Genomic DNA, 338,547 nt, shown 5'->3' on the forward strand with positions numbered 1-338,547 from the left:
CTGCCATGTAACCTTTGTACCAAACTTTTACCCGAGGCCACTATTCCAGTACCGAGAGATTATAGGCAATTTCAGCCTGTAACGCTGCATAAGGCACTTGCCGCAGCTGCTGGCCGTTGCGCACGGCCAGGGCCGCCAACGCCCCGCAGGCTTCGCCGGTAGCCGAGGAAGTAGGCATAATGCGGATGGCGCTGTGGCCTTCGCGGGTGGAAGAGATGCAGCGGCCGGCCACCAGCAGGTTGTCGGCCTGCTGCACCAGCAGGGAGCGAAGCGGCACCTCATAGTACTGGCCTTCTTCTACGTGCTCCAGCACGGAGCTCTCCCCTTTCTGCCCGTGGATGTCGATGCCGTAGCTGGAGCGGGCCACCGGATCCGGGAACTTGTGCATGTTGCGCACGTCGGCCCCCGTTACGGCGTAGTCGCCGACGGCGCGGCGGGTTTCGCGCACGCCCACCTGCACAGCCGTTTCCACGAGGTAGGAGTTCTCGAAGCCGGGCAGCTCCTGCTGAATCAGCCGTACCAGCTGATCAACCTGATTGCGGCCGGTGAGCTCGGCAGCCGTCAGGTCGGGCGAGGAGGAGCCGTCGAGGCCCAGCACGTTGCTGGTGTTGAAGGAGCCTTCGCCGCTGCCGGGCAGGGTGGTAAAGAAGATATACTCGATTTCCGGGGGCAGGCGCTTTTCGGCAATGGCGCGGCGCACGTTGCTCCAGTAGCCCGCCACCGACACGATTTTCGAGAAATCGAAGTCGTAGGTCATCCAGTCGAAGAAGTCGTGCTTGTTGGCCTGGGCATAGTCGGTGGCCCGCTGAATATCGATGCCGCCCATGCGGAAAAACAGCGTCAGGGCCTGCAGCAGGCCGGTTTGCTCGTCGCCCTTCACCCACGGAAAGTTGCCCAAGAACACCAGCTGTGCGTCGCCGGTTGTATCGATGAACACCTCCCCGGCTATTATTACTTCGCGGCCATCAACCAGAATATCCAGGGCGGCGAGGCGGTTACCGTCGCGCTGCACCCGCGCAATTTCGCCGTGCAGCAGCACCGTCACGCCGGCCGCCCGCAGCAGCTCGTAAGCCGAGGAGCGAAAGGCGCTGGCGTAGAATCCGTTGTCAATCATGCCGTTCTGGCGGCGCATTCCGTTTTCCAGGTCCTCGAACACGCCCCGCACCAGCGGCTGGCCGTGCACGGTGTGCTTCATAAACGGCCCGACCATCCCGGCCGTGCTCATGCCGCCCACGAAGCCGTAGTGCTCCACCAGCAGCACCGAGGCACCCATCCGCCCGGCCTTCACCGCCGCCCCGATGCCGGCAATGCCGGCCCCGGCCACAATCACATCGTATTTTTGCTTTAGCTCCATAAGGGGGAAAGTATCGTCGGTGGGGAATACGCCGGCGGCGCGGCGCGTCTTCCGGCATTGGTTTGGTTACTGAGCTACCGGGCGCGCAGCCTGGGCGGCCACGGCGGCAGCTTCCAGGTCGGCGGCGCGCTGCAGCCACTGGTGGGGCGCGTAGGAGCGGCCAGCCAGCAGGTCGGCGGCGCTGCCGAAGGCTTCGCCAGGCTCTGCCGGCGCTGCCTGGTAGAGCAGCTGGGTTTCGGCCGGCACAATCTGCAGGCGGGCACCCAGCGGCGCCAGCGCGGCCGTCAGGGTATCCAGCATATCGTTGGCCGTGGTTTCAACGAAGGTGGGATGCGCGGCGGGCAGCCCCAGCGCCAGCCAGTAGCGGCCGTCGGGCAGGCGCACGGCCTGCTGCAAACCGGCCAGGGCCTGCATGGTGGCGGCGGCGGCTTCGGGCACAGGGCTGGTGAACACGCACAGCCGCGCCCCGGTGAGCTGGCCGGTGCGCCGCACCAGGCGCGTGAGGTGGCCGGCATCGGTGGCATCGAGCACGCGGCGGGCCCGCACGCTAAACTCGCCTTCCTTACCAATTACGCTCAGCGTGGCGTAGCCATCGGGGCCGGCCGGGGCCAGGGCGCGGGCCTTCACGTGAAACAGCAGCGCCACTGCCGATGCCTCCAGCGCGTGCTGCAAGCCGATTTTGATGACTTCCGGGTTGAGCACGCAGCCTTCCTCTGCCTCATACACGGTAGCGTAGGGGTTGGCGAAGAGCTGCCCAAAAAGCTGCCGGGCGTGGGGCGTGGCCGCCACGGGCCGCTGCTGCAGGCAGCTCAGACTTTCCGTGACGCTGCCCCCAGGGAAGCCATAAGGATTGAGCACCAGTACGGTGTTGCCGGCGGCGGCGTAGTGCAGCGCCAGCAGAATACCCCCCACCGAGGCTCCGTACACGACATAGTCGTAGGGCTGCGAATGATTCAGCGAATGAATTTGCATAGAGAGAATGAAAAGCGGGCCGAAGGCCCTGAAGCCACGTCAGCGCGTGCCGGAACTGCTGCTACAGACCATCGGGAAAGAGGTTTCCCTTAATTCTGCAGCCGCAACCCACGGTTTTCCTGGCAAGTCCGTTGGGCAGCAGCCGTTTGCTTGCCGGCCTATTTAGCGTTCATCTGCACCGGCACCAGCGTAATGGGCGTGGGCAGGCAGGATGCGCCGGGCGGTGAATATGTGAGGTGAATCAGCTGCTCCTGACCGTCGGCGGACGGGGCAAATACCTGGATGACAACGGCCTCGGGCTCCTTTTTGGTGGCCGCCTTATCGGAAGGCAGCTTCACGATGCCGCCGGGGTGCAGGCCGGCACTGACCACCACGCTGGTGGCCATGGCCCCGCACCAGTTGTTGTTGGGGCCGCCGCCGCGGGCGTTGCGCGTGAGCAAGGCCAGGCCCCGGCCGTCGGTGCTGCGCCAGCGGATGTTGATATCGTAGAGCACGCCGTAGTTGCCCTTGAGCACGGCTGTTTCTGTGGTGTGGCTGGCGGTGCCCTCCACCCACGGGTCGCGCTGGCCGTCGGCCACGGTGATTTCGGCCGCGCCGTGGCGGGTGTCAAACACCGAGTCGAGCTGCACGCGGTAGTTGCTCACGCCAAACACGCCGCGGCCGGCCCCGCTCTTGCTTTTGCCGGGCAGCACCGGGGGGTTGCGGGCCAGCGCCGTGGGGCCGGGCGTGCCGGGGTCGGTCTGCAGCACCGTAATTTCGGCCGGCTGATCGATGAGAAACTCGTAGAAGCCGTGCACCAGGTCGTCGTACCTGACGGTGGTTTTCTCCCATTTTTCGTCCAGGGCCACGGCCTGCCCGGCTTTCACCTGCCGCACCTTCGGGCTGGGCTGCGAGGCGAAGTAGTCGGCCAGGCCCTGGCTGCCAATCTTGAGGTAGTCGCCGCTGGGCGGCTGCGCCGAATACTTCAGCATCTGCAGGCGCATGGGCCCGGAACCCAGGTTTTTGATGAGGGCCGTGATTTTGCGGTCCATCTTCTGGGGCTCCTTCACGCCGTTCACGTTGTAGAGGTAGAAGCGCACGGTGCCGGGCAGCACCCGTTCCCGGAACACGGCCGCCTCGGGCACCCGGATGTACTCCGGGTCGTCGCTGATGAGAAACTGCGGGCCCGGCAGCACCAGCTTGCGGTAGCTTAGCTGCCTGGACTTCTGAAAGGCAAACTCCGGCAGCTCTACGCTGGCGCCGGGCTTGGCCTGCAGGATGCGGGCGCTGGTAGAGTCGGGCGGCAGCGGCTGGGTAGCCTTCACCGTGATGATGGCGCCGGCCAGCAGCACCGCCAGGCTGATTTCCTCTTTCCAGATGTTGAAGGAAAATTTCATGGCAAAAATGGGGTGGGAAGGGAAAAACAAGGCAGTAAAAAAAGAAGAGAAACCAGGTTCCTCTTCTTTTTCGACCTAAAGTATACGTGGCGGCCGAAGCATATCCTTCGGCGCACCTACTATCATAACTTATTATCAGATAGATTATTGAATCATAATTTTACGTGTGCCAACGCCGGCCGGAGCCTGCACCTGCAGCAAATACACGCCGGCGGCCAGCCGCGGCAGGGCAAGCTGCTGACGGCCCGGCAGGGCAGTGCCCTGCGCCACTACGCGGCCCTGCAAATCCTGCACCTGCCAGGTCTGCACGGTGCGGTCCTGGATGTCGAGCGTGAAAGAGCCGGTGCTGGGGTTGGGGTGCACCTGCAGAGCGGCGGTGAGGGCGGCCGAGCGGGTGCCCAGCACGGTGGTAGCCGTGGCCGTAGAAGCGGCCGACAGCGCCTCGCGCAAGGCAAATACTTTGATAAAATACGGCGTGTTGGGGCGCAGACCGGGAATATTGGCCGTGACAGTGGTGATGCCGGCGGCCGGGCTCAGCACCTGCACGCGGCCGTAGTCCGGGGTATTGGCCGTGGCGGTGGGGTTGAGGCCAAAATTGGCGCCGCTGGTGCTGTAGTACACCTCGTAGGCAATTTCATCGGCGCCATCCGAGAAGCTCACGTTGATGCTGGCGCCGGCGGCCGTGGCCGTCAGGTTGGCGGGCGCGGGCAGCGGTGCTGCTGTGGTAGGTGTGGGGTCGAAGGTGAAGCTGCGGCGCTGGGCAGCGGTGCTGCTGGTAAGGGCCAGAATGGGGCCGGCCGCCTGAGCATTCACCCCGGAGAAAGCCGCCACGTTGTAGCGGGCCTCCGGAATGCTGGTGGCCACGTAAATCGTGTTGTAGGTGGGCGGCGTGGTGGTGGCGTCCACTTTGTGGGTCATTCCCACCTGAAAGCCCTTGTTGGCCCCCGTGGAGCCGATGTTCATGCTGCCATACACGTACTCGATGACGTTGCTGGTTTCGTAGAAGCGCATCTGGTAGGTGGCATCTACGGTGCCGCTGTTGGCCAGCACGCCCAGGTTCAGGTACTCCACTACCAGCACGCGGTTAGGAGCTGTGCCGGTGGTCTTGTAGTGAATCTTGCCCGTCGATGATGGTCCGATGGTGGCTACATCGGCGGCGGCAAAGGCCCGGTGGAAGGCGGCAAACCGCTCCAGCCCGCCCGTGAGGGTTGCGGCTACTACCAGGTTTTCCTCGGCCAGGCTCACCAGGCCGGTGGTGGTGGCGCTGAACTGGCTGAACCGCTGCCCATAAAACCAGAGGTCAAACCCGATGGGCTGGAACGTGGAGCCGGGCACATTGGTAGCTCCGGGGCCGAAGAGCTGAGTGGTGCCCGTGCTCATGTCGATGGCCGCGCCGGTGCGGCTGGTAGCCAGGCTGGCGGCCGTGCTGGTAGTCCAGCGGTAGCGGCTCATATCCAGCTGGGCCTGGGCTGCGTGCGACGAAACGGCCAGCAGCGCGGCCAACGCCGTGAGGCGGGCCAGCCGCTTGGGAGTAGCCTGGTGCAAAAGAGTAGAAAGTGACTTCATAGGAGGGGGAATTGGATGATGAGAACGGGTAAGAGAAAAGCAGTTAGCGGCTGAGCTGCACGTTGGCACTGAGCCACTGGCCGCTGGCCTGGCGGGCCTGCACCACATATTGGCCCGCAGGCAGCGCACTGCGCAGCTGCACGGCGTGGGTGGCCCCCGCCGCCAGCCGCACCGGCTGCTCATACACCACACGGCCCAGCTGATCGGTCACGCGCACGGCCGTCAAGGTGGTTTCGGCCCGCACCGAGAACGTGCCCTGGCTGGGGTTGGGAAAGGCCTGTAGCTGGCTCCCGGTAGCTTTGCGCGACTCGCGGGTGCCAAGCGGGACGGCGCGGCCGTCGAGGCGACGGTTGCGCACCAGCAGCACCGCGTCGGCACTCACGAAGCGGCCGGCGGGCGTGTTGTCGGCACTCAGGCGCACCACGCGCTGACGGCCGGTGCGCAGGTAGAAGTCGCCGAGCTTCACGAAGCCGGCATTGCTTACGCGGGTTTGGTCTACTGCCACAGTCGTCGTGGTGCCGGTGGCGTCCGTCACCTGGAAGGGCGCGGCCGTATTACGGTTGCTGGAAACCACCTGGTAAGCGTACACCTCGTACCAGGCATCGGCGGGCACGGTGAGGTAGTAGTCCAGGGCATTGCCGGCGGTGTTGTCGGCGTAGAGGCTGGGGCCGCTGTAGCCGGGGTTGTTGCTGGTCAGCCAGGTGCCCGAGCGCACGGCATTGGCGGCGTCGGTGATGGGCACCAGCGTCCGGAACGTGCGCCAGTCGGCGGCAGCAAACGGCGCGGTGGCGGGCGTGGCGAAGCGCGTGCGGCTCAGGTAGCGGAAGCGCCCGGCCAGATCATCAGCAAACCAGATGGCGCTGCCCAGAAAGCCTTTGCTGCGCGCCAGATCCAGGTAGCTCACCATCTGCGGGTTGGTGAGCACCACCGACGAGCCGGGGCTGACGGCAAACGACGGATACACCTTCGTGGGGTCGTTCACCAGGTTTTTGGCGTAGGTGATGTAGCCGTCGTACACGGCCTGGGTGCTGGCGTAGCTCTGCACCTGCACGTTGTCGACCTTGTTGTTATCTACCCACCACTTCCAGTCCTGCAGGTACTGGTTGTAGGCCGTGTAGGTGCTGGAGCCGTACTGGCTGGGCGCATTCGACACAATCAGGCGCGGATTCACGGCCTTGATGCTGTCGTACACGCGGGCATGGAAGCTGTTGATTTTGTCGGCGCGCCAGCGCATCCAGGCCGCATCGTTGCCGGCTGTGGGCGGAGCCGCGCCGTTGTGCTCCTGCCGGTAGAGGACGACGGTGAACGGGTCGTAGCCGTAGTCGAGGCTGGCGTAGCGGATGCGGTCCAGCTGAATGCCATCCACGTCGTAGCGGCGGCTGATTTCGGTGGCCAGGCTGATGAGGAAGTTCTGGGCGGCGGGGTTGCTCTGGGCCATCCAGTAGAAATTGCTGGCCGGGTCGAGCTGCTGGCCGCTGAGCTTGGTGGCGGTCCAGTCGGGGTGCACGTCCAAGATGGGGCCGCGCACGGCGCCGGGCGCCAGGTTGCCGGTCCAGCCAGCCACGAAGCCGTATTCAAACCAGGCCTCCACCCGCAGGCCCACGCGGTGGCCTTCGGCAATGGCTTCGGCCAGGATGTCGCGGTCGGCGTAGGTAGGGTCGGTGCGCAGGCCGGTCTGCTGGAAGAAGCGCGCACTCTGAAACAGCGGATAGCCGCGGCTCCACACGTTCACATACACCGTGTTGAAGTTGGCCGAGGCTAGGCTGTCCATCTGCTGGGCAATGGCGGCGCGGCTGCCGAACTTGGTGCGCGTAAGCCAGGTGGCGCGCAGCTCCTGGGCCATGGTAGCGGCCGGCAGCAGCAAGGCCAGAGCGGCGGTTAGAAAGCGTTTTTTCATAGAAAAGCAGTCGGCAAGAAACGGCTCCCGTGGCCGCAGCGCGGGGTGTGTGCTTACAGACCCGCTTTCGGGTTGAATCCCCTAAGGGTGCGGGAATTATCTGTGGCCCTCAACGACTACCTCATCCGCCATCAGAAACGCCGCGCCGCCCGCGCCGGGGTGGCCGGGCGGGCACACCCCCACATTGCGGGCCCGTATCCGCACGTAGCGCACGGCGCCGGCCGGCCCGGCGGCGCCGTAGCTGCGCCGGAGCGGCCCTTCCGCGCTAATCGGTTCGGGCGTGGTGGCTTCGGACCCCGATGTATACGTCTGACCGTCCGAAGAAAAGCCGAACTGCACGACGCGGGGCAGAAAAATCCAGGAGTTCCAGTCCTGCAGAAACGCCACCCGCACGCTGTCGAGCCGCTGTCTACGGCCTAGGTCTAGGGTAAGGTCGAGGTCGGTGCGCTCAAAGCCCTGCCAGGCGCCGTCGCGGTAGTCGAGGCTGCCCAGGCGGCCATCGGTGAGGGCGCCCGCGCCCCCCGCAGAATAGATCGGGTGAAACGGCGTCGCCAGCGCCACTGCCGCGCCTAAAGCCGCATGGGGCTGGAGCTGTACGGCGGGCAGTTCGGTCAGTGGCTGGCCGCCGCGCAAGGCCAGCACCCGCAGCCGGGTGGGCGTTTCGACCATCAGCGGCACCATGTAAGGAGCTGAAGTTGGTGAGGGTGTAGTGCCATCCATAGTGTAGCGCAGCCCGATGCCGGGGCCGCCGGCCGTGAGCGTGGCGCGCAGGCCGGTGGCGATGGGCTCGGTACTGACGGCCAGCGGGCGGGTTTCGAAGCCATACTGCACGCCCAGCGCCGCCAAGCGCGGATAATACTGCCGGGTGCGGGCCAGAAACTCCGGGTAGGCGCGGGCCGCCGGCGGGCCGGTCCAGAGCACTTCGGCCAGGGCCAGCAGGCGCGGAAACATCGCCTGATCCAGCTGCGCGGGTGTTATCCGCTCGGTCCAGATAGCCGCCTCGCTACCCAGCACCCGGCCGCGCTCCGCCGCCGTCAGCCCGGCCGGGCGCGGGTCGAACCGGTACACTTTGGCCAGATCCAAGATAGTGGTGTTCTGGTCGAAATACGTGAAGCTGCTGGGGGAGGCCACCACCGAATAGCCCGCCCGGACTGCCGCCGCTACGGGCCCCAACCCGTGCCAGGCCTGCACCACGGTGCCGGCCGGCGGGTGCAGCGCCAGCGCCTCGTCCCAGACGATGCCGCGCCGCCTGCGCCGGGCCAGCACCGCCGACACCTGCCGTAGGAAATACCCCTGCAACTCCCGCTCCGACCGGAGATTTTCCCGGCGCATCAACGCCTGGCATTTCGGGCAGGCACGCCAGCGGGCCACGGGTGTTTCATCGCCGCCGACGTGCACAAGCTGGCCCGGAAACAGGTCCATCACCTCACCCAGCACATCGGCCGCAAACCCGGCGGTGCGCGGATTGCCCACGCACAGCACATCCTCGTGCACGCCCCAGTCGGTAGCCACGGCCAGTGGCCGGCCCCGGCACGACAGCTCCGGATAGGCCGCCAGCGCTGCCTGCACGTGGCCGGGCATATCCACTTCGGGCACCAGCTCGATGTGGCGCAGCCGGGCGTAGGCCACCAGCTCCCGCAGCTCGGCCTGGCTGTAAAAGCCGCCGTCCGGCTGGCCGTCGGCCCCACGCCGCCAGGCACCCACGCTGGTCAGGCGCGGCCAGGTGCGGCTTTCCAGGCGCCAACCCTGGTCGTCGGTAAGGTGCAGATGCAGGCGGTTGAGCTTGTGCAGGGCCAGCAAATCCAGGTAGCGCCGCAGCTGGGCCGGGGGCAGAAAGTGGCGGCTTACATCGAGCAGCAACCCCCGCCACCCAAACGCCGGCCAATCCTGAATGTGTACACCCGGCACCAGCAGCGGCCCCACGGCGGGCCCTGCCAGCTCAAGCGCCGCGGGCAGCAGCTGCCGCAGCGTCTGGGTACCCCAGAACAGGCCGGCCCCCGTGGAGGCCCGCAGCCAGATTCCGCGCGGTGTCACGCGCAGCTGGTACTGCTCCCGGAGCGAGTCAGGCACCGGGCCAGGCTGCAGAATGAGGTGCACACCGGCGCTGGCCGTATCGGCACTGAACTGTAGCTCCCCTCCTATTCCACGGCGGTGCAGCCAAGCGGCCAGCTGCCGGCCGGCTTCTGCGGCGGCGGTGTCGGTGGCCGGGGCGGTGAGCAAGAGTCGGGTGCGGGCACTGAGCGTAAATCCGGTACCGGTGTACTGCACTATTTGCGGCCGGGGCAGCAACACTGGATTTGCCGCTGCGGCCTCCGTTTCCGCCGGTTGGGGCCGCCGGCTGCAACCCGGCAGTGCGGCCAAAGCCAGCCAGAGCATAGGGAGCAGAAATGAGCGGGAAAGCATCAGCAGGAAAGAAAATCAGAGAAATTGGCTGCCAGCAACGTGCCTCCCGGCAGAGCAGCTGGCAGGCTCCCGGCAGAGCCGCTGCCTGAGCAACCAACCGCCAGCTGACCAGGCAGCGCGGCGTTCTTCCGTCAGTCTTATGGCACCAAGTGCGGCTGCACCAGTCTGGTCCAGAGCTCATAGGCCGGGCGGGTCATGTGGAGGCTATCAGCCTGGTAGAACGCGGGGCGGGGGCGGCCATTGGAACCGAGCAGGGGCGTACCAACATCAACGAACTCCACCCGGCGGTGCCAGCGGGCATAGCGCCGGATGCGGCGGTTGGCCTGCTGCATGAGCGGGTACTCCGCCCAACGGGCCGGGCTGGGCTTAATGGACAGGTAGGTGAGCCGGGTGGCGGGCAGCTCTCGGCGTAGCCGCCGGGCAAACGTGCGAAACGAGGCATACACGTGCGCCGGCGCATAGCCGGCGGCAATGTCGTTGTCGCCGGCGTAGAGCACCACCTGCCGCGGCCGGTAGGGCGTGATAAGCCGCGCGAAGTAATGATTCACGTCGGTGAAGCGCGCCCCGCCGAAGCCGCGGTTCAGCACGGGCTGGCCCGCAAAGTCGGTGGCGAGCGTGCGCCAGCCCCGCACCGACGAGCTGCCGGTGAAAACAATGGGCTGCTGTGGTGGTCGCGCCAGGCTATCCTGCCGGGCGAAGGCGGCTATTTCCGGGGCCCAGAGCTGCGGGTTGGCGGGCTTGGGTGCGGCCGGCCGCTGAGCCCAAGCAAAAGGGGCGGCCACCAGTCCCACAACCAGCAGCGCGCCCCGGATTGCATAACGCAACATAGTACAGATAACGGATGAGGTTAGCGTAACGATTTATTGATTTGGTTTCGATAATCCTGTAAATCAGGCGCCGGCGCTACTGCTTATCCCACCAGATGCGGGTGGTCATCAGGTCGGGGCCCTGGCGGCTGAGGGCCTGCTGGTAGCCGCTGGGGTTTTGCAGGGCCTCCGTGCTGGGGTAGCGCATGCGGCGCGGCACCTGCCCGTTGGTTTCGCCCTGGCTGGGCACCTGCTGCAGCACCGGGAAGCCCGTGCGGCGGTACTCGGCGTAGGCCTCGAAGCCGCTGTGGCCAAACAAGGACAGCCACTTTTGGGTGCTGATTTGCTGCTGGGCCTGCGCCGGGTTGAACTTCACCAGGGGCCCATTGAGGTAGGCCGTGATGGCCGCCGCGTCGGTCACGCCGGCCAGGGCCATAGCTTCGCGCACGCCTGTTTCGTACCAGCTCTGGGCCGTACCCGTGTTGTCCCAGCCGCGCAGGGCGGCTTCGGCCCGCAGGAAGCACACCTCCGAGTAAGTCAGCAGGTTCTGGTCGTTGCTGGTGTTTTTGTAGCGCGCCCCACCCTGCGAATAGTTGGCCGGGGAATACTGCGTCTGGGCCAGCTGCGTGGTTGAAAGGCCATTGGGCAGCCCCACCCGCGCCAGGTTGCTGCTCGATACGGGGTCGACGAAGACGTTCAGCCGCGGGTCGTTATAGCGGGTCAGGTAGTCGACCAGCGTGGCGCTGATGCGGCTGTCGGCGAAGTTGAGCACCACGGCCAGCGGGTTCTGGTTGATGCGGATGCTGCCACCGGTGTTCTTCATAATGGCCGACTCGGCGTTGCTGGTCATCACGCCGCTGGCCAGCGCGTCGCGCACCTGCTGCTCGGCCAGCGCCGGGTTCACCTTGCTCAGGCGCATGGCCACGCGCAGCCGCAGCGAGTTGGCGAAGCGCCGCCAGCGGTTGTTGACGGCCGGCAGCGAGGTGCTGGGCGCGTGCGAGCCGGCGTTGCCGAACAGTAGGTCGGCCTGCCCGTAGTTGCCGCGCCTGGTGTCGTCGAGGGCCGCCGCCGATTCTTTCAGCTCTTTCAGAAAGTCCTCGTAGATGGCCTGCTGCGGGTCGTACTTGGGCTGCGTATTGCCGTCCGTTACGCCCTTAAAGGCGTCGAAATACGGCATGTCGCCCCAGTAGTCGGTCATGCGCTGAAACAGGAACACGCGCCAGATGCGGGCTTCACTAAGCTTGTTTACTTCCTCGGGCGAGTTCTGCACGTAGCGGATGGCCTGCTGCAAATCCATGCCGTAGCCGGCGTAGAAGTTGTTCCAGAAAGAAGCCGTCCAGGTCAGGTTGCTCTCGTAGCGGTCGGTCTGGAAGCTGGCCGTGGAATTGGCAAAAAACTGCACCCACATGTTGGCGTGCAGGTGCTCGCCCAGCTGCTGGTCGTTGTCGTAGAGGGCGCCGTACTTCAGGGCCCGCGAAAACAGCAGGTTGGCCGGCACGTCGATGGCCTTGGTGGGGTCGGTGTTGATTTCCTCGAACCGGTCGGTGCAGGCGGGCGCCGTGAGCAGCAGGCCCAGCCCGGCCAGCAGAGCGGCGGCGCGGCGGCGGGAAACGCGAAAAGTGGTCGTCATAGAGAATCAGGCCGTAGCCGCCGTTAAAATTCCAGGTTGAGGTTGTAGCCCAGGCTGCGGCTGTTGGGGTAGCCGCCCGATTCCAGGCCCTGGGCCCGGCTCAGGTTGTAGCCCGACTCGGGGTCGAAGCCCTGCGTGTCGCGCCGCAGAAAGGCTAGGTTGCGGCCCACTATCGAGAAGCTGGCGCCACGGATAAACTTGGCCTTGCTCAGCAGCGCAGTTGGCAGCCGGTAGCCCAGCGCCACCTCGCGCAGCTTCACGAAGGTGGCATCGTACACGAACGGCTCCGACACCGTCGCGAGCCGCGCCCAGTAGGATTCGGGGTTCACGAAACCAGCCTTGGGCGTAAACGAGCCGTCAGCATTCTTCACCACGCCTTCCACGTACACGCCGCCGGTGGGCGTCCAGTTGGCGGGCGTGGCGCCGGCCGCCAGCCGCGCCGCTTCCGACTCGTACCAGCCCTGCCGGCCTTCGAGCGTCTGCTTGGCATTGCCGCGCACCGAGGCTACCTGCTGCGACACCGAGTAGATCTGGCCGCCCCAGCGGGCATCCAGCAGCACGCTCAGGCTGAGCCCCTTGTAGCTGAACGTGTTGCTCAGGCCCCCAAACCAGTCGGGCTGGAAGTTGCCGAGCTTGTTGTTGTTGCTGGTGCTGGCCAGCGGAAAGCCGTTGGCATCCACTAGCAGCCGCCCGTCGGGGGCGCGCTGCAGCACCGTGCCGAAGATGTCGCCGAAGGGCTTGCCCACGGCGGCTACTACCGACACGTTGTTGCTCTCGTTGCCGAGAAAGTACGACACGCCGCCTTCGTTGAGGGCCACCACCTTCGACTGGTTCTTCGCCCAGTTGGCGGTCATATCCCAGCGGAAGCCGTTTTCCAGCTTCACCGGCGTCACAAGGCCCACGATTTCGAGGCCCTGGTTCTGGATGTCGCCGGCGTTGATGAGCTGGCTGCGGAAGCCCGAGGCGGCCGTCACGCCGATGCTGGTTACCTGGTTGAAAGTATTGGTGCGGTACACGGTCAGGTCGAGGCCGGCGCGGTCCTTGAAAAAGCGCATCTCCGAGCCAAACTCAATCGAGCGGGTGGTCTGGGGCTTGAGGTTGATGGTGGGCAGCTGGTCCTGCAGGTTGGCAAACGGCTGGCCCAGGTGGGAACTACCCACGCCGGGCGCGTTGGCAATGCCTGACCCCAAATCATAGAGCGTGGTCAGCTCGTAGGCGCTGGCACCCTTGCCCACGCGGGCCCAGGAAGCGCGCAGCTTGCCCAGGCTCAGCACCTTGGAGTCCAGCTTGAGCAGGTCGGTGTAGGACACGGCCAGCGAGGTGCTGGGGTAGAAGTACGACCAGTTGCCGCGCGGCAGCGTCGAGTCCCAGTCGTTGCGGCCGGTGGCCTCCAGAAACACGGCGTTGCGGAAGCTCAGCTGAGCCCGCCCGAACAACGACTGTACTTCGGAGCGCGAGAAGTTGTAGATGGGCACGCGGGCCGCCCCGTTGTCGATGGTGAACAGGTTGGGCACGCTCAGCCCCTGCGTGGAGGCCCCGGCCTGCTCGTTGCTGCGCTGCAGCAGGTTGCCGAAGGCCTGGGCCGTCAGCTCGAAGTCCTCGCTCAGGTTGCGCGTGCCGCTCAAGATGAAGTCCATGTTGGTTTCCTTCACCCGGAACGTGCTTTCCGACAAGCCGCCCCGGTCGGGCACGGCCGTGGTGTTCCAGCTCGTCCAGCTGGCGTAGCGGTAGCCCGAGCGGGAGGTATAGAAGTCGGTGCCGCCGCGCACCTGCAGCCACAGCCAGGGCAGAATGTCGTAGCGGATGGCCACCGAGCCGTTCACCCGGTCCTGGCTCACCTCGTTGGTATTCAGGTAAGCCGCCCAAAACGGGTTCTGGCGCTGGGTGCCCGAGGCCAGCACGCCGGCACCCAGTTGGGTGTTCAGGTTCCAGAGGCGGGGCTGCAAGGTCACCGGGTCGCGGTAGTCGCGCAGGTCGTCGATGTACACGCTGCGGGGCATATACAGGAACTGCGTCATCACATTGTCGGGGCTGGCGCCGAGTGTGGGGCGGTTGTAGGTGCGCGACAAGGTGTAGTTGAGCTTGGTATCCACCGAGAGCTTGTCGCCCAGCGAGGTGGTGCCGCGCAGCGTCACGTTGTCGCGCACCAGGCTGCTGTTGGGATAAGTGCCCTTGTTGCGCAAATCGCTCAGCGACACGCGCAGCGTCGATTTGTCGGTGCCGCCGGTCAGGGCCACCGTGTTGGAGGTGGTATAGCCGGTTTCGAAAAAGTCCCGGATGTTGTCGGGCTGCGGGCTGTAGGGCTTGATTTCGCCGGTCCAGTGCCGGGCCAGTTGCCCCTCCATGCGCGGCCCCCAGCTGCCGATGTTTTCGCCGGCCTGCTGAATCTGCGGGAAGCCGTCGGCCGTCAGGATGGGCTGGCCGGCTGTGTTGCTCAGAAACCGCCCTTGCGTGCCCTGCCCGTACTCGTTCTGGTAGTCGGTGAGCACCTGCACCCGGTCGAAGGTGGTGTTGGAGTTCAGCGACACGCCCAAGCCCTGGTTTTTGCGGCCCTTCTTGGTGGTCACAATCAGCACGCCGTTGGCGGCGCGGTTGCCGTAGAGGGCCGCCGCGTTGCCGCCCTTCAGCACCGAGATGCTCTCAATGTCCTCGGGGTTGATGGTGGACAGGCCGTCGCCGGAGTCGAAGCCGCCCAGGCGGCTGGCCTGCTGCAGGTTGGTGTTGTCGATGGGCACACCGTCAACGACCACCAGCGGGCGGCTGTCGCGGGTGAGCGAGGTGTAGCCGCGGATGATGATGTTGGTGGAGCCGGCCGGGCCCGAGCCGTTGCGGTTGATCTGCACGCCGGCCAGCTTGCCGCTCAGCGAGTTGATAATGTTGGGCTCGCGCGCCACCACGATTTCGGCCGCCTTCACGTCCTGCACCGAGTAGCCCAGCGACTTGCGCTGCCGCTCCAGGCCGAAGCCCGTCACCACCACTTCCGACAGGGTTTTGGCATCCGGGGCCAGAGCCACGGCCAGCGTCGTCTGGCTGCCAATCTCCACTTCCTGCGCCGTAAACCCAATGTAGCTGAACACCAGCGTGGTAGCACCCTCGGGCACCTCCAGCGTGAAAAAGCCCTCCGCATTGGTTGCCGTCCCGACCGTGGTGCCTTTCACCACCACGTTCACGCCGGGCAGCGGGCCGCTGCCGTCGCGGGCCGTTACGGTGCCGCTCACGGTGCGCGCCGCCGCGGCCGGCCGGCGCAGCACCGGGGCCGGCGTGCCCGACAGCGCCACCAGGCTGCCGTTGGTGGGCGTCGGCAGTCCTGCCGCCGACGTATCAGTCCGGCGGGCGGTCAGGATAATCTGCTGCCCGACAATGCGGTATTCCATGCCCAAGGGACGCAGCACCTGGTCGAGGGCCGTTTCCAGGGGCACGTTGGTCAGGTTGATGGTCTGGCGCCGGCGCTTGTCGAGGCGGTTGTCGCTGTAGATGAACACGTAGCTGCTCTGGCGCTCGATTTCGCGTAGCAGGTACGTCACGTCTTTGTCTTTGGCCTTGAGCGTGATGGTAGCGGCGGTGGCCCCGCTGGAGGCCGCCTGCAGCTGGGCACTATTGCCGGCCGACAGGTTGGCCAGCAGCAGAGAGCTGGCTACCAGCAGCGCCTTGCCGGCGGTGCGGGTGGTGGGGTTGCAGCGAAAAGCAAATTCCGGGAGTAGCCTTAGATTCATGTGCGGGAATTGGCGGGGAGGTGGGAAGCAAAAAAAAAGAACACACCTAGCCCGCACGCAGGCCACGGCATGTCATCAGATAGTGAGAGGCTTTAGAGACTCAGGGGTTTCGGCGTCGCAGCCCAGGCCCTTAATCAGTAGCGTACTGTTTTGAAGCTCAAAATCGAAGGCACGGGTCATTTCAATCAGGCGCAGCACTTCGCGCAACGACTGATCCTTGAAGCGGCCGGTGAGACGGCAGTTGCGCAGCCGCTCGTCCTCGAAGCGCACGGTCACGTTGTACTGCCGCTCCAGGGTCTTGGCTACTTCCGCCAGCGGCGTGGCCTGGAAGATTAGCGAGCGTTGGTTCCAGGAGGCGTAGTCGCGGCCATTGACCTGCTCTACGCGCAGCTCGTGGCTGGCTTTGGAATACACCACCTTCTGATCCGGCACTACATAGATGGTGTCGCGCGCGGCGGCGGCCGGCAGGGCCGCCCGGATAAAGGCCACGCGGCCCGTCACGACGGCCGTTTCCACGGCGTCGTCTTCCTTATAGGCTTTCACATTGAAGGACGTGCCCAGTACGCGCACCTCGTGGGTACCCACATGGATAATGAAGGGCATCTGCTCGTTGCGCTTCACGTCGAAAAAGGCCTCCCCTTCCAGGTATACCTCGCGCCGCGCGCCACTGAACGTGGCCGGAAACGAGAGCCGGCTATCAGCGTTCAGCCACACGGCCGTGCCATCGGCCAGCAGCACCTTGGACTTGGTACCGCGCGGGTTGGTGCGCTCCTCGTAGCTGAGCGGCGCCAGGCCGCTAGGCTGCGCCAGATACTGCCGGTAGGCCACCGTGCCGCCCGTAGCCAGCACGGCTACCGAAGCGGCGGCCAGCCACAGGCGCCGCCACCGCGCCGGACGCGGCAGGGCTACTACCCTGCCACCGGTTTCGTCGGCTTCGGCAGCCTCACCAGCCAGGGCGGGTTGTTCCGCCTCGTCGATGCGGGCCAGCAGGCGGTCAAAGGCCCGGGCCGTGTCGGCGGGGTTGGCCACGGGCTTGGGCCCCTGCCAGAACAGCCTGATTTCGTCGTAAACGAGGCGCTCCTCTTCCGTGGCCTGGGCCAGCCAGGCGTGCAACACTTCGCGCTCCACCTCAGAGAGTTCTCCGGCGAGTTCTTTCCCGATAAGATCGTATAGTTCGGAAATCTCCATCCCCTATTTACAGCTCAAATGACGTGTTTGATTTTCTAGACATGGGTGCGGCCCATATCCCCTAACTTCCCCGTAAAATTAGGCTGCTGCCGGACACCCGGACAGCAAAAAGGCGCGACCGGGGCCGCGCCTTGGCAAAGGCTGACAAGTAGATTGCTCCAACTTCTTTAGCCGGCCGCTCCGGCCAGCAGCAGCGGAATCAGGGCCTGGGCGATGCGCAGCACGCGCGGCGGTGCCTGTCGGGCCGCGAGGTGGGCCTGCAGATCTACGCTGATTTTCTTGATGGCAATGCCGATCTGCACCTCAATGGTTTTGGTGGAAATCCCCAGTATCTCGGCTACTTCCTTGTATTTGAGGCCATCTTCGCGGATCAGCTTGAAGATGATCTTGCACTGCGGCGGCAGCTTGTCTACGGCCCGATGAATCTCGGCCTGCAGCTCGGATACCAGTAGCGTACGCTCCGGCGTGAGGGTTTCTACGCTCAAGTAAGCCGGCAGATCTTCCAGCGGAATGGCAGGCTGGTTTTCCGCTTTCTGCAGGTAGTTCAGCGACTGATTTTTGATGGAAATGTAGAGGTAGCTGTCCATGTTCTTCACCTCCGGCAGCGTGGCCCGCTTCTGCCACAGCTTGAAAAACACATCCGACACCACCTCTTCCGCCAGCTCCCGCGACTTGACGTAGAACTGCGCGAATTTCAGCAGCCGTGGGTAGTACAGGGTGAAGAACTGCTCGAATGCCCGCCGGTCGTCGGCGGTGGCAATGCGGTGGAGAAGCAGAGCGGTGGACGGGTGGGAAGAATCCATCAGAATCGTTTTGTTAAAAATGATGGTTCCTCCGCGTTAAACCAAATTTTTTCTGCCAAAGCCTCGTTTTTTTCAACAACCTGGCACGCAGCGCCATTTTTTTTCGGAATTCCGGGCAAAAACCGAGGTTTTGCGTTTGTACTGCAAAATCTGTGACGGCCGTATCCTGGCCGCAGCAAGTAGTGGAAGAAACCGCTCCAGCAACTCGGTTGCGTTGCTGCGGAATGCTTTTTCGGGAAGGCCGGCTGCGCCGCCGAACAGGATGTAAAGCGACAAAGGACGCCCCACCGCGGGGCGTCCCTGTCATCAGAATTTCCAGCGTACGAAGGCCTCAATGGCTTCATACTCGGACAGCCCGAGCTGGTCGTAGAGCTGGGCGGTGGTGCGGTTGCGCTCCTCGGCCCGCTGCCAGAACTCGCGCTGATCGGCACCCGGAAACAGCGGCCGGTCTTTCTGGCTCTGGTGCTTGAAGATGGCGCGGCGCTTGCGCGTCAGCTCTTCGGGCGAAAGCGGGACGGCCATTTCAATTTCTGCTACGTCCCACTCCTGCCAGGCCCCGCGGTAGAGCCACACCCAGCAGTCCTGCAGCCAGGGCGTGCCGGCCGCTTTCAGTCGCCGCACCGCCTCGAAGATGGCCGCCAGGCATACGCGGTGCGTGCCGTGCGGGTCGCTCAGGTCGCCGGCGGCGTAGATCTGGTGCGGCTGTATCTGGTTGAGCAGGTTGATGGTGAGCTGAATATCTTCCTCGCCCAGGGGCTTCTTGCGCACGCGGCCCGTTTCGTAGAAGGGCAAATCCTGGAAGTGGGCGCGCTCGTCGGGGTCGAGGCCGGCGTAGCGCAGGGCACTTTTGGCCTCGCCGCGCCGGATCAGGCCCTTGATCTGCTGCACCTCGTCGGAATCGACCTGGCCGGGCTGCTTGCCTTTGAGCGTTTCGGACACGCGGCGGTAGATATTGTCGCCGGGCTGCCCGCCGGCCACGCTGAAGGCCTCATCATACTCCGCCACAAAGTCGGCGAAGCGAATGGCCTCGTCATCGAACACGGCAATGTTGCCCGAGGTCTGGTAGGCTACGTGCACCTCGTGGCCCTGATCGACGAGGCGCAGCAGCGTGCCGCCCATTGATATGACGTCGTCGTCGGGGTGGGGCGAGAAGATGAGCACGCGCTTGGTGAAGGGCACGGCCCGCTCGGGGCGGTGGGTATCGTCGGCGTTGGGCTTGCCGCCGGGCCAGCCCGTGATGGTGTGCTGCAGCTGGTTGAACACCTTGATGTTGATATCGTAGGCGGCGCCCGACTCGGCCAGCAGCCCCGACAGGCCGTGCTCGTTGTACTCCTCAGCCGTGAGCTTGAGGATGGGCTTTTGCAGGGTGCGGGCCAGCCAGGTTACGGCCTTGCGCACGTGGGCATCGTTGTCCCAGCGCAGGTCGGTGCCCACCAGCCAGGGCGTTTTCACCCGGGTCAGCTCGGCGGCGGCGGCCTCATCCAGAATGACGTGGACGTTGGCGTGCTTCTGCAGGTAGGTGGCCGGCACCGAGTCGGTCATGTCGCCTTCTACCATGCGCTTCACCACGGCAGCCTTGCCCTCGCCCCAGGCCAGCAGCATCACCTCCCGGGCCTCCAGAATGGTGCCTACGCCCATCGTAATAGCGCGGCGCGGCACGTTTTCCTCGCCGTAGAAGTCGGAAGCCGCGTCGGTGCGCGTGATGTGGTCGAGGGTGATGAGGCGGGTGCGCGAGGCCGCGCCGGAGCCGGGCTCATTGAAGCCGATGTGGCCCGTGCGCCCGATGCCCAGCAGCTGCAGATCAATGCCGCCGGCTTCGCGGATCTGCTCCTCGTAGCGGCGGCAGAACTCGCCCACCTGCTCCGGGGCCACGGTGCCGTCGGGGATGTGCACGTTTTCGGGCCGAATGTCGATGTGGTCGAACAGGTACTCATGCATGAAGCGCACGTAGCTCTGCAGCGAGTCGGGCGCCATGGGGAAGTACTCGTCGAGGTTGAAGGTGATGACCTTCTGGAAGCTGAGTCCTTCCTGCTGGTGCAGGCGCACCAGCTCCTCATACAGCCGCGTGGGCGTGGAACCGGTAGCCAGGCCCAGCACGCAGGGCTGGCCCGCAGCGTTGCGCCGCCGGATCAGGGCGGCAATTTCCCCGGCCGCAGCAATAGAAGCCTGCTCCGAGTCGGAGTAGATGGTGGTGGGGATACGCTCGGCGTGGAGGGCGTCAGCAGCAGTCATGCTTAGGGGAAAGAATGGGTGAAACGTGTCTTGACAGAAAAATCGGGGCAGTACAATTCCAGCGCGCCGGCCAGCCGGCCGGGCAAAAGCAAGTGGGCCCGGGCCGGGCCGGCAAAAAAAGCTGGGTTTCGCTGCTAAAGACGCCTACGGATGGGCTACCCCTTAACAATCCGGAGAAAATTTCCTGAAAAAAAAGCGGCAGCCCGCCACCAGCCGAGAATCATCCGGCGGAGCCTGCTCCCGCTTAAGTTCAACTAGCTGCATGCACTACCACTCCCCCACTTCCCCCTGGTCCGCTCTGCGCGGCGGCCTTATCGTGTCCTGCCAGGCCGAGGGCGACTCGCCCTTCAACACCCCCGCCGGCGTGGCCCTGTTTGCCCGCGCCGCCGTGCAGGGCGGGGCTGCGGGCATCCGTTCCGAGGGTATCGAGAAAACCCGCCGCATCCTGGCGGAAGTCAGCGTGCCGGTCATCGGGCTGCTGAAGTCGTCGTTTGCCGATGGCACGGTGTGCATCACGGGCACGCTGGCGGGGGTGCGGGCCCTGGCCGAAATGGGCTGCGCCGTAGTGGCCATCGACGGCACTTTGCGGGAGCGGGAAGGCCTCAGCGGCCCCGACTTCATCCGCCAAGTAAAGGCCGAAATGGGCTGCCTGGTCATGGCCGACATTGCCACCGTGGCCGAGGGCGACGCCTGCGCAGCCGCCGGCGCCGACTGCCTCTCCACCACCCTCAGCGGCTACACGCCCGAAACCGCACACCTGAAAGCCGCAGGCCCCGACCTGGCACTGGTGCGCGACCTGGTGGCCCGCGTCGGCATCCCGGTTTTCGCCGAAGGCCGCCTGAACACGCCCGCCGACGCAGCGGCGGCGCGGCAGGCCGGCGCCTGGGCCGTGGTGGCCGGCTCGGCCATCACGCGGCCCACGCTCATCACCGAATGGTACGTGCAGGCACTGCAGACCGGGCCGCCGGCTTAGGGGAACGGGCCGCAATCCGGGTCTATCCGGCTACCGCTCCTCTCCTGCCTCTTTCCCATTTCCTTCCTGCTCCGGATGCCGACTCTTCAACTGCTGGCCCTGGTGGGCATTTTTGCCCTGATGGCGCTGCTCATGTTTCTGCGCAAGCTACCGGCGCTGCTGGCCCTGCCGCTCATGGCCGTGCTGGTGGCGCTGGTGGGCGGCATCCGGGTGCCCGACGTGCTGGAGCACGTCATTGGGGCCGGGGCCGTGAAGCTGCACGGGGCCTACACGGTGGCCATCTTCGGGAGCATGCTCAGCGTGATGCTGCAAAAAACGCGGGTGGTGGAAAGCTTCGTGAAGAAGGGCGCCGAGCTGTCGGGCGACAACCCCTGGCTTATTGCCGTGAGCATGCTGGCCATTATTGCGCTGCTGTTTACTACTGTTACGGGGCTGGGGGCCATTATCATGGTGGCCACCATCGTGCTGCCCATCCTGTCGTCGGTAGGCATCGGCGGGCTGACGACGGTGGGCATCTTCCTGTTCGGGCTCAGCATCGGGGGCACGCTCAACGCTACCAACTGGGCCGTGTACGTGAGCGTGATGGGCCTGCAGCTGGAGCAGGTGCGGCCGTTTGCGCTGCTCATGTTTGGGGTGAGCACCACGGCGGCGCTGATTTACATCACCGCTCAGCTCTACCGCGACGGGCAGGAGCTGAACCTGCGCCGCATCATCACGGGCAGTCTGCTGACGCTGGCCGTGGTGGCGGGGCTTATCGGCGGCTACCACTACGGCCTGACGCCGGACGCCCAGCAGCAGCTGGGCACAGTGGCCGGGCAGGCAGGCACGGGCCTGAAATGGGCTACGGCGGCCGCACTTGCGGCGCTGGCGCTGCTGGTAACAGGGCGGGCGGCACTCAGTGGCAGAACCAACAATGCCCATGACGTGCATTGGTCGGCTTACTTCTCGCCCCTGATTCCGCTGCTGCTGATTCTGCTGTTCGAAGTGAATTTCATTGCCGCCTTCATCCTGGGGCTGCTGTACGCCTTTGTCAGCACCTACCGCCGCGGCAGCCTCAACCTGCTGATTCAGGCCGCGCTGGAAGGCGGGGCGGTGGTGATGCCGGCCGTGGTGCTCATGTTCGGCATCGGCATGCTGCTGGTGGCCATCATGGGGCCGGGCACGCCGCTGCCTGCCTACCCCGGCGGCTGGCCGGTGCTGGGGCTGTTGCAGCCGCTGCTGCAGTTTATTCAACCCCACCACGGGTGGTCGTACGTGCTGATTTTCACGCTGGCGGCGCCGCTGGCGCTCTACCGCGGCCCGCTGAACGTGTGGGGCATGGGCTACGGCCTGGCCGCCGTGTTCCTGGCGTCGGGCTTCAACCCGCTGGCTATTATGGGCCTGCTAATGGCCGTAGGCCCCATTCAGAGCATCAGCGACCCGACCAACACCCAGAATGTGTGGCTGGCCAATGAAATGCGCGTGGACGTGCAAAAAGTCCTCTGGAACACGCTGCCCTACACCTGGGTGCTGGCCCTGGCCGGCCTGCTGCTGGCCGCCGTGCTGTTTATGTAAGCTGCAAGCCGCAAGCCTGCGCGCTGTCCAATAGTGCCGGCCGCCACGCTGCTGTTGGCGGGCCGCTTGGTACCCTTCTCTCTATCTCACCTCATCCCGCTCCCCGTGCGCTTTTCTCACCTGCAACACGCTACCGCCCTACGGCCCCACCCGGCCGCGCTGCCGCCCGCCGCGGCCCGGCCCGCTGTGCAGGCCCGCTGGCAGCTTTCCCCGGAGGGCTACTTCGACGTCACTTTCCGGGTGACGCTGCCGGCTGGCGCAGCCTGGAACACCAATCCCGACTTCTCCCGCACCGATTACCGCGCCAACTGGGGCTTGTGGGAACACGACGTGGTAGAGCTGTTCCTGCAGCCGCGCCCCCACCCCGACGCCACCGCCGCGCCCTACCTGGAGGTGCAAGTGTCGCCGCTGGGGCAGCCGTTTGCCCTGCTGATTGAGGAGCCGGCCCGCCACTTCGCCCCGCCCCCGGCGCTGGCCTACCTCAAGGAAATCGTGCTGGAGCCGGCCGTGTGGCAAACCCGGCTGCGCGTGCAGGTGCCCGACTATGCCCCCGGCGCACCTTTGTTTGGCAACCTCACGGCCTGCCTGGGGCCGGCAGGCGCCCGCACCTACTGGGGCCTGCAGCTGAGCGCCGGCCCGGAGCCGGACTTCCACCGCCCCGTTGATTTTGGGCAGCTAATCTGAAGCTTTTTCGATGCTAACTACTCCCCGCGCGCCCCGCTTGCTGCTGCTCGGCGACTCCATCACGGCCGGCTTCGATACGGCCCGCCTGCTGCCGGAGCTGGCCATCCGGAACGAGGGCGTTTCCGGCGACAGCACGGTGGAGCTGCTGGAACGGCTGCGGCCGGAGTGGCTGCCGACGCCGACGCTACAGGCCGTATTCGTCTGCATCGGCACCAACGACCTGGCCCGCGCCCGCACCGACGAGTTCATTCTGCAGCAAATCATCCGCATCGTGGCGGCTGTGCGCCAGGCCGCCGCGCCGGGCCTTCCGATCTACCTGACCTCCTTATTTCCGACCCGCGACAATGCACCCCGCCCCAACGCGCGCATCGTCGGCTTCAATCAGCAGCTGGCGCAGCTGTCCCGGCAGCTTGGTGCGCCGTTCCTGAACCTGCACCCGCACTTTACCGACGAAACCGGCCAGCTGCGCGCCGACTTCACCGACGATGGCCTGCACCTGCTGGAAGCCGCTTACGCACGGTGGGCTTTGCTGCTGCGGGAGGTTGTGCAGGAGCAGGGACTGGCTTCCGGCAGCTAATCAGAAAAGAGTTCTTTTGTGTTTGGTTAAGTGCAAAAAAGCCCTCCGCAGTGCGGAGGGCTTTTTTAAATTCCCACATGAATTCCCACATGTATGCTTGAATACCCTCTCCTTATAGCGTCACTTCAATCACTAATTCTGCAGCGGCATAACTCGCCGGATCAATAAAATTGCCGGCCACCAGCTGGCCGTTCACGCGCATCTCACGCACACCCTGGTTGCGGCCGTGGGGATTGTGCACGGTCAGCTTGAGGCGCTTGCCGCGGAACACCCGCTCGGCCGTGAACGAAGGCCAGGCGGCCGGAATGTGCGGGTCGATGCTGATGCCCTCCAGCGAGGTGCGGAAACCCAGGATGTAGTCGAGGCCGATGCGCAGCATCCAGACGGCGGTGCCCGTGAGCCAGGAGTGGCTGGCCTGGCCCTCGGTTTCGTGGTCGGGACTGGTCACGTACTCGGCAAACACGTAGGGCTCCACCTCGTAGCGGTCGATGCGGGCCGACGAGTTGGGCGGCAGCATGCGGCGGTACACCTCCACGCCGCGCTCCACGTCGCCGTTGAGCAGGGAGGCCAGCACAAACCACGACGACGCGTGGTTGAAGATGGCGCCGTTCTCCTTCTTGCCCGGTACGCAGCGGCTGATCAGCCCCATGGTTTCATCGACTTCCGTAAACGACGGCCAGCAGATCTGAATGCCGTTGGGGCGACCCATCAGCTCGTAGGTGGAGTTGAGGGCCGAGTTGCCGCGCTCCTCGGGGGCCAGGCCCGAAATAACCGACCAGGTCTGGGAGTTGATAAAGATCTTGCCCTCTTTGTGCGCGTTTGAGCCCACCGGGTCGCCGTTATCCTTGAAGGCGCGGATGTACCATTCGCCGTCCCAGGCCACGGAGTTGGTGACTTCGCCCAGCTTATCGTAAGCCGTCTGCCAGCGCTGACGGGTGGCGGTGTCGCCGCGCTTTTCCAGCAGCGGAAAGCACTTGCGCAGGCCATAGGCCAGGAAAAAGGCTCCCCACACGGTTTCGCCCTTGCCCAGGGGGCCAATCTGGTCGAGCGTGTCGTTCCAGTCGCCGTTCATCATCTTGGGCAGGCCCCGCTCGGTGGTGGCCGAGAGGCAGAAGTCCAATGACCGCACGATGTGGTCGTAGACTGTGGCTGGCTCGCCGCCGTCGTAGAACGGCACCAGCTCGTCGAGGAGGCTGTAGTCGGCGGTTTCGTTGAGGTACTCCACCACCCCGAAGCTCAGCCAGAGCGGCGTGTCGGAGTGGTTGGTTTTCTCGCCGTTGTTGGTGAATTTAAAGAAGTTGTGCAGCGTCGAGCCATCCTGCAGCTGGAAGCGCAGGGCGTTCAGCAGGCGGGCTCGCACCCGCTCGGGGTGGGTGATGACCATGCCCAGAATGTCCTGAAACTGGTCGCGGATGCCATTGCCGAACAGCAGCCCGCCGTGGTAGTAGCCCGAGTTGCGGGCCATGTCGAAGGTCACGGCGGCCTGGTAGGGATTCCACACGTTGAGCATGGTATTCAGGGCCGCATCCGGCGTCTGGGCCCGGATGTGGCCCAGGTAGTCGTCCCAGTAGGCGCGCACGGCGGCCAGCTTCTTATCCAGTACGGCCGTATCGCGCAGCTCCTCCCAGCGGAAAGCTGCGTGCTGGCGCACGTCTTCGTCCTTTTTCACCACGGCCATCACGGCGGCAAAGTCCACCGACTCGCCCGCCTGCAGCGTGAGCTTGCTTTGCAGGGCCGCCACCGGGTCGCCGGCGGTGATTTCGGTGTTGTGCATCCGGCCGGTTTCCACGCATTCGGGGTTGGCTTCGGAGCGCCAGCGGCCGATAAACTTGTCGAGGCTGCCGTCGAAGCCCGTCACGGGCAAACTCAGGGTGAAGTACAGGTGGTAGTCCCAGCCGATGTTGGGCTGGGCCACCGATACTTTCTTGTTGAGCACCCAGTAGCGGCGGGTGCACTCCAGCGCCTGCAGATCTTCCTGAAAGTGAATGTCGGTGAAGTGCTTGTCGTTGGGCTGGTTGATGATGTCGTTCAGCGCGTTGCCCATCATCAGCTCGGTGAAGGCGTACACCTCCAGCTGCCGGGCGCGCCCGCTCAGGTCGGTGAGCTTCACGCGCCACACCTCGGCATTCACGTCGGTGGGCACGAAGTAGGTCAGCTCGCCGCGCACGCCGTTTATTTCGGTGACGATGGTGGTGTAGCCCTGGCCGTGGCGGCACTCGTACCGGTCGTACTTCAGCTCGATGGTCGGGGCCCAGCTCAACGACCAATACTGGCCGGTTTCAGCGTCCTTGACCATGATGTAGCGACCGGGCCGGTCCCAGGGCAGGCAGTTGTAGCGCATGCGCGTGAGCCGGTTGTCGCGCGGCGACTCCAGGAAGCTGAAGCCCCCGCCGGTGTGCGAAATCAGGCCAGCGTACTGCTCGTTCCACATGTAGTTGAACCACGGCCGGGGCGTGCGCGGGTCGGTGATGATGTACTCGCGGGAGTCGGCGGAGAAGTGGCCGTAGGCCGGGCCGGGCGGCGTAGCGGCCGGCGCAGTGGTTGGAGCAGCGCTGGGCGCAGACAGGTCATTCATGGCAGAAAGTAAGCTTGAGAGGAGGCAAAAACAGGGGTATCAGGCTGGCCGGAGCAGCTCCTGCCCGGCAGCCAGCAGCGCCGCCACTTCGGCCCCCGACTGCCCTTCGGCGTAGAGGCGCATCAGCGGCTCGGTTTCGGAAGCGCGCAGCAGCAGCCAGCGCGTAGTGCCGTGCAGCCGCAACTTCAGCCCGTTTACGACCCCGCGGCTGCTGTAGAAAGCGGCCGAGTCGGCGACGGGCCAGCCGGCCAGCTGCGCGGGCGGCGTGGCGTGCAGCGCGGGCAGCCTGGTGAGGCGGTCAGGGTGGTGGTACTCCTGGTCGATGCGGTCGTAATGGATGCGGCCGAACCGCTCGCGCCCGGCCTGCACCAGCTTCCCGAGGGTGCGGTAGCCCGAAAGAGCCAGCATTTCCAGCACCAGCAGGCCCGAGAGCAGGCCGTCGCGCTCCGGCAGGTGGCCCTTCAGGCCGTAGCCGCCGCTTTCCTCGGCCCCGAAGGCCACGTCGTGCGCCAGCATGGCCTCGCAGATGTACTTGAAGCCCACCTGCACGTCGTGCACGCGGCGCGTGGGCGTGGCCAGGGCCAGCAGCTTGTCGGTCACGGAGGAAGTCTTCACCAGGTCGCCGCCGAGGCCCTTGCCGTGCACCACGAAATCGGCCAGCAGCAGGATGGTTTCCTGGGCGCTGAGCCACTCGCCGGTTTCGAGCAGCACGCCCAAGCGGTCGGCGTCGCCGTCGGTGGCCAGGCCCAGGACGTAGCGGCCGGGCGCGGCGGCCAGGGCGTCGCGCAGGGGCGTCAGGTTTTTCTCGATGGGCTCGGCCGCTCGCCCACCAAAGTCGGCCCGGGCCTCGCCGGCCAGCGTGTCGGCGGGGCAGCCGTGGGCGCGCAGCAGTTGCTCCAGCAGGCACTGTCCGGCCCCGTGCATGGAGTCGATGAGCACCGGCAGCTGCGCCCGCCGGATGGCGGCCAAATCTACCAGCGTGGCCAGGTGGGTCAGGTAGGGCGCGTTGAAGTCCAGCACCTGCACGTTGGTGCGGCTCTGGCGGCGGGGCGAGTGGTCGAGCAGCTGCTCGATGCGGTGGGTTTCTTCGGTCAGGAAAGGCCCGCCGTAGCTGGCCTTGAACTTGATGCCGTTGTACGCGGCCGGGTTGTGCGAAGCCGTCACCATTACGCCCACCTGCAGGCCCTGGCTGCGCACGGCGTAGGCCAGCGCGGGCGTGGTCACGATGCTATCGGCCAGGCACACTTCAATCCCGTTGCCGGACAGAATCTCCGCCAGCAGCTGCGCAAACTCTGCCGACTGCCGGCGCCCATCGTAGCCCACGGCCGCCGTGCGCTGCCCCGGACTCACGCGCAGATAATCGGCCAGGGCCGTGGCCACGCGGGCCACGTTAGCGGCGGTCATGTCCACATCCAGCAGGCCGCGCCAGCCGTCGGTACCGAAAGCAATGGGGACAAAGGGAGTAGTAACTGAGGTTTCAGCGCTCATTTTTTCTCTGCGGCAATCACCACTACCTCGTCGGTGGGCAGCAGCTTGTGTAGTTCGATATCCACCAGGGCCATAATCTGCGACTCCTGTATCAGGCCCGTCAAATCCACCACGCGGCTATCGGTGAGCAGGAAGATGTCGGGCACCAGCGCCCCGGCGTCGCCGAAGCTGGTGAGCTGCTCGACCAGGCCGCGAATGGTGTTTTTCACGCCACTACTCGCGCCGGTAGCCACCAGGCAATCGGAGAGCTGCAGCCGGATGGTGCCTTCCTGATCGATGACGCGCAAAGGCTGGCGCTGCTGGCGCACCAGGCCCAGCCAGGCGCGGTGCTCGTGCCGGTGCGCCACGGCCCACAGCGAGCGGGTGCGCCCGGCCACCGTCAGGGCCGCTGCCGCGCAGCGCAGCGACTGGGCGCAGCGGGCCAGCAGCGCTGCTTCGGGCAGCGGTTCGAGGGCGTCTTCGCGGGCCCGCAGCTCGCTGGCGCCCAAGGCCGTGGCAATTACCTTCTTGTTTTTGCTGTCGATTTCGATGGTTACTTCCACCGTGTCGGGCTCGGCGCCCATGCTTACCACCGAGGCCACGGCCTGCTGGCGCAGCGCAATCAGGTCGGCTTCGGTGGGGTTGAGAATGTTGCGCTCCACCGAGTCGCGGATCATGGCCAGCGCCGCCCCAATGGCCGAAATCACCTCCCCGTTGTGGGTAATGGTATGCTCCACGCCCAGCGCCTGCGCCGCAAACGGTACGATGGCCGAAGCCCCGCCGCCCCCGCCCACGAACTGAATCAGGGTCGGGTCGAGCTTGTACTCGCGGCTGAGCTGGCGGATAACGGGCCGGATCTTTTCGGCAGTGAGCGTCAGCAGCTCGGTGGCCAGCTCGCGGGGTGGGCGCTGCAGCACGGCGCCCAGCGCCGCGAAACCGCTTTCCACGGCCGCCTGGTTGGCCTGGCCGTGGCCCAGCTCCTTAACCAGGCCCAGCAGATTGGCGGCGCAGGTAGGCGTGAGCGTATACTCGGCGCGGGCATCCTGGGGGCGCCGCAGGGCCAGGTAATCGGTGGGGTCGCCGGGCAAGGGCTGCACGGCGGTGGTCTGCAGGCCGGTGAAGTCGGGCTCGTCGGCGAAGGCCACGTAGTGCAGGTGGGCAATGTGGGCGCTGCGCGGGCCCACGTCCACAAACTTGCTGCCCTGCAGGCGCGGCACCGAGCCCCCGGCCACGCCCAGCGTACGCACATCCAGGGTGTTCAGGTAGAGCCGATTGCCACCGATTTGAGCCGTCTTGATTTGGGCCTTGCCATTCTTGATGACCGAAATGTCGGTGCTCGTGCCGCCCACTTCCAGAAAGATACCGTCGGAGATGCGCGCGTACATCAGGGCCGCCGCTACGCCCGCCGCCGGTCCCGAGAGCATCGTCAGAATGGGGCGCTTGCGCATCTCGTTGATGTCCATAATGCCGCCGTCGGAGCGCATAATCATCAGGGGCACCGTAATACCGGCCTTTCGGATGCTGGCCTCGGTCATGTTGGCCGTTTCCAGCATCTTGGGCATCATGCTAGCATTGATGACGGCCGTGCGGGTGCGCACCCGCAGGCCATAAAGCTGCGAAATGCTGCTGGCGGCCGTACCCAGCAGCCCCATTTCGGCGGCCACGCGCACCACGGTTTCCTCGTTGACCGGGTTATCAACCCCGAAGGCTTCGGAGGCCACAATTACATGGGCCCCTTCGGCCACCAGCGCCTCGATGGCCGTGCGGGCCTGGGCTTCCGTTACGGGCTGGCGCGTGTCGAGGAAGCGGAAGCGGGTGGGCAGCAGCTTGCCGGGCGCCAGCTGCACCTCGCGCAGGTTGGTTTCGCCGCGGGCGCGGCGCCCTTCCAGCCCGTTGCCCATCCCGATGATGCCCACCGTGGCTACGTCGCCTTCCAGCAGCGCGTTGGTAGCCTGGGTGGTGGAGTGCGCAATGAGGATGACTTCGGCCGGATCAATCTGCGCTGTTTGCAGCAGTACCTGCATCGACTCTACCACACCACGGGCCACGCCCTCGGCGGCGCTGTGGGTAGTCGGTACACAGGCTTTGCCCACTACCAGCAGGCCATTTACGTCCAGCGCCACGGCGTGCGTGAACGTGCCGCCGACATCAATCCCGATTTTGATTTTGCGCATAGGGCCTTACCCGAGGCCGCAGGCTGTACCGAGCTGGGGCCGGACCTCTGCTGCCTTAGACCCAGTTTTCACCTACTGCCCTTAAACAGCCCCCAGGACAACCGTGAAAAACTTCCCGCTGGCGCGGGTCAGGGAGGTAGCACGTTGCTGTGATTTGCTCTGCCGGGCAGCAGACAGGCCAAGACGAGCTGGTGCATGCCTTCCAGGGCGGTGGTGAGTCGCTCGTACTCCCGGGCCAGGCGCCGGCACCGGCGCTATACACCCGGCAGAAGTCGTTGCACTAGCGGCGCAAGTCCCTCTGCGGGAGGATTGCGCGCCTCAAGCGGCGAGGGTTGGGATGGGGTGCGGTGTCGTCGGGGCCTACTTCCGCGCCGGGTCCCAGCCGGCCCCGCCGGCAAAAATGGCTTTAAGCGTGTACTGCCTGGCCTCCTTGGCCGTGAGCTGCCGGGCCCACTTCACGCGCTCCTTGGCGTGGGCGCCGGGGCCGGTGGAGTTGTACTCGGCGTAGTACACCGTCTTTTCGTTGTCGGGGTTGCGCCAGTTGTCCCAGCCGGCGGGCGTGATGTGCGCGCCCAGCTCGCAGTTGATGAAGACGGTTTTGGCATTCGGGCGCCAGGGCCGACCCAGGTAAACCTTGTTGACGTCGGGGCCGGCGGCCGTGAGCTTGCAGTTGAGCAGCACGTAGCCGTACTGCTGGTGCTCGGTCGTGGAGGCGGCCGTGACGTAGGAGTTGCGCTTGCTGCGCAGCTCGCAGCCCTCGAATACCACCGTGGCGGTGCCAAACAGAAAGTCGGTGGTGCCTTCGATGTAGCAGTTCTGGTAGTATTGCCGGCTGTTTTCGACGGCCATAAACAGCGTGTCCTGGTTGCCCAGCATGCGGCAGTTGCGGAACGTGGCCCGGTCGCCTTCCACGTGCAGGGCCACAGCCTGCCCCACCGGCCCGGCCGAGTTTTCGAAGGTGATGTTCTCGGCCGTGAAGTCGTTGGCCTGCACCAGCACCGTGTGGGAGGTGTAGGTCGTGTGCTTGGCCACGTCGCCGGAATAGTCGCCGAAGGTGATGACGACGCCCTCCTTACTCTCGCCCAATAGCGTGACGTGGGTTTTGTGCGAGGGCACCACCAGCTTCTCGCGGTAGGTGCCGTTCTTAATGAAGATGGTCACCGTGACCTGCGACAAGTCGCGGGAGGCATTCACCGCTTCCTGAATGGTGCGGTAGTCGCCGGAGCCATCAGCCGCTACGGTCATGCGCGTGACCTGCGGCGGCGCGGGCGCGGGGGCCGGCTTGGCGGCGGGCGGGGGCGCGGGCGCGGTGGGCGGCGTCTGGGCGTGCACGTGGGCCGCACCTAGTATTAGGCTAGCCGTGAGCAGAAGTCGGGAAAGCAGCATCGAAGCGTAGTCAAAACAGATGGAAAGGCGGCTTGTCTCCTTATTCCTTGCTTTCAGAAAAAAGGAGACAACTCAAGCGAAACAATTTTTACTGTCTCCTTTATTTTTGTTTCGGCAAGTAAGGAGACAAGTTGCGCGAGGCAAGTTCAGTTGTCTCTATACTTGCTCGTTGCAGAAAAAAGGAGACAAGCCGTGCCGCCTAGTGGCGCGCGCAACGCGGGGCGCGGGGCACGATACTCAGTCCTTGGTCGGGTCCCAGTTGCGGAACACCTTCTCGCGGGTGTAGGCTTTGGCCTGCTCGTCGGTGAGCTGGTGGCTCCAGGGCACGCGCTGCTTGGGCTGGGCGCCTTTGCCCTGGTTCTGAAACTCGGCGTAAGTGGCGGTTTGCTTGTTGGTTTCCTTGCCCCAATGGTCCCAGCCGGCGGCGCCGATTTGTTCGCCCAACGCGCACCGGATGAAGACCGTTTTGGCGTAGGGCCGCCAGGGCCGGCCCAGCAGGAAGCTGCCCGCCGGGGCGTCGCCGATGATCTTGCAGTGCTGGAACACGTAGCCGTAGCGGGTGCTGTCGGGGGTGGAAGCGGCCGTGACGTAGCCCCCACCCTTTTTGCAAAAGATGGTGCAATCCTCGAAAAAGGCGGTGCTGGAGCCGAAGATGAAGTCCACGGTGCCCTCGATGTAGCAGCCCTGGTAGTACTGCCGCGAGCCGTAGCCGTAGGTGTAGAGCGTGTCCTGGAAGCCCAGGAAGCGGCAGTTCCGGAAGCGGGCTTTGTCGCCGGCCACCCACACGGCCACGGCCTGCCCCACCGGGCCCGAGGAGTTCTGGAAGGTGATGTTCTCGGCCGAGAAGTCGGCGCCGTAGACGTAGATGCTGGCCGAGCCCGAGGTGCCCTTGTCTTCGCCGAAGATGTTCTTCTTCTGGTTATAGTCGTCGTAGGTCAGGATGGTTTGCGCCCGGTCTTCGCCGATGATTCTGACCAGGTTCTTGGAGCCGGCCAGGATGAGCTTTTCCTTGTAGACGCCCTTCTTGATGAAGATGGTGGTGATTTTCTTGCGGAAGTCGGGCACGGCGTTGAAGGCTTCCTGCACGGTGCGGTACTGGCCCGAGCCGTCCTGGGCCACCACGAAGTCATAGGCGAAGGCGCGGCCCGTGAGCAGGCTGCTCAGCAGGCAGAGTAGCGTTAGGAATTTTCTCATGGCGTGGTGGGTTGCGCATCCTTGCCGTTGGCCACGGACGGCACGGCGTTTTTGGCCGTGGGCTTGGCAATTCGCTCCGACAAGAGCGGCAGCTTCTGGGCTATTACCTGGCTGACCACGAGCTGGGCCATCTTGCGGGCGCCCAACTCGCTGAAGTGGGTGTTGTCGTTACGGCCGGCGGGGTAGTTGGGATGGTCGCCGGGCTCGAGCTGCAGAAACAGCTGCTTCGACTGGTCGGCGCCGTACTTCTGCAGCAGCTCCCGGCTCATCCGGTCGAGGTCAATCAGGGGCACTTTCAGTTCCCGGGCCACGTCCATCGTGGCGGCGGAGTAGGCTACGTGGGTTTCCATGATCTTGCCCTCCTTATCGAATTTGCGGCGCGTAACGGGCGTAATCAGCACCGGGTAGGCCTTCTTGCCGCGCGTTTCCTGCACAAACTTGACGAGGTTCCGGCGGTAGTCGGCCGGGGCCACGTACCGGTCGGGCTTGTCCTGGGCTTCGTCGTTGTGGCCAAACTGGATGAAGACGTAGTCACCTTCCTGCAAAGCATCGACGATGGGCTGCCAGCGGTTTTCGGCCAGAAAGGTGCGGGTGCTGCGCCCGTTCTGCGCCCGGTTGTCCACCACCACCGTCGAGTCGAAGAACGTGGGCAGCGGCATGCCCCAGCCGGTTTCGGGGAAGGTCTGCCGGATCTTCTGGGCAATGGTGGAGTCGCCGACGAGGTAGAGCCTGATCTTCTTCGGCGGGGCGCCGGTGAAGGCCAGCAAGAGCAGCACCAGCAGCAGGTAGGAGCGCGTTGCACGCGCCCGGTCGTTGTTCAGCATAGTAGCCGTTGTTATTTATGGATTATAGAAGAGTCGGAGAAGCAGCGTTTGGGCAACTGGCGCGGCTCCGACGGGCGCGTGCAACGCGCCCCTACCGGGCCTGGGCGTCGACGGTCTTCTTGACTTCGCGCTTCACAATCCGGTCGGCCAGCTCCAGCTGGAGGGTGCGGATGTCGGCCAGCACGAGCTGGGCCATCTTGCGGGCGCCTAGCTCGCTGAAGTGAGTGTTGTCGTCGCGGCCGGCGGGGTAGTTGGGGTGCTCGTTCGGGGCCAGGTGGTTGAAGAGCAGCTTGGAGGCTTCGGGGCCGAACTGCTGGAGCAAAGCCAGGCTTTCGGCGTCCAGGTCAATCAGGGCCACTTTCTGCTCCTGGGCCACGCTGCGCACGAGGCCGGCGTACACGGCGTGGGTTTCCTCCACTTTGCCGGCCGCGTCGAACTTGCGGCGGGCGACGGGCGTGAGCAGCACGGGCGTGGCTTTCCGGGCCCGGGTTTCGGTGACGAAGCGCACGAGGTTGGCCCGGAAGTCGGCCTCGGGCGTGTAGTTGGCCTTGGTGGGCACCTCGTCGTTGTGGCCGAACTGGATGAAGACGTAGTCGCCGGGCCGCAGGGCGGCGGCCACGGGCTGCCAGCGGCTTTCGGCCAAAAACGACTTGGTGCTGCGCCCGTTCATGGCCCGGTTGTCGACGGTGACGGTTTCGTCGAAAAAGTACCGGAAGGGCATGCCCCAGCCGGTTTCGGGAAAGGCCTTTTCTTCCTTGTTGGCCATCGTGGAGTCGCCGATGAGGTAGACCTTGATGGCCGCGGGTGGGGCGCCGGTAAAGGCCAGCAGCGCGAGCAAGCAAACGGCTGCCACGGTGGTAAAAAGACGATGGGCCATACGGGTAGGCGAAGGGTAGAACGGAGTTTGCCACGCTTCCCGCCCGAGGTTGCCGGCCGCTTAAGCCCGCTGGTCCCGGCAACGCGGTACGCGTAGCAGCAAGTAAGGCCTATTTGCGGCCGGAAAGGCCGTTAAAGAGGAGAATAGTTGCGCAAACGTTGCCGGGAACGATGCCGAATGAGGGCATCAGAACGTCATGTCGAGCCTTGCGAGACATCTCGCGTGCTGATGTTGCCACGGTAATCATATACCATTGCACGCGAGATGTCTCACTCTGTTCGACATGACGTTCTATATTATTACCACAAACGCTACAAAAAAGGCGGCTACACCGTGGTGCAGCCGCCTTTCTCGTATCAATAAGAAGCTTCTCTCCTACTGGGAGCTTACCAGTAAATGGTGTACAGCGCCGTTAGAATCACGGCAATGACCATGGCACCGATGGTGAAGCTGCGCTGGGGCTTGAACATGCTGGCGTCGACTTCCAGGCCGTTGGTTTTGGTGCCGCGGCTGGTTTCGAGCAGGCTGATGATGACCATCACGATGACGCAGATGACGAACACGAAGCCCATCCGGTCGAGGAAGGGAATTTCGTAGACGCCGGCCTCACTTTTCACCGCGAAGCCCAGCGGGGCCAGGAACGACAGATCTACCAGGCCGGGCAGGAACTTGAACATGATGGAAAGCAAAAAGCCGCCGATGGTGGCAAACAGGGCCGCGTTGGAAGTCGTTTTCTTCCAGAAGAAGCCCAGGATGAACATGGCGAAGATGCCCGGCGACACGAAGCCGGTGTACTCCTGAATGTACTGGAAGCCGCCCTTCTTGTCGATGCCCAGGTGGGGCGCAATGAGCACGCCCAGAATCATGGCCACGACCACGGCAATCTTGCCTACCACTACGAGCTTCTTCTCCGAAGCTTCCGTGTTCAGCACTTTCTTGTAGATGTCGAGGGTGAAGATGGTGGCAATGGAGTTGGCCTTGCCGGCCAGGGAGGCCACCACGGCGGCCGTGAGAGCGGCAAACGACAGGCCTTTCAGACCCGTGGGCAGAATGTTGAGCAGTACCGGGTAGGCGCGGTCGGGGTTCAGATCAGCGCCTGACCCAAACTCGGCGGCCCCGAACACGTCCTGCTTGTAGAGCACGTAGGCGGCAATGCCGGGCAGCACCACAATGACGGGCATGAGCAGCTTTAGAAAGGCCGCAAACAAGATACCCGAGCGGGCCGTGGGCAAATCAGCACCGAGGGCGCGCTGGGTGATGTACTGGTTGCAGCCCCAGTAGTTCAGGTTCACAATCCACATGCCGCCGAGCAGCACCGTGAGGCCCGGCAGATCGATGAAGTTGGGGTTGTCCTGTTGGAAAATCATCTGGAAGTGGTCGGCGGCCTGGTCCTGCATCAGCTTGAAGCCGCTGATAACGCCCGATTGGCCGTAGTGGTCGGCCACCATGTCGAGAGCCAGGTAGGTGGTAGCCAGGCCGCCCAGAATCAGGAAGAACACCTGGATTACGTCGGTGAAGCCGATAACCTTCATGCCGCCCAGCGTAATAATGACAGCAAATATGGCCAGAGCGTAGAGGCAGAACGTGAGGTTGAGGCCGGCAATGCTGCTGATGGCAATGGCCCCGAGGTAGAGAATCGAGGTCAGGTTGACTACCACGTAGAGCATCAGCCAGAAAATGGCCATAATCATAGCCACCGTGCCGTTGTAGCGCTGGTTCAGAAACTGCGGCATCGTGAAGATGTGGTTCTTCAGATACACCGGAATAAAGAACACGGCCACGATAATCAGCGTCAGGGCCGCCATCCATTCGTAGGTCGCAATGGCCAGGCCCATCTTGAAGCCCGAGCCCGACATACCCACGAACTGCTCGGCCGAAATGTTGGAGGCAATGAGCGAGGAGCCGATGGCCCACCAGGTCAGGGAGCCTTCGGCCAGGAAGTAATCTTTGGAGTCGCCCTCGATGGTACCGTCGTGGCCGGTCTTGCGGCGGTAAATCCAGATGCCGTACCCTGACACAATCAGGAAGTAGACAAAGAAGACAATGTAATCTAGAGTGGCGAGTTGGTTCATTTAAAAACGGTGAAAGAGTAGAAAGTACCGGCAGAAAGCAGCGCTGCCGCAGCAGTACCGCCGCAAAGGCTGGCTAAAGCTAAGTTTATGCGTTCTGAGTTGCACGCTTGTAATCCTAAATAAAGCGTTTAATCCCGGCTTTAACCCTCCTGTACTGTCACGTAAACTACCGCAACCGTTTGCATAGACCCCGCTTTTCCGGCCGGCCCCACCAGCCGCGAACCGCTGCGGCAGCGTCCTCAGGGAGTCGGCAGGACTGAGAGGCGCGCCGGCCCCAGCGCGGCGGCCAGCTCGGGCAGGTCGTAGGAGCGCAGCACGCCCGGCACCACGAGCGAGTAGCCGTCCTTGGCCGTGGGCTGCTCCAGCTGCTGCTGAAACGACTTGGGCCCCGCTCCCACCCACACGTTGGCAATAACTGGGGCCAACACGGCTGCGTGCAAGGCCACGGGCACGGCCCGGCCGGTGGCGTACAGCGCCACGGGTGCCGCGCGCAGCCGCGGCTCCTGCCCGATGAAGCCCAGCGCCATGAATACGTCGACGACCCGCTGGCCCAGCAGCGGCTGGCCCACGTGCAGGGCCAGCAGGGCGTTGCGGTACTCGCGGTTGTAATACTTCTTGTCGTTGAGCGGCTCGGGGTCCGTCGTCTCGCCCAGGCCGCGCAGGTCGGGGAGCAGCACGGCGTAGTTCTGGCGTAAGTACCCGGTGAGCAGCGCGGTGCTGTCGGCCAGGGTGCGCTTGCCCCGCTCGGGCAGCCACAGCACTACCTTCGTCACGGGCGCGTCGCCGGCGGGCAAGGCCAGCAGGGCGGGCAGCGGCACCTGGCCGGCGCGCCGGATGATGAGCTTGCGCAGCGGCACCTGGTCTTTGTTAAGTACGGTTTCCTTCCACTCCACCGCCACGGGCGCGTCGAGCGGGGCGGGCAGGCGCAGCTGGCGGCGGATAAGCGCCGGCAGATCTTTCGCCCCGCCGCTCTTGTTGCGCTGCCGGCTTAGCTCCCGGGCCCGCTCCAGGTTGCGCTGCGGAATAGTCAACTCGTCGTTGAAGGCCGTCGTCACCTGCCCGGTGCGGGTGCACCACAGCTGCTCGGGCTGCAGCGTGGCCAGGTTGCCTTCCCGCACGGGCTGGTTGTCGTCGTAGAGCCAGCGCCGAAACCACTGCACGGCCGCCTCGCGCTTGGGCTGGGAGATGCCGTGGCCGTCGTCGTAGGTAAACAGGCTGACGCGGCCCGCCGGCCCGAAGCCCTGGTACACCTGCCGCACCTGCGCGTAGGCATCCTGCACTAGGCCGTAATCCACGAAATCGAAGCGCCCGGCCAGCAGCTGCATGGGCCGGGGCGCAAACATAATGGGCCAGTCGGCCACGTCGAGGCCCACCCGGCCGGCGTCGGGAATTTGCACGCAGCCGTCGGCGGGGCCGGTCAGCTCCAGCACCCGCTCCCCGCTGGCCACGTAGCTGCAGAGCGCGGCCACCTGCACCCGGTCGTCGTAGCCGATGAAGTAGGCCGTTTGGGTGGCCCCGCCCGAGTTGCCCAGCGCCCCGATGCGGGCGGCATCCACTTCGGGACGGGTCAGCAGGTAGTCGAGGCCGCGCACGTTGTCCCAGAGCTCATCGGCCACGCTGCTGGTGCCCACCAGCGCCGATTCGGCGTTGAGCAGGGTGTGCTCGGTGGTGCCGCCCCGGGTCAGGGGCTTGCCCGTGCCGTCGGTCAGCTGGTACCGCTCCCCCTGCGAAATAGGGTCGATAACGAACACCACAAACCCATTTTTGGCGAACAGGATGGCCGTTTTCTGGTACGACTCGGTGGCTTTCGACTCGGCCTCGTGCCCGCAAAACAGCAGCACGCCCGGCAGCCGGCCGTTGCGCTCCTTGGGCACGTAGAGGTTGGCCGTAACGTGGTGCCGGGGCGTGCTTTCGTACACCACTTTTTCGATGCGGTATCCGTCGCGGGCCAGCTGGCCCGTCACCCGCGCCTTCAGGGGCGTGCGGGCCGGCAAGGGCCCCAACACCCGGCGGTAGCGGGCCCGCACACTGTCGCGGTAGGCCCGCACCCCGGCTTCCGACTGCACCGCCCGGGCCAGCTCGGTGCGGCGGCCGGCGTACTGGTCGCGCATCTGTTGCACCAGGGCGGTGTTCAACGACACGTTGGCTTTCCAGTCGAGCACGTCGTAGGGTTTCTGGGCCCGGGCTCCGTAGGCACCCAGCACGCCCAGTACCAGTAGCAGCAGGTTTTTCATGTAAATCAGTAACAAGCACCACGGCGGACAGCCGGGCGGAAGCTCCCACAAAAAAGCCCGGACAGCAACGATGCGGCCCAGGCTTTTTGCGTGGCAGCTGGTTGGTTAAGCCGATACCTGCGCGGTCAGATGACTGGCCACGGTGGCATACACGCCCTGGTCGAGCATGGCTTGCAGGTGGCTGCTCACCTGGGCCGCGAAGCCCGGCAGCGTGGTCAGGTCGTGGCCCCAGAGGGTAGAGTTGCGCAGCACGGTAGTGGTCAGCTCGGCCGCGTCGAGGCGCTGCCAGAGGTCGGCGAAGTAGGCGGCCTTTTCATCCTGAATCGGGTAGGTCTGGCCGTTCAGCTCGCCGTACCAGGTGTGGTCCTGCTCCTGGGTGCCGCGCATAAACAGCAGGTAGCCCGCGAAGCCCAGCGCCGCGCAGGCCGGCACCCGCTGGTACCGCTCGACGTAGCCGAGCAGCGTGGCCACGTTGCGCAGCTGGAGCTTGGCCGAGTAGTTGAGCGTGATGCCCAGCCAGCGGTGCTCGATGTAGGGGTTGCGGAACCGGTCGAGCACCTGCCGGCCAAACTCGCGCGACACGTCTTCCGGCACCGGATACGGAATGCCTCGGCGCAGATTATCCTGCATCAGACTGGAGATAAAGGCGCCCAGCACTTCGTCTTCCATGGCGGCCCGCACCGTGTCGAAACCGGCCAGGTAGGCCAGGCCGCAGCTGAGCGTGTGCGTGCCGTTGAGCATGCGCAGCTTCAGCTCCCGAAACTGGTTGATGTCGGGCTGCACGACCACGCCGGCGTCGGCCTGCTCGAACGACAGTACCCGGCGCACCTTCTCGTCGCCCTCAATGGCCCAGAGCCGGTACACTTCCGACATCGTGAGCAGGTCGTCGTTGTAGCCCAGCTCGGCTTCCAGCGCCGCCTGCAGGGCCGCGGCGGGCCGGCCGGGCACGATGCGGTCCACCAGGGAGTTGCAGCAGGTGTTGGCCGTTTCGAGCCAGTCGATGAACTCGGCTTCGAGGCCGTTGCGGTGGGCCAGCTCCAGCAGAATGGCTTCGAGCTTGGCGCCGTTTTCCGGAATCAGCTCGGTGGGCACAATCACCAGGCCCTTGGCCGGGTCGCCCTGAAACGCCTGGTAGCGGGCGTAGAGCACGGCCAGCAGCTTGCCCGGAAACGACTGGGGCGGACTGGTGCGGATGTCGTCGGCGACCAGCTGAATGCCGACCTCGGTGGTATTGGAAATCACCACGGCCAGGTCGGGGCTCTGGGCGCAGCGCAGCACCTCGGCCCACTGGCTTTTGGCCGACAGCACCCGGCTGATAGCCGAGCACACCACGTTTTCCTCGACCTGCTGCCCGTCCTCAATGCCGCGGATGCAGAGCGTATACAGCCCATCCTGGCGCGTGAAGGCCGTGATATCGCCCCCGTCGGTGGACTTCACCACCACGATGCGGCCGTTGAAGACGCCCTGGCGGTTGGCCTTGTCGATGAGGTAGTCGGGCAGGCCGCGCAGCAGCACGCCGGTGCCGAATTGCAGCACTTTCTCGGGCAGCGCCAGGTGGGCGGCGGCGGGCAGGGCCACGGTGGCGGAACTGAGCTGGGCCAGGGTATTGGTAGATAGTTCTTTCATGATCAGCGGATCATCTAAACGGTGTTGCTCCTTCTCTCCTAATCTGCGTGTGGGCGACGTCAGCCCGTAGCGGGCAGCAACCAAACGTCCCCGGCGCGAGCCTCCTGAGCGAGGCCGCGGCCGAGGACAAACGGTTGCTTGTCAGCCGGGGGCGGCCGGCTTAGTTGTAGCCGGCGTTTTGCTTCAGCTTGTTGTTCGTGTTCAGCGAGGTAGCCGGAATGGGCAGCAGCTGGTGGGTCGGAATGTAGCCGGAAGCAATGTCCGCAATGCGGTTTTCACTGATAGCCGAGCGCCAGGCCACGGCCGTAGCCCCGGCGGGAGTCGTAGCCGGGGCGGGCCGGTAGAGCGAGCGAACAAACCTGATCTGGCCGTTGGTCACGGTGTAGTAGGCCGTCAGCGGAATGTTGGCGTAAGGGCTGGCGGGCGTCTTGTCGGCCATCCAGGCCCGCAGCGTGGCCTTCACGGCATCGAGCTTGGGCCCGAGCAGGTTCCAGCGGATCAGGTCGTACTTGCGGACACCTTCGCCACCGAACTCCAGGAAACGCTCGTTCTGCAAAAAGGCGAAGAAGCCGTCTTTATCGGTCGGGGGCGTTTTGGCGGCGGCGGCGTTGCCTTTGAAGCCGCGCAGGCGCACTTCCATCAGGGCCTGAGAGGCCGAAAAGCCCTTGAACGTCGCCGTGGGGCCGGCCAATTCGTTTTGCGCCTCCGCAAACATCAGCAGCACGTCGGCGAAGCGGATCAGGGGCCAGTTGTAGCCCAGGCTTTGCACCGAAGCCCCCGACACCAGCGGGCTGCGCCAGTCGCGGCGGAACTTGCCGTCGTAGATGGTAATCAGGTTGGTAGCCTTCTGCGCGTCGTTCGACTCGATGGTGTAGGGCGCCAGCGTTACGTCGCGGCGGGCGTCGAGCGAATCGAAGGCGTAGAAGTAGGTGGGCAGGGCCGTAATGGCCCCGCTCGAGGCCCCGTACTTGGGCGAGGCGTTGATGCGGGGGCCGTTGTAATAGCCCAGCTTGCTGTCGGACAGCGCGCTGGCTCCGCCCATGCCCACTTCAAACATGATTTCGCGGTTGGCGTCGCGGCGCAGCTCATTGATGCTGCGGAAGGTTTCCTCGTAGCTCGAGTTCAGGTTGTGCTGGCCGCGGTTAATCATCAGCTCCTGGCACTCCACGCGCACCGTGTCGTAGAACTGGCGGTAGTCGGGGGCCCGCTCTACGACTCCCTGCGGGTTCATCGAGTAGCCGGCGCGGTAGAGGGCCACGCGGGCCCGCAGGGCTTTCACGGCTCCTTTGGTGATGCGCTCATCCGAGGAGGCAATGGCCGTGCGCCACGGCACAATCTTGGCCGCCTCGTCGAGGTCGGCCAGCAGCCGGTCGTAGATCTTGAAGCGGTTTTCGCGCGGAATGTTGAAATCCTGACCCGTCACCGAGGGCTCAAACTGCGCGGGCACATCGCCCCAGTTGCGGATCAGCTCGAAGTAGTACTGGGCGCGCAGGGTGAGGGCCTCGCCGTAGAGGCGCTTGACGGCCACCATGTCGGCACCGCTCTGAAACTGCGGCATCTGCGGAATATTCTTGATGCAGATGTTGGCGCGCTCAATGCCCTGGTAGAGCGTGTTCCAGGGGTTTTGCACGTCGGCGTTGGTGGCCACCGACGCGTAGCGGGCAATGCCGCGGCGGCCGGTGCCGGCGTCGTTGCCACCCTGGCTGCTCTGCATCTCATCCGAGTCGAAGGGGAAGAAGCTGCTCAGGCGGTTGCCGTAGCCGGCGTCGCCCGAGAGCGGGTCGTAGGCGCCCATCACGGCGCTGGTGGCCCCGCTGACGGTGCTGAACACCTGCTCGGTGGTATCAAACGAGTTCGGCTCGATTTCCAGGAAATCTTTGCAGGACATGACACCGGCCAGACAGACGATGCCAAAAGCGGCTATGGTAGGACGAAGGATGCGTTTCATCGTGGGAATCCGTTGCAACAATTAGAGGGAGAGGTTGACCCCGAACAGCAGGGCGCGGCTGCGGGGGTAGGCCGCGTAGTCGACGCCGGGCGTCAGAGGCGTACCACGGCGGGTGTTTACCTCGGGGTCGAAGCCGGTGTACTTGGTGAAGGTGTAGAGGTTGTTACCCGTCACGTAGAAGCGCACCTGGGTCAGCTTGGCGTACGCCGAAATCGTCTTGGGCAGCGTGTAGCCGAGGGTCACGTTGTTCACGCGCAGGAACGAGCCGTCTTCAATGGCCCACGAGTGGGGAAACAGCTGGCGGGTCGGGGTCCAGATCTTGGCGTTCTGGTTGAGGCGGCGCGAGGTTTCCAGGTCGGTAATCACGGCGCCGTTTTCGTCGATGGTGCGGTACCGGTCGTTCATGATGGCCAGGCCGTTGCTCAGGTAGGAGTTGGCCAGGTTCGAGGTCAGCTCAATCTTGTTGGCGTTGTAGACGTCGTTGCCGTACACGAAGTTCAGGAAGATGCTGGCGTCGAAACCTTTGTAGGTAAACTGCTGGTTTAAGCCCCCCGAGAATTTGGGGTTGGCGTTGCCAATCACCGTGCGGTCAGCCTCGTTTACCGTGCCGTCGCCGTTCACGTCCTTCAGCTTGAGCGTACCCGGAATTACTTCCTCGTTGGCACCGCTGTAGCCTACTACGCCCCGGTCCGAAACGACGCCGGGCTTCAGGTTCCACTTGCCGTTGCTGTAGCCTTCGAAGTCGTCGGCGGTGTAGAAGCCGTCGGTGACGTAGCCGTACATCAGGCCCACGGGCTGGCCCACGGCCACGTAGTAGTCGGCGGTGATGGCCGTGCTGGCCCAGCCCGAGTATTGCAGCGGGAAGGGGTTCGGGCCGAGGTCTTCCACCCGGTTGCGGTTCAGCGCCACGTTGGCGTTAGCCGTCCAGGAGAAGTCCGGGGTCTGGAACACGGTACCGGTTGCCTGCAGCTCCAGCCCCCGGTTGGAGGTAGCGCCGATGTTCACCAGCTGCGAGGTATAGCCCGAAGTCGGCGCGATGGCCAGGTTCAGGAGCAGGTCGCGGGTGCGGTTCGAGTAGGCGTCAATGGTCAGCTGCACGCGGTTGCTGAACAGGCTGATGTCCAGGCCCAGGTTGCGCGACACGGTGGTTTCCCACTTCAGATTTTCGTTGAACAAGGAGTTCACCACGGCGCCGGGCACCAGGGTTTCGCCCAGGGCATACTGGCCCGTGGTGCGGAAAGCGGCGCGGTACAGGTTATCCTGAATCCGGTTGTTGCCGGCCAGGCCGTAGCTCAAGCGCAGCTTCAGATCGGAAACCGTGTTGGTGAAGGGCTTCATGAACTCTTCCTGCGAAATGCGCCAGGCGGCCGAAGCAGCCGGGAAGAAGCCCCAGCGGCTGTTGATGCCGGGCGCGAACTTCGACGAGCCGTCGGCGCGGAACGTGGCCGTCAGCAGGTACTTGTCGTCGAAGGAGTAGTTTACGCGGCCAAAGCCCGAGAGCAGCCGCGACTTAATGGGCTGGTCGGTGGTCGGGGCCGGCTGGGGCGTCGCGGGGGCGTTGGGGTCGCGCTGGTTGATGTTGTTGAAGGCCTTTTCGTAGCCGATGGTCAGCGGCAGGTAGTAGCTCACCACGTTCTGGGTGTTAAACTCCTGCAGGTAGATTTCGTGGCCGGCCAGGGCGTCAAACGAGTGCTTGCCCTTGTTGAAGTTGTAGCTCAGCACGTTCGAGTTGTTGAACGTAATCTGGGAGCCGGTGCCAATGCCCAGAAACGGCAGGCCCGAGAAGTTGGCGCCTTTGATAACGGGCGAAAACTGCCCGTTGAAGGTTTCGACGCGGGTGTTGGTGTTGTCGAAACCAAGGGTGGTACGGAAGGCCAGGGCCTTGGTGAAGTTGTACTGCGCGTTGCCCCCCAGGTTGAACAGGCGGCGCTTGTCGGCGCGGTACTCGTTCTGAATCGTCAGCACCGGGTTCGACAACGAGCCCGAGGTGCGGAAAAACTCGTCGTCTTCCAGGTTTTCGTTGGGGTCGATGGCGCCGGGGCGCACCAGGGCCAGGGGCTGATACACGATGGTGTTGCGCAGCCGGGTGTTGGTCGTGGAGCCCGTGCCTTGGTTCGAAGTGCCCGAGCCCTGCACGGTCTGGTCGTTGAAGCGGGTGCTGAGGCCAAACTTGAACTTGTCGTTGGCTTTGTGGTCGAAGCGGAAGTTGATCAGGTTGCGGGTAAAGCCCGACTCAATCTGGATGCCGTCTTCCTGGTTGCGGGTCAAGCTCAGCGAGAAGGTCGAGCCTTTGCCGCCACCCGACAGCGTTACGTTGTGGGTCTGCTGGAAAGCGTCGCGGCCGAATACTTTGTCCTGCCAGTCGATGAACTCGGCGCTGCGGGCCCGGCCCAGCGTGTCGTAGCCGAAGATGTCGTTGCCGTTGGCATCCTTGCCCACGGGCTGGGAGTAGTCGCGCGTGTCGCGGAAATTGGTCGAGCCGAAGCGGCTTTTGATGGTGCTCAAACCGGCGCTGCCGGCCAGGGCGGCCTTTTCGTACACGTAATCCACGTACTCGTTGGGCTTCATCACGTCGAGCGTCTTGGCAATGCGTCGCACGCCGGCAAAGCCGTTGTAGGTCACGCTCAGCTTGCCTTCCCGGCCACCTTTGGTCGTAATAATAACCACGCCGTTGGCGCCGCGGGCCCCGTAGATAGCCGTGGCCGAAGCGTCTTTCAGCACGTCAACCGAGGCAATATCCTGGGGTGAAAGCACCGACAGGGCGTTTTCCAGCTGCACGCCGTCCACGATGTAGAGCGGCGAGTTGTCCTGGGTAATCGAGCCGCCGCCCCGCACCCGGATGCGGATGTCGGAGCCGGGCTGGCCTTCCGAGGAAGTAACCTGCACGCCGGCCAGACGGCCGGTCAGGGCCTCCGCGGCCGAGTTTACCGGCACGTCCTTGATTTGCTTGGCGCCCACCGAGGCCACCGAGCCGGTTACGTCCTTGCGGGGCACCTCGGCGTAGCCAATCACGACGACGTCCTCCATTACCTTGGTATCGGGGCTGAGCTGGATGCTGACGTTGCTCTGGCTGCCGCTAACCGGCACGTCCTTCGAGAGAAAGCCGATGTAGCTCAGGCGCAGCACCACGTCGCCGGCGTTGGCGGGCAGCGCGATGCTGAACTTGCCATCCATGTCGGTGGAGGCGCCGGTGGTGGTTCCCTTCACCACGACTGTTACGCCGGGCAGGGGCTCGTCTTTTTCAGTAGATCGAACGACGCCCTGAATGCTGCGCTGCTGGGCCACCGCGTGCAGGGCCACGCTGAGCAGGAGCCAGACAAACAGTATGTACTTTCTCATTGGAATGGTGTGTGGGAATTGAAAAATGACTGCGAAAAGACTGGCCGCTTCTGCTTTACCGCCGGGTGTGGAGGGACTTACCGGGGTGGCAGCCAGGCTGCCGGAACAGACGGGAATCGTTTTTTTGTACTCTCACCCGTTGGCGCGGCCAAATTTGTACTGTTAGCCGATTCATCGGTTCTATAAGTTTACACTAACCCCCGCCAATAGCGAAGCAATAGCGGGTTTTTATTTGTGCAAACGTTCCCGGCAACGTTGCCGCTTCCCGGTTTCACTATGTTTTACGCAGTATTTATGATTAAATAGTCATATTTATTAAACAATCTGTTTTTCAGATGAATTAAGTAGCCATATTTCATAAATATAACTTTTCTTATTTCATTCAGCATACACTCACCCCCTGTTATAAGTGGTGGGCGAGTCAGGCAAAATCACGGTCCGGGTTCCGGCGGCGGCAGGCAGCGCCTACAATCCGAGCGGGCATGGACGCAAAAAAAGCCCGCCGGGCACCCGACAGGCTTTTTCCGTGGAAATCACCCGGCCTTACTCAATCCGGAACCAGTCGAAATCGGCGGCACCGGCGTCGTTGGTTTTGCTGGCCCGGGTGCAAAACAGCCCCACCTTCGCCCCTATCCACTTGCCTTCCCGCGCCTGAAACACCGGCCCCACGGGCGTATAGCGTTGCCCGTCGAGGCTGTAGCTGAACTGGCACTTGGCCCCCGCCGCCACGGCGACGCGCAAGTACACGGGCTGCCGGGCGGGCACTTCGGCCACCACCGGCCCCGCAGTTTCGGCAGTGCCCTTGTCGGCGTTCTGGCAGGTAGCCTGGCGCAGTTGCAGCTTACCGCCCTCGTTCGTCACCGAAAGGCAAGCGTAATCTAGGCCCATCATCACCAGGCCGGTTTTCTCGCCCTCGAAGCGGGGCGTGAACGTGAGCTTGGTGGTGGCGGTAAACACCTCGGCCGGCAGCTTTTGCAGCAGCAAGTTGGGCACCTGCCAGAGACTCTTGTAGTCGGGGGGCACCGGCACCGAATAGAGGCGCAGCGCCCCGGTGCCGGTCAGAAACGACCAGCCCACCTGCGGATTGGCATGCCACTGCCACTGCAGGCCCAGCTCCCGGCCGTCGAACTCGTCGGAAGTAGCGGGGGTGGCCAGCGCGGCGGGCTTGCCTTTGGTGGCGGGCTTGCGGAAGGTGAGTACCGGCTCACCCTTGCCGTCACCGTCGGGGTCGTTGCCGATTACCGGCCAGTCGTTTTTCCAGGTCATGGGCTGCAAATGCACCACGCGGCCGTAGGGCCCCTGATCCTGGAAATGCATAAACCAGTCCTCGCCCGTGGGCGTGTCGATCCAGGCGCCTTGGTGCGGACCGTTGACGGGCGTTTTGCCCTGATCCAGCACAATCCGGTCTTCGTAGGGGCCAAACACGTTTTTGGCGCGCAGCACCACCTGCCAGCCGGTGGCCACGCCCCCGCCCGGCGCCATGATGTAGTAGTAGCCCTTGCGCTTGTAGAATTTGGGGCCCTCGATGGTCGGGTGCTGCTCGTGGCCGTCGAACACCAGCCGGTCGTCGCCGAGCAGATGCAGGCCGTCGGGACTCATGCGGCTCACGGCCAGCACGCTCTTGAAGCCGGCCCGGCTGCCCGCGAAGCCGTGCGTGAGGTAGGCCTGCCCGTCTTCGTCCCACAACGGGCAGGGGTCAATCCAGCCCTTGACTTCCTTCACGCACACCGGCGCCGACCACGGCCCGGCCGGGTTTTTGGCCTTGGTCACGAAGATACCCAGGTCGGGGTCGGGGTAGTAGATGTAGAACTCCTTCTTGTGGTAGCGGATGGAAGGCGCCCACACCCCGTTGCCGTGCTGGGGCACATCGTAGCGGGCCTGGGGCGGCTGCTGGGTGAATACCGCCCCGATGATCGTCCAGTTAACCAGGTCGGTGGAGTGCAGAATCTGCAGGCCGGGTACGGCGTTGAAGCTCGACGAAGTCAGGTAGTAGTCGTTGCCCACGCGCACCACGTCGGGGTCGGAATAATCGGCGTAGAGCACCGGGTTTTTGTAGGAGCCGTTGCCCAGGTCGGGCACCCATACTTTCGACAAGGACGAGGACTGGGCCGCCGCGAAACGGGGTAGCCAGGACAGAACGGCCAGGGCCGCCAGCAGCAGGACTCGGATGGATTTTACCATTCAAAACTGATTTTCAACGGAAAGGAAACAGGTTCTACTAAAACGCAAAACGGCCCCGGAGTCTCTTCCGGGGCCGTTTCTGGGGGCTGGTTAGTTTCGTATAAACTTGGTCGTCAGGCTTTCCTTGCCGCTGCTGTAGCGCAGCAGGTAGGTGCCCTTGGCCAGCCCGTCGAGCTTGAGCGGGGTCTGCTCCACGCCGGGCTTGGGGCTGAACGTAGCCACCTTGCGGCCGTCGAACGAGTACACCGTGACGCTGGCATCGGCACCGGCTTTGGGGTGAGTCAACGTCAGCTGCTGCTGGGCCGGGTTGGGGTACACGGCCAGCCCGGCGGCCAGGGCCGCCGCCGCGTGCGTGCCCGTAACGATGAGGGGCTCCCCTTTCATCTGCACGTCGCGCAGCAGGCCGTAGCGGCCCGCGCTGCCGCTGCCGCAGCTCCAGTACAGGCGCACGGTCAGGGTTTGCCCACTTTCGAGGCGCACGTCGCTGGCACCAGCCAAGGCCAGGCGGAAGTTCTGGTTGGTGCCCGTGTTCTGGTTGTTGAGCACGATGGGCGTGGCGAAGCCGCCATTAGCGGTGCTGTTCAAAGCGCCGGCCGGACCAATACCACCCGACACGTCGGTGGAGTCATTGGTGGTAAAGCCGGTTTTGGAATACACCACGGCCAGCTTGGTGTTGCTGTTGGTGTTGTAGAACGCCGACCACAGCAGCAGCGAATCGATGCGGACGGCGACGCCTTGGGCCCGGATGGTGAACTGCTCGTAGAAGCGGCGGTTCAGGTTGCCGCCCGGGCCACCCACGGCCGTGCCCCACGAACCGTCGCCGTTGGCCGTGGCCCCGAAGGCTTGGCCGTAGCGCGACGAGTAGGCCGTAATGCCGGTCACGGTAGTACCGTTCGACGCGTAGAGGTTGCGCAGCGTGGGCGTGCTGGCCGCCACCCACGGCGACCGAACGGCGGCGCTGTCCTGGGCGCTGACCCGCAACGACCACATCTGCAGGCGCTGCGACACGGGCGCGTTGGTAGTTACTTTCGTGCCGCTCACGGGCACCGATACCGAGCCTGCGCCGGGGCTGCTGTGCACGATGTTGCCCGAGTAGCTGCCGGTAGCAGTACCGTTCAGCCGCACGCTGATGGCCATGTTGGCAATAACGTTGTCGACGGGCACCAGCACCAGCGGCGTGGTGGCGGTAAACCAGGTAGTGCCGTTGTTGGGCGACACTTCGAAGCCGGCCGGGGGCGTCACGGTCAGGTTGCTGGTCAGGTTCACGGCCGAGAGCTGGTAGGTGCGGGCCGCCGAGGGGCCGCCGGCGTACTGGGCAAACGGACCCAGGCTGCCGGTGGTCGTGACGGTGGGCACGCGCGAAATTTCCACCGTGTCGGTGATTTGCGTGGCCAGGCCGGTTTTCGAAGCCCGGATGTAGTAGAAGTAAGCGGCGCCGGCGGCGGGCAGCGCGTCGGCAGTCTGGAAGTTGTAGGTCGTATCGTTCGGCACCACGATGTCGGTGCCGATTTTCGCGTACGTGCCCTTGCGGGTGGTGGCGCGGAACACCTCAAACTTGGTCTGATTCACGGCCCAGGCCAGGTTCCAGGTGAAGGTGGCGGTGGTGGTGCCCTTGGTGCCGCGCAGGTTGGTTACGGCAATGTCGGGGGTGAAGCTGGTGCACACGCTCGAGGCTACTGCGCAGGGGTTCCAGGTGCCAAACAGGTTGGCGACGGTGTACTGGGCCGTGTCGGCGGCCGTGTACTGCTTCGACCAGCTCACGCGCTGGCTCACGTTGATGGGGCGGCCGTCGAACTTGCGGCTCTGGTACTCGGCGTAGGTAATCAGGGCCGTGTTGGTGCCGGCGTCCCAGGTGCTCCAGCCCTCGGGCTTGATGATGCCGGTGGCCATGGTGGTTTTCAGCCACACCACCTTGTTTTCGGCCAGCGGCGTGCTGCCGGTCGAGTTCTGCCAGGGGCGGCCCAGCACGTAGCTGGTCGTGCCGCGGTTGGCCGGGATGGTGCAGTTGCGGAACACGTAGCCGTAGGCCTGGCCGGGCTGGGTGTTGGCGGCCGTGATGTAGCTGCCGCTCAGGCCGTCCTGTCGGGTTTTGGCGTACACGACGCACCGCTCAAACACGGCGCGCGAGCTGCCGAAGATAAAGTCCACGGTGCCGTCGATGTAACAGTCGCGGAAGTACTGGCGCAGGCCGTTGCCGTTGGCCAGCACCGTATCCTGCCCGCCCAGAAAGCGGCAGTTCTTGAACACGGCGCGGTCGGCATTCACGTTGATGGCCAGGGCCTGGGGCGCGTCGCCGGTGGTGTTTTCGAAGGTGATGTTCAGGGCCGAAAAGTCGGGGGCGTTGATGGTCACGGACGCCGACGTGGACGTGCCGTAGGTGCCGCCGCCGGGCATGGGCTTACCCGAGTAGTCGTCGTAGGTCAGCACGGTGTTGGCCACGCTCTGGCCGATCAGCTGCAAAAACGGCTTGTTCGAGGGCACGGTGATTTTCTCCTTGTACCGGCCGTTTTTCACGTAGATGGTATAGGTAGCCGTGCGGCCGGTCGGGGCCGCGTCGATGGCGGCCTGCACCGTTTTGAAGGTGCCGGTGCCGTCCCAGGCCACTACCGCGTCGTAGGTCTGGGCCTGGGCGGCGCGGCTCAACAGAAGGGCAGCCAGCAGCACGCACAGCGCCAGCCAATAGCGGGCGGCTACTGCGGGCAGCCCGGAATGCGTAGGGGTTGAAGTCATAGTAAAACAGGTTGGGGGGAAGTACCAGAGCTTAATAGTAAGCGGATTACGGGGCAGAATCAGACCCGCGGGGCGCCTTTATTCGCGCAATCGTTACCGGGAACGTTGCCGGTCAGCGGCGGCGCTCCGCCGGCGGCAGCGACTCCCGCCCGGCGGCGGTGAGCACCCATCTACCGCCGGCTGGTTTTCGCTGGGTGGTTGGCAACGTTCCCGGTAACGATTGCGCGAATAAAGTCCCGCTCCCACCTTCGTTGCGGCTGCCCGATTGAGTAATATCAACTCCTGATTGCCGGCAAACCGCCAACGGCGGGCTTCGGCAACGCTGCTCCCTACCCCACTCAACGCAGGCCCTATGCATCTGAATTTTACCTCCCGCCGGCTGACTGCTGCTACCACGCGCCGCCTGGGCGCGGCCCTGACCCTGGCTTTGCTGGCGGCCGCCCCCGCGGCCCAGGCTCAGCTGGTTGCCTTTCCGGGCGCGGAAGGGGCCGGCAAGTTTACCAAGGGCGGCCGCGGGACGCTGAGCGTGCCCACCACCGTGTTTGAAGTAACCTCGCTGGCCGACACCAACACGCCCGGCACGCTGCGCTACGCCGTCAACCAGGTGGCCACGCACCGGACCATCGTGTTCCGGGTGTGCGGCACGATTCACCTGACCGCCGCTCTGAGCTTCAATAAGGCCAACACGACCGTTGCCGGTCAGACCGCGCCCGGCGAGGGAATCTGTCTGGCCGACTACCCCGTGACCATCGGGGCCGACAACGTCATCGTGCGCTTTATGCGCTTCCGCATGGGCGACCGGTTCCAGAACAAGGGCATGGTAAACGGGGCCGGGGCCGACGACGCGTTTGGGGGCACGGGCCGCAAAAACATCATCATCGACCACTGCACCATGAGCTGGAGCACCGATGAGGCCCTGAGCGTGTACCGCGGCGACAGCACCACCCTGCAGTGGAATCTGATGAGCGAGCCGCTCGACTACTCCTACCACTTCGAAACCGGCGACACCGACTTTGAGCGCCACGGCTACGGCGGCATCTGGGGCGGGCGCAATGCCTCGTTTCACCACAACCTGTTTGCCCACTGCCGGGGCCGCAACCCGCGCTTCGAGGGTAGCCGCAACCTGCCGCCCTACACCGCCGGCCAGGAAAACAGCGACTTCCGCAACAACGTCATCTACAACTGGGCCAGCTACAGTACCAACGGCGGCGAGGGCGGCAACTACAACGTCGTCAACAACTACTACAAGTACGGTCCCAGCACCAATACGGGCTCGTCGGGCGGCGTACCGGTGCGGTCCATGATTATGAACCCCAGCAAGCAAACCACCGCGCCGGTGCTGCCCTACCCCAAAGTGTACATGGCGGGCAACTACGTGGATGGCTACCCCGCCGTCACCAGCCGCAACTGGCTGGGCGTGGTCATGGCCAGCGGCGCACGCACCGATACGGCCCAGTCGAAGGTAACCGAGCCCTTCACTATTCTGCCCATGCCCACGCAGTCGGCACAACAGGCGTACGAGGCCGTCCTGGCGAATGTGGGCGCCGTGCTGCCCGCCCGCGACACGCTCGACCAGCGCATTATCCGCAACGTGAAGGAGCGCAAAGGCCGCCTCATCGACGTGCAGGGCGGCTACGCCCACGGCACGGCTTACAGCATTTCGCAGAATGCCTGGCCCACGCTAACCTGCGGCCCCGCCCCCGCCGACACCGACCACGACGGCATGACCGACGCTTTCGAGCTGGCCAACGGCCTGAACCCGAACGACGCGGCCGACCGCAACCTGCGCGGCGCCAACGGCTACACCATGCTGGAAAATTACCTCAACGGCATTGCCAGCGTGGTGATGAGCACCGAGGACGAGAAAGGCGTGCAGGTGGGCCTGAGCGTGTATCCCAACCCCGCCGGCGAGCAGCTTACCCTGACGCACCCCGTGGCCGGCAAAACCGCCGTGGTCAGCATTTTCGACGTGAAGGGCCGGCAGGTAGCACAGGTTGTAGTGACGGCCGGCTCGCAGCAAACGGCGCTGGCCGCGGGCCAGCTGACGGCGGGCATCTACCTGGTGCGCTACCAGGATGCCCAAACGCAGCTAACGACCAAGTTTGTGAAGCAGTAAACCGGGTTTCACCCCAACTAAAAAAGCCCGTCGAAGCGCATTCGACGGGCTTTTGGCATGTTAGCACAAGGTACGTAGCGGCGTTGCTGGGCAAGGCTAGTCTTCCATGGCCGCGCCTTCGGCCTGGGTGGCCAGCCAGCGGAGCGTGTCCTCCACGTCGTAGGGGTTGCCGTTGCGGACGGAGCGGATGGCAGCCAGCTTCCAGTTGAGCAAGTCCTCGGGTTTGCGGCGCCGGTTCTGGATTCGGTCGGGGTGGGCCAGCAGCCACTGCTCAACCAATGTGCGGGCCCGTTTTTCAGCCTGATTTTCCATGACGACAGGAATAAAGGTGGATAGTGAATATACCGCATTTGCTGGCCAATTTCAAGCGCCAATCCCCTTCTAGTAATCATATCCTCAACAAGTTAACGTCACCCTGCCAGCCATCGGCGGACAAAGCCAGACACCAAACTTTGCATTACAAAGTTCTTTGTATATTTGAACACCCAACAGCCGGTCCGGAAATTTCCTTGCGGCGCCAGGTGTTCAGCAGCTTATTGTTTTCGTCGTCATGTCCCAACGCCCGGAGTACTTTGTGGCCCCCGATTCAGTGGTGCGCACCATCTGGGGCAAGGCCGATACGGTCCTGTTCATTTTCGCGGGAGCCGCCGCCGAGTTTGCCCTGAATAAGGCCGTCGACTGGCTGTACTTCACCGGCCGCCTGCCCGCCGACCCGCTGGCCCGCCTGTTTTCGACGGTGGAGTACGCCCGGCAGATCGTCTTTGCCGAGCGGGCCGCCGCCGAGCGGGCCATCGACACCATCACGGCCATTCACGCGGCCGTGGAAGCCCAGCGCGGCATGGCCATTCCGGACTGGGCCTACCGCGACGTGCTCTTCATGCTCGTCGACTACTCCATCCGGGCTTTCGAAGCCCTGGAGCGCCCCCTGAGCCTGGCCGAACGGGAAGAAGCCTTCGACGTTTTTAGCCGCGTGGGCCAGCGCATGGGCATTCCGGGGCTGCCCGCGTCTTACGCCCAGTGGCTCCCAGCGCGGGAGCAGCACCTGGCCGACCACCTCGACTACAGCCCCTTCACCGCCGACCTTTACCAGCAGTACGCCCGCCACTTGGGCCCGATTCGCTACCGCTTGCTGCTGCAAGCCCAGCGGGTCGTGGTGCCGCGGCCGGTGCGGCGGCGGCTGGGCCTGGGCCGCCTGCCCTGGCTGCGGCCGGTGCTGCTCGTGTACCGCTACGCCCAGCACTTACCCATCAGCCAGTGGGCCCGCACCAGCCTGCTGCCCGCCGACTACAAAGAGAAGATTCGGCGCCTGGACGTAGTGCCGCCTACCCTTTCGGTAGCCCCGTAAACCGCGAAAAGGCCGCTCCTTACCGGAGCGGCCTTTTTGCTTGGGCTGCGCGGCCTTTTAGCGGCTCAGCAGCTCGTGCAGCACGGTTTGCATGGAGAAAACCCGGTTGCCGGCTTCCTGAATCACCAGGGAGTTGGGCGAGTCGAGAATGGCGTCGGATACTTCCACGTTGCGGCGCACGGGCAGGCAGTGCAGGAATTTCGCGTCGTGGGTGCCGACCAGGTGCTCGGGCGTGAGCATCCACGCGGGGTCGTTGCTGATGACCTGGCCGTAGTCCTGGTAGCTGCTCCAGTTCTTGGCCTGCACGTAGTCGGCGCCTTCCAGAGCTTTCTTCTGGTCGTACTCGATGCGGGCCCCTTTGGTAAACTTGGAGTCCAGCTCGTAGCCTTCAGGGTGGGTGATGACAAAGTCCACCCAGTCGACTTCCGAAAACCAGTCGCAGAACGAGTTGGGCACGCACTGGGGCAGGGCGCGCACGTGCGGGGCCCAGGTCAGCACCACTTTCACCCGCTCTTTCCGCTTGGTTTCGGCCACCGTAATCAGGTCGGCAAACGACTGCAACGGGTGCAGCGTGGCGCTTTCCAGGCTGATAACCGGCACCGTAGCGTACTGCATGATCTTCTTGAACACTTCCTCGCTGTAGTCAGCTTCCCGGTCTTTGAGCGTGGGGAAGGTGCGCACGCCCAGCACGTCGCAGTACTGGCTCATCACGGCAATGGCCTCCTTGATGTGCTCCTGGGTGCCGCCGTTCATCACCGCGCCGTCGGCCATTTCCAGGGTCCAGGAGTCGGCGCCGGCGTTGAGCACCCAGGCTTGCGCGCCCAGGTTATACGCCGCCTTGATGGAGCTGAGCCGGGTGCGCAGGCTGGGATTGAAGAAGATGAGCCCGACGGTTTTGTTCTTGCCCACGTGCTGGTAGCCGAAGGGGTCAGCCTTGATTTCGAGGGCTTTGTTGAGCAGGGCCTGGTAGTCGCCGGCATCGGCGAAGGAGGTGAAGTTTTTCATGGGTGTGGGGTGGGATGTCGGAGAAGTGTGTTAGAACGTCATGCTGAGCGCAGCCGAAGCATCTCTACCGCTTCGTTGCAATGCCGTTGGTTTACCGCTGCGGTAGAGATGCTTCGGCTCCGCTTTGCTGCGCTCAGCATGACGTTCTAGATTTCTCGTTTTGGCGCTCCGACGCTTACATCGCCTTATACTCGTTCCAGCTCTTGATCTTCAGATCCTTCAGCTCCAGGGTGCAGAAGGCCTGGATAAATGCCTTGGCCAAGCGCGCGTTGGTCAGCAGCGGGACGCCGAAATCCACGGCGGTGCGGCGGATTTTGTAGTCGTTGTCCAGCTCACCCTTCGAGAGGTTCTTGGGAATGTTGATGACCAGGTCGATTTTCTTTTCCTTGAGGTAGGTCAGCACGTTGGGCTCCTGCAGCTCGTCGGGCCAGAAGAGCAGGCTGCTCGGGATGCTGTTTTCGGCGAAGAAGCGGTGCGTACCCTGGGTGGCGTAGATCTGGTAGCCCTTGCGCACCAGCAGCTCTACGGCCGAGAGCAACGCTACTTTCGACTTGATGGGGCCGCCGGAAATCAGCACCGTTTTCTGGGGAATCTTGTAGCCCACGCTCAGCATCGACTTCAGCAGGGCCTCCTCGGCCGTGTCGCCGAGGCAGCCCACCTCGCCGGTGCTCACCATGTCGACGCGCATCACCGGGTCGGCGCCGGGCAGGCGGGTGAAGGAGAACTGCGGGGCCTTGACGCCCACGAAAGGCAAATCGTAGACCCGCTCACTCTCGTCGCGCTCCACTTTCAGGCCCAGCAGCACCTGCGTGGCCTTCTGAATCAGGTTGCGGCCCGAGACTTTCGACACGAAGGGGAAGCTGCGCGAGGCGCGAATGTTGCACTCAATCACCCGGATTTCGCCGTCCTTTTCCAGGAACTGGATGTTGAACGGCCCACTGATTTCGTACCGTTTGGCAATCTTCTCGGCAATGATTTTGAGCTTGCGCACGGTGCCCACGTAGAGCTTTTGGGGCGGGTAGTACATGGTGGCGTCGCCGGAGTGTACGCCGGCAAACTCGACGTGCTCGGAAATGGCGTACGAGACGATTTCGCCCTTGTCGGCCACCGCGTCGAGTTCCACTTCCTTGGCGTCCTGAATAAACTCGGACACCACCACCGGATACTCCGCGCTGACTTCCTTGGCCGTCTGCAGAAAGCTGTCCAGCTCGAAGGTGTTCGACACCACGTTCATGGCCGCGCCCGACAGCACGTACGAGGGCCGAATCAGCACTGGGAAGCCCACTTCCTGCACGAACTGGTGCATGGCTTCCAGGGAAGTCAGCTCTTTCCAGCGCGGCTGGGCAATGCCCAGTTCGTCCATGATGCTGCTGAACTTGTGGCGGTTTTCGGCCTGGTCAATCATGGCCGCCGTGGTGCCCAGAATCGGGGCCTGGGCTTCTTCCAGGCGGGTGGCCAGGTTGTTGGGAATCTGCCCGCCGGTGCTCAGAATCACGCCCTGGGGCTGCTCGAAGTCCAGAATATCCATCACCCGCTCGAAGCTCAGCTCCTCGAAGTACAGCCGGTCCGACACGTCGTAGTCGGTCGACACGGTTTCGGGGTTGTAGTTGATGATGATGGTTTTGTAGCCCTCGGCGGCGGCGGTTTGCACGGCATTCACGCCGCACCAGTCGAACTCCACCGACGAGCCGATGCGGTACACGCCCGAGCCCAGCACCACGATGGACTTGCTGGTTTCCGGCGCCAGGTCGTTTTCGGTGCCGTGGTAGGTGCTGTAGAGGTAGTTGGTTTTGGCCGGAAATTCGGCCGCCAGCGTGTCAATCTGCTTGATGACCGGCAGCACGCCCAGGGCCTTGCGGCGGGCCCGCACCAGCAGCTCGTCGGCTTTCACGTCGCCTTCGCCCAGCAGCTTCACGGCAATCTGCTGGTCCGAGAAACCGGCTTTTTTGGCTTCGCGCAGCAGCTGCGTTTCCAAGCCGTTGAGGCCGGTAGCGCGGCCCGCCGCCAGCTTATTGCTGAGCTGGAAGATGGTGAACAGGCGCTGCAAGAACCACAAGTCGATTTTGGTCAGCGCGTGGACCTGCTCGATGCTGTAGCCGGCCTCGAAGGCCAGGTTGATGGCGAAGATGCGCTCCTCGTTCGGCTCGCTCAGCAGCTGGTCGATGGTGGCGTTGTCGACCTGCTCGGGCTTGTTGGCCACGAAGCCGCGCTTGCCGGTATCGAGCATGCGCAGGCCCTTCTGAATGGCTTCCTCGAACGATTTGCCGATGGCCATGACCTCGCCCACGCTCTTCATGGCCGAGCCGATCTGCCGATTCACGCCCTCGAACTTGCCCAAGTCCCAGCGCGGCAGCTTCACCACCACATAGTCCAGCGCCGGCTCGAAGAAGGCCGAGGTCGTCTGGGTTACGCTGTTTTTCAGCTCCGACAGCGAGTAGCCCAGGCTGAGCTTAGCCGCCACAAACGCCAGCGGGTAACCCGTGGCCTTGGAGGCCAGCGCCGAGGAGCGCGACAACCGGGCATTCACCTCAATCACGCGGTAATCTTCCGACACGGGGTCGAGGGCGTACTGAATGTTGCACTCGCCCACGATGCCCAGGTGGCGGATGGTCTTGATGCCGATGCTGCGCAGCTTGTGGTACTCGCGGTTGCTCAAGGTCTGCGACGGAGCCACCACGATGCTCTCCCCGGTGTGAATGCCGATGGGGTCGAAGTTCTCCATGTTGCAGACCGTGATGCAGTTATCGTACTGGTCGCGCACCACTTCGTACTCCACTTCCTTCCAGCCCTTCAAGGATTCCTCCACCAGGATCTGGTCGGACGTGGTGAAGGATTTCTGGGCCAGGGCCCGCAGCTCGTCCATGTTGTTGGCGAAGCCGCTGCCCAGGCCGCCCAGCGCAAACGCCGCCCGCACGATGATGGGGAAGCCGATTTTCTCGCCGGCCGCCAGCGCGTCTTCCATCGTCGTCACGGCCACGCTGCGGGCCGAGAGCACGCCAATCTGGTCGAGCTTGTCCTTGAAAATGTCCCGGTCCTCGGTGTCGATGATGCTCTGCACGGGCGTGCCCAGCACCTGCACGTTGTACTTCTCAAACACCCCGGCGCGGTACAACGCTACGGCGCAGTTCAGCGCCGTTTGGCCACCGAAAGCCACCAGAATACCGTCGGGCTGTTCCTTCTTGATGACTTCCTCCACGAAGAAGGGCGTCACGGGCAGGAAGTACACGTCGTCGGCAATATTGTCCGACGTCTGCACGGTGGCAATGTTGGGATTGATGAGGATGGTGCGGATGCCTTCCTCCTTCAGCGCCTTCAGCGCCTGGGAGCCGGAGTAGTCGAACTCGCCGGCCTCGCCGATTTTCAGCGCGCCGGAACCGAGGATGAGAACTTTATTGGGTTTGTTCATTATGTCGTGTGTGCAAACAGAACGTCATGCTGAGCGAAGCGCAGCGGAGTCGAAGCATCTCTACCGCTTCGTTGAAGAGGTAATCAGCCAGACCAGGTTTCTAAATCAATGGCCTGCCAAGTCGGATTAAATTCGGTAATCAACGCATCCTTTTTCTTGCGTGTCCAGCCTTTCAGCTGTTTCTCCCGCTCTATGGCTTGCGTTGCATCAGGAGCAATTTCAAAGTAGACCAGCAAATCCGTCTGATACCGGCCGGTGAATTTTCCGGCGTCACCCCGGTCACTGCTGTGCTCGTAAAGTCGCCGCGTGAGGTCATTGGTGACGCCGATGTACAAAACGGTTTGGGTTTGATTGGTCAGGATATAGACGTACACGGCAATATTTTATTAATCTGACCAAATCATTTTAGAGAAAATGCTTTGTGGGCAAACTACAATTATTGCTTTTTGTGATGCCAATAGCTCAGGCTCTTTGCTTACAGCGTCAAGAGCTTCAACTTTTAAGTCTTCGGCATTAATAGGATGCTCGATAGAACTGCTACCGTATTCGTCTTCTTCCAAAACGAGCTTGCCTACTTCTACCTCACCATTCTGAATTAGAAGTATTGCAGTGCCGGACTTTATCTCAGGTCCAGTGCTACCATCAGCATAGAGAGTTATTCTTTGTAGCCTCATTGAGTTATTTTATGACGGTTACTGCTTCAACGAAGCGGTAGAGATGCTTCGGTAAACTCAGCATGACGTTCTTTTTCGGGTCGTTCTATTTAGCAGCCTTATACTCCGCAACCGCCTTCAGAAAGTCATCGAACAGATACTCCGTATCCTCAGGGCCGCCGGCGGCTTCGGGGTGGAACTGGGTGGAGAAGAAGGGCTTGGTCTGGTGCTTGATGCCTTCACAAGTGCCGTCGTTCAGGTTTTCGAACAGCATGGTCCAGTCGGCGGGCAGCGTGGCGGTATCGACGGCGAAGCCGTGGTTCTGGCTGGTGATATAGCTGCGCTTGGTGCCGGTGAGCAGCACGGGCTGGTTGTGGCTGCGGTGGCCGTACTTGAGCTTGAACGTGTCGCCGCCCGCAGCCAGGCCCATGAGCTGGGAGCCCAGGCAGATGCCGAAGATGGGCTTGTCCTGGCTGAGCGCCGTTTGCAGGTGCTTAATCGTGGCCTCGCACATCTTCGGGTCGCCGGGGCCGTTGCTCAGGAACAGGCCGTCGTAGTCGAGCTTCGTGAAGTCGTAGTCCCAGGGCACGCGGATCAGTTCCACGTCGCGCTGGAGGAAGCAGCGGATGATGTTGGTCTTGGTGCCGCAGTCGACGAGCACGATTTTGTGCTGCCCGCTGCCGTAGTGCTGCACTTCGGTGGGGCTCACCTGGGCCACGAGGTTGTCCTGGTTGGGGTCGTGCAGGGGCACGTCCTCTTCGGCCACGATTTTGCCCAGCATGGCGCCTTTCTCCCGCAGAATCTTGGTCAGCATGCGGGTATCGACGCCGAAGATGCCGGGGATGTTGTACTCCTGGAGCCAGTCGCCGAGGCTTTTGGCGGCGTTCCAGTGGCTGTGCTCCTCGGAGTAGTAGTTCACCACCAAGCCGGCAATGTGAATCTTGTCGGACTCGAAAATCCGGGAAATAGACTCGTAGAGCTCCTCGCCGGGCACGCCGTAGTTGCCCACCATCGGGTAGGTGAGCACCAGAATCTGGCCGGCGAAGGACGGGTCGGTGAGGTTTTCGGGGTAGCCGGTCATGGCCGTGCTGAACACGACCTCCCCGGCCGAGGAGGTGTAGGCGCCGAAGGAAGTACCCTGGATTTCGGTGCCGTCTTCGAGGACGAGTTTTACGGTTTGGGACATCTATCGTAGGATGTAGAGACGCGTATTCGCGTCTCAATCGTTGCTGATGTTGTTTATGCGGGGCCGACGTTCTGGCGCCAGCCGTTCAACGGGAAGACGCAAAATATTGCGTCGCTACACCGTTCTAATCCAGCGCCGACGCTTGGGGAATCTCGGCCACCGACTTCTCCGTCAGGGCGTACAGCGCCTGCAGGAACCGGTCGACTTCGGCCTGGGTGATGTTCAACGGGGGCAACAGGCGCAGCACCGTGGGGTCGGAAGCGTTGCCCACGAAGATGTGGTAGTCCGTGAGCAGCTTGTCGCGCACGTCCTTAATAGGGAAGTCGTACTTGATGCCCACCATCAGGCCCCGGCCCCGGATTTCCTCGGCCCCGGCCTTGGCTTCCAGCTCCTGCCGAAGATAAGCGCCCAGCTCGGCCGCGTGATTCAGCAGATTTTCCTGCTCAATAACTTCCAGTACGGCCAGCGCGGCGGCGCAGGCCAGGTGGTTGCCGCCGAAGGTGGTGCCCAGCAAACCATAGGAAGCCTTTAATTCCGGCGAAATCAGGATGCCGCCGATGGGGAAGCCGTTGCCCATGCCTTTCGCGACGGAAATAACGTCGGGCTGAATCCCGGCGTGCTGGTGGGCGAAGAACTTACCGCTGCGGCCGTAGCCGCTCTGCACCTCGTCGGCAATGAGCAGGGCTCCGTACTGCTTGCACAAAGCGGCCAGACTTTGCAGGAACTCGTCGGATGGCATGATGATGCCGCCCACGCCCTGAATGGGCTCAATGATGGCCGCGCAGACGTCCCCGTCCTGCAGCTGCTTTTCCACGGCGGCCAGGTCGTAGTCCACGAAGGCAATACGGTGGCCGGCGTTGAAGGGCGCGACAATCTTGGGATTGTCGGTGGCGGCTACGGCCCCGGAAGTCCGGCCGTGAAAAGCGCCTTTGAAGGCAATAACGCGGCTTTTTCCGGTGTGGAAGGAAGCCAGCTTCAGGGCGTTTTCGTTGGCCTCGGCCCCGGAGTTGCACAGGAACAGCGAGTAGCTTTCGTAGCCCGACACCTGCCCGAGCTTGTGGGCCAGCTGCTGCTGAATCGGAATCTGCACCGAGTTGGAGTAGAAGCCGATGTTCTGCAGTTGCTCGGTGAGGCGCTGCACGTAGTGCGGGTGGCTGTGGCCGATGGAAATAACGGCGTGCCCGCCGTAGAAATCCAGGTATTCCTGGCCCTGGTCGTCCCAGAGCTTCGCCCCGAGCGCCTTAACCGGCGTGATGTTGACGAGCGGATAAACGTTGAAAAGCTCCATGGTTTGCAAGTCATTGACCCCACCCCCGGCCCCTCCGGGAGAGGGGTGCGTTCTGGTAGTTGGGCTACTATGGATATGATTTTGAAAAAGTCGTCTGGCACCCCTCTCCCGGAGGGGAGGGGCCGGGGGTGGGGTTAGAAAAGCACCGATTTGAGGTTGAGTCCCGTCGTTTCCGGCAGGCCAAAAAGGAGGTTCATGTTCTGGACGGCCTGCCCCGAAGCACCCTTCACTAAGTTGTCGATGACCGAGGTGATGAGCAGTTGCTTGCCGACTTTTTGCACGTGCAGCAGGCACTTGTTGGTATTCACCACCTGCTTCAGATGCACTTCCTTATCCGACACCGTCGTAAACGGCGCGTCGGCGTAAAACTTCTGGTACAGCTCCCGGGCCTCGTCCTGGGTCAGGTCCGAAGGCGTGTAGACGCTGGCGAAGATGCCCCGGGCGAAGTTGCCGCGGTAGGGAATGAAGTGAATGTCCACGGCCAGTTCGTGCTGCAGCTGGGCCAGGCTCTCCGCTATTTCGCCTAAGTGTTGGTGGGTAAAGGGCTTGTAGATGGACACGTTGTTGGTGCGCCACGAGAAGTGCACCGTTTCCGCCAAGCTCTGCCCCGCGCCCGTGCTGCCCGTTATGGCCGATACGTGCACGTCCTCGGTCAGCTTACCGGCCTGGGCCAGCGGCAGCAACGCCAGCTGAATGGCGGTGGCAAAGCAGCCGGGATTAGCAATACTCTGGGCCTGCTGAATCCGGCCTTTGTTCAGCTCGGGCAGGCCGTAGACAAACTCCCGGTCGGCAAACTCGGCGTCGGCCTCCAGGCGGAAGTCGTTGCTCAGGTCGATGACGTGGGTGGTGTCGGGCAGCGGGTGTTGAGCCAGCCAGGCTTTCGAGTTGCCGTGGCCCAGGCAGAGAAACACCACGTCTTCGTCGCCGGCCAGCCCCGAGGCAAACACCAGGTCAGTGTCGCCCACCAGGTCGTCGTGCACTTGGTGCACGGGGTTGCCCGCGTTGGACGAGCTGACGATGCCGCCCAGCTCCACAAACTCGTGGTGGAGCAGAATGCGGATCAGCTCCCCGGCCGTGTAGCCGGCCCCGCCCACAATGCCGGCCTTAATTTTCATCGTTGAAGGAAGAGTGAATGCGCAGCTGGTTGCTGAAAATCTTGATAAAGCCCTTGGCGTCGCGGCCGTCCCAGGCGTCGTTTTCCTCGCCGTACGTCGCCACTTTGGAGCGCATCATGTCGTAGCGCGACTCGATGCCCTGCAACTCAAACTGGTAGGGCTTTAGCGTCACGAACACCTTGCCCGACACCCGCTCCTGCGAGGAAGTCAGCAGGGCTTCGAAGTCGCGCATCACCGGGTCGAGGTACTGGGCCTCGTGCAGCAGCGTACCGTACCAGTTGGCCACGTAGTCCTTGTGCAGCAGCTGCCAGCGCGAGCTAGTGTGCTTTTCCAGCAAGTGGTGGGCCTTGAGCAGAATCAGCGGGGCGGGCGCCTCGAAGCCCACGCGGCCCTTGATACCCAGAATCGTGTCGCCCACATGGGTGTCGCGGCCAATGGCGTAGGTGCCGGCCAGCTCGTTCAGGGCCTGAATCAAGGCCACCGGGTTCATGGTTTCGCCGTTCAGCGCTACCGGCTCGCCTTTCTCGAAGGTAATTTCGATGTTGGTCGGCTCCGTGGCGCTGAGCTGAGTCGGATACGCCGACTCGGGCAGAGCCTGGTGCGAAGTCAGGGTTTCGACACCGCCGACGCTGGTACCCCAGATACCCTTGTTAATCGAGTATTTGGCTTTTTCCCAGCTCATCTCGAAGCCGTGCTGATTCAGAAAGTCGATTTCGGCCTGGCGGGACAGTTTCAAATCCCGGATGGGCGTGATGATTTCCGTGTTGGGGGCAATGACCGAGAAGGCCACGTCGAAACGGACCTGGTCGTTGCCGGCGCCGGTGCTGCCGTGGGCAATGTAGTCGGCCTTATGCTCGCGGGCATACTCGGCCAGCGCCAGGCTCTGGAACATCCGCTCGGCGCTGACACTCAGCGGGTACGTATCGTTCTTGAGGATATTACCGAAGATGAGGTAGCGCAAACAGTCCTGGTAGAAGCGCTGGGTTACGTCGATGACCTCGTGCTTGGTCGAGCCCAGCTCGTAGGCCCGCTTCTCGATGGCCGCCAGCTCCTCCTCGGAGAAGCCGCCGGAGTTGACGATAACCGTGTGCACTTCCAGACCCAGCTCGCGGGTCAGGTACACCACGCAGTAGGACGTATCCAAGCCGCCGCTGTACGCTAAAACTACCTTTTTCATGTGTTGTTAAGTGTTTATCAAAACGTCATGTCGAACATTCTGCGCTTCAAGCAGAGAAGAGACATCTCGCGTGCTGACGTTGGAATACTACTCAGACCTCAGCACGCGAGATTCCTCGGCTGCGCTCGGAATGACAAACAGTCATTACCCCTGACTCAGGATTTCAATGCTTTCCTGGGCAATCTTGCCGTACTGGTCTTCGAGCTTGTCGTAGACCATACCGGTGCACAGGCACATTTTGCGCTGATTTTCCTGCAGAATCGGGTAGTTTTTGCAGCCCATGCAGCCCTTCCAGAAGTCGTCGCTCTGGGTCAGCTCGGTGAAGGTCACGGGGCGGTAGCCCAGCTCGGTGTTGATCTTCATCACCGGCCCGCTGGTGGTGATGCCGAAGATTTTGGCCTGCGGGTATTTGGTGCGCGAGAGCTCAAACACGCGGTGCTTGATGGAGCGGCCCAGGCCCTCCTTGCGCAGCTCGGTGTTAACGATCAGCCCGGAGTTGACGACGAACTTCGCGTCCTCGAAGGTTTCGATGTAGCAGAAGCCGGCCAGGACGTTGTCGTCGGCGAAGGCAATGACGGCATCGCCGCGCTCCATCTTCTTTTTCAAGTAGTTAGGATCACGCTTGGCAATACCAACGCCGCGGGTTCTGGCAGATTCCTCATACCACTGACAAAGGGTTTCCACGTACTGCGCATCGGCAGCATTGGCGACTCGTAACAGCATGGTCAAAGCTCGGTTAGTTGCCTTCGTATACGGCAGCAGACTCGGAAAGACGAAAGAAGAAAGGGGAAGCGCAGCGGGTGGAAGTGGCTACGCGGCTCCCGACGGCGGCGCCGGAAGCAGGCAAAACCCGGAAGAGAAGCGGGCCGGCGGATCAGGCCGAAAGAGCGGAGAATTCCGGCAGAGGGCCGGAAAAAGTCACACGTACTGGGGGGTTACACTCGGACTAAGGTCAGTTATTCGTAAGGTTTCTCTTCAAGTAGAGCTGCTAACTTGAGCAGCTCCGCGCCGGTTTGGGAAGTGTAGGCCGGCGAATTATTGCAGCCAGCAGTTAAGCTGGCATAATTCGCACGACCAAAATGGGTCGTCGCAGAAGCGCAATAGAGGAGAGACGAATCATGACGGGTGCCGCGGGGCGGCGTAGGAGTGTTTCGCGCTTTAAATCGTTTAAACCGCTAAATCGTTGCAAAACTAGATGTTTTTTTTCGGAAACTTTGCCGGGCCGCCGCGAAAAAAACGCGGCAACTTTGGCCCGCCGGGCAGCGCTGCCCGAACCATGCCCTGGCCAAATCCGTCTATTCCAGCCCTTAGGGCCCTTATTTCCCCTCCCCCACGGTATGCGTGAAGTCCTGAAAATATTTAAGATCGGCGGCGGCATCATCGACGACGCGGCCCAGCTGAATCAGTTTCTGGCGGCCCTGGCCCAGGTGCCCGGCCGCAAGGTGCTGGTGCACGGCGGCGGCAAGGGCGCCAGCCAGATGCTGCAGGACCTGGGCATCGCGCCCCAGATGGTGCAGGGCCGCCGCATCACCGACGCGGCCACGCTCGACGTCGTGACCATGTTTTACGCTGGTAAAACGAATAAGCAGGTGGTGGCCGGCTTGCAGGCGCGAGGTGTCAACGCCCTGGGCCTGTCGGGGGCCGACGGCAACGTGATTCGCGCCACGAAGCGCCCGGTGCGGGAAATCGACTACGGCTTCGTGGGCGACCTGGACGAGCACAGCATCAACGCCGACCTGCTGCAACAGCTGCTGGACGCGGGCCTGATGCCAGTTTTCTGCGCCATCACCCACGACGGGCAGGGCCAGCTGCTCAACACCAACGCCGACACCATTGCCAGCTCGTTGGCCCGGGCCCTGGCCTCATTTTACGAGGTGGAGCTGCACTTCTGCTTCGAGAAAGACGGGGTGCTGGCCGATATAAACGACGAGACATCCATCATTCCGCAGATAACGCCCGGGCAGTACCAGGAACTCAAAACAAGCGGCGTCATTGCGGCCGGCATGGTGCCCAAGCTGGACAATGCCTTTGCGGCCCTGGACGCCGGCGTGGAGCGGGTCGTTATCGAAAACGCGCTGAAAATCAACGAGCCCGTAAAAACCATCCTATGCCGGAGCTAACCGACCAGCTGGCGGAGGAAGCTATTCAGCTGTTAATCCGCCTGATTCAAACCCAGTCGTTTTCGCGGGAGGAAGACGCTACGGCCGCGCTGCTGGTTGAGTTTCTGGCCCAGCACGGGGCCCGGCCCCAGCGGCAGCTCAACAACGTGTGGGCCGTAAACCAGCACTTCGACCCGGCCAAGCCCACCGTGCTGCTCAACTCCCACCACGACACCGTGAAGCCCGGCGCCACCTGGACTTACGACCCGTTTGGCGGCGTGGTGGAAGAAGCCGAAGACAAGCTCATCGGGTTGGGCTCGAACGACGCGGGCGGCTGCGCGGTCAGCTTGCTGGCCACGTTTCTGTACTTTCAGCAGCGCCCGGACCTGCCCTACAACCTGATCTGCGCCATTACGGCCGAAGAGGAAATTTCGGGGGCCAACGGCATCAGCAGCCTGCTGCCGCAGCTGGGCAAAATCGACCTGGGCATCGTGGGTGAACCGACGCAGATGGACATGGCCATTGCCGAAAAAGGCCTGGTGGTGCTCGACTGCACCGCCCACGGCCAAACCGGCCACGCGGCCCGCAACGAGGGTGAAAATGCCCTGTACAAAGCCCTGGCCGACATTCAGTGGCTGCAGCAGTACAAGTTTCCGAAGGTGTCGGAGCTACTCGGGCCGGTAAAAATGACGGTGACCCAGATTCAGGCCGGCACCCAGCACAACGTGGTGCCCGACGTGTGCCGCTTCGTGGTGGACGTGCGCACCAACGAGTTTTACTCGAACGAGGAAGTGGTGCAGACCGTGCGGGAAAACGTGCAATCGGAGGTGGTGCCCCGCTCGGTGCGGCTCAACTCGTCGCGCATCAGCCCCGGCCACGTGCTGGTGCGCCGGGGCGTGGCGTTGGGCCGCAAAACCTACGGCTCGGCCACCATGTCGGACCAGGCCCTGATGCCGTTTCCGACGGTGAAGATGGGCCCCGGCGACTCGGCCCGCTCCCACACCCCGGACGAGTACATCTACCGCTACGAAATCCGGGGCGGCATTCGGGCCTACATCGAGCTGCTGGAAGGCTTGCAGCTGTAGGCCTTAGGCGTTTTCCAGGATGGCAATGTCCAGCTTGTGCATCTGCATCATGGCGGCCATTTTGCGCTGGGCGCGGGCCGGGTCGTCGCTGCTCAGCAGCTGGCCCATGTTGGCCGGCGTAATCTGCCACGACACGCCAAACCGGTCCTTGAGCCAGCCACAGTCGCCCGGCTCCCCGCCGTCGGCCGTGAGCTTGTCCCACAGAGTATCTATTTCGGCCTGATCCTGACAGCTTACCGACAATGAAATACCGGTTGTGAACGTGAAGTATGGTCCGCCGTTCAGGGCCACGTACTTTTGTCCGGCCAACGTAAACTCCACCGTCATGACCGTGCCGGCGGCCTGGTAGGTGCCGGCCGGGTAGCGGGTGACGCGCTGAATGGCGGAATCCGGGAACAGGCTGGTGTAAAGCGTGGCGGCTTCTTCGGCCTGGTCGTTGTAAGTCAGAAAGGTGGTAATCTTTTGCATGGCGCCGTATTCCTGGTGGATTGATACGTAAAAGTACCGCCCCGCCCCCGGCCGCAGACGGTGGAATAGCGACAAATACCGGGCACTTTGCGACACGCCCACCGCGGGCCGGCGTCGGCGGAGCTGGCCCACAAAAACGTAGTACCGGGAAAGCCGCCCGCCGGCCTTCCCTTAGCAGCACAGACCATGAAGATTTGGGACAAGGGCATAGCCGTTGACAAGAAAATTGAGCAGTTCACCGTCGGCCAAGACCGGGAGCTGGATATGTACCTGGCGCAGTTCGACGTGCGGGCCTCCCAGGCCCAGGCCACGATGCTGGCCCAGGCCGGCCTGATTTCCGCCGCAGAAAACGAGCAGCTCCAGCAGGGCCTCGGGGAATTGGCCGCGCAGATTGCTGACGGCAGCTTCACCATCGAGGCGGAGTTCGAAGACGTGCACTCCAAGATTGAGTATTACCTGACCGAGAAGTTCGGCGACGCGGGCAAGAAGATTCACACCGCCCGCTCCCGCAACGACCAGGTGCTCACCGCCATTCAGCTGTTTCTGAAGGATTACACCGAGCGGGTGGCGGCCAAAACCATGCAGCTGGCTGAGGTGCTGCTGCAAAAAGCCGAGGCCCACCAAACCGATTTGATGCCGGGCTATACCCACTTCCAGGCGGCCATGCCCAGCTCATTTGGCCTGTGGTTCTCAGCCTACGCCGAGCATCTGCTGCTGGATCTGGCCCTGTTCGAAGCCGCCCACACCGTGGCCGACCAGAACCCCCTGGGCTCGGGCGCGGGCTTCGGCAGCTCCTTCCCCATCGACCGGCAACTGACGACCCGGCAGATGGGCTTCGGCAGCGTGGCCGTGAGCAGCGTGGGCGCCCAGATGCTGCGCGGCAAAACCGAAAAAACCGTGGCCTTCGCCGTGGCCGGCATGGCCGCTACGCTGGCCAAAATGGCCTACGACCTGGTGCTATACAACGGGCAGGATATGGCCTTCGTGGAGCTACCCAAGGAGTTTACCACCGGCTCCAGCATCATGCCCCACAAGAAAAACCCCGACGTGTTTGAGCTCATCCGGGCCCGTTGCAATTCGCTGCAGGCCTTGCCCAACACCATTACGCTCACCATCAGCAACCTGCCCAGCGGCTACCACCGCGACTTTCAGATTCTGAAAGAGCTGCTCTTCGAGCCCCTCACGCAGTTCCTGGACATCCTAGACATCGTGCTGTTTGCTTTGCCCCAGCTAAAAATCAAGCCGGACCTGCTGAACAAGGAGAAGTACGACGCGACCTTCACGGTGGAAAACATCAACCAGCTGATTCAAAGCGGCACGCCGTTTCGCACGGCGTACAAGCAAGTCGGGCTGGCGGTGGAAGACGGTTCCTACGTGCCGCACAAGGAGTTTCAAACCACGCATCTGGGTAGTATCCACAACCTGGGGTTGGCGGAAATCCAGGCAAAAATGGCGCGGTTGAAAGCGTCGAGTGGGTTGTTTTAAGACCGTCATGTCGAGCAAAGCGAGACATCTCGCGTGCAATGCTAATCCGTCATGCTGACCTTGCCGAAGCATCTCTACTGCTTCGTTGCAAACCATTACTAAAGAGAAGCTTATGCTTCAACCCAGACTACTTACCTTGTTGCTTTTGCTCACGACTGCACATTGTGCCTACAGTCAGCAAAAGTTGAAGACCGCTACTTCACCATTCAAGCAGGTTGATGTTCCGGACAGTGTGCTGCGACGAATAAATAAAGCCATTAAGCGCCAGGAAAAGCTGCCGCAAAACGCCTTTCCTGTTTATATTTTTGATTTGGCAAACCATAATAACTACGTCTTTCGGGACGGGATATATTCTTATAAGTTGAGCAGCCCACACGCTGAAAGACGCATATTAATTGTTCACAAAGGCGCAACTACCCTTTTCGAGGGAACCCATGTGAATGACGTTCTTCGGGAATATTTGGCTTATATCGAAAAGAAGAAATTACCTACCGCAACCACAATCCGGTATTTGAACATTGTAGGCAAACATCTGCAACGGGAATATGATGCTAATTAATAGCATCACTCCAACGAAGCGGTATAGATGCTTCGACAAGCCCAGCATGACGTTCTTGCAACACAAACGATAATTCAACGTCTGACCTTCCAACGGCTTCTGCTAAGGCCCGACGAACCCAATTTTCCAACCCGCCTCTCTCCCGGCATTTTCCTGCGTGAATACTCAAACAATGCCCATGAAGATCAAAAAAGCCGTCATTACCGCCGCCGCCCGCGGCCAGCGCCTCTACCCGGTGGCCGATACCATCCAGAAAGCCATGCTGCCGGTGGTGGATGTGGACGGCCTGCACAAGCCCGTCATCCAGATTATTGCCGAGGAGGCGTTTAGCAGCGGCATCGAGGAGCTGTGCGTGGTGTGCGCCCCCGGCGACGGGGAGCGGTACGTGGCGGCCTTCACCTCTCTGCGCGACAACCTGATCAAGACCTACCAGAACGTGGATTGGGCCAAAGAGCAGGCCGGCAAAATCGACCACCTGCTGAGCCGCTTGCAATTTGCCGAGCAGGCCGAAGCGCTGGGCTACGGCCACGCCGTGTACTGCGCCCGGGAGTTTGTGAACAACGAGCCGTTTCTGCTGCTGCTCGGCGACTACCTCTACGTGTCGCACGTGGCGGGCAAGCGCTGTGCCGCGCAGGTGCTGGAATTGGCCGCGCAGGAAGAGTGCGCCGTGTCTGCGGTAAACCCAACTATCGAGCACCAGATTGGGCGCTACGGCACGCTCACGGGCAAGCACGCGGCCGGCCAGTCGGGCGTGTACCAGATTGATAAAATCATCGAGAAACCCTCGCTGAGCACCGCCGAGCTGGAATTGCAGACCCCGGGCCTGCGCGCCGGCTATTACCTGTGCTTCTTCGGCATGCACGTGCTTACGCCGGGCATATTCGACATTCTGCGGAAGCAAATCGAGGCCGGCAGCACCAACGTACTGCTCACGCCCGCTTTGCAGGAGCTGGCTGCATCCGAGAAATACCTGGCCCTGGAAGTGCGTGGCAACCGCTACGACCTGAGCCGCCGCCACGGCCTGCTCCGCGCCCAGCTGGCCCTGGGCCTGGCCGGCGAGGCCCACGACGAAACCCTGACGACGATGGTCGAATTGCTGGCCGAAGCCAATACCCGCGTGTAGAGACGCATACTTGCGTCTCGTCGTTGAACCGAAGGTCGGCACAGCCAACGACGGGCGTATGCGCACTCACTCAAAACAACGTCAGCAACGATTGAGACGCGAATACGCGTCTCTACACCCAACGTCATGAATATTTTCGTCGAAACCATTACCGCTACCGAGCCCGAGAAGCGGAACCGGGACTTTTACGCCCTAAGCCGGGGCCTTTCGGCCCGGGAACTGCTGCGCAGTCTGCGCGAGCTGGACGAGTTCCGCAAGGCCACGCCCAGCCTCTACGACAAAGTGCGGGCCATCCTGTTTTTGTACGCCGGCTTCCGGTTTTTCCTCCAGGAATCGAAGGACATTCCGGCCGTGGGTAAGATTCCCTACGCCGGCTTTGAAGACCTGCTGGGCCGCCGCTTCGAGCAGGCCATCAGCACGTTTTTGCGCGAGCTGGACCAGCACGGGCCCAACGCCACGCTCTTCAGCGCCCTGGCCGACAGCTACCACCACCTATCCTTCCAGATCTTGGCCGACCAGGTGCGCAAGAGTGTGCGCTCCAGCAAGGGCAACCAGTGGATGTTCCGCGTGGGCCACCAGGACGAGCACCCGATCCGAATTCACCCGGCGCTATTGCAGCGTAACGACACGTCCTTGTTTTACCCCGTGCTGCACGAGCACACCTCCGTGCGCATGGACCTTACTCACAGCGGCTGGTCGGATATCTTCTTCCTGGGCATGGATTACCCCGAGGGCGCGCGGGTCGTGAACCTGTCGATTGACCTGGGCATGTTCGGGCGCGACAAGGACATCCGGCCGCCGCTGCACGCCTACGTGCGCGTCATTCCCGAGCCGGTTTTGCGCCTCACGAGCATCGATTTGAACACGACCAAGGACGTCACGGACCTGGCCGATTTATTCAACTTCGGCAACGACTATTTGAGCCTGGTCAAGGCCGGCGTTATTGCCTCGGGCCTGATTCCGCCGTCCTTCGAAGGCACCAACCAAAGCCTGCCGGAAATCCTGGCGCGGATGGTGGCCCCGGGCATGGGCATCGAGCTGGTGACTAAGGTAAACGACATTCCCAAAGGCTCCCGTTTCGCCGTTTCCACCAATCTGCTGGGCTCCATCATCAGCCTGCTGATGCGGGCCACGGGCCAGACCAAAAACCTGACCGGCGGCCTCGACGAGAACGAGCGGCGGCTGGTAGCATCCCGCGCCATTCTGGGCGAGTGGATTGGCGGCTCGGGCGGGGGCTGGCAGGATTCGGGGGGCGTGTGGCCCGGCATCAAGGCTATTCAGGGCACGTTTGCCCAGCCCGGCGACCCGGAATACGACATTAGCCGGGGCACGTTGCTGCCGCGGCACCGGGTGCTGGAGGGCGACGACGTACATCCCGAAATCGGGGAAAGAATCATGAACTCCCTGGTGCTGATGCACGGCGGCATGGCCTCCAACGTGGGCCCGATTCTGGAGATGGTGACCGAGAAATACTTGTTGCGCGGCCAGCAGGAAACGGCCGCCCGGCAGCAGACCAACGAGATTTTCGACAACATTCTGGCCTCCATCAAGGAAGGCGACATTCAGAAGCTGGGAGCCAACACGGCCCGCAATTTTGAAGGCCCGATCAAGACGATTATTCCCTGGGCGTCGACCTACTTTACCGAGCAGATTATTGCCAAGGCCAAAAAGGAATTTGGGGCCGACTACTACGGCTTCCTGATGCTGGGCGGCATGTCGGGCGGCGGCATGGGCATGTTCGTGAATCCCACCAGGTACGAGGACTACAAGGTGCGCGTGCTGGAAATGCTGCGCACCACCAAGCAGGAACTCTCGGCCGCGCTGCCGTTTGCCATGGAGCCGGTAGTCTACAACTGGAGCATCAACCGGCGAGGCACCTGGAGCACTTTGCACGAAGGCAACGAGGCCTTGATGCCCGAGCAGTACTACGCCATCCACGTTTCGGGCCTCGTAAGGCAGGACCCGGAATCTATTTCCTACCTGCGGCGGGCCGAAATCGACTACTTCACGACCTACTGCGAGCAGAACAACCTGGCGTATCCGCTGCTGCGCACCATCGTCAGCAACTTGTTCAAGGTATCGGACCCCACGGCCCAGGGCAACCGCAGCGTGGAAAACGACAAGGCCGAGCAGATCAAGCGCGAGAATGGCTTCGACTACATTCAGCACGAAGACATCCGGGAAGAATTGCAGAAGGGCCTGATTGGCCTCTCGCGCAACCGCCTGCCCGCCGAAACGGCCATCGACGACGTGCAGCCCGCCGACGTGGTGCAGTTTGCCGATTTGCAGGAAGTCGAGAAGCTGGGCGAAGACGCCATCCGCGCCGGGAAGGTGGCCGTGCTGAGCCTGGCGGCCGGCGTGGGCAGCCGCTGGACCAAGGGCGCGGGCGTGATTAAGGCCCTGAACCCGTTTGTGGAAATCAACGGGCGGCACCGCAGCTTCCTGGAAATTCACCTGGCCAAAACGCGCCGCGTGGCTGAGGAGTACGGCGCAAAAATTCCGCACATCGTGGCCACCAGCTACCTGACGCACGAGCCCATTCGGCAGACGCTGGCGCAGACCCGGAACTACGGCTACGACGGCGCGGTGTACCTCTCCGAGGGCCGCTCCATCGGGCAGCGCTTCGTGCCCATGGAGCGGGATTTGCGCTTTATGTGGGAAGAAATGCCCCAGGAAACCCTCGACGAAAACAAGCAGAAAGTGCGCGAGGCCGTGCGCAATACCATGATTGGCTGGGCCAAAAGCAAGGGCGAGGGCACCGACTACGTCGACAACATTGCCGCCCAGCGCTTCTCCCCGCTCGGCCACTGGTACGAGGTGTCGAACCTGCTGCGCAACGGCACGCTGGCCCGCCTGCTGCGCGAAAACCCGGCGGTGGAAACCATCATGCTCCACAACATCGACACGTTGGGGGCCGACGTACACGCCGCCGCCCTGGGTTACCACCGCGCCTCCGGCAACGCCCTCACGTTCGAGGTAATTCCGCGCCGCATCGAGGACCGGGGCGGCGGACTGGCCCGCGTGAATGGGCAGATGCGCCTCTTGGAAGGCCTGGCCCAGCCCCGGGAGGAGGAAGAGTTGGCCCTGAGCTACTACAACTCGATGACCACCTGGATTGAAATCGACCCGCTGCTCCAGCTTTTCGGCCTCACCCGCGCCGGGCTGCAAGCGGCCGACGACGCCCAGCTGGCCCGGGCCGTGCGCGCGGTGGCCCAGCGCATCCCGACCTACGTGACGACCAAGGAAGTGAAGTTCCGCTGGGGCCACGGCCAGGAAGACATCTACCCCGTGGCCCAGATGGAGAAGCTGTGGAGCGACATGTCGGCCCTGCCCGACGTGCAGTGCGGCTACCTCGTGGTGCCCCGCAGCCGCGGGCAGCAGATGAAGGACCCCGCCCAGCTCGACGCCTGGGTAACCGACGGCAGCAAGGACCACGTGGCCTCGCTCGGGGTGTTTGAGTAATTCTCTCGGCTGTCAGCCCCGTAAAAAACGTAACCGGCAAGTAACCCAATGGGCTGCTTGCCGGTTACGTTTTCTCCCGCCCCTTTCCTTTTGACCCAGACCTTTTAACGGCTTCCTGCTATGGCTATGAACCCTGAACCCGATACGCCGGCCGGCCACAACGAGGGCCGGCGCACGTTTCTCAAGCACTCCTCCCTCCTTACTGCCTTCACCTTGGTACCCGGTCCCGTCATTCAGGCCGCCAGCTTCGAGCTGGATGAGAAAGTGGCCGCCGCTTTCGAAAAAGTGCCCCTCAAGCTGGAAGTAAACGGCAAGAAGTACAAGCTCGCGGTGGAGCCGCGCACCACCCTGCTCGATTTGCTGCGCGAAGAGCTGCACCTGACCGGCACCAAGAAAGGCTGCGACTACGGCCAGTGCGGGGCCTGCACCGTGCACGTGGATGGCCAGCGCGTGAACAGCTGCCTGAGCTTCGCGGTGATGCACGAGGGCCGCAAAGTCACCACCATCGAGGGGCTCAGTGACGGCGACAAGCTGCACCCCATGCAGGAAGCCTTCGTGAAGCACGACGGGTTTCAGTGCGGCTACTGCACGCCGGGCCAGATTATGAGCGCCGTGGCCTGCGTGCGCGAGGGCCACGCGGGTTCGGAAACCGAAATCCGGGAGTATATGAGCGGCAACATCTGCCGGTGCGGGGCCTACACCAACATCGTGGCGGCCATTCAGGAAGTGAAAAACGGAGGACAGAAGGTATGAACCAGTTTCAGTACGTACGCCCCACCAAGGCCCAGGCGGCCATCGAGGCCGTCGCCAAGGACGCCAACGCCACCTTCATTGCCGGCGGCACCAACCTGGTGGATCTGATGAAGCGCGGCATTGCCACGCCCCAGAAGCTGGTCGACATCAACCGCCTGCCCCTGGCCCGCATCGACCACGACCCGGGCAAGCTGCGCATCGGGGCCCTGGCCCTGAACTCGGCCGTGGCCGACGACAAGCAGGTGCGGGAGCGGCAGCCGCTGCTGGCTTTAGCCCTGAACGCCGGAGCCTCGGCCCAGCTGCGCAACATGGCCACCGTGGGCGGCAACATGCTGCAGCGCACCCGCTGCTCCTACTTCTACGACCTGACCATGCCCTGCAACAAGCGGGAGCCGGGCTCGGGCTGCGGCGCGCTGGAAGGCATCAACCGGATGCACGCCATTTTCGGCTTCAGCGACAAGTGCATCGCCGTACACCCCTCCGATATGAGCGTGGCCCTGGTCGCCCTCGACGCCACCGTGCTGGTGACGGGCCCTAAGGGCGAGCGGACCATTCCCTTTGCCGACTTCCACCGCCTGCCCGGCGACACGCCCGAAAAGGACACCAACCTGGAGCGGGGCGAGCTGATAACGGCCGTGGATATTCCCGACGGGCCTTTCACCAAGCACGTGCACTACCAGAAAGTGCGGGAACGGGCCTCCTACGCCTTTGCCCTGCTCTCGGTAGCCGCCGCCCTGGACATTGAGAACAACACCATCAAGGCCGCGCGGCTGGCGATGGGCGGGGTGGCCCACAAGCCCTGGCGGCTGACGGCGGCCGAGCAAAGCCTGGTGGGCAAGCCCGCCACCGAAGCCACGTTCCGGCAGGCCGCGGAAGTGGCCATGCAGGGCGCCAAGGCCTTCAAGCACAACGCCTACAAGCTCAAGCTGGCCCCCAACACCATTATTCAGGCCTTGAAAACGGCCGCGGCAGCTTAATCCCGACTTCTATGAAAGCACAAGACAAGCAGATCGGGGCGCCGATGAACCGGGTGGACGGCCGCCTGAAAGTAACCGGCGGCGCCAAGTACTCGGCCGAATATGAGCTGCCCAACATGGCCTACGCCGTGCTGGTGGGCAGCACCATTGCCAAGGGCCGCCTGACGAGCATCGACACCAAGGCGGCCGAAAAGGCCCCGGGCGTGCTGGCCGTCATTACCCACTTCAACTCGCCCAAGGTGCCCGGCTTCGACACGGCCGGCAAAGACCCGAGCCAGCCGGCCACGGTGGGCGGGCCGCTGAAGATTTTCAAGGACGACAAAATCCGCTTCAACGACCAGCCCATTGCCGTGGTCGTGGCCCATTCCTGGGAGCAGGCCCGCTTTGCCGCCCGGCTGGTAAAAGGCCAGTACGCCCAGGAAAAGCACAAAACCAACCTCGAAGCCAGCACGGCAGAGGCCTTCTTGCCCGCGGCGGCCAAGAAGAACCCCAAGAACCCGATGAACGACTACCAGCGGGGCCAGGTCGACGCCTACAAGACGGGGGCCATCAAGCTGGAGCAGGAGTACGTGATTCCCACCGAGGTGCATCACCCCATGGAACTGCAGGCCATTACGGCCCACTGGGAAGCCCCCGACCGCCTCACGATTTACGACAAAACCCAGGGCACCATGGCCACCCGCCGCGACTTCGCCAAGGAGTGGAACTTGCCCGAGGAAAACGTGAAAGTCATTGCCACCTTCGTGGGCGGGGCTTTCGGCAACGCATTGCACAGCTGGCCCCACGAGTCGGCCGCCATTATTGCCGCCAAGGTGGTGAACCGGCCCGTGAAGCTGATGCTGACCCGGGAGCAAATGTTTACCAACGTGGGCTACCGGCCCTACACCTGGCAGAAGCTGGGCATGAGCGCCACGCCCGACGGTAAAATCACGGCCATCACCCACGAGTCCATCGGCCAGACCTCGACCTACGAGGAATTCACCGAGTCGACGCTGGCCCAGACGCGCATGATGTACCAAGCCTCCAACGTGACGACGCGCTACCGCCTGGCTTCGCTGGACGTATGCTCCCCGATCTGGATGCGCGGCCCGGGCGAGGCTACCGGCGCGTTTGCCCTGGAGTCGGCTATGGATGAAATGGCGTTCATGCTGAACCTGGACCCTCTAGAATTTCGCCTGCGCAACTACACCGACAAGGACCCGGAGAAAGACAAGCCCTGGAGCACCAAGTTTCTGAAGGAGTGCTACCAGTTGGGGGCCGACCGAATTGGCTGGAATAAGCGCCAGCTCAAGCCCGGCTCCCTGCGCGACGGGGAGTGGCTGATTGGCTACGGCATGGGCGTGGGCACGTTTGGGGCCCACCGCGGCGCGGCCACCGTGGGCGCCCAGTTGCTGCCCGACGGCACCGTGCTGCTGCGCTGCGCCACCACCGATATCGGCCCCGGCACGGGCACCGTGATGACGCAGATTGCGGCCGACACGCTGGGCCTCGCACCGGAGAAAATCCGGTTTGAGCTGGGCAACTCGTCGTTTCCCAAGGCCGGTACGCAGGGTGGCTCGTCCACGGTAAACAGCGTGGGGCCGGCCACCCAGGAGGCGTGCCTAGCCCTGAAAGACAAGCTGCGCCAATTGGCCAGCGCGGGCACCCCGGCTTTTGCCGCGGCCAAAAAGGAAGAAGTGACGCTTACGGATGGTTACCTAACCCTGAGCAGCGCCCCAAGCACCCGCGTCTCCTTCGCCGACCTAGTGAAACAAGGCGGCGACCAAGCCGTGACGGTGGAAGCCAAGCCGGGCTCAGAAGGCCAGCAGTACTCGATGTACTCGTTTTCGGTGCACTTTGCCGAGGTTCGGGTGCACGAGCTGACCGGCGAAGTGCGGGTCAGCAAGCTCGTGTCGTGCGCCGACGCGGGTACCATTGTGAACGAGAAAACCGCCGGCAACCAGATGAAGGGCGGGGCCGTGGGCGGCATTGGCATGGCCCTTATGGAAGCAGCCCACATCGACGACCGGTTCGGGCGCTACGTCACCAAGGACTTCGCCGACTACCACGTGCCCGTCCACGCCGACTCGCCCACTGTGGAAGTGGCTTTCGTAAACAAGCCCGACCCGTACGTCAACGCGCTGGGCACGAAAGGCATCGGCGAAATTGCCATCATCGGCGTGGCCCCGGCCATTGCCAACGCCGTGTTCAACGCCACCGGCAAGCGGGTGCGGGAGCTGCCGATTACGCCGGACAAGCTGATTTGAGGCGTGGATTTTTCACCAAAACGTCATTCCGAGCCCCGCGAGGAATCTCGCGTGCAATGGCAATCAGATTACTTTGGCAACGTCAGCACGCGAGATTCCTCGGCTGCGCTCGGAATGACATTCTGAGTAAAACACTTTAGTCAGTAAAACACCCTGCTACGCCCCGGCTGGTTCGCAAACCGACCGGGGCGTATTTTCGCCCCACTATGAAGCTGTATTTCCGCCTGCTCTGGCTGCTGCTCACCGCCCGTTTCCAGCCCAAAGTGCCCGTACTGGGCCCCTGCCGCACCAAATTCCGGGTGTGGCCGACCGACCTGGACGTGCTGCGCCACCTGAACAACGGGCAGTACCTGATTCTGTGCGACCTGGCCCGCATGGACATTCTGGTTCGCTCGGGGCTGCTGGCCAAGATCAAAAGCTTCGCCCCCATGGCCGTAGTGGCCGCCGAAACCATTCAGTTCAGCCGTTCGCTGGAGCTGTTCGAAACCTTTGAAATCGAAACCCGGGCCCTGGGCTGGGACCACCGGCTGCTGTATTTGCAGCAGCAATTCATCCGCCACGGGCAGGTAATAGCCACGGCCGTGGTGAGCCTGCGGTTTGTGAAGCGCAAGGGCGGCACCGCCGACCCGGTGGAAGTGCTGGCTCACGCCGGCGAGCCGACCGAGTCGCCGGCGCTGCCGGAATGGGTACGGGCCTGGAGCCAGAACATGCGGGAGCTGCGGGCCGCGTAGGCGGGGAAACTCTGCCGTACCGGGCGCGTATGGTTTGAAGGCAAGGCGCTTGTCGTCTTGCCTTCAAACCCACCGCACCATGACTACTCAACCCGATAACACCGAAAATACCGCCGATAAAAAACAGGAAACCAACACGCCCGGCACGTCCAGCCAGTCGTTGGCCGACTCGGAGATGAGCGTGGGCCAGGGTGCCCTGAATGCCGGGCCCGGCGACGAGCAGGAAAACAAGGAAGCCGACCGAAATGCCGTGCGCCCCGGCGCGGCCCCCACGGACGAAGCACCCAAAGCCGATTGGGGCGGCAATTTCGGCAACAGCGTGCAGCCGGTGTACCACGACGACGACCGGCGCGAAAATCAGCTGGCTAGTCCCGGCCGGGGCGAGTTTGGCCCCCAGGGCCCCGGCGGCACCCAGGGCGGCTACGGCAACCAGTACCGCGCCGACGACGTGTACGGCGCGCAGCCGGGCACGCAGCCGGTAAGCGCCGGCGGCTACCAGGGCGGGCGGCCCGAAAACAACACCGGCACCGACGAGTACAACCCCCAGGGTAGCACCTTCGGCCACGAGCCCGCCACGCCCCTGGCCGGTACCACCGTGGATGCGCATTACCGCAACGACAACGCTTCGCCCACGGCGCCCGATTCGGGCTTTAGCGAGGACTACGGCCATTCGTCACTGGTCGGCGGCGCGGGCACCAGCCACAGCGGCACCAGCCACGAGCGCAACCAGAGCGCCGACTACGGCTACATCCCTTCCCAGAAAGACCAGCGCGACACCCAGCAAGGCACGACGTACAACCCCCAGCCCACCGTGCACGGCCGCACCGGCGAGCTGAACGGCGCCAACGAGCCCGGCCCCAACCGGGAAGCTGCCACGCCCACCGGCTCCGACTCCCGCACCGGCTACACCCGCACCGAGGGCGAAGCCAGCTATCAGGGCAACAGCGGCGAAGGAATCGGCTCGAAGGGCGGCTCCTACAACGACCCCAACACGCCCATGAACCCGGCCGCCGGTGCCTCTTCCCCCACCAAGGACGACTACAGCCGCGACGCCCAAAACGACGCGCCTGTGCCGCCCCACGACAACGGCTCGGACTACGGCACCATGCCCCGCCGCAACGCCGGCCGCGACAACGACGCCGACCGGAGCTAAGCCCCGGCCTCATTATTTGCCAGAAGGCCCCAAACCAGCCCCAACCGGGTTCGTTTGGGGCCTTTTAGTGCCCTGGCAGTTCGCGGTAGCGGGTGCTTTAGCCTGAGTAAGATCAGCAGCGAAGCCTAGCGCTGCCCTACCCTGCCTTTCTCTTCTTTCGGAATTACGGAGCCCGAGGCTCTTTCCGGCGGACCCAGGTAGCTGGGCTGCCCGCCACCCGTATCCACGACCAGCTTTTCGAGCACCACGCCGGGGTCCACGCGCCAGAACTTGAGTACGTGGGCACCGGGCTTGGTCAGCGTGTGGGTGGAGGTTTTGTGGAGGATGTTTTCGGCCACGGCTTTTTCCCAGGGCCGGTTGCCATTATCGGCCACCAGCCCGGTGTGCAGGTTGATAATCTGCGGGGCTTCATCGTCGAACGACACGGCGTAGCGCAGGCCTTCACCGCCCAGAAAATTCAGCGTGGGGGCCAGGTAGGCCTGCACCGTCACCGGGCCACTTCCGGTGAGCTGCACCCGGTACTCCAGGCGGGGCGAGTTACCAACCGGCAGCTGGCTCGGCGCGACAGTTGGAAACGTGGTGACACCGGACAGGGTGCGGCCCAGGTCGGGAATGGTTTGCCACTTCACGCTGCTGCCATCCACGGCCTTGGTGTAGTGCTCGGCTTCGATACTCACGTAGCCGTCGGCCTCCACAAAACCGGCGTCAGAAGTGCGGTTGTGCCGCGGTTTAGAACCTGATGGTGGAATAGTTGGCTCTGCCACAGCCTTGATTTTGTCGGTTGCCAAAGTCACTACTTCGGGCATGGCGTTTTTCTCCGGCTGCTGCCAGTAGGTATAGCCAATGTGGGTCTGGTCCATCATATGGCTCCACTTGCCCCCGGCCAGAGCGTGGTAGCGCTTCGTGATTTCGGCGTCCTTGGCATAGAGGGCCTTGGCTTTTTCGGCCAGGATATTGGTCGTAGCCTGCCCGGTTTTAGCGGCTTCTCTATTTTGGGCCACGGTATAATACAGCTCGTTCAGATTGGCGCAGGCCTGCACCGGGTGCAGCACCAATTGGTAGTAAGCGTCGCGGTACTCGGCGGGCAGCTGCTGGTTGATTTTCTCAGCCTGGGCGAGCAGCTGGTTGTAGTCAGCTACCACGGTGGCCCACTCGCCGGTAGCCAGGCTGTAGGTGGTAGCGTCGAGCAGCTCGGGCTTGCGGCGGCTGTTGTACTTGGCGTATTTGGCCAGAATGTCGGCAATGCTGGCGGCGTACTTGGAGCCAAACTGCCGGGCGGCCCAGTCGCGCGAGTAGTCGTCGATTTGGTCGGCGCTGATTTGGTCGGGGTTCCAGGCGTAGTCGAGAAAGAAGCTGATGGGGAATTCCATGGGCTTCAGGTCGCCCACGTTCACAATCCAGATCTGGTTGGCGCCGTACTCGTGGGCCAGGTGCAGTTGCTCCCAGATGCGGGGCAACGGGTTCGTATTGAGCCACTTGTAGTTGCGCGGCCCGCCCACGTAGTCGAAGTGGTAGTAGATGCCGTAGCCGCCGGCCCGCGGCTTCTCCCCGGGTTTGGGCAGCTTGCGGATGTTGCCCCAGTTGTCGTCGCACAGGAGCAGAGTCACGTCGTCGGGCACGCGCATGCCTTTGTCGTAGTAGTCCTGCACTTCCTTGTAGAGGGCCCAGAGCTGGGGCGTTTGGTCGGCGGGCTTGCCGGTTTCCTCGGCAATAATCTTGCGCTGGTCGGCCACGATGCGCTCCAGCAGGGCAATGTTGCTTTCCTGGCTCATGGGCTCGTCGCCGTCGCCGCGCATGCCGATGCTGACGATGTTTTCTCTAGTGCCCATGTGCTTCATGCCGCCCCGCCAGAACTCCTGGAGCGTGGCCGCGTTGGTCTGGTAATTCCAGGCGCCCTTACCGGCGTGCTTCCACTCCTCGTGGGCCCTGGTGAGTGGCTCGTGGTGGGAGGTGCCCATCACGATGCCGTACTCGTCGGCCAGCACCGGGTTTTGGGGGTCGTCCACGTTGAACATATTGCCCCACATGGCCGGCCAGAGGTAGTTGCCCTTGAGCCGCAAAATCAGCTCGAACATGTGGCCGTACATCTTGGAGTTGACGCCGCCAAACTTCTCCTTCGACCAGTTCTGCAAAGCCGGGGCTTCGTCGTTAATGAAAATACCGCGGTATTTCACCTGCGGCGTGCCCTGCGAATGGCGCCCGGCCGCCACGTAGAGCGCCGGTTGCGGCTTCACGGGCACGTCGGCCCACCAGTACCACGGCGACACCCCGATTTGCTGCGACAAATCATAAATGCCGTAGATGGTGCCGCGCTTGTCGCTGCCGGCAATAACCAGGGCCCGCGCCACGCCCGGCAGCGGCTTTTCCACCACTTGCAGCACGAAGGTTTCCCACCGGCCCGCCACCTGCGACACGTCGAGCTTTCCAGCCTTCACCAGTCCGTCAATCAGCGGACTTTTGCCGATGGTGCCAATCAGCACGACTTCCTTGCCCGTCGGGGCTTGGTCGGTGGTCAGCGTCGGCGTCAGCTTGGTGACGCGGTTGATGTCGGCCTGCAAGTCTTTGGCCGCCCGCAGTACGCCGGGCCAGTCGGCCTGGCTGGCGTAGAGCGGCGCGGTCTTGCCGGCGGCGGCCAGCGGGAAGCCGGTTCGGCTTTTTTCGAAGGAGACGTACTGACTGTTCTGGGCAGCGGCCGAGCCGGTCAGCAGCAGCAGAAACAGCAGGAGTTTGGTGGGCAGCGTCATAAATTTCATATTTCACGCAGGGTCTCGCAGTGGATAGCGCAGGGTTTCGCAGTGAACGACCACCGCGAAACACTGCGGTTTTACACTGCGAGACCCTGCGTGAAAAAACGTTAGAACTTCACCACTTCCCAGTAAGCCTTCTTGGGCTGCTGGTTCTGATCAAACAGCAGCGGGTAGTTTTTGCGGCCGACCACGGGGTAAGTATCCAGCCAGGTGTACTTGTCGGAGATGTTCCAGAACGTGACGCCGGTCAGCACTTTGCGGTAGTCGCGGAAGACTTTAAAGAACATCCGGTACTGCGCGGCCTGCTGCTGCTCCAGCGCGGACGTGTAGGCATCCGATTCGCCGGGCCGTTTGGCGCGCTTCTCCTTTTCCCAGGGGTAAATCGAGACGTCGAGCTCGGTAATCTGCACTTTCAGGCCCAGGGACGCGTACTGGTCCAGGGCCTTCCGCAGCTCAGTTTCCGTGGGTTCCTGCAACGACCAGTGCCCCTGCAGGCCCACCGCGTCGATGGGCACCTTGGCATCCTTGAGCTTCTTGAGCAGCTTGAATATCCGCTCCCGCTTCTCGGGCCGTTCGGTGTTGTAGTCGTTGTAGAACAGCACCGCCTGGGGGTCGGCCTCGTGGGCGTACTCGAAGGCTTTGGCAATGAAATCCTCCCCGCAGATCTGGTACCATTCCGAGTTGCGCAGGAATTCGTTGGGGTTGTCGCTGATGGCTTCGTTCACCACGTCCCAGGCGTAGATCTTGCCCTTGTAGCGCTGCACGACGGTGAAAATATGGTCGTGCAGGCGCCGGAGCAGCACTTCCTTGCTCACCGGCTGGCCCGCCGCGTCCTTGAAGAGCCACTTCGGAGTTTGCTCGTGCCAGAGCAGGTTATGGCCCCGCACCCGCAGCTTGTTATCCTGGGCGAATTGCACGATTTCGTCGGCGTCGCGCCACTCGTAGCGGTTTTCCTCCGGATGAATCGGGCCCATCTTCATGGCGTTTTCCGGCGTGATGCTGTTGAAGTGCTGCTTGATGAGCTCCCCTTCCGCGCCCTTCAACCCCGCCGGCGACACGGCCACGCCCACCGGAAAATAGTCCTTGTAGTAATCCTTCAGGCCCTTTTCGGGGGCTTTTTGCTGACTGCTGAATACGGTGAGGCCGGCTAGGAGCAGGCCGGCGGTGGTGAGTTTGCGGAAGGGAGCAGTGGGCTTCATGAAGGTGGGTTTGTCAAATTTGAACGTCATGGCGGGCGGAACCCCACCCCAACCCCTCCCCTCTGGGAGAGGGGCTTATTTTACTTTGGCAACGGAACCGTTAACAGTCATTGCAATGCTAACCTAAGCCCCTCTCCCAGAGGGGAGGGGTTGGGGTGGGGTTACTTCACCTCCAGCACCACCACCGACTGCGGGGGCAGCTCCACGACCAGGTTGCCGCCGCGCTTTTTGGCCCCGTTGAAGGCAACCAGCTTCACCTTATTCGGCTTGTCGAAGGAGTTGTAGTCGTTCACGTTGCCGGAAGTCAGCATGCGGCCCGACACGGTTTTCCAGGTCACGCCCGGCAGCGTAGTTTCCAGCTGCAGGGTCTTTTTCGTGTCGAGGTTGACCAGGGAAATGTGCACCGCCCCGCTGGCGTCTTTCGAGGCCGAGGCGTTCAGCGCCGGCAGCTTCTGGCCGTTTAGCTCGTAGTCGGGGCTCTGGAACTGTAGGGGCAAGTACTGCGCGTTCTGATGCACCTGATACAGGTCGAAGACGTGGTAGGTGGGCGTGAGCAGCATCTTTTCCTTGTCGGTCAGCACCAGGGCCTGCAGCACGTTGACGGCCTGAGCCAGATTGGCCCCGCGCACCCGGTCGCAGTGGTTGTTGAAGATGTTGAGCGTGGTACCGGCCACCAAGGCGTCGCGCAGGGAGTTTTGCTGGAACAGAAACCCGGGGTTGGTGCCGGGTTCCACGTCGGTCCACACGCCCCACTCATCCACCAGCAGCGCCACCTTTTTCTGGGGGTCATACTTGTCCATAATGGCCGCGTGCCGGGTCACGATGGGTTCCATTCTCAGGCAGTTCTTCATCGTGTTGAAGTACTGGGTTTCGTCGAAGCCGGTGGCCGCGCCCTTGCTGCCGCTCCAGCTGCCGGTGGGCAGGGTGTACTGGTGCAGCGTGAGGCCCCACATCTGGTCGAGCGGGATTTTCTTCATGCACGTCTCGGTCCAGTTGGGGTCGTCGCCGTTGGCCCCGCTCACGATGCGCCTGAGCTTGGGGCTGCCCGGGTAGTTGTGGGCGAAGGTGGCGTAGCGCTTGTAGACGTCGGTGTAATAGTCGGCCGTCATGTTGCCGCCGCAGCCCCAGCTTTCGTTGCCGATGCCCCACATCTGCACGCCGTAGGGCTCGGGGTGGCCGTTTTGCCGGCGCTGCTGGGTGAGCGGGGTGTCGGCGTTGGAGTTGAGATACTCCATCCAATTCGCCATTTCCTGCACCGTCCCGCTGCCCACGTTGGCCGCCAGATACGGCTCGGTGCCGAGTAGCTTACAGAGCTCCAGAAATTCGTGGGTGCCGAAGGAATTGTCCTCTACCGCGTCGCCCCACCAGGTGTTGATGGTATGGGGGCGCTGGGTGGTGGGCCCTACTCCGTCGCGCCAGTGGTAGGCGTCGGCGTAGCAGCCGCCGGGCCAGCGCAGGTTGGCCACTTTAATCTTGCGCAGGGCCTCCACGATATCCATCCGGATGCGGCCCTGCTTGGGCACGTTCAGGCCGGGATCAGCCCAGAAACCGTCGTAGACGCAACGGCCCAGGTGCTCGGCGAAGTGCCCGTAAATGTCTTTGCTGATTTGCAGCTGCGGGGTTCCGGGCTGCACGGTCAGGCGTACCGTTTGGGCAAAAGTCAGGTTAGCCGCGGCCAGCACGAAGCCGGCTGCCGCCACAAGGCGCTTCAGGTTGAACATCGAGAGGATTGAGGGAATTTTTCGATGGGGAAAGAACAGAAAGCGCAAAAAACAACCCGGGCGGCCGGCCTCCCAACCAGCCGCCCGGGCGTATTCTTACGCGCGTTTAGCGGTCAGCGGCGCCGACTGCAGCGCGCTCAGCACCGTGCGCAAACCCTGCTCGGCGTTGTCGCCGAGATGGATGCGCAGGGTGCGGCGGTTGTAGTCGTGCAGAGCCTGCAAGTCGCCGGCGGCCTGGGCATTCTTGAACGTCCCGAAGGAGTACGAACGGCCCGGCAGCGCCAGGTCCTGCGGATGATCCACGGTGAACTGCACGAACAAGCCCTTGTCGGGGCCGCCCTTGTGGTACTGGCCCGTGGAGTGCAGGAAGCGCGGTCCGTAGCCCGAGGTGGTAGCCAGGTGCAGCTGCTCCTGGACTTGGGTGCGCAGCTCCGCGAGGCCCTTGTTCAGCTCGTCGGATTCAGTCAGGTAGGCCTGAATGTTGAGGAAGTCGCCGTCCTTGGCCTGGCCGAAGAAGTTCTGGAGTACCTCGGCCGCGCTGCCGCCCGATACGGCGGAGAAGTACGACACGCCGTTTTCCGTCACCTTGGCTTCGTCGCCGGCGGGCAGGCTGCCCTGCTCCTGCACCACCTTCATCAGGCGGTCGGTAGCGGTTTTGGCGGCCTGCACGTTGGGCTGGTCGAAGGGGTTGATTTCGAGCACGGCGCTGGCTACGGCCGTAGCCACTTCCCAGCGGAAGAACTCCGCGCCCAGGTCCAGGGCATCGTGCATCCGCACCGAAATAACCGGGTGACCAGCGGCCTGCAAGGCAGCCAGCTTGGCCGTATTATCGGCGTCAGCGTCATTTTCATATCCCACGTACACGAATACGCGGTCCTGACCGTAGACTTCCGGCTCGCGGGCGGGCTCGCCGGCCACGGGTAGAATGCCTTTGCCTTCCTTACCGGTGCTTTCGGCAATGAGCTGCTCCAGCCACAAGCCCAGATCAGCCAGCGAATCGGGTACAATCAGGGTGAGTTTGTCGCGGCCTTGCTGGGCCAATACGCCCAGGGCCACGCCCAGCTCCAGGCCGGGATTCTGCTCTACCGAACCATACGCGCCGTTGGCGCGCATCATGCGGATAGCCCGCTCCAGAATTTCGCCGATGTTGAGGCCGTACAAGGCAGCTGGTACCAGCCCGAAGTACGACAAAGCCGAGAACCGGCCGCCCACTTCGGCGAAGTTGAGGAAGATGCGGCGGTAGCCCTGCTCGGTGGCCGAGGTCACGAACTTGGAGCCCGGGTCGGTAATGGCCACGAAGTTCTCGCCGGCCTTGTCGCCCTTGATTTGCTTAACCCGGTCGTAGAAATAGTCGCCGAAGGCCAGGGGCTCGGCCGTGGTGCCCGACTTGCTGGCCACGATAAACAGCGTGTCAGCCAGCGGCACCGATTCTTCAATCTGGCGCACCGTGCCGGGGTCGGTGGTGTCGAGCACCGACATCGGCAGGCCGGTTGAGCCCATCGGGAAGGACGATTTGAACACAATCGGGGCCATCGTGCTGCCGCCCATGCCCATGACCACCACGTGCTTGAAGCCCGCGGCCTTCACGTCGTTGACGAACTGCTCGATTTCGGGCACCGCCCCTACCATCGTTTCGGCCACGCGCAGCCAGCCCATGAAGGAACGGATGCTCTGCTGGCCTTCGGCGTCCTGCACCCACAAATCGGCCTGCTTGTTCCAGAAACCCTCGGTGAAGTTCTTGGCATTCAGCTCCTGAATTTTGGCGTCCACGGCGGCCTGGTACTGGCCCAGCTGCATGGTGGCTTCGGCGACGCTCGAATCAAGCGAGGTCAGGCGCTTTTTCTCGATGGAGTCCATCAGCTTGGCGAAGGGCTCCTTGAATTTCTTGGCCCCGTCTACTTCCAGGAAGTTGGTGTGCTCTTCCAGGTTGATGCCCAGCTCGGGCAGGCGGCGCAGCACCTCGGCGGCTTGGTCGAGGCCTTCCTCTAGGCGGTTGGCCGATTTGCCCCGTTCCCGGAAAATATCCAGGGTTTCGACCGGCACGGTGTTCACCGTCTTGGGGCCGATGAGGTTTTCCACGTACTTCAGGTCGTCGTACTTGGGGTTCTTGTTGCCGGTGCTGGCCCACAGCAGACGCTGCGTGTCGGCACCTTTGGCAGCCAGGGCTTCCCAGCGCGGGCCGGCGAAAATCTCCTGGTAAATCTGGTAGGCCTGCTTGGCGCTGGCCAAAGCCACTTCGCCTACCAGCGACTGGGCCAATTCGCCCTTCTCGCCCCCTTCGGCGGCAATTTTCTCCAGCAGCGGGTCAATCAGTACGTCGATGCGCGAGAGGAAGAAGCTGGCCACGGAGTCGATGTTCTCGATGGGCAGGCCGGCTTTCACCCGGTCTTCGAGGCCCGAGATAAAGGCTTCGGCCACCAGGCGGTAGCGCTCCAGGCCGAAAATCAGCGTCACGTTGACGTTGATACCTTCGGCAATGAGGCGGCGGATGGCGGGCAGGCCTTCCAGCGTGGCCGGCACCTTAATCATGACGTTGGGCCGGTTCACGGCTTTCCAGAACCGGATGCCTTCCTCAATCGTGCCCTCGGTGTCGTTGACCAGCTCCGGCGACACTTCCAGGCTCACGTAGCCGTCGGAAGCGTTGTCGTGGCTGTCGTAAAGCGGGCGGAACAGGTCGCAGGCGTGCTGCACGTCGGCCACGGCCAGGGCGGTGTAGATTTCGTCGGTGGTTTTGCCCTGCAGGGCCAGGCTGCGGATGGCCGCGTCGTAGTCGTCGGAGCCGCCGATGGCCTTCTCGAAAATGGCCGGATTCGACGTGACGCCGCGCAGGGCCTCGTCGGTAATGCGCCGCTGCAACTCCCCGTTGATCAGGATCTTGCGACGGATAAAGTCCAGCCAGATGCTTTGGTCGAATTGACGGATGTCAACTAATGGATTCATAGGGTTTCAGTTTGAAGTCGTTCCAAAGATCAGGAAACTCCTTCTTTAGGCTTTCACCGGGCCCGTTTATTTTGCTATAAATCCCTGATTTCCTACCTGATATTTTGCGGTAGGCCAGTGCAAACCGGAGCGCGACCGGTAGCGCGAACTGTGTAGTTCGCGTGGCTGAACGACCATCGTTGCAGAGGCGCGGGGTACGCGAACTACACAGTTCGCGCTACGACGCGGGGCTAGAAAGCAAACAGTGAGGCGCGCCAGCCGGCGGATGTAGCCGCCAACGTCCTGCGAAAAGCTCTCCCTCGATTCGCACTGCGCGCTGGTGCGCCTCGTTCTGCTTCCTCCTCTCCCACCCTTGCTGGCAGCCGGGCTGCCAGTACAATTGGTCGGGCGAAAAAGTACGGTCGGCCGGCAGGCGTTGCAGCACCTGCGCGGCCGGCTTTCCTCACTCACCTTTTATGATGCTTCGGGGTGGTGTAGAGACGCATACTTGCGTCTCGTCGTCCGCGCCGCAACAACGCTTGTCGTTCAACGAGGAGACGCAAGTATGCGTCTCTACACCGTTCTTAGATGTACTGGTTGATGATGCTTTCCAGCCACTCCTGCTTGCCGCTACGGGGCGTCGGCTCACCCGACTCGTGGGCAATTTTGCGCAGATCTTCCAACGTCAGCTGGCCCTTCTCGAAGGCCGCACCGGCACCGGAATCAAACGAGGCGTAACGCTCCTGCCGGAACGTGCGGTAGGCCGATTTTTCCAGGATGGCATCGGCCGTGACCAGGGCGCGGGCGAAGGTGTCCATACCGGCAATGTGGGCAATGAAGATGTCTTCGAGGTCGGTGGAGTTGCGGCGGGTTTTGGCGTCGAAGTTGATGCCGCCGTGCCGGAAGCCCCCGGCTTCGAGGATGATGAGCATGGACTCGGTCAGCTCGTTGAGGTTGTTGGGAAACTGGTCGGTGTCCCAACCGTTCTGGTAGTCGCCGCGGTTGGCATCCATTGAGCCCAGCATGCCCGCATCAGCGGCTACTTGCAACTCGTGCTCGAAGGTATGGCCGGCCAGCGTGGCGTGGTTTACTTCCAGGTTGAGCATGAAGTCGTTTTCCAGGCCGTGCTGCTTCAGAAAGCCGATTACCGTGGCCGCGTCGAAGTCGTACTGGTGCTTGGTGGGCTCGGCGGGCTTGGGCTCGATGAAGAACTTGCCCTGGAAGCCCTGCTGGCGGGCATAGTCGCGGGCCATGGTCAGGAAGCGGGCCATGTGTTCCTGCTCGCGCTTCATGTTGGTATTGAGCAAGGTCATGTAGCCTTCCCGGCCACCCCAGAACACGTAGTTTTCGCCGTTGAGGGCAATGGTAGCGTCAATGGCGTTCTTCACCTGCGTAGCGGCGTGGGCCACCACCTGGAAATCGGGGTTGGTGCTGGCCCCGTTCATGTAGCGCGGGTTCGAAAACACGTTGGCCGTGCCCCAGAGCAGCTTGACGCCGCTGGCCTGCTGGTGCTCCTTGGCGTAGTCCACGATGGTAGCCAGGTTGCGCTCATACTCGCTCAGCGACGAGCCTTCGTCCACCAGATCAATGTCGTGGAAGCAATAATACGGCGTGCCGAGCTTGGTGAAGAACTCGAAGGCGGCGTCCATCTTGTCCTTGGCGCGGCCGATGATTTCGTGGTGGGCATCCCAGGCGAAGTGCTTGGTGCCGGGGCCGAACGGGTCGCCGCCGGTGCCGGTGAAGGTGTGCCAGTAGGAAACCGCGAAGCGCAGGTGCTCCTTCATGGTTTTGCCGGCCACAAGGCGGTTTTCGTCGTACCACTTAAAGGCCAACGGGTTGTCCGACTCGCGTCCTTCGAAGCGGATGGTGTCGATGCCGGTGAAATACTCGGTTTTAGAAAGCGTGTTGGATGACATGCCGAGGGGTGGTTGGTAAGGGTACGATTTGGTGTAAAATGCCTTGCCAGCGGGCGTAGGCCGTCTGATATTGCTCTTGCAGTTCGGCCGTGGGCTCCAGAGTCAGAATCCGCTCCAGGCCGTTGAATGCTTCGGAAGTACTGGCGTACACACCGGCCCCGACGCCCGCCCCGCGGGCCGCGCCCTGGGCCGCGTCGGTGTTGAAGAGCTCCAGCTCCACGCCGGCGCTATTCACGAAGGCCTCCCGGAAAATCGGGCTCAGAAACATGTTGGCGTTGCCGGCCCGCACCTGGCGCACCTGCACCCCCGACTCACGCATGATGTCGACGCCGTAGTTCAGGGCGAAGACGATGCCTTCCTGGGCGGCGCGGGCCACGTGCACCCGGCCGTGCTGGTTGAAGTTGAGGCCACGCAATTCGGCTTCGAGCTGGCGGTTTTCCAGAATCCGCTCGGCTCCGTTGCCGAAAGGCAGAAACGTGAGGCCATCGGCACCGACCGGGGCCTGGGCCGCCAGCTGGTTCATGGCCTCGTAGCTGATGTCGCCGAGGACCTTGCGCAGCCAGCTGTTCAGGATGCCGGTGCCGTTCATGCACATCAGAACCCCGTTTTTGGGCTGCTCCGGCGTGCTGTTGACGTGCACGAAGGAGTTGACCCGGGAGCGGGAATCCGAGGTCATGGTGTCATTGATGCCGTAAACCACGCCGCTGGTGCCGGCCGTGGCGGCTATTTCGCCGGGCTGCAGCACGTTGAGCGAAAAGGCGTTGTTGGGCTGGTCGCCGGCCCGGTAGCTGATGGGCGTGCCGGCCGTGAGGCCCAGCTCCCGGGCCGCTTCGGGCGTGAGCTGGCCCTGCACCGAGAAGGTGTCGACGACTTCGGGCAGCAGGGCAGCGCTGATGCCGTAGTAGTCGAGCAGCTCCTGGGCAATGGCCTGCCGCTTGAAGTTCCAGAAAACGCCCTCGGAAAGGCCCGAAACGGTGGTTTGAAGCTGATTGGTGAGCTTGAAGGCAATGTAGTCGCCGGGGAGCTGGATTTTGTGGATGCGGGCGTAGATATCGGGCTCGTTTTCGCGCACCCACTTCAGCTTGGAAGCCGTGAAGTTGCCGGGCGAGTTGAGCAGGTTTTCCAGGCAATACGCCTGGCCCAGGTCCTGGAACGCCTGGTTGCCGTAGTCCACGGCGCGGCTGTCGCACCAGATAATAGCGGGGCGCAGCACCTCGCCTTGCTTATCGACGAGCACGAGGCCGTGCATCTGGTAGGTGATGCCGATACCGGCAATCAGGGCCGGGTCGAAGTCGTGGGCGGCGCGCAGCTGTAGGGTGGCATTCACCACTTCCTGCCACCACCGCTCGGGGCGCTGCTCGGCCCAGTCGGGCTGGAGCGCGGTTATTTCCATCTCCTTCTGCGGCGAGGTGACCGAGGCCACGCACCGGCCGGTTGCGATGTTGAGCAGCGAGGCCTTGATGGACGAGCTGCCGATGTCGTAGCCGAGGAGGTATTTCATGGGGCGGAGTACGGCCGGTTCCGCTCCGGTGGAGCGGCTGAGCCGGGTGGGAATGGTATGGAGGAAAAGGCCAGCGCCAGCGTCGTTGGCGACGGGCTGACGGGGGCGAAACTCAGGGCGGCAGCCGGCTTATCTACCGGACTTGTTGTTCGAAGATAGATAGCTCAGAGATAGGAAAGTCAATCCAAAAACCTCATTTCAAGGCTAATTTCGAATATAAAATACCGCAACCGTTTCCGGAAACGGTTGCGGTAGGTGAACGGGGTGAAATTATTTTTCGGGAAATAGTAGCCTCCCAATCACTGAATAATGAAAGGAGTTACCAGAGTTAGAAAAACCAGTTCCCCTCCTCAGATGACTCCGCGAATAAAGCGGACCGGGGCTAGGGGTGGTTGAAACGATAGAACAACCTTTTAGAACTAGTGCTAAAACTTGTTCTGACGCGTTGGTCAACCACTCCTAACCCCGGTCCGCTTTATTCGCGGAGTCATCTGAGGAGGGGAACTAGCTTTCTAGCTTTTAATCAATGGCCACCGGGCTGCCGGTTAGCATCAGCTCGGCCTGCGCTACGCTTTTCCTGGCTACAGCTGGTGGCAGGGGCTGCCCGCCACCGGCGAAGAGCAGCACCCGGCCGGGCTGTTGGGCGCGCTGGCCCTGCTGGTTGAGCAGGGACAATTGCCGGGGCGTGAGTGTGAATTGCACCGTCTGCATCTCCCCCGCTTGTAGCGGCACCCGGCGGAAGCCTTGCAGGGCGTGCAAAGCCACGCGGCCCTGCGCGCCGGGGTGGCGCACGTAGAGTTGCACGACCTCGTCGCCGGCCCGCTTCCCGGTATTCTGCACGTCCACGCTGACGGTGACGGGCTGGCCGGTGGCGGCCGTGGCGGGCACTTTCAGGTTGGAATAGCGGAACGTGGTGTAGCTCAGGCCGTGGCCGAAGGGAAACAGCGGCGTGCCCCGGAAATAGCGGTAGGTGCGGCCCTGCATGTCGTAGTTGTCGAAGGGCGGCAGCTGGCTTTCCGACTCGTAGAACGTGACGGGCAGGCGGCCGGCGGGGTTGTAGTCGCCGAAAAGCACGTCGGCCAGGGCCGTGCCGGTAGCCTGCCCGCCGTACCAGCTGTTGACGATGGCCGGCAGGTTCTGGGCTTCCCAGGGGCAGCCCAGGGCGCTGCCGGTCAGCATCACAAACACCACCGGCTTGCCCGTGGCGTGCAGCACTTTCAGCAATTCAGTTTGCACCTTGGGCAGGGCAATGCTGGTCCGGTCGCCGCCGCTGAAGCCTTCCACGTTCACCTTCATTTCCTCGCCTTCGAGCCGGGGCGAGATGCCACCCACGAAAACAACGGCGTCGGCGTCCTTCACCTGGGCCCGGATGTTGGCAGCATTCATGGGCACGACGTGGGCGCCGGTGAACTTGAGAATAGTGCGGCGGTCGGTTTGGAAGTATTCCAGCCGAAGGTTCAGCTTCTGGCCGGCAGTAACTTTCATTATGTGCTGAGTGGTCGACACGCCGCGGCTTTTCCAGTTGTCAAGCACCAGCTTATCGTTCACAAACAGCCGGTATCCATCGTCGCCGGTGATTTGCAGGGCCAGCTCTTCGGTTTTCTGCGGGGTAAACGTGGTCTGGTAGCGGGCCGAAATGTTCTCCGACAAAAGGCCCGGCACGATTTCCTGCTTCACATTGGCTAGGTACCGGTCAAGGCCGGCTTCCTGCTGGGTGGCCACGGGCGCACCTTCCAGGTTGGGGCCCCGAAAATATTCGGCTTTAAAGCCCGGCTTGCCCTCGTAAGCCAAGCTGGGGTTAATATCAAAGGTTTCGTAAACGACATTGCTGGCGTAATCCACGCCCTGCATGTACACGACCTGGGTGCCGGGGCCGACTTTGGCCCGGATGCCTTCCAGCGGGGTCACGTTGGTGGTCGGGAAGCCGTTGTAGTTGCCCAGCTGCACGGCGTCGTTGTCGGCATTGGGGCCCAGCACCACGATTTTCTTCAGATTCTGGCGCAGCGGCAGCATATTCCGCTCGTTCTTGAGCAGCACCACCGACTCGCGGGCCATGCGCAGGGCGTGGGCCTGGTGCGGGGCGCTTTCCACCACGCTCATGGGTATCTGGGCGTACTTCACCTGCTCTACGGGGTCGAACATGCCCAGCTGGAAGCGGATTTTGTAGAGCCGTTTCACCGATACGTCGAGCTGATTTTCGCTGATCAGGCCTTTCTGCACCGATTCGAGCAGGGAGTTGTAGGTAAACAGCTGGCCGGTGGCGCACTCCAGGTCGGTGCCGTGGAGCACGGCGTTGGCGGCGGCGGTGGCCGCGTCGGGGTCGGTTTTGTGGTGCTGCCAGAAGTCGTTGAGCCCGTCGCAGTCGGAGGTGACGTAGCCTTGGAATTTCCACTTGTCGTAGAGAATCTGGTTCATCAGTTTGTCGCTGCCGCAGCAGGGTTGGCCGGCGTAGGCGTTGTAGGCGCACATCACGCCCGCCACTTTGGCGTCCACAATCAAGTCCCGAAACGCCGGCAAATACGTGTCCCAGAGGTCATAGTCACTGATCTGGGCGTTGAATTCGTGGCGGCTCGGCTCGGGGCCGCTGTGCACGGCAAAGTGCTTGGCGCAGGCCGTAATCTTGAGGTACTTCGGGTCGTCGCCCTGAAAGCCCTTGACCAGAGCCATGCCCATCTGCCCGGTCAGGTAAGGGTCTTCGCCGTAGGTTTCCTGGCCCCTACCCCAGCGCGGGTCGCGGAAGATGTTGATGTTGGGCGTCCAGAACGTGAGGCCCTGGTAAATGCCCCGCTCGCCGCGGCGGGCGTACTCGTGGTGCACGGCCCGGGCCTCGTCGGAAGTAATGGTGGCCATGCGCAGCATGGCGTCCTGGTCGAAGGTGGCGGCCAGGGCAATGGCCTGGGGAAACACCGTGGTTTTCATACTGGTGCGGGCCACGCCGTGCAGGGCCTCGTTCCACCAGTTGTAGGCCGGAATGCCGAGCCGGTCGATGGCCGGGGACGCGTTAAGCATCTGCGACACTTTTTCGGGCAAGGTCAGGCGTCCCACTAAGTCATCTACGCGCTGGTCGAGGGGCAGCTCCGGGTTGCGGAAAGGCAATTCGGCCGGATTGGCGGGCGCCGCAGCCGTTTCGGACGCCGCCGCGCTGGTCGTGCTGGGCTGGCGCTGACTCGAAGCACAGCCCAGCAGCAAGGCCAGGCCCAGAAAAAGGAAAGGATTTTTCATCCGGGGAAGAAGTTGGGTGGTGCGGATTGGACGTGGACGCTGTGGCCCTACTCCGCCTGAAAAGACGAGGCGGGCAAGCCTTCCTTGTTGCTGAGGTTGGCACCTTCCGGGTTGTCGGCCCAGGCGTAGCGCACGGCCACCGGGTTGGGCACCTGGTCGTTCCAAACCACGACTTTATTGCCTTCAATCTTAGCCTGGGCCCAGACGAATTTCTTGTCCGGCCCGGCCACGGCGAAGTAGCGCAGGGACTTGCCGTCTTTGGCTACCAGGCCGCTGCCGGTGCTGCTGAAGCTGAGCGTGACCTTGTTGCCCTTGACCTGCATACTTTGGTAGAGCGGCCCCGAGGAAACCACGTTTTTGTCGCCGTAGGCTACTTTTTGGGCGGCCAACGCCAGGCGCTTGCCTACGTCCTGCTTATTCAGCGGGTGAATGTCGTTCCACTCGCCCAGGTCCAGGGCCACGGCCATACCGGTGTGGGGCACGACCAGGGTGCGGCGCTGGCCTTCGCGCACCCCGGCCCAGTTGCTTTCCGTGGGCTGGTCTTTGGCCTCCATGAAGTTGGCCAGCTGCACGTACAGAAAGGGCAAGGCGGGCTGGTTCCAGTGCTTACGCCAGTCGGCAATCAGGACCGTGAGCAGGGGCTGGTATTCCTCGGGCTTGGCAGTGTTGGATTCGCCCTGGTACCAGAGCACGCCTTTAATGGCGTAGGGCAGCAAGGGCGCTATCATGCCGTTGTACAGGCCCCCGGGCTGGTTTTGGAAGGACACCGAGCCGGGCGTGGGCGGCGTGGCGGCCCCGAGCTTGTACTGCCAGTCGCCGCGCAAATCTAGGGTTTCGCCGCCCGCCGTGAGTCGGTACTGCTTGTCGAGCGTGAAGCCCCCGCGCCCGCCGTTGTTGATGACGCGTACCACCACCACGTTGCGGCCGGGCTGGAGCAGCGTGGCCGGCAAATCGTATTTGCGGGGCGGATACTGGTAGCCGGTGGTGCCCGCAAACTGCCCGTTGATGTACACCGAGTCACTGTCGACGATAGTGCCCAGTTCCAGGCGGGCGGGCTTGCCCACCATGCTGGCCGGCACCACTACTTCCTTGCGAAACCAGACCACGCCGTTTACCGGACCCAGGCCCTGGTCGGCCCAGTAGCCGGGGATTTTCATGGTTTTCCAGTCGGTGGCGTTGTAGCTGGTGGCGTACCAGGACGTGCTGCCCTTGGCTACGCCCTGGTCGGCCTGGCGCAGGGCGGCATACCAGGCCCGCGAAGCCACCTGGCCCTGCGCTATGGTGGTTTTCACGTACACGCTGTCCTTTACCTTTTCGGCCGCCTGCTCGTACTTCGGAAAGGCTTGCAGCGCCTCGGCACTCAGCCAGGCCTCGGCGGGTGAGCCCCCCACGGCCGACCGGATCAGGCCGATGGGCACGTGGTATTTCTCGAAGAGGGCTTTAGCAAAAAAGTACGCCACGCCGCTGAAAGCCAGCACATTTTGGGGCGTCGTCGACACCCACTTGCCGCCTGCTACCTCGGCTTTGGGCCCGTTGAAGCTGTAGCGCAACTCGACGTTGAACTGCCGGATCATCGGGTTGTTGGCCTGGGCCACCACCTCGGGGTACTTGTCGCGCAGCCGGGCCATGGGCGTTTCCATATTCGACTGCCCCGAGCACACCCACACGTCGCCGATGAGCACGTCTTTGAGGGTAATCCGGTTCGCGCCGGCCACGGTCATTTCGTAGGGCCCGCCGGCTTTCAGCGGGGGCAGGCTGGCCCGCCACTTGCCGTCGGCACTGGTGGTGGCGGAGGCCGTTTTGCCGGCCAGCGTCACGGTTACTTTCTCGCCGGGCGAGGCCCAGCCCCACACGGCCACGGGTGCGTCGCGCTGCAGAATCATGCCGTCGCTGACCAGCTTGGGCAGGCGCACCTGGGCGTGTAGTGGGGATGCAAGTAGAAGGCCGGCCACGGCCGCCAGCAGGGTATGTTGCCAGCGGAAGCGGCCGGAAGTAGTAATCCGGGTCATAAAGCAGGAGTTAGTACGTATAAAGTTTGACGCGCTGGATGCCGTACTCGTCGCCGGCAATGCGCACGTGGCGGCCCTGGTGGTCCTGGTCGCCGTTGAGGCGGCGGCCGGGCACCCACTTTTCGCCCTCGAAGTGGCCTTCGTCCACGCGCAGGTAGCCGGCGCGCTTGCCTTTGGCGGTGGGCTCACAGGTCAGCACTACGCCGGTGCCCACCACGTAAAACTCGTCGGGAGCCACGGCAATGATGAGGGCGCCGCCGGGCGTCCATTGCGGTTTTTTGGCTCCCAACGACCAGCCCAGCGTGTATTCATGTTTGGCCGTGAAGCGGTAGTCGCCGAGCGTGGTGGTGCGGGCCGCCGAATCCTGGTAGAGCAAAAAGCCCCGGGTCTGGCCTTGCGGCTGGTACTTGGTAATGAGCGGGGTGACCTGTTGCAGCAGCTCGTAGGCCTTGCTGATGGGGGCGCCCTTGAGCGTGTCGCTGCCCTCGATGGCGAAGGGCGAAAACGCCAGGCAGTTGTAGCTGCCAAACGCGAAAAACGCCTTGGCCGCCACGCCTTCCTCGAAGCGGTGCTCGGGAATAAACAGCGGGTTGCCGCCGCGGGTGTACAGGTCGCACCAGTGCTTGAAATCGGGGTTGTAGAAGTCGGGGGCCAGAATGTCGATGGCCGGGGCCCCGGCCTGCCACACGTCCATGAGGTGGGGCAAGGGGCCGGCGCTGGGGTAGTTGCCGGGCGCCACGCCGGGCCGGTTCAGGGCCGCATTCACGTACATCGGCAGCGGGTAAGCGGCCTTGCCGGCCTGGGCCAGGGCATTGGTAAACGTGGCGTAGTGCCAGGCCATGAAAATCTCGTCGGTAGCCAGGCTTTTGCCAAAAACTTCCTCCCAGTTGCCCTTGGTTTTGCTGCCCTGCCGCTGCCACAGCGCCGCAAACTCCGGCTTCAGATTCTTGCGCTCCTGTTGCAGATACGCAAGCAGCTTAGCGGGCACCGGCTGCCGGAAAGCGGCGTTGGCCCGGCTGTCGTGGCTGCGGGCCGTGGGCAGCATCCCGATTTCGTTTTCGACCTGCACCGTGATGACCGTGTGCTGCTGACCGTCGGCTTGCTTCAGGTGCTGCATCAGCTGCACGAAGGCTTTGCGGTCGGCGTCCAGGTTGCGGGGCTCGAAGGGCGTCATGATTTCCTGGGGCACGCCCTGGTCGTCTTCCACCCGCGGGAAGCGCTTCGCGTCGGTTTTCACCCAGGCCGGCGCGTAGCACGACATGCTGTTTTTCCAGGCCCCGAACCAGAGCAGCACCAGCTTCATCTGGTGCCGGCGGGCGTCGCGCAGCAGGTCGTCGACCAGCGTGAAGTCGAACCGGCCTTCCTCGGGCTCCAGCAGCTCCCAGTACACCGGCGCAATGACGGTGTTCAGGTTCAGGGCCTTGAGCCGGGGCCACACGGGCTGCATGTAGGGCGTGCTGGAGGCCGTGGAGTTGCCCAGCTCGCCGCCCAGCACCAGAAAGGGTTTGTCGTCGACCAGCAGCTGGGTGCTTTGCCCGGTTTTTACCAGCCGGGGCACACCGTTTTGGGCCTGCCCCGCCAGGGCCAGCACGCTCAGCAAGCCCGGCAGCAGAATTTTGGCTAACAGTGAGTTTGCTCTCAAAACACGAATTTTATTTAAGGATTCCAGGGCCCGTTGCCGGGCAGTATAAGCAAAGCCGCCGAACCACTGTGCGTAGTCCGGCGGCCAGCCAAAGGGAGGATTAATACCCGGTGTTCTGCTTGATTTTGCCGCTGGTGCGGTCTACTTCCGTTTGCGGAATGGGGCGCAGCACGTGGTAATCCTTGATGTTGATGGCCGCGTTGGAGCCGTAGGTTCCGTTGGCGAGGTTGACGCGCGGCGGGTTGTAGGCCTTCACCCGCTCGATGAGCTTGCCGGTGCGCTTCAAATCGTACCAGCGCATCATCTCCCCGCACAGCTCCCGGGCCCGCTCATCCAGGATAAAGTCGATGGTAACCTGGGCTTCGGCAATTTCCATCTGGGTGGTTTTGCCCGGGGCCGCCGCCCGCCGCCGCACCACGTTGATGTAGTCCTTGGCCTGGCCGGCGTTGCCGAGGTAGAAGTAGGCTTCGGCCGCAATCAGGTAGGTTTCGGCCAGGCGGTAGATGATGTTGGGGCGGGTCGAGAAGCCGTTGACCGAGGTGCGCTGGCGCGAGTCAAACTTGTTCATCGTGGGGAAATACTCGGTAGTGTACTGGCTGGGCTGGAACACACGGTAGGGCACCGGCTTGCGGGCGGCAATGCGGGCCAGCACGGCGGCGGGCAGCTCGCGGCCGGGGTACCAGATGGAGGTGTCGCCAATCACGGCGCTGGTGCTGCCGCTGTTGGCCCCCGGCGAGTTCACCCGGTACACGGTGGTAAACCACTTGTTGTAGCGCGTATCGGTGCTGCGCAGGGCGGCGCCGGTTTCCAGGGGGGTGCCGGCGGCGTCGCGCAGGATGTAGCTGTTCTCCAGGAAGCGCGTGATGACGTGGCGGGCGAAGGGCCGGCCGTTGTTGATGTCGCGGGCCATGTTGGGCAGCAGGTCGTAGCGGCTGCGGAAGTTGAAGCCCGCCACGTTTTCGCCCCCGAAGGTGAAGCCGTCGATGCGCGAGAAGGTGGCGTCGCCGTTGAACTGGGCGTTGAAGATGACTTCCTTGCCGTTCTCGTTGCCTTCCTCAAACACTTTGGCCGGGTCGGTTTCCATGCCCAGGCCATACCGGCCCTGGTTGTCGATCAGCTCCTTGGCAAACTTGGCGGCGTTGGCGTAGTCGTCGGCTTGCTTGGCCGTGGAGGTGGCGCGGTTGAGGTGTACTTTGGCCAGCAGGTGCAGGGCGGTGGCGCGCGTCACGCGGCCTGGCTGGGCGGGCTTGTCGGCAATGCTGTTCATGGCCTCGGTGAGGTCCGTCACGATCTGCGCGTACACGTCGGCCAGCGGGGCGCGGCTGATGTCCTTGGTGGGCTGGTCGATGAAGGACAGCATCAGCGGCACGTCGCCGAAGTGCCGCACCAGCACGAAGTAGTACTGGGCCCGCAGCAGCTTGGTTTCGGCCACCAGCTGCTTGAGACGGGCCGGGTCCATGCCCTGCACTTCATTCGAATACTTCAGCACGCCGTTGGCGTTGTTGATCTGCTGGTAGCACACCGTCCAGATAAACGAAGTGGAGCCGGCGTTGACGGGCGTCAGGTCGGTGGGGCTGTAGTCGTTCAGGCCGCTGCTGGAGCTGATGCCGTTGGTCCAGAGGTCGGTGCCGGCTTCGGTGGTGAAAAAGGCCGCGTCGTTGCCGTAGATCTGGCGCAGGCCCGAGTACACGCCCGTCACGCCGGCCTCGATGCCCTGCGGGGTGCCCAAAAAGCTCGGCAGCAGGACGGACTGCGGGTTTTCGTCCAGAATATCGTTGCTGCAGCTGGTGGCGCCCAGCAGCAGGCCAAAGGTGCCCAGAGTGGCCAAAAATAGCTTGTTCATATCAGGATAGCGCCGGGGCGCGGGAAAAGAGTGAGGAGTTCGGTGATTAAGTGACTGAGTGAATGAGTGAGTTTGATGTTTCAACCGCGCAAACCGCGCCACTTGAACGACACTGCACTCATTCACTCAATCACTCATTCGCTCATTGAATTAAAAGCCCAGGTTCAGGCCCACGATGAAGGAGCGGGTGAAGGGGTAGTTCACGCCGTTGCCGCCCGAGGTGCCGCCGGTCGTCACGTTGGGGTTGCCGCCGGTGAAGGCAATGCCGCCCGGCTGGCTGGGGTCGAGGCGGGTGGAGTAGGACAAGGCATCCGGGTCAATGGCTTTGTTGTCGCGGAAGAACTGGTCCTTGGCCCAGAGCAGCGGGTTCTGCACCTGCACGTAGATGCGCGCCGTGTTCAGGAAGGCTTTCTGCGCCCAGCCCGTGGGCAGAGCGTAGCCCAGGTCGATGCTGCGGATTTTGATAAAGGTGCCGTTGCGGTAGGCCAGGGTCTGCCCGTAGGTCGGCCACTCGGTCGAGCGGGAGGTCTGGTCGGGCTGCGGATAGTCGTTCGAGGGGTTGGTGGGCGTCCAGTAGTTCAGGTTCACCTGGTTGCGGCGGCCGGTGTTGGTGGTGAAGTAGTTGGGACCGAACAGCGTGGGGTCGACGACGGTGGCGCCCACGCGGGTCAGGGCCACGACCGTCAGGTCGAACCCTTTGAACTTGAAGCGGTTGGTCAGGCCGGCCTCGTACTTGGGCTGGCGCGAGCCGACAATCACCCGGTCGTTGGCGTTGATGGTGCCGTTGCCGTCCACGTCCTCCACCTTGATCTGCCCGGGCTTCGAGCCGTACTTGCGGGCCAGGTCGGCTTCGTCGGTCTGCCAGATGCCGATTTTCTGGAAGTCGTAGAACACGTAGAGCGGCTGGTTGAGGAAGCGCTGGTTGCCCTTGTCGTCGGCGCTGCTGCCGTCGAGGTTACGCAGGTCCAGGTCGAGCACCTTTTCCCGGTTCAAAGTGAAGTTCCAGTCGGTGCTCCACTCGAAGCCGCTGGCGGTGCGCACGTTCACCGTATTCAGCGTCACTTCCAGGCCGCGGTTCTGGGTTTGGCCGGCGTTGCGCACGTACGAAACGTAGCCGCTGGCGGCGGGCAGGGCGTCGGGCAGCAGCAGGTCGCTGGTGCGCTGCTGGTACACTTCCACCGAGCCGCTCACGCGGTTGTCGAAAAAGCCGTAGTCCAGGCCGAAGTTGGTGGTGGTGGTGTATTCCCAGCCCAGCTTGTCATTCGGAATGGCGTTGGGCACCACGCCCACGGCCCCGGTGGAGCCGTAGTTGTAGGAGCCGTTGCCGATGCCCTGGCCCAGCGCCCCGAGGGTCTGGTAGGGGTTGACGGCGGTGCTGCCCACGCGGCCCAGGCTGGCGCGCAGCTTCAGGTTGCTCACCCAGCTCTGGTCCTGCATAAACGACTCGTTGGCCAGGTTCCAGGCCACGGCGGCCGAGGGGAAGGGCCGGTACTTTTTGCTCGACAGGCGCGAGGAGCCGTCCACGCGCATGGTCACGGTGGCCGAGTAGCGGTTGTCGAAGGCGTAGTTCGCGCGGCCCATGTAGGACACGATGTCCCAGCGCTGGCGGTTGCTGCCGGCCGAGGTGGGCGTGCCCGAGCCCAGGTTGTAGAAGTACTGGTTGTTGGCACTCACGTTGCGCACGCCCACGCTGGTATTGTCGAAGCGGTAGCCCTGCCAGCTGTAGAGGCCGGTGAAGTTGAAGTCGTGCTTCTCGGCGAAGGTGCGGCTGTAGGTCAGGATGTTTTCCGTCAGCAGGTTGAAGGCGAAGCTGGCCGAGCGCGAGGCCGTGTTCTGCCCGCCGCCGTTCTGGGGCGTCTGCGAGGCAAAGAAGTTGCCGTTGTTTTCGGAGCGGATATCCAGGCCCACGTTCAGGCGGTAGTCCAGGCCCGGCAGAATGTTCACCTGGCCGTAGAGGCTGTTGAAGGTGCGCACCCGGCGGGTCTGGTCCTTGTGCGCGTCCTGGGCGTACAGGGTCAGCGGGTTCGAGCCGGCCGTGTCGCCGTTGGGGTACAGCACCAGGTTGCCGTTGGCGTCGCGGATGGAGGCCAGCGGGCTGGTGGTCAGCATCTGGTTGAGGATGTTGATGTTGGGGTCTTCCGCCGTGTTGTAGGTGTTGAGCGTGTTCAGCCCGATTTTCACCCGCTTGCCCACTTGCTGGTCCAGGGTGCCGCGCAGGGAGTAGCGCTCAAAGCGCTGCACCGGCACGATGCCCGTCTCGTCGTAGTAGCCCAGGGAGACGGAGTACTGGGTCAGGTCGGTGCCGCCCGACACGCCGACGGCGTGGTTCTGGATGCGGCCCTTCTGGAACAGCAGGTCCTGGTAGTCGGTGGTGCGGCCGGCGGCGTAGTTGGCCCGCTCGTCGGCCGTCAGGAAGGCCGGCGTGGCCGGGTCGTAGTTGGGGTTCTGGGCGCGGTAGGCCTGGAGGCGGTAGTTGTAGAACTCCTGCCCGTTCTGCAAATCGTAGCGGCCGTAGGCGTCTTTCACGCCATAGTAGCCGCTGTAGGTGGCTTTGGCCGCGCCCGATTTGCCCCGGCGGGTCGAAATCAGAATGACGCCGTTGGCGCCCCGGGCCCCGTAGATGGCCGTCGAGGAAGCGTCCTTCAGCACTTCCAATGACACGATGTCGTCGGGGTTCAGGTCGTTGAGCGAGCCGTCGAAGGGCACACCGTCGACGACCAGCAGCGGGTCGTTGGAGCCGGAAAACGAGCGGTTGCCGCGGATGCGGATAACCGGCGCCTGCCCGGGCGTGGTGCTGGTGCTGCTGATGGTGACGCCGGCCGCCCGGCCTTGCAGGGCCTGGCCCACGTTGGCCACCGGCACGTCGCGCAGGGCCTGCTCATCCACCGACGAAATAGCGCCCGTCACCTGGCTTTTCTTCTGGGTCCCGTAGCCCACGACCACCACTTCGCTCAGGGCCTTCACGTCGGAGGCCAGCGTCACGTTCAGGGTGCTGCCCGTCACGGTTACTTCCTTGCTTAAAAACCCCACCGCGCTGAGCACCAGCGTGCTGCCCACGGGCGCGTTCAGCGAAAATGTGCCGTCGCTGTTGGAGGAAACGCCGTTGGTGGTGCCCTTCTGCAGGATGGTGACGCCGGGCAGGGTTTCGCCGTTTTCGGCGCTGGTGATTTTACCCGAAATAGGCTGCGCGGTTTGCGCCAGCGCCCAGGTAGGGGCCAGCACTGCCCCCGCCAGGGGTAGCCCGGAGGCCACAAACAACGGCCAGCTCAAGCAGAAAGCCGTTTTGCGTAGTGGTTGATACATGGAGTGTGGGAGTTTTATGGTGTTGACGATGTCAGAGGATCAGAAGCCGATGGAGTTGCCGCCATCGACGGGCAAGGAGGCCCCGGTGATGTAGCGGGCCGCGTCGGAAGCCAGAAACACGGCGGCGTGGCCGATGTCCTGGGGCTGGCCGAATTTGCCCATGGGCGTGCGCCGCATGGCCCGGTCGCGGCGGTCGGGGTCGTTGTTCATGGCCGTGCGGCTCATCTCGGTTTCGATGAAGCCCGGGGCAATGGCGTTGACGCGCACGTTGGCGCCCGAAAACTCGGAGGCCAGCACTTTCACCATGCCCTCCACCGCCGACTTGGACGCGGCGTAGGCCACTACCCTATCGATGCCGTAGTAGGCGGCCATCGAGGAAATCATCAGAATCACGCCGCTCTGCCGGGCTACCATGCGGCGGGCGCAGGCCCGGGTCAGGGCGAATACCGAGTTCAGGTTGGTGTGCAGGATGTTGTGAAATTCCTCGTCCGTGACCTGCAAAGCAGGCTTTTTCAGGTTGATGCCGGCATTGTTGACCACGATGTCGAGCGGGCCGTGTTCGGCTTCAATCTGGGCCACCATGTCCTCGATGGAAGCCAGGTCGCCGATGTCGTTGACGACGTAGTGCGCCGCCTCCCCGAGCGAATCGACGGCGGCCTTCAGCACTTCCTCCCGGCGGCCGGTGATGATGACGTTGGCCCCGGCGTCGGTCATGCAGCGGGCTATTTCCAGCCCGATGCCGGTGCCGCCACCGGTGATTAGCGCCAGCCGACCTTCCAGGGAAAAGCTGTTCTGGTGGGTGAGGTTACAGGGGTGAATGGCGTGGCCATTCAGGTGCGGCATGGTTTTCATGTCCATTGTATTTTGGTATTCAAGGCGTTAGCGCAGCTGGTAAATCGTCACCAGGCGTTTTATTTCATCCAGGGTGCGCTCGGGCGGGCTGAACGGGGCGGGTATCGGCTGCTTGGCAAACGACTGGAAGTAGAGCACGCAGGCGTCGCGCCACCACAGGGCTTCCTTGCGCTGGGTTTGCAGGCGGGCCGCCACGTCGGCGTGCAGCTCCGCATCGACCTGGGGCTTTACCGTGGCCCACTGCTGCTGCATCCAGGTCACGGAGTCGGCGCCGGTGTAGTAGCGGGTGCAGAGCTCGTTCCAGAGGGTGCGCCCGGTACTGAGCGGCTGGGTCCAGGGCACGTGGTGAAACCAGAGCAGGTAGTTGGGCGGGCAGGTGCTGGGGTCGTTCCAGCGGCGCTGCACCTCGGGCTTGTAGAGGGCCAGGGCGTTGCTGCCCTTTTCGGTGCGGTCGAAGCCCAGGCCCACGGCGTCGGCTTTGTGGTAGTACACGGCCGTCCAGTCGGGCCGGGCGCTGCTGGCCAGCCAGGGCTCGGGACCGTAGTGAATGGTTTGCCCCATGATGTGGTGCAAGCCCAGCGGCATGGTGTAGCGCGTGTAAATGCCGTGCGACCTGACCATCACATCGGCAATGGTGCGCACGGCCGGGGCGTCGGCAGTCAGCGTTTGGCGGGCCCACTCCTCGGCAATGGTCTGGGAGGAAAGCGTGTAGTCCCAGGCCAGACGGCCGAAGGCGTACCAGTTGGCCTGCCCCATCGGGTGGCCGGTCCAGTTGCGGTCCGCGCCGATGTTGGCCACGCCGGCAATGCCGCTGATGGCGTGCTGATCCACGGAGCCGTCCACTACTTTGGCCACCGTCGAGCCCGGGCCGTTGGCGTAAGTATCCGCGTCGAGGGTTTCCTTGAACATCGGGGCCAGGTACACCCAGTGCGTAGCGAAGCCCAGATACTCCTGCGTGAGCTGCACTTCCAGCACCAGCGGGGTGCGGGGCATGGCGCCAAACAGCGGGTGAAACGGCTCCCGGGCCTGAAAGTCAATCGGCCCGTTTTTCACCTGCACCAGGGTCTTGGGCTTGAAGCGGCCGTCGAGGGGCTTAAACTCCTGGTAGGCTTCCTTGAACCGGTCGCCATTGGAATTGGCTTTGTACACGAAGGCGCGCCACATCACCAGCCCGTCGTGCGCGCCGAGGGCGTCGGCCAGCATGTTGGCCCCGTCGGCATGGTCGCGGCCGTAGTCCTGGGGGCCGGGCTCCCCTTCCGAGTTGGCCTTCACCAGAAAGCCGCCGAAGTCGGGAATAGCCTTGTAAATCTCGTCGGTTTTGGCGGTCCACCACTGCTTCACCTTGGGGTCGAGCGGGTCGGACGAAGCCAGGCCGCCGATGACTTTGGGCGCGGCCCAGAGCACCGACAGGTACACCCGGATGCCGTAGGGCCGCATGACCGAGGCCAGGGCGACTACTTTCTCCAGGTATTCGGGCGTGAGGTAGCGGGCACTGGCATTCACGTTGTTAATCACCACGCCGTTGATGCCGATGCTGGCGTTGGCGCGGGCGTAATCCTGGTAGCGCGGGTCAATTCTTTCGGGCAGCTCATACCACTTCCAGATGCTGGAGCCCGCGTAGCCCCGCTCCACGGTGCCGTTGGGGTTGTCCCAGTGGTTGAGCAGGCGGTACTGAATGCGGGGGCTGCTGCTCAGGCTGATACCGCGCAGCGGCTGCCGCGTCTGGAGCTGACGCAGCAGGGCAAAGGCTCCGTAGAGCACGCCCGACTCGGTGCTGCCGGTCACGACGAGGTTGCCGCCCTGCTCGGCAATGCGGTAGCCGTCCTTGCCCAGGGCCCCGCCGGAAACGTTTGCGGTAGCCTCCACAACTAAAATAATTCCGCCTTTGCCCTTTTTCGCCGCGGAGTGAATCGGGACTGTTTGGCCCAGCAGGCCTTGTAAGCCCTGTTGCAGCTCCTCGGCGGCCGTTTTCAGAATCGGGGAATTGCCCGCGCCGACAATGAAGCCAGCGGCCTTCTGGTAGTCTTTGCGCAGCCCCGGGTCCGAAATCAGGTCGTACTTCAGCCACAGCCGGTAGCCATCGTCGGCCACGCTGCGGTGAGCGGCGACGAGGAGGCAGAGCAGAAGCAGAAGGCGGCGCAGAAACATGGGTGGGCAGGAAAGCGGGAGCGGAAACGGAAATTCTAGCGGGTAGCCAGGGTAGTATCGGCGGTAAGCCGGGCGGCCAGGTGGGCCTCCGTCGCCAGGGCGTGGCGGATGCCGTACTCCAGGCCGCGCAGCTCGGCCAGGCCCCGGAGGCGGCCAATGGCCGAGTAGCCGGGGTAGGTTTTCTTCTTGAGGTCGTCGAGCATCTGGTGGCCGTGGTCGGGGCGCATGGGCAGCGGGGCATTGCCTTCCCCGGTGCGGGCCCGGCGCTGCTCTTCCAGCACCAGCTCGCGCACGACAGCGTACATGTCCACGTCGCCAGTCAGGTGGTCGGCCTCGTGGAAGTTGCGCGGGTTTTCTTCGCGCTTGGTGGCCCGCAGATGCACGAAATGAATGCGGGAGCCAAAGCGGCGCACCACGCCGGCCAGGTCGTTGTCGGGCCGCACGCCCAACGAGCCGGTGCAGAACGTCAGGCCGTTGGCGGGGGCGTCGTAGGCGGCCAGCAGCTGGGCCAGGTCGGCCTCGGTGCTCACCACCCGGGGCAGGCCCAGCAGCGGATACGGCGGGTCGTCGGGGTGAATGCAGAGGTTGATGCCCACTTCCTCGGCCACCGGCCCTACCTCCCGGATAAAGTGGTAGAGGTTCTGGCGCAGGGCCAGGCTGTCGATGCTGGCGTATTCGTCGAGCAAAGCCTGAAAGCCGGCCAACTCAAAGGCTTCTTCCGAGCCGGGCAGCCCCAGCAGCACCGTGTTGGTCAGCTCGGCAATCTGGGCGGAGCTCATTTTTTCAAACTGCGCGCGGGCGGCCGTGGCAACCTCAGGCTCGTAGTCGGCCTCGGCGCCGGGCCGCCGCAGAATGCAGAGGTCGAATAAGGCGAAATCCTGCCACACGAAGCGCAGCGCCAGCGAGCCGTCGGGCAGCTGGTAGCGCAGGCTGGTGCGCGACCAGTCGAGCACGGGCATGAAGTTATAGCACACGGTGCGGATGCCGCAGGCGGCCAGGTTGCGCAGGCTCTGCTGGTAGTTGGCTATGTACGCCGCGCGCGAAGGGCGGCCTTTCTTAATGTCTTCGTGAACGGGCAGGCTTTCCACCACGGCCCAGTGCAGGGGCGAGTGGGTAGCGTTGTCGGCTTCGATGAGCTGCTGGCGGCGCCGGATTTCCTCGACGGGCCACACCGCGCCTACCGGCAGCTGGTGCAGGGCCGTGACCACGCCGGCGCAACCAGCCTGACGAATGTCGAAGAGCGAAACCGGGTCGTGGGGGCCGAACCAGCGCATGGTGTGAAGCATAGCAGAGCGGAGTAAAAAATACAATTTCCCGAATACTACCGGGCAAAAGCGGCCTCTGAGCAGTACAGACCGGAAACAGGTATCGGTGCCGAACCGGTCCTTAAAGATAAGGTGGGTCGACCTATCAAAACCAAGTTAAAAACCGCCATAACTCACTGATTTCGAAATAAAAATACCGGAAACGTTTCCGGAAACGTTTGTGATAGGTAACTTTACTTCCGCATAGCACAAAAAATATTTCGTACATTATCTTCGAATAATGAAACGGTAAGCCACCCGCTCTGCTATCTACCCACCCGGCTTATTGTTAAAAAATACCATTTACCATGATAAAGTGCGTTAAATGCAAGCTGGCTGATGATGTCATGAAAGCCGGTTTCATCCGCGGCCGGCAGCGGTTCTTCTGCAAGGCCTGCGACTACCACTTCACCGAGGAAAAAACGGCGCTGGTACCCGAGCGCCGCCGCCACCAGACCACCATCAGCGACGTGGCCAAGGCCCTGGGTGTGGCGTCCTCCACCGTCTCGCGGGCCCTGAACGGGCACAGCGACATCAGCCCCAACACCCGGCAGGCCATTCTGGAAGTGGCCCGCCAGCTCGACTACCAGCCCAACCTGCTGGCCCAGAGCCTGAAAAGCAGCGAAACCTACACCATCGGGGTGCTGATTCCGGACATTGAGCGGCCGTTTTTCGCCACCGCCGTCAGCGGCATTCAGCAGGTGGCGGCCGAATCGGGCTACCGGGTGATGATCTGCCAGTCGAAGGAGTCGTACCAGACGGAGGTGAGCAACGTGCAGGCCCTGATTGCCAGCCGCGTCGACGGGCTGCTGATCTGCCACTCCCGCGAAACCGAGAACTTCGACCACGTGCGCGCCGATGCCTGCCGCGGCATCCCGGTGGTGCATTTCGACAGGGTGTGCAACGAGGTCAACAGCGCCCAGGTGATGCTCGACGACTGGGGCGGGGCCTTTGCCGTGACCGAGCACCTTATTCTGGAGGGCTGCCAGCGCATTGCCGTGCTGGCCGGCCCCGAGTCCTTGCTGATCAGCAAGCAGCGCATCGGGGGCTACATAAACGCCCTGCACCACTACGGCCTCAAGCCCAAGGACGAGCTGCGGATTCATACCAACTTCCGCTCCGAGTCGGCGGTGGCGGCCCTGGACCAGTGGCTGGCCCTGCCCGAGCCGCCCGACGCCATTTTTGCCGTGAACTACACCAACGCCCTCGACGTGATTCAGGCGCTGAAGCAGCGCGGCATCCGCATTCCGGAGGACATTGCCGTGGTGGGCTACGGCGACGAGTTCCTGGCTTCCATGATTGAGCCGGCCCTGACCACGGTGGACCTCCACCCCTACCGCATCGGCCAGCAGGCCGCCCGCCTCTTCCTCGACCAGGTGCGGCTCAAGGAAAACTTCAAGCCCCGCACCTACGTGCTGTCCGGTGATTTGGTCATCCGGCAGTCGTCGTTGAAAGGCAAAGGGCCGCTGTTCCGGTTGAGTATTTAAAGGAGTGTAGAGACGCGAATACGCGTCTCAATCGTTGCTAACGTTGTTTAGCCGAACAAGCGTCGTTCAACGAGGAGACGCGAATACGCGTCTCTACATCGGCCAACCAGCAGCTGTGACGTAGGCCCGGCTAGGAAAACGCTACCCGCAGCGTGTGTACCGCGTCGGGCCCGGAAAACGTGTAGCGCACCGAGTAGCCGTAGTAGTGGCAAATCTGCTGCACGATGGACAACCCCAGCCCCGGCGAGTCGGACGACACGTTGAGCTTGCGGAACCGCTCGAAAAAGCGGGCCGGCTCGCCGGCCACGGCGGGCCCGGTATTGCTGATTTCGAGGAAGTCGGGCGTGAGCGTCCAGTGCAGGTGGCCGCCGCGGTGGTTGTGCTTAATGGCGTTCTGCAGCAGGTTGCCCACCAGGGAATCGGCCAGGGCCGGGTGCATCTGCAGGGCCGGCCGGCCCCGCACCTCGCCCCGCACCGCCAACTGCTTGTCCTCGATGAAATCCTGGAGCAGCAGCAGCCGGTTTTCCACCACCTTGTCCAGCTCCAGCGCCACGGCCTGCGGAAACTGGCGGTTTTCAATCTTGCTGAGCAGCGTAAGCGCCTGATGCAGGCGCGCCAAGCGCAGCGTGGCCCCGTACAAGTCGCCGACCAGCGCGGCGGTGGCGGGTTGCAGCTCCTCGGCCTGCAACAGCTGCTCGAGCTTGGCCTGCATAATGGCCAACGGCGTGCGGGTTTCGTGGGCGGCGTTTTCGGTGAAGTCCTTCAACGACTGATAGTCGGCCACCAGGCGCTGGCTCATCTGCAGCAGGGCCTGGTTCAGCTCCGAAAACTCGTCGATGGGCGTGTGGACGGGCAACGCCAGGGCTTGCTGGTGCGGTAAATCGTAGCGGCGCAGCGCGGCCAGGGTCTGCTGAAACGGGCTCCAGATGCGGCGAGCCAGCCAGCGGTTCAGCAGCCCCAGGCTCAGCAGCAGCAGGCCCAGCACCGTGAGCATCACCGTCAGCACCAGGCCCACCATGTCCTCGGTTTCGAGCAGCGACTTGCGTAGCGTCACCCACTGGGGCGCGCCCGGGCCGGGGCTGCGGAAGCTCAGCTCCCGGTACGGCACCGGCACTTTTTCGGTGGGGTCGAACAGCACCGTGTCGCGCAGACCCGGGCGGCGGGGCCGGGGGCTCAGGGCCACGGCATCGGGCAGGCCGGGCGGCAGGTGACCCAGGCGCCGGGTTTGCCGCTCAATTTCCAGCTGCTGATTGACCAGCTGCTCATCTACCTCAACGCGCAGGGCCAGGCTGATGCCCAGGTAGAGCACCACGCTGCCCACGGCAAACACCAGGGTGGCCAGCAGCAGGTAGTAGCGGTTGGTGGTAGCCAGCAGCTTCACCCGAGGCTGAGTTTGTAGCCCATGCCGTAGATGGTGCGGATGTAGTTGTCGGCGCCTTTTTCCTGGAGCTTTTTGCGCAGGTTTTTCAGGTGGGTATAAATGAAGTCGAACGAGTCGGCCGTGTCGGCATCGTCGCCCCAGAGGTGCTCGGCCATGCTTTCCTTGGTCAGCACGCGGTTGGGGTTGGCCAGCAGAAACAGCAGCAGGTCGTACTCCATGCGGGTCAGCGTCAGCGGCTCGTCGTGCACCAGCACCAGGGCCTGGTCGGGAAACACGCTCAGGTCGCGGAACAGCAGGTGGCGCTGCCCCTGAAACTGCCGCCGCCGGATAATGGCCTTGAGGCGGGCGTTGAGCTCGGCCAAATGGAAGGGCTTGGCCAGGTAGTCGTCGGCGCCCAGCTCCAGGCCCAGCACCTTGTCGTCGAGCGAGTCGCGGGCCGAAATAATCAGCACCCCGGCCCGGGAGCCGTCGGCCTTGAGGGTGCGCACCAAGTCCAGCCCGTTGCCGTCGGGCAGGGTTAGGTCCAGCAGCACGCAGTCGTAGTCGTAGAGCTTGATTTTCTCGTGCGCCTGCCGGTAGCCGTCGGCCGTTTCGCAGACGTAGCCGTCGTGCCGCAGGTACTCAATCAGGGAGCTGCGCAGCGCGGGCTCATCTTCCACCACCAGAATCTTCATGTTTTCTCTTAAGGCGAGGCCGCCGGAAAGGGTACGGCGCAGGGTGCAACTTCGGGGCAGATTCTGAAGGTAATCTGAGTTTTTCCTAAAGCCTACGCCGGCCCGCTATTGCAGCTGCCAGGTGAAGCGCAGCCCTGGCGCGCCGGCCAGGCCACCGGTGGGCGTGTAGCCGGTTTGCCAGCTGGGCGAGAACCCCATGCCTTTGGGCAGGTTGGGCTTGCGGCCCCACCGGTTGCGGTGGGTGAGGTAGCCCAAGTGGGCCGACAGAATGCCGAAGCCGGCGCCGGCCACCACGTCGCTCTGCCAGTGCTTGGTGTTGATCATGCGCAGGGCCGCCACGCTGGTCGCAATGGCGTAGGCCCCCACGCCGTACCACTGGCTTTTGTCGCGAAACTCGGTGTGCACGATGCTGGCCGCCAGAAACGCCTGGGCCGTGTGGCCCGAGGGAAACGACAGATTATCGGAGCCGTCGGGCCGGGTTTCGCCCACCAGGTTTTTCACCGCAAACGTGCTGACCAGCATGATGGCCTCGCTTTTCAGCAGCACCAGCACCGTGTTCAGCCGGTCGTCGCGCGACTCCACGCCGGCCAGGGCTACCAGGCCCAGCTCGGCGTAGGGCGCGAAGATCAGGAGGTTATCAAGGTTGGTGCGGTAGGTCGGGAACAGCTTGTGAATGTCGCGGTTGGCCTGCTCGTTGGTGTAGAAGCCGCCATTGTTGACGTGCAGGGCGCCGTAGGTAATCAGCAGGGCCGGAATGGCCGTGGCCTTCACCAGCTTGCTTTTGTACCAGGGCTGCCGCACGGGGGCCGGCACGCCGCCCGGGTTTTCAAACTTGTGCGTGGTATCGGCGGGCGTTACTTGAGCCAGGGCCGGCGAGAAGGTGGCCGTCCAGAAAACCAGGACGGTAAGAAAGCGGGAAAGGGAAGTGAGCATACGAAAAAGGCAAGGGTACTATACAGTAAAAAACCAACCAGCGGGCCTAAAAATGGCCCTTCCGGTGGCATACGCAGGCACTCTGTAGAAATTCTGAGGCTGGACGACACGGAGCGGGCCGGGAGTAGTGTACCAACGACAAAAGCCGGGGCCTCGTGTGCCGGGCCCTTGCTTACGGCCCGGCCGCGTACCGCGTTGAGCCGCCCCGCCACCGGCCGCCCCGCCAACCCCGGCCGCCGGGCTGCGTTGAAAGAACACTGCTTTTCGCCTCTTCGCTCTTTACTATGAAAACCTTCATTTTCTGTTTATTAGCCGGCACGCTGGCAGCTGGTATGGCGGCCATGCCGGCCGACACGCCCGCCACCTACGATTTTCAGCAGCCCAGCGCCACGTATACCTTGCCCGAGCAGCTGCGGGAAATTTCGGGCATTGCCCTGCTGTCGGGCCAGCGCCTGGGCTGCATTGAAGACCAGACGGGCAGCATCTATATCTACAATGCCGCCACCAAGCAGGTCGAGCAGCAGCTCAAGTTTGGCAAGAAAGGCGACTACGAAGACCTGGCCCGCCTGAAGGACGCCTGGTTGGTGCTGCGCTCCGACGGCATGCTGTTCAAATACACCGACCAAGGCACTACCACCGCCTACCCCACCGGCCTGACGGCCGCCAACAACCCCGAGGGCCTGGCTTACGACGCCCGCACCGGCACGCTGCTGGTGGCCTGCAAGGGCGCGGCCGGCGTGGGCCAGCCCGACCAGAAACGCGCCATCTACCGCCTCGACGCCAAGACGTACCAGGCGGGCAGCAAGCCGGCGTACGTACTCGACGTGGCCGAAATCCTGGCCCTGGACCGCCGCCAGGGTTCGGGCAGCACCATCAGCCGGTTTGCACCCTCGGCGGTGGCCATTCACCCGCTCAGCCGCCACGTGTTCGTGCTGGCGGCCAGCGGCAACGCCCTGGTCGAGCTGGACGCGCAGGGCAGCCTGCTGGCCGTGCAGAAGCTGCCGCGCAAGCGTTTCCCCCAGCCCGAAGGCCTGGCGTTTGCCGCCAACGGCGACCTGTATATTTCCAGCGAAATGGGCGACAACGGCAAAGCCGGCCTGATTCAGTTTTTCCGCGCTTCGCCCCTGGCGGCCAAATAAGCGACTAACAAGCCGACCCGGTATTTTCCAGCGGCTGGCAAACAACCTGTTTGAGCAGAAGACCGGGGCGGCCCGGCAACAAAAAGGCGTGCTGCCTCGCGGAGCACGCCTTTTTTGTTGGCCAAGACTGGGGATACCGGCCTTAGTTGGTGGCCGATCCTTCCACGAAGCGGAAGCTGGCCTCCTGGGTGTCGCGGGAATTGGACCCGACAAACACCTGGAAATCGCCGGGCTCGGCTACCCACTGCAGGTTCTGGTTGTAGAACTTAAGGTCTTCGGGCGTCAGGCGGAAGGTGAGCATGCGGCTTTCCCCTTTTTTGAGCAGCACCTTCTGGAAGCTTTTCAGCTCGCGCACGGGCCGCGTCACCGAGCCCACCACGTCGCGCAGATACAGCTGGGCCACTTCCTCCCCGTCGTAGTTGCCGGTGTTTTTGACCGTTACGCTCACGTCCAGCGTGCCGCTGGCGCTCAGCGTCGGGGTGCTGAGCGTGGGTTTGGAATACGAAAACGTGGTGTAGCTCAGGCCGAACCCGAACGGGAAGAGCGGCTCGTTGCTGACGTCGAGGTAGCGCGACTTGTACTTGGCCAGCCGGTCCTGGGGGTCGAAGGGGCGGCCGGTGGTTTTGTGGTTGTAGTACAGCGGCACCTGGCCCACCGACTGCGGGAAGGTGGCCGTGAGCTTGCCCGAGGGGTTGTAGGCCCCGAACAGCACGTCGGCAATGGCGTTGCCGCCCTGGGTGCCGGCAAACCAGGTTTCCAGGATGGCATCGGCGTGCTGGTTTTCCCAGTTCAGCGTCAGGGGCCGGCCGTTCATCAGCACGACCACCAGGGGCTTGCCGGTTTTCTTCAGGGCTTTCAGCAATTCCAGCTGCTGGCCCGGCAGATTCAGGTCGGCGCGGCTGGCGGCCTCGCCCGTCATGCCCTGCGACTCGCCCACTACGGCCACCACCACATCGGCCTGCTGGGCGGCGCGCACCGCTTCCTGAATCATTTCCTCGGCCGGGCGCTTGTCGGGCACGATGTCGCCGCCGTAGGCATTGAGGCGCTCCGTGAGCAGGGCGTCATCGGTGATGTTGACGCCCGGAGCCGTCAGGATCTTGACCCCGCTGCCCGCCACGTTGCGCATGCCCTGCTCCACGGATACGGCCTGTTTCCAGTCGCCGGCCCCGCTCCAGCTCCCGATCAGGTCGCGCTGCCGGCTGGCCAGGGGCCCTACCAGGGCAATGGTGCCAGTCTTTTTCAGGGGCAGCGTCTGGTTTTCGTTTTTGAGCAGCACGAAGCTTTTGCGGGCAATAGCGCGGGCGTCGTCCAGAAACTCCGGCTTCATCAGCGTGGCTTTGGCGCGCTTGTCACTCACGCCCCGGTACGGGTCCTGAAACAGGCCCAGCTTGTATTTGCCTTCCAGCACCCGCCGGCAGGCCAAATCAATGGTTTCCTGCTTCACGGTGCCGTCCTTCAGGTTCTGAGCCAGGTTTTTCAGGAATATCTCCCCCACCATGTCCTGGTCGGCCCCGGCGTTCAGGGCCATAGCCGACACCTGCGCGTCGTTGCCCACGCCGTGCGCCACCATTTCGTTGATGGCCGTGTAGTCGGTGGCCACGAAGCCTTTGAAGCCCCACTGCCCGCGCAGCAAGTCGGTCAGTAGCCACTTGTTGCCGGTGGCCGGCGTGCCGTTGATGTCGTTAAACGAGCTCATGACCGAGCCCACGCCGGCCTCAATGGCGGCCTTGTACGGCGGCAAGTACTCGTTGTACATGCGCGGCAGGCTCATGTCGGTGGTGTTGTAGTCGCGCCCGGCCTCGGCGGCTCCGTAGAGGGCAAAGTGCTTGAGGCAGGCCATAACGGTGTTGTTCTTGGTCAAATCGTTATTGGGTCCCTGGTAGCCACGCACCATGGCGCGGGCAATCTGGCTGCCCAGGTAAGGGTCTTCGCCGCCGCCTTCCATCACGCGGCCCCAGCGCGGGTCGCGGGCAATATCCACCATCGGCGAAAACACCCAGTGCAGCCCGTCCGCCGCCGACTCCTCGGCCGCCACCCGGGCGCTGCGCTCCACGGCCGCCATGTCCCAGGTGGCCGAGAGGCCCAGGGGAATCGGGAAAATGGTGCGGTGCCCGTGAATCACGTCGTAGCCGAAGATGAGCGGAATGTGCAGGCGCGACTCTTTCAGGGCCATATCTTGGAGCTTGCGCGCGGCCACCGGCGTGTAGGTATTGAATACGCCGCCCACCAGGCCCTTGCGGATGTTGGCGTCCACGTCTTTACTGACCACGGGCCCGGTCACGTCGAAGCCCACGGTTATCAGGTTCAGCTGCCCGATTTTCTCCTCCAGCGTCATCTGGCGCATCAGGTCGTCGATAAAGCGCTGCATTTTGGCCTCATCGACCGGGGTGGAAGTAGCGGGGGGAGTCGGGCGGGTGTTTTTTTGAGCGGGCAGCGCCGGGCTCAGCAGCAGGCCCAGGGCCAGCAGGCCGGCCGCGCGGAAGGTGCTTTTCATAAGCGGGTAAGGTAAGAAGGGTGATACTAGCCGCCGCCAAGCCCAGAAATTCCCGTTGTTATCTAACCGTCGGCCCGGCGCAGCAGCGAGCAGGCAACGGCAACGGGCTGGCTCGGGTCAGCAAGCGTGACGGCCAGTTTTCAGGAAGAGGTAAGCGGCAAGACGAAGGGAGTAATACGCGGCCAGGCAGGGGGCCAGACGTGCGGCGTAAGCGGCGGCAGTAGCTGGGGCCGCCGCCGGATGCGGCCAGCTGTTATGGCGGCTGGCAGCGGTGCCCGTTGCCCCCGCCGGTAGGCGTCGGCGGCAACAGCAACGGGGGCGGCAGAGCGGACAGCCGCGCGCCACAGGCCGTTTTCTACTCTTAAGAAAGCAGATTATCCTGACCCGGGCAAGCTCGTTTTCGGCTTAACCTCAACGCCGGGCATCTGTCCGCTGTCTGTCAATAACTTCCTGCCAAAGTGCCCCCTAAAAAACCAGCTACCCCCACTGCATCAAGTCGAACACCCCGGAATTTCCGGGCCGGAACCCGGCTCCCCTATCATCTTCTCCCTATACGTACTCTGCCCGTGGCAAGGGCCTGCTCCCGGGTGCTGGGCGGCTGGTTTCCCGGCCGCCCGAGGGCAGAATGCGTGGTGGTTTCGGGCCACTCCCATGCGCCGTACCTGCTCTGCGCCACGCCTGGTTCAGACCGGTCATCACCCACGCTAAGTAGTGGCTCTTTCACTATATGTAACAGCCGTTCATGTATTCAAAAACTACTATGCAAGCTCAGCGAGAGGCTTTTTCGCGTGTTACGTAAGTGTATAACCCCGCAGAATGTCTGGCTACTATCCTGCTTGCCTGGCCTCGGCTTCCAGTTATGCTCTGCTGGTCCGGGTTACCGGCGGACAAGTCCTGGTCCTTACCACGGCTCCACCTTGCTGAGTTATTCAACTTCCGGCGCCTGCTGCCGCCTGGGCGAATCCAGCGGAATGCAGGCTTTTCTAGCAGCAAAAACAAAAAAAGCCCTTCCCGTGGCCGGGAAGGGCTTTTCAGTGGAGCTGCAGGGAGTCGAACCCTGGTCCAGACAAGGAAACCGTCGAGCTTTCTACGTGCGTATCTACGCTTAGATTTTCGTCAGACTCCGGGCGCGCATCAGGCCCGTAGAGTCTGCTTAGATGCAGTTGGTTTTCGCCAGAAAGTCACACCTCCTTTCTGGCTATCTTCTACTTACGACGCCCCGAACTCACCCGTGTAAAAGAAAACGGGTGCGGGACGATGACATTACCTAGTACCTAGACTAAGCAGCCATGGCGTAGCTATACTCGCCAGTTATTGTTCGAACGAATTGGTCTCAGAAGATCCATTCAACTCCTGGCACGCTTACTCGCGACCTGCTCAAGCTGTCAATTCCGGTCAGCCCCAAATGGTAAAGAACGATTCCCGCCACAAGTAGCGGGGTGCGAATGTACGCACATCAGGAAGAAAACGTTGGCAACCGGCAAAAATGTTCCGGCGCGGGGCCTAAAAACGGCAGCTTTCCTTACCTAAAAACCGGGCTTTCCAGCTCGACCGTCAGCGGCGCGAGGGTTATTTCATGGCGGCGCTCTGGGGCTGAAAGGCCGGCACGCCGGTCTGCCACAGGCCGAAAGCCAGCAGATCGGCCAGGGCTTCGCGCTGCTTCTGCCGGGGCGCGTCGGAGGGGGCGCCGGCGTCGGGACCAAACAGCACGGGCTTGCCGGAAACGGTGCTGGCCTGCAGGCGGGCGGCAAACTTGGCCGGCTGCCAGGCCATGCCGCGCGGGTCGTTCAGGCTGGCGGTCAGCAGCACGGCGGGGTAGCGGGTGTTCGGCCGCAGGTGGTGGTAGGCGTCCAAATCGAGCAGGGCCCGGAAACCAGCCTGATTTTGCGCCGTGCCAAACCCGGCGCGGGCGTCGGTTTCGTTAGCGGCCGTGGCCTGCCGCGCCGGGTTGAGGCAGGCCGCCTCCGCTACGGCGGCGCCGAACAGCTCGGGCCGCTCGGCCAGGGCCCGGCCCACGAGCAGCCCACCCGCCCCGCGTCCACTGATGGCCAGGCGGCCCGGGCTGGTGTAGCGCTGCTTGGCCAGGTACTCGGCGCAGGCAATCAGGTCTTTCCAGGCGGTGGGCTGCATGGCTTGCGGCTCTTCCCCACCCCGCCCGTGCACCATAGCCAGCACGCCGCCCTGTAGGGGCCAGAGCAGCATAGGCGGGGAGAAAAACACCCCGGCCTCGGCCGAGCTGAGCAGTACCGGTGCCGTACCGTTGCGGGCCAGGCTGTTGCCATACAGCAGGGACAACGGCACGTTGCCGCCCTCGGGCAACGGCACGAGCAGCTCTTCCACGGTCAGGTTGGCAAACTCCGGATATTGCACGTGGGTGGAAAGCGGCTCCGGCATAAACCGGTGCCCGGCGGCCGAGTAGCGGTAGCGCTGCCCGGCCCGCAGCCAGCCCCCGCACTGCACCCACAGGTCGCTGCACTGCGCGTTTTTGGTTGCCAGCGTCAGACTCCCGGCTGGTTCCGGCAGCTCAATGGGCTCTACCGCCGGGCCGGCTTTGGCCACAAAGTACAGCCGGGCGTCCACTCCATTGCGGCAGCGCACGAAGTAGAGCCCGTCGCGCGTAACTTTAAGCTGGGCAGCCAGCACAGCCTCGGTCGGGCTTTCGGATACCAGCACTTCGGCCCGGGCCACATCGGGGGCGGCGGCGGGCATGCGCATGATCATCTGGTGGGGCGCGTTCCGGCAAGTGGTAAAGTAGATGTACTGCTCGTCGGTTACGAAGCCGGTAACTTCCTGCTCGGGCCGGAACAGCGGTTTCCAGTCGGCCGCCGGGGTTGCCAGCGCCACTATTGGCGCGTAATCCACATGTAAATAGCGCCCCGTCCCACCAACCACTCCATAGGCAAGCCGGGTGTCACGGTCGAGGCGGGCCCCGACGCAGATGGCCGCTGCGCGGCCGGGTTTCGGGCTGGGCGGGGCCGAAAAGACCGGCTGCTCCTGGCTGCCGGCCGTGCCCACGCGGTGCAGCAGCACCTGCGGGGTTGCGGAGGAGCTGCTCCAGCCGCTGTACACGAAGCCGCTGTTGTCGGGCAGCCAGCTGGCCTCGCCATTGGCGGCGGCCAGCTTTTCGGGATACAGACGTTTGGCTTGCACGTCCAGCACCCGTAGCACGCCGGCCGCTACGCCATTTTCGCGCAGCCCGACCACCACTTTGCTACCATCGTAGGCCGGCTGAAACTTCGCAATATGCCATTCCGGGCCCAGAGCCAGGCTGGCCGGGTCGAAGAGCAGGGTTTCGGCGCCCCCGTAGCCGTTGCGGCAGTACAGCTTGGGCTGCTGATCCAGGGGCCGGGTTTTGAGGTAGAAGTAGCGGTTGTTATCGGTGACGACCAGGCTGGTAACGGCCGTGGCTTTGCGATTCTCGAAGCTTTGCATCTGCTCCAGAAGCTGCTGCCGGCCCGGAATGGCATCCAGAATATGCCGGGCGTAGGCGGCCTGGGCCTTTTGCCAGGCCTGCCCGGCCGGGTCAGCCGGGTTTTCCAGGTTGCGGTACGGGTCCGTGACTTTCACCCCGAAATACGTGTCGGTGACCGGGCCCAGGGGCGCTACCAACTGCCGCTGCTGCGCCCTAACCGACGATACCAGCAGGCCAAACGCCGCCAGCAGTACGTACGCGTGTTTCATAGCTTCCGCGAAAATGATGAGTGAAGGCACTGGCAAACGCGCCCGACGACGCAGGCGGCAGTGAGCGTCCGTAATTCGAGGCAGGGGTACTGCCGAGGCAAGCCGCCGGGTGCTGAGAAACGGCTAGGCAGCGGCGCAATGACGAGTTGAATATAATAAATTAATTATATTTATTATTTTTATAATCATACATAATTCCACTCTCCCTTTCATCTATTACCCTGCTGTTGGAATAAGCGGCGGCCCCGCCCAGGCTGACTTCGGCCCAGTTCGCCGGGATACCCGGCCCGACTGAAATGCTCCCGGCAACCCTTCCAAAGCCCGTCTTTTCGGGGTATCTTTGCGGGAAGGAGTATGGAAAATTTCGTCGTTTCGGCCCGTAAATACCGTCCTGCCACGTTTCGGAGCGTGGTGGGTCAGCAGCATGTCACTACCACGCTGCAGAATGCCATTACCAGCAAGCACCTGGCCCAGGCCTTCCTGTTTTGCGGCCCCCGGGGCGTAGGCAAAACCACCTGCGCTCGGATTCTGGCCAAAACCATCAACTGCGAGTTCGTGGAGCAGCACGTGCGCCAGGGCCGGCCCGTGTCGGAGCTGCTGCGCACCCAGCCCGACATCGTGCCCGCCGTCCTGCACAAGGCCGCCGATCCGGACAACACGCCGTTTGAGCTCGAAGCCTGCGGGCAGTGCCCTTCGTGCCGGGCTTTCCAGGAAAACGCCTCCTTCAACGTGCACGAGCTGGATGCCGCGTCCAACAACTCGGTGGAAGACATCCGCAGCCTGGTGGAGCAGGTGCGCTACGCCCCCCAGCAGGGCCGCTTCAAGGTCTACATCATCGACGAGGTGCACATGCTGTCCAACGCGGCCTTCAACGCCTTTCTCAAGACCCTGGAAGAGCCGCCGAGCTACGCCATTTTCATTCTGGCCACCACCGAGCGGCACAAGATTATCCCGACGATTCTGTCGCGCTGCCAGATTTTCGACTTCAACCGGATTCGGGTCGACGACATTCGCGGGCACTTGCGGCATGTGGCGACCCAGGAGAAAATTCAGGCCGAAGACGACGCCCTGCACCTGCTGGCCCAGAAAGCCGACGGCGGCCTGCGCGACGCCCTGAGCATGTTCGACCAGATGGTGACCTTCTCGGGCCACAATCTGACCTATAAGGATGTGGTCCAGAACCTCCACATCCTCGATTACGAGTACTATTTCCGCCTCATCGACGCCCTGCTGCGCGAAGACCTGTCGCAGACCTTGCTGCTACTCGACGAGGTGATGCAGAACGGCTTCGACCTGCACAACTTCGTGGTAGGCGCCGCCGAGCACTTGCGCGGCCTGCTCGTGTGCAAAGATCAGGTGACGGTGCAGCTGCTGGAAGTGTCGGACGGTATTCGGACGCGCTACGTGCAGCAGGCCCAGGCCGCCCCGCTGGCCTTCCTGCTCTCGGCCCTGAACCTGGTGAGTCAGTGCGACCGGGAATTCAAGCAGGCCAAAAACCAGCGCCTCCACGTGGAGCTGATGCTCATGAAGCTGGCCTACCTCAACGGGGCGGTGCAGTTTGCCCGCGACCTGAGCGCTTCGCCTTCTCAGGGCGAGGCTAAAAAAAAAACTAGTGTAGCGCCCGTTGCGCCAGGCTCCAACGGCGCGGCAGCCCCGGCCGCTCCAGTAAACGGCGCTGCAGCGGCCGTTAACGGCACGCCCGCGCCCGCCGTAAATGGCACCCCACGGGCCGTCATTACCCAAACGACTTCCCCGCCGCCGGTGGCAGCTCCGGTAGCCCCGCCCGTCGTGTCGGCCCCGGCCGACCCGGAGCCGATTGTGCCCATCGAAAGCGGCATTGAGGAGCTGCACGACACGCCCAGCATCGAAGACGACGTGGACGCGGTGGAGCCCACGCGCCAGTTTCGCGACACCAGCCCGCACGTGGAAATCGGGGCGCCCAGCTTTGAGGGCCACGAGCCCGAGGGGCCGCGCCGCATTGCGCCAGTGCTCAAGCCCCTGAACCCGGCGGCCAAGCTCATTCCCAGCCTCAAGGACCTCAAGGCCCAGGTGGCCCAGCAGGTGTCGGCCAGCCAGGCCGGTCCGGCCGTGGTGGAGGAAGAGGTTGCGGGCCCCGTCACGGGCCTGCCGGCCATCGACGAGGAAAAGCTGCTCCAGGTCTGGAACGAAATCAAGGAGTCGAGAAGGGCGGAGCGCATGACGGAGTACGTGCTGCTCAACCGCCCGATTCTGGTCGATGAGCAGCACGTGGTGCACCTCACCGTGGACAACCCCGTGCAGCTCGACCAGTTCAACGACTTCCGCGCGGAGCTGCTCACCGAGCTGCGCCGCCGCACTGGCTACCGCCACCTCAACGTGCAGGTGGTGCTGGCCGAAAAAGCCCCCACCGGTCGCATGCTCTACACCTCAGCCGACAAATTCGAGTACCTCTCCGAGAAATTCCCGGTGCTGCTCGCCATGAAGCAACGCCTGGGCCTGGATACCGACTAATAGGCTAATTGTGCGTCATGTCGAGCAACGCGAGACATCTCGCTTGCAATGGTAATCAGACTTTATCTCCAAATCCGGATGATGGTTTAGTAGCGCGTGCTGTATAGTTCGCGCTACTAGCGTTTTAGGTCATTTCCTTCCTTTCCTCCGGCTTCGGCGCAGCCACGTCTGCCCCGCCCCGCATGCGGCCAGCCCCGGACCTACTGCCAACTACCCCAAACCAGGCGGGCTTACATACTAATTATTCCGGACTTTGCGCCCAACTTAAAATCCGCTCATAATCAATCCAATAGCGCATTGGGTTTTTAATTGCAATACCGGCCGCCTATCTTTGAAATCTTGACCTTACGCTCCGCTTTCTGCCCTGGGAATTTCGTGAAAAAACCCTTTCTGCTTCTGTTTCCGGCCATTGCGGCGCTTGGGCTCACCACCCAGTGCCAGACGAGCAAGCCCGCTGCCACCGCGGCGGCGACTACCGCTCCGACCCCAGCGGCCCCGGCGCAGCAGAAAGAGTACAAGTACGAAACCGTAGCCGGCGACCCGCTCAAGGCCCGCATCTACACCCTCGACAACGGCCTGACCGTCTACCTCTCGGACTACGACGACGCCCCGCGCATTCAGACCTACCTGGCCGTGCGCGCCGGCTCCAAGAACGACCCGCACACCGCCACCGGCCTGGCCCACTACCTCGAGCACATGGTGTTCAAGGGCACGTCCCGCCTGGGCACCCAGAACTGGGCCGCCGAAAAGCCCGAGCTCGACAAGATTGAGGCCCTCTACGAGGTCTACCGCTCGAAAACCGACCCGGCGGAGCGCAAGAAGCTCTACCACCAGATCGACTCGGTGTCGAGCGTAGCGGCCAAGTATGCCGTGGCCAACGAGTACGACAAGGTGATGGGCGCCATCGGCTCCAAGGGCTCCAACGCCTACACCTCGGTCGAGCAGACGGTGTATCAGGAGGATATTCCCTCCAACCAGTTGGAAAAGTGGGCCGCCATTCAGAGTGAGCGGCTGGGCGAGATGGTGCCCCGCCTGTTTCACACCGAGCTGGAAGCCGTGTACGAGGAGAAAAACCGGGGCCTCGACAACGACTTTTCGAAGGAGTACGAGGCGCTGAACGCCAGCCTGTACCGCAAGCACGAGTACGGCACCCAGACCACCATCGGGACCATTCAGCACCTGCAAAACCCCTCGATTACCGAAATCAAGAAGTATTTCGGCCAGTACTACGTGCCCAACAACGTGGCCCTGTGCCTCTCGGGCGACCTGGACTACGACCAGACCATCCGCCTCATCGACCAGTACTTCGGCAAGCTCCAAAGCAAGCCGGTACCCACGTTTACGCCCGCCCAGGAAGACCCCATTGCGGCCCCCGTGGTGAAGGAAGTAGTGGGCCCCGACGCCGAAAACGTGATGCTCGGCTTCCGCTTTCCCGGCGCGGCTACTCACGACGCGCTGGTGCTGCGCATGATCGACAAGATCCTGACCAACGGGCAGGCCGGCCTGATTGATTTGAACCTAAACCAGCAGCAGCGCGTGTTGCAGGCCGCCTCGTTCACCGACATCAACAACGATTACTCCTCCCACGTGCTCTACGCCACCCCGCGCCAGGGCCAGACCCTGCCCCAGGTGCGCGACCTGCTGCTCGGCCAGCTGGAGCTCGTGAAAAAGGGCGACTTCCCCGACTGGCTGATTCCGGCCATTATCAACAACGAGAAGCTGCAACGCACCAAGAGCTACGAAAGCAACGAGGCCCGGGCCGGGGCCTTCGTGGCCGCGTTTGTGTCGCGCCAGAGCTGGAAAGACGTGCTCCAGCAGTACGAGGACTTCGGCAAAATCACGAAAGAGGAAGTGCTGCGCGTGGCCAACCAGTACTACGGCAACAACTACGCCCTCATTTACAAGAAGACCGGCAAGGACACGAGCACGCCCAAAGTGGTGAAGCCCGCCATAACGCCGGTGCCCGTGAACCGCGAAGTGGCCTCCGGCTTCTACCAGGAAGTGGTGAGCAAGCCCAGCCCCGAGCTGCAGCCGGTATTCGTCGACTACAAGAAGGATATTCAGGAGCTTAAGCTCGCCTCGGGCGTGCCGGTGTACTACACCCGCAACACCGAAAACGAGCTGTTCAACCTATACTACATCCTGGACCTGGGCACCAACAACGACCCCAAGCTGGGCTTAGCGGCCGACTACCTACAGTACCTGGGCACCGACAAGCTCTCGGCCGCCCAGCTCCAGCAGGAGTTTTACAAGCTGGGCTGCTCCTTTGGCGTGAGCAGCGGGCAGGACCGGGTCTACGTCAGCCTCAGCGGCCTTGACAGCAACTTCGAGCCGGCGTTGCAGCTCTTCGAAAGCCTGCTGGCCTCGCCCAAGCCCGACGCCCAGGCCCTCAAGGACATGGTCGACGGCGTGCTCAAGGCCCGCAAGGATGCCAAGCTGAACAAGCAGGTTATCCTGACCCAGGCCATGCTGAACTACGCCAAGTACGGCCCGAAAAACCCCTTCACCAGCCAGCTGAGCGAGAAAGAGCTGCGCGCCCTGAAGCCCGCCGACCTCACCGCCCTGACCAAAAAGCTGACCAGCTACCAGCACCGGGTGCTGTACTACGGGCCGCGCCGTATGGAGACAACTGAAATAGAAGGTTTTACTAGGACCTCCTATACGAAGCAGAGCGACTCATTCAAGCAGGATAATGGCGTAGGGATTGTAAACGTTCTGAATCAAGTTCACCGCACGCCCGCCACGCTCACGCCCGTACCGGCCAACAAGGACTTTGCCGAGCAGCCCCTCAAGGACCGCAAGGTGTACTGGGTCGATTACAACATGGTGCAGGCCGAAATCCTGTTTTTGACCCGCGGCGACGTGTACGACAAAACCCTGGTGCCCACCGTGAGCCTCTACAACGAGTACTTCGGCGGCGGCATGGGCAGCATCGTGTTTCAGGAGCTGCGCGAATCCAAGGCCCTGGCCTACTCCGCCTCCTCGCGCTACGCCAGCGCCGACAAGCTGGGCCGCTCCAACTACAACCTGAGCTACATCGGCACCCAGAGCGACAAGCTCGGCGAGGCCATGGCCGGCATGGAAACCCTGCTCAACGACCTGCCCGTGGCCGAAGCCAACCTGCAAATCGCCAAGCAAAGCATCCGCAACAGCATCGCCACCGAGCGCATCACCAAGTCCGACATCCTCTTCAGCTACGAGCGCGCCAAGCGCCTGGGCCTCGACTACGACCTGCGCCGCGACGTGTACGAGCAAACCCAGAACATGAGCTTCGACGATCTGAAGAAGTTCCAGCAAGCCAAAGTCAAGGGCCAGAGCCAGACCATCCTGGTTATCGGCTCCAAAGACCGCCTCAATTTCAAGGAACTGGCCAAGTACGGCCAGGTCCAGCAACTCACGCTGAAAGAGATTTTCGGCTATTAACCGCTCAACGAAACCTCACCCCCTAGCCCCCTCTCCTCCGGGAGAGGAGGAACTAGCTCTAAAGTAACTAGACCTTAAAAAAAAGCTAGCAAACTATCCTGGTTCCCCCTCTCCCCGAGGAGAGGGGGCTAGGGGGTGAGGTCGCGCCGGAGCACCTCTTTTACTCAACTCAAACACCCTACATAACTGTCAATTCGCAACTGACAACTTTTAACAATGGCAGACAACAAAATCACCATCAAAGGCGGCAAGCTGAATGTGCCCGACCAACCCGTAATTCCTTTCATTGAGGGCGATGGTACCGGTCCCGACATTTGGGCCGCCTCCGTGCGCGTATTCGACGCGGCGGTGGCAAAAGCGTACGGCGGCTCGCGCAAGCTGATGTGGAAAGAGGTGCTGGCGGGCGAGAAGTCGTTCAAGCAAACCGGCAACTGGCTGCCCAACGAAACCCTCGACGCCTTCCGCGAATACCTGGTGGGCATCAAAGGCCCCCTGACCACGCCGGTGGGCGGCGGCATCCGGAGCCTGAACGTGGCCCTGCGCCAGGAGCTGGACCTCTACGCCTGCCTGCGCCCCGTGCGCTGGTTTGAGGGCGTGCCTTCCCCCGTGAAGCGCCCCGAGCTGACCGACATGGTCATCTTCCGCGAAAACACCGAAGACATCTACGCCGGCATCGAGTACATGAACGGCACGCCCCAGGCCCAGAAAATGCTGGAATTCCTGCAGGACGAGATGGGCGTGAAGAAAATCCGCTTCCCCGAAACCTCCTCGTTCGGCATCAAGCCCGTCTCGAAGGAAGGCACCGAGCGCCTCGTGCGCGCCGCCATCGAGTACGCCCTGCTGCACAAAAAGCCCTCGGTGACCATCGTGCACAAAGGCAACATCATGAAGTTCACCGAGGGGGCCTTCAAAACCTGGGGCTACGAGCTGGCCGAGCGCGAGTTCGGCGACAAAGTATTCACTTGGGCCCAGTACGACAAGATCGTGGCCAAGCAGGGCCAGGAAGTAGCGGATGCCCAGCAGAAAGCGGCCCTCGACAGCGGCAAGCTGCTCATCAAGGACAGCATCGCCGATGCCTTCCTGCAGCAGATCCTGCTCCGCCCCGCCGACTACTCGGTAATTGCCACCCTGAACCTGAACGGCGACTACATCTCCGACGCCCTGGCCGCCATTGTGGGCGGTATCGGCATCGCGCCCGGGGCCAACATCAACTACGTAACCGGCCACGCCATCTTCGAAGCCACCCACGGCACCGCGCCCAAGTACGCCGGCCTCGATAAGGTAAACCCCGGCTCGGTGATTCTCTCCGGCGCCATGATGCTGGAGCACCTGGGCTGGCAGGAAGCCGCCGACCTGATCTACAAAGGTCTGGAAGCCGCCATTGCCTCCAAGCGCGTCACCTACGACTTCGAACGCCTCATGGAAGGCGCCACCCTGCTGAAATGCTCGGAGTTCGGCGACGAGATTATCGCCCGGATGTAGTAGCTTGGCAGTAGCCAAATAAGTAAACCCCGCGTTGGCTGTAAGGCTGGCGCGGGGTTTATTATTAAATGTTTTCGTTACTCTTCCAACTTGTACTCTTATACTCCAATGAATTCTGTTTTTATGCAACGGTATATCGTAGCTCTCATCCTGCTTTTGACAGTAGCCTGTACAAAAGAATCCGAACAAGTTAATCCAACTGCTCCCATCACCTTTGATCCTGTCAGCCCCCGGGGTGACCATAATTCCTCTGCATCCGACGTTACCGAATTAACTGATGGTAGTTTGTTTGTACTAGGAAGCGAAACGACAGGCACCTCAGATCAAGTGTTGGGTGTAAAACTTACCGCCAAGGGAGATACTATTTGGACTAAGCGCTACACTCTGGGTAGTAGCGCAAGCCCGCTGTTTGCATTGGGAAAATCGGCCGTAGCTACTACTGATGGTAATGTGGTTATTACAGGCATTTCATACCAAGACAAGCAGCCATTTGTGGTTCAGAAACTCAATACCAGTAACGGGGCTGTAGTCTGGCAATTCAGATTACCAATTAATAACAGCTTAATCTTCCCAAGTCAAAATCCGTTGGCAGCTACCAAGGATGGTAGTGTACTCATACTCACGCCAGGACCGCAACTGCACACCTTTTCAATAACTAAACTTACCGCAGACGGGCAATTAATTTCCTCTACCACTCAAGCCGGAGATACGCCTCAAGATATCCGACCTACAACCGATGGCAACTTCATTATTGCAGGTGTTACTAATGTCAGCCCTTCCCCAAAAAACTTGTTTTTAACCAAAGTCACCCCGGCTGGCACCGTGCTCTGGAGCCAGATTTACACGGACACTAATTTTGGGGCAGAAAACAGTGTAGTACAAACTACGGATGGTGGGTATCTGGTAGCCAGCGGAAGCGAATTATGGCAGGATGCTCGTGGTTTACAGGTCATGAAAATGGATGCCAACGGACAGAAGGTTTTTACAAATCCCTTTACCTCTACCATCAAAGGCTACGCCAACCACTTAGAATTGGCGTCGAATGGGGATGTCTTGCTGGTTGGTGCCGAAATCGAAGTGGTATATACAACGGCCATCCATCATCCGCTCTATATGCGCCTAGACGGCAATGGAAACATTGAAGGCACAAGTGGTTATGATTCAACTGGTGAATTTGCAGCTGTTCATTCTACACAGAATGGCTCTCTGGTCTTTGCTTACACCCAAAAGAATAAGTTGTGGGTGAAGCGCAGAGCCCTTGATGGCGTCTATTAACCATCAATCCAAGCTGGCACATGTTTCTAACGTGCGTCCCCGCTGGCGCGCGTTTCTAACGCGTGCCCACCGGCACCGCGTCTCTGACGCGAACCACCCGCGCCGCTTGGCCGACAATCGTCCAACGGCCGCGTCGCAGACGCGAAACCGGGAGGCACGCGTTAGAAACGCGCGCCAACAACACCGCATTATTCACCAAAAAGGGCACCCCTCTCGGGGTGCCCTTTTTCATTCTACCACTTCGCTCCTACTCCTTATCATCCCCCCGCTCCGTGCGCACGCGCTTGAGCAGCTGGTTCAGCGTGTAATTCGTCCGGGCCTTCACCTTATCGGTCCGGGCGTAGAGGCTTTTGCCGTCGGCCAGCACCTCGGTCATCAGCGCGTAGAGGTGGTTCAGGGTGGTCAGGTTGTCGGCGGTGAGGCCCTGGTTGCTGGTTTGGTGCAGGTCCTGTAAGGTCGTGTCCTGGGCCAGATCGGTGTGCAGGGTGCGCAGGGCGGCGGTATCCGCTGCCGGGTGGCCCTTGGCGGCCAGGGCCGCTTGGTTGGCGTCCAGGTTCTGCAGCAGGGTTTTAAGCCGGTCCTCCAGGCGCTCCATGTCGCCGGAGTTGCGGGCCGCGCGCACCTCCTTGATGCCAAACGAGGTGGCCGGCACCGTGAGCGGCGCGGCCCGGCGCACCCGCGCCTCCAAGTGGTCGAGCAGGCCCGGCAGCTGGGCCGAGGTGCTCTTGATGCGCTTGGTAATCTGGGTGCCCTGGGCGCGGGCCGCGTCGGTGCTCGTCAGCTTATCGGCCGCGGCGAGGCGGGCGGCGTAGTCGGGCAGGAAATTCACGCCGTACTCGTCGGGCAGCAGGGCCTTGAAGTCGGCCAGGTCGCGCGCGACGTGCGCTTGCAGCAGGCGGGCCAGGGGCACAAGCTCTTCCTGGCGGAAACTGAAATCGGGGGTAAGCTTACTCATACACTACTAGCTGAATAAAGGGTGTAACATACCGGTAAGCTAGTAGTATTCCGGCTTCGCCCGCCACCGGCGGCTGAGTTTCTTTTCCCTTGTCCGATACCCTTTCGCAGTGCCCGATGCCGCCTCGGGGCCGTCCGATGCGTCTTCAGGACTGTCCGATGTGCCTTCAGGGCTGTCCGATGCGTCTTCAGGGGTGTCCGATACGCCTTCGGGACTGTCCGATGTGCTTTCAGGACCGTCCGATGCGTCTTCGGGACTGTCCGATACGCTTTCAGGGGCGTCCGATGCCCTTCCAGAGTGTCCGATAAGCCTGTATAGGTATTCGACGGCCTTCCCAGGCCATTCGAAAGAGCCCGGGCCGCCGCGTACCAGGGCCGGGTGGCCCGGTTCGCACCTTATTCAGCCCGCAATAGAACAAAGGGAAGCATTACTGAAACAATTCTAATGAAATACACCAAAAACCACTAAAGTCACAATTATATAGTAGTTATCCTGCCAATTCCTCCGCTTATTTGGCAAATCCCTCACCAACCAACCTCCAACCAAACCGCATGAAAACCACTCGTCTATCCGTTCTGGCGCTTTGCGCAACCGTAGGAATGACTGCCTTCAGCAGCTGCTCGAAAGAGCAGGAAACTGCCGTGCCCACCAGCTCGGCCGCCAAGCAGGAGGCCAAGGCCGAAGAAGCGTACCCCGGCGAGCGGGGCACGGTCCAGACCGGCAAATTTGGCAGCGAATCCATTGTCTATCAGCAAATCAACGGGGAGAACATCCTGGAAGGCGACATCATCCTGGCCGCCAGCCAGCTGAACCCCACCGGTCCGCAGACCGAAAGCGCCGGCCGCAACACCGGTAAGTGGCCCAGCGCCGTGGTCTACTACACCATCGACGCGGCCCTGCCCAGCCAGAACCGCGTGACCGACGCCATTACCCACTGGCAGACCTACACCGCCGTGCGCTTCGTGAAGCGCACCACCCAGGCCAACTACGTGACCTTCCGCGTGGGCTCGGGCTGCTCCTCCAACATCGGCATGATTGGCGGCCGCCAGTACATCAACCTGGCCTCGGGCTGCTCCACGGGCAATACCATCCACGAAATCGGCCACGCCCTGGGCCTGTTCCACGAGCAAACCCGCAACGACCGGGACACCTACGTGAACATCCTGACCCAGAACATCCAGGCCGGCTACGAAAACAACTTCACTAAGTACGGCGTCTCAGGCTACAGCGGCACCGACTTCGGCGCCCTCGATTTCGGCTCCATCATGATGTACGGCTCGTTCAGCTTCTCCTCGAACGGCCAGCCCACCATCACCAAGAAAGACGGCTCCACCTTCGACATTCAGCGCTCGGGTCTCTCGGCCGGCGACCGGGCCGGTATCGACATTATGTACTAAGCCTCACCACTACCACGCCAGACGTTGGCACTTCTCCACAGGGCACCCCGCAACGGGTGCCCTGTTTTTGTTGAATAACACAATATATCAGGACCCTTATAGTTTATAAGGCCACACCTTTTTTTCTATTCCTTCTATGAATCGTGTCGCTAAACTCGGGCTGCTGGCCCCGCTTGTCCTGCTACTGGCCGCCGGCTGCTCGAAAGACGGCGAATCGGCAGCCCCCAACACGCCCCAGCCGGTCACGTTTGAAAAGCCCATTACGCTACGTGGCGGCCCGGATGCTACCGCCACAGATGTGGTCGAGCTCCCCGATGAAAGCCTGTTCGTGCTGGCCGGCCTACTCAATACCCCGGATGGGTCGCGGGCACTCGGAATAAAGCTCACTGCCACCGGCGACACCGTCTGGACCAAGCGCTACAAATTCGGTTCCAATGCGACCTTCGTAATGGCTTACGGCTGCAATGCCGTAGCTACTGTCGACGGCCAGGTAGTGATGGCAGGCTTCAACTTCACCACAGCGACCAATGCAGTGGTTGAAAAGCTGAATAGTACTACTGGGGCCGTGCTGTGGAGCACCGTGCTGCCTCCAACCCAGAGCCCGCTCATCTGTAAAGTCATTCCAACTGCCGACGGAGGTTTCCTGGCCATTACAACCGGCAGCCAAAACGGCCGCTTCGTGGTGCATAAGCTCTCGGCTACCGGCGCGCTGACGACCTCCACCCTGCACCCCGGTGATGTGGCCACCGAAATCCGCCCCACCGCCGATGGTAATTTCATTGTGAGCGGGGTAAATTCCTTTTATGACCTGAATGAGCCATTTCTGACTAAGATTACTCCCCAGGGCACCGCACTATGGAGGCAAGTCTATGCTGGTATAAGCCTTGGCGCAACCAATAGCGTAGTGCAAACGCCCGACGGGGGCTACGCGCTAGCCAGCGGCTCAGGTAACGACGCGTATAGCCCCATCCAATTGCTCAGAACCAATGCCAACGGGCAGCAGCCGGTACTGTCCACCGTGGCCACTGACATCAAGGGCTACATCAACCGGCTGGAACTCGGACCCGACAACAACCTGATTCTGGCTGGGGTCCAGGCCGAAAAAACGGGCGGTTACTCCCTGCTTCACCCGCTGCTGTTGCGCCTCTCGCCCACGGGTACCGAGCTAACGCGCAAAGCGCAGCCGACTGTGTCAGGCTACGTAGCTTCGGTAGCCAAGGCCCGCAACGGCACCCTCGTATTCCATTCCACAGAGACCAACAAGCTGGTTGTCAAGCGGACTAAAGCGGATTTGGGCCTGTAACGCCAGCCCGCGCCACCGTGCACAACGACGCAGGCAAACAAAAAAGCCATCCGCAAGCGGATGGCTTTTTTTGTGTGGCTTGAGCCGGCTACTCCTGCTTGCTTTGCAGGCGCTGCAGCTCCTTTGTAGGTGTTCTGAGAGTGCCGCTCGCCGCCCGGCTGGCGCAGGTAGCCCTCCAGCCGGTCGTTGACGAAATAAAGCAGCTCGTTGCGCATGTCGGCCTAATGCGCCGGCCGCGCCGTACCTTGCGGCTTCATTCTTTGCTATTGGTATGCTGGCTTCTTTGCTACGGACTTCGTTGGGGCGCCTGCGGGCAATTGGGTTTCTGGAAGGCATTTCGTTTCTGGTGCTGCTGGGCATAGCCATGCCGCTGAAATACCTGGCCGGCCAGCCCGCCGCGGTGCGGATGGTGGGCATGGCGCACGGCGTGTTGTTCGTGCTGTACGTGCTACTGGTGGTGCAAGTCAGTGTTGCCCGCGGCTGGTCGTGGCGCAAGGCTTTGCTGGCGCTGGTGGTATCGGTGGTGCCCTTCGGCACGTTCTGGGCCGAGAAAAAGCTGTTTCAGGAGTAGCGCCGGCGCGAGCTGCCGGGCCGGTTTGCCCGGGTTTGCTTATTCTTGCCGCTATGACGAACACACAGCCCGTTTCCCTGTCGTTGCCGCTGGCCTCCGTGCGGGTGGGTCAGCCCGAAACCTTCATTGGTGCCGGCCCCGACAGCGCGTCGGCCCGGCCCTGGACCTCGGCCATTCACAAAGCCGAAATCAACGGCCCCGCGTGGCTGGATGGCCTCAACCTGGCCGGCGACGCCCAGGCTGACTTGAAAAACCACGGCGGCCCCGACCAGGCCCTGTGCGTGTATTCGGGCGCGCACTACCCCGCGTGGACTGAGCAGCTGGGTTACCCGCTGCGGCCCGGTAGCTTCGGCGAAAACCTGACCCTGGCTGGCGACTTTACCGAGCAGGACGTTTGTCTGGGCGACATTTTCCAACTAGGCGAAGCGGTGGTGCAGATTTCCCAGCCCCGCTCACCCTGTTACAAGCTAGGGTTGCGCTGGAATGTGCCCCTGCTGCCCAAGTGGCTGCAGGACTCGGGCCGCACCGGCTGGTACCTGCGCGTGCTGCAGCCCGGCCTGGTGGTGCCCACCGATGCGCTGCGGCTGCTGGAGCGGCCTTACCCGCAGTGGCCCATTACCCGCGTCAACAGCGTGAAGTACGAATTGCGCGAAGACCTGGCCCTGGCCCGGGAGCTGCTGGAGTGCCCGGCCCTGGGCGGGCAGTGGCGGCGCAAGATGCAGGGGCGCGTGGCCGGCACGCTGCCGCTCTACGACGACGCCAACCGCCTCGAAGGACCCGGCAGCCGCTAAAAGGCATTAGCAGAAACAAAAAAGCTGATTCCGGCCGCCGGTTTCCGGGCTGCGCGGCGGCCGTTGAGCTGCAAGTACCCGCCCAGCCTTGTATATTTGGTAGGCGTTGTCGTCGTAAAATTACCGGCACTGCCGTCAGGAACTTGATTCGGCCCTTTTCCACTTTTTTCTACCCACTCGTGCTGCCCCTGCTGGCGCTGCTGGCCGGCTGCACCCAGCCCGCCCCGCCGCCCGCCTACCGCATCGGGTTTTCGCAGTGCAGCACCACCGGGCCCTGGCGGCAGGCCATGCTGGCCGGCATGAAGCGGGAGCTGAGCTTTCACCCCGAGGTGCGGCTGCGCATGCTTGATGCCCACGACAACAGCCGGGTGCAGCAGCAGCAGATCCGGGAGCTGGTGCGCGGCGGCATCGACTTGCTGATTGTGTCGCCCTACGAGGCGGGGCCGGTGACGCCGGCGGTGGAGGAAGCCTACCGGCGCGGTATTCCGGTGGTGCTGCTCGACCGGCGCACCGCCTCGGGCCAGTACACGGCCTACGTGGGCGGCGACAACCTGGAAGTCGGGCAGACGGCCGCGCGCTACGCGGCCCGCCTGCTCAACCACCGCGGCACCATCATCGAAATTCTGGGCACGCCCGGCTCTTCCGCCACCTCCGACCGGCACCGCGGCTTCACCCAGGCCCTGCGCGCCGAGCCCGGCCTGCGCGTGGTCGGCCAGGTGACGGGCGACTGGACCGCCAAAGCCCTGCCCGCCCTGGCTCAGGCTCTGAAAGCTCACCCCGAGGCCAACCTCATCTTCGCCCACAACGACGGCATGGGCCGGGGCGCGGCCCAGGTGTGTCAGCAGCTGGGCCTGGGCAAGAAGGTGAAAATCATCGGTGTCGACGGCCTGCCCGGGAAGAATGAGGGCCTGGACCTAGTGCAGCGCGGCCTGCTGACGGCCTCGGTGCTGTATTCGCCCGGCGGCGAAGACGCCATCCGCACGGCCCTGAGCATTCTGCACAAGCAGCCCTACAAGCACGAAAACACGCTCGGCACCCTCGTTATCGACTCGACCAACGTGCGGACCATGCAGCAGCAGACCGACAAGGTCGAAACCCAGCAGCAGGACATTGAGCGGCAGCAAGGCCTGCTCCAGCGCCTGCAGGCCACCTACGCCAGCCAGCAGGTGGTGCTCTACGGCCTGCTGGCCACGTTGCTCGGTGCCGTGGTGCTGGGCATCATTGCCTGGAACTCGGCCCGCAAAAACCGCCTGATCAATGAGCAGTTGGCCCTGCAGAACGCGGAAAACGACAAGATCAACCATCAGCTTCTCATTCAGAACGAGGAAATCCGGCAGCAGCGCAACCAGCTCGAAGCCCTGGCCGAGCAGGCCCGCGCCGACACCGAGGCCAAGCTGCGCTTCTTCACCAACTTCTCACACGAGCTGCGCACCCCGCTCACCCTGATTCTGGGCCCGGTGGAGGAGCTGCTCACCAGCAGCCCCGACCTGAACCCCGCCCAACGTCAGGACCTGGCGCTGGTGCGGCGCAACACCCAGCGCCTGCTTCAGCTAGTAAATCAATTGCTGGACTTCCGCAAAATCGAGGTGGGCAAAATGTCGGTGCGGGCTACGGAAAGCAACCTGGTGGCTTTCGTGCGCGAAATCGTGGATGCCTTCGAGAAGCCGGCCCGGCTGCGGGGCGTGGAGCTGCGGTTTGTGGCCGCCGCGCCCGAGCTCAAGGCCTGGTTCGACGGCAACATTCTGGACAAGGTCTTCTTCAACCTGCTCTCCAACGCCCTGAAATTCACCCCCGACCAGGGCCGCATCACCATCAGCCTGCAGCCCGGTGACGACGGCAAAACCCTGCGCATCAGCGTGGCCGATACCGGCCGCGGCATCTCCGACCAGGACCGGGCCCACATTTTCGAGTGGTTTTACCAGGGCGACCAGGGGGCGGTGGCCAAAGGCTCGGGCATGGGGTTGGCCCTGGCCCAGGGCCTGGTGCGCCTGCACCAGGGCCAGCTCACGTTTAGCAGTCAGCCCGGGCAGGGCAGCACCTTCGTGGTGGAGCTGCCGCGCGAGCTGCCCGCCGAGCTGCGCTCCAGCGAGCCGGCCGCTCCTACCCTGCTCACGCTCGACGAGCCCGAGGCCATTCCCACCGACTTTGGCCCCGACGCCGATGCCGTGACGGCCGAAAACGGCAGTGAAACCCTGGTGCTGGTGATTGAGGACAATGCCGAGGTCAACGACTTCCTGGCCCGCAAGCTGCGCCACGATTTCCGGGTGCAGACCGCCACCGACGGCCACACCGGCTTCCGCATGGCCACCGACCTGATTCCGGACCTGATTGTGTGCGACGTGATGATGCCGGGCCTGAGCGGGCTGGAAGTGGTGACCCAGCTGCGGGCCGACTGGCGCACCAGCCACATTCCGGTGGTGCTGCTCACAGCCCGCAACGCCCCCGAGCAGCAGGTACAGGGCGTGCAGGCCGGCGCCGACCTCTACCTGACCAAGCCCTTCAACCCCACTTTCCTGCTGGAAAGCGTGCGGACCCTGCTGGCCAACCGCGCCCGGCAGCGCGAGCATTTCCGCCGCGAGCTGAGCGTGGACGCGGCCACCGTGGCCCCCACCAACCCCGACCAGAAATTCCTGAACGACCTCACGGCCATCGTGGAGGCCAACCTGACCAAGACCGACCTGAGCGTGGAGGATATTGCCCGCAGCCTGAGCATCTCGCGCATGCAGCTCTACCGCAAAGTGAAAGCCGTGCTCGGCACCGGCGTCACCGACTTCATCCAGAGCCTGCGCCTGACCAAAGCCCGGGAGCTGCTGCTCGACGAAGCGCTGACGATTGCGGAAGTGGCCTACGAGCTGGGCTTCTCCTCGCCCTCCTACTTCTCCACCAGCTTCAAGGCCCGCTACCATATTTCGCCCTCCGAGTTTCGGGCCCTGCACATTGCCCCGCAGCACTGAAACATTATCATAAGTGCTGCAAGAAAAGTGAAACCGAGCCAGTAGCAGGCTCGGTTTTTTTATTTTAAAAGTATTGAAAATCAATGCTATACCTATCGTTTCGATCCTGAACGAATTTTGAAATAAATCAGCAAGCCGAAGCCGGCCCGGGCGCTGACTTTTGTGCTGGCTGGTGGCCTTACCGTGGGCCGCAACTGCAAACGTTTGCAGTGCTTCCCCGGGCTCCGCCGGCCAGGCTTCCCTCCTCCACCCCAAAGTACCCTGGATGCTTCCAAGTCCGCCCGACCACGCTGGTCTGGCGCGGAATGGAAGCTCCGCTCTGCTCCCTCTCCCATCATTTTAACCCACAGTACTATGCCGTTTCTACCCCAATTCCCCCACGGCGTCCGGCCCTTGCGGTGGCTGCTGCTCACGCCGGCCGTGGGTAGCCTGCTGCTCACCAGCCCGGCGGCGGCGCACCCCACGGCCGGCTTCGTGACGGAGCACGTGCGGGCCGCTTTGCCCACCCGCATCCTGGCCGCCCACGAGCTGTACGCGGCCTTCCTGGTAACCGGCCCGGTGAGTGGCCGCGTGGTCGACGCCAAAGGGGAGCCCCTGCCCGGCGTGACCGTAGTAGTGGCCGGCACCACCCTGGGCAGCGCCACCAATACCAATGGCGAATACCTGATTCAGGACGTACCGGCCGGGGCCCAGACCCTGGTTATTTCCTCGGTGGGCTACGTTACCACGCGCCTGCCCATTACGGTGGTCGACGGCCAGCCCACGCAGGTGGGCAGCACCACGCTGAGCGAAGATACCCAGGCACTGAGCGAAGTAGTAGTGGTGGGCTACGGCACCCAGAGCCGGCAGGAGCTGACCACGGCCGTATCGTCGGTGAGCTCGAAGGCGCTGGAGCGGCAGACGGTGGCCGGCTTCGACCAGGCCTTGCAGGGCCAGACACCCGGCGTGCAGGTGACCTCGCCGAGCGGGGCGCCGGGTGCCGGCATCAACGTCCGGATTCGGGGCAACTCCTCGGTGAGCTTGTCGAACAGCCCGCTCTACGTCATCGACGGCGTGCCCGTGCTGCCGACCTACAACCGGGAGCTGGGTGGCCTGAGCAACCAGTCGCCGAACCCGCTGAACGCCCTGAACCCGAACGACATTGAAAGCATCGACGTGCTGAAGGACGGCGCGGCGGCGGCCATTTACGGGGTGCGGGCTTCCAACGGCGTGGTGGTTATTACCACCAAGCGCGGCAAAGCCGGCAAAGCTCAGGTGGGCCTGAACGTGTACTACGGCCAGCAGCAGCTGCGCAAAAAGCTGGACTTGCTGAACGCCCGCCAGTTTGCTGAATACTACAACGAAGCCCGCATCAACGCGGGCGGCACGGCCGCTTACCCCGACCTGAACAACCTGCCGGCCAACACCGACTGGCAGGACGAGGTGTACGATAAGGCCTCCATCCAGAACTACCAGCTGAACGTGAGCGGCGGCTCCGACAAAACCCGCTACTACGCCTCGGGCAGCTACTTCAAGCAGGAAGGCATTGCCCTGAACTCGGGCTTCGACCGGTTCAGCTTCCGCCTCAACCTCGACCAGGAAGTAGCCAAGCGCTTCCGCATCGGCACCAACCTGAACCTGAGCCGCACCAACAACAACGGCTCGGTACGCTCGGAGCGGGGCGCGGGCAACGGCGGCACCGTCGTCGGCACCCTGACGCAGATTCCGACCCTGCCGGTGCGCAACCCCGACGGCACCTACGCCACCAACCCCTTCAACAGCAGCTTCGACAACCCAGTGGGCAACCTGCTGGAAACCCGCAACAAGGCTCTGATTTACCAGGCTATCGGCAACCTCTACGGCGAGCTGGACGTGCTGAGCAACCTACAGCTGCGCTCCTCGGTGGGCATCGATTTCCGCTCGCAGGTGGAGAATGAGTACGTAACCCGGGAGTTTCCCGGCAACCGCCAGACCACCACGCCCGACCCGGCCACGCTGGGCGCGGCCCGCACCGGCACCGACCAGCAGGTGATCTGGCTGAACGAAAACACGCTGACCTACAACCCCGACCTGGGCGCCAAAAACCGCCTGACGCTGCTGGCCGGCCAGTCGGTGCAGGCCTCGAACCGCTTCACGTCCAACGCCCGCGGCACGGGCTTCCCCTCCAACGCGGTGCCGTACCTGTACGCGGCTACGGCCAACCGTTCGGTGAGCAGCTACGAGGAAGAGTGGGGCCTGTTCAGCGTGTTCGGCCGTGCCATCTACAACTACGACGAGCGGTACCTGGCCACCGTCAGCCTGCGGACCGACGCCTCGTCGCGCTTCGCCAAAAACAAGCGGTTCGGCTATTTCCCGGCCGTGAGCCTGGGCTGGAACGTGAGCAAGGAAAGCTTCTTCCCGCAGAGCACCGCCATTTCCAACCTGAAAGTGCGGGCTTCCTACGGCGAAAACGGCAACCAGGAAATCGGCAATTACGCCCGCTTCACCACCTACGGCTCGGGCGCTGGCTACCAGGGCTCGGGCGGCAGCATCGCGGGCGGCATTTCGCCCGAGCGCATCGGCAACGCCGACGTGAGCTGGGAGCGGACCAAGCAAACCAACTTCGGCGTAGACGTGAGCCTGCTGCGCGACAAGCTCAACTTCACGGCCGACCTCTACCAGAAGCGCAGCACCGACCTGCTGTTTGAAGTGCCCCTGCCCTTGAGCAGCGGCGCTCAGACCCTGAACATCATCCAGAACCTGGGTGAGGTGGAAAACAAGGGCCTGGAGTTGGGGCTGAACACGACCAACGTGCAGTCGGACAACGGCGGCTTCGCCTGGACCACCCAACTGAACTTCACCCTGAACCGCAACAAGGTTATCAACATCGGGACCGTGCGCAACGAGCAGGGCGTGGTTTCGGACCGCAAGATTATCGGCGACTACTCCATCGTGCAGGCCGGCCTGCCGCTGGGCACGTTCTACGGCCTGCAAACCGACGGCATCTTCCAGACCGACGACGAGGCCAAGAAGCTGAACCCCGAAGCCCGGGCCGGCGACATCCGCTTCAAGGACTTGAACGGCGACAATAAAATCACGGACGCCGACCGCACGGTGATTGGCAACAGCAACCCCAAATCCATTGCCGGCGTCACCAACACGTTCAGCTACAAAGGTCTGGAGCTGAGCGTCTTCTTCCAGGGCTCCTTCGGCAACGACATCTACCACGAAAACCGCCGCAGCACCGAGGGCATGTACCAGGCCCTGAACCAGACCACGCGGGTGCTGAACCGCTGGACGCCGACCAACCGTGATACCGACGTGCCGCGGGCGGTGCTGAACGACCCGGCCGGCAACAACCAGGTGTCGAACCGCTTCATCGAGGACGGCTCCTACGTGCGCCTCAAGAACGTGACCCTGGCCTACGCCCTGCCCTCGGGCCTGATGCAGAAAGCCGGTATCAGCGGCATCCGGGTGTACGTCACGGGCCAGAACCTGCTGACCTGGACCGACTACACCGGCTACGACCCCGAAGTTAGCGCCGACCCCTTCTCCAGCACCGGCTTCGGCCGCGACCTGGGCGTGTACCCGCAGTCGCGCACTTACACGGTAGGCCTGAACGCTACTTTCTAACCGACTCCCACCCATGAAAAAGATAGTCTACCCCATTCTGGCCGCCGTGCTGCTCACTACGGGCTGCGACAGTGTGCTGGAAAAAGAGCCCCTGCCCAGCATCACGCCCGTCAACTTCTTCCAGAACCGCGACGACGCCGAGGCCGCCATTACCGCCGCCTACGACGCCTTGCAGCAGGAAGGCACCTACGGCCTGGACCTGATTGCCACCGGCGAAATGCCCTCCGACAACGCCACCAGCGAAAACGGCGACGTGACGCCCCTGGATAAGTTTACCTGGCGGCCCACCACCAAGCAGGTGCGCACCATCTACACGGCCTCCTACATCGGCATCAACCGGGCCGACGCGGTAATTAAGTACGTGCCGGGCATCGACATGCCGGCGGCCCGCAAAAACGAGATTCTGGGCGAAGCCCGCTTCCTGCGCGCCCTGCACTTCTTCAACCTGGTGCGCCTCTACGGCGGCGTGCCGCTGCGCCTGGAGCCCACCGAAACCGCCGAGCCCGGCGCCCTGAATCTGGGCCGCGCCAGCGTGGACCAGGTCTACCAGCAGATCATCACCGACCTGACCCAGGCCGCCGACCTGGCCCCGGCCGGCTCGGCCTCCGACCGGAGCCGGGCCACCCGCGGCTCGGCCAACGCCCTGCTGGCCCGGGTGCAGCTCACCCAGCGCAACTGGTCGGCCGCCGCCGCCGCCGCCGAGAAGGTCATCAGCAGCAACCTCTACGTGCTGGCCGGCACGCCCAAGGAGCTGTACCCGGCCAATAACAACCGCGAATCGGTGTTTGAGGTGCAGTTTGCCGGCGCCGACGACGGGGGCAACATCTTCCCCGACGTGGCTTTGCCCGCCCCGCCCGCCACGTACTCGTTTCCCAAGTTCAACATTCCGACCCCGGAGCTGCTCAACGGCGGCCCCAACTCGGCCGATACCGCCACCTATGCCCCCGGCAACCCGCTGCAGCGGCGCACCGACCGGCGCTGGGCCTACGTGGGCAACAAGCCCGGCGGGCGCGACCATGTCAGCTACATCGACGGCGGCAAGGGCTCGGGCAACGACAACGGCCCCTTCGTGTACAAGTGGTCGGGCAACCCGAACGGCTTCAACTCGGCCGACAACACCTACGTGCTGCGCTTTGCCGACGTGCTGCTGATGCAGGCCGAAGCCCTGAACGAGCAGGGTCAGTCGGGAGCCGCCCTGACGCCGCTGAACCGCGTGCGGACCCGTGCCGGCCTGGCCGAGCTGACCGCCGCTTCGCCCGAAGCGGCCAGCCAGGCTACCCTGCGCAACGAAATCGACCGGCAGCGCCGCCTGGAGCTGGCCTTCGAGGGCGAGCGGTGGTTTGACTTGCTGCGCTACGCCCGCCACGAGCTGGCCGCGCCCACGGTGAGTCACCCCAAGGATGCTTTCGACGAGATTTTCAACAAGCTGGGCCGGCGCGACGCCAACTACCTGCTGCTGCCCATTCCGCAGCAGGAAACCAACAACAACCCGAATGTAACCCAGAACCCTGGGTACTAACCGCCTGGGGCGCTGTAACGCCCCAGGCTTTGTTTTGCGCGGCCGAGGACTAGCCTGACCGCGCGAAGCCGGGGCCGGTTTCGGTGTGGGAGAGAAACGAAACCGGCCCGCAGGCTTCTCCTTTTTTCGCCGCAGCCAAGGCGCTGCTGCCCGCTTTTATCCCCCTGCTTTTTGCTCTCCTTCCCCGCTTTTATGCTTCGAATTCCCGCTTCTGCTTATTCCTTGCTGCTCCTCTTGGGCCTGAGCCTTGGCACCGGCTGCCAGCGCCCACCCCAGGCCAGCGGCGCGGCTACTACCGGCCGCACCCCGGCTTTCTGGCTGACCACGCCCGATAAGTCGGTGCTGTTTCAGCCGCAGGCAGCCCCGGCCTGGAGCGCCGCGCAGCCCACCGGCGACGTGATTGAAGTAGACGACAAGCAGACGTTTCAAACCATTGACGGCTTTGGCTACTGCCTCACCGGCGGCTCGGCCGAGCTGCTGCACCGCATGGGCGCCACCGAGCGCAAGGCCCTGCTGCAAGAGCTGTTTGGCACCAGCGGCAACCAGATTGGCGTGAGCTACCTCCGCCTGAGCATCGGGGCTTCCGACCTCGATGCCCAGGTTTTCAGCTACGACGACCTGCCCGCCGGCCAGACGGACCCCACCCTGGCGAAGTTCAGCCTGCAGCCCGACAAAGCCCACCTGATTCCGGTGCTCAAGGAAATTCTGGCCATTAATCCCAGCATCAAGCTGCTCGGCTCGCCCTGGTCGCCGCCGCCGTGGATGAAAACCAACGGCAACTCGAAGGGCGGCTCGCTCAAGCCCGAGTTTTACGACGCCTACGCCCGCTACTTCGTGAAGTACGTGCAGGGCATGCGGGCCGAGGGCATCCGCATCGACGCCATAACGGTGCAGAATGAGCCCCTGCACCCGGGCAACAACCCCAGCCTGCTGATGCTGGCCGAGCAGCAGGCCGAGTTCGTGAAAAAGCACCTCGGCCCGGCTTTCGAAAAGGCCAAAATCGACACGAAGATTATCGTCTACGACCACAACGCCGACAAGCCCGACTACCCCATCAGCATTCTGAACGACCCCGAGGCCAGGAAGTACATCGACGGCTCGGCCTTTCACCTCTACGCCGGCCCGATTGAGGCCCTGAGCCAGGTGCACGACGCCCACCCCGACAAGAACCTGTACTTCACCGAGCAGTGGGTGGGCTCGAAAAGCCAGTTTGCCGAAAACCTGCCCTGGCACGTGCGCACCCTCATCATCGGGGGCACGCGCAACTGGGCCCGCACGGTGCTGGAGTGGAACCTGGCCGCCGACCCGCAGCAAAATCCGCACACGCCCGGCGGCTGCACCGAGTGCCGCGGCGCCCTGACGCTCGACGGCAACCAGGTGACGCGCGAAGACGCCTACTACATCATTGCCCACGCCAGCAAGTTTGCCCGCCCCGGCTCGGTCCGCATCGGCTCCAACGTGCCCGACAAGCTGCCCAACGTGGCCTTCAAAGCCCCCAACGGCGACAAGGTGCTGGTGGTGCAGAATGACAGCCCCGCGGCCCGCACCTTCACCATCCGCCACCAGGGCCGAAGCTTTGCCAGCACGCTGGCCGCCGGCGCCGTGGGCACCTACGTGTGGTAGGCCGCGCTTCTTCCTCTTTCCCACCCCGCCGCATGAAAACCCCGAACCAACTTCTGACCCGCCTGGCCACGGCCCTGCTGCTCCCGGCCCTGCTGCTGAGCGCCTGCACCTCCAAGCCCGCCGACGCCCCGGCTCCGGGCGGCGGCGGGGGCGGCGTCATCACGCCGCCCGTCACGGGCCCGTCGCAGGTGGCCCTGTGGCTGACCACCACCGACCAGGTGGCGCTGTTCCGGAAAAGCACGGCGGTGCTGAATTTTCAGGCCCCGACCGGCAACAACCCCACCATCGTGGTGGACACGACCCAAACGTATCAGTCGATAGACGGGTTTGGCTACACGCTCACGGGGGGCAGCGCCACGCTGCTGAATCAGCTGAGCGCCACCGCCCGGGCCGCGCTGCTCAAGGAGCTGTTTGCCACCGACGAAACCAATATCGGGGTCAGCTACCTGCGCATCAGCATCGGGGCCTCCGACCTGAGCGACCGGCCCTACACCTACGACGATCTGCCTTCCGGGCAGACCGACCCCACCCTGGCCCAGTTCAGCCTGCAGCCCGACAAGACCGACCTGATTCCGGTGCTCAAGGAAATTCTGGCGCTGAATCCCACGCTCAAGATTCTGGGCTCCCCGTGGTCGGCCCCGGCCTGGATGAAAACCAACGCCAGCCTGAAGGGCGGCTCGCTCAAGCCCGAGTACTACGCGGCCTACGCCGACTACTTCGTGAAGTACCTCAGGGCCATGCAGGCCGAGGGCATCACGCTGGATGCCCTGACGGTGCAGAACGAGCCCCTGAACCCCGACAACAACCCCAGCCTGTATATGACGGCCGCCGAGCAGGGCACTTTCATCAAGCAGAACCTGGGCCCCGCCTTGCGCGCGGCCGGACTCAGCACCAAGATTATCCTGTATGACCACAACGCCGACCGCACCGACTACCCGCTGGCTATCCTGGCCGACGCGGCGGTGCGGCCCTACGTGGATGGCTCGGCGTTTCACCTCTACGCCGGCAACATCAGCGCCCTGAGTGCAGTGCACGCGGCCTACCCCGACAAGGGCGTCTACTTCACCGAGCAGTGGGTGGGCGGGCCCGGCAACTTCGCCGGCGACTTCAGCTGGCACGTGAATAACCTCATCATCGGGGCCACGCGCAACTGGAGCAAGAACGTGCTGGAGTGGAACCTGGCCGCCGACCAGAACTACGGCCCCCGCACCCAGGGCGGCTGCCCCAACTGCCTGGGCGCGCTGACCATCAACGGCGGCAGCGTGACGCGCAACACGGCCTACTACACCGTGGCCCACGCCAGCAAGTTCGTGCGGCCCGGCTCGGTGCGCGTGGCTACCAACCTGCCCGCCAACCTGCCCAACGTGGCCTTCAAAGCGCCCAATGGCCGGAAGGTGCTCATCGTGCAGAACAGCGGGGCCACCCAAACCTTCGACATCAGCTACCGGGGCAAGGTCGTCAGTTCGACGCTGACCGCCGGGGCCGTGGGCACCTACGTCTGGTAAGCTGCCCGCCCGGCCCGCCTTTTCTCTTTACCTCACTCCCGCTGCCTACCGCCTGACAACCCGCTTTCCGCCCCGTTTGCCCGCTTTCCGCACCTGTTCACCGCTCTGTTTCCCATTTTTTCCACCACCAAAATTCCTACAGAACATGAACAAAACTACGCTTCTCGCCGGCCCGCTGCGCCGGCTGCGCAACCTGCTGGTGCTGACGACGGGCCTGGGCCTGGCCCACCACGCCGCCGCGCAAAGCTTTCTGCGCGCCGACGGCCAGCGCATCGTGAATGCCAGCAACCAGGAAGTGATTCTGAACGGCATGAACCTGGGCAACTGGGCCGTGCAGGAAGGCTACATGATGAAAGTGGGCTGGCCGGGGGCCACGATAAACGGCGCCACGAAGCAGACGCAGGGCGCGGTAAAAAAGAGCCTCTACAACGCGGGCATGAGCGACGCGGCCGTGGAAACCTTCTACCAGAACTACCGCGACAATTTCATTACCAAGCCCGATATCGACTACATCGCCAGCAAGGGCTTCAACTGCGTGCGCCTGCCGCTGCACTACGAGCTGTTCCTGACGCCCAGCCAGCGGGCCGTGCGCAACAGCGTGATGCGCGGCACCGTCTCGTACGACTCCTACGTAAGCCAGCTCACGGGCTGGTACAACGCCAATCAGCTCTTCACGGACCCGGCCAACATGGCGGCGCTGGCCATGATTGACAACACGCTGGCCTGGGCCCAGGCCAACAACATGTACGTGGTGCTCGACATGCACGCCGTGCCCGGCTCCCAGGGCACCGACGCCAACATTGCCGACCAGATTGTGGCCAACGACCTCTGGAACCGGCAAATCAACCAGGACGTGCTCGACCGGCTGTGGCGCTTCGTCTCGAACCGCTACAAGAACGACGCCCGGGTGGCCATGTACGACCTCATCAATGAGCCCAACAACTACCCCAGCAACCAGAAGATTCACGACGTATTTCAGCGCCTGATTACCTCCATCCGGGGCCAGGGCGACAACCACCTGATCCTGGTAGAGGGCAACGGCTGGGGCAACGACTACAACTACCTGGAGCCATTTATTTTCCCGAACCGCTCGAACCTGGTGTATAACTCCCACCGCTACAGCGCCCAGGGCTACCTGATGGACAACGGCGTGAACTCGACTGGCGGCAGCCCCAACACCATCCGCTTTATCGGCGACCTACGCAACTTCCGCAGCACGCACAACGTGCCGATCTGGGTGGGGGAAACCGGCGAGAACCCCGACGACAACTGGATGCGCGAGGCGGCCAAAAACCTCAACTCCGTCGGCATCGGCTGGTGCCACTGGACCTACAAGCGCTTCGAGGACCGCAGCAACCCGGCCTTCATGCACATCAACCCGCCCTACGTGGTCGACGGCCCGGCCGGTCTGAGCCAGGTCCTGACCAACATTCAGTGGGCCAACTGCGTGCCCAACACCACCGTGGCGGCCGTGTCGCCCAACCAGAACGGCATCGTCAACTACCCCGGCGGCGGCAACTACAACGGCACCACCGCCCCGCCCAGCGGCCCCAGCATCGGGCGCATCTACGAAATCAGCTCCAAGAACGGCGGCAAGGCTATGGAAGTCTCGGCTAACTCCCAGGCCAACGGCGGCCGGGTGCAGCAGTGGGGCTGGGTGGCCTCGGCCAGCCAGAAGTGGAAGCTCGTGGACGCCGGCGGCGGCTACGTGCGCATCGTAAACCTGAACAGCAACAAGAGCCTCGACATTGCCGGCCCCAGCACCGCCGACGGGGCCGCCGTGCACCAGTGGGACTGGCTGAGCCAGGATAGCCAGTACTGGCAGATCATCGGCAACGGCGACGGCACCTACCGCATCATCAGCAAGTACAGCGGCAAGGCCCTCGACGTGGCAAACAACTCTACCGCCGACGGCGCGGCCGTGCACATGTGGACCTACGGCGGCGGCGACAACCAGCGCTGGTGGTTCTCGGACCAGGGCGCGGCCCGCACCACCCTGGCCACGGCCGGCGCGGCCCTCGACAGCCGCCTGCAGCTCTACCCCACCACCGTGGCCGCCCAGCTCAGCTTCGACTACACCGCCGACCAGGCCCACCGCGTGCAATTGCAGCTGGTGGACCTGCTGGGCAAAACCGTGCTCCAGCGCCCCGAAGCCCCGGTGCACGCCGGCCTGAACACCTTCCAGCTGAACGTGGCCGCGCTGCCCGCCGGCGTATACGTGCTGCGCGTGGGCACGCCCGAGGGGCAGCTCCAGCGCCGCCTCGTTATCAGCCACTAGCCTGATTTCCCCACTACGGCCGGCCTTTCGGGGTCGGCCGTAACAGCGGGCCTGCCCGCGCATATTTTATCCTCATGCTCAATAAGTTTCTCCCCTCTCTTGCCCTGCTGACTGCGCTGAGCGCAGGTGGCGCGGTGGCCCAGAAAGCCGCCAACCCGACCCGTAACTTCGCGGCCTACTCGGTGGCCGGTAAAAAGGCCCAGGTATACGCCACCGTAGCCGGCACCGACAAGCGCTTGGCCGCCGGCGAAACCCTCTCGTTTCAGCCCCTGGCCCAGCCCCTGGAAACCCAGGTCTGCGTGTTCGTGGACCCCACCAAGACGTTTCAGTCGGTGCTCGGCATCGGCGGGGCCCTGACCGACGCCTCGGCCGAAACCTACGCCAAGCTCAGCAAAGACCAGCAGCAGGAGTTTATGCAGGCCTACTACAGCCCCACCAAGGGCATTGGCTACACCCTGGCCCGCACCAGCATTGCCAGCTCCGACTTCAGCAGCGCCCCCTACGACTACGTGGCCGACCAGGACGCGAGCCTCAAAACCTTCAGCGTCCGGCACGACGAGCAGTACCGCATCCCGTTCATCAAGCAGGCCATAGCCGCCGCCGGCGGTAAGCTGACCATGTACGTGGCCCCCTGGAGCCCACCGGCCTGGATGAAGGACAACAACAACCGCCTCAAGGGCGGCAAGCTGCTGCCCCAGTACCGCCAAGCCTGGGCCGACCACTACGTCAAGTTCATCAAGGAGTATGAGCGCCAGGGCATCCCGATCTGGGGCCTGAGCACCCAGAACGAGCCGATGGCCGTGCAGAAGTGGGAATCCTGCCTGTTCACCGCCACCGAGGAGCGTGACTTCATCAAGGAATACCTGGGCCCCACGCTGAAAAAAGGCGGCCTCGGCGACCGGAAGCTCATTGCCTGGGACCACAACCGCGACCAGGTCTACCAGCGGGCCAGCACCATCCTCGACGACCCCCAGGCCGCCCAGTACGTGTGGGGCGTGGGCTACCACTGGTACGAAACCTGGACCGGCAGCCAGATGATGTTCGACAACGTGCGCCGCGTCCACGAAACCTACCCCAACACCAACCTGCTGCTCACCGAGGCCTGCATCGAGAAGTTCGACTTCAACAAAGTCAACGACTGGAGCCTGGGCGAGAAGTACGGCCTGTCGATGATTAACGACTTCAACAACGGCAACGTGGGCTGGACCGACTGGAACATCCTGCTCGACGAAACCGGCGGCCCCAACCACGTCCAGAACTTCTGCTACGCCCCCATTATCGGCGATACGCGCACCGGCAAGCTGATTTACACCAACATCTACTACTACATCGGCCACTTCTCCAAGTTCATCCGGCCCGGGGCCAAGCGCATCGTCAGCTCTTCCAACCGCGACCATCTGAGCACCACTGCCTTCCGCAACCCCGACGGCAAAGTAGCTGTGGTGGTGATGAACGACGGCGACAAAGCCCAGGATTTCCAGCTCTGGCTGCAAGGCCAGGCCGCCGCCGTGAGCAGCCAGCCCCACTCGATTATGACGTTGGTGGTCAACTAAAGCCATTTTCGGGTTGCTATCCGGCCGGGGGGTAGAGACGCCTACGTCGCGTCTCTACCCCCCGGCCCCGCAACTGGCTCTGACACCTGCCCCGCCCGCCCCGAAACCTCAGCCGTAGCACCCGAAACGCCGCCGGTAGCACCCGAAGCCTCGCCCGCAGCACCCGAAGCCTCGCCCGTAGCGCCCGAAGCCCTGGCCGTAGCGCCCGAAACGCCGCCGGTAGCCCCCGAAGCCTCCGCCGTAGCAACCGAAGAGGCATCCGGTAGCTAATTTCACGGCTTCGGGGGCTACGGCTGGGTCTTCGGGTGCTACCAGCGGCGGCTGGGACTACCAGCCCGCTGGTTGCCGAACCCTTTCTTTCTCTTCGCCATTTACATTCGCGCCGGCAGCCGCCCCGCCGGCCGCTTGCGCGCTTCTCCCGGTTTCATCAGGCATGACTACTCTTCAAAAACAACTGGCTTTGCGTTGGTCACAGGTGAGCCGCCTGCTGCTGGCCGCCCTCCTACTGGCCCCGGTGGTAGCCCTGGCCCAGCAGCCCATCCCCGACTACGCCAAGCTGGAACGCTACGCGGCGGCCAACGAGCGGCTGCCGGCCCCGCCGGCGAGTCCGGCCCGGGTGGTCATCATCGGCAACTCCATTACCGAGGGCTGGGTCAAGACCGACTCGGCTTTCTTCCAGGGCAAGCCCTACGGCTACGTCGGGCGGGGCATCAGCGGGCAGCACACGGGCCAGACGCTGCTGCGCTTCCGCCCGGACGTCATCAACCTGCGGCCGGCGGTGGTGGTCATCATCGTGGGCACCAACGACGTGGCCGAGAATGGCGGCCCCTACCTGCCCGAGCGCACGATGGGCAACATCATGAGCATGGTGGAGCTGGCCCAGGCCCACCGCATCCGGGTGGTGCTGGCCTCGGTGCTGCCCGCCGCCGACTTCTGGTGGCGCAAAGGCCTGAACCCGGCCCCCAAAATCGTAGCCCTGAATCAGCGGCTCAAAGCCTACGCCGCCCAGCAGCACCTGGTCTACCTCGACTTCCACACCCCGATGGCCGACGAGCAGCAGGGCCTAAAGAAAGTGTACGGCGAAGACGGCGTGCACCCCAACCTGGCCGGCTACCGCGTGATGGAGCCCTTGCTGAACCAGGCCGTGGCCCAGGCCCTGAAACGAAAATAACCCGCCGGCCCACCGGCGGCGCTTGCCGCTTTTTCTCTCCCTTTCCATTTCTTTCTCATGGCTTTAGTTGCCCCTTCCGCCGTCGGTGCCCCGCCCGCCGCCGACCACGACCAGAATACGCCCAACTACACCCCGGCCCTATCGTCGCTCACGGTGCTGTTCTTCATGATGGGCTTTATCACCTGCCTGAACGACATCCTGATTCCCTACCTCAAGGCTATTTTCGCGCTGAGCTACACCCAGGCCAACCTGATTAACTTCTGCTTTTTCGGGGCCTACTTCGTGATGGGTATTCCGGCCGGGCGGCTGGTGCAGCGCCTGGGCTACAAGGGCGGCATGCTGGTCGGCTTTCTGATTGCGGCCCTGGGCTGCGTGCTGTTTTACCCCGCCGCCGCCAGCCGCAGCTACGGGCTGTTCTTGGCCGCGCTGTTTGTGCTGGCTACCGGCGTGGTGCTGCTGCAAGTGGCCGGCAACCCCTACGTGGCCATTCTGGGGCCGGCCCGCTCGGCCCCGGCCCGCCTCACCCTCACCCAGGCCTTCAACTCGCTGGGTACCACCGTGGCCCCGCTGCTGGGCGCCGCCCTGATTCTGAGTCACCTGCCCGACCTGGAAACCGCCAGCGCCGCCGCCATCGACGTGCGCGCCGTGCAGACGCCCTACCTGGCCATTGCCGCCGTGCTGCTGGTTATCAGCGGGCTGCTGTGGTGGCTGAAGCTGCCCAAAATCGTGCACGCCCCCGACGAAACCGTCGCCCCGGCCGGGCAGCAGGCCTGGCACTACCGCCACCTGGTGCTGGGCATGGTGGGCATTTTTGCCTACGTGGGCGGCGAGGTGGCCATCGGCTCCCACATCGTGAGCTACCTGCACCTGCCCGAGGTCATGAACCTGACGCCCAAGCTGGCCGGCAAAATGGTGGCCTACTACTGGGGCGGGGCCATGGTGGGCCGCTTTATCGGGGCCTACCTCTTGAACAAGTTCAACCCCGGCCGCCTGCTGGCCTTCAACGCGGTAGGCGCGGTCATCCTCCTCCTGATTTCGGTCAGCACCACGGGGGCCACCGCCATGTGGAGCCTGCTGGCCGTGGGCCTGATGAACTCCATCATGTTTGCTACCATTTTCACGATGGCCGTGGCCGGGCTGGGCCGCCACACCGAGCAAGCCTCGGGCCTGCTGAACGTGGCCATCGTGGGCGGAGCCGTGGTGCCGCTGCTGTTCGCCCTGGTTGCCGATGCCAGCACCCTGCAATGGGCCTTCATCCTGCCCGGGCTGTGCTACCTCTACATCGTGTGGTACGGCCTGAAAGGCCACGTGCCCCAGCCCGCCGCGCGGTAAGCCGGGCCAGTAGAATTGTTTCGAACAGAACGTCATGTCGACCAACGGGAGACATCTTGCGTGCAGTAGTAATCAAATTACCATTGCCCGCGAGATGCTTCGACTCCGCTCAGCATGACGTTCTTTTTTTGTCTTGTCAACGCCAGACTCAGCGCCCGAACAGGGCGGCCAGGATGGGCTCGTCCTGGCAATAGACGTCGGCGTAGAATTGCAGGCGGCCCTTGTCGGTAGCCTCGCAGGTGTAGTAGCGAATCTGGATGGGCAGGCCCCGGGCCAGGTCGAAGCGGCACTTGTCGCGCTGGGCGATGCTGCGCTTCACGGCCGGCAAGGCGGCCTGCTGCTTTTCGCGCGCCAGCAGGTAGGTGGCCAGCGCCAGGGGCTTTTCCACCCGCACGCAGCCGTGGCTCAGGGCGCGCCGGGGTCGCAGAAACAGGGAGCGGGCCGGCGTGTCGTGCAGGTACACCGTGTGCTGATTCGGGAAATAAAACACGATGTTGCCCAGCGCGTTGTGCCGCCCGGAAGTTTGCTTGATGGTGTAGGGGAAGTTCGTCGCGTTGTACTTGCTCCAGCGCACGTGCCAGGGATTTACCAGCCGATTACGGTAGTCGTAGAGGCGGTAGTGGTTGTCGTAGAGGAAGCTGGGGTCGTCCTGCAGCTGGGGCAGCATCTCGTTCACGGCAATGCTGTAGGGCACGCGCCAGTCGGGCGCCGTCACAAACACGATAAGCCGGCTGCTGAGCGTGGGCGTGGGCGTTTCGGGCTTGCCCACCACCACCCGGTGCGTCTGCACCACCTTCCCGCCCCGGATGATCTGGAGCCGAAACGCGGGAATATTCACCAAGGCATACTCCGCCGTATCAGCCGCCGCTTCCCAGCGCAGCCGCTCCAGGTTCACGGCTACCCGCCGGAAGTCGGCCTCGTTGCCGCGCGGCAGTTCCAGCGAATCGGGCCGGGCTTGCAGCGTGCGGCTCCAGGCCTGCTGCATCTGCTGGTAGGCGCGGCCGGTGGGCTGCACCCGCAGAAAGGCAGGCGCGAAAGCCGCGGCGGCCAGGGCCTGCTCCAGCGCCTCGGTGGCCTGCTGGGCCGCCGCGCCCTGGAGCGGCACGGCCCGCAGCGTAGCGGCCTCCAGCTGCCCGGAGCGCAGGTGGGCCGCGTAGCGCAGCAGCGCGTCGGTCAGGCGCAGCTCGAAGTTGGCCAGTTGCCGGCCGTGGGCCTCGGCCGACACCCCGACGCGCAACGAGTCGGGCAAGGCCAGCAGGGCGGCACTGGCGTAAGAATCGGGGGAGAGGCCAAACTGCCGGGCCTGGCTCAGCAGGTGCAGCGCCGCGCGGGCGGGAGCATTCCACCCCGAGTCGGGGCGCGTCCAGGCGGGTGCGAAGCTGCGCTGGACGTAAAAGGCCTGCACCACCGGCCCGGCGCGCAGGCCCAGCCGGGCGTAGGTAGCCACCGAGCCCACGGCGGCCGTGTCGAGCAGGGCGCGCAGATACAGCACGGCCGTCGAGCCGCGGCGGGCGGCAGCACCTGGCTTCTTGCCGCCTCCCGTGGCGGCCATAGGCCAGCAGGAAAGCGCGCAGCTGACAAGAAGGAGCCATACAAAGGCAGGCCGCACACTGCTTCTTATCTGTTCCATGACGAGGCAGGCAAGAAGGGTGAGAAAAAGCCGGGCGAGTAGTGCTTATAGCATAAAGGCGCGGTATCGACAACACAACCACCCGCCGGAGCCCGGCTGGCAGACCATCTATAAGGTAGCAACTAATTCTTTGATAACCAACGATTGTCTCAGCCGTTGCCGCCCGGGCTGCGCCGCCCGCCGCCGTTCTGCTTACGCCCGGCCCCGGGCGGCCCTCAGCGCGGCTCCTGGGCCACAATGCGGGCCGTGACCAGCAGCTGCCCCAGGTGGCGCATGGTATGCTCGGCGGCGTGCACCAACAGCCCCAGCACCGTCGACGGCACCTGGGCCCGGCCCACGCCCCGCCCCTCGGTCAGAGTGGCTTCGTCAGTGGCGCGCAGCTGGGCCAGGACCCGCTCTACCTGCGCCGCAAAGGCCTGCCCCAGCTCGGCCGCCGTGCAGTCGGGGTGCGGACTCGTGCCTTCCGCCGCCAGGGCGGCCAGCTGGGCGGGCGTCAGGGCCTCGGCGCGGGCGTAGGTCAGCAGCCGGTCGAGCACGCCGGTGAGGTGCTGCAGGTGGAAGCCCACGGACGCGGCGCCGGCTGGTCGCCGCCAAAGGCCGGCCGCTGGAAAGTCGGTGAGGGCACTGTCGATTTCTTCCCGGGCCTGCACCAGGGCGTGGGCTACGGGCTGCAACAGCGGGGGCACGTCGGGCAGCGGGCCCCGCAGCCAGACTTCCAGGGAGTTGGGAGGATTCATCGGCGTGCTAACTAACAAGCGTACGTACTTGTTGAAATGCCCAAATATTTGCTTATTGCCTGAGCTATTATAGAGCATCATTATATTCTTCACTATCTAGTCCTACGTTTCTTGTGGGCTGGCACTTATCTTACGTTTATGTTACAAGTCTCTCAGCGTGGCCTTGCGATGCCCCTGTCGCCCTACCGGCGGCTCACTCCCTTTGCCGATGCGGCCAAACAGCGGGGCGTGAAAGTCTTCCATCTCAACATCGGCCAGCCCGATATTGAAACCCCGCCGACGATGCTGGCGGCGGTGCAGCAGGCCGATATTCGGGTGTTGGAGTACAGCCCCACGGCCGGCTACCCCAGCTACCGCCGCAAGCTGGCCGACTACTACCGCAACGTGGGTATTTCGGTTACGGCCGACGATATTCTGGTGACGGCGGGCGGCAGCGAGGCTATCTTCTTTGCCCTGATGAGCTGCCTGAACCCCGACGACGAGCTGATTGTGCCCGAGCCCTTCTACGGCGCGTACACGGCGTTTTCGGTGGCTACCGGGGTGCGCATCGTGCCGGTCACTTCCTACCTGTCGGAAGGCTTTGCCCTGCCGCCCATCGAGGAGTTCGAGCAGCGCATTACGTCCCGCACCAAGGCCCTGCTGCTGTGTACGCCCAACAACCCGACCGGCTACGTGTACAGCCGCGCCGAGCTCGAGCAGCTCAAGGACCTGTGCGTGCGCCACGACCTGTACCTGCTCTCCGACGAAGCCTACCGCGAATTTTGCTACGACGGCGACTACGTGAGTGCCATGCACCTGGAAGGCGCCGACGACCACATCGTGGTGCTCGACACGATTTCGAAGCGCTACAGTGCCTGCGGGGCCCGCATCGGGGCTTTCGTGACCAAAAACAAGGCCCTGCAACAGGCCGCCTTCAAATTTGCCCAGATGCGGGTGAGTCCGCCCGGCCTGGCCCAGTTGCTGGCCGAAGCCGCCTCGGAGCTGCCCCTGAACTACTTCGACGTCACCAAGGCCGAGTACCAGGCCCGCCGCGACCTGATGGTGCGCCGCCTGCGGGCCATGCCCGGCGTGGAGTGCCCCGTGCCCGGCGGCGCGTTCTACGTCATGGCCCGCCTGCCCGTGGACAGCTGCGAAACGTTCTGCCAGTGGCTGCTCGACTCGTTTACCTACGACAACCAGACGGTGATGCTCTCGCCGGCCAGCGGCTTCTACGCCACGCCGGGCCTGGGCAAGCAGGAGGTGCGGATGGCCTACGTGCTCAACTGCGACGACCTCGACGTGGCCCTCACCTGCCTGGAGCAGGCCCTGGCCGTGTATCCGGGCCGGGAAGTGCCGGTGGCGGAAGTAGCTTTTGCGTAGCCCCGCCCCGCCCGGTAGCAGACTTCCGCCGAGTGCCAGTATAGAAAGAGAGGGTTGCGCCCGTTATCTTGCGCAACCCTCTCTTTCTGCTTTTCACCACACATTCCCCAATGTACACGCAAACGCCTCCCCTGCCCGACCAGTCCGTCGGGAAAAAGAACTCCTTAGCCCTGCGCCTCTGGCACTGGGGCAGCGCGGCCGTCATTTCGGGCCTGCTGACGACCATCCTGTTCCTGAAGGTCATCATCAAGACCAAGGCCCTGGGGCCGCAGTTCCAGGAGGTGCTGCAGAAACAGGGCGTGGTGATGAGCACCGAGCAGGTGCGCGGCCTGAGCCGCATCGTGTCGCACCACATCTGGGACTGGCACATCTACCTGGGCCTCACCCTGTCGTTTCTGCTGCTGTTCCGGATCGTGCTGGAGTTTTTTCAGACCGGCGGGCAGCGGTTTGCCGCCAAGCTGGCCGTAGCCCGGCAGTATTTCCGCCAGCAGGGCGCCGACCTGAAGGACGCGCGCCATTCGCTGCTGGTGAAGTATTCCTACGTGGTGTTCTACCTGCTGCTGACGGTTATGGTCGGGACCGGGCTGGCGCTGACTTACGCCGACGACGTGGAATTTCTGCACAAGCTGGAGCACGACGTGAAGGAGGTGCACAACGTGACGATGTACTTAATCATTGCCTTCGTGGTGGTCCACATCGTGGGCGTGGTCTGGTCGGAGCTGACCAAGGGCAAAGGCATTGTTTCTGACATGATTAACGGCGGCAAGTAAGCTGCGGCGCCACCCCGCGGGCCGGCCCGCCGGCCAAAATTAAAACCGCTTCTGCTCCGGCAGGGGCGGTTTTATCAGTTTATAATCCGACTTTCAAGGGCGCGTGGGCTTCGGCTCATTCGTTCTTTTCCACCACGCTACTCCCCAATTTCCTTTCTACCCCATGCTCTCCTTCCTTCTCCGATTTTCCGCCGCTTCGGCCCTGTGCACGGGCCTGCTTCTGGGCGCCAGCCACCCCACGCAGGCGCAGTCGGCCGCATCCAACCGCTTTATGGCCGACAGCCTGGACCGCTACATCGAGCGGGGCCTGCGCCAGTGGCAGATTCCGGGCCTGGCCATCGTGGTGGTAAAAAACGGGCAGGTGGTCGTCAGTAAGGGCTACGGGGTGCGGGCCGTGGGCAAGCCCGAGCCCGTGGACGCCAACACGCTGTTCATGATTGCCTCCAACACCAAGCTGTTTACCGGCTCGGCGCTGGCGAAGCTCGAAGACGAGAAGAAACTTTCCCTCAACGACCGGGCCGACAAGTACCTGCCCGGCTTCTGCCTCTACGATTCCATCAGCTCCCAGCTCGTGACCGTGCGCGACCTGATGGGCCACCATTTCGGCACCAAAACCTTCCAGGGCGACTTCACTTTCTGGGACTCCAACCTGAGCCGGGAGCAGGTGGTGCAGCGCATGCGCCTGCTGAAGCCCAGCGGGCAGTTTCGCAAAGACTACGGCTACTGCAACGCCGGCTTCGTGGCCGCCGGCCTGGTGGTGCCGGCCGCCACGGGCGGCACCAGCTGGGACGACTACGTGCGCCAGAGCTTTCTGCAGCCGCTGGGCATGAGCAACACTTACACCGGCACCAGCGGCTACGGGCAGCGCCCCAACATTGCCCTGCCCTACTCCAACACCTTCGGCCCCCTGGCCCAGATGCCCTTCGACAACATCGACAACATCGGGCCCTGCGGCAGCATGGTTTCCAACGTGAACGACCTGGCCAAGTGGCTGCGCTTCCAGCTCGACAGTGGCCGCTACGAGGGCAAGCAGGTAATGAGCTGGGCCGCCCTGCGCAAAACCCGGGACCCCAACACCCTGCTGAACACCCGCAAGTCGACGATGCTGCCCACCCACTACATGACCTACGGGCTGGGGGTTTTCTCGGCCGACTACGCCGGCAGCCAGGTATTCTGGCACACGGGCGGGGCCACCGGCCACGTGAGCAACGTGTGCTTCGTGCCCGAGGAGCAGCTCGGCATTGCCATTCTCACCAACAACGACAACCAGAGCTTCTTCGAGGCCCTGCGCTACCAGATTCTGGACAGCTACCTCGGCGTGCCCTACACCAACCGGAGCGCCGCCTTCCTGAAAGGGGCCCGCGCCGGCGACCAGGAAACCTACGCCGCCGTGGCCCAGCTGCAAAAGCGCGTCAGCCAGAAAAAGAAGGCTCCGCTGGCGCTGGCGGCCTACACCGGGCAGTTTACCCACCCGCTGTTCGGTCCCATCAGCATCAGCCAGAAGGGCAAGCAGCTGCTGGTCAACTTCCCCAACCACCCCAACCTGACGGCCACGCTCGACTACATGGACGGGCAGGAGTTCCGGGCCACCTATTCCAACCCGACCTACGGCATTTTCCCGGCTGTTTTCAAAGTGGAAGGCCAGAAAGTGGCCGGCGTGGAAATGCGCATCAACCCCTTCATCGAGTACGACTCCTACCAGTTCAGCCGCCTCTAGGCCGGTTGTGGCGTGATTTGTGCCCCCGGCTCCGCAGTTCCGGCTTCTTTTTTCCTCTTTCCTTATGCGGCTGCGTTTCTTTCTGTTGACCTTAAGCCTGGGCGCGAGCCTGGCCTTCACGCCGGCCCCGCCTTCCCGGCCGGTAGCGGCCCGCACCGAGCTGAAACTGACCCTGAACGGCCAGCCCGTGGCCGTCGACACGGCTTTTTCGCGCCTGGAAGTCAGCACCGGGGTCAATAAGGTGCTGTCCATTAACCTGGTGCGGGCCGACAGCCCCGACGACCAGGGCCTGACCATCCTCATCGACCAGTTTCCGCTGACCACCGGCCAGTACAAGTTCAAGGAAATCCTGAGCGGGCACGTGCGCGACGCCTCCTACCGCCACGGCACCACCACGGCCTACTCCAACGCCTGCGGCCTCAACGACGGGGTGGTGCAGGTGCTGGCCATCGACGCGCAGCGCCACACCATCCGGGGCACGTTTCGGGCTACGCTCTGCGAGGCGGAGGCCCGGCCCGGCACCAAGCGCCGCCGCTTCCTGCTGGAAGGCTCGTTTCAAAGCGCTTATTCGGTTCAATAAGTCATTTCAATCCTGAAAAAAGGCGTCTGCACGGCTGGGCAGGCGCCTTTTTGCTTGTTGTCAACGCCCGAAACAGCTGGCCCCGGAGCCTGGGCCGGCCCCGGTATGCCCGCCGGGCGAAGCACTTGCTTATCTTGGCTTCGATATGGCAACGCGGCCCGCGGGGGCTGCCTTATTTTCTGGCTTGATGACACGGCAACAACCGGCAGCTAAGCAGTACCTGGGCTGGCTCCTGGGCTTCGTACTCGTCAAAATAGCGGCTCAGTACCTGCTGATTCACCCGGTGTACGAGCTGCACCGCGACGAATTTCTGCACCTCGACCAGGGCAACCACCTGGCCGCCGGCTACGTGTCATTGCCCCCGCTCACGGCCTGGGTGGCACGCCTGATTCAGCTGCTGGGCAACACCGAGGGCTGGGTGCATTTCTTCCCGGCCCTGTTCGGGGCCCTGACGCTGGCCGTGGTGTGGGCTACGGTGCACGAGCTGGGCGGCGGACTGTTTGCCAAAGTGCTGGCCGCCACCAGCCTGCTGCTCTCGGCCGTGCTGCGCCTGAACCTGCTGTTTCAACCCAATTCCTTCGACATCCTGGCCTGGACGGCGGCCTACTACTGCCTGATCCGGATGGTGCGCGACGCGCGCTGGCGCTGGCCGGTGGCGCTGGGCGTGAGCGTGGGGCTGGGCCTGCTCAACAAGTACAACCTGGTGTTCTGGGCGGCCGGCGTGCTGCCGGCCCTGCTGCTCACGCCCCAGCGCCGCCTGCTGGCCCGGCCTGGTATCTACCTGGCGGCCCTGGTGGCGCTGCTGGTGTTTTCGCCCAACCTGCTGTGGCAGGCGCAGCACGGCTGGCCGGTGGTGTGGCACATGCAGGAGCTGCGGCAAAGCCAGCTGGTGCACGTCGAGCGGGCCGACTTTTTCAAGGAGCAGCTGCTGTTTTTCCTGAACAGCCTCGTGGTGCTGGGCGCGGCGGCGGTGGGCTTTTTTCGGTTTGCCCCCCTGCGGCCCTACCGGTTTGTGGGCCTGGCCGTGCTGTTTACCCTTCTGCTTTTCGCGGCCCTGCAAGCCAAGGCCTACTACGCCATTGGCCTCTACCCGGTGCTGCTGGCCGTGGGCGCCGTGTACCTAGAAGACGTGCTGCGCGAGGGCCGCCGGCGGTATCTGCGGCCGGTGCTGCTGGCCGTCGTTGGCGGGCTGTTTCTGCCCATGCTGCGCATTGCCTTCCCGCTGCAAACGCCCGAGCAGATCCGCCAGAACCCCGGCACTTACGAAAAGCTGGGCCTGCTGCGCTGGGAAGACGGCCGGAACCACCCCCTGCCCCAGGACTTTGCCGACATGATCAGCTGGCGCGAAATGGCCGGCTTGGCCCTGCGCGGCTACCAACAGCTCACGCCCGACGAGCAGCAGCATCTCGTCGTTATTGCCGACAACTACGGCGAGGCCGGAGCCCTGAACTTCTACAACCACGGCCGCATGCCCGCCGCCGTGTCGTACAACGCCGACTACGTGTACTGGTTCCCGCGGCTGGAAGGGCTGCGGGCGGTGCTGCTGGTGACGGAAGACGACCTGGCGGCCGACGACGCGGTACACTTCACGTCGAGCCGCCTCATCGGCCGCGTGCAGAACCCGCTGGCCCGGGAGCATGGCACCTTCGTGTATCTGCTGCGGGGCCCCGACGCGGCTATTGTGGCGGAAGTGCGCCAGCAGATACGGACTGAGCAGCGTCGGATGCGCGCACGGTAGTCGAGCCGGTTTCGAGCATCTCCACCACCTGCTCGCGCAGCCGCTTCAACGACTGGTGCGAAAAGCGCCGTTGCAGCATCCGGCCAAACAGCTTGAAGCCCAGCCAGTAAAACGGGTTGCGGATGCGGCCCACCTGCGAAAAGGCGTGGATGTGGAAGATAACCCGGCCCGTCGTCAGGTTTTTGTGAATGGTAAACTCAATCTGCCCCCGCTCGAAGTGGCCTTCCAGGGTGCGGTAGTTGTAGCCCCACACCTGCTCTTGGGTGCCGTCGGGCAAGGTGCGGGTTTCGTCGGTCACGCCGCCGATGCGCACCCCAAACCAGAAAGTAAAAAACAGGAACCGGCCCCGTAGCACCATCGTGCGGTTTTCCAGGGGCGCGTCGGGCACGAAAATCCCGGTGATAAGGTCCGAAGGCGGGAAGGTGTAGTTGCGCAGAATCGTCTGGCCCGCCTGCCAGGAGCCGTGCTCCTGGGGCGGCCCGGGCGGCTCGCCGGGCAGCTCGATTTCGTAGTCGTCGATGCGCCAGCCGTTTTCGGCGGTGTACTCGGCGGTGCGCTCCAGGTCGAAGTTGACCTGGGCCTTGCTGAAGGATTCGAGGCGGGCGCGCTGCACTTCCCAGAGCGGCGGCGCGGGGGTGGCGGTGGGCTTAGGCATGGGCGCGGGCTTCGGCGGAGTCTTTGTCGTGCTCAATGGTTTCGACCTGCACCGGGCCGCGGGCGTGGCCGCCGCTGGCCTCGGCGACCTTCTCACAAAACAGCTCCCAGGTTTGCTGCTGCACCCGCTTGCCCATGCCCAGCGTGTCGTAGGCAAAGGCCACGAGTCCGTCGCGGGAGCGGGCCCAGGAATGAATTTCGAAGCGCAGCGCGCCCTTGTCCAGCGACTCAACGGAAAATTTGATGCGCCCGGCTTCGGGGTGGTCTTCCAGGGTAATCAGCTCGAAGCAGGCCGGGGTAACTTCCGTGACGCGCACCGAGCCGTTCCAGGGGCCCAGGATTTTGATGGAAAACTCGTCGTCCTGCCGCAGCCGGTGGCTCTGGCCTTTCACCTTCTCAAACTCGGCCAGCAGATCGGGCGAATAGTGCTCCACGTTGCACTGAATGGCATCCATCAGCTCCTCGGCCGACAGCGCGGGCTGGTCGATGTCAACAAAGTAGCGCCGCTCAAACAGGGGGCCGGAGCCGGTGCTGGCGGGTTGCTCGGGTTTTTTCATAACTGAAAGGGGCCGCCGAATGGGTGAAGCCGGCCGTGTAGCTCCTAACGCGGGCAGTCGGGCGCGGGTTGGATTTTCGGGTCCCGCCGCGCCCGCGCATTTCCCGCTACTTTTGCAGCTTCCTCACCAGCTTCGCCCCGCCGCATGCGCACTTCCCGGCTTGCCCAGTTTCTGCTCACGACCCGCTTCGTGGTGGCCCTCTACGCCGTCCTGACGGTGCTGATCAGCTTTCAGCACTACTTCAAGGGCACGATCAACAACTACCTTATCTTCGTCAAGCCGTTTTTCAACCTGCTGGAGGGCAAAAACCTCTACCTCGAATACCCCGCCTACTACTACGACACCTACAAGTACAGCCCGGTGTTTGCCCTGTTCATGGGCCTCTTTGCCTGGATGCCCAACTGGCTCGGGCTGCTGCTCTGGAACGTGCTCAACAACACGGTGCTCTACACCGCCGGCCGCCGCCTGTTCCCGGAAGTGCGCCGGCAGCTGCTGTTTCTGCTCCTGATTTTCATCGACGTCATGACGGCCCTGCACAACAGCCAGGCCAACTGCCTGCTGGTGGGCCTGATGCTGTGGACCTACCTGAACCTGGAAAACCGCAAGCCCGTATGGGCCGGCCTGTGCCTGGCCCTGGCCTTCCTGATCAAGATTTACGGCATCGGCATCGGGCTGCTGTTTCTGTTTTACCCCGGCTTCTTCCGCAACAGCTTCTGGGCCGGGCTCTGGATAGTGGTGCTGGGCTTCACGCCGCTGCTGGTCGTGAGCTGGGCCGAGTTTCAGATGATCTACGTGGCCTGGTACGACATCGTGCGGGCCTCGGCCACCGGCGTGCAACTCTCATTGATGGGCGTGCTCGACACCTGGCTGGGCCTGCACGTGTCGAAGGGCGCGGTGCAGCTCACGGGCCTGGTGGCGCTGCTGCTGCCCCTGGGCTATTGGCGCCGCTGGCAGGAAACCCATTACCGCCGCCTCTACGTGGCCTCCATCCTGATTTTCGTGGTGATATTTAACCAGATGGCCGAGTCGCCCACCTTTATTATTCCGGTGGTGGGCTTCGTGTTCTGGTTTCTGCACTACCGCCGCAGCACCCCGCTGGCCTGGCCGCTGTTCGGGCTGGTGGCCTTGTTCACGTCTTTGTCGGCCACCGATATCTACCCCCACTTCATCCGCGACGGGGTTTTCGACGCCTACAAAATCAAGGCCGTGCCCATGATTCTGGCCTGGGCCGTCATTCAGGGCCAGCTGCTGTTTTATCCCCGCTGGCGCGAGCGGCTGGCCGCCGCCGCCGACACCGCCGAGCAGGAAACCCTGGCCGCCGAAGCCGTAGCCCAGTAGCGCGAAAAGACCGTCATGCTGAGCTTGCCGAAGCATCTCTACCGCAGAAGTAATCAAGTTACCATTGCGGTAGAGATGCTTCGGCAAGCTCAGCATGACAGACGCGGGCCAATAATATCAGCACTACTCCCCGCGCATTGCCCCAAGCCCCGCCCCTGCCGTATAGCAGCAGGCGGGGCTTTTTCGTGCGCCAAAACAGTCCGCGCCGCCCGAACGAAAAACTCACTCATTCACTCCTTCACCACCTCACCGTTGTACCGCCCCTACCACCCGCCCGCCGACCCGCAGCTTGTGCGCGAGCTGACCCAGACCCAGCAGGAGCTGCGCACCCACGTGCGCCTGCTGCCCCTCACCCACGAGCCCGAGTTTATTGCCGGCTGCGACTCGTCGTTTCCCACCCCCGAAACCATTCTGTCGGTGTTCGTGGTGCTGCGGTTTCCGTCGCTGGAGCTGGTCGAGAAGGTGTACCATACCGGGCCGGTGGAGGTGCCCTACGTGCCGGGCTTCCTCTCGTTTCGGGAGGCGCCCAACGTGCTGCGGGCCTACGAAAAGTTGAGCCGCAAGCCCGACATCATCATGGTCGACGGGCACGGCATTGCCCACCCGCGCCGCATGGGCATTGCGGCCCACATCGGCGTCATGCTGGATACGCCCACCTTTGGCGTGGCCAAGCAGAAGCTCACCGGCAGCTTCCCCGAGCCAGCCATTACCAGGGGCAGCATCAGCCCCCTCACCGATAAAACCGGCGAGCTGCTGGGCGAGGTTATCCGTTCCAAAGACAAGGTGCTGCCGCTGTTCGTGAGCCCCGGCCACCGCTGCGACCAGGCCACGGCCACCCGCCTCACCCTGGCCTGCCTGCGCGGCTACAAGCTGCCCGAGCCCACCCGCCTGGCCGACCACTGGGCCGAGGAGTTCAAGAAGGAGCTGCGCTAACCCCCAGGCCGCCGCCCCGGGCTATACCAGCGGCGGCCCATCTTCCGGCAGCGGTATTTTATGGTAGTCAGAGCTCCGGAAAACGTCGGAGTACCCACGTAAGATTACTTCTATAGTCCGGAAAACTTCGCGGCACCCAGGTAAGCGTACTTTGATGGTCCGGAAAACTTCGGCATACCCGCGCAAGCTTTCGTGGACACTCCCGAAAACTCCGGGGTACTCACGAAACGTTACTTAGGTACTCCCGAAAACTCCGGGGTACTTACGAAACGTTACTTAGGCACTCCCGAAAACTCCGGGGTACTTACGAAACGTTACCTAGGCACTCCCGAAAACTCCGGGGTACTTACGAAACATTTCCCGGATACTCCAACAAACTTTTCACTACCCACCCTTCTCAGGATGAGCCCCTGTAAGAACGTGGGGGTGCTTTCCACGCTTTTGCGACTTGTTTCTCAACTAAACCATACGCATCCCCCAGAGTCGACAGGCTCCCCCTCTCCTTTTCGGACTCTGCGCATCAAGCAGATGCGGGGCCGGGGGGGTGAGCCGCCCAGCCCTACCCAATAGCCGCGTTTTCAAACGCGCCCCGCAACGCCCGCAGCGAGCGGCCGGCCTCCACGGGCAGATTCAGCAGCCGGGCCACGGCCTCGAACACCGGCCGGGGCGACGCCGCCTCAGCCATAATACCGCGCTCCAGCGGCTGTTGCTGCGACTTCGACAGCTTCCCGCCGTCGGGCCCCGGCAGCAGCGGGTGGTGCACCAGCCGGGTGTGCAGAAACGGAGTAGTAGCGGCTGAGAAGCCCGCCAGCCAGCGCTGGGCGGCCGTGCTGGGCAGCAAATCGACGCCGCGCACAATCAGGGTGACGCCCAGGCGCACGTCGTCGACGATGGAGCCGATCTGGTAGGCCGGCACGCCATCCTTTTTGCGCACCACGAAGTCGCCCAGCTCCCGGGCCAGCTCCAGGGCCAGGGGCCCCAGCCACAAATCGTTGAAGGAAACCAGGGTGCCCGGCGCTACGTGGGCCCGCCAGGCCGCCTGGGGCGTATCCAGGCCCAGGGCTTTGGCCCGGCAGTCGCCGGCATACAGCCCCGTGGGCGACGCAGCCAGAATCTGGGTGCGGGAGCAGGTGCAGGCGTACAGCAGCTCCGGCTGCCGGCCCAGCTCGTCCAGAAACTGCTGGTACTCGCTTAGGCGGTGCAGCTGGGAGAAGTGGCGCTCAAAATCGGCGGGGCCGCTGGGGCCGTGGTCGTAGTCGATACCCAGCCACTCGATGGTGCGGAAGATGTTCTCCAGATACGCCGGCCGCAGCCGGGCCCGGTCCAGGTCGTCGATGCGCAGGTGCAGCACCCCGTAGCTGCGGCGCACGATCAGCCAGGTCAGCACGAAGTTGACGGCGTTGCCCAGGTGCAGATACCCGCTGGGCGTGGGCGCCAGGCGCGACACGACGGGAGATGAATACGGCATAAGCAGAACGATAAAGTAGCGTGAACCGCCGGAAAGAAGCGTACAGGATGGTTACAATATGTTTTTTCTATTATTCCTGCTTATATCCTACTATCTGTATTAAACGCAGGTCGCCGCCATCTGTTTAAGCAGCTCAACGCATCTGGTATGAAACACTTTTTCTCTTTTTGCCTGCTGGTGGTCCTGCTCTGCGGGGTGCCGGCCGCGGCGCAGCAGCTGTACTATCCGCCCCTGGCCGGTACCACCTGGGCCACGGTGTCGCCCCAGTCGCTGGGCTGGTGTGCCCCGGCCCAGGATTCGCTGCTGGCTTTTCTGGGGCGTAAGAATACGAAGTCGTTTCTGATTCTCAAGGACGGCCGCCTGGCCCTGGAGCACTACTTCGGCACCTACACCCAGGACTCGGTGTGGTACTGGGCCTCGGCGGGCAAGTCGCTGACGGCGGTGCTCGTGGGCCTGGCCCAGCAGGAAGGCCTTATGAGCATTGAAGACTCAACGTCGCGCTTTCTGGGCCGGGGCTGGACCACGGCCCCCGCCGCCAAGGAGCGCCTGATCCGGCTGCGCCACCAGCTCACGATGACCACCGGCCTCGACGAGACCCCGCCCCCGCCCTGCGACAACGAAAGCTCCACGCCCGGCTGCCTGCGCTACCGCACCGACGCGGGCACCCGCTGGGCCTACCACACCGGGGCCTACCGCCTGCTACAGGATGAAATTGCCGCCGCCAGCGGCCTGACGGCCAACCAATTTACCAATCAGCGCCTGGGCAGCCGCATCGGCATGGTGGGGCTGTGGTATAACTACGTGTACTACAGTCGGGCCCGCGACATGGCCCGCTTCGGCCTGTTCGTCCTGAGCCGGGGCAGCTGGAACGGCACGGCCATCCTGCGCGACACGGCCTATTTCCGCCGCATGACCACGCCCTCCCAGGCCTTCAACCGCTCCTACGGCTACCTGTGGTGGCTCAACGGGCAGGCCTCCTACATGCTGCCCCAGAGCCAGCTCACGTTGCCCGGCCCCCTGGTGCCCACCGCCCCCACCGACCTGATTGCGGCCCTGGGCAAAAACGACCAGAAAATCTACGTGGTGCCCAGCCTGGGGCTGGTGGTCGTGCGCCAGGGCCAGTCGGCGGAGGCGTCCAAGCTGGCCGTGTCCTCGTTCGATACCGAGCTGTGGCGCTACATCATGCAGCTCTACTGCAAGCCCCTGGCCACTACCGACGGCCCCAGCCCGGTGCTGCTGGAGCTCTACCCTAACCCGGCCGGCCAGCAGCTTACCATTCGACCCTACCGCGCCGGCGCTGACCAGCAGTTGCGCTGCACCGACCTGCTGGGCCGCCAGATGAGCCGGCAGCCGCTGCCCGCCGCCGGCCTTACCCTGCCGGTGGCCGCGTGGCCGGCCGGCACCTACCTGGTGCAGGTGCTCGATGCCCGGGGCGCCGTGCTTAGCAGTCAGCGCGTTAGCAAGCAGCCGTAGGCTACGCCAGCCTCCCACTAAGCTACTTTCCGGCCGAAGCCGCCCGCGTGTTGTCGGCGGCTTCGGCTTTTTTGCGTTGGCTGATGACGTCCCGGTTTTGCACGCCCCAGGCCTGGATAGCCTGAATAACCGGCTCCAACGACTGCCCGCACTCGGTCAGGGTGTATTCCACGGTGGGCGGCACGGTGGCGTAGGCCCGCCGGCTCACGATGCCGTGGGCTTCGAGCAGCTTCAGCTCCTTGATGAGCATGCGGGCCGTAATGCCGGCCACATCCCGCTCCAGCGCCTTGAAGCGCATGGTGCCGTGCAGCAGCAGACTGTGGATAATGGCAAACTTCCACTTGCCTTCCAGCACGTCGAGGGTCTGCCGGAACGGGCAATCCGCAATTATTTTTTCCTGACTTACGGCCATAACCAGCTGATTTACTGCATTAGTTACAGAATGTATATTGATATACACGCGGGTAACTACTAGCAAAAGTATAGTGAAAGAGTGAACTTTCGGCCCTGATATATGTATGTACATTAGTCAGCCACTAACGAATATTTCACCTTCCGACTTCACTTCCCCTTTGGTTATGCAAACCGTCCTTCACACTGCCGACTCCCGCGGCCACGCCAGCCACGGCTGGCTCAATTCCTACCACACCTTCAGCTTCGCCGGCTACTCCAACCCCAGCCGGGTGCATTTCGGGGTGCTGCGCGTGCTCAACGACGACACCGTGGCCGGCGGCATGGGCTTCGGCACCCACCCCCACGACAACATGGAAATCATCAGCATTCCGCTGTCGGGCGACCTGGAGCACAAGGATAACATGGGCAACCACGGCATCATCCGGCGCGGCGACGTGCAGGTGATGAGTGCCGGCACGGGCGTGGCCCACAGCGAGAAAAACCACAATAAGGACCAGGAAGTAAAGTTTCTGCAGATCTGGGTGTTCCCCAACAAGCGCGGCGTGCCGCCCCGCTACGCCCAGCAGAGCTTCCGGGCCGAAGACCGCCACAACCAGTTCCAGCAAGTAATTTCGCCCTCGCCCGACGATGCCGGCGTCTGGATTCACCAGGACGCCTGGTTTAGCCTCGGCGACTTCGACCCGGGCTTCCAGACCGAGTATCAGGTCAAAAAGGCCGGCAACGGCGTGTATGCCTTCGTACTGGAAGGCGAGGTGACCATCAATGGCCAGAAGCTGCACCGCCGCGACGGGCTGGGCATCTGGGACACCGACTCGCTCCGCATTCAGGCCGACAGCCAAACCCAGCTGCTGCTGATGGACGTGCCCATGTCGCTGTAGAATTGCTGATTGCTGATTGTTGGGAGTTGTTCGTTGGGCGTCTGCTGATGGCTTCGGCATGCCCGGGCGCAGCGAGCCACCAACAATCAACTTTAACTCAGGGTTACAGCTCCCAACAATTAACAATCAACTCCCAACATTCAGAATGAAAACTGCCCCCACCACCTACCCCGTGCACGAGCTGATTAAGAACCGCTGGAGCCCCCGTTCCTTCTCGCCCCAGCCCATTGCCCCCGAAACCCTGAGCCAGGTGTTTGAAGCCGCCGCCTGGGCCGCCAGCGCCATGAATGAGCAGCCCTGGCGCTACATCTACGCCCACCGCGCCGACACGGCAGACTTCCAGAAATTGGTCGACATTCTGATGCCCGGCAACCAGCCTTGGGCCAAAAACGCCGCCGTGCTTATCCTGTCCCTGGCCAAAACCCAGTACGACAACGGCACGCCCAACGGCGCTGCCCTCCACGACCTGGGTCTGGCCAACGGCAACCTAATTCTGGAAGCCACGGCCCTGGGCCTGCACGGCCACTTCATGGGCGGCTTCGAGCGGGACAAGGCCAAAGAAGTATTCCAGCTGCCCGACAACCTGCAGCCCGCCGTGATGATTGCGCTGGGCTACCAGGGCGAAGCCGAGCTGCTGGAAGAGCCCTTCCTGAGCCGGGAAAAAGCCCCGCGCCAGCGCAAGAGCGTCGCCGAAATTGCCTTCGAGGGCCAGTTGCCGGAGTAAAGAAAATTGCTGATTGCTGGGAGTTGATTGTTACTCGTTCAACGACAACCAGGCCCAACAATCAACTCCCAACATTCAACAGTTACCTCTATGAACCACCGCATCATCCGGGCCGCCGAGCGGGGCCTCAAGGACATTGGCTGGCTGCAAAGCAACTTCTCGCTGAGCTTCAGCAACTATTACAACCCCGATAGGGCGGGCTTCGGCCTGCTGCGGGTGTTCAACGACGACTTCGTGCAGCCCGGCAACGGCTTCGGCCTGCACGCCCACGCCAACATGGAAATCATTTCGGTGATGCTGGCCGGGCGCATGAATCATATTGACTCGATGGGCTACCGCGAGGAAGTGGCCACCGACTCGGTGCAGATCATGAGTGCCGGCAGCGGCCTGCGCCACGAGGAGCACAACATCGGCGACGACGAGGTCAACTTCCTGCAGATCTGGATTGAGCCCAAGCTGCAAAACGTGACGCCGCGCTACCAGAAACGCAGCTTTCCGGCCGAAAAGCGCCGCAACCAGCTCACCGCCATCGTCAGCAACGAGGAAGGCACGGCCCACGTCTGGATCAACCAGAACGCCAAGCTGAGCCTGGGCTACTTCGATGCTGGGCAAACGGTGAGTTATTCGCTCAACCCGCTCAACAAGTGCGTGTTCGTATTTCTGATGGAGGGCGAGGTGAAAGTAAACGGCCAGCTGCTGAACCAGCGCGACAGTATCGGGCTCTGGGATACCGACTCCGTAATCATTGCCTGCGGCGAGCTAAGCAAGTTTATCGTCATCGAAGCGCCCATCAACCACTAGCCATGCCCACGCTCCGAGGCCAGATCGGCACCGAACCCTACCGCACGCGCATCACCTCCGACGGCGGCCACGAGCTGCTGGCCGACGAGCCCCTGGACGAGGGCGGCCACAACCTGGGCCCCACGCCCGGCGAGCTGCTGGCCGCTTCGCTCAGCGCCTGCACCTGCATTACGGTGCGCATGTACGCCGACCGCAAGCAGTGGCCCCTCACCGGCCTGGAAGCCCACGTCACCTTCGAGCGTACCGCCACCCACGTCGTGCCCCAGCTGCACTGCGAGCTGCACTTGCAGGGCGCGCTGACCGACGAGCAGCGGCAGCGCCTGCTGAAGATTGCCGAGCTGTGCCCCATCCACAAAACCCTCATGGGTGCCGTCCCGATTACGACGCAGCTCGGCTAAAGCCAAGCGCATTTCTGAACCGAAGCATCTCCGCGGTTGCGGCCCCCACTGGGTGCCCCGGCCGCCGAGATGCTTCCGTGTTTTGAGACCAATCGGCTGAGCTGGCGCACGGGCCGGGCGGCTGCGGGTAGCGGCAGAAATAGCGGCTTCGCTTAACTTTTTTAAAGCGTGCGGCAGAGCCGCGGCGCGGCTCCGGTCAGGCCGGCGTTGGCAATACAGAAGGGGCCGTCAGTCGTGGATTGGGGCTCTGGCCGGATGGACAACCATCTTATATAATATTTTATATATCAGATGGTTGCAGCCAAACCACACTGTTAAAAGCTCAACAATAAGCCCGCCGGAAGTCAGCGGCGCCACCCGAGCTTGGCTAAGCTCAACAATACGGCATTGAGCGAATGAAAGCCATAGCGGCCAGCGCGTTAGGATAGAGCCCAGAACAGATATAAGGAACAACAACAACCTTATCTGGCGGCCTCAGGTATATAGCCACACCACCATAGAGAGCAACTGCGCTTTCTCAACCTCTGTTCTATCCTATGAGACTACACCTTACCTCCCCGAAAGCCTTGGTGCTGGGGCTCACGCTGCTAGCCGCCGCTCCGCGGGACGGATTCAGCCAGAACGCCGAGAAAAAAACCGGCCTCAGCCTCTACGGTTCCACGCTGCAGTACCACGGCGACCATGGTTCCGAATGGTTCAACAACGACAAGATTGAGTTCGGCGCGGGTCTGAAGATCGGGCGCTACCTCACGCCGGGCATCGACCTGGGTCTGGACATGAGCTACGGCGAAATGGCCTTCTCGGCCGATCCGCCCAAAAACCGCGCACAGGCTTTCAGCGGCTTCCGTGCCAACGTGGTCAACATCGGTATTCCCGTTACTTTCAAGCTCAACAACGGCTGGGCGTTCAAGGAAGATGCCTTCTTCGCGCCCTACCTGAGCCTGGCGCCCGGCATCTTCTTCGCTAGTACCGACCGGTTTAAAGTAAACGGCGGCACGCCCGACAACCGCGACCTGTACGCCTTCGATATCCACGGGGCCGCCGGTATTCGCCTGAACTTCTCATCGAGCGTGTCGGCCTTCATCCAGACCGGCCAGCACTACATTCTGACCGACCAGATTGACGGCATCACGCTGAAAGGCAACATCAACGACCGGTATTTGCAGCACACCGCCGGCCTGACCTTCAACTTCGGCAAAACCATCGACACCGATGGGGACGGCGTAGGCGACAAAAAGGACAAATGCCCCGGTACGCCGACTGGCGTGGCCGTGGATGCGAACGGCTGCCCCCTCGATGGCGACGGCGACGGTGTTCCGGATTACCAGGATAAGTGCCCCACCGAAAAAGGCCTGGCCACGCTGGAAGGCTGCCCCGACCGTGACGGTGACGGTGTGCGCGACGGCGACGACGCCTGCCCCGATACCCCCGGCAAGGCGGAGCTGAAAGGCTGCCCCGACGCCGACAACGACGGCGTGATTGACTCGGCCGATAAGTGCCCCAACACCCCCGCCGGCGTCGCCGTAGACGCTACCGGCTGCCCCTTGGATAAAGACGGCGACGGTGTACCGGATTATCTGGACCGCTGCCCCAACCGTCCCGGCCCTGCCTCGAACAAAGGCTGCCCCGAAATGAAGGTGGAAGAGAAGAAAAAGCTCCAGGAAGCCACTAAGTACATCCAGTTCGAATTCGACAAGGCCACGCTGAAGCCGATTTCGTTCCCGACCCTGAACGGCCTGGTGCAGATCCTGAACGACTACCCCGACTACTCGCTGGGCATCTCGGCCCACGCCGACAACAAGGGTGATGATGCCTACAACCTGCGTCTGTCGGATGCCCGCGCCGCCTCGGCCCGCACCTACATGCTCAGCAAGGGCATTGCTGCCGACCGTATCGTGTCGCATGGCTACGGCGAAACCAAGCCGATTGCCGACAACGCTACCGAAGCTGGCCGCGCCATCAACCGCCGCGTAGAGTTCGACGTGTACCTGCCCGGCGACCCGAACCCGGCCGAAACCAAGTATGGTGTAGCCCCCGAGATTCCCGCCGCGCCGGTGAAAGCCGCGCCCGTGAAAAAGGCCCCGGTGAAAAAAGCGCCGGTCCGCAAAGCCGCCCCCCGCAGAAAGTAACATCTGCCGCACCTGCCCCCGGGCAGCGTGAGTAACTCAAAAGTGGCCAGCTCCCGTAGCTGGCCACTTTTTTTATGTCCGGACCGCAGCCGGCCAGGTAAAGCGCAGGGCCGCAAGACTAAAAAGAATTGTACTTTTTGCCAGCCGGGGCTTTCCCGCACAAATTTCACGATTGGTAAAATCCAGCTTCCAAAAATGCTTAATTTTGTCTTTGCGGTAGGATAAACTCGGCTAGCAGCTTGTCTTATCGTATCTTACACGGCTTTTTTCGGTTTGCTCCCCGAGGTCCTCTTTTAGTTCTCTATGAAAGTATTATACTTTTTCGGTACGCTGCTGTTTTGTAGTCTGACCAGCTCGGCGCAGGACCTGATGTACCAGACGCCGCCCAAGGCCATTGCGGCGCTGGCCGATGCGCCCAGCACGCCGCGGGTCAGCGTCTCGTCGAACGGCCAGTGGCTGCTGCTGCTCGACAATCAGGACATGCCCGGCATTGCCGATTTGTCGCAGCCCGAGCTGCGCATCGGCGGGCTGCGCATCAACCCCAAAACCAACGGCCCGAGCCGGGTAAGCTACATCACCAAGATCCGGCTCAAGCACCTGCCCGACGGCAAGGAGCTGCTGGTGCAGGGGCTGCCGGCCAAAGCCCGCATCAGCGAGGTTACCTGGTCGCCGGACAACACGAAGGTGGCCTTCACCCACACCTCCGACCGGCACGTGGAGCTGTGGCTGCTGGACGTGGCCTCGGCCTCGGCCCGCCTGATGCCCAACCTGTTTCTGAACAGCGTGTTCGGCAAATCCTACGAGTGGGTATCGGACAGCCAGACGCTGCTGGCCCGCGCCATCGTGGGCGGCCGGGGCGACACCCCGATTCTGAGTCCCGTGCCGATGGGCCCCACCGTGCAGGAAAACATCGGCCGGAAAGCGCCGGCCCGCACCTACCAGGATCTGCTAAAAAACCCGACCGACGAGAAGCTGTTCGAGTTTTACGCCACGGCCCAGGTCGTGAAGGTGAGCGTGACCGGCCGCATGCAGCCCTTGGGCCAGCCCGGCGTGGTGCAGCAGGCCTCGCCCTCGCCCAACGGCCGCTACGCCCTGATTAAAACCCGCCACCGGCCCTTCTCCTACACCCTACCCTACACCGATTTCCCGCTGCAAGTCGACATTATGAGCATGGAAGGCCTGCTGGTGAAAACCGTGGCCGATCTGCCCCTGGCCGACAACGTGCCCAGCAGCTTCGACGCCGTGCCGACCGGGCAGCGCAGCCACGGCTGGCGCGACGACGCGCCCTCGACCCTGTACTGGGTAGAAGCCCAGGACGGCGGCGACCCGAAAGCTACGGCTCCGGTGCGCGACAAGATCTTCGCGCTGGCCGCACCCTTCGAAACCGAGCCCCAGGAAGTAGCCGCCCTGCCCCTGCGCTTCCGCGACATTATCTGGGGCAACGCCAACCTGGCGCTGGTGGAAGGCTACCGCTGGGCCGACCGCAAGGAAATGACCTGGACGCTGAACCCAACGACCAAAACCGCGCCCGTGGTGCTATTCGACCGGTCGTCGCAGGACACGTACACGGCCCCGGGCACGCCCTATACCCAGCGCAACGTCACCGGCAATGAGGTGCTGGCTACCGATGCCAAGGGCGAAACGCTGTACTTCATCGGCACCGGCGCTTCGCCCGAGGGCGACCGGCCCTTCGTGGACGAGCTGGACGTGGCCACCAAGAAAAGCACCCGCTGGTGGCGCTCCGAAGCCCCGTACTACGAGGTGCCCGTCACGATTCTGGACTTGAACAAGCGCCACCTCATCACGCGGCGCGAGTCGCAGCAGGAAGCACCCAACTACTACCTGCGGGAAGTGAAAAGCGCCAAGCTGACGCCCCTGACCAAGTTTGAGAACCCCTACGCGTCCGTCGGCAACCTCACCAAGCAGGTGCTCAAATACAAGCGCGCCGACGGCGTGGATCTGACCGCCAACCTGTACCTGCCCTACGGCTACAAGAAGGAAAACGGTCCGCTGCCCACCCTGATGGAAGCCTACCCGGTCGAGTTTAAAAACAAGGCCAACGCCGGCCAGGTGAAAGGCTCGCCCTACGCCTTTACCCGCCTGAGCTGGGGCTCGCCCATTTACTGGGTCACGCAGGGCTATGCCGTCTTGCAGGCCACCAGCATTCCGATTGTGGGTGAAGGCAGCAAAGAGCCCAACGACACCTACGTGGAGCAGCTCACGGCCAGCGCCAAAGCCGCCATCGACGAAGGAGCCCGCCTGGGCGTGGTCGACCGGAAGCGGGTGGCGGTGATGGGCCACTCCTACGGGGCTTTCATGACGGCCAACCTGCTGGCCCACACCGACCTGTTCAGGGCCGGTATTGCCCGCAGCGGCGCCTACAACCGCACCCTGACGCCCTTCGGCTTCCAGGCCGAGGAGCGCACATATTGGGAAGCCCCGGAGGTGTACAACGCCATGTCGCCCTTCACCTACGCCGACAAAATCAAGACGCCGCTGCTGCTGATTCACGGCGAGGCCGACAACAACTCGGGCACGTTCCCGCTGCAGAGTGAGCGGTTCTACAACGCCCTGAAAGGCCACGGGGCCACGGTGCGCTACGTGGTGCTGCCCTTCGAAGCCCACGGCTACGCGGCCCGCGAGTCGGTGATGCACACGCTGTGGGAAATGAACACCTGGCTCGACAAGTACGTGAAAACGCCCGCCGCCACGGCGGCCCCCGCCACTCCCGACCAAAGTGCCGTCGGCACAAAAACCGAAGGCAACTAAGCTGCCGGCTCTTACCGCCAAAAAGGCCCGCTCCTCGTCCGGAGCGGGCCTTTTTTAGTTTGGCCTGCTGAGCGCAGGCAACTTAGCGGCAGGGCCCGTGCCGGTAATACCCCCGGGCACAAGTAGTCAACAACCCAGAATTCATGTGCGCGAATACGCGTGAAAGGATGCGCCAGCTACACGCGGCTTATTTCACCGCAGCCGACTATAACCTTGTCAGGCCGAGCTTCGTTTTAGGCACATAGTTCTATTGCTTCACCTTTAAATTCAAACGTCATGAAAACGTTCAAGGTATATATGGTCATGCTGCTGGCCTTCTTCATGCTCGGCACCACTGCCACTTCGGTTCAGGCTCAGGATGCTCCTAAGAAGGGCTGGAGCAAAAAAGCAAAAGGCGCGGCCATTGGCGGCGGAGCCGGCGTGGTGGGTGGCGCCGTGGTGGGTGGCACCAAAGGCGCCATCATCGGGGGCGTGGCCGGTGCCGCGGCCGGGGGCCTGATTGGCCGTAAGAAAGACAAGAAAAAAGACCCGGTTCGTCACGCTGAATACACGCGCAAAGACTAACCTGCCAGCATAGCACGCTGCTTCGGCAGCCACGCAAAAAGGCCCCGGATATTCGTATCCGGGGCCTTTTTGTGCTTTACCATACTTATCTACTGCTTCACCAGCTTCTGGTACGTCTGGCCGCCGGCCGTACTCAGGCGCAGCACGTACACGCCGCTGGCCCACGGGCCAGTTGCCACCAGCAGCGTGCCATCGGAAGCGGCAGTGACGCGGGCGACGACGGGGCGGCCGAGGGCGTCGTGCACGGTGAGCTGGGCGGGCCGCAGCGGGGTGGCGGCCCGCACCGTTACCAAGTCAGTGGCGGGGTTAGGATAGAGCGTCAGGTCGGCGGCAGCAGGGGCTTTGCCTATGCTCAGCGGCGTACTCAGCTGGTTGAGGCGGTAGCGGCGCAGGAAGCGCCATACTTCCACGCTGGCGTTGATGTCGCGGTTGGTTACGCCGATGGTGACCGGCGCGCCCGGCCAGGTGTGGCCGCCCCCGATGATTTTGTAGTGCTCCACCACGCTACCGTTGCGGCCCCCGCCGTACACGTAGCGCTCCGCCGTGCTGCCGTCGGTGGTATTGGTGTTGGGCACGGTCGTGACGGTGGGCGTGGGCGCGCAGCCGTTGAAGCGCGCCCAGTAGTCAACCACCGCTGGGACGGGCACGAACAGGATGTTGCCGTTGTAGGGCACCGTGTTGTCGGCCGTGCCGTGAATTTCCATGACCGGCACCGGGTGCTGGGGCGTGCAGACGCTCAGCCGGCTTTGCACCACGCTGCCCGTCACCGAGCCGATGGCCGCCACCCGGTTGCTAAGCTTGCAGGCCAGCTCGTAGCTCATAAAGCCCCCGTTGCTCATGCCGGTGCTGTACACGCGGTTGGCATCAATCGAGTAGCGGGCCTGCAGGCTGGTGAGCAAGTCGGAGAGAAACGCCACGTCGTCGGGGCCGCCCGCGCCGGGGGCCGTGAAGGTGTTCCAGTAGCGGTTGCCCGAGCCATCCACGGTGCCGTTGGGGTGCACGATGAGGAAATTGGCCGTGTCGGCAATGGACCGGAAATCACCGTAGACTTCCTGCTCCAGGTTGTTGGAGCTGTAGCCGTGCAGGTTGAATAGTAGCGGCACGGGCTTGGCGGCGGAGTAGGCGGCCGGCACGTAGAGCCGGTACTCGCGGGTGATGCCCCCGCTGACGAGGGTGCCCGTAATGGTGCTTTGTGCCTGGCTGGCGGCGGGCAGCAGCGCCAGCGCGGCGGCTACGGAGAGTAAAGTTTTCACTGCGTATAACGTGTGGTTTCAGTAACGGCAGCGGCCCGCAAGGCCGCCGGTCTTCTTCCTACGCACAATCGGGCCAGTAAGGTGGCGTCTGGGTCAGGGCTTCGGCATCAAATCCTGCATCTTCTTCGCGTCGCCGACGCCCACGCCGCCGATGCCGTTGTTGAAAAACAGGTACACCTGCTCCAGCCGGGGCAGGGCGGCAATTTCGGCGGCAACGCGCTGCAAAAACGCCCGGCTGTACTCCGACTTATACAGCTCGGGGACGCCGTGAAACCGGTAGTAAACCATACTGGTGGTAGCTACCACTTCGTCGGGCAGGGGCAGCGGGTGGCTCTGGCTCACGAAGGAAATTCGGTGCCGGCTCAGCTGCTGAAACACCTCCCCTTCCCACCAGCTCGGGTGCCGAAACTCCACCACGTTTTCAAACGCGGGGTCCAGGTTGTCGATTAGGCGCCGCATCAGCTCTTCGGTGTAGGCCGCTTTGGGCGGCAGCTGAAACAGGACCGGCCCGAGCTTTTCCTGCAAACCCTCCCGGATGGTGGCGTAAAACTCGGCCAGAATCGGCTCGGCCGCGGCGCTGAACTTTTTGTAGTGCGTCACCTGCCGCGGGGCCTTCACGGCAAACCTAAACTCCGGCGGACTTTGCTGGTAGAGCTTCTCGAAAAACGCCAGCTCCGGCAGGCGGTAGAAGGTCACGTTCAGCTCCAGGCTGTTGAAGTGGGTGCAGTAGTATGCAAACCACTGGCGCGGGGGCATGTCGGGCGGATAAAACACGCCTTTCCAGTCGCGGAACGAGAAGCCGGAGCAGCCAATGTAGGTAGCGGGCATGGGGTAGAGCTCGGGTGGAAACGGCTTTTACGCAACCTAAAGCCACAATTGCCGCTTCAGCTTCGGCAAAACTTATCGTCCAGCCTGCTAGCGCCCGCCTAATTTGGCGCTACCACCGCTCCATGCGTTGTACAACTATTTTCAAAAAGCAGAAAATAGTTGTACAGTTTTAGCTTCACAGGTGTACAACTATTTTTCGCTTTTTGAAAATAGTTGTACACGATTGCCCGCTTGGTTTGCTCATGGGTTGCTGACGTCAATTCACTTGGAAAAACGGCTGCCTGGTTAGCCCAGTAACCAAAACGCCCCGAAACCACTCAGGTTCCGGGGCGTTGCTAGTGCAGCTTAAGCCACTGCTTACAGCAGCTTATCAAGCGAAACCGGCAGGTTGCGGACGCGCTTGCCGGTGGCGTGGTAGGCGGCGTTGGCCACGGCGGCGGCCACGCCCAGCATGCCCACTTCGCCCAGGCCTTTGATGCCCAGCGGGTTTACCTTGTCGTCTTCCTCCTCCACGAAAATCACGTCGATGTCGTGCACGTCGGCGTTGACGGGAATGTGGTACTCGCCGTAGTTGTGGTTCATGTAGCGGCCGAAACCGTGGTCCATCACGCTTTCCTCCATCAGGGCCATGCTCATGCCCCACACCACTGAGCCCAGCACCTGGCTACGGGCCGTTTTGGGGTTCAGGATGCGGCCGGCGGCCACGGCGTTTACTACCCGCGTCACGTGCAGGGTGCCCAGCTCGGGGTCAACCTTCACTTCCACGAACACCGCGTTGTGGGCGTGCATCGAGTGGGTGAGCTGACCGAGCGGATTGGGCATCATCGTGTTTTCGGCCTCCAGCTTGTCCTTGCCGCTGGCGGGCAGAATGTCGCGCAGCACCACAGCTTGGGTAATGTCGCTGTTGAGGCGAATCTGGCCGTTGACGAACTCCACGTCCTCGTAGGCAGCCCCTTTCAGCGGGCTGTCGGCCATCTTCTGGGCCAGCTTGAGCAACTGCTCGCCCAGCTTGTCGCACACCTGCTTCACGGCGTTGCCGACGGAAGCGGCCGTCCAGGAGCCGCCTTGCAGTGGGGCTTCGGGCTGATTGGTGTCGCCGAGCTTGAAAGTGACGGCCTCAATGGGCAAGCCCAGGGTTTGGGCCGCAATCTGCGTCATGATGGTGTAAGTGCCGGTGCCGATTTCGTTGGAGCCGCTGAGCACGGTCAGGTGGCCGTCGGCCGACAGCGAGGCGCTGGCGGCGCACTTCTGAATGCTGGCATCCCAGACGCCGGTAGCCACGCCCCAGCCCACCAGCAGGTCTCCGTCGCGCATGGAGCGGGGTTCGGGTTTGCGCTGGTCCCAGCCAAACTTGGCGGCGCCCTCGTGGTAGCACTCGCGCAATTTCTTGCTCGAAAACGGCTTGTCGGCGTTCTGGTCGCGCTCGGCGTAGTTGCGCAGGCGGAACTCCAGCGGGTCAATACCGGCGGCGTAGGCCATTTCATCCATGGCTACTTCCAGGGCAAACGAGCCGCTGGCCGCGCCGGGGGCCCGCATGTCCTGGGGCGTATACACGTCGATTTTGGCCAGCTGGTAGGTCAGCTTCACGTTGTCGCACTGGTAGAGCATACCCGACCAGTTAACCACGTTTTCGGTGAAGTCCTCAAACTGCGAGGTTTCGGCCAGGGCGTGGTGGTGCATAGCGGCCAGCGTGCCGTCGGGGTTGGTGCCCAGCTCCACGTACTGCAGCGTGTGGGGGCGGTGGCCCATGCTGAACATCTGCTGCCGCGTCATCGAGACGCGCACCGAGCGTTTCAGCTCCAGGGCGGCCAGCACGGCCATAAACAGCTGGTACTGGGGCCGCAAGCCCGAGCCGAAGCCGCCGCCGGTGTACTGCGACACCACGTGGGCCTCGTCCTTGCTGAGTCCGAACACCTTCGTGACATACTGCTGGGAGTTGAAGGCGCCCTGCGTTTTGTCGTAGATGTTGAGCTTTTTGTCGCCGAGGAACTCCACCGTGGAGGCAAACATTTCCATCGGGTTGTGGTGCTGGGCCAGGTGGATATACTCGCCCTCGACGCGGTGCGCGGCGTTTTTCAGCTCCTCGTCGGGGTTACCGCGGGGCTTGGGCGGGGGCATCCAGCCGGTTTTGCCCCGGCCGGGCTCGAAGCCGTCGTCGCGCTTGGTTTCCAGGTCGGTGGCGTGCTTTTCCACGTCGTAGTCGATGCGGAGCAGGCCGGCGGCGTAGCGGGCCACCTCGAAGGTTTCGGCCACGACCAGCGCCACGGGCTGCATGCTGTACTTCACCTCGGCGTGCTGCAACGGCCGGAACGGCGAGCCGCCGGGGGCCACGTCGTCCTTGTAGCTGCGGTCAAACCAGGCCAGGGAAGGCACGTTTTCGTGGGAGAAAACCTGCAAAACGCCCGGTAGCGTCAGAATTTCGTCGGCGTGAATCTTGGTGATTTTGCCCTTCGCCACCGAGCTGCTCACGATGTAGCCGTAGGCCAGGTTGGGCACGTTGAATTCGGCGGCGTACTTGGCCGCTCCCGTTACTTTGGCCGGCCCGTCGACGCGGCTGACGGGTTTGCCGATATAGTTGGTCGTGCTCATGGATTCGAGTTGGTAAAGATGTCGGACGCGTGCTGGGTGCCTTCGGCGGCCTGCTTGAGGGCCCGCACGATGGCGCGCTTGGCCAGCTCAATCTTAAACGTGTTGTGGCCGTAGCCCTGGGCGTTTTCTACCACGGCGGCAGCGGCCTTCCGGAAGGTTTCCTCGGTGGCGGGCTGGCCTTTGAGCAATGCTTCGGCCTTTGGGTCGCGCCAGGGCTTGTGGGCCACGCCGCCCAGGGCCAGGCGGGCTTCCTTGATGGTGTTGCCCTCCAGCTGCAAAGCCGCCGCTACCGACACCAGGGCAAAGGCGTAGGATTGCCGGTCGCGCAGCTTGAGGTAGCTGAAATTCTTGCTGAAGTCCTCGTTGGGCAAGTCAATGGCCGTCACGATTTCGTCGGGAGCCAGGGTGTTGTCCAGCTCGGGCTTGTCTTCGGGCAGGCGGTGGAAGTCCTCGAACTTCACCGTCCGCTCGCCGTTGGGGCCGGTTACCTGCACCGTGGCATTCAGCGCGGCCAGCCCGACGCACATATCCGAGGGGTGGGTGGCAATGCAGCTTTCCGACGTGCCCAGGATGCCGTGAATCCGGTTGTAGCCGCCGATGGCCGAGCAGCCCGAGCCGGGTTCCCGCTTGTTGCAGGGCGTGGCCAGGTCGTAGAAATAGTAGCAGCGGGTGCGCTGAAACAGGTTGCCGCCGTTGGTGGCCATGTTGCGCAGCTGGGGCGAGGCCCCGGCCAGAATGGCCTGGCTCAGCAAGGGGTAGCGCTGCTGCACCTGCTCGTCCCAGGCCGTATCGGCGTTGGTGGCCAGGGCGCCCAGGCGCAGGCCGCCGTCGGGCGCGGCTTCAATGGCTTTGAGCGGCAAGTGGTTCAGGTCGAGCAGGCGGGTGGGGCGCTCCACGTTTTCCTTCATCAGGTCCAGCAGGTTAGTGCCGCCGGCAATGAATTTGGCGCCCTCGTCGGCCGCCTTTTCACGGACGGCCGCTTCCACGCCACTGGCGCGGGTATAAGTGAAACTGTTCATCAGGTGAGATGGTGAAATAGTGAAATGGTGAGTTGTTGTTCTGCTGGCGCGGGTTGGCGAGGCCGTTTCGGCCCCTCACCCGTGCAGCAGCGCACTATTTCACCGGGGCTGATTCAGCACTTCTTCAATGGCCGACACGATGTTGGTGTAGGCACCGCAACGGCAGAGGTTGCCGCTCATCATTTCCCGGATTTCGGCCGTGGTTTTGGCCTTGCCTTCGGTGAGCATGCCCACGGCCGAGCAGATCTGGCCCGGCGTGCAGTAGCCGCACTGAAAGGCGTCGTGGTCGACGAAGGCCTGCTGCAACGGGTGCAGCTTTTCTTCGGTGCCCAGGCCTTCGATGGTCGTGATGTCGGCGCCTTCCTTCATGACGGCCAGGGTCAGGCAGGAATTGATGCGCTTGCCGTCGACCAGCACGGTGCAGGCCCCGCACTGGCCATGGTCGCAGCCTTTTTTGGTGCCGGTCAAATCGAGGTACTCGCGCAGGGCGTCGAGCAGGGTGGTCCAGGGCGCTATTTCCAGCTGCCGTTCCACGCCGTTGATTTTCAGCGTGACAGTGGCCGTGGGCGGCAGGCCAATAGCCGGGGAACCCAAGGGGGCCTGGGTGGTGGTTGTACTCATATGCTGGGGCGGATAAGTGGTGAAAGAACAGAACCGGGCGCAGGCGCAGCGGCGGCGCCCGACAAGCAGTAGCGCGGGCAAGTGGCCAAGCTGACCTATTTATATCCTTACGCCCGGAAGCAGCCTAGTGTTGAGCCCGGCGAAACTCTTTTTACGGATTAGCCTGCCGGCTGCCCGGGCGGCTTGCCGCCTCATCCGGCCCGGCCACCCTCCTACCGCCGGGTTTGCAGCCTGCCACGGCCACTCGCCGGACAGTACGGCGGAGCCGCCGGAGCTAAATCAGCAGCCCAAATGTTTGTTATATTATTAACCATCAAACGTTTAATACCAAAACATTTGTCTAACCAAGAAAACTATGCCGCTGACATTATTTAGAAATATTCCAGAAAAGCATTCTTCTATTTGTATTCATTCCAAATAGCGTATTACCTTTGTCGCACTCAATCACCACCCCGAATAGCTCCTTCTTATGTCTTTCAAGTACGCTTCGGTTGTATTGGCGGCGCTGGCCTTTGGCTTTACCTCCTGCGACAACTCCGATAACGAAGAAAACGCGGCTCCGGCCCTGCGCGCCAAGATGGACGCCAGCACCCTGACGGCCTCGTCGAAGTACACCGAATCGTTTAAGGATGCCAGCGGGCAGTCGACCGTCGACCTGACGACCTCGAATCAGCGCCTCGACATGTTCTCGGAGCTGAACACCTACATGGCCAAAGTGGCCGCTACCACGGCCCCTTCCAAAGTGGAAGCCGGCGTGCTGCGGAACTATTACACTAACTCGGCCGCGCCCTTCTCGGTGGCCGCGCTGAACACCTCGGGCCTACAGCTGCGCTCCGCCACGGCGGCCTCGTTCTCGGTCACCAACGCCGAAGCCGTGCGCACCTACGTGGATAACAACTTCGCCAAGCTGGCCACGGCCAGCGAGTCGGTGGATAAAACCGCTTCCGAGGGCAAAGCCGGCCGCCTGGGCCGCTACCTGGTCGACGACAAGGGCTACGAAGTCAACCAGATCATCCAGAAAGCCCTGATTGGCGCCCTGCTACTCGACCAGATCGACAACGTGCTGCTGAATGAGCAGGGCTTGAAAGCCAACAACAGCAAGGTGGTGGACGGCAAGGCGTACTCGGAGCTGGAGCACAACTGGGATTTGGCCTACGGCTACCTGACCAACAACGCCATTATGACCACGGACATCAACGCCACCCCGCGGGAGCGTTTCCTGGCCAGCTACCTCAACGAGAAGAATGGCCCGGCGTCGCCGGCCGTGTACATGGCCTTTCTGAAGGGTCGCGCCGCCATCGTCAACAACGACGCGGCTGGCGTGCAGGCCCAGGCCGACCTCATCCGGACCGAGCTGGAGGAAACCATTGCCCTGGCGGCAGTGTCTTACCTGGCGAACTGGAAAGCGGCTTCGGCCCTGGACGTGAAAGCCCACGCCCTGGGTGAAGGTCTGGGCTTCATCTACTCGCTGCGCTTCTGCACCAAGTACGGCGCCGACGCGGCCTTCTCCGACGGGGTGCTCAACGGCCTGATGGCCGGCAGCCAGGGCGCCTGGAGCCTGACCAACGCCCAGGCCGACGTGGCCATCAACGCCATCAAGACCAAGTTTAAGCTCCAGTAAAAAACATTTGTCCACTTCCGTGGTGGATACACTACAGCGCACCGCCCCGGCAACCGGGCGGTGCGTTGGTCATTGCAACTCATGAGAAATTCGATGAAAAGAAGCGTTGTAACTGCCCTGGCCCTGCTGCTTTCGGCCTGGGTACTGCTCAGCTGCCAGAAGGATTCCAGCGGCGACGCGGCCAACCCCAGCACCGAGCCCGACCGCAAAGCCCTGCTCACCCAGTGGGCCGACAGCGTGGTGAAGCCCGGCTACAAAGGCTTCAACGACAAGTTCAGCGTGCTCAAGACCAAGACCACGGCCTTCACTGCCGCGCCCACCACGGCCACGCTAACCGAAGCCCGCCAGGCCTGGCAGCAGGCGTACGTGGAGTGGCAGAAGGTGGAAATGTTTGAGTTTGGCCCGGCCGAAACCGTGAGCCTGCGCAACCACTTCAACATCTACCCCACCGACGTGGCCGGCATCAACCGCAACATCTCGGCGGGCACCTACAACTTTGAGCTGGCTACGGCCATTCCCCAGCAGGGCTTCCCGGCCCTGGATTACCTGCTCAACGGCGTAGCCGCCGACGACGCGGCCATCGTGCAGCAGTACGCCTCTTCCGAAAAGCACCGCCGTTACCTGACCGACGTGGTGAACAAGATGAGCGAAACCTTCGGCACGGTGTATTCGCAGTGGAACGGCTCCTACCGCGACACCTTCGTGAACAACACCGGCACCGACGCCAGCAGCTCCTTGTCGCGGGTGGTTAATGCCTACTCCTTGTACTACGAGCGGTTTTTGCGGGCCGGCAAAGTTGGTATTCCGGCCGGCACCATGACCGGTACGCCCCTGCCCGACAAGATTGAGGCCGTTTACTACAAAGGCACCTTGCCCTTGCAGCTGGCTACCACGGCCCACGCGGCGGTGCAGCAGTTCTTCAACGGCCGCACCGGCCGGCCTTCCCTGCGCGCCTACCTCGACGCGCTGGGTGCCAAAGACAGCCGCACCAACCAGTCGCTGACCAGCCTGATTGATGCCCAGCTGAAGACTTCCTACCAGCAGCTCAACTCCCTGGGCCCCGATTTGTACACGACCATGCGCAGCCGCAACGCCGACGCCGTGGCCTCTTACAACGAGATGCAGAAGGCCGTGCGCATGATTAAGGTCGACATGACCTCGGCCATGAGCATCACCGTCACCTACGTCGACAACGACGGCGACTAATGCAGGGCAGTCCGCTGCAGCGCTACTTTCAGACGACTATTCCAGCCGCCCCGCTGGCTACGTTCCGGTTGGCCTTTGGCCTGCTGGTACTGGCCAGCGTGGTGCGTTTTTGGGCCAAGGGCTGGATTGCGGACCTGTATCTGCAGCCCAAGTTTTTCTTTTCCTACTACGGCTTCGAGTGGGTCAAGCCGCTGGGCGTGTACACCTACGCGCTGTTTGCCTTCTGCGGGCTGTGCGCCGTGCTGGTGGCCCTGGGCTGGTGGTACCGCACGGCGGCCGTGGGGCTGTTTGTGAGCTTCACCTACATCGAGCTCATGGACAAAAGCACCTACCTGAACCACTATTACTTCGTGAGTTTGGTGGCGCTGCTGCTCGTGGTGCTGCCCGCCGGCCGCTACTTTTCCCTGGACGCCTACTTCCGGCCCGGCCGCTGGCGGAGCGAGGTGCCGCGCTGGACGGTGGACGCCCTGCGCCTGCTCATGGGCATCGTGTATTGCTACGCCGGCCTGGCCAAGCTCAACTCCGACTGGCTGCTGCACGCCATGCCCCTGCGCATCTGGCTGCCGGCCAAAAACGATTTGCCCGTCATCGGCTTCCTGTTCAGCTACCCCTGGGTGGCCTACGCCTTCAGCTGGTTCGGGGCCTTTTACGATTTGACGGTGCCGTTTTTCCTGCTCAACCGCCGCACCCGGCCCTGGGCCTACGCCACGGTCGTGGTGTTTCACGTGCTGACGGCGGTGCTGTTTCCCATCGGCATGTTTCCCTACGTCATGATGGTAGCGGCTCTGATTTTCTTCCCGGCCGAGGCCCACGAGCGGTTCGTGCAATGGCTGCGCCGTACGTTCCGGCTAGGATCTGCGGCCCCGCGCCAACCCGTGGCCCTGGTGTACGGGCCGCGCACCCGCAAGCTGCTGTTAATGACCTTGGGCGCGTTTTTTCTGGTGCAGCTGCTCTTGCCCTTCCGCTACCTGCTCTACCCGCGGGAGCTGTTCTGGACCGAGGAAGGCTACCGGTTTTCGTGGCGGGTGATGCTGATGGAGAAAATGGGCCAGGTGCAGTTTAAGGTGGTCGACGGCGTGACGGGCCGGGCCCGGCTGGTTAATAACTATGAGCACCTGAGCGTGTTGCAGGAGAAGATGATGGCCACCCAGCCCGATATGATGGTGCAGTTTGCCCACTACCTGCGCGACTACTACGCCCGGCGCGGCGTACCTTCGCCCCGCGTGTACGCCGACGCCTACGTGAGCCTGAACGGCCGCCTGGGCAAAGCGTATATCGACCCCACCGTGGATTTGGCCCGGGAGTCGGACGACTTACGGCCCAAGCCCTGGATTTTGCCTTTCGATGATGAAATTATTGGTTTATAGTGCCGTGCTGCTGGCGAGCCTGCTTGCCGGCCGGCCCGCCCTGGCCCAGCAGCTCGTGCTCCAGGGCCGGGTGCTGGAAGAAACGACGGCCCGGCCCGTGGCGGGCTGCGAGGTCTACCTGCGCGGCTCCCGCCAGATTGCCCGCACCGACAGCACCGGCCGCTTCAGCATTCCGCGCCTCGCGGCCGGCCGGCAGCAGCTGCAGTTTTCCTCCATCGGCCACGAGCCGCTCAAAACCGAAGTCGACCTCACGGCCGAAGCCGCCGTGCTCGACTTTACCCTGACACCCAAGCAGCGCACCTTGCGCGAGGTGGTGGTGGCCGGCCCCCAAGCCCGCTTCGGCCAGACGCGCCTGCGGGAGGTGGAGGGCACGGCCATTTTCGCGGCCAAAAAGTCGGAAGTCATTGTGCCCGACAACCTGGTGGCCAACCTGGCGACCAACAACGCCCGCCAGGTGTACGCCCGGGTGGCCGGCCTCAACATCTGGGAAACCGACCAGGGCGGCCTGCAGCTCAGCATCGGGGGCCGGGGCCTCGACCCCAACCGCACCTCCAACTTCAACGTGCGCCAGAACGGCTACGACATTTCGGCCGATGCCCTGGGTTACCCCGAAAGCTACTACACCCCGCCCATCGAGGCCATCAAGCGGATTCAGCTGGTGCGCGGGGCGGCTTCCTTGCAGTACGGCACCCAGTTTGGCGGCCTGCTCAACTTTGAGCTGCGCACCCCGGAGCCCGACAAAACCGTGGCTGTCACCTCGCGGCAGACGGTGGGCTCGTTCGGGTTTTTCAACTCGTTTAACAGCGTGAGCGGCACGGTCAAGAAGCTCAGCTACTACACCTTCGCCCAGTACAAGCGCGGCGACGGGTGGCGGCCCAACTCCGGCTTCGACAGCAAAACGGCATACGCCGACCTGCGCTACCAGTTCACCGACAACTTTAAAATGGGCCTCCAGGTAACCCACATGGACTACCTGGCCCAGCAGCCCGGCGGCCTGAGCGACTTTCAGTTTGCCCAGAACCCGCGCCAGTCGAACCGGGAGCGGAACTGGTTTAAGGTCGACTGGAACCTGTTCAACGTGTCGGCCGACTGGAAAGTAACGCCCCGCTCCAACCTCAACCTGACCACCTTCGGGCTGGTGGCCTCGCGCAAGTCCTTGGGCTACCGGCCCAACTTTGTGGAGCGCGCTGACGCCGACACCCAGCAACGGGAGCTCATTACCGGTGACTTCCGCAACGTGGGCCTCGAAGCCCGCTACCTGACCCGCTACGACCTGGGCGAAGCCAAAAGCGGGGTGCTGCTGGTCGGCACCCGCCTCTACCGGGGCTACAACCACAGCATCCAGGGCTTCGGCCCCACCGGCCGGGCCGCTGATTTTAGCTTCGTGCCCGCCGCCGCGGGTCTGAACGCGCCGACGTCGTCATCGGACTACCGCTTCCCAAACTACAACGGGGCCTTGTTCGCCGAAAACATCTTCTACTTCGGCGAGAAGTTTTCCCTGACTCCGGGCGTGCGCTACGAGTACATCCGCACCCGGGCCGAGGGCTCCTATCAAACCGTGGTGCGCGACCTGGCCGGCAACATCACCGACGTGACCAATACCAACGAAGTCCGCACCAGTCCGCGCGGCTTTTTCATCGGCGGTTTGGGCGCCAGCTACAAGGCCCGGGAAGAGCGGGAGCTGTACGCCAACGTGTCGCAGAACTACCGCTCGATTACGTTCGGCGACATGCAGATTACCAACAACGCGCTGATAATCGACCCCAACCTGCAGGATGAGCGCGGCTACTCGGCCGACCTGGGCCTGCGCGGTGACCAGGCCCAGTGGCTGACCTACGATCTGAGCGTGTTTGCCCTGGCCTACAACAACCGTATCGGCGAGGTGCAGACCTACGACCGCAACGACCGGCCCATCCGCCGCCGCGGCAACCTGGGCCGGGCCCTGATCCTGGGCGTAGAGTCGTACGGCGAAGTGGACGTGCTGCGCCTGCTGCAACCGACGGTGGAGCCCGAGCGCTGGCGCCTGGCCACGTTTGCCAACGTGTCCGTGATTCGCAGCCGCTATACCTCGGGCGAAAACACCGGCAAGCAGGTGGAGTTTGTGCCGAATCTGAACCTGAAAACCGGCGTGCAGGGCGGCTACGGTCCGTTTAAGGCCTCCTTCCAGTTCACCTATCTGTCCAACCAGTTTTCGGAGGCCACCAACGCCCGCAACAGTCCCCAGGACGAGCGGCCGGACCGCAACTCGGCCGTTGTCGGCCGGATTCCAGCCTACCAGATTATGGACGCTTCCGTGTCGTGGGAGCGGCGCTGGCTCAAGCTGGAAGGCAGCATCAACAACCTGGGCAACACCCTGTATTTCACCCGGCGCGCCACCGGCTACCCCGGCCCCGGCATTCTGCCCTCCGACGGCCGCAGCTTCTTCCTGACCGCCGCCGTGAAGTGGTAAGCCGGCTGGCCCCGCAGGGCGGGTTGTTTGGCCGCTGACGCAACCAAGCCCGCCCCGGCCAGTACACGCAAGGCAGGCCCCGCGCATCGGCGGCGGCCTGCTTCACGCAACCTGGCTTTTTCATGGCGACCATCGTTACGCTGACCCTGAACCCGACCGTCGACAAGAGCACGACGGCCGATAAGATTATTCCCGACCAGAAAATCCGGTGCGCCGCGCCCAAGTTTGAGCCCGGCGGGGGCGGCATCAACGTGTCGAGGGCCCTCAAGCGGCTCGGCTCCGACTCGGTGGCCGTGTTTCCGGTGGGTGGCCCCAGCGGCACGCTGCTGCGCGAGCTGCTGGCCCAGGAGCAGATTCAGCAGCAGCCGGTGGAAACCGGGAGCCGCACCCGCGAGAATTTCATCGTCGTGGATGAGTCTACTGGCCAGCAGTACCGCTTTGGCATGCCCGGCATGCCCCTTTCGGCCGAGGAGCAGCAGCAGATTCTGGCCACGCTGCGCGGCCTGCCCGCCGTGCCCAACTTCCTGGTTATCAGCGGCAGCCTGCCCCCCGGCGTCGAGCCCGAATACCTGGTCCGCATCGTGCGGGCGGCGAAGGAGCTGGGTAGTAAAGTAGTGGTCGATACGTCGGGGCCGGCCCTGCACCAGGTGCTGGCCGAAGGCGTGTACTTGGCCAAGCCCAACGTGGGCGAGCTAAGCAAGATGGCCGGCGCGGACGAGCTGGACAACGAAGCCGTGACCGAGGCGGCCCGGAAGCTGGTGCGCGAGGGCAGCTGCGAAATCGTGGTGGTATCGTTAGGGCCGCAGGGGGCTTGTGTGGTGGCGAAAGACGTGGTGGACCACGTGCCGGCCCCGGCCGTGAAGAAGCGCAGCACCGTGGGTGCCGGCGACAGTATGGTGGCGGGCCTGGTGCACGGGCTGGCGACGGGGCTGACGGTGCGCGAAACGGTGCGCCTGGGCGTGGCCTGCGGCACGGCGGCCACGATGAACCCCGGCACCGAGCTGTTCCGCAAGGAAGACGTCGACCGGCTGTACCGGTGGCTGCGGCAGTCGTTGCCGGCCGCGGCGGCCTGAGTAGGCCCCAGTTGTCCGTCGCGTGTCTCCAGGCTCTTTTTCATCTCTCCTATGCACCCCGCCCGCACCTTTACCGCCGCCACCGAAGAAGCGCTGTGGCAGCAGATCCAAGCCGACATCCACGACCAGGACGACCTGTTCGACTACACCGCCGAGCTGATCCAGGCCGGCTACCACGTCCAGCTCGACATCGACGTTGACTTCGGCAGCGGCTTTGAGGGCGGCACCGAGCTTACCACCCTGCGCGCCGTGGTGCCTACGCCCCTGCGCTTTGCCCTGCACGAGCAAACCTGGCTGCACGAGCTGGGCAAGCTCCTGGGCCTGAGCGACGTGGAGCTGGGCGACACCGCCCTGGACGCGGCTTTCGTCATTACCACCAACGACGAGGCCGCCCTGCGCCGCCTGCTGCTGGAAACGCCCACGGTGCGCGACACCCTGCTGCGCTACGCCGATTTCCGCTTTATCCTGGCCCCCGACTCAACCCACGACGCGGCGGAAACGGCCCTCACCTTCTCGCGGGAAACGGCCCTGCTCGACCTCAGCCAGCTGCGGGAGCTCTACCACCTGATGCTGACGCTGCTGCAGCGGCTGGCACCTAATAGCGCCGACGACGCAGCGGCGTAAGGCAGGGCAGCGACAGGAACTCTGGCAATTTCTTTCTACTCTTGCCCCGTTTTTGTCACCTGCAATTTTTCCCTGATGCTGCGTCGTGCCACTCTCCTTCTAGCATTGGGCTGCCTTTTGCTGGCGGCCAAACCGAGCCGAAGCGGAGGGAGTCAGCCGGAAAAGGACTTCGATAAATTCTGGCAGACCTACAAAGACCATTACGCCTTCTTTGCCCTGCACGGCCTCAACTGGGACCAGGTCTACGCCACCTACCGGCCGACCATCACGGCCCGCACCACGGCCGCCGAGCTGCAAGCCACCTTAACCAAGATGATTGAGCCGCTCCAGGATGGTCATATCACCATTTCGAAGGGCGACGAAATTCTCTATAAGGGCACCCCGGGGCGGCACTCCTTTAAAACGGACTTCCGCGACCTGCAGCCCCAGTACTGGCAGACGGCCTACCAGACGCTGACGGCGGCCGGCTTCGCGCCCGTGCGCGGGTTGGGGCCCCAGGTAGGCAAATACCAGGTGCTCTACCTCAGCCAATCGAGCCAGCACGTGGGCTACCTGCGCCTGAGCCGCTGCTTTGCCGAGCTGACGGGCGTGGTGGGCACCGCCCGCCAGGAACGGCAGGACCAGCAGCGCCTGCTCGGCCTCTTCGACGCGGCGCTGCGCGAGCTAAGCGCCTGCCGGGCCCTGATTGTGGATATGCGCGGCAACGGCGGCGGCCACAGCGGCAAGGAAATGGCCAGCCGCCTGAGCGTGGGCCGGGTCCTCACGCACTTCACCGCGGAGCGCCAGCCCGGCGGCTATGAGCGGTTTTCGCCCTTGCAGCCGTACTACCTCTCGCCCAACCCTACCCTGAACTACGCGCGGCCGGTGGTGATTCTGACCAACGATGGCACCGCCAGCTCGGCCGAGGAGTTTGTGCTGGCCCTGCACCGCCAGCCCCACGTAACGACCATCGGCGACAACACGGCCGGGATGTTGTCGGATATGTACCAGGGCGAACTGTCGGGCAAGGTGCAGTTTACCCTTTCCCACCAGCGCTACTACAGCCCCGACACGGTGCTGCTGGAAGGCGGCGGCGTGCCGGTGCGCCTGCCGGTGGCGTACCCGCGCCAGGCCCTCGACCAGCACCAGGACCCCGTGCTCACCAAGGCGCTGGAAATTATCCACTGATCTGCCCAGTAGGCGGGGCAGTTGGGTGATGTTGCGGGCAGGCCATAATTATACCGGCCGGATAAAGCCACCCTCGCGGGGTTAGTTTGTCTGTTTATCAGTATCTTAAGCAAACAACCTAACCCTACCGCTATGAATGACCAAACTGCCTTGATAACCGGGGCGTCCAGCGGCATCGGCTTCGAGCTGGCCCGCTGCTTCGCCCGCGACGACTACCGCGTGGTGCTGGTAGCCCGCCACGCCGAAGACCTGCAGGAAGCCGCCCGCCTGATCCGCCAGGAGTTCGGGGACGTCGACGTTATCCTGCTGCCCTTCGACCTGAGCCACCCCGACACGCCCGAGCGGATTTACGCCGAAACCGACAAGCGCGGCCTGCAGATCGACGCGCTGGTAAACGACGCGGGCTTCGGGGAAACCGGCTACTTTGCCGACACCGACATCGACACCGAGCTGCGCATGATTCAGGTGAACACCGCCTCGCTCGTGCACCTGACCAAGCTCTACCTGCGCGACATGGTGGAGCGCAACGCGGGCCGGATTCTGCAGGTGGGCTCGGTGGCCTCGTTTGCGCCCAGCCCCTGCCAGGCTGTGTACGCGGCCACCAAGGCCTTCGTGCTCAGCTTCACCGAAGCCGTGCAGCACGAGCTGAAACAGCAGAAGTCGGCCGTGACGATGACCATTCTCTGCCCGCCGCCCACCGACACGAACTTCTTCCGCACGGCCCACGCCGAAAACACCCGGGCCGCCGCCCACGCCGCCTCGGCCCGCGAAGTGGCCGAGGAAGGCTACGACGCCCTGATGGACGGGGCGGCCCGCTCCCTGCCCACGCTCGGGGCCAAGGTCAATTTCTTCTCCAGCCTACTGCTGCCCGACTCCATGCTGGCGACCCTGATGAACACCCAGCTGCACGCAGCCGAAAAGTAAGCAGCTCACGACTATTGGCTACGACGCGCCTTTTCTAGTTGGGAAAGGCGCGTCTGCGTATAGGATAATCTTTATATAATACCATTTATTATCCTTCTTGTCTTACGCTCGACCAAACGAACCAGCCCTTTTGCTGACGGATAAGCCGCTAGCCAGCAGCCGCTTGCCCGCGATACTCAATACTACCTCAAGCCGGTTTATTTTCGCAAACAGCTCATTAGCAAGGAATTTATATTAAGTTTGTCGCATATAGCCTTTCGAAATTTCTCGAAAAGCCGCGCCATCCTCTTCCTTACCTGATGAAAACATCTTTCCTGCTAAAGTCCCTTTTCCTGCTGAGCGTTGCCGGGGAAGCCGGTACCGCCCTGGCCCGGCCGCTGGCCCTGCCCCTGAGCGTGCCGGCCCTGCGGCGGGCGGCCAGCGTCGACGTGACAACTACCTTGAGCGGCCCCACCACGCTGGGCGCGGGCATGTCGTCGGGCACCTACACCGTCACGTTCAGCAACAGCGGCCCCGGCGACGCCTTCGACGTAACCCAGCGGGTGGCCCTGCCCGCCGGTGCCACGCTTTCGGCCGCTCAGCGCGCGGCCCTGCCCGGCACCGCCACCTTCGACGCGGCCACCGCCACCATCGACTTTGGCACCACGGTACTGGCCAAGGACGGCTCAAAAACCTACACCTTCAGCTTCACGGTGCCCAACACCCTGGGCGCGGCCTTCCTGACCAGCACCGTGGGCACCAGCTCCAACCAGGCCTCGAACAAGGATGCCGACCAGGCCCGGCTGGACGTGACCATCACGGCCGGCAACTTCTTCGTGACCAACGACGACAGCAACGAAGTACCGGCCGGCGGCACCAAGACGGGCAACATCATCCTCAACGACCCCAACCCGGCCAACCTGCCCAACAGCAGCTTCAACGCGCAGCTCGTAACGGGCCCCGCCCACGGCACCGTGACGCTGAACCCCGACGGCAGCTACAGCTACACGCCCACCAGCGGCTACCTCGGCCCCGACAGCTTCACCTACCAGATCAACGTGCCCTCGGCCACGCCGCCCAACTCCAACGTGTCGACGGTGGCCCTGAACGTGTACGACGCCAGCCTGGTCTGCCTCAGCGGCACGGGGACTAACCTGCTGACTAACGCCAGCTTCACGGCCGGCAACGCGGGCTTCACCTCGGCCTACGGCTACGCCGGCACCGGCAGTGCCAGCCTGCGGCCCGAGGGCCTCTACATGGTGGGCCCCGACGCGGCCAGCTACCACACCAGCTTTGCCGGCCACGGCCGCACCGGCGCCGGCGACAACTTCATGATTGTCAACGGCTCGGCCGATTTGAGCGTGGTGTATTCGCAGACCGTGACGGTGCAGCCCAACCGCTACTACACGTTTTCGGCCTACGCCTCCAGCGTCAACACCGGCAATCCGGCCCAACTCGGCTTCGTGATTAACGGCAAGTCCACCTCGTCGGTCACGACGCTGACCACCGCGGCCAACGACTTCGTGCGCATTTCGGACCTCTGGTTTTCGGGCAGCAACACCTCGGCCGTTATTGAAATCCGGGACGTGAACAAGGTGGCCAGCGGCAACGACTTCGGCCTCGACGACATCTACATTGGCACCTGCGCCGTGTCGTTGGCCGTGAACGACGTGCGCAACGCCCGGCTCAACAACGAGGCGGCGGCCCTGCCGCTGTCGGCCCTGAGCGCCACCGTTACCAGCGGCCCCCCCGTGGGCAGCTTCACCATCCAGACCCTGCCCGCCCCGGCCACCGGCACGCTGTACCTGAACGGGGCCGCCGTGCTGCCCGGCCAGGTGATTCCGCTGGCCCAGGCCGACCAGCTCAGCTTCGACCCCGCCGCCGGCTACGTGGGTACGGCCACCTTCACCTACACCGGCTCCGACACCAGCGGCTCGGGCAGCAACAACACCGCCACCTTCTCCATTCCGGTGGACAGCACGCCCCTGCCCGTGGAGCTGACGGCCTTCACCGCCCGGCCCGTGGGCGTCCTCGACGCCCAACTTACGTGGCGCACGGCCCAGGAGCTCAACAACGACCATTTCGACGTGGAGCGCAGCTTCGACCAGGAAGTATTCGTCAAGCTCGCCACCGTGGCCGGCCGCGGCACTACCACCGCGCCCACGCAGTACGCCTACGTCGATAAAGGTGCCGGCAACGGCCCCGGCCGCGTGGCCTACTACCGCCTGCGCCAGGTCGATGCCGACGGTACGGCCACCTACTCGCCCGTGCGCCCCGTCGCCTTCGAGGCCCCGGTTCTGAGCGTGTACCCCAACCCCACCACCGGCCCCGCCACCCTCGATCTGCGGGCCCTGCCGGGGCTCAGCTACCAGGTGACGCTGGTCGATAATACCGGCCGCCAGCTGCTGAGCACGGCCCTGCCCGGCGGCCAGCAGCACCTGCTGCCCCTGGCCTCGCTGCCCGGCGGCACCTACGTGCTGCTCGTGCGCGGCCCCGGCACCAAGTTCAGCCAGCGCCTAGAGCGGCGCTAAGCCCGGCTCCGCCTTCTGAGAAAAAGCCTTCCCCAGTCCGGGGAAGGCTTTTTTTATTTCCGGACCCGGAGCAGCCGGCTACCCCGTGCGGGCTTTTTTGCGCCTATGCTCGTGCTAATGCCGCGCAATTCCCTTAATCTTAGCCCACTATTGCCCCATTGGCCCGCCGCTATTCTTCCTTCATCCGTTAACTGCTCCGCCTGCCGGAGTTGTCATTTTCCCCTCGCCGCGTTTATGGATATGTCCGACGAAACCCTGCCCGTTGCGGCCGAGTCGCCCTGCTCTTCGCTTATCACCGAGTTCGACCCGTATTGGCAGGGGCCCAACACCAGCTCGACCCACGAGCTGGCCATTACCAAGGACTTCGTGTTCGTCAGCGGGCAGCTGATGGATCAGGTAGCCAAGTTCGACCACGCGGGCCAGTTGCTGGGGCACTTCAACATGCCGGCCGGCAGCGGCCCCCACGGCCTGCTCATCGACCAGGAAGACCAGCTTTGGGTGTCCCTGGAATTTGACGGCCGCATCGTCCGCCTCAACGACAACGGCGACATCACCGACTCCATCGACGTCACCATCAACAGCGCCGGGGGCCGCATCAACCCCGCGCCCCACGGCATCTGCCAGCACCCCGACGGCAACATCTGGTTCACGGGCAAACGCACCAGCACCATCGGCTACGCCGTGCCCGGCCAGTACACGGAGCACATCCAGCTCAACACGCTGGCGGCCCTGCCCATCTTTCTTTCGCCCGGCCCCGATGGCTGCATCTGGGGCACCGAGCTGCTGGGCAGCGCCATTCTGCGCATCAGCCCCAACCGGGCCGACCGGGTGCGGGAGTTCAAGACGCCCACACCCAACAGCCGGCCCATCGGCATTATTCCCGACCCGCTGCTGCCCTGCATGTGGTTTTCGGAGGAAGCGGGCCGCAAAATCGGGCGCATCAACATGGAAGGCCGCATCCAGGAATTTACCCTGCCCCTGCTCCAGCCTAACTACATCCTGGGCTCCCTCACCTTCGACCGGGAAATGAACCTGTGGGTGCAGGTCTACGTCGATACTTCCGTGCCCGGCCTGCCCGGCCCCGACTACCTGCTCTGCATCGACAAGGCCATCCGCACCAGCCATGACCCCTACCTGTTCGGCGTGCCCCTGACGACCCACCGGCTGCCCAGCTCGCGCACCATGCTGCACCGCATCAAAACCGACCCGGCCGGCAACCTCTGGTTCACGGAGATGATGACCGACAAGCTGGGCAAAGTCACGCTGGCGCCGGGGTAGCAGCACGCCCACCGGAGAGCGGCCCGAAGTTTAGCAACGCAAAAAACCGGCGCGCAGTCGGGGGCAAGCCTGGTCGGCGGAAGACAGGACTACCAAGTCATTTTTCCCTTTTCCCGATCATACCCCGCCGCGGGCTTTGCGGGACGCTGCTTTTTCCGCGCTGCGCCGCCCAACCCTACCCGCCGCCTGCTTATCTTGTCCTGCCTTTTTCCGCTCCCTTTCGCCCTTTGCTCCCATGTTCCGTCCGCTCGGCTGGCTTGTTCTGCTCCTGTTGCTGCTGCCCCACCTCGGCCACGCCCAGTGGGCCGTCACCAACTGGGTCAGCACCCGCGTCGACGACCACCTCGTGGTGGAGCTGCCCTACGTCACGGAAGTGGAGCTCGACAAAAAGGAGCCCGGCACCCGCATCTTCTCCACCGAAACCGAGAGCATCGTGCTCGTCGTGGGCAGCGTCGATCTGCGCTACTCGCCCAAGTACTTCCCCGACGGCACCGTCACCGTCGCCTCCCTCAACAAGTACTTCAACCGCATCCTGCGCGCCCAGGTCAAGGGTCTGAAGCACATGCAGGCCACGCTCGTGTCGCAGGCCAACGTGGTGTTTGCCGGCAGCCCGGCCCGCGCCGTGCGCTTCCGCTTCACCGACGACGTGCGCGACCAGCCCGCCTACCTCGACTTCATCTACCTCTGGCGCGGCGACCATATCTACATGCTGGCCACCTCCTACCGCCTGCCCGAAACCGCCGACACCATCGCCGACCGTAAACGCTTCCTCAAGTCCGTGGTCTTCGGCGACGAGCAGCCGACCAGGGAGTTTTAGCACCGCCCCCTGCAACGGCCGCTTCGACGAAGCCCCAACGAAACCGGAGCCCGAGCATCCTGCGTGTAGCCAAGCCCGACCAAGAACCACTTGAACGTCGCCGCGCCCAGTTCCGCCAATCATTCTGAGGCTCGAACCTGTTGTGCGGCCAATGCGTTAAGAGCCTGACAGCAATGGCTCTTTGCCGCTAATTCAGTAGCTTTGTTTCCATGAAAAACGCCACCTCCAGCCCCGCTTGCCTGCCTAAGCCGGCCGCGCAGCCCACTGCTCCCAAAGCTCCGGCTCCGGTTCCAGTGGCAGCTTTCCGGCCCGTGCAGCCGGAGGATTTAGCCGCTAAACGGCGCAAAGCCTACCCCTACCTGTTTTGATTCCCTCCGATTTTCCGGGTCAACACTACCCGTTTCGCTTTATTCGTGAAGAGCCGCCCTACTCCCCGGGCGGCTTTTTACTTGAGCGGTTTATCTGCCCATTCAAAACGAAAAAGGGCCGACACTACATTATTCAGGTTGAGCAGTATCAGCACCACATCTACGTGCTCAAATTCTACCTCAAAGCCCACCGCTACCAGCAAGACCCGGAGCCCAAATACTACTTCCAGACCAACGACGGCCCGGCTGAAGCCATCCGCATCCTCAATACCTGCCTCGCGGTCATGCTCTACCTGCTGAAGCGTGACCCGCTGGCTTCCGGCGGCTTCATCGGCACTCCCAAACCCGAAGAAGGAGCGCAAGTCACCAACGGTCAGCGCTTCCGCATCTACTCCCAGCTGGCCCGCGACTTTTTCCCACCCCAGCGGTGGGACCACCAGCACAGCCCCGAAACCAACGCCTACCTCCTGCTCAACAAGGCGGCCGTGGCCCATTACCCCGACCTGCTCCCCCAGGCCCAGCAGATGTTCCAGGCCCTCTACCCCGATTTCTCCACCGCCCTCAGCGACACCCTGCGGCCCATAGTCCCGCCGATCCGGATTGGGTAGGTAACGTAGCGTTTAGTATCAGCCGCCACTTCCCGAAACGAAGCGGGATTTGGGCAGTTCTGCCTCCTCGCCCGTATAAGGCCCCGATGGTCCGTTGGCGAATCCGCTCTAACTTGCGGCCGGGTTGAGCCGAGTGAAAACGCAGAAGCCTTCCATTCCCACATTGAGTCACGAATACAGCACCTATGGCTTCCGGTTTTTTTGCCCTTTTAGATGACATTTCCGCTTTAGTAAAAGTAAGCGCGGCCAGCCTCGACGACGTGCCGGCCCAGGTAGCCAAAACCACCGGCAAAGTTTCCGGCATCGTCATCGACGACACGGCCGTGACGCCCAAGTACGTCGTGGGCCTCGACCCCGCCCGCGAGCTGTCCATCATCTACCGGATAGCCAAAAAGTCGCTCATCAACAAAATCCTGATTCTGAGTCCGGCCGCCCTGATTCTGGGGTACTTCGCCCCCTGGGCCATTACGCCCATCCTGATGCTGGGCGGGGCTTACCTCTGCTTCGAGGGTTACGAAAAGGTCCATTCCCTATTCAGCCCCCACCACGCCGTCGATGTGGAAAGTGACCAGGTGCAAACCATTACCCCGGAAGAGCTGGAAGAAGAACGCGTGGCCAGCGCCGTGCGCACCGACATCATCCTGTCGGCCGAAATCATGGCCATTGCCTACAGCCAGGTCACCGGCCAGCCCATCCTCAACCAGGTGGCCGTCATGCTGGCCGTGGCCGTCTTCATCACCGTGGCCGTGTATGGCTTCGTGGGCCTCATCGTGAAAGCCGACGACATCGGCATGCACCTGGCCCAGGACAACTACGGCCCCGCCACCCGCAAATTCGGCCGCAGCCTGGTCAAGTTCATGCCCCACTTCCTGAACATTCTCAGCTACGTGGGCACGGCCGCCATGCTCTGGGTGGGCGCCGAAATCATCCTCCACGGCATCCCCTTCACCGCCCACCTGCTTCACGAGCTGGAGCTGTCCCTGGCCAATATCCCGGCCCTGGCCTGGCTGGCCAAGGTGCTGGTCTGCGCCGTAGCCGGCCTGCTCATCGGCTTCGTGGTCGAAAAGCTGGTGCTGCTGGTCAAGAAAGTACTCGGCAAGGATACCCAGGCAGCCCACTAGCCGGTCTGGTCACCGGCCGCAACTCCTTACAACGCCAAGAGCCCCCGGTCAGCACCGGGGGCTCTTGGCGTTGCAGGCCCCTGTGCTCACCCAAAAAAATTCCGCAAAACCCCGACCTCCGGTCACCAAAACCCCGCGGGGTAGTCACCAAAATCCCGACCTCCGGCCCCAACGCCCCGCGGCCTGGTCGCAGTCGTCCGCGGCCCGGTTTCGAGGCTCCGCGGTGTAGCCCCGGTCGTTGCGGGTGCGGCCCCGGTCGTCCGCGGTGTAGCTTCCGGGCTCCGCGGCCTGGTTTCGGGACTCCGCGGTCCGGATTCAGTTGTCCGCGGCCTGGGCGCAGCGTTCCGCGGCACGGTCACCCTTTTTCAAGGCTACGCGCGTGCTAATCCCGCGAAATTCCGCTATTCTTAACGCTCTATTCTGCTCTATTCTACCCCAGCCTATTCCAACGCCCAGTAGTCTCCTTTTTATCCTTTTACCCCCTCCTACCAGTATGCTTACCACCAAACAGGATAACCGCCTCACCGCGGCCGAAAACGTAGCCGCCGCCCTCACCCAGGACGCCACTCCCTACGCCCAGGACAAAGCCCTCCAGCAAATCAGCCAGGAGCTGGCCGCCTTGCTCCAGGCCCTGCGCCCCCTGCGCCAAAAGGGCCTCCGCGCCACCAGCAAGGGTGCCTCCAAAACCAAGGGCCAGCGCCGCGAGCAGCTCGCCACCAGCGCCGCCGAAGTAGCCGGCGACCTGTATTCCTACGCCACCGACCAGCAAAACCGCGGCCTCCAAACCAGCGCCGACTACAACTACTCCACCCTGGTCAAGATGCGCGCCACCGCCCTCACCGACCTGGTGCAGCACCTCTACGACGAAGCCGCCGCCCACCAACCCGCCCTGCTCGACTACGGCCTCACCCCCGCCCGCCTCCAGGAGCTCAAAGACGCCCTGGCCGCCTTCACCGGCACCAAAAACGACCCGCGCCAGCACATCACCGAAGGCAAAGCCGCCCGCCTCGCCATCAAAGCCCAGTTCTCCAACCTGGCCACCCTGCTCGAAGACCGCCTCGACCGCAGCCTGCGCAAGTACGCCCGCTCCCACTCCGAGTTCTACCACCGCATCAGCGCCGCCCGCCAAGTCATCGACCGCCCCGGCAAGCAGCAAGGCGGCGAAGAAGAAGAGACGCCAGCCAAACCGCAGTAGCTCGTTTACTGAACCGCCAAAACAGTATCTTCGTTAACCAGTCATTGCTGTATTACTTTCTACTCATGGCACGAAAAAAACCACTCGAACTATCCGAAACGGGCCTTAAGCGGGTATTGAAAAATGCTTCCGGCCGGGTCAAGAGCGAAAACCTGGACCAGGGTATTGCCATCACCGTAATCGAGCAGGGCCAGATTGTCCAGATTCGTCCCGACTCCACGCGCCGGGTAGTGCGCAAGCAAGTAGCCCAGCCGGTTCATATCACCGAAATGGAGCTGCGCCTTGACTGAGTTCATCCCACGACTTCGCATGCTTGCCGGACCCAATGGGTCCGGCAAGTCTTTTTAGTGCCTTCGCTCGCCACCGAAATCAATCTGGGCGTTATCGTGAATGCCGATGAGATTGAGGCCAAACTCAAGGCCCAGTTCCGGTACCGCACCCGCGTATTCAACCTGCACGACTGGAAGCTGCTGCTCACCCAGCAGGACCTGGAAGCCTTCTGGGCGACTGAAGATGCCCGCAACAGCCCCGGTTAACCCAAGAGCAACTCCAGCAACTTCGCATTGAAGAGAATATGCTGTTGCTTACCCGCGTCAAAATCGATTCTTACCTAGCTTCCCGGGTAGCGGAGTTTCTGCGCTACGCCCTGCTGGCGGCCCGCCAGTCCTTCACGTTCGAAACCGTGATGTCGCACCCCTCCAAGCTCGATTTCCTGCGCGACGCCCAGGCCGCCGGCTTCCGTACCTACCTCTATTTCGTCGCCACCGAAGACCCCGAAATCAACGTGGGCCGCGTCCGGGCCCGGGTGCAGAAGCACGGCCACGACGTAGCCCGCGACAAAATCATCAGCCGCTACGCCCGCACCCTCGATTCCCTCTTCGACGCCGTGCGCCTCGTCAACCGCGCCTTTCTCTTCGACAACTCCTACGCCGCTCCCCAACTCATTGCCGAAATAGAAGAAGGCAAGCGCGTAGAGTTCAAAACCCCCACCATCCCCACCTGGGTCGATACCTATTTCCGCCAAAAAGCCATCCGCAAAAAGTAGCCCTCCCCTGTCATCCTGAGTGCAGCGAAGCGGAGCGAAGGACCTTCCTTCCCTACCTGATAAGCCTCATTCAACGCACAAAGCCCTTTACCACGCAAGTAGTGAGGGGCTTTTCGTATTCATATACAATGACTTGTCTCATGACACTATTGCTTTATTCCCTCATTTATCCATCATTCTAAATCCTGGGTGATTCAGAATCGCACAGTCGGGAAACCTTCTATTCTATAAAATATTCGCAAAACTGTCATATGATATAATTTTTTGTATATTCAATCAAATTAATACTTAAAAAATAACACCATTGCAGATGAAACTACTCTTTACCCTACTTGCAACCACAGCTGCCATCATGACATGCACAGCACAAACGAGTATTTTTCCCAAAACCAAACAAACTAATATTAATAACATTGGGGTTATTCAAAATTTTGGCCGCAAAACTGAAGTCAACCAATCTGAAAACATTGTAGACAATCCCAGAACAGAAAATATTATTACTAAAATAGATTTATCAAATATTCCTGTACTTGAAAGAGCAAATGATATATACAAAAACAAGCGAAATACAGTTACAGATAGCATAAACACAATAGACCAAAAAATAAAATCCAGCACTTCTATAATAGACCTCAATAAGTTAAAAACAAGGCGAGATGATAAAATAAATAAATTGTCTATAATAGAAGATTCTATTACAATATTAGAAAGCACTATATACGCAATTCAGATATCGAGGGGGAATTTGCCCTGGTTTCTTCCTGTTGGAAAATCATATGAAGCCAGAGTTCTAGCAGAATATAACTTAACAAAGGCCAAAAGCTCAATTTCTGCTTTAAACAACTTTGCATTAATAGGCAATGTCAACAACGGATCCCTGTATACGGAGCTCGTTGGAGGGTATTTTGGAATTTTTAGAATTGGGCTATCCACTCTATTAGCTACATCAAAAGATACCGCTAGGAATAAGGAGGCAATACAGAGATTTGTAGGAGGAGGAGGAAATTCCGTATTAGAATTAACCTATCCAGCGATATTTTATAAAAGCAAGTATTTTGAAACACAAACACTACTATCCATAAAAGCCTCAGCAGATATTCCAGCTTTTGGAACCAAGACAGATCAGTTTGCAGGAAATTTAAATCCAGCATTCGATGTATATTTTGCGCTTACTACGGATGAGAGAGAATTTAAATTTTTTAGCAATACCAGAATTGGCCCCGTAGTTGGATTTAAAGATTTTTATACAAATTTGAATATTAGTAAAAAGGCATTTTTATATGCTCAAACAAACGTAGGAGTCATAATATCTGAAAACTTATCAGTTTCGCTCACTATTCCTATAATTAGTACCCAGCGTGAATTGTTATACACACCTGTTAGGCTGAGTACTCAAATTATACCCAACAAAACCCGGTAATTCACCGCCAAAACGTCAGCAACCCCCCTCTCGCACCCCGTTTGCTAGTCCCCTCGTAGAACTTCCTAACCGAAGCTCCCACCTAAGACTCAGCAAGCCATGAACTTTAACAACTATACCATCAAGGCACAGGAGGCCGTGCAGAAGGCCACTGAAATTGCCGGGGGCAACCAGCAGCAGGCCATCGAAACCGGCCACCTGCTGAAGGGCCTCTTCCAGAGCGACGAGAACGTGCTGTCGTTTCTGGCCAACAAGCTGGGCGTCAACCTCAACATTCTCACGCCCCGCCTCGATGCCCTCGTGGCCGCCTACCCCAAGGTAAGCGGCGGCTCGCCCTACCTTGCCAACGAGGCCAACGCCGCCCTACAGCGCGCCAACAACTACCTCAAGGAGTTTGAGGACGAATACGTGTCGGTGGAGCACCTGCTGCTCGGGCTGCTCGGCGGCAAAGACGCCGTGGGCACCCTGATGAAGGACGCCGGCTTCAACGAGAAAGACCTTAAAGCCGCCATCAAGGAGCTGCGCGGGGGCCGCAAAGTCACCAGCGCCACTGCCGAAGACCAGTACCAGAGCCTGAACCGCTACGCCCGCAACCTCAACGAGCAGGTGCGCACCGGCAAGATGGACCCCGTCATCGGCCGCGACGAGGAAATCCGCCGCGTCCTGCAGATTCTCTCGCGCCGCACCAAGAACAACCCCGTGCTGCTCGGGGAGCCCGGCGTCGGTAAAACCGCCATTGTCGAGGGCCTGGCCCAGCGCATCGTGGCCGGCGACGTGCCCGAAAACCTCAAGGACAAGATCATCATGAGCCTCGACATGGGCCTGCTCATTGCCGGGGCCAAGTACAAGGGCGAGTTTGAGGAGCGCCTCAAGTCCGTCATCAAGGAAGTAACCGACTCCGACGGCCAGATCATCCTGTTCATCGACGAGATGCACACCCTGATTGGAGCCGGCGGCGGCGGCGAGGGCGCCATGGACGCCGCCAACCTGCTCAAGCCCGCCCTGGCCCGCGGCGAGCTGCACTCCATCGGGGCCACCACCCTGAAGGAGTACCAGAAGTACATCGAAAAGGACAAGGCCCTGGAGCGCCGTTTCCAGGCCGTCATGGTCGATGAGCCCAGCATCGAGGACGCCATCAGCATCATGCGCGGCATCAAGGAGAAGTACGAGCTGCACCACGGCGTGCGCATCACCGACGACGCCGTCATTGCCGCCGTGGAGCTCAGCTCGCGCTACATCACCGACCGGTTCCTGCCCGACAAGGCCATCGACCTGATGGACGAAGCGGCAGCAAAACTCCGCATCGAGCTCAACTCCATGCCCGTGGAATTGGACGAAGTGCAGCGCCGCATCATGCAGCTGGAGATTGAGCGCGAAGCCATCCGCCGCGAGGAAAACGTGGACCGGGAAAACGTGCTCAACAAGGACCTGGCCGAGCTGACCGCCAAGCGCGACACGCTCAAGGCCCAGTGGGAAAACGAGAAGGCCGTCCTGACCAACATTCAGGAGCAGAAGGAAGCCATTGAGCGGTTCAAGGTCGAAGCCGAGCAGGCCGAGCGCCAGGGCGACTACGGCCGGGTGGCCGAGCTGCGCTACGGCAAGATTCAGGAAGCCGAGGCCAAGCTCAAGGAGCTGCAAACCCAGGCCGAAGCCGACAAAGGCAAGGACGGCGGCTCGATGCTGCAAGAAGTGGTAACCTCCGAGGACATTGCCGAGGTAGTGGCCAAGTGGACCGGCATTCCGGTGAGCAAGATGCTGCAGTCGGACCGCGAGAAGCTGCTCAACCTCGAAGCCGAGCTAGGCAAGCGCGTGGCCGGCCAATCGGAGGCCATTGCTGCCATTTCGGATGCCGTGCGCCGCTCCCGGGCCGGGTTGCAGGACCCTAAGCGTCCCATCGGCTCGTTTATCTTCCTGGGCACCACCGGCGTGGGCAAGACGGAGCTGGCCAAGGCCCTGGCCGAGTACCTGTTCAACGACGAGAACAGTATGGTCCGCATCGACATGAGCGAGTACCAGGAGCGCCACGCCGTGTCCCGCCTCATTGGGGCGCCTCCCGGCTACGTGGGCTACGACGAGGGCGGGCAGCTGACCGAGGCCGTGCGCCGCAAGCCCTACTCGGTGATTCTGCTCGACGAAATCGAGAAGGCCCACCCCGACGTGTTCAACATTCTCTTGCAGGTGCTCGACGACGGCCGCCTCACCGACAACAAGGGTCGGGTGGCGAACTTCAAGAACACCATCATCATCATGACCTCCAACACGGGCGCGGACATCATTCAGAAGAACTTCAAGGAGCTCAATGAATACAACCACGACGAGGTGGTAGACCGCACCCGCGAGGAAGTCATTGAGCGCCTGAAAGGCCACATGCGCCCCGAGTTCCTGAACCGCATCGACGAAATCGTGATGTTCCAGCCCCTCAAGCGCCGGGAAATCCGCAAGATCGTCGACATCCAGTTCAAGCAGATTCAGCACCGCCTGGAAGAAGCCGGCATCCGCCTGGAAGCCACCGACGAGGTGCTCGACTACCTCGGCGAGCAGGGCTTCGACCCGCAGTTTGGGGCCCGCCCGCTGAAGCGCGTGCTGCAGCGCCTGGTGCTCAACGAGCTGAGCAAGGACATCCTCTCGGGCCGCGTGAGCAAAGACGCCGTGGTGGAAGCCGTGCTGGAAGACGACCACATCCGCTTCAACAACGTGGACGTGGAAATCCCCGGCGTGTAAGCCGAGCTGATACCTTAAGAAAGCCCCGCCGGCCCAGTGCCGACGGGGCTTTTTTATGCCGCACTGCCCAATGGAAAACTACTACTAACCCTTGCTGGTGGCCCGGCGCACTGCCCGAGCGGAAAAAACCCGAAAGCCCGGAAGCCCTGATAAAGACTGCCGGAGTGTTCCTGGCTGGCTTTTTGCCCCGGGCCTTTCATCTTCCACTAATTCTATATTCTCATGAAAAGATGTATCCTCATTTGCAGCATTACCGCGGCTGGGTGGCTGAGCTCTGTCCCGACCCAGGCCCAGACAACTTCTGGCACCACGGCCATTGTCCGCGTCCGTGAATCCAACGGCTGGGGCAACGTTATTGTAACCTACGGCACGGGCAAAACCGAAATTAAGGAGCTAAAGCGTAATCCGGACAAAAAGGGCCAGATAGCCAACGCCGAGCAGCTCCAGGCAGTTATCGACCAGCTGTTTGCCAGTGGCTACGTGCTACAGGGCTCCTTCAGCGCCGGCTCCGAAGACGGCCCCAGCACGCTGATTTTCCGCAAGCCCTAGCCGCGCCGCTTACCGCGTACCGGTGCCCCGCTGGCGTAGTGCCGGCGGGGCTTTTTTTGTGGCTGGTCGCCACCGGAATTCGCCGGGATATGTATATTTTGCTGTATTCCTAACCATCTGATTTTACGCAACATATTTCCGATTTATGTCCGAGCAAGAACAACCCGACCAGCCTGCTTCCCACCCCCGAGTAGGCTACCTGCGCGAGGAAGCGCGCAAAACCCAGGAAGCCGCCGCCACCACCGAGGCCATTGCCCAGGATCTGAGCACCAATCCGCGCTACGATGCTTTTTTTGCCCCGTATCAACCATCGGTGCGGGCCCATTTCGTGAGCGACTACACCAACCAGAAGATGCTGTGGCTGCGCTTCGGTGATTTTTACGAGCGGCACCTCACCGGGCGGCTTACCCAGTTTGAGGAGGAAGCCTACACCCGGCTGTGGGATATTCAGCAGAAAAAACTGTTCGATCTGCAGTGCCAGTGGCGGGCCGAACTGGTCACGCTGGAAGGAGTCGTCACGTCTTATGACTTCGCCAACCTCTCGGAAGCCATTGAAAACTCCACGCTCATTCCGCCCATTACCCGGGAAGAGTTGGACCTATACCTGCGCTTCGTGGCGCAGGCCGACTACGGCAACGACCTGGCGGACCGCTGGGGCGGGCGCTTCAGCTGGCAACACTACGAGGACGTAAAAGCCGCCTACGCCGACGAGGATGACGAGGCTGACGAATACCCGTGGCGCGACGAGCCTCCCGAGTGGTACCTGTTTCACAACCAGCACACCGGGCACGACCAGTTGCTGCAGCTACCGGATTTGCGGGGCCAGAAGGAAGAACGCTACCTGGACGCGTGGCGCAACGATACCTCGAAGCAGCCGACGGCTTCCCCGGCCCCGGACCCGGCCCCGCCCGCCGACCCGCGCCCATTCGCGTTGAGCTACGAAGAAGGCCTGGCCCTGCAGAATAAGTTTGCCCAAGAGTTTGAGTCGGCCCAGGTGAACCGCCAGCGGACGGCCTACCAGGCGGCCAATCCGACCGCCACGTTCGACGATGAAGAGCTAGAGCGTACCCTCGACTTTCTGCAGGACCTTGACGAGCCGGTGCCCATCGCAGCGGGCCCCGACTGGAAAACTGCGGTGCGGCAGGCGGCTTACGAGTTTCGCAAGCAAAAGCTTCTCACCAACTTGCCCCTGGCCTTTGAGGCCTACCACCAGCGGCTAGCCTGGGGTATTGCCCAGCCAGCTCTCTCCGACCGAGAACCGCACCGGCTCGCGGAAGTGGTGCGCGAGCATATTCTGGCCGGCCGCAAGCTACTGGGTGAGCCGGAAGACTTTAATTTCTAAGCCCCCAGCGCCTGAGTTGGGCCGCGCACTTACGACGAAAGCCCGCCACGCACCGCGTGGCGGGCTTTCGTCGTGTTGGAGTCGGGACATAGGCCCAGACAGGCAGGGCAGCCCACAATTTCGTTCCACCTATTCTGCCGCGCGGCCGTATGCAAAGGCAGCTCAATCGATAACTACTGCTATGCGCTTCACTGCCTCTTTTCGCCGCCCCGTGTTCGATTCTTTCGGCCGCTCTGCCCGCCTGCTGCTGCTGGCCCTGAGCGTGACAGGCGCCCTTGCCGGCTGCTCCGACGACGATGAACCCGCCGCCCAGCCCCCTTCGCCCGCCAAAATTACGGTGCCGCAGGCGGCGCTGCACCCCGAAGGCATTCAGTACGACGCGGCCACGCAGCGCTTCCTGGTCAGCTCGCGCACCAAGGGCCAGATTGGGGCCGTGACCGACGACAGCGTCTACACCAAGTTTGCCGACGACCCGCGGCTGGTGTCTACCATTGGCATGAACCTGGACTTCGGCCGCCAGCGCCTGCTGGTAGCCGTGTCGGACAACGGCGCCAACGTCGCCCGCACCAAGCCCGAAACCCAGCGTAAGCTAGCGGCCCTGGCCGTTTTCAACGCTACCAACGGCTCCTTGCTCAACTACGTCGACCTGGGCGGCCTGCGCCCCGACCTGCCCCACTTCGCCAACGACATAGCCGTGGACGGACAGGGCAACGCCTACATTACCGACAGCCTGTCGCCGATTATCTACAAGGTGGATACGCAGGGGAAGGCCTCGGTTTTTTTGGAAAACGCCCAGTTTAGCGCCGGCACTATGTTTGGCCTGAACGGCATCGTCTACCACCCCGATGGTTACCTCATCGTGGCCAAAGCCAACGACGGCAGCCTGTTTAAAATCCCGCTCAGCGACCCCGCCGCCTTCACCAAAGTTACCAACGCCCAGAGCCTGACCGGTGCCGATGGCCTGCTGCTGCTCGACCCGCAAACGCTGCTGGTGGTGTCGGGCGGCCAAAGCACCGTGTTCCGCATGAGCAGCACCGACGCCTGGGTGACCACTACCCGCACCGGCAGCTTTGCCACGGGCCCCAGCAGCCCCACCACCATCACCGGCCGCAACGTCGCGGATGCCTACGTGCTCTACCCCTACCAGGCTACCTCGCCCCGCTTCGCCATCGTGAAAGTCGGGTTTTAGGCTCGTTTGGGGCTAATTGCACTGCCTTTGCACGCCCCGGTGGCGGCCCTCCTGCTTCTGTTGGGAGGGTCACCACCGGGGCGTTGCCGTTACGGGCAGCACGAAGCGTACCGGTCGGTGCCGTCCCTTGGCGGAGTCTTACCAGCTGGTTTTTATCTGGTAAGAAGCAGCGCCAGCACAACGACTTTTCGATGGAAAGCGGGGCGGGCCCGAAATTGACTTTAATAAAGCAAAACAGCTATATTATTCATAGGCAATTATCATTCTGCGAGTTACTTGGCAGGCCGTTTATCTGGGGCCGAGCCGGGAAGCAGCCACGGTTGTGCCGGGTTGGTATCGGCAGCAGAATACCACCTTGCGGGTAGCGTCAGCGCATTTTTAGCCGGCCCGTATAATTCTTAGCAGCCGGCGCACCCTTTCCCTGGCATTGCCGTACTGGCATACGCCCGCTGCCCGCTGATGACTTCGGCCGGCCGGCATTAAAGAGGATTTTTTCCTTATCCCGTCGCTTAACTCTCCCTCCATTCCCCACTCCTACTTCAAGCTCGTATGGCTGCAAACTTACTTTACCGTCGCCTGTCTTCCGGGACTGGCGACACGCAGGCCGGCACCCGACAGCGGCGCACTTTCGCAGTGGCGCTGGCCTGGCTTTTCTTTTTCAGCCTGGCTACGGCGTCGTTTAGCCGCGCCCAGACCACCACAACCGGCAACCTGCAATGGTGGCCGCTGAAGGCAAACAACCAGGACAGCGCCGCCGTGCGGGCCCCGGGCGTAGTGCCCGCCACGACCAGCCTGCGCAACTTCTACCTGTCGGACGTGACGCTGGGCACCGCCATCAGGCCGTATTCCGCGCAGTTTGGGGAAGCATTCGGCTCCTCGCCCAGCGGCGACGGGTCGTTTATTCCCCTGCCGGGCAGCAACCTGAACCGGGTGTATTATGCCCAGTTCACCATCACGGCGGCGGCCAACGCCACGCTGCGCGCCGACTCGGTGGTGCTGTGGTCGGCGTTCAATAACACGGCCAGCAACCTGAAGCTGGCGGTGGTCTATTCCAAAACCGGCTTCACCACCAACGACTCGACGGAAGTAGCTGGCGGCACCGGCCCGATTGGGCCGCTCACGACCCGCACCACTACGCCCGGCACCGGCACCGGCACCTTCGCCGACCCGATTTTCCTGCGCAACCAGAACACGGGCCCCAACCAAACCTACCGGTTGGCCCTGAACCGCACCGGTGGCGTGCAGCTGGCCGCGGGCCAGACGCTGACCATCCGGCTGTATTACGCCAGCGGCAGCAGCAGTGCGGGCCGCTACGCCCTGCTGCGCGACTTCCGGGTGGTGGGTCAGGCCTCGACGACCTCCAGCTGCAACGCCTCCTTCACGTATCCGGCCAGCAGTTTCTGCGCCAACGGCACCAACCCCACGCCTACCGTGAGCGGTACCGGCGGCGGCACGTTCAGCTCGACGGCGGGCCTGAGTCTGAATGCCTCGACCGGCGCTATCAACCTGGCCGCTTCCACGCCCGGCACCTACACCGTGACCTACAGCACCGGCAGCACCTGCTCCAGCACGGCTTCCGTGACGGTAACGGCGGCTCCCACGGCCACCTTCAGCTACCCCAGCGCCGCCTACTGCTCCGGCGACGGCACCACCCCAACTCCCACGGTAGCGGCGGGAGCTACCTCGGGCACCTTCAGCTCGACGGCGGGCCTGGCTATCAACGCCGCCACCGGCGCGCTGAACCTGGTAGCCTCCACGCCCGGCACCTACACCGTGACCAACACCGTTGCGGCCTCGGGCAACTGCGCCGCCGTAACGGCCACCACCAGCGTGACCATCAGCCCCGCTACCACGGCCACGTTTGCCTATTCGGCCTCAACGTTCTGCCAGAGCGCAGCGAATCCTACGCCGAGCATCACGGGCACCAGCGGTGGCACGTTCAGCTCCACGGCGGGTTTGAGCATCAACGCTACGACGGGTGCTATCAACCTGGCCGCTTCCACGCCCGGCACTTACACCGTGACCTACCGCGTGGGGGGGAATTGCCCTTCCAGCGGCACCCAGCAAGTAACCATCACCAGCGCGCCGCTGGCTACTTTCTCGTATGCCAATGCGGCTTACTGCGTTTCGGGAGCTGCCAACCCGGCGCCCGTATTCGCCACGGGGGCCAGCGCCGGCACGTTTTCGGCCACGCCCGTCGGTCTGAGCCTGAATGCGTCGACCGGGGCCATTACCCTGGCCGCTTCCACGCCCGGCACTTATACCGTGACTAACACCGTCGCCGGCTCGGGCAGCTGCGCCGCGTCGTCGGCCAGCACGCAGGTCACGATTCAGGCCACGCCCACGGCTACGCTCACGGCGGGCGGACCTACTACGTTCTGCCAGGGCGGCTCGGTGGTACTGACCGCGCCGGCCGGGACGGGCAACACGTACCAGTTCCTGCTCAATGGCAACCCCATCAGCGGCGCTACCGCGGCCACGTACACGGCCTCGGCCAGCGGCAGCTACTCGGTAGTGGTGACCAACGGCGGCGGCTGCACGGCCACCTCGGCCGCTACGACCGTGACGGTGAATCCGGCCACGACGGCCACGTTTGCCTACTCGGCCTCAACGTTCTGCCAGAGCGCGGCGAATCCGACGCCTACTGTCACGGGCAACAACGGCGGCACGTTCAGCTCCACGGCGGGTTTGAGTATCAACGCTTCGACCGGGGCTATCAACCTAACGGCTTCCACGCCCGGCACCTACACCGTGACCTACAGCGTGGGCGGCACCTGCCCCTCCTCGGCCACGGCCAGCGTGACGATTACCAACGCGCAGTCGGCTAGCTTCTCGTATGCGGCAGCTACTTACTGCACCACCGTCAGCAGCGTACAGAGCGTCGTACTGGGCACCGGCAGCACGGCCGGCACGTTCAGCTCGACGGCCGGGCTGACGCTGAACGCCACGACCGGGGCTATTACGCCTTCGACCTCTACGCCCGGCACCTACACCGTAACCAACACGGTGGCGGCTTCGGGTGGCTGCTCCGCCGTGGCCGCCACGGCCACGGTCACGATTACGGCTCCGGCTACGGCGGGCTTCAGCTATGCCGCCGGTACGTACTGTGCCGACAGCGGCTCGGCCACTTCGACCCTGGCATCCGGCGCTTCGGCGGGCACGTTCAGCTCGACTTCGGGGTTGAGCATCAACGCCTCGACCGGCGCGGTGAATCTGACGGCCTCTACGCCCGGCACCTACACCGTGACCAACACGGTGGCGGCTTCGGGTGGCTGCTCCGCCGTGGCTGCCACGGCTACGCTGACCATTGTTCCACTGCCCGCCCGCCCAACCTTTACCGTTCAGTACAACGGGGCGGTAACGACCTTGACCTCCAGCGCGGCCACGGGTAACCAGTGGTACCTCAACGGGGTGGCAATTCCCGGCGCCACGGGCCAGACCTACGTGATTAACTCGGCGGCCCAGTACGGTTCCTACACCGTGGTGGTCAGCGCGGGCGGCTGCTCGTCGGCCCCCTCGGCGGCCCTGGTGGTCAACTCCAGCGTGAAGCCGCTGGCTGGCTCCTCGCTGAGCGTATTCCCCAACCCCACGCACCAGAACACGGTGACGGTGGAGCTGAGCGGCTACCGGATGGCCACGGAGCTGAGCCTCTACAACAGCCTGGGTCAGCTCGTGTACTCGACCACAGCTCAAGGCAGCACCGGCACGCGCCAGGTGACGCTGGAGCTGACCAACCAGCCGGCGGGCGTGTACGTGCTGCGGGCCAAAACCGAAGGCGGCCTCGACATCCGCCGCATCGTTAAGGAATAAGCTCCGGCTTTAGCTTTACAAAAGCCCCGTGGCCGTGCCACGGGGCTTTTTTTGGGCCCTACTGCCGCCGATTTTTGGCCGGGCCTTACCCCGAGTCAATCCGCTGGCCCGCCCGGCACCCGACTTCGGCCGGCAGGCGCGTACCTTTGGGGCATGTCCGTATTCCAGACCTACCTGCAGCTGGGCTTTTTCCACATCTTCAACCTACAGGCCTACGACCACCTGGTGTTTCTGCTGGCGCTGTGCGCCCCCTACGTGGCGGCCGAGTGGCGGCGCGTGGTAGCCTTGGTCACGAGCTTCACGCTGGGTCACTCCATCACGCTGGCGTTGGCCACGCTGGGATTTGTGCAGTACAGCCCCCGGTTGGTTGAGGTGCTGATTCCGGTTACGATTCTGCTTACCTGCCTGCTGAACCTGCGCCGGGCCGGGCGGGATATGCGCCGGGAGCCTCTGCTCTGGGCCGGGCCCAACCTGCTGGCGGCCGGGTTTGGGCTGGTGCACGGGCTGGGTTTTTCCAGCTACCTGCGCCAGCTGCTGGGCCAAAGCAGCCGCCCCGTGCTGGAGCTGCTGGCCTTCAACGTGGGCGTGGAGCTGGGCCAGCTGCTGATTGTGGCCCTGATTCTGCTGCTGGGCCTGGTGGTGCTGCGCGTAGCCCGCGCCGCCCACCGCGACTGGGTGCTGGTGGTCAGTGGGGCGGCGGCGGGCATTGCGGCCGTGCTGCTGCTGCTGAATCTGGGCTCGTAAGAAACTATGCTTTCTGAATGCAGCGTTTGGCGCCCAACTTGTGTCTTTGCTTTCTAAGTCGTGTGCGCGCTGGTGTACGGGGCTGCTTTTCCTGATTTTCCGCCTTTCTACTTCGTGTTTCTATGCTCAGAAACGTACTGCTGGCCGCGGGCCTGGCGATGCTGACGGCCGCGCCCCTGCTGGCCCAGACCACCAACTCCGGCACCGATAAGTTTGCCCAGCTCGACCAGCTGCTGCCCACGCCCAACTCCTTCCGCACGGCCTCCGGCGCGCCCGGCGCCGACTACTGGCAGCAGCGCGCCGACTACAACATCCGGGTGACGCTGGACGACAACACGCAGTCGATCAAAGGCTCCGAGGACATTACCTACACCAACCTCTCGCCCGACGTGCTGACCTACCTCTGGGTGCAGCTCGACCAGAACATTCTCGACAAAAACTCCATTACCACGGCCACCCAGGTGGGGCAGGTGCAGGAGAAGATGTCGTTTCAGGCCATGGACTACCTGATGCGCTCCGACTTCGACGGGGGCTTCAAGATTGAGTCGGTGAAGCTGAAGGGCGGCAAGGCTCTGCCCTACACCATCAACCACACCATGATGCGCGTCGACCTGCCCACGCCCCTGCGGCCCAAGCAGGCCGTGACCTTCAGCGTGGCCTGGCACTACAACATCAACGACCAGCTCAAAATCAGTGAGCGGAGCGGCTACGAGTTCTTCCCCGAAGATAAGAACTACCTCTACGAAATTGCCCAGTTCTACCCCCGCATGGCCGTCTACAACGACGTGCGCGGCTGGCAGCACAAGCAGTTTCTGGGCAACGGCGAATTCACCCTGCCCTTCGGCGACTACCGCGTGAGCATCACCGCCCCCGCCGACCACGTGGTGGGCGCTACCGGCGTACTGCAGAACCCCGACCAGGTATTGACGGCCACCCAGCGCAAGCGCCTGGCCCAGGCCGAGGGCGCCAAGAAGCCGGTGCTCATCGTGACGCAGATGGAAGCCGAGCAGGCCGAGCAGAAGCGCGCCAAAGGCACCAAAACCTGGACCTACGCCGCCAAAAACGTGCGGGACTTCGCCTGGGCCTCGTCGCGCAAGTTTATCTGGGACGCTATGCAGATCCGGCAGGCCGGCAAGCCGGTGCTGTGCATGAGCTACTACCCCAAGGAAGGTAACCCGCTGTGGGGCAAGTACTCGACCGAAGTCGTGGCCCACACCATCAAGACCTACTCCAAGCACACCATCGACTACGAATACCCCGTGGCTATTTCGGTGCACGGCCCGGTGGGCGGCATGGAATACCCGATGCTGTGCTTCAACGGCGGCCGGCCCGAGAAGGACGGCACCTACTCGGCCGAGCGGAAATACGGGATGATTTCGGTGATTATCCACGAAGTGGGCCACAACTTCTTCCCCATGATTATCAACTCCGACGAGCGGCAGTGGAGCTGGATGGACGAGGGCCTGAACACCTTCGTGCAGTACCTGACCGAGCAGGAGTGGGAACGGGGCTACCCCTCGCGCCGCGGCGAGCCCCAGAACATCGTGGAGTATATGCGCACCGATAAGAGCCTGCAAACCCCGATTATGACCAACTCGGAGTCGGTGCTGCAATTCGGGCCCAACGCCTACGCCAAGCCCGCCACCGGCCTGAACATCCTGCGCGAAACCATCCTGGGCCGGGAGCTGTTCGACCACGCTTTCAAAACCTACGCCCAGCGCTGGGCCTACAAACACCCCGAGCCGGCCGACTTCTTCCGCACCATGGAAGATGCCTCGGGCACCGACCTCGACTGGTTCTGGCGCGGCTGGTTCTACACCACCGACCACTCCGACCTGAGCCTCGAGGGCGTGAAGTGGTACACGGTGGACTCGAAGAACCCCGAAATCGAGAATGCCAAGCGCCGCGAAATGCTCAACAGCGCCCCCCAGACCCTGAGCCAGCAGCGTAATCTGCAGGACATCAAGAAGACGCTGGTGGACGAGAAGCCCGAGCTCAAGGACTTCTACAACAACTACGACCCCACCGCCACTACCGCCGCCGACAAGGCCCGCTACCAGCAGTACGTGAAGCAGCTCAGCCCCCAGCAGCAAAGCCGCCTGAGCGCCGGCCTGCACTTCTACGAGCTGGATCTGCGCAACGTCGGGGGCCTGACGATGCCCGTCATCGTGCAGATGACCTACGAGGACGGCAAGACCGAAATGGTGAACATTCCGGCCGAAATCTGGCGCAAAAACAACGAGCACGTCACCAAGGTCTTCATCACGCCCAAGCCCGTGGTGAGCTTCGCCCTGGACCCCTACCTGCAAACCGCCGACACGGATCTGAGCAACAATAGCTTCCCGCGCAAGCTGGCGCCCTCGCGCTTCGAGCTGTATCAGCAGCAGATGCAGGCCGCGCCCAACCCCATGCAGCAGCAAAGCACCTCGCAGCAGGGCCAGCCCGCCGGGGGCGGCAGCAGCACGGGCGGCACCAACTAAGCTGACTCTTCTCCAGCCGCCTTCAACAGCCGGGCCCACGTGGTCCGGCTGTTTTTTTTATGCGTTAGGAGTTGTGACGTTTGGGGCTGTGACGTTTTGAAACGTCACAACCCCAAACGTCACAACCGGCAGGGCGGCGGGCCGGGGCGTGCAACTATCCGGGCCGCCGTCGGCTCCTGCCCTATGATACCCCACTTCGTTTCACTCGTTTATTCTACTCCTATGCGCTACCTCTTCCCTGCGTTTGCGCTGCTCGCCTTTCTGACGTTGCCCGGCTGCACCCCCAACGGCTGCCCCGACGACGAAGCCCCGGCCCCGGCCTGCTACTCCGGCAAAGTTGTCGGGGCCGCCTGCATGGATGGCGTCCTGATCGAAGTCGACCCTCAGTACGCCATTGGCAAGGCGTATAATCAGTACACCAACCTGGTGGCCGCCGTGAACATGCAGCCGTCCAGCAGCCCCGACCTGACCATTGACGGGCAGGTGGTGCAGGTCGGCCAAACCGTTTACTTCACCTATACCGTCAGTCCTAAAGCCCGGGAGGCTGTCTGCCCCCAGAACACCGTGCCCCTGCCCGTTCCGCACCTGGTGCTGAGCAACCTGGGCGCTACGGCCTGCGCCCCCACCAAAGCCCAATAATGCCTGGGTGCTATATCGACTACTACGAGTACGGCCGCAGCAACCGCCCGAAGCAGGCCGTTTCTTGTATGGTTGGCGGCCTGCTCCTCTTGCGCGTCTATGCCCTATCTACGTTACCTGACTCTCTGCCTGCTGGCCGGGGTCGTGGCCGTGCGGTAGTTGTGACAAGTTGAGCTGTGACAACTTTTTTTGTCACAGCCCAACTTGTCACAACTCCTGGCAGGACGCCAACTTTTATAACTTGGCCCCCGTCATCCTCACTTTTTACCTCGTATACTATGGGAATTCTCGACGGCCTGCTGGGCAATGCTTCCGAAAACGACGCGCAGGAACTCCAACAGGAACTAACGCAACTGCTGGCTCCCGGCGAGCAGGTGGAAAAAGCCTACGCCATCATCCGCGACCAGATCATCTTCACCAACAAGCGCCTGATGCTGGTCGATAAGCAGGGCGTGACGGGCAAAAAGCGTGAAATCATGAGCGTGCCCTACCGCAGCATCGAGCGGTTCTCGATGGAAACCACCGGCCACTTCGACCTCGACGCCGAGCTTAAAATCTGGATCCGCGGCCAGGCCGAGCCCCTCAGCAAAACCTTCCGCGACGACCGCAGCATCCACGACATCTGCCGCGCCCTGGCCCTCTACGCGCTGTAGCGGTGAGGTGGTGAATGAGTGAATGAGTGAGTTGTCGTTCTGCCCGGGGCTGTCATCCTCCATCTGGCATACATGCAGCGCAGCGGAATGAAGGACCTTCCTCACCTATCCCACTGTAGCTTGTACCAACATGACAAAGCCCTTTACTACTTGCGTGGTAAAGGGCTTTGTCAGGTTGAATGAGCCTTGTCACCAAGGTGAGGAAGGTCCTTCGCAGGCTCAGGATGAAAGCCCCGGGCAGAACGACAGACTCATTCATTCATTCACTCATTCACTCATTCACTATTTCACCTGAATTGCGGGCGGCGTGGGGTTGTATTCCGGGGTGCTGGTGGCGTGCTCGGCTTTCTTCTTGCCCTGGTCGTCTTTCACGTCGCGGCGGCTGAAGGGGCGGATGATGAGGCGCAGGGCCTGGTCGGAGCTGAAGTAGCTGAAGGCCCAGTCGACGAAGGCTACCACCTTGTTGCGGAAGCCGACCAGCGTCATCAGGTGCACGAACAGCCAGGTAAACCAGCCGAAGATGCCGTTGAAGTGGACGTCCTTGGGCAAATCCACGACGGCCTTGTTGCGGCTCACGATGGCCATGACGCCCTTGTTTTTATACACGAACGGCACCGGCGGCTGGCCCTTGATGAGGCGTTGCAGGTTGTCGCCGAGCAGGTCGGCCTGCTGCTGGGCCACGGGCGCCAGCATGGGCAGGCCCTTGGGCATGTCGTCGGTCACCATGTTGGCCACGTCGCCGATGGCAAACACGTTGCTCAGGCCCGGCACCTGGTTCCACTGGTTCACGTTGATGCGCTTGTTGCGGGCCACCAGCTCCTCCGGGATGCCCGGCACGGCGGCCCCGTTCACGCCGGCCGCCCAAATCAGGTTTTCGGTCGGAATAAACTCGGTGTCGGAGTAGTAGGCCCGGCAGTTTTCGTAGCCCTTGATGTGGGTGTTGAGCACCACCTTCACGCCCAGCTCCTGCATGTAGCGCATGGCATCCTGCTGCGACTTCACCGACATCGGCCCCAGCAGCTCGGCCCCCGCCTCGACCAGGATAATCTGCATCTTGCTCAGATCCAGCTCGGGGTAGTCCTTGGGCAGCACGTGCTTGCGCATCTCGGCCAGCGAGCCGCTGATTTCGACGCCCGTCGGGCCGCCGCCCACCACCACGATGTTCATCAGGGCCTGCTTTTCCTCGGGATTCTCGGTCAGCAAAGCCTTTTCGAAATTCTGGAAAATGAAGCTACGCAGGTTCAGGGCATTCGGAATGCTCTTGATCTGCATGGCGTTTTTCTCCAGGCTCTCGATGCCGAAAAAGTTGGTGAGCGAGCCGGTGGCCAGCACCAGGTAGTCGTAGCGAATGTCGCCCACGCTGGTGTGCACCGTGTTGGCGGCCGTATCCACGCGCTGCACGTCGGCCATGCGGTAGAAGAAATTTTTCTGGCCGGCGAAGATCTTGCGAATCGGGTAGGCTATGCTGTCGGCCTCCAAGGCGCCCGTGGCTACCTGGTAAAGCAGCGGCTGGAAGTTGTGGTAGTTGTTACGGTCAATGACGACCACCTGCACCGGCGCGTCGCGCAGGGACTTGGCCAGGCGCAGGCCACCAAAACCGCACCCCACAATCACGACGCGGGGCTGGGAGGAAACCGGAAGATTCGTATCCATAGAAGTTGGCTGAAGGGAACGAGCCAAGGTAACCGCTTTTATATAGCGGCCGCGGCATCCTTGGCCTTTACCCCAAAAGCAGCGTTCTGGTTACCGCTCAGGTGGCTTATCCGTTTCTGCTAACTCCTTAAAAGCCAGAAAGCCCACCTTGCGGGGGGCTTTCTGTGAACAGCGGGTCGCGCCGATTAATAATCGACGCCTTCTTTCTTCTTGAATTCGCCCTGCTTGATCTGGTTGATCAGCTGGAGCCAGCTGAAGGGGTTCAGCAGCGGGTTGTTGGTTTGGGGCGTGGGGGCCGTGCCCATGCGGCGCGCCTGGTCGTACTCCTGGTTTTGCATGGTCTGGCGGTAGTTACCCATGCTGGTCACCGGCGCGTTGTTGAAAATGCGGCGCAGCACCTGCTCGTTCAGGTTGTCGGCCATGGCCGAGCCCCGCTCCTTGGGCAGCTTGAGGGCCAGGAACGCGCGCTTAAACTCCTTTTCGGTGGCATACGGGAAGATGCGTACTTCGGGCAGAATCGTGGCGTCCTCCTTGAGCTGCACGATGACCGAGTAGCTCTGCCGCTGGTAGTCGGGCGGAATTACCACCGTCTGGTTGCGGTAGCCCAACGAGCGAATCACGATACTGTCGCCGGTGAGCACCGGCAGCGAGAAGTAGCCGTAGGCGTTGGTGGCCGTGCCGCGGCCGGCTTTGGGTACAAACACCGTGGCGCCGGGCACGCCCAGCAGCGAGTCGCCGGTGGCAATGATACCGGTGAACTGCACCACGCGGCGCTGCCCCTGGGCCTGGGCCCGCGTGGGCCGCAGCCCTACCAGGGCCAAGATGACCAGCGCAAGCACCAGCCACGAAGAAGAAATTCGAACACTACCAGACATACAAACCATTACAGACTACAACTACAATAATACGGCTCTTTCAGGGGTAGAAGCCCGGGCTGGTGTAAATTTGTTCCTTCCCCGGCCCGCGGGCCTGCCTCGCCTTTCAGACAAAAGATGCGCCTAAAACACTTCAGCGTTGCATTTGGTCAACAACTATTCAAAGCTTTCGGCGACGACTCGCGCGTGCGCATCCTGCATTTGCTGTGGCGCAACCAGGAAATGTGCATTTCCGACCTGGAACAGGTGCTCGACTTCACCCAGACCAAAACGTCGCGCCAATTATTATACCTGAAAAATGCAGGTTTGGTGAGTTTTCGGCGGCTCGACAACTGGGCCTTCTACTTTCTAAAGGATGAAGCTGCCGACTTGGTTCAGCAGCTACTGGGCTTCATGGAGAAAGACCCACAGCTCGTGCGCGACCAGCAGATTTACCAGACCCTATGGTCGAACCGGGAGCTGGCTGCGTACAAGCTCCAAAACCGCCGCTGGACCGGCATGCCCTGACGTGGACCGGCGGCCCTTTCTCTTCCCTAGCTTTCCTTATGAACCTGGCGTATCACTTATTCGTCTGCAACAACCAAAAGGACGAAATCGGCAAGGACGTAGCCCGCGCCCTGAAGATTGAAATCAAGAAGCAGGGCCTGAAAAGCCTGCTGGTGGGTGGCGTCAAGCACAAAACCCGGGTGCAAACCTGCAACTGCCTCGACGTGTGCAAGCACTGCAAGAAAGGCCCCGGCGCGGCCGTCATCGTCTACCCCGAGGGCACGCTCTACGGCGACGTGCGCCCCAAAGACGCGGCCGACATCGTGCAGAATCATTTGGCCGACGGCCGGGTTGTAAAAAGATTGTTGCTGGATTAACTGACATTAACTGTGCCTACCCTCTCGCCTGCCAAGACCTACCGCCACCTTTTCTTCGACCTCGACCACACCCTCTGGGACTTCGAAAAGAACGCCGACGAAACCCTGCGCACCCTTTTCGCGCACCACGACTTAGGCCGCTTCGGCACGTTCACCGTCGATGCGTTCATCGACCGGTACCGCGACGTGAACCATGCGCTGTGGCGGCTCTACCAAAGCAACAAAATCACGCAGCAGCAGCTGCGCAGCGTGCGGTTCGTGCGCACGCTCACCAGACTGGGCGTGGCCGAGGAAGACGTGCCGGCCACTATTTCCCAGCAGTTCACCGAGCTGCTGCCGCAAAAGTCGGCGGTGTTTCCCTTTACCCACGAGGTGCTCGACTACCTGCGCCCCAGGTACACGATGCACCTTATTACCAACGGCTTCAGGGACATTCAGCACATCAAGCTGGCGTCCTCCAACCTCACCGACTACTTCCAGGAAGTCATTACCTCCGAATGCAGCGGCTACCTGAAGCCCGATACGCGCATGTTCCGCCACGCGCTGGAGCGCACCGGGGCCGCCGCCGCCGATAGCCTGATGATCGGCGACAACCTGGAGTGCGACGTGCTGGGTGCCTACAACGCCGGCATCGACCAGGTGTACTTCAACCCCGACAAGCGCCGGCACTTCGCCAGCACCACCTACGAAATCAGCTGCCTGAGCGAGCTACGCCAGATTCTGTAGCGTCGGCAACGCCGCCCGCCGCAGCCGGAACCCGACTACGGTGCATAGAATAAGCAGAATACGCAATGGGTTGCCTACAGCAGAAACCGGTCCCAGCCCAGCTCTTCTTCGCTGATGGCCGAAAGCAGCACCAGCCCGACCCCGACCAGGCCCTGCCGCAGGTCGCCTTCGCGGTGGCCGTAGAAGCCGTTGGGCAGCTCGTGGGTCAGCCAGCTGCGGGTTTGGGTTAGCCAGTAGGCATAGCCCTTGCGGTAGGCTTCGTGGCCACTGGCCAGAAACAGCTTCCGATAGAGATGCGCCACCCCCGCCGCCCCCGAATCGAAGCGGGAGCTGGTAACGGCCGTCGACCGCACGTCGGTGCGGAGCAGCGTGTTGAGGCCCACCAGCTCGGCCAGCCGCGGCAGCTCCGCGTCCTGTAGCAGCTCAAAGCTTTTGTAGAGCAGCCACGACTGTCCCATGTCGCCGTGGCTCCAGCTGAGTTCATTGTCGAAGGCGGCTTCCTGCTGCCGACCACCTACGTGCGCGGGAAAAATGGCGTATTTCTGCTCCGAGAAGTCAACTTCCCGCTTGGTCGAAAGAATGTAGAGGATGCCCTGCCGCACCTGCTGCCTGATGCCGGCTAGCTGGCCATCGGCCTCGTAGAGCTGAATCAGCAGCAGCAACTCACCGGCCAGTCCATCGGCCAGCCCCAGGGCGGTAGTGCGCTCCGGTTTCGGGGAAGCGGTATTTGCTTCGCCAAAAGGAAACCAGAAGTCGGAATCCGGCGCGTTGATCAGGGCCGTGAGCATCGTCAGCATCTGCGGCCAATGCCCGGTCGGGAGCTGCTGGCGGTTTCGCAGGTAAAAATACAGCATGATGCGCAGAAACCGGGGCCGGCTTTCGGCCGTGGCAGCGGCCTGCAAGGCCCCGGCTTCGGCCAGCAGGGCCGCATCCAGCTGCGCGAGCTCACTGCCGGCGGGGCGGGCAGTAGCCGCCGGGTAGCGCGCCAGCTCGGCTTGCAGCCACGCCAGCGCCGTTACCTGGTCGAGCAGGGTCGTGGTCCAGACGGCCCGGGTGGTCTGGGCCAGCAGCTGCAACAACTGGCCCAGCAACTCGCGGCTCAGCGCCAGGTCGGTGCCGTGGCCGAATGTCCGGTAGACGGTGTAGTAATATACGGAGTAGCCCAGCAGATCGGCGACGGTGGCGCCCCGGCCCGGCGAGCCGGCAATAGCACCGTGCACTGCCTGCCAGCTGGCAATAAGGCTGTCCTTATCCTTATGTAGTGACGATAGATAAGGCGTAACCATTGCACTGTACTAATGAGAAGCGCAGCAGTGGTTGATTTTTCGTACTGCTTGCCTTCAGAATAAGGGTGTTGTTTTACTGGTTGCGAAAGAGTCCTTGCGCCGGCGCGCAAGGACTGCTTTCAGCGCCCGGGGCCGAGCCGTCAGGCCCTGCCCGGGGGTTATCATGCTCCGCCGACGTGGCGGCTTCGGCTTAGAAACCGAACCCGGACGTGGTATCAATCCAAGTCTGCTGCGTGTTGATAATCGTTGTCGTCGTATCGTCATCGGTGTAACGTTTCAGACCCGACACCTGCTTGTTGAATACGGTAACAGTAGTTTTCTTGAAGCTGAATTTGGCGGTGGTAGCAGTAGTTTTCATAGGTTAGGAGTGTTTGAGAGTGAGAGTGTTCGGTGTGATGAGGCAGATTGTATTGTGCTGTGCTTGAAGTGATACAAACGTCGGCGAAAGGTTACAGAGCTGGTAAAATATTACACCAACTCCGGCTTCCGCTACACCAACGCTGAATTTTCGGGGTACCTTACTTCCCCAAAGCCTGACGGCCTCTTTTGGGTTAGCCGCTGTCCGGGTACTTAAACTTGCTGCCACTACCTATGGCCCATCTTCTGCCATTCCGCTTACGCTCCCTAAGACCTATTATCATTCATTTCCTGATTTGGGCGGGTTACCTGGCCTATGAAGGTATATTCCTATTTATCATCAATAATGTACGACTTAATATCTGGGAATCCAGCATCCATTTCATGCTGCAGGCTATGCTGTTCTACGTCAACAGCTTAGTATTACTGCCCCGCTTCTTTGCCCGCCGGGCTTACTTGACCTATGCCGTAAGCCTGGTACTGCTTATGGCCGTTTTTGGCGTGTTGCGCTACTGCGCTACCGTCTACCTCCTACCGCTGATGACGGATAACTTGGTGTATTCCTTTACAACGCCCAAGCTGTTCTGGGGCGTGGCATTGTACCGGGCCATCTACTTTATCCTGCTTAGTCTGGGCTACTGGTTTTCCCGCAATGCCATTCAACTGGAAAAGCAGAAGCGCGCCCAGGAGCAGGAGCTGCGCAATACTGAGCGCAGCCTGATGGAAGCCAACCTGGCCTTCCTGAAAAGCCAGATCAACCCGCACTTTCTCTTCAATGCCCTGAACTTCCTGTACGCGCAGGCCTATCCTCACTCCGAAAGCACCGCCAAGGGCATTCTGCTCTTGTCCGACATTATGCGCTACGCCCTCAAGGACGATGATAATAACGGAAAGGTGATGCTGGAAAAGGAGGTTCAACACATACATAACTATATTGCGATAAATCAGCTGCGGTTCAGCAATCGGCTGCAAATCGAATTTGAGGTAGCCGGCAGCGTGCAGTTTCTGATGATTTTGCCGCTGGTGCTGATCACCTTCGTGGAAAACTGTTTTAAGCATGGCGAACTGCACGACCCGCAAAACCCGTTGCGCATCCAGGTGCGCACCGAAAACAACCGCCTGTACTTCCGGACGCACAACAAAAAGCGCAACGGCCCCAAGGAAAAGACCACCGGTATCGGACTTGTGAATACCCAGAAAAGGTTAGACCTTGTTTATGCCGACCGTTATACCCTGGCCGTAACCAACGAGCCCGAGTTCTACACCTGCCAACTCACCATTGACCTCTAACCAGATGATTTCCTGCCTGATAGTAGATGACGAACAAGGTGCCATTGACATCCTCAAAACGTTCATCGACAAGACGCCCTTTCTGACCCTGGCGGGTAGCACCAGCAACCCGCTGGAGGCGCTGGGCATCGTGCAGGCTCAGGCCATCGACCTGATTTTTCTGGACATTCACATGCCCCAGATTTCCGGCCTCGACTTTATGCGCCTGCTCGACGGCAAGAGCCGCGTGATTCTGACCACGGCCTACAGCGAGTTTGCCCTCGACGGCTTCGAGCTGAATGCCCTCGACTACTTACTGAAGCCTATTTCCTTCGAGCGTTTCTTGAAAGCGGCCCAGAAGGCGCTAAACACCTCGATGGACTCGACCGCCCGTTGGCAGTCGGCCGAAAAGGAAGACGACTACATCTTCGTCAAGACCGAAAGCAAGGGCAAGATGACCAAGGTGAACTTCGACGAAATCGTGTTCGTGGAAGGCATGAAAAACTACGTTTCCATCAACACCACCGAGGACCGCATCATTACCCTACTCAACATCAAGGACTTAGAGGACCGCCTGCCGCCCAAAAACTTCATGCGGGTGCACAAGTCCTACATCGTATCCTTGAACAAAATCAAGGCGCTGGATGGCAACCAGATTCTGTTCAAGGATATGAAAGCGTACGTGCCGCTGGGCGAAACCTACCGCACGGCCTTTTTCGAGGCGCTGCAGGAAAAAGTGATGGGCGGCCGCAAGTAGCGGCCTACCCCACTTTCTGCATGGCCTGCTGCGACTGGTACTGCCGGTGCAGGAAGTCGTAGAGCACCATTTCGTGCAGGCGGGCATCCACCGGAATCAGCCGGTTGAGCAGCATGTGGATATAGCTCCCCAGCAGCTGGCCCTTGTCCACGTCCAGCTCGCCTTGGCGCTCTACCTCGTTGATTTGGCAGGCAATGGTGCGCATGTGCCGGTTGGCGGCCCCCAGAAAATCTTCTTCGTGCAGGGTGCGCTGAATAGCCGAGCGGAAGCTGCGGTATTTGGCGTCGAGCTGCAGCTTCAGGGTTTTGTCCATCCCGAATTCCTGGGCAAAGCTTTCCTTCAGCCCGTGCAGCAGCGCCAGCTTCTGGGGCAGGGTGCAGTCGAAGGCGTCGAGCAGGGCGTTGATCTGCCGCAGCCCCCAGATCCAGGGCGTGGCGTTGTCGTCGTTGCCGGCTTCTTCCAGAATTGTCAGCACGGCCCGGCTATCCTCAAAAAACAGCGACTCCGACAGCTCCATCGTGCGGTGCCCGTAGCGCTCCAGCTCCCGGCGGTAGGTATCGATCTGGGTTTTCCAGATGTAGCCGTTGTTGGTGCAGGGCTGCACGAAGGTGTTGACCAGGTACACGATTTCGCCGATGCGCTTCACGTCGGGCAGGTGCAGGCGCAGCCGGATGTGGTTGTCGGGGTCGGCGTAGCGGATGAAAAACCACTTGTCGATCAGGCCCTGGCTTAGCAGCTCCTCCGTCAGCGGCCGGATAACCTCCGTCAGGATGCGGTCGGCCACTTTCTGCCCGCAGTAGAACTTGTAGTACAGCCATTCGGAACCCAGGGAAAACTCCCGCGCCACGCCGGGCTGCTCGCCCACGTCGGTTTTGCCGCGGCTGGTGTAGCAGGGAGCATCGCGCACGAGCAGGGCTACCAGCTGGTGGGCGTAGGCGCGGCCCGCCGCGTCGCGCACGGGACTGGTATCGGTGGCCAGCAGAAACTCCTTGAGCTTGATGGAGGGCCGGCGCCGGATAGCATCCAGCCAGACCTGCACGGTGGTGTCGTTTTCGGCGTCGACCAGCAGCTCATTGTCGCCGTCGGCCAGGGTGAAAAAGCGCGGCAGCTGCCAGCGGTTCCGAAACTCCTGAAAGCGTAGGGCAGCTTCGGCGGCCGAAGCCACCAGCAGCGGCTCCAGGTCCGCTTTGTCGAACTGCCAGGACGCGGCCTGCAGGATGACGTTCTGGTAGGTGAGGCGGGGCAGAAACCGGGCGTATAGCGACACGGAAGTCCAGGAAAAGCCCAGACTGGGTTGCAAGCCCTGGGTTTGCAGGTCGCAGAGAAACTCGTAGACCGGCAGCGCATACTTGCTGTAGTTGTGGGCCGTGCTCAGGCGGGGCACGATGATCTGGTTGGTCAGCCGGGAACGAAGCACCAGCTGGTTGCCCTGCATCGAGAGCAGCAGGTCCTGCAGACGAACCTGGCCGCTGGCCGGGGCTCCCGACTGGGCCAGGTACGGAATTTCCAGCTCCCGGAAAGCCGGCCGCATCAGAATGTTGCCCACGCGGCTCACCGGCAGGTGGCAGATTTCGGCAAACCGGACGGCGGGATTCTGGGCCTGCTCCTGGGTGGTTATATCCCGGATTACCTGCTCAATACCACTGTCAGCGTGGGCAAACCGGCCCAGCAGATTCACGGCGCTGGAGCCCCCCACGGTTTCGAGCAGCAGCTGCCCTTCGTCCAGCACCCGGAACATGATGGGCACCGAGGGCGGCAGCGGCACGGCCGAATGCGGAAAATGCCGCACCTCGTCCCGGGTAATGGCCACGCTGTACTGGCGGTTACGGTCGGCTTCGCGCAGCTTCTGGTACATGAAATGCTGCACCTCATTCTGGCGCAAGGCCCGCCCGGGGCCGCCCTGCGCGGCTAGGGCCAGGTCGTGCACCAATGGCGAGTAGGTGCTTTTGCCAAAATCGGAGTAGCGCAGGCCGCTTTCGTTGTCGAGAGCTTCGAGCAGCGGCACCGCCTGCCCTTCGTAGCGGGCGTGAAACCGCTCTTTGAAATTTTCCAGCCGCTCGTTTTTGGAGGGCGAGGTAATATGACGCAGCACCTCCAGCGCCTGTAGCAGCTCCTGCTGCACGTGCCGGCCCAGCGCCGAGGTGCTGGTCACGCCCCGGATGGAGTCGGTCTGGAACAGCTTGTTTTTCTGAATCGGAATGCCCAGCGGCTCCAGCACCCGCACGATTTGCTGGTACGCGGCGGCCGGGTTGGCCGGGTTCTGATCCAGCGCGTCCAGATGCTCCTGCACGTGTTGCAATACCTGTTGCAGGGCTTGCAGGGAGGCATCGGGCGCACTCTCGTTCAGGCGACTGAGCACGGCCTGAATGTGGTGGTAAAACTCGGGGCCCGTGACGGTCGGCTCCAGCTCACTGATCAGCACCTGCGCCCGGATCAGCTCGTCCACGTATTCCAGGGCCTCGGCCAGCTCGTTGTCGTCGTCGGTTAGCAGGTGGGCTATGGCCAGGCGCGTGAGGCCAGCCTGGCAGCCGTCGATAACCTGCTGCATGTAGGGGGAAGCCGCCGCCGAGCTGATCTGGTGCACGCGCTCCTCCTGCTGGTAGTGGTATTCGATGTAGCGGATTTCCTCCCCGATCTGGTACAGGCTGGTATTGGGAAAATAGCGAATCCGCTGCTTCACCACGTCCATTTCCGACAGCTGGAAGGCTAGGGCGCACAGGTAGTGCATATCCAGGCGGGTATGGCGGGTGTTATGCTGGCTGGCCAGCTCAATGCGGCTTTCCTCGCCCCAGTTCACGACCGAGCAGCCCGCAAACAGGCCAAACGGCGTGCAGCGGCTCGTCATGCGGGCGTAGTAGCGCGCCAGCGTACCCTGCAGCTTCTCGATTTTCTTGGGGTCGGTCAGCTCCCCGCTTTGCCATTTCTGGCATTCCTGGCACAAATCCGGGGAGGCCAGGTACAGCGCCTCCATGAAGGCCGCATCCGTGAGCCGGCTTTGCAGCGTGGCGGCATCAAAGTTGCTGTCGAAGGGCTGGGCGGGGGTGCGTAAGATCAACTGGGGGTGGAAATGGTAGAGCTGTTGGATCATAGCAAGGGTGTTAGGCGGTGGCGTGGTGCAGGAAAGAGGGAAGATTGGACTTTTGCCAGCATTTTGAAAAAACTCTGGATTTCGTCAGCAACAAATTGCACAAAACATTGCTAGCAAAAAAGCGTATCAGGTAGGTTTCAGCAGATTTAGGACCGCTGGTTACGCATTTTTAGCGGGCCGGGGCGGCTGCTCGGGGCGGGCCGCCGCCGCCAGGATGCGGAAAGCACCGGACATCGTTGGAAGCCAGCAAAAACCGCCGGACCTTGCGGCTTTTTCCCTTGGCTCCTTCCCCAGCACGTTCCATGGTTCACCTTATCGGCCTTTCCGGCAAGCGCGGCAGCGGCAAAGACACCGTGGCCCGCCTGATTCAGCAGTTGCAGCCCGAGCGCCACTGGCAGATTCTGTCTTTTGGCGACGCCATCAAGGCCGTGTGCGCCACGCTGGCCGGCGAAGGCGCCGCCCCCTACTACAGCCAGACGGGCAAGGCCGAGCTGCTGCCCGATTTCGGCCGTACCCGCGGCGAAATGCTGCAGCAGGTGGGCGCCGCCCTGCGCGGCTGGGACTACGAAATCTGGGTGAAAGCCTTTTTTGCCCGCCTGCCGCCCGGCCAGTGCGTGCTCGTGCCCGACGTGCGCTTTCCCAACGAGGCCCAGCCCATTCTGGACCGGGGCGGCCTGATGCTGCGCGTGGAAGGCGACCCGCTCCGCCAGCAGGGCGACGGAACCCGCGACGATACCCACCCCAGCGAAACGGTGATGGACACTTACGAGCAGTTTACCACGGTGCTCCACAATACCGGCAGCCGCGAGGCGCTGCGCCGGCAGGTAGAGCAGCTGGTGCTGCCCCTGCTACCGTAGCTTTACCCGGCGGTAACTCAGAAAAAAAGCCAGTCTGCGCGGGCAGACTGGCTTTTTGCGTGCTAAAAGGAAAGCGGAAGCCGCTGGTTAGTGCAGCACCTGCACCCGCTTGTGGAACGTTTGCCCACCCACGGTGCACGACAGAGAATACACGCCGGCCGGCAGCTCGCGGGTATCAATCTGAATTTTGGCACTGGGATTCGGGCGGGTGCCCTGGGCGACAACGCGGCCCAGGTTGTCGCGCAGGGTGTAGGCCAGGGTAGCCGGCGCGGTACTGCCGGTCTTTTGCAGCAGGGCCCCCGCTGGCACTACCAGTTCGAAGCCCGTATTGCTGGGGTTGGGGAATACTTCCAGCGCGGCACTGGCCGGCGCGGCAGCGGAACCGGCAGTTGCAACCTTGCCGGGTTTGTACATCACGCAGGCCATACCGTTGATGCCGTTTTCGTTGGCCGTCATGTAGGTGCGGCCGGTGGTGGTGGAGCGGCAGCCGTTGGTGGCCGTGCACCACACCGTAAACATCTGGTTGTAGCCGCCGGGGGCCGTAATGGAGACGTCGGGGCCACTACCGTAGCCGTAGGTAAAGGTGGCATTGTCCACCGTCCACTCGTAGGATACGTTACCCTCCAGATCGGGCCGGGAAATACCCGCGCCCAGGTTTATGTTGGAGCCCGGACACACCAAGCCGCCGTATACCTCGCTTTCGTAGAGGATGTTCACGTCGGGGCCGCCGTTCCACATCTCGTGGGTCAGCGTTACGGGGCCGGCGTAGCAGCCGTCGGTGCTCCAGTAGGTGGCCTTCACCGTGAAAGGGCCCTGCGCGTCGGGCGTGGCCGTCACGTTGAAGATGGGCCGGCCCATGGGGCCCTGGAACCAGCTGCCCGTCGCCCGGCTGCTGGGCTCGACAGACCACGTAACGTTCGTGCCCACGGGAATCGACGTGGCATCGAGAAAGGCATTGGCCCCGCCGCACAGCAGGTCGGAGCCGGAGTAGTTGGCAATCTGCTGGTTTTTCAGGTCCGAAATGATGCCGGCCTCATAGGCAAACCACTGGAAGAGCGTGGCCACGGCCCGGATGCTGAAGTTGAAGCTGACGTTGGCAATCTGGCCGGTGTTGATGGAGCCGGGCGACGTCCAGCCGAAGGAGCTGTATATGCTGTTGATGTAGGCGTTTGAGCCCTGCGACAAATTGGTATCACCCCGCTGGAAAGACTGGTCGCCCCCACGGCTGAAAGTTCCCATGTCGCTGTAGTTCACCCCGCTGGGAAAGAAATCCGCCAGCTGGTTCATCGTGTAGAACAGGAACTTGGCTTTGTCCCGGGCACTGGCCATACAGTGGATGTCAGTCAGCAGACCACCCTGCTGCGCGGCGGTAGCAGCCGTCCAGCTGTAGGCCGGATAACTTCCGCCGGGGTCTTTCTCGCACTTGTTCAGGTTGTTGTTCGAATAATAGGTGTTGCCCATATCATTCTCGTAGTGGTCGGGGCGGTTGGCCGGGCACGGGTGCAGATGCGAATGGGTATGGGCCGGCACGCTCATGTCGCCGAGCAGGTGGGCCACGCGGCCCAGAATCTGGAGCGCCACGGGCTTGCCGAAGGCCTGGTTGAACTGCGGCTGGTGGTAGTAGTTGATTCGGCCGCTCCCGTCGGCATTGCTGATGCCTTCCAGGTAGTAGTTGCCCTTGTAAAGCTCGGGCAGGGAAGTATAGGTGATGATGTAGTTGCGCAGGTAGCCTACGCCGGGCATCACGAAGGGAATAGTAACGTCGTGGGCCCCGTTACGGTCCTGGCAGAACAGGTACACGCGGGCTTTTTCCCAGGCGTTGGGCGCTTTCGAGGTGTAGCCGATGTTGAGCGGCACCGACTCGTAGTTCTCGTTCGGATTGTCGGCATCCCAGAAGTGGGTGATGGACGGCGTAAAGCCCCCGTGGCCCAGGTCGTAGTGGTAAATCGGGTCTTCCGAGTCTTCGCGCCAGGCACCCACGCCAATGGGGTAGCTGTTGTTAAAGGGCTGGGCATCGTTGCCCTTGCCGTGATAATTGAGCCCGATGGCGTCCCGCAGGGCCGGAATAGCCCCGATCTGCTGCTCCAGATACAGGTACGACTGCTTCACCATGTACTGGTGCACCCACTCCTTGTGGGCCACGGCGGGCGTCTGGAACAGGCCCAGACATAGTAATCCGATGGATAAAATTTTCTTCATCATAAAATAGAATAAAATAGGTGTGGTAGTAACTGCGCCAGCCGGCACCAACCAGTGCCGGCCATTGCCAGGATAAAGGTGACGAGCCGGCCCCTGGGACCTAACTTTATTACACCAACCCCGCTTTTGGCAGGATGAAGCGCCTGATTAATGGCAGGCCGCTGGCTCAAGCAGTAATCGGCTCTTGCTGAAGGGGCGATACCAAAACGGCCCCGGAGGCCCCGGTTTTCGCCGGGCCGCAGCCCGCGGTGGGCAGTGGCCGGACGCCCCCACCGCCGACAGGACAACATTCCCAACTCTGGGCGGTACCTTTACGGCGTCCCTTCCCAGAAACGAAAAACCAACACCCAACACCCAACCCATGGCTAACGGCTTTTTCAACGTCCCTGCCCCGATCAACGAACCCGTCAAAGGGTATGCCCCCAACTCGCCGGAGCGCGTGGAGCTGCTCAAAACGCTGAAGGAGCTCAAGCAGCAGGAGCGCGACATTCCGATGCACATCGGCGGCCAGGAAGTGCGCACCGGCAAGACCCAGCGCCTCACCCCGCCCCACGACCACCAGCACGTGCTGGCCCAGTTTCACGAGGGCGACGCCAGCCACGTGCAGCAGGCCATCGACGCGGCCCTGGCTGCCCGCCCGCTGTGGGCCGAAATGCCCTGGGAGCACCGCGCCGCCATCTTCCTGAAAGCCGCCGATTTGCTGGCCGGCCCTTACCGGGCGCGCATCAACGCGGCCACCATGCTGGGCCAGAGCAAGAATGCCTTCCAGGCCGAAATCGACGCCGCCTGCGAGCTGATCGACTTCTTCCGGTTCAATGTGCACTTCATGCAGCAGATCTACCAGCAGCAGCCCGAGAGCCTGCCCGGTATGTGGAACCGCCTGGAGCACCGCCCGCTGGAGGGCTTCGTGTTTGCCCTCACGCCCTTCAACTTCACCTCCATTGCCGCCAACCTGCCCGCCTCAGTGGCCATGATGGGCAACGTGGTGGTGTGGAAGCCAGCCAACACCCAGATCTACTCGGCCCAGGTGCTGATGGAGCTGTTCAAGGAAGCCGGCGTACCCGACGGCGTTATCAACCTGGTGTACGTGGACGGCCCCACCGCTGGCGAGGTCATCTTCAAGCACCGCGACTTTGCCGGCATCCACTTCACCGGCTCCACCGGCGTGTTCCAGAACATCTGGAAAACCATCGGCGAGAACATCAGCAACTACAAGAGCTACCCGCGCATCGTGGGCGAAACCGGCGGCAAGGACTTCATCCTGGCCCACCCCTCGGCGCACGCCAAGGCCGTGGCCGTGGGCATCAGCCGGGGCGCGTTTGAATACCAAGGGCAGAAATGCTCGGCCGCCTCGCGAGTGTACCTGCCCTCGAACCTGGCCGACGAAATCCTGGGCTACGTGAAGGAAGACCTGGCCTCGTTCAAAATGGGCGACGTGGAGGACTTCTCCAACTTCATCAACGCCGTTATCGACGAGAAATCCTTCGATAAGCTCGCCAAGTACATCGACGGCGCTAAGGCCGATGCCAACGCCGAAATCGTGGCCGGCGGCGGCTACGACAAGTCGAAGGGCTACTTCATCGAGCCCACCGTCATCGTAACCAAGGACCCCAAGTACGTGACCATGTGCGAGGAGCTGTTCGGCCCCGTGGTGACGGTGCACATCTACGACGCCGACAAGTTCGAAGAAGTGCTGGAGCTGGTGGACACGACCTCGCCCTACGCCCTCACCGGCGCCATCTTCTCCCAGGACCGCTACGCCATCGACCACGCCTCGAAGAAGCTGGTGCACGCGGCCGGCAACTTCTACATCAACGACAAGCCCACCGGCGCGGTAGTGGGCCAGCAGCCCTTCGGCGGGGCCCGCGCCTCCGGTACCAACGACAAGGCCGGCTCCCTGCTGAACCTGCTGCGTTGGGTGTCGCCGCGCGCCATCAAGGAAACCTTCGTGCCGGTGACGGATTACCGGTATCCCTTCCTGGGCTCCGAGCCCAAGGAGGATCTGAACCGCGACAAGGGCCTGTAGCGCGAAGCTCCGGCTTGGCGCACTATCTGCGCCGCTAGCACAAAAAACGCCGTTTCGGAAAACCGGAGCGGCGTTTTGCTTGATTTTATGACTGAGCAAATCATTTTTATTGGCCCCTTACCTTTCCCGGCGTAGCTTCGTCTTTTGGCGAAAAGTGCTGGCATTTATTCCGTGTACATTCTAACTCCTGTTCTTCCTGCTGCCCCGGCAGCCACCGAATTCTGGACCTGCCTGGCTGCCCGTCCGTTAGCAAACGAACTGGCCGCCTACCTGCGCGGCCACTGGCTGCCCACGCTGGCCCTGGATCAGACCCGGCTCGAAGTTCCTTCTCTGGCCCGGCCCGAGTATCTGCGTTTGCATGTATTTGGGCGGGTGCTGCTGGATCTGGCGGGCCAGGGCTGGCACTTCGAGGCCGTGGCCCCGGTGTTGCCGGGTGGCCCACCCCGCCTCGGGGCTACCCCACCCGACACGGCCGAATGGAAAAACCGGCCCGCCTCGCAGGCCCCGCGCCCCGCGTTGAGCGAGATAAAAAAGCAGCTCCAGCAGGCCCTGGTGGCCCACCGCGACGAACAACTGGCCGAGCCGGCCGTCCAACGCTTCATCCGTCGTCTCGAACGGCCCCGCCGCCACCAGGGACGTTTGGTGAGTGTGCGCAGCCTGCTGGCCGACCCTAAGCTGCTGGCCGCTGACCTGCAAACCGCGCTGGCCGCTCCCACCCCGGAACTGCGCGATGAACGGGTGCTGAACCTAGTGCAGCCCTACCTGCAATCCGCCACCGCCGATGCCGTGGACGACTACACCGGCCTGCCCCTGCTCGACATCTGGCGCTACTGCCGCCACACCTGGAGCCTGCCTTTCCAGACGCAGCCGGGGCGACGCATGTTTTACCTGGTGCGCGACCGGGCCAGAGTTGGCCACCCCATTATGGGCATCGGGGCGCTGGGCTCGTCAGTGGTGCAACTCACCGTGCGCGATGAGTACATCGGCTGGACCTGGGAGGCTCTGCGCGACTGCCCCGACCCGGCCCCGCGTCTACGGGCCCTGACCACTGAACTCGACCGCGCCATCGGGGAAATCTACTGCCTCGACTTTCTGGCCGAAGGCGTGCTGACCGAGGCCGACCTGACCACTCCCTCACCGGCGGCCCTGGCCCGGCTCAGCACCGCTGCCCAACAGCTACCTCTTGCCAGCCGCGAACAGCAGAAGCAAGGCCTGGACTTGGTAGCCGAAGCCCAAACCCCGCTTTTCCGCCGCAAGCGCGCCGAAACGCTGGCTGGGTTGCTGGCGGCGTAAAATCAGTTTCTAACTAGTCGCTCTATGCCGCTCTTATACTATTGGAAGCCGGAGAATTATTACCGCGACCTGGACTTTGGGGCCTCTTATCACCTCAACCAGAAGAATCCACTATTACACGAGATTGAGGTTGGCGACAGTTTGTGGGCAATTACCCGCAACCGCAAAACCGGGCGCTATGTGTTAGCTGCCGAACTGGTTATCAAAGCCAAAACATTTAACCCCGAAGGCTTCCGTTACGGGAAATACCGGATTTGGGGCAGCCTAGCCGCATCACGCTATTTTGATATCAACAATCAACCCGACGCGGAGCCAATTGTGCGGGCACTTACGTCCATTAAAGCCAACGCCACCTTTTTAGGCCAGGCATTCCAAGGCTATGCGGCGGTGCGCCGGCTGGCCCGCGCCGACCATTTGATTCTCCTCGAAGCCAGCCGGGATTACGGATTGGAAAAGCGAGCTGACAACAAGATTTCCGAGCAGAACTTAGAAGGGGCTTTGCTCTATGGCAAGCCGCAGGATATTCAAAGTTTGGTAGAAGAGGAGGCTGTTGGCTTGTCCCCGAAACAACAGGAATATCTGTTTACGCAGGCTCCCGCACGAAACCGCCAGTTCGCCGAAGAATTGCAGCTTTTATACGTGGGGCGTTGCCAGATTTGTCAGTGGGACCCACTCAGCATCTACGGCTTCAATTTGTGCCACGCGCATCATATTCAGTGGCTGAGCCGGGGCGGCACGGATGGAATCGAAAATATGATACTGGTTTGCCCTAATCATCATGGCGCTATTCACAGAGGTGATGCGCCGCTTGATTTTGGTAGCCGGTCTTTTCTATTTGAGCAGCATTCTGAGAAAATCACGCTGAATCATCACTTGTCATTTTAGAACGACAGCAGAGTTAAACAACTGTTGAAGCTGCCGTATATACCTCACGGACAACCCTGGCGACGGTAAGACGCACCTGATACAGCGGCTGCAAATGCGCGGCGACTTGGTCGCGCTCAACGTGTGGCTGGAACTGGATGCCAGTGCCCGCGACCAAAGCGAGTTGCTGGCCGAGTTGCGGGCCGCCACCGCCGCCGGCCGGCCGGTGCTGCTGGCTATCAATGAAGGCCCCTTGCGGCAGTTGCTGGCCGCCGCCCCCGATTTGCCCGATTATGCGGTACTGCAAGCCGGCCTCGCTCAGCCGTTTGGCTACGTAGGGGCCGGTATCCCTCCCACACCCCGCGACCTCACCCCAGACGTGCCGCCGGCCGTGCTGCTGAACCTAGGTGAGCGGCAGGTGCTCACCCACCGTTTCCTGGAGCAAGCCCTGAGCGTTGCCATCCATCAAGTAGACTGGACCGGTGCGCCGCCCATGGTGCAGGCCAATTATCAGGCGTTGTCCCAATCCCTGGTCCAAAACCGGCTGTACGAACTGCTGACCGTGGTGCGCGAAGGCGGCCTGCACGTTACCATGCACCAGTTGCTGGGGTTGCTGGCCCGGCTGCTCACGGGCGTGTATACCACTACCGAACGCGCCGGGCAACACAAGCCCTACTATGAAACCGCTTTTGAGTGGCGGGCCGAAAACCCGCTGGCCGCCACGTTGGCCGAGTTGGACCCGGCCAGTCTGCCTCACGCCCACCTCGACACCCACCATCTTTGGGACGACCCCGTACCGGTGGGCACCTGGCTGCCGGGCCGCCGACCCACCGACGACGATACGCCCGGTTTGGCCACCGATGCCACGGAAGCACTGAAACGATTCAGGTGCATCAAGCAGCGGTTTTATTTCGAGAATGAACTTGGCGACCAGGTGTTGCGCGTATTGCCACCCGACCGGGGCCAGTTTCAGAAACTACTGGAGCAGGCCCGCGACGCGCCCGACGCGGCCCGCCGCACCATACTGGCCGCCTTGGCCCGGTTTGCCCACCAAACGGGCGCGGCCAGCCGTGCCAGCCAGCAGCCGGGAGCCCTGTCGGCCAATACGCTTTACCTGTGGAGCGGCTTGCGCTATGATGCCGACCGCCCCCCGACGGTATTGGTAGCCGGAGCTAAGTTGCCGGCCCACGAGTTGGCCGTACAGGTGCCGGAGTTGCTGCCGGCCGCGCATTACCTGCTGGGCGACTACACCCCCGACCATGTGCGCCTAGCCTGGGGCAACCCGCCCACGCCCCAAAGCCCGGCCATGCGCATAGACCTGGAACTGTGGCGCGATTTGGCCAGCGTGCAGCGCGGCACTCCCGCCGAGCGTCGGCCCGAGCAAGCCAGCCGCCGGGTGGGCCGGTTCCTGGCGGCGCTGGCATCGGCCCTGCCCCAGACCCCAACCGCCGAAGTATGGGTGTTGAACGTAGCCACCGGCCGCGCCGAACTCATCCAACTCGAAGCCAACACCCAGGCTCCGAACAAGCTAAAATATATTCTCGCTGACCCGAACGCCTGAGCAGGCACCTGTTATTATGGCTGAAAAGCATCCGCTCTATCCTATTGCCTACCAGACCATCCAAGCCGCTTGGGGATTCCGGCCCGACCGTGACATTAAGTCTGTGCATCTGGCCAATGGTTTTTTTCGCCATCTGTGTGATGGTGGTTCCAGCGAAGTAAAACTCTTGAAAGACGTGGTAGCGAGCCGGCGCGGAAATTCACCGCGTAGTTCCACTGACATTCTGCGGATGCCAGCCTTTCGGCAAGTAATAGAGGCCCCTGAAGCCAGCAAAGCAGCCGAACAAGCCACGGAGCGCCTGCGGCAGGCGCTGGATGAAGTGTTGCATCAGGACGGCGCTTTTTACGCAGCGGCTCGTAATTCTACCCTTACGCTCACCCACCGCCAGCACTTAACCAACGATACCTACGACCAAGGCGCGGGCAGTCTGCTGGCGCAAGTGCTGCTGGATGCTCCCGGCCAGCCGGCGGTTGCCGCAGTGCGGCAGGCCCTCGACACCCCCGATAACACCGTATATCGCCTCACGCAGCCGCTGCTGACGCCCGGTACGGGCAGTTTGGGCACATTTGCGGGCCAGGCCACGGCGGCTGTACGCGCCCGGTTGGCCGCCTCATGCGTATTGCCAAACTGGCAAACCTGCTTTGCAACGCTCACCGAGCACTACACCCATCCGGCAGCAGGCCAAGCCCCGCTGGAAAAAACGGCCTTTTTGCAGCGGGCGGTAAGCCTCGCCGGAATAGGCTTGCTGCTGCATCTCTACAATAGCAGCCCTGGTACTGGTTGCCAACCTTTATTCCTGTGCGCCGACCATCCGACGCCATCCATTCGCGAAATTGGCCGGCATTCCCTGGCACTGGCGCGTAGGCGGTTGCGCGGGGCTTTTCGCGACGCGCTGCGGGCCGAACTGGAAAAACGGGGCGACCAGCACCGCACTACCGCCGAATACGAAGCCTGGGCCGACACCCGGCTGCTCGAAAAAGAACGCGCCCAGTACCTCGACGAATTCACGCAGCAGATTGAGGCGGGCCTCTCCGATTTTGAGGCGGCGGTGCGGGCCCTCACCGGGCCTGGCCTGAAAGCGGCTGGCTCCAAGTCGGCAGAAAGCTGCGCCTCCAGTCTGGGTCAGCGGCTGGGGTTGCAGTGGCCCCGCCGGCAGGGCAGTGGCAAGCCTTATCTGGCCCCGGTGGCGGCCGTGTACGATGCCCTGGTAAGCGGCTTGCTGGCTCCGGGTGAGGTATTGCCCGCCGAGGATTTTTGGCAATTAGCCTATGAACGGTTCGGTCTGCTTTGCGGAGCAGTTCTCCCCGACGACCAAGCCCGGTTGGCCAGTGTGGGCATCCGCAACGCGTCGTTGGCCGATTTGCAGGCCAACGCCCGTGCCGTGCTCGACGAGTTGCGCCACCTGGGCTACGCCCGCACCTACGCCGACGAGGTAACGCTCATCAGCGCCAGTTGGTAAAGCCTTTGGAACCGCTACCGTTCTTTCCTGCTTCAGAAAAAGTTTCTATGTCGATTGCTACCCTATTTGACGAGGCGCTGCTGGCCACGCTTGACGCTGAATTTGCCGCTACGCATCCCGGTGTTGTCCTGGCCGGAATGCCAACTGAGTTGACGGGCTGGCTGCCCCGCCTGCTGGCCACACTAGCCGACGATGACCGGTATTACGTGAGCGTAGCCGGTGCCGATGCCGCTACCAAAGCTACCTTGCCCCAGCCCAATGGCTTGCGCTTCGACCTGGGAGCCACCCACGCCGTGGCCGTGCGCAACGCGCTGGACCTACCGCCCACGGCCCGGCGTGTAGTGGTGATGCTGCGGCCCGAGGCGCGGTTGCAGTCGCTACGGCAGCGCAACTACGTTACCATCAGCCCCGCCAACGTGGTGCGGCAGTTGGCCTTGCGGCAGGCGGCGACTGGCATTCCCGCGCCCCAGCAGCATATGTGGCAAAGCCTGGCCGAGGGCCATCCACCGGTGGCGCTGCTGGCGTTCCTGAATTTCTATCAGGCCGTTACCCGGCCCAACGACCCGCCCAATCCCCGCGCCGAGTTGCACCGCCTGGATTTACTGCCCGATCCTTCCTTGTTCGACCACCCGGCTACCGCTCGCAGCATACGTACCCGGCTGGCGGAAAACGCCGACCTCACCCAGCGCCTGCTGCTCGGAGACCCGGCCGACGAAGAAACGGCCTACAAACAGTACCGGGCCGCCACTACCCTCGATACCGCGCTGGCCGAACGGCTACGGGCCGCCGCCGCTACCTTTCGGGCGATGGACCCGGCCGCCCCGCTGCCCCCGCAGTTGCAAACGCTGGATGTGGCGCTTGTCCGCCAGTTGCTGGGCGGCCCCCTGCCCAAGGCTGCCCCCGCTGGCGCCCCACCGGCCAGCCCTACCGTCCCACTCGTTCCGGACCCCGACCCGCTCGACCCCGCAGATGACGACAACCAGGCCGGAGAAGGGGAACGGCCGGACTACGGCGAAGAAGCCGCCGACGATTCCGACGATTTCACTAACCCTACGGATACGTTTGGCCCCGTCCCTACCGGCGGGCGTTCCGGCGACGCCAGCGGTAACCGACTCGGCACCAGCTTCAAAAAAAAGTACACGGCTGGCCTTGACAATGCACTAGTGCATCTGGCGGCTGGCGACGTACCCGGCGTGACTTCCACCTGGCAGCATACGGCCGGTAAATTGCTCGCGCAGTTGCGGAAGCGGCTGGATAAAACGCCCGACGAAAGCAAGCCCCTGGAGGCTGATCGGGTGCAGGTGCTGCACCGTACCAATGCCCTGGCCCTGGCCCTCACCAACGGTCTGCTGGGTGCAGAACGGTTGGGCGGCGTGCTGGCCTTACCCCACATACCCAACGTGGAGGAAGCCCTGGCATCATTGCCAGCCGACCAGTTGCCGCCCGCCGCACCCGCCTTGGATGCGCCCTGGCTGGCTGAGTTGCGGCGCTATCTGCGCACCGCCGATGGATTGGTGCCCGGCCTGACCAGCGAAACGGCCTTACATACGTACTTGGCGGCCCGCGAAGCGCTGCTACCGCACGCTGCGCTGCTGACTTCGGCCCCGCTAAGCGCCGTGTTGCTCGATGAAGAGTTGCGGGAGGCCATCGGGCAGGCTATTGTGGCCTACAACCAGTTACTCGGCACCGTGGCCCGTCATTACGCCGACCTGCAACGCCACAACAGTGCCGGCCAGCGTATTGCGGGGCTGCTGCTCTGCCTGGATGTGGTGGAAGTGCGGGCCGGTACGGCGCATCGCGCCGCGCTGCTTACGCCCCTGCATCCGCTCGTACTTTGGAAGTACCTGGAACTACTACCTTCGCTGCTCGCCGGCCCCGAGCAGGCCCGGGAACTGCTCGAAGTACTAGGCCAGTACGGGCTACTACGGGAACCTCTGCGGGCACTGGTGCTGCCGGCTGAAGCAAACTTCCCGACCGTTGCGCTGGCCCAGGCGGGTCATCTGGGCGCGTCGTGGCCCGTGTATCGGCCAACGGGGCTGGTGCGCGTTACGGTTGAGGAAAAATTGCTGGTAGAAGCGGCCCGCAAGCTGGCCGTACTATATCCGCCGGTCCGCCGCTGTCTGCGCTTGTTTGTGTACCACCCCGATAACCTGGAATCGGTGGCGGAGGCGCTGGAGCAGTTGCGGCTCCGCCACAAGGAAGACGGCGTGCAGTTCGAGCGGTTTCAGTTGCTGATTGGCCACTTACCCGGCCGGCCCGTGCCGCTGGCCCCGCTCGACGGCCTGCTCGACAACGGGCTGCTGACGCTGGAAACCCGGCCCGTTGAGCGCACCGATGAGGTAAGCGAATGGTTGCGCGACCAGCCGGTGCATCTGCTGGTGCTGGCCGGCCAACGCCATCTGCATCCGCTACCTATTGGCCGTGAAGCCACGCACCTGCACCCACTTAGTTTGCCGCAGGTGCTGGAGTATGACCAGTTCAATCCGCGCAGCCCGCTGGTGCTGCGCCCCCGTGGCCAGCAGCCCGACCCGGCTCAATCCGCCCTGGCGCAGCCGTTTGCCTCCTTCCATACGCTGGCCGCCGAGGTAGCCGGGCAGCCCGGCCGCGAGTGGTCGGGCACGCTTACCAAGCCCGCCCCCGATGGCACCCAGCCCGCGCTGCTCCCCCTCACGGTGCTATTGCTGCTTTCCGCCGAGCTTCCTACGCCTACCGAGCCTGACCGCGTGCTGGTACTGGCCCGCCAGGGTGGCCTAAGCGGCGACACGGTGCTCACGCGTTGGAACAAGCGTTACGTAGCGGGTGTGCGGGCCGCTGTGCTCAGTGAGCTAAACTACCAGTTCAACGACCAGGGGGCAACCAAGCTACTCCGGCGGCTGGAAGCCACGGGCCACACCAACCTGTTGCGGGCTATCAGCGGCAGTTCAAAAGCCAAACAAGGCTTCCTGCCTACAGAATTAAGCGGGCAGCTTGGGCAAGCCGTAGCGTTGCGCTGGTACGAGGATGAAGCAGCCAACCCTTTTCACCTCACCATTAGTTGCGACTCGGTGCTGGCCAGCCATTGGCTGGCTCAGCGCGAAACCGGCCTGCGCCCTGACTTACTGGGTTTGCGCCGCCTGCCCAACGGCCAACTAAGCCTGGACGTCATCGAAGTGAAGTCGCACGAAATTGTGGGCGACCTGGACGCACCCGGTCAGCCGGGGCCGCAGTTGCGGGCCGCCGCACGGGCTTTATTGCCCATTATCACCCAAACCGGCGGCAACCTGCTCACCGACTGCCGCCGCGAGTTGCTGCGCGAACAGATTTTCCACGAAGGCCAGCTAAGCCTGCCGCCGGGCGTGCAGCCGGCCGAGTGGGCCGCCTGGGTTACCCAAATCAGCACCGCCCTCGACGGCCAGGCTCCGCCCGAAATTAACCTGCTGCTGATAGAAATTATCAAAGGGAAAAACTTTGACCAGACAGAAAGCCCGGTTCCCGGCAACCCAAATGGGCCTACCATCGCCGAGCAAGCCAGCATCCGTAGAATTAAGCTGGGCGAGAAAAATATTCAGGCTTATCTGAATGACGTGCCGCCTGCCGGGCCGCCGCCTGCTGCAAGCCCTGGTACGCCACTAGATACTGTGCCCCCCGCTCCGGCATCAGGTCCGGTTTTTCCTCCTGCCCCTGTGGCCACGCGCCCGGAGCCGGCCCCACAGCCAGTTGCTGATTCCAGCGGTGCACCGGTTATCGACTCGCTTCCCTTGGCTCAGGTGCTCCCCCCGGTGCCTGCGTCACCGGCACCTCTCACTATCCCACCGCCGGCCCGGCCAGCCGCCCTGGCCCGCATGGCCGGCGACCTGTACGCTACCCTTCAAGATTTCAACATCACGCCGGCCCGACCCATTGACCCCAACAAGGCCGATGTAGGCCCCAGCCTTATCCGGTTTAAGGTGGAACTGGCCCGCGGACAGCGGGGTGGGGCCGTACAAAGTCTCGCTTCTGATATCCAACGCGGGATGCAACTACATTACCTCCCACGCATCGAAAACCTGGCGGGCACGGGTTTTCTCTCGGTGGAAATACCCCGGCCCGACCCGCAGCCAGTACCCTTGTTACCCGTTCTGGCCCGCGAGGCTGCTCAGCCGATTCATCCAGCAGGTTCTTTCCCGGCCGGTCTTTCTCCCGATGGCACTGAGCGATGGCTCACTATTGCCGATTTGCCGCACATGCTAGTTGGCGGCACTACCAACTCCGGCAAGTCCATGTTCCTGAACAGCCTGATTGTTTCTCTCTCGAAACTCCAACCGGCTACCCGGCTAAAGCTGGTACTGGTGGACCCCAAAGGCGCAGAATTCTCCTTTTTCGAGCAGTTGCCCCACCTCTTGACGGAAATCATACACGAGCCAGGGCCGGCTATTCAGGCGTTGTCTTCCCTCATGAATGAAGAGTATATCCGGCGGCGCGACTTGCTACGCCAGTACCAGTGCCTCAATATCCGGGATTACCATAAAGTACAGCCCTCCGAATCCATGCCGCTTATCGTGGTAATTATCGACGAGTTGGAAACGTTTCTGGAAGCTATGAACAAAGGCGACCGGGCTATTTTCGAAAATCTGCTTGGCAGCATTGCCCGGCTCACCCGCTACGTAGGCATTCACTTGGTCGTAGCCACCCAACGTCCTGACAAAAAGGTGATTTATGGAAATCTGAAAAACAACCTGGATTGCCGGGTTGCCTTCCGCCTGGCGTCCAATGTTGACAGCCGGGTAATCCTGAAGGAAGGTGGGGCCGAGGATCTGATGGGAGCAGGTGACATGCTTCTGCAGGTCGGAGGCCGTATTCAGCGGTTACAGGGTTTTTACCTGCCAACTGAGGATCTGCGGCTCTTATAAGATGAACTGCGCACGACACTGATTACTTACACAGGAAAACATAACACGGAAGCTGTTTAGGCAGTCATTCGAAGCCTACTTGAAGGCCATATCGACCAACGGGAGACATCTAGCGTGCAATGTATGTGAGATGTCTCCCGTTGGTCGATATGGCCTTTCTTTTCTACTCTCTGAACAGCTTCACAGCCTAACTAGGTACTTTCCAACACCTATGCTAATGATATAGTTGTGAGGTAAGGAACGATATGATAGGGAGGTTAAGCAGCAGGCTGCTTCATAGAACTTCGGTTTTATAACAATGGCGGTTGGGCCCGCATCGGTGTGATGCTGATTTCGTCATATACATCCGCCACCCGCAGCGTCGCGGCCAACTCCGGCAGTTCCAGCGTGTCGGTTAGCTCTGCCAGGGGCGTGAAAGACCACACGCCGCTCGGCTCCCGCCGGAACCACTCCACCAGGCAGGTGTGCTGCGACACCAGTACATAGTGCTGCAAGGAAGGCAGTTGCTTGTACTGGTTGAACTTCCAGCTCCGGTCGTGGTCGGCGGTGGACGGTGACAGGATTTCGATGATGAGCACCGGATGCCGCATGGTGCGCTCTTCGTTCACATCCTGCGGATGGCAGGTCACGAATACGTCCGGATAAGTGTAGTAGCGGCCTTCCGACACAGCCAGTTGCATTCCCTCATCGTAGACCTTACAGCCCCGTCCGCGTAAGGACGTGCGTAAGCTAATGACGCAATTCTGCCGGATGGTGTGCGTGGCCGAGGCCCCCGACATAGTATACACCTCACCCTCGAAATACTCGTGGCGTTGCTCGGAAGCCTGCTCTAAGGCTTGGTACTCTTCCACGGTATAGCGCCTAGTTGGTGCCTGGGTGTGCGACATATGGCTAAAACCTAATTTGTCCAAATATACGCCATTCCAAACCCCACCCCGCCGAACCTTTGTTCCCACGCCTCTAAGCCCTACCTTTGCCCTCCAACGCCCATTCCGATGGGCCTTTAACTGCTGAATCGTATGCTTCTCGCTGTAACCACTAATTACCAGCCGGTTGATTTTCTGCCCATTGTGGTACAATTCGCGCTGGCCATTGCCTTCGTGGCCTTCGCCATGATTGTGTCGCACCTGGTGGGCCCCAACCGCAAGAGCAAGGTCAAAAACGAAGCCTTTGAGTGCGGTATCGAGTCGGTGGGCAATGCCCGCACCCCGATTTCCATCAAATACTTCCTCACCGCCATCCTGTTCGTGCTCTTCGACGTGGAGGTTATCTTCATGTACCCCTGGGCCGTGAACTTCCGCTCGCTGGGCTGGGACGGCTTCGTGCAGATGATTGTATTCCTGGCTTTGCTGATGGCCGGCTTCGTCTACGTCATCAAGAAGGGCATTCTGAAGTGGACCGGTACCCACGCCTAAGTTCAATCTGTCCAAACCTTTGCCGGCTGGCCGGTGTTCGGAAACAGGGAAATCTTCCCTTCCAAAACGATACTTCCGATGAGTGATATTCGTGTTCCTGAAATAAAGATGGTGGATGCGCCCGACGGCGTAGAAGGCGCGGGCTTCTTTGCCACGTCCCTGGAGTCGGTGGTGGGCATGGCCCGGGCCAACTCCCTGTGGCCTTTGCCCTTCGCTACTTCCTGCTGCGGCATCGAGTTCATGGCCACCATGGGCTCCCACTACGACATTTCCCGCTTCGGTTCGGAGCGCCCCAGCTTCTCGCCCCGGCAGGCCGATTTGCTGATGGTGATGGGCACCATTGCCAAGAAAATGGCGCCCATCGTGAAGCAGGTGTACGAGCAGATGGCTGAGCCCCGCTGGGTGCTGGCCATGGGCGCCTGCGCCTGCTCCGGCGGCATCTTCGACTCCTACTCCGTGCTCCAGGGCATCGACCGGATCATCCCCGTCGACGTGTATGTGCCCGGCTGCCCGCCCCGCCCCGAGCAGGTGCTCGACGGCCTGATGCGCGTCCAAGACCTGGCCCGCACCGAATCGATTCGCCGCCGCAACGCGCCCGAGTATCAGGCGCTGCTGGCTTCTTATAACATCAAGTAGTGCGGACGCGGGCCCTTTCGGCAGTTCGCCGAATGGGCCCGTTTCTACCTCTTAGCTTCTCTTACAGGAATGGCTGAAAATACTCCAGAATCTGCGGCAGCATCCCAGGACGCGGCGGCCCCGCAAGACCCGCAGGCGGCCAAGAACGCCCAGCTGCTAGCGCTGCTACAGCGGCTGTTCGGTGCCGACACGTTCACGGACGTCGAGGAGCCGTACGGCCTGCTGACGGTGACCACCACCCGGGAGCGGATTCACGAAATCATTGCCGGCTTGCAGCAGGACCAGGAGTTGCAGATGAACTTCCTGACCACGATGTGCGGCATTCACTACCCCGAAAACGAGGGTAAGGAACTGGGTATGATCTACCACGTGCATAGCCTGGTCAACAACCTGCGCCTGCGCCTGAAGATCTTCTTCCCCATTGCCGACCCGGTAGTACCCACGCTGACCGACCTCTACGCCACGGCCAACTGGATGGAGCGCGAGGCCTACGACTTCTACGGCATCATCTTCACGGGCCACCCCAACCTGATCCGCATCCTGAATGTGGAAGACATGGACTACCACCCCATGCGCAAGGAATACGCGCTGGAGGATGGTACCCGCGAAGACAAAACCGACCTTTTCTTCGGACGATAACCATTTGTCATGCTGACGAAGGAAGCATCTTATCACCGCTGCTTTTGTCAGGTTTTCTAATTAATGCGGCGCGGACGTGATAAGGTCCTTCGCCAGCTCAGGATGACAATTTCGCTATGGCAGTAAACGACACGCTGGAAGGCACCCGCAAAATAGTTGAGTCGGCGCAGGAGCAGCAGAACCTCAGCAACCTGGTTCCGACGCTCAACGACTTCTCGCAGGAGTTGACGACCCTGAACCTGGGTCCGACGCACCCGGCCACGCACGGCATTTTCCAGAACATCCTGCAAATGGATGGGGAGCGGATCATCTCGGGCGTGCCCACCATCGGCTACATCCACCGGGCTTTCGAGAAGATTGCCGAGCGCCGGCCCTTCTACCAGATCACGCCCCTGACGGACCGGATGAACTACTGTTCGTCGCCCATCAACAACATGGGCTGGCACATGACGGTAGAAAAGTTGCTCGGCGTAACGGTGCCCAAGCGCGCCCAGTACATGCGCGTCATTGCCATGGAACTGGCCCGCATCACCGACCATTTGATCTGCAACTCGATTCTGGGCGTGGACACCGGGGCCTTCACTGGCTTCCTCTACGTGTTCCAGGAGCGCGAGAAGGTCTACGAGATTTACGAGGAAATCTGCGGCGCCCGTCTCACGACCAACATGGGGCGCGTGGGCGGCATGGAGCGCGACTTCTCCGACGTGGCCATCCAGAAGCTGCGCGACTGGCTGAAGACTTTCCCCGCGGTGATGAAGGAGTTCGAGTCGATGTTCAACCGCAACCGCATCTTCATGGACCGCGTGGTGAACGTGGGCCCGATTACCGCGGAGCGCGCCCTGAACTACGGCTTCACCGGCCCCAACCTGCGCGCTGCCGGCGTCGACTACGACGTGCGGGCCATGAACCCCTACTCTTCCTACGAGGACTTCGACTTCGAAATTCCCATCGGCACCAAGGGCGACACCTACGACCGGTTCATGGTGCGCAACGAGGAAATCTGGCAGAGCCTGCGCATCATCAACCAGGCCCTGGAAAACCTGCCCGAAGGCCCTTTCCACGCCGATGCCCCGCACTACTACCTGCCCCCCAAGCAGGCCGTGTACAAGAACATGGAGGCCCTGATCTACCACTTCAAGATCATCATGGGCGAGATTGAGGCCCCGGTGGGCGAGGTATACCACTCTGTGGAAGGCGGCAACGGCGAGCTGGGCTTCTACCTCGTCTCGGACGGGGGCCGCACCCCCTACCGCCTGCACTTCCGCCGCCCTTGCTTCATTTACTACCAGGCCTACCCCGAAATGGTGGTGGGCAGCAGCCTTTCCGACGCCATCGTGACCCTGTCGTCGATGAACGTTATTGCCGGCGAGCTGGACGCGTAGTTTTTTGCTGAATTTGACTTATGGAACCGACAAACGCGCCCGCTAAGCCCCAGTTCTCGGAGGCGGCCAAGGCTGAAATAGACCGTATCTGCAAGCAGTACCCGGCGGAGCGCCGCAAGTCGGCCATGCTGCCGGTGCTGCACATTGCCCAGGCTGAATTCGGCGGCTGGGTGGCGCCCGAGGTGCAGGACCTGGTGGCCGAGGTACTGGGCGTGAAGCCCATCGAGGTGTACGAAGTTTCAACCTTCTACACCATGTTCAACCTCAAGCCGGTGGGCAAGCACGTGCTGGAAATCTGCCGCACCGGCCCCTGCCAGCTGCGCGGTTCCGACGAGCTTACCATGGAGCTGGAGCGCATCACCGGCGCCAAAGTCGGCGAAGGGCCTTCGGCCGACGGCCTGTTCACGCTGAAAGAGGTGGAGTGCCTGGCCGCCTGCGGCTTCGCCCCCGTGGTGCAGGTGCGCGAGAAATACTACGAGCAGCTGGATACCGAAGCTTCGGTGAATGCCATGCTCTCGGAGCTGCGCAACATGGTGCACCGCCCCGCCCTGCCCTGGGAGGAAACCGGCCTGCCCAACGCCGTAGCCAACAATTAACCGCTTTCAGCTAACCGCTCAGACACTATGGGACGCAAACTGCTGACCGAACATATCAACGTTGAAGGCATCGACACCATCGAGGTGTACCGCAAGCACGGCGGCTACCGCTCGGTGGAGAAGGCCATCAAAACCATGACCCCCGACGAGGTGGTGGAAGAGGTGAAGAAGTCGGGCCTGCGGGGCCGCGGCGGCGCCGGCTTCCCCACGGGCATGAAATGGAGCTTCTTGGCCAAGCCCGAGGGCGTGCCGCGCTACCTGGTCTGCAACGCCGACGAGTCGGAGCCGGGCACCTTCAAGGACCGGCAGCTGATGTCGAAGCTGCCCCACCTGCTCATCGAGGGCATGATTACGAGCTCCTACGCGCTGGGCGCGAATACCTCGTACATCTACATCCGCGGGGAGCTGCTCTACGTGCTGCGCATCCTGGAAAAGGCCATTGCCGAAGCCTACGCGGCCGGTTTCCTGGGTAAGAACATCCTAGGCTCGGGCTACGACCTGGATTTGTACGTGCACCCCGGTGGCGGCGCCTACATCTGCGGCGAGGAAACTGCCCTGCTGGAATCACTCGAAGGCAAGCGGGGCAACCCGCGCAACAAGCCTCCGTTTCCCGCCGTGCAGGGCCTCTACGCCCGCCCCACGGTGGTTAACAACGTGGAGTCCATTGCCGCGGTACCAGTTATTGTGAATGACGGTGGTGATGAGTACGCCAAAATCGGCATCGGCCGGAGCACCGGCACCAAGCTGATTTCGGCCTGCGGCCACCTCAACAAGCCCGGCATCTACGAAATCGAGCTGGGCGTGCCGGTCGAGGAGTTCATCTACTCCGACGAGTACTGCGGCGGCATCTGGAAAGGCCGCGACCTGAAGGCCGTAGTAGCTGGTGGTTCGTCAGTGCCGATTCTGCCCAAGGAGCTGATCCTGAAAACCGCCGCCGGCGAGCCCCGCCTAATGACCTACGAGTCGTTGTCGGACGGCGGGTTCGTGACGGGCACCATGCTGGGCTCCGGTGGCTTCATCGCCATGGACGAGACGACCTGCATCGTGCGCAACACCTGGAACTTCAGCCGCTTCTACCACCACGAGTCATGCGGGCAATGCTCGCCCTGCCGCGAGGGTACGGGCTGGCTGGAGAAAATCCTGCACCGCATCGAGCACGGCCACGGTACGGAGCGCGACATCGACGTGCTGGCCAGCGTGGCCAAGCAGATCGAGGGCAACACCATCTGCCCGCTGGGCGAAGCAGCGGCCTGGCCGGTTTCGGCCGCCATCCGCCACTTCCGCGACGAGTTCGAGTGGCACATCCGCCACCCCCAGGAAGCCACCCGCCCCGGCGCGGTGTATCCGGGCAAAGCGGTGCTAGCTTAGATCAGCCCGTTCTGTAAAAAAGAACGTCATGCTGAGCGTAGCAGAGCGAAGCCGAAGCATCTCGCTTGGCCTCGTCAGATTACTAATCATACGTCAGCACGCGAGATGCTTCGGCTTCGCTCAGCATGACAGACGACATTAAAGAGCAAAACCTAAATGGCTAAAATAACTTTCGACGGCATCGAGGTGGAAGTTCCGGACGGAACCACCATCCTCAATGCGGCCCGCACCATCGGCGGCAGCATCGTGCCCCCGGCCATGTGCTACTACACGCCGCTGAAAGGCTCGGGCGGCAAGTGCCGCGCCTGCCTGGTGCGCGTGGCGGCCGGCTCGGCCAAAGACCCGCGCCCCATGCCCAAGCTCGTGGCTTCGTGCGTGACGCCGGTGCAGGACGGCATGGTGGTCGAGAATACGACTTCCGAGCAGGTGCTCAACGTACGCAAGGGCATTGTGGAGATGCTGCTCATCAACCACCCGCTGGACTGCCCCGTGTGCGACCAGGCCGGGGAGTGTGATTTGCAGAACTTCGCCTTCGAGCACGGCGTGAGCACCACCCGCTACGAGGAGGAACGCCGCACCTTCGAGAAAATCGACATCGGGCCGCTGATTCAGCTGCACATGACGCGCTGCATCCTGTGCTACCGCTGCGTGTACACCGCCGACCAGCTCACCGAGAAGCGCGTGCACGGCGTACTGGGCCGCGGCGACGCCGCCGAAATCGGCACCTACATTGAGAACATCATCGACAACGAGTTCAGCGGCAACGTCATCGACGTGTGCCCGGTGGGCGCGCTGACCGACAAAACCTTCCGCTTCAAGCAGCGCGTGTGGTTTACGAAGCCGGTAAACGCCCACCGCCAGTGCGAAAACCCCAAGTGCTGCGGCAAAGTGGTGCTCTGGTATAAGGGCAAGGACGTGCTGCGCGTAACGGCCCGCAAGGACCAGTACGGCGAGGTAAAGGAGTGGATCTGCAACACCTGCCGCTTCGACAAAAAGGAAACCGCCGACTGGACGCTGGAAGGCCCCGCCCACATCGACCGGTCGTCGGTCATTTCGGCCAACCACTACGAGCTGCCCGTGCTCAACGCCTCCGTGGTAGCCGACCTGCCCGAAAGCTCGATGCGCGACCTGGAACAGAACCCTCCCATGCGTTTGGGGAATTAGTGCCTAGTGCCTGGTGCCTGGTGCTTGGATCGTTCAACGAAATCAAGCACCAGGCACCAGCCCTTCCTTACTAAGCACCAACAACTAAGCACCAAGCACTAAAAATGATTGAACTACCAACCCTCGGCTGGCAATCCATTGTTATCCTCGTCGTGTTCGGCGTTTCGCTGCTCATTGCCACCTACTGCACCTACGCGGAGCGCGTTATTGCCGCGTTTCTACAGGACCGCGTGGGCCCGGACCGGGCCGGGCCGTTTGGTCTGCTTCAGCCGCTGGCCGATGCCGTGAAGCTGTTTACCAAGGAGGAATTCTTCCCGGCCGGTGCCAACAAGGCCCTGTTCATTATGGGTCCCTGCCTGGCCATGATTACGGCCCTGATGTCGTCGGCGGTCATTCCGTTCGGCAACGTGATTCAGTTCGGCAACAACGTGTTCAACCTGCAGGGTATCGAAGTCAACATCGGCATGCTGTGGGTGTTCGGCATCGTGTCGTTGGGTGTGTATGGCGTCATGATTGGCGGCTGGGCTTCCAACAACAAGTTTTCCCTGCTCGGCGCCATCCGCGCCGGCTCCCAGAACATCAGCTACGAGCTGGCGATGGGCATGGCTCTGATTGCCGTGCTGATGATTTCGGGCACTTTGTCGCTGCGCGAAATCACGCTACAGCAATCGGTGGCCGGTGAGTGGCACTTCTGGAATATCGTCAAGCAGCCCCTGGGCTTCATCATTTTCCTGGTCTGCGCCTTTGCCGAAACCAACCGCACGCCCTTCGACTTGCCCGAGTGCGAAACCGAGCTGGTGGGCGGCTACCACACCGAGTATAGCTCCATGAAAATGGGTTTGTACCTGTTTGCCGAGTACGTCAACGTCTTCGTGGCCTCGGCCGTGATGAGCGTGCTGTACTTCGGCGGCTTCAACTTCCCCTTCCAGTACGAGCTGCGCGACTGGTTCGTGAACAGCCAGGGGTGGGAGCTGATGTCGGCCCAAAACCTGATTTCCGTACTCGGCCTGCTGGGCTTGTTCGGCAAAATCTTCGCCTTCATCTTCTTCTTCATGTGGGTGCGCTGGACGCTGCCCCGCTTCCGCTACGACCAGCTGATGCGCCTGGGCTGGACCATCCTGATTCCGCTGGCCATCTTCAACATCCTGCTCACCGGCGGCCTGATTCTGGGCGGTATCATTAAGTAACAGAACCTATGCAGTCCTTAAGCAATAGAGCGAAAAAGCTGGAGGCCAAGCCTATGACGCTGGCCGAGCGGGCCTACCTGCCGGCTATCTTTCAGGGCCTGAGCATCACGATGCGGCACTTCTTCCGGGCCGCGACCAAGAAGCAGGTGACGGTGCGTTACCCCGAGGAAAAGCGGCCCTTCTCCCCCATCTTCCGCGGCCTGCACGTGCTCAAGCGCGACGAAGTAGGCCGGGAGCGGTGCACCGCCTGCGGCCTCTGCGCTGTAGCCTGCCCCGCCGAAGCCATTACGATGGTGGCCGGCGAGCGGAAAAAAGGCGAGGAAAACCTCTACCGCGAGGAGAAGTACGCCGTCAGCTACGAGGTGAACATGCTGCGCTGCATCTTCTGCGGCCTTTGCGAGGAAGCCTGCCCGAAAGCGGCCGTCTACCTGCAGCCCGATAAGATGGCGCCCCCGCGCTTCGAGCGCGACGAGTTTATCTACGGCAAAGACCGCCTGGTCGAGCCCGTAGACCCCAGTGCCCGTAGCATTCGTGGTATTCAGCTCACGCCCGAGCAGGCCGACGCGCTGGCCCAGCGCATGGCCCAGTAGAACGGTAATTTCCCTCCTTTTTTGGAGGAGGGGTGCCCGAAGGACGGGGTGGTCAATCGTTGAACGACTTCTAGCAGTAGCTTCAGCCATCGTTCTGCCGTTTCAACCACCCCTAGCCCCTCCTTATCTGAGGAGGGGAACTAGTTTTCTAGCTTACCTAGCTTTTTTAGCTTCAGCTTTCCGCCAATGGCCTCTTCTTCCCTGTTTTTCTTCCTGTCGTTTGTGGCCTTGTTTGCGGCCCTGGGCGTAGTGCTGGCCAAAAACCCGGTGCACAGCGTGCTGTTCCTGATTCTGACGTTCTTCTCGCTTTCGGGGCACTACCTGATTTTGAACGCCCAGTTTCTGGCCGCCGTCAACATTATCGTGTATGCCGGGGCCATCATGGTGCTGTTCCTGTTCGTGATGATGTTCCTGAACCTGAACGCCGACACGGAACCCCATAAATCAGCGCTGTCGAAAGTAGCGGCGGCGGTGGCCGGCGGACTGCTGCTGGTGGTAATCGTGGCCGGGCTGCGCGACGTGCAAACCGGCACGACCTTTACCGCTGCCACGTTCAACTCCCAGATTGGCATGGTCAGCCAGCTGGGCATGGTATTGTACACCAAATACCTGCTGCCCTTCGAGCTGGCCTCGGTGCTGTTTCTGGTGGCCATGGTGGGCGCGGTCATGCTGGCCAAGCGCGAAGTTGGAGAGCGGAACTTCTAGGTTCCGGCAGCTTCTTATAGTACCAAAAGCGGCGTCTGAAGCATCAGGCGCCGCTTTTCTATGATTACTCTATCCCTATTCGATTCTCAATCCTGACAATGGAATACACTGCTAAGTGTCGAAAGCATTTTGAAAGTTTCTTTGGACCTAAGAGCGCCATGAGACACTTAGAAGCTGGTCCACGGGAGAAGCTGCACCCGGCTTTCTTTGTTCTAGAGTTTCCTCCAGAACAGGTGTACGACTTCTGGATTTACTGCACGGTTGGAATGTCCTTAGACCGGGGAGATGATAATCTGATTGAGCTTTTTGTTTACTCTCCCCACCAAGATGACTCCTTGGTCGAGTTGATGACGGTTTGTGCTTATTACCACAGGAACGTGCTACCCTTGAATCTGCATCACACGGTAAACATCGGTCAGCCATGGCTCGACGATTCACAGTGCGACCATGCTTTCATATCCTTACCTTACTTCGATAGCGAAGATCTAGAGCTGTTACAGCACAACGACGTAACGACTCATTGCTACTGGCTTATTCCGATTACCGAGTCGGAAAGGGACTTCAAAGTCGAGAAAGGATATGAAGCATTAGAAGGCTTATTTGAGGACGCTAAATTCGATTACCTAAACCCGGCCCGCACCTCTTTAGTCTGACAAAAAAGCGGCTCCTGATTCTTCAGGAGCCGCTTCTCGTTTTACTCGGCTTGCGTGTTAAAAGTCGTTTCGGGGGCCGAGCGCCGCATCCAGGGCGGGCCGCAGCTGGCGCGCATTTTCTGGCGGAATTTCTCCTGCTCCTCCGGGGTCATGCCGGCCATGCGGGACTCCATTTTCTGCTTCCAGTCGTTTTTGTGCTGCTGCCACTTGCGGCTGAAACCGGGCCGGCCGCCACCGCCCTTAAAGCCGGTGAGCAGGCGGGTGAGCAGCAGCAAGCCCAGGGTTTGCCAGAAGCTGATGACGGGGCCGTGGAACAGCTCGGGTACCAGCCAGTTCCACAGGCTCATCGTAGCGTAGCCCATAGCGGCCACGAACAGGATGCCGAGGAGAATGAATTTGAGGACGCGCAGCGGCCAGGGTTTCGGATTCATGAGCTTAATGTGCTAATGTGGGAAGGTGCTAAGGTGCTAAGGTGGTCGGAGTTGTGCTTCGCAATATGCTGCCCTGCGCGGGCCGCCTGCAACTAGCACATGAGCACATTAATCATTAGCACATTGGTTTTTAATCGGTGAACAAGTTGGTGTAGAGCACTTGCAGGCGCTGGCGCAGGTGCTGCACGGCGTAGTGCTTGCGCGAAATCAGGGTTTTGAGCGGCACGCCGGTTTCCTCGGCCAGCTCCTTGAAGCTCTTGCCCTCCAGCTCGTGCCACACGAAGACGTCGCGCTGGTTTTTGGGCAATTCGTCCAGGGCTTCGGCCAGGGCTTCCATCAGGGTTTCGCGGAGCAGGCGGTTTTCGGGGGCATCGTCGTCGGCGGGCAGCACGTCGGCTAGCAGCAGGGAGCCTTCCTCGTTGTCGTCGGCGTAGCGGAGCATTTCCTCTTCCAGCGACGCGGTTTTCTTTTTGCGGTAGAGGTCGGTGATGCGGTTGCGGGCCACGCGGAACAGCCAGGAGGCCACTTTTTCCACGGGTTTGAGCATCCGGTAGCTTTCGACCAGCTCCCCGAAGACATCCTGCAGGATATCTTCGGCGTCGGCCGGATCGGGCACGCGGCGGCGGATGAAAGCCAGCAGCCGGCCGCGCTGTTCCTGCACGGCCTCCTGAATCTGCCGGTCCTGTCCTCTCATCGTGCCTGCGGGTAAGGCGTTTAGTGCAAGTGCGTCCATTCTGAACAAGCAGACGCGGAGGGCAGAAAAATACTTTATCGGGCCGAGAATATTTTGCGGAATATATAGCGGGGCGAGGAATAACAAGAATGTCATTCCGAGCTTGCCGAGGAATCTCGCGTGCTGATGTTAGACTACTAATCCAACATCAGCACGCGAGATGTCTCGCCTTGCTCGACATGACCGGCGAATTAAATGTTTCTAATTCCTGCCTGGTAGCCCTTGCCGGCTTGCCGCAACGGCCGCAACTGTACTTTTCCCTGTGTATTTCCCGATTTAGCGGCTACCTTTGCCTGCTATTTCACCCCAACCAGCCCCTGGTTGGGCCTCTTTGCCTTGTCCGCTGACCCCACTGCATGGAACAGACCATCCCGGAAGTCATTCGCACCGTCCCGCTTGAGTATTATATATACTTCGCCACGGCGCTATTTGCCATCGGCGTAACGGGCGTGCTAACCCGGCGCAATGCCATTATCATCTTTATGTGCGTGGAGCTGATGCTCAACGCCGTAAACGTGCTGCTGACGGCCTTCTCGGCCTACCGCTCCGACCCCAACGGGCAAATCTTCGTGTTCTTCATCATGGCCGTGGCCGCCGCCGAAGTGTCGGTGGGCCTGGGCATTATCGTGATGATATACCGCAACTTCCAGAATACCGACGTCAATCTGCTTAACCGTCTTAAGTGGTGACCCCTCCCCCAACCCCTCCCCTCCGGGAGAGGGGCTTTAGTTCTAGTATAGAAGCTAGTTGCTAAAGCCCCTCTCCCAGGGGGGAGGGGTTGGGGAGGGGTTTCTGCATACTCCTATGCAAGAAACTGTTCTACCCGCGGCCAGCGCCCCTTACCCCACGCTGCTGTACGTCCTGATTCCGCTGCTGCCATTTCTGGGTTTTCTCATTAACGGGCTGCTGAACAAGAAGCTTTCGGGCACGGTGGCCGGCGCCATCGGCAGCCTCATGGTGCTGGGCTCGTTCCTGATTTCGGTGACGCTGTTCCTGAACTTTCAGTACCAGTACACGGTGACGCTCTTCGACTGGATTTCGGTCGGCTCGATGCAGATTCCCTTCACCTACCAGATCGACCAGCTCAGCCTGATCATGCTGCTGCTCGTGACGGGCGTGGGCTTCCTGATTCACGTTTACAGCATCGGCTACATGCACCACGACGAGAACGTGGGCAAGTTTTTCGCCTTCCTGAACCTGTTCGTGTTCAGCATGCTGGTGCTGGTGCTGGGGGCCAACTTCGTGATTCTGTTCATCGGCTGGGAAGGCGTAGGCCTCTGCTCCTACCTGCTCATCGGCTTCTGGAACAAGGAAACGCCCAACAACAACGCTGCCAAGAAGGCCTTCATCATCAACCGCGTCGGTGACCTGGGCTTCCTGCTCGGCATCTTCCTGATTTACCTCACCTTCGACTCGGTGCAGTACGCCGAGGTGTTCCAGAAAGCCTCGACCCTGCAAATCGGCACGGGCGTGGTGACGGCCATTACGCTGCTGCTCTTCGTGGGGGCGATGGGTAAGTCGGCCCAGCTGCCGCTCTACACCTGGCTACCCGACGCCATGGCCGGCCCCACCCCGGTTTCGGCCCTGATTCACGCCGCGACCATGGTTACGGCCGGTATCTACATGGTGCTGCGCTCGAACGTGCTCTTCACCCTGGCCCCCGACACGCTCCACGTGGTAGCCTGGATTGGCGGCCTCACGGCGCTGTTTGCCGCTACCATCGGTCTGGCCCAGAACGACATCAAGAAAGTACTGGCTTACTCCACGGTGTCCCAGCTGGGCTACATGTTTCTGGCCCTGGGCGTTATGGGCTACAGCACCTCGCTGTTTCACGTCCTGACCCACGCTTTCTTCAAGGCCCTGATGTTCCTGGGTGCGGGCTCCGTGATTCACGCCATGAGCAACGAGCAGGACATTCGCCGCATGGGCGGCCTGCGCAAGGCCCTGCCGATTACGTTTATCACCTTCCTCATCGGCTGCCTGGCCATTTCGGGCATTCCGCCGTTCTCGGGCTTCTTCTCCAAAGACGAAATCCTGGAGCACGTCTACCAGCACAACAAGATTCTCTGGGGCATCGGCATGGTCACGGCCTTCCTGACGGCCTTCTACATGTTCCGCCTGCTGTTCCTGACCTTCTTCGGCGAGTTCCGCGGCACTGAGGAGCAGAAGCACCACCTGCACGAGTCGCCGGCTTCGATGACGCTGCCGCTCGTTGTGCTGGCCATTCTGGCCGCCGTAGGAGGTTTCATGGGCGCCCCGATGTTCGTGGGCAAGCACTACCTGGCCGAGTATCTGGCCCCGCTGTTCACCTACTCGCAGCGCCTCAACCCCGAAGCCTTTGCCGGCGAGCTGGACCACGGCACCGAGCTGATGCTCATCGGCCTGTCGGTAGCGGCCGGCGTGCTGGGCATCCTGCTGGCCTACGTGCAGTACGTGAGCCGCCGGGTGCGCCCGGCCGAAGACGACGCCCAACGCTCGGCTCCGGAAAGCCTGGTGTACCACAAATATTACATCGACGAGCTGTATGACACCATCTTCGTGAAGCCGGTGATGGGCCTCTCAAAAGGCCTGTACCGCTTCGTGGAGCAAGGCATTATCGACCCCATCGTGAACGGCTTCGGCCGGGTTACGCTCGGCGGCGGGCAGCTCCTGCGCCACGTGCAAACCGGCTACGTGGGCCTCTACCTGATTCTGATGGTGGTGGGCATCGTGCTAATTCTGGCTTTGAACGTCTTCCAATTCTAACGCTTTCCTCTGGACGGCCGGCGTGGAAGATTTCCCCGGCTTCATCTGCATCTGAATAAAGTATGCTGACTGCCTTTTTACTTTTCTTCCCCGTAGCGGCGGCGCTTCTGCTGCACTTTGCCAAGGGCAATGCGGCGCGGGTGCTGGCCCTGGGGGCCGCCCTTCTGGAATTTGCCGTGGCGGTGTTTGCCGCCGTGTCGGCCACGCTGAACATGGCGCCCGGCAACAGCGAGGCCGCCTATTCCACGTTTTCCATCAATCTGCCCTGGATAGCCTCGGCCGGCATCAACTTCCACATCGGCATGGATGGGCTGAGCCTGCTGCTGGTGCTGCTGACCACCTTTTTGGTGCCGCTCATCATCCTGGCTTCCTTCCGCCACGACTACCCCAACGCCTCGGCCTTCTACGCCCTGATTCTGTTCATGCAGACCGGCCTGATCGGGGTGTTCGTGTCCCTGGATGCCTTCCTATTCTACTTCTTCTGGGAAGTGGCCCTGATTCCGATTTACTTCCTGGCCGGCGTCTGGGGCTCGGAGCGCCGCATTGCCGTCACCTTCAAGTTTTTCCTGTACACCATCATTGGCTCGCTCTTCATGTTGGCCGCCTTCGTGTACCTCTACTTCCAGACCGGCGCCAACGGCGCGGTTCGGTCGTCCGACATTGCCGCTTTCTACAGCCTGAGCCTTACGGCTTCGCAGCAGGCCTGGGTGTTCTGGCTGATCTTCATTGCCTTCGCCGTGAAGATGCCGATTTTCCCCTTCCACACCTGGCAGCCCGACACCTACACCGAAAGCCCCGTGCCCGCCACCATGCTGCTCTCGGGCATCATGCTGAAGATGGGCATCTACGGCACGCTGCGCTGGCTGCTGCCGGTGGTGCCGCTGGGCACCAGCCAGTGGGGTAAGCTGGTGATGATTCTGGCCGTTATCGGTATCATTTATGGCGCTATCATCGCCATCCGCCAGCGCGACATGAAGCGGCTCATTGCCTATTCGTCGTTGTCGCACGTGGGGCTGATGGCCGCCGGCGTGTTCTCCCTCACCTTCATGGGCCTGCAAGGCGCCGTGATTCAGATGCTGGCCCACGGCGTAAACGTCGTCGGCATGTTCTTTATCGGCGACGTTATCCAGCGCCGCACCGGTACCCGCCAGATTTCGGAGCTGGGCGGCCTGACCAAGCACACGCCGCTTTTGTCGGTCTGCTTCCTGGTGCTACTGCTGGGCACGGTGGCCCTGCCGCTCACCAACGGTTTCGTGGGCGAGTTCCTGCTGCTGGCCGGCGTGTACCAGTACAACATGTGGCTGGGCGCCGTGGCCGGCGTGACCATCATCCTGGCCGCCGTGTATTTGCTGCGCATGTTCCAGCGCGTGATGCTGGGCCCCGAAACGTCCTTTACCTCCACCATTCAGGACCTGACCGGCAGCGAATTGGCCGTGCTGGTGCCCCTGATTGTGCTCGTGTTCTGGATTGGCCTGTTCCCCAATACCTTCCTGCGCATCTCGGAGCCTGCCGTACTGCAGATTCTTACGCTGGTTAACCGCTAAGCCCTGATTCCGACGACATGACCTCCATCATTCTGCTCTCCGTTCTCGGCATCGTTAACCTGTTCTTCGGGTTCCTGAAGTCCAACAAAATCCTGCTGCCGGCGGCCATGGTCATCCTGGCCCTGGTGTTCGGCGCCAACCTGCTCGATTGGAACGCGGCTTCCGAGTCGTACTTCAACAACATGCTGACCATCGACCGGTACTCGGTGGCCTTCACCGGCATCGTGGTCCTGACGACGCTGCTACTGATTCCCTTCTCGGAGAAATACGTGCGCGACGGGCAGGAAAACCTGGCCGAATACTACTCGCTGCTGCTCTTTGCCTTGGTTGGCGCCATCATGATGGTGAGCTACAACAACCTGCTGATGCTGTTCGTGGGCATTGAAATCCTGAGCGTGGCCATGTACGTGGTAGCCGGTTCCGACAAGCGCAACGTGCGCTCCAACGAGGCGGCCCTGAAGTACTTCCTGATGGGCTCGTTTGCCACCGGCATCCTGCTCTTCGGCATTGCCCTGGTGTACGGCGCCACCGGCACGTTCGAGCTGGCCCAGATCAACGCCGGCATCGTGAATCCGGCCAATGCCTCGCTGCAGCCCATGCTCTACATCGGCATGCTGCTGATGTTTATCGGTATCAGCTTCAAAGTATCGGCCGCGCCCTTCCACTACTGGACGCCCGACGTGTACGAAGGCACGCCCACGTTCTTCACAGCCTTTATGAGCACCGTGGTGAAAACGGCCGGTTTTGCCGCCTTCTTCAAGCTGCTGCTGGCGGCCTTCTTCGCCGCCCAGGGCTTCTGGGTGCCCACCATCATGGCCATCACCGTCCTGACGCTGCTCATCGGCAACGTCGGCGCCGTGGCGCAGTCCAGCATCAAGCGGATGCTGGCCTACTCCAGCATTTCGCACGCGGGCTACCTGTTTATCGGCCTGGTGGCCGTGAACGGCAAGCTTTCGGCCAACGCTATTTTCTTCTATTCCCTGGCTTACTCCATTGCCACGGTAGCAGCCTTTGCCGTGCTCAAGCTGGTGTCGGATCAGCGGCAGCGCGAAGACTACGCCAGCTTCAACGGCCTGGCCAAAACTAACCCGCTGCTGGCCTTCGTGATGACCGTGGCCATGCTGTCGTTGGCGGGTATTCCGCTCACCGGCGGCTTCTTCGGAAAGTTCTTCACCTTCGGCGCGGCCATCGACCGGGGCTACATCTGGCTGGTGGTGTTTGCCGTGGTAATGTCGATGGTGAGCATTTACTACTACTTGCGTCCCATCATTGCCATGTACATGCAGCCCGCCGACGATGAAACCGCCGAGCCCATCGTAGTGGGTGGTTTCCAATCGGCCGTGCTGGTGCTGCTGGCGTTGATTACGGTAGTGCTGGGCGTGCTGCCCGGTCTGCTCAGCGAAGTATTCTAGGCAGCCCGGCCTTTACGGACCCGGTACAGATAAGGAAAAAGAGCGGCCCCGACGGAGCCGCTCTTTTTTGTTGGTATGCCGGCCGAGCCGTTACTTTTTCGTCACCCGGATACTGATGCGCCGGTTCAGGGCGCGGCCCACGGGCGTGTCGTTGTTGGCAATGCCGTGCTTGCCGCCGTAGCCCTTGGCCTCCAGCCGACTCACGGCAATGCCCATTCCCACCAGTTCCGACATGGCCGCGTTGGCGCGCTCCTCACTGAGTTTGAGGTTGGCCATCCAGTTGCCGGTCGTGTCGGTGTAGCCCCCGATCTTGACGTGGGCCAGCGGGAAGCTTTTCAGGATGCTGGCCACGTTGCGCAGCTGCTGCTTCGACTCATCGGTCAGCGTGGCTTTTTTGGTGTCGAAATACACCCGGTCGAAGTTGATCCAGCCTTTCGTCCGGTTCACTGGGTCTACCTGCAGGGCCGGGTCGGCCAGGAAAGTATAGAGCCGGTTTTCGGTGGAGTTCACCCCGACCGTTTGGGTGCTGCCGTCCAGCATCGTCAGCGTGATGGCGCGGCCGGGGTCGTAGATGTAGGTATCCAGGGCCGCGTCGTAATGGCCCGCCCCGTTTTCCGAGGCGTCTGCTTCGGGTAGGTTATTGGTCGAGGGAGCAGCCAGAGCCCGGGTACTGTCCGCCGTTTCATTGGTCTTGGTCTGAAACTGGCCCCGCATGAAGAAGTACTCGGCCAGCGCCCCCAGTACGACCAGCGCCAGCACCCAGGGCCAACGGCTGGTGCCGGTACTCGTGACAATGGGCTCCGGTGCGGGGGCAGCCGCTACGGGGGCGCTGTAGGTGTGCCCGCCGCCCACGGCGGCCCAGGCGCCGGGGCCCGGGGCGGCGGGTTCGGCAGAAGCCAGTGCCGGCACCGGCGCGCCAACGGGCACTGCCGGCTCGGTCAGCAACGATGCGGCGCTGCTGCCCGGCATCATGGCTTCCAGCACCTGAGCACGCTGACTTTTCAGGAAATTGAACAGCCCGTCCGGGTCTAAGTCGTGCAGGGCGGCGTAGCTGGCCAGCCGGTGCAGCACGGCCTGGGCCACGATGGCCAGCAGGGTTTCTACCGAAGATGGCTTAACGGCCGTGGCGTTGCTGATGCGGGCTACGGTGGCCCCGTAGGCCTCGCCCAGCAAGGCGCGCATCAGGTCGGAGCGGCGCTGCAGGGTGTCGGCCGTGAGCAGGTTGGGCAGCACGCCCGATTCGGCGGCTTCGTGGGTCAGGGTCCAGAGGGTTTCCGGACCACCCGGCCGCTCGGCGCGACCGATGAAACTACTGAGAACAAGCGGGGTAATTTTGCCTAAAGCCTTCCGAACCCCCTCCTCACTCTCGCCTACCACTACGCTGGTCTGGCTTACGGTATTGCCCGTAAAGTACGTTTCGACTTCTTCCAGTAGGTTCTGTTGCATCACTGTAGAGGTTTGACGTGTACGATAGTTAATAGTACTAATTTTTATTTAAATACTACCAGACACGGTTCCATCGTAATGCTCTGCCAGACAACCCATTACTCGCGTTAAACAGCATACACGCAAAAGTCAGCGTCATTTCCGAAGAGAAACGACGCTGACTTTTGCGCAGAGCTGAACCAGAATTTTATACGCGCTTCACGATAAAGCTCGCCCCATTATTAGCGCTTCCCTCACCAAAACAATCGGGCAGCCATGCCGGCCGCAGGCAACCTAAACAGGCCGCATAACAGTCGCACCAGACCAAGGTGTGTGCGTTACCTGAACCAGGGGCCACAAATCCTTTTGCCCATAGAAATGCAGCAGCACGCGGGCCGTCGTTTCCACGTCTTTCTGGCAATAGGTAACAATGCGGCCCAAGTCCTGATCCTGCCAGTACACGTCGCCTACGTGCGAGCCATCAATATCATTTTTGGGGGAAGGAATGCCGAATAAGCCCGCCAGCAGAGCCAATGAAATGAAACCCTTGTTGTCACCAAACTTCCACATATCCATCGTGTCCAGCAGGTGGGGCAAATCCCAGGGCTTATAGGTGGCGATGTTGAGCATGGGCGGCAGCGGAATACCGCAGATAATCATCCGCCGGCCCAAATACGCGTAGTCAAACTCGCGGCCATTATGGGCGCAGAGGAAGTAGCCCTTATCCTTTTGCGTGGTCGAGCCCGGCAGCTTCGACCCATACGGGGCACGCTCGCCCAACAGGTTGGCGAAGCCCCGCAGCACTGCGCACTCGTCGTCATCGGCAAACGACTTCACCCGAAACTCCAGGGTTTCATCGGGCAGCATCCGAAAGTAGCCGACGGAGATGCAGACAATCTTGCCAAACTCCGCGTACAGGCCCGCATTGGCGAACAGCGTGTCGGTAGTATGGCCTTCGGCTACCTCTTTGTGGTGGCGTTTAAGGCAGAATTTGTCCCACAGCGCCTGGTGTTCGGGCTCTAAGTCGGCGTGACATTTCTGACCGGGCACGGTTTCAATATCAACGATAAAAACGCGGGTTAAATCGACGTGGCGCAAAGCATTCATAAGCAATAACGAAAGGAATCCAAACCGAAGATAGACCTTTCGAATGCATCCACACGCCGCTTATCGTCAGAATTAGCAGAAAAACGGCGGTCTGGCTCCGGGCCAACGCTACGCCGCCCGGGTTCCGGCGGTGTGTGAACCGGAACTCGGGCGGCGGATGTCGGGGGTAGGAGCGCGCGGAGGAAGCGCCACCAGCTGGCCTCAGGCCAGCGCCGGACGGCCCGTAAGCCAGAGACCCAGCAGAACAATCAGCACTTGGCGACGTGGTTTAGGCATGGCAACCGACAGTTTAGGCACCCTATCCAGTGGCCCCGCTTGCCTTCCGCCGCAGCAGATTTGTCGGGGTCATTGGTCGGGTTGAAGATGCGGTTTTCCGGCGCCCGAGTCAATCACATGAATATGTGAGCCGGGGCCGGGCAGCTCAGGTCAGGCCCTGGCGCAGGGCTTTCGAGACGGCCTCGGTCATGGAGCGCACGTGGAGCTTTTCGTAGATTTTCTTGATGTGGGAGCGCACCGTGTCGATGCTGATGCCGCGGTCGGCGGCTATCATCTTGTAGCTGTAGCCTTCCACCAGCAAGCCCAGAATTTCCTGCTCGCGGGCGCTGAGGTTGGCCGGCGACTCCTCGGCCGGGGCCACCGGCGGCTTGGAGCGCGGAAACAGGCGCAGCACCTGCCGGGCAATGGCGGGCGTCATCGGGGCCCCGCCCAGCCGCACCTCCCCGATGGCGTCGAGCAGCTTCACGGGGGGCGTTTTCTTGAGCAGGTAGCCGTCGGCGCCGGCGCAGATGGCCTCAAACACCCGGTCGTTATCCTCGAATACGGTGAGCATCACCACGTTGACCTGGGGCGCGGCTTTCTTGATGCGCTTCAGGCCCTCGATGCCGTTGATGCCGGGCATGTCGATGTCCATCAGAATCACGTCGGGCGTGAGCCGGGCCACGTCGGCCGTGGCTTGGGTGCAGTTGCCCAGCGCCCCCACCAGCTCCAGGCCCTGGGAGCCGGCGAGCAGCTGGCTCAGGCTGGCCCGCAGGTCAGAGTTGTCTTCGTAAATCAGAACGCGGGTGGGAGTTTCCATGGCGTAGTACTAGGTGTGTTTTGCGACCGTGAAGATACGGCGCCCACCACCACAGTAGCGCCTACATGATAATGTGAGCCGGGTTTTGAACGCATCGGTAGCGGCCGGCGCCTGCTTCTGCCTCAGGACCTTAGCGGCACGTTCAGGCGCAGCACCGTGCCCTTGCCCGGGGCCGTCCGGATTTCCAGCACGCCCTTCATGGCCGCGGCCCGGCTGCGCATGTTGGTCAGGCCATTGCCGCCGCCCTGGGCCGGGGCGGCGGGGTCGAACCCGATGCCGTCGTCTTCCACGGTCAGCACCAGCCGGTGGTGCTCGTAGACCAGGGCAATAGCGGCCTGCTGGCACTGCGCGTACTTGGCCAGGTTGTTTACGGCTTCCTTGAAGAGCAGGAAAAACTCGCGGCGGGCCCGCATGTTCAGGCGCAGGCCCGCTACCGACTGGTCGACGCGGAACGTGAAATCAATGCCGCGGGCTTCGAGCACGTCGGAGGCGAAGCTGCGCATGCGGGCCACCACGTCTTCCATCGAGTCGTGGGCTGGGTTGATGGTCCAGACGATGTCGTCCATGGCGTCGAGCATGCGGCGGGAGCTGTCCCCGATCTGGTCGAGCAGGGCGGTGGCCTGCTCGGTGCGCTGGTTGTGCTGGTGGGTGCGGGCAATCTGGCTCAGGATGGAAATGCTGCTGAGCGTGGAGCCCATGTCGTCGTGCAGGTCGCGGGCAATGTTGTGGCGCACCCGCTCGAGGGCCAGCAGCTGGCGCACCCGCAGGCGGTAGGCCAGAAACAAGAGGCCAAACAGCACCCAGCTAATCAGCACCCGAAACCACCAGGTGCTGTACCAGTGGGGCTTTACCACGATGGTCAGGGCCGTACCGGTCGGGTTCCAGATACCGTCGTTGTTGGTGGCCCGCACCCGGAAGGTGTAGGTGCCCGGGTCGAGGTTGGTGTAGGTAGCTTCGCGCTTGGTGCCGGCCTGCACCCAGTCGGGGTCGAAGTTTTCGAGCATGTAGGCGTAGCGGTTCTTCTCGGGCAAGCGGAAGTTGAGGGCGGCAAACTCCAAGGAGAAGAAATAGTCGCTCGGGGCCAGCTCGATGCGGCGGCGCACGGTGATGCTGGTGTCCAGCTCGACGGGCTGGTTGAACTTGCGGAACCCGGTCAGGACCACCGGCGGGGGCACCGCGTTGGTGCGCACGGCGGCGGGCACGAAGCTCACCAGGCCCTGCACGCCCCCGAAGTAGAGCCGCCCGCCCCGCCCCCGGTAGTAACCGCCGGCGTTGAACTCGTCGAACGGCAGCCCGTCGCGGGTGTCGAAGGTGTAGAACTGGCTGTTGGTCGGCGTAAAGCGGGCCAGGCCCTTGTTGGTCGAGAGCCAGAGGTTGCGGGCCGCATCTTCCAGAATGCCGTACACCACGTCGTTGGGCAGGCCCTGGGGCTCCCGGAAGGTAGTAAACCACCCGCGCGCCGCATCGTCGACGCGGCACAGGCCGCCCCCTTCCGTGCCCACCCACAGGCGGCCGGTATGATCTTCCAAGATGGAGCGCACGAAGTTGCTGCTCAGGCTGCGCGGGTTGTGGTCGTCGGCGCGAAAGGCCACGAACTGCCGGGTAACGGGGTTGTAGCGGCACAGGCCGCCCCCGCCGGTGCCTACCCACACCAGGCCGGTGCGGTCCTGGTGCACTACCCGCACGAAGTTATTGCTCAGGCTGTGCGGGTCCTGGGGGTCGTGGCGGAAGGCCGTGAAGTCGTTGGTAGCGGGATTGTACCGGTTCAGGCCGCCTTCGGTGCCCACCCAGAGCCGGCCCTTGGGGTCCTGGTACACGGTGCGCACGAAGTCCTCGCTCAGGCTGCCCGGCACGGCCGGGTCGTGGCGGTAGTGCACGAAGCGGGTGGCGCCGGGCTCCAGGCAGTCGAGCCCCTGGCTCTGGGTGCCGACCCAGAGCCGGCCGCGCGTGTCGATGCACACGGCCCGGATAAAATCCTCGCTCAGGCTGCCGGGGTCCCGGGGGTCGTGGCGGAACGTGCGGCGCTGGCCGGTGGTGGCGTCGTAGCAGATCAGGCCCGTGCTTTCGGTGCCCACCCACACGCGCCCGGCGCCATCTTCGCCCACGGCCCACACGGGGCCTTTGGGCTCGGGGTAAGCGGCAAAGGCGCTGGGCCGGCCCTCGAAGCTGCTAATGCCGGCCTCGGTACCGGTCCAGAGCAGACCCGAGCGGTCCTGAAACACGGACAGCACCACGTTGTCGGGCAGGGAATGCGGGGCGTTAGGTTGGTGCTGGTAGGTGCGAAACGAGTCGGTGGCGGGCTGGTAGTGCACCAGCCCCTTGTTGGTACCCACCCACAACTCGTGCTGGCGGTCCAGAAACAGGGCCCGGATGGCCTCGCCCGGCCCATCGGGGCGCCGGCCGATGGCCCGGGCCGGGCCCGTAGCGGGCAAATACCAGAGCCCGTCGGTTTCGGTACCAATCCAGAGGCCACCCCGGGCGTCGGGCTGCAGGCACGTTACGGCACTGGCGGCGGCCCAGCGCGGGTCGGGCTGCAGATGGCCGGTGCGCCGGTTCAGAAAGCTGATCCGGCCTTCCCCGGTGCCCACCCACAGCGTGCCGTTGGGCGTTTGGGTAATGGCCCGCACCGAATTGCGCCGCAGGTTTTCCTCGGTGGCCACGGCGTGCACGAAGCGCTGAAAATGCTTTTTGGCGGGCACGAAGCGGTGCAGCCCGCCCTCGGTGCCGGCCCACACCTGGCCCTGCGGGTCGCAGAACACCACCCGCACGAAGTTGTCGGCCAGGCCGTTCACGTCGTTCTGCTCGTACTCGAAGGCCTGAAACCGCCCGGTCACGGGGTTGTAGCGGCACAGGCCGCCCCCGCCGGTGCCCACCCACAGGCGGCCCTGCTGGTCTTCGGCCAACGACAAGATAAAGTTGCTGCTCAGGCTACCGGCCCGCTGGGGGTCGTTGCGAAACACCCGAAACTCGACGCCGTCGTAGCGGCTCAGGCCATCCTGGGTGCCAAACCAGAGGAAGCCCTGCCGGTCCTGCACGATGCTGTACACGCTGTTTTCCGACAGGCCCTGCGCCGCGGTGAGGGTGCGAAACGTCAGGGCGGGGCTCGGTTGGGCGGGGGCGGCCACCGCCAGGCCCAGGAGGAGCACCCCGAGCAGTGCCATTCGCCACCATGCCGCATAAAAATAGGTCATACGCAAGCCGCTTATCCCCGAGCCAGTGCCCGACTAGTTCGGGCTGCAACCTAGGGATTTCCGGCCGTTTGCCCAATTCCCGGCCAGTCCCGGCCGGGCCGGGGAGAATGCCGGTTTCAATTCCGGGGTTTCGGTAACTTGGCCGGCCTGTTTTGCCGCCGCCGCAAGGCAGCTTATCATCTATCCTCAGGATATGTCTGAACTGCTACCCCACCCCAGCTCCGCCGAAACCGGGCAGCTGAACGTCCAGCACTTAAAGCGCTTCTGGGCGCTAACCCAGGCCAAGCGGCGGGGCCAGCCGGTGGCCCTGACCGAGCAGGACTGGCGCTACGACAACCTGCTGCTCAACGGGCTGGGCCTGCCGCTGGAAGAAACCATCCAGTACCTGCACGGCACCGCCCCGACCTTCGACGAGTTTGAGCAATGGGTGATGGCCAAAAATTACGGCCAGCTTGCCCCCCAGCAGGTCGAGCGGCTCAACAGCATCTTCTCCGGCCAGCCCTACGGCCCGGCCTTGCGGGCCCACCTGCGCGAAATCGAAGCTTACCCCGACGTGCTGAGCGCGGAGGACCTGCGCTTCTGGCAGCAGCACGGCTACGTCGTCGTGCGCGGGGCCATTCCCCGGGCGCAGGCCATGGCCACCGAGCAGGCCGTGTGGGGAGCCCTGGGCATGCAGCCCGACAACCCGGCTTCCTGGTATACCCTGCCCATCGGCAAGGGCATTATGATGGATTTCTACCACCACCCGACGCTGGCGGCCAACCGGCGGGTGCTGCGGATTCAGAAAGCCTTTGCCCAGCTCTGGCAAACGCCGGATTTGTGGACCACCACCGACCGGACCAGCTTCAATCCGCCCGAAACGCCGGGGTTTCCGTTTCAGGGCCCGCGCCTGCACTGGGACGTGAGTTTGCAGCAGCCTTTCCACTTTGGCACCCAGGGCCTGCTCTACCTCTGCGACACGCCCGCCGAGCAAGGGGCATTCTGCTGCGTGCCCGGCTTTCACCGTACGCTGGAAAGCTGGCTGGCCGAGCTGCCCGCCGGCACCGACCCGCGCCGCGTGAACCTCGACGCGCAGGCCGTGCCCATTGCCGCCCAGGCCGGCGACTTCGTCATCTGGCACCACTTGCTGCCCCACGGCAGCAGCCCCAACCGCGGCACGTATCCGCGCATCGTGCAGTATTTGAACATGTACCCGGTGGAGTTTCGGGAGAATATGGCGTGGGTGTAAACCAGAAGCGGCCCCTGAGGAATCAGGGGCCACTTCTGTACTGTATGTGGAAAACTACTGAACTTATCCTATCCAATACGAATAAGGCCATTGCTGCCAGGCATCCGTCAGGCCAGCGCGCACCGGGTTTTCCAGCGTGTAGACAATGATATGTTGCATTTCTGGGACATTGCGCACAACATGGTCGTAGCTCTCCCGATGCCAAAACTGCCCCGTCCGATTCAGGTGTTTATTAGCTCTCCGGGCCGTGTAAGCTTTTATAGACTGTAAAGCCCGCAGCATAGGCACTCCAGCCTCTGCTATTGTCGCTACCAGATGTACATGGTTGGGCATGACGCAATAGCAAATAAGTGAGTAAGCCCGACCGTTGAAGAAGTGCAGCGCCTTAGCAACTAGCTGGCCAATAGCGGCTTCCCGCAGCCACATTGGACCACTGGCAGTATGATCAAGTAAGGCATCGAACTTACCGAAATACCGCTTTTGTCGCACGTAAGAGGCTTCTTCGTTTGGCTCTTGGTGCTGGTATTCTTCGCGTAGCTGTTCCAGAACACCATCCGGCAAGGAATCAGCCAGCCGAAACGTAACAAAGACCGTTTCGCCTGGCGGCAACAGGTGCGGCAGATTGCGACGATAATCATGAGGATTCATGATTCAATATAACGCAGCATTGCTTGTAACGCGAAGTTCCACTTCGCGAGGCGTCCGCGCCGTTCGCACGACCATCGTTCAACGCCTCGCGAAGTGGAACTTCGCGTTACAATGCTCCTACCTCTACTTCTTCTCCACCGCCGTAGCAATGCTCAGCTCCTTGAGCTGCGCGCCGGAAATGGGCGAAGGCGAGTCAATCATCACGTCGCGGCCGGAGTTGTTTTTGGGGAAGGCAATGAAGTCCCGGATGGAGTCGGCGCCGCCGAAGAGGCTGCAGAGCCGGTCGAAGCCGAAGGCAATGCCGCCGTGGGGCGGGGCGCCGTACTCGAAGGCGTCGAGCAGGAAGCCGAACTGGGCCTTGGCCTCTTCGTCCGAGAAGCCGAGCAGGCTGAACATGCGCGCCTGCACGGCCCGGTCGTGGATGCGGATGGAGCCGCCGCCCACTTCCACGCCGTTAATCACCATATCGTAGGCATTGGCCCGCACCTCGCCGATGGTGTCGGGCGAGTCGAGCAGGGCCACGTCTTCGGGCTTGGGCGAAGTGAAGGGGTGGTGCATGGCGAAGTAGCGGCCTTCCTCCTCGATGTACTCCAGCAGCGGAAAATCCACGACCCACAGGGGCGAGAAGGTGTCTTTGTCGCGCAGACCCATGCGCTGGCCCATTTCCAGGCGCAGCTCGCTCAGGGCCTTGCGGGTTTTGTTCGGCTCCCCGGCCAAAATCAGCAGCAGGTCGCCGGGCTGGGCATTGAAAGCCGCTTTCCACTTCTGCAGCTCGTCCTGGGCGTAGAACTTGTCGACTGACGACTTCACGCTGCCGTCGGCTTCCACGCGGGCGTACACCAGGCCGGTGGCGCCCACCTGGGGCCGCTTCACAAACTCGGTCAGCTCGTCGAGCTGCTTGCGGGTGTACATGGCCGAGTTATGGGCGTTGATGCCGACCACCAAACCGGCCGCGTCGAACACGGGGAAGCCCTGGCCTTTGACCACGTCGTTGAGCTCCACGAACTTCATTTCGAAGCGGGTGTCGGGCTTGTCGTTGCCATAGTAGCGCATGGCGTCGGCGTAGGTCATGCGGGGCAGCTCCCCGATTTCCAGGCCTTTCACTTCCTTAAACAGGTACTGCACCAGCTTTTCGAACGTGTTCAGGATGTCTTCCTGGGTCACGAACGACATTTCGCAGTCGATCTGGGTGAACTCCGGCTGGCGGTCGGCGCGCAGGTCTTCGTCGCGGAAGCACTTCACGATCTGGAAGTACCGGTCGAAGCCCGACACCATCAGGAGCTGCTTAAACGTCTGGGGCGACTGGGGCAGGGCGTAAAACTCGCCGGGGTTCATGCGCGAGGGCACCACGAAGTCGCGGGCGCCTTCGGGCGTGCTCTTGATCAGCACCGGGGTTTCCACTTCGATAAACTGCTGGCCGTCGAGGAAGCGGCGGGTGGCCTGGGCCACGCGGTGGCGCAATTCGAGGTTGCGGCGCACCGGGTTGCGGCGCAGGTCGAGGTAGCGGTACTTCATCCGCAGGTCGTCGCCGCCGTCGGTTTCGTCCTCAATCAGGAAGGGCGGCAGCTTGGCCGCGTTGAGCACTTCCAGTTTTTCGACCCGGATTTCGATGCCGCCGGTGGGCATCTTGTCGTTTTTGGAGTGGCGCTCGGCCACTTTGCCCGTCACGCTGAGCACAAACTCGCGGCCCAGCTCCCGGGCCTGGGCGCGCACTTCCTCGGTTTCCACGCCTTCTTCCAGGGCCAGCTGCGTGAGGCCGTACCGGTCGCGCAGGTCAATCCAGAGGATGCCGCCTTTGTCGCGGGTGCGCTGCACCCAGCCGGTCAGGGTTACGGTTTGGCCAATATGGTCGGGGCGAAGTTCGCCGCAAGTGTGCGTACGGAGCATAGTCGAAGGGTATTCTAAATGAAAGAAGCGGGCCGCTCGGCGCAAAGATAGGATTCATGGCCGCGTGCGCCACATTCCGAAATCTAATCTGTCGGCTGCGGCCGGCCGGCAACCCGCAGCTTTGCTACCTTCGCAGCTGCAAGGGCCGCCCGGCCCGGGGCCGCAATTTTGGCCCGGAATCTGCAATGCGCCTTCCCGACACTGCTTTCTTCCCTCCTTCTCTCTATGAAACGTACCGTTCTCTTCGCCGCTGCCGCCCTGCTGGCCTTATCTACCGCCCAGGCCCAGACGTCGTCGCCGACCAAGATTAAAACCAAGTCGAAATCAGAAACCGGCGCTTCAGTTAAAACCAAAACGGAAACCGACGCCGAGCCCGTAACCCTGAACGGCCCCATCAAGCGGGTAGAAACCCTGTCGGGCATCGACGTATTCCCGGCCTCGGGCGGGCAAACCATCATGCTCAGCTTCACCCAGCAGTTTACCAAGCCCGGCACGCTGGTGATGACCGACTACAAGAACAAGCCGATTTATTCGACCGAGCTGGACCCCACCAACAACACCGGCGCCCCCGTAGATCTGGGCCGCATCCCGGCCGGCACTTACCTGGTCGAAGCCAAAACCGGCAACTACGTGTACTGGAAGAAGGTGCGCATCAAGTATCCTTCGGCCCCGGTATCGACCAAGAAGCGTCGGTAGACTTCCCTGACCGGCATTCTTCGCCTCCGGAATCGTTCTGGTTCCGGGGGCGTTTTACTTTTGCCGCGGGCCGGAACGGGCGGGCGCGGCGCGCATTTCCCATTCCCCGGCTACCTTGCTGCTGACTTATGAAAACTTTCCCCTTTTCCGGGCGCCTCGCGTCCCTGCTGCTGGCGCTGGTGCTGCTGACCGCGTTTGCCGGCCCCAAGCTAACCAAAACCACGGTCGGCAAAAACATTACCATCGGGGTGCCGCAAGGCTTCTCGGCCCTGCCCGACGACGGCATTGCGGCCAAGTACCCGGCTCCGCGCAAGCCCCTGGCCGTGTTCACCAACCCCAGCGGCCGCGTCGACCTGAGCGTGGCCCAGAAGCCCACTACTTTCACCGACCGGGACTACGGCCTGCTGCTGAAGATCTACAAGTCCAGCATTCAGAATATGTACTCGAAAGTCGAGTTTCTGAGCGAAGACATCCGCACCATCAACAAGCGCGACTTTATTGCCCTGGAGTTCGTCTCGTCGGTGGCCGACAACAAGCGCGGCAGCAACCTCTCCCCCATTCGGCGCTACCAGTTCGTGCAATACGCCATTCAGGGCGACCAGCTGCTGGTTTTCACCTTCAACTGCCCCGCCGAGGAGCAGCCCCAGTGGCGCCCCACCGCCCAGGCCCTGATGCAGACGATTACGATAAAGTAATGTGCTAATGGTTAATGTGCTCAGGTGCTAATGTGAGAAATGAGTTGTTCTGTCATGGCGAGCAGAGCGAAGCCATCCGTCCTCTGCGCGGAGCATTCTAAACTGAAAAGCCCTTTTCCGTTAGCTACGGGAAAGGGCTTTCTGGTAAAAGACCGTGACTACCTTCACGGCGGACGGATGGCTTCGACTACGCCTCCCAATGACACATTCAGGCACATTTTCCACCTTCGGCCCACATTCCTCATCAGCACATTTAACCGCCTTAGCACTTGAGCACATTAACCCTGTATTCCGACGAGCAGTACATGCGGGAGGCGCTGAAGCAGGCGCGCTACGCCCTGCAGGAGGAGGAAATTCCGATTGGGGCGGTGGTCGTGATGGACAAGCAGATCATTGCCCGGGCCTACAACCAGACCGAGAAGCTGCGCGACGTGACAGCCCACGCCGAAATGCTGGCCCTCACGGCGGCGGCCAACTACGTGGGCAACAAGTACCTGGCCGACTGCACGCTCTACGTCACGGTGGAGCCCTGCGTGATGTGCGCCGGGGCCTCGTTCTGGGCCCAGGTGAAGCGCGTGGTGTACGGCGCGCCCGAGGAGAAACGCGGCTTCCGGCGGCACGGCAACCTTTTGCACCCCCGCACCGAGTTGGTGGCAGGCATCCTGGGCGACGAAGCCGCGGAGCTGATGCGGGAGTTTTTCGCGCAACGCCGTAAATAATCTACTTTTGGCCGCCACCGGTGCGGGGCGGGTATAACCATATCTGCCTTATCGGAGTTATTACCTGGCCTCTTCCACCATTCATTCACCCTCCTTACACCCTACTTTTATGGCTTTCGAACTGCCCCAGCTTCCCTACGCCTACGACGCGCTAGAGCCCTATATCGACGCGCAAACGATGGAGATTCACCACGGCAAGCACCATCAGGCCTACGTTACCAACCTCAACAACGCCATTGCCGGCACCGATATGGAAGGCAAGACGCTGGAAGAGCTGATGCACAACATCGCCTCGGCCCCGGCGGCCGTGCGCAACAACGGCGGCGGCCACTGGAACCACTCCCTGTTCTGGACCATTCTGGGCCCGAACGGCGGCGGTGAGCCCACCGGTGCCGTCGGCGAAGCCATTACTAAGGCTTTCAGCTCGTACGAGAAGTTCAAGGAAGAATTCACCAAGGCCGCTACCACGCGCTTCGGCTCGGGCTGGGCGTGGCTGTGCAAGCAGGCCGACGGCTCGGTGCAGATCTGCTCGACGCCCAACCAGGACAACCCGCTGATGCCCGACACCGGCTGCAAAGGCACCCCGGTGCTGGGCCTCGACGTGTGGGAGCACGCCTACTACCTCAAGTACCAGAACCGCCGCCCCGACTACATTGCGGCCTTCTACAACGCCATCAACTGGGACGAGGTAAACCGTCGTTTCAGCGAAGCTGGCTAGGTGTAGCTAGTCTGCGAACCAGCAAAAAGCCCGCTCCAGATCCTGGGGCGGGCTTTTTCTGTGTTATTGCCAAAAGGTTTTCACGCCGAATCCGGGGGCTTGAGGTAGCGTTGCAGGGCCTGCACGTAGGCTTCGAAGGCGGCCACGCCCTGGGGCGTAATGGCGCAGCGGGTGAGCGGGTAGCTGCCGCTGAACTCCTTGGTCATGGTCAGGTAGCCGGCCTCTTTCAGCTTGCCGATCTGCACGCTCAGGTTGCCGGCCGTGGCCCCGGTTTTTTCCTTCAGAAACGTAAACTCGGCCTCGCGCACGCTCAGCAAGAGCGACATGACCGCCAGCCGCAGCTGGGAGTGCAGCAGCGGGTCGAGTTCCTCAAACGGCGCGGCCACGGCGGTGCTGATTTTTGAGCAGGTGCCCAGGTACTACATACGCCACCAGTACGGCCGCCGCAATCAGCAGCAACTGCGTATCGAACCCGACCCGAAAGGCTACGGCCGCCAGCAGCCAGCAGGCGGCGCCGCCGTATACCAGGGGCCGGAACCGCAGGGCGCCGCCCGTGGCAAACGTGCTGAGACCGTAGAGGCCAATGATAAGCGGGTAGGCGATTTTCCAGCCCGACACGATACCCACCCCAACCAGCATCAGCATCAGCACCCCGAAGCCCGACCACAAGTACACCATAAAGTCGCCCTGGGCCGTGCGCACCCGCTCGCGACGCTTCCGGCGCACCCCATGCACGAAGGCCACGACCGAGCCCAGGCCCATCAGGATGGGCCAGGCCAGCCAGGGCTTGCCGTAGCCAGCCTGCAACAGGCCGTAGTGGGCCAGGGCCGCTCCCAGCACCAGCCAGCCCCAGAGCAGCAGGTCAAACGAATTGTCGCTCAGGTCCTGCTTGGCCGCCTGAATCATCTCGTGAATCAGGTGCAGGCTTTCCGGACCGGTCAGCGGTTTGTCAGTGGGTTCCATAAAAGTTGGGCGAGAAAGGCGAACGTAATATTACAGGGAAGATGGGGAGAGCAGCTCGAAAAACGGGTTACAGCGAATTTCCTGGGGTTGACAGGGTGCGGACACGCAGGGCCGGCTCGGGCCGGCCGGCCGCAACTCGGGCCCAGCCGGCGGTTGGGGTTGCCGCTTTCCCTCGAGCAGCCAGCCCAGCGCCAACGGCAGACTCAGCCCCCCCGCCACTCCGAGGGCCAGCACGGGCAGGGGCACCGGCAGCAGGAGTCCCAGCAGGCCCAGCACTGCCCCCGCTAGCCCGATGGCGAGAGAAAGGCGGCGGGCCGCACGAATGGGGCGGGGCAACTCGGCAGCAGAAGCAACGGGTAGCATGGCAGCAAGGTAATAGCAGGGAGGTAAGGCCGGAGCAAGGCTTAGCGGCGGGCCGCTGCCCGCAGCACGGCCCCGGGTACCAGCAAAGCCGCCGCCACGCTGGCCAGCAGCAGAATCATCTGGTCGGCCGGGGCCTGAAAGCGCAGGGCCAGCGCCCCGCCGACCCAGGCGGCCGCGCCCCCGAAAATCAGGGTGCGCAGCTGCAGGATGCCGCCGGCTACAAACGTGCGGGTACCCAGGGCAAACAGCATCAGCGGCAGCACCGTGGCCCAGCCCAGCTGCGGCACCAAGGCCGGCAGCACGGCCAGCACCACCCACGTAGCCAACCGCAGCAACCGCACGGCCTCGCCCTGCCCCGAGCGCACCGACTGGCTCCAGCCCCGGTAGAAATGGAAGCCAAAAGCCGTGAGGCCCGCGCCGGCTATGGCCACCGAAAACGGCAGACCATGCAGCGTGGGAACTACGGCCTGCACCAGAGCCGCCCCGCCCACGGCCGTACCCCACAGCAAGTAGTCGGCGGCATTGGTGGTTAGTTCCTGCGGGGTGGCAGCCAGGGGCTGAGCAGCGGAAGAGAGTTGGGCGGCGGCGGAAGCATGGGCGGTTGACATGGCAGTAAGGTTTTGGGGTTGTGGATGAGTGTTTGAACGATGCAAACATAAACTAGTTTACATTATAAACCATACTACGCCACAAACTTTTTTTTTCCAGAGTGACGCCCTAATGCTCCGCAAATAGTTGTTTTTCAACCGGGATGCCTGCTGCACTAGCCGGCCGCAACCAGTGCGGCGGCCTGGTAGCGCGGCGCCGGCTACGGCCACGGCCGGTTTAGCTGCCGCCTTTCCGCCGGAGGGCCCGACGTTGCCGCTTCCGTAGCCGGGGAGGAAATCTTGTATATTTAGGAGCAAAAATTCCTTCCCTCCCCTTTTTCATTGAATTGCATGAGTACGAAGTTGCGTCTCACTATCCTGAGCTTCTTACAGTTTTTTATCTGGGGCTCGTGGCTGATAACCATTGGCGCGTACTGGTTCCAGACCAAGCAGTGGTCGGGGGCCCAGTTTGGGGCCATTTTCTCGACCATGGGCATTGCGTCGATTTTTATGCCCTCCCTGATGGGTATCGTGGCCGATAAGTGGGTCAATGCCGAAAAGCTGTACGGGGGCCTGCACATCCTGGGCGGCATCGTGCTCTGCGCCGTGCCGCTGGTCACCGACCCCGGCACCATGTTCTGGGTGATGCTGCTGAACATGATTTTCTACATGCCCACGCTGGCCCTTTCCATTGCCGTATCCTACTCGGTGCTGAAAAAAGAAGGCTTCGACGTGGTAAAGGCCTACCCACCCATCCGGGTGTGGGGCACCATCGGCTTCATCGTGGCCATGTGGACGGTGAGCCTGCTGGGCTTCGAGAAATCGGCCAGCCAGTTCTACGTGGCGGCCGGCGCGGCCATTCTGCTGGGCTTGTATTCCTTCACGCTGCCCGCCTGCCCGCCCCAGTCTACCAACACCTCCAGCCAAAGCCTGATGGAAGTATTGGGCCTGAAGTCGTTTGCCATTCTGCGCGACCCGAAGATGCTGACCTTCTTCCTGTTTGCCCTCTTGCTGGGCGCGGCCCTGCAGCTGACCAACGCCTACGGCGACACCTTCCTGCACGATTTCGATAAGAACCCGCTGTACCAGGACACCCTGACGGTGAAGTATCCGGCCATCATCATGTCGCTTTCCCAGATTTCGGAGACGCTGTTTATTCTGGCTATTCCCTTCTTCCTGCGCCGCTTCGGCATCAAGCAGGTAATGTTTTTCAGCATGATAGCCTGGGTGCTGCGCTTTGGCCTGTTCGCCTACGGCAACCCCGGCGGGGGCCTCTGGATGATTATCCTGTCCTGCATCGTCTACGGCATGGCCTTCGACTTCTTCAACATCTCCGGCTCGCTGTTCGTCGAAACCCAGACGGCGCCCTCCATCCGGGCCAGCGCTCAGGGTCTGTTCATGATGATGACCAACGGCTTCGGGGCCGTACTGGGCAGCTCCGTCAGCGGCATCGTCATCGAGCAGTACTTCACGGCCGCCGATGGCGTCACCAAGGACTGGCACAGCATCTGGCTGGCCTTTGCCCTCTACGCGCTGGTTATTGCGGTGCTGTTCGTGCTCATCTTCAAGCACAAGCACGACCCGCACGCCGTGCAGGAGCCGCACACCGAGCCCCTGCTGACGGTGGAAAATGCCTAGCCCCCGCGGCTGCATCGGCCGGAAAGGCACAAAGTCAGTATATAATCAGTTTAAAACTGGTATATGAAAAAACCCGCTCGGCAGGCTGCCGAGCGGGTTTTTTAGCGTTAATCAGGCTTGGCCGCTTAGAACTGCTCGTCGGCCGAGAAGTAGAAGTCGCCTTCGATCTGAGCGTTTTCGTCCGAGTCCGAGCCGTGTACGGCGTTGGCTTCGATGCTCTTGGCGTATTTCTTCCGGATGGTGCCTTCGGCGGCCTGGGCGGGGTTGGTGGCGCCAATCAGGGTGCGGAAATCAGCCACGGCGTTGTCCTTCTCCAGGATGGCGGCTACGATGGGGCCCGACGACATGTACTTCACCAGGTCGCCGTAGAAGGGGCGCTCCTTGTGCACGGCGTAGAATTCGCCGGCGCGTTCGGCGCTCAGCTGGACTTTTTTCAGGGATACGATGCGGAAGCCACCCTCTTCGATCATCTGCAGGATGCCACCAATGTGGTTGTCCTGCACCGCGTCGGGCTTAATCATCGTGAACGTGCGGTTAGTTGCCATTCGGGAGATTTTTATGAAGTTGTGAAAGTTGAAAGCAAGGAAATGCCGAGCTAGCCGCCGGGCAGATAACGGCCGCAAAAGTAGCCGAATCTTCCCAGTTCAGTACAATACTCCGCAAATTACAGCCGCCGCCGAAGCCCCCCGGGCCAGTTGGTTCCGACTTTTCTTTCGGTCTCGCTGGTCTCTTTCACCGGAACCGAATGAGGCTTAAACGCCCGCCAACGCTCTTTTATCGGGCTCGGCCGCTACGACTTATCCCCCATTAGGTTGCCTCGTTCGGGCCTCAACGAACCCAAAGCCCGGCAAGCTTTGTTAGGGCCTCGGCGATTATCTGCGGAATATTTCCGACTTTTGCCGCCTTGCTTCCGGCCTAAACCGCCGAATTTCAGCCACCTATCAGTAGGCAATGTCCACTATCAGCGACCTGAAGGAGCTGCTCGCGCAGCCCCGGCAGATTTTCATCACCACGCACCACAAGCCCGATGCCGACGCGCTGGGCTCTTCCCTGGGTCTGGCGGGCTACCTCCGCAAAAAGGGACACCACGTCACCGTCGTCACGCCTTCCGACTACCCGAGCTTCCTGGCCTGGATGCCGGGCAACGACGAGGTAATCGTGTACGACGCCCGGCAGAACGACGCGCAGGTCCGCGAGATTATCGGCACGGCCGAAGTCATTTTCTGCCTCGACTTCAGCTGCCTGGGCCGCATCAACGAGATGGGCGAGTACATCCGCACCGCGCCCGGCACCAAGGTGCTGATCGACCATCACCTGGAGCCCGAGCAGTTTGCCGACCTCGACTTCTCGAACCCTAAGGCCGCCGCGACGGCCGAGCTGGTGTTCGAGGTAATCCGGGACCTGGGCGACCAGGACATGATTGACGTGGGCATCGGCGAGAGCCTCTACGCCGGTATTATGACCGACACGGGCTCGTTTCGCCACCCCAGCACCTCGCGCAACGTGCACCTCATTATTGCCGAGCTGCTCAACGCCGGCATCGACCTCTCGTCGGTACACCGCCGCATCTACGACTCGCACTCCGAAATGCGCCTGCGCTTCCTGGGCTTCGTGCTCAAGGATAAGCTGGTGGTGCTGCGCGAGTACAACACGGCCTACATTGCCATTACCCAGGACGAGCTGCGCCAGTACCAGTCCAAAACCGGGGATACCGAGGGCCTGGTCAACTTCGCGCTCAGCATCGAGGGCGTCGTGTTTGCCGCCGTGCTCATCGACCGGGGCCAGGCCGTGAAGATTTCCTTCCGCTCCGTCGGCGACTTCTCCGTGAACGAGTTTGCCCGCAAGAATTTCAACGGCGGCGGCCATCATAATGCGGCCGGTGGCATCAGCTACGAGGCCCTGGAGCCCACGGTGCAGCGTTTTCTCTCGCTGCTGCCCCAGTATCAGACCCAGCTTGTGACGGCCCCCTTGGCGGTTGCGCCCCCTTCGGTGTAACTTGCCCCACATTCAATTTTTCCAACCCTTCCCTTTTCATGTTTCTTCAACGCAATTTTCTGAGCCTGGCCCTTGCTGCCGGCGTTCTGGGCCTGGCCTCCTGCAACAAGGGCGGCGGTGACTTTACCAAAACCAAATCGGGCATCGAGTACAAAGTCTTCAAAAACGAAGGTGGCAAGTACAGCGACCGGTCGGTAGCCGCCGAGGGCGACGCTACTTACAAAGACCGGTTGGGCAAGATTCTGGCGCTGAACGTGGAATACCGCACGGCCAAGGACTCGGTGCTGTTCAACTCGCGCAAGCAGCAGGGCATCCCGATGCGCATCAAGCTGCAGGAAGTAACCACCAAGGGTGGCATTGAAGAAGCCCTGGCCCTGCTCCAGCCCGGCGACTCGGCCGTGTTCAAGTTCAACGTGGACACCATCTTCGCCAAGTCGTTCAAGCAGCCCGTGCCGCCGTTCATGAAGAAGGCCGGCAACACGATGACCATGTACGTGAAGGCCGAAAAGCTCCAGACTGAAGAGGAGGCCAAAGCCGCCCAGCAGACGGAGATGGAAGCCCAGCAGAAGAAAATGATGGCCTACGCCGAGCAGCAGCTCAAGAAGGACGACGTGATTCTGCAGGAGTACATCAAGAAAAACAACCTGACGGCCCAGAAAGACCCGTCGGGCGTGTACTATGTGATAACCAAACCCGGCGCCGGCGCTAAGCCCACCTCCGGCCAGACGGTTTCGGTGCTTTACAAGGGCACGCTGCTCGACGGCAAGGTGTTCGACTCGTCGGAAAAAATGGGCAATAAGCCAATCGAGTTTCCGCTGGGCGTCGGCCAGGTGATTCCGGGCTGGGACAAGGGCATTGCCCTGCTCAACAAGGGCGCCAAGGCTACCCTGCTGATTCCTTCGTCGCTGGCCTACGGGCAGCGCGGCGCCGGCGCCGACATTCCGGCCGACGCGCCCCTGCGTTTCGACGTGGAACTCGTGGATGTTAAGTAGGTAACCCTGCGTTACGTACCCGAGCCGCCGTGCTTGCGCCCTGGGGCCGGGCGCGGCGGCTTTTTTATTCGGCACTGGCTTATGCTTCAGCTCATTTCTTTCCGCCGCCCCGCCCGCCAGCTTCTGGTGGCCGCCCTGGGCGCGCTCAGCCTGCTTGCCGCCTGCCAGAAGGACGACGAGAAGGACTACACTCAAATCGACGAGGGAATCATCAAGCAGTACGTGGCCGACAACAAGCTGACCGACGCGCAGCGCCAGTCCTCCGGCCTGTACTTTGTTCCGACCACCACCACGACCGGCGTGCAACCGAAGAGGGGGCAAACTGTCTCCGTAAAATACACGGGCTACCTGCTCAACGGAACCATCTTCGATGCCTCCGCCCGGCACAACTACGGCGCGCCTTTCCAGTTTGAGCTGGGCAAGGGCCAGGTAATCAAAGGCTGGGACGAAGGCATCGGGCTGATGACCAAGGGCAGCAAAGCCATGCTGCTGGTACCCTCGGCCCTGGGCTACGGCTCGCAGGCCGCCGGCCCCATTCCGGCCAACAGCGTGACCCGCTTCGACGTGGAGCTGGTAGACGTGCAATAAGACCCGGAGCCGGCACTCCTTTTTTTCAATACAAAGACCAAGGTGAAAGAGATGAAAAATTTACTGTCGCACTCGCTCGTTACGCGGCTGACTGTTCTGCTCCTGGCAGTAGCGCCCGTATTTTCGGCCTGCAACACGGAAACCGACGCCGTAAAACAAGCCCGGGAGCACGAAGAAGAGTACAAAAAGATTGATGACGCCCTGATTCAGGACTACTTCACGCGGCACGGCATCACCAGCAGCAACTACCAGCGCACCGACGAGGGCCTCTACATCATCAACGTGAAGGAAGGCGCCGGCAACCTCATCGTGAAAGGCAACACGGTGCAGGTGAAGTACATCGGCAAGTACATTAAGAAGGAATACGAGGACGTGGTATTCGACAAATCCTACGGCAACCGCACCATCTGCGAGTGCACCGAGGTCATCGTGGGCAGCAACAACGTTATCCAGGGTTGGGAAAAAGTGTTGCTCCGCATGAAGCCCGGCGACCAGAAGCGCGTGTTTATTCCCTCCTACCTGGCCTACGGGCAGTACGGCAAGAACCCGATTCCCGGCGACGAGCCCCTGCAGTTCGACATGGAAATTGCCAACGTCAAGTAAGCACCCCAGTACCAGATGACCCTAACGCGCGTCCGGCACCTGTTTCTGTACCTGCTGGTGCTGCTGAGCGGCCCGCTGGCCGGGCACGCGCAGCAGCGGCCGGCCGTGGCCGATACTGCGCTGCAGCAGAAAACGGCCAGTGGCGTGCGCTACACCATCCGGCAGCTGGGCACCGGTGCCAAAGCCCAAACCGGCGACCGGATGCTGGTGCACTACACGGGCTTTCTGCCCGACGGCCACATCTTCGACTCGTCGGTGGCGCAGGGCCGGCCGCTGCGCCTGAAGGTGGGCACCGGCGACGTTATTCCGGGTTGGGATGAGATACTGCCGCTGCTGCCCGCCGGCAGCCGGGCCCGCGTCTGGATACCGGCCGCGCTGGCCTACGGCAGCACCGGCGTCCGCAACCCCGACGACGACACCCAGTTTACCGTGCCGCCCGACACGAATCTGATTTTCGAGCTGGAGGTGGTGAAGGTCCGCTAATTCCCGGCCAATCCGAAACGAAGAGCGCCTGCCGATTCCGGCAGGCGCTCTTTGTTTTTAGCCAGGGGGGTACCTACTCGGCCAGTACTTCCGACAGAATATCCAGGGAGCGAATCTCGCCCAGCTTTTCGATGTGCAGCTGGTAGTAGCGCACCACCACGTCGAGCAGCTCGCGGCGCACCCGGCCGTTGGGAATCGTGACCTGGTCGGGGGTGTGCAGCAGCTCGTCGAAATACTGGTCGAACTCGCGGAAGCGCAGCGCGGCTGGGCCGGTGGCGTTGGCCGTAGCCGGGGCTGCCGAGGCAAACGCCACCTGGCTGGTCAGCTCCTCCCCCGACTCGATGCCGAAGCCCAGGTAGCTGGCAAACTGCAGCAGGAAAATCAGGGCGAAGTTCTCGAAGCCGGCTTTCTGCTGGTCGAAACGCGTGATGGAGTCGTAGAGAAACTCGAACAGGGGCTCGTTTTCCTCTTCTTCGAGCAGGGTGCGGCTCACCACTTCCGACAGAAACAGCACCACGCTGCTCTTGTGCACGTCGTAGGGCAGGGTGCTGAAGGGCACCGCGCACCGGTACTCCGACAAGCGCGTGATGCCGCCCTGCCGCGAGGTATAGGCCACCAGATCGAGCAGGGTGAAGGGCTGAAACAGGGCAATGCGCCCCGGCGGCTTGGCCTTGCGCACTCCGTTGATGATGTAGGTCTGCAAGCCCAGCCGCTCGGTGTAGATGCGGGCAATAATGGACGTTTCGCGGTACTTGATATAGTTCAGGACAATGCCCCGGGTCTTGATCAGCATAAGAAAAAGCGGGTAGTGGCGCCAGGCGCAACGCTGCAATAGAACACGAGGCGGCGGCGAATAACTCCCGCCGCCGGGCCCGGCCGGTTATTTTTCCACTACGGCAATTTTGCTGACGCAGCCGTTCTTGCCATCCGCGTCGGCCGATAATACCAGGTACACCCCCGACTGCACCTTGCGGCCGTTGTAGTCGGCCAGGTCCCAGACGACGGTGCCGCCGTTGGCCTTGGTCTGGTACACGAGCTTGCCCGTCACGTCCGTGATTTTCACCACGCCGTTGTTAGCCAAGCCGCTGATACCCACCTGCCCGGTGAAATCGGTGCGCACCGGGTTGGGTGATACTTTGGCGCAGTCCGGCTTGCCTTCCGTCACCGAGGCCGACCCGCGGTACGAGAGCACGCCCGCGTCGGTAATGACGAACACGTCGCCCGTGCGGTCGTTCACTTCCACGTCGACGATGTTATTGGAGGGCAGCGGGCTGTTCTCGGTGGTGAAGTGCAGCAGGCCCTCGTCGGCGTCCTCGCTGAAGAGCCACAGGCCCCGCTCGGTGCCGAACCACTTGCGGTTGGCCCCATCCACGGCCACGGTTTTCACCACCTCGTTCAGCAAAGCCCGGTAGCCGCTGCTGATACCGCGCCGGATGATGGGCTGCTGAAAGTTGTAGCTGTTGCCCCCAAACACCGAGCTCGGGTCGCTGAAGTAAGCAATGCCCTTGGCCGTGGCCACCCAGATGTCGCCTTTGCGGTCTTTGGCCAGGTCGTAGATTTCGTCGGCGGGCAGTTCGCTGTTGCCGGTCGAGAAGTAGCGGATGTTCTGGTCCTTGGGGTCGTAGGCCACCAGGCCGATACCATCTTTGCGCGACTGGGAAGCCCACACAAAGCCGTTGTTGTCGATTACGATACGGTCCAGATTCTCGAAGCCCGCGAAGTAGGGCATGGTGCGCCAGGTGTTGGACGCCGGCGCGTACTGGTGCAGGCCCGAGGTGCTTTTGAGCTCCGGGTGCCGGTTCACGACCCAGACGTTGCCGTCGGCGTCGGTAGCCAGATCCGTGATGCGGGTATAGTTGGGGGCGGCGAGAATGGCGCTTTTCAGCGGGCTGCCCGGCGTGCCCTGGGTGAACTGCTTGTAGTTGTCGGGGCCCTGCCACTGCAGCAGCCCGTTGCCGTAGGTGGCAATATAGAGCGTGCCATCGGGCGTGCGCACGCCCCGGGTGATGTCCTTAAAGCGCGGCAGCCCCGGCGTGGGCGGCACGTTGTCGTTGGTGAAGCTGGTCCAGCGCCCGTCCTTGTACTCGGAGAAGCCCCCGAGCCAGTCCTGCTGCACGTACCGGTCGAAGTAGCCGCCGCCGAAGATGTCCACGGTGTTGGTGCGCGCGTCGGCCAGCACGCTGAAGGCCCGGGCGTAGGCCGGAGCGTTGGTCATGAAACTTTCGGCCTGCCGGCCATCGGCGGTTTTCACCAGCCCCTTCACCAGGTCGGCCACGTAGTAGGCTCCTTCCGTGCTCTGCAGCGCCGCCTGCGCAAACGGTACCTGGGCGGTGGTCAGCAGCTGGGTTACGCTGTTGTCGGATTTGCGCAGCAGCACTTTTTGCTCGCCGATAATCAGCAGGCCGGCGGCGGCCCCGCTCAGGGATACATACTGACCGGCGTAGGTGCTGGGAATAGGCTGCCAGGGCTGCGAGCCACAGTTGTAGCACAGCACCGCGCCCCCGTCACGGCCGGCATACACGTTTTTGCCCTGGGTTGCCAGCGTCCGGTAGGGCGTTGAGCCCGAGGAAGCGGCAAAGTCAATGGTCCAGCGGCGGTAGTCGAGCAGGTTGTCGGTCAGCTGGCCGCGCATCAGCCCCATGGAGGTAGCGGCAAACAAGGTATTGTCGAGCACGGCCGTGGCAAAGATTGTGGCGGGCACGCCGTTGGGGCCGATGTTGCCATACGTATCCCGGATTTCGCGCTTGGCCATATCCACCACCACCAGCCCGAAGCTGCAGCTCAGGTACGCCCGGCCCCGGCTAAAGCTGATGTGACTGATGGTCTTGCCACCGGTAATGGGCTTGCGGGCAATGTCGCTGATGTTGATGATGGAGCCATCGGCGGCCAGCACGTCGAGGTTGCCGTTGCGGTAGGCCACCAGCACCTGCTTGGTGGTAGGGTCGTAGCCCAGGGCACTCACGCCCACATCGTGCAGGCCGTCGCGGCGAGACAGCAACTGAGTGGTGTTCAGCTCCTTGTCGTAGAAGAAAAAGGCATCTTCGGTGGCGACGTAAATACGGTTGCCGGCTTCGGCCAGGGCGCGGGCGCGGTTGTTGGGCAGGTGCAGCTGCCAGTCGCCGTAGCCGGCCGTGCCCTGGGCCAGGGCGGCACTGCCGCCACTCAGAAAAAACAGGAGCAATACAAGACCGGACCACCGGCAGGCGCGTAGCAAACGATTCATTGGCAGGGAATAAGAACCCACAAGATAGCTTCAGCTGGCATAACGCCGCCCGGCTCAGTTTAGTGCTTGGTGGCCGCGGCCGTGGGCTCGGTGCTTTTTTCCTTCATGCCTTCCTGAAAGCAGGCCCGGCAGCGGGCTTCGTACGAGTCGGTTTCGCCCAGCAGAATCTTGTCGTCGGAGGCGGCAATGCGGAAAGAATAGGTGGCCAGCTCGCCGCAGCACACGCACACGGCGTGCACTTTGGTCACGAACTCGGCAATGGCCATCAGCGTGGGCATGGGGCCGAAGGGCTTGCCCATAAAGTCCATGTCGAGGCCGGCCACGATGACGCGGGTGCCGCGGTTGGCCAGCTGGGTGCACACTTCCACCAACGACTCGTCGAAAAACTGCGCCTCATCGACGCCCACCACGTCGCAGGAGCCGGCCAGCAGCAGCATTTCCTGGGCCAGAGCCACGGGCGTCGAGCGGATGCTGTTGGAATTGTGCGACACCACGTCGTGCTCGTGGTAGCGCGTGTCGAGGGCGGGCTTGAAGATTTCCACCCGCTGGCGGGCAATTTTGGCCCGGTTCAGGCGCCGGATCAGCTCCTCAGTTTTGCCCGAAAACATGGAGCCGCAAACAACTTCAATCCAGCCCCGGCGGGGCGTGTCGCGGCTGGTGCCGACGCGGGGTTCGATGAACACAGACTTGGGAGCGTAAGAAGATGGGCAAATAGGGCAGCAAGCCGGCCGGCCGGGCCAGCCAAGTACCGAAATTACGGGTTTGCTTCCGGATAGCCACAACCAACTTCACCGGCAATGACCCCGGCCACCGGTGGCCCGGCGGCCCTGAGCCAGGCTTACCGGCTCAGCCTCTGTAAAATAGCGCAGCGCAGCCGCGCTGCCTTTTTCCGGCCGCCGCGCCGGTCTTGCGCCAGCGCGGCCCGGCTACCGGCGGCCTTCGTCGTACGTTACGTGGGGCAGCTTGGTGGCTTCCGGCACGCGGCCCGTCACCAGGCCCTCCGCCAGGCGCGTCTGGCAGGTGAGCCGCTCGTGGGGCAGCAGGCGGCCGGCCGCGCGGTAGCGCAGCTCGGCATCGGTGGGCGGCGTTAGCAGCTCCAGGCCCTCTACCACTTCCAGGCGGCAGGTCGTGCAGCGGCCTTTCGCCCCGCAGGCGTGCATCCAGTCGTGGCCGGCGGCTTGCAGGGCCGAGAGAAGAGTAGCGCCGGCGGGCACGGAAACTACGCCGCCAGGCAGGTTTTGCACGGTTAGAGTGGGCATCTTTGCGTAAATTGCCCGTTGAACCAGGCTTTCGATGAACGACAAATATAGCTCCGCCAACCGCGAACAATACGGCCAGCGCCTGGCCGCCCAGCTCTGTGACCAGCACTTTGGCGCTGCTCCCGCCGCCGCGCTTGACGGCCCGGCCGTGCTGCGCTTCACGCCCATCCGGCAGGTAAACCTGTTTGTGGTGCAACAGCTGCTGGCCCAGTGGACCGGAGAAATGGCCCGCCTGCGCAGCCCCTACTTCGACTTCGAGGCCCCCGACGTGCGGCAGGCTCTCACCCAGTTTATGAACGTACTGTCGCGCCGCATCAAGCTGAGCCGGGCCGCCTTCGAGCCCCTGCTGGCCCGGGCCATCAGCGACACGCTGGCCGTGGCCACCGATCCGCAGCTGACCTTCGAGCAGAAGCTGCTGGGCAGCCAGCCCACTACCACGGCCGAGCAGCTGCGCGACGCGCTGCGCTACCTGGATCTGGATAAGGTGCTGTTTCAGGGCTTTATTGATACCCTGACGCCGGGCGCCCCGCTGGAGCGCGACTTCGTGCTGAACCGCTTCCGCCTGTATCAGGAAGCCAACTATAAGAACCACACGCCGCTGGAGAAGGTCGTAGCCGAGTTTGCGGCCCTGCTGCCCCTCTCGGTAGCTGATTTGCGGGAAGCCGCGCCAGCGCCCAAAGTTGAAGCGGCGGCCGTAGCGCCTGCCCCGCCCATCAGTAAGCCCGTGGAAGCTGCCGCGCCAATACCGGCATCAGCACCGGAAAAAGCCCCGGCCGCCGAGAAACCGGAGCCGACACCACCGACGTTTGTGGCCCCGCCCGCTGCCCCGGCTCCCACCCCGGCCCCGGCTCAGGAAGCGGAAGCGCCCCGGCGGCCCCTGGCCGAAACCGTTGCCGCGGCCGGCGTGCCCCTCTACGAAAAGCTGAAAGCCGAGCAGCCCACCTCGGCCCCGCTCAGCGAAACCCTGCGCGGGGAGCGGCCCAGCGCGACGCTGGCCGAGAAGTCGGCGCCCAAGGTGGAGTCGTTGCGGGAGGCCATTTCCATCAACCAGCGCTTCAGCTTTATCAACGAGCTGTTCAACGGGGAAAACATGGAGTATCACACCGCCATTCAGCACCTCGACACGCTGCCCAGCGCCGACGTGGCCAAGCGTTACGTGACGGAGGACCTGGCCCAGAAATACGGCTGGGTGCGCAAGGATGAGCACATCAACAAGCTGCTCAAGCTGCTGGACCGCAAGTTTGCCTAAGCCCGCCGGAACGTGCAGCCAGTGGCAGCCAAGCTGATTTCCGGGGTGGTGACAGGCTGGCGGCAGCTGCTGCTGGTGTACGTGCTGGCCCTGGGCGTGCTGGCCGGCAGCGCCTACACCATGTACGTGCACTACGACTTCTCCCACTCCCTCGACACGCGCAGCTACCTGAGCATGGCCCGGGGCGAGTTCCGGGGCGTCAGCATCACGCGCCGCTACCGGGTGCTGGTGCCGGCCGTAGCCGGCGCCGTGGCCTGGCCCGTCGAGCAAGTGTACGCCCGTATCTGGCCCCAGCGCGCCACCACCGACTGGCCGCTGCGGCTGGCTTTCTACCTGGTGAATACCCTGGTGCTAGCCGGGGCGGGCCTGCTGATGTTTCGCGGCTGCCTGCTCTACGGAGCTTCGCCGGGGGCCGCTGTGCTGGCCATGCTGGCCGTGCTGACCAGCCGCTGGGCCGTGTACACGGCCGGGCTGCCGCTGGTCGATAGTCTGTACCTGCTCGTCTTTGCCCTGGCCTTTTACGGGGTTCGGAGTGGCTCGTGGGTGGCCGTAGCCGCCTGCATTCTGCTGGGCCCGCACGCCAAGGAGTCGTTCGTATTTCTGGCGCCGTGGCTGCTGTGGTTTGGCCGCCGGGCCATGCCCTGGCCCCGGCAGCTGGCGCTACTGGCGTTGTCGGGGGCCCTGGCCTACGCCGTGCGCCACTGGATAGACGCGCAGGTGGGCGCCCCGCCCCAGGCCAGCCTGCACAATGCCCTGGACCACGTGCACAACCTGACGTACTCGTTGCGGCGGCTGCTGTCGGTGAAGGGGGCAGGGGAAATCTTCAGCATCTTCGGGTTCTTCTGGCTGGCGTTGCTGGCGGGGTGGCGCAGCCACCGGCTCTGGGCCCGGCCGCTGGGGGGCAGCGCCGTGGCGTTGCTGGCCGTAGTGCTGGTGCACATGCTGCTCTCCGGCGACCTGGGCCGCATGGGCTACCTGGCCGCGCCGGTGTTTGCCGGGGCCTTTTCGCTGCTGCTAACCCGGCTCCCGCTGTTCCAGTGGCTGTGGTCTACGCCGCCCTCCCCGCCAACCGCTTAGCGGGTCGTTTACGCTTCTTCAACCAGGCAGCCAGCCGCAACAGCCAAGCTCCAGCCAGGTAGAAGCCCTGCCCGATTTTTCCTGGGGCTTCTACCTACCAGGTAGAATCCCTCACGAATTTTACCGGGGGCTTCTACCTGACTGGGGCAAGTAGCGGCCCGGCCGCGCGTGCTTTAGCTGTTTGCTCAACGGATTTCCGTGAGGTAGTACGGGCCAAAGGCAGTGGGAAAGGAATCAACCTTTTCCGTGCGGAAGCCGCGCAGCAGCTCGGCGTTCTGGTTGCCATACACCAGCTGCGCCCGGTCGAGCAGCTGCGGGCCGCCGAGGCCGGTGGTGAACACGCGGTGGCCGGTTTGCAGCTGGGCGCGCAGCCACTGCCGCAGCCGGGCCGGCGACTGGCCCGGGCGCTGCACCAGCAGCGTGGGCGCGGGCAGCACATTGGGTGCCCCCGCGGCCCGGCCGGTGCGGTAGTGCAGCTGGTTGAGCGTCAGGTTATGGTTGTCGAGCAGAAACCAGCTGTTGGGCTCTAGTAGAATCTGCCGGAGCAGGGGGCTGTTGGGCTGAATGCCGGTATTGGTAAAGCGCAGGTAGTGGCTGGGTACGAGTCCAAACGCCAGGTTCCAGCCCAACAGCGCCAGGCCCAGCGTGGCCACGGCTCGGGCGGGCAGCCACGGCAGGCCAGCCCCGGCGACCACCGTCAGCAGCGCGGGCACCATCACCATAAACTCTGCGTTTCCCTCCGAATACACGGCAAACAGCAGCTGCAACCCCAGAATCAGCAGGTGGGCGCGCACCACGGGCACCGCTCCCCGCACCGGCTGAGTCGCCGGGGCGGACCGCTGCCGCCAGCCTTGCCCCACCAGCCCGCCGGCGTAGGCCAGCAAGCCCAGAAAAGCCACCACCACCAGCCACAGCCCCGGATACAGCCGCAGCAAGGCCAGCGTGGAGCCGTGCACCTGCACGAACGTGCGCCCCAGATTCACAACCGACAGCAGCATCCCGTGCCCCGACACGCTGCCAGTAGCCGTGCCCGCGTAGTAGTCGTGGAACACGAAACGCCACAGCGCGGGCAGCGTCAGGGGCTGGTGCCAATAGGGCAAGGCTGCCACGTAGGCCGCCGGCACCAGCAAGGCTGGCAGACTATAGAGCAGCAGCGCCCGGAGCTTATGGCCGCCGGCATACCACCCGGTGCTCAGCAGCAAACCCAGCCACCAGCAAAAGTGAATCTGGTGAAACAGGCAGGCCAGCGCCGCCCAGCACCCGGCCCACACCAGGTGCCGCGCTTTTTGCCCCTCCAGCTGGTAGCGTGCCCAGGCCAGGCTGCCCAGTAAGGACAGCAGAACGGGCTGAATGTAGGCTTCGTTTTCGGTGGCGAAGCGCAGCACGCCAAAGCTGGCGCCGGCCAGCAGCAGCCAGGGCCACACGTTTTTGCCGGCCGGCAGCACCAGGCGCAGCAGCTGGCGCAGCACCAGCAGGCTGGCCCCGGCGGCCAGGGCATTCAGTCTTTTCAGCGCAAACAGCGCGTCCCAGGCCCACAGGGGCGAATCGAAGCTCCACCAGAACCGCGCCCACGCTTCGGCCCACAGCCAGCCTACCGCGTTGTAGAGCAAATGGTGGGGCAGCAGCAGCTCGTGGCCGTGGCGCGCGCAGGCCGCGTAGTACCACGCGTCCAGTGTCGAGTTGGCGGTGCCCAGCCACAGGCACAGCCCGGTCAGCAGGCTGACAATTATGAATTCTGAATGTTGAATTATGAATTGGCGCAGCCGACCTGGACCCGAACGGAATTCAGAATTCATAATTCAACATTCAGAATTATCGAGCGTCAGATTACCGCACCAGATCCTGCTTGCGGTAGGCATCAATGGCCAGCAAGATAAACAGCAGGGTGGTAAACGACCACAGCGAGGAGCCGCCGTAGCTGAACAGCGGCAGCGGAATGCCCACCACCGGGGCCAGCCCGATGGTCATGCCGATGTTGATGGCGAAGTGGAAGAACAGAATGCTGGCCACGCAGTAGCCGTAGGTGCGCCCAAACACCGATTTCTGGCGCTCGGCCACGTAGAGCACCCGGCCCAGCAGCGCCATGAACAGCACAATGACCACCGCAGTACCCAACCAGCCCCATTCTTCGCCGATGGTACAGAAAATGAAGTCGGTGCTTTGGGCCGGCACAAAGTCGAACTTGGTTTGGGTGCCCTGCAAAAAGCCTTTACCGGCAAAGCCGCCCGAGCCAATGGCAATCTTGCTCTGCGTCACGTTCCAGCCCACGCCCAGCGGGTCGGCTGAGGGGTTGATGAGCACCTCGATGCGCTTGCGCTGGTGGGGCTGCAGCACGTTGTTGAAGAAAAAATCCACCCCGAACACCATGCCCACCACCACCGCCCACACCGCTACCGAAACCGGCAAGTGGTGGCGCAGCACTTTGCTATTGAAGGCCAGCACCGCCCCCAGAATGACGGTAAACGCCCCCACCAGCCACAGCTTGGGCACCAGCAGCGCCAGAATCAGAATGATGGCGGCGGCGGCCAGAATCACCAGTATCAGCGGCGACATTCCCTCGCGGAAATAGGCCAGCAGGAAGGCCGCAAACACCAGGGCCTGCCCGGTTTCGTTGGCAGCCAGAATCAGCACCGGCGGCAGCAGCGTGAGGCCGGCCAGCACGGCCTGGTCGCGGAAGTTCTGCTGGCGCAGGTTGATGCTGGCCATGTAGCGCGATACGGCCAGGGCGGTAATAAACTTGGCAAACTCGGCCGGCTGGATTCGCATCGGCCCCAGCTCAAGCCAGGAGCGCGACCCGCCGATGGGCCGGGCAATAAACGGCGTGATGATGAGCAGCAGGATCATGCCGCCGTAGAGCACGAAGGCAAACGTGTCGTAGGCCTTGTAGTCGATAACGACGAGCACCACGATGAGCACCACGGCGGTACCAATCCACAGGATTTGCTTGAACCAGTCGAAAGCCATGAGCTGCTGGAAGCTCAGATTACCAAACAGGCTGCCATTGGTGGGCACATCGGGCGAGTAGCTGGCCGCATACACCGCGAGCCAGCCCAGGCCCACCATCAGGGCGTAGATAAGCACGGTAACCCAGTCGATGCTGCGGCTATAGCGGGCGGGTAAGGCCATGATTAACGGCGTTTGATGAATTTGTCGGCGCTGCCCTGCAGCCAGGTTTCCCAGTTGGTGCGCACCACTTTGCCGCGCAGGTATTTCTCAATCATGAGCGAGGCCAGGGGCGCGGCCGAGGTGCCGCCGAAGCCCGCGTTTTCGATAAACACGGCAATGGCAATCTTGGGGTCTTCGGCCGGGGCAAAGGCGGCAAACGTGGCGTGGTCTTCGCCGTGGGGGTTTTGCACGGTGCCGGTTTTGCCCGCCACCGAAATGCCGAACTGCGCCAGGCTGGCGAAGCTGCCCGTGCCCCCGCGCCCATCCACCACGGCCTGCATGCCCGGAATCACCGTTTCGAAGTACTTCGGGTCGACGCTGGTGACGTGGCGCTGCAAATACTCGGGGCGGGGGCCGCCCTGCCCGATGCCGCGCACGAAATGCGGGGTGTAGTAGTAGCCGCGGTTGGCAATGGTGGCCATGATGTTGGCCATCTGCAGGCCGGTAATGCCGATTTCGCCCTGCCCGATGCTGAGCGAGTACACCGTTTTGTAGCCCCAGCGGTGGTAGCCGTAGGCCTTGTCGTAGAACTCGGGCGACGGAATCAGGCCCTTTTTCTCGCTGGCCATATCCACGCCCAGCTTTTCACCGAGCCCGAACGACATCACCTGCCGCCGCCACTCGCCCAACCCCAGGCGGGCGTCCTCGAAGCGGTTGGTGGAGCGGCCCCGCAGCACGCTGGCCCGCATCACCTGGTAGAAATACGGGTTACAGCTGTTCTTGATGGCAATGGTCACGTTGCGGGGCGCCTCGTGGCGGTGGGTGCAGCGCACCAGCTTCCAGTTGCAGTCGAAGGGCGTGTCGGGCGTCACGACGCCCATTTGCAGGGCCACCAGCTCGTTCACCATCTTGAATACCGAGCCGGGCGGATACGTGGCCATCAGGGGGCGGTTGAACAGGGGCCGCTCGGGGTTGTTGAGCAGCTCCATGTAGCGGTTGCCCATGCCCTTACCGGTCAGGATGGAAGGCTCGTACATGGGCGCCGACACCAGCGCCAGGATTTCCCCGGTTTTGGGGTCGAGGGCCACGATGGAGCCGCGCTTGCCCTGCATCAGCTTCTCGCCGTACTTCTGCAGCTCAATGTCGATGCTGGTGTGCAAATCCTGCCCCGCCACCGACAGCGTGTCGAACTCCCCGTTGCGGAACGAGCCTTTCTCGATGCCGCGCACGTTCACCATGCGGTATTGCACGCCGCGCCGCCCCATCAGCACCGACTCGTAGAACGACTCCAGGCCGGTGATGCCCAGGTTGTCGCCGGGCAGGTACTTGGCGTATTTGGGCTTTTCCAGGAAGGCCGGCGTAATGGCGCCCACGTAGCCCAGGGCGTGGGCCATGTTTTCGGTTTTGTAGGAGCGCGCCATCCGGGCCTTGATGCTGAAGCCGGGAAAGTCGATGAGGTTGTCCTGAATCGTGGCCAGCTCGGGCGTGCTCAGGTTCTGCACCAGCGGCGAGGCCTTGACGCGGGAGTAGGCGCGGGCGGTCCGTAGCCCTTCGCGCACTTCCTCGATGGGCAGCTGCAGCAGCTCACAGAACCGCAGCGTATCGAGCTGCTTGACCTCGCGCGGCACCACCATCAGGTCATACACGGGTGTATTCTGCACCAGCAGCTGCCCGTTGCGGTCATAAATCAGGCCGCGGTAAGGCACCTGCACGATGCGCTGCAGCGTGTTGCGGTCGGCGGCCAGCTTGTAGCTGCCATCGAGCACCTGAATGTAAAAGAGTCGGGCCCCAAATACCAGCGCCACGACCAGGAATAAGGCCTGAACGACGTATTTGCGGCCTTCGAGGTATTGCAAAGCGAAAGAAACTGAGGGTAAACAACTTCCCGCCCACCGGCCGGATTCACAAAGATACGACGGGGAGATGGGGATTCTTTCAAATGGTAAAAAGGCCGTTCTAGTTCAGTTTCGGGACTGAAGTGCCGCAATGCACACATGAAGATTTGATGAACCGGTAAGCTCATCAGCAAAAAATATTCATCTGGTAAAACCAGCCATTCAGATAGCAGAATACTCCATATACCGAGTGAATGTCCTATTCCTTCTAAACAAGGTTAAACATTGTGGCAAAAGAAGCAGTTAGATGCCCGTTGCCCGACGGCCTGGAGGTCCGAGCTAGTTTCTTCGGCCCAGCCAAACCTACCTGACAAGTGACGACGTATAGTGCCAGACCAATCCTTTTCAGGATTGCTTGGCCCGTCCTGCTCTGCTTGCGGAGCCGCCCAACCCCTAGTACCCATTGCCCCTTTTGCTTGCCCTCAACTGCCCCTGCCCTATGCGCAACTTTACTTCCTCCCTGCTCACTTTCGCTCTGCTGCTCAGCTTCCAGACGTTTGCCCAGTCTTCCGACACGCAACAGCGCCTGGCCCTGGCCGAGGAAAGCAGCGGCCATGCCGCCACGCCCGTAACGCCCATGCGCCTGGCCTGCACGCCGTTGGTGGGCTTAGTAACGGACGCCGAAGGCCAGCCCCTGATTGGCGCAACCTTGCTGGTAAAAGGCACCCAAAACGCCTACATCACTGATAATGAGGGCCGTTTTCAGCTTACCGCCCCGGTGTACCAGAAACAGGTGCTAGCGGTAGAAGCAGCCGGTTATACCACCCGCCTGGTGCCGCTCAACGATTGCAAGCTGCCTACGCTGGTGCTGGAGCGCGACCCCAACTCCAAGATCAAGCGGGCTGGCAAGCGGGCTGGCCAGGTCACGCGGCGCGGCGACGCCTACATGCAATAGCCGGATAGTGCCTTTCCGCCTGCCCGCTAACCCGGCAATAGAGTGCGCAACACAGAATAGTATAATTATTCGAGTATTCGTGACTTTTTGGGCCCAGCAGTCCAAAATCTTATCGACGGAGCAATAAATATGACATGCCATGAAGCTGAGTTCCCGCCTACAGAGGGCAACCTAGCCTTGACCGAGCGTTTCCGGAGTTTCAACGAATATTAATATAGATAGCCAGCGTTTCACTTTACCTTTTCACCCCCAAAGAATCATTCGTCGCGCCATTTTGCGCCGACGGCGTCTTTCTTCAGCTCTGCGCTCTACCTAATGCACAAATTTTTACGCTTACTACCAACCCGGGCATTGGCCGGGGTTGCCTTGTCCTTGCTGTCTTTTGCCTCGGCCTGCACCTACTCGAAGGGTACTGAGCCCAGCCCCTGCAACGACCCGACGCCCGTTACCTACGCCAAGACGATATCACCCATTTTCGACGCTAGCTGCCGCAAGTGCCACGGCGCCGACGTGTACGTGACGCTGGGTGGCGGCAACGATTACAGCACCTACGAAGGCATCAAGCGCCAATCGAGCCGGCTGCTGCTAGGCTCGGTGCAGCACGAGGCTGGCTTCGCCCCCATGCCCAAAGGCGAAGCCAAGCTCTCGGCCTGCGACATAGAGCACATCAAAACCTGGATTGAGGCGGGCCAGCCCAACAACTAGCGCGGCCCGCGTCTTTCCTTCTCCGGCTCTTGCTCGGCCGGTGCCGTTCGTTCATTCCCCTTACGCACCCCTTCATGAAGAGGCTGTTGTCCTTATTGCTTATACCCTTGCTGCTGACGGCCTCCCGGACCGGGCAGGCGCAGGGTAAATTCATGACCAAAACGGGTCGCGTTACCTTTTTTTCCACCTCTATTCTGGAGGATATCGAAGCCCGCAATACGGCCACGGCGGCGGTGCTCGACCTGGCCGGCGGCCAACTGGCGTTCAGCGTGCCCGTTCAGGAGTTTGTGTTTAAGCGCACCCTGATGCAGGAGCACTTCAACGAGAACTACATGGAGTCGAACAAGTACCCGAAGGCCACGTTCTCCGGGCATTTCATCGGCCTGGACGTGGCGGCGCTAAACGACCCCGGCACGCACAGCGTCAAGGTGGAAGGCGACCTGACGATTCACGGCGTGACCCACCACCTGACGGTGCCGGCCACGCTGGAGCTGAAAAACAACCAGCTGGCCGCTTTTGCCTTGTTCAGCGTGGCCCCGGCCGATTACAACATTGAGATTCCGCTGCTGGTGCGCGAGAACATCGCCAAAATCGTGAGCATCCGCGTGGGCCTGACCTGCGACCCGGTCGGTGGCGCGGCGGCCCCCGTTACGCGCTCTACTTCCCCTAACTAAGTTTCTACGAAGCGTTTACCCATATGAAATCACCTCGACACGCTGTTCCGTTTCTTTTCAGCTTACTAGTGGCGCTGCTGGCCTTCGCGCCGGCCGCACAAGCCCAGGACGACCTGCTGGGGCAACTCGAAAAAGCCACCGCCGACCCCGGCAAGCGGGAAGTGGTGACGGCTACCTTCAAGGGTACCCACATCATCAACTCGCAGTCGGTGGAAACGCCGGGCAAGGGCACCATGGCCTTCCTGATTCAGCACCGCTTCGGCACGCTCAACAGCGGGGCCTACAACTTCTTCGGCCTCGACCAGGCCGTGTTGCGCCTGAGCTTCGAGTACGGCCTGACCAGCCGGCTGACCGCCGGTGTGGGCCGCAGCTCCCAGGAAAAGACGTTTGACGGCTTTCTGAAGTACCGCGCCATCCGGCAAACGACCGGGGCCCGCGCCGTGCCGGTTTCCGTGACGCTGTTTGCCTCCTCGGCCATTACTACGCTCAAATTCAACACGCCTTCGGAGCGCAACATGTCTTCGCGCATGACTTACGCCTACCAGGCCCTGATTGCCCGCAAGTTCAGCCCCGAGCTGTCGGTGCAGCTGATGCCCACGATGATTCACCGCAACTTCGTGGCCACTCCCTCCGAGCAGAACGACGTGTACGCCCTGGGCGGCGCGCTGCGCCAGAAAATCACGAAGCGCACGGTGCTGACGGCGGATTACTACTACCTGCTGCCGGGCAATACGGCCGATAATTTCCGCAATGCCCTGGGCCTGGGCGTGGATATTGAAACCGGGGGCCACGTATTCCAGCTGCACGTGACCAACTCGCTGGGCATGACCGAAAAGTTCTTCGTGCCCGAGACGACCGGCAAGTTCTTCGACGGCGACCTGTACTTCGGCTTCACGGTAGCCCGCAACTTCACCATCAAGCCTCAGATCTAAGCACCCTCGTGAACCGTTCGTTTCGTTTTCGTCCCTGGCAAGTCGTGCTGGCCCTGCTCGTGGTGTCCGTATTCGTTTGGAGCAGCTGGGAAGAGCCTGATTTGCACGAGTACGCCCCACCCGTGGAATTCCTCAGCCTGGCGACACCTGCCCAGCTGCCCGCACCGGCCGCGGCCCAGCTACAGGCCCGGGCGCAGGCCTTGCCCGGCGTCACGGCCTGCGCCCTGCGCCCCGATAGGCACATCCTGCTGCTGGCCTTCAACCCGGATAAGCTCACGGCCGACCAGGCTGGGCGGGCTCTGGGTTTGCGCGCCTTGCCCGCAGCCGCCCCCGACCCCACGGTGCGGCAGTGCCCGGTGCCGGCGGGCTACGTCATAGCCCTAGAGCACCTGCGCTTTGCCCTGAACCTGCGGCGGCTATTCGTGGTGGTATAATCTACTTTCCTCCTCTCACCTTCAGCTTACCTCCCTTTTACCCTACACCTTACCTGATGAAACACTCCTTACTTATCGTGGCCATGCTGGCCGGCAGCCTGTTTGTTAGCTCCTGCGGTAAAAACGACGCCGAAGAGGCCCCCGCGCCTACCCTCTACGACCGGCTGGGCAAAACCGAGGGCATCGCCAAAATCGTGGACGGCCTGATTGCCAACGTGGGCACCGAAACCCAGATGACGAACTCAGTGATGCTCCGCTCGCACAAGCCGATGCTCGACGCGGTAAACAGCGGCGCCGACCCGACGCGCCTGCAGCGCCTGCGCAACAACTTCATTGACCAGGTAGGCGAAGCCACCGGCGGCCCGCTGAAGTACAAAGGCCTGAGCATGCTGACGGCCCACAAAGGCATGGCCGTGACGCACACCGAGTTTACGGTGTGGCGCGCCCAGCTGGAAAAGTCGCTGAATACCAACAAAGTATCGGAAACCGATAAGGCTGCTCTGTACGCCATCATCGACAAGATGCACGACGACGTAGTAGGCCACTAGCCTACCCGACGTAAGCCCCTGAATGCCGGCCGCCGGCTACTGCTTTCTGCCTCTGCTACACGGGGGCGAAAAGTGGTAGCCGGCGGCTTCGTTTCGGCCCGGCACTCCGGTTGTTGCACCAGCAAGGCTTAGCGGCTGCGGCGGCGCGTGGGAAAAAACACCAACTGGGTGATGAGCAGCGTGAGGCTGGTGTAGAGCGTGCTGATGAGGATTTTGGCCAGCGTGAGGCCAACAAAGTGGAAGCTCCCCAGCTCCAGCAGGAAAAACGCGGTGTGGTGAATTAAAACCAGCAGACCCAGGTACACCACGAACCACTGCCAGCCCATCTGGTGGATGCTGGCCGAGTCGCTGGAATCGTAGCCGTCGCGCGGGGTGAGCAAGCGCAGCACCCAGGGCCGGCAGTAGGCCAGCACCAGCGCGGCGGCGGCGTGCAGCCCGCCGGTGTCGAAAAACAAATCGACGACGAAGCCCACGCCGAAGCCCAGCAGCAGCTGCACCACGATGGGCGTGCTGATGGGCAGAAACAGCAGAAAGCCAATGTAGAGAATGCACCAGCCCAGGTCGAACAGCACGAAGTCGGTGCCGCTGATCAGGAACACGTACAGGCCCACGTACAGCACGAAGCGCAGCAGCTGAATGATGATGTCGCCTATTCCCCTCACGGCTTGTCCTCCTCTTCCAGTTTAATACCCGAGCGGACTTCCACCGTGTCGCGCTCGGCCTTGGGCCGGGCGCTGATGACGTACACGTAGGTAAGCTTGGTAAAATCGACGGCCAGGCGCACGCGCACGGTCCAGAAGTTTTTGTCGGGTTCCTTCACAAACGACTCGACCCGGCCAATCATGACGCCCTCGGGGAAAATGGCGTTGTAGCCCGACGTGACGACCGTGTCGCCGCGCACCAGCTTGTTTTGCCGCGGAATGTAGTCGAGCAGCACCTGCGTGGGGTCGTCGCCGAGCCACTTGATGGTGCCGAAGGTCCCGTCGCGCTGTAGCTTGGCCGAAATCGAGGTTTTGGAGTGCAGCACCGACGTGACGGTGGCGTAATGCTCACTGGTCACTTTCACGCGGCCCACCACGCCGGCGGCGGCCAGCACGCCCATGCCGGGCTTCACCCCGTCGAGGCTACCCACGTTCAGGGTAAGGTAGTTATCCACTTTTCGGAGCGAATTGTTGATAACTCGGGCCGGAATCAGTGGATAATCCGGGTCGAGGGCCGGCAGCTGACGCAAACCGAGCAGCAGCGAGTCGGGCCGGGCCAGCTTTTGGAGGCGGGCCTGGCTTACGCTGTCCTGGGCCACGGGCAGGGTGTCAGCTTCGCGGCCGGCCACGTCGGGGCGGTAGAGCTGTTGGCGCAGGCGGGCATTTTCGGCCACCAAGCTCTGGTTTACTTCAAACAGCCGGAAATAGTCATACACGCGGGTCCGGGCGGCCAGCACTTCGCCGGTGTAGGCATTGGCCGAGTTGAAAAACGCCGCTTTCTGGTACGAGCTGTTGCGCACGTACAAGTACAGGCTCAGCACCTCCAATAGTCCGAACACCAGGATGCCCCGGTAGCGGAAAAGGAAGTTGAGCAGGTTGTTCATGCAGAAATGTTGATTGTTAATTGTTGATTGCTGAATAACCCGATGCAGGCTTATCGGCGAACCGCGCAGGCATAATCCGCTTTATCAACAATCAACAATCAGCATTCAACCTTACGTTAAGAGTACGCCTTTGAAGGCCTGAATGTCCTTGATGGCCTTGCCCGTACCGCGCACCACGGCGCGCAAGGGGTCTTCGGCAATGTGAATCGGCAGCTTGGTTTTTACGGCCAGGCGCTTGTCGAGGCCGCGCAGCAGGGCCCCGCCGCCGGTCAGATGAATGCCGTTTTCGTAGATGTCGGCCGACAATTCGGGCGGCGAAATCTCCAGGGCTTTCAGGACGGCTTCCTCGATTTTGGCTACCGACTTATCCAGGGCAATGGCAATTTCCGAGGACGTGACCTTGATAACCTTGGGAATGCCGGTCATCAGGTCCCGGCCGCGCACTTCGAAGTCGGGCGGGGTCACGTCGAGCTCGGTCAGGGCCGCGCCGACTTCGATTTTGATCCGCTCGGCGCTCCGTTCGCCAATCAGCAGGTTGTGCTGCCGGCGCATGTAGTCCAGAATGTCCTGGTTGAACACGTCCCCGGCCGTTTTGATGGACTGGTCGCAGACGATACCCGACAGGGCAATAACCGCAATTTCGGTGGTGCCGCCCCCGATGTCGATAATCATCGAGCCGATGGGCTGCTCCACGTCGATGCCGATGCCGATGGCGGCGGCCATGGGCTCCTGAATCATCCACACCTCCTTGGCCCCGGCGTGCTCGGCGGAGTCACGCACGGCGCGTTTCTCTACCTCGGTGATGCCCGAAGGAATGCAGATAACCATGCGGTGTGAGGGCTGAAACAGACGACGACGGGTGTCAATCATCTTAATCATGCCCTTAATCATTTCCTCGGCGGCGTGGAAGTCGGCAATGACGCCGTCCTTCAGGGGCCGGATGGTTTTGATGTTGTCGTGGGTCTTTTCGTGCATTTGCTGCGCTTGCCGGCCCACGGCAATTACTTTATTGGTTGTACGGTCTTTGGCGATGATGCTCGGCTCATCCACCACGATGATATCGTTGTGGATAATGAGCGTATTGGCCGTCCCCAGGTCAATGGCGATGTCGCTGGTAAGGAAGTTGAAGAAACCCATTGAGTAGCGGCAATTAAAAGAGAATGCACAGGTTAGCTCCGTGCAAAGTGGGCGCAAAAGTACACAAGTTTCAGCGAAGCGCCACCGGTATAATCATGGCATCGGCGGCGGGCTGGCGCGCAGAGCCGGAGGCGTTTGCCGTTCTACCGGCCCACCGCCCGAACCTTGAAAGGCCCCAAACGATACTACAACAAAAACATTGCGGCGAAGCTTATTTTTTGTCGGCAACTGGTTGAACAACGGGTAACGCGAAGTTCCACTTCGCGAGGCGCTGAAGCCGTTACAATGACTGTCGTTCAACGCCTCGCGAAGTGGAACTTCGCGTTACAGCACAAAGCCCTTTCCTACTCGCGCGGGAAAGGGCTTTCTGGGTAAAGGTCAGGTCGTACTGCGCAGAAGACGGATGGCTTCGCGCTACTCGCAATGCCAGGAGCCGAACCTTAGCACATCAGCACATTCAACCACATTCGCACATTAGAAAACTAATGCTTGAAATGGCGCACGCCGGTCATGACCATGGCCATGCCGAGCTGGTCGCAGGCGGCAATGCTGTCGGCATCCTTGATGGAGCCGCCGGGCTGCACCACGGCCCGAATACCGGCGGCACCGGCAATTTCGACGCAGTCGGGGAAAGGGAAAAAGGCGTCGGAGGCCATAACGGCACCTTGTAGGTCGAAGCCGAAGGACTTGGCTTTCTCAATGGCCTGGCGCAGGGCATCCACGCGGGAGGTCTGGCCCACGCCCGAAGCCAGCAGCTGCCCGGCCCGGGCCAGCACGATGGTGTTGCTCTTGGTGTGCTTGCAGACCTTGGCGGCGAAGACCAGCGCCTCGGTTTCCTCGGCCGTGGGCACCGACTGGGTTACGACTTTAAAGTCGGCCGCCGTTTCGGTCTGCCGGTCGAAGTCCTGCTCAATAACGCCGTTGAGCAGCGTTTTTACCTGCTTTTTGGGAAACTCCACCGGCTTCTGGCGCAGCAGAATGCGGTTTTTCTTGCTTTGCAGAATGGGCAGAGCCTCGGGGGCAAACTCCGGGGCAATCAGCACTTCGAAGAACAGCTTGTTGAGCTCCTCGGCGGTGGCCGCGTCTACGGGCTGGTTCACGATAATCACCCCGCCGAAAGCCGATACCGGGTCGCAGGCCAGGGCGTTGACGTAGGCTTCGTGCAGCGTGCCGGCCTGGGCAATGCCGCAGGCGTTGGTGTGCTTGAGGATGGCGCAGGCGGGCTGCCCGTCCTGAAACTCCTGCATCAGCAGCACCGCCGCGTCCACGTCCACGAGGTTGTTGTAGCTGAGCTGCTTACCGTGGAGCTGGTCGAACAGGGCCGACAGGTCGCCGTAGAAGGTGCCGGCCTGGTGGGGGTTTTCGCCGTAGCGCAGGCTGGTGGCGGGCTTCTCACTGACTTTCAGGGCGGTGCCGGCCACGGCCGTACCCTGGCTGAGGTAGTTGAAAATATGGGTGTCGTAGTGGGACGTGGCCTCGAAGGCGGCGGCGGCGTAGTGGCGGCGGTCCGCCAAGTCGGTGGCGCCGTTTTTCTCGCGCAGCAGCTCCGTCACGGCCTCGTACTGGTTGCGGCTGCTGACAACCAGCACGTCGCGGTAGTTTTTGGCCGCAGCCCGCAGCAGGGAAATGCCGCCAATGTCAATTTTCTCGATGACATCGGCTTCGTCGGCGCCCGAGGCCACGGTTTCCTCGAAGGGGTACAAGTCCACAATCACCAGGTCGATGGGCGGAATGTCGTGCTGCTCGGCCTGGGCCAGGTCACTGGCCTCGTGGCGGCGGTGCAGGATGCCGCCGAACACCTTCGGGTGCAAGGTTTTAACCCGGCCGCCGAACACTTCCGGGAAACCCGTCAGGCTTTCCACGGCGGTTACCTCAGTGCCCAGATCCTGAATAAACTTCAGCGTGCCGCCCGTCGAGTACAGCTTCACTCCGTGCTCTTTCAGAAGCGCCACCAGCGGCTCCAAACGGTCTTTGTAATAGACGGAAACGAGGGCGGAGCGAATGGGCTGCGACATAGTAAGAAAGGGTTTGGTCTGAACGATTGACGGCGCGAAGGTAACCCGCCCGCCCGCGTCGAGCCAACCGGGCGTGTTACCGAATTGTTATGCTGATCTATTTGGCCGCCGCAGCCGTAGGTAGTACGGCGGCGCTTATTGGCGCCGGCCCGGCCGCCGGGCCACCCATTTCGTCTTTTTTCTACCCCCGTACTTTATGGCTGTTTACGACGCCACCATGCCCGCCCCGGCCGATTTTTCTCCGGCTTTGGCCGAGGCTCCCGAAGCGGCGGCGGCCCGCCTGGCCGGTCGCCTGGCCGCGCAGGCCGCCGCCACCGACCAGGAAGGCGGCTTCCCGACGCAGGAGTTTCAGTGGCTGCGGGCGGCGGGCTTGCTGGCCGCGCCCCTGGCCTCGGCGCTGGGCGGCGCCGATCTGATGGTGCCGGCGCATACCCTGGCGCTGCTGCGCACGCTCAAGCACATTGGCCGGGGCAACCTGGCAGTAGGCCGCGTATTTGAGGGCCACGCCAACGCCTTGCAGCTGCTGCAACGCTACGGCCGGCCCGAGCAAATCCGCCGCTGGGCCGCCGACGTGCACGTCGGGCACTTGTTTGGCGTCTGGAACACCGAGGCCCAGGACGGCGTGCAGCTGGAGCCCCTGCCCGAGGGGCGCTACCGCCTGCGGGGCAGCAAAACGTTCGGCTCCGGAGCCGGCCACCTCACCCGCCCGCTCATCACCGGCCGGCTGCCCGACGGAGGCTGGCAAATGTTCATTCTGCCCATCGACCAGCAGCCGACCACCCTGGATACCAGCTTCTGGCGGCCGCTGGGCATGCGGGCCACGGCCAGCTTTAAGGTTGACCTGACGGGCGCCGAAATCGGGCCGGAGGACGTGCTGGGCCAGGCCGGCGCCTACTACCAGCAGCCGGCGTTTAGTGGCGGGGCCATTCGGTTTGCGGCCGTGCAGCTGGGCGCGGCCGAAGCCGTGTTCGACGAAACCCGCCGCTTCCTGCGCGACCTGGGCCGCACCGACGACCCCTACCAGCGCATGCGCCTGGGCGAACTGGCCGTGCTGATCGAGGGCGGCAACCTGTGGCTGCGCGGGGCCGCCGACCACGCCGCCCGCCCCGCCGCCGACGCCGACGCCGAAGCCACCGTGGCCTATGCCAACCTGATGCGCACGGCCATTGAAGACATTTGCCTGAAGGTGCTGCAGCTGGCCGAGCGGTGCGTGGGAGCCCGCGGCCTGCTGCGGCCCGAGCCCTTCGAGCGCCTCCACCGCGACCTGACCCACTACCTGCGCCAGCCCGCCCCCGATGCCGCCGTGGCCGATGCCGGCCGGTATGTACTACAGCAGTCGGCGGCGGCTTTTTCGCTCTGGAACCATGTGTGAGGCCACTTTCTCGTTTGATGCCCTACCCAGCCGGCCGGCCGGCTACGCCGCCACGCTGGGCCACACCCTCGTTGTCATTCCCCACCCCGACGATGAGTCCTTGGGCTGCGGCGGGCTACTGGCCCTGCTGCGCCAGGCCGGGCAGCCCGTCAGTGCGGTGCTGGTGAGCGACGGGACCATGTCGCACCCCAACTCCCGGAGATTTCCGGCGGCGGCCCGGCAGGCGCTGCGGGAGCAGGAACTGCGGGAAGCACTGGAAATTCTGGGCGTGGAAACGGCCGACACCTTATATATGCAGCTGCCCGATGGCGCCGTTCCAACCGTGGACCAGCCGGGGTTTGCGGCAGCGGCCAACCAGCTGCAGGCATATCTTACCCGGCAGCGCCCCACGACCCTGCTAGTGCCGTGGCGGCGCGACCCCCACCCCGACCACCGGGCAACCAGCCAACTGGTGCAGGCGGCCCTGGCGGCGCTGCCAGCAAAGCCGCGAATACTGGAGTACGTAGTATGGGCCTGGGAACGGGCCGCGGCGGCCGACCTGCCTCAGCCGGGGGAAGTGCACGGCTGGCAGCTCGACATTGCGCCGGTACTCGCCCAGAAGCAGCGGGCCATAGCCTCTCACCGCTCCCAGCTGACCAACCTGATTGATGATGACCCGAATGGCTTCCAGCTTTCCGGGTCGATGCTGGCTCACTTTGCCCGGCCGTTTGAGGTGTACCTGGAATCGGAGCCGGTAGCGCCGGAAACCGCCCAGCCGCTTTTAAGAACCTCTGCCGAACCCAATTTTCTGCTATGAACCCCGCCCAGCCCCATACGCTGCCGCCCAGCTACTTCGACGCCGTGTACCAGGCCAATGAGGACCCCTGGCACTTTGAAACCAGCCCCTACGAACACGAAAAGTACGCGGCTACGGTAGCGGCCCTGCCCCGGCCGCGCTACGCCCAAGCCTTCGAAGTGGGCTGCTCCCTGGGCGTGCTGACCGAGCAGCTGGCCAGTCGGTGCGGCTACCTATTGGCCATCGACGTGGCCCAGGCACCCCTGGAAAAATCCCGGCGGCGCTGCGCCTACTTACCTCAGGTCGAGTTTGAGCAGCGGCGCCTGCCCGAAGAGTTTCCGGCCTCAGCCCGCTTCGACCTGGTGGTTCTTTCGGAAGTAGGCTACTATTGGTCGAAGCCGGATTTGGCCCTGGTAGCCGACCAGCTCCTCGAAGCCCTGGAGCCCGGCGGCCACCTGCTGCTGGTGCACTGGACCCCGCCCGTGCACGATTACCCGCTGACGGGCGACGAAGTGCACGACTTTTTTCTGGCGCGGGCGCACGCCGGTGGGCCATTACGCCACATGCACGGCTTCCGCCGGGAAACCTACCGCCTCGACCTGCTGGAACGAAGCTAGGCCCCTGCTCTGACGGCCGCTAGCTTCTGCCGCAGCCCCAGCAGAGCCTGACTCAGGGGCAGAGCCGCCCACCGCTGGGTCCAGCCACTGTGGGTCAGTACTTCCTGCTCGACCCAGTGCCACAACTCCCCGAAGGGAGCATGGCGCAGGCGCAGCAGCAACGACACCACCGACACATTCAGCTCCTGGGCAGTGCGCACCAGCTGCGGGCTGGGCTCCGACAACAGGACCTCAGGCAGCCCGGTAGCCTGCTGCTCCTGCCACAAGTGGCGCAGCTGCCGCCGCAGCGTAAGCGTAGCAACCAGGCAGGCGGCCCCGGGCACCAACGGTTCCTGCTGCCGGGCACTGAGCAGCTCCCACTCGCGCAGCTGCCACGACAGGCCCACGGCCACGCGGCCTTCGTGACGGTCGGAGGTGAATACCCGCACGCTTGGGCTGTGCCGCACCCGCAGGTCGTGGCGCTGCAAGGCTTGGTACAGCGCCTGATCTTCCAGATACGGTACCGTGGGCAAGCCTCCCACCCGGCGGTAAGCGGCCACGGTAATGGCAAAGCTGGCCCCGAAGTGCTGATGATGGCGCGGCCAGGGGTCGTTGGGACAAGGGTCCAGCTCGGCTTCCAGGCGGGCACACAGCAACCGGTAGGCCGTGTCGCGCAGGTGGTGGCGCCGTCCGCTGCTACCCGTATTGCGGCTACCGGCCAGGATACGCCCGGTGACGGCGGCCACCTGATGCGTCAGCAGCTCGGCCTGGGTGAGGGCCAGCCAGGTAGGCGCTACGCGAGTGTCGCCGTCGGTGCTGGCAATAAAGCCTCCGGGGCAGCCCACCACTTCCAGGCGGCGGCAGGCCTCATCCATCAGCAGGCGGCGCGCCCAGCCGATGTTGGCGTAGGCCGGCGGCAGCGTTATTTCTGCCACGTGCAAGGCTAGGTGCGGATGCGCCCGGGCAAAGCGGCGCGCTACGGCGGCACTCTGGTCGTGGCAGTTGTTGGCCAGCACAATAATTTCGAACAGCTCCGGCGCCAGGGGCCGCCCCTGCAAGTCGAGCTGATCGGCCAGCGCCTGCAAAGTATGGGGCAGGTTGTCGGCCTCATCCTTAACCGGGATAATCACGACGGCCCGCAGCTGCGGGGCGGGCGCAGGGGCCACGTGCAGCCGGGGCACAGCCTCATAAACGGAACGCTCAGAGGCTGACAGCAGGCGGGCGGAAGAAGTAGACGTCATCGGGAAGCTGTACGGAGCCAGCTCCGCGGGGGGATGAATTTACGGCTGACTTATTTTCAGCCGCTGCCCCACACTCAGGGTCTGAGGGGGGGGCAGCGGATTGGGGCATTCAAAGACGAAAAAACCCCGACCAGACTGGTCGGGGCTTTTTCACGGGAGGGCAAAGCGGGCTTAGCTATCGGCTTTTTTCACCTTCACTTTGCCGTTCTTGGCCTTCATTTTATCACCGTCTTTCAGGCCGTGGCCGTGGCCACCGTGCTTCATGCGGTTTTTCGCCAGTTCCGTGTACTTGGTGTACTGCTCAGCGGTGAGCACCTGCTTGAACTGGGCATCATACTTTTCGCGGTTGGCCTTCATCTGGGCACCCATTTGGGCACGGTCGGCACCTTCGGGCTTGCCCTGACCGCGCAGCGCTTGCATTTCCTGGTCGCGGGTTAGCAGAATCTGCTTGATGCGGCTGCTTTGGTCGGCCGTCAGGCCCAGCTCTTTGGTGAGTTGCTCGCTGCGGCGGGTAGCCCGCTCGTCGGGCGAAACCTGGCGGTGCTCCCGGCCCCCAACGGGCGCGGTGGTAGGCTGGGTTTGGGCGGCAACGCTACCAATGGACAGGGCGAAAGCCGCCAGCAGGGAAAACAGGGGAGGTTTCATGAGAAAAGGGAAATTAGATTCGATTACTGCGGTTAGATTGAAAAAGGCGGCGAGAGTGTAGGCCTCTAGCGACGGCCGTTGTAGCGGTCATTCTTGTGGGCGGCTTCCCAGCGGGCCCGCTCGGCGGCGCTTACCCGGTGGTTACGGTCGTAGCCGTAGTTGAAATCTTTGTCGTTGCGGTCGTCGCGGCGGGCTTCTTCCTGGCGACGCAGGGTTTCCAGCCGGTTCAGGCGGGCTTGCTCCCGGGCCTGTTCGGCAGAAGTCAGCCGGTTGTCGTTCCGGTCGTACCGGTCGTTGTACCGGTCGTTTTTGTGGGCGGCTTCCCAACGGGCCCGCTCGGCGGCGGTTACGCGGTGGCTGCGGTCGTAGCCGTAGTTGAAGTCTTTGTCGTTGCGGTCGTCGCGGCGGCGCTCCATTTCGCGGCGGGCATCATCGCGCCAGTCGGAACCGGCACTCGGGGCGGCCACGGCGGCCGAAGAAGCGAGCAGGGCAAAGGCGGCGGCGAGGGAAAGCAGGGAGGTTTTCATAAGAGAGAGCCGTAGAAAAGAGAAAGGGAGGAAGGAGCCGCCGCGCCGCCAGTGGCAGTGGGCAAGCCGGTGAAAATGTTCTTTCAAGCGCTTGATGGTCTACTTGCAAGCCCAGTGCCACGTCCCGGCCGCCGCCGCCCCGGCCGCACTATCATCGACGGAAACCCCGGTTCCATCGGCCGCCGCCCCGGTTCTCCCGACTTAAACCAGTTGCTTCTCTTCCCCTCCGAAGGCACTTTAGAGCGTGTCGCAGTGGAAATAGCCCCGCCGCCGGGCCAAACGCGCCGGATTTTTGGCATTAGCCAGCCCCCCCCCCGCTTCAGAGCCGCCGTAGCAGCAAGCCTTGGTTGGGCGACTTACCCCGCCGCACGGCCCACGGCCAGAAGCTCAGCCGTTCGGTGGCCGGCTCATCGTCTTCCCTGCTCCATTTCCCTTTGGTCATTCGGCTACCCGTTACCAGAAAAAAAGCCATGCCGAACCTTGGTCCGGCATGGCTTATAATGGATGGTGGCCTGGGCCCGGAAATCAGGTCCAGCGGCTCATAAACTGCATAAAGGCTTCCTTGTACTGCTCACTGACGGCCAGCGTAGCCGCCCCGATCTGCACAGTGTTGCGGCGCACGGCCTCAATCTTATCCAGGGCCACGATGAAGGAGCGGTGAATGCGCAAAAACCGGCGGGCCGGCAGCTTTTCCTCCATAGCCTTGAGGCTCATCAATGAGAGCAGCGGCCGGGTGGCGCTGCGCAGGTGCACCTTCACGTAGTCTTTTAGGCCTTCCACGTACAGAATGTCGTCCAGGGTCACGCGCACCAACTCGTATTCCACTTTCAGAAACAGGAACTCTTCCTCGGCCGGGGCTACCGGCGCGGGCGGCGGGGCCTGGCTCAGTTCGGCGTAAGCTTTGGCCTTGGTGGCGGCCCTGAGAAATTCCTCGTAGCTGAAGGGCTTCACCAGGTAGTCGAGGGCATCGACGCGGTAGCCTTCCAGGGCGTACTGGTTGAAGGCCGTGGTGAAAATGATGCGTGGGCCGCTGCCGGGCTGGCCGCGGTCCAGCACCCGGGCCAGCTCCAGGCCGGTCAGCTCGGGCATCTGAATGTCGAGAAAGAGCAGGTCCAGATCGGGATGCTCGTGCAGGCTGCGCAGGGCTTCTACCCCGCTCGAATACTTGCCCACCAGGGTCAGAAACGGCGTTTTCTCGATAAAAGCCGCCACCATGCCCAGGGCCAGGGGTTCGTCGTCGACGGCAATACACTTCAACTGGGTCATACGATATGCAGGGTTAAATGTACCCGAAACTCGCCTTCGGGCGCGGCCTCATCCACGTTGAGTGAGTAGCGGCCGGGGTAGAGCAACTCGAGGCGGCGGCGGGTGTTGGCCAGCCCGATGCCGCTGCCTTCGTCGAGGCTGGTGGCGGAGGCCGGGAATTGGGTGTTTCGCACTTCCAGCTCCAGCACCTGGGCCGAGGGCTGGCGCACGGCCACCACAATGCGGCTGGGCTGGGTGGCACTCACGCCGTGCTTAAAGGCATTTTCGACGTAGGGCAGCAAGAGCATGGGCGCCACGGGCACGTCGCGCACGGGCTCGGGCCAGGTCAGCTCCACCCGCACCCGCTCGGTGAGGCGCAGCTTCATCAGGGCCACGTAGTCCTGCACGAAGGCCAGCTCCTTGCTCAGCAGCGTGGTTTCGGCGGTGGTGTCGTAGAGCACGTAGCGCATCATGCGCGAGAGGGTGTGAATGGCCTGCTGGGCCGCGCCCGTGTCGATTACCGTCAGGGCGTAGATGTTGTTGAGCGTGTTGAAAAAGAAGTGCGGATTGATCTGGGCCTTGAGAAAGGACAGCTCCGAGTTGACTTTCTGCTGCTCCAGTTCCTGGCGGCGCTGGGCGTCGGCCTGCCACTTCTGCACGGCGGCAACGCTGGTGCTGATGCCCAGCACCAGCAGCGTGGTCAGCAGGCCCATCATGTCGAAGCGGCGGGAGCGGCCCCGGCCCGGCCCGCCGCCCCGGAAGCCACTGCCAGGCGCGTGCAGGTGCTGGTCCATCAGCTGCTGCAGATTCAGCCACGACTCCATCCCCTGCGAAAGCAGCATAACCACGGCGGCCGTCAGCAGAATGATGACCACAAACCAGCCCGCGTGCCCGCGAAACAGCAGGCGGGGCACGCTCACGTAGGCCGTCAGGTAGAACGCACCCACCCACAGGGCAAACACGAAGGCCTGCTTGACCCAGAACTGCGGCGGCACGGAAATGCGCCCCAGCAGCGGGTTGAGCAGCACCAGGCTCAGGGCAAACAGGCCCCACACCAGCACGTGAATCAGCGGCGTCAGGTAGCGCCGAATCGGGAAAGAGGCCATGGGCAGAAGTTAAAAAGCTAAACCTAGCGCAATCCGGGCCCCGGCGGGCGCGAAATGGATTAGCCGCCGCATTGCCTCGACTGGCTTGCCGCTTTCATCGACCAGCCGACGCGGCGACGCGGCCAGCCCCAGCCTTCTTGCGGCGGCGCTACCCAATGGCGCGGCGGCCCCGCAGCTCGTCCAGGCTCCAGATACCGGCCCCGTGGGCGGCAATGAAGAGGAAGATAAAGCAGAACAGCACGGCCGGCTCGCCCTGGTTGAGCAGCGGCAGCGGGCTTTTCGGGAAATGGGCCATAAAGTAGGCCACCGCCATCTGGCCGCTGGCCAGAAACGCCGCCCCGCGGGCAAACAGGCCCACGGCAATCAGCAGGCCGCCGACCAGCTCGATGATGCCAGCCACGCCCATCAGGGAACCCAGCTCTACCGTTTGCCCGTCGCCGGGGAAGCCCAGCAGCTTCTGGCTGCCGTGCAGGGCAAAGAGCAGGCCCGCCACGATGCGCAGCAGGGCAAAGGCGTAGGATGCGTAGGATGAATTCATCGTCGTAGGAAAATTTGGTGAAGTTCTGTTTACGCGGCCAAGCCGGTTTTCGGCCATTATGGGCCGTTTTTCGCCCCCTAAAAAGCTTCGCCGATGCTGAAGTAGAACCCCGACGACCCGTCGCGGCCGAAGCCGTAGTCGAAGCGGATGTTGAGCCGGTCGCGGCGGTTGTACTTGAAGCGCAGGCCGGCCCCACCGGTGGCTTTCAGCTCGTTTTGAGTTAGCTCGGCCACCGTGTTGCCCACCTGGCCCAGGCTGCCGAACACCACCCCGTTGAAGCGCCAGAACAGAGGCCGGCGCAGCTCGGCCTGCACGGCCAGCAGCTGCCGGTCGCGGTAGCGCCCGTCGTAGTAGCCGCGCAGGACTTTGTCGCCGCCCAGGTTGGCCAGCTCCCGAAACGGGACGGGCCCGCTCTGAAACTGCCCCAGCAGCTGGGTGGCCAGAATCGTTTTGCTGGTTTTGCTCAGGGGCTGAAAGTGGCGGGCGTCGAGCAGGAAGCGGCTGAAGCGGTAGTCGCTGCCCAGCGCGGCCCCGTTGAACAAGGCCGACAGTTCCAGGTAGTTGCCCCGGAAGGTGCTTAGGATATTGTCGCGCCCGTCGTAGAGCAGCGTGGGCCCCAGGCCCGACACCAGGCTGTTTTGCCGGTACTCCCGCTCGGGCCGTTGCAGCAGCAGGCTGGGCCGCTCGGTGGGCGTGCCCTCGGCAATATCCTGGTTTACGTGCACGTCGCGCAGGTTGGTCAGGCGGTATTGCAGGCCGGCAAACAGGTTGCGGCGCACCTGCCGCAGCACCCGCTGGTTGTAAACCAACACCTTGTATTCGATAACCGACTTGTCGGCGCGGCTGGTGTTGGGCCCGAAGCCGTAGTAGTTGATGGGAAACTTATAGTAGTAGCTCAGCTCGCCCGCCACCAGAAACCGTTCCCCGGCCGTGAAGACGTTGTGGTTGAGCTGCACTAGGCTCTGGTTGTTCTGGGTGCGCCAGGCCAGCAGCCGCGCATTCGATTTGCGCACCGTCGTATCCTGCCCGAAGCGCCACACCGGCAGCACGGCCAGGCCGTAGCCAATCCCGGTTTCGGGCTGGGAAAACACAATCGGGAAGGGCAGAAAGCTGGGCTTTTCGGCCTTGGCCGGTTCCGCGGCCGGGGCCTCGGCAACCGGCGCGGCCGTTTGGCCATAGGCGCGCGTCGCCAGAAAGCTGCCGAGCAGCAGAAGGTACAAAAGACGCATGCGGGAGAATAGAGCGGTGGGGTTATTGCCAAATAAGCAATAAAATATCCTATTCCCCGCACGGCCCATAAACACAGCCGGCCCCGTGGCTTCCAGCTGTTCAGCTGGAAGCCACGGGGCCGGAAAAAGGCGTTTTGAGGCCGCCGAATAAGAAAGTTAGAAGGCCTCCCCTACCGCGAAGTAGATGCTCGGGGCCGTATCGGTGCCGCCCGCGTAGTCGAGGCGGATGTTGAGCCGGTCGCGGCGGTTGAAGCGGAAGCGCAATCCGGCCCCGCCGGCCAGCTTGGTGTCGCGCAGGCTGTACTCACCCACTTTGTCGCCGACCTGCCCGGCGCCCAGGAAGGCGGCCCCGTCGATGCGCCAGAACAGGCGCTGGCGGATTTCGGCCTGCGTGGTCATCATCTGCCGGCCCCGGAACCGGGATTCGTAGAGGCCGCGCATCAGGCCGGCGTTGTTGTAGAGTGAGCCGCCAATGTTGGCCCCAATGCCCGCCAGCTCCCGGAACGGGACACTACCGGCGTGAAACTGCCCCAGGTATTGCAGGGCCAGAATGGTTTTGTTGGAGCCCAGCAGCGGCCGGAAGTAGCGCAAATCCAACTGGTAGCGCTGAAACTTGTAGTCACTGCCCAGGCCCTTGGTCATGAACAGGGCGTGGGCATCGAGGTAGATACCGCGGTAGGTAGCCAGCACGTTGTCGCGGCCTTCGTAGAGCACCGAGGGGCCGATGCCCGACACCAGGCCGCCGCTCTGCTCCTGGGCGGGCAGCTGCCGAAACAGGCTGGGCCGCGTCTCACTGATGTCCTCAATGACCCGCACCTTGGTAGTATTGGTGAGGCGGTAGCGCACCCCGGCGTAGAGGTTGTGGGCCGTAATGCGGGGCATCACCTTCTCATCAAACACGAACAGCTTGTAGCCAATCGTCGATTCGTCGCTGGATTTGGTGGCGTTGCCCAGCCCGTAGTAGAAGAACGACAGGTCGTACTGGCTTAGCTCGCCGGCCAGGTAGAACTTCTCGTCGGGGGTAAAAATGGTGTGGGTGAGCTGGATGGTGCTCTGCTTTTTCTGGGTGTACCAGGCAATCAGGCGGGCGTTAGACTTGCGCACGGTGGTATCCTGGCCGAAGCGCCATACCGGCAGAATGGCCCCGCCGTAGCCGAACCCGGTTTCCTGCTGGTAAAACAGCACCGGCACCGGAATAAAGTTGGGCTTGTCTTCCTTGCTGGTCACGGTGGGCGCGAGCGAAGCGCCGGTAGCGGCGGGAGCCTCGGGCAGGGCAATGTCGGGAATAACGGGGGCCGTTTGGGCGCGGGCAGCGCCGGCCAGCAGCAACGAGGCCAGCGCAGGGTACAGGAAACGCATAAAAAGGGGTTGGGGCAAGGAACAGAATACGCCGGAGCTGAGCCGTACGGTTCAGCTGCGCTTTCTCTCCTAACGCAAGGCTTGGCCCTACGGTTTTAGCCCCAGGCGGCCAGGATCATCGACAGCACCCCAGTGAGCATAATCCACTTGCACCAGGCGCTGAGGCGGGCGAAGTGGTGACGCCGGTCAGCGCGGACCAGGTAGCGGCCCATTCCCAGGCTGGGCAGCAGCACCGTGATGAGCAGCCAGCTGCTCAGCGTCCAGTTGCCGCTTTGCCAGCTGTGCCAGGCCCCGCCCGCCACCAGCAGCACCAGGCACAGCAGAAAAAACCCAATGGCCCACTTGGTACGGGCCACGCCCCACACGATGGGCAGCGTATGGCAGTCGTGCTCGGCGTCGCCGCGCATGTCTTCCACGTCCTTCACGATTTCGCGCACCACCGTCAGCAGAAAAGCCGCCAGGGCATACACCCACACCGGGGTGGTGCCGGTGCGCAGCTGCAGCTCGGGTAATAGCACCAGGGCGGCCGTGAGCAGGGCAATGCTGAGGTTGCCCACCAGCGGCAGCCGCTTGAAGCGGGCCGAGTAGCCCCAGAGCAGCAGCGCCGAGCCCAGGTTTACCGCGCCCAGCACCGGCGACAGCACGCCGGCCAGCCCCACGCCCACGCCCGACAGCACCAAGTGGGCCAGCATGGCGTGGCGCCGGTTGATTACGCGGCCCACCACCAGACGGTCGGGCCGGTTGATAACGTCAATCTTGACGTCGTAATAATCATTGATAATATAGCCGGCGGCGGCAATGCTCAGGGCCGCGACCAGCAGCAGCACGAAGCCCGCCGACAGCAGCGCGGCGCGCGGCGCCTCGGGCCGCAGCAAGCAGCTCTGCACCAAGGCCAGCGTCAGGGCCATGATGAGCAGGTTGGGGAAGCGGATCAGGCGCAGCAACGACGGCCAGCCGCCCGGCCCGGCCGAAGCCGCCGCTACCTGCCCGGAAGATGAACGCGCCATAGATTGAACGAAAACCAGCTACTACCCTGCCGGCCCGGCTTCGGCCGGGCCGCAAAAAGAAAGCCTCCCCCTGAAGGAGAGGCTTTCCGAAAAGCAAAAAACCTATTTGGCCGGAAGGCCTACAGTTTCTTTACGTTTACCGCATTCACACCCTTGCGGCCTTCCTGCGTGTCAAACTCCACGCGGTCATTCTGTTGGATCTGGCCCCCGTTAAGGCCGGTTACATGGACGAAGAAGTCTTCCTTCGTGCCATCTTCTGTAATGAAGCCGTAGCCCTTCGACTCATTATAGAATTTTACGGTTCCTGTTTTCATGTAAAAAATGAAATTAATGAATGGATGATTGGGTAAATATAAAGGGATTTTAGAAAACCACAACCAGGGTTTGGGGCCCCTGACGCCAGATATTTACCGGCAATGGCCTAAGGCTGAGCTTGCTTAGTACCAGGTTTTCTGGGCCTTCATGACGGCCTCCACCAGCTCGCGCACGGCGCCGTGCCCACCCGGCAGGGCGGCTTTGTAGTTGCAGATTTGCTGCACATCGGCGGCGGCATCGGTGGGGCAGGCAGCCACGGCGCAGCGGCGCATCACCTCGATATCGGGCATGTCGTCGCCCATGTAGGCAATGTGGGCCGGGTCGAGGCGGTAGGTGTTGATGTAGTTGTTGAAGATCTTCATCTTGTCGGCCACGCCCAGGTAGATGTCGTGCACGTCCAGCGACTCGAGGCGGCGCCGCACGCCCTCTTCCTCGCGCCCCGAAATGACGATAACCCGGTAGCCGCGGGCCAGCGCGTGCCGGATGGCGTACCCGTCGCGGATGTGGAAGGCGCGGGCCTGCTCGCCGGAGTTCAGCGCCAGCAGGGTGCCGTCGGTCAGCACGCCGTCGACGTCGAAGATAAAGGCCTTAATGGCGGCCAGATCGGGGCCGGTACCGGTGCTACTCATACTGAAACCGCGAAATGAAAAAGCAAAGCCAACGCGGCGCTTAGTTTTGGTTGTCGCGCCACTCGTACACCCACTTGGCCTGAATCTGCTCCAGGTGGCCTTCGTTGGCCTGCTCGCGGGTACCCACGAAGTTGGGCAGGGTCAGCACCCACTCCAGCAGGTCGGTGAAGCGGATGCGGTAGATTTTGGCTTCATCAAACTCATTCCCGAACTTTTCATAGAGGGCCATAGCAATGTCCTCGTGGTCGTTCCAGTGAATGGGGAGTTCAAAATGAGTCATCGGATTAATGTGCGAATGTGGAGAATATGCTAATGAAAAAGCAGGTGGCTGTAATGGCCTTAGCACATCAGCACATTAATCATTAGCACATTAAAAAAACTAGTGTCCCAGAAATTCCTGGCGGGGAATCAGGATGACGATGTCTTCGTTGCCCTGCATCACGCACTGGCAACCCAGGCGCGAGTTGATGCGCGGATTGACGGCGCGGTCGATGAAGTCCTCTTCCTTGTCACTGATTTCGGGCAGGTCATTTTCACCTTTCAGCACGTAGACATGGCAGGTGCTACAGCCGCAGACGCCGCCGCAGTTGTGCTGCAAATGAATTCCATTGTTCAGGGCCACGTCGAGCACCGATTCGCCTTCCGCCGCTACGTGCGTCTGGTCGGGCTGGCCGTCTTGAAACTGGAAGGTAATATTTACGGCTTTCACGGAATAGAAACTTGAGCGGAGCAGAATTTGGGGCAAAGGTACGCACCCCGGTTCGTAATTAAAGCCGCGGAGGCTCCTGCTTGTTTGCCCCCGCCCCCATTTGCTGCTCCTGAATGCTGGCTGTTAGCTGCTTATAAATCTGTTGCCAGCCCGGGTGGGGTGCCAACATGGCCTGGTGTCGGGCCAGCGTGGCCGCGTCGTGGCGCACGGCCGGGCCGGTTTGCACCGTGAAAGGCGGCTGGTCCAGGGCCTTCTGCACCGTTTCCTGAATCAGGGGGGCCAGCAGGGCAAACGGCAGCGCGGCTTCCTGCAACAGCGCGTGCCCGATGCCCAGCAGATGGTTGGTGAAGTTGCAGGCAAATACGGCCGCCACGTGCAGCGTCTGCCGCTGGGGCGTGGCCACTACTTCCACCACCTGGCTCAGACTGCGGGCCACCTGCAGCAGCCCTTGCTGGTCGGCAGCCGTGGCCGCTTCCACGCACAGCGGCACCGTAGGCCAGTCGATCTGGCGGCCCGCGCTGAACGTCTGCAGCGGATACAGCACCCCGCCCCGCAGCCCGGCCACTGCGTCGAAGACGCTGAGGGGCAGCGCCCCGGCCGTGTGCACCACCAAGGCCGCCGCCGGAAACCGGGCCGCCGCCAGCACGCCCGCCACGGCCCCATCGGGCACACAGATAATATAGAGGCCGGCCGGGGGCAGCGTGGTCAGATCCAGGCTGGTGGTGGGCAACGCGCCGGGAATCTCGGCGGCCAGGGCCGCCGCCGAGGCCGGCGTGCGGCTCCATACGTGCGTCAGGGTGTGGCCGGCCCGCGCCAGGGCCGGCCCGAGGTGGCGGGCCACCTGACCGGCACCCAACAGGATAATCTGCCGACGAATAGAGGGTTGGCTCATGTCAGAATGCGGAGCGTGAGAATTCGGGCGAAAAGTACGCAGCCCGCCGGCTTTCTTTTTTTACTTCTGTTTTTCAGTGTTTTTTTAGCACCTTGTACTCGCGAAACTTCCGGGCTGCTCAACCGGAACGGCAGTTGTCGCTTCCACAGTAATTTTTCCTCCTCTTTTTTCCTTACCAACCCATTTCCTTATGACAAACTGGTACAAAACGGGTCGTACAGCTCAACCCTGGCGGAAGCTGGCTCTGGCCGCGCTGCTGGCCGTTGGTGGAGCTTCGGCCGCCCAGGCTCAGACTCTGAACTACAACCTGTTCGGGGCCCAGAACGTGGCTGGCACCTACACCGACCTGGCTGCCACCGGCACGGTGATTGCCACCGCCAACAACGACGACGCCAACTCGGCCGCCCAGCCTATTGGTTTCACCTTCAACTACAACGGGGCTGCCTTCACGGATTTCGTGCTGAACACCAACGGCTTTATCAAGCTGGGCACGGCTGCTCCTTCGGCGGCCAACCTGTATTACACTAGCCCCCAGGCAGCAACTGGTGGCCCCATCCTGAGCACCAACGCGGCCGACGTGAACCTGCTGCTGCCCTTCAACCATGACCTAGTGGATGGCACCTCGCCGGCAGAGTACCGTGTGGCTACAACCGGCACCGCCGGCAGCCGCGTGTGCACCATTCAGTGGAAAAACGTGAGCGACAAGCTCGTTGCCGCCGCTTCGGGCAAGCAGCACGCCAACATGCAGTTCCAGCTGAAGCTGTACGAAGGCACCAACAACATCGAATTTGTGTACGGCCCGACGACAGCTGGCCCCGGGCCGGATGCCTTCAAGTATGCCGCGGTAGGTATTAAGGGCTCGGGCTCTACGGCTACCCAGCTTATCACCGTTACCAAACCCTCCGTATCGGTGTGGTCGGCGGCCACCTTCCTGGCGGGCAACTACACCGGCAACGCCTTCAACTTCCGCGTTTCGGCCCTGCCCGACGCGGGTCGTACGCTGCGCTTCCGCCCGGCCGCTGCGCAGGACGCCGCCGTGCTGGCCGTGTACTCGCTGGGCAAGCTGCCGATTCCGGCCGGTGCTCCCCACACGATTCAGGCCGTGGTGCGCAACGTCGGCACCTCGGCGCTGGCCAACGTAAGCGTAACGGCTTCGGTAGCCGGCGCCAACACCTTCACCAGCAACAAGACGATTGCCTCGCTGGCCGTAGGTGCCTCGACGACGGTATCGTTTGACCCCTTCACCCCCACCAACACCGGCAACGAAACCATTACGGTAACGTCGGGCGCGGATGATGCCTCGGGCAACAACACAGCCACCTACCAGCAGGTAGTAAACGCCACGACCTACGCCGTAGCCGAAGCCGGCCCCAGCAGCGGCAGCGTAGGCTTCACCAACAACACCACCGGTGAAGCTGGTTCGGGCATTTTTGCCGTGAAATACAACACCAGCGTAGCCCGGACGGTAAGTGCCGTGACGGTTCGCCTGGAAGACACCCGATCAGTAGGCCGCACGGTGTACGGCGTGGTATGCGACGCGGCCGGCGCTATCCTGTCGCGCACGCCTGACTACGTAATTCTGGCCTCGGACATTGCCACCACCAAGACCTTCACCATGCCCGCTCCCGTAGCCGTGGCCGCTGGTTCGTTCTTCGCGGGCTTTGCTGAAGCGGTTTCGCCAGCCGGCACGGCTGGTTACTTTCCCCTGGGCCTGCAGACCGAGACGCCGACTCGCACCGGCACCTTCTACACGATGGCACTCACCGGCGGTTCTCCTGTCGATGCCTTCAACAGCGGCCTGGGCCGCTTCATGATTGAGGCAGTGACGGGTGCTGCTGCTACCTGCGTACCACCCACGGGTGTTACCGTAACCAGCACCAGCGCCGTATCGGCGACCGTAACCTTCGCTGGCCCCGCCAACGGCACGGGCTACAGCATCGTGTACGGCCCGGCGGGCTTCAACCCGGCTACCGGCGGCACGACCGTAACCACGGCTACTTCGCCCTACACCATCACGGGCCTGGCGGCTTCGACCTCCTACGACGTGTACATCCGCTCTAACTGCGGTGCTACCGAGCAGAGCGCCCTGGCTGGTCCGTTCTCGGTAAAAACCCAGTGCAGCGTAACCTCGGTAACGACCTTCCCCTACACCGAGAACTTCGACGGCGTGGCTACCGGCACGCTGCCCTGCGGCTATACCATTCTCGATGCTAACCTGGATGCCGTAACTTGGGAAAGCCTCTCGACGATTGGCACCACGCCAATCAGCTCGTCGGCTCCGAACGCCATGGTGTACCAGTACAACGAAGACGCCACTACGGCGGCCAACGACTGGTTCTTCACGACCCCGCTGCTGTTGCGCACCGGCAACCGTTACCAGCTCTCCTTCAAATACCGCGTTGGTATTGCCACGTTCCCCGAGCGTCTGGAAGTGAAATACGGCACGTCGGCTACGCCCGCCGGCCAGACCAACACGCTGTGGAACAACAACAACGTAACCAGCACGGTGTACGCCACGGCTAACGCCACCAGCACGATTCCCGTACTGCCCATCGAGCCTACTACGACGGGTAACTACTACATCGGCTTCCACGTGTACAGCCTGGCCGACCAGTTCCTGCTGGCCGTTGACGATCTGCAAATCACCGCTACGACCATCACCGGCACTTCGGCGGCGCTGGACTACGCCATCAACGTATTCCCGAACCCCTCGGCTGGTATCTTCAGCGTGGACATCAAGGGTGCTAACGCCAAAGGCGCTATGCAGCTGGAAGTAATGAACTCCCTGGGCCAGATCGTACACACGGCTTCGGTACGCGACAATCAGCTGAACAAGCTGGACCTGTCGTCGCTGGCAGCTGGCATGTACGTGCTGAAAGTGAAGTCGGGCAACGACTTCTCGGTACGCAACCTGTCGATCCAGAAGTAATTTCGGCGGGCAACCGCTTGTTGAAAAGGGCAGCCATGTGGCTGCCCTTTTTTTGTGGCAGAACATTGCCCCAAAGCTCTCCTTGCACCGGCAAGGTTCTGCCCCAGCAAACATCTGCTGCCCGGCGTAGCAGTTTCAGCGGCTGCAATGGAAGCTGCGGCTAAAGCATCAGGCCAGAGTGAGGTCTGTAGCATGCGGCACCCCAGTTGAACGCGCTGGATGCCGACGTGAAGGGGCCGCACGATGGGTGCTGACTGCTTATACACACAAAAAGCTCCGACTGCGCGCAGCCGGGGCTTTTCATTAGGATACTCTGGTAGTTACGCCGCCTGAGGTTTGGGCTGGCGTACTTTCACCGGAGCAGCCGAAGGAGTTTTGGCTTCGGCCACCCGCGCCTCGCGGCGGCGCTTCACCAGCGCCATACCGAAGCCGACGGCCATCAGCAGAGTACCGCTCCAGAGCAGGTTGATGAAGGGTTTTTCCATAGCCTTCAGGATAATGTAGTCCTTCTGGGTGGTGCTGACGCCGAACGTGAACTTCTCCTTGGTCGGGTCGACGTTGATGAACGTCAGGCGCAGGCCCAGGTCTTCTACTTCGTCGGAGACGCGGCCCACCTGGTTGTTGCGCACGACGAACATGGGGTGTACGTGGTACTGCTTTTTTTCACCAAACACCAGGAAGTCGCCCTGAATGGCCAGGTCGCCCTTGGTCAGGCCAAGACCGGCCGTTTCGTGGGCGGGCTCTACCCCGCGGAACACGGCGAAGTAGTCGTTCAGGTAAATCGTGTCGCCGACGGCCAGGGTGTGCTCTTTCACCTCGCTCCAGTCCTTTTCCTTACTGGGGTCGGGCACGGAGCTGATGTGGGAGTAGATGTCGTGGTCGAGGAAACGCTTGATATCGGGCGAAGCCAGCAGGCCACCCATTTCCTCGTTTACCTGCGCCCGGGGATACAGCGTAAAGCTGTTGCCCGATTCCTTTTCTTTGTAATCTACCTTGTAGTAGGTGTTTTCGGGCAGAATCTCAACCGTGTCGCCAGCCTTGTAGTACACCTTACCCTCCGCTTTGATGTCGGCGCGGGCCAGGGCCTTGTACTCGTCGTCGGTACGGAAGAGCAGCTCCTTGTTCACGTAGCCGGGCACGCCGGGCACGTCGTAGTACTGGCCGGTGTAGCTGATGTCGTAGCCACCCATCGGGGCCGACTCGTTGCGCCACAGCAGCACGTTGTCCCGGTTCAGGTCTTCGGGGAACTCCTTGGAGTAGACCATGCCCGACACGTTCTTGGAAATGATGTTGGAGTAGCCAGCCGAAGCCAGAATACCCAGCAGCATCAGGGAAATGCCGATGTGGGCAATGCCGCCGCCGGAGAGGGCCACCCGGCGCTTCAGCAAGGTCAGGACGACGCCCAGGTTGGCCAGTACCCCAAACAGGCCGGTCGTGAGCAGCACGATGTAGACCGGGCTCATCTGCAGCTTGTTGTAGCGCACCAGCAGAATTACCAGCGCCGCGCTGAGCAACGTGATGATGCCGGGCACGGCCAGGGAGTTGGTCAGCGTCTCCTTATCGTTTTTCTGCCACCACATGATCTGGGCCAGACCGGTCAGGAAAGCCACCAGCACGCCCATCCAGAGCTGGATTTTGGTGTAGTGCGCAATCTGGTCGGCGGGCAGGGCCAGGTTAGACTTGATGCCCAGGAAGCCCAGGAAAGCGTTGTACACCGGAATGCTGGTGGTAAACAACACCTGGAAGGCACCCAGGCACAGCACCGTGGCGCCCACGAAGACCCACAGCTCGGGGTTGTAGGTGGTTAGCTCCTTCTCAGAAACCGGAATCTGTTTCCAGCGGGCCACCAGCAGCCACACGGCCAGCACCACGAAAGCTAGCAGGTAAATCAGCAGCTGCCCCGAGAGGCCTAGGTCGGTGAAGGAGTGCACGGAGGCATTGCCCAGCACGCCGCTGCGGGTCAGGAAGGTAGCGTAGAGAATCAGCAGGAAGGAGGCAATAACCAGCACGAAGGACGTGCGCAGGGCCGTGCGGCTGCGCTGCCACAGCACCATACCGTGAATAGCGGCCACCAGCACCAGCCAGGGAATATACACCGCGTTTTCGACCGGGTCCCAGTTCCAGTAGCCGCCGAAGTTCAGGGTTTCGTAGGCCCAGTAGGCCCCCATCATCACGCCCACGCCCAGCACCAGGCCGCCGAGCAGGGCCCAGGGCAGGGAGGGTTTAATCCACTTGATTAGCTCCCCTTTCCAGAGGCCGGCAATGGCGAAGGCGAAGGGCACCAGCGTGAGGGCAAAGCCCAGGAACAGCGTGGGCGGGTGAATCACCATCCAGTAGTTCTGCAGCAGCGGGTTGAGGCCGGTACCATCCTTGGGCACGAAGTCGGGGTTCATCTTGAACACCGGCAAATCCACCAGGAAGTCGCGCAGCAGGATAAAGGGCGAGGAGCCCAGCTTCACGTCCAGAATAACCACGCCCAGAATCATGGACGTGAGGAAGAGCTGCACGAAGGCAAACACGGCCATAACCGGGGCCTCCCACCGGCGGTGGAAGCGCATAATGGCCAGGCCCAAGCACACGTGCCAGAAAATCCAGAGCAAGAAGCTGCCCTCCTGCCCTTCCCAGAAGCAGGAAATCATGTAGTACACCGGCAGGTGGTTGCTGGAGTGGCTCCAGGCGTAATAGTACTCGTACCGGTGGGTATAGATGATGGTAAACAGGCAGACGATGATGGACACCACCGCCACGCTGTGCACCAAGAACGAGGTGCGGCCCAGGCGCAGCCAGCCAGCATCGGCTTCCCCGAGCGGCTGGTTGCGGGCCGCCATAAAGTAGGAGTACGCCGCTACCGTGGCGGCCACAAATGCCACGATAACACTCAGGTGCCCCAGGTCGCCGATGAAGGTATTAAGCATGTCTTTTCTCTGAATTATGAATTCAGAATTATGAATTATGAATCAGGAATTGGCACCAGCGGTTGGCGCGGCCAATTCAGAATTCATAATTCATAATTCCTAATTAACTGAGGCGGTAGCCCCCTTGATGTCCTTCTCCACGTACTTGGAAGGACACTTCAGCAAAATCTTGTCGGCCACGAACACGTCGTTGCGCATGGCCCCGGTAATGACCACCTGCTCCGACTTGTCGAAGTCCTGGGGCTTGGGGTTGAAGTAAATCACGCGCTGGGCAATGCGGTTGGTATCGACCAGGGTGAAGGCGAAGTAGTTGGGGTCGAGCGTGGGGTTGTACTCCAGGCCCAGAATGTTCTTTTGCCCGTCGCGGGGCAGGCGGCCCACCACATGTACCTTGGTCAGGTTACCATCGGCGGCCCGCTCCCGCGCCTCGCGGAACGAGACGTACACGCTGGCGTCGCCCACGGTGCTCATGATGATGCCGATAGCAACGGCAATGACGGCAATGGCGAGAATATGAGATTTTTTCATGATGCTTCAACAGCGCCGGACCCGGTGGCCGGCTGTAGTGAACAACCAAAGGTCCCCGAAAAATCCGTCGGGGCGGAATTCATTTATCAGTTAACAAGTAACCATTCGCCCTTTTACCGGCAAATGATACTGGTCATATGATCAATCCTAGTTGTCTTTTAGCTCCCGCTCCAGCCGCCCTACTTTGCGGTCCAGGGAAATCAGGAAAGCCAGCAGACCCGCCAGCACCACGGTAATGACGGCCACTACCACGTAGATTTTACCGCTCTGGCGCAGGGTATCGGCCATTTCGGGCGAGTCGGCGGCTTGCTGCGCGGCGGCGTTCAGCACAGGCAGCAGCAGGGCCGCCAGCAGCAACAAGGCGGCGCGGAGCTTAGGCAAGCTGTTTTTCATATACTTTTTGTTTGAGCAAGGCAATGCGGCTGGCCACCTGGGCCAGCCAAAAGGCTAAGAGCGTCCAGCCGATAACGGCCGGGTAAAACACCAGGCGCATGTTGTCGTCGAGGTCGTACTTGGCGAAGGCCGGGTTGCCGCCCGCCCCGGGGTGCAGCGAATCGGTGAGGCGGGGCAGGATGTAGAACAGCGGCATGGCCGTGGCGAAGGCGAAGATGTTGTAGATGGCCGAAATGCGGGCCCGCTGCTGCTCGTCGGTGAAGGAGGAGCGCAGCACCAGGTAGGCACCGTAGATCAGCATGGCAATGGCCGCGCCGTTGAGCTTGGGGTCGTTGGTCCACCAGGTGCCCCAGGTGTACTTGGCCCAGATGCTACCGGTAGCCAACCCCACGCAGCCCATCAGAATACCGGTGCGGGCCGCCTCGTGGGAGCGAATGTCCAGCTCGGCCGAGGGGTTGCGCAGGTAGCGCACCGAGTACACCACCGAGGCAAACAGGATAAAGGTCATGCCGAACCACATCGGCACGTGGAAGTACAGGTTGCGGATGGTTTCGTTCAGAATGGCCAGCCGGGGCACCGGCACGAGCAGGCCCGCCACCGCCGTATACAGCAGCAGCACCACGGCCAGGGCTTTCCACCAGTTGTTTTTCATGAGAAGCAGGAAATAAGCCGCGCGGCACCCGGTGCAAGCACCCCGCCAGAGCATAACAGCCGAGCCCGGCCGTTTGTCACGGCCACGGCATATTGAATTAGCTGCGCCATAGGAAGGGAAAAAGCAGGTACGACACGGCGGTGACAATCAGGTTCAGGGCCACCAAGGTGAGCAACGAGCTGCGGCTGGCGTCGAATTCGAGCCCGTCCAGCGCGTTTTTCGACACCTTAATCAGCAGCAGCAGCATGGGCACCATCAGCGGGAAGCCCAGCACGGCCATCAGCGTGCTGCTGTTGGTGGCCTTGGCCGCAATGCCAGAGACGAGCGTGAGCGTGGAGGCAAACCCGACGGCGCCCAGCACCACGTTGGCCAGAAACAGCGGCAGGTTCTGCACGGGATTGCCCAGCACCACGGCATACAGCCCGAAGCCGGCCAACGCCAGCCCCAGCAGCAGCAGGGCGTTGTAGGCAATCTTGGCCAGAATCACGGCCTGGGGCTGCACCAGCGTGTAGTAGTACAGCAGCCGCCCCCGGCTTTCCTGCAAGAAGCCCTTGGCCACGGCATTGACGGCCGTAAAGAGCAGGATAATCCAGAACAGGGCATTCCAGGCCGGCACCGGCAGCTCGCCCCCGCGCAGGGCAAAGCTGAGGTAGCACACAAATACGGTGCTGCCCACGTAGAGCAGCATGCCGCTCAGGGCCGCGCGCTGCCGCCATTCCAGGCGGAAGTCCTTCTGAATCAAATACCAAATCTCGCGGAGGAGCAACACGGCAGAGCGGCTGGTGAACAGGGCCGCAAAGATACAACCCAACCTCCGGATAGGCCTCACCTAAGTCCATTATTCGCCTGCGCGCCGCTGGGCAGCTGACTTTAGCGGCCACAAAAAAGCCTTCCGCCGGGTAGCAGAAGGCTTTTTCGGGGAGTATCCGGGTTTACCGGGCCACGGCAAACTTCCCGGCCGAGGTAGTACTTTCCTGGGTCAGGCGGTAGGTGTAGAGGCCGGCGGCCAGGGCGCGGGTCGAAAAAGTCAGGCGGCCCTGCGCGGGTTTGGCCGCGTACGTAGCCACCACGCGGCCGGTCAGGTCGAACACGCGCAGCTCGGCTGGCGCCGCGGATGCGCCCAGCTCAAAGGTCACAAAGCTGGTGGCCGGGTTCGGGTACACGGCCGTGGTCAGGGCCTCCTGGGCGGGGCGGGCGGCCAGCACCGTGTTGCGGAACGGCAGGTAGTCGACCAGGCCCAGGGCGGCATTGTCGGGCTGGTGGTAGATGTGGCTTTCAATTTCGGTGACGAAGTTGGTGCCCCAGTCGTTGTTTTCGGCCTTGAAGCTCTCGGCGGTGTTGTTGTAGATGTCGTATATCTGCCCACCGTTGCCGTTGCCCGTCAGCAGGTTGCGGCCCACGTTGGTGGTATCCAGGCTGGTCAGGTCGCCGAAGCTCACGCGCGGGGCAGGCGTGGTGGCGTTGGAGCGCTGCAGGGTTACGCCGTAGAGGTTGCCCCGGATGATATTGCGCGACACCACGCCGGTCTGGGTTTGGGTGCCGTTGAAGTTCAGCCCGCTGCCGCCGGTTTGGGCGTTGGGGTTGATGTTGTTGTCCGAAACGATGTTCTGGGTAATGTAGCTGGTGATGTTGCCGCCCACGATGGCAATGCCGTAGCGGTTGTTGCGCACGATGTTGCGCCGAATCTGCACCTGACTCACGGCGCTGGTGCCCAGCAGGTTAGAAATGCTGATACCGCCGGCCATCAGGTAGCGGCCCACCACTAGGTTGCCCTGAATAATGATGGGCGTAGCGCCCCCGATGCCCAGATTAATCTGGGGCCAGTTGCCATTCTCGGTGCTGTTGGCTACCAGCACGTTGTTGCGGATAATGGGCGAGGTAGGCCGGTTCGACGGGCTCAGGATGCCGGAGCGCGCGTTGCCGTAGATGCGGCAGTTGGTGATGCGCGGAATCCCGCCCGAGAGGCTAATGGCCCCGCTGTTGGTGGCCTTGGTGCCAATGGCCGACACCTGGTAGCGCACCACGCAGCTGTCCATGACCAGGCTGGCGTCCACTACCTTGATGCCGCCGCCGTACTCCACCACCGTTTTGCGCAGCTCCGAGCCTTCACTGGTAGCCGAAAACCAGAAGCTGTGAAACGGCTTGGTAGGGTCCATGGCGGTGACTTTCACCGAGTCGCGGGGGTTGATGCGCAGCACGCCGTCCACGTAAAACAACGCCAGCGAAGCCATTTTGATGGTGGCGTTGCCGCGAATGTCGAGCGTGTCGCGGGCCGACAGCCGGATGGTGTCGTTGATTTGAAACGTACTGCCGTCCGCCGTTACGTAGCCGCCCGAGGCGGCCAGCAGCTGCGCCAGATTCCAGCGGACACCGGTGCCGGGCGTGCGGTACTGCGCCTGCGTGGGCAGCCAGCTACCCAGGCTCAAGGCGAGAAGAAGTAAGAGTTTTTTCATGTCGGGACAACGTAAAAGAACCGGCTCAGACTAGACAACCGGCAAGGAAGATAGGACTAAAGACAGGAAAAGAGCCAGCCGGTTGCCCGGCTGGCTCTTTTCCTGTCTTCCACGGAGGTGGAGGCAGCGGCAGGGCTCCTTAGAAGTCGTAGCCCAGCGTGAAGTAGAATTTGGGACCCTTCTGCACGTAGTCTTCCTGCCCCCAGGCCACGTCGGCCTTGCCGTAGAAGCCCAGCAGCGTGGTGCGCATACCAAAGCCGTAGCCGATCAGCAGGGGGTTGCGGAAGTTGACGACGGTGGCGGTGAAGGCATTGCCAAAGCCGCCCTTGAGACGCTTGTTGAAGGAGTTGTTTTCGTTGAACGGATTCGAGCCGGCGTACGCGGAGCCCGCGTCGGTAAAGGCCGTGAGCTGCAGGTTGCGGAAGAAGCCCGAGTAAATCGGCTTGCGCGACAGGTACTGGATGACGGGCACCCGCAGCTCCGAGTTGAACAGCACGTAGCGCGGCCCGTTGCGCTTGCTGTAATCAAAGCCGCGCAGGTTGGTTACAAACTGCTGGTAGAACACCTGCGTCGGGTCGCTGAAGGAAGTGGCGCCGGGCGTCAGGCCCGAATCTTCGTAGCGGGCATTCAGCCAGTTATCCATGCCGCCCAGGCGAAACGTCTGGGCCGCCGAGCCGAAGAAAGAGCCGAAGCTGGCGCGGTTGGCCCAGATAATCTGCCGGTGAATCTTCTGATAGTGGCGCAGGTCGATGTACACCTTGCCGAAGCTCTGCCCCCCGTCGTTGATGCCGTTGAGCTTGAGCACCCCGATTTTCATGCGGGTGCCTTCTATCATGTTGACGCCCGTGGAAATGGCGTTGTCGAACACCAGCTCCCCGCTGCCGCCAATGTAGTTGCGGTCCACGTCGTCCTCGGTGCTGAACTTGCTGATAACGGTCCGGTTCACGTTCACGAAGCGCGGGCCGCCCCGCACGCTCAGGTTGTGGGTGAGCGGGTAGGCAATGGTGGGCGCCACCTCGTGGCGGCCGTAGCGCAGGCGCTGGTTTTCCGCATCAAAGAAGTACGCCTGCTTCTGGTAGCTGATGCTCCAGTCGTAGCGCTTGCGCAGGTTGGTATACTCGGCGAAGATATTGCTGGTGCGCAGGTCGGTGAGGGCGAAAATACCGGCCCGGATGCGGTGATCCTCAAACAGGTCGGCCATGTTGGCCTGCCCGATCAGGCCCAGGCCCAGCAGCGGGTCGGCGTACAGCGACGACACCACGTTGTCGATGCTGAAGCGCTTGTCGTACTTCACGGGCCCCACCACGGCCAGGGCATCGGGGGGCGGGGCCGTGGGCAGGGCGGCCACGTCGGCGCGCTTGCGCCGGGGTGCCGGGGCAGGGCTGTCTTCCTCAAACTGGTAGTCACCAGTGTTGATCTGCCCGTCGTTTTTGCCGGGAGCCTTGGCCGGTACGGTAGTATCGGGCTGGGTATCGGCGGCTACGGACTTCGCCGGCTGCGGAGCGGGCCGCTGCGGGGCGCGCGAACGGTCTTCCAGGGTTTCCTGCCGGGCCGTTTTGTAGAGCGTCAGGTTTTCGGGCAGCGCGTACGTGGGATACAAGTACACGAAGTCGCGGGCCTTGTCGGAAGCCACGAAGCCCAGGGCCCCGGTGGTGGGGTTGTAGTCGAAGTTGGCCAGGTTGGGCTGAAAGCTGCTGACCGGCACGTACTGCCGGGTTTTCAGCGAGTAGCGGTAGATGCTGCGCACCCCACTTTCCTCGCCCAGAAACATGATTTCGTCGTCGGATATGGCCCGGGGCCGGCCTTCGTTCGAAATGGTGCTCACCAGGCTTTCCACCGGCTGGGCCCGGCCATCAAGGTGGTAGAGAAACAGGTCGTAGTTGTTGACGACGTTACCAAACGAGCCTTTTGCCGTCCCGGCCGAGTCGAGCCAGCGGTTGGAGCTGAACACGATGCCCGCGCCGCCCGGCAGAAACACGGGCTGCACGTCGTCGAACACGTCGTTGGTCAGCTTCTCGGGCGTGCGGCTGCCGGCGCGCAGCAGGTACAGGTCGTTCTGCCCGTTGCGCACCCCGCTAAACACCAGCGACTTGCCGTCGGGCGAATAGCTCAAATCGAGCACCTGGGAATAAGGCCGGAAGATGGTGGAGCCGGCGCTGCCGATAAACGGCAGGCCTTCCTTGAGGCGGGCAAACAGCCCCGAGGCGCCGCCGTCGGCCGGGCGCAGGCGCAGGCTCATGTTTCCCTTGGCCATTTCGGCCACGGCCACCTGCCCGTTGCCCCGCCAGGCCAAAGCCGGCAAGCGGGTTTCCACCTGCTGGTCGGGCGTTTTGTAGCCGCCCCGGTGAATCACGCGGCGGCCCGAGCCGTCCCGGTTCGTGACCAGCACCCGGTAGCGCCCCCGCTCGTTCGACACGTAGGCCAGCTGCTGCCCGTTGGGGCTGAGCACGGGCTGGGTGTAGAGCACGCCCTTGCGGTTGTTCTTGGCCAGCTGCCGCGCTTCCTCGGGCAGCACAAACGGCGTCTGGGGCTGGGCGTTTAGCTGGCGGTAATACGCAATCCAGTCTTTCAGGAACACCTTATAAGGCACGTTCAGCGAGCTGCTGATGCCCACTTCCACGTCGCGCGTGATGCGCGTCAGGTTCAGAATGTTCTGAATGGTGGTGTAGCCGTAGCGCTCGGCAATGTAGTTCCACATGCTCTGGCCGGCCAGCTCGGGGTTGCGCACGAAAAACGGCGCGGCCCTGTTCGACTCGACTTTGTGGGTCATGTCGCGCATGTAGTCGTCCATGTCTACGCTCCAGCCCTCGGCGGCGTAGGCCGAGGCCCCGGTCACAAACCAGTCGGGCAGCTGCAGCAGGTAGCTGCTCTGAATAACTTCCTTGAGCGAGCCGCCATACATCATGTCGTTGAGCAGCACCCGGGTAATCTGGTAGCTCAGGTCGCGCTTGAACGTAGTTTGCTGCCCCTGAAAGGCCAGCTGCACCTTGCTCATGCGCAGCAGCTCGGTTTCGCCGCCGGTCTGGTACTTGTCCGTGTCGAGGCCCACGTTGCTCTGCCGCAGGTCGCCGACGGAGTTGTAGAGCATCACGGTGGTTTTGGAATACGGGTAGTAGCCGATCAGCGAGGTGATGCGCTGCAGCTCCTTTTCGGCGTACTCGGCCGCCCGCCGGGCCGCTACTTCGCCGCCGGCGTAATAATAGATGTTGAAGTTCTGGGTGCTGAGCTGCTGCCAGTCGAAGTCCTTATACTGAATACGGACCCGCCCAAACGGCTCCTGCGCCGTCTGGGCCCGGGCGGCGTCAGCTGCCGACAGCACCACGGCTGCCGATAACGCCACGAGTAAGGATAAGTGCTTCATAGAGCAGGCGAAAAGCGAGAAATCAAGAAGAAAGGCCAGCCTCGGAAAGGCTAGCTACATATAACGCGGAATACCGCCGGATATTGACTTCGGGCCATAATTCCGTTGTGCCTTCCAGCACGTCGGCAAAATGGGCGGCCAGCCGCGGAGCAATCATCACCCCTTTGGAGCCGAAGCCATTGCATATACTCACAACCGGCCAGGCCGGATGCACGCCGACCAGCGGTTTTCGGTCTTGCACGGCCGGCCGGATTCCCATCCGCTGGCCCACCACCGAAAACGGCTGGTCCGTCATGCCCGCCAGCTTCTGACTAAGCTCCTGCCGGGCCTGCTCGGTAATCGAATCGGCAAACGGGGGCCGCCGGTACGTGGCACCCACCCGAAACCGCGCCTGCCCCAGCGGCACTACGTAGGCACCCTTGTTGAGCACCTGCGCTTCCGACAGGCCGGGGCACTCCACGTCGAGCACCTCGCCCTGGTTGGGCCGCAGCGGCAGCCAGTTAAAGTACGGATTTTGAGTGGCTGCGCTGCCTTCGCAGAAGATAATATGCTTGGCGCGCACTTCTCCCGCGTACACAACGCCGCTGGCATCGACAACAAGTTGATCCGGGGCAAAAGTTTCGCGCCGCAGCCAGCCATTTTGCAGGCCTTCTTCGGCCAGGGCGGCCAGCACCTCACGCAGGGCCACGTAGCCGCCGCGCCGGATGTTTACGCCCCCGAAATCCTGGCGCAAACTGGGCTGGGGCGCGGGCGCGAGGTCGATGCTTTCCACAAAATCCTGCCACGGATTGTCGGCGCTACGGGCCAGCAGGGCATTTTGCTCGGCCACCGACGAGAGCAGCTTCAGAATGGGCACCTCGAAAAAGAACCGCTGGCCGAAATGCGCCTCCAGGCCGCGGTAGAACGCACGGGCGGCCGTCATCAGCTCATCAGCCCGCCAGGTAAGGGCGAAGCGCTGCCCGGCCACGGGGTTCATCAGCCCGGCGGCCACGTTGGAAGCCGAGTCCGGCTTGTCGGCATCGAGCACCAGCACGGCGTTGCCGCGGCGGCGCAGTTCGTGGGCCATGGCGGCCCCCGCAATGCCGTGGCCGATAATCAGGTAATCGTAAGCACTCATAGCCGGCAAGGTAAGATGAAAACCAGAGTAGCGGCGCCGGAAGGGCCGCGGCTGTGCATGTTCGCGGTAAGACTCGTAACTTACCTCCCCAATCCTTCCGCTCCGGCGGCAGATTTATCCTGTAAGCTTTATGACCGTCTCTGGTTTTACCTTCAACGCTTTTTCCGAAAATACTTACCTGCTGCACGATGCCACGGGCCAGTGCGTGGTCGTCGACCCGGGCTGCTACGACAAGGCCGAGCAGCAGGCCCTGCGCGCCTTCATCGAAGCCCAGGGCCTGCGGGTGGTGCTGCTGCTGAACACGCACTGCCACATCGACCACGTGTTCGGCAATAAGTTTATTCTGGACACCTACGACGTACCGTTCCTGATTCACGAGGCCGACCTGGCCACGCTGCGGGCCGTGCCGACGTACGCGCCCAGCTACGGCTTTGCCCAGTACAGCCCCGCCGAGCCCACCGGCTTCCTGACGCCCGGTACGCCCGTCACGTTTGGCACCACTGAGCTGGAAGTGCGCTTTGCCCCCGGCCACGCGCCCGGCCACGTCGTGTTCTACCACGCCCCTACCGCAACGGTTATCGGCGGCGACGTGCTGTTTCAGGGCAGCATCGGGCGCACCGACTTGCCCGGCGGCGACTACAACACCCTCATCGACAGTATCCGCACCCAGCTCCTGACGCTGCCCGATACCGTCACGGTATACCCCGGCCACGGCCCGGCTACCACCATTGGCGCTGAGCGACAGTCCAATCCGTTTTTGCGCTAAGTTCGTTTGTCCTTTTCCCCTGCATGAAGAACCACCTTCCCAACGCCGTTACCTGTCTGAATCTGTTTGCCGGGTGCCTGGCCCTGTGCAACATCTTTGCCGGCCACCTCGAAACGGCCGCCTACCTGGTGGGCCTGGCCGCCGCCTTCGACTTTGCCGACGGCCTGCTGGCCCGCGCCCTGCACGCCTCCTCCCCCATCGGTAAAGACCTCGACTCCCTGGCCGACATGGTGTCGTTTGGCGTGGTGCCCGGGGCCATCCTGTTTCACCTGCTCCAGCGCGGCGGCGGCCTGCCCGAGTGGCTGCCCTACGCCGGCTTCATTGTGACGGTATTTTCGGCCTTGCGGCTGGCCAAGTTCAACAACGACACCCGGCAGAATACCTCCTTCATCGGCCTGCCGACTCCGGCCTGCACGCTGGTCGTGGCTTCCCTACCGCTCATTCTGGCCCACGACACGTTCGGCCTCACCGACCTGATTCTGAATCCCTGGGTGCTGCTGGGGCTCACCGCGCTGCTCTCGGGCCTGCTGGTGGCCGAAATTCCCTTGTTTGCGCTCAAGTTCAAGAACCTGACCTGGCAGGATAACTCCCTGCGGTTCATTTTTCTGCTGCTGGCCGTGGCTTTGCTGGTGGGGTTGGGCGCTACGGCTATTCCGCTCATTGTGCTGCTCTACGTGGGCCTGTCGGTGGTGCGGCCGGCATACGGCTGATATTTTGGATGGAAGGCTTACAATATTTAGATCTTTTGGTAGTTAAGTAGCCAGCGTGGGCGTGAACCGCTTTTGTACTGAGCGTGTTGCAGGCTCATCTTCCCTCCTATCTACCTATTGCCCTGGTCAAACTTCTATGCGCTACTTTACTTTCCTGGTTGTTTTATGGGGGCTGACCCTGGGCGTAGCCGCGCCGGGCAAGGCGCAGGGCACCGAACAGGTAGTACGCGCCCGGCTGGTGTGGAAGGACTACGTGCAGGCCTCCAACAAAATCGGTCAGCTACGGCGGGTGCCTACTTTCGGCGGGGCCGTCTTTCGGAACGGCGAGCAGAACCCTAACTATCAGCTGCGCCTGCCGGGCGAAGTAAGCCAGGGCACGGTGCGCAACGCCGTCTACGAGCCCTTCTCCGCCGCCGACGCCCGCCTGTTTGACGCCACCAGCCTACCCGCTTCCGCCGACGCCAGCCTGACCACGGGTGTTGAAAAGCGCCAGCCGGTTACGTTTGCGCTGGTGCAAGCCGTGCGGCGCAGCCCTGTTTCGGGGCAGGCCGAAAAGCTGGTTTCCTTTGAGTACGCCTATTCCCTGAGCACCACCCAAAGCCGGCCCGCCCGCCGCTCCAGCCGCAAGTATGCCTCTTCCTCCGTCCTGAGCCAGGGCGAGTGGTATAGGATGGGCGTAGCGGCCAGCGGCCTATATAAGCTGGATAAGAAAGCGTTGGAGGCACTGGGCATCGACATGACCGGCCGCGACCCGCGCCGCCTCAAAATCTATGGCAATGCCATGGGGACCCTGCCCCAGGCCAACAGCGCCTACCGCCCCGACGACCTGGCCGAAAACGCCATTTTCGTGGCCGGCGAAAACGACAGCAAATTCGACGACGGCGACTACGTGCTTTTCTACGCCCGGGGGCCGCACACCTGGGAGCTGGAACCCGGCACGACCAAGCCCCGCTTCCGGCACAACCTGAACGTATACACCGATACGGCTTATTATTTCGTCACGGTGGGTGCTACGCCCGGGCTGCGGGTCGGTGCCCCCCGCACCGTAGCCGGTACGCCCACGGCTACGGTTTCCGAGTTTCTGGAGCGCACCTTCCACGAGCAGGAGCTGATTAACATCGCCAAATCGGGGCGGCAGTGGCTGGGGGAAGGATTCACGAACAACACCACCTCCCGCGACATTACCCTAACCGTGCCCGATATGGTGCCCGGCGGCACCCTGCAGCTCACGTCGCAGGTGGTAGGCGCTTCCATCTACGGCACCAGCACCCGCTTCCAGCTGAGCCTCAACGGCACGGCGCTGGGCACGGGGCAGACCGTAAGGGGCTACAGCAATACGCCGGAGTGGTATCCGGAAGTGGCCAACTCCGACCTCCAGACTTTTACGTACCCAATTCCCGCCTCGCCTTCGGCGGAGGTGCGCGTCCGCCTTTCCTTCGCCAGCTCCGCCGACCCTTCGGGCCAGGGCTACCTGGATTACCTGGAAGTGAATGCGCCCCGGCGCCTGCGCATGAACGGGGGGAATATGCTCCAGTTTAACTCTGTGCCGGGCGCGGCCCTCAGCGAGTTTCTGCTCGGCGCGCCGGCCGGCACCCAGGTCTGGGAAGTAACGAACCCGCGCCACCCCCGCCCCCTGGCTCTCAACAGCAGCGGCAACTTCGTGGCCCCTACTGACAGCGTTCGGGAGTTTGTGGCTTTCACCGGAAGCAGCTTTGAGGTACCCCCGCGCTTGTTTAGCCGCCGCCTGGCCAACCAGAACCTGCACGCCCGCCTCAACCTGGATGGCAACTTGGATCTGGTTATCGTCACCTACCCGCCCTTCAAAGCTGAAGCCGACCGGCTGGCCGCCTACCGCCGCACCCACGACAAGCTGAAAGTTGAGGTAGTAACGACAACGGAGGTATACAACGAATTCAGCTCGGGTGGGCAGGATGTCACGGCTATCCGCGACATGATGAAAATGGTGTATGACCGCAACACAAGCGGTAAGCTCAACTACCTGCTGCTGTTCGGCGATGCTTCTTACGATTACAAATCGGACCCAACCAACGACCTCAAATTAGTCCCTGATTGGTGGCTCAATCGCTCCCCCCAGAACGCGGACAAGATTGCGCAGAACTTTGTGCCGACCTACGAGTCGCGCGAGTCGTTCGCCCTTACCTACGAGCGGGGAAGCTCCTCCCCGGCCGGCAAGGGCGTTACGTTCTGCTCCGACGACTACTTCGGGCTGCTGGACGATAACGAAGGCGAATGGGACGAAAGCCGCAGCAATGAACTCATTGACATTGCTATTGGCCGTTTGCCTATTCGCACGCCCCGCGACCAGCCCCGCTCGACGGCGCAGGCCGCCCTGGTCGTTGACAAGCTGATCCGCTACGACGCCCCGATAAGCTACGGCAAATGGCGCAACCGTATCACCTTCGTGGCCGATGACGGCAACGGCTCGATTCACATCAGTGAGACGGCCAACCCACAGTCCGACACGATTTCGGCCCGTTTCCCCGAGTACAACGTCCACAAAGTTTACCTCGACCTGTACCAGCAGACCATTGCCTCCGGGGGCCAACGCTCCCCGGACTGCAACAAGGCCCTCGACGAATCTATCGAGCAAGGCTCGCTGATTGTGAATTACAGCGGCCACGGCGGCCCCAAAGGCTGGGCCGACGAGCAGATTCTTACCAAGCAGTCGGTACTGAACCTGCGCAACCGCAACCGGCTGACCTTCATGGTCACGGGCACCTGCGACTTCAGCACCTACGACAACCCGGAGGAAGACTCGGGCGGCGAACTGGTGCTCACCGACATCGAAGGCGGCGCGGCCGGTCTGCTGACGACTACTCGCCTGGCTTTCGCGCACTTAAGTGCCATGCTGACGCGGAATTTTTACGACGTAGTTTTTGCCCCATTCAACGGGCACCTGCCCCGGCTGGGTGAAGCAGTAACCTACGCGAAGAATAACAGCGTCAGCGCCAGCGCCAACCGCAACTTCGTGCTGCTCGGCGACCCAACGGCGCACTTGTCTTACCCGGAACAGGAGGCAGTCCTTGATTCCATCAACGGCAAGTTTATCACCGCTGCTGCTACCGACACCTTGCAGGCGCTGGCCACCATCAGGCTTTCCGGCCTGGTGAAGTCGGGCGCCACCATCAACAAGGATTTTTCGGGGCAGGCTCACGTGACGGTGTACGAAAAGCCGACGGTGGTTTACACCCTGAAAAACGAGTTCGATGACATCGTGCTACCCGTTACCATCCAGGAAAACATCATCTACGACGGGCAGGCTACCGTGCGCAACGGCCGGTTCCACTTGAGCTTCGTAGTCCCCAAGGATATCAACTACAACGTGGGTCTGGGCAAAATCCAGCTGTACGCCAAAGACTCGGTGCGGGCAATGGATGCCCACGGCTACCGCAAAAACCTGGTGGGTGGGGCCGCCAAAAACACCTCCCTGGATACGATTCCGCCCTTGGTGCGCCTGTTCATGGACCGGGAATCCTTCGTGTTCGGGGGCGTCACGGGTACTACCACCACCCTGCTGGCCCACCTCTCCGACGACAACGGCATCAACACCGCCGGCTCGGGCATCGGCCACGAAATCACGGCGACGCTCGACAATGACCCCACCAAGCTGACGGTGCTCAACGATTTTTACTCCGCCGACGTGGACAGCTACCGGTCGGGCAAGGTAAAATACCTGTTCAAGGACTTGGCTACCGGCCCGCACGTGCTGCGGCTCAAGGCCTGGGACACGTTCAACAACTCAACCCAGCAGGACATTGAGTTCATTGCCGCCAACACGGAAAAACTGGCGCTGGAACACGTGTTGAACTATCCTAACCCATTCTCCACTACCACCACTTTCCAGTTCGACCACAACCGCACGACCGACGACCTCGATGTGCAGGTGCAGATTTTCACCGTTTCCGGCCGCCTGGTTCGCACGTTGCGCACTACCGTGCTGGGTAGCGGTCCGCACGTGGGGCCCAACCAAACCGGTTTGATCTGGAATGGCCGCGACGAGTACGAAGACCAACTTGCCCGGGGCGTTTACGTCTACCGGATCAGCGTCCGCTCCCAGCGCGACAATGCCACGGCCTCGAAGTTCGAGAAATTGGTTATTCTTAACTAAGCCCCCGCTTCCTCCGCATTTTTGTTTCCTTTTCGCTCTTCTTCGCTCCTTTTTATGACATTGTTGAAGCTGCCTCTGCGCTTAGCGCTCCTGCCCGGCTTGCTGGGTATTGCTGCCGCCGCTCAGGCTCAGAGTAACCCCAACACCATCACCACGGCCGTACCTATTCTCACACTCAGCCCCGATGCACGCTCGGCCGCCTTGGGAGAAGCAGGAGTAGCCATTTCGCCGGACGCCAACTCTACCTACCACAACGCGGGTAAGCTGGGTTTCCTGACCAGCAAATACGGCGCTTCCCCTTCGTACTCGCCCTGGTTGCGCAACGTAACCGACGACATGGGGCTGGCCTACCTGTCGGGCTTCTCCAAAATCGGCCAACGCTCGGCTATTGCCGCTTCGCTGATGTATTTCGACCTGGGCAAGATTGAGTACCGCGACATCAACAACCGCCCCGGCCCCACGGTAAACCCCAAGGAATATGCGGTTGGCATTTCCTACGGACAGAAACTGACCGACAACTTCGGGGTGGGTATCACAGCTCGTTACATTCGCTCCAACCTCACCGGTGGGGAAAGTGGTAACAGGCCGGGCAACGCCGCCGCTGTCGACTTGGGCGCCTACTACACCAAGGACCTCTCCATCGGCCCCGGCGACTACAACCTGGCGCTTGGTGCCACCATCTCCAACATTGGCAACAAGATGACTTATACCAACGCGTTGCAGGCCGATTTTCTGCCTACTACGTTCAAGTTGGGCACGGCCATCACGCGCGAGTTGGACGCCTACAATAAAATCACCTTCACCATTGATGGTAGCAAGCTGCTGGTTCCCACTCCTTATTATATGGAGGGCGACACCACCGGCTTCGGCAAAACCATCAAAGCCAAGAATGCCGATATTCGCGCCAAAGGCGTCGTTAGTGGTATCGTGGGTTCCTTCACCGATGCCCCAGGTGGCTTCAGCGAGGAGCTCAAGGAAATTAATATTTCCGCCGGTCTCGAATATTGGTACAACGACCTGCTGGCTGCCCGCGTAGGCTATTTCTACGAAAATCCGGTCAAGGGCGACCGTCAATACCTCAGCTTCGGTATCGGCGTGCGCTACCAAGTGTTCGGAGTTGATGGCACCTATTTGGTTCCCAACTCGCGGGCCAACCCGTTAGCCCAAACTATTCGCGTATCCTTGCACTTTAACTTCAATAAGTCTGAGGACGCTTTCGGACCCGGCGACGGTTCCACTCCTGTCAATTAATCTGCTTTCATGCTCGACCGTCAAGTCGCTCCTTCCATTCAGCCGCTGGCTAGCGTAACGCTACCAGCGGCTGACGTGTTTTCGCTCCCCAACGGCGCCCGTTTACACGTCATTCAAAACACTACCCAACCCGTCATCCGCCTGCAGCTGGTCTTTCCCGCAGGCAAGTGGTATGAAACGCAGTCGGGTGTTTCCCTGCTCACAGCGCGTATGCTACTCGAGGGCACCAGCACGCGTACGGCCCGCCAAATAGCCGATGAGGTGGCCTTCTATGGAGCTTCCCTCGAATGCGAGCAAGGCTTCGACCAAGCCACTCTAACCCTGTACTGCCTCGCCCGCTACCTCGACAAGCTTCTGCCCCTGGTAGCGGATGTCGTCACCAATCCGACCTTTCCGGACACGGAATTGGCCCAACTGAAAGCCCGCACTATTCAGAACGTCCGGGTCGAGCGGCAAAAAACGAGCTACCTGGCCTCCGAACGCTTCTCGGCTGCACTTTACGGTGCCCATTATCCTTACGGCCGCATGTTCGACGAACAGGAAGTGGAATCAGTTACTGCCGTTGCTATCCAAGCTTTTCACCGTGCTACCTACCGCCTGCCCGCAGCTGAGCTTTTCCTCTGCGGCGACGTAAGTCCAGCTCAGATTCAACTCATTGAGCAGACTTTAGGTCACCCCGACACATTGCCCACATCTGATACGATAGTGCATGCTTCGGCAATTGCACTACCGCAGCCAACCAAGGACTACACCCAGGTGCCTGAGGCCATGCAATCCTCCTTGCGTATCGGGCGCACTTGGCCCAACCTAAACCACCCTGATGCGCATAAGCTACAAGTTTTAGTCAAAGTGCTGGGCGGCTATTTCGGATCCCGATTAATGAAGAATATTCGTGAGGATAAAGGCTTCACCTATGGCATTTATGCTAGTATAGGGTCACGTGAACACGCCAATAATTTTGTAATCGGTACAGATGTAAACGCGGCTTCCACCACTGTAGCAGTTCAGGAGATTTACAAGGAGTTGTTAATCCTACAAAATGAAATCATCCCGGCAGAAGAGCTTCAAACGGTGAAAAACTACATGACGGGTAAATTTGCGAATGAACTAAGCACCGTGTTCGAGCAGTGCGACAAATACAAGAACATAGTTCTGCTGCACTTACCGGCCACATACTATGCTGACTTCATAGAGCAAATCAACCAGGTATCGAGCCAAGACTTACAACAGTTGGCTCAAAACTACCTTTCCCCAGAAGCTATGACCGAAGTAATAGCTGGTCCATAAATGAATTATCTAACATAGAGAATACTAAAGAGCCTCTTGTTCGCATAATAAGAGGCTCTTTAGTATTCTCTATGTTAGATATGATAGGAATTAGGAGTACCATACTACCCAGCTTTTGTAGAAGATCTTAATTAGCCTATGATACTCATATCATGGCTGCTAATCTAACGCCTCTGTAGCCAAAACGTCGGTATGAGGCGCCAGCCGGATCCGGGTGGCTGGGGAGGGTTGGGTGTAAAACGCGACTGCCCCCCGCAGCACGAAGTCGCGGGGGGCAGAGCTGGAAAAGGTTGGCGGCGACCGACTCTCCCGCCGGTGAAGGCAGTACCATAGGCGCTACGGGGCTTAACTGCTCTGTTC

Annotated in this window: 254 protein-coding genes and 1 other RNA gene; 133 read left to right on the forward strand and 122 right to left on the reverse strand. The window is 62.5% G+C overall.

Annotated elements, in window-relative coordinates:
• Positions 1-40: 40 nt before the first annotated feature.
• The 12 genes from E5K00_RS11635 to nagB form a co-directional block, all read right to left on the reverse strand.
• Positions 41-1,354, reverse strand: a complete 1,314-nt coding sequence (locus E5K00_RS11635) for an FAD-dependent oxidoreductase (RefSeq protein WP_135463385.1) — start codon at positions 1,352-1,354, stop codon at positions 41-43.
• Between the two features lie 66 nt (positions 1,355-1,420).
• A complete protein-coding gene (locus tag E5K00_RS11640) occupies positions 1,421-2,326 on the reverse strand; it encodes an FAD-dependent oxidoreductase (protein WP_135463386.1) in 906 nt (301 codons plus the stop codon).
• A gap of 158 nt (positions 2,327-2,484) precedes the next feature.
• A complete protein-coding gene (locus tag E5K00_RS11645; RefSeq protein ID WP_135463387.1) occupies positions 2,485-3,702 on the reverse strand; it encodes a copper amine oxidase in 1,218 nt (405 codons plus the stop codon).
• Between the two features lie 144 nt (positions 3,703-3,846).
• Positions 3,847-5,268, reverse strand: coding sequence for a T9SS type A sorting domain-containing protein (locus E5K00_RS11650; protein WP_167856841.1), 1,422 nt, complete (start codon positions 5,266-5,268; stop codon positions 3,847-3,849).
• Between the two features lie 43 nt (positions 5,269-5,311).
• Positions 5,312-7,165, reverse strand: a complete 1,854-nt coding sequence (locus E5K00_RS11655; protein WP_135463389.1) for a family 10 glycosylhydrolase — start codon at positions 7,163-7,165, stop codon at positions 5,312-5,314.
• Between the two features lie 96 nt (positions 7,166-7,261).
• Positions 7,262-9,568, reverse strand: a complete 2,307-nt coding sequence (locus E5K00_RS11660; RefSeq protein WP_135463390.1) for a glycoside hydrolase family 20 protein — start codon at positions 9,566-9,568, stop codon at positions 7,262-7,264.
• Between the two features lie 137 nt (positions 9,569-9,705).
• Positions 9,706-10,395 (reverse strand): GDSL-type esterase/lipase family protein, encoded by a 690-nt coding sequence (locus E5K00_RS11665; RefSeq protein WP_135463391.1) that lies wholly within the window; start codon positions 10,393-10,395, stop codon positions 9,706-9,708.
• A gap of 76 nt (positions 10,396-10,471) precedes the next feature.
• Entirely contained in the window at positions 10,472-12,004 is a 1,533-nt protein-coding gene (locus E5K00_RS11670; protein WP_135463392.1) for a SusD/RagB family nutrient-binding outer membrane lipoprotein, read from the reverse strand.
• Between the two features lie 23 nt (positions 12,005-12,027).
• The gene (locus tag E5K00_RS11675; RefSeq protein ID WP_135463393.1) at positions 12,028-15,717 is read right to left on the reverse strand and encodes a SusC/RagA family TonB-linked outer membrane protein; all 3,690 of its coding nucleotides are present in this window, start codon (positions 15,715-15,717) and stop codon (positions 12,028-12,030) included.
• A 75-nt stretch (positions 15,718-15,792) separates the two neighbouring features.
• Positions 15,793-16,845, reverse strand: coding sequence for a FecR family protein (locus tag E5K00_RS11680; RefSeq protein WP_167856843.1), 1,053 nt, complete (start codon positions 16,843-16,845; stop codon positions 15,793-15,795).
• Positions 16,846-17,072: 227 nt separating this feature from the next.
• A complete protein-coding gene (locus E5K00_RS11685) occupies positions 17,073-17,708 on the reverse strand; it encodes an RNA polymerase sigma-70 factor (RefSeq protein WP_135463395.1) in 636 nt (211 codons plus the stop codon).
• Positions 17,709-18,014: 306 nt separating this feature from the next.
• Positions 18,015-19,940: a glucosamine-6-phosphate deaminase gene (gene nagB, locus E5K00_RS11690; RefSeq protein WP_135463396.1), complete on the reverse strand. Its 1,926-nt coding sequence runs from the start codon at positions 19,938-19,940 to the stop codon at positions 18,015-18,017.
• Positions 19,941-20,202: 262 nt separating this feature from the next.
• Between nagB and E5K00_RS11695 the strand changes: the two genes are divergently transcribed.
• The 4 genes from E5K00_RS11695 to E5K00_RS11710 all read left to right on the forward strand — a co-directional run bounded on the left by E5K00_RS11695 (position 20,203) and on the right by E5K00_RS11710 (position 23,728).
• Positions 20,203-20,913: an N-acetylmannosamine-6-phosphate 2-epimerase gene (locus E5K00_RS11695; RefSeq protein ID WP_135463397.1), complete on the forward strand. Its 711-nt coding sequence runs from the start codon at positions 20,203-20,205 to the stop codon at positions 20,911-20,913.
• A 75-nt stretch (positions 20,914-20,988) separates the two neighbouring features.
• Entirely contained in the window at positions 20,989-22,467 is a 1,479-nt protein-coding gene (locus E5K00_RS11700; RefSeq protein WP_135463398.1) for a citrate transporter, read from the forward strand.
• Between the two features lie 105 nt (positions 22,468-22,572).
• A complete protein-coding gene (locus tag E5K00_RS11705) occupies positions 22,573-23,151 on the forward strand; it encodes a DOMON domain-containing protein (protein WP_135463399.1) in 579 nt (192 codons plus the stop codon).
• A gap of 10 nt (positions 23,152-23,161) precedes the next feature.
• Entirely contained in the window at positions 23,162-23,728 is a 567-nt protein-coding gene (locus tag E5K00_RS11710; protein WP_135463400.1) for a GDSL-type esterase/lipase family protein, read from the forward strand.
• A 112-nt stretch (positions 23,729-23,840) separates the two neighbouring features.
• Here the strand turns inward: E5K00_RS11710 and E5K00_RS11715 are convergent, their stop codons facing one another.
• The 14 genes from E5K00_RS11715 to E5K00_RS11785 form a co-directional block, all read right to left on the reverse strand.
• Positions 23,841-26,303, reverse strand: a complete 2,463-nt coding sequence (locus E5K00_RS11715) for a GH36-type glycosyl hydrolase domain-containing protein (protein ID WP_135463401.1) — start codon at positions 26,301-26,303, stop codon at positions 23,841-23,843.
• 39 nt (positions 26,304-26,342) lie between these two features.
• A complete protein-coding gene (locus tag E5K00_RS11720) occupies positions 26,343-27,791 on the reverse strand; it encodes a phosphohexomutase domain-containing protein (RefSeq protein WP_135463402.1) in 1,449 nt (482 codons plus the stop codon).
• The gene (locus E5K00_RS11725) at positions 27,788-29,944 is read right to left on the reverse strand and encodes a hydantoinase/oxoprolinase family protein (protein ID WP_135463403.1); all 2,157 of its coding nucleotides are present in this window, start codon (positions 29,942-29,944) and stop codon (positions 27,788-27,790) included. Before E5K00_RS11725 ends, E5K00_RS11720 begins: the two co-directional genes overlap by 4 nt.
• Before the next feature lie 360 nt (positions 29,945-30,304).
• A complete protein-coding gene (locus tag E5K00_RS11730) occupies positions 30,305-31,330 on the reverse strand; it encodes a pectinesterase family protein (protein WP_245328262.1) in 1,026 nt (341 codons plus the stop codon).
• A 237-nt stretch (positions 31,331-31,567) separates the two neighbouring features.
• A complete protein-coding gene (locus tag E5K00_RS11740; RefSeq protein ID WP_135463405.1) occupies positions 31,568-32,524 on the reverse strand; it encodes a pectinesterase family protein in 957 nt (318 codons plus the stop codon).
• Positions 32,521-33,348, reverse strand: coding sequence for a rhamnogalacturonan acetylesterase (locus tag E5K00_RS11745; RefSeq protein ID WP_135463406.1), 828 nt, complete (start codon positions 33,346-33,348; stop codon positions 32,521-32,523). The genes E5K00_RS11740 and E5K00_RS11745 overlap by 4 nt, the downstream gene beginning before the upstream one ends.
• A gap of 91 nt (positions 33,349-33,439) precedes the next feature.
• Complete coding sequence (locus tag E5K00_RS11750; RefSeq protein ID WP_135463407.1) at positions 33,440-34,225, reverse strand: rhamnogalacturonan acetylesterase; 786 nt, start codon at positions 34,223-34,225, stop codon at positions 33,440-33,442.
• Positions 34,226-34,611: 386 nt separating this feature from the next.
• Positions 34,612-36,297, reverse strand: a complete 1,686-nt coding sequence (locus E5K00_RS11755) for a sodium/sugar symporter (protein ID WP_135463408.1) — start codon at positions 36,295-36,297, stop codon at positions 34,612-34,614.
• Between the two features lie 239 nt (positions 36,298-36,536).
• Positions 36,537-38,531, reverse strand: a complete 1,995-nt coding sequence (locus E5K00_RS11760; RefSeq protein WP_135463409.1) for an alpha/beta hydrolase family protein — start codon at positions 38,529-38,531, stop codon at positions 36,537-36,539.
• A 105-nt stretch (positions 38,532-38,636) separates the two neighbouring features.
• A complete protein-coding gene (locus E5K00_RS11765; RefSeq protein WP_135463410.1) occupies positions 38,637-40,157 on the reverse strand; it encodes a tagaturonate reductase in 1,521 nt (506 codons plus the stop codon).
• 160 nt (positions 40,158-40,317) lie between these two features.
• Positions 40,318-42,045, reverse strand: a complete 1,728-nt coding sequence (locus E5K00_RS11770) for a RagB/SusD family nutrient uptake outer membrane protein (RefSeq protein WP_245328263.1) — start codon at positions 42,043-42,045, stop codon at positions 40,318-40,320.
• 81 nt (positions 42,046-42,126) lie between these two features.
• Positions 42,127-45,444 carry a SusC/RagA family TonB-linked outer membrane protein gene (locus E5K00_RS11775; protein WP_135463412.1) on the reverse strand — a complete coding sequence of 1,106 codons (3,318 nt, stop codon included), beginning with the start codon at positions 45,442-45,444 and terminating at the stop codon, positions 42,127-42,129.
• 543 nt (positions 45,445-45,987) lie between these two features.
• Positions 45,988-47,625 (reverse strand): glycoside hydrolase family 43 protein, encoded by a 1,638-nt coding sequence (locus E5K00_RS11780; protein ID WP_135463413.1) that lies wholly within the window; start codon positions 47,623-47,625, stop codon positions 45,988-45,990.
• A 90-nt stretch (positions 47,626-47,715) separates the two neighbouring features.
• Positions 47,716-50,355 (reverse strand): pectinesterase family protein, encoded by a 2,640-nt coding sequence (locus E5K00_RS11785; protein ID WP_135463414.1) that lies wholly within the window; start codon positions 50,353-50,355, stop codon positions 47,716-47,718.
• Between the two features lie 352 nt (positions 50,356-50,707).
• On the opposite strand from E5K00_RS11785, the gene E5K00_RS11790 reads away from it, so the two are divergent.
• On the forward strand, positions 50,708-52,471 hold the full coding sequence (locus tag E5K00_RS11790; RefSeq protein ID WP_167856844.1) for a T9SS type A sorting domain-containing protein: 1,764 nt from the start codon (positions 50,708-50,710) through the stop codon (positions 52,469-52,471).
• A 96-nt stretch (positions 52,472-52,567) separates the two neighbouring features.
• On the opposite strand, the gene E5K00_RS11795 is transcribed toward E5K00_RS11790, so the two are convergent.
• On the reverse strand, positions 52,568-52,783 hold the full coding sequence (locus tag E5K00_RS11795) for a hypothetical protein (RefSeq protein ID WP_135463415.1): 216 nt from the start codon (positions 52,781-52,783) through the stop codon (positions 52,568-52,570).
• Positions 52,784-53,021: 238 nt separating this feature from the next.
• Between E5K00_RS11795 and E5K00_RS11800 the strand changes: the two genes are divergently transcribed.
• Positions 53,022-53,816 (forward strand): oxygenase MpaB family protein, encoded by a 795-nt coding sequence (locus E5K00_RS11800; RefSeq protein WP_135463416.1) that lies wholly within the window; start codon positions 53,022-53,024, stop codon positions 53,814-53,816.
• 57 nt (positions 53,817-53,873) lie between these two features.
• On the opposite strand, the gene E5K00_RS11805 is transcribed toward E5K00_RS11800, so the two are convergent.
• The 9 genes from E5K00_RS11805 to E5K00_RS11845 all read right to left on the reverse strand — a co-directional run bounded on the left by E5K00_RS11805 (position 53,874) and on the right by E5K00_RS11845 (position 64,369).
• On the reverse strand, positions 53,874-54,821 hold the full coding sequence (locus E5K00_RS11805; protein WP_135463417.1) for a Rossmann-fold NAD(P)-binding domain-containing protein: 948 nt from the start codon (positions 54,819-54,821) through the stop codon (positions 53,874-53,876).
• Positions 54,822-54,996: 175 nt separating this feature from the next.
• The gene (gene carB, locus E5K00_RS11810) at positions 54,997-58,227 is read right to left on the reverse strand and encodes a carbamoyl-phosphate synthase (glutamine-hydrolyzing) large subunit (RefSeq protein ID WP_135463418.1); all 3,231 of its coding nucleotides are present in this window, start codon (positions 58,225-58,227) and stop codon (positions 54,997-54,999) included.
• 83 nt (positions 58,228-58,310) lie between these two features.
• Positions 58,311-58,601, reverse strand: a complete 291-nt coding sequence (locus tag E5K00_RS11815) for a GIY-YIG nuclease family protein (protein WP_245328264.1) — start codon at positions 58,599-58,601, stop codon at positions 58,311-58,313.
• A 12-nt stretch (positions 58,602-58,613) separates the two neighbouring features.
• Positions 58,614-58,901 (reverse strand): hypothetical protein, encoded by a 288-nt coding sequence (locus E5K00_RS11820; protein ID WP_135463420.1) that lies wholly within the window; start codon positions 58,899-58,901, stop codon positions 58,614-58,616.
• An 85-nt stretch (positions 58,902-58,986) separates the two neighbouring features.
• Positions 58,987-60,066, reverse strand: coding sequence for a glutamine-hydrolyzing carbamoyl-phosphate synthase small subunit (gene carA, locus E5K00_RS11825; RefSeq protein WP_135463421.1), 1,080 nt, complete (start codon positions 60,064-60,066; stop codon positions 58,987-58,989).
• 124 nt (positions 60,067-60,190) lie between these two features.
• A complete protein-coding gene (locus E5K00_RS11830; protein ID WP_135463422.1) occupies positions 60,191-61,354 on the reverse strand; it encodes an aspartate aminotransferase family protein in 1,164 nt (387 codons plus the stop codon).
• Between the two features lie 134 nt (positions 61,355-61,488).
• Positions 61,489-62,469 (reverse strand): N-acetyl-gamma-glutamyl-phosphate reductase, encoded by a 981-nt coding sequence (gene argC, locus E5K00_RS11835; RefSeq protein WP_135463423.1) that lies wholly within the window; start codon positions 62,467-62,469, stop codon positions 61,489-61,491.
• Positions 62,459-63,646 (reverse strand): argininosuccinate synthase, encoded by a 1,188-nt coding sequence (gene argG, locus E5K00_RS11840; RefSeq protein WP_135463424.1) that lies wholly within the window; start codon positions 63,644-63,646, stop codon positions 62,459-62,461. The genes argC and argG overlap by 11 nt, the downstream gene beginning before the upstream one ends.
• Positions 63,647-63,790: 144 nt before the next feature.
• Positions 63,791-64,369, reverse strand: a complete 579-nt coding sequence (locus E5K00_RS11845; RefSeq protein ID WP_135463425.1) for a GNAT family N-acetyltransferase — start codon at positions 64,367-64,369, stop codon at positions 63,791-63,793.
• Positions 64,370-64,983: 614 nt separating this feature from the next.
• Here E5K00_RS11845 and argB point away from each other — a divergent pair.
• On the forward strand, positions 64,984-65,766 hold the full coding sequence (gene argB / locus E5K00_RS11850; RefSeq protein ID WP_135463426.1) for an acetylglutamate kinase: 783 nt from the start codon (positions 64,984-64,986) through the stop codon (positions 65,764-65,766).
• Complete coding sequence (locus E5K00_RS11855) at positions 65,754-66,830, forward strand: M20 family metallo-hydrolase (RefSeq protein WP_135463427.1); 1,077 nt, start codon at positions 65,754-65,756, stop codon at positions 66,828-66,830. The genes argB and E5K00_RS11855 overlap by 13 nt, the downstream gene beginning before the upstream one ends.
• A gap of 3 nt (positions 66,831-66,833) precedes the next feature.
• Here the strand turns inward: E5K00_RS11855 and E5K00_RS11860 are convergent, their stop codons facing one another.
• Positions 66,834-67,298 carry a VOC family protein gene (locus E5K00_RS11860; protein WP_135463428.1) on the reverse strand — a complete coding sequence of 155 codons (465 nt, stop codon included), beginning with the start codon at positions 67,296-67,298 and terminating at the stop codon, positions 66,834-66,836.
• Positions 67,299-67,484: 186 nt separating this feature from the next.
• Between E5K00_RS11860 and argH the strand changes: the two genes are divergently transcribed.
• The 9 genes from argH (at position 67,485) to E5K00_RS11905 (ending at position 79,787) form a co-directional block, all read left to right on the forward strand.
• Positions 67,485-68,783, forward strand: a complete 1,299-nt coding sequence (gene argH / locus E5K00_RS11865; protein ID WP_135463429.1) for an argininosuccinate lyase — start codon at positions 67,485-67,487, stop codon at positions 68,781-68,783.
• 85 nt (positions 68,784-68,868) lie between these two features.
• A complete protein-coding gene (locus tag E5K00_RS11870) occupies positions 68,869-69,342 on the forward strand; it encodes a hypothetical protein (RefSeq protein ID WP_167856845.1) in 474 nt (157 codons plus the stop codon).
• A gap of 178 nt (positions 69,343-69,520) precedes the next feature.
• Positions 69,521-70,465, forward strand: coding sequence for a UTP--glucose-1-phosphate uridylyltransferase (locus E5K00_RS11875; RefSeq protein ID WP_135463431.1), 945 nt, complete (start codon positions 69,521-69,523; stop codon positions 70,463-70,465).
• A 126-nt stretch (positions 70,466-70,591) separates the two neighbouring features.
• Positions 70,592-73,927 carry a UTP--glucose-1-phosphate uridylyltransferase gene (locus E5K00_RS11880; RefSeq protein ID WP_135463432.1) on the forward strand — a complete coding sequence of 1,112 codons (3,336 nt, stop codon included), beginning with the start codon at positions 70,592-70,594 and terminating at the stop codon, positions 73,925-73,927.
• A gap of 126 nt (positions 73,928-74,053) precedes the next feature.
• Positions 74,054-74,680 carry a (2Fe-2S)-binding protein gene (locus tag E5K00_RS11885; protein WP_210114299.1) on the forward strand — a complete coding sequence of 209 codons (627 nt, stop codon included), beginning with the start codon at positions 74,054-74,056 and terminating at the stop codon, positions 74,678-74,680.
• Entirely contained in the window at positions 74,677-75,657 is a 981-nt protein-coding gene (locus E5K00_RS11890) for an FAD binding domain-containing protein (RefSeq protein ID WP_135463434.1), read from the forward strand. Before E5K00_RS11885 ends, E5K00_RS11890 begins: the two co-directional genes overlap by 4 nt.
• 11 nt (positions 75,658-75,668) lie before the next feature.
• The gene (locus tag E5K00_RS11895) at positions 75,669-77,903 is read left to right on the forward strand and encodes a xanthine dehydrogenase family protein molybdopterin-binding subunit (protein WP_135463435.1); all 2,235 of its coding nucleotides are present in this window, start codon (positions 75,669-75,671) and stop codon (positions 77,901-77,903) included.
• Positions 77,904-78,109: 206 nt separating this feature from the next.
• Positions 78,110-78,634 (forward strand): thioesterase family protein, encoded by a 525-nt coding sequence (locus tag E5K00_RS11900; RefSeq protein WP_135463436.1) that lies wholly within the window; start codon positions 78,110-78,112, stop codon positions 78,632-78,634.
• 79 nt (positions 78,635-78,713) lie between these two features.
• Positions 78,714-79,787, forward strand: a complete 1,074-nt coding sequence (locus E5K00_RS11905; protein WP_135463437.1) for a hypothetical protein — start codon at positions 78,714-78,716, stop codon at positions 79,785-79,787.
• Between the two features lie 125 nt (positions 79,788-79,912).
• On the opposite strand, the gene E5K00_RS11910 is transcribed toward E5K00_RS11905, so the two are convergent.
• The 14 genes from E5K00_RS11910 to uxuA form a co-directional block, all read right to left on the reverse strand.
• The gene (locus E5K00_RS11910; protein ID WP_317128879.1) at positions 79,913-82,531 is read right to left on the reverse strand and encodes a glycosyl hydrolase 115 family protein; all 2,619 of its coding nucleotides are present in this window, start codon (positions 82,529-82,531) and stop codon (positions 79,913-79,915) included.
• Between the two features lie 110 nt (positions 82,532-82,641).
• A complete protein-coding gene (locus tag E5K00_RS11915) occupies positions 82,642-83,763 on the reverse strand; it encodes an endo-1,4-beta-xylanase (RefSeq protein WP_245328265.1) in 1,122 nt (373 codons plus the stop codon).
• Between the two features lie 131 nt (positions 83,764-83,894).
• On the reverse strand, positions 83,895-85,454 hold the full coding sequence (locus E5K00_RS11920; RefSeq protein ID WP_135463440.1) for an alpha-N-arabinofuranosidase: 1,560 nt from the start codon (positions 85,452-85,454) through the stop codon (positions 83,895-83,897).
• A gap of 96 nt (positions 85,455-85,550) precedes the next feature.
• Positions 85,551-88,394: a bifunctional transaldolase/phosoglucose isomerase gene (locus tag E5K00_RS11925; RefSeq protein ID WP_135463441.1), complete on the reverse strand. Its 2,844-nt coding sequence runs from the start codon at positions 88,392-88,394 to the stop codon at positions 85,551-85,553.
• Between the two features lie 563 nt (positions 88,395-88,957).
• Positions 88,958-90,289, reverse strand: coding sequence for a xylose isomerase (xylA, locus tag E5K00_RS11930; protein ID WP_135463442.1), 1,332 nt, complete (start codon positions 90,287-90,289; stop codon positions 88,958-88,960).
• A complete protein-coding gene (locus tag E5K00_RS11935; RefSeq protein ID WP_135463443.1) occupies positions 90,267-91,790 on the reverse strand; it encodes a xylulokinase in 1,524 nt (507 codons plus the stop codon). The genes xylA and E5K00_RS11935 overlap by 23 nt, the downstream gene beginning before the upstream one ends.
• A 519-nt stretch (positions 91,791-92,309) precedes the next feature.
• Positions 92,310-95,012 (reverse strand): glycoside hydrolase family 3 C-terminal domain-containing protein, encoded by a 2,703-nt coding sequence (locus E5K00_RS11940; protein WP_135463444.1) that lies wholly within the window; start codon positions 95,010-95,012, stop codon positions 92,310-92,312.
• 47 nt (positions 95,013-95,059) lie between these two features.
• Positions 95,060-97,021 (reverse strand): sialate O-acetylesterase, encoded by a 1,962-nt coding sequence (locus E5K00_RS11945; RefSeq protein ID WP_135463445.1) that lies wholly within the window; start codon positions 97,019-97,021, stop codon positions 95,060-95,062.
• A 10-nt stretch (positions 97,022-97,031) separates the two neighbouring features.
• Complete coding sequence (locus E5K00_RS11950) at positions 97,032-98,663, reverse strand: GH35 family beta-galactosidase (RefSeq protein ID WP_245328266.1); 1,632 nt, start codon at positions 98,661-98,663, stop codon at positions 97,032-97,034.
• A 100-nt stretch (positions 98,664-98,763) separates the two neighbouring features.
• Positions 98,764-100,506: a RagB/SusD family nutrient uptake outer membrane protein gene (locus E5K00_RS11955; protein WP_135463446.1), complete on the reverse strand. Its 1,743-nt coding sequence runs from the start codon at positions 100,504-100,506 to the stop codon at positions 98,764-98,766.
• Between the two features lie 150 nt (positions 100,507-100,656).
• Positions 100,657-103,809 carry a SusC/RagA family TonB-linked outer membrane protein gene (locus E5K00_RS11960; RefSeq protein WP_135463447.1) on the reverse strand — a complete coding sequence of 1,051 codons (3,153 nt, stop codon included), beginning with the start codon at positions 103,807-103,809 and terminating at the stop codon, positions 100,657-100,659.
• Positions 103,810-103,848: 39 nt separating this feature from the next.
• Positions 103,849-104,652, reverse strand: coding sequence for an SDR family NAD(P)-dependent oxidoreductase (locus tag E5K00_RS11965; RefSeq protein ID WP_135463737.1), 804 nt, complete (start codon positions 104,650-104,652; stop codon positions 103,849-103,851).
• A gap of 36 nt (positions 104,653-104,688) precedes the next feature.
• Positions 104,689-106,809 (reverse strand): alpha-glucuronidase family glycosyl hydrolase, encoded by a 2,121-nt coding sequence (locus tag E5K00_RS11970; protein WP_135463448.1) that lies wholly within the window; start codon positions 106,807-106,809, stop codon positions 104,689-104,691.
• 35 nt (positions 106,810-106,844) lie between these two features.
• Positions 106,845-108,095, reverse strand: coding sequence for a mannonate dehydratase (gene uxuA / locus E5K00_RS11975; RefSeq protein ID WP_135463449.1), 1,251 nt, complete (start codon positions 108,093-108,095; stop codon positions 106,845-106,847).
• A 365-nt stretch (positions 108,096-108,460) separates the two neighbouring features.
• On the opposite strand from uxuA, the gene E5K00_RS11980 reads away from it, so the two are divergent.
• A complete protein-coding gene (locus tag E5K00_RS11980) occupies positions 108,461-109,600 on the forward strand; it encodes a LacI family DNA-binding transcriptional regulator (protein WP_245328267.1) in 1,140 nt (379 codons plus the stop codon).
• Between the two features lie 130 nt (positions 109,601-109,730).
• On the opposite strand, the gene E5K00_RS11985 is transcribed toward E5K00_RS11980, so the two are convergent.
• From E5K00_RS11985 to E5K00_RS11995, 3 genes are all read right to left on the reverse strand, one after another.
• Positions 109,731-110,981 (reverse strand): sensor histidine kinase, encoded by a 1,251-nt coding sequence (locus tag E5K00_RS11985; RefSeq protein WP_135463451.1) that lies wholly within the window; start codon positions 110,979-110,981, stop codon positions 109,731-109,733.
• The gene (locus E5K00_RS11990) at positions 110,978-111,655 is read right to left on the reverse strand and encodes a response regulator transcription factor (protein ID WP_135463452.1); all 678 of its coding nucleotides are present in this window, start codon (positions 111,653-111,655) and stop codon (positions 110,978-110,980) included. The genes E5K00_RS11985 and E5K00_RS11990 overlap by 4 nt, the downstream gene beginning before the upstream one ends.
• Positions 111,656-111,760: 105 nt before the next feature.
• A complete protein-coding gene (locus tag E5K00_RS11995; protein WP_135463453.1) occupies positions 111,761-112,588 on the reverse strand; it encodes a phosphatase PAP2 family protein in 828 nt (275 codons plus the stop codon).
• A gap of 284 nt (positions 112,589-112,872) precedes the next feature.
• On the opposite strand from E5K00_RS11995, the gene E5K00_RS12000 reads away from it, so the two are divergent.
• Positions 112,873-113,727 carry an SdiA-regulated domain-containing protein gene (locus E5K00_RS12000; RefSeq protein WP_135463454.1) on the forward strand — a complete coding sequence of 285 codons (855 nt, stop codon included), beginning with the start codon at positions 112,873-112,875 and terminating at the stop codon, positions 113,725-113,727.
• Positions 113,728-113,869: 142 nt separating this feature from the next.
• Here the strand turns inward: E5K00_RS12000 and bglX are convergent, their stop codons facing one another.
• The 3 genes from bglX to E5K00_RS12015 all read right to left on the reverse strand — a co-directional run bounded on the left by bglX (position 113,870) and on the right by E5K00_RS12015 (position 119,902).
• Entirely contained in the window at positions 113,870-116,221 is a 2,352-nt protein-coding gene (gene bglX / locus E5K00_RS12005; RefSeq protein WP_135463455.1) for a beta-glucosidase BglX, read from the reverse strand.
• Between the two features lie 1,032 nt (positions 116,222-117,253).
• Positions 117,254-117,624, reverse strand: a transfer-messenger RNA (tmRNA) gene (gene ssrA / locus E5K00_RS12010).
• 166 nt (positions 117,625-117,790) lie between these two features.
• On the reverse strand, positions 117,791-119,902 hold the full coding sequence (locus tag E5K00_RS12015; protein ID WP_135463456.1) for a prolyl oligopeptidase family serine peptidase: 2,112 nt from the start codon (positions 119,900-119,902) through the stop codon (positions 117,791-117,793).
• A 354-nt stretch (positions 119,903-120,256) separates the two neighbouring features.
• On the opposite strand from E5K00_RS12015, the gene dnaX reads away from it, so the two are divergent.
• The 4 genes from dnaX (at position 120,257) to E5K00_RS12035 (ending at position 128,572) form a co-directional block, all read left to right on the forward strand.
• The gene (gene dnaX / locus E5K00_RS12020; RefSeq protein WP_135463457.1) at positions 120,257-122,392 is read left to right on the forward strand and encodes a DNA polymerase III subunit gamma/tau; all 2,136 of its coding nucleotides are present in this window, start codon (positions 120,257-120,259) and stop codon (positions 122,390-122,392) included.
• A gap of 375 nt (positions 122,393-122,767) precedes the next feature.
• The gene (locus E5K00_RS12025) at positions 122,768-125,815 is read left to right on the forward strand and encodes a M16 family metallopeptidase (RefSeq protein WP_245328268.1); all 3,048 of its coding nucleotides are present in this window, start codon (positions 122,768-122,770) and stop codon (positions 125,813-125,815) included.
• A 216-nt stretch (positions 125,816-126,031) separates the two neighbouring features.
• The gene (icd, locus tag E5K00_RS12030; RefSeq protein ID WP_135463458.1) at positions 126,032-127,297 is read left to right on the forward strand and encodes an NADP-dependent isocitrate dehydrogenase; all 1,266 of its coding nucleotides are present in this window, start codon (positions 126,032-126,034) and stop codon (positions 127,295-127,297) included.
• 108 nt (positions 127,298-127,405) lie between these two features.
• Positions 127,406-128,572: a hypothetical protein gene (locus E5K00_RS12035; RefSeq protein WP_135463459.1), complete on the forward strand. Its 1,167-nt coding sequence runs from the start codon at positions 127,406-127,408 to the stop codon at positions 128,570-128,572.
• Positions 128,573-128,819: 247 nt separating this feature from the next.
• Here E5K00_RS12035 and E5K00_RS12040 read toward each other — a convergent pair whose 3' ends face one another.
• Positions 128,820-129,527: a hypothetical protein gene (locus E5K00_RS12040; protein ID WP_135463460.1), complete on the reverse strand. Its 708-nt coding sequence runs from the start codon at positions 129,525-129,527 to the stop codon at positions 128,820-128,822.
• Positions 129,528-130,126: 599 nt separating this feature from the next.
• Between E5K00_RS12040 and E5K00_RS12045 the strand changes: the two genes are divergently transcribed.
• From E5K00_RS12045 to E5K00_RS12105, 13 genes are all read left to right on the forward strand, one after another.
• A complete protein-coding gene (locus tag E5K00_RS12045; protein WP_245328269.1) occupies positions 130,127-130,924 on the forward strand; it encodes a M12 family metallopeptidase in 798 nt (265 codons plus the stop codon).
• A gap of 136 nt (positions 130,925-131,060) precedes the next feature.
• Positions 131,061-132,227 (forward strand): hypothetical protein, encoded by a 1,167-nt coding sequence (locus E5K00_RS12050; protein WP_135463462.1) that lies wholly within the window; start codon positions 131,061-131,063, stop codon positions 132,225-132,227.
• A gap of 271 nt (positions 132,228-132,498) precedes the next feature.
• Positions 132,499-132,798, forward strand: coding sequence for a DUF3817 domain-containing protein (locus tag E5K00_RS12055; protein WP_135463463.1), 300 nt, complete (start codon positions 132,499-132,501; stop codon positions 132,796-132,798).
• Positions 132,799-132,851: 53 nt separating this feature from the next.
• The gene (locus E5K00_RS12060) at positions 132,852-133,589 is read left to right on the forward strand and encodes an MOSC domain-containing protein (protein WP_135463464.1); all 738 of its coding nucleotides are present in this window, start codon (positions 132,852-132,854) and stop codon (positions 133,587-133,589) included.
• A gap of 179 nt (positions 133,590-133,768) precedes the next feature.
• The gene (locus E5K00_RS12065; protein WP_135463465.1) at positions 133,769-136,543 is read left to right on the forward strand and encodes a substrate-binding domain-containing protein; all 2,775 of its coding nucleotides are present in this window, start codon (positions 133,769-133,771) and stop codon (positions 136,541-136,543) included.
• Positions 136,544-136,897: 354 nt separating this feature from the next.
• The gene (locus tag E5K00_RS12070; protein WP_135463466.1) at positions 136,898-140,134 is read left to right on the forward strand and encodes a SusC/RagA family TonB-linked outer membrane protein; all 3,237 of its coding nucleotides are present in this window, start codon (positions 136,898-136,900) and stop codon (positions 140,132-140,134) included.
• Between the two features lie 13 nt (positions 140,135-140,147).
• On the forward strand, positions 140,148-141,653 hold the full coding sequence (locus tag E5K00_RS12075) for a RagB/SusD family nutrient uptake outer membrane protein (protein ID WP_135463467.1): 1,506 nt from the start codon (positions 140,148-140,150) through the stop codon (positions 141,651-141,653).
• A gap of 192 nt (positions 141,654-141,845) precedes the next feature.
• Positions 141,846-143,276, forward strand: coding sequence for a glycoside hydrolase family 30 protein (locus E5K00_RS12080; RefSeq protein WP_135463468.1), 1,431 nt, complete (start codon positions 141,846-141,848; stop codon positions 143,274-143,276).
• 32 nt (positions 143,277-143,308) lie between these two features.
• The gene (locus tag E5K00_RS12085; protein WP_135463469.1) at positions 143,309-144,781 is read left to right on the forward strand and encodes a glycoside hydrolase family 30 protein; all 1,473 of its coding nucleotides are present in this window, start codon (positions 143,309-143,311) and stop codon (positions 144,779-144,781) included.
• Positions 144,782-144,926: 145 nt separating this feature from the next.
• The gene (locus tag E5K00_RS12090; protein ID WP_135463470.1) at positions 144,927-147,059 is read left to right on the forward strand and encodes an RICIN domain-containing protein; all 2,133 of its coding nucleotides are present in this window, start codon (positions 144,927-144,929) and stop codon (positions 147,057-147,059) included.
• A gap of 74 nt (positions 147,060-147,133) precedes the next feature.
• Positions 147,134-148,612, forward strand: coding sequence for a glycoside hydrolase family 30 protein (locus tag E5K00_RS12095; RefSeq protein WP_135463471.1), 1,479 nt, complete (start codon positions 147,134-147,136; stop codon positions 148,610-148,612).
• A 433-nt stretch (positions 148,613-149,045) separates the two neighbouring features.
• Complete coding sequence (locus E5K00_RS12100; protein WP_135463472.1) at positions 149,046-149,783, forward strand: SGNH/GDSL hydrolase family protein; 738 nt, start codon at positions 149,046-149,048, stop codon at positions 149,781-149,783.
• Positions 149,784-149,840: 57 nt separating this feature from the next.
• Positions 149,841-151,115, forward strand: coding sequence for a sugar MFS transporter (locus E5K00_RS12105; protein WP_135463473.1), 1,275 nt, complete (start codon positions 149,841-149,843; stop codon positions 151,113-151,115).
• A gap of 148 nt (positions 151,116-151,263) precedes the next feature.
• Here the strand turns inward: E5K00_RS12105 and E5K00_RS12110 are convergent, their stop codons facing one another.
• Together E5K00_RS12110 and E5K00_RS12115 are read right to left on the reverse strand one after the other, a co-directional pair.
• The gene (locus E5K00_RS12110) at positions 151,264-152,667 is read right to left on the reverse strand and encodes a L,D-transpeptidase scaffold domain-containing protein (protein WP_167856846.1); all 1,404 of its coding nucleotides are present in this window, start codon (positions 152,665-152,667) and stop codon (positions 151,264-151,266) included.
• A 293-nt stretch (positions 152,668-152,960) separates the two neighbouring features.
• Entirely contained in the window at positions 152,961-153,482 is a 522-nt protein-coding gene (locus E5K00_RS12115; RefSeq protein ID WP_135463475.1) for a DinB family protein, read from the reverse strand.
• A 138-nt stretch (positions 153,483-153,620) separates the two neighbouring features.
• Here E5K00_RS12115 and E5K00_RS12120 point away from each other — a divergent pair, with 138 nt between their 5' ends.
• The 5 genes from E5K00_RS12120 (at position 153,621) to E5K00_RS12140 (ending at position 159,646) form a co-directional block, all read left to right on the forward strand.
• On the forward strand, positions 153,621-154,841 hold the full coding sequence (locus tag E5K00_RS12120; RefSeq protein ID WP_135463476.1) for a pyridoxal phosphate-dependent aminotransferase: 1,221 nt from the start codon (positions 153,621-153,623) through the stop codon (positions 154,839-154,841).
• Between the two features lie 110 nt (positions 154,842-154,951).
• Positions 154,952-155,611, forward strand: a complete 660-nt coding sequence (locus tag E5K00_RS12125) for a cytochrome b/b6 domain-containing protein (protein ID WP_135463477.1) — start codon at positions 154,952-154,954, stop codon at positions 155,609-155,611.
• 163 nt (positions 155,612-155,774) lie between these two features.
• Positions 155,775-157,328, forward strand: coding sequence for a serine hydrolase (locus tag E5K00_RS12130; protein ID WP_135463478.1), 1,554 nt, complete (start codon positions 155,775-155,777; stop codon positions 157,326-157,328).
• 64 nt (positions 157,329-157,392) lie between these two features.
• The gene (locus E5K00_RS12135; RefSeq protein WP_135463479.1) at positions 157,393-157,908 is read left to right on the forward strand and encodes a hypothetical protein; all 516 of its coding nucleotides are present in this window, start codon (positions 157,393-157,395) and stop codon (positions 157,906-157,908) included.
• Positions 157,909-158,095: 187 nt separating this feature from the next.
• Positions 158,096-159,646 (forward strand): glycosyltransferase family 39 protein, encoded by a 1,551-nt coding sequence (locus E5K00_RS12140; protein WP_167856847.1) that lies wholly within the window; start codon positions 158,096-158,098, stop codon positions 159,644-159,646.
• On the opposite strand, the gene E5K00_RS12145 is transcribed toward E5K00_RS12140, so the two are convergent.
• Together E5K00_RS12145 and E5K00_RS12150 are read right to left on the reverse strand one after the other, a co-directional pair.
• Positions 159,585-160,301 carry a DUF1990 domain-containing protein gene (locus E5K00_RS12145; protein WP_135463481.1) on the reverse strand — a complete coding sequence of 239 codons (717 nt, stop codon included), beginning with the start codon at positions 160,299-160,301 and terminating at the stop codon, positions 159,585-159,587. The genes E5K00_RS12140 and E5K00_RS12145 overlap by 62 nt on opposite strands.
• Positions 160,294-160,857 (reverse strand): DUF1990 family protein, encoded by a 564-nt coding sequence (locus E5K00_RS12150; RefSeq protein WP_135463482.1) that lies wholly within the window; start codon positions 160,855-160,857, stop codon positions 160,294-160,296. Before E5K00_RS12150 ends, E5K00_RS12145 begins: the two co-directional genes overlap by 8 nt.
• A gap of 144 nt (positions 160,858-161,001) precedes the next feature.
• Here E5K00_RS12150 and E5K00_RS12155 point away from each other — a divergent pair, with 144 nt between their 5' ends.
• Both E5K00_RS12155 and nfi read left to right on the forward strand, forming a co-directional pair.
• Positions 161,002-162,195: a glycosyltransferase family 87 protein gene (locus E5K00_RS12155; protein WP_135463483.1), complete on the forward strand. Its 1,194-nt coding sequence runs from the start codon at positions 161,002-161,004 to the stop codon at positions 162,193-162,195.
• 252 nt (positions 162,196-162,447) lie between these two features.
• Positions 162,448-163,128, forward strand: a complete 681-nt coding sequence (gene nfi / locus E5K00_RS12160) for a deoxyribonuclease V (RefSeq protein ID WP_245328270.1) — start codon at positions 162,448-162,450, stop codon at positions 163,126-163,128.
• 559 nt (positions 163,129-163,687) lie between these two features.
• On the opposite strand, the gene E5K00_RS12165 is transcribed toward nfi, so the two are convergent.
• A complete protein-coding gene (locus E5K00_RS12165) occupies positions 163,688-164,596 on the reverse strand; it encodes a glutamate--tRNA ligase family protein (RefSeq protein ID WP_135463485.1) in 909 nt (302 codons plus the stop codon).
• A gap of 147 nt (positions 164,597-164,743) precedes the next feature.
• Between E5K00_RS12165 and E5K00_RS12170 the strand changes: the two genes are divergently transcribed.
• Positions 164,744-166,069 carry a serine hydrolase gene (locus E5K00_RS12170; RefSeq protein ID WP_135463486.1) on the forward strand — a complete coding sequence of 442 codons (1,326 nt, stop codon included), beginning with the start codon at positions 164,744-164,746 and terminating at the stop codon, positions 166,067-166,069.
• A 22-nt stretch (positions 166,070-166,091) separates the two neighbouring features.
• Here the strand turns inward: E5K00_RS12170 and E5K00_RS12175 are convergent, their stop codons facing one another.
• The gene (locus tag E5K00_RS12175) at positions 166,092-166,481 is read right to left on the reverse strand and encodes a winged helix-turn-helix transcriptional regulator (RefSeq protein WP_135463487.1); all 390 of its coding nucleotides are present in this window, start codon (positions 166,479-166,481) and stop codon (positions 166,092-166,094) included.
• Between the two features lie 166 nt (positions 166,482-166,647).
• Between E5K00_RS12175 and E5K00_RS12180 the strand changes: the two genes are divergently transcribed.
• From E5K00_RS12180 to E5K00_RS12210, 7 genes are all read left to right on the forward strand, one after another.
• Positions 166,648-167,361, forward strand: a complete 714-nt coding sequence (locus E5K00_RS12180; protein WP_135463488.1) for a pirin family protein — start codon at positions 166,648-166,650, stop codon at positions 167,359-167,361.
• A 145-nt stretch (positions 167,362-167,506) separates the two neighbouring features.
• Positions 167,507-168,085, forward strand: a complete 579-nt coding sequence (locus E5K00_RS12185) for a nitroreductase family protein (RefSeq protein WP_135463489.1) — start codon at positions 167,507-167,509, stop codon at positions 168,083-168,085.
• A gap of 90 nt (positions 168,086-168,175) precedes the next feature.
• Positions 168,176-168,886, forward strand: a complete 711-nt coding sequence (locus tag E5K00_RS12190; protein WP_135463490.1) for a pirin family protein — start codon at positions 168,176-168,178, stop codon at positions 168,884-168,886.
• 2 nt (positions 168,887-168,888) lie between these two features.
• The gene (locus tag E5K00_RS12195; protein WP_135463491.1) at positions 168,889-169,284 is read left to right on the forward strand and encodes an OsmC family protein; all 396 of its coding nucleotides are present in this window, start codon (positions 168,889-168,891) and stop codon (positions 169,282-169,284) included.
• Between the two features lie 536 nt (positions 169,285-169,820).
• Positions 169,821-171,413, forward strand: a complete 1,593-nt coding sequence (locus tag E5K00_RS23265) for an OmpA family protein (RefSeq protein ID WP_135463492.1) — start codon at positions 169,821-169,823, stop codon at positions 171,411-171,413.
• A 303-nt stretch (positions 171,414-171,716) separates the two neighbouring features.
• Positions 171,717-174,182, forward strand: coding sequence for an alpha/beta hydrolase family protein (locus tag E5K00_RS12205; RefSeq protein ID WP_135463493.1), 2,466 nt, complete (start codon positions 171,717-171,719; stop codon positions 174,180-174,182).
• A gap of 276 nt (positions 174,183-174,458) precedes the next feature.
• Complete coding sequence (locus tag E5K00_RS12210; protein ID WP_135463494.1) at positions 174,459-174,746, forward strand: glycine zipper domain-containing protein; 288 nt, start codon at positions 174,459-174,461, stop codon at positions 174,744-174,746.
• 89 nt (positions 174,747-174,835) lie between these two features.
• Here the strand turns inward: E5K00_RS12210 and E5K00_RS12215 are convergent, their stop codons facing one another.
• From E5K00_RS12215 to E5K00_RS12235, 5 genes are all read right to left on the reverse strand, one after another.
• Positions 174,836-175,999 (reverse strand): extracellular catalytic domain type 1 short-chain-length polyhydroxyalkanoate depolymerase, encoded by a 1,164-nt coding sequence (locus E5K00_RS12215; RefSeq protein WP_135463495.1) that lies wholly within the window; start codon positions 175,997-175,999, stop codon positions 174,836-174,838.
• A gap of 93 nt (positions 176,000-176,092) precedes the next feature.
• Complete coding sequence (locus E5K00_RS12220) at positions 176,093-176,827, reverse strand: DUF72 domain-containing protein (protein ID WP_135463496.1); 735 nt, start codon at positions 176,825-176,827, stop codon at positions 176,093-176,095.
• A gap of 357 nt (positions 176,828-177,184) precedes the next feature.
• Complete coding sequence (locus E5K00_RS12225; protein ID WP_135463497.1) at positions 177,185-179,416, reverse strand: xanthine dehydrogenase family protein molybdopterin-binding subunit; 2,232 nt, start codon at positions 179,414-179,416, stop codon at positions 177,185-177,187.
• Positions 179,413-180,435 (reverse strand): FAD binding domain-containing protein, encoded by a 1,023-nt coding sequence (locus E5K00_RS12230; RefSeq protein ID WP_135463498.1) that lies wholly within the window; start codon positions 180,433-180,435, stop codon positions 179,413-179,415. Before E5K00_RS12230 ends, E5K00_RS12225 begins: the two co-directional genes overlap by 4 nt.
• A gap of 99 nt (positions 180,436-180,534) precedes the next feature.
• Complete coding sequence (locus E5K00_RS12235) at positions 180,535-181,056, reverse strand: (2Fe-2S)-binding protein (RefSeq protein WP_135463499.1); 522 nt, start codon at positions 181,054-181,056, stop codon at positions 180,535-180,537.
• Between the two features lie 469 nt (positions 181,057-181,525).
• Here E5K00_RS12235 and E5K00_RS12240 point away from each other — a divergent pair, with 469 nt between their 5' ends.
• The 27 genes from E5K00_RS12240 (at position 181,526) to E5K00_RS12370 (ending at position 215,976) form a co-directional block, all read left to right on the forward strand.
• Complete coding sequence (locus tag E5K00_RS12240) at positions 181,526-182,677, forward strand: DUF4856 domain-containing protein (RefSeq protein ID WP_135463500.1); 1,152 nt, start codon at positions 181,526-181,528, stop codon at positions 182,675-182,677.
• A 93-nt stretch (positions 182,678-182,770) separates the two neighbouring features.
• Positions 182,771-183,883, forward strand: coding sequence for an imelysin family protein (locus E5K00_RS12245; protein ID WP_167856848.1), 1,113 nt, complete (start codon positions 182,771-182,773; stop codon positions 183,881-183,883).
• Positions 183,883-185,250, forward strand: coding sequence for an HTTM domain-containing protein (locus tag E5K00_RS12250; RefSeq protein WP_135463502.1), 1,368 nt, complete (start codon positions 183,883-183,885; stop codon positions 185,248-185,250). The genes E5K00_RS12245 and E5K00_RS12250 overlap by 1 nt, the downstream gene beginning before the upstream one ends.
• Positions 185,228-187,699 carry a TonB-dependent receptor gene (locus tag E5K00_RS12255; protein ID WP_135463503.1) on the forward strand — a complete coding sequence of 824 codons (2,472 nt, stop codon included), beginning with the start codon at positions 185,228-185,230 and terminating at the stop codon, positions 187,697-187,699. The genes E5K00_RS12250 and E5K00_RS12255 overlap by 23 nt, the downstream gene beginning before the upstream one ends.
• A gap of 122 nt (positions 187,700-187,821) precedes the next feature.
• Complete coding sequence (locus E5K00_RS12260; protein ID WP_135463504.1) at positions 187,822-188,772, forward strand: 1-phosphofructokinase family hexose kinase; 951 nt, start codon at positions 187,822-187,824, stop codon at positions 188,770-188,772.
• Positions 188,773-188,823: 51 nt separating this feature from the next.
• Positions 188,824-189,396, forward strand: a complete 573-nt coding sequence (locus tag E5K00_RS12265) for a hypothetical protein (RefSeq protein WP_135463505.1) — start codon at positions 188,824-188,826, stop codon at positions 189,394-189,396.
• 75 nt (positions 189,397-189,471) lie between these two features.
• The gene (locus E5K00_RS12270) at positions 189,472-190,563 is read left to right on the forward strand and encodes a S41 family peptidase (RefSeq protein ID WP_135463506.1); all 1,092 of its coding nucleotides are present in this window, start codon (positions 189,472-189,474) and stop codon (positions 190,561-190,563) included.
• 132 nt (positions 190,564-190,695) lie between these two features.
• Positions 190,696-191,487: an SDR family NAD(P)-dependent oxidoreductase gene (locus E5K00_RS12275; protein ID WP_135463507.1), complete on the forward strand. Its 792-nt coding sequence runs from the start codon at positions 190,696-190,698 to the stop codon at positions 191,485-191,487.
• A 299-nt stretch (positions 191,488-191,786) separates the two neighbouring features.
• Positions 191,787-193,997 (forward strand): Ig-like domain-containing protein, encoded by a 2,211-nt coding sequence (locus tag E5K00_RS12280; RefSeq protein ID WP_135463508.1) that lies wholly within the window; start codon positions 191,787-191,789, stop codon positions 193,995-193,997.
• 240 nt (positions 193,998-194,237) lie between these two features.
• The gene (locus E5K00_RS12285) at positions 194,238-195,275 is read left to right on the forward strand and encodes a Vgb family protein (protein WP_135463509.1); all 1,038 of its coding nucleotides are present in this window, start codon (positions 194,238-194,240) and stop codon (positions 195,273-195,275) included.
• Between the two features lie 235 nt (positions 195,276-195,510).
• On the forward strand, positions 195,511-196,092 hold the full coding sequence (locus E5K00_RS12290) for a hypothetical protein (RefSeq protein WP_135463510.1): 582 nt from the start codon (positions 195,511-195,513) through the stop codon (positions 196,090-196,092).
• A 364-nt stretch (positions 196,093-196,456) separates the two neighbouring features.
• Positions 196,457-197,068: a hypothetical protein gene (locus E5K00_RS12295; protein WP_135463511.1), complete on the forward strand. Its 612-nt coding sequence runs from the start codon at positions 196,457-196,459 to the stop codon at positions 197,066-197,068.
• 185 nt (positions 197,069-197,253) lie between these two features.
• Complete coding sequence (locus E5K00_RS12300) at positions 197,254-198,189, forward strand: DUF808 domain-containing protein (protein ID WP_135463512.1); 936 nt, start codon at positions 197,254-197,256, stop codon at positions 198,187-198,189.
• 493 nt (positions 198,190-198,682) lie between these two features.
• Positions 198,683-199,384: a hypothetical protein gene (locus E5K00_RS12305; protein WP_135463513.1), complete on the forward strand. Its 702-nt coding sequence runs from the start codon at positions 198,683-198,685 to the stop codon at positions 199,382-199,384.
• A 116-nt stretch (positions 199,385-199,500) separates the two neighbouring features.
• On the forward strand, positions 199,501-199,674 hold the full coding sequence (locus E5K00_RS12310) for a hypothetical protein (RefSeq protein WP_167856849.1): 174 nt from the start codon (positions 199,501-199,503) through the stop codon (positions 199,672-199,674).
• Positions 199,675-199,731: 57 nt separating this feature from the next.
• Positions 199,732-199,920: a hypothetical protein gene (locus E5K00_RS12315; protein WP_135463515.1), complete on the forward strand. Its 189-nt coding sequence runs from the start codon at positions 199,732-199,734 to the stop codon at positions 199,918-199,920.
• Positions 199,921-199,958: 38 nt separating this feature from the next.
• A complete protein-coding gene (locus tag E5K00_RS12320) occupies positions 199,959-200,429 on the forward strand; it encodes a zeta toxin family protein (protein WP_135463516.1) in 471 nt (156 codons plus the stop codon).
• Positions 200,430-200,739: 310 nt separating this feature from the next.
• On the forward strand, positions 200,740-201,849 hold the full coding sequence (locus E5K00_RS12325) for a hypothetical protein (RefSeq protein WP_135463517.1): 1,110 nt from the start codon (positions 200,740-200,742) through the stop codon (positions 201,847-201,849).
• Positions 201,850-201,948: 99 nt separating this feature from the next.
• A complete protein-coding gene (clpB, locus tag E5K00_RS12330; RefSeq protein WP_135463518.1) occupies positions 201,949-204,570 on the forward strand; it encodes an ATP-dependent chaperone ClpB in 2,622 nt (873 codons plus the stop codon).
• Positions 204,571-204,792: 222 nt separating this feature from the next.
• The gene (locus E5K00_RS12335) at positions 204,793-205,119 is read left to right on the forward strand and encodes a hypothetical protein (RefSeq protein ID WP_135463519.1); all 327 of its coding nucleotides are present in this window, start codon (positions 204,793-204,795) and stop codon (positions 205,117-205,119) included.
• A gap of 145 nt (positions 205,120-205,264) precedes the next feature.
• Positions 205,265-206,461 carry a hypothetical protein gene (locus tag E5K00_RS12340; protein ID WP_135463520.1) on the forward strand — a complete coding sequence of 399 codons (1,197 nt, stop codon included), beginning with the start codon at positions 205,265-205,267 and terminating at the stop codon, positions 206,459-206,461.
• Between the two features lie 181 nt (positions 206,462-206,642).
• Entirely contained in the window at positions 206,643-207,650 is a 1,008-nt protein-coding gene (locus tag E5K00_RS12345; protein WP_135463521.1) for an SMP-30/gluconolactonase/LRE family protein, read from the forward strand.
• Between the two features lie 549 nt (positions 207,651-208,199).
• Entirely contained in the window at positions 208,200-211,460 is a 3,261-nt protein-coding gene (locus E5K00_RS12350) for a beta strand repeat-containing protein (RefSeq protein WP_135463522.1), read from the forward strand.
• 153 nt (positions 211,461-211,613) lie between these two features.
• On the forward strand, positions 211,614-212,204 hold the full coding sequence (locus E5K00_RS12355) for a HupE/UreJ family protein (RefSeq protein WP_135463523.1): 591 nt from the start codon (positions 211,614-211,616) through the stop codon (positions 212,202-212,204).
• 122 nt (positions 212,205-212,326) lie between these two features.
• A complete protein-coding gene (locus tag E5K00_RS12360; protein WP_135463524.1) occupies positions 212,327-214,684 on the forward strand; it encodes a M1 family metallopeptidase in 2,358 nt (785 codons plus the stop codon).
• Between the two features lie 222 nt (positions 214,685-214,906).
• The gene (locus E5K00_RS12365) at positions 214,907-215,323 is read left to right on the forward strand and encodes a hypothetical protein (protein WP_135463525.1); all 417 of its coding nucleotides are present in this window, start codon (positions 214,907-214,909) and stop codon (positions 215,321-215,323) included.
• Positions 215,324-215,601: 278 nt separating this feature from the next.
• The gene (locus tag E5K00_RS12370) at positions 215,602-215,976 is read left to right on the forward strand and encodes a PH domain-containing protein (RefSeq protein WP_135463526.1); all 375 of its coding nucleotides are present in this window, start codon (positions 215,602-215,604) and stop codon (positions 215,974-215,976) included.
• A gap of 282 nt (positions 215,977-216,258) precedes the next feature.
• On the opposite strand, the gene E5K00_RS12375 is transcribed toward E5K00_RS12370, so the two are convergent.
• Together E5K00_RS12375 and E5K00_RS12380 are read right to left on the reverse strand one after the other, a co-directional pair.
• Positions 216,259-217,629, reverse strand: coding sequence for an NAD(P)/FAD-dependent oxidoreductase (locus E5K00_RS12375; RefSeq protein WP_135463527.1), 1,371 nt, complete (start codon positions 217,627-217,629; stop codon positions 216,259-216,261).
• Between the two features lie 185 nt (positions 217,630-217,814).
• Positions 217,815-218,504 carry a carboxypeptidase-like regulatory domain-containing protein gene (locus E5K00_RS12380; RefSeq protein WP_167856850.1) on the reverse strand — a complete coding sequence of 230 codons (690 nt, stop codon included), beginning with the start codon at positions 218,502-218,504 and terminating at the stop codon, positions 217,815-217,817.
• A gap of 117 nt (positions 218,505-218,621) precedes the next feature.
• On the opposite strand from E5K00_RS12380, the gene E5K00_RS12385 reads away from it, so the two are divergent.
• From E5K00_RS12385 to E5K00_RS12395, 3 genes are read left to right on the forward strand one after another with little or no spacing between them, the layout of a single operon-like run.
• Positions 218,622-219,011, forward strand: a complete 390-nt coding sequence (locus E5K00_RS12385) for an ArsR/SmtB family transcription factor (protein WP_135463529.1) — start codon at positions 218,622-218,624, stop codon at positions 219,009-219,011.
• A 38-nt stretch (positions 219,012-219,049) separates the two neighbouring features.
• Positions 219,050-219,367, forward strand: a complete 318-nt coding sequence (locus E5K00_RS12390) for a (2Fe-2S) ferredoxin domain-containing protein (protein WP_135463530.1) — start codon at positions 219,050-219,052, stop codon at positions 219,365-219,367.
• 12 nt (positions 219,368-219,379) lie between these two features.
• Complete coding sequence (locus tag E5K00_RS12395) at positions 219,380-220,093, forward strand: YjjG family noncanonical pyrimidine nucleotidase (protein WP_135463531.1); 714 nt, start codon at positions 219,380-219,382, stop codon at positions 220,091-220,093.
• Positions 220,094-220,167: 74 nt separating this feature from the next.
• Here E5K00_RS12395 and E5K00_RS12400 read toward each other — a convergent pair whose 3' ends face one another.
• Together E5K00_RS12400 and E5K00_RS22835 are read right to left on the reverse strand one after the other, a co-directional pair.
• Complete coding sequence (locus E5K00_RS12400) at positions 220,168-221,379, reverse strand: lanthionine synthetase LanC family protein (protein ID WP_135463532.1); 1,212 nt, start codon at positions 221,377-221,379, stop codon at positions 220,168-220,170.
• Positions 221,380-221,569: 190 nt separating this feature from the next.
• Positions 221,570-221,737, reverse strand: a complete 168-nt coding sequence (locus E5K00_RS22835) for a hypothetical protein (protein WP_167856851.1) — start codon at positions 221,735-221,737, stop codon at positions 221,570-221,572.
• A 383-nt stretch (positions 221,738-222,120) separates the two neighbouring features.
• Here E5K00_RS22835 and E5K00_RS12405 point away from each other — a divergent pair, with 383 nt between their 5' ends.
• A complete protein-coding gene (locus E5K00_RS12405; protein ID WP_167856852.1) occupies positions 222,121-223,026 on the forward strand; it encodes a sensor histidine kinase in 906 nt (301 codons plus the stop codon).
• Positions 223,027-223,030: 4 nt separating this feature from the next.
• Positions 223,031-223,762 carry a LytR/AlgR family response regulator transcription factor gene (locus E5K00_RS12410; protein WP_135463534.1) on the forward strand — a complete coding sequence of 244 codons (732 nt, stop codon included), beginning with the start codon at positions 223,031-223,033 and terminating at the stop codon, positions 223,760-223,762.
• A 4-nt stretch (positions 223,763-223,766) separates the two neighbouring features.
• On the opposite strand, the gene E5K00_RS12415 is transcribed toward E5K00_RS12410, so the two are convergent.
• On the reverse strand, positions 223,767-226,850 hold the full coding sequence (locus tag E5K00_RS12415; protein ID WP_135463535.1) for a lantibiotic dehydratase: 3,084 nt from the start codon (positions 226,848-226,850) through the stop codon (positions 223,767-223,769).
• Positions 226,851-227,152: 302 nt separating this feature from the next.
• Here E5K00_RS12415 and E5K00_RS12420 point away from each other — a divergent pair, with 302 nt between their 5' ends.
• Positions 227,153-227,707 (forward strand): nucleoside/nucleotide kinase family protein, encoded by a 555-nt coding sequence (locus tag E5K00_RS12420; protein WP_135463536.1) that lies wholly within the window; start codon positions 227,153-227,155, stop codon positions 227,705-227,707.
• Positions 227,708-227,794: 87 nt separating this feature from the next.
• On the opposite strand, the gene E5K00_RS12425 is transcribed toward E5K00_RS12420, so the two are convergent.
• The gene (locus tag E5K00_RS12425) at positions 227,795-229,909 is read right to left on the reverse strand and encodes a T9SS type A sorting domain-containing protein (protein WP_135463537.1); all 2,115 of its coding nucleotides are present in this window, start codon (positions 229,907-229,909) and stop codon (positions 227,795-227,797) included.
• A gap of 358 nt (positions 229,910-230,267) precedes the next feature.
• Here E5K00_RS12425 and pruA point away from each other — a divergent pair, with 358 nt between their 5' ends.
• The 6 genes from pruA (at position 230,268) to E5K00_RS12455 (ending at position 241,977) form a co-directional block, all read left to right on the forward strand.
• Complete coding sequence (pruA, locus tag E5K00_RS12430; RefSeq protein WP_135463538.1) at positions 230,268-231,932, forward strand: L-glutamate gamma-semialdehyde dehydrogenase; 1,665 nt, start codon at positions 230,268-230,270, stop codon at positions 231,930-231,932.
• A gap of 171 nt (positions 231,933-232,103) precedes the next feature.
• Positions 232,104-233,225: a Druantia anti-phage system protein DruA gene (locus E5K00_RS12435; protein WP_167856853.1), complete on the forward strand. Its 1,122-nt coding sequence runs from the start codon at positions 232,104-232,106 to the stop codon at positions 233,223-233,225.
• Positions 233,226-233,249: 24 nt separating this feature from the next.
• Positions 233,250-234,110, forward strand: coding sequence for an HNH endonuclease (locus E5K00_RS12440; RefSeq protein WP_135463540.1), 861 nt, complete (start codon positions 233,250-233,252; stop codon positions 234,108-234,110).
• A gap of 94 nt (positions 234,111-234,204) precedes the next feature.
• Positions 234,205-235,650 carry a hypothetical protein gene (locus E5K00_RS12445; protein WP_135463541.1) on the forward strand — a complete coding sequence of 482 codons (1,446 nt, stop codon included), beginning with the start codon at positions 234,205-234,207 and terminating at the stop codon, positions 235,648-235,650.
• Positions 235,651-235,666: 16 nt separating this feature from the next.
• Positions 235,667-237,109 (forward strand): hypothetical protein, encoded by a 1,443-nt coding sequence (locus tag E5K00_RS12450; RefSeq protein ID WP_135463542.1) that lies wholly within the window; start codon positions 235,667-235,669, stop codon positions 237,107-237,109.
• Between the two features lie 47 nt (positions 237,110-237,156).
• A complete protein-coding gene (locus E5K00_RS12455; protein WP_135463543.1) occupies positions 237,157-241,977 on the forward strand; it encodes a DNA translocase FtsK in 4,821 nt (1,606 codons plus the stop codon).
• 290 nt (positions 241,978-242,267) lie between these two features.
• Here the strand turns inward: E5K00_RS12455 and E5K00_RS12460 are convergent, their stop codons facing one another.
• Positions 242,268-242,864, reverse strand: a complete 597-nt coding sequence (locus E5K00_RS12460; protein ID WP_135463544.1) for a Uma2 family endonuclease — start codon at positions 242,862-242,864, stop codon at positions 242,268-242,270.
• Positions 242,865-242,996: 132 nt separating this feature from the next.
• Here E5K00_RS12460 and E5K00_RS12465 point away from each other — a divergent pair, with 132 nt between their 5' ends.
• The 11 genes from E5K00_RS12465 (at position 242,997) to E5K00_RS12515 (ending at position 252,312) form a co-directional block, all read left to right on the forward strand.
• Positions 242,997-243,392, forward strand: a complete 396-nt coding sequence (locus E5K00_RS12465; RefSeq protein ID WP_135463545.1) for an NADH-quinone oxidoreductase subunit A — start codon at positions 242,997-242,999, stop codon at positions 243,390-243,392.
• A 78-nt stretch (positions 243,393-243,470) separates the two neighbouring features.
• Entirely contained in the window at positions 243,471-244,028 is a 558-nt protein-coding gene (locus tag E5K00_RS12470; RefSeq protein ID WP_073109614.1) for an NADH-quinone oxidoreductase subunit B, read from the forward strand.
• A 69-nt stretch (positions 244,029-244,097) separates the two neighbouring features.
• Positions 244,098-244,667 (forward strand): NADH-quinone oxidoreductase subunit C, encoded by a 570-nt coding sequence (locus E5K00_RS12475; protein ID WP_135463546.1) that lies wholly within the window; start codon positions 244,098-244,100, stop codon positions 244,665-244,667.
• 116 nt (positions 244,668-244,783) lie between these two features.
• Positions 244,784-246,049 carry an NADH-quinone oxidoreductase subunit D gene (locus E5K00_RS12480; protein ID WP_135463547.1) on the forward strand — a complete coding sequence of 422 codons (1,266 nt, stop codon included), beginning with the start codon at positions 244,784-244,786 and terminating at the stop codon, positions 246,047-246,049.
• Between the two features lie 20 nt (positions 246,050-246,069).
• Positions 246,070-246,645 (forward strand): NADH-quinone oxidoreductase subunit NuoE family protein, encoded by a 576-nt coding sequence (locus tag E5K00_RS12485; RefSeq protein WP_135463548.1) that lies wholly within the window; start codon positions 246,070-246,072, stop codon positions 246,643-246,645.
• Positions 246,646-246,672: 27 nt separating this feature from the next.
• Positions 246,673-248,013 carry an NADH-quinone oxidoreductase subunit NuoF gene (gene nuoF / locus E5K00_RS12490; RefSeq protein ID WP_135463549.1) on the forward strand — a complete coding sequence of 447 codons (1,341 nt, stop codon included), beginning with the start codon at positions 246,673-246,675 and terminating at the stop codon, positions 248,011-248,013.
• A gap of 156 nt (positions 248,014-248,169) precedes the next feature.
• Entirely contained in the window at positions 248,170-249,177 is a 1,008-nt protein-coding gene (locus E5K00_RS12495; protein WP_135463550.1) for a 2Fe-2S iron-sulfur cluster-binding protein, read from the forward strand.
• A 104-nt stretch (positions 249,178-249,281) separates the two neighbouring features.
• Positions 249,282-250,364, forward strand: coding sequence for an NADH-quinone oxidoreductase subunit NuoH (gene nuoH, locus E5K00_RS12500; protein ID WP_135463551.1), 1,083 nt, complete (start codon positions 249,282-249,284; stop codon positions 250,362-250,364).
• 8 nt (positions 250,365-250,372) lie between these two features.
• Positions 250,373-250,954 carry a NuoI/complex I 23 kDa subunit family protein gene (locus E5K00_RS12505; protein ID WP_135463552.1) on the forward strand — a complete coding sequence of 194 codons (582 nt, stop codon included), beginning with the start codon at positions 250,373-250,375 and terminating at the stop codon, positions 250,952-250,954.
• Between the two features lie 186 nt (positions 250,955-251,140).
• On the forward strand, positions 251,141-251,659 hold the full coding sequence (locus E5K00_RS12510; protein WP_135463553.1) for an NADH-quinone oxidoreductase subunit J family protein: 519 nt from the start codon (positions 251,141-251,143) through the stop codon (positions 251,657-251,659).
• Positions 251,660-251,757: 98 nt separating this feature from the next.
• Entirely contained in the window at positions 251,758-252,312 is a 555-nt protein-coding gene (locus tag E5K00_RS12515; RefSeq protein ID WP_135463554.1) for a suppressor of fused domain protein, read from the forward strand.
• A 41-nt stretch (positions 252,313-252,353) separates the two neighbouring features.
• Here the strand turns inward: E5K00_RS12515 and E5K00_RS12520 are convergent, their stop codons facing one another.
• Positions 252,354-252,743 carry a hypothetical protein gene (locus E5K00_RS12520; protein WP_210114300.1) on the reverse strand — a complete coding sequence of 130 codons (390 nt, stop codon included), beginning with the start codon at positions 252,741-252,743 and terminating at the stop codon, positions 252,354-252,356.
• A gap of 130 nt (positions 252,744-252,873) precedes the next feature.
• Entirely contained in the window at positions 252,874-253,437 is a 564-nt protein-coding gene (locus E5K00_RS12525) for an RNA polymerase sigma factor (protein WP_135463555.1), read from the reverse strand.
• Between the two features lie 395 nt (positions 253,438-253,832).
• Here E5K00_RS12525 and nuoK point away from each other — a divergent pair, with 395 nt between their 5' ends.
• From nuoK to E5K00_RS12545, 4 genes are all read left to right on the forward strand, one after another.
• Complete coding sequence (gene nuoK, locus E5K00_RS12530; protein ID WP_100339108.1) at positions 253,833-254,165, forward strand: NADH-quinone oxidoreductase subunit NuoK; 333 nt, start codon at positions 253,833-253,835, stop codon at positions 254,163-254,165.
• A 115-nt stretch (positions 254,166-254,280) separates the two neighbouring features.
• Entirely contained in the window at positions 254,281-256,221 is a 1,941-nt protein-coding gene (nuoL, locus tag E5K00_RS12535; RefSeq protein ID WP_135463556.1) for an NADH-quinone oxidoreductase subunit L, read from the forward strand.
• Positions 256,222-256,283: 62 nt separating this feature from the next.
• Positions 256,284-257,765 carry a complex I subunit 4 family protein gene (locus tag E5K00_RS12540; protein WP_135463557.1) on the forward strand — a complete coding sequence of 494 codons (1,482 nt, stop codon included), beginning with the start codon at positions 256,284-256,286 and terminating at the stop codon, positions 257,763-257,765.
• 17 nt (positions 257,766-257,782) lie between these two features.
• Entirely contained in the window at positions 257,783-259,177 is a 1,395-nt protein-coding gene (locus E5K00_RS12545; RefSeq protein ID WP_135463558.1) for an NADH-quinone oxidoreductase subunit N, read from the forward strand.
• Between the two features lie 90 nt (positions 259,178-259,267).
• Here E5K00_RS12545 and E5K00_RS12550 read toward each other — a convergent pair whose 3' ends face one another.
• The 4 genes from E5K00_RS12550 to E5K00_RS12565 all read right to left on the reverse strand — a co-directional run bounded on the left by E5K00_RS12550 (position 259,268) and on the right by E5K00_RS12565 (position 265,945).
• Positions 259,268-260,623, reverse strand: coding sequence for an OmpA family protein (locus E5K00_RS12550; RefSeq protein ID WP_135463559.1), 1,356 nt, complete (start codon positions 260,621-260,623; stop codon positions 259,268-259,270).
• Positions 260,624-260,896: 273 nt separating this feature from the next.
• Positions 260,897-261,709, reverse strand: a complete 813-nt coding sequence (locus E5K00_RS12555) for a 3'-5' exonuclease family protein (RefSeq protein ID WP_135463560.1) — start codon at positions 261,707-261,709, stop codon at positions 260,897-260,899.
• 421 nt (positions 261,710-262,130) lie between these two features.
• Positions 262,131-262,784: a response regulator gene (locus E5K00_RS12560; RefSeq protein ID WP_135463561.1), complete on the reverse strand. Its 654-nt coding sequence runs from the start codon at positions 262,782-262,784 to the stop codon at positions 262,131-262,133.
• Positions 262,785-262,906: 122 nt separating this feature from the next.
• Positions 262,907-265,945 carry a sensor histidine kinase gene (locus E5K00_RS12565; protein WP_167856854.1) on the reverse strand — a complete coding sequence of 1,013 codons (3,039 nt, stop codon included), beginning with the start codon at positions 265,943-265,945 and terminating at the stop codon, positions 262,907-262,909.
• Positions 265,946-266,168: 223 nt separating this feature from the next.
• On the opposite strand from E5K00_RS12565, the gene E5K00_RS12570 reads away from it, so the two are divergent.
• The gene (locus tag E5K00_RS12570; RefSeq protein WP_135463563.1) at positions 266,169-267,203 is read left to right on the forward strand and encodes a phytanoyl-CoA dioxygenase family protein; all 1,035 of its coding nucleotides are present in this window, start codon (positions 266,169-266,171) and stop codon (positions 267,201-267,203) included.
• Positions 267,204-267,266: 63 nt separating this feature from the next.
• Here the strand turns inward: E5K00_RS12570 and E5K00_RS12575 are convergent, their stop codons facing one another.
• On the reverse strand, positions 267,267-267,851 hold the full coding sequence (locus tag E5K00_RS12575; RefSeq protein ID WP_135463564.1) for a transposase: 585 nt from the start codon (positions 267,849-267,851) through the stop codon (positions 267,267-267,269).
• A 123-nt stretch (positions 267,852-267,974) separates the two neighbouring features.
• Entirely contained in the window at positions 267,975-269,738 is a 1,764-nt protein-coding gene (gene aspS / locus E5K00_RS12580) for an aspartate--tRNA ligase (protein WP_135463565.1), read from the reverse strand.
• A gap of 225 nt (positions 269,739-269,963) precedes the next feature.
• On the opposite strand from aspS, the gene E5K00_RS12585 reads away from it, so the two are divergent.
• The 4 genes from E5K00_RS12585 to E5K00_RS12600 all read left to right on the forward strand — a co-directional run bounded on the left by E5K00_RS12585 (position 269,964) and on the right by E5K00_RS12600 (position 272,566).
• On the forward strand, positions 269,964-270,434 hold the full coding sequence (locus E5K00_RS12585; RefSeq protein ID WP_135463566.1) for a hypothetical protein: 471 nt from the start codon (positions 269,964-269,966) through the stop codon (positions 270,432-270,434).
• 128 nt (positions 270,435-270,562) lie between these two features.
• A complete protein-coding gene (locus E5K00_RS12590) occupies positions 270,563-271,129 on the forward strand; it encodes a hypothetical protein (RefSeq protein WP_135463567.1) in 567 nt (188 codons plus the stop codon).
• A gap of 269 nt (positions 271,130-271,398) precedes the next feature.
• The gene (locus E5K00_RS12595) at positions 271,399-271,848 is read left to right on the forward strand and encodes a nucleoside deaminase (RefSeq protein ID WP_262710083.1); all 450 of its coding nucleotides are present in this window, start codon (positions 271,399-271,401) and stop codon (positions 271,846-271,848) included.
• A gap of 109 nt (positions 271,849-271,957) precedes the next feature.
• On the forward strand, positions 271,958-272,566 hold the full coding sequence (locus E5K00_RS12600; protein ID WP_135463568.1) for a superoxide dismutase: 609 nt from the start codon (positions 271,958-271,960) through the stop codon (positions 272,564-272,566).
• An 80-nt stretch (positions 272,567-272,646) separates the two neighbouring features.
• Here E5K00_RS12600 and E5K00_RS12605 read toward each other — a convergent pair whose 3' ends face one another.
• Genes E5K00_RS12605 through E5K00_RS12620 form a run of 4 tightly spaced genes read right to left on the reverse strand, consistent with a single transcriptional unit; the run spans position 272,647 to position 274,500 of the window.
• Positions 272,647-272,952: a winged helix-turn-helix domain-containing protein gene (locus tag E5K00_RS12605; RefSeq protein ID WP_245328271.1), complete on the reverse strand. Its 306-nt coding sequence runs from the start codon at positions 272,950-272,952 to the stop codon at positions 272,647-272,649.
• Entirely contained in the window at positions 272,936-273,529 is a 594-nt protein-coding gene (locus E5K00_RS12610) for a hypothetical protein (protein ID WP_135463569.1), read from the reverse strand. The genes E5K00_RS12605 and E5K00_RS12610 overlap by 17 nt, the downstream gene beginning before the upstream one ends.
• A gap of 30 nt (positions 273,530-273,559) precedes the next feature.
• Positions 273,560-273,892, reverse strand: a complete 333-nt coding sequence (locus E5K00_RS12615; RefSeq protein WP_135463570.1) for a hypothetical protein — start codon at positions 273,890-273,892, stop codon at positions 273,560-273,562.
• A 41-nt stretch (positions 273,893-273,933) separates the two neighbouring features.
• Positions 273,934-274,500 carry a hypothetical protein gene (locus tag E5K00_RS12620; RefSeq protein WP_135463571.1) on the reverse strand — a complete coding sequence of 189 codons (567 nt, stop codon included), beginning with the start codon at positions 274,498-274,500 and terminating at the stop codon, positions 273,934-273,936.
• Positions 274,501-274,830: 330 nt separating this feature from the next.
• Between E5K00_RS12620 and E5K00_RS12625 the strand changes: the two genes are divergently transcribed.
• On the forward strand, positions 274,831-276,117 hold the full coding sequence (locus E5K00_RS12625; protein ID WP_135463572.1) for a nucleoside permease: 1,287 nt from the start codon (positions 274,831-274,833) through the stop codon (positions 276,115-276,117).
• Between the two features lie 125 nt (positions 276,118-276,242).
• On the opposite strand, the gene E5K00_RS12630 is transcribed toward E5K00_RS12625, so the two are convergent.
• The gene (locus E5K00_RS12630; RefSeq protein WP_135463573.1) at positions 276,243-276,662 is read right to left on the reverse strand and encodes a nucleoside-diphosphate kinase; all 420 of its coding nucleotides are present in this window, start codon (positions 276,660-276,662) and stop codon (positions 276,243-276,245) included.
• Between the two features lie 406 nt (positions 276,663-277,068).
• Here E5K00_RS12630 and E5K00_RS12635 point away from each other — a divergent pair, with 406 nt between their 5' ends.
• The 5 genes from E5K00_RS12635 to E5K00_RS12655 all read left to right on the forward strand — a co-directional run bounded on the left by E5K00_RS12635 (position 277,069) and on the right by E5K00_RS12655 (position 280,778).
• Positions 277,069-278,112 (forward strand): DHH family phosphoesterase, encoded by a 1,044-nt coding sequence (locus E5K00_RS12635; protein ID WP_135463574.1) that lies wholly within the window; start codon positions 277,069-277,071, stop codon positions 278,110-278,112.
• A gap of 38 nt (positions 278,113-278,150) precedes the next feature.
• Positions 278,151-279,104, forward strand: coding sequence for an FKBP-type peptidyl-prolyl cis-trans isomerase (locus E5K00_RS12640; protein ID WP_135463575.1), 954 nt, complete (start codon positions 278,151-278,153; stop codon positions 279,102-279,104).
• A gap of 81 nt (positions 279,105-279,185) precedes the next feature.
• Positions 279,186-279,692 (forward strand): FKBP-type peptidyl-prolyl cis-trans isomerase, encoded by a 507-nt coding sequence (locus tag E5K00_RS12645; protein ID WP_135463576.1) that lies wholly within the window; start codon positions 279,186-279,188, stop codon positions 279,690-279,692.
• Between the two features lie 51 nt (positions 279,693-279,743).
• Positions 279,744-280,295, forward strand: a complete 552-nt coding sequence (locus E5K00_RS12650) for an FKBP-type peptidyl-prolyl cis-trans isomerase (RefSeq protein ID WP_135463577.1) — start codon at positions 279,744-279,746, stop codon at positions 280,293-280,295.
• A 15-nt stretch (positions 280,296-280,310) separates the two neighbouring features.
• Entirely contained in the window at positions 280,311-280,778 is a 468-nt protein-coding gene (locus E5K00_RS12655) for an FKBP-type peptidyl-prolyl cis-trans isomerase (protein WP_135463578.1), read from the forward strand.
• 73 nt (positions 280,779-280,851) lie between these two features.
• Here the strand turns inward: E5K00_RS12655 and recO are convergent, their stop codons facing one another.
• The 4 genes from recO to E5K00_RS12675 all read right to left on the reverse strand — a co-directional run bounded on the left by recO (position 280,852) and on the right by E5K00_RS12675 (position 285,260).
• A complete protein-coding gene (gene recO, locus E5K00_RS12660; RefSeq protein ID WP_135463579.1) occupies positions 280,852-281,571 on the reverse strand; it encodes a DNA repair protein RecO in 720 nt (239 codons plus the stop codon).
• 87 nt (positions 281,572-281,658) lie between these two features.
• Positions 281,659-284,001 (reverse strand): type IX secretion system anionic LPS delivery protein PorZ, encoded by a 2,343-nt coding sequence (gene porZ / locus E5K00_RS12665; protein WP_135463580.1) that lies wholly within the window; start codon positions 283,999-284,001, stop codon positions 281,659-281,661.
• A gap of 59 nt (positions 284,002-284,060) precedes the next feature.
• A complete protein-coding gene (locus E5K00_RS12670; protein WP_135463581.1) occupies positions 284,061-284,684 on the reverse strand; it encodes a thymidine kinase in 624 nt (207 codons plus the stop codon).
• A 243-nt stretch (positions 284,685-284,927) separates the two neighbouring features.
• Positions 284,928-285,260, reverse strand: a complete 333-nt coding sequence (locus tag E5K00_RS12675) for a 2Fe-2S iron-sulfur cluster-binding protein (RefSeq protein WP_135463582.1) — start codon at positions 285,258-285,260, stop codon at positions 284,928-284,930.
• A 34-nt stretch (positions 285,261-285,294) separates the two neighbouring features.
• On the opposite strand from E5K00_RS12675, the gene E5K00_RS12680 reads away from it, so the two are divergent.
• Both E5K00_RS12680 and E5K00_RS12685 read left to right on the forward strand, forming a co-directional pair.
• Entirely contained in the window at positions 285,295-286,509 is a 1,215-nt protein-coding gene (locus tag E5K00_RS12680) for a hypothetical protein (protein WP_135463583.1), read from the forward strand.
• 12 nt (positions 286,510-286,521) lie between these two features.
• Positions 286,522-287,586, forward strand: a complete 1,065-nt coding sequence (locus E5K00_RS12685) for a hypothetical protein (protein ID WP_135463584.1) — start codon at positions 286,522-286,524, stop codon at positions 287,584-287,586.
• 185 nt (positions 287,587-287,771) lie between these two features.
• Here E5K00_RS12685 and E5K00_RS12690 read toward each other — a convergent pair whose 3' ends face one another.
• From E5K00_RS12690 to mrdA, 3 genes are read right to left on the reverse strand one after another with little or no spacing between them, the layout of a single operon-like run.
• Entirely contained in the window at positions 287,772-289,382 is a 1,611-nt protein-coding gene (locus E5K00_RS12690) for a hypothetical protein (RefSeq protein WP_135463585.1), read from the reverse strand.
• Positions 289,383-289,413: 31 nt separating this feature from the next.
• A complete protein-coding gene (gene rodA, locus E5K00_RS12695; RefSeq protein ID WP_135463586.1) occupies positions 289,414-290,712 on the reverse strand; it encodes a rod shape-determining protein RodA in 1,299 nt (432 codons plus the stop codon).
• A 2-nt stretch (positions 290,713-290,714) separates the two neighbouring features.
• Entirely contained in the window at positions 290,715-292,547 is a 1,833-nt protein-coding gene (mrdA, locus tag E5K00_RS12700; protein WP_135463587.1) for a penicillin-binding protein 2, read from the reverse strand.
• A 478-nt stretch (positions 292,548-293,025) separates the two neighbouring features.
• Between mrdA and E5K00_RS12705 the strand changes: the two genes are divergently transcribed.
• The 6 genes from E5K00_RS12705 (at position 293,026) to E5K00_RS12730 (ending at position 296,774) form a co-directional block, all read left to right on the forward strand.
• A complete protein-coding gene (locus E5K00_RS12705) occupies positions 293,026-293,481 on the forward strand; it encodes a carboxypeptidase-like regulatory domain-containing protein (RefSeq protein ID WP_135463588.1) in 456 nt (151 codons plus the stop codon).
• 366 nt (positions 293,482-293,847) lie between these two features.
• Positions 293,848-294,186, forward strand: a complete 339-nt coding sequence (locus E5K00_RS12710) for a cytochrome c (RefSeq protein WP_167856855.1) — start codon at positions 293,848-293,850, stop codon at positions 294,184-294,186.
• 152 nt (positions 294,187-294,338) lie between these two features.
• Positions 294,339-294,860, forward strand: a complete 522-nt coding sequence (locus tag E5K00_RS12715; RefSeq protein WP_245328272.1) for a YceI family protein — start codon at positions 294,339-294,341, stop codon at positions 294,858-294,860.
• A 23-nt stretch (positions 294,861-294,883) separates the two neighbouring features.
• Positions 294,884-295,792: a DUF5777 family beta-barrel protein gene (locus E5K00_RS12720; protein ID WP_135463591.1), complete on the forward strand. Its 909-nt coding sequence runs from the start codon at positions 294,884-294,886 to the stop codon at positions 295,790-295,792.
• Positions 295,793-295,800: 8 nt separating this feature from the next.
• The gene (locus tag E5K00_RS12725; protein WP_135463592.1) at positions 295,801-296,226 is read left to right on the forward strand and encodes a hypothetical protein; all 426 of its coding nucleotides are present in this window, start codon (positions 295,801-295,803) and stop codon (positions 296,224-296,226) included.
• 56 nt (positions 296,227-296,282) lie between these two features.
• Entirely contained in the window at positions 296,283-296,774 is a 492-nt protein-coding gene (locus tag E5K00_RS12730; protein WP_135463593.1) for a group I truncated hemoglobin, read from the forward strand.
• A gap of 128 nt (positions 296,775-296,902) precedes the next feature.
• Here the strand turns inward: E5K00_RS12730 and E5K00_RS12735 are convergent, their stop codons facing one another.
• The 4 genes from E5K00_RS12735 to purH all read right to left on the reverse strand — a co-directional run bounded on the left by E5K00_RS12735 (position 296,903) and on the right by purH (position 301,511).
• Entirely contained in the window at positions 296,903-297,436 is a 534-nt protein-coding gene (locus E5K00_RS12735; protein ID WP_245328273.1) for a hypothetical protein, read from the reverse strand.
• Positions 297,433-298,359: a rod shape-determining protein MreC gene (mreC, locus tag E5K00_RS12740; RefSeq protein WP_135463594.1), complete on the reverse strand. Its 927-nt coding sequence runs from the start codon at positions 298,357-298,359 to the stop codon at positions 297,433-297,435. The genes E5K00_RS12735 and mreC overlap by 4 nt, the downstream gene beginning before the upstream one ends.
• Before the next feature lie 111 nt (positions 298,360-298,470).
• Positions 298,471-299,496, reverse strand: a complete 1,026-nt coding sequence (locus tag E5K00_RS12745) for a rod shape-determining protein (protein ID WP_100339144.1) — start codon at positions 299,494-299,496, stop codon at positions 298,471-298,473.
• A gap of 482 nt (positions 299,497-299,978) precedes the next feature.
• Positions 299,979-301,511: a bifunctional phosphoribosylaminoimidazolecarboxamide formyltransferase/IMP cyclohydrolase gene (gene purH / locus E5K00_RS12750; RefSeq protein ID WP_135463595.1), complete on the reverse strand. Its 1,533-nt coding sequence runs from the start codon at positions 301,509-301,511 to the stop codon at positions 299,979-299,981.
• Positions 301,512-301,707: 196 nt separating this feature from the next.
• On the opposite strand from purH, the gene E5K00_RS12755 reads away from it, so the two are divergent.
• From E5K00_RS12755 to E5K00_RS12765, 3 genes are read left to right on the forward strand one after another with little or no spacing between them, the layout of a single operon-like run.
• Positions 301,708-302,883 (forward strand): acyl-CoA dehydrogenase family protein, encoded by a 1,176-nt coding sequence (locus tag E5K00_RS12755; protein WP_135463596.1) that lies wholly within the window; start codon positions 301,708-301,710, stop codon positions 302,881-302,883.
• The gene (locus E5K00_RS12760) at positions 302,876-303,679 is read left to right on the forward strand and encodes a PIG-L deacetylase family protein (protein ID WP_135463597.1); all 804 of its coding nucleotides are present in this window, start codon (positions 302,876-302,878) and stop codon (positions 303,677-303,679) included. The genes E5K00_RS12755 and E5K00_RS12760 overlap by 8 nt, the downstream gene beginning before the upstream one ends.
• Complete coding sequence (locus E5K00_RS12765) at positions 303,676-304,275, forward strand: class I SAM-dependent DNA methyltransferase (RefSeq protein ID WP_135463598.1); 600 nt, start codon at positions 303,676-303,678, stop codon at positions 304,273-304,275. The genes E5K00_RS12760 and E5K00_RS12765 overlap by 4 nt, the downstream gene beginning before the upstream one ends.
• Here E5K00_RS12765 and E5K00_RS12770 read toward each other — a convergent pair.
• From E5K00_RS12770 to E5K00_RS12835, 14 genes are all read right to left on the reverse strand, one after another.
• Complete coding sequence (locus tag E5K00_RS12770; protein WP_135463599.1) at positions 304,272-305,495, reverse strand: glycosyltransferase; 1,224 nt, start codon at positions 305,493-305,495, stop codon at positions 304,272-304,274. The genes E5K00_RS12765 and E5K00_RS12770 overlap by 4 nt on opposite strands.
• 171 nt (positions 305,496-305,666) lie before the next feature.
• Positions 305,667-306,140 carry a Spy/CpxP family protein refolding chaperone gene (locus E5K00_RS12775; protein ID WP_135463600.1) on the reverse strand — a complete coding sequence of 158 codons (474 nt, stop codon included), beginning with the start codon at positions 306,138-306,140 and terminating at the stop codon, positions 305,667-305,669.
• Positions 306,141-306,205: 65 nt separating this feature from the next.
• Positions 306,206-306,667 carry a hypothetical protein gene (locus E5K00_RS12780; protein ID WP_135463601.1) on the reverse strand — a complete coding sequence of 154 codons (462 nt, stop codon included), beginning with the start codon at positions 306,665-306,667 and terminating at the stop codon, positions 306,206-306,208.
• Positions 306,668-307,192: 525 nt separating this feature from the next.
• Positions 307,193-307,933: a LytR/AlgR family response regulator transcription factor gene (locus E5K00_RS12785; protein WP_135463602.1), complete on the reverse strand. Its 741-nt coding sequence runs from the start codon at positions 307,931-307,933 to the stop codon at positions 307,193-307,195.
• Positions 307,930-309,018, reverse strand: coding sequence for a sensor histidine kinase (locus E5K00_RS12790; protein WP_135463603.1), 1,089 nt, complete (start codon positions 309,016-309,018; stop codon positions 307,930-307,932). The genes E5K00_RS12785 and E5K00_RS12790 overlap by 4 nt, the downstream gene beginning before the upstream one ends.
• Before the next feature lie 148 nt (positions 309,019-309,166).
• Entirely contained in the window at positions 309,167-309,556 is a 390-nt protein-coding gene (locus E5K00_RS12795; protein ID WP_135463604.1) for a DoxX family protein, read from the reverse strand.
• Between the two features lie 77 nt (positions 309,557-309,633).
• A complete protein-coding gene (locus E5K00_RS12800; protein ID WP_167856856.1) occupies positions 309,634-310,785 on the reverse strand; it encodes a BamA/TamA family outer membrane protein in 1,152 nt (383 codons plus the stop codon).
• A gap of 156 nt (positions 310,786-310,941) precedes the next feature.
• Positions 310,942-312,144 (reverse strand): BamA/TamA family outer membrane protein, encoded by a 1,203-nt coding sequence (locus E5K00_RS12805; RefSeq protein WP_135463606.1) that lies wholly within the window; start codon positions 312,142-312,144, stop codon positions 310,942-310,944.
• A 95-nt stretch (positions 312,145-312,239) separates the two neighbouring features.
• Positions 312,240-313,151 (reverse strand): geranylgeranylglycerol-phosphate geranylgeranyltransferase, encoded by a 912-nt coding sequence (locus E5K00_RS12810; protein WP_135463607.1) that lies wholly within the window; start codon positions 313,149-313,151, stop codon positions 312,240-312,242.
• A gap of 119 nt (positions 313,152-313,270) precedes the next feature.
• Entirely contained in the window at positions 313,271-313,465 is a 195-nt protein-coding gene (locus tag E5K00_RS12815; RefSeq protein ID WP_044511773.1) for a cold-shock protein, read from the reverse strand.
• 123 nt (positions 313,466-313,588) lie between these two features.
• Positions 313,589-314,095 (reverse strand): KdsC family phosphatase, encoded by a 507-nt coding sequence (locus E5K00_RS12820; protein WP_135463608.1) that lies wholly within the window; start codon positions 314,093-314,095, stop codon positions 313,589-313,591.
• Positions 314,096-314,135: 40 nt separating this feature from the next.
• Positions 314,136-314,375, reverse strand: a complete 240-nt coding sequence (gene iscX / locus E5K00_RS12825) for a Fe-S cluster assembly protein IscX (protein ID WP_135463609.1) — start codon at positions 314,373-314,375, stop codon at positions 314,136-314,138.
• Between the two features lie 99 nt (positions 314,376-314,474).
• Positions 314,475-314,804: a 2Fe-2S iron-sulfur cluster-binding protein gene (locus E5K00_RS12830; RefSeq protein WP_135463610.1), complete on the reverse strand. Its 330-nt coding sequence runs from the start codon at positions 314,802-314,804 to the stop codon at positions 314,475-314,477.
• A gap of 58 nt (positions 314,805-314,862) precedes the next feature.
• Positions 314,863-315,696, reverse strand: coding sequence for a Rossmann-like and DUF2520 domain-containing protein (locus E5K00_RS12835; RefSeq protein WP_135463611.1), 834 nt, complete (start codon positions 315,694-315,696; stop codon positions 314,863-314,865).
• Positions 315,697-315,886: 190 nt separating this feature from the next.
• Between E5K00_RS12835 and E5K00_RS12840 the strand changes: the two genes are divergently transcribed.
• Positions 315,887-318,625, forward strand: coding sequence for a T9SS type A sorting domain-containing protein (locus E5K00_RS12840; protein WP_135463612.1), 2,739 nt, complete (start codon positions 315,887-315,889; stop codon positions 318,623-318,625).
• A gap of 320 nt (positions 318,626-318,945) precedes the next feature.
• On the opposite strand, the gene ccsA is transcribed toward E5K00_RS12840, so the two are convergent.
• The 8 genes from ccsA to E5K00_RS12880 all read right to left on the reverse strand — a co-directional run bounded on the left by ccsA (position 318,946) and on the right by E5K00_RS12880 (position 330,044).
• Positions 318,946-321,540 (reverse strand): cytochrome c biogenesis protein CcsA, encoded by a 2,595-nt coding sequence (ccsA, locus tag E5K00_RS12845; RefSeq protein ID WP_135463613.1) that lies wholly within the window; start codon positions 321,538-321,540, stop codon positions 318,946-318,948.
• Between the two features lie 99 nt (positions 321,541-321,639).
• Positions 321,640-322,068, reverse strand: coding sequence for a cytochrome c maturation protein CcmE domain-containing protein (locus E5K00_RS12850; protein ID WP_100339178.1), 429 nt, complete (start codon positions 322,066-322,068; stop codon positions 321,640-321,642).
• A 147-nt stretch (positions 322,069-322,215) separates the two neighbouring features.
• Positions 322,216-322,461 (reverse strand): CcmD family protein, encoded by a 246-nt coding sequence (locus tag E5K00_RS12855; protein WP_210114301.1) that lies wholly within the window; start codon positions 322,459-322,461, stop codon positions 322,216-322,218.
• A complete protein-coding gene (locus tag E5K00_RS12860) occupies positions 322,442-323,113 on the reverse strand; it encodes a cytochrome c biogenesis protein (protein ID WP_135463614.1) in 672 nt (223 codons plus the stop codon). The genes E5K00_RS12855 and E5K00_RS12860 overlap by 20 nt, the downstream gene beginning before the upstream one ends.
• A 97-nt stretch (positions 323,114-323,210) precedes the next feature.
• On the reverse strand, positions 323,211-323,879 hold the full coding sequence (locus tag E5K00_RS12865; protein ID WP_262710090.1) for a heme exporter protein CcmB: 669 nt from the start codon (positions 323,877-323,879) through the stop codon (positions 323,211-323,213).
• A gap of 166 nt (positions 323,880-324,045) precedes the next feature.
• On the reverse strand, positions 324,046-325,566 hold the full coding sequence (locus tag E5K00_RS12870) for a T9SS type A sorting domain-containing protein (RefSeq protein WP_135463615.1): 1,521 nt from the start codon (positions 325,564-325,566) through the stop codon (positions 324,046-324,048).
• Between the two features lie 139 nt (positions 325,567-325,705).
• Positions 325,706-328,927, reverse strand: coding sequence for a PD40 domain-containing protein (locus E5K00_RS12875; RefSeq protein WP_135463616.1), 3,222 nt, complete (start codon positions 328,925-328,927; stop codon positions 325,706-325,708).
• A gap of 22 nt (positions 328,928-328,949) precedes the next feature.
• On the reverse strand, positions 328,950-330,044 hold the full coding sequence (locus E5K00_RS12880; protein WP_135463617.1) for an NAD(P)/FAD-dependent oxidoreductase: 1,095 nt from the start codon (positions 330,042-330,044) through the stop codon (positions 328,950-328,952).
• 130 nt (positions 330,045-330,174) lie between these two features.
• On the opposite strand from E5K00_RS12880, the gene E5K00_RS12885 reads away from it, so the two are divergent.
• The 5 genes from E5K00_RS12885 (at position 330,175) to E5K00_RS12905 (ending at position 338,187) form a co-directional block, all read left to right on the forward strand.
• Positions 330,175-330,810: an MBL fold metallo-hydrolase gene (locus E5K00_RS12885; RefSeq protein ID WP_135463618.1), complete on the forward strand. Its 636-nt coding sequence runs from the start codon at positions 330,175-330,177 to the stop codon at positions 330,808-330,810.
• Between the two features lie 23 nt (positions 330,811-330,833).
• Entirely contained in the window at positions 330,834-331,520 is a 687-nt protein-coding gene (locus tag E5K00_RS12890; protein ID WP_135463619.1) for a CDP-alcohol phosphatidyltransferase family protein, read from the forward strand.
• A 136-nt stretch (positions 331,521-331,656) separates the two neighbouring features.
• Positions 331,657-335,649: a type IX secretion system sortase PorU gene (gene porU, locus E5K00_RS12895; protein ID WP_135463620.1), complete on the forward strand. Its 3,993-nt coding sequence runs from the start codon at positions 331,657-331,659 to the stop codon at positions 335,647-335,649.
• Between the two features lie 54 nt (positions 335,650-335,703).
• Complete coding sequence (gene porV / locus E5K00_RS12900; protein ID WP_135463621.1) at positions 335,704-336,900, forward strand: type IX secretion system outer membrane channel protein PorV; 1,197 nt, start codon at positions 335,704-335,706, stop codon at positions 336,898-336,900.
• Between the two features lie 9 nt (positions 336,901-336,909).
• On the forward strand, positions 336,910-338,187 hold the full coding sequence (locus tag E5K00_RS12905) for a M16 family metallopeptidase (protein WP_135463622.1): 1,278 nt from the start codon (positions 336,910-336,912) through the stop codon (positions 338,185-338,187).
• Positions 338,188-338,547: the final 360 nt, after the last annotated feature.

This window comes from Hymenobacter aquaticus, from assembly GCF_004765605.1.
Classification (GTDB): Bacteria; Bacteroidota; Bacteroidia; order Cytophagales; family Hymenobacteraceae; genus Hymenobacter; species Hymenobacter aquaticus.

Bases quoted from the DNA above. Each gene is read 5' to 3' on its own strand.
- E5K00_RS12785 (WP_135463602.1), bottom strand. From the start codon at position 307,933: ATGACCCAGTTGAAGTGTATTGCCGTCGACGACGAACCCCTGGCCCTG.
- E5K00_RS12090 (WP_135463470.1), top strand. From the start codon at position 144,927: ATGAACAAAACTACGCTTCTCGCCGGCCCGCTGCGCCGGCTGCGCAAC.
- E5K00_RS12175 (WP_135463487.1), bottom strand. From the start codon at position 166,481: ATGGCCGTAAGTCAGGAAAAAATAATTGCGGATTGCCCGTTCCGGCAG.
- porU (WP_135463620.1), top strand. From the start codon at position 331,657: ATGCGCTACTTTACTTTCCTGGTTGTTTTATGGGGGCTGACCCTGGGC.
- E5K00_RS12890 (WP_135463619.1), top strand. From the start codon at position 330,834: ATGAAGAACCACCTTCCCAACGCCGTTACCTGTCTGAATCTGTTTGCC.
- icd (WP_135463458.1), top strand. From the start codon at position 126,032: ATGGCAGACAACAAAATCACCATCAAAGGCGGCAAGCTGAATGTGCCC.
- E5K00_RS12140 (WP_167856847.1), top strand. From the start codon at position 158,096: ATGACACGGCAACAACCGGCAGCTAAGCAGTACCTGGGCTGGCTCCTG.
- E5K00_RS11960 (WP_135463447.1), bottom strand. From the start codon at position 103,809: ATGTATCAACCACTACGCAAAACGGCTTTCTGCTTGAGCTGGCCGTTG.
- E5K00_RS12095 (WP_135463471.1), top strand. From the start codon at position 147,134: ATGCTCAATAAGTTTCTCCCCTCTCTTGCCCTGCTGACTGCGCTGAGC.
- E5K00_RS12705 (WP_135463588.1), top strand. From the start codon at position 293,026: ATGCGCAACTTTACTTCCTCCCTGCTCACTTTCGCTCTGCTGCTCAGC.
- E5K00_RS12515 (WP_135463554.1), top strand. From the start codon at position 251,758: ATGGAATACACTGCTAAGTGTCGAAAGCATTTTGAAAGTTTCTTTGGA.
- E5K00_RS12875 (WP_135463616.1), bottom strand. From the start codon at position 328,927: ATGAAGCACTTATCCTTACTCGTGGCGTTATCGGCAGCCGTGGTGCTG.
- E5K00_RS12575 (WP_135463564.1), bottom strand. From the start codon at position 267,851: ATGAATCCTCATGATTATCGTCGCAATCTGCCGCACCTGTTGCCGCCA.
- E5K00_RS11785 (WP_135463414.1), bottom strand. From the start codon at position 50,355: ATGACTTCAACCCCTACGCATTCCGGGCTGCCCGCAGTAGCCGCCCGC.
- E5K00_RS12525 (WP_135463555.1), bottom strand. From the start codon at position 253,437: ATGAGAGGACAGGACCGGCAGATTCAGGAGGCCGTGCAGGAACAGCGC.
- E5K00_RS11915 (WP_245328265.1), bottom strand. From the start codon at position 83,763: ATGACGTTCAAATTTGACAAACCCACCTTCATGAAGCCCACTGCTCCC.
- E5K00_RS11910 (WP_317128879.1), bottom strand. From the start codon at position 82,531: ATGACGCTGCCCACCAAACTCCTGCTGTTTCTGCTGCTGCTGACCGGC.
- E5K00_RS12060 (WP_135463464.1), top strand. From the start codon at position 132,852: ATGACGAACACACAGCCCGTTTCCCTGTCGTTGCCGCTGGCCTCCGTG.
- E5K00_RS12905 (WP_135463622.1), top strand. From the start codon at position 336,910: ATGCTCGACCGTCAAGTCGCTCCTTCCATTCAGCCGCTGGCTAGCGTA.
- iscX (WP_135463609.1), bottom strand. From the start codon at position 314,375: ATGACTCATTTTGAACTCCCCATTCACTGGAACGACCACGAGGACATT.
- dnaX (WP_135463457.1), top strand. From the start codon at position 120,257: ATGGAAAATTTCGTCGTTTCGGCCCGTAAATACCGTCCTGCCACGTTT.
- E5K00_RS12100 (WP_135463472.1), top strand. From the start codon at position 149,046: ATGACTACTCTTCAAAAACAACTGGCTTTGCGTTGGTCACAGGTGAGC.
- E5K00_RS12425 (WP_135463537.1), bottom strand. From the start codon at position 229,909: ATGATGAAGAAAATTTTATCCATCGGATTACTATGTCTGGGCCTGTTC.
- E5K00_RS12035 (WP_135463459.1), top strand. From the start codon at position 127,406: ATGAATTCTGTTTTTATGCAACGGTATATCGTAGCTCTCATCCTGCTT.
- E5K00_RS12075 (WP_135463467.1), top strand. From the start codon at position 140,148: ATGAAAAAGATAGTCTACCCCATTCTGGCCGCCGTGCTGCTCACTACG.
- E5K00_RS12475 (WP_135463546.1), top strand. From the start codon at position 244,098: ATGGCTGAAAATACTCCAGAATCTGCGGCAGCATCCCAGGACGCGGCG.
- E5K00_RS12195 (WP_135463491.1), top strand. From the start codon at position 168,889: ATGCCCACGCTCCGAGGCCAGATCGGCACCGAACCCTACCGCACGCGC.
- E5K00_RS12800 (WP_167856856.1), bottom strand. From the start codon at position 310,785: ATGCGTCTTTTGTACCTTCTGCTGCTCGGCAGCTTTCTGGCGACGCGC.
- E5K00_RS12360 (WP_135463524.1), top strand. From the start codon at position 212,327: ATGCTCAGAAACGTACTGCTGGCCGCGGGCCTGGCGATGCTGACGGCC.
- porV (WP_135463621.1), top strand. From the start codon at position 335,704: ATGACATTGTTGAAGCTGCCTCTGCGCTTAGCGCTCCTGCCCGGCTTG.
- E5K00_RS11755 (WP_135463408.1), bottom strand. From the start codon at position 36,297: ATGAACCAACTCGCCACTCTAGATTACATTGTCTTCTTTGTCTACTTC.
- E5K00_RS12565 (WP_167856854.1), bottom strand. From the start codon at position 265,945: ATGGCACTGCTCGGGGTGCTCCTCCTGGGCCTGGCGGTGGCCGCCCCC.
- E5K00_RS11955 (WP_135463446.1), bottom strand. From the start codon at position 100,506: ATGAACAAGCTATTTTTGGCCACTCTGGGCACCTTTGGCCTGCTGCTG.
- ccsA (WP_135463613.1), bottom strand. From the start codon at position 321,540: ATGCTTAATACCTTCATCGGCGACCTGGGGCACCTGAGTGTTATCGTG.
- E5K00_RS12225 (WP_135463497.1), bottom strand. From the start codon at position 179,416: ATGAGCACGACCAACTATATCGGCAAACCCGTCAGCCGCGTCGACGGG.
- E5K00_RS12270 (WP_135463506.1), top strand. From the start codon at position 189,472: ATGCTGCGTCGTGCCACTCTCCTTCTAGCATTGGGCTGCCTTTTGCTG.
- E5K00_RS12070 (WP_135463466.1), top strand. From the start codon at position 136,898: ATGCCGTTTCTACCCCAATTCCCCCACGGCGTCCGGCCCTTGCGGTGG.
- E5K00_RS11920 (WP_135463440.1), bottom strand. From the start codon at position 85,454: ATGTTCAACCTGAAGCGCCTTGTGGCGGCAGCCGGCTTCGTGCTGGCC.
- E5K00_RS12055 (WP_135463463.1), top strand. From the start codon at position 132,499: ATGCTGGCTTCTTTGCTACGGACTTCGTTGGGGCGCCTGCGGGCAATT.
- E5K00_RS12110 (WP_167856846.1), bottom strand. From the start codon at position 152,667: ATGGCCGCCACGGGAGGCGGCAAGAAGCCAGGTGCTGCCGCCCGCCGC.
- E5K00_RS12015 (WP_135463456.1), bottom strand. From the start codon at position 119,902: ATGAAACACGCGTACGTACTGCTGGCGGCGTTTGGCCTGCTGGTATCG.
- E5K00_RS11860 (WP_135463428.1), bottom strand. From the start codon at position 67,298: ATGCAAAAGATTACCACCTTTCTGACTTACAACGACCAGGCCGAAGAA.
- argB (WP_135463426.1), top strand. From the start codon at position 64,984: ATGCGTGAAGTCCTGAAAATATTTAAGATCGGCGGCGGCATCATCGAC.
- nuoL (WP_135463556.1), top strand. From the start codon at position 254,281: ATGCAAGAAACTGTTCTACCCGCGGCCAGCGCCCCTTACCCCACGCTG.
- E5K00_RS12220 (WP_135463496.1), bottom strand. From the start codon at position 176,827: ATGCCCGCTACCTACATTGGCTGCTCCGGCTTCTCGTTCCGCGACTGG.
- E5K00_RS12810 (WP_135463607.1), bottom strand. From the start codon at position 313,151: ATGGCGCGTTCATCTTCCGGGCAGGTAGCGGCGGCTTCGGCCGGGCCG.
- E5K00_RS12300 (WP_135463512.1), top strand. From the start codon at position 197,254: ATGGCTTCCGGTTTTTTTGCCCTTTTAGATGACATTTCCGCTTTAGTA.
- E5K00_RS12235 (WP_135463499.1), bottom strand. From the start codon at position 181,056: ATGAGTACAACCACCACCCAGGCCCCCTTGGGTTCCCCGGCTATTGGC.
- E5K00_RS11695 (WP_135463397.1), top strand. From the start codon at position 20,203: ATGCACTACCACTCCCCCACTTCCCCCTGGTCCGCTCTGCGCGGCGGC.
- pruA (WP_135463538.1), top strand. From the start codon at position 230,268: ATGGCTAACGGCTTTTTCAACGTCCCTGCCCCGATCAACGAACCCGTC.
- E5K00_RS11720 (WP_135463402.1), bottom strand. From the start codon at position 27,791: ATGAGCGCTGAAACCTCAGTTACTACTCCCTTTGTCCCCATTGCTTTC.
- E5K00_RS12510 (WP_135463553.1), top strand. From the start codon at position 251,141: ATGGCCTCTTCTTCCCTGTTTTTCTTCCTGTCGTTTGTGGCCTTGTTT.
- E5K00_RS12320 (WP_135463516.1), top strand. From the start codon at position 199,959: ATGCTGTTGCTTACCCGCGTCAAAATCGATTCTTACCTAGCTTCCCGG.
- porZ (WP_135463580.1), bottom strand. From the start codon at position 284,001: ATGAATCGTTTGCTACGCGCCTGCCGGTGGTCCGGTCTTGTATTGCTC.
- E5K00_RS12130 (WP_135463478.1), top strand. From the start codon at position 155,775: ATGCTCTCCTTCCTTCTCCGATTTTCCGCCGCTTCGGCCCTGTGCACG.
- E5K00_RS11830 (WP_135463422.1), bottom strand. From the start codon at position 61,354: ATGGAGCTTTTCAACGTTTATCCGCTCGTCAACATCACGCCGGTTAAG.
- E5K00_RS12455 (WP_135463543.1), top strand. From the start codon at position 237,157: ATGTCGATTGCTACCCTATTTGACGAGGCGCTGCTGGCCACGCTTGAC.
- E5K00_RS11905 (WP_135463437.1), top strand. From the start codon at position 78,714: ATGACTACTCAACCCGATAACACCGAAAATACCGCCGATAAAAAACAG.
- rodA (WP_135463586.1), bottom strand. From the start codon at position 290,712: ATGGCCTTACCCGCCCGCTATAGCCGCAGCATCGACTGGGTTACCGTG.
- nuoH (WP_135463551.1), top strand. From the start codon at position 249,282: ATGATTGAACTACCAACCCTCGGCTGGCAATCCATTGTTATCCTCGTC.
- E5K00_RS12805 (WP_135463606.1), bottom strand. From the start codon at position 312,144: ATGCGTTTCCTGTACCCTGCGCTGGCCTCGTTGCTGCTGGCCGGCGCT.
- E5K00_RS12630 (WP_135463573.1), bottom strand. From the start codon at position 276,662: ATGGCAACTAACCGCACGTTCACGATGATTAAGCCCGACGCGGTGCAG.
- E5K00_RS11875 (WP_135463431.1), top strand. From the start codon at position 69,521: ATGAAGATCAAAAAAGCCGTCATTACCGCCGCCGCCCGCGGCCAGCGC.
- E5K00_RS12260 (WP_135463504.1), top strand. From the start codon at position 187,822: ATGGCGACCATCGTTACGCTGACCCTGAACCCGACCGTCGACAAGAGC.
- E5K00_RS11730 (WP_245328262.1), bottom strand. From the start codon at position 31,330: ATGCTGCTTTCCCGACTTCTGCTCACGGCTAGCCTAATACTAGGTGCG.
- E5K00_RS11995 (WP_135463453.1), bottom strand. From the start codon at position 112,588: ATGCTCACTTCCCTTTCCCGCTTTCTTACCGTCCTGGTTTTCTGGACG.
- E5K00_RS12340 (WP_135463520.1), top strand. From the start codon at position 205,265: ATGTCCGAGCAAGAACAACCCGACCAGCCTGCTTCCCACCCCCGAGTA.
- E5K00_RS12355 (WP_135463523.1), top strand. From the start codon at position 211,614: ATGTCCGTATTCCAGACCTACCTGCAGCTGGGCTTTTTCCACATCTTC.
- E5K00_RS12770 (WP_135463599.1), bottom strand. From the start codon at position 305,495: ATGACGTCTACTTCTTCCGCCCGCCTGCTGTCAGCCTCTGAGCGTTCC.
- E5K00_RS11655 (WP_135463389.1), bottom strand. From the start codon at position 7,165: ATGAAAAAACGCTTTCTAACCGCCGCTCTGGCCTTGCTGCTGCCGGCC.
- E5K00_RS11900 (WP_135463436.1), top strand. From the start codon at position 78,110: ATGAAGCTGTATTTCCGCCTGCTCTGGCTGCTGCTCACCGCCCGTTTC.
- E5K00_RS12795 (WP_135463604.1), bottom strand. From the start codon at position 309,556: ATGAATTCATCCTACGCATCCTACGCCTTTGCCCTGCTGCGCATCGTG.
- E5K00_RS11895 (WP_135463435.1), top strand. From the start codon at position 75,669: ATGAAAGCACAAGACAAGCAGATCGGGGCGCCGATGAACCGGGTGGAC.
- E5K00_RS11775 (WP_135463412.1), bottom strand. From the start codon at position 45,444: ATGAGAAAGTACATACTGTTTGTCTGGCTCCTGCTCAGCGTGGCCCTG.
- E5K00_RS11635 (WP_135463385.1), bottom strand. From the start codon at position 1,354: ATGGAGCTAAAGCAAAAATACGATGTGATTGTGGCCGGGGCCGGCATT.
- E5K00_RS12570 (WP_135463563.1), top strand. From the start codon at position 266,169: ATGTCTGAACTGCTACCCCACCCCAGCTCCGCCGAAACCGGGCAGCTG.
- E5K00_RS12745 (WP_100339144.1), bottom strand. From the start codon at position 299,496: ATGGGTTTCTTCAACTTCCTTACCAGCGACATCGCCATTGACCTGGGG.
- E5K00_RS11970 (WP_135463448.1), bottom strand. From the start codon at position 106,809: ATGTTTCTGCGCCGCCTTCTGCTTCTGCTCTGCCTCCTCGTCGCCGCT.
- E5K00_RS12495 (WP_135463550.1), top strand. From the start codon at position 248,170: ATGGCTAAAATAACTTTCGACGGCATCGAGGTGGAAGTTCCGGACGGA.
- E5K00_RS12610 (WP_135463569.1), bottom strand. From the start codon at position 273,529: ATGGAACCCACTGACAAACCGCTGACCGGTCCGGAAAGCCTGCACCTG.
- E5K00_RS12290 (WP_135463510.1), top strand. From the start codon at position 195,511: ATGTTCCGTCCGCTCGGCTGGCTTGTTCTGCTCCTGTTGCTGCTGCCC.
- E5K00_RS12230 (WP_135463498.1), bottom strand. From the start codon at position 180,435: ATGAACAGTTTCACTTATACCCGCGCCAGTGGCGTGGAAGCGGCCGTC.
- E5K00_RS11855 (WP_135463427.1), top strand. From the start codon at position 65,754: ATGCCGGAGCTAACCGACCAGCTGGCGGAGGAAGCTATTCAGCTGTTA.
- E5K00_RS12155 (WP_135463483.1), top strand. From the start codon at position 161,002: ATGCGCACTTCCCGGCTTGCCCAGTTTCTGCTCACGACCCGCTTCGTG.
- E5K00_RS12460 (WP_135463544.1), bottom strand. From the start codon at position 242,864: ATGTCGCACACCCAGGCACCAACTAGGCGCTATACCGTGGAAGAGTAC.
- E5K00_RS11675 (WP_135463393.1), bottom strand. From the start codon at position 15,717: ATGAATCTAAGGCTACTCCCGGAATTTGCTTTTCGCTGCAACCCCACC.
- E5K00_RS11795 (WP_135463415.1), bottom strand. From the start codon at position 52,783: ATGGAAAATCAGGCTGAAAAACGGGCCCGCACATTGGTTGAGCAGTGG.
- purH (WP_135463595.1), bottom strand. From the start codon at position 301,511: ATGTCGCAGCCCATTCGCTCCGCCCTCGTTTCCGTCTATTACAAAGAC.
- E5K00_RS11640 (WP_135463386.1), bottom strand. From the start codon at position 2,326: ATGCAAATTCATTCGCTGAATCATTCGCAGCCCTACGACTATGTCGTG.
- E5K00_RS12715 (WP_245328272.1), top strand. From the start codon at position 294,339: ATGACCAAAACGGGTCGCGTTACCTTTTTTTCCACCTCTATTCTGGAG.
- E5K00_RS11845 (WP_135463425.1), bottom strand. From the start codon at position 64,369: ATGCTGTTACGAGTCGCCAATGCTGCCGATGCGCAGTACGTGGAAACC.
- E5K00_RS12115 (WP_135463475.1), bottom strand. From the start codon at position 153,482: ATGAATCCTCCCAACTCCCTGGAAGTCTGGCTGCGGGGCCCGCTGCCC.
- E5K00_RS12675 (WP_135463582.1), bottom strand. From the start codon at position 285,260: ATGCCCACTCTAACCGTGCAAAACCTGCCTGGCGGCGTAGTTTCCGTG.
- E5K00_RS11745 (WP_135463406.1), bottom strand. From the start codon at position 33,348: ATGCTGAACAACGACCGGGCGCGTGCAACGCGCTCCTACCTGCTGCTG.
- E5K00_RS12405 (WP_167856852.1), top strand. From the start codon at position 222,121: ATGCTGCAGGCTATGCTGTTCTACGTCAACAGCTTAGTATTACTGCCC.
- E5K00_RS12505 (WP_135463552.1), top strand. From the start codon at position 250,373: ATGCAGTCCTTAAGCAATAGAGCGAAAAAGCTGGAGGCCAAGCCTATG.
- E5K00_RS11665 (WP_135463391.1), bottom strand. From the start codon at position 10,395: ATGTTGCGTTATGCAATCCGGGGCGCGCTGCTGGTTGTGGGACTGGTG.
- E5K00_RS12840 (WP_135463612.1), top strand. From the start codon at position 315,887: ATGACAAACTGGTACAAAACGGGTCGTACAGCTCAACCCTGGCGGAAG.
- E5K00_RS12860 (WP_135463614.1), bottom strand. From the start codon at position 323,113: ATGAAAAACAACTGGTGGAAAGCCCTGGCCGTGGTGCTGCTGCTGTAT.
- E5K00_RS12450 (WP_135463542.1), top strand. From the start codon at position 235,667: ATGGCTGAAAAGCATCCGCTCTATCCTATTGCCTACCAGACCATCCAA.
- E5K00_RS11650 (WP_167856841.1), bottom strand. From the start codon at position 5,268: ATGAAGTCACTTTCTACTCTTTTGCACCAGGCTACTCCCAAGCGGCTG.
- E5K00_RS12445 (WP_135463541.1), top strand. From the start codon at position 234,205: ATGCGCGGCGACTTGGTCGCGCTCAACGTGTGGCTGGAACTGGATGCC.
- E5K00_RS11925 (WP_135463441.1), bottom strand. From the start codon at position 88,394: ATGAATCCATTAGTTGACATCCGTCAATTCGACCAAAGCATCTGGCTG.
- E5K00_RS12205 (WP_135463493.1), top strand. From the start codon at position 171,717: ATGAAAGTATTATACTTTTTCGGTACGCTGCTGTTTTGTAGTCTGACC.
- E5K00_RS12325 (WP_135463517.1), top strand. From the start codon at position 200,740: ATGAAACTACTCTTTACCCTACTTGCAACCACAGCTGCCATCATGACA.
- E5K00_RS12245 (WP_167856848.1), top strand. From the start codon at position 182,771: ATGAAAAGAAGCGTTGTAACTGCCCTGGCCCTGCTGCTTTCGGCCTGG.
- E5K00_RS11935 (WP_135463443.1), bottom strand. From the start codon at position 91,790: ATGAAATACCTCCTCGGCTACGACATCGGCAGCTCGTCCATCAAGGCC.
- E5K00_RS11880 (WP_135463432.1), top strand. From the start codon at position 70,592: ATGAATATTTTCGTCGAAACCATTACCGCTACCGAGCCCGAGAAGCGG.
- nagB (WP_135463396.1), bottom strand. From the start codon at position 19,940: ATGACTGCTGCTGACGCCCTCCACGCCGAGCGTATCCCCACCACCATC.
- E5K00_RS12465 (WP_135463545.1), top strand. From the start codon at position 242,997: ATGCTTCTCGCTGTAACCACTAATTACCAGCCGGTTGATTTTCTGCCC.
- E5K00_RS12045 (WP_245328269.1), top strand. From the start codon at position 130,127: ATGACTGCCTTCAGCAGCTGCTCGAAAGAGCAGGAAACTGCCGTGCCC.
- argH (WP_135463429.1), top strand. From the start codon at position 67,485: ATGAAGATTTGGGACAAGGGCATAGCCGTTGACAAGAAAATTGAGCAG.
- E5K00_RS12545 (WP_135463558.1), top strand. From the start codon at position 257,783: ATGACCTCCATCATTCTGCTCTCCGTTCTCGGCATCGTTAACCTGTTC.
- E5K00_RS12620 (WP_135463571.1), bottom strand. From the start codon at position 274,500: ATGTCAACCGCCCATGCTTCCGCCGCCGCCCAACTCTCTTCCGCTGCT.
- E5K00_RS12210 (WP_135463494.1), top strand. From the start codon at position 174,459: ATGAAAACGTTCAAGGTATATATGGTCATGCTGCTGGCCTTCTTCATG.
- E5K00_RS12680 (WP_135463583.1), top strand. From the start codon at position 285,295: ATGAACGACAAATATAGCTCCGCCAACCGCGAACAATACGGCCAGCGC.
- E5K00_RS12485 (WP_135463548.1), top strand. From the start codon at position 246,070: ATGGAACCGACAAACGCGCCCGCTAAGCCCCAGTTCTCGGAGGCGGCC.
- E5K00_RS12520 (WP_210114300.1), bottom strand. From the start codon at position 252,743: ATGAATCCGAAACCCTGGCCGCTGCGCGTCCTCAAATTCATTCTCCTC.
- argC (WP_135463423.1), bottom strand. From the start codon at position 62,469: ATGAAAATTAAGGCCGGCATTGTGGGCGGGGCCGGCTACACGGCCGGG.
- E5K00_RS12585 (WP_135463566.1), top strand. From the start codon at position 269,964: ATGAAACGTACCGTTCTCTTCGCCGCTGCCGCCCTGCTGGCCTTATCT.
- E5K00_RS12885 (WP_135463618.1), top strand. From the start codon at position 330,175: ATGACCGTCTCTGGTTTTACCTTCAACGCTTTTTCCGAAAATACTTAC.
- E5K00_RS12255 (WP_135463503.1), top strand. From the start codon at position 185,228: ATGATGAAATTATTGGTTTATAGTGCCGTGCTGCTGGCGAGCCTGCTT.
- E5K00_RS12720 (WP_135463591.1), top strand. From the start codon at position 294,884: ATGAAATCACCTCGACACGCTGTTCCGTTTCTTTTCAGCTTACTAGTG.
- E5K00_RS12590 (WP_135463567.1), top strand. From the start codon at position 270,563: ATGAAAACTTTCCCCTTTTCCGGGCGCCTCGCGTCCCTGCTGCTGGCG.
- E5K00_RS12640 (WP_135463575.1), top strand. From the start codon at position 278,151: ATGTTTCTTCAACGCAATTTTCTGAGCCTGGCCCTTGCTGCCGGCGTT.
- E5K00_RS12185 (WP_135463489.1), top strand. From the start codon at position 167,507: ATGAAAACTGCCCCCACCACCTACCCCGTGCACGAGCTGATTAAGAAC.
- E5K00_RS12400 (WP_135463532.1), bottom strand. From the start codon at position 221,379: ATGGTTACGCCTTATCTATCGTCACTACATAAGGATAAGGACAGCCTT.
- E5K00_RS12755 (WP_135463596.1), top strand. From the start codon at position 301,708: ATGGCTGTTTACGACGCCACCATGCCCGCCCCGGCCGATTTTTCTCCG.
- E5K00_RS11980 (WP_245328267.1), top strand. From the start codon at position 108,461: ATGAAAGCCGGTTTCATCCGCGGCCGGCAGCGGTTCTTCTGCAAGGCC.
- E5K00_RS11770 (WP_245328263.1), bottom strand. From the start codon at position 42,045: ATGTCCTGCAAAGATTTCCTGGAAATCGAGCCGAACTCGTTTGATACC.
- E5K00_RS22835 (WP_167856851.1), bottom strand. From the start codon at position 221,737: ATGAAAACTACTGCTACCACCGCCAAATTCAGCTTCAAGAAAACTACT.
- E5K00_RS12655 (WP_135463578.1), top strand. From the start codon at position 280,311: ATGACCCTAACGCGCGTCCGGCACCTGTTTCTGTACCTGCTGGTGCTG.
- E5K00_RS12420 (WP_135463536.1), top strand. From the start codon at position 227,153: ATGGTTCACCTTATCGGCCTTTCCGGCAAGCGCGGCAGCGGCAAAGAC.
- E5K00_RS12050 (WP_135463462.1), top strand. From the start codon at position 131,061: ATGAATCGTGTCGCTAAACTCGGGCTGCTGGCCCCGCTTGTCCTGCTA.
- E5K00_RS11990 (WP_135463452.1), bottom strand. From the start codon at position 111,655: ATGAAGATTCTGGTGGTGGAAGATGAGCCCGCGCTGCGCAGCTCCCTG.
- E5K00_RS11645 (WP_135463387.1), bottom strand. From the start codon at position 3,702: ATGAAATTTTCCTTCAACATCTGGAAAGAGGAAATCAGCCTGGCGGTG.
- carA (WP_135463421.1), bottom strand. From the start codon at position 60,066: ATGTCCCAAACCGTAAAACTCGTCCTCGAAGACGGCACCGAAATCCAG.
- E5K00_RS12145 (WP_135463481.1), bottom strand. From the start codon at position 160,301: ATGCCTAAGCCCACCGCCACCCCCGCGCCGCCGCTCTGGGAAGTGCAG.
- E5K00_RS12335 (WP_135463519.1), top strand. From the start codon at position 204,793: ATGAAAAGATGTATCCTCATTTGCAGCATTACCGCGGCTGGGTGGCTG.
- E5K00_RS12730 (WP_135463593.1), top strand. From the start codon at position 296,283: ATGAAACACTCCTTACTTATCGTGGCCATGCTGGCCGGCAGCCTGTTT.
- E5K00_RS12370 (WP_135463526.1), top strand. From the start codon at position 215,602: ATGGGAATTCTCGACGGCCTGCTGGGCAATGCTTCCGAAAACGACGCG.
- E5K00_RS12385 (WP_135463529.1), top strand. From the start codon at position 218,622: ATGCGCCTAAAACACTTCAGCGTTGCATTTGGTCAACAACTATTCAAA.
- nuoF (WP_135463549.1), top strand. From the start codon at position 246,673: ATGGGACGCAAACTGCTGACCGAACATATCAACGTTGAAGGCATCGAC.
- E5K00_RS12180 (WP_135463488.1), top strand. From the start codon at position 166,648: ATGCAAACCGTCCTTCACACTGCCGACTCCCGCGGCCACGCCAGCCAC.
- argG (WP_135463424.1), bottom strand. From the start codon at position 63,646: ATGAAAAAGGTAGTTTTAGCGTACAGCGGCGGCTTGGATACGTCCTAC.
- carB (WP_135463418.1), bottom strand. From the start codon at position 58,227: ATGAACAAACCCAATAAAGTTCTCATCCTCGGTTCCGGCGCGCTGAAA.
- E5K00_RS12350 (WP_135463522.1), top strand. From the start codon at position 208,200: ATGGCTGCAAACTTACTTTACCGTCGCCTGTCTTCCGGGACTGGCGAC.
- E5K00_RS12835 (WP_135463611.1), bottom strand. From the start codon at position 315,696: ATGAGCCAACCCTCTATTCGTCGGCAGATTATCCTGTTGGGTGCCGGT.
- E5K00_RS12410 (WP_135463534.1), top strand. From the start codon at position 223,031: ATGATTTCCTGCCTGATAGTAGATGACGAACAAGGTGCCATTGACATC.
- E5K00_RS11725 (WP_135463403.1), bottom strand. From the start codon at position 29,944: ATGCGCAAAATCAAAATCGGGATTGATGTCGGCGGCACGTTCACGCAC.
- E5K00_RS12470 (WP_073109614.1), top strand. From the start codon at position 243,471: ATGAGTGATATTCGTGTTCCTGAAATAAAGATGGTGGATGCGCCCGAC.
- E5K00_RS11940 (WP_135463444.1), bottom strand. From the start codon at position 95,012: ATGAAAAATCCTTTCCTTTTTCTGGGCCTGGCCTTGCTGCTGGGCTGT.
- E5K00_RS12480 (WP_135463547.1), top strand. From the start codon at position 244,784: ATGGCAGTAAACGACACGCTGGAAGGCACCCGCAAAATAGTTGAGTCG.
- E5K00_RS12000 (WP_135463454.1), top strand. From the start codon at position 112,873: ATGAAAACCTTCATTTTCTGTTTATTAGCCGGCACGCTGGCAGCTGGT.
- E5K00_RS12690 (WP_135463585.1), bottom strand. From the start codon at position 289,382: ATGAATTCTGAATTCCGTTCGGGTCCAGGTCGGCTGCGCCAATTCATA.
- E5K00_RS12345 (WP_135463521.1), top strand. From the start codon at position 206,643: ATGCGCTTCACTGCCTCTTTTCGCCGCCCCGTGTTCGATTCTTTCGGC.
- E5K00_RS12105 (WP_135463473.1), top strand. From the start codon at position 149,841: ATGGCTTTAGTTGCCCCTTCCGCCGTCGGTGCCCCGCCCGCCGCCGAC.
- E5K00_RS11670 (WP_135463392.1), bottom strand. From the start codon at position 12,004: ATGACGACCACTTTTCGCGTTTCCCGCCGCCGCGCCGCCGCTCTGCTG.
- E5K00_RS12855 (WP_210114301.1), bottom strand. From the start codon at position 322,461: ATGAAAAACAGCTTGCCTAAGCTCCGCGCCGCCTTGTTGCTGCTGGCG.
- E5K00_RS12250 (WP_135463502.1), top strand. From the start codon at position 183,883: ATGCAGGGCAGTCCGCTGCAGCGCTACTTTCAGACGACTATTCCAGCC.
- E5K00_RS12540 (WP_135463557.1), top strand. From the start codon at position 256,284: ATGCTGACTGCCTTTTTACTTTTCTTCCCCGTAGCGGCGGCGCTTCTG.
- E5K00_RS12415 (WP_135463535.1), bottom strand. From the start codon at position 226,850: ATGATCCAACAGCTCTACCATTTCCACCCCCAGTTGATCTTACGCACC.
- E5K00_RS12560 (WP_135463561.1), bottom strand. From the start codon at position 262,784: ATGGAAACTCCCACCCGCGTTCTGATTTACGAAGACAACTCTGACCTG.
- E5K00_RS11805 (WP_135463417.1), bottom strand. From the start codon at position 54,821: ATGAAAAACTTCACCTCCTTCGCCGATGCCGGCGACTACCAGGCCCTG.
- E5K00_RS12815 (WP_044511773.1), bottom strand. From the start codon at position 313,465: ATGAAAACAGGAACCGTAAAATTCTATAATGAGTCGAAGGGCTACGGC.
- E5K00_RS12165 (WP_135463485.1), bottom strand. From the start codon at position 164,596: ATGCCGTATTCATCTCCCGTCGTGTCGCGCCTGGCGCCCACGCCCAGC.
- E5K00_RS11660 (WP_135463390.1), bottom strand. From the start codon at position 9,568: ATGCTTTCCCGCTCATTTCTGCTCCCTATGCTCTGGCTGGCTTTGGCC.
- E5K00_RS11715 (WP_135463401.1), bottom strand. From the start codon at position 26,303: ATGAATGACCTGTCTGCGCCCAGCGCTGCTCCAACCACTGCGCCGGCC.
- E5K00_RS12275 (WP_135463507.1), top strand. From the start codon at position 190,696: ATGAATGACCAAACTGCCTTGATAACCGGGGCGTCCAGCGGCATCGGC.
- E5K00_RS12820 (WP_135463608.1), bottom strand. From the start codon at position 314,095: ATGAGTAGCACCGGTACCGGCCCCGATCTGGCCGCCATTAAGGCCTTT.
- E5K00_RS11800 (WP_135463416.1), top strand. From the start codon at position 53,022: ATGTCCCAACGCCCGGAGTACTTTGTGGCCCCCGATTCAGTGGTGCGC.
- bglX (WP_135463455.1), bottom strand. From the start codon at position 116,221: ATGAAAAGCACCTTCCGCGCGGCCGGCCTGCTGGCCCTGGGCCTGCTG.
- E5K00_RS12625 (WP_135463572.1), top strand. From the start codon at position 274,831: ATGAGTACGAAGTTGCGTCTCACTATCCTGAGCTTCTTACAGTTTTTT.
- E5K00_RS12190 (WP_135463490.1), top strand. From the start codon at position 168,176: ATGAACCACCGCATCATCCGGGCCGCCGAGCGGGGCCTCAAGGACATT.
- E5K00_RS11700 (WP_135463398.1), top strand. From the start codon at position 20,989: ATGCCGACTCTTCAACTGCTGGCCCTGGTGGGCATTTTTGCCCTGATG.
- E5K00_RS12085 (WP_135463469.1), top strand. From the start codon at position 143,309: ATGAAAACCCCGAACCAACTTCTGACCCGCCTGGCCACGGCCCTGCTG.
- E5K00_RS12650 (WP_135463577.1), top strand. From the start codon at position 279,744: ATGAAAAATTTACTGTCGCACTCGCTCGTTACGCGGCTGACTGTTCTG.
- E5K00_RS12040 (WP_135463460.1), bottom strand. From the start codon at position 129,527: ATGAGTAAGCTTACCCCCGATTTCAGTTTCCGCCAGGAAGAGCTTGTG.
- E5K00_RS12635 (WP_135463574.1), top strand. From the start codon at position 277,069: ATGTCCACTATCAGCGACCTGAAGGAGCTGCTCGCGCAGCCCCGGCAG.
- aspS (WP_135463565.1), bottom strand. From the start codon at position 269,738: ATGCTCCGTACGCACACTTGCGGCGAACTTCGCCCCGACCATATTGGC.
- E5K00_RS12440 (WP_135463540.1), top strand. From the start codon at position 233,250: ATGCCGCTCTTATACTATTGGAAGCCGGAGAATTATTACCGCGACCTG.
- E5K00_RS12365 (WP_135463525.1), top strand. From the start codon at position 214,907: ATGCGCTACCTCTTCCCTGCGTTTGCGCTGCTCGCCTTTCTGACGTTG.
- E5K00_RS11765 (WP_135463410.1), bottom strand. From the start codon at position 40,157: ATGAAAGAACTATCTACCAATACCCTGGCCCAGCTCAGTTCCGCCACC.
- E5K00_RS11885 (WP_210114299.1), top strand. From the start codon at position 74,054: ATGAACCCTGAACCCGATACGCCGGCCGGCCACAACGAGGGCCGGCGC.
- E5K00_RS12775 (WP_135463600.1), bottom strand. From the start codon at position 306,140: ATGAAACCTCCCCTGTTTTCCCTGCTGGCGGCTTTCGCCCTGTCCATT.
- recO (WP_135463579.1), bottom strand. From the start codon at position 281,571: ATGCTGATCAAGACCCGGGGCATTGTCCTGAACTATATCAAGTACCGC.
- E5K00_RS11740 (WP_135463405.1), bottom strand. From the start codon at position 32,524: ATGAGAAAATTCCTAACGCTACTCTGCCTGCTGAGCAGCCTGCTCACG.
- E5K00_RS12780 (WP_135463601.1), bottom strand. From the start codon at position 306,667: ATGAAAACCTCCCTGCTTTCCCTCGCCGCCGCCTTTGCCCTGCTCGCT.
- E5K00_RS12380 (WP_167856850.1), bottom strand. From the start codon at position 218,504: ATGTCTGGTAGTGTTCGAATTTCTTCTTCGTGGCTGGTGCTTGCGCTG.
- E5K00_RS12600 (WP_135463568.1), top strand. From the start codon at position 271,958: ATGGCTTTCGAACTGCCCCAGCTTCCCTACGCCTACGACGCGCTAGAG.
- E5K00_RS12240 (WP_135463500.1), top strand. From the start codon at position 181,526: ATGTCTTTCAAGTACGCTTCGGTTGTATTGGCGGCGCTGGCCTTTGGC.
- E5K00_RS12280 (WP_135463508.1), top strand. From the start codon at position 191,787: ATGAAAACATCTTTCCTGCTAAAGTCCCTTTTCCTGCTGAGCGTTGCC.
- E5K00_RS11710 (WP_135463400.1), top strand. From the start codon at position 23,162: ATGCTAACTACTCCCCGCGCGCCCCGCTTGCTGCTGCTCGGCGACTCC.
- E5K00_RS12170 (WP_135463486.1), top strand. From the start codon at position 164,744: ATGAAACACTTTTTCTCTTTTTGCCTGCTGGTGGTCCTGCTCTGCGGG.
- E5K00_RS23265 (WP_135463492.1), top strand. From the start codon at position 169,821: ATGAGACTACACCTTACCTCCCCGAAAGCCTTGGTGCTGGGGCTCACG.
- E5K00_RS11750 (WP_135463407.1), bottom strand. From the start codon at position 34,225: ATGGCCCATCGTCTTTTTACCACCGTGGCAGCCGTTTGCTTGCTCGCG.
- E5K00_RS12305 (WP_135463513.1), top strand. From the start codon at position 198,683: ATGCTTACCACCAAACAGGATAACCGCCTCACCGCGGCCGAAAACGTA.
- E5K00_RS11790 (WP_167856844.1), top strand. From the start codon at position 50,708: ATGCATCTGAATTTTACCTCCCGCCGGCTGACTGCTGCTACCACGCGC.
- E5K00_RS11820 (WP_135463420.1), bottom strand. From the start codon at position 58,901: ATGAGGCTACAAAGAATAACTCTCTATGCTGATGGTAGCACTGGACCT.
- E5K00_RS12880 (WP_135463617.1), bottom strand. From the start codon at position 330,044: ATGAGTGCTTACGATTACCTGATTATCGGCCACGGCATTGCGGGGGCC.
- E5K00_RS11945 (WP_135463445.1), bottom strand. From the start codon at position 97,021: ATGACCCGGATTACTACTTCCGGCCGCTTCCGCTGGCAACATACCCTG.
- E5K00_RS11965 (WP_135463737.1), bottom strand. From the start codon at position 104,652: ATGCCGCACCTGAATGGCCACGCCATTCACCCCTGTAACCTCACCCAC.
- E5K00_RS11685 (WP_135463395.1), bottom strand. From the start codon at position 17,708: ATGGATTCTTCCCACCCGTCCACCGCTCTGCTTCTCCACCGCATTGCC.
- clpB (WP_135463518.1), top strand. From the start codon at position 201,949: ATGAACTTTAACAACTATACCATCAAGGCACAGGAGGCCGTGCAGAAG.
- E5K00_RS12150 (WP_135463482.1), bottom strand. From the start codon at position 160,857: ATGAAAAAACCCGAGCAACCCGCCAGCACCGGCTCCGGCCCCCTGTTT.
- nuoK (WP_100339108.1), top strand. From the start codon at position 253,833: ATGGAACAGACCATCCCGGAAGTCATTCGCACCGTCCCGCTTGAGTAT.
- E5K00_RS12375 (WP_135463527.1), bottom strand. From the start codon at position 217,629: ATGGATACGAATCTTCCGGTTTCCTCCCAGCCCCGCGTCGTGATTGTG.
- E5K00_RS12285 (WP_135463509.1), top strand. From the start codon at position 194,238: ATGTCCGACGAAACCCTGCCCGTTGCGGCCGAGTCGCCCTGCTCTTCG.
- xylA (WP_135463442.1), bottom strand. From the start codon at position 90,289: ATGTCATCCAACACGCTTTCTAAAACCGAGTATTTCACCGGCATCGAC.
- E5K00_RS12390 (WP_135463530.1), top strand. From the start codon at position 219,050: ATGAACCTGGCGTATCACTTATTCGTCTGCAACAACCAAAAGGACGAA.
- E5K00_RS12080 (WP_135463468.1), top strand. From the start codon at position 141,846: ATGCTTCGAATTCCCGCTTCTGCTTATTCCTTGCTGCTCCTCTTGGGC.
- E5K00_RS12135 (WP_135463479.1), top strand. From the start codon at position 157,393: ATGCGGCTGCGTTTCTTTCTGTTGACCTTAAGCCTGGGCGCGAGCCTG.
- E5K00_RS11890 (WP_135463434.1), top strand. From the start codon at position 74,677: ATGAACCAGTTTCAGTACGTACGCCCCACCAAGGCCCAGGCGGCCATC.
- E5K00_RS12760 (WP_135463597.1), top strand. From the start codon at position 302,876: ATGTGTGAGGCCACTTTCTCGTTTGATGCCCTACCCAGCCGGCCGGCC.
- uxuA (WP_135463449.1), bottom strand. From the start codon at position 108,095: ATGCTTCACACCATGCGCTGGTTCGGCCCCCACGACCCGGTTTCGCTC.
- E5K00_RS12615 (WP_135463570.1), bottom strand. From the start codon at position 273,892: ATGCTACCCGTTGCTTCTGCTGCCGAGTTGCCCCGCCCCATTCGTGCG.
- E5K00_RS12790 (WP_135463603.1), bottom strand. From the start codon at position 309,018: ATGGCCTCTTTCCCGATTCGGCGCTACCTGACGCCGCTGATTCACGTG.
- mreC (WP_135463594.1), bottom strand. From the start codon at position 298,359: ATGAACAACCTGCTCAACTTCCTTTTCCGCTACCGGGGCATCCTGGTG.
- E5K00_RS12550 (WP_135463559.1), bottom strand. From the start codon at position 260,623: ATGCAACAGAACCTACTGGAAGAAGTCGAAACGTACTTTACGGGCAAT.
- E5K00_RS12265 (WP_135463505.1), top strand. From the start codon at position 188,824: ATGCACCCCGCCCGCACCTTTACCGCCGCCACCGAAGAAGCGCTGTGG.
- E5K00_RS12765 (WP_135463598.1), top strand. From the start codon at position 303,676: ATGAACCCCGCCCAGCCCCATACGCTGCCGCCCAGCTACTTCGACGCC.
- E5K00_RS12120 (WP_135463476.1), top strand. From the start codon at position 153,621: ATGTTACAAGTCTCTCAGCGTGGCCTTGCGATGCCCCTGTCGCCCTAC.
- E5K00_RS11780 (WP_135463413.1), bottom strand. From the start codon at position 47,625: ATGGTAAAATCCATCCGAGTCCTGCTGCTGGCGGCCCTGGCCGTTCTG.
- E5K00_RS12125 (WP_135463477.1), top strand. From the start codon at position 154,952: ATGTACACGCAAACGCCTCCCCTGCCCGACCAGTCCGTCGGGAAAAAG.
- E5K00_RS11760 (WP_135463409.1), bottom strand. From the start codon at position 38,531: ATGAAAAACCTGCTGCTACTGGTACTGGGCGTGCTGGGTGCCTACGGA.
- E5K00_RS12850 (WP_100339178.1), bottom strand. From the start codon at position 322,068: ATGAAAAAATCTCATATTCTCGCCATTGCCGTCATTGCCGTTGCTATC.
- E5K00_RS12555 (WP_135463560.1), bottom strand. From the start codon at position 261,709: ATGAATGCTTTGCGCCACGTCGATTTAACCCGCGTTTTTATCGTTGAT.
- E5K00_RS12645 (WP_135463576.1), top strand. From the start codon at position 279,186: ATGCTTCAGCTCATTTCTTTCCGCCGCCCCGCCCGCCAGCTTCTGGTG.
- E5K00_RS12870 (WP_135463615.1), bottom strand. From the start codon at position 325,566: ATGAAAAAACTCTTACTTCTTCTCGCCTTGAGCCTGGGTAGCTGGCTG.